Origin of the sequence: Bacillus infantis NRRL B-14911 (assembly GCF_000473245.1) — a bacterium.
GTDB classification, from domain to species: domain Bacteria; phylum Bacillota; class Bacilli; order Bacillales; family Cytobacillaceae; genus Bacillus_AB; species Bacillus_AB infantis.
Genome location: NC_022524.1, coordinates 2,737,939 through 3,199,311 on the forward strand (window position 1 = coordinate 2,737,939; position 461,373 = coordinate 3,199,311).

Sequence of the window (461,373 nt, forward strand, 5' to 3'; positions counted from 1 at the left end):
ATTGCAGCAGATTACAGCTCCGCCAAGGACAAATGCTCCTGGGTCCATGAGCTGAATGATGGAGGCGACAGCTCTGGAAAAATGCTCAATCCATTCCTTGATCACTTTAACGGCTATCTCTTCCTTATCTTTAAATTTTTCAAACAGGTATTCTGCGTCCGCACTTTCACCATATATTAGCTTACTCCTGGCATCAAGAGCCCTGCCGCTGCAAAGAGATTCCAGTGTCATTTCCTTGGTCCCTTCCTCTTCGCTTGCCTGGCCGATGATCATTCTACCCGCTTCGCCTGCATATCCATTGTCCCCCCTGATCATTTGACCGTTATAGTAAACACTCATCCCAATGCCAGTGCTCACTGTCATGTAGAGAGAATAGCTTTTTCCTGCAGCAGCTCCCTTTTCAGCTTCCAGCAGCCCTGCTGCGTTGACATCATTGTCAAAGTAAACGTCAAGCCCAGGAAAGCAGGATTGTATGTACTCAATTCTTATTCCGTCAAGAACAGGAATGTTGTCTGCATCTTTTATTACTTGTGTCTGTTCATTCCATGGAACAGGCAGGGCAATTCCAATTTTCTTAGCATTTTTCTGAGGATCGACCCTTTCAGCCATCCGGAAGATTTCACCAAACATTTCATCTGTCGTTTTAAATCTCCTGGTTATTGCCGTCTCCATACGGATCACCGACAGCTCTTTTCCGATAAGTCCCACGCGAATATTTGTAGCGCCTATATCTACACCAATTACGTATTCATTCATTTAGACATAGCTCCTTACCCAGCAACTCTATGTTTATTATTTATTTTTGAGGAATCGTTCAATAAAAACAATTAAGACCTGCTTCCATGCTGACAGGCAGGAACGAAACTCCATTTGAGTATATATCCTTTGATGTCCACCAATCTTCTATTTTTCTTTGCTCCTGTCAATCTGAAACTAATTTTCTCATTCACAGTATCCAGGTGCAAATATAATATGGATTGCACTAATACTGCAACTTTAGTGGAAGCAGAAAGATTGACTCCAAATTTTTAGAACAGCATTACAAATGGGTCCTCAATTCATCAAATAGAAAAAAAATAAGCGGAGATTTTCCAGCTAAATACAGAATAGAGCTCAATTCGAGGTAAATAAGGGGAGATTTTCCGGTTATGCAAAATAAAATACCACATTATTACGTTTTTGGAGCCAATAAGCGGAATTTCTCCGTCTATTTGAGCTGTTTTTTATAGAAATTTCTATTTAAGAGGAATTCTTCCGTCTATTAATCAGACTGGGTTCTTGACCTGATACCCTACCCGATAAGATCGAATCCTCTGAGTGCCAGATGCGGGGATCAGCATCTTTTTTTCGACCAGTTGGGAAAGTACCTTTTTTACTGTCTTGGCACTTAGTTTTAGATACTTCTCGACTTCTTTTGGAGATATGTCTTCTCCTTTTCGAATCACTAGCCGAAGCACTTCCTTTTCAAGAAAGGACAAAGAAGTTTGGTCCAGCTCATCACCCATCCATCTGCCTATCACTTGCTGAACAACCTGTTGGCATCTGCGGGGATTCTCTTTTACTTGATCAAAAGAAAAGCGGATGACGGTCCATCTATCAATCACCAGCTGGTTTTGACGTTCCAGGCTGTCGGAAAATTGCCATCTGCTGATGTTCTTTAGGTGAGGGCCATACCCGTCGACCTCTAAACAAACCTTGATGCCGGGACGGATATAAGCAAAATCCAAATACCTTTTCCCATCATTGTAATTATCAATTTCATATTCAGGGTGTAGATAATTAAACTGGTAAAATACTGGCCACCACACTTGCTTCAAAAACAGCATTTCAGCATGTTTGTGACCTTCTTCCAGGCGCCGCAGCCGCTCACCGGTTCTTGCCTGTAAGTGTGAATGTAAAAATGCCTGATATTCTTCTTCAAATCCCATATATCCCTCTCCTATCAATAAGAAAATGAACAGCATAGGCTTTAATAGCTTCCAATGAATCATATCCATTCTTGATTCATTTGTTTTAATAGGACGATTTTTGAATGACTTTGGAAAATAATGAGTGGTAAATGTAGTGAAAAAAAGAGGATTGGAAACAGGCAAACAGAATTGTGGAGCAGCAATGATAAAAGAATATTTCGATGATAACCCTTGGATAAACTAATTTTAGTGTATTAGATTTCTAACAATTGTCAATCAACTTATGCCATTCGACAATAATTCTTATCTAACATCTCCTAACCTTAAGAGAGATTTGGGTTAAAACCTCACCTACTTATTATAGGCTTCAATTCATCTTGAGAAGGCACAAAACAAAAAAAGCGGGGCATCCATCCTGGATACCCTGCTCATAAACTTAGCTACTTGCTACTGAAAATCATTACGCCCACCACATATCCCCAGGTGTTTCCCGGATCAGAACTTCATTCAGGTTCTTCACAGCGCGTGCAAACCCTTCATCAATCGACATCAGCGGATCTTCATGCTCGATGCTGACAACATAGTCATAGCCATACAGCCTCAGGGCGCTCATCATATCGCTCCATTCCTGGATGCTGTGGCCGCATCCGACGCTGCGGAACGTCCAGGCGCGTGTCTGAACTTCCCCATATGGCTGCATGTCTGTCAGTCCATACATATTGACATTATCCTGATCAATATAGGTGTCCTTGGCATGGAAATGATGAATGGCACCGGCTTTCCCGAGAATCTTAATCGCTGCGACCGGATCGATTCCCTGCCACCACAAGTGGCTTGGATCAAGATTCGCCCCGATGGCCGGGCTTGTTTCCTCGCGAAGCTTCAGCATGGTGTAAGGTGTGTGGACAAGGAAGCCGCCATGCAGCTCCAGTCCAATTTTAACATTATGCTCTTCTGCTAAAGTGGCGATTTCCTTCCAATATGGTATTAGCCTGTTTTCCCATTGCCATTTCAGGACATCCCCATATTCAGCCGGCCAAGGTACAACTGGCCAGTTTGGCTGTTTTGCTTCTTCACTGTCGCCTGCTGTGCCGGAAAAGGCATTGACGACTGGTACACCGAGGAGTGAAGCAAGCTTGATGGTTTTACGGAGTACCTCATCAGATTCTTCAGCAAAAACTTTATCAGGAGAAATCGGATTCCCGTGGCAGCTGAATGCGCTGATTGTCAGCCCTCTTGATGTTACTGCTTCCAGGTAAGCTTTTCTTTTTGCCTCATCCTCAAGCAATTCGTCCAATGGGCAATGTGCATTTCCAGGATAGCAGCCTGTGCCGATTTCAACAGCGTCAAGACCTGCTCCTTTTACATGATCGAGCATTTCTTCGAAAGATTTTTGTGAAAATAAGACTGCAAAAACACCGAGCTTCATTCTGCCAGGACCCCTTTCTTAAGAGGAACAATCTGCTTAGTTTTCTGTGATTCGATTGCTGCAAGGATGATTTCAAGGCTCTTTAAGCCTTCTTCTCCGCTGATCAGCGGCTCCTTGTCTTCTGCTACACTTTTAACAAAATGATTGATCACATGGGAAGTTGTCTGTCCGCCTTCCTCATTTGTCTGGATTTTGTCCAGCTTATGCTGAACCGAACTGCCGTCACGGTAAACCTCTATCAGGGAGTATTCCGGATCTGCTTCAAGATGGAGGGTCCCTTTTTCCCCGTAGATGACAGTGGAGTTGTCGCTTCCGCCCATATATGACCAGCTTGCTGCCAGTGTGCCGACTGCTCCTGACTCTGATCGGAGAACACAGACCGCATTATCGTCCACTTCTGTATTTTCCTTCGCGTTAGTCGCAATCAGCGCACCGACTTCTGTGAACTCGCCGAGCAGATAGCGCAATAAATCGGCTTTATGTACGCCAAGATCGCCCATGGCACCGATAAAAGCTTCTTTTTTATTAAAGAACCAGCTGTCAGCGCCATCCGCACTCCATCCTTCTGGGCCGGCATGCCCAAAAGTTGTTCTGAAGCTGAAAATCCTTCCCAGCTTGCCGCTCTCAATAAGTTCCTTTGCTTTCTGATGCGCAGCAGTGAAGCGCTGGTTGTGGGCAATCATGAGTTTTTTTCCGTTTGCCCTTGCAGCCTCATTCATTGCTTCTGCTTCTTCCCTAGATGCAGCCATAGGCTTTTCACACAATACATGGCGGCCTGCATTCAGGGCTGCCAGCGTAACTTCTGCATGGAGGAAATTCGGCAGGCAAACACTGACCAGGTCGATTCCTTCCATTTCAATCGCTTCTTTATAATCGGTGAATGCCCTGGCCCCATATTTTGCAGCTGTCTCTTCTGCTCTTTCCAGGTTGCTGTCGCATACAGCAGCGATTTCTACCAATGGATTTGCGGCATATTCCGGCAGGTGGCGATATTGGGCAATGCTTCCGCAGCCGATAACAGCAGCTTTTAATGTAGTCATAAGGATCAAACTCCTTTAATGGATAATTGTTTTTTTAGGTACTTAATGCTGATTTCAATGCTTTCAAATGGCGTTAAGCGGGTTGCATCCTGTTCTACTACCCACCACTTTACTCCTGCTTCATCCCCAAGACTGAGGATTTCCTCCAGGTCGATGCTTCCCGTCCCAAGCTCCGCGAAGAACTGTTCTTCATCTTTTGTCATATCCTTCAGATGCACAAGCGGTGACCTGCCTTTATACCTTTTGATCCAGGCAGCCGGATCTTCCTTTGCTTTTGCCAGCCAGTAGACATCCAGTTCTGTTTGGAGCAGTTCAGGGTCGCTGTCATCAAAAATGGCCTCAAGCGCCATCCTCCCGTCACTCAATCTTTCAAGCTCGAAATCATGGTTATGGTAGCATAAGGTGATTCCTGCATCCTTCAGCTTCCGGCCTGCTTCGTTCAGCAGGGGAATGAGTGATTGATAGTTTTCCTCTGTCCGCTGATCGGGCATCAGAAATGGACATACTGCATATTGAATCCCAACCGTTTTAAGATCAGAAATCACGTTGTCCAGGTTGTCCTTAAGATCGGCCAGCGGGATGTGGGCTGATACCGGCGCAAGATTAAGATCGTCAGTCAATTCCTTCACTTTTTCTGCACTCAGTCCTCCAAAACCTGCAAATTCCACCCCGTCAAAACCGAGTTCTGCCACTTTCTTCAGGGTTCCCGCAAAATTTTTCTCCGTTTCTTCACGGAGTGTATAGAGCTGTACTGCAATTGGTATTCCCGACATCTTGATCCCCTCGCTTCCTCAAATTTTTAAACTAAACTATTTGATTCCATCATAAGTGACCATCAAATATTTGAACATTCATGATATGATTAAAACATGCACTATTTTGCTATTTTGAGTGACGGGGGTCATTTTTTGAAAACGGATACATTATTTTGCGGCTATTCATACCATACACAGCCCTTTTATTCTCATCACAAGTCCGGCTACCCTTCCTACCTGATCCGTCTGCAGACAGAAGGAGCATGCGAAGCGATCGTCAGAGGCAATCGCAGGAAATTGGAAAAAGGCGACTTGCTTCTCATCAAGCCTGGGGATCATTATGAACTGATGGTCGACAGTCTTCTTCCTGATAAGGCTATTTTGAGCGGCGACTATCATCTTATCTGTGAGGGTAAATGGATTGAAGATTGGTGGAAGAGATCTAATAAACCGGATGTGGCACGGATTGATGCAGATGAGCGGCTGCTTTCCCTCTGGAGACATCTGATCATTGAATTAAGGCGGCCTTCGAAGGAAGAGTTTAATGAACTGTCCGACTACCTTCTCCGCTCACTCTGCATCTTGCTTGAAAGATCGCTGAAGGAATCGTCTCTTTCTGCCCACAGGCCATATGCAGTCACAAGGATGCTCAGGTTCATTGAGGAGCATGCGCTTTCATCTTTTAAAGTAGAAGAAGCAGCTGCCCATGCCGGATTGAGCGTTTCGCGTGCTGTGCATCTCTTCAAGGAAAGCACAGGGAAAACGATCATGGAATATGCAATGGAAATCAGGCTCGCGGCTGCTGAGGAAAGGATGAAATATACCACCATGACACTGGAGCAGATTGCGGAAGAGTGCGGGTTTGGCACCTACCCCTATTTTCACCGGGTGTTCAGCAAAATGCATGGCAGGGCACCGGGGGTTTACCGGCGGATGGAATATGGAGGGATGGGGAGCGTGAAGAGCTGAGGGTTCTGGATGGGAGGTATTGTTGGTGGTATGAGGCACTCTGCAGGGGCTCTATTGGTGTAGAGTGCCTCTTGTCACTGATATGAAGAACTCTGCACCTATAATTCCAGACTTAGAGTGACTCATGCCGCTGATATGAAGCACTCTGCACTATACATCAAGACTTAGAGTGACTCATGTGGCTGATATGAAGCACTCTGCACTATACTTCCAGATTAGAGTGACTCATGCCGCTGATATGAAGCACTCTGCACTATACATCCAGACTTAGAGTGACTCATGTGACTGATATGAAGCACTCTGCACCTATACTTCCAGACTTACAGTGACTCATGCCACTGATATGAAGCACTCTGCACATATACTTCCAGACTTAGACTGACTCATGCCGCTGATATGAAGCACTCTGCACTATACATCCAGACTTAGAGTGACTCATGTGACTGATATGAAGCACTCTGCACCTATACTTCCAGACTTAGAGTGACTCATGTGACTGATATGAAGCACTCTGCACCTAAAATTCCCGACTTAAAGTGACTCATGCCGCAATATAAAGCACACACCTGAACAGGTGGTCCAAAAGTTTATCATTTCCTCAGAAAGACAAATTTACTATCCCTCGACACACCAAAAAGGCGCATGCTCTTCATGCGCCCTTCTACAAATTATGCAATCTCATGAAAAGTAATTTCAGGCCGGCTGCCGATGCGGATATTAACCCCTGTCTGCCCCAGCCCCTCGCTGATATAGAAAGGCATGCCGTTATGATAGTGCAAGCCTTTGACCATATTCATGCGCACCAGCTTTCCCATCTTAGCCAGGTGATACGGTTTGGGCCAGTGAATCTGGCCGCCGTGGAAGTGGCCGGATAAAAGATAATCATATTTATAGTCCTTCATCTCAAGGACAACATTTGGATCATGCGTAAGCACCAGATTATACCCATCAGACACTCCTAAATATGATTTAGCCACATCATGATGCTTGGTACTGTAATTATCAATTCCAATTATATTTAACTTTTCTCCATTAATATCAATGACCGAATGCTCATTCTGCAGTGTCCTGCACCCGTTTTCCTCAAGGATCTTTTTTAAGGCTGCAAAATTCTTTCCCTTCAGGACATAATCATGATTGCCAAAAACAGCGTACATGCCATATCGCGGTTCGAGTTTATTAAGCATTTGCAGGTAAGGGGCCAGTTTCGGCAAACTCCTTTTTCGGTCCATGAAATCCCCTGTCAGGGCAATAAGGTCGATATCCTTTCCGGCTATTCTCTCATAAAGTTCCTTTGGGCTGATTGAGATATTCTCCAAATGCAGATCAGACAAATGAAGAATCTTTATCTTATTGCTGGCAAGCACAATATCTGGCCGTTCGACTGATACTGTCCTGACAGCTATTTTACTTGTATTTTTATTTGCTTTAAACAGTGAATAGACAAGGTAGACAGAAATAATCAAGAAAAAATATAATGACATTCGCACATCTCCTCCTACTTAACCAGTATAAGTGTCTCATTCCCTAAGTCCTAGTGGGAGTTGAAGGAAGTCTTCAAAAAAACTATGACTCTTTTACAAAAAAGATAGTACAATATACTTTCTGGTAAATGAGAAGGAGTGTTTCTATGAGATTGCTTGGCATTATAATTGGAATCATCGCTGCTGATAACCTGTTCCATCTGATTGACGCCTTTGCTTATGGCCTAAAGGCCGAAACCAGCATGGAACGGATTGGGGCTGTATTTTTTGGCGTCTGTGTACTGGGCATACTGATGCTCATCTTCCACCGCCTGTTTACTGCTGCCTTTTTCAATGGATTCACAGCAGCAACAGGTTTGTTCCTGAGCTTCGACATCGCCGTATTCCACTGGATCTTCCAGCTCCACCGGATCACCAACGGGCCTGAAGCCAACTGGCTGGAACCGCTGTTAGTTATTGGGGGATCTTTTTTGGTTTGGTATGGGATTAAGCGAGAACGGATGGGTGTTAGGGAAGTTTAAAAAGGCCTTGCTCATTAGTTATACTCGGTCTTTCCTAAACAGCCATCCTTATTTTCCCCTACCGAAAAAGCACCAAGTTTGCTAAGATAAAAAGATAAAAATTAACTTGCGGGTGAATTACATGACTGAAACAACCGAACTAAAAGGATTTGACACAAGTATTGTGTATGACTACAAGGATTATCCTGACGAAAAAAGCGGGAGATGCGATAATTGCGATAATACCTTGTTCAAAAGCTCGGTGAAGGATTTTATTTTTCTCCGTGAATGCCGGAAATGCGGAATGAAGAAAAGTATATAAAGCTGTTGTAGGAGGCGCAAATTTTGCGTCTCTTTTATTTTTCGATGAAAGAAAAAACGCTCTATTTACCTGTATATTATTGTTTACATCTCTTTGATCCCCGACTCATATACTGGACTAGCACAACCTTTAAGGAGTGAACGTCTGATATGAAAATAAAAACACTAAAAAGGCTGGTGGTTTTGTTGGGGATCCTCTTCATCTTTCTACTGCTCGGCTCTGTTTCTGCCATCATTTATGCCAACTATTATGTCAATGACGGCGAAGTGACTGTGTCACAGGAGCTTTTCCCGGAGAATGAGCCGAAAAGAGTGCTTGCTCTGTTTGCACACCCTGACGATGAAATTATGGTCAGCGGAACCTTTTCTAAGCTGGGGAAACAGAAGGATGCATTTACTGCACTCGCGGTATTCACCAGGGGCGAAGCAGGTCCTGACGGAGGGGTTGTCCCAAGGGATAAGCTTGGGGCTGAACGCACAAAGGAAGTGAAGAAATCTGCTGAAATTATTGGCGTGGACCGTCTGGAGATTTTTGACTTTCCAGATGGAGGCTTAGAAGAAGTGAATGGTGAGGAGATTAAACAGGTTATCAGAGACTTGATTACAGAGATTAAGCCGACAGTATTGATTTCTTATGATGATGAAATTGGCTTATACGGCCATCCAGACCATGTGGTTACAGGCCAGCTGGTGCGGGAAGTGGCAAAGGAAGAGCTTTTCAAGGGGAATTCTTCTGTTAAAAGGCATTATATGGTTACTCTGCCGAAGCCGATGATTGAAGTGGCCCTTAAGCTCTCTCCAACTTTCAAGGAGAAGTATCCCAAGGATACCAGCAAGGGTCTTCCAGAGCCCGATATCGCTTTCCCGATGGCAACTGAAGCTGCTTCGCGAAAAAAAGTCCTCCTCGCCCACCGGACCCAAAAAGAAGTGATTTCAAGTGTGCAGCCGTATTATGATAAAATTCCTGCATCCATCTATTACCGCATTTTTGACCGGGAGTATTTTCACCTGGCTGAATCAGCTGATCGGGAATGAAAATCATAGTGAAATGCCAACCTATATAAGGATCAATATGGAGAGGCGGTGATAGCAGTGGCAAAAAAGGGCATCCAAAATTCAAGCATTGAACAAATCCAAAAAGACCATGAAACGGAGTCTGCTTTCCAGAAGAACGACGCCAAAAAGAATCAGGGGCGGAAATGATTTAAGTTATAGGTTCAATAGAATGGCAGGAAATAAAGCTCAGCTATGATTCGTAATAGTGGTTCCAGCAGGCTCTGCTGGAACCACTATTTCAGCAAATAGCGGTCCTAGCCAGCACCGCTGGAACCACTATTTCAGCAAAACACCAAAATAGCGGTCCCAGCCAGCTCTGCTCGAAGCGCTATTTCTGAAAAAGTTCCCAGTCCGCTTTCTATCTTAAAGAAATACCCTGTATAGTGCTATTTCTTCTGATCACTCTTCCTTTGACTTTGTGGTACCGCTGTATCAAGCGCTCCTGTTTCAAAGTCATATTCCTTGGATATTCCGGCAAATCTTCCAAGATCGTTTGTACGGTCTTCACCCTTTTGATTTTTAGCCATGAGGCTCACCTCCTCCACTGTAATTTCCCCTTTCCTGATTCCAATTATGTACATTCCCGCTAGCCAAATAATCTGTCTTGAATTTACTTATACTATGGATGAAAGGAGGCGGAACGATTGAAAAATAATAAGAAAAACCAACCTGATACAACACAGATTGCCGCCAGATACTTCAATGCATCCGATTATGAAGGGAACTCCCAGCTGGAGCAGGGTCTCGCTGAAACCCATGAACAAGTCGGGGATGATTATAATGAGGGAACTGTGGATCAGCTGAAGGAATAGGCAATGAAGCTGCTTGCCTGCGCAAGCAGCTTTATTCCGTAATACCGGCTTTCTAAAGCTGATAATTCCGAGACCTTTCGTCGTCAGGAAATAAGACAATTAACTTCCCCTCCTTCTTCTGCTCTTTTAAAATAAGTACCAGGAGGGATAATGAAATGATAATCCGTGAAGCAGTAAAAGAAGATTTGCCGGACATTCTTGATATTTATAATGAAGCAATCCGCACACTGACAGCAACTTTTGACCTCGAAGAACAAAGCCTGGAACATCGGACGGCCTGGTTCGAAAAATACGGCGGCAGATATCCCCTGACGGTTGCAGAGGAAGATGGCCAAATTGCAGGCTACTGCTCCATTGGACCATTCCGCGATAAACAGGCCTATGAGAAAACAGCAGAGCTTTCTGTATACATATCATCCCGCTTCAGAGGGAAAGGGATCGGGAAGGGTCTGGTAGAGGATATGCTCTCCCGCGCAGCCAGCCTGGACTACCATACCATCATCAGCGGCCTCACTGCCGGAAATGAGGCAAGCGTCAGGCTCCACGAAAGGCTCGGATTTCACTATATCGGCATATTTAAGGAAGTCGGCTTTAAATTCGGGGAATGGCAGGATGTCCTTTTTTATCAGTATTTCTTCAATAAATGACAAAGGCCGGTAGAATGCCGGCTTTATAAAAAAACAAAAAATCGCCTAACTCATGGTTTAGACGATTTCATTTTATCTTACGCAGTTGATCGCAGTCTGCAATAGCTCGATATCCTTAACAATTTCTGACTTTAAGGCTTTGTCTTTACATCTGTTATATTCTTTTTTCATCCGTTGGATTTCCTCTAAAAAAATGTAGTATTCTATGCTGTTCATAATCGCCCTCTTACAATTTGAATTATTTACTACTCTTTACCCTTTTTACAAAAATGAAAACAACAAAATATGTCATTTTTTAGGTGACAGGCACCTATACCAGTTATAGACCACCTACAAAAAGCCCCAACACCAGTCATGCCGGGGCTTTCATTATAATTGTTAAAAAATGCTGTGACTGAACAGCCTGCAATTATTCCTGTTTGTTATAGTGAATCGTGTATGTGAGTATATTGCCTTCCAGGCGGATGGCTACTTCCACAAGTCCGGAATGGGATATATAATTAGCGGAACTGCCGACTGATTCCTGTTTCTCCCATCCTGCCGGGCTGTTCTCTAAAGCTTTTAAATAATCCGAAAGGTTGCGGCTCGAAGCCTCCTCCCACCGGTATTCTTCATACCCGGACCTGACAGTGACCGGCGTCAGGCCAACCGGATACAATATCTCTCCATATCCATGGGTGACATAAAGGGGCTCCGGATGAATGTAAGGGTCGACGTCTTTGAACCGCAAGCTGGCAATAGCCTGAAATATTTCTGCATACTCAAATTTAGGATAATCAAAGGAGAAGTAAACCCAGTCTTCGCCATCGGGCTGGATGAAAAAATGATAGCGGAGAGCCGTATCCATCATCTTGACATGCTCAATGTACATTATGGTTTTATAAGGGAAATGCTCCAGTTCTTGCCTGACGTACATTGAGCGGGAAGATACGATGCTGTCCATGTCCTGGTCTGATATGTTTTTGCCAAAGCCCGCCTTGGTTTCCGTCCCCTCCGCTCCCCTTAAGAACTCAACTTCACCTTGTGATGTTTTCACTTTAATCCCCGGCAGGTCCCAAGTATAGGGGTGGCCACCCAGCATAATAAAAGAAGCATCTTTTGGCAGTTTTGACTCCTGCAGGGAAAGCAAAAGCAGAGCTCCGCAAATAATGAAAAGCAGGCATGCCGCCGCAATTGAGCCTGCCCCGAAAAAATTTGGCCCTATGTGACTGCCCTTCCTTGCAGAATGCATGATTCTCCTTTTCAATTGCTCGCTTTCATCTCTGCCAGGCACAAGCTCACGAAGAGCATTCCACTCGTGGTCATCATATTGACCTTTCAATTCCATCGCCTCCTTTCATCCACTTTTCCTTCTTCAGCATTTGTATGGCGCGCGAAAGAGTTTTGCGTACCTTCGCTTCCGACCAGCCCAGGATTTCAGCGATTTCCTTCGAAGTACATTCCTCTACCTTGCTTAAAATAATGACAATCCTGTAGTTGGGCTTCAGCTCCTGGATCTGTTTCATCAGTTCTTTTGCTTCCTCCTTCAGCTCCACAATCTTCTGTACATCCAAACCAGATGGAATATAGCTTTCCGCTAATCTCCTGAGAAAAATCCTCCTCCTTTTCTGCCGGCGGATTTCATCGAGCACCTTATGCTTGGCGATGGCAAACAGCCAGGTTTTCACAGACGATTTCTCCTCGAATCTATCTATGGCCGACCAGGCTTTCAGAAAAGTATCGTGTACAATATCATCACATCCCTCTTTTGTTCCGAGCATAATCCAAACAAACCGGAACAGTTCTGTGCCGTATTGCTCATACCATTCAAGGATCAGCCTTTCCTTGTGATTCCCCACACACTCACCTGCTTTTCATATTCTATATACTTAGTCGCCTTTAAGACAAAACTGTGACACTTTAAGAAGAGAAAAATTGAAAAACCTTTTTTATCCTTGATATAAGGGTAAAATAATCAGGATATAGTGGATATCAGGCTTCCGGTATGATACCATTTACAAGTTAAAGAAAAGGAAGTGACTGAAGATGATAAAAATTGAAATTCCAAATCCGGATTTGACTCTGACTAAAAACAAGCATGCCGATGAACAGACCTCCTCCGTACTGAGCAATCTTTACGGCTTTACGGATTACCACCGAATCCCCCGTGATAAAGGAGGATTGATCCTGTTCCTTGATTCAAATGAGGACCTGATGTTTGTAGGAAAAGCCCGTAAACTGAGGCAGCGTGTGAAGAAGCATTTTGAAGACACTGTTTCACCGATCAAGGATGTCCGCCATGATGTATACAAAATTGCCTTGATTTATGTAGAAGACCCAATGGAGAGAGAAATTTATGAGACCTATATCATCAATACTCTCCAGGCAAAATATAATACAGATAAGGTTTTTTATAAATAACCTATGAACGAAAAAACGAAGCATCGCTGCTTCGTTTTTTTCTTATTTTCCCCAGTTCTTCAGATCATCTGTTGACATAATATTCAGCCAGGCGTCTTTTTCACTCTTATCTATTTCAGGGACCTTAATGGCATAGTGCACGAACCAAATTTCCCCTCCCTCGCTTTCAATCCTGCCTGTTTCATACTGGTCAGGATGGACTGCATCGTCTGTCACCTCGAATTCGTAAAACAGATTCTTAGCATCTTCCGTTAAGATCTGAAAACGGAGATTTCCGGCTACAGACTTCTCAAGAGCAGCTTTAAATTGAGCAGCAAAATCCTGTACACGAGCCCCATTCGGATTGCTGAAGCGCTGGACTGTGATCAGCTCAGACCAGTTGTCGACCGTTTCTCCCGCAAGGACATATTCTTTGAGCAGCCCGTTTTGAGAATCGGTAAATCCGAGCTGCCATTCCTTTCCGTTGGCGATAAAGCTTTCCTTCTCTGCCGCCTCTTCAGCATCCTTTTCCTCCCCTGCAGCATCCACTTCCTCTATTGCATTTTTTACAGGAGCTGCTGTCATTTTATCTGAAGCTGGCTCGCTTTCCGCTGCTCCGGAACAGGCAGCGCTCATCATGATCAGGCCAGTCAATACTAATACCAGTTTCATATGCTTCAATAAGATCCCCTCAATTTCTGTAAGAATAGCTAAATTTTACCTGAGAGAATCCGAAACGGTCAATTTTCTTCAAGCGCTTGCCAAGACCATCCCGCAGAAGCAATCAGCAGCTGAGTGCGGATGCACAAGGAATCACTCCATGTCACACTGACGAGCCGGATGAAAACGGCGGCGCTGCCTGCTGACTTACTATATTGGTTTTTAAATCCGTTCTACCTTACTGCCGGACAGCCATTTTCGACTTTGCCTCCAGTCTCCTTTTATGCAAAATAGGCTCTGTATAGCCATTAGGCTGATTTCTCCCCTCAAAGATCAGCTCACAGGCCGCCTGAAATGCCACTGAAGTGCTGAAATCATCAGACATCCTCTTATAGCCCGGCTCATTCTCATTTTGTGCATCAACTATCTTCGCCATTTTCTTTAGTGCATTCATGACCTGCTCTCTAGAAACAATTTTATGGTGGATCCAGTTGGCCAGATGCTGGCTTGATATCCTCAAAGTGGCACGGTCCTCCATCAGGCCGACATCATGAATATCCGGCACTTTTGAGCAGCCAATGCCCTGTTCCACCCAGCGGACCACATATCCAAGAATACCCTGGGCATTATTTTCGATTTCCACCTGGATTTCTTCAGATGACCAGGATCCGCAGGTTTCCACCGGTATTGACAGCATTTCATCTCTATACAGGGACGGGTTTTGACACTCTTTTTCCTGGATACCTTTTACATTAATCTGATGGTAATGCAATGCATGAAGGACGGCCGCTGACGGTGACGGCACCCAGGCAGTATTAGCACCGGTCTTGAGCTGGGCACCCTTCTGCTCGAGCATCTCTTTCATTTTGTCAGGCATAGCCCACATGCCTTTGCCTATTTGTGCCTTGCCTGAAAAACCGGCTGACAGTCCTGTTGAAACATTGGATGTTTCGTATGCCTGCAGCCAATTGGACTTTTTCATTTCTCCTTTACGCACCATCGGGCCCGCTTCCATGCTTGAATGGATTTCGTCCCCTGTCCGGTCAAGGAAGCCTGTATTGATGAACACGATGCGGTCTTTGACTTCTTTTATACAACTCTTTAAATTCAGTGAGGTTCTGCGCTCTTCATCCATCAGGCCGATCTTCAAGGTATTCCTATCAAGCCCGAGCAAATCCTCTGTTTTATCAAAAAGCTCCCCTGCATACGCAACTTCCTCCGGCCCATGCATTTTAGGCTTAACGATATAAATAGACCCTTTCCTGGAGTTAGCCGGTTCCTCTGTGTTTAAAAGAGAATGCATCCCTGCCAGACTCGTAAAGACAGCATCAAGGATTCCTTCGTACACTTCATTTCCTTCCTTATCCAGAACTGCCGGATTGGTCATCAGATGGCCGACATTGCGGACAAACAGAAGCGATCTGCCTGGCAGGGAAAAAAGATTGCCTTCAGGATCCCGATAGTGCCTGACACCGTTCAGTTTCCTAGATATGATCTTACCGCCCTTTGAGAAATCTGCGCTGAGCTCCCCTTTCATCAACCCTAGCCAATTCCTGTATACGAGCACCTTGTCCTCCGCATCAACAGCCGCAACTGAGTCCTCGCAATCCATGATCACTGTAACAGCTGCTTCCAAAAGAATATCTTTTATGCCTGCCGGATCACTTTTTCCAATATCAGATGCACGGTCAATCTGGATCTCAAAATGAAGTCCATGATGCTTCAGCAATACAGCCTCGGGATGATCCTTATCTCCCCTGTAACCGGCAAAAGCTTCCTGATCTTTTAATTTTGAGGATGACCCATCCTTCAAAGTAATGACCAAACTGCCTTCCTTCGCTGAATACCTGACAGCTTCCTTATGGGAGGCACCGTCAAGAGCGGCAGCCTGATCAAGAAATCCCTTTGCGAATTCAATTACTTTATTTCCGCGCACACGATTATACTCGATTGACCTTTCTGCTCCGCCTTCTTCACTGATCGCATCTGTCCCATATAAGGCGTCATACAAGCTCCCCCAGCGTGCATTGGCCGCATTGATGCTGTATCTGCTGTTATTGACCGGCACAACCAGCTGCGGACCTGCCTGCAGAGCAATCTCGTCATCCACATTTTCCGTGCGGATCTTGAATTCTCCCGGCTCCGGGAGCAGGTAACCGAGATCGAGCAGGAACTGTTTATACGCCTCAAAGCTGAAGTCATCGCGTTTTTCAGAATGGTAGCGGTCAAGCTCCCTTTGCAGCTCCTCCCTTTTGGCCAGCAGTCTTTTGTTCTCTGGTGTAAGCACTTCAATCAGCTTTTCAAAACCATTCCAGAATGCTTTTTCTTCCAGGCCGGTCCCGGGAAGCGCCTCCTTCTGTAAAAATTGATGCAGAGCCTCATCCACCTGCAAGTTTCCGATTTTCCGATAGTTTGCCATCCTTATCCTCCTTTGATTTATATTACACAACGCTGTTTCTCTAATCTGTTATAGTACAGAATAGCATAAAAAAAGAAGTCTTTACAATTATTTTTTTAAAATTAAAACTTTAATGAACAGAAATAAGACCGGCCCTATCCGGAACCGGTCATTCTTCTTCCTCTTCTTCATCTTCTTGTGCGGCTTCTTCTTTTACCTTATCAATTTTTTCGAATGCATTGGCAAGAAGAATGGCGGCGCTGATAATTTCGTCCAATATTTCGAGAAATTCGCCAAAGTCCACTTCGTTCTGCGAACATTCTCTGATCGCCCTCATAATATCTGTATAGAACCGCTTGTACTCCTTCTCATACCGGCTGTTGTCCATTTCCCTGATTGTTGTCCCGTCTATGCTGATGGCATGATAAATCAAGCTCGATAAAGTTTCAACAGCAGCCTCCAGCCGCTGCTCTTCCTTTTCCGATTCTCCGGGGAGATGATAAAAATAAACATCACATAAAGTTATATAGTAGCTTTCAATATTGGTATCCTGCTGTATATGCTTTAACTTGGCCATCGGCAGCCCTCCGCCTGTATGTTGCCCATCCTGCGGAATATTATCCCTTGCTTGAAAGGTTTCCCGGCATTAATGGCCTGCTGGAAGAACTCGCCTCCCAGGAGATGATCGTAGTACTGTCCCGGACTTGATGTGCCTTAATTACATTTAGCATTTCTTTCACACCCTGCCCATCTGAAGCATACTTCAATGCCGACATGATCTTTTCCGGATTTTCATACGGCAATCCAGGGCATTCAAGGAGGCCATCGGTCGTAAGGAAGATGGAATTTATGCCTGCTCTGAGCTCCCTCCTTCCTGTTGTATAACAGGGAACAGACAAATCAAAAGCATTGGCCCTTCCTGTCCATTCAAAAAATTGCCGCTGGTTAAGCAGATGCTGCCCCATAGCCGCCAGTTCGGGGTGAAAGAGGAATAGCACACAATCACCGATAGACAGCCACCAAAGATACTGACCTTTCCGAAAAGCAAACAGGCAGGCCGTTTCTCCTTGTATCTTGCTGCATTCCAACCTGAACGCTTCAGAAGCCAGAAGGGCCAATAGAAACTTTTCCACACCAGGTATTGCAGCATCAGCTGGAAGCATCAGTATTTCTAATATGTCTGCCTTTTTTGACTGAATATGCTGCAGGACCAGCTCTGCACTTTCTGCTGATTCATGGGCATCCAGTATTATGGCAAACTCCCATTCCCGATTTCCATCAGCCCAGACAAGGCAGCCATCCTCATTTTTATACTGGCCGGCCTCTGTATTTCCGCCAAACCGCCCTATCGTGATGTGGGCTTCCTGCCTGACATCTGGATCATCCAGGTAAGGGGCTTCCTTCCCGGTCCAGCAAATATCAATCATGTTTTTGCTCCTCGAGGTAAGACTTGATCCTGCGGCAGATTTCACTGACCTCCTCTTCATCTCCCATCGGAGCCTGCTCCCAGTCATACACACTCATCGGCCCCCAGTGTTTTTCCGGTGTGCCCGGGTAGCGCGGCACCAAATGCATATGCAGATGAGGAACGGCGTTACCTGATACAAGAGAATAAATATGCTCTGCTCCCTCGCTTTCCTTTAAGGCCCGGCTAATCCTCGCCATAGATTTCCCAAAAGCCGATGCTTCCCCCATCGTTAAATCCGCCAGTGTCGGTGCATGCCTTTTCAAGTCAATCATCAAATGTCCAAGATAAACGGGCTTTCCGCCTCTGTCAATATGTCCAACATAAACAAACTCATCCCCATAGATTACACTTCCTGAAGTGTTGATTTTCCCCTGGTGCTTATTGCAAATAAAGCAATCACCCATACGATTTCCCTCCTTTGATAATTGGTATAATATAACTTCCGCTGGTTGTTGTCTATATTTTCTGATATTATAGCTTTTTTGATTGAAGGAGTGGATTCAGGCGTTCGAGCTGGCATCATCCCCTTTATTTGGGGCTTAGTGGGCAGAAGTTCTTTTCAGAAGCACCGTCTATTACTCTTTTTCGGTTTAGAGGGCTCTAGTTTCTTGGACTAACACCCTCTAATTCTCTTTTTCCAATTTAGACGGTCCTAGTTCCCCCGACTAACACCCTCTGACTCTCTTTTTCCAATTTAGACGGTACTGCTTCCCCTCACTAACACCCTCTATTTCTCTTTTTCCGATTTAGACGGTCCTGGTTCCCCGCACTAGCACCCTCCAGCTTTGACCATTAAGATCTTAACTCATTCTTCTGCTAACTAAATAAGCCGGACAGAAAATGTCCGGCTTCCTCTTTTATGCTGAAACATCCCTTTTATTGAACAGCCAGAAGGCAAGCGCATGGAAAATGGTGAAATACACAAGCAGGACGATGACCGAAAAGGTGAGCGTCATTCCTTCCACAGGTGGTACTCCGTCGAAATAAACAGTCAGATCCGTGTTGGCAAAAAGAATATATTTTGCCCAATCGAAAAGACCTGCCAGAATAAATGTTGCCGTCCCTCCTGTGAAAAGCAGAAACAGGGAAAGGCCGATGGCAAGTGAACTGTTGCGAAAAACCGCTGATATCATGAATGCCATCGTTGCGACAAGCAGCACATCAATACTTGCGAGCAGATAGGAAACTGCGAGATGTCCCGCTATGCCCCTTTCAACCACTTCTCCACCCGAATAGGCAAGATGAGGAATTTGTTCAGATGGAAGACCGAACAGAATCACACCGAGCAATGTGGCCAGCCCGTATATCAAAGCCAGCATGAAAAGCCCGAACAAAAAGACGGTTATGTATTTGGACAGGAGGATTTTCGATCTGCTGATTGGACGGATCAGCAGGAGCTTGATTGTTCCCCATGAAAATTCAGAGGCGACGATGCCTGCAGCTACTATGATGGTAAAGAGGCCTGCAAAGGATATCAATGCCTGGGCTTTCTCTACGAAAGACCATACCGAATATCCGGTTTGGGGAGGGATATCATTCTCAATCTGGTATTCCTTGATGGCAATTTGCCGTTTATAGAACATATCGAGATTGGCGTTGAAATTTTCTTCCATCTCAGTTTTGTCAGTCTGGATGCTTTGTTCCATAGTCTGTTTCCAGTCAGCCTGCGGCTCCTCTCCGCCATTCTTTACTTGGTCATATTTCTCAAATCCGGCATAGACCATTGTAAAGAGTATAACAAGCCCGACCATAACAAGCGTACCTGTTCTGCGGAAAATTTTTATCCATTCATTCTTGATTAAACTACCCATGCTTGACACCCCCACCCGTCACTTCAAGGAATCTGTCTTCCAATGTTTGCGAAGCCGCTCTCACCCCGTAGACCGCTATTCCGCGTTCAACAAGGCTTTGGACGATAACAGGCACTTCGTCTCTTGTGCAGCCCGCTGTAAAACCATCTGCTGTGCGGACAATGCCGAATTTGTCTTCTAAAAGAGACAATGCCTGGCTGAGATCGCCTGTTTCAAAAGCGTAAACCGACCCGGTCTGCACAAAATCATTTACCTGCTGCACTTCTGCCAGCCGGCCATCCTGGATGATGGCAATCCGGTCGCACATCATTTCCATTTCTGATAGCAAGTGGCTCGATACGATAACACTCATGCCTTTTTCCCTGGTGAGCATTTTCAGATGGTCCCTGATTTCCCTTATCCCGGCAGGATCCAGGCCGTTCGTCGGCTCATCCAGGATCAGGAGTTTCGGATCATGAAGCAGGCATTGCGCCAGTCCGAGCCGCTGCCGCATACCGAGCGAATAGGTGCGCACCTTGTCATGGATCCTATCCTGCAGACCGACCAGCCCAACTACTTCGTCAATCTTCTTTTTAGAGATATCTTTTTGCATCCGTGCATATTGCATAAGGTTCTGGTAGCCGGTCAGAAACTTGTACATTTCCGGGTTCTCCACAATTGCACCAATGTGGCTAACGGCACCGGCAAAGTCCTTGCGGATGCTTTACCCGCAGACAACCACGTCACCCTCTGTAATCCCGATCAGGCCGACAATCATCCTGATCGTCGTCGTTTTACCGGCGCCATTGGGGCCGAGAAAGCCGAATACCTCTCCTTCGTTTACAGAAAAACTGAGTCCTTTGATGATTTCTTTTCCTTTGATCACTTTTTTTACATTGTCCAGCTTCAAAATGGGATCCAAAACTGTGCCTCCTATCATTCTCGTTCTAACCATAATACGGAAGAGGCTGGAAAAAGGTTCATTTTTTTAGCAGTTTTTAATATTTCCTCTCTTTTTCACCATTTGGATTGTTTGATAGACTAAGCAAACTGGCTTTCCCAGACAGGCATTCAATGCTTGCTGGCTTAAAAGCTGCCCCAGTCTTTATATGACTATTTTAGGGAAACTGTTAATATATTCGTCAAATTAAGCTAATTGTATTGTTTCTTTTGACAAAAAATTATAATATTTTTAATATACATACAAAAATGCGGTGAAATAAATGGAAATAACCAGGCACTTGTTTTTCAATTTGGCGTTGATTATCATTCTTCTTTTTTTCTCATTGGTTTGGTCAGAGAGAAGGCAAAGAATCTCTTTTTCCCGCGTGTCGTCCCTTATATGGCTATCACTGATGCTTTGGATGAGCCTGCAGTTTTCTTTTAAATCCTCGTCCGACTTCCAATTTGACCTGAGGCTCATCCCGGTTTTGATCGGCGGCTTGTATGCCGGCCTTGGCCCTTGGCTCAGCGTGATTGCCATTGTCTTCCGCTCGTTCTTTGGACTTGGTACCGGTTTCTGGCTCAATGTTCTTTTGTATGTGCCGCTCGGATTTTTACTGTGGCGCATTTATCCTAGATTCAAAATACAGCCTCCCCCAAAAAGGATTGCCTTTTCGGTCCTCTTGACTGTTATTTTAAGTGTAGTGACAGTCATTGCTATGGAGATATGGTCTTCACCTGAAAGCAGGCTTGATGCCTGGGCCGCTCATCTGGCGGTCCCGACTGTCGGGGTCGCAATGATATCCTATATCATTGAATATGTCAGAAAGGATCTTGAGCTCAAGAAGAAACTGATAAAAACTGAAAAGCTGGAAGCTGTTGAGCAGATGGGTGCCGCGATTTCACATGAAATCCGCAACCCTTTGACAGCTGCGGCAGGCTTTGTACAGCTATTGATCGAGCACCCTCAGCCCCTTGAAAAAAGAAGGGAGTATCTGCATATCGTTAAAGGCGAGCTTGAATCAGCAGAAAGGGTTATAAAAGATTATTTAACTTTCACAAAACCTTCCCTCGACTATATAGAGGAAATTAACGTAAAAAAAGAAATCACGCAGGTAATCAACATTCTGACACCACTCGCTAATCAGAATTCTGTCAGGATTACAGCCAATTTTGCCATCCTTGGTTCCATTGAAGGAGACCGGCAGAAATTCCACCAGTCGATTCTCAATGTCCTGAAAAATGCCATTGAAGCGATGCCTAAAGGCGGCGACCTCCTTGTCGAGACCAATTATACGAAAAGCCATATTTCAATATCGGTCAAGGATACCGGCGTCGGTATGACTCCTGAACAGCTGCAGAAGCTCGGCGAGCCTTATTATTCTACGAAAGGCTCAAAAGGGACCGGCTTGGGGATGATGGTTGTATTCAGCATCGTCAAAGCTATGAAGGGAACAATCAAAGTCGAGAGCAAAGTCGGGGCAGGCACCACCTTTTACTTTTCTTTCCCTGTTTTCAGCCCTTCTGCCAAAAATGAAAGATTTTAGAGGAGAAGCAGATTCTTCTCCTCCTTTTGTATTCCCTTCTTAGAATTTCTCCCCATAGACTTCAATATGGAGTCTCCGGATATGCGCTTCAAGAAGATCCCTTCCAGCAGGAAATATATCAATCCATTTCAGTCTGAAATACAATGATTTATAAAACATCATCAAATTGGTCCTGAGATGATAATAGGCGTTTCCATCACTTTTGCTTTTTCTGGTGTCCTCCTCGTATAGAGACAGCTCATTCAATTTATTGGCCAAGGTGTTTTCATTTGATTTTTCAAAGATAGCCGTGAGCGGGAAAACGAGCCGTTCGGGTTCATCATCAGTATAAACGCCGTCGTTCCTTGATACACAATGAAAAATCACATCCATCCCCTGTAAGAGCAGCTGCTCGCTGCAGGAGATAACCGGGTGGCGGACGAGCTCATTTAAGAGGTCTGCTGCATGAGCCATGCTGTGTGCCCAGCCCTTTTCTTGCACATACCCCCGAAGGTCTTTTTCTTTCTTCATATATTCCAATGTTTTTCCATATGTATACTGAACTGTTTGATCGGAAAGAAATCTCTCTGCAGCATCTTTTTGAATAACCAATGCCAGCACCAGGGAAGAAAAACTGCGGGTAAACACGCTGTCATCTCCCTCTGCCCCGAGATGGTAAAATAAATGACTGTCATCCTGGCAGACGGCAAGGATTTTTTCAAGCATTATATGTGAAAAGCTGCCTTCTCCAATAAGCCGGGCAAAACTGGAGTAAATCAGCTGATCCCGCAGACATGGATCAGCTGATCCAATTTCTTCAAGCATAGCTTTTGCCAAATTCATTAGTTCCGATTCTGTTAGTGCAGCATCATATAATTCTTCTAATCTCTCCTTAAGCTTATACGATTTCTCCGGCGCACTTTCTTTGAAAGCCATACTTCTTCCTCCTCAATTTTTCATAACAGTAAAGATTCGACTCCAGGCCTTCCGCTTCCTGCTGTTAAGCATGAAAAAGCAGCGCCGGCATTCAGCGCTGCTTTCTTTTCATTTTCTTTGTGCGTACATCATATTCTTTACTTCTACAATTTTGAATTTCCTCTCAAGATTTGTAAGCTGCGGAATCAGGTCAGTGATGCAGTCTGCATAAAATTCAGTGCTGATGAATTGGTCCTCACGGTTTTTATATACAATTTTATATCGGTTCATGCAGCTTCCTCCTGTTGTATGGGTTGTACTATTCTGTTCCCGTTTTTCTGCATGATTGAAACCATCAATCTTCAACCTGGATAATCTGGTCACGGTCAGCCTTCTTCAATGTATAAAGCCTGTAGGCATGGCTGATGATGACCTTGATGATTGCATAGGCAGGAACAGCGACGATCATCCCGATCAGACCAGCAAGATTGCCCGCAACCAACAGGATCAGGATAATGGTAAGCGGATGGACATCCAGCTTTCTCCCCATGATGAGCGGAGAAGATACATTTCCGTCTATTTGCTGGACCACTATCACCACGAGAATGACTTTCAGCGCCATAAAAGGCGACATAGTAAACCCTACGATGACTGCCGGGACTAGGGCTAGAAATGGCCCCAGGAAGGGAATGACATTTGTTAACATGGCCACAATAGCCAGAATAAGAGAATAATTGATTCCAATAATCAGATAGCCGATATACATCATGACACCCACAATGAAGCTGACGATTGCCTGGCCCTGTATATAGGAGCTGAGGGCTTCATCCATATCCTTTAGTATTTTCCTTGTCTCTGCAGCCTGGAAATACGGCAAATATCTGACCATGCCCTTTGAAGCCCCTTCGCTGTCCTTCAGGAGATAAAAGACAATGAAGGGCACTGTTACAATCACGGTTACAACACTCGTGACGATGCTGAACACGCCCGTCAGGCGGGAGCTTAAATCCGAGAAGTTTGATTTGAAATATGAACTCATCTGTTCTGTAATATAGTCGAAGGTAATATAATCGTTTTCCTGGAAACGGGAAAACCATGCGCTGTTCTGAAGCTCATCCGCTTTGTTTCTAAGCCCCTCTATATATTGCGGGTAATTGTCCATCAGATCTTTGAACTGGCGCTGCAGCTCGGGCCCCACAAAGTACACAAGTGCGGCTGTCCCTCCAATGACGATAAGGTAGATCAAGAGGATGGAAACAACCTTTGGAACCTTTTTCCTGTTAAGGAAATAAACGATGGGGCGCAGCAGATAATAAATAACCCCCGATATCAGAAAAGGCATAAATAGAGTTTCAAAGAATATTTCAATCGGTGTAAAAATAAAATCGATTTTCGTTGCGAGGAAGATAATAACCATCACAATAATAATTCCATAGCCGATTTTAAACCATTTAGAGCTTGGCAAAGTATCACATCACTTTCATTATGTATAAAAGACTTATACCCTCTCTTTCATTTCATCATTCATCCGTACTCTAACTTCTGACCATTCATTAAATAAAGCCAGATTCTTTTAAGTAATTTATACATCTACCCTTTTCTCCATCAAATATGCAGCCTGTGTCTCAAAAGCCACGCCCATTATCAGTGATACATGATAACCTAGAGCCATGTATAAACAACATAAACGAGATTGGTTAATTAAAATAAGAAAAGCCAGAAAGCTGACCCAGGAGACCGTGGCTACTAAGGCGTTCATCGACAGGGCTTATTATGCACAAATTGAGAGCGGGGTGAGGAATCCCAGTGAGGAAATCAGGCAAAAGATTGCCCAGATCCTGAACTTCCACTCTTCTGCCTTTAATGCGGATGATGAAAGTCCTTTCCGTTATGCACTGGAGGCTGCACCCATGATCATCGCTCATTGTGACATGGATTTAAAATATACATGGATTTTCAATTACCATCCCTTATTCCCGCCTGAATCTCTCATAGGGAAACGGGACGATGAGCTGGGCCTTGGGATAGGGGGACAAATGTATGCACAAATGAAAAGAACTGTCATAGAAAAACAGATTTCGATCCGAAAAACAGTCTCCTTTTCACTTCCGGACAATTATCTTTATACATATATGATCTTTGCCCACCCACTCTTTGACAGCACAAAACAAATCATAGGTGCTGCCACCATACTAACAGAGCTGTCCAAAATAACACTGACAGAAGACACTGATGCACCATCCGGATAATTTCTGTACACAAAAAGGGCGAACCAGGACGGTTCACCCTTTTCTAATCATTCTTCCTCAAGGCTCTCAATGGCCTGCTTTACATTTGCAAAGGTCGGTACAGAGGTAAGATCGATTCCTTCTGTAACAGCCTGCTGCGCAAGATCCGGCCGGACCCCTGAAGCGATTGTATTCACCCCTACTAGACGGAGTACACTACGGATATCAAATACATACTTTGCGATTTGGGCGTCTATATTGACAGTGCCGGAAAAGTCCATGATCAGGCATTCTATCTGCAGTTTTTTAATTTCCGGCACCACTTTTTCCATAATCAGCTTGGCCCTGTCATAATCAATTGAGCCAATCAGCGGAAGAACAGCAATGCCATCTTGTATGGGAACGACAGGAGCAGTCAGTTCATTAACCTCATCCCGTGCCTTTTCCAAAAGTAATCCGGAAAATCGTTCAAAAGCAAATACAGTTTCATTGATGCTGATATCCAGAATCAAATTCACCTTTTTTATCAGCAGTACAACTTCGTCCATGCCTAAATCAAATTCTTTTCCTATACTGGTCACTTTGTCGATAAACACTTGCCTGGAATCAGGATAACGCATTAAGATGTCCGAAATGCGGCCGCCGTTTTTTGCCTGCCGCTCTCCATTCTTCTTGCTCCAATCCAGCAATCCGTCAGGCATCTTCTCAGTTTCGGACACAATGGACTCCCCAATAAACTTCATAAAAGATTCATAAGTCTTTTTGGCATTCTGAATTTCTTCCTTTGGCACCTCAAAGTCAAATTCCTGAACAATGCTATCCACCAATTCATCTGCCAGTGATTGTGCATAGGTCTTAAAATATGAAGAAATTTTGTCAAATGGCTTCATGTGTCGATTCCTCCTAGTTACGATGTCTCTATTATATCGCATTATAAAGCATGGGACATCATTCAGAGATAATTAGTTGATGCAGGACCTGCAGAAATGTATTCCAATAAGCTTTACAAAGAGGTTTTTCAAAAACTCCCTGTAATGTGAGAAAAGCTTCACAACGTTTCTTCCCAGTAAAACAAGGGAATGATAGAGGTAATTCTATTAATCTACTGGAGGAGAATATTCATGAATAATCAATTGATTGGCGGCTATGATTCGATCGAGGAGCTTACGGAAGCACTCTCTTCAGCTAAGGACAACGGCTATAACAGCAGAAAGCTGGTAATCGTTTCAAAGGACGGATCCAATATTGAAGCACTTGCTGAAACATACGGGGCCATTGCCAAAATCATCGGCTCACAGGAACTCGGAAACCAGCGCTTTCTGGATTCCGCTAAAGCCTTGTTTTTAGGTGCAGATCCGGGAACCAGCTCAGGTATCCACTCAAACGATGAGTACGCGAGCTATGGTGCAGCTGATAAAGATGCAGAAGAGTTTGCGCAGAGGGTATTTGACGGGCAATATGTCCTGTTTGTTGATAACACCATTGAAGAAGATGAACTGCTTCGCCCTTCCCATGAAGGGAACCAGCTTGGAGATACTCCAGGAGATGAACCATCTGCCAGAAGGGAAGGATATTGATCGGAAATCCCGGCGTTTGCCGGGATTTCATTTTTTATTGGATCCCCGTACGATAGGACAATTCACAACTCTGCTTCCAAAGAAAAAAGCCCCCTGTTTCCAAAGGGAGCTCCCCGTTCCTTAAATGACCAGCTCACGTCTTTCAAGATAGCGGTCAAGTTTTCGTTTAACGCGCTGGAGGGCGTTGTCGATTGATTTGACGTGAGTATCCAATTCCTCAGAGATCTCAATATAAGAGTGGCCGGCAACGTATAGATCGAGAACCTTCCGTTCCAGATCGCTCAGCTTCTCGGCTATTTTCTCTTCGATGTCTGCAGTGTTCTCCTGGTTCACAATCAGAATGGCCGGATCTGTAACCATGGTTCCCGGGAGGATATCCATGAGTGTGTGCTTGGATTCATCTTCATATATCGGCTTGTCCAGTGAAATATAGGAATTAAGCGGCATTTGCTTCTGGCGGGTGGCCGTTTTTACAGCGGTGATGATCTGCCTTGTAATGCACAGCTCAGCAAACACTTTGAATGAAGCAAGCTTGTCCTCCTTGAAATCACGGATGGCTTTATATAGCCCGATCATGCCTTCCTGAAAAAGATCATCTTTGTCTCCGCCGATCAAAAAGAATTTGCTCGCCTTCGCCCTGACAAAGTGCCTGTATTTTTTCATAAGATATTCAGATGCCATACCATCCCCATTTTGAAAAAGGACCACCAGTGTTTCGTCTTCATAGTTTGAATAGTCTTCTATCAGTTTTACTGCGATGCTTGCACTCACTCATATCCCTCCATCTATCATTCTGAGTCTGAAGTTTGACTGACAATACCATTATTGTTTTTTCTAAAAAGTCCGTCTATTAACTTATTTCTATCTTAAACCATTTTCCGCCTAAAAGATATGAACAAATAGCGAGCTTTCTTTACAAACTATGACACTCAGTGAAGCACAGGCAGAAGATTGGACGTCTATTGCTGTGGATTTAAGCTGGCTGCATGGGATGCTGTCGAAAATTTTTATGTATACAGCATTAAATGTGCATCACCATCTTGTCTTTCACTTTCGCCGCACCGCCTATTTCCAGTCTTTCAATTTCCCCTGAATCATCTGCGGCTGATAGATTTGCCTTTATGATAGAGGGCAGCCCCATTGTTTCTCCCTGGTGAAAAAAATGCGGGCCGGCTGCAATTTTTTGATGATGATAAAGATAGCCGCATAGAGCGCCGCTGGCAGTTCCTGTCGCACTTTCCTCTGGTATGCCGGCTGCAGGAGCAAGATTGCGGCAGACTGCCGCAGGACTGCCTTTTTCATTGAAAGCAAACAGATGATACCCTATTGCCTGATACTTTCTGCTGATCTCAGCCACCCGCACGAAATCAGGCCGGATCGATTCCAGAACATCACGGGAACGGATAGGGACCATAATGTCCGGAAGGCCGGCAGAAACAATCTGGACCGGAAGACCTTCAGCAAGATCATCAAGGCTGATTCCCAAGGAAACTGCAGCCTCTTCTGGAGGAAGAGCTGTTCCCATTTTCGGAAGAGGCTGTTCAAGGAAGATCTCTCCCGTGTCACTCGCTCTTGCTTTAAGAAGGCCTGCATGACATTCAAATGTGTGCTCTCCAGGGGGAATCCTGCCTTCCTTGACAAGCAGATGGAAGGAGGCGACAGTAGCGTGTCCGCAAAGGTCGACTTCGTTCTCCGGTGTAAAGTACCTCAAGGATATTTCACCTGCTCTTGAACGGCTGATAAATGCCGTTTCAGAAAATCCCGCCATTGAGGCAACTTTCTGCATCTGGACGGTGCTCAGGCCATCTGTGTCGAGAACCACTCCTGCCGGGTTTCCTCCCTTATTGTCCCTGCAGAATGCATGTACTATATAGACGTTTACTTTCATATAAAAGTTTCCTTCCTTTCCATTATAAAAGCCGCTTCCTGTGAAGAAAGCGGCCTTTTTTCTGTTATGCCTGCTGCAGATCCCCTACGAATTGGTCTATGAAATGCTGCGGGTTGAGTTTTTCGCCGGTTGCTTTTTCTATCTTTTCATTCCAGTGGAGGGCCGCTCCCGGCTTGAAAAATTCTTCTAGCAGATAGCTTCCTGCTTCTTTAGAAAGAATATCACCCTTCAGATTTTTCTTGATATGCTGTTCCAGCTGTGAGGTTGTAAGTTCCCCCAACAGATAATTTTGATAGTATACAGGCACAAGGGTAAAGTGGATCTTAGCTGCCCAGTGCGGGATATCCTGATTTTCCGGCGGATTCAGGAATTGGACCTCTTTGACGATTTTCCACCAGAGACGGTTCAGATCCTGGTCCGGATTTTCATATAGTTCTTTTTCAAACAGCGAAAAAGTGATGAACCAGCGGGCTGAAATGAGCATCTGCCTTCTGAGCGCCAATTTCAGCTCGCCAGCCAGTTCTTTTAATTCCTGCTCATTAATGCCGAGGAATTTCCCCAGCCACTCCGGATTCCGGCCCATCCGTCCGTAAAGCATCGCAATCGCTTCAGTCGTCAATGTATGTGCCGGTGCTCTGAGAAGGAAAGGAAGATCTCGGTCAATATATTTGAAATATACGGCATGCCCGAACTCATGCAGCATGGTGGTCGACCAGTAGTCACTGCTGCTGTTGTTGCACAGGACCCTTACGTCCCCTTCCCTGTCGATGTCTGTACAAAATGCATGCTGATTTTTCTTTTCCCGCGGATAAAGATCGCTGTTTTCCAGCATATCCCCTATCTCCATTCCCATGGAAGCAAATGTAGCAGCTGTCAGCTCCTCCAGATTCTTCCCTTCATAGTAAGAATCCAAGTTCAGTGCTTTAGAAGGAGGCGCTTCCTGAAAGAATGGATCCGCATAATGCCAAGGCCTGATTTCATCTATTGATATGGAAAGGCGTTCTGCAATTTCCTCATCCATTTCCCGCTTCAGCTGATGGAATGGTTCATCCGAAATTTTCTTCAGCTCATCGAAGATAGCAAAAATAACGTCCCTGTCCAGCTCCTGGAGTTCAAAGCTCATTTCATGAAAATTTCTGTAGCCAAGCTTCATGGCTGTTTCGTTCCTTAATTTCACAAGGTCAATTAGCTTCTTTTCGACTTTGCTGCCAATTGTCTTGCTTGCATGCCAGGCCCTCTCACGCAGCTCGTTATCCTTGCTATCTGTAAGGATTTTCCTGATATCATTTTCCGACACTTCCCTTCCATCCAGAACGGCTCTGTATGTATTGAAGACACCTACTAACTCTGAGCTTCTTACAGAAAGTTCCTTAAGTACATCTGCGTCAAGCTGATTTTTTACCATGCTGTTCTTCAGCAGCTGCAGCTGCCTTTGTTCAAGCTGGTTTAGTTCCCCGCTTTCGAGGAATTCCTTTACCTCTTGAAATCTTTCAGAATCTGATAAGTAGAGGCTGACCTCCGTCTGTGCCTCAGCTGTCTTCCTGTTCCATTCATCTTCTCCAGTTGTAGAAGCTTTCCATGAAGCTTCAGCGCGCTTTTTCTGGAGCTTTTGCAAGGCTTCGTTTTGCTTTTGTAAAAACTGTTCTGCTGTCATGCTTTTTCCTCCTCTGGTTTTCGGACTTATTATATATTCTTGGCATGACAGCAAAAACCCTGTTTCTCTGCGTAAAAATTTCGTATACCGAAATTTTTATTTGCTGAAAGCATTGACTGCTGCAAGCATGATAAAGGAAATGCCGATCATGACTGCCGTCCAAAGCCAGGCCATCTCCATATTGCCCGAGTCAATGGCAAAATAAATGGCCGTCGGAATCGTTTGTGTTTTGCCGGGAATATTGCCGGCAAACATCAGTGTTGCCCCAAACTCCCCAAGTGCTCTGGCAAAGCTGAGTATGGCTCCGGCTGCCAGGGCTTTGGCCGACAGCGGCAGTGCTATATAGAGAAAAACCTTCACCTCTGAAGCTCCATCAACTCTTGAAGCATCCTCTATTTCCTTCTCGATCGTTTCAAAGCCTGTCTTTGCAGACTGGTACATCAGAGGAAAGGCGACAACACTGGACGCGATTACGGCTGCCAGCCATGTAAATATAACCGGCTGCCCAATAAAGATTTCTATCGCTCTCCCAAAGAATGACTGCTTTCCAAACACGATGATCAGCAGGAATCCGACCACTGATGGGGGGAGTACGAGAGGCAGGAGGAGGATGGTTTCTATAAGCGGCTTTCCTTTAAATTTTTTAAATGCAAGCAATCTTGCCAGAAGAATGCCTGCAGCAAAAACAATGGCCAATGAAATGGCAGCCACAGAAATCGACAGCCGGACGGGCGACCAGAAATCTTCCGTCATCCTACCCTTCTCCGGCTATATTCAACTAGTTTCATTATTTTAATGCCCCCTGTATTTTCTGCTAGATTCATTATAGCCGAAAAATGAAGGCGATAAAGGGATTTTGCTTTCTGTCTCTTAAGATTTAGAGGTATTCTTTTTATAGTTTTCAGCCGAATTTGCCAAAATAAAAAAGGACAGGCAATTGCCTTGTCCTTCTATCCATTATTTATGGAAGCTTTTTAATCTTATCTTCAATGCTGATGCGATCTTTGATAGCCGGGATTTCTTCAGGGTAGCCAAAAGCGATGATGCCGACTACTTCGCTCCCTTCCTCAACTCCGAGCACTTCCCTCGCAGCCTTTGAAGCACCAAGAGAACACCAGAAAGTCCCAACTCCCTCATCCCATGCCTGCAGCATGAAATTCTGGATAAAGCATGCAACGGCAGCTGTATTTTCAACTGTCTCCAGATCTGTTTTTCCATGCTTGACTGTGACGGCCATCACTTCCGGCGCTCCGCCAAAATCTGTTTTATGCTTCAGCTTTCCGCGTGTCTCCGGGCCGGCAAAAATAATATCCCAAGGCTCAGTCATTTTATGGTTGGGAGCAAGGCTGGCCGCTTGAAGCCACTTCATGAACAGCGCCTCATCCACTGGATCTGCTTTAAACTTTTTAATTGTTCTTCTAGTGGTAACCAATTGTTCAATATTCATTACAGCAAGCACCTCATCAATAATGATAATCATTTTCGTCAAGTTTATTATAGCAAATAATTCCTCTGATTAGAACCATAAAGCAAAAGCCCCGTACTTTTAGCAGCAGGGCTTTTGCTTTCGGAGGTATATACTTTATAGGTATGCAGCGACTTGGACAGTTATTCTAAAATTCTGCGGACCTTTGTGGCCTAGCTAGATGTTGTTATTTTTCACACTTCTGCTGTCATCCTGCTCACCATCCCACACTACACCTGCCGGCATCGCCAGAAAAACCCCGTCAGCAGACTGCTGTCCAAATCCCTGATTTTTCTTTCCATTCACGGCTTTGTTAACCGTAATATTCTGGCCAAATACTATGCCATTACCATGATCAGAACTTCTTATTGATGTCTTGCCTATGGTTACACGCGCAGGATAGAACATGCTTTTCCCCCTTTTCTTCGCAACGCCCGTTTATCATAAATTATGCTGAGCTGAATATACTTAGAAGCAAACAAAGGGGGAGATATAATTGCCGGCTCCTGCGCCATTTATCAATATCAACATCTGCGCAATCAAGATCAATTCTTTCGAGAATGCTTCCGCTGTCAATATCGGCCAGAACCTTCTTGCCGAGTGGCATAATTCGGATAAAAAGAATCAGGGCTACGGACAGAATTTTGGGGATGCAAGCGGATTTATCGGTACAAAGGGAATCGTTGATGACCGTGATCAGCTTGACTCCAATTCGACCTTCGATTCTGCGAGAATTCCAAATCTGTAGGGAGTGATGCCAGTGATATTTGCCCCCATGGTGGTAAATCTTCTCGCCTTAAAGGTCAATGTGCTTGACCATGCTTCTATTGTGAATATGGGGCCGAACCAATTTATCGACCAGTTCATCTCGTATAAGAGAAACCAGGGATTTGGCGAACAAAATGGAGACGTCTCGCCTGTGAATATCCCTATATCCTGGATTGCCGATCCTGACCTGAATGATTCCAACTCAGTGAAAAACAGTGTGATATAGAAAAAGCCCGCTGGAGCGGGCTTTTTCTTATGATTCTTTCTCCTGATGGCTGGCCAGGCTTCCAATATAGGCCAGCTCATCTGCCGAATAAGCATCTGCACCGCCATCCAGGATTTTTCGGACGTCAGACAGGTTTTCCTGAAGAGACACCGATTGCCCTTTTTGGCCTGTAAATGCTTCTGCTGTATAAAAAGGCTGGGTCAGATAGGCTTCCAGCAATGCCCCGCGCTGATACCCCAGTGTTTCAGAAGATGGAAGCCTCTTTATTCCCCCGGCTTGGACAAGCGCCTTTAACTCCTTATATCGGCGAAGGAGCTTTTGCGCCTTCTGCTGGATGGTCAGATGGGCCTGATCCAGATATGCCCCCTCAAGGACAGATGAGGCAGAATAAATAGGATTCACGGCAGGATATAAATGCCTGGCAGCAAGGTCGGCATCAAACTGCCATAAGGTTTCCAGCGGCCCGTAAGGAAATTCTTCATCTACTGCCTCCCCTTTTAAATCGAGGAGGAAGGTCGTTACTGATCCCGGACCGCCAGCATCCAGCCTGCCCTGCAAATCATGTATGGTTCCGTTTACCACATGTGCTCTGTCAGCAGCAAACAGAACATCTTGATTTTTTGAATGGTCAGTGAGAAGTTGGTATGCGTCCTCAATGGTTGCGGCAGAAAAATCGGTGTTGATCAGAATATCCTGGAGTTCTGGATACTCCCCTTCCGGAATGAGCAGGATTGTCTTGTAGCCTTCCTTCTTCAGCCGGAAAAATATCTCTGTCAGGAGGACAAGCTGCCCCATTCCCGGCCTTGCGACAAGACCGGCTGTCCCTCCTTTAGCCAGTGGTGCAAACAGATCGAGCGCCTTGATCTTCGTTTCAATCATCTCTGCCTTCTCCCCTCTAATGATCAAATCATCCAGGCTGCATTCTGCCAGTTCAGCAAGCGCAGCAATTGTCCTGACCTCTGCCCTTCCTACAGGGATCTTGCCGGTGCATAAATTGGAGACTGTAGCCGGACGAAGTCCGACTGACTTGGCGGCTGCAGTTAAATTCGGGACTTTTCTCCGAAGCAAGGCAACATTCAGGCTTAAATTTTCCAAATATTCCACCTCCTTCTTAAGAGTAATATAAATTACTTTATAAAGCAACACAAACTTACTTTTAAAGGTAATTATAATTACTACGAAAACAAAATAAGAAGGCTCTCGCCTCCTCAACTCAGATAAAGAATCATATGGTCTTCGTCATAATAGTTTTCACCAATTTTCAATGCCCTTTTTTCAACACCATATACAGTAAATCCAAATGACGCATACAGCCTTTTGGCAGGCTCATTCCCACTTTCAACTGAGAGGGTGACCTGTTCTATATTATGGTCACCAGAGGCTTCAGAAAGAGCAGCTTCAATCAGCTTCCTTGCAGCTCCCCTGCCCCTATATTCAGGCTTTACGTACACGGCTGCAATTATGGCCCGATGCTTAAGCTTTAATTTAGTCTCCTTGATCAAAGCTGCCGTTCCGGCCAAAGCTCCTTTCTCAAATATGCCAAACTCTGCAGAGAGACCTGAGGCAAAACGCTTGGCGTAGAAATCGGCAGGGTTTCCGCATTCTTCTTCATAACTGGAAGCAAATGCTTCCGGTTTATTTTGCAGTGCTTCAAGCCGCAGCTTTTTGTATTCTTCTGCGTCTTCTGCCAGCAGCTTCCTGATTATCATATTTACTCCTCCTCTTTAACTGATTCAATTATGGCACAGGAAGAAGAATACCAATAGCTATTAAAAAAATGTGTCTGATTTTCTTTGAAACAGCTAAACTTCCAATCATTTTGGCATGAATAGCATATCTGAAAATAAGATAAATAATAAACAATGATCCCTGGAAACTTATAAAGCAGGTGATAGGATGGACCTCGAAAAAATGAAGCAATGGATGGAGCTTGCCCAGAAGGTGCAGGGCGGGGATTTTTGGAACCAGGTATTTGAACAGGGGCCAGGAGGCCAATTCGGGGAATCTGCGGCTTTCAACAGCTTTGCCGGCGAGCCGGGGGAAGCCGGCTACCGGAAGTCAGCCGAATTTCCGCTAGTGGATATATACGAAACAGAAACACAAATCATCCTGCTGGCAGGTCTGCCAGGCATCCAAAGGGAGGATGTCCAGCTGTTCCTCCAGGGTGACAGGCTGATCATCAGGGGAACTATTTACGTACCATACAGCGGTATAAAGAATATTCAAAAAGAAAGATTCCATGGGAATTTTGAAAGAGCTGTAAAACTTCCTGCCATTCCCAATGATAATAAACTTTCAGCAAAATTTATCAACGGCCTCCTGGAGATCAGCTACGGGAAGATCTCCCAGCCAGAGGAACAGATACCGATTGAATGAAAAACAAGGACTTAATGGTGTGGTGAGATATGGCGTTTAAACATTTACTTGGCAAGGTTCACGGTGACCGTCTGGCCGGGCTTGAATCTAGGATCGAATCTCTTGAAGATGAGTCTAAAAAAATCAGGACATGCGATGTCCATATCAGGCGTTTCCTAACCATCGAGAAAGAATTGGGCAGCCTGGTCGCCCTGAAAAAGAAATTCACAGCCCGGACACCTGCCGCTGGCATAAAACAAACCCCCGGTCCTGCTCTAGAAAATAATCAGGTTGAAAAAATGATTGATGCAGCACTCGGCCGCTGTCTCCAACAGATAGGAAACCTGGAGCAGCGTCTCCGGAATACTGAAAATGCCCTTTCCCGCCTGGAGAAAGAGAATTCAGAACTGAGGCGGGAAATCTCTGCTTTATATGCTGTCACAAAAGAAAATCCCCATGTGGACATACCTTCTGCCCAGACTGACCCCAAGAGCTCTCCACCTGTCATTTTTCAGGAATTCCATATTGACAGGTTCATAGTCGATAAATACGAATTGACCAATAATATCAATCAGCTGGGGGTAAAGGAACTCAGCGGCCAGATGAATATCGGCGCAACCTACGGAGGCGGCATCAGTCCACAGGACTTTTCCGGCAGCGAAGAAGAAAGCTCTGACTCATTAAAGGAAAAAGAAGGCGGTGAAGAACATTCTCCAGAGTGAGTGTTCTGTTCACCGTCTTTTGCTATCTGGTCTAACAGGCTCTGAAAAACCTTCTCTTTTCACGATTTCAGCATGCTCTTTTGCCAAATTTAATAGCGGGAAGCTGCCGGCCTGGATTGCAGCCATCAGTTCACTAGCCTGATTCCTTGCAAGATTATACATTTCTCTAGTTATTATGCCGGCATTATGGGCATCCTCCAGTTCTTCTTCATCCAGCAGATATACATTTCCTGCTGGCAGTACAACGATATCCAGGAACAGATCATCCATCCAGGGAATATTTTCTTCGAGTCCAATCTCATGACAGATATCGATATACCATTGGAGAATTTCTCCGTTCTCATCCATCATGGTCGTTACCGTATAAAATTTTCCCTCCGGAAAATGCTGAAGCCAGCTGTAGCCATCGGCAGCAATGCATATCTCTTTTTCTTCGTATTTGACTGTCAGTTTTTCCGTAACTTTGATCAACTCAATGAGAGCTAAGTGGCCCGTGAATTCTTTAGCATCGAGCCAGCATTGTGAATAAGCTCTGTCGGTAACACGCTTCCATGCGCCTCTCCTTCCGTCTACCCGTTTAAGCATAAAGATATCCTCCTTGTAAATACAGCAAAAAACTAAGTCTATTTTTATATAAATGTATTCACTTTTTTAATTCTTTTGACCAGCAATCCATTCCCCTTTTCAGCATAAAGCTAGTACCCTTATGGAGGCACATACGTCCCTCTACCCAGGTTATTCCCTTTCAGTTCCTTGTACCTGATGACCGGTCTGATTATTTAGAAATGCAAAATAAGGATGAAGGAGTCCTATTGCAGATGCTGTGATGATCAATATCCCAATAAGGAGGAACATGGGCCTGACTCCCCAAAGGCTTCCCAAAAGGGTTCCTGCAAGCACTCCCAAGGGCATCGCCCCCCTGATGATGAACAGCCTGGCCGAGAAAACTTTTCCTCTCAAATAGTCCGGTACCGTCTGCTGATAGATGACTGTACTTTGTATATTGAAAAATGCCATAAAAATTCCGGCAGCTGCTTCAATCGCTACCGCGGCTGCAAGACTGGCGTTAAACGCCAGCAGGATATAAGTCGATCCTCCTGCCATTAGCGCGCCAAGGATAGAAGTGCGGCGATTGCTTATTCGCACCTTCCCGACAAGAAGCGTGCCGGCAAGATAGCCCACCGGAAAGCCCGCCATAAAGAGGCCGTAGCTGCCGTAGCTCTCTGAAAGTTCGTCAGTTATGTACGGAAGATTAAGGACCATGGCGGCTCCTACCCCAAACTGGACGAAAGCAAGGAAAATCCCAAGCCACAGCAGCAGAGGGTTCCTAATATAATAGAAGATTCCCTCCTTGAATTCTTCAATCCATGTTTTTCTGATGGTCCTTTCTTCTTCTGGTTCTGCAATAAATAAAAGAAAGCTGCCGCTTATCAGCAGAAAAATTGTCACGAGCAGCAGACTCACCTCTGTCCCTGCTCTCTCAATAACAACCCCGCCCGTCATCGGGATGATCATGGACAGCAGTCTGACTGTACCGTCGAGTACAGCGTTGGCAGACTGCAGACTGTCTCCTTTTATCAGCGAAGGAAGTAAGGCCTGGCTTGCCGGGACATAAAATGGAGACACCAGCCCTACAGCGATCTGGGCAGCGTAAATATGCCAAACTTCAAGCTGGCTGGTACTGATCATCACAAAAGGAAGAAGAAAAAAAAGACTTCTTGTCCATTGTGAGACTACCATGATCCACTTGCGGCTCCATTTGTCGATAAATGGCCCTGAAATAAGCTGAAGGATGAGGGAGGGCAGATAATACAGCAGCCACATGCTGCCAAGAGCCAGCTTTGATCCTGTCAATTCATATACCATGATCGAATTACAGAAGGTGCCGAGTGCTCCCCCTGCTTCTGAAGCGGCTGCACCTGCCCATAAATAACGGAACGGCTTCAGTTTCCAGATCATTCACATCCACCCCTCAGATACCTCTCGAGCTCTCTTCCCAAAGAAAGGACCGCTTCTTTTTTCAGCCTGTATTTATGATTGTGCACTTCTGCAAGCTTGGCTGCCCTGAGAATCTTAAGATGATGGTGTACAGTCGATTTCCCGATATTCAGCTCCTCGGTAATATCCTGCAATGGCAGGTCCTCCTTGAAAAGGAGCTTGACAATTCGTAGCCTGAATTCATCACCGAGCGCCTTTTGCTTTTGAACCAGGAAATAATCCGGACTGTCCGGCACATCAGCCGGCAGGCTGCTGTTTGAAACCGGATAATAAAATACCTTTGTGCCTTCCAGATCTGCTTCAATGGTCCAGGGACGGTACACATATTGCGGAATCAGCCTGACAGTAAAAACACCAGGCTCTGGAAGGTAGGCAATTCCCCCTGTTGCCTGTTCAGCAAGGTCTTCAGGGGACGTCCTGGCAGCCAGCAGTTTTTTGTCATGAACATCTTTTTCCAGTATTGCTGAAAGCCTGTGTTTATCCGGTTCAATGGCTGCCAGGTACCAGCCTTCCATACTGGCAATAAAATGCTTCTTCAGTTTCCCTGGCGATTCCTTAAAGATATAGGCGATATATGCCGGGAAAAATTTATGCCCTTCCACATGACGGATTAATTCTTCAAGGGATTCAGCATGCCCGGAGGCTGCACGCTTCCTCGCTTCTTCTTTTTCCTGGCCCAGAAAAGGCAGACAGATCTGCTTCAGCTCTTTTCCATCCATTTTCTCTACAGCTGAAATAAATTCCTGCAGGGTGCGGGCTTCCACATGATGCAGAAGCTGAAGCAGCGACTTCCATGTATTATTCTTTTCAATATGATCCAGCTGATCCTTAAGGCCGCGAGAGGCCCCCGACCTGATTCCTGAAAGTTTTGCTGAATGCTCAAGCGTGTCAATCAGCGCCCCGTTGGTCACTGCTGCTATGCCAAGGGCGCACTCCCATAAAAGGGAATGGCTGAACTCCAGCTTGTAGCTCTCTCTCTTTCTTCCGGATAGATTAATATGTTCCATAGACATCTCCCTTACAAAGATACGGCGTATTATTAAATATTTTAAATTATCCGAAACTTTTATTCAATATATTCAGAACCGAAAGTTTCAAAAATATCGAATAGTTAAAAATCAAGGCACCGGCGTATGCCGATGCCTTGAATCATATCTTTTAATAAGAAGGCTATGATACTTTATCCTACTTATAAATTTTGCCTGCTCCATCTACATAGATGGATTTAACCATACTCCTTTCAAATGCTTTACCCTGGCCGGTTTTGCCGGTAATTTGGATGGTGAGGCTGTATATGCCTTCCTCTTTGAAATCTGAAGCATCAGGAAGTCCCGCTTTTAGGCCGCGGAAGGTTAAATAGCCGTCTCCCTTGCCTTTGGTATGAATCCATTCTGTTTTGTACTTCCTGCCTGCCTGCGCACTTTTCCAGCTGTTCAGCTCTTTGCTAATCCCTGGAATGCTACTATCTCTCTCGAGGCTGACCGTATACAGAAATCCGGTGCGTCCCGTTTTGCTGCTCACAGTCCATTTGCCTGGTACAGGATTTTTTATAGTAAATTCAGTAACATATGCCCCTGAAAAAAATCCTGAAGCATCTTTATAAGTTCTGCCGGCTGTATAACTGTTGCCCTGCTCATCCACTATCACCAGGTCAGGAAGGCGTTTGCTGCTCAACACAGACACTGAGGCTGCCTTTACTTCATTTTCAATAAGAAAGGAATCTTCAAGCATCTCATCTCCCATTCCACCGTGGATGATCATGCTGTCAGCCTGGGAAAAATCCGTATCAGTTAACAAGGGGGAATAATGATCTTTTTGGAAAGAAGTAGCAGTTAAAAAGGGATTCAGCTCGGGAAATATGACAGACCCTTGCTTTATGCTTGAATGATTCCAGGAATGCTCAGCTATGACAGGGAAGCCTGAAAGCCTCGAACTGATTAGGGGGACGACGCCATCATTCCTGCCATACTGGCTCAAATACAAGCCTCCCCAATATGTTGCCGATCCAAAGCTGCCCCAGCCGGTCCCACCGATTGTGTAAAAGGGAATCCGCTGTGCGTTCGAATGGGAGTCTGTCAAACTGCGGTAATAGCTCATATATCCTGTCTGAAGTGAGGCAGTTGCATCATTGCGGGTGCCGAGGAGTTCGGAAAGCCAGCCGGCGGCACTGCTATTGGCAAGGTCTGCGAGCTGTGTGCCGCTGTGGGGAGTAGATAGGGTGATTACTCGGGAGACATAAGGATATGCTTCATTATGGACGAGGGCTGTCTGACTATCCACACCGCCCTTGCTGTAGGCGACGACTGCCAGTTTTTTCTGCCCGAAATGATAATAGATTTCTTCAAGCATGCCTGCCAGCAGCATTCCGTTTTCCCACATATCCCGATCCGGATAAAGATCGGCATATGCGGTCTGATATCCATATTCCCTTGCTATTTCAGGCATATCATTTTCCTCCAGCCAGACATTCGCAGAATTGCTGTAGCCGTGGATAAACACGAGCGGCGGAAGAGCTGGATCTACTATATTGGGACTTTCTCCGGGATACCATCGCCCCGGGCTCCCCCCGCTTCCACCGCCCCCTCCGGCAGATGATACCAGCGGAGCAGTAAAGAAAAAGAGCAACAGCATTACTGGAAGCGATTTCATAAAACCCCTCCTCCTTTCAAATTTTTCAGCTCCAGTGTAAGTTTTCCAGGCAAACAAAAAAAGAGGAGAAAGTTGGATTCTCCTCAATCAAACTGCAAATATTCTAATATATTGCCGAACGGATCTCTGAAACTTATATATTTCCCCGGCGGACAAGCTGCCGGCTCTTCCATCAGTAAATCAGCACCTTTGGATTTCAGGAGATTGACTTCATTTTCAATGTTTTCCGTTTGAAGCACTAGCACCGGCCCTGTCGCTGCCTTTCTATCTATATAATCAGCACCTTCACTTTCTTCCAGGATAATTGGCAGTTCCCCGTGTGCAAGCGACACTATTTTCGGGCCATACTGTTTGTTTACTTCGAAATCGAGTACTTCTGTATAAAACCGGAGTGCTTTTGTTAAGTCTGGTACATAAATCCCTATTGCACATAATTGAGCCATTACTGTTACCCCTTCCTTATTGGCAGCAAAGTAATCCTTTGCCGGATTCAATACTCTGCTTCAGGCTCGCCAGCATTTGGTCCCAGGCCGCTATATGCCATTGTTTTGCCTGATCCCACTGCCCGCTCTCTCCCCAGCCATCATGCTGCAGCGAGATTTGTACACCTTCCGGAATATCCTCCAGAATTACGGTTACTTTAGTCAGATTATGATCACTATTCATTAGACCGGCAAAAGCATCAGGCCCTTTCCATTCAAACATAAGCTTCTCTTCTTCTAAGATACTGAGGATTTTGCATCCTTTCGTATTCATGCTGCTCTTATCTGAGGGATTGAAATATAATTCGAACCGCCCTCCTGCTGCCGGTTCGATCACTGCTTCCGGGGCAAACCACTCGGTTATTCTATCTGATTCGGTCCACGCTCTCCAAACTAAGCTTTTGTCAGCCTGAATGATGATATCAGTTTTAATAGGCACGGCATTCTCCTCCTTTTTCCTGATTATACTGCCTTACTTTTCCTAAAAATTCTTCTAGTTTGCTTTGTTGGTTATTTTTTCAAACAGCAAGAGAGGAAGATTGATTAAGATTGGCGGATCATGGGGCAGCGGCTCCCTCAGCTGAACGGTGGCCTTGCAGTCCGTGTTTTTCTTAATTTCCACCGTTCCTTCCCATTTCCCCCTAAGGAATGTTTCCGGCTGAAAATACCTGAGGGGATTCATGCTCCACTCCAGCCCTGCTGCCAGCAGATAATAAGTTCCTTCCGGGATGTCTGTGAAAATGCATTGAGGGCTGTTATGGCTGAAAGCAGTCCCTTTGACAGGCCTCTGATCGGGAATCGGCTCAGGAAACAGTCCTGCAAAAATAATTCCCCTGAATCCCGGGGGAACCTGGATAAGACAGCTTACTTTTGCCCGGCTTCCCGGTGCCTCTGATTCCATTCTCTCAGGGAGCAGCGTTTTCGTCTCATCCATCATTTTCTGCAGCATTTCCATACTGGCTTCGTATCGTTTAGGGCTGATTCCCACATGATTTTTAAAGCGGGTTTGAAACGTACCCGGGCTAAGATACCCTGAAGCAATCCTTGCCTTAGTCAGTGAAGATTTCCTTGCCAGTTCTTCCTTCCCCATCTCGATTCTCAACGCACTAAGGAAATGCCTCGGAGAGATTCCTGTCGCCTTTTTAAAGATCCTCGTGAAATGAAAAAGGCTGTAGCCTGTTAATTCGGCAAGCTCTTTTGTGGTGATCTCTTCCTCAAGATGCTGCTTCATATAATCAATCGCCTTATCTGCAGCCTTCATCTGTTCTGGGTTCATATTTTCACCTTTTTCTTTTGGCTCTAGTTTCTATTTGCTCTCTGTCCTGCAAAACCCTTTTTATCAGAGAAAAAAGTAATGAGATTTTTTATCCAAATCACAATGTGTGCTTTCCAGCTCCCAATAAAAAAGATTCTGCCATTTTCCCGGCAGAATCTGATCTTTTATCTATTCAACTGTACCAGCCTGTTTTGTTATCTCGATCTGCTTGACTTTATTGTCTTCTATTTCCTTTACTTTAAAGCGCAGATGATGGTAGTCATAAGTCTCTCCTTCTTCAGGAAAATAGCCTAATTCCTTCAGCAGGAAACCGGACAAAACATCCTCTTCTTCCGGTATCTTCGTTTTGAAGGCCTCGTTAAGGCGATGGAGGGACAGCTTTCCGCTGCAGACAATGTGAGAGTCGGTAAGTTCCTCTATCAGCACTTCTTCATCATCGGTTTCGTCATTGATTTCCTGTCCGATCATTGCCTCAATGATGTCTTCATGCGTAATGATCCCGCGTGTACCTCCGTATTCATCAAGGACGATAGCAATATGCTTGCGCTCTTTCATCATAAGCTTAAAGACCCTTTCTATTGAATGGAATTCGTATATGAATAAAGGGTCATTATCTGTATATTCATCCAGTGCATTTGAAAGGTCGAGGGACCAGGACAGGAGCTGTTTGCTGTGAAAAACCCCGACAATATTGTCCATATTCTCTTTGTACACAGGATACCGTGTATAATGGCTGTGCAATACAATATCCCTCGCCTCTTCATATGAGGAGTCAGCAGGAATGCCGATGATCTCAGTCCGAGGTGTTTTCAGGGCATCTCGCACATCAAGTTCAAAGAAATCAATGACTCCTTTGATCCTCGTTGTTTCTTCATTATTAAATGTCCCTTCCGTTGTAGCAATATCTACCATTGTGATCAGTTCTTCCTTGGAAAAGCTGACTTCTGCTTCGCTGTCCTTCGAAAGCAGACGGATGACTCCCCTTGTGAATCTTGACAGCAAAAATGTTAATGGCTTCAGAATCATCATCAGAAAACGGATAACCGGGAACACGATGAAAGCAATTTTATCTGCAAAAGTTGCAGCAATGGATTTAGGAAGCACTTCTGCGAAAATGATCAGGACGACTGTCAATATACCGGTCGCAATCCCTACATTAATTCCATAATTGATTGCCACGATGGTGACCAATGTAGGAAGCATGATATTGGCTATATTATTGCCAATCAGGATAGCGGTGATCAGTTCATCCGGCTTTGCTACAGTATCAAGAAGCTTTTGGGCTTTATGATCAGCATTTTCAGCTCTTGTCTTCAGCTTCATTTTATTAACGGCAGTCAGCGCCGTTTCACTCCCCGACAAGAAAAAGGACATAAACAAAAAGAAAATTATTGCAATAAACACAGTTTGCCTCCAAGAGTTTTTTCTTCCATCATACCCAATATTAGAAAAATATACAAAGCATAAACCTATTCAACATTATTCTCCCTTTTCACCGTATAAAAATTCTTTTTCCGTGAAAGCTATAATTGCTGTCATCCTTAATGCATAAGGAGTGTTTGAAATGTCTGTCTTTGTCTACCAAACCTTTGAACTTAAGCAGGACAAGTTTGAAGAAGCTATTGAAAATATAAAAGCAATCCAGCAGCACAGAAATGAAATGTACGATCACAAAGTAGAAATCCTGACTCCTGTCACAGGGCCGGACCATACATATGCATTTCTGTGCACCTATGAAGGCCTGGCAGAAATGGAGCTTCAGAATAAAAGGCTTTTTGACGATGAAGACTATGTTAAGCTGATAGGCGATTTTTTCATCCAAAACATTGTACAGGGAAGCATTAGAACACAGATATTCCGTTCATTAGCTAATAAAGCATAAAAGGAGCTTTGCCCGTACAAGGTGTGCCTGCAAAAGATTTTCATCCGGCAACAGAGCACATGTGACAGGTGCTTCCCCGCCGCTGCTGCAGAGCAAATATAAGAAATGGCCCGCTGGATCCGCGGGCCATTTCTTATATTTTAAATCGGCTGACAAGCTGATTGAGCTGCTTTGCCAAGTCTGCCAGACTATTGGCATTTTGTTCAACATCGGTCATCACTGAATTGGATTGGATGATGGTTGCAGCTGTTTCTTCTACACCTGCTGCAGCTTCTTCGGACACCGATGCTATCGTTTCAACCGACTGGCTGATGGCAGATGTATTCGTATCAGCCTCCTCAAGGGTGCTGCTCATTTTGGAAATTGTCTCTCCCAGAGAAAGGATGGATCCTTTCAGGGTGCTGAAAGTCTCTTCAGTATCCTTCAGGCTTCCGGTGCCCCGCTGAACCTGTAAGTAGCTGTTCTTCAAAGCAACGGCAATTTGCTTTGATTCTCTCTGAATGCTGGCTACGATATCTGTAATATGAACCAGTGATGAGGTTACCTGCTGGGCAAGTACTTTCACTTCCCTGGCAACGACGGCAAACCCTTTTCCGCTGTCTCCTGCTCTCGCCGCCTCAATCGCAGCGTTCAGCGCCAGCAGATTCGTCTGGTCTGCAATACCCTGGATCACTTCAACAAGGGAAGCAATCTCCCCTGACTGCTTTTCAAGATCGCCAACTTTGGAAACAGAGGCCTCGACGGTGTCATGAATCTGTGTCATATCCTTTCCCGCCTGCTCCATTCTCTCCATGCCAATGGAAGCTTCCTTTAATACATTCCCGGCAGTATCCGACATAGATATTCCAAAATTATGTGCAGCCTTGATGCTCTGTGAGAATCTGGCCATTGTTTCAGAAAGATCAGATGCGGCCAGTGCCTGCTGGTCAGTCCCGGAAGCCAGTTCCTCCATTGTTGCCGATATTTGCCGGCCTCCTGCGGCTACCTCGTTGGCAGACTTTGTCAGGATACTGCTTTGGGTCTGTACCGAACCTGCAGCTTCCTGAATGGAGCCTACCATCTGGAGGAGATTTTCTTTCATATCGTCCATGGCACTCGCCAGGATACCGATTTCATCTTTACCCTTCCAAGCGAGCGGGGTTCCTGAAAGATTACCTGATGACACCCGCCTGGCACTATCCACTACTGCCCTGAGATTTTTCTTGACTGTCCTGTTAATTAGAATGATGAATGCAAAACCAGAAGCAGAAGAAACAAGGATAGAAGCAATTAAAATGATGATGCTTGCCTGAAGCCTTTCTTCAGTACTGGCAATTGACTGGTTTTTCCCGGCCTCCACACTTTCTCTTAATTCATTCAAGCGTGCGATAACAGTATCCCTCTTGGTGCGGATATCATTCAGGACGGTCAAAACCTTGGCATTGCTTTCGATATTTGGTATAAGCTGTTTTTTAAACTGTTCATTAAGCCTCTCATCGCTTTCAATGAACTTAGCATAGAGCTCCTGCTCCTCCTTCGTTCTCATGCTTTCTTTCAATGCCTCATGCAGCTGAAGGAATTCGCCCGACTGCTTATCATAGTTTTCAACGATTCTCTGTGAGCGTACCTGAACATAATCCAGCACCATGATCGTCTTTGAGCGGTAAATGGAGCCCATCTCTGTCAGCTGAACAGCGCGCATGCTGTTCTCATCAATGGAAGCAACATCACTCTTAATCAAAGAAAACTGATTGAAAACGACTGCTGCTGATAAAATGAATAAGCAAATAGTAACAGCGAAGACAGCTATGTATTTCTTTCCCAAATTCCAATTTCTTAAAATAGTAATCATTATAGCCCCCTGAATCATCCTTTTTTACTATTATCGGCAGAGAATAAAGGATATTCAATAGAATAAACAGAAAATATTCATTTTTCAAAAATAATAATAGGTAAATAGAACTATCATATGGAGAGCAGGGGGTAACAAGGTAGTTTACCAGTTATAAGCTGCCATTAAACCAACTCTGCCCACTAATACATCTATATACTATGCAAAAAAAGCCGCCTGAAAGTTTATACGTGATTTATGGCCTCTGAGAGCAGCTGCTGGCCGGTAACCAAAATCTCAAAAAAAAATCTTAACTGAACATAGCGCAAGCACCTTGCACCTTAAGGAACGCAGACTAAGAACACACATCCTTCGGAAACGTCTTGAGACCCACATCCTGGGGACCTTAAGACGAACCTCCCAGAAAGGCGTTCTTTGCCTTATTGGGAGGTTAGACTTGTGATCTCGGCGCAGCTGCTGAAAGTTGATCAAAAATTGAAAATAATCCACAAGACATACAATTTATAATATCCTGAACAATAAAAAAGGAGAGGGCTTGAATGCCCTCTCCTTTTTTCAAGAATATTTTATTAACGGACCCTTACTACACGCCCGTTGAATTTCTGTGCCCAATAGCCGCTTGACATATTGGCAATTGCTACGCCTGTCGAGCTTTGTGATCCGATGAATTTACCGCCGCCAATATATATTCCAACATGTCCATCTGTTTTATAAGTGTTGAAGAATACAAGGTCTCCTGGCTGCATTTCGCTTGTGGAAACGCGGGTGCCTGAGTTTTTAAGAGAATCAGTGCTTGAACCGACACTAATGCCAGCCTGTGCGAAAGCCCAGTGTACGAAGCCTGAGCAGTCAAAACGGCCGTTGGCAACATCAGATGCAGTTCTTCCTCCACCGAAAACATAGACAGAGTTTCCGATATATTTATAACCTGCAGTGATGGCAGTATTGATATTGCCGTTTGCCTTCGGAGCAGGCGCGAACGACTGAGTACTGCTGCTTCCGCCGTTATTGCTTGTTCCATTATTGCTGCTTGATCCGCTGTTAGAAGATGCTGCTGTATTAGAGCTGTAGCTCCTTTGCACTGCTTTTGCAGCTTCGGCAGCCTGGCGCTTTCTTTCCTGCGCAATCGCGTTGTCAATTGAAGTCAGTTCCGATGCCAGTGAAGCATCTTTTTGAAGCAAGTCCGCTTTCAGGGCAGTAGCCTGCTTTTCCTTTTGCTGGACCTCAGCCTTCAGTACATCGATCTGGGCCTTCTGTTCAAGAATCTGAGCCTGCATGCCTTCAAGTTCTGTCTTCATTTCATTGAGGCCTGCCAGTTTTTGCTCAACAGAAGCCTTCTTTTCTTCGAGCTCCTTCTTATCCGCTTCATGCTCTTCCATCAAACCTCTGTCAGCCTCGACAATCTTAGCTACCGCTCCTACGCGGTCAATGAAATCACTGAAGCTTGTGGAACCCATCAGCACTTCAAGATAGCCTACTGAAGCACCGCTTTCCTGGAATGACTTGGCCCTTTCCTTCAGGACTTCGTTCCTCTTCTCAATGCGTTCCTGAATGACAGCTACTTCTTTCTTCAGTTCTTCAATCTCAGCATTTGTAGCAGCAATTTGTTCTTTTGTTGTCGCAATCTTGCTGTTATTATCCTTGATTGCCTGATTGACGCGTGCAATTTGTGCATTCAATTTTTCCAATTCATTCTGAGCTTTTGCAATCTCTTGAGCTGCCTTTGAAATATTGGCCTGGATTCCAGAACGCTGTTCCTGGATTTGAGCTTTTTTGCTGTGTAATGTATCCGCATTAACTGCCGGGATGGAAAATGCACTTCCCAGGCCAAGCATAATTGTCGTGTTCAGCACTACTAATTTCTTTTTCATCGCTCTCTTCCCCCTGCTTCCCTTTGCCAAGCTATAAGACTCTCTCTTTATCTAATTGCAAAAGCCAACGGCAAACTATATGTATTTTAAATTTTAAATTCGATTGTTCTGTGACAAAATTCTATTAAATTAACCAATTTAAACCTTTTTTTCACAATTAGAAGTATAACACCCAAATCTTTCAAACAGGTAATAATTATATTACAGTTATATTTCAATCATGACATTAAACCACTTTTCTCCTAGTTTTTATGCTTTATATACCTTTATTTTACAGAAAAACAGCGAAAATCTATCTAAACGTGCCATTTAGACATTTTTTTCTCCATACATTCATCCGGGTAAAATAGCATATAGTAAGCAGGAAGTTTTCTTTTGTATAATATTGGTTACAGTAACTCATTATTCCAATTTGCGACAACCACACTAAGGCTGGTGAAACTATGGCGAATAGAAAAAGAAGGAAAAAAGGCAAGCAGGCGGCCGGAAAACAAAAAGACTCGATTTTGAAGGAAATTCTATCAGAGGGACTCAGCCAATTATTAAACCCGTTATTATGGTTAGGAAGGCTGATTTCACGTTTGTGGGATTGAACGGAGATATAAAGTGAATATGATATTTTTTCCTATATATACATGTTAACATCAGCATGGGCGTGCAGATTGTGCTCGTATAGGGGAGTCAGAACAATGTTGACCCTTTCTCCAGTAAGCCATCTGCCCCTTTGCCCGCTTGAGGAACTCAGATCGGTGCATCCACTCTCTTGAGTACCTCACTTGTCCTGTATGGGGCACTCTGATCGGCATATCTGCTTTCTTGAGTACCTCATATGTGCTGTATGAGGTACTCCGGTCGGTGCATCCACTCTCTTGAGTACCTCATTTGTCCTGCATGGGGAATTCTGATCGGCGCATCAGACTTTTGAGTACCTCATTCCGCTTCAAGCACTCAGACCAGCGTTAACCTTCCTGGCTGCCTCTTCTCCTCCAAAGGTTTCTCCTATTCATTCGGTTTTCAAATAAAACCTGCCCAAAAGAAAAAAGACCCTTCCAGGTCTTTCTCATTGCTTATGGAATTGGCTGGTTATCACCTTGGCGTGCCAAAGGCCGTCAAAAAGAGCAGGCTTTCCCGCACTCCCTTATCCTCTCTCATGTAGCAGCAATCCCACTTGCAAGGTTTTTCTGCAGCATCTCCCGGAATTCTGACTTTTCAACTGATATGGTCCAATCTTGCCCTGCCCCTATCGAAAATATTTCAGCAAAAGAACCTTGGTTCACAGCCAGCCCAAGATTCCCAAGTGAGTTTATATAGGCAACAGGTTCTCCCCCAGGTACATCTGCAAAAGATTTACCAAAAGTCACCAGCCCTCTAAAGGCAAGTGATTGGCCTGCCCTAATTTCCGCTATCAGTCTGTCTCCGTGTGCCACTCCCATCTCGATCAGCAGAGTTCTCCCAATATTCGTCCACAGATTCCCGAAGCGGACATCCATGATTTCAATACACCCTGCAGATTTGCCGTTATTGAGTGAAGCGCATGGAGCCTGCAAAATACAAATAACGCCGGGATCTACATGTTCCCCCAGTTCTTCAAAGCTGACTGCGCCGCTGGCCAGCCTGGCTCCTGTATACGCGTAAATATCCCTGCCGTGGAATGTGTGAGATTCCAGGGATCCTGGAAGCCTGTTCATCGTCTCATTAATGACCCTCGCTTCAGCAATCCCTGCATTCATGCTGACATGTGTCAATGTGCCGTTATCCGGCGTGATGACCACCTGTCCTGTTGCTGTTTTGACTGCGAGGCTCCTCCTCTCAGAACCGACACCAGGATCGACCACAGAAACAAAGACTGTCCCCTCAGGCCAATATGGAAGAGTCTGATTAAGCCTGCAGGATGCCTCCCATACGGAAAAAGCAGGGATGTTATGCGTCAAATTGAAAATTGGAATGGCAGGGCTGACGGAAAAAGCAACACCGTGCATCGCACTGACCGCCCCATCTGCTAATCCGAAATCCGATTGAAATACTAAAGCTTTTCCCATCACTTTCACCCTTTCAAAATTTGTGTATAAAAAGAGTTATGCCGGGAAAGACTCAAAGATTCTCATTTTTTTCTCTGCATGAATATGTTTGGCTCACTCACTTATTTTGAAGCCAGCCGGCGGGTTATAAAGATATGTCAGTGTTCTGCCTGTTGCCTTTTCAATCCGGTATTTATAGCTCTCAGCCCTTGCCATCCTATTTTTGAAAAGTTTTTCCGAAATATCAAGATGTACTGTTTTTCCGTTTATAAGCAGGACAGCACATTTATTCACCCCAATGGCTGCCACATCTTCTATCCCGTGAAGCGAAAACCATACGGTGTCTTCATGAAAGGGAGCTTTGTGAGGAAACCAAAACATATCCTGCAGGCCGCAGAGCCGTACCGGCGGCATGCTGACTTTGCCTAAAACTTTCTTAGTGCCCTTCATAGCGCCCTTTAAATTGCTTCCCAGCTGCTGAAGGGAATCATTCATCACCTCATGCGGGGGGCCTTTAACCAAAACAGATTCATCTTCCAGACCTACAATTTCAGCATGCCGCTCCCCAAACAGATTACTGAATGGCATGATGCAAAGCGTTTCTCTCCTTATAAGGAATTTTTCTATATATAGCTGATCCAAAGTTTCCCCTCCCCTGGTTTAATCCATAATAAAAAAGCTTGTGCAAATTCTTCTATAATTTTGGATTTTCTCATAATAATGTCAGTGGTGAATTCACATAAGAAACACCTCCAGAATGGAATAGGTTTATGGAATATATGTGTAAGTGTTTGTTTATGTGATGGGTTCGAAGAAGAGAAAAATGCGGAGTTTTATCAGAAGAAAATGGCTTCCAGTTTAGCTGCCAGAAGCCTTTCAAGCTATCTATCAGGATAATTATACAATTAATAGAATATTTTGTAAATTAATTTCCTTTTACTGTTTCTGTATATGCCTCTTCCCCGCCGGCATGACTCGATGGAGAAGCCATATTAAGGAGAACAACGCCAAGAATAATAAGGATGATTCCTGCAGCGCTCAGCATGTTCAGCTTTTCTTTCCAAATCAATATGCCGATTACTGCAGTTGCAGCAGTGCCGATTCCGGACCAGATAGCATATGCGATGCTCAATGGGATTGTTTTTAACGAAAGAGATAAAGCAAAAAAAGCCACTCCAAAACCGAAGAGCACTCCTAGGGCCGGCCATATTTTCGTAAAACCTTCAGAGGCCTTCAGCATAGAAGTTCCGAATAATTCTGCTGCAATGGCAATGAACAGAAATAAATACGCCTTCAAACAAATCACCTTCTATCTATTATTCTTTCAAGAAAAAAGCCCTCCTCGAGGGAGAGCCTTTATTCAGCAATTATATAATTTCCCATATTTATCTTCAAGGTATTGAATAAGATACTCTGCATTCAGCTCTTCACCTGTCACCTTTTGGATTAAAACATCCGGGGTGAAGGTTTTTCCATACTGATGAATATTGTCTTTCAGCCATTGCATGATAGTGCTGAAATCGCCTTCTGCTATCTTTTCCCCGAAATCCGTGATTTGTTTTTTTATTGTTTCCAGGATTTGCGCTGCATACAGATTGCCCAAAGCATACGAAGGAAAATAGCCAAATCCGCCGAATGACCAGTGTACATCCTGAAGCACTCCTGCTGAATCTGTTTCAGGTCTAATTCCCAGGTAATCCTCCATTTTTTTGTTCCATGCTTCCGGAAGATCTTTTGCAGAAAGCGTCCCTTCGAACAAGCTTTTTTCAATCTCATAGCGGAGCATGATATGGAGATTATAGGTCAGTTCATCAGCTTCCACCCTGATAAATGAAGGATTGACCGCATTTATCGCCTGGTAAAACTGATCTTCGGTTACATCTGCAAGCTGTTCTGAAAAGGTTTTCTGGAATTCAGGATAAAAGCGGCTCCAGAACTGTCTGCTTCTGCCAACCATATTTTCAAGGAATCTCGATTGTGATTCATGAATGCCGAAAGATGCCCCTTCCCTGAGGCAAGTGCCTTCAAGAGCAGGATCGATCTGCTGTTCATAAATTCCGTGACCCGCTTCATGGATCGTGCCGAAAAGGGCGGTCAATACATTATATTCAGCATATCTGGTTGTAATCCTGACATCTCTCGTATTGATTGGCTGAGCAAAAGGATGGACAGTTTCATCCAGCCGGCCTGCATCCAGATCAAAGCCGATCTCAGGAAGAATTGCCCTGTTGAAATCCTTCTGTTTGCCAACAGGGAAAGACTGTCTGACAATTTCAACCGGCAGCACTGCACCAGAGTTTTGTATTTTCTTCAGCAGTTCTACACTGCTTTTGCGCAGGGATGAAAAAAGAGGATCCAGCTTTTTTACTGTCAGCCCTGGTTCGAAATCTTCCAGGAGTGCGTCATAAGGATGGTCATATTCGCCATAAAGCTTAATGAATTGTTTTTTGTAATCTATGATTTTTTCGAGGTAAGGAAGGTAATGCAGAAAATCATTCTTTTCCCGGGCTTCTTCCCAGGCATTGTTGGCCTCTGCAGTCAGAATACTATATTCATTGTACAAGTCAGCAGGGATGCTTTTTGATTTGTCATAAAACATTTTTCTTTCCCTGATCCTTGCCTGCATTCTTTCATCCAGATGAACAGCTTTTTCTTCATCATCCAGAATGGCAAGCACCTCTCCGAGTTCCCCGCTCACCTGGAGCTTGAAGATTTCCGTTTCAAGCGTCCCGATTGACTTGGAGAAAAATCCTCTTCCTTTTTTCGGAGCCATCACCTTCTGATCCCAGCCCAAAAGGCTTGAAATGCTTGTTAAATGAGTTATTTTCTCATCGATTTTTTCAAATTTCTTCAGGGCAGCTTCATATGAAAGCACAGCGGCAGTTTGCATTAGGTTTCCCCCCAGATATAAGTTTTTCTCAAAATAGAATATTCGGTCTATTTTATTATAAAAAGAATAGCTTTCTTTTTCAAGAAGCTTTAATGGTATTCTGCATATATTCCAGGCTCTCGCGTGATACAAAGCTCAGGCAGCCTATCAATAAAAAAACCATGTCATCGCGGATAGGCACCAAAGCCTTCCAAAAGTATTTCCATTCCATTTTTCCCAGTCCATATAGGTTTCAACGTTTTTAGCTATTAAAAGCATTTCTTTTCTTATTATTTTCCAAAGATGTTAGAATGGTATTATTCGAAATTTCTGTCATCTATTGAGAAAGAAGGTAACTTATTTGTCCACAAAAACAATGATACTAACACAAGATCTCCGTGAAGACCTGCTAAAAAATGTTAAAAACGTTATGCCGGGCTGGAATATTATCTCAGGGAAAGATCCTGAAATCTGGAAAAGCCATCTGATGGATGCTGAAATTATTGCAGGGTGGAAAAAAGATACAGTCCAAGCGGCGGACAGCAATAACCTCCGCTGGATTCAAACCTGGAGTGCAGGCGTCAATAATCTTCCGCTTGAAGAGCTGGAAAAAAACAATGTCTTCCTGACAAGCGCGAACGGTGTCCATGCTTATCCGATTTCTGAGACTATTTTTGGCCTGATGCTCGCACTCACCCGGAAAATACATACCTATGTGAGAAACCAGGAAGAGAAGAAGTGGCATCACAGCCATATGAACCAGGAAATCCACAAAAAGACCATCGGTATCATCGGTGCGGGTGCAATTGGCTGCGAAACAGCCAAAATTGCTAAAGCCTTTGGCATGAAAGTGATTGGAGTGAGGCTCTCCGGAAAAGAAGAGCAGCATTTTGACGAAATGCACACTGCCGAAAAGCTGGATGATATTCTGCCTCACTGTGATTATATTGTCATCACACTCCCTCTAACAGATGAAACACACTCTCTGTTTTCCGCATCACAGTTTAAAAGAATGAAGAACACCGCATTCTTAATCAATATTGGCAGAGGTGAAATCCTGGTCGAACAGGATCTGATCAGTGCCCTTAAAGAGGGCGAGATTGCCGGAGCAGGTCTGGATGTTTTTGAAAAAGAACCTCTCCAGGAGAGCAGCCCTCTCTGGGAAATGGAAAATGTAATTATCACACCACACACTTCCGGCTCAACCGAATATTACGATGAAAGGGTCATCAACGATATTCTGGTTCCCAACCTGAAGGAATATCTAGAAGGTAAGAAGCCTGCCCACAATCTTGTTGATTACAGGAAAGGCTACTGACATATTCCAGTACCCTTCTGACCGCAGATGACGAACGTATTCTATAAACCAGGAGATATGCATAGTTTGTAAAGGGGAGAATAAAAAGGGGGAATGAAAATGAGCGTGATCCATGATCAGTTCGATGCCATTTCTATCCGGAATGTCCATCGGCAGCTTAAAGAAATACAAATGATCGCTACCACAAACAGATGCATAGACTGGGAGCTTGCTTCGGCCCTGGACCATGTTACAAGGGCGGCCGGAATGCTCTGCAATGTTATAGAAGAACATCTGGATGGGACCCGGAGTGATGTCGATGCCCTCTATTATATAGAGGAAAAGCTGTCTGCCGCCCTTTCCATGGCAAAGAAAATCGATAACCGCAGAGAGCCTGTATAAGAACAGCGCTATAAAGCTGCACAACAAAAAGCCATGGGAGAGAAACATATAATTCTCTCCCATGGCTTTTTGTGGTTTAATGCAGTGTACGGCTTAGTCTTTTGATTCATATATCTTTGGAAAGGACCTCAAAAGAGAGTGAACATGCTGCCTTGGAACTATTATTACCTAACGTTCTGATATCAAACTTCCAGCTTCTTAAGCCTGAACATATTCCATGACATTTTTGGCAATACAGCAGTAAGAGTTCCATTTTCAATATATGAGTCATTGCCCTTCTCTGGTTTAACTTGCTCATCATTAATGGAATTTACCGCTTTGGGATTTTCATTTTTTAGTACTATCTGTTCGGCTAATTTATACCCTTCGAACGACCGGATATCAACATCAACCAGCAATTGAGTATCCAGACTGCGATTTACAGCAAAGATAACCAGTTCTTCACTTTCTTCATTATAGACCACTGACTGGTCTAAGAATGGCACATCAGTAAAATCTTTACTGTCATACTTGGGTGAATCAACAATCGAATGAAGTGCTGTACCACGTCCATATACAGAAGTATAGTAGAATGGATAGAAAATGGATTGCTTCCAAATACCGCCTCCTGTTTCTGTCATAATTGGTGCAATGACATTTACCAGCTGGGCCATACAAGCGATCTTTACCCGATCTGAATGCTTTAGCAGGGTATTCAGCATGCTGCCTACAAGCAAAGCATCCTCAAATGTGTAAATATCCTCCAATAACGGAGGCGACAAAGACCAAGGTTCAATTGCCTTGTCCTGATCATTGGAATGAAACCAAACATTCCATTCGTCAAAACTCAAGTTCATTGTTTTTTTACTGCGTTTCTTTGCCTTCATATAATCACATGCTGCAGTAACAGTTTTAATGAAACTATCCATGTCCAGTGTACTTGCCAAATAGTTTGCCGAGTCATTATCTCTATTCCCATAATATTGATGAAGAGATATATAATCAGCAGCTTCATATGTATGTTCGAGTGTTTCTGCTTCCCATTCAGGAAATGTTGGCATGCCTGAGCCGGAGCTTCCGCAGCTGACCAGTTCAATCGAAGGATCGACCAATTTCATCGCCTTGGCAGTTTCAGCAGCTAGCCTTCCATATTCATATGCCGTTTTCATGCCAATTTGCCAGGGTCCATCCATTTCATTTCCCAAACACCAGACCTTTATATTGTGAGGGTCAGTATAGCCATGTTCTTTTCTTAAATCACTCCAATAAGTACCGCCGGGATGATTACAGTATTCTACTAAATTTCGTGCAGCATCAATGCCCCTGGTACCTAAGTTAACAGCCATCATGACTTCTGCATTGACTTTCTTCGCCCAGGCTGCAAATTCGTTAGTCCCAACTTCGTTTGTCTCCAGTGAATTCCAGGCTAAATCCAGGCGTTTTGGCCTCAATTCTTTTGGTCCGATTCCATCTTCCCAGTTGTAAGCTGAAACCATATTCCCCCCGGGATAGCGGATAATCGGCACCCTCAGCTCTTTTACCAGTTCTATAACATCTTGTCGGAATCCATCCTCATCAGCACTGGAATGCGAAAGTTCGTATATTCCCCCATATACGGCACGGCCCAGCTGCTCTATGAAAGAACCATATATCCTAGGGTCAATATCGGATATTCTAAACGACTTGTCTATCAGCATTTTTGCTTTATGTGCATTCAAAGTCATTATTCTCACCTTTCTATCTAAAATTTGTTAATCTGTAAACTTTTTATATGCATTGAATTGAAGTAAACTTATCTATATTGTTTAGTGGATATACAAAGTATTGGCTATTCAGCATTTGAACACCTTTATTTTTCTTGAAATTTGGCATCATTTTTTAGTCTAGAGAGGTCCTTATAAAAGCAAAAAACCAGCTCCTGAAAGGAACTGGTTTCTAAATGCTTATGTAAGCCACTTTTGCCGTAATAAATATAAGAAAGTTTTAAACCACCACTCCTCAAAGTGGGTGTTTGCAGAAACCTTCCTGCATGTCCTCCTTGTCACATGTGACAGAGGCTTGTCATTCCAGCTTCGATATAAAACTCCCTATTACAGCTTAAAGGTTAAAACTTTATTATGGTTACGGGCAAAGCAGCTTGTATTTATATATTACCTCATTTGTGCTCCCAGCTCAACTGTTTTGTCTGGAAATGGAGGAGCCTTCTGGCTGGAAAGAGCTTTTCGGCTAGGCCACTTTCTTATAAAAAAAGTCGTTATGTGCTGCTATCACAATCAGGAGCATAATCACAAATGCAACGGCTGCTGGAACGTCTCCTGCTAATAAATAGATGGAAACAGGCATTGCCGCCATTGCGATAAGCCCTGGAACCGTAAAGCGCCGTGTGACGCTCCATCCGGCAAGCAGTACAATAAAGGCAGCCAGCAGGCTTGCGGGGGCTAAATAAAGAGCCGATGCCAGATATACGACAACCCCCTTGCCTCCCCTGAATCCAAGGGGGGCCGGCCAGATATGCCCGCATAGTACAGCGAAAGCACAGACCAACAGTGCGGAATGCCCCAGAAAAGCATCAGCTGCAGCTAAAGCAGCCACTGTCTTCCCTGCATCAATCAAAATCGTATAAAAGAAACCTCTTTTTCCAAGTTCACGGCCAGCATTCCTTGCACCTGCGTTCCCGCTGCCCATCTGCCTGATATCTTTTCCCTGCCACTTTCTGGCCAGAAGATAAGCCCCGTTGATGCAGCCGGCTAAATAGCAAAAAATGAAAGCTGCTGCTGTATACATAGACCTTCCCCCCGTATAATTCTCTGGCTGCCGGCAAAAATAGACTGAAACAGTCAGTCCTGACTAGGAAGAAAGGTGATAGGCCCAATGTTCCCTGTTATACATACCAACTTTTGGGATGCTGTTTTTGCCGTGCCTGCGGTCTTATTGTAACACAGCTGCTGAAGCTGTATTTCAATATCCCTGCAAAAATAGTCCCGTCAGTTGCCTTGCTTTGCGGACTGCCCGTTTCGGTCCTGATCAGCCATAAGCATGACTTCGTGGCCGGCCTCTTTATGGGATGGTTTTATGGATATGCAGCGATAGGTTCATACAGCAGCCTGAAAGCTTCTATAAAATCTTTCAGGAACAGCAGCTCCTAATGTTTGATCCTTCCGGAATATTCCTTGAGGAAATCCCATGAAGCTGTATAAGCTTTAATATTATTCTCCCTTTTTACAAAGAAATGGCCTTCATCCTCAAAACGGATATACTCTACAGGATGCTTACGATTCTTCAGATCCTCCACAATCTGCTCTGTTTCCTCAATCGGCACTCTCGGATCATTGGCACCGTGAAGAACAAGGAGCGGACATTGAATCCTGTCTGTTTTATGAAGCGGATCAATTTCATCGAAGAAGGCCCCGTCATTCTCTATGCTCCCATATTCAGCTTCCCTCATTTTCCGCCTCCACGGGCTGGTATTCTGCAGGAACGTCCGGAAGCTCGAAATTCCAACAATATCAATGGCAGAAGACCAGATGTCAGGGTAGTGGGTGATGGCTGCCAGGACCATAAAGCCCCCGTAGCTTCTTCCCATAATGCTGATCTGATCTTCGGCAGCTCCTCCCTCTGTTTTCAGCCAATCGACAAGATGGACTAAATCACGTACAGAGTCCATCCGCTTCCTGACATCATCCAGATGGGTAAAGCTTTTACCATAGCCCGTACTCCCCCTGACATTCGGCGTACATACTGCAAATCCATTATCAAGGAAAAACTGCAGGAACGGATTAAAAACAGCCCTTATCTGGCTTTCCGGCCCTCCGTGGACAAACACAACCACCGGAAGCTTTCCGTCAGCCTTTTTAGGCTTATAGTAAAATGCTGGAATCTCAAGGCCATCAAAGGAAGCAAAAGAAATCAGTTCAGGAGCACACAGCTTTTCCTCTACCAGAGGATCATGCGAAATGAACGTGGCCCTTTTAGCTTTACGAGATCTGAGATCGAGTTCCCAAATGTCTGAAGGATGCTGCGGCCCATTCAGGATAAAGGCAAGCCTGCTGTTATCAGGAGAGAAAGAAAAGTCAGTAATGACGCCTGCAGGGGATTCCCACTCTGTCACTTCATTCGATTCAAAATCCAATAATGCGCCTTTTGAGACCCCTCCTTCATTGATGGAAAAAGCGATCTTCTTTTTATCAGTGCTGAGCTTCAGCTCTTCCAAGTCCCACTCCTTCTCGACCAGCCACTTTGTTTCCAGTGTTTCAAGATTAAGTCTGGCAAGATTCATGAATTCCCGATCCCTGTTGGACAGCATATAAATCATTTTTCCATCTGAGCTGAACGCAGGGCTGGCAAAAGCCGCTTCCCCCTCATGCTTTGTGAGCCACTGCACTGTTCCCCCTGAAAGATCCAGCAGTCCAAGGTCATTATCAAGATTTGTGTTCACCTGCTCTATCAGCAGGGAGTTTCCTTCCGGATGCCATTGAAGCGGAGAAAAATGACCATCTCCCTGGAACACCATTTTAACTTCAAAACTTTCAAGACTTTGAATATATATATCAAAATAGGTGTTATGACGGCGGTTGCTGGCCCAGGAAATCCACTTTCCATCAGGAGATACCCCTCCATACTTGTGTATATGTTCTGGCGAGTCGGTCAGCCGGATGACCTCCCCAGTTTCGGTTAAAAGGAAAAGCTGCTGCTTTTCATTCACACCCTCATCCATGCCAAAAATCCTTTTACCGGTTCCTTGGATAAAGGAAACAAACATAATCCTTTCAGCGGTTTCCAGTACCTGATTAGGGTTGCCGCCTTCAGCGTGTATTTCCCATAATTGCGGAATCCCGGAAGCATCTGAGATGAAATTCAGCATTTTCCCCTGCGGTCCATAAGCAGGATTCTTCACGTTTCTGATGTTCATGAAATTTTCAATCGTCAATGTTTCCATTATTGGCCCCCTTCTGCATTATTTTTGCGCCGGCTGTCCAGGACCGGACTGGAAATGCCTTTGATTCCCGTCAATCCCAGAATACATAGGAAAATGGCCTGCGGCCCATAATAGGCATCCTGCGGATCAAAGTACTCTTCAAGTGTATGTATGCCCCCAAAGCTACCGCCTCCGCCAAGTGTTACAGCCGGAATTCCAAGAGCAATCGGCACATTGGAGTCGGTGCTGCTGGCTTTCTCAAACGAAGGTATGAATCCTAGCTGCCTTGAAGCCTCTGCAGCCGTTTGGACAATGGCTGATTCCATATCCTGGCTGCCTGCCGGGCGGTCGCCTACCTGCTTGATTTCAACTGTAATTCCGGAATCAGCACCGCCGGCAGCTTCCTTGATGATGGAGAGCGCTTCAGATTCAACCCTTGCCAGCTCATCTGCGGAAACCGAACGAAGATCGATGATCAATCTGGCTTCCGCTGCAATCGTATTGACCGAGGTCCCTCCGGATACTATCCCTACATTAAAAGTTGTTTTTGGATCTTCCGGCACCTTAAGATCTGCTATGCCGGCAATGGCTTTTCCTGCAGCATGAATGGCGCTCGGCGTCCCGAAATCCCCAAAGCTGTGGCCGCCTGAGCCCTTATAGGTAATCTCATATCTTTTACTGCCTGCAGCCAGATATGTAATTCGCTCAGGGCTGCCTGGTTCTATGGAAATGAAACCGTCTATCCCATGATCTTGTCCAAACAGCGCCTTAACGCCATTTAAATCCCCAAGTCCTTCTTCTCCAACCGTCGCTCCAAACAGAATATCCCCTTCCGTTTCGATTCCCGTTTCGTTGAACGCACGGATTAGAGTCAGTACGGCAGCCAGCCCCCTTCCGTCATCAGCGATGCCGGGAGCATAAATTTTTCCGTCTTTTACTTTTGGGACTGTGTCAGTGCCTGCTGGAAAAACAGTATCAAGATGGGCACAAACCGCAATCCTTGGTCCATTCCCCGTTCCCTTTCTCAGGCCGAATATATTGCCTGCATCATCTTTCGAAATATCTTCAATACCCAGCTCTTCCAGCCTTCGTCTATAATACTCCCCCCGTTCCCCCTCTTCAAAGGTAGGTGCAGGGATGCTCGTCAGCTCCTTTTGATCAGCCGATGTCCGGTCATTATCATTTTTTAAAAAGGATAGTCCCTTTTGGACAGCTGAAATGCCCGCTATTTTTTCTAATGCTTCCGCCACGCTATTCTTCAGTTCAATATTTTCCGCCAATTTTCTTCCCCCTTTGTAAGTCTATTATTATTATATTCCAAAAATTAAATTTATTGTTGCTGGAAGGCTTCAGAAGATTTCCTCCTTAATAAAAAAGGAAAAGCCCCAGATGCATGGAGCTTTTTCCTCTTGTTCTGTTTCTCTGCTTTAAAAACAAATAGCTTTATGCCATTCCTTCCTAATCGCTTTGATGACCGTGCTCTGGTTCCGCAGGGGGTTCAGCGATTAATGTATCATACAAATAATAGCCGCAAATCACCAACAGCAGGTATACTGCGGCTGATATGGCCCACTTTTTCATCAGAAGCCCTCCTTATAATTTGACCCGCTGCAGCCTCAGCGCATTAAGGACAACCGAGACTGAACTGAATGCCATTGCTGCCCCTGCCAGCCATGGCGCAAGCAGACCAAGTGCTGCAAAGGGGATGCCGAGCGTATTATATCCAAAAGCCCAGAAGAGGTTTTGCCGGATGTTCGAGATTGTTTTCCTGCTCATGTAAATGGCATCGGAAATGCTTCTTAAGTCGCCGCGGATCAGGGTAATATCTGCCGCCTCCATCGCTACATCAGTGCCTGTTCCGATTGCCATTCCGATGTCGGCAACAGCCAGTGCCGGCGCATCATTGATTCCGTCTCCCACCATGGCCACAATTTTCCCTTGCTTCTGCAGCTTTTTCACTTCTTCTGCCTTTCCTTCCGGGAGGACTTCAGATATTACCGCATCAACACCAGCTTCCCTGCCGATTGCCTCGGCTGTAGCCTTGTTGTCACCTGTCATCATGATTACTTCAAGACCCATCTCCTTAAGGCGTGCGATTGCCTCGGCAGATGTATCCTTGATTGTGTCTGCAACCGCGATGATGCCTGCAAAATGACCGTCAATGGCTGCCAGCATGGCAGTTTTACCTTGGCTTTCAAGCGTTTCAAGATCAGCTTCAGCAGGGCTGAAATCAATAGAATCCGCACCGAGCAGCCTTCTGGTTCCTATCAGGAGCTTCTTTCCAGCCACAACAGCTTTAATGCCATATCCGGGAATTGCTTCAAATTCTTCCGCTTCTTTCATTATAATATTGCGTGCTTTGATTCCGGCTGTTATAGCTTCGGCAAGAGGATGCTCAGACTGTTTTTCTGCCGCACCTGCCATAGCCAGGAACTCCGTCTCATCCATTTCCGTCAGCACATCTGTCAATACCGGCTTCCCGTTGGTGATTGTACCAGTCTTATCAAGAACCACCGTCGTAATGCGGTGTGTCCGTTCAAGATGCTCCCCGCCCTTAAAAAGGATACCGTATTCTGCAGCCCGCCCTGATCCGGCCATGATGGAGGTCGGTGTCGCCAAACCCAATGCACAGGGACATGCTATCACAAGAACAGCAATCAATTTTTCAAGAGCTTCTGCAAAATTGCCTGGATCTGCCCACAGGTACCAGATGAGGAATACAACGGCAGCGATCCCCACAACAATCGGTACAAATATCCCGGAAATCTTGTCAGCAAGGCGCTGGATTGGTGCCTTTGAACCTTGTGCATCCTCAACAACCTTGATGATTTGTGCGAGGGCTGTATCTTTACCCACTTTTGCTGCCTGCACTTTTATGAAACCATTTTTGTTGATGGTTGCCCCAATGACTGAATCGCCGGGCTCCTTATCTGCAGGTACGCTTTCTCCTGTTATCATGCTTTCATCCACGGCGGTTCTTCCCTCAAGGATCATTCCGTCAGCAGGAATTTTCTCTCCTGGCTTCACGGCAAGGATATCACCGGGCATGACGCTTTCCAGGGGAATTTCGGTTTCCTCGCCATTCCTGATGACGCGCGCCGTTTTAGCCTGCAGATTCATCAGCTTTTTAATGGCCTCAGAAGACCGTCCTTTTGCTTTGGCTTCAAACAGTTTCCCCAGAATAATCAGCGTTATCAGGACTGCACTGGTCTCAAAATAAAGATTTACTGAGTGGCCCCCTGAACCTATCGATCTTATTGATAAATATAAGCTGTAGAAAAAGGCAGCAGAGGTGCCGAGGGCAACCAGTACATCCATATTGGCGCTGCCGTTTCTAAGAGCTTTGTAGGCGCCTGTATAAAACTGGCGGCCGATGATAAACTGGACTGGAGCAGCAAGGGCCAGCTGCACCCAGGGATTCATGAACATCTCCGGCACATACAGGAAGCTGGTAAAGCTGAAATGTCCAGCCATTGCCCATAATAATGGCAGAGAAAGAATAAGAGCAAAAGTGAATTTTCCTTTCTGTCTCTCTATTTCTCTTTCACGGTGGTCCTGCTCTTCACCTGCCACCTCCTCAGTTCTCAGGGCAGCACCATAGCCAAGTTTTTCAACTCTTTTAATAAGGTCAGCCGGCGATACTGCAGAAGGATTATAGACCACATCTGCCCTTTCCAGCGCCAAATTGACGTTTGCATCACTGATTCCGTCCATTTTCTTTAGCCCTTTTTCAATGCGTGCGGAGCAGGCTGCACAGGTCATGCCTGTAATGGCGAGCTCTGCCTTTTCAGTCACAACCTTGTAGCCCAGATTTTCTACCTTTTCAAAAATATCTTCCTGCTTCACTTTTTCAGGGTTAAATTGAACAGCCGCTTTTTCAAGAGCCAAATTGACTGAAGCATTTTCCACACCTTCAACCTTTTTGAGTCCTTTTTCTATTCTTACGGCACAGGCTGAACAGGTCATCCCGCTTATTTCAAACTGAGTTTCTTTTGCTTGCTCGCTCATCGCTCACATCTCCTTATACCTATACGGGGTATATTTTGATGAAAAAGAGAACGTGCCTCAGCACGGTCCCGCAGGCTATTTGCTGTTAGACAACATCATAGCCCTGATCATCGATTGTTTCTTTAATTTCGCCTAGATTTACTTTGGATGAATCATATTCGACATTGACTTTGCCATTCTCTAGATCAACCTTTACAGCAGATACGCCTTCAAGCTTCCCTACGCTTCCTTCTACAGCTTTTACGCAATGGCCGCAGCTCATGCCTTTTACTTCTAATGTGATTGTTTCCATTCTGAATCTCTCCTTTATTTCTTCATTAGTCTTTGTACAGTTACCAGCAGCTCATCAACCACCTCAAGATCGTTCTCCTGGATCCTCTCGACAACACAGCTCTTCAGGTGTCCTTCGAGCAGAATTTTGGCAACGCTGTTCAAAGCAGACTGAGTGGCTGAAATCTGGGTAATAACATCATCACAATACGTATCCTTTTCAATCAGGCCTTTGATTCCCCGGATCTGGCCTTCAATCCGGTTGAGCCTGGTGACAAGGTTTTTCTTTGTCACTTCTGAGTGATGGCTCTTCCGCCCGCTCACATGATCGCAGCTTTCACCCTCAGGGACTAACGGCAATTCATTTAATTCCTTTTCCATTAAATTCCCTCCCCTTATCTGTATTGTAGTATACCCTGGTATGGTATGTAAAGAAATTCTTCTCAGATTAGAAAAAAAAATAAAAAAGGAGAATCTCAGCTCCTTTTTCAGCTTAGGATAACCTCTTTTTCAAGATAGCTTGCCCTTATCCCGAAATTCGGGGGAGCAGGATCAATCTTTTCATTTAAGAGGAGTTTAATGGCAAGATAAGGGAAGTTAATGCCGGACAGGCAGCTGATATGAAGCCCACCGCTCATTCTCGGGTTGATTTCCAGCAGCTTCGGTACACCTTGTCCATATTTGACCTGGACATTGAATACATAAGGAACCGGGTATTCCCGATGAAGGTTTTCGGCTATCCCGCTGAGCAGCAGGTTTTCCTCCAGCTCCCTCACCCTGCCATGCCCTTTTTTCCTTGGAATGCTGGTGTACAGCTTGCCGCCGTCGGCCAGGCAGTCGATACTGTACTCAGGGCCATCCAGATATTCGAGCACCATCAGGTCTGGAAAACTTTCCTGCTGCGATAAAATCCCGCAGGCATTCGCAAAGGAAATCCGGTGTCCAACCCCTTGCCCGAACAGCTCCGCTATTGAATCTTCACGATCCTTTACCACTCTGAAACCATATGCCCCTTCTCCAATAACAGGCTTGAAGCAGACTTTATGGCCCGCTGCCCTAAGCTTATGATAGGCTTCCTTGAAGCCTGCCGCTGTATTGACGACTTCGTAGTCAGGGATGCTTACCAGCTGCTTGCCGGCTGAATTCTTTTCCTCAATTGACCGGTAGATGGCCGCCTTATTGTCCATGAAGGACATAAGCATTGGGTCCGGGCAGACAAGCACCTTGACGCCTATTGCTTCAAAACGGGGAAGATTCCGTGAAATCAGGACATTTTCCTTGCGGGGAATAAAAATATCAATCTCGTTCCGGGCACAGAAATCCAGGCAGAACAAAATATATTCCTCACCGGATATATCAGGCTCAGTCCCTTTGAAATCGCATACCTGCAAATAGAGTGCATCCTTATCCGGATGGGTCCCATATACGGTAAAGCTTCTATTGTCAGGATTGTTCTTAATCATTGTGATATAATGGCTCACCGTCGTGAACCAGCGGTTAAACCAGATTTTCATGCCAGCCCTCATTCCCCTGTCAGTAAAATATGAACTCCTGAGAACTCCTTTGCCATAACAGGCTGAAAAAAAGGAATACTCTGATAGATCTATTATCTCACATTTTCGACAGAGGTAAACAGATTCTGCTAATCTTCTACTGCATAAAAGTCACACTGTACAGGATGATCGGCAGGGTGATGAGGCTCAGGCAAGTGCTGGCAAGCGTCACGCTTGAAACAAGCTCCGGATCTGTACCATATTGAACGGCATACATGGTCGTATTAGCAGCAGAAGGCATGGCCGCCATGACAATCATAATCTGCTTCAGAAGAGTATCCGCAGGCAGGAAAAATGTAAAAGCCAGCGCGATCAAAGGAGATACAACCATTCTCAAGGTAAGGGAGACAGAGAGCGGGCCTATTTCCAGGTTTTTTACTGATATATTGGCGAGCGTGATGCCAAGGATGATCATGACCGTTGGTATGGCTGCATCTCCTACCATCCGGACTGCTTCCATCAGCGTCCCGCTGACAGGTATGTTCATAAACTGCAATGCCGCTCCCAGCAAGGCGCCGTAAACAATCGGCACCCTCACAACCTCTTTCAGGGCTGTTTTGAAACTGGCATTTTCGATAGACCCTTTAGCTGCATAGTATACCCCAAGGGTGCACATCAGCAGCTGCTGGATGACCATCAGCACAATCGCGTATTTTATTCCTTCCTGGCCAAATGCAAAAAGAACTAGCGGAGTTCCATAATTGCCGTTATTCATGAATGCAGAGGATAAAATGATAGCGCAAGTGCGCTTTCTGCTGTATCCTGCAAAATAAGCCGCAGCATACACGATCGCAATAATTGCCAGGGCCAGCCCTATAGTGTAAATAGCCATGACTGCATAATCAAGATTAAACTCCGTTTCGTAGAAAGTCCTGAAGGCAAGAAAGGGAGTCATTAAGTAAATAGCCACGATGGACAGTGATTTCGTTTCCAGCCTGAAGATTTTCTGGCCGGCATAGCCAAGGCCAAAGATAAGAAAAATCGGAATTAAGATTGCTATAAAGGACATTTCATCAGCTTCCATTCAAAATATTTCGGATTTCGTAAAAACCATTTCCATTATACAAGAATCTGTACTTCTCTGCTCAGGAAAAGCATTAAAGTTAGCACTACACCACAAATTGGAATAAAAACCAAAAAAAGCATGATTGCAGCAGCTGCTGCAATCATGCCTTCTTTTTAATGATGATGCTTTTCTTTTAAGGGATTGTAGATGACAAATTCCTCTTTTGGAACAAAGAAGTATTGGATCCATACACCATCGAGGAAATCTTCCCGTGCATCGAGCAGAATGTCGATATCCTTGTCGGTTGTTACAATTTCATCATGCTCTGCAGGTGTATCGAGCTTGATGTCATAATGGGCGTGGTTTCCGTGATGCTCTGTCACAAAAACGCGGATATACTGGCCTTCTTCTGCTGTTTCCAGCATCTTTTTCAGCACTTTAGCCGCATTGCGGTTGATTTTCACTTTCATTTATCCGAACTCCTTTTAAGTGTTATACGCCAGGGAACCAGCCAGGGGTATTAATGATGGCCTGCCAGAGCGGATCTGGAACAGTCAGTTCCTGCTGGGCATCCTTATCGATTTTGGTTTTGATTTCGTCTTCCCTGCCCTCTTCGACTTTTTGCACCCACTCAGGATCAATGATCAGCTCACGGCCCAGCGCGATAAGAGGGACGCCTGTTCCAAACGCTTTTTCTACTTCTTCCGGCGTATAAAGAGAACCAACGCCGATAACAGGGACAAGGCTGCCGACTCTTTCCTGGATGATCTCGATTCTTGACCTAGTGTCCTCGACTCCGCGGCGCGGCGCTGACCAGAAGTCCTGGAGTGAAACGTGGAGATAGTCGAGATCTTTTTTTGCCAGCTCATCGATCAGGACCAGCGTATCCGCCATCGTGATACCCGGTGTTTCCGGTTCTTCAGGAGAAAATCTGTAGCCTACAGCAAACGGCTTTTTAGCGTGTGCCGCAACAGTCTTCTTGACTTCATCAACAACAGCGAGCGGGAAAGTAAGCCTCTTTTCCAGGCTGCCTCCCCATTGATCATCCCTGCGGTTTGAATGAGGGGAGAAGAATTGCTGCAGCAGATAGCCGTTGGCTCCATGGATTTCCACCCCGTCATACCCTGCTTCAATTGCACGTCTTGCGGCTTCGCCGAAATCTTTAATAATGCTCTCAACTTCCTCGCCGCTGAGCGCGCGCGGTTCCTTTTTTCCTTCACCTGAGCCTGCAACTGCACTGGCGCTTACAATATCTCCATTCGGGACGAGCTCAGGAGGGCATTCCCTTCCTCCGTGGAAAATCTGCAGGATCGCTTTTGCGCCGCCTGCCTGGATGTCTTCCGCTAGGCGCTTCAAGCTTGGGACATATTCATCTTTATGGCCGGCAAACTCCCCAGGGAAGCCTTTTCCATTCTCGGTCACATATGTACAAGCCGTAATCACCATGCCAGGCCCCTTTGACCGGCGGGCATAATATGCAGCCTCAGCATCAGAAACAGTATCATCTTCATTGGAAGAGAAATTTGTCATTGGTGCCATGACCAGTCTGTTTTTAACTTCAATCCCACTTTTAAAAGTAAATGACTCAAAAAATTGCTTGTATTGTTCTTTCATAAACCTGATGTCCTCCTTTGGTGTTGTTTAAAGTTCTTCCGCTTCAAAGCGTTCTGCCTTCAGCGGTGCTGCCAATACTTCTTTCATTTCCTGCATATAGTTCTGGAAGTGGGCAGTTTCCCCGTGCAGTCTTACCGCTTCCTTGTCCTTCCATTTCTCAAGCATCACAAATGAATTTTCATTCCCGGCACTCTCAAATAAATCATAGCTGATATTTCCTTCCTCAGCCTGTGACCCTTTGACTACCTCTTTCGTTTTCTCAAGGAAAACATCACGCTTTGCCGGATCCACCGTAATATGGGCATGGATAATAATCATGGACAGCTCCTCCTTCATTTTTTACAAAGTTTAGTATTGGTTAAAAATCAAATATCTTCCCGATTATTAAACTGTAACAAAAAAAGTTACATTAACGATATAAGGAAGGATTAAAGATATCATATTCTACCGGGAGGTTTTTTTCAAAGGAAATGCCTGATTGAAATGCGTAAGAGGCTTGCTCAATTAAAGAAAGCAGTAAAAAAGCACACTCCGTTATGAGTGTGCTTCTGCTTTAAATATGGATAATGCGGATTTTTTGTCCGGGCTTTATAAATGAAAGAAGCGGCCTGTCTTCTTCTATTATTCTGCCTGCTATATTGACTCTTTCATCTGCCGGAAGGTCGGACAGTGTTATTTGCACTTCACCTTTGTAACGGCCGTAATGCTCATTATCAACAGTAATCGTTCCTGCATCACGCTTCCCGCAATTTAATGGGGGCACAGGGTCTGTTGTCCGGGTATTCATGAACCTGACAGCATCCCTCGCCTGATCAGGACGTGTTGCATATATTCCCTCAGGCAGTGTACAATTCTCAGCCCTCAGCGGCATAACTGAGTCCTCTTCGTAAGCCAGGAGATCCTCCAGCAGCCCTGCCCCAATATCCGGATCGCCGATATAAATATCATCAATTCCCGCAGCCTTCAACTCCGCATAAGCAGCAAAGGGTTCAGCATGACGGTGCTTTTCAAGCGTCGGCAGGCCTTCATAAAACGGTCCCCGTTTTTCTCCCCGGGATGGAATATACGCAGCAAGAGGAATACCCAGGCTTTTAAACAGCTTGTTCTGATCATGAAAAAAAGATTCACCCAGCCCGGTTTCCCGTCTCGGGTAAAAATTATGCCATCCGATCAGCCTATCAGGTTTAAGCCCACAACTGAGAAGGTTTTTAAGATCTTCTTCAAAAAGAATGCTGGAGTTGACAGCTATTTTGAATTCCTTTGCAAGGGAGACTATCAGATGATGATCGAAAAAGTCATCCAGCCTAAGGCCGGCTACCCCAAGATCTTTTAATGCAAAAAGGTCTGACACTCCCAAATGGGCTGGTGTTTTCATGGAAACATCCGCATAGACATCAATGCCGCTTTCCTTTGCAGCAGAAAGCAGCCTCTTGGCCGCTGCGGCCAGCTCACCTTTTTCTTCAGGGATATGAAGCGAGGTGAAGCCCCGCTTCACCCCCTTGCTTCCTGCATCCCTGATCCGCTCTTCAGCAGAAGGATCGTTCAGATAGAAGGAAATGCCGATCAATCAAACTCACCAGCCATTTCATCTTTAAAGCCGAACAGATACGTGAAGGCAAATCCTGCTGCATAAGCAATTACAAGTCCTACAAGGTACAGAAGGATTTCGCCTGCGTTAACAATGAAGGCAAGCGGCAGGCCGGATACTCCGATTGCAACAGTGGCAATATCGAAATGCGCCTGGAATGCGCCCCCAACACCTGCGCCAAGGCAGGCCGTAATGAATGGCCTTCCAAGAGGAAGCGTTACACCAAAGATCAGCGGTTCGCCGATACCAAGCATACCGGAAGGCAGAGCACCGCCAATTGCCCTTTTGAGGCGCTTCTTCTTGGTTTTGAAATAGATGGCAAATGCTGCACCAACCTGGCCGGCGCCGCCCATCGCAAGGATTGGCAATAATGGATCATCGCCGATTGAATTAATCAGTTCCAGGTGGACAGGCGTCAGACCCTGGTGAAGCCCGGTTACTACAAGCGGCAGGAAGGTAGCGCCCAGGACGAATCCGGCAACCACGCCGCCAATATCAAGAACAGAAAGCAAACCTTTTGTGATTCCTTCGGAGATAAAGCCGCCAACAGGCATGAATACTACATAAGTGACGATCCCTGTAATCAGCAGCGAAACCGTTGGCGTAATGATAATATCCAGTGACTGCGGTACAAATTTTCTGACCCGCTGCTCAACCAGCGCAATAAAGATGGCAGCAAGGAGTACTCCTATCAAGCCGCCGCGGCCAGGAACGAGTGCTTCACCAAAAAGCGTAATGCCGGCGACTGAAGGATTGATAATCAATATCCCTGCAAGTCCGCCCAGTGCAGGTGATCCCCCAAATTCTTTTGCAGCATTAATACCGACCAGGATGCCGAGATATGCGAAAAGCCCCCCGCCAATTACAGTCAGGATCATGGCAAGCTGTGATTCCCCGTCAAGCCAGCCTGCCTGAATGACAGCTTTCGAAATACCAGTGATCAGACCGGAAGCAACAAGTGCCGGAATGAGCGGAATAAAGATGCTCGCTATCTTGCGAAGGAACAGTTTGAAAGGAGTTGCGTTTTTCTTATTGATTTCTGACTTTTTGCTTGCTGCCCGATCATTAAGATTAAGTTCGCCCGATGCTTCAAGCAGTTTGCCAAACTCTTCTGTAACCTTATTGACCTTGCCTGGCCCCAGAATAATCTGCAGTGTTTCTTCTTCTACAAGTCCCAGGACGCCATCTATTTTTTTCAGTCCTGCTTTGTCTACCAATGACTCATCAAGCGGCGTTACTCTAAGACGGGTCATGCAATGCGTATAGGATCCGATATTGGAAGCCCCGCCCAGCTTATCGAGTATTTTCTCTGCAAGAATTGTATTTTCGCCAGCCATTTGAATTTCCCCCATTTCTAACATTGATGTCAGTACAAATTTTCAAACTATTGGAATCGTTTTCATCCAAGGCATAAAAAATAGCTTAAGAGAATAATAGGATAAAGTATCAGTGCAAGCCTATATTATGAAAAACCCCTGTCAGCTGTTTTTTGATGACCACCCCCAAAAAAGGATATGCAGAGGGCAGGCCCGCACATGGCGCCTTCCCCTGATAGTTTTAGTTGCCTGCTTTCTCCACTGCCATACGCACATATCCACCGGCTTGATCGAGCAGCTTCTCAGCTTCATCTTTGCTTTTACCTGTTTTGATCATGACGATCGCAGATTTAGCCTGAAGCCCGCTGTCTTCAAGAGCTTTTCTGGAAATGTTATAATCAGCGCCGGTTATTTTGCTGATGATCCCGATCGCACGCTCCTTGAGCTTATGATTGCTGACATGAACATCCACCATGAGGTTTTCATAAACCTTGCCGAACAGGATCATGCTGGCAGTTGAAATCATGTTCAAAATCATTTTATGGGCAGTTGCCGCCTTCAGCCTTGTAGAGCCTGTCAGCGCCTCAGGGCCGACAATCACTTCGATGCTGTGGTCAGCTTCTTTGCTGATGACGGCGCCGGTGTTGCAGGAAAGTGCTACCGTCCTGGCTCCGATGCTCCTCGCATACTTAAGCGCTCCTGCCACATAAGGGGTGCGCCCGCTCGCTGCAATCCCGATCACAGTATCATCTTGTGTCAGGCCAATCTCCTTTAAATCGCGTTCGCCCCATTCCGGCTTATCCTCTGCCCCCTCAACAGCCTTGACAAAAGCATCCTTGCCCCCGGCCATGATTCCCTGGACAGTTTCAGGATCCGTACTGAAAGTAGGCGGGCATTCGACTGCATCCAAAACACCGAGCCTTCCGCTTGTACCAGCCCCGATATAGATGAGCCTGCCTCCCTTTTTCAGGGATTCGAATACAAACCCGACTGCTACCTCGACATCCGGGAGAACCTGCTCAACCGCTAATGCCACCTTCTTGTCTTCCTCATTCATCATCGTGATGATCTCCAAAGGCGAAGCTGTATCAATCTTCATCGTCCGCTCATTCCGGGTTTCTGTTGTTAACGAGGTTAAGTTCTCTTTCATTCCTATGGCCCTCCTGTCACTGATGTACTAGTTCTAATTTCATTATAGAGGGTTTGAAATATTAGTTCAATAACATATTTACTTTTATGAAATATAATTTTAACACCAGTGGAGTTTGAGCTTGTTTTTACTATTATATATATGAGCCTGGTTGGGTTGTATTCTTTTTTTAGATGGACGGAGGGGGCGGGTGAAAAAATGTTTTAGTTTGGGGCTGGGAAAGGGCATTTAGGTTTTGGGCAGGGGGGTATACTTTGTTATTCTCTCAAACTTTGGATACATAACTCCGTCGTTTTGCACTCAGTTATGTATCCCGCACTCTTCCTCGGATACATGACTGCTCCTTTTTCATCTCACTCATGTATCCCGCACTCCCCCCGGGATACATGACTGCTCCTTTTTCGACCCAATCATGTATCCCGCACTCCCCCTGGGATACATGACTGCTCCTTTTTCGACCCACTCATATATCCCGCACTCCTCCCGGGATACATGACTGCTCCTTTTTCGACCCACTCATGTATCACGCACTCTTCCTCGGATACATGACTGCTCCTTTTTCATCTCACTCATGCATCCCGCACTCCTCCCGGGATACATGACTGCTCCTTCTTCGACCCACTCATGTATCACGCACTCTTCACGGGATACATGACTGCTCCTTTTTCGACCCAATCATGTATCCCGCACTCCCCCCGGGATACATGACTGCTCCTTTTTCATCCCACTCATGTATCCCGCACTCCCCCCGGGATACATGACTGCTCCTTTTCCATCCCACTCATGCATCCCGCACTCCTCACGGGATACATGACTGCTCCTTTTTCGACCCACTCATGTATCACGCACTCCTCCTCGGATACATGACTGCTCCTTTTTCATCTCACTCATGTATCCCGCACTCCCCCCGGGAAACATGACTGCTCCTTTTTCATCTCACTCATGTATCCCGCACTCCCCCCGGGATACATGACTGCTCCTTTTTCGACCCACTCATGTATCCCGCACTCCTCACGGGATACATGACTGCTCCTTTTTCATCTCACTCATGTATTCCGCACTCCTCACGGGATACATGACTGCTCCTTTTTCATCCCACTCATGTATCCCGCACTCCCCCCGGGATACATGACTGCTCCTTTTTCGACCCACTCATGTATCCCGCACTCCCCCCGGGATACATGACTGCTCCTTTTTTGATCCAATCATGTATCCTGCACTCCTCACGGGATACATGACTGCTCCTTTTTCATCTCACTCATGTATTCCGCACTCCTCCCGGGATACATGACTGCTCCTTTTTCGACCCACTCATGTATCCCGCACTCCTCACGGGATACATGACTGCTCCTTTTCGACACACTCATGTATCACGCACTCCTCCCGGGATACATGACTGCTCCTTTTTTGATCCAATCATGCATCCCGCACTCCCCCCGGGATACATGATGCTCCTTTTTCGACCCACTCATGCATCCCGCACTCCTCCCGGGATACATGACTGCTCCTTTTCCATCCCACTCATGCATCCCGCACTCCCCCCGGAATACAAGACTGCTCCTTTTCCATCCCACTCATGTATCCCGCACTCCCCTTCAGATACAAATCAGGCCAAATTCCAGCCTGATCTGCTAGACTTTCAAAGGGGTTGGCTGCCCGCCGGGACTCTGAGTATTGCCGCGATTCGTATATCTCGCATACTTCCCTCTCCCTTTGAAATCATAATGTTTCTTGAGCACCCGCTGAATCGTTCTTTTATCCTTAATAATCCTGCACCAATCAATAAGCAAAGGAGTGGTGATCGTCCTCCGAGGAAAAAGCATCGTAATTTCCTCCACAGCCCCTACCACTGCATCTTCAAGAGTTTCCCTTCCCCCGCAAAGTTCACAGACCACTAAGGAATGTTTAACAGTATGATAAAACTCCTTGCATTGCGGGCAAACCAAACCTTTTTCTAATTGTTCATAGGGGTAATAATAGTTTCTCGGAAAAGGGTCTTCCTTCATATGAAGGGATACAAGCTTCTTGGCTAAATTAGAGTGTGAATGTTTTATAGGGGAGGTTTGATTCAGCATTTTTTCCCGAAAACGCGGCATTTGGCCGGGCAGGATGATGGGGAGATTTCTGGGGGCTTGAAAGAGGCAGAATTCCGGATTAACAAAAATTAAATTTGCTTCAATTCTTATGTCAAAAGCATGTTCCTTCAAAAGCTGCCTCATAAGATTTTCTGTGCGCTTCAGCTGAAGAATCGGATTCTTGATTTCATTGCCGGAAAAAGTGTACCAGGCATCGCCTTGAATATAGTAGTCACCCTGGTAGTTTTTAATTTCAAACAGGTAAAGCGTTGTTCCGGAGAAAATTAAAGAGTCGACTTGAAAAATTGTTCCTTGATGGTTCAGCAAGAGATCATTTAAAATATGCCACTCCTCATCAATGGTATTAACCCACCGGTCAAACTCCTCTTCCCCCTTCCAGCCCTTCAGCAGTATATCGAGCTGCTTTGCGTCCGGGACATCAAGTTGAACCCGGGCACCAAGGGACTTCAAAATCTTCAATTTAGTTGACTCCACACGCTCTTTTCTCAAACATCTCCTCCTCCTTTCCATTCCATTTTATTACAGCACCATTTCAAAAAAAAGCCATAAAAAACACACCTGGCCGCTACTGCGGAAAGAGCAGCAGCAGCCCGGCAGCAGCTGGCGTCAATATCATTGATGCCTTCAGTACGTTTTTTGGGGCATAGCCTGTGAATTTTGCACCGATATAAGCGCCTGTCATGGTGCCGAGAAGCACTTGCAGAAGCAACAGGTAGTCGAGATAGCCTTCAGACTGATACCCGAGTCCTCCTCCTGCCGCAATAGGCAGTATAACAAGCATCGTTGTACCTATCGACTGCCTGATTGTAAGGCCGAGCATGATCAGCAGGCCAAGCTGGATGAAGGGTGTTGAACCGATCCCGAAGGTCCCCGATAATACGCCGGTTATAAGCCCCAGGATGACCGCTTTTACAGCCAGCTGAACAGACAGCTTGTCCCTTCCTGCTTCGTGGTCAGTGAGATTCTTGGTTATGTACAATCTGACCATGAGCAATATGGAGGACAGGAACAGCATGCCTGCCGTCAGCCAATGGAGTGATTCCACAGGTATTCCTGCAGCGAGCTGTGAGCCCCCGTATGCACCAAAAGCACCGGCGATCCCTGTCACAAGCCCTGCTTTGACCGCCATATTCCCTTCTCTGTAATGGCTGTAGGCTCCTGACAAACTTGTGAAAATCATTGCCGTTAGTGATGTTCCTAAAGCTATATGGATCGGCACATCAAACACCAGCGTCAGGATAGCGATGATAAAGCCGGCCCCGCCGGCCCCGATAAATCCCAGCAGCATGCCCATCAGCAGCATCGTTAAAGTTATGGCCATAATACTCTTCCTTCCTTTTTCCATCCTTTATTATACATATATCTCTTTGAAAAAATAAGAAAAGAAGGCCCCGGCCAGGAGCCTCCTTCTAATCTTTTCCTAATAAAAGAACAATCCCACAAGCGATACGGCCATCGAACTCAATCCAGCAACCAAAAAGGCATAAAGCAGTACTGTTGAAGCGCCAGCCTTAAATTCCTGCCATTTATAGTCACTGCTTACCATGCTGTCAGTTCGTTCCATGGCGTTGGAACGGGGAAATAGGCTTGTCCCGATTGCGCGGAATCCGCTGAAGAACAGTGATAGAAATCCAGTTTTAAAGATGATGATGATGACGGCTGCAGAAAGCCCCGCTATACCTGCGATGAATGATAGATTGATCCAGTCAAGCAGGGGCAGGATTCCCGTCACCCGAATACTGATCCAAATGCAGGCTATCAGCAGAAAACCTGTTATCTTCCATTTCATAAGATGTCCCCCAGACTGTTTTTCTATCATTATAGCAGGAACTTGCAGAAGCTGGCAGCTTTCGCCTTCCCTCTTTATTCTGAAACTTTCTTTGTCCACTTGAGAGCCGGATAACGGTTGAAGGGATATACGACTCCTTCAAATTTAGGTGATGTCAGGTACGTATTTGTGTAATGATATACCGGCATGAATGGCATTTCTTCCATCAGGATTTTTTCAGCATCATGCAGTAGCTGATAGCGCTTGGCTTCATCCTGCTCCACTTTTGCCTGGGCAATCAGTGAATCGTATTCTTCGTTGACCCATTGTGTACGGTTGTTAGGGCTGTCTCCCAGGTAATAGTCGAGGATGACAACAGGATCAAGAAGGACACCGATCCAGCCCATGCGGGCCATTTGGAAATTATGCTGCTTTGTTGTATCAAGGTATGTCTTCCATTCCTGGTTGGCCAGCTTGATGTTAACGCCGAGATTCTTTTTGACCATTTCCTGAACAGCTTCACCGATTTTCTTATGGTTTTCGGCTGTGTTGTAAAGAAGAGTTACTTCAGGAAGGGTTGTCCAGCCTTCTTCTTTCATTCCTTCTTCAAGAAGCTTTTTCGCTTCATCTGCATTTTCGTCGAAATATTCTCCGCCGGCTTCACGGAAATCTCCGTCAGGTGTTTCAACACCAGGCGGCACGAAAGCAAAGGCTGGAGTCTCGCCTGCTTTTGTGATATTCTCCGAGATAGCTTCACGGTTTATGGCCATGGCAAACGCACGGCGGACTTTAGCATTGGTGAATGGCTCTTTTTCTACATTGAACATATACATATATGTTCCGAAATAAGGGACTTCCTGATATTCCTCGTTTTCTTTTTCCTGGGCAAGTGCATCTGTCGGAAGTGTCTGGATCAGATCAAGTTCACCAGTTTTATACATCTGATAGTATGTGGTTGCATCATTGACCATTTTCCAGGTAACCTTCTCAAGACTTACCGTCTTGTTATCCCAATAGTTCTCGTTCTTTTCTGCGACGGCTTCGCTGTCATGCTTCCATGAAGTAAATTTGAACGGTCCGTTGCTCACATATCCTTCAGCATCGGCAGCCCAATTTTTGTTTCCTTCAGCAAGCTCTTGCTTAACCGGATAGAAAGTCCACATTGTCAGGAGCTCATCGAAATATCCCAGCGGCGCATTCAGCTCTACGATAAGTGTTTTGTCATCCTTAGCTGTGACGCCGACTTCTTCTGCGCTTCCATTTCCTTTGTTATAGTCCTCTGCACCTTTAAGATAATAAAGATAAAATGCAAAGGAACTGCCTGTGTCAGGATTCAGAACGCGTTTCCATGCGTATTCGAAATCACCGGCTGTGACTGGTGTCCCGTCTGACCATTTCGCATCATCACGCAGGGTGAAAGTGTATGTTTTTCCATCATCAGATACTTGGGCGTCCTTCGCTGTGCCAAGTACCGGCTTGCCATCCTTGTCCTTTGTATAAAGGCCTTCAAAAATATGATCCAGAATCCAGCCTGATGTTGTATCTGTTGCAAGAGCCGGATCCAAATCTGGCGGCTCGCTCATTGCATTCAGCACAATCTCCTGTTTAACATCTTCCCCGCTTCCGCTGCCGGAAGCTCCTTCACCGCCGCTGCAGCCCGCTAAAGCTGAAGAGACAAAAAGGGCTGCGGCAATGCCTGATAGCCATTTCTTCATATTCCATTCCCCTCTCATCTAATTTATTTATCTTATCCTCTCTCAATCCTGCAAAGAGGTGAAGATCAAATGTTGTACAAGTGGCAGGCTGTCCAGTGGCCAGGCTTTACTTCCTTCCATTCCGGCACTTTCTGGGCACAGATGTCCATTGCGTGCGGACAGCGCGTCCGGAAACGGCAGCCGCTCGGCGGATTAACCGGACTTGGAGGATCACCCTGAAGTGTGATGCGCTCCCTCTTTGCAGCGGCAGGGTTTGCCACCGGGATTGCCGAAAGAAGAGCCTGTGTGTATGGATGGAGCGGTTCGGCAAAAAGCTCGCGGCTCTCGGCCAGCTCCATCATCTTCCCAAGATACATGACACCGATCCGGTCGCTGATATGCTTGACCATCCCCAGGTCATGGGCGATGAATAAATATGTCAGCCCCTGCTCCTTTTTCAGGTCCTCCAGAAGATTGATAACCTGTGCCTGGATACTGACATCAAGCGCCGAGATCGGCTCATCGGCAACAATGAATTTCGGGTCGACAGCAAGCGCCCTGGCAATGCCGATGCGCTGGCGCTGCCCGCCGCTGAACTCATGGGGATAACGTTTGGCATGTTCCGGGCGCAGGCCTACCCTTTCAAGAAGGTCATAAATCCTTTCCTGGCGCTCTTTTCCCTTGGCCAGTTTGTGGGCATCCATGCCTTCGGCGATAATATCGCCGACTCTCATACGCGGATTAAGGGAAGCATGGGGATCCTGGAAAATGATCTGCATTTCCCTGTTGACCGCCTGCATCGCCTTTTTATCAAGCGACTCTACGTCCCTGCCGTTATAAATGATTTTCCCCTCTGTTGGCTTCTGAAGTCCGACGATGGTTTTGCCGAGCGTTGATTTTCCGCTTCCGCTTTCACCGACAAGGCCGAAGGTTTCGCCTTTTTTTATGGAAATCGTAATATCATCGACTGACTTTACCGTCTGGTCTTTTTTAATTTTGAAATATTTTTTCATAGCTTCTATTTCTAAAAGTGTTTCAGCCATTTTCATTCCCTCCCTGCTGCAACGAAGTCTTCGGCCTTAGGGGCCCTTGGGTCATTCAGCCAGCATTTGGCCTGATGCCCATTTTCCTCTCCAAATGCTGGCGGCATTTGCTGCAGGCAGATTTCCATTGCATATTTGCATCTTGGTGCAAAAGGACATCCCTTTGGAGGCGAAAATAAATCCGGCGGGGAGCCTTCAATCGGCACGAGCCTTTTCTTATCAGGAGAGTCTGTGTCCGGAATCGACTCAAGAAGTCCCCAGGTGTAGGGATGCTTAGGATTCTCGAAAATTTCAGCGACAGTCCCGCTCTCGATCATCATCCCTGCATACATGACAATCACACGCTGGGCCGTTTCAGCGACCACTCCCAAATCATGCGTGATTAATATAATAGAAGTATTTGTTTTTTTCTGCAGATCCTTCATCAGATCCAGCACCTGGGCCTGGATCGTTACATCAAGTGCAGTGGTAGGCTCATCTGCGATCAGAAGCTCCGGATTGCAGGCAAGGGCAATGGCTATCATGGCACGCTGCCTCATCCCCCCGCTGAATTCGTGCGGATACTGGCTGTACCGCTCTTCAGGATTTGGGATGCCGACGAGTTTGATCATCTCGATTGCCTTTTCTTTTGCTTCTGTTTTTCCCAGCTTTTGATGGATGAGAAGGCCTTCTTCTATCTGCTTGCCTATTTTCATTGTCGGATTTAAGGAAGTCATTGGATCCTGGAAGACCATGCTGATCTTCGAGCCTTTGATTTTTTGCATTTCCCTTTTGGAGATTTTCAGCAAATCCTTATCCTGAAAAAGTACTTGCCCATTCTTTACTTTTCCGGGAGGAGTGGGTATCAGCCCCATGATCGTCTGGACAGTCACGCTTTTTCCGCTTCCGCTTTCTCCTACGATTGCCAGTACCTCGCCTTTATCGATATGAAAGGAAACGTCCCGGACTGCCTTTACCTCTCCTCCGTATGTCTTGAAATTAACTTCGAGGTTTTTCACTTCCAGTAAATGGCTCATCTGTCATGCCTCCTATTTCCGTACTCTTGGATCCAGCGCGTCCTGAAGTCCGTCACCGAATGCATTGAATGCAAACATTGTCAGGGAAATCATCAGCCCCGGGAAAAACAGCCTCCACCATTGTCCGCTCAGGATGACACCCAATGCATCATTGGCCATCGTCCCCCAGCTTGCAAATGGGGCTTGAACACCCAATCCAAGGAAGCTGAGAAAAGATTCGGCAAAGATGGCCTGCGGGATTGTAAATGTCAGATTGACGATTATGATGCCCATCGTATTTGGCAGCAGATGGCGCATGATGATTTTCCCGTGGGAGGTCCCCAATTTTTCTGCTGCCATGACATATTCCTGTGACTTCAGCTGAAGGATCTGACCCCTGATGATCCTGGCCATCCCGACCCAGCCTGTGACAGACAGGGCAATGATAATGGTTGTGACGCCAGGTTCCATGATGACCATAAGCAGGATGACGACGAGCAGATAAGGGATGCCGTAAAGAATCTCAACAAGCCTCATAAGCAGGCTGTCCACCCGGTCTCCGAACTTCCCTCTCCCGGCCATATAGCCGCTGATCCCGCCTACCGCTACACCGAGGATCAGGTCGATGATGGCTGCGGCAAAACCGATAGTCAAGGACACCCTTGCTCCGTACCAGGTACGCGTCCACATATCCCTCCCCAGATCATCTGTCCCGAACCAATGCTCTGAAGATGGGGCAAGATTGCCTTTAGTCAGATCCTGGTCAGAAGGGCTGTACGGGACAAATGATGGTCCGAAAGCCGCAAGGAGGATGATAACCAAAAGGAGGCTGAAGCCAAGCAATGCCAATTTATTTCTTACAATATTCAGTGCCGTTTCCTTCCAGACGCTCAAGGACGGCCTCTGGATTTCATCATGGCTCTTTTTATCGGGCGATACAGGCCTGAACAGGAGCTCTTCTGATTGTTTCGGCTGCATGTTTATTCCCCTCCGCTCGATAGTTTTATTCGTGGGTCGATCAGCCTGTAGGAAATATCAATTAAAAACAGGGTGATGACAAGAATGGCGCTGAAGAAAATTGTTGTCCCCAGGATAACGGGATAATCCCTGTTGAAGATACTGTCAACGAAATAGCGGCCGATTCCAGGTATGGCAAAGATTTTTTCAATAACAAAGGTACCGGTGATCAGCGCAACAAATAGTGGGCCGATAAAGGAAACGACCGGCATGATGGCATTCCGGATACCGTGCTTAAGTACAAGCTGGAACGTGGAAAGCCCCTTTGCATTGGCGGTCTTTATATAGTTCTGGTTCATGACCTCAAGCATGCTCGAACGCATGAATCTTGCGATGACTGCAAGCGGGGTCGCAGCCAGTGCGAGTGACGGGAGGATTGTATGCTGCCATGTTCCCCATGAAGCAACAGGCAGCAGCCTCCAATCCACCGCAAAATATTTAATCAGGAGCGGCGCCAGGATGAAGCTTGGGACAGAGATGCCGATGATGGCAACCATCATGCTCGCATAATCAATGAACCTATTATGATTCAGTGCCGCTATGATCCCAAGCGACAGCCCGAATATCAAAGCGATTGTGATGGACTGAATACCCAGGAGTGCTGAAGCCGGCGCTCCTTCTGCGATGATTGAATTGACGCTCCTCGTTTCCGACTGGATGGACGGTCCAAGGTCACCTATCGCAAGATTTTTCATAAACAGAGCATATTGTACAGGCAGCGGTTCATCCAAATTGTATTTGGCCCTGATATTCTGGAGAACTTCCTCAGGCAGCACATCGCCGTCTGAAGCAAATGGATCCCCGGGTATGAATTTCATTATGACGAATGTCAGTGTAGCGATTACCCAAATCGTTAAGAGCATGATGAGGAATCGTTTGACTATGTACATTTGCTCACCTCCACAGCATTGAAGGAGCAGTAGAGCTCCTTTTTCTTTTTACGCATTTACCTGGCCCAGGACTCCATTGGTAGCAGTCATTGCTATGATGACGCAGCCCCACATATGCTTATAGGCAGTGACCATATCATCGCAAGTAAACTTGATTCTCTTTGGCCCTATCAATTCAACTGTCGGGAGGGTTGTTGTCATTTTTGCCTGCTGCGGCCCCTTCATTTCGATTTCAAATGTTACCGGCCCTTCCGTCTCGACGGCCTGCTGGTCCTTTGCCTTTTTAACGGCTGCCTCAGCCTTGGCCCTGATTTCTTCTCTTGCTTTCTCAGGATGGATCAGTTCGGCCGCGAACCTGTCAACAGCCCTCTTCGTCACGGCCCCTTCTACATGTGGAAGTGTTTCCTGCACTTCTTTTACATAAGCGTCATCACCGGAAACAAAGATTGCCGGGACGCCGAATGCTCCTGCCACCATTGTGTTCATTTCTGTTTCACCGACAATTTTTCCGTTGATTTTCATTTCGTTCACACAAATGCCTGCAAGTGTATGAGAAATGACTGTCAGATCAGAACCGCCTTCCCTGCCATGGTGGCCGACGAACATGATTCCGCTGAACGTCCCATCCAGGCCTTCCAGCTGGCACATGACCCGGTTGTTCCCTGAAACAAGGCGGGCACGCGGATCCATTTCTTCAATAATGATATTAGACATATTGCCATGGCCGTCTGCCACGACCACTTCCTCTGCCCCTCCATTGAAAGCTCCTTCAATTGCTGCGTTCACATCGGCTGTCATAAGCTTCCTGAACCGCTGGTATTCTGAGTTTGTTTTTAGCTGCTGGTTTGTCGCTACTCCTGAGATGCCTTCCATGTCTGCCGAAATAAATATCTTCATTAAATATCCTCCTAAATGAATAATCATTCATTATTTTAATTTTTCAGTCTTTTTAAACTGGGTTTTAGGCAAGTCAGCCTTCCCTCTTAAAAAGGGAAGGTCTGATCTTCAGTCAGATTCCTGATAAATGCTGTGACAAGATCTTTAGTTGCAATCAGGTCGCCGATATCTGCAACCTCAACAGGTGAGTGTGCATAGCGGGATGGAATGGAAAGGACGCCAGTCGGGATTCCCTTATTGGCATAATTGACCGCTCCTCCATCTGTTCCTATGCCCGGAAATACTTCAAGCTGGTACGGAATCTTGTTTTCTTCAGCCAGTCTTACTAACAGGTCTTTCACCGTCTTATGTACAATCAGGCTGAAATCCATGACCTTGATGCCAGTGCCTCTTCCAAGTCCGAGGCTTCCATCCATTGTTTCTTCCGGCGTATCACTGACTGCGGTAGTATCAACTGCTATAGCCGCGTCAGCCTGCAGATGCTCAGAAGCTGTTTTTGCCCCCCTGAGCCCGACTTCCTCCTGGACAGCAAAAAGGAAAATAAGCTCACCGGCAAAGGAACCATCCTTGACCTCTTCCAGAGATTCAAGCAATACAGCGCAGCCTGCCCTGTCATCCAGTGCCTTGGAGCGCACCCGCTGCTTTTTTTCCGGCCCAAACACCTGGAATTCTGTTCCCCAGGTTACCGGTGTGCCGATCCCGACTCCCATTTCTGCTGCTTCCTCAGGTGTAGAAGCGCCAATGTCAATGTACATCTGCGTATGCTTCCTTACCTTCCCAGGGTCGTCAAATTTTGCATAGTGAGCAGAAATCGTGCCGATCACACCGCTCACTTCCCCTTTGCTTCCCATCACCCTGACAGGCTGGGCAAGCATGATGCGGTCATCATTGCCGCCAAGCTTCTCGAAGCGGAGAAGGCCGTTTTGTTCAATTTTTTTGACGATAAATCCCACTTCATCGATATGGGCTGTCAAAACAATTGTTGGACCCGGTTTGTCCCCTTTTTTCCTGGCAATCACATTGCCGATCGGATCAATGGTGACGGAATCCGTTTTATCTTCAAGGTATTCTTTTAAAAAATAGGACACAGAATGCTCGTACCCGCATGGACCGGATAGTGACGTCAACTTTTTTAAAATCTCCAGCATAATATCTCTCCTAATCTATTTGGCTTTCAAATGAATTCAAAGGTATTTTTAAACACTTCAAGCTGGACAATGCTGTTCACTTCTGTGATATCCTCCAGGCCATTCAGCCTGAGCAGCAGATCTGTTATCTCATCCTGGCTCGGCACCGCAATCTGGACTAGAAGCGAATATTGTCCGGATGTCAAGGTAACATACCTGATTTCCCGGAAGGTTTTCAGTTCGTCAATCACTTTATGTATGCTCTGCGGCCTAACTTTCAGCTGAATGATCGCGCCTGCCTTTAATCCAAGGGCGATTGGGTTCACTACCCCGACCACTTCAAGGATGTGATTGTCAATCAGATTCTTATAGCGCAGCCTGACTGTTTTTTCGGTCACATTCATTTTGCCGGCGATCTCTGTAAATGACATTCTTCCGTCTTTGGAGAGCAGCTTGATAATACCCCTGTCCAGCTCATCAATTTCGTATTTCATAAATTACCTCCTTTCGGTATGAGATTTTAATATAAGTAAGAAAAACGGAAAAGCAAATTCAATATATGTACCATTTACAATATTTAAAAAATATTTTATTATCGAAAAAAGGAATTAAGGGTAATTATAGAAAAAGAATTTTCAGAAATCAACATTTTTTATTAAAAAAGGAGCGAAAAAATCATGTTAGCGATTACAAACGCAAAAATTTTTGATGGAACAGGGAAAAAATATGAAAATGCCAATCTTCTTATTCAGGACGGGAAAATTCAAAGATTAGGAGAAGATCTTGAAATCGGGGAAGAATATACAGTCATTGATGCAGCAGGCAAAATTGTCACTCCAGGTTTGATTGACGTACATACTCATCTGGGGGTGCATGAAGAAGGTGTGGGTAAAGAGGGGCAGGATTTCAATGAAACAAGTGCTGCTGCCACTGCCCAGGTAAGAGCCATCGATGGGATCAACCCGATGGAGAAAGGCTTTGAGGATGCAAGGCGCTTTGGGATCACTACGGTTCAGGTAATGCCGGGCAGCGCCAATGTCATTGGCGGAGAGATGATCGTCCTGAAAACTGCCGGGCAAATCATTGATGATATGGTTATCAGAAACCCTTCCGGCCTGAAAGCGGCAACCGGAGAAAACCCGAAAAGATTCCATGGCGGAAAAGGCATCATGCCGACTACCAGGATGGGAGTGGCCGCGATTCTGCGCGAAAAATTCATTGAGGCACAAAGCTACATCGAAAACCGCAAAGCCGGAAAAGCAGACAGGAAACTAGAACTTGAGAACATTGCTAAGGTGCTTAATAAAGAAATCCCGCTTCGCGTCCATGCGCACCGGGCCGATGACATTATTACCATCTTAAGGCTTAAAAGGGAATTCGGCTTTGACCTGACCATCGAGCATTGCACAGAAGGCCACCTGATTGCCCCATTCATTGCCAAACATGATGTCCGGGTTTCCGTTGGCCCGACCATGTCCTCCCGATCCAAAGTTGAGCTTGCGGATAAAGGCTGGCATACACTTCCTGCCCTTGCAGAAGAGGGAATAGCATTTTCCCTTACCACTGACCACCCTGTCGTAGGAATCGAGCACCTGATGACCAGCGCCATTCTGGCTGTCAAAAACGGCCTGAGTGAAGAGCAGGCACTAGAAGCGATTACGATTAATGCGGCAAGGCATCTCGGAGTCGAGGATCGTGTCGGATCGCTCGAACCTGGCAAGGACGCCGACTTTGTCATCTGGAGCGGGGATCCATTTGACTTGCGTTCCTCCGTTGAGGAAACTTATATCAACGGGGAGAGAGTCTGAACCAGGCGGTTAGTCTTTTTTGCCGGCAATTCTGCTGTAGGGTGATTGGCAGGCTGACTGTCCAGAAATGGTATCTTCGTATCCAGGAATCTCACAGGCAAATTGGACGGCGCTGCCAAAGGCCCTCCACTAACAGCATTTATTAAGCCGATGAATAGAAAACATCGGCTTTTTTGCTGGTTCACAATCGGTTCTTTGCCAAAGGTTATGCCGGCAACAAGATTATTTCCCCTTTTGAAAAGCATGCTGTTTTTGTTTCAGCAAACGTCAAATAGCCGCCATACACAGCGATCAACTGTTATGGCGGCCAGCCTGTCTTCCGCAAAACGCCCTTTTTATAACTAGACGGCTACTGACTTTTTATCTGCTTTCTTCTCTCTGAGCCTTTTAATATCAAGGCGGATCAATAATGAAACAGTAAGTGCAACGGCAAAGAGTCCTGTGAAAACATAGAGGCTTTGAGAATAGCTCCCTGTCGTTTCCCTTACCCAAGAAGCGAACATCGGTCCGGCCAGGCCGGCCGCAGCCCACGCTGTTAAAATATATCCGTGGATGGCGCCCAGCTGTTTTGTCCCAAACAAATCCCCGATGTATGCCGGGATGGAGGCAAAGCCTCCGCCATAGCATGTGTATATGATGGCAAGGATGATCTGAAACAGCAGCGGATTATCAACCATGGTGACAAGCGGAAAAGCAATGATCTGGATCAGGAAAAAGAGCGTATAGGTATTGGGCCTGCCGATATAATCAGAGATCGAAGCCCACCCGATCCTTCCTAATCCATTAAAAGCGCCCAGAACACCGACAAGGGCTGCTGCCGCTGCTGCTGTAAGTCCGATGCTTTCCTGTGCGAGAGGAGAAGCAGCAGAAATAATGGCTATGCCGCAGGTGACATTGATGAAAAGCATGATCCAGAGAAAGTAGAATCTTTTCGTTTTCACTGCCTCATTGGCTGTGAGCTGCGATAAATCTTCCCTTCCCCCACCCTTGCCATCCCCTTTTCCTTCAAACCCTTTCGGCACCCAGCCTTCTTTTGGATGAGCCAAATAGAGAGAGGCAGCGATCATAATAATAAAGTAGGAGATCCCAAGGATATAGAAGGTGCTTGCAATGCCCACGGAATTGATGAGGCTCTGCATGATCGGGCTGCTGATAAGGGCAGCAAAACCGAATCCCATGATAGCAAGCCCCGTCGCAAGTCCGCGGCGGTCAGGGAACCACTTTACGAGAGTTGAAACAGGAGCAATATAGCCCACACCCAGACCAATGCCTCCAAGTACTCCATAAAAGATGTATAATAGCATTAAAGATTCCATTTGGATGGCAAGCCCTGATCCGGTTATTCCTGCGCCGAAAAAAACGGCAGCCAATATCCCCGCTTTGCGCGGACCATATCTTTCTACAAAGTGGCCCAGGAATGCAGCTGATAGGCCCAGGAATAAAATTGCCAGGCTGAAAGTAAAGCTGACCTCTGTCAAATCCCAGCCAAACTCGCTGACAATCGGCTTGGTGAAGACACTCCAGGCATATACAGACCCGATCGATATATGGATTCCCACTGCCGAGGCCGCGATCAGCCACCTGTTTTTGGTTTTTTCCATCACTCCATCTCCCTCCTCTAATTAGAAAACCCTTTCATAACAAGCATTGCTATATTCCCTTAAAAGCTTCCCTCCAAACGGAATAGTCATAATATTTAGATGGTTTTTAGAGAATGGGCAAGGCGATGCCCTGTATTCGGCGCTGGATAAACAGCATCAATATACCACGGCTTAAATTCTTGCTTTCTCTCATATATGTGCTAATATTTGTGGTAATTCAAGAGAACGGGTGAAAAGAATGAATATAAGCAAAGAAAGAAAAATAGTCCAATTTCAGGATGGAAAGCTTAAAGAGGGTGCAGACCTGATAGCAGAGGAATTCCCTCTCACCATCTTTATAAATGGCGAGGAATTCGCTACAATGGTTTGTTCCCCGGACGGACTGGAAGAGCTTGCGGTCGGATTCCTTGCTTCTGAAGGAGTCATCCGCAGCAGCAGAGAGCTGACAAGTCTCCAGGTAGACAGCAGCAAGGGCTTCGCTTATGCCGAGGTAAGCAGTTACACTCCAGCCTTAAAACCAGCCCATTCCAAAAGATTCATCGGCTCCTGCTGCGGCAAAAGCCGGCAGTTTTATCTCCTCAGTGATGTGAAGACAGCAAAGACCTCCACTTCAACAGCTTCATTAACAGCCCAAGAATGCCTATCAGCGATGAAGCAGCTGCAGGAAGCCAGTGTTGATTTCCGGCAGACCGGCGGTGTCCACAATGCAGCTTTATTCCATGGCGACAGGATGATCATCAGCCGTACAGATATTGGCAGGCATAATGCTTTAGATAAAATTCTGGGATACTGTATAATAAATAAGATACCTGTACGGGATAAAGCGATTGCGTTCAGCGGAAGGATTTCCTCTGAAGTGCTTCTGAAGGCCGCCAAAATCGGGGTCGGCATCTTATTGTCCAAGTCTGCCCCGACCGGCCTTGCGATTGATCTTGCGGAAGATTTGAACATTACTGCAGCAGGATTTATCAGGGGAAATTCCTTTAATGTATACTCCTGCCCGGAACGGATAACAGAAATTTAAATTTAAAGGAGGCCATCCCATGCTCATAGATAAACTAGACAGAAATCTGCGGGATCTGCGCATCTCCGTTACCGATAAATGCAATCTGCGCTGCACCTACTGCATGCCGGCGGAAATTTTTGGCCCCGGATATGCCTTCCTGCCGAAGGACCAGCTCCTTTCGTTTGAGGAAATAGAGAAGCTTGCGTCCGTTTTTGCGAAGGCATTTGGAATCCAAAAATTCAGGCTCACCGGGGGTGAGCCTTTAATGCGCAAAGATCTCCCCCAGCTTGTTGAGAAATTGTCCAGCATCCCCGGGGTTGATGATATAGCCATGACCACTAATGGAATACTGCTGCCCCGCTATGCAAAAGAACTGAAATCTGCAGGATTGCGCAGGGTTTCCATCAGCCTCGATTCACTGGATGATGAGCTGTTCGGAAAAATAAACGGCCGCGGAATCAAAGTTGATCAAGTGCTGAAAGGAATTGACGCAGCAGCTGAAGCCGGCTTGAAAGTAAAAATTAACATGGTTGTCCAGAAAGGCGTAAATGATCATCATGTTATCCCAATGGCCAAATTTTTCAAAGAAAAAGGCCATGCTCTTAGATTCATTGAATTCATGGATGTCGGGAACACAAACCAGTGGAATATGGATACCGTTTATACAAAGAAAGATATCCTCCGCGATATAGCGGAAGTCTTGCCCTTCCAGCCTGCCCCGCCGAATTATCCGGGGGAAGTTGCAAAAAGATATGTATATGAAGGCTCAGAATCTGAATTTGGGATTATTTCTTCCGTCACTGATGCTTTTTGCTCATCATGCAACAGAGCAAGGCTTTCTGCTGAAGGCAAACTGTATACATGCCTGTTTTCTTCTGCCGGGCATAACCTCAAAGAGCCGCTCCGTGCAGGAAAAACCGATGATGAACTTGAAAGCATCATCACTGGTATCTGGAATGCCAGGGATGACCGGTATTCAGAGACGAGGGATGAGCTGAAAAGCAGCGGCACTTCCCGGAAAAAAGTTGAAATGTCCCATATTGGAGGCTGATATGGTCTCTTTTATTGTCAGGAGGATGCATAATGGCGGAACACCGATTTGAACTAAAAGCCCACTGGCCAGGATTGCGCAATGATTCTGGAACACTGGAAACAAAGGGGCTCTCTACGAAAATATCCATCCCGCCGGAAATGGACGGGCCTGGCGTCGGCACTAATCCGGATGAAATGCTCCTCGGTGCAGCCGCGACATGCTATATCATTACACTGGCTGCCATGATGGAGAGAAGCAGGCTCGAAAAAGAGGACTTAACGATAGAATCGACAGGAATAGTCGATGTTACTAACGGAGTCATAACCTATAAAGAAATTATCCACCGCCCTCAGATTATTTTGAAATCGGACGCGTCAGACCGGGACCTCCAGCTTGCCGAACGGCTTGCCCAAAAAGCGGAGGGATCCTGTATGATTTCAAGGGCTGTAAAAGGAAATGTGGAAATTTCACTTTATACGGATATAAAAAAAGCTGAATAACAAAAAAATGCCCAGGAAACTGAACGATACCACATATTGTGGCCGCCTCAGATATCCCGGGCATTTTTTGAACATAAAGAGTGCCTTATTTTTCAATTCAACTAGCTTAGCTGCTTTTTGAGGGCAAACTTTCTGATAGCTGCTGCTACTCCATCTTCAGTGTTGGCAGCGGTCACTGCGTCGGCTGCTTCCTTTACTGTCTCCTGGGCATTTCCCATCGCCACACCCCAGCCGCATTCCCTGATCATTGAAATATCATTCAGGCTGTCCCCGACAGCCATCACCTGATCCATCGTTAAGCCAAGAAGTTCGCAGACCCTCTTAATGCCATTAGCCTTATTGACTCCCAGTGCATTGACTTCGATATTGGTCAGGGCGCTGTTCGTTATTTCCAGCTCTCCCCGTTCTGCCAATGTCTGCAGAACCGTTTCCCTTGCGGCATCGTCCTCGATGTTAAAACCGAACTTCAGCCATTCGTTTGACAGCAGATCTTCCGGCATCTCATCTCGGAACACCTTCTCGCTGTTAACTGCCCAGAAGCCGGCTTTATGCTCTTTTGACAAATCCCACATCCAGCTGATCAGCTCTGCAGAAACCGGATTCCTTTCCACAAGGCTCCCGTCCGGTCCCCATATCTCCCCTCCGTTGATTGTCACAAGATAGGAGTCAAGCTTCAGAGAATCTGCGTGATCCCTGCAGGTAAGCCTTGTCCTGCCAGTGCTTAACACCACTTTGATGCCTGCTTCAATGGCTTCCTTTATAGCTTTACGGTTCCCATCCGATACTTCGCCTTTTTCATTCAATAATGTTCCGTCCATGTCCAATGCAATCAGTTTAATTTCTGGACTTTCTTCTCTGTTTTGCAACGCGGCTCAGTCCTCTCTCGAATTATGTCTATTTTATTATAATAAAAAAATGGCATGTCTATCCAATGATAGACTTCCCCGCTCTTTTTTATCCTATATATTTTCTGCACCGGGAAGAAGCTCTGACAGCCAATCTTAGCATAAACTTTACAATTGCCCTCCAGGCCAGAATGTCCCGCCGAGCTTCAGGACCTTTAGCTGTTCCTTGGGCAATGCAAGCCTGTCCCATTCTTTTTCCAGCCTCTCCAAGGCTTCAGGCCCTGTATCATCTGCAAGGCGGTATGCACCATAATGCATGGGAATGAACCGCTCTCCTTTAAGCTCCAGAAAGGCTTTTATTGCATCCTCGGGATTGATATGGGAAACAGACATAAACCATTCGGGTTCATACGCTCCAATCGGCATCAGGACAATATCTAGCTTGTGCTTTTCCGCTATCTCCTTGAATCCCCTGAAATAGCCCGTATCCCCTGCAAAATAAACTGATTGTTCATCTTCAGGATTCTCTATGATCCAGCCTCCCCAATGGGAAGTATTGGTGTCATTCAGGCCCCGCCTTGTCCAATGCTGGGCAGGGACAAAGGTAAGCTTAAGGGTGCCCGCTTCAAAACTGTCCCACCAGTCTGCCTCGTGGATATTCGTATATCCCCGCTTAGCAAAAGCCCCCTTCAATCCTGCCGGAACAAAGAATTTCGGATTTCCCCCAAGCTTTTTGATTGTTGGAAAGTCAAGATGATCATAATGGCCATGAGAAATCAGGACCAAATCAATGGGGGGAAGGGAAGTGATTGGCAGTCCAGGCTCCGTCAGTCTCTTTTGCACCCCCATCCTTAAAGCCCACACAGGGTCAGTGATCATATTCAATCCGCCAATCTGTATAAGAAAGGTCGAATGCCCTATCCAAGTCACTGACATGGACTCCCGGTTTTTCTTAAGCTTCTCTGCTTCCTTCTCTTCAGCCTGAGCTATCTGCACATTAAGATCTTTCTTATTCCTCCGCCTCTCCCTCGACCAGCGCAGCATATCCCTGAACCCATGTTCGTTTTTCACACCATCATAATTTTCATATCTGGAGCCTTTCATACCATTACCTTCCTTAACCGCCATATATGGCTTTGATTCTTATATTTTACTAGGGCGGCTGGGAAGCGGCAAAAGATTCATCCAGAAATACGCAGCCCAAAATCTTGAAAGCGGTTTACCTTGTCGGTGTTGCAGGGTAGATATTTTCTATCCATTACATAATATTCCATCGAAAAACACAGACATTAAAGGAGGCACACATGCAAACCGAAAAGAAAAATACTTATTCAAAGGCAAAAATTATTGGTCTGATTCTTGGACCTTTAAGTTTTGCAGCTATTATGTTTTTTATGGATATGGATCCTCAACCAAAAGCAGTACTGGCTTCAACAGCCTGGATCTCCATATGGTGGATTACTGAGACTCTTCCGATACCTGCCACTTCTCTTCTCCCGCTGATCCTCCTCCCGATATCCGGAGGGCTTGATAGCGGAAAAGCCGCTTCCGCATACGGCAATCCGATAGTCTTTATGTATATGGGGGGTTTTATAATAGCCATCGCTATCGAAAAGTGGAATCTACACAAAAGAATCGCCTTAACAATTCTTAGTGTTATCGGAACAAGCTCAAACCGTATTATCCTTGGAGTCATGCTGGCTACTTCACTTTTATCCATGTGGATCAACAACACAGCAACAGCACTCATGATGTTCCCTATAGCACTCGCTCTGACGAAACAAATAAAAGCAGACACTGTACTGGATAACAAGAGCTTTGATTTTTTCAGCAAAAGCATTATGCTGTCAGTCGCATATTCAGCCACGATTGGCGGGCTGGCAACACTGGTAGGGTCAATACCAAATGCTGCATTCGCAGCCATTTCTGCAGAAATGCTTGGCAGAACTATAACATTCTCAGATTGGCTGATATTCGCACTGCCACTTACAGTGATTCTTCTTATTTTGACCTACTTGTATATCACCAGAGTTCAGTTTCCAGTCAAAGTCAGCATTGGTGACAATCAGCAATACATAAAAAAAGAACTTCAGGAGCTGGGTCCTGTTACTTATGAAGAAAAGATGGTTGCCGGTGTGTTTTTCCTTACCGGCCTGCTGTGGGTTCTTGGGGGTCTGCTTCCCGAGACTATCAATGACTCTATGATTGGTATCTTTGGAGCACTCCTGCTGTTTTTTATCCCCGCAAAGATCAAAAAAGAAAGGATGCTTGAATGGGAAGATGCCTCAAAACTGCCTTGGGGGCTGCTTTTGCTATTTGGAGGCGGGCTTTCCCTGGCAGCCGCCTTTACAGAATCAAAACTGACAAACTGGATAGGGACTCAACTGGAAACCTTAATCGGTTATCCCTATTTTTTCATAGTACTGACCCTCTCAGCGATCATTTTATTTCTGACTGAAATTATGTCGAATACTGCAGTATCAAATATGGTTATCCCAATAACAGTCGGAATGGCTTATGGCATTGGAATCGAGCCATATGGATTAATGGCAGCGGCCGCACTCGCTTCTTCTTGTGCATTTATGCTGCCGATCTCCACAGCACCCAACGCTATTGTTTTCGGTTCTGATTATATCAAAATTAATGATATGATCAAAAGCGGTTTTTGGCTGAACTTAATCAGCCTATTTATCATCGTGTTGGCAGTCTATTACTGGCTGCCGCGTATTTTTTAAGAAAATAAGAGCAGACTGTTTTCCGAAAAATGGCTTGATTTACTCCCCTTGTTTGAAAAAAAAGAACCGGAATCTGGTCCGGTTCTTTTCACTTCAAATGCTTCGACTTAACATTCTCGCGCAGAAAATCAATGGCACTCCTCGTTTCATCAAGATAGGCAACGCTTTCATCATACTGTCTGGAAGCGGCGCACATGAAAAGAATATCAATAACATGAAGCTGTGCGATCCTCGAGGAAGTTGCACCGCTCCTGAATGTTGGCTCTTTTGTGGAAGATGTGAACAGCCTGATATCCGCTTGATCTGAAACGAGGGAGCTTCCGTACTTTGTAAGAGAGATTGTTACAGCGCCCCGCTTATTGGCAAGCTCAAGTATCTTGGCGACCTCAAATGTCTTGCCTGAAAAAGATATCCCGAAAACCACATCATCCGGCTTAACATTCGCGACCAGTGTAGCAGTCATATGGATATCAGCAAAGGCTGTAGCATGCTTATTGATGCGAAGGAATTTCTGCTGGGCGTCCTGGGCGATGATGCTGGAGGCGCCTACCCCAAAGAAATGCACTGTTTCCGCCTTCTGGATGGCTTCGACAGCTTTGGAAAGCTCTTCTGCGCTCAGCAGATCGGCAGTTTCCCTGATTGTCTGGATGCTGTTGCTCGACATTTTCTCAATGATGGAATGCTGTGATTCATTCGGTTCAATATCACGGAATCCGGGGTGGTCAGTTTTTTGCAGATCACCGGCAATCCTAAGCTTCAATTCCTGGTAGCCTTTCAGCCCAAGTGATTTGCAGAGCCTGATTACGGCCGCACTGCTTGTGGAGCTCCGCTTGCCCAGTTCACTGGCTGTCAATGCGATCGCTTCCTTTGGATTTTCCAGGATGAAGGATGCTATTTTTTTCTCTGAAGGAGGCAGCTTTCCCAGCATTTCGGAAAGCATGACAAGCCCGCCATTAATAAAAGACATGGAATACCTCACTTGCGATATATTTATTATTTATATTATAACGCCTTTTCCCTGTTCTATCATTTTTGAGCAGTGCAGAAGGTGAAAGATGCTTTGCTGCTTCATTGTAAGCAGGACTCCTCCATGTTATGATAGACAAAAAAGTGTTGGAGTGCTTACTATGTATATTGTCCATTCTACCTTTACCGTGCCGGCTGAAAAGGCTGCAGAGGTAATAGAAATCTACCATAACCGCTCACGGAAAGTAGATCAGTCCGAAGGCTTCAAAAAATTCCTTCTGCTCCAGAACAGCAAACGACCAGGGGACATTACCGTCCATATGGAATGGGATACAAAGGAAAGCTATTTAAATTGGGTAAAAAGCGCCCAATTCAAGGAAATCCATGATCTTGAAAAGAAATACCCAGACCAGGAGCTCGCCTCTGTCATTCCAAAGGTAACTCAATTCGAGGTTGTTGGAGACTAGCATATCATTTTATCAGACTACTAAATGCCCGGGACCCCCGCTCCAGTTTTGAGCGGGGGTCCTTTTTGCATGGCATATTTGGCCCTTTAATTTATACAGGATCAAAAAAGCCCTCCATAGAGGAGAACTCTTTTCATTATTTTTCACAAGCCCAATGGTCTTTCTCACGGTAACACTTTGAAGCATAGGCAGGATGTGTGGATGGGACGCCATTTGGATGAAATCATGTTGTATTCTCTTAGGCCAGTATATCTTTCAAAGGCGGAAAAATTTATAAAATTCAGTGAATAACTATTATTTCCTCCGGATCCCAAAGCGGGCATTAATCTGCCCTTTTAGCATCTGCTCGCGGAGTTTCTCATCTTTGGTATTATTTTTTTTCAGATAATCGCTCCTGATTTCGTCTGTTCTGACCCCTTCTTCTCTTTTGTTGGCAATATCAATGAGCTGTTCAACATCTGAGAAGGAATATTTCCTGCTCCCCTTTTCAGTTCTTTCGGGAAAAATGAGGCTTCTTTCTTCATAATATCTAATCTGCCTTTCACTCAATCCTGTCAGCTCGCTTACCACCCCAATGGAAATGACTTTTCTGTTCTTGTACGAAGGTTCTTCTTTCATACACTCACCCCGATGGCTTTATCTTTGTTCCATTATATATATGCAGAAACAGATTTTCACAGAGTTATGTAAGAAAATCTGACATTAATTAACCCTTTTATGAAAAAACAGGAAGATTTTCTTACAAAGCAAATGAAATTTCTCATGTTTTTTTCTACACTATAAAAAACGAAAGAAAGGATGAGGGCCGGTGCCATTTCTTCGCGAGGCAGTTGAGAAAAAGAAGAAGTATTTCATTCAGTTGCTCGTTAAAGGCGGTTTGCTCGATTCTTATGTAAAATCATTGACGCTGACAGAACTTGAGGGAGAATATAAGAAACTGCAAAGAGAAAAGGGTCTGGACAAAAGTTGAACCGGAGGGGAAATGGATGGAAAGAGAAGCAGCCGAACTTGCGAAGAAAATCATAGAACTGGATCTGCTCCGTGATGAGATCTGGGAAGTGCTCGCCGAACTTGCAGGTGAACGTGCCCATGAATTGCTCCGAATGGCTCAGAACAGCTGAGGAAACCTAATATCTGATTGAAAATGGATGTTAAGGTAAGTGCAGAAATCTTCTTGGAAGTGGTATAGGAGTGGTATAGGTGCCTGTCACCCGCAATTGAAAAAAAAGCCCGCTGCCGCGGGCTTTCTCTATTTTTTAGTGCTGCTTTTACAATGGCAGCAGTTCGATTGTTTCTTTATTCTTCAATCCTTCAACCATTGCGAGCCATTCGGCAGGCTTGTTGGAAAGGACGCTGTAATAAGTTTCAAGAAAATCTGCAGCAAGGGCTGCAGGTATTTCCTGCGTTTCTTCATTTGCCGGCATGAAGCATAGATCAAGACCTTTCACCGCTTCACCGTCATTCTTCCATGATGGGTGTACATATTCAAAACTCAGACGTCTGTACCCCAGATGTGAGAGCACTTCCCGGCGGACAAACGGATTCATCGCCTTCACTCCGCCAAACTCATGGCTGCCGGCCTGATAAGGGTCATAAATTTCTGCAAACATCCCAAAAAGCTCTTTGCCATTTTCCCTTGCAAGCCCTTCAAGGTCTTTCTGCCTGTTAACTGCAAGAAAGCGCCCGATGCTCAGGCCCGGCTTGCCGATGATGGTAAAATCGGTCATGGCGATATTCCAGTCAGGATAATAGCGGTATTCTGTTGCGCCTACGGCTTCGCCGTCTTCAAGGGCAATAAACACCCTGATGCCGGGATCCTCGAGCGGTTCTTTCCACAATTCATATTCCAGCACCTCTTCCGGAGGGAAAACGTCCTTCATTAAATTATGCATCTTGACAAATAATGGATCTTCAATACTTGTAATGCGGATATACTCCATCTGACACACTCCAAAAATAGTTATTTATTCTCCTGTAAAAAAGGATTTCTCCATTCCATCAGGCAGGCATAATTCAAGGACTCCCCGTCCTCCAGGTAACCGGACACCAGAGCAATCGGGACCCGCCCGCATCCCAGGAGAAATGAAAGGACCGGGTCCTTCAGTTCTCCTGCTGTAACCTTCCGGACATATTCTTCAGGGCTCATGAGCGCTGCATGCTTATGATAGCCCGGCATGCGCCCTCCCCCAAGCAGCCGCTCCAGCCCAAGGCCAATGACCGTATGATACATAGCCTGCATCAGAATCTTGCCCAGGCCGAGCTTACGGTATTTTGGCCGGATGCTGATATCCACGATATATAAAGTATTTCCATTCGGATTATGATTGCGGATATACCCTCCGTCTGTCACTTCTTCCCATGTGTGGGAAGGTGAAGAAGGGTCGAACTGCACGAGAAGCCCTGTCATTGAGCCGGCAAGCTCGCCATCAACCTCTATGCAGAGTGCACCTTCCGGAAAGAGAGAAACATGGTTTTCCAGCTGTTCCCTGTTCCACCACAGTTCTTCTGGAAAAGGAGGCGGAAAGCATTCCGCCTGGATGCTGATCAGCTCAGGAAAATCTTTTCTTTGATAGTTCCTGACTGCCGCCTGCAGCATCTTTTCACCATCTCGAACATAGAAACGGCTTTCGTATTCCATACTCTCAGCCTTCTATCCCGGTATTTTCCCAGTCTGTATACAGGTCACTGCGCCTGTCGCGCCAGGTTGTCACTGAACCTCTTTCCCTCACTTCGTAAAGCAGGCTCAAATCAAGGTCAGCAGTTACGATCATGTCATTATTAAGCTCGCCTTCAGCCATGATACCCTTAGGCGGAAACGGAACATCATTAGGCGTCAGCACTGCGGCCTGCCCGAAGTTGGCGCGCATGAAGTCAACTGTAGGAAGAGATCCGACAGTGCCAGTCACAACTACATATACCTGGTTTTCAATCGCCCTTGCATGGCTGGTATAGCGGACACGGTGGAAGCCATGGCGGTCATCTGTGCAGGAAGGACAGAAAATCACATCCGCCCCTTTCGCTTTCGCCATCCTGACGATTTCAGGAAACTCAATATCATAGCAAGTGAGGACCGCAATGCGCCCTTTATCTGTATCAAAGACACTGAGGCCGTCTCCCTGGGACATATTCCATTCATGTACCTCTGTCGGTGTAATATGGAGCTTTGCCTGCTCCCCTATCCTGCCGTCCGGATAGAACAGGTGGGCCACATTGTATAATTTTCCATTTCGGCTGACAACATGGGTGCCTCCGATGATATGCATCCCTGTTTCAATTGCGAAACGGGAAAACAGCTCCCTGTATTGATCCGTAAACCCTGGGAGTTCATTGATGGTCAGCCTTGTTCCCTGCTCACTCCCGATTGACAGAAGCTGCGTTGTGAAAAACTCTGGAAACAGGACGAACTCTGATCCATATTCCTGTGCTGTTTTTATATAATGTTCACACTGGTCAGCAAAGTCCTGGAATGAACGAATAGTATGCAGGTGGTATTGAACTGCAGAAACTCTTAATTTCATAAAAAAAACCCCCTAAAAATTGATGGGCTAGTGCACGCTGCACTATCTTTTTGATTATGGAATATTTTTTGATTTTTAACAAGTACTCACTTTGAAGTAAGTTGGTTACTTCTCTGTAACTATCCTTCTTCTCCACCTGTTGAAGGCTCTGCAGAATACATCTCTATTATTTTCAATAAAAGTCCTGTGCCAATCGTCCCGGCGCTCTTTTACCTGATATAATAAAATATACCTAAATGTAGTAACTATATCTGGAGGAGGGGCATCTTGGTCTCGCTTAATAACCTGCAATATTTTTATGCTCTGCTCGGAATTATTTTTTCCATCATTAATTGTTCTCTTTTACTCCGCTCAGTCAGGAAATCCTCGAATTCGAAGGGCAATACATCAGATCATCTTCTGAGAGATGCCTCAATCATTGGCATTACCTTTTTCCTGACAAACTTGTTTGTTGTTCTTGCTTTGAATGCCAAAGTCGATGCAGTCGATTTCTTTTTTTATTTTCTATATTTCCTTTTCAGCTGTATCGGAGGCAGTTTCCTGGCCATTAAGATGGGCATCAAGAAACAGCTGGGAACGGGTTTGTATCTGCTTGCCGGCTTTATGATTACCAGTATCATACTGCTCGCTGATTATTCTGCCGTTTTTATTCTGTTTCACCATGATTTACATTTGAATCTGCCGCTCGTTTTAATGACCGGCCTAATCACTCTAGGGATATCCTTTTCATCCCTCCGCTTCCTCCTGCAGCTGAGCAAGGAGCCTGAAAACAGCAGTAGCAGGCGGTGGGAGCTGATCGGAAGCCTGGCAGCTGGCCTGGCACTGTCCGGCATCCCGTATCTGACTGCCATTTCGGCTGTTGGCATCCAGAGCGGTTATTTTAATGAGCTGTTCTTATTCCCATATGCAGTGGAGATCCTGGCAATGACTACGCTCGCCATCGTACCGGACCTGTTCGGCGAATACAGGAATACCGTCAACGAAACGAGGCTTGAGAAAAGCGAGCAGCATTTCAGCTCGCTGTTTGATTCCAATCCCGATTCAGTATTCTCCATCAATCTGGAGGGCCGCTTTATTTCGGTTAATAAAATGGCGGAAAAACTGACCGGCTATACAGAAGCGGAGCTGCTTCAAATGACTTTCATTCCATTGATCTTTGAAAAGGATATCTCCAGGACGCTGGATTACTTTTTGCAAGCGAAGGAGGGAATCCCTTCTGAGTTTGAGGTCACTATGCAGCGGAAAGATGGAATCTCCGCTATTGTAAGGATTATTGCTGTTCCTATCGTTCTGCAAAAAGAAGTCATTGGCGTATATGGAATTGCTAAGGATATAACGGAAATCATTCAAAGCCAGGAAAGGATCCGGCATCTAGTCAATCATGATGAATTGACGGACCACTATAATTCCAGAAAGTTCATTTATGAAGCAGACAAGGTCATTGCAGAAGGGAGTCCTGTCTCAATCCTCAGCATTGAAATCGGCCGCATCAGGAGTATCAGGGAGGTTTTTGGGATAAAGGAGGGCGACGGGCTCCTAAGAGAGGCATCTTCAAGGCTGAAGAATGCCTTTGGCGAGAGCGCCCTGTTCGGCAGGCTGAATGGCGATGAGTTCGCTCTCCTGATCAGGGAAAATCTGGACCTCGAGAAAGCAGCAGGGCTAATTGAAAGAGCCTTTGCCGAACCCTTCACGGTGGATGATCATGAAATCTTCCTTGAGTGTTCGATTGGCGCTGCCATTTTTCCGGATCATGGCAAAGAAGCGTCCGAATTGCTGCGGAATGCCGAAAACGCCAAGAGGACGGTAAGCAAAAATGATCATGCTTTTTTTGCGCTCTATGAAAGAAAACAGAACCAGCACAGCCTGGAAAAGATCGTTATTGAGAATGAACTGAAAAAAGCCATTGAAAGTGACGAGCTGATGCTTTACTACCAGCCGAAATATAATATTTTAAAAGAATGCCTAACCGGGTTTGAAGCGCTTGTAAGGTGGAAGCATCCACAAAAGGGCATTCTCCCTCCGGGTGTTTTCATACCGGTTGCCGAACAGTCAGGACTGATTGCCGCGCTTGAGCTTTGGGTGCTGAGAGAAGCATGCTTTCAGCTGAAGCGATGGCACAGCACAGAACTCATGGGGCTCCCGGTTTCAATTAATCTATCACAAAAATCTTTTTCGAATCCCGGATTGGTTAAAAGCATTACCCGCTGCACTGAACAGGCAGGCATCGACCCTTCCCTTCTCGAAATCGAGATCACTGAGAGTCTTGCCATGTTCAACGAGAAGGAAACAATAGAAAAGCTTCAGTTCCTGAAAAAATACGGAATGAAAATCAGCCTCGATGATTTTGGGACCGGCTACAGCTCTTTAAGCTATATTGATAAACTTCCCATCGATACCATTAAAATCGATAAGTCTTTCATAGACAGGCTTGGCGATAATGGAAACGGGCATTCGATGGTGTCTGCCATCATTTCCATGTCTTCCTTTTTAAAGCTGCATCTTATTGCTGAGGGTGTAGAAACGAAAGAGCAGGCCGATATGCTGTCCAGGATGGATTGCCATGAAATCCAGGGCTATTATTTCAGCCCGCCGAAGCCTGCCGCAGAAATCGAAAGAGAGTTTGGAGGAAAGAAAGCGCGGATAATATAGAAAACGAAAAAGAAGCAGCCGGCTATGCGCTTGGCTGCTTCTTTTTTATGAAGATCTGATTACTGCTGGTACTGAACCTGATGAAGGCCGGCGAAAATGCCGCCTTTCGCGAGCAGTTCATCGTGCCCTCCCTGCTCCGCAATCCCGTCTTCTGTCACAACAACGATCCGGTCTGCATTGCGGATGGTTGCCAAACGGTGTGCGATTACGAGCGTCGTCCGATTTTGTGCAAGCTCTGAAAGGGCCTTCTGAATGATCATTTCCGTTTCAGTATCAAGGGCCGATGTGGCTTCGTCCAAAATCAGGATTGGCGGATTCTTCAGGAACATCCTTGCTATCGCAATCCTTTGCTTTTGCCCGCCGGATAATTTGAGTCCCCGTTCGCCGATCTGAGTTTCATACCCGTCAGGCAGGGAATGGATAAATCCTTCCAGATGGGCACGCTTGGCGGCTGACCGGATCTGCTCCTCAGATGCATCCAGCATGCCATAAGCGATATTCTCCTTTAAAGTTCCGGTGAAGAGAAATACATCCTGCTGGACGATCCCGATCTGCTTCCGCAAGGATGATTGGGTCATATCCCGGATATCCATGCCGTCAATGGTGATGCTTCCTCCATTCACATCATAAAATCTCGGGATCAGCGAGCAAATGGTTGTTTTCCCCGCCCCTGAAGGCCCGACAAAAGCCACCGTTTCCCCTGCCCTAATGGTAAGGTCGATGTCTTTCAGCACCTGTTTGCTGTCATCATAGCTGAACGAAACATTGTCCAAAGCGATATTCCCCTTAAGGGAAGCCACTTCAATAGCGTCGGGAGCATCCTTTATTTCCGGTTCTGTATCCAGGAGTTCCATGAACCGCTTGAATCCTGCCATCCCTTTCGGATAAAGCTCCATCAGGGCACTGATTTTATCAATCGGCTTGAAAAGGACATTCACATACAGAACGAATCCGACGAGCTCGCCATAGGACAGCTGGTTTTGGTAGCTAAGCCATGCCCCGAGAACAAGGACGATAAGCACCATCATCCTTGTCATCATATAAATGCCTGATGAGCTGTAGGACATGATTTTATATGCGGCAAGCTTTGCTTTACGGAATTTCCGGTTATTGACAGAGAAGCGGGAGATTTCAAAGTCTTCGTTGGTGAATGACTGGACAACGCGGACTCCGGAGACACTGTCCTCTACCCTGGCATTGACATCAGCTATGTCGCTGTACATCTGCTTCCAGGCTTTGTTCATCCTGATATTGCAGAAAGTGATCAGCCATACGAGGAATGGCACGATCAGGATCGTTACGAGAGCAAGCTTCACATTGATGGTCAGCATGATCCAGAAGGCCCCGACAAAGGTCATGATGGCAATGAACAGATCCTCCGGCCCATGATGGGCAAGCTCGCCGATATCGAAAAGGTCATTCGTTATCCGGCTCATAATATGCCCTGTTTTGGTGTTGTCAAAAAATCGGAAAGACTGCCTTTGGACATGTGTGAACAGCTGATGGCGCATATCTGTTTCAATGTTGATGCCCAGCTTATGGCCCCAGTAATTGACGATATACTGCAGGAAAGTGCTCGCTATATATAAAGCCAGCAGACCTGCACTGACTGAAACTATCATCGACCAGTTGCCGCTTGGCAGGAGCTTATCGATAAACCATTGTACAGCAAGGGGGAAGGCAAGCTCCAGAAGGGCGACTATGACGGCCGAACTGAAATCGAGCGTAAATAGTTTTTTATGAGGTATATAATATGAAAAAAAGCGTTTTAGCATCTTTCTTTTTCTCCTTTTCGTGGTGCATCTTCAAATACAGCATGCTGCGGAGCAGGATCTGCCAGCGCCGCAGCATTGCGCAATCTATTATGATCTCATGAATTTCAAAGAAAATTCTTCCCCGCTTATCCTTTTGAACAGTTCCCCGAACTTCAGACTGCCTGAGGGCCTGATGACTTCATTCAGAAGGAAGCTGCCGAAAGCTTCAGGGTCTGCGAGCAGGCCATTTCCATGCTTCTTTTCAAAAACCCCCTTAAGCATTTCACAAGTCACATCGCCCATGAAATAATTGTGAAGATAAATCGGATGGGTAGTGTAATGAATCGTGAAAGCCCATGGCGGCTCATCACCAAATGGCTCCTCCTGCAGCACTTCCCTGTGGTTCTTCCAGTAAAGCTGATACACGTCATCCAGTGAAGAGGCTTCATTGAGATAAAAGCTGTGATCAAAAAAGATCCGGCTGATGGCTCGCAGCGAGTTTGTCTTGCGGTATTCCTTCAGCCTGGAAAATTGCTCTGCCGCGCCATCAGACCCGCTGAAAAAACTCCCGGAAAACTGCGGGCTGTAAAGAAATCCCTGAAATAAGTTGGCAATCCCTTCACTGATGATCCCGCTCACACCTGTATTCAATATCAATTCCTCCGGATCCAGCAGAAAGGAATGGACGGCATGGCCTGTTTCATGGAGAAGCACACCATACTCATGAAATTTATTTTTCACATTAGCCAGTATCCGTGAATCCTTTGCCGTTTCAATCGGGAAGTTATAGCCCCATTCCGATTTGTTTTTTCTCGGAAAAATGTCATACGTAATATTATAGCTGCTAATATCAAACCCGAATAGAGAAAATAATTTATTGATATTCCCGAAATAATCGGACATATCCACTTCCTGATTCAGCAGAGGGGCAATCTTTGCATCGATATACTGCTCATCCCAGGGCAGGATCCTGTCTTCATGGAGGAACTGCTCTGCAAATCCGGCCCTCGCCTTCTCCATGGCAGGCAGGGACTGATGGAGCTCAGGGAGCCAATTGCTGAAGATGTCTTCGTCCAATTCATTCATCTCAAGCTGATGCGCTATGTAATTGGCTGATCCATATTCTTTGGCATACGTTTTCCTCAGGCTGATAAGATCGAGGAATCCTGCATCAATCATGGGCTGGTTGATCTGATTTTTGGCAAAGAAAGCCTCCCTTCTCCTGTTCTTATCCTCATCCCGGCTCATTACCTGGCCAAGTTCAACAGAGGAAACCTCCTTGCCCTGAAAGGTGTATCGAAACTGGTTCAACAACTTGGACAGGTCACTGACTTTCCCCTGGATTTCCTCATCCAGTTCATTCAGCGACTGTGACAAATGGTAAGGTTTGAATAGATTGTCAACCAGCTGCAGTTTTCTTTTGTTCAGTGGGTCCTGCTCTGTTTCCAGTGCTTCCCTCACCAATTCATAGCTTTTCTCATTCTTCAGAAGGCTGGTTATTTTCTGGTACTGGTCTTTTAGGCCGAAATCGTATCCGGCTGTATATTGTGTCCAAAGGAGACGCCCGTACTGCGTCTGTGCATCATGCACTTCACTGTATATTCCTTCAATCTCTTCCATATGCTGTCCCAAGCTGATTCCCCCATTTTTTATTTCTATAATCGAAATACATTGAATCTATTATATAAAAAGAATATTCTGCCAGCAAGAAGGATTTTTGCAGCTTGGAGCTTTTATTGTGCCTTTCACAGGAAAAGCGGCGTGGTTCCACGCCGCTTTACAAGGTGATCATAAAACAAACCATACCTTTTTGATCCTGCCAGCTTCCGCCTCGTACATGGCAACTGCTTCTGTTTCTTCTCCGCTTGCCCTTCCCTTCACGCTCTCATGGTCGATGCAGATGCTGCCTTTTATTATTCTGGATAAAAGGACTGCCTTCTGGCGGGGATTGCTTTCAAATAATCTCTTATACACTTTGCGCATTTCCTCTTTTCCTGCATAAAGCAGTTCCTGTGAAGGAAAGCTGCGGATTTCAACATCTTCACTATACACTTCAAGGAATTCTTCAAGATTCTGGCGATTATAGGCTTCAAGCTGCCTTTCTGCTAATTGCTCCACTATAGCCATCCTTACTCCCCCATTTTCTATCAGTTATCAGATGCTGAGAAGGAAAGTCCCTTTTTTTTCATCAGATATTTCAGAGCTGCCTGGAAATCAGAAAAAGTTTCTGCCTGAAGATTGATGCCAGTCAGAACAACCTCACGGATAAGAACCGGGGAAAGTCCGACAAAGTAAGGTTCAACCCCCATGAGGCGCACCGACTTTGTCAGCTGATCGATTTCAATGCCCAGCTCTGACAGGCTCATCTGCTCGATCCGGTCGATTGTAATATCCGTAAAATCGATAATAGCCGTTTCCACTTCATTTTTCTGGATATACTGCATGATCTTCTCCCGGATTTTCTCAAACCTTTCAGCAACCAGCAAACCTGTTATCGGAACAAGGATTGTACTGGGAATAATGGATGGAATGATCGGTGCAGACATCAGCGATATTACTTCTTCATATTCCTTTACCTTTTCTTCAAGCATTCTTATGTATTCTTTCGTCATTGTTACTCTTCACCAATCCTCTATTTATTTAAAGTTGCACTTTTATTGGCTGTTGAGCGGCGATATCAGCTCAGCCAGCTCATTCTTGGGTGAATTCACAAGCGTTGATACCGGATAAGATTCCATTTCCTCCGCAGGATAAGGTACAAGAAGCTCTTTGAGTTTCCCAAGGTCTTTTTCTCTGGGATTCAGCCATGTATCATAATCACTGCTTTTCAGGATGACAGGCATCCGGTCATGAACTTCTTCTGTTACGCTGTTTGGTTCGGTTGTAATGATCGTGCAGGAGAAAACAGGTGCATCCGGCCCTTCCCATCTTTCCCACAGCCCGGCAAAGGCAAAAGGCCTGCCCTCCTTCAAAATGAAACGGTAAGGCTGCTTCCCATCCGCCGTTTTCTTCCATTCGTAAAATCCATCAGCCAGAATCAGGCAGCGTCTTTGTTTGAATGCATCCCTGAAGCTTGGTTTGCTTTCAATCCCTTCTGAACGGGCATTGATCATTTTATAGCCGATTTTCGGATCTTTCGCCCAGAATGGTATAAGCCCCCATCGCAATTCAGCAGCTTGCCTTCCGCCTTTTCCAGCAGCTACTGCCAGGATATTTTGGCTTGGAGCAATATTGTATCTTGGTGATATTTCCCCTTCGAAGGAAAAATTTAATTGTGACTGAAGCTCATGTATTCCTTCTGTTAAAGTAAACCTGCCGCACAAAAAGATCATCCCGCTTTCTGTCTGGATTTCCTTCTGCCCAGGAAACTGCTCAAGGGCAAGCAAAAGCAGCGGAGGAAGATCCCCCGCTGAAAAGGAAGGTGTTAATGGGTACTAGTGGTTAGTGGTTACTGTATCATATGCTCGTATGCTTTGTCCGTATAGACAGGTTGTCTGGTTTATATGCACATTTTTAATGTGTACCTAATATCTATTTAACCAGATATAAGGCAGTTAGTCCTAATATTTTGTTTATAAAGCTGCCAAATATTCAAAAATAGCCCTTCCAGGCCTCTTGGAGATTTGGCAGCAGCAATCGGATCGGCAAAGAGTCTTTCTATCATACCAGTGTTATGTAAGCCCTTCTTTGTAAAGCAGCTTGCTTTACTAAGAAGGACCATTATTTATATTGAGGCATTGGGCCTTATTTTAATCGCATTCGAAGGTTCTCCGGTGTCCTTCAGCACATGCTTGGTGGAATATTTGCTGGATTCGCTTTAAGCGCAGCCGGCGGTGTGTCGTGTATATATGGAGGTGCCGGCTTCAGCTTCGGCGCCTTGCCAAACGGCTGCGGGTTTTCCACATAATTAAAGGTTCCCTGGCAATCCATGCTGACACCCTGCGCCCAGCGGCCTTCAGCGCTCTGATTTCCTTGGGAGAAATTAAACAGCGTATAGCTGACCTGGCGCTTTTCCAATTCTTTCGGGAAAGAAACAGGAACTACGATTCCGCCTTCAGCAGCTTCTAATTCCTTAATAGCTGCTATCCATTGGTTCTGGTGCATCGTATCCCTGGCAATCAGGAATGACAGCATATCCTTTACGCCTCTGTCGTTTGTAGTCTCATACAGCCTTACAGCCTGAAGACGTCCCTGCGACTCCGCATTCAGGTTGGCCCTGAAATCGGCGAGAAGATTTCCGCTCGCTATGATATAATCTGCTGTCCACCTGTTGCCTACACTGTCTGCCGGCATTGCCCCCAAGCCTGAGACGATGGCATGCTGAGGATTCATTCCGCCAAGGATGGCCGCCATGATTGGATCCTTGGCTGCATCTTCCAGATCACCAACAGGAGCACCATCAAGCAAACGGGCAATCATCGTTGCGAGCATTTCAATATGGGCTAGTTCTTCTGTGCCCGTATCCATTAGCAAGTCTTTATATTTTCCATTTCCTCTCACACTCCAGCCTTGAAAGAGATATTGAAGTGCTACAGAAATTTCACCGAATTGCCCCCCCAATACTTCCTGAAGCTTTTTAGCAAATAGGGGATCCGGCCGATCCGGCTTTGCCTGATACTGAAGCTCTTTAATATGATAAAACATAAATACCCTCCTCAAATTCCCTCTATATATCTGGAATTGTACATTCCGTGATATCAGCCCTTATATATTTATGGAATAATCAGCCAATATTGCACGTACAATGGTAATTACCCATCAAATTGGGCTGAAAAAAACTGACCCCTATTGGAATCAGTTTTTTATACTGTATAATTTTCCTTTCACCGAGAAGGAAATCCGGCCGGTTTCCTCAGAAACAACAATGACCAAAGCGTCTGTCTGTGCAGACAGCCCCATGGCAGCACGGTGCCTCGTTCCGACCTTCTTGCCTTGAAGCTCCGTATCCGCCACAGGAAGGATATTGCCTGCTGAAATGATCTTATCCTTTTCAATCAGCATGGCACCGTCATGAAGCGGGTTGCCCGGATAGAAGATCGTTTCAATCAAAATCGGGCTGACATTGGCCGTAACCGGGACGCCATTATGGAGGAATGCTGCAAGCGATTCTTCCCGCTGCACGACAATAAGGGCTCCATGCCTTTTCTCTGACAGCCTTTGGGCAGCAAGCGAAATGCCGGCATACTCTTTGCTGAACGGAGAGAGGAAGGTCTGGAGATAATAGGTTGAAGCCAGGTTCTGGGCATCTGCTACGAGCTTTTGCAGCTTTTCGAACTCTGTCAGTATACAGCAGTCCAGCTCTTTCATCGTAGTCTCGACCGTCCCCAGCTGTCCTTCTATATCGCGGAAATAGCGGGCAAGGTCACTTCTATAATGCTTTTCGCTATATTTCACGCTATCCATCCTTTTAACAGTTCTGTGTTAATGAACATATTTCCCCTGCTTGGGCACCACAAACGTTTCATGACCTTTTGTAAGCTTTTCCAGCCCTTCCGTGAGTTCTTTTCCATAAAATGGCTGACCGTGCCCCGTTAATGCCGCTTTCGGATTAAGAGCAGCCAGCTTGCGGATCGATTGTCCTGCGGTGTCCCAATCAGGTGTAAAATATGCCGGCGGCCCATGTATCTCCTTAGCCTGGCTCATTACAGCCATCAGTGACTCCTGCTTAACAGTAATAAAGGCATCGCCTGCAAGCAGAACACCGTCGTCATCCCGGAAAAAAGATACATGCCCGGGAGTATGGCCCGGGGTATGTATCCATCTCCATCCCGGGAGACCGGGCAGGGAAGCATCCTCAGGGAGTTCCTTAGCGCTCTCCCCGATATCGATCGGCCTTCTGGGATATAAAGGCGATATCAGGGCCATTAGTCCTCTCCCGACAGCAGGGTCTGCCGGCGGATAGGTTTCTTTTCCTGTCAGATACGGAAGCTCAGCTCTGTGTGCATAGACGGGAACATCCCATTTAGAAAGTATTGCCCTCAACCCGCCTATATGATCAAAATGAGCGTGTGTCATCAGGACGGCAAGAGGCCTGGATTCCCTCCCGAACATCTTCTCTGCAAACCTGATGATGAAACCGCCGGATAAAGGCACGCCTGCATCGACAAGAATCCAATCTCTTCCTTTAGGGCCCAGCCCTGTTAAAAAAGCGATATTCGCAATTGCCGTTCTATAAACGTATACATTTTCTGCAATCCTGTGTTTCTCGACATATGTTTTTTGCTGTTCCATTTCGTGCCTCCTACTGAAGAATTATTCTTACTATCCCCGTTTTTTTGTTTTTTTTCGATAGAAAGGTTTAACAGGCAGCCGGATGTGGTTTATATATAAATATTCTTTCTAGAGGTGAACCCCATGTTCAATATACTTGCAAGACAATTTGAAAACCCTAAGGGAATGCTCGGCAAGCTGGCAGGCAAAATTATGTACAGCGAAAATCGGACCATCAACAGCTGGACGGCCAAGAAGCTTAATATTAAGAACAAGGACCGCATCCTTGAAGTCGGATACGGTCCCGGTTATTGCATAAAATATATTATGAACCGATTCCGCTGTGTCTATATCGATGGAGTTGATCTCTCACCAGACATGGCAGCATCTGCGGAAAAGAGGAATAATGAATGGATAGATGAAGGAAGGGTCAGGCTGTTTACAGGAGATATACACAGCATTGCATCAGACCTGGACACCTATCATAAAATTGTTTCAATAAACAATTATCCCCTTTGGACTAAACCAAGGGAAACCCTGGGCATGCTTTATGAAATTACGGAGGCCGGCGGAGAAATTGCCATAACTGTACAGCCGCGCGAGAAAGATGCTGACACCCTTATTACAAAAAATCTGGCAAAAGTCATTGAAGCAGATCTGGCCTCTGCAGGCTACGAAGAAATACAGGCATCCTTTAAGGATGTGCAGCCTGTACTGGCTGTATGTGTGACCGCCAAAAAAGGCAGGCAATAAAAACGGCTGAAATCAAACTTCGATCGCAAGAATAAGCATACTTTTAAAAATGGAGCTCCTTCAGTGAAGGGCTCCATTTTTTCATTTCTTATATTTAGAATCACAGAATCAGCCAATAGACCAGCCCAAAGCTGATGAGCGATACCGCAGCCGATGCAAATAGTCCTGTAAGCAGCGGCATTACGCCGAGTTTGGCAAACTGTTTAAGGTCTGTCTGCAGGCCGACAGCCGCCATGACCATTATAATGACAAACTTTGAAATGCTGCTCAGCAAATCTTGGACTGCAGCTGGAAATGCTCCGAATGAATTGAGCATGCTGACAGCCAGAAACCAGACGATGAACCAGGGAAAGGCTTTTTTGAAAGAACCTGCCCGGCTGCTTTTATCTGCCGTTCCCATCAGGATAGGGAGGATGAGTATCAGCGGCAGAAGGAATATTGTCCTTCCCAGCTTGACCGTGGTCGCAACTTCCCCTGCTTCATTTCCATAAACATATCCGACTGCAATTGCAGAGGAGGTATCATGGACTGCCGTACCTGCCCATATTCCGAAAGCCTGCTCGTTCATATGAAATACATGACCGATGATCGGATATAGAAAAAAGGCAATCAGGTTGAAAAAAACGATTGTCGAGATGGCGTATGCGGTTTCATCGTCCTTTGCCCCCAGGAGACCTTTTACAGCTGAAATGGCCGTTGCTCCGCAAATGCTTGCCCCCACCCCGATCAATAGTGATAAGGTCTTACCAAGCTTCAGAAAATGCCCGAACCAAAGTGTCAGAAGTATGCCTGAGCAAACAGATACAAAAATAATGAGCAGGGATTGCCTCCCTATTTCAAAAATATCAAAAATATTCAGCCCGGCCCCGAGCAATACGACTGCGGCTTTGAGAAGCCTTTTAACCGTCAGTGTAAGCCCCTGTTCAAAAACCGGGTTTATGCCTGCTGTGTTGCGAAGGGCAGCCCCTATCAGGATGGCAAATAATATTCCGCCGACCAAAGGAAAAATGCCGCCCAGAAATTTTGCCGCTGCTGCAATCGCAATAGCCAAAATGACCCCCGGCAACCATTGCGGAAGCCTGGCGGCCGCTTGCTGTAGCCGTTCCATCTTTCTCTCACTACTCCCTGATGATAAGGCAAATTTATAGCTTCTATAAAACTGCTCTTCTCTTATTTTGTTAAAATCCACAAATAATCTTAACATAAAAGGACTCTTAGTAAAATCTGCAGGAATAGCAAGAAAATTCCGATAAAAAAGCATCAGGCCCGAAAGCCTGATGCTCCTTTTATCGGTAAATATTTTTCCGGGTTTCAAGCATACTTCGTCGATATCCAAGTCGCGTCCTTGGCGCTCGATAATCTCCCTCAGCTTTTCTTAGTTGATAAATTCCTTATCAATAAAGTTCGAGAAATCAGGTTTCTCTTTCAGGAACTTTAATGCATAAGAAGAGTCTGCAAATGCCTGGACTGTATCCTCATCCACTTCATAAGTAAAGCCAATGCGTTCCCAGGCTTTGTCTACAACTGACTTTTCCAGCTCCTGGCCAGTAACCTCTTTAATATCCTTGATTGTGATTTCCTTTGCCTGCTCTGGATTCTCTGTAATATATTTCACAGCATCCTTGTGGGCTTCGACAATCTTTTGGATAACTTCAGGATTATCTTCAATTGCTTTTCCTGATGTTACCATGACAGACGCCGGCAGGGTTTCCCCGAAAGCGACTTCATCCCAGCCGATGACAACATTAGCATCGGTTTCTTCTTCAATTACTGCAGCCCATGGTTCAGGAGCAACCGCTACATCAATCTTGCCGGATTTCAGCATATTGGCATATTGTGCCGGATTTCCAGTCAGGTGTTTCATTGTTCCGCCGATCCTTTCGGATGTGATGCCGGACTCTTCCAGGTAAGTTTCGTATTGAACATCATGTGTACATCCGACTGCAGGCGTAATATACGTTTTCCCCGCAAAATCAGCTGCTGTCTTGATGCCGCTGTCTTTACTTGCCAGAACAACTGTGCCGCCTGTAGAAGCTCCGGCAATCAGCTTAACATCTGCTCCAGTAGAATAATTATTCATCGCAGGTCCGGGACCGACCAGACCGGCATCCAAATCACCTGTTTTGAGCGCAGTCATAAACTGGCCACCATCCGCAAAAGTCTTATATTCGATCGTTGTTCCATCTCCAAGGCGCTTCTGGAAGAAGCCCTGGTCCTTTGCAACCATCGCAGGCACATGGTTGATATTCGGGAAGTAGCCGATAACGATTTTTTCTTTAGAGCCCGAGCTGTTTTCTGAGGATCCGCAGCCTGAGAGGATCCCAGCAGCTGTCAATAATGACGCCATGAAGATAAAGGCTTTCTTTTTCATTTTATTTCCCCCTATTTGTTATTTTCAAGTCCCCATCTTTCAAGTACCGATTTTTCAATACGCTGGAAAATCAGCTGGTCCACAATGGAACCAATGACCCCGATAATAATCATGACGGCGATTACAAGGCTCATGTCCCCGAAATCAGAAGCATATCTCAGCGTATACCCGAGTCCCGGACCCGTGCTGAGCAGTTCCCCTGCCATCAATGCACGCCATGCGAATGCCCATGCAAGCCTTGCCCCTGTCACGACATATGGGATTGAGGCTGGGAAGATGACTCTTGTGAACAAGTCGATCCCTGAGGAGCCCATTGTCTGTGCCGCACGAATGAACAATGGTGAAACATTCTTGATTCCGACCCTCATATTCAGGGTCATGACAAAAGTGCCGCCAAGAATGACAACAAAGATGACAGACACTTCATTTAAGCCGAACCACATGATCGCAAGCGGCAGCCAGACGATGCTCGGTACGCTTTGGAGCGCAAGGATGACGGTGCCCAGTGTTTCATCGGCCGTCTTTGATTTGGCAAGCAGAATCCCGAGGGCCGAGCCCAGCACTAGACTGATGCCAAGGCCAATAAGCAGTCTCCTGAAGCTGGCCGCAAGATCATAAAGAAGTGTTTTATCACTGATTCCTGTCACGAGTGATTGGAACACATCAGTCGGCGATGGAAGGATGGTCGGCAGCCACAGGCCCATCCTTGAGCCCAGCTCCCATAAGCCAATGACCATTGCAAAGAAGATGATTCGTTTAATTGCTGGTTTCATTGGCTAATTCCTCGCTTACGACTTTATCGATTTCCTTTTTTAGATAGCTCATAATATGATCTTCTATTTCAAGCATTTCCTTTTTATATTGGTCTCTTGGCCGGGGGAGATCCACCGTGATGTCCTGGAGGATCGTTCCCGGCTTGGTGCCCATCACTATGATGCGGTCAGAGAGCTTAATAGATTCGGAGATGCTGTGGGTCACAAAGAGAATCGTTTTCTTTGTCTCCATCCAGATCTTTTCAAGCTGCTGGTGAAGCCTTGATCTTGTTTGTTCATCTAGGGCCCCAAAGGGTTCATCCATGAGCAGGATCTCAGGATTCATGGCCAGGGCCCGCGCAATTGAGACCCTTTGCTGCATGCCGCCGGACAGTTCATGCGGATAATGGCCGGGATATTTGCCGAGCTGAACCATCTGCAGATATCTGAGTGCTGTCTCCTTAGCCGCACTCTTTGACATTTCCTTTTTCAACGGGAATGTCACATTTTCCAGTACATTCAGCCATGGAAATAATGCGGCCTGCTGGAAAACCATCCCCCTGTCCCTGCCCGGCTTTGTCACCTTCTGCTGATCGATCAGGACACTGCCGCTCGTCGCTGAGGTAAGGCCTGCCACAATATTCAGCAGTGTTGATTTACCGCAGCCGGAAGGACCGAGGATCGATATAAACTGGCCTTTTTCAATGCTCAGGTTTATATCCTTAAGCACATCTGCGGCCATGCCGTTTTTATCAAAATACTGTTTATTTACAGATTGAACATCAATAAACACAGAAAACCACCTATTCTAAGAAATCTTATTATAATACTCGGATATAGTATGTAATTATAATGTATTCACCGGGCATGTCAAGCTTTCAGAATAAATTTAAAACCCATAATAAATTAACGGCATAAACCAAGCATGGCAGAGTATTTCAGCAGCTGGAGAATGGAAAAAAATAAGCCTCCCCCTTAATCGGGAGAGGCTTTTCATTATGGCTGAAAGGCATTTTCCTTTTTGGAAGCTTTAATGAGCTTCTCGATTTCTTCAAGATTATTTTCTTCAAAAAGCTGGACGATTTTGCTTCCGACGATCACACCGTCGCAGATTTGATTCATAGCCTTGACATGTTCGGGGGTTGAGATGCCGAATCCAGCGAGCACGGGCAGCCTGCTTACACTCTTTACCTTTTGCAAATGCTCCTGAAGCTCTCCGGAAAAATCTCTCCTTGCACCCGTTGTCCCTTTGACTGTGACCGCATATAAAAAGCCATTTCCCTTTTCCGAAATTTGCTGTATCCGCTCAATCGGGCTTGTCAATGTAGCAAGCCTGATGATTTCAAGGCCGTCCCTTTCTGCATGGGGTGCAATCAGATCTTCTTCTTCAGGAGGGAGATCTGGAAGGATCAGGCCGTCTACACCAGCCTTGCTTGCTTCCATTGTAAACCGTTCGATTCCATAAGCCATGACTGGATTTACATAAGTCATGATAATGATAGGGATATGGACGATCGGCCTGATCGTTTTCAAGGTTTCAAGGACTGTTTTAAGCGTAGTCCCTTCTTTCAGCGAGCGGATTCCCGCCTTTTCGATGACCGGGCCGTCCGCTACCGGGTCCGAAAAGGGAATGCCGACTTCTACAGCTGTGGCACCGCATTTTTCAAGAAACGTGATTTTGTCCCCCAGTGTGGCAAGCCCGCCATCTCCTGCCATAATATAAGGGATAAAGGCCTTTTCCTCTTTTTCTTTCAAAAGGCGGAACACTTTTTCAATTCTATTCATCCTTCTTCCCTCCTAATCTGGCTTTCACCGTTTCTACGTCCTTGTCCCCCCGCCCTGACAGGCAGACGGCAATTCCTTCACTATTATTCATCGTCCCTGCAAGCTTTAAGGCAAAAGCTACAGCATGGGCGCTTTCGAGTGCCGGAATGATTCCTTCTAGCCTGCACAGCAGCTTAAGCGCTTCAAGAGCTTCCTCATCTGTGATAGATTCATAGACTGCCCTGCCAGTATCCTTAAGATAGCTGTGCTCAGGTCCTACTCCCGGATAATCGAGGCCTGCCGAGATGGAATGTGCTTCCTGAATCTGGCCGTCCTCATCCTGCAGCAGATACATAAGGGCTCCGTGGAGCACACCAGGTTTTCCTTTAGTCAATGATGCCGCATGGTTTCCGGTATCTACCCCAAGGCCTGCTGCTTCCACACCATACATGCGGACACTCTTGTCTTTTATGAAAGGATAAAACATCCCCATGGAATTGCTTCCCCCTCCGATGCAGGCTACAACCGCATCCGGGAGCTTTCCTTCTTTTTCAAGATACTGCTGCTTCGTTTCAGCCCCAATCACGCTTTGGAAGTCCCTAACAATCATCGGGAATGGATGGGGCCCCATCACAGAGCCGAGTATATAGTGTGTGTCTGATACATTGGCTACCCAGTAGCGCAGCGCTTCATTGACTGCGTCTTTCAATGTGCTGCTGCCTGAGCTGACACCGACGACCTTCGCTCCCAGTAGTTCCATCCTGAATACATTCAGTGCCTGCCTTCTGATATCCTCTTCCCCCATATAAATGACGCATTCAAGATTCAGCAGGGCACAGACGGTTGCAGTGGCTACGCCATGCTGCCCTGCCCCAGTTTCTGCAACGATTTTCTTCTTCCCCATGCGGACTGCCAATAAAGCCTGGCCGATCGTATTATTGATTTTATGAGCGCCGGTATGGTTTAAATCCTCCCTTTTCAGGAAAATCTTAGCCCCTCCTGCATGCTTCGTCAGGTTTTCGGCAAAATAAAGCGGCGTTTCCCGGCCAACATAGTCTTTCAGAAGACTGTTCAGTTCCTTTGTAAAGCTTTCATCCTGGAGGGCCTTTTTATATTCTTCCTCCAGTTCTGTAACTGCCTGCATAAGTGTTTCGGGCACATATCTTCCACCGTATATGCCGAAATGCCCTTTTTCATCTGGCATCGTATAGACTGCTGTCATTTTAATTCCTCCTCATTTTTGAGCGCATTTTTTGCTTCTGCTATAAATTCCGCAATCAGGGCGGGATCTTTTTTTCCGTCCTTTTCCACGCCGCTGCTGACATCAGCCATAAAAGGCGCTGCCTTACGGATTGCTTCTCTTGCATTTTCTGGATTCAAACCGCCTGCAAGGATTACTTTTTTACCGCCAAAATCCCTGCCTTCAAGAATACTCCAGTCAAAGGCGATTCCGTTCCCGCCCCTGTATTTTCCCTTTGGGCTGTCCAGGAGGATATAATCACAAGGATATTCCGCAATCCGGGCAAGATCTTCCTCGCCTTGCACACTCAGGGCTTTAATGACTGGCAGATTGATGCCTGCACAGAATTCCGGAGTCTCATCACCATGAAGCTGGACCATATCCAATCCGGCAATTTCCGCCGTTTTTTCAATTATTTCTTTGGATTCATTAACAAAGACGCCAATCTTCAGGGGCCCGCCGGGAAGCTTTGCTATTATTTCGGCCGCTTCCTCAGGCGCGATGCGGCGCCTGCTTTCGGCAAAAACAAATCCTAATGCATCGGCCCCGCTTTTGGCTGCATAAAGACCGTTCTCCAGATCAGTGATGCCGCAGATTTTCACCTTCATGGGATCCGCACCTCCTTTAAAGGAAGCTTCATGCCGCTGAGCGATGATTCAAGATCAGAGGCTTTCATGAAGGTTTCCCCGACAAGGATGCCTCCTGCCCCTGCAGAGACTGCTCTTTTAGCATCCTCGACCGTTTTCATGCCGCTTTCGCTGATCAGAAATGCACCTGATTCTCTAATTGCCGGAGCGAGGCTTTCTGTAACAGAGAGATTTACATTAAATGTCCGCAAATCACGGTTGTTAACCCCTATCAGCCTGCTGCCTGCTGCGATCGCTCTTTCTGCTTCCCCCTCATTGTGAACCTCTACCAGTACCTCAAGATCCAAACTGGAAGCATACTGGTACAGCTCATTCATCTGCCCTTCCCCAAGCGCTGCCGCGATCAACAGAATGATATCGGCCCCTGCACTTTTTGCTTTGGCAATTTGAATATTATCAATCATAAAATCCTTGCAGAGAATCGGGACATCGACAGCGCCTCTGACTGCTGCCAGGTCCTCAAAACTTCCTTTAAAAAAGGACGTGTCAGTTAATACGGAAATAGCATCGGCACCATATTCAACATATTTGGCAGCCTGTTCGGCCGGTGATGCATCCATGCTAATATCGCCTTTTGAAGGCGAAGCCCGCTTGAATTCGGCAATGATGCTCAAATGTTCGGCTGCTTCAAGTCTGGAAATGAGAGACCGTTTTGGTGTTTCAGGGATCTCAGGCAGCCCAAAAGCTTTCAGCCTTGCAACTTCCCGTTTTTTTTCTTCGATAATTTTATCTAAAATGGTCGCCATCTTATATCACCTCTTGTTTGAACTTGCTGCCGGCGTTAACCAGGAGTTCAAGCTTCTCCAGTGCAGCACCGCTGTCAATGCTTACTGCAGCAAGCTTGATTCCCTCCTGGATGGTATCCGCTTTTCCGCCGGCGAAAATGCCAATCCCGCTGTTCAGCAGGACAGTATCACGATATGCCCCTTTTTCGCCGCTGAGCACCTTCCGCAGGATTTCCGCATTTTCCTTTGAATCTCCGCCACGTATTTCTTCATTATTATATATGCCAAGCCCAGTCTCTTCAGGCCGGAGGATTTGCTGTGTAATCTTCCCGTTGTCAAGGATAGCCAAATGGTTCTCTCCCTGGAGGGAAGCTTCGTCCATGTATCCGGCACCGTTCAATACAACCGCTCTTTTACGCCCCAGTTCATTGAGTACCTCTGCAAACATGGAAAGCAAATCCCTTCTGTAGATCCCCAGAAGCTGTGAATCAAGCTCCATCGGATTGGTGAGAGGCCCAATCAGGTTGAAAATCGTCGGAATCCTTAAATCCTTCCTTACCTTCATGATCCTTTTGATCTGAGGATGAACATGCGGTGCATAAAGAAAGGCAATGCCAATTTCCTGGAGGATTTCTTCAAGACGCTCCGGCGCCAGGTTCAGGTTGATCCCCAAGTGCTCCAGGACATCAGCGCTCCCAGTCTTACTGGACACGCTCCTGTTTCCATGCTTGGCAACAGGGATTCCCGCTCCTGCGATGACAAATGCACTGGTTGAGCTGATATTGAAGCTTTTTGATCCATCCCCGCCAGTCCCGCAATTGTCCAGGGCTCCGGGAATTTTCTTTTCAAACCTAAGGCTTCTGCCCCTTAAGCCTTTCACCAGCGCTGCGATTTCAGCAACCGTTTCTCCCTTTGTTTTCAGCCCGACCAGGAAAGCCGCAATTTCACTGTCTGTCACCTCTTCGGACAGCAGGTGGGCCATCGCCTCCATCATCTCTGATTCCGTCAGTTCCGTCCGTTCAGATAAGCGTTCCAGTATGTGCCTCATAGCTATTCTCCTTCCTGATTTCCGATAAAAAGTTTGCCAGCATCCTTTTTCCGTTTATCGTCCCGACTGATTCCGGGTGAAACTGAAGGCCGAAGAGCGGGTAGTCTTCATGTTTGATGGCCATGATTTCCTGATCATCCATCGATCTCGCCAGCACCTTGAATTGTGCCGGAAGCGTTCCGGTCTGGATGACAAGTGAGTGATATCTCATGATATCGATGGGCTGCTCCATGTATTGAAACAAATAAGAGCCGGTATGCTTAAGCTTTGATGTTTTTCCATGCATAATTCTGGAAGCCTTCTCGATACTGGCACCGAATGCCTGGCCAATGGCCTGATGTCCCAGGCAAATCCCGAGGATCGGGATTCTGCTGCAGAATTCCTGGATCAGATTTATGCAAATGCCTGCGTTTTCCGGCCGGCCGGGACCCGGAGACAATACAATGGCTTCAGGTTTCATGCTGCCTATTTCATCAAGGCTGATCTTGTCGTTCCGGACAACCTTTATTTCTTCGCCAAGCTCTCCCAAATACTGATACAGGTTATACGTAAATGAATCGTAGTTATCAATTAATAAAATCATCTTGATCCTCCAAAAATGCCCTTAATTTATGAATGGTTTCTTCATACTCTTTTTCGGGCACCGAGTCATGTACGATGCCTGCCCCAGCCTGGATGTAGGCCTTATTCCCCTTTATCAGCATGGTGCGGATCGCAAGCGCGAAGTCCATACTGCCTCCCGCAGAAAAATAGCCGATCGCCCCTGAATAAACACCCCGCTTGTATTCCTCCAGTTCATTAATAATTTCCATCGCCCTTATTTTCGGTGCGCCTGATACTGTCCCTGCCGGCAGGCAGGCAGCAAGTGAATCTGCGGGTGAATAATCCGGCTTCAGCTTTCCGGATACCTCAGAAACCAAATGGATGACATGCCTGAATTTCTCGGCTTGCATGTATTTCTCTATCTTTACTGAACCGAATTCGCAAACCCTGCCAAGGTCATTTCTGCCAAGGTCCAGGAGCATCCGGTGCTCGGCAAGCTCTTTTTCATCGTTCAAAAGGTCGGCTGACAGCCTCTCATCTTCTTCCTCGTCCTTTCCCCTAGGCCTTGTTCCGGCAATGGGGTTCGTGGTTACTTTGTCAGAATCTGCCTTGATCAGGCTTTCCGGAGATGCACCGGCGACTGCATATTCACCAAAATTCAGAAAATACATATATGGTGAAGGATTCTGAATACGGAGCCTGCGGTAGAACGAGAACGGATCTCCTTCAATGTCTGCCTGCATACGCTGTGAAAGCACCACCTGGAAGATATCTCCCTGGATGATATACTCTTTGGCTTTCTTTACCTTTTCAACAAAAGACTCTTTCGTTTCTGAAGCCGAGTACCTTGATATCTTTATACCGCTGTCAGAAGGACCGGCAGAGCCTTCTTCTATTTCCTTTCTCCGTCCGGCAATCCTGTGCCTTAGGCTCTCTTCTGTCGTATCGGGTGTCAGAGAGGTGCCGATCAGGTAAACTTTCTGTTCAGCATGGTCATAGACAGCCATGATTTCAAAGAACATCAGATGCACATCCGGAACTCCCAATTCATCTTTTGGGATACTTCCGATATCCTCATACTGCCTGATGCTGTCGTACCCGACATAGCCCACCGCTCCTCCTGCTAGGGGAAAGGGTGCATGCATGGGTATTTCAGGAAGCAGTTTTTTTACCATTTCAAGGGCAGGCTCCTCCAATTCGGTTTCTTCTCCTCCCTTGATCAGAATGCTTTTGCCGCCATTCCCCTTTAATTCAAATACAGGATCTGCACCGATAAACGAATATCTTCCTGAGCGCTCATGCTTCAGCGAACTTTCAAGCAGGAATTTTTTTTCCCCGCTGATCCGCTGATAAATGCTGATGGGCGTCAGTATATCACCTTCCAGTTCTTCAATCAGAATGCCTGGTACTGTCTCTGCTCTGCTCATTATTTTTCCTCCTATGCTTTTCTCGGCTCGGCTCCTATAAAAAAAGTCCCCTATACGCACAGGTATTGTGCATATAGAGGACGATATTCCGGACCGCGGTGCCACCTCTGGTTAGAGCAAGAAATGCTCTCTCTTTTCGGGTGCGCAAGACTTTCAGCCCTGCAGACCCTATCCTGATAACGGCGGAATCCCGTGCATCCCTACTTTTTTTCAGGATGCCTCTCACAAGTCCATTCACAATGCTGTTCGTGCCGGCTTCCACCACACCCGGCTCTCTGTAACGAACGAATGCTCTGCTACTCCTCTTGTTCAGCGATTTTTATATTCTTTTTTGTATAACACAAAAAGGGTCCCTCATCCTTATAAAAAGGACGAGAAACCCGTGGTGCCACCTTCATTAGCTGATCAATCAGCTCACTTTACAGACAGCAGGACAATATTCCTGCCATCTGTCTCTTGTAACGATGAGACTGTTCGCCAAAGCCTACTGCTCAAAAGGGTTCGGTTTGGAGGCTCGGAAGTCCATTCACGATTGCATCTGCACTGATTCCCACCATTCATCAGCTCTCTAAAGCATCTGCAAAAGTTACTACTCTTCGTCATTGCCGTGCGATATATTGATTATTATGATAAATCGGATATATCCGTTTGTCAAATCATTTTTTATATAAATTTATGTAATATTATACAAAGCCTTTTGGAGCTTCGTTTTCCAGACATCCGCCAGCGCCTCTATACTGAGCATCTTCTCCATTGCTCTGGCATCTTTCCGCCCCCGGAAAAAGATTTCATTTCCCTCCAAGACCGAAATATCCTCCTGCTTCCGTTCAAGAAGGATCATTGGTGAATCTTTCCGGACAACGCCTGGTTCGATCACCCTGAAAAAATATCCTGTAAATCCTGTCTCCACGATTCTTGCCAGCAGCTTATCTGCTTCATTGAACTTAGAGATGGTCGAGCACGGCACCCGCCCCTGGGTGATTTGGATGACCGCATCGCCCAGTGTGAAAATATCCCCGATGAAAACATCTTCTTCCTTCATATTTTCTGCACAGATATTCTCTCCGAATGCCGGGGGCTGAAATACTTTTCCAAATTCTTTTTCCCACATGCTGTAATGCTCGTAAGGATACAAACATACTGCCCTGTCAGGGCCGCCATGGAAATCAGGATTGGCGACACCGTCGCCGGCAAAACCCTCTGGCACCAGTCTGGCTTCCTCCAGTGGAGTTTTCCCTATTGCAGAAGTTTCTTTTTTTCCTTTCCAGTCAAATTGCTTTGGTTTGCCTATGCTGAATTCAATAATCCGGCCTTTCATTGCTTTTTTCCCCTCCATGAACCCAATTAGTCTGCCCGCTGGCATTATTCCCTATTCTATCTCTTTTGGCGGAATGTTCCAACCCTTCTCTTTGCCAAAAAATAGCAGGGAAAGAAGTCAGCCTGTTTGCTAATAGTAATAGTATCAACACAGGAGGCAGGTTTTCAAATGGAGCATGTGGAGAAAGTCGTTTTAAAGAAATCCAAGAAAAAAGCAAAGGAAAAGAAAAGCCAGAAGAATAATGACACGCATAATCAAAAATGGGCTGTCCTTTCTATTTCCTCAATCCCTCTAGTTATGACACTGGGGAATTCCATGCTTATTCCAGTTCTGCCTGTCATGGAGCGGGAGCTTGGCATTTCTTCCTTCCAGTCCAGTATGATCATTACGGTGTACAGCATTGTGGCCATTATTCTGATACCGCTTGCCGGATACCTTTCAGACCATATCGGAAGGAAAAAGGTTATCATTCCCAGTCTCCTGATTGCTGCTGTCGGCGGTCTTATATCCGGCTGGGCATCCTGGAAGATGGCTGATCCCTACTGGCTTATCCTTATTGGAAGATCACTGCAGGGGATTGGCGCAGCTGGAGGGGCGCCTATTGTCATGCCTTTGGTGGGGGATATGTTCAAGAACGAGGAAGAAGTCAGCAGTTCTCTTGGAGTGATAGAAACTTCAAACACCTTTGGCAAGGTATTAAGCCCGATTCTTGGCGCCTTTTTGGCAGGTTTCCTATGGTTTTTGCCTTTTTTTGCTTTTCCGGTATTTTGTGCCATCTCTATCCTTCTGATGGTCTTGCTGGTAAAAACACCTGAGAAGCGGACAGAGCCTATTCCCTTTAAAGCTTTTTTCAAAAAAATCAAGGAAATCTTCAAAAATAATGGCAAATGGCTTTATGCCATTTTTGTGGCAGGCATCATATTAATGTTCGTATTATTCGGAGTGCTGTTTCACCTCTCTGATATCCTTGAAAAGCAGTATGATATCAAAGATGTGAAAAAAGGGCTGTTTCTTGCCATTCCATTAGGCGCCCTATGTTTATCGTCCTATATTACCGGAAAGCTGATCAAAGAGAATAAGTCGCTGATGAAGTGGATTACTTTTTCCGGCAGCATCCTGCTGGCTGCCTCAGTCGGAATCCTTGGATTCTCAACCAATCTCTGGTTTCTCATGGCCATGTTTGCTGTTGGGGGAATCGGAATCGGTGTCAGCCTGCCCTGCCTGGATGCCCTGATCACTGAGGGCATTGAGAAGGAAGAAAGAGGGACGATCAGCTCACTGTACAGCTCGATGAGGTTCATCGGCGTAGCAGCAGGCCCGCCAGCTGTCGCAATCATCGTTAAGCAGTCAGATCAGCTCTTGTTTTATATATTATGCGGAGTTTCCATTCTCGCTGCACTGGCAGTCCTGTTTGCCATAAAGCCGGATAAAGAGGGGTAGGGGAGCATACAGCGGGTCTTCCGGAAAAGAATGAATCGGCAAACCAAAAGCCCGGCAAAATAGCCGGGCTTTAAGTCATTTTATCGCTTTCTCCAGGCTCCCTGTCATTTCGTTCAGCTCGCGGATGTTTTCAACAATTCCCATTACCCGCTGTTCCTGCACTTCTGCGCTTGCCAGCACTTCTTCAACGGAAGCTGCCGACTGCTCGGTGATGGCTGCAACAGCAGTCATTTCTTCCCGGACGCTGGCTGCAGCCTCCTGGAGCTGCTCATTGAGTGACCTTAGATATTCCGCCTGTCCCAAGACAGCAGAAGACTGTTCCTGGATAGATGAGAACAGGTTCTCCGCCTCTTCCGCTGACTGCCTTCCATCAGAGACCTCTGCCATACCGTTCCCGATCAGCTCCGCTGCCTCTTTGAATGTGCCTTGAATCCCTTCCAGAATCCCTGTTATCCGGCCGGAAGCATCATGAGCCTGCTGGGCAAGCTTTCTGACCTCCTCGGCCACAACGGCAAACCCCTTGCCATGCTCGCCTGCCCGGGCTGCTTCAATTGCGGCGTTCAGTGATAATAGATTGGTTTGATCTGCAATGCCGGCAATCAGTTTGACAATGCCCTCAATCTGTTTGTTTTCCTCATTGACCTTCGCCATGACAGAATTGGTCGTTTCAACCATCATTCCAATCCTGTTCATTTTTTCATAGAGCCTGTCCATCTTTTCTTTACCCTGCAGCGTCATTTCAGCCGAAGCAGTTGAAGAGGCTTCCATGATGCCTGATGCCTCATTTGCCTTCATAACTCCATCATACACATCCTGAATAGCGGAATTAACATCTGTAATACTTGCAGCCTGAGATTCAATCCCTCCTGCAAGCTCCTGGAAAGCGAGGACCACCTCACCTGTAATTTTTCCCGTTACTTCTGCATTTTCATTCAATCCTCGGTTTGACTTTCCCAATACCTCGATTGTTCTTTGAACTTCCTGCAGGACCACTTCCGTTTTCTGCTTTTGGAGCTCTGACTGCTTTCTGCCTGATTCAACTTTTTTCAGCATCCCGTTCCCCAGCACGCTTTGGGCGGTAAGAGCCGAAAGCACCAAAATGAAAAATGCATTAACAGCCAGTTTATCAACCTCGCCATAATCCGGTTTAACAGCCAGGAAATAGTTCATCATCACCAGTGCGATCAGTCCATTCAAGAGAAGCGGCCGGTAATTATGATACAGGGAGATGATCCCAAGCGCTAAAAAGAAAATAAGCAAATTTGTGAATTCAGCAGTCGATTGGACAAAAAAGAAAGAAACGACTGCCAATCCTATTGATATAAAATACATGATAAGAGGGATGGCCTTTTTCCTCCAAATCATAAAGCTGCAAAACAGGGAGAATGGCCCTCCCGCTGCCAATATGGTCACTACTGTTTTGGGTGTATCCGATGCTACTGCAACCCCAAGTATCACGCATGCCCATAAAAGATAGACAAGCAATAGATTCCGTTTATGCAGGTCAGCCAAGTAATCTGTCATATATATTCTCCTGATCATCTATTCCTAAATTTACTCAGCATAAATTCAGTAACTTTATTATAATGGGAAATAATACCTAAGAAAAGCTTTTTTACGCTAAAAAGAACAGCACTCTGGCTGTTCTAAATTTTTGCCTCCGAAAAAAGGAATCCAAGTATAACCTGGTTAAAAGCTTGCCATTTTTTTGTAGGCAGCTGATGGGCCACTTTTTTAATGACAGCTGATTGACAATCAATGTGCTTTTTGTATGATCTGATATGCTGATTGGCAAAATCGCGGGAACCGTACATCAGAAGCAGCGGAGCCTTGAGCTCTTTCAGCCTGTCTGTGCAACTGTAATGCAGTGACTGGCCGTAGAACTGGAACCATATCTGTTTGTCTGCAAGCTCCATATGCTCCGCCAGCCTGGCCCGGTAAGCATGATCTCGCGTATGGCTTGCCGCAAGCAGCGGGATCAGGATATCCGGATGATGCTTAATCATATACATGCCTGCAAGATGTTCATACTTAAATGCAGCTGACTGGACCTCCGGGTAGCCGCTTGCCAGGATGAGCGCGGCAGCCCTCTCCGGATAAGTGAGGGCAAATTCCTGTGCGATCAGCCCCCCGGCAGAATATCCAAGAACTGCTGCTCTTTCAATCTTCAGGGAATCCAGCAGAGCGGCTATTTCATTAGCATACCGGCCAATAGATATGTTTGTCTGACAGACAGGTGATCTGCCGTGCCCGCTGAGATCTGGAAGAATAACCCTGAACCATCCAGAAAGGGGCTTTTGGCATTCAAAAACCGCGCTTCCCATACCAGGCGGGTGAATGAAGACTAACGGAATCCCGCTCCCCATCTCTTCATAAAAAATCCTCCCGCCCCGATATTCAAAACTGGCCAAAGTCAGTGAGGCCTCTGTTTCTCAGCTTTCTTTTCTGAAGCTGTCATATCCTTTGAAAACTCCATATCGTTTATGCTCTTGGCGCTTTGCAGGCCGGATTTCGTTTTTCTATTGCGCTTAGTCATGAAATTTAGTCTCCTTCTGAAGCATGATTGGACAGCCATTACTGCTGCGTAATGTCTCCAGCCATATCCCTGGCTGCCTTAATAGTATGGCTCGCATTAGAGAACTGCCATGCACCTGAAACGGATTGCCTTGATTTACCGGCTGGCTAGATCCTGCCGCCTCTTTCCTTGTAATTTCCCAGCAGTCCCAGCTCATTATTCAGAAGGATTTCCATCTGTTCTATATCACTTCGATCCACAACGCCGTCTTTCTCATTCCATCCGATGCTGTAAACAAGGAAATACCCCCTGACCCGGCGGAAAATAACAGTGGTATTCGGGTACTTATCAAAGACTGCTTTTCTTTGCCCCCTCCGCATATAGCCCCATTTTAAAATATCCATACAATCCCTGCAATCTGATTAGTTTTTTACCCTTTACCCTAATCCATGGGGATTATCACATAAACAGAAAAAGCCGCATTTCTGCGGCTGTGCTTTTACCTTTTATCTTTCACCAGACAAATTTCCGCCAAGATCCGGTTTGTCTTCAGTCTTCGGCGTCTCGTCGTTTCGCATTCCCCGGTCGCTCCAGTCTTCGCTGCTTTCATTTTGCTCTTCAATTTGTTCATCAAGCTGCCTCATGTCAGCCGGATCAACATAGCGGGAAGGAATAACTCTGTTGCTGTCATTATTAGGCTGATTGACCTGGTCGTTATCAAAACCATCGCCATTATTGCGCATTGGTGTATAATTCATCTCTTCCGGCTCATTCATTTGATTGTTGTTTGTGCCGCAGGCTGACAAAGGCAGGACAATGGACAATATCGCCAGAATGGATGCTGCTCTTTTTTTCACTAAGAATTCCTCCTCAAAATGTGTTCTTTTTTAGTATGTTCACATTAGAGAAGGTTAAAATGCGTAATATTATCAGCCCGGGAAATGCTTGCTAATACTGAAGCCGGGGTTTCGCTGGATCACAGTCCGGCTTTCCTTCTGACTGTGCCTCGGCTAGCTTAGACAAATAATAGCATTCTTCCCTGAACATATGGTCGGCCATCAGGGGAGCAAACGTTCCGAGGGCCTGGTTTGAGAGTTCAAGCTCTTCAATTTCATCCAGGAAATTCATAAATAACTTCATCTCGAGCTTGACGTTTTTGTTAAACCGGTCCAGTGCCGGAAAGCTTTGGATTTTCGTCCTCAAAAATCCGGTAAGCTCTACAGCCTTTAAGTAAAAGCCCTCAAAATGTTTTGTATAATCATCGCTTTTTTCTTTAATCATCTTCTCGATCCGGTCCATATTGTCTGATATCGCACCAGCATGACCCGCAGCATCAAGCAGCCAGATCAGATGATGATGAAGCTCATGAAATACTGGCGGAGCTTCACCTTTTTTTAAGTAACTAAGCACAAGCAGGTATTCCTCAAGCTCGTTCACCATATGGTTGATGAAGGTCGGGCCAAGATGTATTTTGATTTTGCCGGTCAGATGCTCTTCAATCAGCTTCAGCTTAAAGCCTCGCAGCTTTTCAGCCTCTCCTTCTGCCAGTATGCTTAATTGTATAGGATCTGCGCTTCCTGACTGTGCGAGCAATTCATCGAAGACCGTTATAAAATATTCCGCTGTCCGGATATTTTCCTTTTCAGACGGCGCCAGGGCATCATGGATGAACCGCGCATGATCCCCGAGGATCTGCAGCCAGAATCCGTTTTCTTCCTTTGCTGCTTCTTCGAATGTTTTGGCCATATGTTTCCCTCCCTGTTAAAACTTCTTCTCTCATTCATATTAAACTTGACTGAGAATATGCCTGGCCCAAGAAGCAGGATTAAGCACGGACTGAAAAGGGTTTACTGCAGAAGCGGCGAATAGTATTGTAAATTCCCTTGAATTGGAGGTATGAAAGATGACTACAGCCATTATTCTGTATCCCGGATTCAGCGAGTACGAATTATCAGCCGTCATTTCTGTATTGACGCAGGCAAATCATCCAAAGGTCTTCATCGGCCTTGATGATGAACCTGTAATAGGAGAAGCAGGACTTTCGTGCAATCCCGATATTTCTCTTAATGAGGCAGAGATTTCCCAATACCAGAGTCTGATACTTCCAGGTGTTGATGATTTCAAGCACCTGCTGGCGGAAGATGACTTGTTCAGCTTTATCTGGAGCGGATATAAACAAGATGCCGTCATTGCCGCAATTTCCAGTGCGCCTTACCTTATGGCGAAATCCGGCATCCTGGATGACCGTTCTTACACAGCGGGTATTTCCAAACAGTCCAGGGAGTTCTTAGGGGTTTTCAATGAAGAAAGATATGTAGACGCCCCTTATGTGTTTGACAGGGGAATATTGACAGCGAAGGGCAATGCCTTTGTGGACTTTGCCATTAAATTCGGCCAGGTGCTGGAGCTTGATTTTAACCCTGGCTGGTATCGGTGAGATACTATTGAGAAAAGAAAAAACCGGAAAGCACAGAGGCTTTCCGGTCATTTTCACTTCACTTGTGCTGCAGGTTTTTTAAAGATTCCCAACAGGACGGCAGATACAACCGAGCCAATCAGGATAGCCAAAAGATACAGCAGCGCATTTCCTTCTACTAGGAAGGAAACAAACACTCCGCCGTGAGGTGCCCGGAGGCCGATGTTAAAGAGCATGGACAGAGCACCGGTTGTGGCAGCACCCGCCATGATAGATGGGATGACCCTGATTGGATCTGCTGCCGCAAATGGGATGGCACCTTCCGTGATGAAAGATACACCCATGATATAGTTGACAGTGCCTGCATCTCTTTCCTGTTTCGTGAATTTATTCTTAAAGAAAGTAGTAGCCAGAGCGATGGCAAGCGGCGGAACCATACCTGCCGCCATGATGGCAGCCATTGGCTCATAGACGCCGTTTGCCAGGAGGCCTGTTCCAAATACATATGCTGACTTGTTGACAGGGCCTCCCATATCAAAGGCCATCATAAGGCCCAGTACAATACCCAGCAGTACAGCATTGGCGGTGCCGAGACCGGCAAGCCAGTCTGTAATTGCATTATTCAGTGCACCGACTGGCTCATTCACTGCATACAGCATGGCAAGGCCAGTCAGTAATATTCCAAGAAGCGGGTAAAGCAGAATCGTCTTTATTCCTTCAAGAGCAGCCGGAAGCCCGGATAGGAGCTTCTTAAGCAGTACAACAATGTAACCGGCAAGGAATCCGGCGATCAAGCCGCCAAGGAATCCAGCCCCGCCGCTCGCTGCCATGAAACCACCGACCATACCAGGTGCAAAGCCCGGACGGTCCGCGATGCTCATTGCAATGAAGCCGGCAAGCACAGGAACCAGCAGGCCAAAGGCATTGCCGCCGCCGATTGTCATAAGTGCCGCTGCAAATTCATTGTAAGAAGGATCGTTCGGATCCGCAGAGTTATAGCCGAACATAAAGGAAATCGCAATCAGGATTCCGCCGCCGACAACAAACGGAAGCATATTGGAAACACCGTTCATCAAATGCTTGTAGATGCCGCCCTTTTTCTCCTTATTTCCGCTGTCTTCAGATGAAGCATTGCCTGATCCCTGATAGACCGGCGCATCTTTTTTAACAGCCCTGTCAATAAGCTCCTTAGGCTTTCGGATGCCGTCTGCTACAGCGGTCTGAATGACATGCTTCCCTTTGAAGCGTTCCATTTCCACTTTTGTGTCTGCTGCCACAATAACTGCAGCTGCGTTTTCAATTTCTTCCCGGGTGAGGACATTTTTAGCTCCGCCGGAACCATTGGTCTCTACCTTAATATCAATGCCCAGCTCAGCCGCTTTTGCTTTCAGGGAATCTGCTGCCATGTAGGTATGTGCAATTCCTGTAGGGCAGGCTGTGACGGCGACGATGAAATCTTTTTTGTTTTCCATGCTCTGCTCTTCTTCTTCGCCTTCTTCATCATGTGCATTAATGATATTCAAAACGGTTTCCGCAGAATCCGCTTCCATAAGCTCCCTGCGCACTTCTTCTCTCATAAGGATGGAAGAAAGGCGGGAAAGTGCCTCAAGGTGGGTATTGTTCGCACCTTCAGGGGCAGCAATCATGAAGAATAGATGTGACGGCTGTCCGTCCAGTGAATCATAATCCACCCCTTCAGCTGACTTGCCGAACGCAATTGCAGCATTGGAAACCGCCGCGGTTTTCGCATGGGGAATCGCAATGCCGTCCCCGATCCCCGTAGTGCTCTGTTCTTCTCTTTTAAGAATGGCCTCTTTGAAAGCGGAAATATCATTAAGCTTTCCAGCTCTATCCAGTGTCTCTGCCAGCTGGTCAATCGCTCCGCGCTTATCCCTGCCATTAATAGAGAGCAGGATTGTATCTTTTGACAACAGCTCTGTAATTTTCATAAAGCTCTCCCCTTTATATTATTCTGACCGCTACCTGAGGCAGCAGCTCTTCTACTTTTTCAATCGTGCACAGGCCAATAGAAAAGGCTGTTGCACTGCCGGAAGCTACACTGTATTTAAATGCTGCCTCATAGCTGCCGCTCCGGCTGAATTCGGCAAGAAATCCGGCAACCATAGAGTCGCCTGCTCCCACCGAGCTTCTCAAGATGCCCTTTGGAACAGTCGCCGCGATGGCCATATCTTCATTCACGAATACAGCACCTTCCCCTGCCAGTGAAATAATGACGTTTTGCGCACCCATTTCGATAAGCTTCTTAGCGTATGGAAGCACTTCTTCGCACGTATGGATCTCTGTGCCAAATAATTCTCCAAGTTCATGGTGATTCGGCTTGATCAGGAAAGGACGGTACGGAAGAACCTTTTTAAGCAGCTCGCCCTCTGCGTCTGCTGCAAATCCTGCACCTGCTTCATGGCACATCTTCGCGAATGCTTCATACGTGTTGTCCGGCATTGTGGAAGGGATGCTTCCTGCAAGCACAAGCATATCTCCCTGTCCCAGCCGGCTGATTTCAAAAGTCAATGCATCCAGGTCTTCCTTGCTGATTTCAGGCCCCCTGGCATTGATTTCAGTTTCCTGACCGCTTTTCAATTTGATATTGATTCTCGTGTCATCCTTTACCTGGACAAAACGGGTTCTAATATTCTCTTCCTGGAGAGAGTCTGTGATATATCTGCCGGTGAATCCGCCGGCAAAACCGATTGCTTCGCTGTCAACTCCCATCCTTTTCAGGACTCGGGAAACATTGATGCCTTTTCCTCCTGGAAATTTAGATTCACTTTTTGTCCTGTTCAAACTGCCTATCTCGACATTGTCAAGCTCGACAATATAATCAACTGAAGGATTAAGTGTCAATGTATAAATCATGCTGTCACAACCTTAATTTTTGTTTTACTTATAAATTGTTCCCTGCTGTCTGCATCAAGTTCATTTGTGATAATGGAGGCTTCATGGAGCTCAGCAATTTTTGCGAAAGCGATTTCAGAAAACTTCGAACTATCCGAAAGTACATATGCTTCCCTCGACAGTGAAATAGCTGTCTGCTTGATCATTGCTTCCTCCTGGTCCGGTGTGGTATAGCCGAACTGCGGATGAATTCCATTAACACCCATAAAGCATTTATCAAACCTGTATTGCCCAAGGCTCGCTAAGGCTCCCCTGCCTATGATGGCATTTGTGTGCGGCTTTGCATACCCGCCCACAAGGAAGGTCTTAATCCCTCTTTCCATAAGGCTTTGAATATGCATAAGGCCATTTGTCACGACAACAATGTCTTTCAGAGGCAGAAAGGGAATCATTTCCTGAACGGTTGACCCTGCATCCAGATATAGGCAATCCCCTTCTTCTACAAGGCCTGCTGCATACTTGGCAATATCCTTCTTCTCATGACGGTTTATGGATGATTTCTCAACCATGCTCGGCTCTTGAAGCTTTCCCTGCAGCCTGGCAGCGCCTCCGTGCACCCTTTTTAAAAATTTATCATTTTCAAGCTGTGATAAATCCCGTCTGATGGTTGATTCTGAGGAATCTGTCATTTCTACAAGTTCCTGTATTTTAACTGTATGCTTCTCTTTAAGCATTTGCAGAATGAGCTGATGTCTCTCTGGCGTCAGCAAGATTGTCACCTCCCAGCTCTTTATTATTGCCGCTTCATGGCTTTTGGCTTAGAAGTTTAAGATTTATTATGTAAGCCAATTGTAATGGAATCGATTTCAAAAATCAATCATTTTCACTCATAAACAATCAAATAGATTCAATGTTTGATTGTTTATGAATGTTTTTGTTTTATTTTAATTATTTTGATAATCGTTATGTTTTGTTAGCTGTCTAAAGGGAGGCTATAATGAAAGAGCAAAAATATATAAATGTTTTGGAGAGTGTCTCAGTGAAAAATATTGGCGGTTTTTATCTTGAATTGATTAAAGTAATCATCATTGCTGTTGCTGCGTTTGCCCTTTTTGGGTCATTCCATGAAAAGATTCTTGAACTTGCGGTTCCGGCAGATGAAGATATAACAGGCAAAGCGTTCGGTCTGCCATTCTATATTCAGTCTGCTGCTTTATGCATGCTTCTTTTTCTTCTTTATAAGACAAATCTGCAGAGGTGGAGCTGGTATAAAAAATGGAAAAATAGCGGCAGGCTTTCGACAAATACGGCTCGGATTCTGCTAATTGCAGGGAGCGCCATGCTTCTCCTTCCATATTTTTATTATTTTATCGCTTTATGATTGCTGTTGGTTTTTAACTATGCTACAATCATGGTACAACATATTGATAATCCACCAGGAATCAGCACTACATATTGTTGTCCTTGTGAATGAATTTTGTTTATGGTCTCTTTTTCCTTTTTCGCTTCTGAAACTCGGGAAGCGATTTTTTTTGCAGAGAGTCCGGGGATTTTAGCGAATAATCGTCCTGGCTGCCGATTTTTGGCACCAGCCTTCAATTGAATAAGAATCCGCAAGCGATGGTGCCCTTTTAGGGCATAATAGGGAATCCGGTTCAACGCCGGAGCTGTCCCCGCAACTGTAAGTGTGTACGAAATGAGCATCCACTGTATATGAACGCTGAATAGGCGCATATATGGGAAGGGCTCAGAGTAGGATGAAGCACAAGCCAGGAGACCTGCCATGCTTGTACGAGTTTCGGTTCTTCGGGGATTGGGAAGATGAAACGATGGTATAAATCGTTTTATTTTCCTTTATGCCGTCGTTTGATCCGCCCAAATTGTGGGCGGATTTTTTTATTGTCAAAATACTGATCAACCCAGGAGGTACGACTATGAACATTTCTTCCGCAAAACCGCTGCCATTGGCATCCATTGATTCTGATTTCCCGCATTTGGATTTTCAGCCGCTTTATAAAAGGGCGACTCAGCTTCAGGATAATCACACTCCAAGTAATGATGAACTGCTAAACCAGCTGATTCTTGATTCCCTTTCCATGATCAGCGAGGCTGAGCCTGACTGGACATACGTGGCCGCCCGCCTGTACTTATCAAGTCTTTATGAGAAGGCTGCCGAGCACCGGCGCTCCACTGCCGGAGAAAGCTATGGCCCACTGTATGGGCTTATCACCGATTTAACCGATGCCGGCGTCTACTCCCCAGTCCTGCTGGAATCCTACACAAAAGAAGAAATTGATATAATCGGGACTTATATTGACCCGGAAAAGGACAGGCTTTTTACATATATAGCAGTGAAAATGCTTGCTGACCGCTACCTGAGCCGGGATAAGAAAAAGAGGCTTTTTGAGCTGCCTCAGGAAAGATTCATGATCATCAGCATGACTTTGAACCGTTCAGAGCCAAAGGAACGCAGATTGTCCCTCATTAAGGAATCCTATTGGGCTTTAAGCAATCTGTATATGACAGCAGCAACCCCTACACTTTCCAATGCAGGAAAAAATTGGGGCCAGCTTTCAAGCTGCTTTATTGATACTGTAGATGACAGTCTCCAGGGCATATATGACAGCAACACAGATATCGCCAATCTTTCCAAGAACGGCGGCGGCATCGGGGTCTATCTGGGAAAAATCAGAAGCAGGGGCAGTGATATAAAAGGCTTTAAAGGGGCTTCATCAGGGGTCCTTCCATGGATGAAGCAGCTTAATAACACAGCTGTCAGCGTCGATCAGCTCGGCCAGCGCAAAGGGGCAGTCAGCGTCTATCTCGACATCTGGCATAAAGATATCTTTTCCTTCCTGGACAGCAAATTGAATAACGGTGATGAACGCTACCGCACCCATGATTTATTCACCGGGGTCTGCCTGCCGGATCTATTCATGGAAACGGTAGAAGCCCGCGGGGACTGGCATTTGTTCGATCCCCATGAGGTCCGCAGCGTTATGGGCTTCTCCCTTGAAGACTTTTATGATGAAAAGCCTGGTGCAGGTTCATTCAGGGTTAAGTATGAAGAATGCGTCGCAAACCCGCGGCTGTCGAAGCAAAAAGTTCCGGCAATCGATATTATGAAAAGGATTATGATCAGCCAGCTGGAAACCGGCACTCCATTCATGTTTTACCGTGATGAGGTAAACAGGAAGAACCCCAATCGTCATTTGGGGATGATTTATTGCACTAATCTCTGCACTGAAATCGTGCAGAATCAAAGCGCAACGATCACAAAAGACCAGCGCGAGGAAGATGGCCGGATCATCATAGAGAAAATTCCCGGCGATTTTGTCGTCTGCAATCTTTCATCTATCAATCTGGCAAGGGCAGCAGCCGACCATGTATTGGAAAGATTGATTCCCATTCAGGTCAGGATGCTTGATAATGTGATTGACTTGAATACCATTCCCGTCCTGCAGGGAGTGGCCACCAACCGGAAATACAGGGCAATTGGACTCGGGACCTTTGGCTGGCACCATTTGCTCGCCTTGAAAAAGCTCAGGTGGGAAAACGAAGAAGCCGTCCGGCTGGCAGATGAATTGTACGAAAAGATTGCCTTCCTGACGATTAAAGCAAGCATGAATCTGGCGATGGAAAAAGGATCATACCCGGGCTTCAAGGGCTCTGACTGGCATTCAGGCGAATATTTTACATCCCGGGGATACAGCAGTTTGGATTCTGTGCATGATTGGGATTCATTGATGCAGGCTGTCAGGAAAAATGGAATCCGAAATGGATATCTGATGGCTGTAGCACCAAATGCATCAACTAGCATCATTGCAGGAAGCAGCCCGAGCATTGATCCGATATTCAGGAAATTCTACTCTGAGGAAAAGAAAGATTATAAGATTCCGGTAACGGCACCCGACCTGAATGAGCATACAACCTGGTACTACAAATCGGCTTATGTGATTGACCAGCATTGGAGCATCCTGCAGAACAGCAAAAGACAGAAGCATATCGATCAGGCAATTTCTTTTAATTTATATGTGCAGAACAATATTAAAGCGAAGGAACTGCTGGATTTGCATCTGTCTGCCTGGAAAAACGGACTGAAGACGACATACTATGTCCGCTCTACTTCTTCCGACTTTGAAGACTGCGATTCCTGCTCAAGCTAATGAAAAGGAGTGATTCGATGACAACCCCTGTCAATAAGAGAGAAATCATGAATAAAACAGCACCAAACCGCTCTACTGGAATCATCAACGGAGAATGTTCCAATATCCTGAACTGGGACGATGTGAGGTTTCAATGGGCCTTTCCTAAATATAAACGGATGCTCGCCAATTTCTGGACCCCTTTTGAAATCAATATGTCACAGGACATCAAGCAGTTTCCTGATTTATCAGAAGAAGAAAAGGAGGCTTTCTTAAAAATAATCGGCCTCCTGGCACTGCTTGACAGCATTCAGACTGATTATGCCGGTAAGGTCGCTGACTACCTGACAGATTCCAGCCTCTCCGCCCTGATGATCATCCTTGCCCAGCAGGAAGTGATCCATAACCATTCTTATTCTTATGTGCTTTCAAGTATTGTTGATAAGAATAAGCAGGATGAGGTATTTGAATTCTGGCGGACCGAGCCTGCCCTAATAAAGCGGAATGAATTCGTGGCTTCAGGCTACAGAAATTTTGCAGAGTCGCCCACTGTCGACAGCCTTCTTAAGTCCATCATATTTGATGTTGTTTTAGAGGGGCTGTTCTTCTATTCCGGCTTCGCCTTTTTCTATCATCTGGCACGAAACCAGAAAATGGTCGCTACCAGCACGATGATCAACTATATTAATAGAGATGAACAGCTGCATGTCGACCTTTTCGTTAAAATTTTCCGTGAAATCCTTGATGAATATCCTGAGCAGAACACAAAAGAGCTGGCGGAATTCGCAGAATCAACTTTCAGGGAAGCGGCCTATCTTGAAATTGAATGGGCCCGATCCATCATCGGGGATAAAATAAGCGGCATCCTGATCGGGGATGTGGAAGAATATATAAGATTCTATGCCAATGTCCGCTCCAACCAGCTGGGCTTTAACCGCCCATTCGAAGGATCAAGGACCAATCCCCTTCGCTGGATCAAGGCCTATGAAGAGGTCGATCTTGGAAAATCGGACTTTTTTGAACAAAAGCCGAGGCAGTATGTGAAGGTGAATACAGTGGATAATGGGTTTGATGATCTATAAATGGCATCAGGACCAGAAAAACCAGCACGGCACAGGCCATGCTGGTTTTATCTTTATAAAAGCAAATAGACAAGCGGTGCAGCAATGATCAGCGTCAAGATCACCCTTTCAATCCATATGACGATCAGCACGGGAATTGAAAGAGGAATTTCCGTCGATACAATACAAGGCACAAGCGCCGAAAAAAAGATGATACCTGATACAGAGACAATAGCAATGACAACCTTCAGTTCCAGTGCAGCTTCAGTGACCAGCAAGGCAGGGAGAAACATCTCTGCTATGCCAAGTGCGCTTGCCTTGGCAGCAAGCATTGGCTCCGGCAGCTGCAGAACGGATGTGAACGGATAAAAGATATAGCCAATCCAGTCAAAAACCGGGGTGAACTCAGCTAAAACCAGGCCAAGCAGTCCGATCGACAGGATGGATGGCAGGATGGCCATAGCCATTAGCAGCCCATCTTTCAAGTTGACCCATATATTCTCCAAGAGGCGCGGTGAATGTTCCGCTGTCTGCCTGGCCTCCGCCCATGCTGCAGTGAAAAGGTTTCCTTGGACCTTTTTTTCAGGCTGCGGAACAGATCCTTCGTAATAATCTTCTTTAATTTTCGACAGCGGCCAGATTCTGACCGTAATCGCTGTTACAAGGAAGGTTACGAAGAAAGTAAGCCAAAAATACAGATTCCACATTTCCATCAGCCCGAGGGTCTTTGCCACAATGACCATGAACGTGGCAGAAACAGTTGAAAAGCCGGTGGCAATGATGCTTGCTTCCTTGCCGTTATACTTGCCTTCTTTATAGATGCGGTTGGTTATTAAAAGGCCGACCGAATAGCTGCCCACAAAAGAAGCGACAGCATCAATGGCAGAACGCCCGGGCGTTTTCCAGATGGGCCGCATGATTGGCCTTGCAAGGACCCCGATGAATTCCAAAAGGCCGTAGCCTACCAGCAAAGAAAGGAATACAGCCCCTATCGGCACCAGCAGTCCGACGGGAACTACAAGCTTGTTGTATAAAAACGGTCCCATATCCGGATCAAACAGCCAGGCTGGACCCTGATTCAGGAGAATCATAATGCCTGTCAGCAGACCAGCCACTTTAAACATAGAAAAAATTATATCTGTAGCGGATTTCTTCCATTTCCCTGTCCAAAAAGGATATATGGCTCCTGCAGCCAAAATGAACAGAGTATAAAAAGGGATGGCAGGTTCCGCTGCCGTTTGGATATAGGTCACAAAATGATCAAGCAGGATGGATTTCTTTTCGCCGATTGTAATGGGGACAAAGAAAATGAACGCGCCTATGAAACTGTAAACGAAGAATTTCCACATAAATGGCGTTTTGATGCTTATGTCTGTACCGGGCTGTTTTGGCAGATTGTTTTCCATATCAATCGCTCCCTTAACAGTGAATGTTCAATCCTTCTTTCCGCATTGTGCAGCCGGTCATAAATTGCAGCCAGGCATATACACCCGCTTTTACCGTTTCTGACACGTTGGAATCCTTTGTCGGGTCAAGACAGACAAAGTCAATATGCAAAACATGCGGACATTTGCCAATTTCGAGCAGGACATCAAACAGTTCGCCAGGCATCATACCGCCCGGAGTTGACGCAGGCACGCCCGGGGCTGCGGAGATGTCCAGAACATCCATATCCACTGTTACATAAACACGGTCTGTCCTGGCTGCCAAATCATCCAGAGACTCCTGCACTGTTTGGATCAGCCCTTGCCTCCGGGCATTCTTCATGGTCACCATCCGGATCTTGTGTTTTTTTGCATATTCAACCAGCGGCCTTGCATTGAAATAGCCATGAAGTCCGATATTGACTATATCCTCCCCCTTCACAGCACCGCCATCGATAAGCTGGCGGATCGGTGTGCCATTCGCAGGCCCGAGCTCCTTCGGGTCCCTTACATCCAGATGGGTATCCAGCTGAAGGATCCCAATCCTTTCGTCAGGAAAAGCTTCCTTAATTCCGCGGACAGAGCAGGCTGTGACTGAATGGTCCCCGCCGATCAGGCAGCTGACAGATTCAGGGAAGCCTTTTGCCAGTGAACAGGCTGTCTCCTGAATACGGCTATGGGAAAGGGGGATATCAGTTGTATGCATAAGTACATCTCCTGCATCAGCAGCAGTTAAAGAGGTCAAATCGATATCTTCATCAAGATTATAGGCTGCGTATCCTTTCCACATTTTCCTGAATTCATCCGGGTATAAGGATGCACCTGAAACACTGATGGATGATCTTGATAAGGGTGCTCCATAAATGATGACATTGGGTTCCCCTTCTGTCTGTTCCAGCGGACGGATCCATTGATGGACGAATTCAGGGGAGCTGCCTTCAGCCGTATTCCAGGACCAGCCGGGTTTCGTCAGCCAGCGAGTCTCCATCCTAGCCCACCACCTTTATGCCTTTTTTCCAGACGGAATGGACATGATTGACCCCGAACAAATATTGCAGTTCCCGGTAGTCCTTCACATTCCACAAGACAATATCTGCCTGCTTGCCTTCTTCCAATGATCCTATCCGGTCTTCTCTCCTGATGGCGCATGCTGCATTATAGGTTGCAGCTGTCAATGCCTCTGCCGGCGTCATCCTCATCAGGATACAGGCAAGATTCATGACGAGGGGCATGGATGTTGTCGGCGATGAACCAGGGTTGCAGTCTGTTGAGATTGCTACAGGCACCCCTCTGTCAATCATCTTCCGCCCTTTGGCAGCTTCCTCCCGCAAATAAAGAGCCGTTGCCGGCAGCAGGCAGGCAATTGTACCTGCCTTTGCCATCGCCTCAATGCCAGCTTCCGAAGCCTTCAGCAGATGTTCTGCCGAAACAGCTCCCACCTTGGCAGCCAGCTCTGCGCCGCCATAGGACTCAATCTCATCTGCGTGTATCTTAGGAAGCAGCCCGAACTTTTTCCCGGCCTCAAGAATCCGCTCTGCCTGTTCAGGAGTATAGACTCCCACTTCGCAGAATACATCATTGAACTCTGCAAGCTTTTCAGCAGACACCTCCGGCAGCATCACTTCAATAATATAATCAACGAACTCATCTTCCCTTCCTTTGTATTCCGGCGGCACTGCATGTGCCCCCATGAAGGTCGGGACAATATCAACATGATGCTGTTCATTCAGTTTTTTCATCGTCCGCAGCTGCTTCAGCTCGGTTTCCAGCTCCATTCCATAACCGCTTTTTCCTTCTACTGTTGTAACTCCATGAGCAAGGAAGGAATCAAGGCGGACAGCAGTCTGCTCCAGCAGCTCCTCTTCCGATGCCTCCCTTGTCATTCTAGCTGTTGCGTGGATTCCGCCGCCGCTGTTCATGATATCCATATAGCTGGCACCTTCAAGGCGCATTTCAAACTCCTGTTCCCGGCCGCCGCCATATGCTGCATGAGTGTGGGGATCGATCAGTCCCGGAGTGACAAGCCGGCCGGAAGCATCAATAATCTCTGCATCCTTCAGGATGGCAGCATATTTTTTTTCGATTTCCCCTGCTGAAGCTGCTGCCAAAATTTTATTGCCCTTGATCAATAAGCTTCCGTTTTCAATCAGTCCGAGCTCTGACATATCACTTTTTGAGCGCGGACCTTTCACGCCTGAGGCGAGAGTCGCAAGCTGAGAGGCATTTTTAATCCATAAGATCCTGCTGCTCATGCCTGGTCACTCCCCTTATCAAGCATTGGCATTCTAATACCTTTTTCTCTCGCAGTTTTCTTTGCCAATTCATATCCAGCATCAGCATGACGGACAACTCCCATGCCGGGATCAGTAGTGAGCACCCTTTCAAGGCGCTTTTCAGCTTCCTTAGTGCCATCTGCAACTATGACTACACCCGAATGCTGGGAGTAGCCCATCCCGACTCCGCCTCCATGGTGAAGGGAGACCCAAGTAGCGCCGCCAACTGCATTGATGAGCGCATTGAGAATCGGCCAATCTGAAACAGCATCAGACCCGTCCAGCATGGATTCGGTTTCACGGTTCGGAGAAGCGACCGAACCTGAATCCAAATGGTCCCTGCCGATTACTACCGGTGCACTCAGTTCCCCGCTCGCGACCATATCATTAAGAATCTTGCCGAATCTGGCTCTTTCTCCGTAGCCAAGCCAGCATATGCGGGATGGGAGCCCCTGAAACTGGATTTTTTCCTGAGCCATCCTGATCCAATTGCATAAATGCTCATTATCGCTGAACTCTCTCAGGATAGCCCGGTCGGTTTTGTAAATATCTTCAGGGTCTCCTGAAAGGGCTGCCCATCTGAAAGGCCCTTTGCCTTCACAGAACTGCGGCCTTATATAGGCAGGAACAAAGCCAGGGAAAGCAAAAGCATCCTCCACCCCCTCGTCCTTTGCCACCTGGCGGATATTATTGCCATAGTCAAAGGTGATGGCGCCCTTATTCATCATTTCAAGCATCGCTCTCACATGAACAGCCATGGATGATTTTGACCTTTTGACATATTCGGCTGGATCCGCAGCCCTCAAATCTTCTGCCTCGCCAAGTTCCATGCCCTCAGGGATATAGCCATTCAGCGGATCATGGGCTGATGTTTGGTCTGTCAATACTTCCGGGATGAAATTCCTTTGCAGCATTTTCGGAAGTATTTCAGCAGCATTGCCTACAAGGCCGATAGAAAGGGCCTTCCCCTCTTTCTTTGCCTGCTCAGCCAGGGAAATGGCATCCTCCAATGAATCCGTTTTCATATCCGTGTAGCCTGTTTCAATCCTTCGGTCAATTCTTGTCTCATCCACTTCTATCCCGATGCAGACACCGCCATTCATCGTAACAGCGAGCGGCTGGGCCCCGCCCATGCCTCCAAGGCCTGCTGTTACAGTAATAGTGCCTTTAAGGGAACCTCCAAAATGCTGATTTGACAGCTCGGCAAAAGTCTCATATGTCCCCTGTACAATTCCCTGGGAACCAATGTAAATCCAGCTTCCGGCGGTCATCTGCCCGTACATCATAAGGCCCTTGCGGTCAAGCTCATGAAAAGTTTCCCAATTGGCATATGCCGGCACGAGGTTAGAATTGGCAATCAATACACGCGGAGCATCACTATGCGACTTAAAGACGGCTACGGGTTTGCCTGATTGGACAAGGAGAGTTTCGTCATTTTCCAGCTTCTTTAGCGTCTCTACTATAGCATCAAAGCTCTCCCAGTTTCTGGCCGCTTTCCCGATCCCCCCGTAGACGACCAGCTTATCAGGCATTTCTGCTACATCCGGATCCAGATTATTCATTAGCATCCTCAAGGCAGCTTCCTGCTGCCAGCCTTTTGTATTCAGTTGGTTCCCCCGGTATCTTTTCACTCTCTCAGCAGCTGTTTCCATCACTATTCCCTCCTGTTATAGTTTCTTTCATTTTACTTCTGGACAGGAGGAAATTAATTTATAATCTGTTGATATTTTTACAAATGATTGCAGTTCAAAGATACTGAGGTAGACATAATTATGATGAATTTCAAAAATTTCAATTATACTTAGTTTTCCGCCTATAGGAAGCGGGTGTGGAAGATGCAATGGATTTGAACTTGGACGAAAAATAAGAGGGATGTGAATAGCCGCACATAGCCGCAATTCTTTCAATTGGCAGATCTGTCTCAATCAGAAGCCGCTTTGCCTCACGGATCCTGATCTGGTGAAGCCTCTCGCGGAAGGTCAGTCCTTTCTCGGCAGCAAACCGCCGGCTCAATGTACTTTTATGTATTCCCAGGGATTCCGCACAATCTGATAAATTCCAGCCCTCGTTCCAGTAATTTGACTCTATTAGTTCTTCGGCTATTTCAACAGCCGGGACAGGATCAATAGCTTTGCGGCTATATTCCTCAAAAAGCCTGGCCGCAAATTTCTCCAGTTCATTGACAATCTCATGGATGGTCGGCGAATGGACAATCTTCTGAAAAACACGGTGGTAATTTTCCTCCAATATATCCGACTGCAGCTGATAGGTTTTCATATATCTTCTCGCCTGAGCAAGCACACTTGTCAGCCGGACCCTCACCAGCTCTGGATCAGGATATGGGGATTCAAGGGCAAGGAACTCCCTTTCACACCACAACCGAATGGCTTTTACGTCTCTTTTTTCAAGCATTTCTATCCATTCCCTCTGCTCGACCGGTGTCAGGAGAGGGTCCATTTCCTTTGTTAAAGACGGATGATTTTCTGAAATGATAATGTCATAGCCTTCAAAGAAGATCAGTTTGGTCAGCATCCGTACATGCTGGTAGGTATCCTTCAGTGATTGTGGTTTCCTGGTTTGATATACGATAACAGCAAGCGGGACAGCAAAGCTTTTTTTCCAAACCGCCATGAATGAGTGGAACTCGTCCAATGTCTCTCCTCCATATGGTGAAGTGCGGACAAATAGGACGAACTCTGACAAGGCGAACACTTTGCCGGCTTTAGCCGCAGTGCGGCTGCTCAATAAGCTGTATAATGACTCAAGCGCTGAGCTGTCAGGCGTCAGGAAAGCAGCCATGGTCAGACCCCTCTCCTCCTCCCCATTTGTGACAAACAAATCCGGATAGCCGGGTTCCTGTAATTGCGCTTGTCCGGCTTGCCCCTGCTCCGGCGAGTTCCTCAGCTCATACCTGATCTGCTGGACAGCCCTGATCAGTTCTGAAGAAGAAAAGGGCCTGAACAGCACATCCTCTCCCCTGTATTTAAGTGCGCGGTATGCTGTCTGAAAAATCCTTTCAGAGGATATCCCCAGCCAGCATAATCTTTTACTCTTCAATTCTTCCGCTTCTTCGCCGGAGAATTGTTCCCAGCTGTCCATATTGATAATGACCAGTCCCGGTGAACCGTGTTCGATGGCAGCCAAAAAATCACGAATGTTTTTCCAAACCCTGAGATCTATCCCGCTTAAATGGGATTCCAGCACCCAGCGTATCCCCTGAGCCTCCAGATCATCTTTCGGAACTAAGTGAATGAGCATTGGAGCACTCCCTTCTCTGCCTCTCATGACATTTGCTTTGTATGATTGGACTACTTGCCGGCAATCCGGCTCTTCGTTATTTTCCCCATAGTGCATGGGGGTTGCGATATAATATATATATCATGAAAATATCCAACACAGTTAAAGAAGGCAAAAAAATGAAAGCATATCTATTTAATTTTGCAGGCGGGAGGATTGTCAAAACCGGGATTGCTGTTTTTGTAACAGCCTTTATCTGCCATTTGCTGGATTGGCCTGCAATGTTCGCTGTCATAACAGCCATAGTAACAATAGAACCAACAGCTGCTGACTCGATAAGGAAGGCATTCATCCGCCTTCCCGCTTCTGCCATAGGAGCAGGTTTTGCCGTCTTTTTTGCATTTCTGTTCGGAGACAGTCCGTTTTCGTATGCATTCGTTTCCCTTGCAACCATCATTGCCTGCCATAGACTGAGGCTCTATGAGGGCACCGTTGTCGCTGTGCTCACCGGAGCTGCAATGATCTCAACTGTTCACGACCATTACGCAGCTTCTTTTTTCATACGTCTGGGCACAACCTGCACAGGCCTGATCGTCTCTACTTCGGTCAATATCTTTATCATGCCTCCGCAGTATTCTAAGACTATTACATTGGGAATAGACTCAGCTTTCGAAAAGGCTTCCTCTATTTTAATGACGGTATTCACCCATATCTCAGGTTCCCCCCGTGATAAAGCAGGAGTTCTCGAGGATTTCCAGAACCTGTCAAGGGATACGGACAAAATTGAAAAATTGTGCCTGTATCAGAAGGATGAGTGGAGGTTTCACCGTTTTACCCGCAAAGAAATACGGTGCTACAGACTTGAATACAAGAAATTAATTATTCTCCGGCAATTGATTTATCATATTGGCAACCTTGTTTACCTGCCAAAGTCCCGCTTTAGCCTGGATCTGAAAACCAATGCTGCGGCTATCCCGGTAATGGAAACCGTTTCATTCATTTTCAAGGATAAAGGCTTTATGCCGGCTGAGGATTATCTGGAGCAAGTAAATGCGCTCACACAATGGTTCAATGAACAGAAAGAAACATTTGCCCCGGCTGATTTGCATCCGCATCAGCATCATCATATCTCACCTGCGGCTGCGGTTTTATATGAGATCCTCTCGTTGCATGATCTTGCCGAAGAGCTGATCCATATCAGGTCACTTGAGGAGCGGAGTAAAGAGCTGCTCCAGCTGGCAAATGATACAGCCAGTGAAGGCAGATAATTTTTCAAAAAAAATATAAAAAAATAGTGTACAAACATAATTATTATGCTATAATAAATTCAGTTGCTAGTAAGCGGTTGTGGCGGAATGGCAGACGCGCTAGATTCAGGTTCTAGTGGGGGCAACCCCGTGGAGGTTCAAGTCCTCTCAGCCGCATAAAAGATTCACTAAGTAAAGCGATTTGCAGATGCAAATCGCTTTTTTCTATTCTTACAATAAAAATAAAGGCCAGCCCACGGGCTGCCCTTATTTTTCTGTTACAGAAGTTAAATGCATATTATCCATATTGCCGGACTGCATAAAGGCTGAAAGATAATTGTAAATCTCTGCCCCAAGGATTTTGTAACCCCATTCGGTCAAATGGATTCCATCGGCCGAAATTAATTCTGCCAGGTCACCCGCCTGTTTTAATGCAGATCTTACATCGATTTTCAACACATTCAGTTCATCCGCAATTTTATTCAGACTCTGATTATATTTTCCATGCCAGTGCTCTATCCCGCCAACTCTGCATATCCAGCCGCTGATCTGTGAACTGAACTTGCCTGAAATATTCTCGTAATAGCGGACCGGATCAAGCGGAGGCAGGGTCAGGAGAATGGGAGTGATCCCGCTGTCCTTTACTTTCTCTATCATATATCTTAGATTGTCTGCATATTTGTCCAGCGGAACTGAAGCCCTATGTTCGCCGCCCGGATTTTGCGCGACCTCTTCCCATGAAAAATTGCAGTCATTGCCGCCAATGCTGATGATGGCAAAATCAGGTTTCTCATCAGTAACATCCCGTTCAAGCCTTGACAGCAGAAGATTCGAATTATCATTAAAGACACCTTTGTTCAAGACTTCGATATGCAGTCCCGCTTCACCTGCACTATTATTTTTAAATAGCTCCTGGAGAACGGCTGGATAATTCTTTTTTAAGATTCTCAGCCGCCCTTTTAGGTAGGACACTCCGCGGGTTAGACTATCACCAAAGCAAACTATTTTCATGATGGACACCCTCTGTATTTCAAACTTTATTTTAGAATAGCATATTAGCCCGTTTAAAACGAATACGGTGTTCGGGCATTCCTCAAAAAAAAGGCTCAGCCAGGGGCTGAAGCCTTAAATCCTTATTGGCGGTAATTCTCCTGGTCCTCTATCCTTCCTTCATCATTATGGATAATAGCCATTGTCCCCGCTTCCTTCGCCATTTCCTTTGCCTTGTCCACAGCTTCGGACTTGGAGCCTGTTGTCAATTCCGGCTCATCTTCGCCTTCCTTTTTTACAGCCCAGCCTTCTTCATCATTTGGCACAACATGGAAATTCGCTTCATCTGTCCCTGCACGATCCTGGAAATACTGATTGCGGTCATCGCTGTTTTTATTATCTGCCATATGATCAGCCTCTTTCATTTAAATTTTTTATCCACTACACTATTACCCTTTCGTTTTTGAAAAAAACACAGCCGGCACTATTCCGTCAAAAGAAAAAAGCCAATCAAAAGACTGGCTACTTCTTTTCGACACGGATCAATCCGTCCCTCATATTGTCTTTCTCAAAATAACAGACTACTGTATCCTCTTTTTTTATGATGATGTTCTGATCCAGGTCATCCAGTGTAAAAGAAATGCCCAATCCATCAGCAGACTTCCCATAGTATGTCCCTTCTTCAACCTTGGTAATTTTATATTCAAAAGAAACATAGTCTTTTTTCTCTTCTACGTTGGCATTTGTCTTTTTTGCATCGAAATCGAATGAGGAAATCAATACAAATAAAACAGCAGACAGCAGTGATAAAAGAATTAATCTTTTAGCCATATGTATCCCCCCATGGACATAGTTTAAGCATCAGAAATTTTCAGATTGACGCATTCTGCTTTTCTTTTCCCTGATTTCCTGCTGCCAAAACCCTAATGATGAATTTTGAAGTTTTTATCATACTGCTGTTCCTGCCTGAAGGAAAGTGTCAAAAGACATAGCAGTGCCTATTTTTATAACAAAAAAAACTGGGCCTGCTATTGCAGTGCTCCAGCTTTTCCATTTTTACCTGTATCCTCTTTTTTAAGAAATATAAGATACATGATCATTGATAGCAATACTGATATTGCTGCAGTTAAATAAATGCTGCCATAGCCGAACCAGTGGCTGATCTGCCCGAATGCCATTGCTCCAATCCCTACACCAAGATCAAAGAAAGAAAAGAATGTTGCGTTGGCCATTCCCCTCCTGTTCCTTGGTGCCTGTTCAATCGACCATGCCTGCAGAGCAGGCTGCACACTTCCAAATCCGAGTCCATAGAGCACTGCAGCGAGATATAAAATGCCGGTGCCCGGCAGCCATGAAAGCAGGACCATAGCGATTAATATCAGAAGAGCGCCTGGTACAAATATAGCTTTATGTCCCTTTAAATCATAAACCTTCCCGGCAAAGGTCCTTGTCAGCATAATGGATAGAGCATAAATAAGGAAATACCATTGAATTCCGCCGATGCCCTTTTGAGCTGTATAGAGCGGGAGGAAGGAAGCAATGCCCCCAAAAGTGACAGTAATAAAAAACAGCAGGACGGATGGTTTCAAGGCGCTTTTCTCATAAAAGTCCCATTTTACCGGAGTTGCAGCGGCCTGGCTTTCTTCTACTTTTTTATAGCGTATCCGTGATGAAAGTAGAAGAGCGGCACCGCCAAGAGCAGCACAAATTAAAAACAGCTGCTTGAATGTCAGTATTCCTGCAAGGGTGAGTCCCAGCGAAGGTCCAAGAGCAAGGGCGATATTGCCTGAAAGGCCATAATAGCCCATACCCTCCCCCCTTCTTTTAGGCGGAATCAGGTCACTTGCAATTGTCCCGGAAGCAGTAGTGGAAAATCCCCAGCCCACGCCCTGGATAATCCGTAATAGAAATAAAAATATGATTCCCGGTACGAACCCGAATGCTCCCACTGCAAGAATAAAAATAAAAAGGCCGAGCAAGTAAACCCAGCGCCTTCCTTTTGTTTCAAGAGCATGGCCGGCATAGGGCCTGAGAAGCAGGGCAGAAAATGTGAAAATACCGACCACGAATCCAATCAGCTGGTCGTTGCCTCCAAGCTCTTCGACAAATAAAGGGATGGTAGGCAATGTCATCTGAAAGCCTAAAAACACAAAAAAATTGGCAATGCAGATCAAGACAAAATCCCTTGTCCAAATTTTATCTGCACCTGAATCCTGCCGGAGATCCACTTTGCTATTTTCTTCATCCATAAATGGTTCTCCTCTCTATGTAAAAATCACCCTTTATTTTACAGCAATCATGAGCAGCTGCCTAATAAACGGCCTTTCTATTTTATATTTTGTACAGCAACATGAAACTATAACGGAAATTCCGGGAAAATATGTTTAGCAGCCGGAAAAGACGGGTATATAATGCGGAACGGTTTCCTGAACCGCTGTCATACATAATACTTTTACAGGTAATTGCTTCCCCGGCCTGTCTGAATTAAAACTGTTTTATGAGGAGCTGAAAATGCTCCCTTTCCTAAAGGAGATAGTGAGAATGTCAATTTTAATAGTGGATGACAACCAGGTGAATTTGTTTGTAGTTGAAAAAATTCTCAGGAATGCCGGCTATGAAGACTACCGGTCATTTACATCGGCTAAAGACCTGTTCAAGCACTTGGAAAACGCGGGGCCCGCTTTTGCCCAAAACACCGCGGATGTCATCCTGATGGATATTATGATGCCTGAAATGGACGGGATCGAAGCATGCAGACGCCTCCAGGAGAATCCGCTGTACCGTGACATCCCTGTCATATTTGTCACCGCCCTTGAGGATTCCCAAAAGGTAGCAGAGGCACTGGATGTAGGCGGCATTGACTACATAACAAAGCCTATCAATAAAGTGGAGCTTGCAGCCAGATTAAGAGTAGCTTTAAGGCTTAAGGAAGAAAAAGATTGGCATAAAGAGCACGAAAAGAAAATAAGGGATGAATTGGATCTTGCTCAGCAGGTCCAGCATAATCTTTTGAGCGAAATGGTTCAGGAGGATCACATACATATTAATGCTTCCTATATTCCGGCTTTTAAACTGGCAGGAGATATGTATTATTGGCATAAGATTGATGAGAACAGGTATGCTGCCATTGTTTTGGATATGATGGGGCATGGCATTTCAGCCTCCCTTGTCTGCATGTTCATCTCTTCTGTCCTGAGGGACGTTATCAGGAATTTCAGCGAGCCTGAAAGAGTAATCAAAGAGCTGAATAAATGGATGGTTATGCTTGAGAAAAAAAAGAGCGGACTCCACTACTATTTTACAGCTGTATACCTGGTGATCGATACAAAGAAAAAAACAGTAGAATACGTTAATGCCGGGCATCCGCCATGCTTTGCCCTTGTGGATGGTCGGGAGACAGTCCCAATGAAAAAAGGAAGCTGCGCCATTGGCTTTTGGGAAAACATAAAAGTCGAAAAATCTATCATTGAATACGAAAAGAGCATTCAAATCCTTTTATATACCGACGGGGTGATGGAAGCCATTGAACGGAAGTTTGAGGATGGCATTCCCTTGCTGGCAGAGGCTGCGGGCAGGAAATGGGACAAAGAAACAATTGATGCGCCCATTAATCTTGTCATCCCAAAAGAGCTCCAAGCATGCCAGCCGGACGATATGTGTGTCGTCATGATCCAAGCCAAGGCGGAAAGCGAACAGGTGCTGAAGCATCCGGCCATTGAAGCCGCACAGAAATATTCTGCTGCCGGGCTTGCTTAGAGAGATGCAGACTGGCCAGCAGGGCTGCACCCAATAAATTACCATGGGTTGCAGCAAAATGTCCTGTCCTGTCCCAAAACTATGTAAAATATCAAATGGAAGGGCGGAACCATCATTGGTTCCGCCCTTCTTATTCTGAATTTCTGCCTAACGATTCAGGCAATCTCCTTACTTTTTCGTATATAATCTCTCTTTGCCATCAAACTCCGCATAATTTTCCTTTGAACGTCCGATTCTCAGCGTTTCTTTGTTTCCAAGTCCCAGGAACCCGCCAACAGAAAGACTCTCATGAAATAGGTCAAGGACATCCTGCTGCAAATGAGGTGTAAAATAAATCATTACATTTCTGCAGATGATGACATGAAACTCATTGAAAGAGCCGTCAGTCACCAGGTTATGCTGGGCAAATATCACATTTTTTACAAGCTCCCGGTGAAAATAGGCATTGAATTCGTCAGTAGAATAATATTCTGAAAAAGCCCTCTTCCCTCCCGCCTGGATGTAATTCTTAGTATAAGTCTGCATCCTGGCAAGGGAAAATGTCCCGCTCTCTGCCTGTTTTAAAACATTTTCGTTTATATCGGTCGCATAAATCCTGGTTTTGCTGCCAAGTCCCTCTTCTTCCATTAATATTGCCATAGAATATGCTTCTTCCCCTGTAGCACAGCCTGCATGCCATATCCGGATTTCCGGGAGAGCTCTGAGACGGGGTACAACCTTTTCACGAAAAGCTCTAAAAAAGGACGGGTCCCGGAACATTTCTGTCACACTGATGGATAAATCGTCCAATATTCTATTAATGAAGCCTGGATAGTGCAGGACTTTCTCAGTGAGCCTGCTGATTGTCGGAATCTGCTCCAGCCTCATTCTATGCTGTATCCTTCTTTCCACAGAGGAGCGCATATATTGGCGGTAATCATAGCCGGAAATCAGGTAGACCGCCTCAAGGAGCAGATCCATCTCAATTTTTTCCCGTTCGTCCGCCTTAAGCACATCCTTTTTCACACATATGCCCCTTTCCAATTTACTTTGAAGCTTTTGTCAGCCACACCCGCATGACGGACAGGAGCTGATCAAGCTTCAGGGGCTTGCTGATATAATCGGATGCACCTGCATCCAGACATTTCTGCTTGTCCCCTTTCATCGCTTTTGCAGTCAATGCAATGATCGGCATTTGTTCAAGTCCATCCATGGATCTCAGCCGCTGCATTGTTTCATACCCATCCATAACAGGCATCATAATATCCATCAGAATAATGTCAATATCCCTTTTCTGCCCGACCATTTCCAGGCATTCCTGCCCGTTCTGCACTGTGGTAACTTCCATGCCCTCAGCTTTAAGCGCTTTTTCAAGCGCATAGATATTGCGGTTGTCATCATCACATATTAGCACAGATTTATTCTTAAAGATATGACGGATTTCCTTTGAAATTCCCGCAGGAACTTCCGGCTCCTCCACACCCGTGTCTGTAATTGTTTCTTCTGCGGCAGCCGAAGCGGCTATTTCGAGGTGTGCTGCTGCAGTATGCTGTTCTTCCTCAAGGCCATTAGGAAGGCTAGGTATAAACAGTGTAAAGGTACTTCCCTTCCCTTCCTCGCTATCCACGAATATCCAGCCTCCCAAAAGCTTTGCAAATTCCCTGCATATGGAAAGGCCAAGCCCTGTGCCTCCGTATTTCCTTACAGATGCACCATCTCCCTGCTGAAATGCTTCAAAGATGATCGACTGCTTGCTTTCAGGAATGCCTATTCCTGTATCAGACACTTTTATCTCTGTCCAAAAATCAGTTTTTGATTTTAAAGGCAGATTTTTTGTCTTTTCAGGATCAGCAAGATTTACTTCGATCGAAACAGAGCCCTTCTCTGTGAATTTAAAGCTGTTAGAAAGCAGGTTCTTGATAATCTGCTGGAATCTTTGCTGATCAGTATACATGATTCCGGGAAGGTCTTCAGCAATTGAAATATTAAAGTCCAGATTCTTCTTTTGTGCAAGGTGGCTGAAATTATATTCCAGATAAGAAGGCAATTCGCTCAAATTCATCTCTTCAAAGAGCATATCCAGCTTTCCGGCCTCAATCTTAGATAAGTCCAGGATGTCATTAATGAGAGAAAGCAGGTCTTTTCCTGATGAGTGGATTACTTTAGCTACTTCCTTTTGCTCCTCAGGTATCTCTTCACCCTGCCCCTCTGACAGCATTTCTGACAACAGCAGGATGCTGTTCAGCGGGGTTCTGAGCTCGTGCGACATATTGGCCAGGAATTCAGATTTATATTTTGAGCTCAATAACAGCTGTTCTGCTTTTTCTTCAATATCCTTATTGGCCTGCTGCAGATCCCGGGATTTTTTTTCTGCATCTCTTGTTCTTTCTTCAAGCTGTTCATTGATCATCCTAAGCTCTTCCGATTGCGACTGCAGCTCTTCTGACTGGACCTGAAGTTCCTCAGACTGAGTCTGGAGCTCTTCTGACTGTACTTGGAGCTCTTCTGTCATCATCTGGGATTCTTTTAATAGCCGCTCGATTTCCATTCTTCCGAGCACACTGTTGACTGTAATACCGAGCGTATCCAGCAGCTGTGTCAGAAGCTTCTCTTCAAGAGCTGTGAACTCCCTGATGGAAGCAAACTCTACGACTGCAGTGACATTCCCTTCAAACAGGACCGGGGCAATCAGTATGCTTTTAGGCTTCATTTCCCCAAGTCCGGAACTGACAAGAGAGTAGTCGTCGGGAATCTCCTTCAGCACCCTGGTCCGCTTATCCAAGGCTGCCTGTCCGATGAGTCCTTCGCCAAGGTAGAATTCCTCCCTGCCAGCATCTTTTCCATCTCCCGCATAGCTCGCCTGCTTAAGGAACTTCATGTCCCTGCCTTCGCCATTGCGCAAATAAAACGCCCCGGCAGAAGCATCCAGAATAACAGCTGCTTCTGCTATAAATTTTTCTCCCAGAGTCCTGATATCCGTTATATCCTGGTACATCGTAGCGATGTCTGCAATATTCGTCTGCAGCCAATTTTGTTCAGATATATGTTTCGTATAGTCTTTTTCTTTTAAACTATAGTCTTCAAGCGATGCAGCCATCTCATTGAAAGCAAGACCGATTTCGCCTATTTCATCCTTTGTATTAATTTCTACCCTGGGAAGGGAAGAAAGATCGGCATAATTCACCCGGGATATGACATTGATTATCTTTTTCAGGCTCATGGATGTGCTTCTAATCACCCAGAAAGCCGCTGCCACGACAGCAGTAAGACAAAGGATGGACCCTGCTATAATGCTGATTATCATTTGATCATATGTATCACGCGACTTCTCCACTGAAGCACCCATCAGGCTTTCCTGAAAAGCACTGAAGTCAGATAAGTCTTCACTAAGGCTGTCTCTCTGCTCCTGACGGCTTTCCATAAGCCTCCGCAAATCTGCTGCAGGTACATCACCATCCAGCGCCCTTATCAGATCATCCTCTGTGTTGATCAAGGCGGAGTATTCAATCTGGATCTGCGTGAGCAGATCCCGTGCCTCCTCACGATTGAGGCGGTCCTCAAGAAATGCTATGCCCTGCAGAATTGCGTTTCTGTTTTCCTCAATTCTCTCTTTGCTTTCCGCATCGGCAGCCTTTTCACTGTTAATCAGCTGCAGAATCACCTGGTCAGACTGGGTAAATCCCTGCCTGATTTCACCAGCTGTTTTAACTTTTTCATATCTGTCCTCAGTGATTTCCCTAAGGTTGCTTCTCATCCCATTCATAAAATAAACTGTCAAGAATAGGATCGCTGCCACAAATAGCATAATGATCCCAAAACCCAGGAACTGTTTCTTTCTAAAACTCATAATTTCCCCCCTAATTCAGCACTGAATGCCTATAAATAGAAAAGCGGACAGAATCCGACCTCTTTTTATACCCTTTCTTTTATGTTTCAAACATCTTTTTAAGAAAAAAATAAAAAAACCGCTCACTTTTGAGCGGCGTCCATCTTATTTTTCCAGTAATTCTCCAATTTCTACTGTCGACCTTTCTTCAAGCGGACCTCTCAAATGTACTGTTGCAGTCCGGCCATCTTCATTGAGGCTGTCAATCCATACTGATGCGCCATTATAAGTGACTTCAATGTCTGCAGATGAAGAAAGGATCTGTTTCACACGGTTTGCGTTCAAAGCAATCCCTCCAAAAAAGTTTTGTCGGTTTAGCATTTCGCAGCTGGAAGATATTTATTCCTGTTCACATCAGCTTTGATATAAAGGCAGTTGCAATGCCGAAATAAACGAATAGCGAGATAATATCATTCAAGGTTGTAATCAAAGGCCCGGAAGCCACTGCCGGATCAATATTCAGCTTATAGAGGACAAGCGGCACTATTGTCCCCGCTAGAGTTCCTATAATCAAGGTGATAATAAGAGAGCCGCCAACCACCAGGCCCAAAAATCCATTACCCTGCCAGATATATGCGATCACAGATATCAGAATGCCGCAAGTCACCCCAATAATAATCCCGACAGCAAGCTCCCTGAGAATCAGCTTTGCTGCAAGCTCCCGATCAACATCTCGGCTGATCAGCCCCCTTACAACAACTGCGAGAGATTGTGTTCCTGTATTCCCTGTCATCCCGGCTATCATCGGCATAAAGAAAGCCAGTGCAACCACCTTGGAAATCGTCTCTTCAAAGCTGCTGATGATCGATCCCGAAACAAGTCCGATAAATAGCAGCAGAATCAGCCATGGCAGCCTCCGATAGGCAGCCACGAAAGCTTTAGTGTCAAAATCAATCGATTTTCCGGAAGCTGAGAGCTTTTCAATATCCTCTGTAGCTTCCCTGATAACCACATCAATGATATCATCCACCGTAATGATGCCTACAAGCCGATCATTCTCTTCTACTACAGGCAGTGCCAGGAAATCATAGCGTTCAATCAGCATGGCTGCATCTTCCTGATCCGTTTCCGCATGAACAGAAATCACCCTGCTGAACATAATATCCCTAATCTGTTCATGAGGCTCTGCTAGAATCAAATCTCTGTAAGAAACAACTCCTGTCAAACGTTTGTCTCCATCTATCACATATAAGTAATTGATTGTTTCCGAAAATACAGCAAAAGATTTCATTTTTGCAACTGTTTCACTGACCGTATAGCTTTCCGGAATCCACACAAACCGGTTCGTCATGATCCTGCCTGCTGTTTCAGGCGGATAATTCATGATGCTCTGGACAATCTGGGATTCCTCCTGCTTCATACCAGCCAGGAGCTCCTCTATCCTTCCAGGTGAAAGGCCTTCTAAAAGCAAGGCCAAATCGTCATTATCCATCAGATCCATGACCTGGCCCGATTTTTCCACACCAAGTTTTACTAAAACTCCATACTGTTCGTCCCTTTCAAGCTCTTCAAGCAGATCTGCAATCTGTTCGGGATCAAGCAGAAGGATGAATCTCGAGCGATGCTTCTCCGGAAGCTCCTCATACAGCCTGGCAATATCATAAGGCTGCAATTCCGCAATCAGTCGCTGGAATTGCTGTTTATCCGCTTCTTTTAAATGTTTGATCAATTTTACCAAATATTGTTCATCAATCATCAATTATCAACCCCTTTGGCTTCGCTTCTACTATTCCCCATTTCTGTCTTCGCAAAGCCAGCCGCAGTTTAATCCAATTTTCTGTCGTACAAACCTATATTGCTGAATAGAATTGTACAAGCAGCAAATGAAAAGGAGTTGTTTTTTTTGAGCATATTTTTAAGCTATATCTTTCTAGGGCTTTCCCTGGCAGCTCCTATTGGCCCTATAAATGCAGCTCAGCTGGACAAGGGTATCAAAAACGGCTTTTTCCACGCCTGGCTTGTCGGATTGGGAGCAATGATAGCAGATGGAGTATATATGGTTGCCGTCTACATGGGGGTCGTGAATTTTCTTGAGATTCCTTTCGTAAAATCATTTTTATGGCTTTTTGGTTTTTTTGTGCTCGTTTATACAGGAATTGAAAGCCTTTTAACAGCAGGAAAGGTAGTATCAAACGACCGCCTTAAAGACGAATCGGCAGCAAAGTCTTTTATTTCCGGCTTTCTTATGTCCATTTCCAATCCCCTGACCATTCTTTTTTGGCTTGGCATATATGGCTCTGTATTGGCTAAAACAGCCGCAGAATATGATAAAAGCCAGATATTGATATACAGCTGTGCAATCTTTATAGGGCTGCTGTTATGGGATTTGACAATGGCAGCGGTAGCAAGCAGCTTTAGAAGGTTCATGACCAGCAGGATACTCACGCTCATTTCTATCTTATCCGGACTCTCCCTTATCGGGTTTGGACTTTATTTCGGGTATGAGGCATATAAGCTGTTTTTCTAACAATCATAGAAGTTCAGGAAAGTGCACTCTCCCTGGAAGCTGAAAAATTAGCGGTGATTGATGTGGAGATCAGAAATAGCGTTCATTTTGCTGTAAGCATAGCAGATTGGACGGTTGGTTTGGTGTAAGTGATTCTGTTCGCGACTGTGCAGGGGATGGCTGCTGGCACTAGTCAGATTTATGGCATATGGTAAATTAAATGGGGAAGTCGGTAAGTTAATCTTTCAAATGGTAGAATAATCCGCAAATTCGGTAGATTATCGGGCCAATTGATGAGATTCACGCTTTAAGCCGCTGCTCTCCCCATTATTACAATCTAAAAACCAGTTGGTCCGCCATACGCGCTTTTTACAGCTAAATTCAGGAAATTTGCAGCTGGCTTTAGTTGGATTTAAGGCATATGGTAAATTAAATGGGAAAGTCGGTAAATTAATCTTTCAAATGGTAGAATAATTCGCAAATTCGGTAGATTATCGGGCCAATTGATGAAATTCACGCTTTAAGCCGCTGCTCTCCCCATTATTACAATCTAAAACCCAGCTCGTCCGCCCGGCCGATAATTTTTACTCAAGAGCAATCCTGTTTATATAAACTTCTCCTTTTCCACTAAAAAATCGCAAAAAAAAGAACAGTCCCACAGACTGTTCTTTTTTTTGCCCGGCAGCGTCCTACTCTCACAGGGGGAGAGCCCCCAACTACCATCGGCGCTGAGAAGCTTAACTTCCGTGTTCGGTATGGGAACGGGTGTGACCTTCTCGCTATCGCCACCAGACTATTTAGATGAGGTTTTTGTTCCCTCAAAACTAGATAATGCAGAAGAAGAATTACAAAGCAATCAAATGTGGTTAAGTCCTCGATCTATTAGTATCTGTCAGCTCCACGTGTCACCACGCTTCCACCTCAGACCTATCAACCTGATCATCTTTCAGGGATCTTACTAGCTTGACACTATGGGAAATCTCATCTCGAGGGGGGCTTCATGCTTAGATGCTTTCAGCACTTATCCCTTCCGCACATAGCTACCCAGCGATGCCTTTGGCAAGACAACTGGTACACCAGCGGTGCGTCCATCCCGGTCCTCTCGTACTAAGGACAGCTCCTCTCAAATTTCCTGCGCCCACGACGGATAGGGACCGAACTGTCTCACGACGTTCTGAACCCAGCTCGCGTACCGCTTTAATGGGCGAACAGCCCAACCCTTGGGACCGACTACAGCCCCAGGATGCGATGAGCCGACATCGAGGTGCCAAACCTCCCCGTCGATGTGGACTCTTGGGGGAGATAAGCCTGTTATCCCCGGGGTAGCTTTTATCCGTTGAGCGATGGCCCTTCCATGCGGAACCACCGGATCACTAAGCCCGACTTTCGTCCCTGCTCGACTTGTAGGTCTCGCAGTCAAGCTCCCTTGTGCCTTTACACTCTGCGAATGATTTCCAACCATTCTGAGGGAACCTTTGGGCGCCTCCGTTACTTTTTAGGAGGCGACCGCCCCAGTCAAACTGCCCGCCTGACACTGTCTCCCGCCCCGATCAGGGGCGCGGGTTAGAATTTCAATACAGCCAGGGTAGTATCCCACCAATGCCTCCACCGAAGCTGGCGCTCCGGCTTCAAAGGCTCCTACCTATCCTGTACAAGCTGTACCAAAATTCAATATCAGGCTGCAGTAAAGCTCCACGGGGTCTTTCCGTCCTGTCGCGGGTAACCTGCATCTTCACAGGTACTATAATTTCACCGAGTCTCTCGTTGAGACAGTGCCCAGATCGTTACGCCTTTCGTGCGGGTCGGAACTTACCCGACAAGGAATTTCGCTACCTTAGGACCGTTATAGTTACGGCCGCCGTTTACTGGGGCTTCGATTCAGAGCTTCGCTTGCGCTAACCCCTCCTCTTAACCTTCCAGCACCGGGCAGGCGTCAGCCCCTATACTTCGCCTTGCGGCTTCGCAGAGACCTGTGTTTTTGCTAAACAGTCGCCTGGGCCTATTCACTGCGGCTTTTCCGGGCTATTCACCCTAAAAAGCACCCCTTCTCCCGAAGTTACGGGGTCATTTTGCCGAGTTCCTTAACGAGAGTTCTCTCGCTCACCTTAGGATTCTCTCCTCGCCTACCTGTGTCGGTTTGCGGTACGGGCACCTTTTCCCTCGCTAGAGGCTTTTCTTGGCAGTGTGGAATCAGGAACTTCGGTACTAAATTTCCCTCGCCGTCACAGCTCAGCCTGATGCAAACGGGATTTGCCTCGTTTGCAGCCTAACTGCTTGGACGCGCATATCCAACAGCGCGCTTACCCTATCCTCCTGCGTCCCCCCATTGCTCAAACGGTAAAGAGGTGGTACAGGAATATCAACCTGTTGTCCATCGCCTACGCCTTTCGGCCTCGGCTTAGGTCCCGACTAACCCTGAGCGGACGAGCCTTCCTCAGGAAACCTTAGGCATTCGGTGGATGGGATTCTCACCCATCTTTCGCTACTCATACCGGCATTCTCACTTCTAAGCGCTCCACCAGTCCTTGCGGTCTGACTTCGATGCACTTAGAACGCTCTCCTACCGCGGACACCTGATGGTGTCCACCCACAGCTTCGGTGATACGTTTAGCCCCGGTACATTTTCGGCGCGGAGTCACTCGACCAGTGAGCTATTACGCACTCTTTAAATGGTGGCTGCTTCTAAGCCAACATCCTGGTTGTCTAAGCAACTCCACATCCTTTTCCACTTAACGTATACTTTGGGACCTTAGCTGGTGGTCTGGGCTGTTTCCCTTTTGACTACGGATCTTATCACTCGTAGTCTGACTCCCATGGATAAGTCTTTGGCATTCGGAGTTTGTCTGAATTCGGTAACCCGATGGGGGCCCCTAGTCCAAACAGTGCTCTACCTCCAAGACTCTTACAACATGAGGCTAGCCCTAAAGCTATTTCGGAGAGAACCAGCTATCTCCAAGTTCGATTGGAATTTCTCCGCTACCCACACCTCATCCCCGCACTTTTCAACGTGCGTGGGTTCGGGCCTCCATCCAGTGTTACCTGGACTTCACCCTGGACATGGGTAGATCACCTGGTTTCGGGTCTACGACCACATACTCATTCGCCCTATTCAGACTCGCTTTCGCTGCGGCTCCGTCTGTTCAACTTAACCTCGCATGTAATCGTAACTCGCCGGTTCATTCTACAAAAGGCACGCCATTACCCTGACCCGAAGGTCATAGGGCTTTGACTACTTGTAGGCACACGGTTTCAGGATCTGTTTCACTCCCCTTCCGGGGTGCTTTTCACCTTTCCCTCACGGTACTGGTTCACTATCGGTCACTAGGGAGTATTTAGCCTTGGGAGATGGTCCTCCCTGCTTCCGACGGGATTTCACGTGTCCCGCCGTACTCAGGATCCACTCTGGAGGGAACGAAGTTTCAACTACGGGGCTGTTACCCTCTATGGCCGGCCTTTCCATGCCTGTTCATTTACTCCGTTCCTTTGTAACTCCGTGTAGAGTGTCCTACAACCCCAGGAGGCAAGCCTCCTGGTTTGGGCTAATCCCGTTTCGCTCGCCGCTACTCAGGGAATCGCGTTTGCTTTCTCTTCCTCCGGGTACTTAGATGTTTCAGTTCCCCGGGTTTGCCTCCAATGCCCTATGTATTCAGGCAAGGGTTCCATCCCATTACGGATGGAGGGTTTCCCCATTCGGAAATCTCCGGATCAAAGCTTACTTACAGCTCCCCGAAGCATATCGGTGTTAGTACCGTCCTTCATCGGCTCCTAGTGCCAAGGCATCCACCGTGCGCCCTTTCTAACTTAACCTGTTCGGCCGATGATAAGCTTCACATCTCTTCGTCATCTCAATCGTCAGCATCCTCACGTATACAAAACATACGCTCCGGTGCTTCCTCAATCGATTCCTCGACCTGTTCGCTTCTCATCACCCTCACGGTTTTTAAACTCTTATTTATTTATAAGAGAGAAAACCTAAAATGGCGATTACTCGGTAATGTCTTCTTCATTACATTATCTAGTTTTCAAAGAACAAAATGAGAGATTATACTCTCAAAACTGAACGAACAAAGAGCGTCACGTCTTGTATATATTCCTTAGAAAGGAGGTGATCCAGCCGCACCTTCCGATACGGCTACCTTGTTACGACTTCACCCCAATCATCTGTCCCACCTTAGGCGGCTGGCTCCAAAAGGTTACCCCACCGACTTCGGGTGTTACAAACTCTCGTGGTGTGACGGGCGGTGTGTACAAGGCCCGGGAACGTATTCACCGCGGCATGCTGATCCGCGATTACTAGCGATTCCAGCTTCATGCAGGCGAGTTGCAGCCTGCAATCCGAACTGAGAATGGTTTTATGGGATTCGCTTAACCTCGCGGTCTTGCAGCCCTTTGTACCATCCATTGTAGCACGTGTGTAGCCCAGGTCATAAGGGGCATGATGATTTGACGTCATCCCCACCTTCCTCCGGTTTGTCACCGGCAGTCACCTTAGAGTGCCCAACCTAATGCTGGCAACTAAGATCAAGGGTTGCGCTCGTTGCGGGACTTAACCCAACATCTCACGACACGAGCTGACGACAACCATGCACCACCTGTCATCCTGTCCCCCGAAGGGGAACGCCCTATCTCTAGGGTTGTCAGGAGATGTCAAGACCTGGTAAGGTTCTTCGCGTTGCTTCGAATTAAACCACATGCTCCACCGCTTGTGCGGGCCCCCGTCAATTCCTTTGAGTTTCAGCCTTGCGGCCGTACTCCCCAGGCGGAGTGCTTAATGCGTTTGCTGCAGCACTAAAGGGCGGAAACCCTCTAACACTTAGCACTCATCGTTTACGGCGTGGACTACCAGGGTATCTAATCCTGTTTGCTCCCCACGCTTTCGCGCCTCAGCGTCAGTTACAGACCAGAAAGTCGCCTTCGCCACTGGTGTTCCTCCACATCTCTACGCATTTCACCGCTACACGTGGAATTCCACTTTCCTCTTCTGCACTCAAGTCCCCCAGTTTCCAATGACCCTCCACGGTTGAGCCGTGGGCTTTCACATCAGACTTAAGAGACCGCCTGCGCGCGCTTTACGCCCAATAATTCCGGACAACGCTTGCCACCTACGTATTACCGCGGCTGCTGGCACGTAGTTAGCCGTGGCTTTCTGGTCAGGTACCGTCAAGGTGCCGGCAGTTACTCCGGCACTTGTTCTTCCCTGACAACAGAGTTTTACGATCCGAAAACCTTCATCACTCACGCGGCGTTGCTCCGTCAGACTTTCGTCCATTGCGGAAGATTCCCTACTGCTGCCTCCCGTAGGAGTCTGGGCCGTGTCTCAGTCCCAGTGTGGCCGATCACCCTCTCAGGTCGGCTACGCATCGTTGCCTTGGTGAGCCGTTACCTCACCAACTAGCTAATGCGCCGCGGGCCCATCTGTAAGTGATAGCCGAAACCATCTTTCAGCATAGCCTCATGAGAGGTTATGCATTATCCGGTATTAGCTCCGGTTTCCCGAAGTTATCCCAGTCTTACAGGCAGGTTGCCCACGTGTTACTCACCCGTCCGCCGCTGACTTCAGGGAGCAAGCTCCCATCCGTCCGCTCGACTTGCATGTATTAGGCACGCCGCCAGCGTTCGTCCTGAGCCAGGATCAAACTCTCCATATAAGAGTAAGATTTAGCTCTGATAAAAAATTAAGATTAACGTTGACGTTTTTGTTCGTTCAGTTTTCAAAGAACAATCTTTCAATAGCGCTCTTTTAGAGCAACTATATCATAATACCACCCAATCAATCTCTTGTCAACATAATTTCGTAGAAACGATTTATGATGAATTCATAGATTAATAAGCAGAAATTATGCCAGCAGTTAATGTCGATTGCTGTTCATTTATAATAACAGCACTTGAGAAGATGGTCAACAGGAAATCAGGTGGGAATTATTGGTTTTGCCAAAACAAGACAGGTGCCCTCTCTTGCTTGAGACGGTACCTGTCTATTGGCAGATCAGCAGTCCATATCCGGTATTTTTTATTTTTTCAGCGATGCGATTATAGCCGCTGTCATTGGGATGCACTCTGTCCATCGCCACTAGATCATTCTCATTCCCTTTAAATGCCTGATATATATTTACCGTTCGAAAGTGATGGCGGTCGCACAGCTGCTGCATCTGCTTATTGAACTTTCTGATCCATCGGTCCGCTGTTTCTTCTTTGGGAACGGGACTGTAAAGGTTTAGAAGATAAACCATATAAGGCCCGGCAGAGTCTGATTTTATTTCAGTAATATGATCAACGATGCCGCTTAGCTTTTCTGCAGATATATTCAGGCGCGAAGAAATATCCTTTTCATTTTTCGTCAGCTGATATGACCTTAACCCCTGAATAAGATCGTTGCCTCCTGCTGTGATCGTAATAAGTTCTGATTCAGCTAAAGCACTGGATACTAAAGGAGACCTGACAGCTTCCAGGATTTCACCCGAAAGCGCTCCGGGCCTGGCAAAAATTTTGTGGACGACTCTGCGGCCAAGCGATTCCTCGGCGAGTCTTGCAAATCGCGGCACAAACCCAGGAGAAAAGAACGAAGCACCCACACCGGCAGTAATCGAATCGCCAACTGCTGTATAGTTCAGCGGACTTTTTTTGACATCCAATCTAATCCCCCTCGTGATTACGAATTTAATTATTCATATTCATTCAGGGGCATTTCTGTTGATTGTACGATAAAAATTATTCACAGCAAAAGCGGTCTTCGGCAGGAATGTCAATGATAAACTGTGTTCCCTGCCCATCACTCTTTACATTCATCATGCCGCCGTGATTCTCAATAACCTTTTTGGAAACTGAGAGCCCAAGCCCTGTTCCTTCATCCTTCGTAGTAAAGAATGGGTCAAAGATATGGGGCAGAATAGAAGAAGGAATTCCTCTTCCATTATCCCGGAATTCAATTCTGAGAAAGGAGTCAACTCTTTTGGCAGCAATGATTATTTTAAGCGGTTCGCTTCCTTTAGCCTGGAACGCATTTCTGAAAAGGTTAATGAACACCTGCAGCAATTCGTCACGATCACCTCTAAAGAACGTATTATCTGCAATTTCTGTAAGTTGATATTCAATTTCGGCATTATACAGCAGCGCTTCACTATTTAGGAATTTTCCGGTATAGCCCAGGATAAACTCCTTTGCATTCAGCAGTTCGCTGGTCGTTTCCCCCGGTTTAGCAATCCGGAGAAAATCTGTGATGATTTTATTGGCCCTGTCAATTTCCGGGATCAGCAAGGAAGAAAAAAGCTCAGACACCTCTTGATCCGTTTTGCTTTGAAGAAGCTGGAGGTAGCCCCTTACCGTGGTAAGCGGGTTTCTGATTTCATGGGCTATGCCTGCTGCAATCCTCCCGGCCAGAGCCTGCTTTTCTGCTTCCTTTACTCCATTGAGGAACTGAAAAGCTCCCAAAACCCTTTTCACGTTTCCGTTTTCGTCTAGTATTATCCTTGTGTTATTGATTCCGTAATTTTTGTCAAGCACTTCCCTATTAACGATCGGCTTCTTCGTCCTGAGGGATTCTAGCAGATTAATCTGGTCATCAGGTATCCTCAGCAGCTCCCTGATATGGCGGCCCACTATGACCCTTCTGTCAGCATGAAGGTCCCTTGCAGCCTGGAGATTGCACAAAGTTATAAGTCCATTCCCATCTATAAAAACAATATGATGAGGAACCAGATCAAGTATAGGATTCAGGAAGCTCTCCAGTTGTTCAAAAGATACGCCATCATCCCCTTTATCCAAGCCGGGCCAGTAAGCCTGATTTTCTTCTGCCCTGTTTTTCAGCTGCAATATTTCTTTCCTTAATTCAGCATTTTCCTGTTTAAGCCGTTGAACTTCATCCATTAAAACTTACTCCTTAAAGAGTGCATTATTTCTTTTATTATAATGCAATTCGCCTGAAAGGACATTATACAGATTCACCTTTAATATCAGGAAAGAAATATACGGCCAGCTTGCCGATCAGAAAGCAGAATAATGTAATAAGCGCAGCTGAATATACTGAACTCCACAAATGGGAAATAGTCAGAACACCCGCCTGGATTAAAAGTTTTTCAAAAAGCCAGGCTCCCGCAAATAATCCTGCAAATACCGTTTTCCTGAATTCATAGATGACTATGACAGCTAAAATCAGGCTGTATATCAGCCAAATAAGCGTGCTGAAAGCCAGCTGATCACGGTCATGCGACTCAAAAAAACCGGCGTTGTAGGTATGAATCCGAAAGAAGATCACCGTATAAAAAACAGCTGCCTGAATGATTGTGGTAATTGCCATATATATCGTCACAAACCTTACAAAAGGCGAAGGTTTCCTTAATGAATCCCTCCATATGTCTGTAACAAACATAGCAGCAAAAAGTATTGCGCTCGTGTACCACGACCTCCACCAATGCTGTTCATATACGCCCTCTTTCAAGAAAAAGCTCTCTACCAAAAAAATACCCGCTATCACTGCAAGCCTCCACAGATAGCCGATCCGGTAAATGGAGACCGCTGTAAGTACTGCGGGAATGAAAAGTGCCTGTGAAATGCTTGCCCCAAATACCTCATCAAACCATTTTTCTTCAAATACAGTCGGTCTGTATGTGTATGCTTTTCCCAGAATAAATACTATGTATTCCAATATAAAAGACAACCCCATTACAAAGAAATAGAGCGGCAATGATACCCTGATTTCTTTCCTGAAGGAAATAATTATCAATATGATGCTGAAAAATACTAATGCTATAAAAAGGTGCATGCCGTTCACAGTTTCTTCACTTCCATCATAACTAAAGGTTTTTCCTTTAGTATGCCCGCAGCCTCCTGTTTCATTCTCCCGCTTTCAAGTACAGACAAATGAAACATAACTGCTCACAAAAAACGCCAATATCAACTTTTTACACTTACAAAGCCAAAAACATAAAAAAAACCAAATGGCGAGGCCATTTGGTTTCCTTATTTTGAGTAGATGCTATTATTAACAACAACTTGAAGCAGCTTAGTCGATTCCTTCATCTCACTGTTGCAAAGCGGGCAAGCCGGCTGATCACTGCTTTTAAAATTATCACGCAGCCATCCATTACAGCTGTCAGAAATACATTCCCAGACTTTCACTTCTTCCGTTTTTACTTCTTCGGTATTTTTTCTCCCGAATCCCATTGCCATAAAAGGCACCTCCTCAAAGAGCCGAAGCCCCCGAAAAATAAAAATCCACCCGTTATAAAATAAATGGACTGGATCCTTTATAACAAGTGAATCTGAAATTAGATGTTATTCCCTTAAATAAATACTTTATAAGTATACAGCATTTCCCTGTTTTTGTCAATGTATCAAATCAAAGTTTGTCAGCATAAATCTGTACCCCTTGAAGGATGGAATTCCTGGATTTGAAGAAGGATAAGAACAAAAGATTACGCATGCTTTCATAAAAGTGTATAATACGAGTGTCGATAAACTGAAACTATCCAGAGAGGATGATATAGATGGAAATTACAGGTCATTTGATTGAAGAAATCATTGATCCTACAGGGATACTGGAAGGACAGAGGTATGAGTTCCTGTTAGACATAGAAGTTCCGGAGGATGACGAACTTTACTCCGAGGATGGGCTGAGTCTGCGTGTACTTTTTTACAAAGATGAGAAAGGCTCAAAGATCCTCAATTATCACTTCTTTTTTTCAGACGAAAAGGCTCTCGATTTTGCACTGGATGAAGAAGAGGAAAAAATGGTGGAAAGCTACTGCCGGATGAATCTTCCTGCATAACAGCTGTCCTGGCAGGAATCATTAAAGAAAAAAAGAGCAGCGCGCTGCTCTTTTTTCTATTCCTCGATTTTTTGGCCTTCTTCAATGATATGATACATAAGATGTGCAAGATGATGGATAGGCCCGTACACTTCCTCTTCGTCTTCCCCTTCTTCCCCTGCTTCTTCACTGAATTCAAGATCGTTCAACTGAAGTGCGGCGAATTGGTAGAAATCCTTCAATTCAAATGAATAACAGGCACTTGGCTCTTCATTCTCTTCTTCATAATGCAGAACTAAATACGACTCGGTCCCATCATTGCTGATGGCATCAAAGTAAATAAAGAAGCCGACGTTAGTATCAAGCTCAAAAAGATGCCTGGTCCCGCCTTCAGTGGCAATATTGAAATCCTCTTCATTGAGCTTACTAACCTTCATTGCTTCTACTTGATCTTCTTTGTGAAATTCTACTGTAAAACTTTTCACTATCCAACACCTCCTGAATCATTACTCTACTTATAATAACCATTCCAGCTTAACTACACAATTAAATGCCGCTTATTGCATAATTCTGATGGTTTGCAATTTTGTATTCCCCTTCTCCATTCATCAAGCTAATATAGATATATACGAGATTGGGGAGGAACAGCGATGCTTACAGTAAGACAGCTGAAAGAAATCAAGGAGCTTCAGGATATTTGTGAAAATCATGAAGATTTCAGGTTAAAACTGAATTGGGATATGCTGAAATCCAGAAATAATGAAACAAAAACAGACTTCTTCACTTATCAGGACGGAAGATTAACTGGATTTTTGGCTTTGTATCCTTTTGGAGCTAAAGTGGAGGTATGCGGGATGGTTCATCCTGAGTATAGGAAGAAGGGACTCTTTACAGCCCTCTTAAAACAGGCTGAAAAACAATTGGCAAGCGCTTCGGAAGTCCTTTTAAATGCGCCAGCTGAATCCTATGCTGCCAAACAGCTTTTCCAATCGCTTCCTTGCAGATACTCTTTCACTGAGCACCAGATGAAGTACTTTCATTCAGATACTCTTTCTGAAAAAGAAGGGGTAGAAATAAGATCAGCCTCTGCCGGAGATGCCGGTCTTTGCATCCAGCTGGATATTGTTTGTTTCAGCCTTTCCGAAGAAGATGCCACTCTGTTTTACGGGCAAACGGCAGCCGAACAGGCACAGACTTTATTCATAATTGAATACAGGGGAGTCCCCGCGGGCAAGGTGAGGATACAGACAGACGGCAATGAGAGCTGGATTTATGGATTTGCCATCCTTCCTGAGTTTCAGAGGCGGGGGATTGGAAGAAGTGTTCTAAGCAGGATCATCAGGCAGGAAAGGAATCGAGGGAGGGATATTTTCCTGGAAGTGGCTGCAGAAAACAATAATGCCCTAAATCTTTATACGTCTTGCGGATTCGTCCCGCTTGAATCCCAGGATTATTATCAGCTGAAACTCAATTAGCAGGACGCACAGATGCGCCTGCTTTTCCCTCTTAAGATTCTTTATCAAAATAAACAATCTCTGCTGAGAGCTCTTCTTCCACCCTTATTACCGCAAAAGAAAAACGCGGCTGCCTCCTTTTATCAACAGGGGAACCCGGGTTTATAATGAGCGTCCCGTTTTCCTTTTTCAGGACGGGTATATGGGAATGGCCGTAGATCAGACAGTCCACCTTGTCGTCTGCAAAAGAAGCCAGTGCCCTTTTTTCCGTTGTCTTCCCTTTTCCATGCCCGTGCACGATACCTAATTTAAACCCATTTAAATTCAGGATGAGCTTATCCTTCAGCATTTCCTTAAGCTCGCCGCTATCCGTATTGCCAAATACCCCTTCGAGCCTCCCAAAGGATGAGAGTTCTTTATAAACAGACAAGTCCTGCCAGTCACCGGCATGAACGATGATATCAGAAATTTCCAGATATTCAACGAGAAGCTCGGGCAGATTCCTTCCTTTTTTTGGCATATGGGTATCTGAAATGGCAGTAATAAGCAAACCTCATTCCTCCTTTATAAAGCAAAGAAGAGCCCCGCTAGGAGACTCTTCATCATATGAAGTGAATATTATAGTTTCGTCACATTAACAGCCTGCGGTCCACGCTGGCCTTCTTCAATGTCAAATTCAACTTCTTGACCTTCATCAAGGCTTTTGAAGCCTTCAGACTGAATTGCAGAGAAATGGACGAATACGTCTTCTCCACCTTCAACTTCGATGAATCCGAAACCTTTTTCTGCATTGAACCATTTTACTTTACCTGTAGCCATTTACATTTCCTCCTAAATTTCAACAAAATCTTTGGGGCGATGCCCCGCTGTATTAATATGGGTAAGTTTTACAGATTTTATAATCATTTTTTTAAATTTTTTCAGGAAAGATATTCATCCTCTTATAAAACCCATAAACTTCCTTAATTATTTATTACCCCTTTGAATTAGGAGTAAAACCTGATTTTCCGCTTCTGCCTCTTCTGCGGTCTCGTCCGCCTCCACCGCTCCTGCCTCTGTCGGTGCGGCGGCTTCTGTCGCGGTCAAACTTCGGCTTCGGCTTTCTTGAGCGGATCGGCTCCACAGCAGTAAGCTTAACAGGTGTTATATCCGGCTCTTTTGTCAGCAGCTTGAGTGCAGCAGCAAGCAGGGTGACTGAATCTGTTTCCTCAAGAAGGTTTTCTGCCGATCTTTTATATTCGTTGAATTCTTCGTTTTCGATGACCTTCATCATTTTATTGATGGTTGCCTGCTGGCTGCCTGCGATAACATCCCTGAAGGTAGGAATCGGCATCTTCGCCATTTTTGTTTTTGTTACCCGCTCAATGAGCTTTAGATGATCGATTTCACGAGGGGAAACAAATGTTACAGCAAGCCCCTTCTTCCCGGCGCGGCCAGTCCGCCCGATGCGGTGTACATAGCTTTCAGGATCCTGCGGGATATCAAAGTTGTAAACATGGGAAACTCCGCTGATATCAAGTCCCCTTGCAGCTACATCTGTCGCTACCATAATATCGATTGTCTGTTCTTTAAAGCGGCGGATAACCTGATCACGCTTATTCTGCGGAACATCGCCATGGATGCCTTCAGCAGAATAGCCGCGTTTAATAAGCCCTTCCACCACTTCGTCCACACGCTTTTTGGTGCGGCCGAACACGATAGCAAGTTCCGGGGACTGGATGTCGAGCAGGCTGCAGAGCACATCAAACTTCTGCTTTTCATGCACTTCCATATAATGCTGTTCAATATTTTTCACAGTAAGTTCTTTAGCTTTAATCTGAACCATTTCCGGCTCTGTCATGAATCTCTCAGCCAAAGATTGAATGCGCCTTGGCATTGTTGCTGAAAACAGCAGGGTCTGGCGCTGTTCAGGAACTTCGCTGAGGATGCGCTCAATATCTTCGATAAAGCCCATATTCAGCATTTCATCAGCTTCGTCAAGCACGGCCAATTTAATCTTATTCAGGCGGATTGTCTTTCTTTCGATATGATCAATCAGCCTTCCCGGAGTAGCTGCAATGATATGCGGTCCACGATCCTTCTTCAAGGCGCGGATCTGTCTGGAAATGTCCTGTCCACCGTAGATCGGCAGAGTCCTGACGCCTTTCACCTGTCCAATCCGGTTCAGTTCTTCAGCCACCTGCACGGCAAGCTCGCGGGTGGGCGCCAGCACAAGGCCTTGAATCCCTTCATTTATGTCTATCTTTTCAAGAAGCGGAATGCCAAAAGCTGTGGTTTTCCCTGTCCCGGTCTGCGCCTGGCCAATCATATCCTTTCCGCTCAGTCCGATCGGGATCGCCTGCGCCTGGATAGGGGTCGGCTCTTCAAAGCCCATATTGGAAACTGCTTTTTCAAGCTCTTTGCTTAAATTAAAATCCGAAAAAGTTGTCAAAGTTTAAATCCTCCTTAATTTCTAACCAATTGTTTCTTATCAAAATGTATATAGGGTACAGCAGGTATATTTCTAGGCTAACCACTTTCTATCTCTTTTTTACATTTCCGATTCAAATAAGTTTAAACCCCGCCCAAGTGATTATATTTACAGCACAATCAAAGTCCGCCTCACGGGCGGTTCTCTAGGGGAATGGTGGAAGGATACGAAATGGAGTAAATGAAGGAAAGAAAAGCGTTATTCAGGAGCCTGCTTCTTCTTTTCATAAGTTGCCGTCCGATTCAATACACAAAAAGGCGATGCATGCTTTGCCATGCATCACCTCATCATTCATGCTATTAGCCTTTAACTACGTTAGAAGCTTGTGGTCCACGGTTGCCTTCAACGATTTCAAAAGTTACTGCTTCGCCTTCTTCTAAAGACTTGAAGCCTTCAGATTGGATAGCTGAAAAGTGAACGAAAACGTCCTGGCCTTCAGATGTTTCGATAAATCCAAAGCCTTTTTCTGCATTAAACCATTTTACTTTACCTGTGTTCATGTATAAAAACCTCCAAAAAGTGTTTCACTATAAGTTTGCGGTATAATATAAAAACAAAAAAACCGCAGCCTGCACGTGTTGAAGAAGATAAAATCGACTACAACCTGCGCAGCTACGACTACTTATCCAAATATAAAACGAATCTTAAAGTGTTAAGTTAATATTACTTCATTAAAAAGAACAAGTCAACCTTTTCTTCTTCAGGCGTTATTCCCAAGCGTCTTTTCTGCTGCTTCAACCGTATGCTTCAGCAGCATTGAAATCGTGACCGGGCCTACTCCCCCTGGTACAGGTGTTATGGCTGATGCCTTTTCGAGGCAGCTGTCATATTCTGCATCTCCGACATTCCCCTTATTATACCCTGCATCCAGAATAACAGCCCCAGGCTTGATCCATTCTCCTTTTATAAATTCCGGCTTTCCGACTGCTGCAATGACCAGGTCAGCCTGGCCTACATACCGGGAGAGATTTTCGGTATAGGAATGGCATGTTGTTACTGTCGCATTCCTGTTTAAAAGCAAAGCGGAAACAGGTTTTCCGAGTATCGGACTTCTCCCTACCACTACAGCATGCTTTCCTTCTACAGGAAGATGATAATAATCGATGATTGCCATAATTGCAGCAGGAGTGCAAGATGGATATGTACCAAATCCCAGGGCAGTCTGCCCGTAGCCGTGGCTTGTCACGCCGTCAACATCCTTATCTATGCTGATGGTTTCAAATGCCTTCCGCTCATCTATATGTCCTGGAACAGGATGCTGAAGCAGGATGCCATGAACTTCTTTATTTTCGTTCAGTTCCTCAATCGTTTTTACCAGTTCTTCTGTTGTGGTTTCTTTCGGCATATGAATTCGTTCAGACCGGATGCCAAGCCGGGCGCAGGCATTTCCTTTCATTCGGACGTAGGTCTCGGAAGATGGATCATCTCCGACCAGGATGGTGGCAAGGCAGGGAGTGATCCCTTTTTGCGTAAGGTTTTCCACCCTTGGCATCAGTCCTTCTTTAACATCAGCTGCCACCCGCTTACCATCAAGAATCAATTTTTCATTCATAGCAAACAACCTCCAGGTATAAGATTCAGGCCGCTTTACCAAAAAGGTTAAAGCAGACTGCTGGCTGCCCAGACGACCGGCTATATATGCACGCAGCTCCACTGTGGTTTCTTCCACTATCGTCGTCAGTCACTGCGCCTTTATAAATGTTATTCCTAGTCAATCATATCACAAAACACAGATGTTATGAATAGATTCATATGCAAATGTTCGTATTATAGTAATATAGGCAGTATGAATACAGAATATACTGTTAGGCACAGAATTGAAAAAGGACAGCATGCAAGCAAGCTGTCCTTTTTGTCATATTTGAGGCTATATATAAAGTATATTAAATTTAATTTCAACCTAAAACAATGAAAGCCCTGCCTCTCTTCCATCCTTGCGGCTCCGAGACCGCGCCAGCGGGAATCAGGTAAACAATCGGGATAAGATAGCAGCTCTTTAAGATTCAGTCATTTAAAGACCGCATTATTGAATTGAAGCAATCCATGCGAAGAAATGTTTCGGGTTTATAGAAGATGTGCATTAAGAAGAAATCATACCATTCAGGGGGCATTCTGCTGTACAGCAGCCGCACCTGATCATCAAGCTGTCCACAAATTAATTCTTAAAGGTATAAACCTATTGTTGCTTAGCAGTAAAAATCTAAAGAGCATGATCTGCAAAATGGCGTTCCGCTCCATTCTGCCCGCAGATATCCTCAAATACGTGCTTTACTAGTATATCATAAAAGTAAAAGCTGTCAACTAATTGGAAATCAGCAGCCGAATTCCTCTCCGTCACCTGACTGGTCATGTTAAACGGCTGTGAAGTTCAACATAAACGTTTCAAGAAGCTTAGCTGTATCAATCTCCATTGCAATATAGTCCAAAGTATCCTCAGGCTGCTCCTCAGGCTTAGGCCTGAAATCGGCATTCGTTTTACCTTGTGCTCCGCCAAACTGCTCAACCCTGACTCTCCTTTTAATGAATTTCGCTAAGTCCGGATTTGTCAGTATAATCAGCGGGACAGCATCATGAATGGGTGCGCCTCCTATGCCGGGCACGTTTTCTTTATAGGCCTGAAAATAGTACTCAAAGGCCGGCTTTATAAGATCTTTATAAGCCGACTCAGTATTGGCGGAAATGTAATCAATCATTTCAGGCGTTACAACAGCTTTGTTGGTGACATTGAGCGGAAAAAGGTAAACATTCCTCCCTTTTTCAAGAACGATGTCAGCAGCAAGGGGATCAGAATAAAAATTAGCCTCCGCTTCAGCTGACACATTGCCGGGAACCAGAAAAGCACCGCCCATCATATAGATTGCATTAACATCTTTATAGGCATCCTCTCCATAAATAATAAGCGGGAGAGCTAAGTCTGTCTGCCTGCCTAAACCGACAAGGACAATATCATTTTTGTACTGATCTATAATGTCAATGATCTTATTAATATCATAAACCTTCAGCCCGGTAAAATCTTCAGGAGGCTGAATGGGTCCGAGTCCCTCTTCTCCATGTATCTCCGGATAAAATGTGGCAGGCTTGCCTGAGAGAGGCCCAGAAACACCGGCAATGATCGGAATATCCTCACGGCCGCCCAGTTTAAGGAGATAGGCTGTATTTCTGAGGGATTCTTCCTTGGTGATATTTCCATACCCGCTTACTACCCCGACTATATTCAATTCCGGATTTTGAACAGCGTACATCAAAGCAAGTGAGTCATCGATTCCAGAATCTACAAACAGAAGTATATTGATCATCATGATTCCCTCCCTTTCCCTATTGCTCATACTTTATGCAGGCAAGACTCTCTTTAAACATCATGAAGTTGAAGGCAAGCAAAAAAGCCCATATAAAAGCTTTATTGCTCTTTTTATTGGTCCCCATTCCATTGTCCCAAACAGCATTTACATTATTGCAGCAGAACCTTTTTACAGATTCCTCCGATATTCGTACAACCTGAAAATAATGATGCAGGCTGCCAGCCAGGCTCCGCCGGCCAGGAAGCCGCCTATTACATCACTAGGATAATGCACCCCAAGATAAATTCTGCTTAAGCCGATCAATAGGATTATCATGACATTTGCGAGGACAGCCAAGACCTTTAAGCTAATTTTAGAAAACAAATGGACCAGTATATAGGCGGAAGCACCGTAAAATATAAAAGAACCCATGGAATGGCCGCTCGGGAAGCTGAATCCTGATTCAGTCAGAAGCGGGAGAATATCAGGGCGTTCTCTTTTAAAAATCCACTTAAGAAGCCAATTGAACAGCGCACCGCCGCCTGAACCTGCCAGCAGAAATACACCTAATGCCCGCTTTTTATAAATCATGAGAATAACTCCGCCTGCTGCGGCCAGAAATACAAGCCACTTAACAGAGCCCAGGAATGTAACCGAAAACATCAATGCAGTCAGCTGGTCATTGATAAAAGATTGTACAAAATTAATGATTGTATGATCAAAAGCCTCCAGTTCGTTTTCTTTCAGCTCATCTGCGATTTCGGCAAAAAGAAATGTAAAAACCCCAAGAAGAGCTGCAGCAGAAAGAATATACAAAAGTTTGATTCCTGTCAGTTTTTTCATATATGACTTCCTTCTCTTGTTTTTGTCCAATACCTTCTATATTGCCTATTCAGACAGCTTGTGAACATAAATCCGGCAAATCAATAAGAAAAACCGCACGGAGGCGGTTTTTCTTATGCTTCTTTCTTTTCCTTCGGCCGTGCAGCAGCCCTTTTCTTGCGCACGGCCGGCTTTTTTGGCTTTTCGGGCTTCGTATTGTCGATTGAAGCCTGCAATGCGGCCATCAGATCAGTTACATTTGATTTTGTTTCTTTTTCTGCAGGAGTGACAACTTCTTTGCCTGTCCGCTTTGCTTCGATCAGATCCAGAAGGGCAGATCTGTATTCATCTGTATACTTATCAGGCTCAAATGCCGTTGTCAGCTGGTCGATGAGCATGATGGCAGTTTCCAGTTCTTTATTAGTCACTTTATCCTCAGAAGGAACATTCGGGACATCGCCGGCTTTCCTCACTTCATCTGGAAAGTGTATCGTTTCCATAATCAGAGTATTTTCAAATACCCTGACAACGGCCAGCTGCTCTTTTGACCGGATGATGATTTTGGCGAGCCCAACTTTTTCCGAATCTTCCAGTGCTTTTCTTAAGAGTGAATAAGCCTTTCCTCCCCCATCCCCTGGAGACATATAATAGCTGCGGTCATAATAGATGGGATCGATTTCAGCCATTTTAACAAAATCGATGATTTCAACTGCTTTATCTTCGTTAGCCTGCTTCAATTTCTTTAAATCCTCGTCTTCTAGTACAACAAATTTTCCCTTTGTATATTCATAAGCCTTCACAATATCTTCTGGCTTGACTTCTGTTTCACAGACCGGGCAGATTTTTTCATATTTAATTGGAGAATGACACTCCTTGTGTAGAGTCCGCAGCTTAATGTCCTTGTCCTCAATTGCTGCATGAAGCTTAATCGGTATATTTACAAGCCCGAAGCTGATGCTGCCTTTCCAGATTGTATGCATCCTGATTCTCCATTCTATAGTCTTTACCTTTAATGTGCGATGATTCATCCTGTGAAATGCAAGATAACTTCTGCCATTGGAGTAGGATTCCCCCCAGAATGGAATAATGGAGGATGAGCCGTTTAAATGGCCGTGAATTTCGAATCCTGCCGAGGAAAGGAGTGTCACAATGAAACCGATGCTTCCGAGCCTTACCTTTGATGCGCCGGATGCCAAAGGATGGTTTTATGAAGTCAAATACGATGGATTCCGGGCCATCCTTGAGTGGAATGAAAAGGGGCTTTCTCTGACAAGCAGAAATGGCAAACCGCTGCTTGAACTTTTTCCCGAAATCAGATCGTTCCTTGAAGATAACCTTCAGCTGTTTCATCCTTTCCTGCCTCTTCAATTGGATGGAGAGCTTGTTTATTTAGAAAATAAACATAAAGCCCATTTTGGTTCTATCCAAGTAAGGGGGAGAATGCGTTCAGAAATGAGGATTCTGGAAAAAGCCAGGCAATCCCCATGCCGCTTATTGATTTTTGATGCATTAAAGCTTAAAGGGAAGAGCTTATCAGCACTGGGCTACAGGGAGAGAAAGGCAGCATTGGAGAATTTCTTCACTTCAGCAAAGCTCCCGCTTGAACCTGACGAAAAAAGCACAAAGCTTCTCCAAATGATACCTGGAAATGATGATTTCAAAAATCTGTGGGAACAAGTAATCCTTCATGATGGCGAAGGAATTGTGGCGAAACAGGAGAAAAGCAAATGGGAGGAAGGCAAACGCTCAACTCTGTGGCAAAAGTATAAAAACTGGAAATATGTTTCGTGTTTTATCACAGCCTATGAAAAATCCAATGGTTATTTCTATGCAGGCGTGTATGATGGCGGAAGGATCCACCCGATCGGCCAATTTATATTCGGGCTAAAGCCTGATGAAAAAAAGGCCCTTATGGACACAATCAAAAACAACAAAAGGGAAGAAGATGACAGATTTGTTTATGTAAATCCAGGCATTTGTACAGAACTAAAGTACCTGGAGATATATGACGGACAGATGCGCGAGCCCCATTTCCACCAATTCCGCTTTGACCTGAAGCCTGAACAGTGCACCTACAGCCAGTTTGCCGAACAGCAGAAGAATCTGCCTGATGATGTAGACATCACACATCCTGACAAGCCCATCTGGGAAACACCCGCCCTTAAGAAGATAGACTTCATCCATTATCTGCGGGAAATTTCCCCATATATGCTTCCATTTTTAAAAGATCGACTTCTTACCGTCATCAGGTATCCGCACGGTATTTTCGGGGAACCATTTTACCAAAAAAACGCACCGGACTATACACCTGAGTTTGTTGAAACAAAAATGTCAGATGGAATTAATTATATTGTCTGCAATAACCTTAAGACATTTCTCTGGCTCGGCAATCAGCTTGCCTTTGAATTTCATATACCATTTCAGACCATCAAAAGCAAAGGACCGTCCGAAATCGTCTTCGATCTGGATCCGCCGTCCCGGGACGCGTTCACCCTTGCGATTAAGGCCGCCATTATGATAAAAGAAGTGCTCGATCATCTTAACCTCACATCATTTGTAAAAACATCCGGGAATAAAGGGATTCAGGTTTATATCCCGCTTCCTGACAATGCCTACACATATGATGATACACGCCTGTTCACTTCTTTCATTGCTGACTATCTGATATCCAAAGAACCGGACCTTTTCACAACTGAAAGAATGAAGAAAAACCGGGGCGGCAGACTTTATGTTGATTATATTCAGCATGCAGAGGGAAAGACGATCGTGGCACCATATTCAGCCAGAGGCAACCAGTATGCCGGTATCGCGGCACCGCTGTTTTGGGAAGAAGTCAATGACCGGCTCAGGATGGAAGAGTTCCGGGTAGATAATGTGGTAAAACGGGTCAACAAACTGGGAGACCCGCTGCAAGGCTATTTTGCCGCAAAAGATCTGCAGGCTTTTTCACCGGTGCTTGAATTTTTGAATGCAGAAAAAAAGACCTGAAGGCCTGCAGTATATTTCTTCAAAAAAAGAATGCTGCGGCCGCAGCATTCTTTTCTCTTATCATAGATATTCTTTTATTATTTCACTGGCATGTTCCTGCAGCTTCCTATACTGTTCTTCTTCTGACTCAAAATATTCCTTTTCACCCAATGTAAAAGCCTTAGGCTGAGCAGAATCCATATAGGCATTTACACGGTACATATACGTGGCGTTCCCGATCAGGTCGATTGTATAACCGCCATTTGATTCATGTGCGATACACTGGACCTTCCCGCCATTATTATACACATCCACCGGCCTTTCAAGCTTATTCATCCCTTGAAGGCAGGATACCAGGGTCGAAGCTGACATTGCAGTTCCGCAGGCATTCGTGAAGCCCACTCCGCGCTCAAAAGTCCTCACGTAAATGCTTTCCTCTTTAAGAGGCTTGATGAAGCTTACATTTACTCCATCAGGGAACAGCTCATTCGGGCCATTGACATGTTCACTGATATTTTTCTGAAGATCTGATTGGATATCATCTTTACTGCAAACCGCAATCAGATGCGGATTAGGCACAGCCAAAGCTGTGAAATGAAGTGAATCTGACAGCGAGTTTATTTTTTCATTCTTCAATGTCTCCTGATTCAGGATTAGCGGCAAATCACGAATCTGGAAGGAGACTGGTGATATTTCAACAAGATAGGTTGGAATCTCCGGGAAGATATCCGGCCGTTTTTCCACCTTCAAATCCGCTTTCATTGTTTCAATGATGGCTTCCTTTAAACCAAATAATTCACATACATAGCGGGCGACACAGCGCAGACCATTGCCGCACATTGAAGCTTCTGAGCCGTCGGCATTGAAAACCCTCATCCGGGCATCGGCTTTATCACTCTTCATTGTAAAAAGAATCCCGTCTGCCCCCAGTTCAGAATCCCGTCGGCAAAGAGCAATGGCAAGCTCCCGCCGCTGCTCTTCCGTAAACCCATAATCCTTAGATATTTCATCTATCAGCAAAAAGTCGTTGCCCGACCCATGGCATTTTAGAATTTCTATTTCCATTTCAAAACCCCCGCTTTCCCTTTAACCTGCTAAATCATCATAATAATAGATTGCCATAAATTCCTCTGAAGTTCAATAATCCTCTTATGGACATTATGAGTTAGAATACAATATGGCGGGTATTAACCCTATGTGAAGGCCGGAGGTGAGTCAAAGCGATGCAGGATTATAAGTTCAAATTTTTCATCAGCAGGGTTGAAGAGCTCGAATCAGCAAATGGGATAACAGAAAAAACAGCTTTTGTTGATACGAGGATCCTTTACGGTGAACAGGAAATATACAAAGGCTCTATCCGGGTACGCTTCAATGATCATGGTACATTTCCCAACCCTGCGGACATCATGGCTGCTGTATCCCAGAAATCTTTAAGGCAGCTTTTGGCCGCAGAAGCAAAGAGATATGTTAAACCGCAAAGACGGTGGCTCTAACGAAGAAAGCGCCGCAAACCGGCGCTTTTGAAGTATGCTGCAATTATATGTAAAGAGATTCCTCTGAAAGCAGACTATTGGTCCATGCTATAGAATCGGCATATATCCGAAAAAGAGCATTCTCTTCTATATCAAGGCACCTGCTTTTTTCACTGATCAGCTCCCAGTCAGCCTTCTCAACAGCAACCGCAAGATCCAGCACATCTTTCAGAGGGTTTTCGATGCCCCTCAGCGCATCCCCTATTTCATCCTGCAGCGGCAGATCAGTCAATATATCCTCCATTGATGCCCCCAGGATGCTGTCCATCATTGAAAACATTCCTGTCAAAAAATACTGCGCATTCAAAGCCCCCTTTTTCCTTAGAACGGCAACAGATTCAGCCATCTTCGCCCTTATTAGGCAAATCCTGATTGTTTCCTTCTGGACTGCCTTCTTTTCCAAGGTAGACTCCCTGACAGCAAGCACATATATCCACTTTTGGATTTCATTCAGCCCCAGCAGAACCGTTGCCTGCCTGATACTGTTTATCTTGTGCTTTGGCCTGAAAGCCGGTGAGTTGATCAGCCTAAGCAGCTTATAAGAAAGCGATAAATCTCTTTCAATCAGATTTGATATCAAATCTATGCTTGGATCAGCAGTTGAGAGATTATGAATCATTTCGTAATAAGAATGAAAATAGGTCGGAACATCATAAGTTGATACAATTTCAGGCTTTTCAAAGAAGTAGCCTTGAAAATAATCATAGCCCCTTCTTCTCGCATCCTCAAACTCAGCTCTTGTTTCGACTTTTTCCGCAACCATTTTAAGCTTGAGCTTTTTGGCTTCCCGCTCAATCCTCTCCCTCATGCCGGCTGAAGAAGCGAGAAAATCCACTTTAATAATATCTGCATACTCTAGCAGCTGCTTTGAAAAAGGATTGTTTTCCTTGAAGGCGTAATCATCAAGCGCAATCTGATACCCCAGGCTTTTCAGTTCCCGGCAGATATCAATCAGATGGCTGCTGGGCTCTACCGTTTCCAGTATTTCCACAACAATTTCCCTTGGCCTGAAATAGGTCGGGAGCCGGAGTTTGAGCAGATTTTCTGTAAAATTAATAAAACAGGGTTTGCCTTCGGACAGCCTGTCGATTCCTATATTCAAGAAACTATTTATAATGACGTCGGCGGTCGCCTGGTCTCCGTTAATAAGGGGGAATTCGTTCACCTGGCTGCTTCTGTACAGCAATTCATAAGCGAATACTTCTTCCTTAGTGTTAAAAATCGGCTGCCTCGCAACAAAGACTTCCATTCTATAACCTCCGCTGTTATTCCAAATGTTAGGTTGTCTTTATTTTAAAACAATTTTTGCCAGTATGTCTGTCGAAGTTTGTAGAATGGTATATTTATTCGTTAAAAAAGACACCCTATTAGATGCCAAATATTAAAACTAGAAAATGTTTTACCTTTTAATCGGGCTGTTGTTTTCCGTTCCAGGCACTTCGCTTTCCGCGGGGCGGCGCTGAGCCTCCTCACGCTTCGCGCAGCGGGGTCTCAGCTCTGCCGCTAAAATCCCGCAGGAGTCTACGTGCCTTCCACTGCAAACAACAGGGTTTTCAAAGTTTTATTTATACCTGTAACAAGATGGCAGGCAAAACAAAAATCTTTAAGCAGTGAGATTATGATCTTCTTTTAAATTGCCAGATTGTCATTCTTACTCTAAATATCTCAATATAGGCAAAAAAAGGGTACGGAATGTGTTAATTCCGTACCCTTTTTTTTACATAGTGAACGCCAATGATAATGGCGCTTTTTTTAGAAATCAGCTGATGACATGAAAAACGAAGTTTGCCAGGAATAGTCCTGCGATTACATACAGTGCGACGGAGACTTCCTTCGCCCTTCCGATCGCGATCTTGAGGATCGGATACAGGATGAACCCGACGGCTATTCCGTCTGCGATGCTGTAGGTAAAAGGAATCATCGCTATGATGAAGAACGCAGGAAAGCTTTCACTCATATCCTTCATATCAAGATTGCGGATATTTTGGAGCATCAATCCGCCGATGATGATGAGGATAGGGGCAATCGCACTGTTAGGAATCAGCTTGATTACCGGAATGAAGAAAGCTGAAAGCATGAACAGAAGCCCTGTAGCCACTGTCGTAAGCCCAGTCCTGCCTCCTGCAGCCATGCTGGCTGCACTTTCGACGGTCGAAACCGTCGGACTTGTTCCGAAAAGGCCGGAAAGCAGTGCAGATACGGAATTTGCCTGAAAAGCCCGCTTGAAACGTTCCGGCTTGCCGATGAACGAAACATGGCCGTGAACCAGGCCGATATTTTCAAACACCAGGACCATGGTCAGCGAGAATACTGCCACCCAGAACGTTATGGAAAAGAAGCTTTCAAAGGACATTGCCCCGAAAACATCCAGATAATCGCCAAAAGAAAAAGAAGATTCTTTTGCCTGCGATACATCAATATTTCCGAACAGCAAGGCAATGAGCGTCCCCGCAGCAACAGTGATCAGAAAATTTCCCGGGACATTCCGCATAAACAGAACTATTGCCAGCAGGAATGTAATGATCGTCGCCAGCACCTGCGGATCTCCCAGATTGCCTAAAGCAATGAGCGAGTTGGTGCCTTTTTCCACAATGCCGCCCTTTTCAAGCCCAATCAGCATCAGGAATAACCCAAGGCCTACAGTGATAGCTTCCTTAAGCGACTGCGGAATGGCTGCACTCAGGCTTCCTGCAAAACGCGAAAAAGCAACGAATGCAAATACCATTCCGGAAACAAATACAACCGCCAGCGCTTCCTGCCATGAAAGCCCCATAGACTGCACGAGTGTGTAAGAAAACAGGGCATTGATTCCCATTCCAGGCACAAGAAGGATCGGTACATTCGCCCAGAATCCCATCAGGAAGCAGCCGACAACTGACGTGATGATGGTTGCCATGATGGCAGCTTCCAAAGGTATTCCGGCTTCCGAAAGGATGAGCGAATTGACGGCTATGATATACACAATGGTAAAAAAGCCGATAGCACCCGCCATCACTTCCTTCTTGAAGCTTGTTTCATTGGCATCAAGCTGGAATAATTGATTTAGCATTTTCATTAGTATTACCTATTCTGTTGTATAGCCCTCTCCCTACCCGCTCTCCCTGATAAACAGGTGAGCCACAAGGATATATTTTAGCAGACATTGAGTTCTCTGCCAATAGGAGACTCCTTAATTGGCCATTTCCCTGTAGAGATTCCCCATTTCTATCGCTCCTGCGGCAGCCTCCCAGCCTTTGTTTCCAGCTTTCGTTCCGGCACGTTCAATCGCCTGTTCAATCGTATCGACAGTCAGGACACCGAAGATGACAGGGATTCCGCTTGACATGCTGATTGAAGCCACTCCTTTTGATACTTCGCTGCTTACATAGTCGAAATGCGGTGTAGCTCCCCTGATGACAGTCCCTAGCGTTATGACGCTGTCATACTTTCCGGAATCGGCCATTTTCTTAGCCGCAAGAGGGATTTCAAAGGCTCCCGGCACCCACACGACCGTTACATCTTCCTCTGCAACACCGTGCCTTTTCAAGCTATCCTCTGCTCCAGACAGAAGCTTCCCGGTTATAAATTCATTGAACCTTGAAACAACAATAGCTATTTTAAGCCCAGTACCTACCAGATTTCCTTCAATCACTTTTTTCATCGTATTTTCCTCCATTAAAAAGTCAGCATATGACCTAATTTTGTTTTTTTGGTTTTCATATAGTTTTCATTATCTTTTTTAGACGGAAGCTGAAGCTGTACCCTTTCTGATACTTCCAGCCCATACCCTTCAAGGCCGGCGATTTTTCTGGGGTTATTCGTCAGGAGGCGCATCTTCCTTACGCCCAGGTCCCGGAGTATCTGTGCACCTATCCCGTAATCACGGAGATCATCCTTGAATCCGAGCATGTGGTTGGCCTCCACTGTGTCATAGCCTTCCTCCTGCAGCTTGTAAGCCTTCATTTTATTGATAAGGCCAATGCCCCTTCCCTCCTGGCGCATATACAGGAGAATACCTGACCCGGCTTCTTCTATTTGCTTGAGGGCTGCTTCAAGCTGAGGGCCGCAGTCACAGCGGTTCGAACCAAACACATCTCCGGTCAGGCATTCTGAATGCACCCTCAGAAGCACAGGCTCCTCTTCTGAAATTTCTCCCTTTACAAGGGCAATATGCTCTTTGCCATCCAGTTTATTTGTATAGCCAACCGCTTTGAATTGTCCATACTCAGTAGGAAGCGATATCTCCGCCTCTCTTTTAACGAGAGAATCATGTTCAAGACGGTACTCTATCAGGTCTTTGATAGTAATCATCTTTAGATTGAATTTCTCGGCCATTTCTTTCAGGTCATCCACTAATGCCATGGAGCCATCGTCCTTCATGATTTCACAGATGACTCCTGCTGGCTTTGCCCCGGCCAGACGAGCCAGGTCAACTGCCGCCTCTGTATGGCCTGCCCTCCTTAGGACACCGCCTTCTTTGGAAATCAAAGGAAATACATGTCCAGGACGGGCAAAATCTTCAGGAACCGAGCTTTCATCGAGAAGTTTTTCGATGGTCTGTGCCCTTTCAAATGCGCTGATGCCTGTCTTCGTCTCCTTATAATCAACACTGACTGTGAAAGCTGTACCATGGCTGTCTGTATTAACATCAACCATGGGATGGAGGCCGAGCCTGACTGCAAGCTCCTCTGTTACTGGCATGCAAATCAGACCCCTCCCCTCCTTTGCCATGAAGTTAATGGTTTCCGGCCCGGCAAACTCAGCAAGAGCAACCAGATCGCCTTCGTTTTCCCGGTCTTCATCATCACTTACAATCACAGGCCGGCCTTTCTTTAGTTCTGCAATAGCGTCTTCGATTGTATTGAACATGGTTACAGCTCTCCTTTGGTTAAGGTCAGATTTTTCCCCATTCATTCCTGGGTGAAAGACATGCCTTCTTTTATTGCTTAAGCTAGTTATCACGCTGTCACAAAAAGCCGTTTTCCCTCAGAAGCGCCTCTGAAACAGTTTTCTTTTCCGGCTTGGCGGCAGCCTTATTCATAAAGCTGTAAATATATTTCCCAAGCATATCAAACTCAAGATTCACAGTTTCCCCTGCTTCCTTCCCTCCCAGGATCGTATGACCTGCGGTATGGGGAATAAGCGAGACTGTCAGGGAAGAAGCTCCCGCTTCAAAAATGGTCAGCGAAACACCATCTACAGCTATGGAACCTTTGTCCACTGGCAAATGGGACCATTCCTCCGGCACTTCGATTTCATAATAGATGGCATTTTCTTCATGCCTTTTTCTAATGATCCTGCCTCTGGCATCTATATGCCCTGATACCAAATGCCCCCCAAATCGGCCGCCAGCTTTCATGGCTCTTTCAAGATTTACAGGGCTATTGCGCTTCAATTCGGCAAGGCTGGTAGAATGGTATGTTTCAGGCATAACATCAGCGCTGAATTTTCTCTCGGTAAAATCAGTGATTGTCAGGCAAACGCCATTTACGGCAATGCTGTCGCCAATCCCCGCATCTTCAAGTATCCTGCCGGCGGATATGCTGAGCTTTAAAGTTTTACCCTGGTGGACAATCTGTTCAACCCTGCCGACTTCCTCAATTAATCCTGTGAACATGATGGCCCTCCTCCGGCTGCGGCACCGCAATAATTTTCAGGTCCGGACCGATGCGTTCGGCCGATTTAAATGCCAAAGGAGTGGATTGATCCATTGAAGAGATCCCTTCTCCCCCGATGAATGGGACAGCTTTTCTTCCCCCTATGATTTTGGGGGCTGCATACAGAATGATCTGCTGAAATAGCCCTTCCTTAATGAAAGAAGCATGGATTTCAGAACCGCCTTCAACAAAGACAGAAAGAATCTGCCTTGTTCCTAATTCCTCAAGCACCTTGCCTGCTGGCACCTCTTCCTCAGGAAAATGTACAAGCTCCGTGCCCAGAGCTTTGATTTGCTCCGCCTTGCTGTTGTCATAATTGCTGCCGGTAAAAATGATGACCGGCGCTTTTTGATCATGCAGGATAGCTGCATCACCGGGGATCCTTAATGTGGAATCCAGTATTACTCTAATAGGGTTTTTTCCGCCTCGGGGCAGTCTGGCGGTAAGCTGGGGGTTGTCATGGATGACTGTGTTTACGCCCGTCAATATTGCGTCATGTTCATGTCTTAACCGGTGTACATCTTCCCTGGATTCTGGAGAGGTAATCCATTGGCTGTCACCAGTGTTCGCTGCTGTTTTGCCGTCGAATGATGCGGCGGCCTTTATCGTTACATATGGCCTGCTGGTCCTCATGAAATGAAAGAATGCGCTATTTATTTCTTCCGCTTCTTCCCGCCTGATTCCAACTTCCACTTCTATCCCTGCTGCTTCAAGCTTGGCAATCCCGCGGCCGGCGACAATCGGGTTGGGATCTATTGAGGCAATGACCACCCTCTTGATCCCCGATTCGATGATCAGGTCTGCACAGGGAGGAGTCTTTCCATGATGGCTGCATGGTTCGAGTGTTACGTAGATCTCTGCTCCCCTGGCAAGTCCATCCGCCATCCGGATGGCATGGACTTCAGCATGCTGGGTGCCAGCCTTTAAATGAGCCCCCATCCCTGCAATCTGCCCATCTTTTACCACAACGGCGCCGACACATGGATTGGGACTGGTCTGCCCGATTGTTTTCCTGGCCAGGGACAGGGCCAGATCCATATAATCTTCATCTGTCATATGTACACCCTCTTTTCCTATCGTTCAATTTTTTCTCTCCAGAAAAAACAGCAGGCCCCGTACAGAATTAGTACGGGGCCAAATTAGACATGACGAAATAAGCGTTCAAAACACAATGTTAAAAACGCGGTTCATACATCCATTCCTTCTCCCATCCAGACTATAACTGTCGGCTTTGGAATTTCACCAAATCCACCGTCTTCACTAAGCGTAAAGCCGGGTCACGGACTAAGAGGCATGCCTCATCACCGCCGGTTGGGACTTTCACCCGACCCCGAAGGAATATTATATTTATAATATTAAAGGCATCTTATCATGAATTATCTCTTACGACAATTCAGAGAACTTATGAGCCGCTAAAATTAATTAAAATAGTGCTTTTGCACCTGAAACCTTTGGATGGGGACAAACGTATTATGACTATTACAATCAGAAAGGAATATTACAACAATGCAGGAGACCAAACAAGAGCTGCAGTCTGAGCTGCAGAAATGCCAGGAATGGGAAGCTGATCAAAGCGGCCTATGGTTTTGGGAAAAAATCGGCAGGCTCCCATTTAAGGTGCTGGACAAGCTGACCCCGGCCATCATTCAAAAAAAGATGGGTGTTATGCTTGATGAGCTCGGCAGCTATATACAGACGGGCGGCAGCTATTTAAGCACCTCTAATTCCATTAAATCTTATTATCCGGGGCGGAATGTAAATACTCTTGAAGATACTGCTGTACTTTCAATCAAGGAGATGGACGGAGCAGCAGAAAAGCTGACAGGCTCCAGGAAGAAGCTTGCAGCCATTCAGGGGGCAGGGACAGGGTTTGGAGGATTGTTTACTTTAAGCCTTGATATTCCAGTTCTTCTCGGGATGCAGCTGAAGACCCTTCAGGATATTGCCATCTGCTATGGCTATGATCCGAAAAGCAAGAAAGAACGACTGTTCATCGTCAAGGCGCTGCAATTTGTATCTGCTGACATCGTTGGCAAGCAGGCTATTCTCAGGCAGCTTTCCGACATCGATTCGCCGGAAGAGGATGTACAGCGGGAAATCGCATCTGAGATCCAGGGATGGCGTGAAGTTGTCTTTGCTTATCGTGATCAGTTTGGCTGGAAGAAGCTTTTTCAGATGGTGCCGATTGCAGGGCTTGTCTTCGGTGCATTCATCAACCGCTCAGCAGTCGGGGATATCGGGGAAGCGGGCATGATGCTTTACAGAAAGAGGAAGATCAAGGAACGCCTGCAGGCAGCATCATCTGATATTTTGCCGACAGATACAGAAGAAAGGCTTCCATGAACATCATGGAAGCCTTTTGCTTTCTTTCTCTATAAAATCCTTATCCACAGCGCCCATAACCCTGCTTCTGATAATTCCGTCAGAATCTATAAAAAAGCTGGTCGGATAAGCCATAATCTCATACTCCCCCATGACCTGTCCCTTCACATCAAGCGGAATGGGAAAGGTAAGACCGTGGTCCTTTACAAAGTCCATTTCATCGCCTTTGTTCTTTTCAATAAATGTCATGTTGACAGCCAAGATTTCAAAATCCCCGATTGCTTTTTCTTCGTAAAGCTCCTGCATATCAGGCATTTCGGCCTTACAGGGCGGGCACCAGCTTGCCCAAAAATTAAGAAAAACCCTCTTGCCTTTATAATCACTGAGGCTCACTGTTTTTCCCTCTAAATCAGTCAGAGTAAAGTCCGGTGCTTTATTGCCCGGTTCAATCCCCACCGCTATTTCCTCCGGATTCTCCAGCCTTTCATATTTTTCAGCCGGCAGCACCTTGTTTACGACCCCTTTATCCTTTAAGAACGTCTTATCAATAACGAATAAAGCCAGCAAAATGATCCCTGCAACAAGAAGAAACTTTTTCATTCTACACCTCGGGCTATTATTAGCATTCTTATATGTCCTTAGCAGGCCTAAGCTGCATAGGCTTGAATATTCGTGCTAGAACACCATTTTAATATGCTATGTGATCTAAGTAAACAGGCGGCAATAAAAAAACCGGCACGCCGGCCGGATTGTGTTTGTCTATTTCGTGTCCCTTCAAGCAGCAAGCTTTCTGCATTCTTCTGCACAAATATAGCATTTTTCTGCAGAGTTCATGCAATGAGCTTGTTCAAACTGCTTGCATTGTTCTGCACATTGATCAACTATCCTTGAACAGAGCAGAGTATATTTTTTTATAAAATCGCTATCTGACTCAAGCGCCTTGATTGTCAGCGCGCAAATATCGGCACTGTCTCTGTACAGCCTGATTGCCTCAGACTTTTTCCCGGCATCTGCTTCTTCCAGGGTTTTCTTAAAGGAAACCTCGCATGCTTCCAGGCAATCCAGACACGCTTTGATGCAATTTTCATAGCTGTTATCCATCACTTTATCCTCCGCTCTTTTGCAGTATACGATCTTAGTGATAGATTCCCATATATAAGCACTTCAAAACCTGACTGCTTGCGATCATCATCCGTCAGCAAACAGCTTAGCGATTGCTGCCAATGCCAAAATCCTCTCTTTCGGTCCGGCATTGTCATTAAATGCCATAACCTCCATATTAGGATTTTGAAATTTCTCAGCCCAGCTTACAGGCATCAGACCCTTTTTGTAGCTCATCAATTCTTTCCCGCCATCCCATCCAATCCTGCAATCCAGGAAAAACTTTTCCCTTCGAACGGAAAGCGTCTTCTGGCGGAATCGTATGACAGCCGATCCTCCTGGTTTATGAATAAATTGCATCGTCCCAATATAGCGGCGGTCAGCCCTGAAAATATCCACTTTATTCTTCCTCGACAGAAAAAGGATCATCAGGTTGCCTGATCGATTGTATAATCCGTATTCCCGCTGAAATGACCTGGAAAGAAAAGAGGGGCAAAGTTTCCCTAGTAAGGTCACGTACGAATCTCTCAGTTCTCCAGCGAGCTGGCCGTCAGGGGTAAATAAGACCATTCTTAAAGAAGCAGAAGGAAGATGGGAAACCAGCAGATGATTTTCTTCCAATAGCTTCCCGTGATATTGGCAGCTGTCCAGCCTGTCCACCGCTCTTGACCTTGCCTGATGGAGCACACTCATCTGATAGCAGCCAAAGCTGTACAAAAGAAAAGGCACAGCTGCCAGCACCAGCTCCCTGCCCGGCAGCATAACCAGGCAGGCCGGAAGGATGAAAAATAGAGGCACTAGTGCTGCCAGGCTGCTGTTAAGAGATAGATCTGCTAATCGGCTGTAATGCTTTTGGATATTCATCAGCAAGTCTCCCGTGAAGAATTTGGTTGCGGTTCTGCTTCAAATTACTACTGCTCTTTAATTCTATTAAACTCTGCGGGAAATCATGCTAGGGAATGAGCGGGGATATCTACAAGTTTTTTTATGTTGGAGCAGCCATATTTTCAATGAGGAAAAGCCTTTGAGGCCAAGTTTGTGAGTCTGAGGAAATAGATGACGTCGCTGCAGACCTCTTTTGGTTTTAGATGGTTTAGAAGGTCTCAGTTGGCAGCACTAGCATTCTTTGTTTTGGTTTTAACGATTTAGAGGGCCTTAGCCGGCGGCACTAACACCCTCTGGGTTGGTTTTAACGGATTTAGAGGGCCTTAGTCGGCGGCACTAACACCCTCTGGGTTGGTTTATACAGATTTAGAGGGTCTTAGTCGGCGGCACTAACACCCTCTGGGTTGGTTTTAACAGACTTAGAAGGTCTTAGTCAACGGCACTAATACCCTCTGGGTTGGTTAAACGAGTTCAGAGGGTCTTAGCCGGCGGCACTGGCTCCCTCTATTTCACTCATGCTATTCAATGCCACATTGTTCTCAGAGCGGGCCTCCTTCTAATCTAAAAATCTCTGTACTCTTGTCGAAGGTAAAACCCCAGCCAACATTTGGCTGGGGTTAATAAACTGGTCTACAACTGGTATAGGTGCCTGTCACCCAATAAAAGACTGAATCCGCCCAAATTGCTTCTTGGCATCGCTGTAGCCCTGGTTGTAGAGGTGTTCGAGCTTGGCTGGGTTTCTTTCCATCCTTCCCACTTCGAGCGGCTCTGATGGCTGGATGACAAGGGTGGTGCCCTTCTGTTCTTCCTCTGCCAGGTAGCCGAGTGTCTGGTTGTATTGCCGGTAGCGGTTTTCCATGGCCTTTTGGAGGCCTGTATAAGCTGGATATTTTCTTCTGACAAGGAAATGGAACTTTGAAGGTTTTTTCTGATAGCCTTTATTTCTTGTGAGTATGACTATATTTTTTTGGAATCCGTCCTGCTGGGCTTTTTTCAGCGGAATCGGGTCGCTGATTCCCCCATCCAGCAGCTTTCTGCTGTTGTAGTCTATCTCCGGAGCAATGAAAGGCAGTGAACTCGAAGCTTTCAGCACCTGCAGCACATCCTGCCCGTAGCCTTCCCTGTTAAAATAAACAGGTTCTCCTGTATGGCAGTCGGTTGTGCCAATGACGAACTCCGACTGGCTGTTATGGAACTTATCATAATCATAGGGGACAAGCTTGTTCGGGACCTCATCAAAAATGAAATCCATTCCAAAGAATTGCCGGTTCCTGAAATAATTGCGCCATGATATATAGCGGGGATCACTGACAAGATCCACATTGACGGTTTTATTCCGTCCTTTCTGCCCTGAGATATAGGAAGCAGCATTGCAGGCTCCCGCTGAAACTCCTATTATGTAGGGAAAATACAGATCCTGCTCCATAAAGTATTCCAGCACGCCTGCCGTATAGACGCCCCTCATCCCGCCGCCTTCGAGCACCAGGCCGGTTTCATTGAGCATGACAAAGACTCCTCTCTTTTTTTTGCCTATTATTGCTTGATAATGGATATATTCTAACAAAAAAAATCCGCATTTGTCACAGGCTCCGCCTGACTGCGGCACAAAAAAAGCTGCTGATCCCATTAAAAGGAATCAGCAGCTATGCTGTCTTATTTTATCAGACGAAAAACCAGCGGTATTCTGTATTCATTGCCTTCATAGGCTTTTACTGCCGCCACAATGGTAAAGACCAGGGCCAGAGCGCCGACGATCCAGATGGTGATGAAGCCGATAAGGACAATCATCAGGACGGTACTGATGATGCTGTACACACCATAAGAAATAAGAAAGTTAAAATACTCTTTTCCATGATAATTCACAAGCTCCGAGTCATCCTTCTTCAAAAGCCAGATGATCAGCGGCCCGAGAAAGGTCGTAAACAGGCTGGATATATAAATCAGGGATGCCATCAGCCTTTCATCACTGCTGGAGTTTTTTTGGTATTCCACTCATAATTCCTCCAATATTAAAAATGATTTCTTATAACTATTACTACGCCCCACATCTAAAAAGGTTTCATTCTTCCGCTTAAATTATTCTTTAACCGCATCTTTTTCTTTCCCTGTTCTTGTTTGGGACAACTTGAATACTAATTAGTGAGGGCATATATCGGCAAATACAACAATAAAGGAGCCTTCCTCAATACTCCAAAAAGATGTAAAGGGTGATCAGATGCTTTCTAAGATAGAAGCGCTAATTCTCGGCATGATCCAGGGCCTGACTGAATTTCTCCCGATTTCGAGTACCGGGCATTTATATCTCGGAAGGCACCTGTTCGGGCTTGATGAGGCTGGCCTGTTCCTTGATACCATGCTGCATGTCGGAACCTTGCTGGCAGTCCTTGTCGTTTACAAAGATGAGCTCCTCCAAATCGCCAGGAAACCTTTCGGGCGGCTTTCCCTGCTCCTTGCAGCCGGAACAGTTCCTGCCGTGATTGCAGGTCTCCTTCTCGGGGATCTTCTCGATTCATTGTCAAAGTCCGGCGTAACCATCTGGTGGGAATTTTTGCTTACCGGCTTTATCCTCTGGACTGCCGATGGAATAAAAAAAGGCAGGAAAAAGATGGACGATATCAGTATGGGGGATGCCATTTTCATTGGCACCTTCCAGGCAGCAGCCATCTTCCCCGCCCTCTCCCGCTCCGGATTGACGATTGCCGCAGGCCTCATCAGGAAACTGGATAGAGAAACGGCTGCCTATTTTTCTTTTCTTCTTTCCATTCCAGCGATAGCCGGGGGGATTGTGATGCAGGCAGGAGAAATGTATGCCGGCCATACCGAGGCCATCCCTTTTGGGAGCCTATTGATCGCAACACTCTCCTCAGCGCTGTTCGGCTATGCGGCTGTAGTCTGGATGATTTCATTTTTAAAAAGAAAATCCCTGAAGATTTTTGCTGTTTATGTATGGATTTTGGGCTTTGCTGTCCTCGCCCTTCAAATGACAGGTTTTTTTTAAGGGAGTGATGTATCAGTGAAGGAAGTGATCATTCAGTTATTTGAGTTCCTTTCAAGCCTCGGTTATCTGGGCATAGCCCTTGGATTGATGGCAGAAGTGATCCCCAGTGAAATTGTCCTGAGCTATGGAGGATACCTGGTTGCAAGCGGAGAGATCCATTTTGCAGGAGCTTTGCTCGCCGGGGTCGCCGGCGGCACCGCTGCCCAGCTTTTTCTTTATTGGCTCGGTTATTTTGGGGGCAGGCCCGTCCTTGAGAGATACGGCAAATTTCTGCTGATTAAAGGCAGTCATCTGGATGCTGCCGAGGACTGGTTTAACCGCTATGGAACCGGCGTCATCTTCACTGCCAGGTTCATACCTGTCGTACGGCATGCCATTTCCATACCGGCAGGAATAGCAAAGATGCCTCTCAGAAGCTTTTTTCTGTACACTGTGGCGGCCATTATCCCCTGGACAGTGCTTTTTCTCCTGCTGGGAATGGAGCTTGGCGACCATTGGAATGAAGTAAAGGATTATGCAAAACCATATCTGGCACCGATCATCGTCACCGCTGCTGTCCTTCTTGCCGGATATATTGCTGTCAAGCAACGCAAAAAAGATTGATGCGTAAAAAAGGAGGCGTGATCATGCCAAGGATGCTGTTGAAAAATGCGCTTGTCTACCCGATTGTTTCAGCACCCTTCAGGGGTGACGTCCTTGTTTCAGATGGCAAGATAGAGAGGGCAAGCCCTTCAATTAAGGTGGATTCCGCCGTCAGGATCATTGACTGCGGCGGCAGGCATCTGCTCCCAGGCTTTATCGATGTGCATACACATATGGGACTTTATGATGAAGGGACCGGATGGGCCGGTAATGATGCCAATGAAACCATAGAGCCGCTCAGTCCGCATATCAGGGCCATGGATGGCGTATACCCGCTCGACCCTGCATTTTCTGATGCTGTGCGGCATGGTATCACGGCGGTCCATATCATGCCTGGCAGCGCCAATATCATCGGCGGAACCACTTCTGTCATCAAAACCGCCGGCAAAAATATTGAAAAGATGACGATCCAGAAAACGGCAGGCCTCAAAATCGCATTCGGGGAAAACCCCAAGCGGATTCACAGCCACGGCAATAAAGAGTCCATTACCAGGATGGGCATCATGGGAATGCTCAGGGAGGCTTTTTATGCCGCAAAAAGCTCGGCATCACCGGAAGATCTCCGCACCGCACCGCTGCTGCTCGCCCTTAATCGTTCCATTCCTGTACGGATCCACGCACACAGGGCGGATGATATCATTTCTGCGGTAAGATTGGCAGATGAATTCAATCTGGATTTGAGGATTGAGCATTGCACAGAGGGTCACCTGGTAGCCGACGAGCTGTCTGGAAGGAATTTAAAGGTGTCTGTGGGCCCGACATTGACCAGAAGATCGAAGGTAGAATTGAAAAATAAAACATGGAGGACATACAGCGAACTGACGAAAATGGGAATTGAAGTCTCGATAACGACAGACCATCCTTATACACCGATACAATATTTGAATGTCTGTGCTGCCATAGCCATGAGGGAAGGTCTTGCTGAACAGAAAGCACTCGAGGGAATCACGCTCATTCCGGCCAGGAACTTGAGAGCAGAAGACAGGCTCGGCTCAATTGAGCCTGGCAAGGATGCAGATTTGGCCCTTTGGAGCCTCCACCCTTTCCATTTTTTGTCCAAGCCGTCCTGGACGATGATTGACGGGGAATTCGTCTATTCTGAGTGATGGAATTTGTCAAAATCCGCTGCCGAATTTTGCTGTAAATTTTTCAAGAAATATTAACAATTTACCTATTTCTTTTTTTATTTTTTTTTAGTATGATACCTTAAGTGGCAAAGATTCTGCTGAATTTCTGCCTTTGAATAAACACATAATGGAATGCAATAGATATAGGGAAGGCAAATGGTGCGCCACCATCCAATCCAAGGATGGTTCTAGTGGGTTCGATTCCCACCCCGAAATTTTTTAGCAACATTACAAAAAATTTCGAGGGTGGGACCAGAGCTCTATTTGGCATGGAGCAGGACTACCTCGGGCTGGAGGGAACATACATGCTCAAGAAACGCGATCTTCAGGATTGCCATGCTTTGTACGAATTGATGACGCACCCGGAAGTCTTCCCTTTTGTGCGCCAAAAAGCCTATTCCTATGATGAATTTTTATTTATGACCAAGCAGACGATTGAAGCAGAGGAACGCGGTGAGCTTATTTCCCGCACTATCCTCGATGAATGGGGTGCTCCGATCGGGACCATCAATCTGTTCGATATTCAGGATCAGGCCGGGTTCCTCGGCACCTGGCTCGGCAAGCCCTATCATGGGAAAGGCTATAATAAGACAGCCAAGGATGCTTTTTTTGATGAGCTTTTTTATGAAGCCGGAATCGAAACGATCTTTATGAGGATCAGAAATGTCAATATCCGTTCTCAAAAAGCTGCTGAAAAGCTTCCGTATATTATCCAGGCCAATGAAACAAGGAAACATATATTTGAACAGCTAAACAAGCAGGAGCTTATCTACAATCTTTATGAAATCCCAAAGGACTTATATACACTTCATGTAATGCGGAGCGGAGTCCAGCCGGTTCAGGATGTCACCCAGCTAATGGAGGCTTAAGGGTGCACATACACGAGATTTAACCAAAAGCCAGTCATTCCCGACTGGCTTTTTTTCATATATAAAAACTCACCTTGCCTCCAGAAAAACTGCCCTCATAAATGCCTGTTCCAGCCTCTCCACAGGACAAACTGAGGCTAAGCCCTCCCTATCCCTCATCTTCATCAGAATTTTTGGAGGATATTCGAAACGGTTATCAGCATATCGGATGGCTGTTTCGGCTTGAATATGAATCGTTTGCTCTTGGCAGATTCTGTACTTCTGCCATCTCGCAGCCTGTTCAAGGAGTGAATGAAACCGGTTCAGCTCATAATCAGGTTTTTCAGGGTCGGATGCCGAGAAAGCCATGCAGATTCTTTTCCTTTTCATAACAGCCCTTTGCAGCTGCTGGCTTATAGCTTCAAAATCCCTGCCGGTAAAGCTCTTTAATGATTTAGGGAACATTATTAAGCTGATCTCATCCAATTCCCCTACCTGCAAGCCTGATGGAGGTGATCGAATCAGCTTAAGTTTATTGGGGGGGACTTCACTCAGGCCACTCCAGACTTCTTCGTCAATGCCGGTGTATGTAAAGCTGCCGATTTCCTTCTCGCATGCGGCGGCATAGAAGGCATCATATTCAATTGCACTTCCGCACTTAAAAGAGAACAGTTTCCATGGAGGCAAAATCCATTTGCTATCGAGAATCAGTCTGGACATCAAATAATATTCATGGAGCAGGACAGGATAGTGCCCGAGCAGATATATCTGCTGCCAGACTGTGTTCCCCCCGCTTACGGATTTCAGCGGGCAGTCAAAGCTGCTTTCCCCGATTTCCATCCAAATGGTGGCCAGCTTGTTTGCAATAAGAGATCTCACTATCCTCTGCCCCCTTTCTCCCTCATCATATGCTTCGCCGCTTTCCAACATGCCATTATGAAAAACGCATGCTCAGGTGCCGGGCATAGACTGCCGCACCGTTTGGCAAAACAAAGAGACTGCTTTCTATGCAGCCTCCCCATATGTTTATTTTCCCGGATTTTTCTTTAATTCTTCGATGTATAGCTTTCTGACAATATAGGTTTTGTATAATTCTATTTTCCTGCGGTCTATCGGATGTTTATTGATCCCCATTTCCTTCAGCTTCTGAATATACCAGCCTTTCGACCCCTGATATGCCACCCTTCATTCTCCTCTCCAAATCGCTTGTCCGTATACTATATGCTGAAAGAAGCAGCTGAAGACCTTCACGGCAAAAATTCAGCGGCTCAGCCAGCATCCTTATTCTTTAGAGCTTAAATCTGCGGGTTGAAAATGCATTTGCAAACCGAAAGCCAGGAACAGCCATGCTATATTCCAGACTCTGAAAAAAACGGTCTGTCCATTCCTGTACTTTCGCCTTTGATCTCCGCATAGGTATATATGGCAGACAGGCTTTTTCAAAATTGAGTGAAGAGACCCTCTTTTTTCCCCTTTTCAGGAGAGGTTTATTCAGCTAACAGGGCAGGAAAGGATAAAAAAACCAGGAAGTCTTATCCTCATTTGAGGGGCCAGCAAGCCTTAAAATAAGCGGAGAATTTCCGTTTTAACTGCTGAATCTGGCATGAGGGCATTAAATAAGCGGAAAATTTCCGGTTAAGTGCAGCAAAGTTGCCCATTTTTCTGTTTTTTAATCGATCGCCGGAATTTCTCCGACTATTGCAGCTGTTTTTAGAGTTTCTTTGAAATCAGGGGGAATTTCTCCGCTTATTTTTCAGCCTGTCCCCGATTCCCTCATTCAGGTCCTGTAAGGTCCGCTCTTTATGGCTGGTCGCGATTGTTCCTAAATAGATTTTCTTGAATGATCCAGAAATAGCGGTTTTTATACCTCACGTATAAAATTGACGTTGTATGACTTTAAATTCTGGCAAGCACCAGCAGCATTTCCCTTCCTGTAAATGTAATTTTTCACCTCTTATAAGAATGGCAATAAAGCAACAATCAATGCGTAAAGAGCCTTATTAAAAGTTACGTCTTTCAACCTATTAAATTTTTCCGCAGTTAGTGGTAAAGTGTTCTAATGTTTATCACTGCTTAGTTTTACATCAAGGAGGAAAATGATGACTTACCTGTTAACCGATGATTTTTGGGCAAAGTTTGCCCTTTCTGCCGGAATCCTGATTTTATTTTTGCTGCTCCGAAAAGTGTTTACAAGATATATCTTCAAGCTGATTATTGATTATACTGATAAAAAAGGCATCACCACAGCCTCTTCCATCCTAAATTCGTTCCAAAAGCCTGTCAGATGGCTGTTTGTCGTTATCGGGCTTCAGCTGGCTTTGCAGTTTTTCCCTTATGACCTGATCAGCGATACAGCAGAAAAAAAGCTGTTCCGGTCAGTTTTCGTTGTGATTGCAGCCTGGGGCCTTTTCAATTTAAGCAGCATGACTACGGTGCTCTTCCCTAAACTGATGAGCAAACTCGACATTAATGTCGATAAGCTGGTCGTCCCTTTTGTTTCTAAGATGGCTAAGACTCTTGTCATTGTTCTTGGCGGAAGTATGATTGCTGAAGAATGGGGTTTCAATATCAACGGCTTCATTGCCGGGTTGGGTCTTGGAGGCCTGGCTTTTGCCCTGGCTGCAAAAGAAACAGTTTCCAACCTTTTTGGAGGGATAGTAATCGTAACCGAGAAGCCATTCACAATAGGCGATTGGATTAAGACTCCCAGCGTCGAGGGAACAGTAGAGGATATTACCTTTAGAAGCACGAAGATACGTACTTTTGCCCAGGCTCTTGTGACGGTTCCCAATTCGACCCTTGCCAACGAGCCGATCATTAACTGGTCTAAAATGGGAAAAAGGCAGATTGCCTTTCATCTGGGAGTTACGTATTCCACTTCAAGAGAAAAGCTCCAGGCAATCGCAAGGCGGATTGAGCTGATGCTCATTGAGCATGAGGAAATCCATAACGATACAATCATAGTTCGCTTTGACCGCTTCAATGATTCCAGCCTGGATCTTTACCTGTACTTTTTCACGAATGTGACGTCTTTTGCAGATTATCTTTCCATCAAAGAAGACGTTAATTTCAGGATCTTGCTAATCCTGGAAGAGGAAGGAGTCAGCATGGCTTTCCCTACACGGACTCTGGTGGTCCAATCAGAGGGGGTACAGTCCGGAAGCGGAATTATTCAGGAAGAGCAGGCATTGCTGCGTTCATCATAAATTCTTTCATTATGCGGGAAGAATATGCGTGCATCAATAAAGCCGCACCAATCTGGTGCGGCCTTTGTCATGTATGAAGGACCTTAAGGGTTATTTATATAGCCCATAGAGAACCTGAAAGATCAGGATGCCTCAGTCTGCACCATCTTTCTGGCCAGCTCAATAAAAGCGTCTGCCACCTGTGGATCCCACTGTGTGCCTTTTCCACTTTCAAGTATATGCAATGCTTTTTCCGGCGGCATCCCTTTGCGGTAAGGTCTGTCAGAAGTCATGGCATCATAAGAATCTGCTACGGCGATGATCCGGCCAAAATAAGGTATCTCTTCCCCCTGAAGTCCATCAGGATAGCCTTTTCCATCGATTCTTTCATGATGGGAACGGATCCCGGGGAGCAATGAAGCCACCTCGCCTGCCGGCTGTACCTGCTTTAAAATCGTTTCACCTATAACCGGATGGGCCTTTATGTACTCGAATTCTTCGTCACTCAGCTTGCCTTCTTTTTGCAGAACACCATCCGGGACACCGATTTTTCCAATATCATGGAGAAGAGCAGTCTGATAAAGCTGCTTCAGTTCCTCATCATGAAGACCAAGTCTCTTCCCTATGTCGCGGGAGAATGATGCCACCCTCATTGAGTGGCCGGAAGTATATGGATCCCTCGCATCAAGTGCTGCAGACAGGACAGTCATGAAGCTTTCAAGCAGCTGCCGGTTCGTCTCTTCCCTTTGCTTCAGGGCCGCTATCATAATATTGAAACCTGTGAATACCTCAGAGAATTCGTCTGTATACACATTATCCTTCAAGTAGGCAAAGTTCTGATTTTCCGCCTCGGACATCAGCGTTTGAAGGCGTGAAATCGGCTCTTCAATATCCTCCGCCATATACTTCGCGGTCAGCATGGCATAGCAAACTGTAATGAAGATCACAACAGCCGCCCACTGCCAAAAAACGGCCGTTTCCATCCCCATTCCTTCCAGCTTGATTTGGGCAGCTACCATGAAAATCAGGACAGGAAGGACACCGATCACAAGGACTGTTAAACGGAATTTCTTTTTGATAGGAATGGTGGACGGAGTTTCTTGAACAAGCCACCCGCTTTTATTGGCCGCCTTGAAATGGGCCAGCACCGGCTTGATCGCCCTAAGCGTCAAGTAGAATTCTACTAGGGCGTGCATGCTGGCAACAAGAAAAGCGGCAATGGCGGCATAAAGCACCATATAATAGGAGAGCTTGAGCTCTCCGGCTGAGATCAGATAAAGTGAAGCAGATGCTGCCGGTATCGTCAGTCCAAGCAGATGCGGCAGCATAATCCGCTTGACCGTTAGGACTGGAAACTGCTTCAGCCTCAGGATAGCTTTTCTGACAGACTCCGCATCCATTCCATCTGAAAGAAACACAGCTCGAATGGGCCTGATATGCTGCCTGAAGAAAAAGCCCTCCGTAAAAAACATGATGACCATTGACCCTGCCAGAATCAGCCATATTAGGGCTTTGTCATATCCCCTGGCATCAATGGTTGTAAAAATAAAGGTTGCACCGATTGCCAGCACTGCAATCAAAGAGCCGAATATGTAATTGATTAGAAGTTTTTTAAGAAACCTGTTATATATGTCCATATGCCACAGCACCTGCATCAAATTTATAGTTATTTCCTAATATTTTATCATCCTTCCACCTTCAAAACTATATGTACTCGTTTCTGCAGCAGGTTTTCTCAAACTTTCTCTTTTATTGGCACAAATATTGCAGCAAAAAGCACATTGCCTTCAGCAATGTGCCCTTCTTAGCCATCAAGCCTGTATGCTTTTCCCAGTATATCCCTTCCGCCTGTGACAGGAATAATGCTCCCATTTATAAAGGCGGAATTATCATCACTTAAAAACGAAATGACCCGTGCAATATCCTCTCCGGTTGCATCTCTTTCATTTTCGGGCAAATCTCCGATCAATTCTCTTGCCTGAATGATTTCCTTCTCTTTCCATTCACCTACGATATCACCGGGGCAGACCATATTGGCTGTAATCCCGTTCTCAGACTCTTCCAGGGCAAGAGTCCTTGTGAGGGATGCCGCCGCTGTTTTTGCTGCAGCAAAAGCTGATCTGTAAATCCACCCTGGCGCCGTTTCGACTCTATCAAATCCAATGGTAATGACTCTTCCCCAGCCTTTTTCTCTCATCGCCGGCAGAAGGAGCTTTGTCAGCCAAAAGACTGCGTTTACATTTCCATTCATCAGATAGCTCCAATCTTCAAGGGAATAATCAGCCATTCTTTTTCGTTCATGTATGTATGGCCCGGCATTATGGACAAGGATATCGATTGAGCCGAAATAATCCAGTGCCTTCTCAGCAATGCGCAGGCAGTCTTCTGCAGAAGCGATATCACCCTGGACAACAATATTTTGCGTCCCATATTTTTCAGTCAATTCTTCTGCGAGCAGCTCAGCTTTTTCCCGGCTGCTGCGGTAATTGATTGCAAGCGAAACCCCATTAGCTGCCAGTTCAATGGCTGTCCTTTTTCCGATGCCGGCCGCTCCGCCGGTTATTAAAGCCGTCTTTACATTCACCAAGATACATACCCCGCAATATTTTTTTCTGCTCTCTTAATCACTATACTATGAAGAACCCTTGAGATATGCAAATAAAAAGAGGCTGGCAGAAAATATATGCAATTGGACTGGCAGCTGGTTTGCTGTATGCGTGAAAATTAACGATTAGGCTGCTGCCTGCATATAATACATCAGCATATACCGAACATGGGGCATATACGCCTCACTAGGAAAGGATGTATCATATGTTTCCCTGGAACCTTTTCCCGTTTAACAAAGACATGAAAAAAACGATGCAGCAGCTCAAGCCTGACGAGATTGACAAATATGTTCAGAATATGATGGGCCAGCTTTTTCCCCAATCGACGCAGGGAATGGGAGGGCCACAGAATATGATGCAGGGATTCAGCCCATTTCAGCAAGGGAACCCTGATCCCTCTCCTCCCGGCTCTTCCAAACTCGATACCTCTGTCTACGAAACACATGATTATGTTTTTGTCAGGATCGGAATAAAAGATGAATCCTGGCTCAAACAGCTGAAGCTTTATCATACTTCAAACCAGATCATCCTGGAGCATATTCCTGAGTTTGAAAATAAGCATACGATTACCCTTCCTGCCATTGTAAAAAGGAAAGGCTCTTCTGCGAGCTTCAAAGACAGCATGCTGGAAGTCAGGATACCCAAGAATATTGATATGCAGTTTTCTGAGATTGAAGTAACTGAAATCCTTTAACCTTTTCCTTTTAGCTCTGAGCTCCCATTCATTAAAGGAGGTTACAAGCTATGTCTTTGGAACAATTCAGGCATCTTCTGGAATGGAGCACCCAGGTCCAGAATGATCCGCTGTTGGGCAGTCTGAGCAAAAAGAATCCGGAGGGGCAGATTGTGCCATCCAATCCCGGCTCTTTATTTTTCGGCCAGCAGGGATCCGTTCCCCGATGTGATGTCTACAAATCCGGAAACACCATCATTGTTGAAGCAGAACTTCCAGGCATTGAAAGGGAGAATTTCAAGGTTCAACTGGCTAAGGGGGAAATCATTATTCAAGGTAAATATATGACTCTTCTCCCCAACCGGGAATATTTGATAAAAGAGCGCCCCAGCCTGAAGTTTGAGAAGAAATTATCCATTCCATATCAGGTCATACGGCAAGAGATCAAAACCTCTTTTGAAGAAGGTCTTCTTGTCATTATCATACCCATACATGAGGATGAGGAAGCTGTAGATATTCCTTTCCAGATGGATACTTGAACTTCCGGCATGCTTAAAGAAGTTTGTCGTAGCAAAAGAACGGATGCTCCCTGTCCATATAGATTTCACCGGCTTTTTTGTATCCGTTTTTCTCAAACAGTCTTTGGGCCTTCTTGTTAAGTGAATATGTATCAGTTCTCATATATGGCACATTCTGCTGAACAGCATGCTGTTCAGCAAATGAAATGAGACGGCTGGCAATCCCGGCTCCCCTGATTTCAGGATCTACAACGAGGCGGTGGAACACATAGCATTCACCATCGGCCTTTTGCCAGGAAACCTGGCGGTATTGCTCTGCCTGGACCTGATCGCATGTTATAGCACCGGCGGGTTCTCCATCCATCACTGCTGTAAACATTGTTCCGTTCTTGATATCATTAAGGAAATCAGTTTCTGCAGGATATTCATCTGTCCATTGATCATTATTTTCCTGCCTCATAATTTCTACTGTTTTCTTTACGATTCCCATTATTTTGCTTATATCTTTTGGTTCTGCTTTTCTGATATCCATAGAAATCCCCTATCTATATTAACTCTAGGTTGTATTGTATCCTTTTTCGGAAAAATCATGAAGGAAAAGCACCCGCATTTACTGTTAAACCTTTCGGGCCGCAGCATGAGTGAGATTAAGACGTATAAGACAGTCATTCCCTAGGAAAGTCTAAAACTGTTCAAAAAAAAGAGACAGCAGGTGCTGTCTCCTTTTTTTGAATGCTATATTATTTTCCAATGAACATTTGAGTCCAATAGTTGCCTTCTGCCACATGGCCTACACCGATGTGTGTGAAGTTGGCGTTCATGATGTTCTTGCGGTGGCCTTCACTGTTCATCCATGCTTTTACTACTTCTTCAGGTGAACGCTGGCCCATTGCAATGTTCTCACCGGCTGTTCTGTAAGAGATGCCGAATTTCTTCATCATATCAAACGGAGAACCGTAAGTTGGGCTGTTATGGTCAAAGTAGCCTTTTGTTTTCATGTCATTAGACTTTTCGCGTGCAACCTTGCTGAGCTCTGTATCAAGCTTAAGGGCAGGCACACCATTTTTTGCGCGTTCCTGGTTAGTCAGTTCGACTACCTTTTGCTCAAACGCACTTACTTGTGATGCTGATGGTGCAGCTTTAGGCTGTTTTTCTGCTTGTGCAGGCTGTTTAGCTGGTGCAGGTGCAGGTGCTTCCTGCTTAGGCTGTTCTGCTTTTGCCGGTGCAGGAGTTTCCTGTTTTGGCTGTTCTGTTTTGGCTGGTGCAGGTGCTTCCTGTTTCGGCTGTTCTGCTTTGGCCGGCTGCTTGTTTACCTGTACGCTTTCCCAGTTAATATTGTATTGTTTCATATATTTTTGAAGCAGGCTGTTAATCTGCTCGTTATTCAGGTTTCCAGAGTAATTTACTTTCACTTGCTGTGGAGTCGGGCAATTAGATGCTGCATCTGCTTTATTCAATCCTGGTGATACAAGCAATGCTGCTGCCGCTGCTACTGAAAAGATCACTTTTTTATTCATGTATGAAATCCTCCCTGATAATCGTAGTTTGTTTTTTGTTGCTCTCTTGCTTGCAGTAATATCATAGCATACGATTTTTGTAATATTAGAGGGAGGATTTTACATATTAGCAGTTTGTAAGTGCATCCATAGGCTGCGCATACTGACTTTGGGACTAATTAAGCAGGAAAAGCCTGTTATATCAAGATATCTTAGGTTTAATGGCTGGAATATTATTGTATGGATAATAATTGGTAAAGTGGAAGTGAACATGTCTTTTTTCCAAACATATGATAAAGAAGTCTTATTGACACATTTTCAGGGGTCATCCTTTGTTTACTTTTATTACACGGGAATGACAAATGTGAAAAGAAATTCGTATGATTTAAATTGAAAAAACCCGGAAATATCCCGGGTTTCCAATTTAATCCTTTAGCATTGGCAATTTTATGGTTACCGTTGTCCCTTCTCCTGGACTGCTCGCTATTGATATGGATCCATGATGCAGCTGGATGAGCTTTTCTGCAATGGCAAGGCCGAGTCCAGTGCCGCCATCATCCCGGGTTCGGGCTTTATTGACCCGGTAGAACCTCTGCTTGATACTTTCAAGATCTTCCGGCGGGATTCCGCTTCCTGTATCAATTATTGTAAGAATGCAGTCCCTATTGGAAGCTTTCAGGGTAATTTCAATGTAGCCTTTACCTGTATATCGGATGCTATTGTCCATGATATTCTGCACGATCTGCCCGATTCTTCCTTCATCACCCATTATAATGATGTCCGGATCAAGCATTGTCCGCAGCTCTACTCTCTTTTCCCTCAAAGCTGGGGTATACCGCACCAGGCTATCTTCAATGACCTGAGCAAGGGGAAGAGGCATTCTGACCAGCTGGTACTCATCGGTGTCCAGCCTCGATAAATCAAGCAGGTCTCCGACAAGCCTTTCCATCCTGACCGATTCTCTATTGATAAGATGAAGATACTTATCATCTTTATCCGCAATCCCTTTTAATATTGCATCACTATAGCCCTTAATATAGCTTATAGGTGTCCTGAGCTCATGAGAAATATCAGCCAGAAACTCCTTCTTTCTTTCATCTTCCTTCTGGATGGAGGATGACATCTGATTGAATGCCCTGGCAAGGCGCCCTATTTCGTCTTCGGATTGAATCTGGACCCTGCTTGAATAATCTCCTGAAGACACTCTTTCCGCTGCCTTTTTTATATCTGCAAGCGGGTGTGTCAGCTTACTGATTATTTTTGTCCCGAAGATGAAGGCAGCTCCAAGAAACAGCAAAGCAGCCGCTACCCACCAGTAGGCAAAATCCTTTGTGACTTCTGAGATATTTTCCACCGGGATATATAAGTATAAAATACCTTCAAGTCTGTTTTCGTCAAGCAAGGGAATAATAACTCCCATGATTCTTCGGCCGAACCGCTCCTCATACCCGGTTTTAAGGATATGGTCTCCTTTAAGAAGCCGTTCTCTTTCTTTAGGGCCGATCAGCGTGTCATAATCAATATCAAATGGGAGGCAGGCGCTCAGCTCCCTCGGATTGCTGACAGCAAACACTTCCGCATCAGATACCTGGTTATACCATTCCACTTTTTCTTTATATTGTTCGGTAATCGGGCCTGAACTGTACTGCGAGGCCAGGCGCCCGCCCTCTTGCAGCAGCTCTTCCTCAATATGTGAGACATAAAGGTTTTCATAAAACAAATAGGACAGAAAATATGAGTAAACGATGGTGATGACAATGGCGGCCATGATCGCCAGCCAGATTTTCCTTGCCAGGCTGCCTGAGAAGTATTTCATTCGAGGGGCACCTCAAACTTATAGCCGATTCCCCAGACCGTCTTTATATAATCTCCTGCACCAAGCTTCATTCTTAGTGTTTTAATGTGGGTATCCACCGTCCTTAAGCTCCCCAGATAATCCATTCCCCATATCTGCTCTAAAAGCTGTTCCCTGCTCAGCGCATGGGACTGGTGGCCGATAAAGAACATCAGCAGTTCATATTCTTTGAGTGTGAGCATGATATAGCTGCCTTCCACCTTCACGCTCCGCGCCTTTTTGTCTATCGTTATTTTTCCGGCGGAGGTTATATTTGAATCTGCGCCGCTGATGCTGCCGCTCCTCCTCAGGACTGCATGTATGCGGGCAGTCAGTTCCCCAGGGCTGAAAGGCTTGACGATATAATCATCTCCCCCGATCTGCAGTCCTTTGACCTTATCCCACTCTTCCCCTTTTGCAGATAAAAAAATGACAGGTACTTCATATTGGGCACGCACCCTCTCACATACTGAGAATCCATCTTCACCTGGCATCATGATATCCAAAAGAATGAGGTCAGGAAGATTTTTTTGTATTTCTTCCAGCGTTTCTTTTCCTCCTGCAGCATAACGGCAGCTGAAGCCGGCATTTTCCAAATACATCCCGATCAGGTGACGCATATCTTCTTCATCATCCACAATCAATATTTCTAAATCATTCATTTCCAACATCCCCCCGGAGTATGATCTGGAATGGCCCTTCTCCTGTTTTGATCGTCTTTATGACCTTAAGCGGCCCCGGATCAATCAGATGGACATCATTGCTGTCATAGCCCGCAATAATCAGATACTCTCCGAAAGGAAGCATTTCAAAAGGATTGGCTCCGACCTGGATGCTGCCTGCCTCCTTACCGCCGCCGTCCACCTTATAAAGTGTACTGGAGCCGTGGCTGAGAGCAAAAATAGATCCTTTCAGCTCTGCAAAGCCTACCGGCATCGTTGGGGCAGGAATCGTTTTTGCCAGCCTGCCTGTTTCCAGACTGTAAACATGGATGTCTTTCTCAGCTTCTGCCCCTTCTCCATGGCCGCCTATCCAAAGTTCTCCCTCTTCTTCCCTGATCAGGGCTCCTGCTGCAGAAGGATGGATTTTGAAAGATGATATCTTTCTGCCTTGATTTATATCTATGACAGTCATGATTTCCTGCTTGAAGCTTGAGACAAATAGTCTCCCTTTTTCCTTTTCTTCGAGGATGGTCAAGGGATCGGCTTCTGTCTTAACAGCTCCTGTTTCCTTGCCATTCAAATCATAGAACCTGACTTGATCTTTTTCCTGGTCTGCAAAAGCAATTTCCTGCCTGCCTGCAAGGAGCCTACCATTGACTATCCCGGTACCTGCCGGCCATTCACCGATCTTTTCCCCTTTTTCTAATGAATATAAATCAACGGTGTCCAGCTGTTTGCCGTACAATAACAAGGAATCTCCATCAGGGAGGATTAAGCCGCCTGTATAAGGCTTCTGTAAATCCCATGTCGCCGCTTCATCCAATATATCCAAATCAATGAAGGTCAAAGACATATCTTTGATGTTGACGGTTGCCGCCACCATTTTGTCCTTTGCAATTGGCGGATATTGTTCAGAACTGCAGGCTGCCAGCATCAGCAGCATGCACGCATATCCCAGCGTAAGTGCAATTGCCCTCATGATTGTTCCCCTTTTCTGCTATGTATAAGAAGATTATATCCTTGTACTGTGAAATATTTGTGAAAAGTTATTGATCATATTTTTAGATCATTCTCGACAGCAGGGCATATGCCGCTAAAAAGCTTAAGATCTGATCTGTTCATACACCTGACAATGCATGTCTATCAGAAAAAGTTTATCTTCATTCGGCATATCAGAGTCAGTTAGCCTCTTAACTGCCAGGTAGAACTTTTCCGCCACCCGCTTTCTGGCACGCGGATGGGCATTTTCATCTTTCAGCTCTCTCCTTATTGCTTCCTTTAAGATATCCTCCGCTGAGCCGGTACCTTCAAGCCTGCGGTTGTTCCAAAGCTGCCTGTACTGGCCAAGCAAATAAGCATAATCATTATTCATTTCTATCTCTCCTTGCCTGTGTCTTACCATCGTTTCTAGTATACCCCTACTATATATGCATAAAGAAGACTGCAATGGCAAAAAATACGTTCACCGGCAAATCTGCAGGAAGAATGAAAGGAGGATGTTCATGGGGACACCTTACCGCTGCCCGAACTGCAAAACCAATAGAAGCAGATTCAATATCATCAGGCAGGTAGCACAGCCAGTAAAGCTTGATCCCGGCTCGGGCATTGTCTTGGAAGAATACGCTGAAGAACAGCTGAGCCCTTTCCATATGGCTTATAAAGGGCCTGAAGTCAGGGTGCAGTGCGCAGCCTGCGGGCTGGTAGAGGATGAGAAGACATTTGCGAAGTTTGGAGAGATGAAATAAGAATGGGGGATGCCATAGCATCCCTTTTTGCTTTTATTGCAGCCCTTTGCACTGGAAAGAGAAAACCGCTTATCTTTCGAATAGGCGGTTTTCTTCCAGGAATTTTTGCGCGTTTACTTTCCAGCCGTCGAAAGCTGACATTTTTATCATTTCGATTTTTCCTTTGTAATGCCTTTTTCCTTCATTTTTTATATACCAGTCAACTTCTACGGAAACATCCACAAGCTGGTTCTGCTTTTCTTCCATGCTGAAGCCGCCGGAAGCACTTTCCAGCTGAACATTTTCAATAGCCGGGAGGATTTTTTTCCATGGCAGCTTTTGCAGAGAAAGCATGCCCGCAATATCTTCGTCCTGCTGCTTCAGACCTGCAATGAATGCTGAAGCTGCTTCTTCCGGTCCTGCATTTCCGGTGTATGCCTCCAGTTCGCCTGCAGACTTCAAAATCATCAATTTATGAGATAAGTCCATCTCATCTCTTCGATGAGTGGTGCTTCCGTTAAAATGAATGCAGAAGTGGCCGGGAAAATTATTGGCAAGTGCCCCGGCTCCATGGGGCATCCCATGCATTGAAGCCGCTATTCTCAATTTTCCGGATTTTACAATGATGGCTCTCCGCCTCCAGCTCCACTTTCCATCATAAATTTCCTTCATCACGGCTGTATCCTTCGCCGTCAAGGGCTGGACATCTGCGTGGCGGCTTCCTGCCCTTCGCTGCACTTTAAATTTCTTTCCCGTTTCAACATCCTCAACAGTAAATGTGCTGAATCTTGGAAGCAGCTCATTGACTTCTGACCAATCCAGTGGAGCTGGCCTGCCGGATGCATCAGCATAAAAAATGGATCCCTGAAGAAGAAAGCTGGCGAGAATAAGGACTGCCGGCTGTTTTAAGAACTTCATCATCATCACTCGATTTCTCTCTTTGTAGGATGGGTCATGCGGCCCTCAATGAAAAGTGTCCCACACAAGCCTTCTTTTATGCGCGGCGCCGCATCCTGACAGTTTAAATTGAAACAAAAAAAGAGCCTGGCGGGCGCGCGCAGGGCTCTTATCAATCATTACATAAGTTTTTGAAACAGCTTTACCAGCTGATCCAGCTCTTCTTCAGTAAAAGAGCGGAACTTTGCCTGCAAATAGGCAGATTTTTTTTCCTCCAGTTTTTCAACAAGTTCCTGGCCGGTTCCTGTAAGCACCAATTCCACCACTCTCCGGTCGTTTTCGGAACGGCTTCTGGTCATATAGCCTTTCCTGACAAGAGAATCAGTTACGCTCGTAATGTGGCTTGCCGATACATTCAGCTCTTTAGAAATGGCAGAAGCCATCTTAGGTCCGTCTGCTATTAGTTTCAGCACAGTGAATTCATTGCTGGTGACTTCATCGCCCATCAGCTTATTCACTTCCTGCCTTAAAGTCCGAAAAACAGTCCGGAATGCTCTTTCCAGTTCTGCTGCTTGTTTCAAAGAAAATCGTCCTTTCCCTATATGGGCTAAATGATCTTTCAGTGATATTATATCATTTACTCCATATCCTTTAATTTCCGGCTGATCTGCTCCCAGTCTATATTTTCGCCGATAAATACCATGTTTAGGGGCATATTCATATATTCCTTCATATATAAAGGCATTCCATAAGAAAATTGGAACAGGAAAGGATAGCCCTCAGCCGAAAACTTAATATATCCCTTTATTCTAAAGACCGAATCAGGCAGCTCTCTCAAAAAAGAATCGAATGCTTCCTGGCTGACCGGGCCCTTGAAGGTGTGAACATAGGATCCAAGGTTCAGATCCTTGAGGGAGGCTTTTTCAGCCCCGGTCTTCCGATTCGTCTTAAGCCCCCGTACCGCTTCGGCGGAGACCTTGGAATAGGTGGTGAGAATAGGCACCGCATGCTGGTTGAAAGACTGGATATCCATGACTGCAGAGGCTTGTTCTGAACTGCTCATTTCATCTGATTTATTCACCAGGATCAGGTCGGCATGCCGCACCTGCTCTATGAGCAGCTGCTGAACTTGCGGGCTCAGCGACTTCCGGGCAAGCCATCTCATCCCGTCAATCGCAGTCATGATGCCTTTAACCTGCAGTTTATCTGCGAACAGCGGCGACAGCACAGCATCAAGCACTTCCACAGGATGGGCAGCGCCGGTCGTTTCAATATAAATCACTTCAGGTTTCTCATCCAAAAGCAGCGACTGCAGCTGGGATTCCAGTTTATCCTGGATGCTGCAGCAGATGCATCCGCCAAGCAGTTCTTTCAACGGGACCTCCCCGTCAACAGCTTCCGAATCAATGGATACCTTTCCAAGCTCATTCATCATAACAGCTGTCTTCCGGCCATCCTTTTTTTCCTGCAGCAGCAGCCTCTTCAATAAAGTGGTCTTTCCGCTGCCAAGGAATCCCGATAATATATATACTTCTGTTTTATTTACCATTTCAGCATGTTCACTTCCTGACAAAATTGGTTAACGCTCCAATCATATGTTACCTAAACTTTGCCCTGTTTGAAAGCAAAAAAGCTGTTAAGGCTTATTTTAGCTTGCAGATTACCCAGGATATGTATAAAGGGCATGGCTCGTCTATTATCTTGCCCTTTATTGTTTTTCTCCAATAAACTGCTGGATTGCCTGTTTATTTTCTTCAAAATCCATTTCAAGCACTGCTCCTGCTTCATCCACAAGTTTATTTTCAAAGCTGTCACTGACTGGAATCCTCAATGTCTGAACATTCTCAGCGGAATTGAGCAGATAGGCTACGGCCAAGGGGACTGCCTCATCGGCATCCATATCCGTTTCTATATACTGGGCTGCCTCAAGAACGACCGCCGGGAAATCAAGGACTCCCTCTATACTGCTGAATCTTTCAGTCAGCTTATTTTTAAGGGCAGCTAAGACCTCCTGCTGCCGCTCAACCCGGCCGAAATCACTTTCTCCATCATGTCTGAAGCGGACATATGACAAAATTTCTTCTCCATGAAGGGTTTGCTTCCCCGGCTGCATATCCAGCTTCATATCCTCTGCCATTTCCTTTGAAACCTCAAGCTCCAGCCCTTCAGGAGCAATCAGATCTGCTGCAGCAATGAAGCCCTTGAAATCTATGATGGCAGTATAGTCGATTTCCAGCCCGAAATTCGCCTCAACTGTCTCTTTAAGCAATTCTTTCCCGCCTTCATAATAGGCATGATTAAGTTTGGTGCGCCTTCCGGTGCCCGGTATTTCCACATAGCTGTCCCTCATTAAAGAAATCAGCTTGATCTCCTTCTCTTTAGGCATATATCTTGCCGCTATGATTGCATCAGACCTTGAGTGTGCTTCTCCCCTGCTGTCTATTCCTATCAGGAGGAATGTAGTGTCTGTTGCACCTTGTCCGTATACTGTATCTTCTTTTCCGCTTGTCCCCGGTATGCCGGGGGCTGCCTTGTCGGCTCCATTGTCAAAGGGCAAGGAGCATGCAGTCAATTGGATGGTGACGCATATGATAAGCAATAGTTTTTTCATCACTGGCCTGCCTCCATTATTCGTTTACTTTCATTCTCGGGCATCGGAGGGCAGCCCTATACCTCCTGGTTAATATTTGTAAAATTCCGGCTCGTCTAAGGCAGCATGAAAAGGACCGGCCAGCAGGCCGGTCCTTTCCATTTAATATTTTACTGCAGTTCTTTCTTAAGCACTTCTACTGCTTTTTGAATCTGCGTATCGTTTTTAAGAAGCTTTTCTCTTAAGAGATCCATCATCTTTACGGTGGTATCTCCTGTAATGACACCCGTCTGCTCAAGTTTATGGGCTTTTTGAAGCTGGATGACTGCCTGCTTTGTTTTTTCATCAAAGAATCCGTCTGTCCTGCCCGGTTCAAAGCCAAGTGCCTTGAGCATTTCCTGTGCAGCCTTCACTTCAGCGGAAGAAGAAGACACCTTCAGTTCGCTTTCAGGATTGATAAACGGAAGCGATGCATAAGAAGGAAGCTCTGCTTTATAATCAGGCTCGATTCCTTTTTCGTGGATCCAGTTCGCTTCCGGCGTCAGCCATTTCTCCGTTGTGAATTTCATATTGGATCCATCCGTGAAATCTTCTGCACGCTGTACTGTGCCTTTTCCGAATGACTTCTCACCAACAAGAGGGACACCTGCAGACTCGTGCACAGCCGCTGCCAGTATTTCCGAAGCACTCGCACTGCCTTTGTCGATTACCACCACAAGCGGGATGTCAGGGCTGCCTTCAGAATTGGATTTTACCACTTCCCGATTGCCTTCCCTGTCTTCGATCTGGAATAATATTTCTCCTTCCGGCACAAACAGGCTGGAAATACTGATCGCCTGGTTCAGCAATCCGCCCGGATTCTGCCTTAAATCAAGGACAAGGCCTTTCATTCCCTGCTTCTGAAGATCGTTCAATACATCTATGAGTTCTTTCGATGTGTTATCAGAGAAAGTGGTGATCTGGACTTTTGCAATTCCATCCTCCATCATTTCCCCATAAACGGTCTCAAGCGGGATAGTATCCCTGGTGATGCTTATTTTCGTAGCTTCATCAGCACCTGCGCGCTGGATTTCAAGCTCCACTTTGGTACCTTTCTTGCCGCGTATCAGTGTTACTGCTTCTGTTGAGCTCTTGCCCTGGAGGCTTTTCCCATCTACAGAAAGGACTTTGTCATTGGGCTTCAAGCCAGCCTTTTCTGCCGGGGAGCCTTTGAGCGGGGAAACAATGATGATCTGCCCGTTTTGCTCCTGAATCTCTGCACCTATGCCTTCAAATGAAGAAGAGATGCTCTGATGGAAGCTTGCTGCTTCTTCTTCATTCATATAGTCTGAATAGGGATCTTCCAGGGACTCAACCATCCCGTTAATAGCCCCGTTTATGAGCGTATTCTGCTCCACATCTTTGTAGTAGCTGCCTTTCAATGTATCATAAGCAGAATACAGCTTATCAAATTCGTTTCGTTCATTGCCGATGCTGACAGCTTTTTCATCTCCGAATGCCAGCGCGAAGGTTGTAATCCCCGCTGCCAGGAACACTATGAAAAACAGCAGCATGACAAAGTGAAACTTCTTCATCCGGATGTATCCGGAATCAGGCTGCTTGTCTGAATTTTCCTGGTCTAAATGATTATTATCCAAGCTGTTCACCACTTTCGTCTCCATAAGGAAGTCCTTAGACCCTTAAAAATTAGAATAACATTTTATAAAGTAAATTAACAAAGAAATATGTACAAAAACGGAAAAATTTATGAATAAAAGAAGGCTTTTTTGAACAGGCCAATTAAAAGGGGATGGCCTGCTTCCATGCCATCCCCAAAAACCAATCAGGCAATTCCATACCCTTCATTTTCAATTGCTTCCTTGATTAAAGATTCCGATGTCTGCTCAGGATTATAGTCGACCTCTACTGTTTTTCCCTGAAGTGCTATTGACACCCCGGCAACTCCGTCAAGTGAAAGGAGGGCGTTCTTTATGGATTCTTCACAATGATCGCATGTCATTTCAGGTACAGTCATCGTTGTTCTATTCATTATTTTCTTCCTCCCTCTGTCAGTACTGCAGTCATTCTATTCCCCAATCAGGGCAAGTAAAAACAGGGAGTGATGATCATATTTTCTTTACAATGCTGAAATACTCTTCGAGAGTGAGGTTTTTCTCATAAATCTCCTCCGCTGCCGGACCGACATAGCGGAAATGCCAAGGCTCGTACTGATAGCCTGTTATACTTTCCTTTCCTTTCGGATAACGCAGGATAAATCCGAATTTATGGGCGTTTTCAGCAAGCCACTTTCCTTCTGCAGTGTTGCCGAACGCTTCAGAGAGCTCCAATTTTGCGCTTCTGCTGGATATATCCATCGCCAGGCCGGATTGGTGTTCGCTGCTGCCGGGCATGGCTACAGCCTGGACAGCCTTTTCTTCCCCGGCCCGCTGGATTTCAGCATCCAATATCACTGCCTGCCTTTCATATGAACGGTAGCCGGAAACGGCAAACAATTCAATCCCGGATTGCTTTGCTGCAGCAAACATCTTTTCCATATGAGCTGCAGCATCCTTGCGGATATAGCTCTTTTCAATATCCTGTTCCCCGAAAGAAAATGGAACTTTTGGACGGACAAGATCTTCCGGAATATAGCTGCCGGGCAGCATAAACTCTTTATTTACAAGCGCCATGATATTGGCAGGATTTTGAATCACTTTTTTGCCTTCTGTTTCGGTTATCTGATTGAAAAAGGCTGCTTCCAAAACAGGGCCGTCCGGGACAGACTTTTCTTCCTCCTCAGCTGCAGCCTGTCCATCATCCGTTGACGGTGCTGCCTCACTGGTCTCTTTGTTTTTATCAGAAGGGCTGTCCGCAGCCTGCCCGCCTTCAGGCCAAAAGGGAATCTTGCTGACAAAAGGCTCCATTCTGCTGCATCCCCCGAGGATAAAAACAGCTGCTGCGATGATCACTATTTTCTTCATTTCTTTCACCTGTCCTATTGTTGTACCAATGTTAGTATTTCACAATATGTTTATCTTAACACTTTTTGCACTGCATCCGAAAGCATAGATAGTATTGATATCAGCAAAAAAAGAAGATGCCCGGCATGGGGCATCGTATTTAACCATTATTTAATCGCAGCTTCCAGTGCAACCTCGATCATTTCGTTGAAAGTTGTCTGTCTTTCCTGTGAAGTAGTTTCTTCACCAGTAAGGATATGATCACTGACTGTAAGGACTGACAATGCCTTTCTGTCAAATTTTGCTGCAAGGGTATAGAGGGCAGCTGTCTCCATCTCTATTGCAAGAATTTGGTATTTTGCCCATTTTTCCAGCTCAGAATTGTCGTTATAGAACATATCTGCTGTGAAAACATTACCAACCTTAAGGTTCAGGCCTTTTTTCTCACCTGCATCATAGGCTCTTTTTAAAAGGTCAAAATCAGCGGTTGGAGCATAATCCACGCCTCCAAAGGTAAGGCGGTTCATCTGTGAATCAGTTGAAGCGCTCATAGCCAGGATAACATCCCTTACTTTTACATCCTTCTGGATGGCGCCGCATGTACCTACCCTGATCAGGTTTTGGACATTATAGCTGTTCATCAGTTCATTAATATAAATGGATATGGAAGGAACCCCCATTCCGGTCCCCTGGACAGAAATCCTTTTTCCTTTATAAGTTCCGGTATATCCAAACATGTTCCGGACTTCATTGTAGCATTCAGCATCTTCAAGGAATGTTTCCGCTATATATTTTGCACGCAAAGGGTCTCCTGGCAGCAGAACCGTCTCTGCAATCTGATTTTCTTCTGCACCGATATGTACACTCATGTTTTGTACCTCCAATGTTTTTCTGAAGCATGGTTTGCAACTGCTTTCACATCACACTATACCATATTTCCGCTGATGCTGGAAAACCAAGTGATGCCAGCATGTTTTTTTCTGCCCCGGGCAACCTAATATTAGTCTTTCCTAAGGAGGGATAAACATGCCGCAAGAACCGATGAGCAAAAAGCTGAGACAGGCTGTCCAGCACGCGAATGAAACCAATCCATCTTCACGTTCGAATACTGAACCGCATACCTCCAAAACAGTCCGGAGGAAGCATAAACAATAGTTCATGTGATATCAGAGGAGGAGAAGCGCCAGTGGGAAAAAAACACCGCAGCCGCATCAATTCACCAAAGAAAAACAATCATATCCCGCCTGAAGCTATCGTGGCTGAACATGAGGCCCATGGCAAAGAGAATTCTGCCGAAAGACGAAAAAAATAAAAAGCAAAAGCAGCAGGGGACTTTCTCCTGCTGCTCATCCTTTTTTCTATCTGATATGCACCCGGTTCACCTGCGCCCAGCCGCCGGGTTTGAGCTGGTAGTAGAACTGACCCCTTCTGCCCTCATCAATAAAGACAATATCCCCTGTTGACAGAAATCGTCCGCTGAAGTCAGCCGGCATGCGATCGGGAACATTGAAACTCCTGAAAGCGTGATCAAGACACTCCTCATGTGACGCACCCTTTATAGGCAGCCTGTACACCTGCTTATACCCTTTCTTTTGCCGGAACTCCGGTGTCTGGAAAATCGTCACATCATAATCCTTCTGCTTTAACATCGGCAACGTTAATTCCTTCAGCATGAAGCAAGCCTCCTTTATTTATTCCCTATGCCAGACCCATCCTTTTCGTCAGCAGCTCTATATTTTCTACTTCTGTTATTACATTTTCGTCCTGTCGATTCCTTCAAAGAACATTTTCTTTTTTTATCGTTTTTCAGAAAATTCTGTCGCAAACCATTTCCGTACAAGCTTGCTTCCGCATATTATATATAAACCAGCCTGCCGAAGGGGGAAATGATATGAGGGGCCATATTGCAATGAAAACTGCCCTTCCAGGAAGAATCTGCTTCTGCTTCTCCCGATTCTGGAACTTTTTATTCATTATTTTCTTTCATCTGCCGGCATCAAGTGCCTTTGAACGGCTTTACCGCAAAGAGTTATGCTTCTATCCTTTTCGTAAAAAAAACACACTTGCAGGATCCCTGCTTCTCGGCATCCTTGTATCCTTCCTGAGCTTTGCATTCCAGCCGCTTGCCCCTTTTCAGTCCATTGCCCACCGGGGCGCTGTCCAAATTGCTCCTGAAAATACGATGGCAGCCTTTGAAAAAGCCTATGAACTAGGTTTTGATTTTATTGAGCTGGATGTATGGCTTAGCAGCGACCATCAGCCAGTGGTCATCCATGATGGAGATGTCGGCAGGACAACAGGAGGAGAAGGACTCGTAACACAGCTGTCTGCCAGCCAGCTGAAGGAGCTTGACGCAGGTTCCTGGTTCAGCGATCAGTATAAAGGTGAAAAAATCCCTCTGCTGAAAGAAGTGGTACAGCGTTTCGGAGGGAAGATCGGTCTTCTTATCGAAATGAAGGGGGCAGGAAGTGAAGCAAACCTGGCAAAAGAGGTTGCTGTCTTGCTGAACCAAACACTTGAGGAAGGCGTCGATCCTGATCTCTTAATGGTGCAGTCTTTCAATATTGCTGATATCCGGACATTCAGCACCCTTTCCCCGAAAGTTAAGGCAGGAATACTGGTCAGCAAGCCGCTCGATATGTTCCAGCTTGCTTCATACAGAAGTTTCGCCGATTTCTTGTCTGTCCATCATGCATTCTTATCTAAATCCTTTGTCACACAGGCAAAATCATTTGGGTACAAAGTCAATTCGTGGACGGTCACTCAGGAGCAGCAATTTGCAGCCATGCAGCGCCTGAAGGTCAACGGCATCATTTCTGACCTTTATCCAGACAGTTCCTTACAATACGCCAGCACTTTTGAACGGCTCTTTTCTTTTGTAGACCCATGAGCAGAAATGAAGGTTTTCCTGCATAAAAAAGACGATGGTTTTCCATCGTCAAATACTGCAGGAATATTGTTTAAGTTGCCATCGTTTTTTGATGTTAATGGGGCTGTTGATTTCCGTTCCAGGCACTTCGCTTTCCGCGGGGCGGCGCTGAGCCTCTCTTCGCTTCGCTCATGAGGGTTCTCAGCCCTGCGGCTGCTTCCCGCGGGAAGTTGAATCCTCTTCTCCGAATTGAACATCGAACGAAGAAAATGCACATGTATTTTATGAAGAGTCTGCGTGCCGTGCACTCCAATCAACTGGTTTTTAAACTTTAGGTGTACAAAAGGACTAATTTCATTTCTAATACCTTTTCAATCTTTTTTTAACGGTATGACGTCAAAAATTCTGGTGACTCATTGTTCCCTTCAATACGGGATATCAGCTCTGATCCCTCTCAGCTCTTCTTCAGCAATACCGTACAATGGTACTTTCCAATTGCTGTCTGATGCCAGCGAGATCATAATCTGAAACTCTCAGCCTCACATTGGTTTCATCCATTTCCAATGCTTCTGAAAGGAAACCTCCGAGCCCCCTTGCTTTCCTGTCAACCTGCAGCATCAGCTCCATCTGGCCGCCGCCGGCAGGACGGAATACCAGTTCAAGCTCATCAAGCTTGCCCCTGAAGGGCCCTGAAACCGGAACGAACTCAAATTCCTGTATGAATGGAAGCCTGCCGCGCAGCCTGCGTGGCGCTTCTTCACATTCTGCTTCCCGGAGCCTGAAGCCAAGATCGGAAACTGCCTGGAACACACCGTCCATGAGCCTGTTCGGCTTAATGGAAATATAATCTTTGTCGCCGGGATCTACCGCATTTTTAATGTCCAGGCCAGTTGAAATCCATACCTTCGTTCTTCCCAATGTCAGGGGTGAATCCTCAGGGATTTGAATAGAGAAAGGAATTTCCCGCGTTTCATTCGGCTGGATCACCAGTGTCTCAGCAATCCTGTATTTATCGATCACACCTGCAGCTGTATATTTCTTATCATCTGACTCTCTAATATAAGTTGTATTCAGAGCCAGGTAAATCTGGTCGATTTTCTGCTCTGTCTTCCCTCCCCTGATTTCAATGACACCCTTGGCCACTTCACCCGGATAAAAGGAGTCCCGCTCCAATTTCGTATCAACAGAAGCAGAACCTACACCTACACTTGCCAGCACTTTGTTAAAGAATGACATCTTATTTCCCCCTATTTCAATTAGACTGCTGAAGCAGCATACATGAAGCCGAAAGTACTTTAATACATTTAATATAACGATATGCGTTCATTTCAGCCTGATGATTTTTTAATACGTATGGCTGATGATAAAGTTTCATATCCGGGGAGGCAAAATGAAAATATTTGCTGAATTTTATCCTGCATGGCTGAGAAATATTTTGAATCGCCGCAGCGGGCCTGCCATTCCTGAGAAAACTTTGCTTAGCGGACGGGAGATGGCCAGCATTGAACAGGCACTAATCCGCCAGGCCAAAACAGATACGCCGATTTATATTTTGACAGAAAAAGAAAAGAAGGTTGCAGCGGCTATTTCTAGAGAAACGGAAAAATATAACCGCAATAATATTACGAGAACACAAGCCTATCTTTTGTTTTACAGGCGAAACCCCGATCTCCACTGGGCATTCCTTGCCCATATGGTATCAAGGAACGGCGGCTTTTATATGACAGACATAAAGAGCTCTTATCTGGACAGTTTTCTCACGGAAGAAGACCGGGAGCGTTACTTTCTTTTTCTTGAGCGCTGCAATGCTTATATTTTCCAGGATGCGTACCCGCAGCTGCTGCTTTTAGAATACAGCAGGAGAATGGGAATCCCTCTGTTTCACCTGCTCCCCAAATTTCATGTATCAGGCTGGATGAAGCCTTTTTGGGATCATTTTTATGAGCATGGCTCTTCTGCTGTGATTACAGCAGCGATGATCGTGAACGAACAAAAAATGCTGGAAGACAGGGTCATCAGGACTTCAGGTTCCAGCATACTGGATGATCTGCCTTTCCTTCTTCAGGAAAAACTCGGTTTCACAACAGTTGTATTCCCGCTGAAGAAGGCAAATACCTCTGCATTGCTCGGGGTCTCTGTAGTGGATTTCAGATCTGCTGATGCCCGCATAACCACAGGCAAATCTCTATACCAGATCCTTTTCCATAAAAAACACCACAGAAAGATAAAAGAATTCGCCCTGGGAACTCCCCATACTGCTTCACGGTCCGACTATTGGAGCAGCAGATATTCTGCCAGTAAAGAATCCGGAATGCTATACAGTCCTGCCCTGGATCAGGCATGGAAGGACAAGAAGCATTATTTCACCAGGAAAACAGACTGGTTTATAAAAGAGCAGGAAAGCTGCCTCTATCATTTGGATGCCTTGCCGGAAACCAAGGACTATGATTTAACGCGGAAGCTTCTAAAGCAGCATGCCTTACTTTCAGCTGCAGACTTGATTGCCCATCAAGTAATCCCTTAACACCTCTGGATATCGCTGCATAATAAAGAAAACTGGCGCTCTATCCGGCGCCAGCTTCCACTCTTATCGTCATCTATTATTCTTCAATTTCCTCATCAATGATGCACTTATCCAGCAAATACTCGAAGGTTATATCCGCCAGATCCTCAAGCTCCATCTCCTCAGGAACGTATCCCCTTTTAACAAGCTCATGAAAGAAAAACTCTGCTATTTCCTCCGTATCTATAAAAACTTCGATTTCTCTCACAGCAACGCCCCCTTTTTCAGAATGTATGATGCTTTTCCTACTTTCATGCACAATATGAGAAAAACTTTTATTCTATCACCTATGAGCATATCTCCCAGGGACAAGCCATACAATGTTATATCAGAAAGTCGGGAGGCGGATGGCATGAATAGGCTCAGAACGTTTGTTGATGATGTAAAAGAAGATGTTAACCAGGAAAACAGCATGATTGTAAATCTCTTTGAAAAAATACTCTCATCTATGTTCCTGATCCTTCTGGCAGGAGGGCTTCCCTATCTTGCTTATTTATACCTCGCTTCCGGCTTGTAGTGCTAGGCATGCTTTTTTCCGTCAGCACCGGTCAGATGCTTAAGCTTCCGCAAGATCACCTGCATGATATGCCTGTATTCATCGTCGCCGAACAGCTGGAAGAGGATCCGGTAATCATTGTATATATCAAGCAGGCCATCAATCATTTGCTTTTTCTCTTTGCGGCTTTCCAGGAACTCTTTTTCCATCTGTTTCACAGAACCCTGCTGCTTCTTCAGATTAACAGGCTTCTGCTGCTTGTTGATTAGATAAAGGAGCCCAAGCTTCTGGATGAAAGTGTCGGCGCTTTCTGCATCCGCAAGCAGGGTCAGCTCTTCTTCCCCGGCCTCCAGCCATTCGCCGTCATTGATCCTGGAAAGCTCATAAATGACATCCTCCCAGGCATCCTCCTTATAGCGCCAGATTTCAGTCCGGAACCCCACCACCTTAAACAGGTCTGAACCATAGCCTTTCACCTGCACCAGATCGCCGAACAAAAATTTATATTCAATATCTATATGCTCTTTCTCCATTATATTTCCTTCATACTCAGAAAGCATCTGAAGGCTGGATTCCATAAACAGGCCCTCGCTTTTATTCACTTCATATACATGCATTCCGTCCAGCCATTTAACATCTGTTATTTTGCCGACTGTTCCATACATCGTGATCACGACTGTATCACCGATATTAAATCTTGGCTTTTTCTTCTTTTCCATATCCTCCATCCTCTCAATGATCGTCGTGAGTATTAATTACGATATCATATGCAGGAAGAAGATATTCGGTCCCAAAATTGCCCATATGCCGCCAAGTTCAAAAATAAGAAAAGGAGCCGCTTATCAAGCAGCCCCTTGCAGTAAGAATAAACTTATCTCTTTGTTTCGGACACCAGATAAAGCTCCCAGGCTTCATCAAAGATGGCCATGCTGTCCAGATAGTGGCCATTCATTTCCAGATAGCTGCTGAGTTCATCATAATCAAATGATGTCTTTGGGAAGCTATGGTCTTCAAACGCGGAATTGGCAAAAGAGCTGATGCTGTCCTTTGGCTCAGGATGACGGTATTTCATCAGGAAATGATAAAAGGATTTCGACATGGTACTCCCTTTCTTCTCTGGTATAATAAGCGCCGGCTGAACAGCCGCACGCAATTTCAACATTTATACCGTCTACTATAAAGGATGCCTGCCGGTTCGTCCACAAAGACAGACTTGCTTACAGGATAGATGTTGCCCAAGTGCCAAAAAGGCCGGGCCCCCGTAAGACAATCTCGCTATTCACTCCCATCTGCCCGCCTTTGCCATTTCAACCAGTGCAAAAATGATATTGAACATCAGGACAGCCACTGCTGCAGGTACGGCATGAAGCCAGCTTTTCCCGTACTTCACTTTTATGACTGCTGTGAAATAACCGCAAATGAAAAGGACAGACATGGAAGACACAAGCATAATCAGCAAAGCATAACGCATAAAAATCCCCCCGCTGAAAGTTTTTTCCATCTTTATTATAGGACCCTGAGGGGGAAACATGGCCTCTCCATATAGCCGCTCAGATAATTGAAAAAGTTAATAGCATCTTCTCCAAGCTGATGATTGCAAGTAAGCAGCCCCATGTCTGTATAAATCCTTGCGGTCGCATCATTATAGTTTCCTGTCCCCAAATGGACATATCTCTGGATATTTCCTTTTTCCCTTCGGATTACCAATGTAATTTTGCTGTGCGTTTTCAGAAGTGTCATGCCATAAATGACATGACAGCCTGCCTGTTCCAGCTCCTTTGCCCACTGGACATTATTTTCTTCGTCAAAGCGGGCCTTCAGCTCCACAAGCACCGTCACCTGCTTCCCATTTTCGGCCGCACGCTTCAGGCTTTCAATGATCGGTGAATCTCCGCTGACACGATAAAGAGTCTGCTTAATTGCCAGTACATCTTTATCATCTGCGGCTTCCCTCATGAAATCTACCACAGGTTCAAAAGATTCATAAGGATGATGCAGCAGAGCATCCCTTTTCCGGATTTTCTCAAATATTCCACCCTCACCCTCTAAATCCTGCGGAGGCTGGGGAATAAAGGACTGCGCCGCCAAATGCTCATGGCTTGCCTGGATTTTTTTACAAAATGAAAAAAGAAAAGTCAGATCCAGGGGGGCTTCGACAGGATAGATATCCTTCCCGTGTATTTCCAGCTCTTTCCTTAGGAATTCAATGACCTGACTGCTGTTTTCAGCCTGCTGATATTCCAGCCGGACCGCTGCACCTCTTTTCCGTTTCTTAAGCTCTTCTTCAATTTCCTGCAGCAGGTCTTCCGCTTCGTCTTCATGAATGGCGAGATCGGCATTGCGGGTAATTCTGAATGGAGTGGCAGAGCGCACTTTATATCCCGTAAACAGTTTGTGGATGCAATAAATAATAACCTCTTCCAAGAGCACAAACTTCCTGGCCTGCCCTTTCTGAGGCAGCTCCACCAGGCGGTCGATTACAGACGGTACCTGTACGATGACCAGATTTCCATCCAGGCTCAGATGCTTCTTTTTATCCGGCGATTTTTCTTCTATGATCACAGCTAAATTCAATGATTTGTTTAACAGCATCGGGAAAGGGCGGTAAGCATCTATCGCCATGGGAGTCAGAACAGGATAAACATATGCCTCAAAGAAGTTTTCAAGAAAAGCCAAGTCCTTTGATGGGACATCTTTAATTCTGGATATTTCTATCTGTTCTTTTGTTAAAAGGGGAGTAAGCTCATTACAATATATTTCATCTTGCTTTTTAACAAGGGTATGTGTTTTTTCAGAAATGGCGCTCAGCTGTTCTTTTGGGGTCAGCCCAGCTTTGTTTTCGGGTTTATTGAAACCGGCTTTTACCTGATCCAGCAGACCAGCTACCCTGACCATGAAAAACTCATCCAGATTTGAGCTGAATATAGAAAGGAATTTATATCGTTCCAATAACGCATTTTGATTATCTTCTGCTTCTTCCAGCACTCTATTATTAAAATCCAGCCAGCTCAGCTCGCGATTATTGTAATAGGAAGGATTATCCAAATTAGAAATATCAGGTTTCTCATGGTTTATGCACATGGTTCTACATCCCCTTCTGCAATCTTCGACAAGGATAAAATTAGCAAATAAGGATGTAAATAACTAGAGTGATAGTGTTAAGTTTTGTAAATTATACATTCATGCTTTCACATTTAATGTCTCAAGATAGGCTGCGTCTTAAATATCCTGGTTTTAAAGACTACACTCTGCCTTTTGCTGTTTAAGCTACTGCAGTACTGTATATTTACAATAGCTTTACATTCGACTTAAGTGTTTTCATATAAAATTGAATGTATAAAAGTCATCAAAGGAGTGTCCTTTTTTTGAACAACCAGACAATAGCCCTGATCGATTTAGGGTCCAATTCCATTCAAATGGCCATTTACAATGTCAATGAGGATCTTCGGATATTTCATGAAGTAGAGCGGGTCAAGGTCGCAGCAAGGCTTATCAATCATTTAAATGAGCAGGGCTTTTTGACAGAGGAAGGCATCCAGCTTATCATCACCATCTTTAAGGAATTCCAGAAGAGAGCTGAAAAATACGGGACAGGCCGCATCACCGGCTATGCTACTGCTGTTATCCGCAATTCACTTAATCAAGAAGAGATTCTGGCTGAAATCGCTGCCCGGACGGACATTGCCATTTCTGTGATAAGCGGATATGAAGAAGCCCGCTACGGCTATCTAGGTGTGGTTAATTCAATGAATGCGGTTGAGGGGATCACTCTTGATATCGGCGGCGGAAGCACGGAAATTACCCTTTTCAGAAACAGGGAAATGGTTCATTATCACAGTTTTCAGTTTGGTGCTGTCAATCTTCATGAAGCCTATACTAAGGGAAAAAGAGTGACTGAGAATCAATTAACTCAATTGCGCCGCTATATTTTGGACAGCATCCAGACCCTTCCCTGGCTGAAAAACGCCGGCCTCCCCATTATCGGAATCGGCGGAAGCGCAAAAAACCTGTCCAGAATACATAACGCGAAATTTGGAGGTGCTGAATTGAAGCTCCATGAAATCAGCAGCATCTTCTCTGAGCTTTCCTCCTTGAATGTAGATGAGCGTTCAAAAGTAAAGGGGTTGTCCAAAAAAAGAAGAGATATCATTCTCCCAGCCATTGGGATTGTAAGCCAGATGATGGAAACTGTCCGGTCTCCCCATTTCGTTTATTGCGATAAAACGGTCAGGGACGGGATCATGTACAAAATGCTTGAAGAAAAGCAATAAACAGCTGCAGGCATTTCAATAACAGCAAAGGCCACCGTTTCGCTGCTTTAACAAAAGCAATTCTAAAGTCCAAAAGGCCCGGTCATCCCGGGCCTTTTCCTCTCTTCTTAATCAAATTTGAAATAATTTCTTTTAAGAAACCTCGGTTTAGCCATCAATTCTTCAAAAGTAAGCGATTTTTCAAGCTTTTTAGTATCTATTAAAAAGAGCTGGTCCTCGATCTCCTCTATGATCTTTTCTTCGTGATATACCATTCCGCACCCACTGCAGACAATGCAGGGTGTTTCTCTTATCTCAATCCCTTTTGTTCCATCAGGCAGTTCCCAAAAGACCGAAGCTGTCTGCCTTGCCGTTTCATCAGATGAGCACCAATCACAATTCATGATGGTTCCTCTCCCTTCTCCTGCTGTCCCCACTTCTTCATCTGCGCTTCAAATTTCTTATCTTTTAATTCATCGCGCTTTTCCCGTTTATCCTTGAGGGAATGGTGCCCCGGATCCTGCTGGTACTCTTCCCTGCGGTCCAGCCTCCTCAGGCCTTCAGGAACAAGATTGAACTGTGAATCATTCATGAGTGCCGATATTCCTGTATGGCTATTCTTCTGGTCCATATCAGGATAAATTCTTTTAAAATAGTCCTCTGCTCTGCCCGGGACATAATTCTCGGGCTCAGGATAAGTGGTTATGACTCCCTCAAAATTGCGGAGCACTGTCTTTTCAGCGCTTTGGGATATCAAATAATTCGGCTGCAGTGCAATCTTCCCGCCGCCCCCAGGTGCATCGACCACAAAAGTAGGTACAGCATAGCCAGATGTATGCCCCCTCAGTCCTTCTATAATCTCCAGTCCTTTTGAAACAGGCGCCCTGAAATGGCCGATGCCTTCTGATAAATCGCACTGATAGATATAGTAAGGACGCACCCTGATCTTAACAAGGTCGTGCATCAGTTTTTTCATGATCGGGACACTGTCATTGATGCCCGCCAGAATGACTGCCTGGTTGCCGACAGGCACTCCCGCATCGGCGAGCATTTCGCAGGCCTTTTTAGCTTCTTCGGTAATTTCAATGCTCGTATTGAAGTGAGTGTTCAGCCAGATCGGATGGTATTTCTTTAAGATATTGCACAGATTCTCTGTTATTCTTTGGGGAAAAACGACCGGAGCCCTGGTACCGATCCTGATGATTTCCACATGATCGATTTCCCTCAGGTTTTTCAATATATATTCCAGGATTTTATCATTGATTAACAGTCCATCTCCTCCTGAGATGAGCACATCTCGGACTTCAGGTGTGTTCCTGATATAAGCTATCGCATCGTCCAGCTGCTTTTTAGGAACACCCATGCCGATCTGGCCGGAAAACCTTCGCCTTGTACAATAGCGGCAGTACATGGAGCATTGATTGGTGACAAGGAACAGCACCCGGTCAGGATAGCGGTGCGTCAATCCGGGCACAGGTGAATCTTCGTCTTCATGGAGGGGGTCTTCCAGGTCATATTTTGTTTTATGGATTTCCTGAGAAATCGGGACAGACTGCATCCTGACAGGACAGCGGGGATCATCCGGATTCATCAGGGATGCATAATATGGTGTAATATTCAATGGGATTGTTTTAGTGGAAATCTTTACGCCCTCTTCTTCCTCGGGCGTCAGATTGATGACTTTTTTCAAATCCTCCAGGTTTCTTATCGTGTTGGTGAGCTGCCAAAGCCAGTCATTCCATTGCTCTTCTGTTACATCCTTCCAAAGCTCTATATCCTTCCAATGGCGTTCTGCTTTATATAAGTCCAGCTTCATTTTCAATTCCTCCCAGCTAATGGTAAAGTTTGCAGCTTCCTTATACTGTATTACATGCAATTTCCATGCCAATTGTTAATCCTTATGCACAGCAGCACGAGCGGGAGAACAATAAAAAGAAATGCCGGTTATTCGGCATTTCCCAGTTGATGCTTATGAAGCTTATATTGAAGCGTCTGCCTCGGGATATTCAGGAGCCTGGCAGCCTGCAGGATATTCCCTCCTGTCCCGGCTATTGCAGCCTCAATGATCTCTTTTTCTGCTGCCTGCACACGCTCTTTTAAGGATAACGCCACTGTCCTGCTTCCGCTTTTGCTCCTCATCTGTTTCAGCATGGCCGGCAGATCCTCTTCAGTAAGCTCGCTTCCCTCAGAAACATTGACCATATACTCAATCGTATGCTTTAATTCTCTTACATTTCCCGGCCAGTGGTAGCTGCTGAAGAACTTTGCTGCTGTACTGCCGATCACTTTTACATTTTTCCCGAGCTTACGGTTAAAGGAATCAAGGAAATGGGACGCCAAAAGCCCGATATCTTCAGGCCTCTTTCGCAGAGGGATCAGTTCGAATGTAAACACATTGAGCCTGTAGTAAAGGTCATGCCGGAGGATCCCCTGCTCCATAGCCTCATGCGGGTGTATATTCATGGCCGCGATGATCCGGACATCAGTGGCTATGTTTCTGGATCCGCCGACACGCCGGACAGCACCGTCCTCAAGCACCCTCAAAAGCTTTGCCTGCAGCAGCGCCGGCATTGTATGGAGTTCATCGAGGAACAGCGTCCCCCCATCTGCCAGTTCAAACAGCCCGGGTCTTTCTACGGCTCCCGTATAACTCCCTTTCGCTGTACCGAAAAGGATTCCTTCAAGGAGCGTCTCAGGGATAGCAGCACAATTCTGTGCTATGAATGGTTTCTCCCTTCTGGCTGATGCATGGTGGATTCCCTGGACAAACAGCTCCTTGCCGCATCCGCTTTCCCCAAATACGAGGATGGGAGAAGAAGAGGCAGCAAGCTTTAAGGCTTCCATTTTCAGCTCTTTGAAGAGCCCATTTCCAGTCAGCAGATCATCCAGGGTATATACTGTGCTTCCTGCCGGCCGCAGGTTTTTTTCACTTGGCACGCTTGCTTTCTGAAGATCCAGGAGCCTTTCGGACAATATCTTCAGCCGGGAATAATCTTTAGCAATTTCTACAGCCCCTACTAGCTCTCCTTCCACAAAAATGGGAAGCGTGGTGTTCAGTGTTTCAATCCTCTTGCCATGGAGGTTGATATAGCTTTGGGACTGATCGTATATCGGCTGTTTTGTTTTCATTACCTGGAGCAGGGTGCTTGACTTCAAGCTCAGAGATGGAAAGCTTTCAAGCAGCGGCTTTCCAAGCACCTCATCCATACCCATGCCATCATGCAAAGCAGCAACTTCATTATAAAAAATAGTAATCCCGTTTATATCCACAGCATGAATGCCTTCGTCAATCCCCTTCAAAATCGCTGTAAGCACTTGTTCTTTCATACGTCCAACCCCCTTATTCATCTATATGAAAAGGTGCCGGAAAATTGTCAGTCTAGTGCCGGATTTTTGGCATCATGGCAAGATTTTTCACCCAGATATTCATATCCTCAAGCTTATCAAAGATAAAGCAATTATTGGCCAGCCTGCCCCTGTAGCTGTACCCAAGCTGATGAAGAGCTGCATTCATTCCATATGAAAGGCTTCTGGCGATGGAATAAGCGCAAAAGATGCCCTGGCAGGCCAGCTCTTCCTCAAGTTTGCCAATCAGTATTTTCATCAATCCATGCTTTCGGAAGTCAGGCAATGTGGCACAGTCTGTCAATTCTGCATTTCGGTAGAAAGAATTGATTTCTGCTGAGGCAGCGCTCACGATTTTCCCCTCGTGTTTCACTCCCATGAACATTGTGCCGTTTTCCATCGACTTTTCGATATACCGGGGGTCATCCATGGGAACGGGGTAAATTTGAAATACCGCCTTATACAGCTCAGCCAGTTCACGGGCATCTGCCGGCTTGAAGCGTACAAGCCGGCATGGAGGCTGAAGACTGGAATCATTCCCGGTTCTTTCGAGGCTGCGCACTTTCTCTGCGACCTCATCCTCATCAGCCCAGTGCGGATTGTTTCTCCTGCTGCTCTTATAATACTTGGACATGAAAAAAGCGTCAGAGCCTAAAAAATAGCCGTCGATCTTGCCTTCGGCCTGGAAGCCGTTCTCCAGATAAAAATCTGTCTCCTCTGCCCTGGCTTTAATTATCATTTTTTCTGCCTGGATCTCCTCTCTTAAACCGTATGCGAACGAAAGCGCATTTTTACGGTTTCCAAGGCAGTCATCCACTCTGATTCTCTTATTATACGGGTCAATGAAAACCTCGAGAGAAAAGTTGTCCTGCCTGATAATTCTTACTGATGACTGCTCCATAATCCTCCTCCTTTACAGAAAGGGGACCCTCTGACCGAGCGCCCCTTTTCTTAACAGCCGTACATGTTTGACGGTTATTCATATTTAATGCTGACAAGCTTAAGCTCTGTCATTTCTTCGACTGCATATTTAATTCCTTCCCGGCCGGTCCCGCTCAGTTTGACGCCGCCGTATGGCATATGATCCACACGGAAGGTTGGAAAATCATTGATCATCACGCCGCCGACTTCAAGCTCGCGTGCGGCCTTCAGCGCTGCATTGATATCCTTTGTGAAAATGCCTGCCTGGAGCCCATACTGGGAATCATTCACATAACCGATCGCTTCATCTATACCTGAGAAGCGGTTAATATGGACAACAGGGGCAAATGCCTCTTCACAGGAGATTTTCTGTTCTTTATCAACGTCCAGCAGAACTGTCGGCTGGAAAACAGAACCTTCCCCGCTTCCGCCGAGAGCTAGCTTTGCTCCCCCGTCCACAGCGGTTTTCACCCACGATTCTGCCCGTTCTGCATCATCGAGGGAGATCATGGCAGATACATCGGTCGTCTCATCAAGCGGGTCCCCTGCCTGGAGTCTGCCTGCTTCATGGACAAACCTTTCAGTAAATTCTTCAAAAATGGCCTCATGGACATAGATCCGCTGCACAGAAATGCAGACCTGGCCCTGAAAGGCATACGCTCCTGATACAATTCGCGGGACTGCCTTATCAAGGTCGGTATCTTTATCCACAATGACGGCTGAATTTGAACCCAGCTCGAGGGTCACCTTTTTCAGCCCGGCGTTTTCCCTGATATAAGTGCCTACTTCAGGGCTTCCCGTAAAAGTGATCATCTTGATCCTCTTGTCTGAGAGGAAGCTGTCGCCGATCGTTTTTCCGCTGCCGGAAATTACATTCAGTCCACCTGCAGGCAGCCCTGCACGATGGAAAATATCAGCAATCTTATAGGCGCTTAAAGGCGTCTGGCTCGCCGGCTTCAGGACAACTGTGTTGCCAGCCGCAATCGCCGGTCCGACTTTATGGGCAACGAGATTCATCGGGAAATTGAAGGGTGTAATCGCACCAATGACCCCCAGCGGCTCTTTTACCGTGTAGGCGAGCCTCCCCTCACCTCCAGGCGCCGCATCCATCGGGATGGTTTCACCGTACAGCCTTCTGGCTTCCTGTGCTGCAAATGCATATGTTGTGATAGTCCTTTCCACCTCTGTCCGTGCTGCTTTTATCGGCTTCGCGGCTTCACGCGAAATAATCCTTGCACACTCTTCTTTTTCATCCTTGAGTATTTGGACTGCATTCTCAAGAATTTCAGCCCTTTTATGCGCAGGCATTGCAGCCATCAATTTTGATGCTTTCTCTGCAGAAGCAATGGCTGCCTCTATTTCTTCGCTTCCAGCCGCCGCCACATCTGCCAGCTTCTCCTGATTATAAGGGCTTCTAAGCTCCCTGTATTCATTTCCGGGTTCAAAACTGCCATTGATCCATAAATCCTGCTTCATATCATTACCTCCTAAAGACAATGTAGCTTAAGTATAAATTCTTGAGCTGAAAAATCCCATCAATCGGCTTCCTCCGTAGACAAATGTCAGCTGCACCACTCCAAGATGCACTCGGCAATGATCTCCGCAGCATTGAACATATCATCCAGGGAGATGGATTCATCCGCATCATGGGCTGCCTCTGTAGTTCCCGGACCGAATACGATAACAGGCGTCCCGCCGGCCCCGGAAAGGATCCCGCCGTCTGTACCCCATGGAGATGCTTCTATTTTGGGCTTCTCCCCTGCCACTTTTTCAAAACTGGCTGACAGCACGTTCATCAGGGGATGGCCAATGTCCAGATTCCCAGGCTGCCATCTCCCACCAAACCACTCGACCTTGCAGGGATTTTCAATGAACCAGCCATCTTTTTCAGATAAGGAGTTTAATACCGTTTCCAGCTCTTTTTCTGCCATCTTCATATCTTCTTCAGGAGCAACCCCTATCCTTCCCTCAATGACGGCGGTATCCGGTACAGAGGATGGCCACTCCCCGCTCGTGATTTTTCCGATATTGATCGGAATCGGGATAGGTATTCCCTTGTATAAAGGATCTGCAACCCGCTCATTTCTCGTTTTCTCGAGTTCCTGGAGAGAAGCTATCACTGCTATGGCCTTTTCAATCGCACTGATACCCTCATAGCGGGTGCCGCCATGTGCAGCACGGCCCTTGACTGTAATCCTGAACCACATAGAGCCCTGCTGCTTTGGAAAAAGCTTCATATTTGTCGGTTCAGGGATGATCGCTCCATCTGCTTTATAACCCCTGATCACAGCGGCAAGCGTCCCGGCCCCTCCGCTTTCTTCTTCTATAACACTCTGAAAAATGACATCTCCCTTCAATTCCTTCCCCGCCGCTATCAAGTACTCAAGCGCCAGCAGCAGGGATACTGTTCCGCCCTTCATGTCGGTCGCCCCCCTGCCATAAAGCCTCCCATCCTTTATTTGTCCGCTGTAGGGGTCATATTTCCAATCATCCCTGCTGCCCTCAGGAACCACATCGATATGGCCATTCAAAATGATGCTCCTGCCTCCACCGGTCCCCTTCCAGACTCCCACTACATTCGGGTTGCCGCTGAAGTCCTTTCTGTCAGAACAGAATAGGGGATGTGCGGGCAGCTCATCTTTGCCGATTTCCCATATATCCAGCTCGAGCCCCATTTCCCGGCACTTCTCAATGATCACAGCCTGGGCACCGGCCTCATTTCCCCTAGTACTTGGTTCCTGGACAAGCCTTTGAAGAAGCCTGATTCCTTTGGACCTGTTTTTGCTCAGCCACTCTTTTACGCTTCCATCACTCTCACTCAATAAAACCGCCTCCCCCGCCTGCTAAACTATTATTCTCAAATCCTCTGCCACCTGCAGCCTGCAGCCTGTCTTGCTCTTCACTTCCTCTATTGAATAGGGAGCAAACAGCTCCTTCAGGACCATTCCTGTTCCCTTAATTTCAAACACGGCCATTTCAGTTATGACGAGCGATGCACAGGAAGGCGATGTCAGCGGGAGTGTACAATGCTCAAGGATTTTCGGCATGCCATTTTTATCCGTCTGATTCATGACAACAATGACTCTCTTCGCTTTCTGTGCAAGCTCCATCGCCCCTCCCATCCCAGGTACTTTCCTGCCGGGAACGATCCAGTTGGCCAGATCTCCCTTCCCGCTGACCTGCAGTGAGCCGAGAATAGTCAAATCAACCCTCCCGCGCCTGATCATCCCAAAAGCTATGGTACTGTCGCAATATGAAGCCCCCTTAACGCTGGTCACCGGAAAGCCGCCCGCATTGCAGAGATGGGGATCTTCCTGACCCTTAACAGGGCTTGGGCCCATCCCTGTTATGCCGTTTTCTGCATGAAACATAACACTTATGGATTCCGGCAGAAAATCAGGCACAAGGGAAGGAATACCGATTCCTAAATTGACAATCATTCCGTCTCTGATTTCTTCCGCTGCCCTCCTGGCCATTTTTTTGCGTTTATCTATTCCCATGCCCATTTCCAGTTCACTCCCTTTGAAGGAACAATATAATCCACAAATACTCCTGGCGTCATGACCTCATCCGGATCAATAGCGCCTAAAGGGACGATTTCCTCCACCTCGGCAATCGTCTTATTCCCTGCCATGGCTGCCAGGGGGTTTGTATTCCGTGCACTTTTGTCATATATAAGATTGCCGAACGGATCCGCCTTTTTTGCATACACAATTGAGACGTCAGCTGTGATTGCCGTTTCAATTAGATATTCTGTCCCGCTGATAGTATGAGTTGCCTTCCCTGCTGAAACCATCTCATTTGATATGCCGATATCTGTCAATATTCCGGCAATGCCGGCACCTCCAGCCCTGATCCTTTCAGCAAGCGTTCCCTGGGGTGAGAACTCCACTTCGAGCTTGCCTTCATTCATCAGGCGGCCAGCCTCCGGGTTGGAGCCTATATGCGAGGCAATCAATTTTTTGACCCTCCCCAATGTAACAAGCCTTCCTGCGCCTATGTGGGGAAATCCGGCATCATTGCAGATAAGGGTGATATTTTTTGTCCCTTTTTCTATCAATTCCTCTATAAGGGTCGGCGGCGTGCCAATTCCTCCGAATCCTCCTGCGATTATGGACATGCCATCATGAAAATCATTCATTGCCTTTGCTGCAGTCACAATTTTATTAAAGGAGCTGTTCATGAGCCCCCTCCCTTCAGGCTTTCCTGTTCAATGATTCTGTGGAATTCAGACAAAGCCCTGTCTAGGAGTGCTGCCAATTCGTCCAGCTCCTCCATGGTGATGTTCAAAGGAGGTGCAATGATGACCGCATCCCCATGTATGCCATCTATCCCTGAACCGGCGGGGTACAGCAGGATGCCCTGCTCCTGGGCAGCACTGACCAGCTTTTGTCCTGCCATCAGGGACCGGCTGAATGGATCCTTTGACACTCTGTCCTTAACCAGTTCTACACCAAGAAGCAGTCCCTTCCCCCTGATGTCGCCAATGAAGCTGTACTTCTTCTCCAGTCTTCGGAGATGGTCACTCAGGTACTTACCCTTCCTGACCACCTCTGGGATGATTTGCTCTTTTTCCAGATATTCAAGCACTGCCAGAGAAACAGCGCAAGATTGCGGATTGGCGCTCAATGTATGTCCGCTCATGATTGACTTTGTTCCTGCCATAATAGGCTCCATTATTTTGTCGGAGACTACAGCAGCTGCTATCGGTGCATAGCCTGCTCCCATGCCTTTGCCAAAAGCCGCTATATCAGGCTGGATCCCCCAGCTCTCACAGGCGAGCATCGTACCGGTCCGTCCAAATCCTGTCATCACTTCATCGGCTATGAATAAAACATCATGTTTCTCGCAGATTTCTTTTATGACTTTATAGTAGCCGTCTGGAGGGGAAATTGCTCCTCCCGCTGCCCCGATGACCGGCTCTGCAATGAAAGCTGCAATCCGATCGGCTCCAATGCGTTTAATCGCCGTTTCGAGTTCTGCTGCGCACAGATGTCCGCATTGAGGCGCCTCCAGTCCATATGGACAGCGGTAGCAGTATGGCGGATGAACGGAAGGAAAATCCTCCAGGAGAGGGACAAATCTTGCCCTCCTCCCCGGATGGCCTGACATGGAAAGCGCTCCTAATGTGATGCCGTGATAGCTGACCCATCGGGATAAAATTTTTGTCTTTGTTCTTATCCCTTTTTCCTGCCAGTATTGGATGGCTATTTTCATCGCAGTTTCTGTGGCTTCTGAGCCGCTGTTCACAAAAAATGACCAATTCAGATCACCCGGCAAAGTTTCTGCTATTTTCCCGGCAAGGTTCTCAGCTGCTTCGCTGGTGAATTGGGATCTGTATACAAATGAAACCTTTTTAGCCTGTTCCATCATTGCCTGGATCACTTCTTCGTTTCCGTGACCGATGTTCGCTGTCACGGCTCCTGAACAGGCATCCAGATATTTCTTGCCTTCATTGTCATATAAGTAGATGCCTCTGCCCCGTTCAATCGTTGGATAATCGGCATCCAGCATAGGTTTTATCAAAAACGACGGCTGATTCAATGTCGCTTCCCCCATTCACTCACTGGTCTCGCGTGTGCTGCCCCGCTCGCTTCATTATATGAATGTCCACCGGGAATCTTTCTGAATAAATTCCCCGATCACCACTCTCATGCATCATTCCGGGCACCGGATGCCTGGCCAGTGCATATTGTTAACTGAACAGGAGGAGATGTAAAAATGCAGTATCATAGAAACATTCCTGCAGATGTAAATATGATGGGCACTCAGCAAATGCAGTCGCCCGCCCCCGTTTTTCATTTTGACCCTTATGTTTATCAGACGCTTCAAAGTGTATTGGGCAGGAATCTCGTTGTCGAAACGGTGAAAGATACATTGCGGGGAAGACTGATGGATGTAAAGCCGGATCATATAGCTGTTAAGTCTGGAGATGAAATCTTTTTTATCAGAATTGCACAGATTGTGACAATCATGCCCGATTGAGATGTAAACAGGAAGCCATGTTAAGTGCATGGCTTCTTTATTTATTTTTAATTTCAGGATGGACATGTCATTTAAATTCTCCATCGGGGGTAAGAATAGAAAAAGATTACAGTGTTCAGATACAAAGGAGGAATTGAAATGGGCCTGGAAAAAGTCATGATTGCAGCCAGTTTATTTCTATTCTTGATTGCGGGATGCGGAACACCTTCCTATTACACATATGAGGGGAAAAGCAAGAACTGGGACGGCGAGATGGAAATAAAGGCAGATGAAACAATCAGCGAGGCCACAATCACTCTTAAACTGATGTATGACGGTAAAGAAATCCAGGAAGAAAAAGAGCTTGTCTTTTGGGTTTCACTTCCCGGCCATTCTAAAGCAGCCTATCAAACCGATTTTTCAAGCAAAGAAGAATCATCTGTAGAACATGTTTTTGAACACGTCAAATTCCCTGCTGACATTGAAGAGAATTTTACCGTTCTGATCAATCTGGATGGCAAACAAGAAAGACTTCAGCTCACTATGAAATAAGAGAAAAAAACCTGCTGCAGATTTTTTTCTGAATTTCGCTAATTTTTGCAGAGTCCCCCTCTAAAACCTGCTATAATTTACTATATTGTCAGTCTTTTGATCTATGAGCCTGAAAAGGTCTTTTTACCTAGAGGGGAGCGTTCATCATGAAAAAAGTGATTTCATATTTTAAAACGATCAGAGGGAAGGTCAATCTATCCTTTGGAATATTGCTGGTCGTCATTGCTGCGCTATCTGCAGGGTCTATTTTGAGCATTCACAATCTGAAAAAAGAAACGAATTATATCATCGGGCACGATATGGAATTCCACAAACAGCTCCAGCAAATGTCCAAAGCCTACTCAGATATTGAAACAGGGGAACGCGGTTTTGTTATCACAGGCTCGGAGTCGTTTCTTGCTTCATATGGAAATGGCAAAAATATGGTTGATAACAATCTGAAGACGCTCAAGGAATTGAGTGCCGGCAGCAAAGCAAGAATGGAAAAGATCACTGAAATTGAAAATACATACAAAGAATGGCTCGTCTGGATTGATACTGTGATTGAAACACGCAGGGATTTTTCAAAAGAAGAGGCTTCCCAGCTTGTTGAATCAGCAAAGGGCAAAGAAACAATGGATAAGCTGAAGAGCCAGATTCAGTCTTTTGAGGAAGATGAGCTGAAGGCTTCTGAAGAAAGGATTGCTCATCTGAACAGCCAGGTGTCAGCTGCACAGACTGGCACCATGGTACTTGCCGTTGCGGCACTTCTGCTTTCGGCACTGTTTGGATTTACTTTATCCAGAAATATTAAACGGAGCTCAAGTGCAATCAGCTTATCCATGATTGAGATCGCCCAGGCTGGCGGAGATCTGACGAAAAGGATCGAGGTAAAGTCCAAAGATGAGCTGGCAAAGCTGGCTTCTGATGCCAATATGCTGATAGAAGGAATTGCGGGGCTGGTAAGGGAAGTATCCTCCCTGGCCGACAATGTTTCATCCAGCAGCCAGGAGCTGTATGCTTCCAGCGAGGAAACATCCAAAACAATTTCACAGATCGCTGCCAGTGCAGGCCAGATAGCCAGCGGTTCAGAAGAAACCAATAGTAAAATGTCTGCTTCCCTTATCGCAATGGAAAAGCTCAATCAGGCATCAGCATCCCTCCAGGAGAGTGCGGATTCGGTCAGCTCAGCTTCTCAATCCATGCAGATGGCTGCAGACGAGGGGCAGCAGAATGTCCAGCTCGCTTCTGACAAAATCAGATTGATTGAAAAGAGGATGCAGCAGAATACAGTGCTGATCGAAGCACTTGGAAGAAAATCGGCTGATATCAATTCCATTATCAGCACAATTTCAGATATCGCCGATCAGACAGGCCTCCTTTCACTTAATGCAGCCATTGAAGCTGCCCGGGCCGGAGAATCAGGCAAAGGATTTGCTGTGGTAGCCGATGAAGTCAGGAAGCTGGCCGAGCAGTCCCAGCAGGCGGGCAAGCAAGTGACGCTTATCGTCGGCTCCATCCAGGAGGAAATCGCAAAGATCATTGCCGGAAATCAGCAAGGTGCAGAGGAAGTAAAACAGGGCGTCATCATTTCCGAGTCAACGAATACTTCGCTTAAGAAAATCAGGGTCAAGGCTGAGGAAACAGCCGGACATATTGAAAAGATGGCTTCTGAGATAACTGCTTCCCGAAGCCTGGCAGAAGAAGTCACAGCCGCATTTGATTCAGTTTCAGCGATTGCCAGGGAAACAGCAGCCAGCACTGACTCTTCCGCTGCTGCAGCTGAGGAAGGTTCTGCTGCAATGTCCCAGATAGCCGGCTCCTCGGAACAGCTGTCAAGGCAGGCAGAGCAGCTGAGGGCTTTGGTCTCAAAATTCAAAATCTGAATATGCGAAAAGAAAAGGATTGCCGCAGAGGCAATCCTTTCCTTTTTACCATTTACCGTAGCAGCTTGCGCCGATGATAATCAACAGAATGAACAGAACAACTATTAACGCAAACCCTGCATAGCCGCCTTGCGCGCCTGCAACCGGATATGCCGGATATCCATATCCTCCGCTATAGCATGGATCGCACCCGTAGCCTGAGTACCCATAATTCATTTCGAATCACTCCTCGTTTTCTCTGTTTCTCTTTCCATACACCATATGTATTAGGTACTTGACCCGTATGTGCATTCGCCCATATTATTCATAAAACTAACTCTCCATGCCCAAACCTGCTAAAAAACTCTTTTAAGATAACATTCATTGAGTTATTATAAAAAGAAAAGTGGAGGGCGCTTGCTCACGTATAAGCATAGGACACACGGGGCCAGCCGGAGCAGGATAGTATGAAAAAGTAAAATCGACCATCAGGGGGAACTTGAGACACCGATGAAGAAGAAAAGAAGATTAATGGCTGTTATCTCACTGATTTTGGCGGCAGTCTCTCTTTGGAGTCTGCAGATTTTCTCAAGGGCGGACGAAGCAGAGGCGACAGTCTATGAAAAATTGGCACAAAATGAAGATATCCGTTATATGATCATCGGAGACAGCATCGGCAGGGGCTCAGGAGCCGAAAAGAAGGAGCTTACCTGGTTTGCCCAGCTTGAGGAGCTGCTAAAGGCAAAGTTCCACAATGATTATAAAAGAGTTTCAGTCGTCCAAAGCGGTGCAACTGCTTTTGAAGGTATATACAAGCTGCAGCATACAGAACATCAGGGAAGCATCGACCTGATTTTTCTTGTATTCGGGGAAAATGACCGCAAGTATATGACAGAACAGGATTTTTCCTATTTTTATGAAATGCTTCTCAGAAAAGCGAAAACGAAATATCCCGCAAGCGAAATAATTACCATTACGGAAAGTCCGCTGGACAACGAACTTTTTACGAATGAAATCGAGAGAATATCGGACCATTATCACGCAAAAAATGTGAATATGAGAGATGTATTTAAAAAGTCAGGTCTCGCAGATGAACAATTGACCAAAGATCTGATCCATCCAAATGGAATAGGCTATAAATTTTATGCTGAAGAGCTTTTTACTGTCATCAGCTCACTTACAGAAGCCAACCCTGCTATTGCTTCACTGGTATCACCCATCCACGATGCTGCCGATTTTTCCATGGACAGAAAAAGCTATGCCCGAAAGATGGAAGGGGATTTCCGGTATCAAAACGGATTTCTGAAAAGCTCAGCGAAGGGCAGTTTCCTGGAATATGAATTTAAAGGCACCTTTGTGGGTGTAAATGTATTGAGGAGTAACGAAGGCGGCATGCTGGATGTCTTTATAGACGGCCAGTATTATACCACCCTTTCCACCTGGTGGCCATTTGAGAGAAAAAGGGCGCTATATGCAGCAAGCGGGCTGCCTGACGGACCGCATACCATTAGATTTGTCGTGAAGGGCGAACAGAGCCTCCAGAGTCTATTGACCTACTCGTCTGTCAGCATATCCTCGATAATCGTGCCGGAAAAACAATAAAGAGCACTGGGCTGCCATGCGGCAGTTTTTTTTTGCGGAGGAAACAATTGTAAAGGAGAAAATAAAATGAAAAGCCTTCTGAAAAATTTTATTAATGGTATTCTGACAATTGTACCAATCATTCTGGTGATATTCGTCATATACAAATTATTCATGTTCCTGGATAATCTTCTGGGCAGCACCCTGAAGCCCTATTTGAAGGAAGATTATATTCCCGGTGTGGGACTGCTGGCTACAGCTGCAGCCATTACGATATTGGGCTGGCTGTCAACCAAATTCATTACCGGCAGCGTGATCAGGTTCATTGACAGGATACTGGATCGGATTCCGCTGGTTAAGACCATCTACTCTGTCATTAAAGATACAATCAATTCTTTTCTAGGTGAAAAGCGTGCCTTTTCCAAAGTGGCTATTGTCACCATACCAGGCACCGGCATGAAAAGCATCGGTTTCATAACAGCAGAAAATCTGGAACATTTCTATGAGCCTTTGAAAAATGATATTGCTGTCTATATCCCGCAGACATTTCAGGTGGCAGGCTTCACATTCCTGATTCCAAAGGACAAGGTAGAGATCATTGATGTAAAGCCGGAGGATGCGATGAAATTCATCTTATCCGGAGGCATGGCCACCCATAAGGGAAATGCTTCTGAATAGAAAAAAGCCGTCTTCCAACGGCTTCTTTTTCATTATTTAATAACAGTGATAACAGGAGTCTCCCCGCGATTTACGGCTCCTAAAGGTTTCTTTTCAATGGAAGAAAGAGCATCTCCATTGGTAATGATTACAGGAGTGACCGTGCTTTTAGCCTTTTCTTTAACCAGATCAATATCAAAGCTTACTAGCTTGTCCCCGGTTTTCACTTTTGAGCCTTCGGAAATGTGGGTTTCAAAGCCTTCCCCTTTCATTGATACCGTTTCAAGACCGATATGGATCAGAATTTCCGCTCCATTTTCAGCTCTTAAACCGATCGCATGCTTTGTCGGGAACACTTGTACAACCTCCCCATCCACAGGTGAAACGACAATGCCTTCAGAAGGTTCAATTGCCAGTCCGTCTCCCATCATTTTTTCTGAGAATACAGGATCCGGAACTTCGGCCAAATCAACCGCCTTCCCTGTCAATGGCGCCTTCAGCACTACCTCGGTAATTTCTTCTTTTTTGCCAAATAATTTCTTGAACATTCAAACACCGCCAATTATTTTTTCTCGTCCTCGCCAAAAAGCTTTTCATACTCTTTATATCCTTCTTCTGCGAGCTTTTCCTTCGGGATGAACCGCATCGCAGCAGAATTGATGCAATAGCGGAGCCCATTTGGCCCGGGGCCGTCATCAAACACATGGCCAAGATGGGAATCAGCTTCCTTGCTCCGCACTTCCGTCCGGACCATGAAATGGCTCATATCCGCTTTTTCAATGATTTCTTCATCCTGAATCGGTTTGGTGAAGCTCGGCCAGCCGCACCCTGCATCATATTTATCTCTTGAGCTGAACAGCGGCTTGCCGGAAACGATGTCCACATAGATACCGTCATTAAATTCGTTCCAGTATTCATTCCGGAACGGCGGTTCTGTGCCATTGTTCTGCGTCACTTCATACTGCATCGGAGTCAGATTCTTTTCAAGGTTTTCTTTATTCTTCATTTTATGTCCCTCCAGTTGTTGCGGATGAACGCATCTCGTCCCGAGCCGACGCGATATGATTCGTATCTGTCCGGATTCTTCTTATAATAGTCCTGATGATAGTCCTCAGCAGGGTAGAATTCCTTGCCGGGCAGTATCTTTGTCGCAATCGGCTTATTGAACCGGCCGCTCTCCTGAAGCTGCTTCTTTGAATCCTCTGCAAGCTCCTTCTGTTCATCATTATAATAGAAGATGGCAGTCTGGTAGGACTGGCCTCTGTCAAAGAACTGGCCGCCAGGGTCGGTTGGATCAATCTGCTGCCAGTAGACATCAAGCAGTCTGCTGTAAGAGTAGACCTCAGGATCGTAAGTGATTTCAACAGCTTCATAGTGCCCTGTCGTTTCGGAGCAAACTTCCCTGTAGGTTGGGTTTTCAACCGTACCTCCTGTATATCCGGAAACTACTTTTTCAATTCCGGGCTCCTGGTCAAATGGTTTGACCATGCACCAGAAACAGCCTCCGGCAAAAACAGCCTTTTCGAATTTCTTCTCATTCACTTGAAGACACCTCTTTCCAGCGTTACATTCACCTTACTCTTATTCCCTTTAAAACAGGGTTTTAAAGCTATCCTCCCTAGATTATCCGATTATGCCGGGTGAGTGCAAGCGCTTTGCACTGATCTGGCGACAGGCAGCTGTTTTGTCTAATTTAAACATTAAGCCGCAATTGGAAAAAGCCACCTGAACTCAGGAGGCTTTCAATATCGGGTATATGCAGCTGACCGGAATAGCATCGGCCATTCTAAGTTAATGCCTGGTTCTATGCTTTACTTGCTTATGGATGCTCTTCCATTTTTTCTTTTCATCCGACTGGGCTTTTTTATCCATCCTTCTGTCGAGGTATGCCAGCTCACGCTGAAGCTTTTTATAGCTGGCAAGCCTGCTTTCTTCCATTGCTCCATCCTGTATGCTGCCCAGGACAGCGCAGCCTGGCTCATCCTCATGTGAACAGTCCCTGAACCGGCAGGAATCCGCGAGTGCTTCAATATCAGTAAAACTTTCGGACAGCCCATTTTCACTATTCCAGAGCTGAAGCTCCCTCATGCCCGGTGTATCGATAAGTACACCTCCGTCAGGAAGAAGGAACAGCTCCCTATGTGTTGTCGTATGTTTTCCTTTATCATCATCCATGCGTATCTCCTGCACCTTTTGCACTTCTTTTCCCATGAGATAGTTCGTAAGTGTTGATTTGCCTACACCAGAAGAGCCAAGCAGGGCAACTGTTGATCCATGGCCGATATAGGGACGGAGCTCTGCAATCCCCGATTCAGACATAACACTGACCGGAATCACAGGCACTCCCATGCTGACTGATTCAACGAGCGACTTTTTCTCCTCCGCATCTTGACACAGATCTGCTTTGGTTAGGATGATGACGGGATTTGCACCTGACTCCCATGCCAGAAGCAAATAACGTTCGATCCTCCGGAGGTTCAGGTCGTCATTCAGCGAATTGACAAGAAAGATGGTTGAAACATTGGCTGCCACAATTTGCTCTTCAGTTGTATTTCCAGCCATTTTACGGGAAAACTTGCCTATCCGCGGCAATAGGGCCTGTATGGTCCCTTTTTGCTCTCCTATTCTTGGCTTCACAGCCACCCAATCACCGACTGCGGGGTAATCTTCCCTGCTGCCTGCAGCAAAGGCATATTTGCCTGAAACCTCGCAAAGCAGCTCTCCTTCTTCAGTCCATACACGATACATCCTTTTATGCTCAAGAGCCACCCTGCCGGGAATAAGCCCTTCCGTTGCGAGATTATGAAACTCTGTTTCAAAATGTGCTTCAAAGCCGATTTGTTTTAAGTTTGTATTCATTATTTCCTCCATGCTGACCGTTTTATTTGTTTTTTGACATAATAAAAAACCATTGGCACACAGCCCATGGTTTTAGTCAGCATAAAAAAAGAATAGAACTATTCTCAGGTTTATACAGCTACTCTCCGGGCCGTGCTCATTGAAAATACAATCTCATTTCTTGCAAATAATAATTTCCCCATAGCACTTCACCCGCTTTCGCTTGTATTTGTTACCATTATATTCTTTTTATCATCGGCTGTAAACACCTTTCTGAAAATTCCGCTAGGCACACACCTATCCTTGGAGGCATATCATACTCTGAGAATATTTGAGGATAGGAGCGGAAAGGTATGTCTTTTAACAGAGATCATCATGATGATTTTGCCAAGGCAAGTAAATACGATCTTCTTGCCAAGTATTATAAGTACAGTGATCCTGCTTTGCATGTTGCCTATTATTATCAGCATCTGAAATATATTAGAAGGGCCGTACAAAGCATGCGAATGGAAGCCTCCCAGTCTTATGGAAGCATGCGGCAGCCAGCTATGGTCCGGGTTGTGCATGCTTCCCCAGATGCACCCAACGTCGATATTTATGTAAATGGCAACAGGATATTGAAGGATTTCCCTTACAAAGATGTCAGCGGCTATTTATCCCTTCCGGCCGGAAAATACCAGATAGATATCTATCCTGCCGGTGATATGGTTTCAACCGTTCTCAGTAAAAAAGTCACTGTGGAAGGCGGAAAATCCTACACGCTGGCAGCAGCAGGACCGGCTGCCAAATTGAAGCTGCTGGCATTCGAAGATCAGCCTTCTGTACCGGCCGGCGAAACAAAAGCCAGATTCATTCACCTTTCACCGGACGCACCGGCTGTCGATATTGCCGTCAAAAAAGGAGATGTCATTTTCCCGAACATCTCTTTCAGGCAGGCGACTCAATATTTAGGGCTGACTCCGATGACAGTCGATCTCGAAGTCAGGGTTGCAGGTTCCAGCAATACAGTCCTTTCCCTTCCCGGTGTCAAGCTGCAGCCGAATAAAGTGTATACCATCCTTGCAGTGGGTACAGCAGCCGGGGAACCGCCGCTTGAAGCCCTTATTATTGAGGGATGACCAAAACCCATGTCCTGCCATTATTGAAACCCTGCCGGCCATTGCCAGCACGGTTATATTGCCTTGCAGCTATCAATCTCTTATTGGAACGAAAAAACTGGCTGAAAAATCAGCCAGTTTTTTTATTTAGTAGGAACATATAAGGTAACGCGGATATCATCCTTTTTTAAGTCAAACTCATCCACCTTAACTTTCAGATCACTCTTCAGTTTCATATCCTGAAGGGAGACATATATCTGCTCTTTATCTGGCTGGATGACAACTCCTTCTGGCAGCTGATATCTGTCGCGGACAAATTTCAGCACATAAGATACCGGAAGGTTCAGCTGGCCGACAGCAATGGATTTCTGGCTAAGGACAACATCGCCGTTGTCCAGTGCTTCAGGCTCGAAAGTCAGTTTCATTTCCAGGTTTTGACTGAAAACCGGGAGATTCCCATAAAGCTCAACCTCATCATCAAGAATCACTTCATAGTCAATGGGGCCGTCCAGCCCCTCCTTGGCAATATAGTGGGCAATGATTCTGTTGAGGTCTCTTTTATTAGTCTGAAGGTGAAATGGAACATACCCGTCTTCATCCACCTCTGTGGTATTAATCGCTTCATCTTTTGCCGGTAGATTAATCATAACGAAAAACAGGGCTATGAAGGCAATCACAATCCCCAATAAGAGGAAAAACAGGACCTTCCATTTGTTTTTTTTGTTCAAGTCAATTCTCCTCATTCCTAACTGTATATTTCTGCTGCTCAGCAATCACCTCGAGCGCCTCCCGGCCAATCTGCCTGTAGACTCTGTCAGCAATAAGCTCATACCCTTTGTCGTTCGGATGGAAATAATCTGTGTACAGCAAATCCTCTGCCTTATTTTCAAATATATCCTTTATATCAACAAAATAAGTATAATCATAGCGGGAAAGAATCTCCCTGCTGGCTTCATTCCAGTTGTCCATAATATCAGATATTTCCGTTATATCCGAAAACCATTTATAAAATGGATTGTATAGTCCAATCAGTGCAATCTGGGTTTCGGAATTCTCACTCCGTACTGTATCGATGATTTCCTTAAGATTTTTTTCATACTGGGCTTTCTGGCCCGTAAAATCGCTGACATTCAAATTGGAGAAATTCTGCCTTACAACTTTCATGACATCATTTCCGCCGATCGTGATAATGACCAGGTCTGCTTCCGAAATGGCAGATCGGACTTCCGATGATTTGAGCTTTTTCAGCAATTGGTCTGTCCGGTTTCCTTTAACTCCAAAATTAAGGAACTCAGTCTGCGAGACTCCTTTTTCCTGTTCCAGCTGTTCTTCGAGGTAAGGCAGATAGCCTCCCCTTCCAGTGCTGTCGCCAACACCCTCTGTCAGCGAATCCCCAACTGAGACCACATGAATATCACGGGGAATAAAGTCATTGGGCACCATTTCCTTTTCAACAATGCTAATATCCTTCATTCCCAGATTTTTAGGGGATGAGTTTCCTGCCCCGCTGCAGGAGGAAAGAAGGAGAGCGGCCAAAACAAGTAAGGTGAATGTCTTTTTCATCTAATCACCTGCCTTTTCTAGTATAATTATTATAACACGTTTGCTTTCAATCGAAACCAATCAGGGCTGGAAGCTTCACCGGGACAGAAAAAGAGGCAGCAGGGGCCGCCTCTTCGCTTATTGAATCGATTTAATATCCTTAATGATTTCCTCATAAGGTATATCCTTCAGCCCTGTATAAGATTTAAGGACTTTGCCTTCCTGGTTTATCAGATAAAATTCGGTCCCATGGATCACCTGGTCATCCGATTCCGGTTTCACGACAAGCGTCTTAAAGCTTTCCTTCGCAAAATCCTCGATTTCCTGCTGTCCATAGCCCGTCAGAAAGCTCCAATTGTCATAGTCTGCTTCAAAATTGTCCCCATATGCCTTCAAGGTTTCCGGCGTATCAACGGCAGGATCGACACTGAAGGAAACAAACTGAAGATTTTCAATGCCCTCTTCCTTTGCCTTATCCTGAAGCTTCGACATATTGAAGGTCATTGGAAGGCAGACATCCTCACAGCTTGTAAAAATAAAATCTGCAATCCATACCTTTCCCTTCAAGTCAGCAAGTCCTGTCTGTTCCCCAGCCTGGTTGGTGTATGTAAAGTCTTGAACCGTCCAATTATAAGGATTTTCGATACCCTTCTGGCCACAGGCTGAAAGAATGATCAGCAGCATCAGACCGAGGGTGAATTTCGACACCCGCTTTTTTTTCATATGATCACCTGCTCTTCATCAGATAGCCATAATTCTAGCAGACGAATTAGAAAGAAGAAAGAAAAAGATTTGACAAATCAGTGAACTCATTTTGCAGCTCCTGCTCAATCGATAACGCCGGTCCTGATGATTGTGTTCTCCACATTGACTTCAAATTCTGCCTTTTTGTATAGCTTCCGCCATTCACCTTTTGTCATACGCTTTTCACGTTGAAGATGGGCACTGTAAATATTTCCGAAGCCGATGGGATCGGACTCCATGTTTTGGAGCCTTTTCAGCATCGATTCCATCTCCTGCTTGATTTTAACTGCTGTTTCCTTTTCCAGCGCCTTGATTACCTGGGGATTGCCCAGATCCATATCGCTTGACACCTCAAGTATCCGGGAATCCAGCTTTACATCAATGGCAAATGTAACATCTTCCATGTCCTTCAGACGAATTTTCTTTGACGATCTGATATCATCGATCGTAATGAACAGCGGGTCGTCTTTTTGTTCTTCCGTTTCGCTGCTTAAAGGAATAATATACTCCTTTAGTTTCTCCTTCGGAATCTCAAGCTCAAGATTCCCTGACTCATAGTTGTCTTCTAATGTCTTCAGGTAGAATAACTTTTCAATATCAATCTCTCCTGCCATCCGATCATCTTTAAAGGCAGCCATCCCTGAAATGATCACTTTATCTTCCTCCAGCTTCAAGATAGGGAGGACAGGGTCCTTTCCCGGGTCAAAAAAGCTGTGATTAAATTCATGGAGCGTTGGCGAGATGATTAACTCGTCTTTTATGTTCTGTTTGATTAAATTATACAGATAGGTGCCAAGATTGGTCTTCTCTTTTTCCCCTGCCTTTTTCAGAAGGTTTTTTGCTGTCCCTTTGCTGACCGTCAAGTAAACCAGGTTTCCGATTGTGGCATCGCGATTCAATGTGTCCACGAGCTGGATGAGCCCTTTTCCCGCTGTTTCCTCACTGTACACCGCAACCCTCAGCTGTCCTGATACAAGATTGTGTGAGGTTTTAATATTTTGCTTCTGGCGAATGCCCTTGCTTGTGTTGCCGGAAGCTGAAATGATCTGCGTGACATTTTCCTCCTTGGACTCAAAGGTATGCAGCACCACGGTCCCTTCAATAATATCCCCCTTATCGTCATAGCCAACTGCTGTGATGAGCCCAAGTCTTTCAAGCTGCTTTGTCTTCACGCACCCGGCAATTGGCAGGAGGAGGGCAGCTGCTATCAGGAGACTACGCACCATTTTCATTTTGCTTCCTCCTCCCTGTCAGTTTCTTTTTGAGCAGAACAAGCATCGAGAGCAATGCGGGATAGCAGATCCCTATATAAAATCCAGCCATGCCTATATAATCGGATACAATATTCATCTGGTATCTCGCCTTAACAAGGAAACTGCAGCTCCACACCAGGATTGCGATCAGGACAATAAAGGTTTTTTGTTTCATACCGGGAAATACCCTTTTCATCCCTCTTGAAGCTGCCCAGAGATATAAACAGATATTGGGAAGTATGATCAGCATCCAAAAGGAAACAGCGATGAATTCAAAACGTTCAAGATTGGGGAGACGGACGATTTTGAACATGGAGAGCACCGGCCAAATTGTCTTTTCAAGCCCTTTTTCCCCAAAGACGCCAATGGAAATGACTGTAACAAGGACAAATAGCAGTGTTGTATACAAGCCGCCAAGCTGTGTATATAAATGGGCCCTTTTTTTATTTTTGATAAAAGGGTACAGGAAAAGGAGCATCTCAAATCCAATTATGGAAAGAGATGTTTTGTAGACCCCTTTTAAAATCTCTGCATAGCCCTTATTCAGGATGGGCAATAAGTGGGTATAATCGAAATCTCTCGCTGGTATGATGATAATCAGTACAATCCAGAACGTGAGCAGGAATGACATGAAGGAAAAGCCGACAGCAATGCGGACCCCGCCCATCACTGCATACATGGACAAAAGCAAAAGAATCATCGCCAGGAACCAGGTGGACAGATCAGGAAAAACCCATGCCTGGACTATTTCAACATAATTCATGACGATAACATAGATGCCCGAAATAAGATAAAAGGTATAGAGGATATTAACAAGCCTTCCTAAAAAGATGCCAAATACATCGTAATGTATCCCGAACAGATCTGCGCTTTCATACTGCTTCAGCATCATGACAGAAAGAAAGATGACCGCTGAGACAAGCAGGCCGGCTATTATGATGGATATCCAGCCATCATGACCGGCAGCAAGATAGACAATCCTCGGAAGCCCTGCAATCCCTACCCCTGTTTGGATGGTATGGATAAGGAAAAACATAAAAAAAGCGTCAAATAGGAGATTTTCTTTTGGGTTTATATTGACCTCGGGCTTCACCTTCACACCTCCCTACTCATCCACATCTTTTGTTTTCGATGCTTTGCGCGACGGATATCTTGATTGATCTTCAGTCATATTCATTTCTGGCCTTTTTGACAAATACTGAAGCGGGAAGCGAACCATGCTGTAGCGGACATCTTTCCATCTCAGCGGGTAAATGGGCGCCAGATACGGCCTGCCGATAGCCGATAATTTCAAGAGATGAATCAGCAGGAAGCAGAAAGAAATCATAATCCCGATTCCGCCCCATAAGCCGGCCATGATGATAATGGGGAAGCGGATGATCCTGATGGCTGTTCCCATTGAATAACTTGGGACTGTAAAGGATCCAAGGGCACTTAGGGCAATGATGATAATCAATATATTGCTTGTAAAACCCGCTTCAACCGCAGCCTGCCCGATGACAATACCTCCTACGATACCCATAGTCTGGCCGACCTTCGTCGGCAGCCTAGCACCGGCTTCCCTTAAGAGCTCAATGATAAACTCAAGAAGCAGGGCCTCAAATACAGGAGGAAATGGTACGTTTGACCTTGACTGTCCCAAAGAAACAAGCAATGGCGAAGGAATGACCTCATAATGGTAAGTCAATACAGCCACATAAGCCGGTGTCAAAAGGACTGAAAGAAAGATGGACAAAAAGCGCAGCAGGCGCAGGAACGTCCCCATATTCCAGCGCATATAAAGATCCTCGGTCGTTTCAAAAAAGCTGAAAAAAGTGGTCGGCCCATATAAGGCGCTCGGGCTCCGGTCAAGAAGGACTCCCACCTGTCCCTTGATGAGCGAAATGCAGAATCTGTCAGGCAGTTCCGTTGTCAGAATCTGGGGGAAGACCGACCAGCTGTTATCCTCAATATACTGGGCAAGAACAGTAGTATCCGGAACATAGTCGGACTCCAAGTCACTGATACGCTGCCGGAAGGTCCGTACATTGTCTTCGTCTGCTATATCCTTGATATAGAAGAGCTTTGCTTTGAGCTTGCTCCTCCCGCCCACATTTAAATCCTCAATGCATAGATTTGCACCATTCAGATTCCGCCTGATGATATTGACATTCGATTCAAGTGATTCCGTAAAAGAGATCTTCGGGCCATAGACAAGAGATTCTGTCTCGGCCTTCTCAATTGATCTTTCTGCCGTCTTGCCGGTGCCAGCAAGGCTTCCAAATGGCTGGCCTTCTATATAGATATAGGTATTGCCGTTCAATAAAGCCGCTGAGATTTCTTTCAGTAGGTTTGCGGAGCTCAGCTCCCCTATCGGGAGAAGGTTGGATATATCCTCAGGGTCTAAAGGACCTTTTGCTTTTTGAAGCGGCAAAAGGATCCTTTCATCTAAAATTAATGGATCTGTCAGCGATTTTATAAATATCACTGCTATTTTCTGCTCTTCCTTCCGCAGCATGCGGACATGCAAATCAGGGCTTTCATTCAGTTCCCGGCTGAGTTCATTTTGCAGCTCATCGATTGTCAATGAATGAGAGCGGATCTGTTTCTGATCTTTTATAATGTTTTTTCCTCGTCTGCTTCTGAACATAATGAACACCTTTTTTATTTTTTTATAGCATTTCCCAATAAAGGTAAAATATCAGCATGACATTGAAAGCTGTTCCAGCCAAACAGGAAAAGGGCCTGAAATAGAAAAAAAGCCGGCCCTATAGAATAGAGGCTGGCTTTGTAAACTGCTATATTTCTATGATTGCGGCTGATCGCTATAGTGATTTTTCATCGTCGTGTAGAAGCTGGTGATGAATCTTGCATAATCAAAGGAAATGGCAACTTTGTGCACAGGGTATTCTGCTTTTTCTATATATTTGCGGAAATCTCCAATGCTCTGCCCCTGGCCTTCCCCCTGATCAACCTGGATGATGACAGGCAAATCCTTATACTCTATCACAGCGCCGTCAGTCAGTGCCCAAAGCGTAAAAACATCATGAAGCGGGCTTCCGCTTAATTCAGGGTCTCTTTTTTTATAAAATTCATAATAATAGTCAACCATCGGCTTTACAAGCAATCCCGGCTTGCTGTTTATCTCCTGGTAGTATTCATCCAGCCGGTCTATAAGCATAGGAGTCACGATAGCTGACATGGTCACATCAAGCGGAAATATATGAATCTGCTTAGGGGCCTGCCTGATAACAATATTGGCTGCATAAGGATCACCGTAGAAATTGGCTTCTGCCACCGGGCTGACATTACCGGGAACATTAAAGGCGCCGCCCATAATATAGAAGTCCTTCACCCTGGACATGTAAGAGGGATATAAAATAAATGCGGTAGCAAGGGAAGAAAGCCTTCCCACATTCACTATGATAATGTCGTCCTCGTACTTGGCTATTATTTCTTTAATGCCATCAAAGTTCTCAAAAAATTCCCCTTTCACTTCATATTCAGGCAGCGTAATCGGGCCGAGGCCTTCCAGTCCATGGACATCAGGATAATAGACAGGGTTCTCTCCTGTCAGCGGCAGCTCTGCACCGCTGAACACAGGAATATCAGCAATGCCGGTGACCTCACGCAGATAAGCTGCATTTCTCAGCGCATCAAGTCTGGAGATATTGCCATAGTCTGCAACAATTCCAACGATATTGACTTCCTCAGAAAACAGTGCATAAATAGCTGCCACAAAATCATCTATTCCAAAGTCACTGAAAAACAGGACATTTTTATTTTTGGCCATTGCATCTCCCCCCTATCTAAGATATTGCAGCCACCTGTCTATAATGGCATTTTTTTGAAGGGTTTATTAAAAGAGTAAGCTGAAGTGCTGTCCAAAATAGAAAAAAAGCTGGAGATATCCAGCTTTTCTTCAGTCATAATAATACATAAAGCCAATTGCACCCGGACCTGTATGCGTGCTGATAATTGGGGTCGTTTCCTCTATTTCGACATTTTCATAGCCTGTCAATTCAACGAGCCCCTCTTTGACCTTCATTGCAAGGTCAAGGCCTTCTGCATGGCAGATGCCTACCCCTTTTATTGTCCTGCCTTTAACATCTTCAGCAAATTGCTTTACAAGATATTTAGCTACCTGTGTATAGCTTCTTACCTTCGTTACAGGTGTATAAACTCCACCTTCCAGCGATGCAATCGGTTTGATATTCAGCAGGGAGCCAATGAGCGCTTTACCTTTGCCTATTCTCCCGCCCTTAACAAGATTTTCAAGAGTATCCACGACAACATATAAATGAGTTTTCTCTCTTATCTTTGCAATCTTGTCTATTATTTCTTCCAGACCAAGCCCTTCGCCGGCCATCTTTGCAGCCTCTGTTACCTGAAAAGAAAGTGCTTTTGAAATGAATCGGGAATCAATTACTGTTACCTTTGCGGAAGACATCTTTGCAGCACTTTCTGCTGATTGAACAGTGCCGCTCATCCCGCCTGTCATATGTATCGACAATACTTCATAGCCTTCTGCCCCAAAACGGTCATAAAGCTCAACGAACTTTCCCGGAGGCGGCTGCGAACTTTTTGGCAGTTCTGCAGAAGTTTTCATTTTTTTCATAAATTCAGAAGGGGTTATATCAATCCTGTCCAGATAGGTTTCGCCATCTATAGTAATCGACAGGGGCACCACTTCAATGCCAAGCTCGGCTGCAAGTGCTGCCGGCAGGTCTGCTGTTGAATCTGTCACTATCTTTACCTTTGCCAAAATATCACTTCCCAACAATGCACTTATGAATGTTATTATACATGGATTTGGACAGCAAATAAAATAGAAAGCGGTTAAAATGCCAGCTGAAGTTTCTTTGATGCAGTGATTCGGGCAAAATAAAAACGCCGGAAAAACCGGCGCAAGGAATTAAGCATTATTTTTTAATTCAACTACATTAAACAGGTGTTCATAATCCTTCCATTTCAGGACTCTTTTCAAATACTCCCTGAATGAGTACACACTTCTCCTGCTGGTGTCTTTGTGAACGGCCGAGATGAATGTTTTTAAACGGAATTGGATCATAAAGAAATTTGGGCTATCTTCCTCCAATACTGGAATTTCAATGACCTTAACCTTCTGTCCAACAGCATTTTTGAACTCTAGGCTTTTGAATAGCAAAATATCAATCCTCTTTTTCACCCGTTTGTTATATTATACCTCATCATGGTCCCGAAGTGTGTCTAAATATGCGCTGTTCCTGATATTTTTCAAAAAGGGCAGCAGGTTCCTCATCATATATGGCTTGCTATCCAATATAAGTGGAGAAGGCATACAGCGGTATATAAAAAAGAAGAGAGCAGCAGCAGGTTTTTCAGTAATTTCGTTTCAGGCAAATATTTCATATAAGCAAAGCAGCCCAGCAGCGCGCTGAATGATATTTTGACCAGGAGGAAGAGAAGCGGCCCTTTTTCATACAATCCCCCCATCACCGGATTTGCTTCCTCTATCAGCCCTGCATTCAGCCCCAGACAGGTGGCCAGTGCATCCAGCGCGTTCAATATCCCTAAATAGATGTATATACCCCTCATGGACTCACCGCTTCCTATCCTTCTTGATTTATTATCATAATCTCCCATTCTCCAAAAGAAGAAACTCCCAAACTTTTCCGATAACAAAATTGTACTTTATAAAGAACGTTTCTGCAAATTTAAAAACCCCGCAGTGCACGGGGTCTGCATTTAAATCAGCAGGTGGAAAAGATTGCTGTCTTTATTGATTTCTGTAAATGCGAAGGCTTTTTTGTTCATCCTTTTTATCAGGCCGGCATAGTCTTCTTTATCCTTTAGTTCAATGCCGACCAGTGCCGGCCCGTTTTCTTTATTGTTTTTCTTTGTGTACTCAAATCTTGTAATATCATCGGAAGGCCCGAGGACCTCATCGAGGAATTCCCGCAGTGCACCAGCCCGCTGGGGGAAATTTACGATAAAATAGCACAGAAGCCCTTCATATAGAAGGGATCTTTCCTTGATCTCCTGCATCCGCCCGATATCATTATTTCCGCCGCTCACAACACATACAACTGTCTTGCCGGCTATCTCCTCACGATACAGATCAAGGGCGGCAATCGGCATGGCGCCTGCAGGCTCTGCTACGATTGCATGCTCATTATACAGCTCCAAAATCGAGGTGCAGACCTTACCTTCAGGGACCAATACAATATCTTCCACCAGCTCGCTGCAAATATCAAAGGTTTTTTCCCCGACACTTTTAACAGCTGCCCCGTCAATAAATTTATCGATATCAGCAAGCGGGGTCACAGAGCCGTAAAGGCAGGACTCCTTCATGGAAGCTGCTCCGGCAGGCTCAACCCCGATCATCTTTGTCAGGGGCGAGACGCTGTTGAAATATGTACTGAGGCCGGCCATCAATCCGCCGCCGCCTATGCTGGCAAAAACAAAATCGATCGGCTCTTCACAGTCATTCAGTATCTCAACAGCAGCAGTGCCTTGTCCGGCAATGATCTTCTCATCATCAAAGGGGTGGACGAAAGCCATCTGCTCATCCTCTGCGCATTTTACGGCCTCTTTATAAGAGTCATCAAAAGTATCCCCTGTCAAAATGATATCCACATGGCCCCTTCCAAACAATTCAACCTGGCTCACCTTTTGCCGGGGAGTTGTAGCCGGCATAAAAATTTTCCCTTTGATCCCAAGCTGCCTGCAGGAAAAAGCGACACCCTGGGCGTGATTGCCCGCACTCGCACAAACAACCCCTTTAGCAAGCTTCTCTTCTCCCAGTGATTTCATGCTGTAGTAGGCACCCCGCAGTTTGAAGCTTCTTACATGCTGGAGATCTTCCCTTTTTAAATACACATTGCAATTATATTTTTCTGACAGCCGGTCATTTTTCTGCAGCGGCGTATGGGCAACGATATCCTTAAGCTGCTGGTATGCAATCAGTATATCCTCCAGCTGCACCCATTTTTTCTTCATTAATTTCTGTTCCATATCCTACCCTCATTTCTGCCGTTATAATTTGTACATTATACCACGGCAGAATCATTAATCAACAGAATAGTCAAAAAATTTACCTTTTTTATATTTCAAAAAAAAGAGTCGGCGTCCTTATTATGCATATACTATTGAAAAGATTGCCGAGCTGGTCATTATTTCTTGATTAAGGGAATATAGAATTAAAAAGCCAAAGGAGGGCGGACACAATGGAATTTTCGCTCTGCAGCTTTGACAGCAGGCTGCCTGTGGAAGTAACGGCCGATGAAGATAATGGCCGCTATATGATCAGGAAGGCCGATACAAGCGGTGAAGTTTTCAATAATAGAGCAGACTTGCTTCAATGGGTGAAAAACAATTTCCGCGAAGAGGATTTCTGTGATCCAAGCCAATTCCGCAGCATGCTGGAACAGCTGGAAGAAATCTAAAGAAAAGAACAGCCTTATGGCTGTTCTTTTCTTGTGTAAACCAAAAATTCGTAGTCGTAGGGATTCTTTTCATCGCTCTTCCCATTTTCCCGGCTCTCCAATTGCCATTCCTTCCAATCAACTTCCGGAAAGAAAGTATCAGCTTCAAACTTTTGATGGATCATTGTCAGATAAAGCCTGTCGGCAGATGGAAGGGCCATTTTGAAAATTTCTGCCCCTCCAATGATGAAAATTTCCTGATCGTTTTTTTGGCTGCATTCTGCAAGAAAATCATCAAAAGAATAGAAAACGGTGCAGCCCTCGCAGGTGAACCCACGATCCCGCGTCAGCACGATGTTTTCCCGGCCAGGCAAAGGGCGGCCTATCGAATCCCAGGTTTTCCTTCCCATGGCAATCGAGTGGCCCATCGTAACACGTTTGAAGTATTTCAGGTCCTCCGGCAGGCGCCAGGGCAGATCATTATTTTTCCCGATGGCCGAATTTTCGTCCATGGCCCATAGCAGTGAAATCAAACACTGACAACTCCTTTAATATGAGGATGTGATTCATAGCCTTCCAGGATAAAATCTTCATATTTAAAGCTGAAGATATCCTCAACCTTGCGGGCGAACTTCAGCTGGGGCAGCTTGAACGGCTCTCTTGAAAGCTGCAGATTCACCTGTTCCAGATGATTACGGTAAATATGGACATCCCCGAACGAATGGATGAATTCACCCGGCTCCAGATCACACACATGGGCGACCATATGTGTCAGGAGGGCATAAGATGCTATATTGAACGGCACCCCCAGGAACACATCAGCAGACCGCTGATAAAGCTGGCAGGACAGCTTGCCGTCCGCTACATAGAACTGGAAAAGGCAATGACAGGGAGGCAGCGCCATATTGCCGATTTCAGACACATTCCACGCATTGACAATCAGCCTTCTAGAATCAGGATTACTCTTGATTGAGCTGATCAGCTCACTGATCTGGTCAACCGTTTTACCATCCGCACCGGTCCATGATCTCCATTGATGGCCATATACAGGTCCGAGATTCCCTTCCTCATCGGCCCACTCATTCCAGATCCTGACCCCGTTATCCTGAAGATATTTCACATTGGTGTCTCCATTCAGAAACCAAAGAAGCTCATGGATGATCGACCTGAGATGCAGCTTCTTTGTGGTGACCAATGGGAAGCCTTCCTTCAGATCGAATCGCATCTGATACCCGAAAGTGCTGATTGTGCCGGTTCCCGTCCTGTCTTCTTTGATTGTACCCTTTTCCAGGACATGCCTGCAAAGCTGTAAATACTGCTCCATTCCATTGACCTCCTCATATGAATCTATTAATTAAGTGTACTGAAAAATTGCCAGGTGAGCGGAGCTTTTTCTTTTAAGCGCAGGCGCTCTTCTCCTCCCATATAATACATGGCGAACGTTTCAGCAAAATATTCTTCAGGGAATGTAAGGAAGTAAGGCTGGCCTGGAAACAGCTTTGCCTTCTCCTCTTTCCATATACCCTGGAACTTTCTATTAAAGCGGATCTCGCTCAAGACAAAGCGGTCAACCGAATGTGCCAGCTCATGAAGCTCCAGGTTGACCGATCCATGCCCCATGCCTTTGCCGCTATAGCCGATCTTTACAAGCACAGTCCGTCCCCCGCCTATTCCGGGTACATCATCCCAGGTCGTTTCTTTATTCTGATAACCCCTGGGTGTCAAGCCTGCCAGATGGCTTGCTGTGGGATTATCTGTGAGCTGCCCTGTAAAAAGCTTAAGCGAGATGCCTTCCTGCCTGATTTTAGACAGCAATGATAAGGGGAGATGATCCAGTCTTTCTATCATCCTAGCAGCCTCCTTCTGATCGAACTCCTCTAAAGGAAGAATAATAATCCTGCCCAGATCTTGTCCCGAATGCAGTGACAGGGACTTGACAAGCTCTGAGTTGCCAGGGAAATCTTTAAGTTTTATACCTCCCATTGCCGCCTGGGAATTGCCCATAAGCGCCAGGGAAGCTACTACAATAAGCAGAAAAAAAATCCTGATTCTCATGCTATCACCTTCTGTCCATTCTCAGACGCTTCCAGCCCCGTTTGCTGCCTGCTATCTATGTATATATGAAAATATTATAGCATATCATATCGGGTAAAAAGGCCGCGATTCATGGGCAATTTCAGGAAGTTTTAAAGTTGTGCGGCAGGAAGGGTATTTTCAGGGCTTTCAGCTTAGCTGAATGAATGCGCCATTAATTTTTTCTCAATGTCATCTAAGACTTTTTAAAAAAGGGGCCTGGAAGACCCCGTCTTACCTCTTACTTACCTCCTGGTCTGTCTTCATCCCTAAACCTGTCGAGCAGTTCCTGCAGGTGTAATACTCCCAGGTTTCCTGCCCCTTTTTTCCTCAAGGCAGCTCCTCCCTGCTCTATTTCCTTCTCACCGATGATGATCATATAAGGAACCTTCTGTAGCTCGGCTTCCCTGATTTTGAGGCCGAGCTTCTCTGCCCTGCTGTCAATGTCAATCCGGCAGCCAGCCTCCTCAAGTCGGGCTTTGACTTCCAGTGCATAGCCGATATGTGCTTCAGAAACCGGAAGCACCATGGCCTGGACCGGTGAAAGCCAGAAAGGAAAATCCCCTGCATAATGCTCGATTAAAATGGCCAGGAACCTTTCAATCGAACCGTAGATGGCACGGTGGATCATGATTGGCCTGTGAGCCAGATTGTCTTCGCCGATATACTGGCAGCCGAATTGCTCCGGCATTTGAAAATCAAGCTGGACAGTGCCGCATTGCCAGCTTCTTCCCAGTGAATCAGTAATATGGAAGTCAATTTTCGGCCCATAAAATGCTCCGTCCCCGGAATTGATTTCAAAAGGAATGCCCCTTTCCTGCAGGACCGATTCCAAAGAGGCTTCTGCCAGGTTCCAAGTTTCTTCCGAACCCATGAATTCTTCCGGCCTAGTAGACAGCTCGACCTTATATTCAAAGCCGAACAGCGAATAAAATTCGTGTACCAGCTCCAGCACCTTTGCGGCTTCTTCTTTTATTTGATCTTCCCTTACAAACAGGTGTGCATCATCCTGTGTAAAGGAACGCACCCGCAAAAGCCCGTTTAAGGATCCCGAGAGCTCATGGCGGTGAACAAGACCAAGTTCTGCATAGCGGAGCGGCAGTTCACGGTAGCTCCTTCTCTTGCTGCTGTAAATCAATACAGCACCTGGACAGCTCATTGGCTTAATCGCATAATCATGTTCATCAACTTTTGAAAAATACATATTCTCATGATAGTGGTCCCAGTGCCCTGACTGCTCCCATAATGCCTGCTTCATCATGATTGGTGTCTTGACCTCATGATAGCCAGCTTTATGGTGCTTTTGTTTCCAAAGGTTTTCCAGTATATTTCTTACCTGCATTCCCTTTGGAAGATAAAACGGCATCCCTGGTGCTTCTTCCCTAAACATGAATAATTCTAGCTCAGCCCCCAGCTTTCTGTGATTTCTCTTTTCTGCTTCTGCTTTAATTGACATTTTAATTCCTCCCAAAAATTTTTTGAATAAAAAAAGCCGCAATTCTCCCTGCACCAAGGGACAATTGCGGCTGTGGTTCCACCCTAATTCCGCCTCCTGCATAACATTCGGCGCTCAAACAAGATAACGGTTTCCCGATCATGGTTAGCTGACACCCAGCTTTTCCCCATGATTGCTCCAAGGCGGTAAATTCATCTCTTTCTCCTAAGGGCTTTCAGCCGGCGGCCCTTTTCTCTGTCAGAAGCAGCGGAAATGATTCATGTCCTTTTCTTCGCAATATTATATTTGTTTATAACACAAAAAGCCGCAATCCTCCCTGTACAAGGGACAATTGCGGCTGTGGTTCCACCCTAATTCCGCCTCATGCATCGCATGCGGCGCTCAAAAAGATAACGGTCTCCCGACCATGGTTAGCTGACATCCAGCCTTTCCCCATGATAGCTCCGAGGCGGTAAATTCATTTCTTTCTCCTAAGGGCTTTCAGCCGGCGGCCCTTTTCTCTGTCAGAAGCAGCGGAAATGATTCATGTCCTTTTCCCAGCTTAATGGATTCATAAAAATGATTAAATGAATTATATTCCAGTACCTTTTATATTGTCAATGCAATTCTTTCATTTCTAGAGAAAAGAGCTTTCTGCTCACTAATGCCGTTACGCCGCCTAAAGCGTCACGCCGGCTGATGATAAGCAGCGCCCTTTTCTTCATAAGAAAATCATAAAGCATGAAACCAGTTTCATAACAAGCGTTATTTCTCAATTTTTCCAAAAGTAAAAGCCCGGCAGTATGCCGGGCTTTCGGGTATATAGAATTAAACGGCAAGGCCGAAATTTTTGCACAGTGCAGCCAGCCCGCCCGAAAATCCGCTTCCGACAGCATTGAATTTCCATTCGCCTCCATGCCTGTACAGCTCACAGATGACAACGGCCGTTTCAACGGAGAAATCCTCTCCCAGATCAAAACGGAGCACTTCCTGGTTTGTGTCTTCATTCACTACACGGGCAAAAGAATTGGATACCTGGCCAAAATTCTGGCTGCGGCTCTCCGCATCATGGATTGTGACAGTGATGGCAATGCGGTGGACATGGGCCGGGACCTTGCTGAAGTCGATTTTGATCTGCTCATCATCGCCCTCGCCTTCCCCTGTCCGGTTGTCCCCTGTATGCTCCACAGAGCCGCTTGGATGGACAAGATTGTTATAAAAAATAAAATCATGGTCCTGGACGACTTTCCCATTTTCATCTGCCAGGAATGCAGACGCATCAAGGTCAAAGTCGCCGCCCCCGGAATAGCGGTTTGTGTCCCAGCCAAGCCCGATGATTACTTTTGTCAAACCCGGATTGCTTTTAGTCAAATCAATGCGCTGTCCCTTAGAAAGGTTGATGCTCATATTTTCTTCACCTCTGTTAAAAGTTTTCTATTATAACAAACCATCCAGCTTATTAAGTATAAGAACGAACCACATCAGACAGCCCTGGTGCATTGGTGCCTGTTCCGACTGCGGCAAATTTCCAATCAGTTCCATGCCTGTATAATTCTCCGACTACCAGGCTTGTCTTGCCGCTGTAATCGTCAGTAAGGTTATAATGGATGAGCTCTTCCCTGCCCATTGGATTCACAATGCGGATATACGCATTGCGGATCATGCCGAAATGCTGCTTGCGTTTAACCGCATCATAGATATTCACTACAAAAACAAGCTTCTGCACGTGGGAAGGGACACGGCTAAGATCCACATTGATCTGCTCATCATCTCCATCTCCTTCTCCAGTCAGATTATCGCCGGTATGCTGTACGCTGCCATCTGAACTCTTCAGGTTACCGAAATAGATGACATCGCTGTTATTCCTTAATTTATCATTCTCCCCAAGCATGATGACTGAAGCATCACAGTCGACATTGGCGCCTCCGCCGCCGCCGAAAAGAGAGCCGAGAAGTCCGCCTCCCCCTTTGCTTTCAACAGGATCCCACCCGAGGCCGACCATAATTTTCGATAATCCCGGATTTCCTTTTGTCAGATCTACTCTTTGTCCTTTTTGCAAATTAATCGCCATTCATTTCACCTCATAAATTTACTTTTCTGTATTATTTATATTTAACAGCCCTGTGTCAGGCTGAAAAAAGCGCCATCAGCCTTGATTTTTCATATTTTTGAAGTTTTCCTGGAGCTGTTCGAGCCTCTTGGTCCCTTCTTCCCTCAGTCGCCTGTTTTCATCTTCAATCGATTTCGTTTCCTGCATCCCCTTCATGATGATGTTCCACGATTCTTCAATCGTTTCAATCTTGATGCTCGGACCTCCGGCAAGCCTGGCTATTTCTGCACTTTGATTTGAAATATTCTGGGCATTGCGGACGAGCATCTCATTGGTTCTGCGGTCAAGTTCGCTCATGGAATCGGCAACCAGCTTCTGGCGCTTTGCCGCAACCGCCTGGATCAGACCATTTTTAAATATCGGTATGGTTGTAACGAACGCTGAATTGATTTTCCCGATCAGCTTGGTGTTCCCTCTTTGGAGAAGGCGGATCTGGGGAGCTGTCTGCAGGGCCACCATCTTTGCCATTTCCAGGTCATAGACACGCTGCTCTAGCAGATCGATGCTATTGCGGAGCGTATCTGCCTGCATGGAGGCAATCTGGTCCCCGGATGCTGCTTTTGACTCCAGCTGCGGAAGCTGTGTGCTTTTAAGCTCCTCTGCCTTCATCTCGCCTGCAACTGCATATTTTTCAAGTGTGAGATAGTATTGATAGTTTTGATCATACATCTGCTCAAGCATATTGGTGGAGTCCACCATTTCACTCTGATACTTGGAGATCTCGACATACACCTTGTCAATCTCTTTGCCCATTGTCTGATATTTCCCAAAGAGCTTTTCAATCATTTTTTCCCCGCGCTTGAACAGCTTTCCGAACAATCCGCCTGAAGTCTGTTCAAAATCCTTCTTGTCGAACCTGTCCATTATCTTCCCCAGCTGCTTCAGGAGGACACCGGAGTCTTCCACCTTGGTAGCCCTCATATTGCCGAGAATCTGGTCAGAGAAACGGGAGATCTGCTGCGCTGGTTCTTTCCCGAATTCCAGTATTTGAATCTGATCGCGTTCATCGATCGATCTGGCGAGGTTCTGCACTTCCGCTTCCTGCCTCAGCGCCAGTTTTATTTCCGGCACCTTCGTTTCTGTAAGCATATCAGCGGGATCCTGGGTAACCAGTCCTGCACTAGCTTGTTGCGGATCATTCATGGTTCAGTCTCCTTTCAAATTTTTCAGCAGCCCTTGCAGAAACACTTTCTTGATCAGTGAAGGCTCTTTATAGTCCTGGTCAAAGACCACTTCTTCCAGCCAGTGCGAATCAAAGACATCTTCATTGACATAGTTTTCAAGGTCATTGTGTCCCGGAGGATTATACACGATGATATCAACTCCAAATTGGTTCAGGAGGAGCAGGAGGGCTGCATCGCTCCTTGTCATCGTACCATTCATTTCATTGTTATAGAGGATCAGCTTGGGCACATCCTGAGAGTAGTCAAACTTCTGCAGAAGCTTCAGGATGCTGGCCGGCATCTGCATTGCCTGTGTAAATAAATAGATGCTGATTTCTTCCTGACTCTCATTATGGCTCGGCTTTAACTCCGGCTTTGCGCAAAGATTTCTGATTGCATGGGAAATCCCTTTCTGGAGGCCCCCAGGAAGATGGCCGTATTTCCAGTAGTGCGAGCCCATGACAATGTCAGGATCCAGCTTCCCGTCTTTTCCAAGCGCATTTCTGTAATGAAAGCGGAAGTCGCTTGTCAGGGGGTTTGAAAAAGGGAACTGCCTGATCAGAAAGCTGCAGTCATTCTCGGCAAGAGCATGCAAGCGGTCCCAATATTCCTTCCGGCTTTTGCTCACTCCGTTGATTTTCGAAAAGATGGAAGGGATCTTCACTTCTCCGCCGCTGACTTCAAAATTCGGCCTGATCATCGCCTTTTCTTTGGCAAGGATGAACAGTTCATCATAAGTTGTTTTGAGCGTTACAGCAGAAGGTTTGTAATCCCTCAGCTGCCATGGCTTATAAAGGCCAGAGCCTTCGTGGTTAAGAATGGTTTCGATTTCTCTTGAGGCTTTATAAGCCACCGTTGACTTCCTTCTCCTTTTCTCCACGGGAAAAGGTTCAGCTGCCTTCTGTTCAGGATACTGCTGAACAAATGTTTCTTCTTTCCCCGGATCTGCGAGCGCAAGGACATCCTGGCCGTCCGGGCTGAAAGCCGCGAGATCGCAGCCGAGAAAAAAGATGAATGACAGGAAATATTGCTGGCTCTTACTTGCTTCTCCATACCAAAGAAATTTCGGCATGCTTTCTTCCGGATTGCTGCTGCTTAGAGGCTGGGAGAGATGGTTAAAAGACCATTTCACAATATCTACAAGCACCCTTCGGAAATCAGGGCTTTCAAGGCCTTCTTTTTCCCCCCCGGCAAACGTCTCAATGACTTTAGTGAATGCCTCCCTTACCTTTCTGTGGACAAGGGGATTATCAGGCTTCAGGAGCAGCTGCTCACCATCAAGGAAGGCGATGAAGCGGTTGATTGAAAGCTTCTGCTCCCTGTTGATGTTCAATACCTTTTGAATGGCCTGAAAATGCTGGTTGTCGATCGTTTTATCAAGAGTATCGCTGCTTAAAAGGATAAGTCCATTATCTGGTGAGTGTATATAATCATAAAGCTGATTATAGTATTCATCTTCATCCGCAGGAATGCCCAGAAACCTTGCAGCAACCTGGCTGATCTGGATAATGCCGTCGCCTGCCTGGTACTGCGGGCGGTCTGAGCTGCGCTTTTTAATGGCAGACAGCCAATTGTCCGCAGACACAGGCAGCAGATTGACCTTTAATCTATTATAAGTTGGATACATGATTATCCCTTCCCTCTAGGAGCGAAAGATTTAGCCCTAATGGCTTATGTAAATTTCTTTCATCATATCATATCAGGTGCATGTTTTAACAACGATAGCCTTCAGCACTGGCTTTTAGCTCTATTAGAATATACGGATCAGGCTGAAAAAAGTTTCAATATTAATATGATTAAAACAAGTTATATTCACTCTTCCCCTGCATAATCACCAACGGGCTTATCCCTGCATATAGTTGAGTACAAATAATTAAAGAAGGTGATCCCTTGCGCTTCCTGATTAAAAGGCCCTCCTATGAAAGCTGCAGGAATGAACTGGAAGCTGTCCGCCAGATCATGACTTCCGGCGCTTACCAATTCATTGACCTCCTGCTCTGGTCAGCCGTGCTCGCCATCATGACATACCCGCTTCATCACTCACCGTCTTATGCGCTTGCGGTTTTTCTTGCTTTTTATGCATTTGGGAGCCTGCTCCTGTTATTGCTTCATTTCTTTATAAAAGGGCAGTCCGGCCGGGGGCAGGATTACCGCTGAAGGGCAGCTTCCCGGCCAAGAAGCAGCCTGAATGCCTTCAGGAGGATTTCTTCTCCGGCAAGTATTCCCCTGTTCTCCGAAAAATTGCAGCTGAATCCATGAGGCATCTCCATAGAAAGCTCTCCATGATCCGGGACAAAAGCATGATGGCATACCTTCAGGAAATCATAATCGAGAAGGGAATCTCCCGCACCGGCAAGAATATCTGCTCCCTCTCTTTTGCTGATGAATTTAACCGCCTCTCCCTTGCAGACAGGAATAGGAATAAAGTAAAGCTTCCTGCCTTGCAGGGATATACGCCACCCGAGCCGGCGGACATCCTCTTCCAGTTTTTTCTTTTCCTGAAGGCTGATGCGCTCCTGGAGGATATAGTAAAAGAAAGAATCCCCTGCTTTTTTCAAAGTTCCGGGAAATCTGCATCCTTCAGCAAACTCAGCCATTTCCTCCTGAAGCGCGCACTCTTCCTTAAGGCGCTTATATACCAGCTCAGTCCACTCAGCCAGAAGTTTCCCCTTATAATGGATTTGGGCTCCATTTGAAGTGACCTCATAAGAGACAGGGATATCTTTTCCAAATATCCCTACTCTTTTATACTGTTCATATGTCCTGGTTGTAACAGGCACAACAAGGGCTTCTTCTGCAAGTTCCCTTAACAGGTTAAGCGACCTTGAAGTCATGAATGCAGCAGGCTGCCCTTCCTTCATCTCGGCAGCTGACAGTTGGAGATCCTCCTCTAAGCCAAGCTCTTCAAGCGCTCTGTTTGAATAAATCATTGTTCTGTCAAGATCTGTTGCAAACATATTCATGACTGGCCGCCAACCTTTTTGATCAGTCCGCAGCATGTATAGCTCATGTCAGGGTACCGGACGATCTCCACACCGCGTTCTTCAGCCAAGAGTTTAATATGCCTGACATAAGGGCTTTCCGGGTCCCTCATCAGAATTTTCCAGGGGACTCTCCTTAACAGTACACGTGTTGTTTCACCAACGCCGGGCTTAACATAATTCGTGCTTTCAATAGCATATTCTTCTTTGATTGCCATTACTTCCTCCATCCCCCTGAAATCTGGTTCGGATTCAGCTTCAGCAGAATAGCCATCACAGATTTTTTTCGCCTCTTCCATAACGGAATCAAATTGTTCCTCTATTATGCTGATATATTCATTGGAAACATCCGCCTCTGCAAGGCTGCGGTAATATTTGGCACCGTGGAAATCTTCAGGCCCGATTAAGTCATTGAGCACCGTCCTGCTGACAAGTCCGGAAACAGTTGAATTCAGGCAGGCGCTTGGAATCAGGAAGTCCTCCCTTGTCCCATACAGGCTGGTGCAATAGCCTGGATCTGCGAGGACGGCAAGGGTGTCATCAAGATTCCAGCCATATTTTTCATTCATGCTGCTGCATGCTTTCGTCAATTCAATTGAGATAGCTCCTTTGCCTGTCCACCCATCGACAAACTGGATCTTGCAGCCAGGATGCTTTTCTATTATGTATTTCAGGGCATTCTCATCAATGCCCCTGTCACGGACGATGGAAATGCTGTAATGGGGAAGGGTTGTCCCGTATATCTGCTTTATATACCGCTTCATCAGGATCCCGACCGGGGTGCCGGCCCTTGCAAGTGAAACAAGGACAATCTTGTCCCCTCTTCTGCTGAGCAGCTTTTCCGATGTCACCGCAGTGCAAAGCGCCACCTTCTCCTTATAGTCTTCAAGTGTATTCCAGAACAGCTCTAAATAGTGGGCTGGAGGGATGTATTCAATCGGAAGCGTTTCACTGTAATGCTGGCCTGACTGAATCTTTTTTTCCCTGTTTTCAGTTGCCCCTTCCAGTTCATATGCACTGAGGTCCTTCAGCAGAAAGATGACATCTTCCGTGCTGTAGGAGCCAAAAGTTTCTGCTGCTGTTTCAGCCATTGTTGTTCCCTCCATTAAAATAAACGATTTTTATATCCTTGATCCCTGTTTTCTTCAATTCTTCCAGCAATGGGACAAGCGCTTCCCGATTCGGTTCCCGTTCAAAGAGGATAAAGAGGTCATCATAAACTCCGGGAGTGATATTATAGACAAATTGCCTGATATCAGCATCCTCAGGATTGGGAAATGACAATCCTTCCCTTGCCCCGTACCCTTCCCGGTCCAGAACATGGACCGGGCTTCGTGTGGTGGACTGAAAAAAGACCCCTTCCCCCATTTGCGATGCCACTTTCATAGGGATATACATGAACTCTCCTGTTCCCAGGACAAGTGTATGATCTCCTTTTCTGCTCTTAGCCAGGAGTGCGGCTGCAGCCTCCAGGTCCTTTTCAGGCTCTTCTGCTCCCTTTTGGAGCCCGAATCTGCCTGTTCCTTTGAGATAGGGGATATTACAGATCCCGCCTCCAAGCGTGATTGAAGGACTCCCGGCTTTTTCAAAAGAAAGCCCCGATTCACTAAGATTGATGAAGCATATGCTGGAGCCGCCTGCATCACGTTTTCTGTCTTCTATATTCGTTTGGATGACAGGTTCTCCTGCAGCCTGCATTTCCCCTTTTAAGAGGCTTACACTGTTGATCGTGATTCCGAGTTCTTTTTCAAGCATCTGGAATGCTGCCTGATTTTCCTGTGAACGCCAATCCAATATGGAAGCGACAGTATATTCACTGCGGGGGAATTCTGCCTGGATGGATCTGATGATATTGACTGCCGTTTTGCCTGTGGTCATTTCATCATCAACCAGGATGACTTCACGCTGATTGTCAAGAAGCTCCCTGTCCGCGTAGCAGCGATGGGAGGTTGCATGAGAATGCTCTTCCTCGAAGTCTATTATGGAAACCGCTTCAGGAAGTGTTTCTCTTGTAGTATGAAAATACCCTGCTGCCTTGAAAGCATTATAAAAGCTGTGGCCAAGCGCGGTTGCAGTCTCTGCAAAGCCGATGATCACCGGATTGTACTTTTTATCAACAAAGGGAATGGACGGCCTGCTTACTCCCGGATCCAGCAAAAAGGCCTGCAGAAGCTCTTCGGTTTCCGGCAGCGGCAAGCCTTCCTTTAATTCTGCATAACGTGCGGCCAGCAGCTCTCCCGTGATCAGCCCTTTTTCCGGATGGATGGGCAGATGCTTCCCCAGCAATTTGCTCACAAAAAGGAATGACCTTTTCTTGTTGATGCGGGCTGCCATTGTAAAAAAATGATCAACAGGTATGTTATATGGATTTTCAGTTATGTCAAGTTCAACGTTCAGCCCCTCAATAACTGGAAGCAAATACTTCTTTTTCGAGCAGGTCAATGTATGAGTATTCTTCATGAAGCACCCCGTATATTTCAGATTTTAAAAGAATTTTCTGCGCCCAATATAAATGCGGCTTGATTTCATTCATTTTGTTAGAGTAGGCGCTTTTCATGACGCCAATGCTGCCTTCTGCACTGGCAGCAATATTCCTGGCATCCTCGTACTCTTCAAGGGTAACGGCATTCAAAGCCTGCACCGGCCTTATATGGGTAGGGTGGATGATCGTCTTTCCTGTCAGGCCATTGGCAATATCCATCATAATTTCACGGATCAGGCCATCCATATGCTTATCGATCAGTCCGGTCCTCATCCTGATGCCTGCTTCCCCGTACTTCTCCAGGAAGGGCGTCTGCCTCAGCTGGGGCTTTAGCATTCTATCTTTAGAGGAGAAATATTCCCAGACCGGCCCTGATACTGTGAACTGGCTGCCGGCACGCACAAAAACATTTATAATATCAGCAATGCAGTCACGTATGACCGCAATATCATATACCGTGTTATCCGAATTTCTCCTGATGCCGTATAGACCGGAAAAATCGGTCGCCCCTATCCTGACATTAAGAATAATATCCCTATATTGTTCAAGAAGCGCTTTTATGTCCAGAAGCTCTCCGACTCTTGTTTCTTTCTGGATGATTTTCTTTGTTTCCAGAATCGGCATTGCATATAGAACGTGGCCTTCTCTATTCCTGCGGCTGATTTCTGCCAGTGATTCTGCTCCTTCGACAGGGTCAAATTTAGGAATGACGACTCCTGTCAGCATGCTTATTTCCTGTCCCATCCTGGAAAACAGCCGCTCCAGCTGTCCATGGCTGCGGATCCTTATAAAAATAAGCGGCAGATCATCCTCCTGGAAATATCCCTTCCCCAGCTCTTGATGAAGGAGCTTAAGTTCAGCCAGCAGGCTTTCTTCAGCCTGCTCCACTTCTGAATCGCCAATGGCATCCTCCAGGCAGATCACCATGGAAGTAAGGCCAGAATGCTTCTTTGAGAGCAGATCCTGATGAATATTGGGCCTTGTTGCAGGCATATAAAGCGTTGCGCCTAAGCAATAGGACAACAGCTCTTTCGGGGAACGTTTAGAGAAGGACCCCGGCTTTTTATAAAAGAGCCTGTCAATTTCCCTGTCTTCCAAATCAGCAAATAATTTCATTTTAATTCTCCTATTCATGCATAGTAAAAGAGGGGAATGCTTGTCTTAAAGGATTATTCAAGCATCCCCCTAAGCATATTTGTCCAATCTAAGAAGCTTTCAAACTGCCAAAAAAGGATAAAAAGAAAAGGAGCGGACAATTGTCAGTTCCCTTTCCTTGTTTCTATACGTCTGTCAGTTGCTTTTCTGGCCCTGCTCAGCCTTCTTTTTATTCATAAAGTGGACGATGAAAGTCGCTCCGAAGACTACTATCAGCAGAAGGAAGAAATAGATATGATCAATGTGGATATGGAATACTCCAAGGAGCATCTTCACAGCAATGAGCAAAATCAGCACATATGCGCTTGTTTCCAGCTCAGGCACTTTATCGATCAGCTTAAGGAATACTCCTGCTACACCACGCATCATCAGGACCCCAAGCATTCCGCCGAGAAGAAGTACCCAGATTTGATCACTGACTCCAAATGCCGCCAGGACGCTGTCAACTGAGAAAGCTATATCCATAAGTTCTACCGCTGCTACTGTTCCCCAGAAGGTACCAAACAGGCGGATCAGCAAACCGCTTTGATTGAGGCCTTCAAGCTCCTCATCATCGCCGACGCCTTTCTTCTTATCAATGAAATATTTAATAGCAAGCCATGCCAGGTAGCCGGCTCCCAAAATCTTTACCCACCACAGCTTAATCAGGAATACCCCAATTCCAATTGCAATGAAACGGAAGAGGTATGCCCCAAGCAATCCGTAGAATAGAGCCTTTTTCCGCTGCTCCGGCGGAAGGTGTTTTACCATAACAGCCAGTACAAGTGCATTGTCGGCTGAAAGCAGTCCTTCCAGGATTACGAGTGTTCCGATAAGTCCCCAGCTAACAGGGTCGCTTAGAACTTCCGCCCACATCTGCCAGTCAAAGAATGCGGCATATGTATCTATAAAACCTTGAAAAATTGTCATCTCTTGAAGTTCCTCCATTACCTTATATAAGTGCTAACGAAAGACCCGGCAGAGCCGAGTCTCAAAGATCAATAATAAAAAAGGGATTATCCAATCTGCAGGCCAAAGTCAGTTGCAAGTGCACCAAGGCCGCCCTGATAGCCGGACCCGATCGCGCTGAATTTCCACTCTCCGCCGTGCCTGTACAGTTCGCCTACAACAAGTGCAGTCTCGATGGAGAAGTCTTCTCCAAGGTCATAGCGGATCAGCTCTTCATTTGTTTCGCCGTTAAGGATGCGGACATAAGAATTGGAAACCTGCCCGAAGTTCTGGCTGCGCGCCTCGCCATCATGGATTGTGATAGTGAATGTAATGCGCTGGACATTTGCCGGTACAGCACCGAGCTCAACCTTTACCTGCTCATCATCGCCTTCTCCTTCGCCTGTCCGGTTATCTCCGGTATGTACGACAGAGCCGTTTCCGCCTGTTGTGTTATTATAGAAAACGAAATCCGCCTCAGAAGTAACCTTGCCGTTTTCCCCAAGAAGGAAAACCGAGGAATCAAGGTCAAAGTCTGCTCCTCCGTCATACTTATTTACATCCCAGCCTACCCCTACGATTACATTTGTGAGGCCCGGATTGGATTTTGTCAAATCTACCTTCTGTCCTTTTGATAAACTAACTGCCATTTTTTCTACCTCCAATTATTGTGATAGTATGCTTACGTTTCAATCTTTAAAAAGTTTCAAAACTACAAGCATATTTTTTCATATTTTTGCTTACATTTCAAATCTCAGCTCAGCCATTTTGGCGGAGTATTTTTATTCCAGTAGATGGAACCCAGCTCATGATGCTTTTGGAAGGCATCCTCAGAGGTATGGTAGTGGAAGTTGAACCAGTATCCCTCCTGGGGCGGATGGTCCCTCCTGACATGAAAACGAAGGACATCTTCATTGGATTGCCGGTTGACAATATGGAAGATTTTTTCCGAGTTGCCCCCGCCAGGCCATTCGGTAATTTCCAGATTGCCCAGGTCGCTCCCTGGTATCCTTGCAGCTGTTTCCTCCACTGCTTTTTCAATATTCGGCAGGATGACTTCACGGAACTCATCTTCTATGACGGGTTTGATCTTTCCCCCGAACTTAATATAAGACTGGTTCTCCGCCTCCTGGACAGCAGCCTGGATGAACCTTTGCCTGATCGATTCCTCATCCTCCTCAGGTGCAGCAAGGTCCAGTCCTTCTGCCTGTGCCTCCAGGACATCGCGCTTAGGGGACCTGTCCTGGTTTGCATTATCATACAAAAATGCCTGTGATGGCGTAACCAGCCCAAAGGTAAGGATGGTTACCATCACCACAAACGATTTGCGCAGCCACTTAGGCATTTTTATCCCTCCTCATAAAAGGCTATTTTCATGCGGTAGATTTCTTTTTTAATATGCCGGAAGAGCTTATTTTCCGAGCGGCCTGCCGGAGCCTGCCTTCAGGCTGAACGAGTGCAATCCGTACGAATCCCTCGCCGGCCGCACCGAACGCGCTTCCCGGTGTAACAGCCACTCCAGCTTCCTCCAGCATGCGGATGCTGAACTCCCTGGAGCTGGTGCCGTTTGGAATTTCTGCCCAGAGGAACATCGAACCTTTCGGGCTGTCGACATCCCAGCCTGCCTCCCGAAGGCTTTCTACTAGGGCATCCCTGCGTTTCCTGTAGACCTCTCTTGATTCGGCCAGGAAACCCGACTGATCCTCAAGAGCCCTGGCAGCCGCGGTCTGGATGGGATGGAATACACCGTAATCCAGATGGGATTTCAGGTCTGAAATCATGCGGATGATGTCTTCATTCCCAGCTGCATAGGCAATCCGGCAGCCTGCCATGTTGAAGCTCTTAGAAAGGGAATTCATTTCTATCCCTGTTTCAAACGCGCCTTCGACAGCTAAAAAGCTTACCGGTTTTTCTTCAAAATAGAGCTCAGAGTATGCAAAATCATGCAATATCACAATCTCGTATTTTTTGGCAAACTCTATTGCCTCCCTGAAAAATGCTTCATTCGCAAGGCCTGGCACAGGATTGCCGGGAAAGTTCAAGATCATCATCCTCGCCTTTTTCCTTATTTCTTCCGGTATTTCTGAGAAATCCGGGAGAAATTGCTTTTCTTTCATGAGAGGCATTGAATATATCTTTGCCCCTGCCAGGGCGGCACCCGCTGCATATGCGGTATATCCTGGATCGGGCATCAGTATATAATCGCCCGTGCTGCACAAAGCAAGCGGCAGATGGACGAGACCTTCCTGGGAGCCTATAAGGAGGGAGCATTGTTCCTTGGGATCTATGTATACACCGTGATTATTCTGGTAATAAGAGCTGACTGCATTGCAGAAGCTTTCTGTCCCCGCAAGGGAGTAGCCGTATTGGGTGCTGTCCAGCGCTCCCTCAGCGATCGCCTCCCTGATAAATAACGGAGGGGGCAGGTCAGGGCTGCCGATGCTCAGATCGATCACATCTTCACCTGCTGAGATCTTCGCTTTCTTCATACGGGACAGTTCTGCAAATACACTTTCCCCAAATGCTTCCATTCTCTCTGCCATGGATATCTTCATACTAGTACCCTCCAGCATTCTTAAAAGCCTGATGCTTACTTAGAAAATATTATACTCTTTTTTTAGGAAAAAAGAAAAATTGGGGAGAAAAATTTTTGAAAAAAAAGAAAGTTTCCTAGAAAAATGAGATTAAAGGGAGAAAATATTGGGGATAATATAAGACTAATGGTAAATGAATACATAGTCCGAGGAGGATAATAATGGAGTGGGAAATTGTTTTTGTTGCTGTAAGCCTGCTGATGCTGGGATATTTTGTATTCCTGTCGATTACGGATTAAAATGCAAGCAAAATAAAAACCAAGGCGCAGGGGAATCCCTGCGCCTTGGTTTTTATTTTGCTTGCTTATTTTTTTCTTTCCAGAACTCCAAAGTGAAAGCGGGAAGATTTCCGCCGGTAAACCTCAAAGCCGAAGGTGCTGAATCTTTCGCTCCGGAAATGGTCTTTCAGGACGACCCTCTTCCGCGAAACCCTTTTGGCTTCTTCTATCAGCTCCCCGGACAGCCCATACACAGCAAACTTAGCCAGTTCCTTGATTCCGTCGGAGTCCAACAGTTTTTCCTCGAACATGGGGTCAAAGTATACAATATCTGCGGACTGGTCCTGCCTGCCCTTCAAGTAGTCAAGGGAGAGAGCACTGATGACCTCGACCCTCTCCATCGCCTCATCCATTTGCGGAACTCCGGATTTCCAGGTTTTAAGCCCCTTCTCTGCGAGATAAGCAAGGAAGGGATTACCTTCCACACCGGTCACTTTACCGGAAGGACCGGCTGCATAGCTTGCGATGATGCTGTCTGAAGCAAGGCCGAGCGTGCAGTCCGCCACTGTGTCCCCGGGCTCGATTTTCGCTGCTTCCAAAAAAGGGTCAGACTCGCCTCTCATCAGCCTTTTTATCCTGAATGCTGCGGAATTCGGATGAAAGAAGTACGGTGAGCTTTTTCCATATGAAAATAATTCGAGCCTGTTTTTGCCATATACGATGCAATCATCCTTCCACTGCTCCTGCAGTGAAGAGACAGAATGGCTCTTTCGGGGATGAAAGGCGACGCCAAGTTCAGCTGCCGCTTCTTTTGCCGCCTGGATCATGCCAGGGCTTGTCCTGCCCGCTGTAGTTACAAACATCTTTTCTACCTTCCTGACTGAATAGTAATAATCTCTTTTTGTCACCAAGATATTTCTCTTTTGAGAAAAGGCAAAAAATGCGAAAGGATGCCTTTTACGGCATCCTTTCTGTGTTGTTCAGCAGTTTTCCTCAAATGCAGCCAGAAGATTTTCCATGATGGTCTCCATCGGGAAGCCTTCAATATCATGGCGCGGGATAAAGTGTACAACTTCCTTTCCCTTCATTAAAGCCATGCTTGGTGAAGAAGGCTCAATCCCATCGAAATATTCACGCATCTTTGCTGTCGCTTCTTTATCCTGCCCGGCAAATACAGTGACAAGGTGATCAGGCTTCTTTTCAGCATGCATAACAGCCTGGGTCGCAGCAGGACGCGCCAGTCCGGCCGCACATCCGCAGACAGAGTTAACAACCACGAGCGTTGTCCCTTCTGTACTTTCCATAAACTGTTCAACCTCATCTTCTGTTGTTAGCTCATTGAAGCCTGCGCGTGTAAGCTCTGCACGCATCGGCTTTACCATCTGCCTCATATATTCTTCATATGCCATAGACATGTTTGATTGCCTCCTTTAAACGTTTGCAATGATAGCATACTATAACATCAGCTCTGATTGCAATTGGAGGGCACTCTACACTTTAAGCGGCCTGGCAGCAGGCTCTTCCTCAAAATGGTCAGTGACAGCCCCCCTTGAAGCGGAGGAAACGAGCCTTGTATACTTAGCCAGGGCTCCGCGGGTTAAAAGCGGCGGCGGATCCCAGGATTTCTTCCTCTCTTCCAGTTCAGCAGGAGAGACATCCACTTCAAGTGTCTGTTCGGTGCTGTCAATAGTAATCCTGTCACCTGTCTGTATTAGGGCAATCGGTCCGCCGACCTGTGCTTCCGGAGCGATATGTCCTACCACAAGGCCATGGGTACCTCCCGAGAAACGCCCGTCTGTCAGCAGGGCCACACTTTCGCCAAGACCTTTTCCTACGAGGATGCCCGAAATAGAAAGCATTTCCGGCATGCCAGGCCCGCCTTTTGGCCCTTCGTACCTGATAACCAGTACATCACCAGCCTGAATGTCACCCTTCAGGACAGCATCTGTAGCAGACTCCTCATCATCAAACACCTTGGCAGGCCCGGTGTGCCTGGTGACCTTCAGGCCGGATACCTTCGCTACGGCGCCTTCCGGGGCAAGATTGCCTTTCAGGACTACAAGCGGCCCGTTTTCCCGAAGAGGGGCATTAAGCGGGTAAATGACCTTTTGGCCAGCTTTCAGATCTTCTGCTTCTTCCAGATTTTCAGCGAGCGTCTTGCCCGTCACAGTCAGACAATCGCCGTGAAGCAGCCCTTCCCTCAGCAGCATTTTCATAACTGCACTGACTCCTCCTGCTTCATGGAGATTCTGCATGACATATTTTCCGCTCGGCTTTAAATCGGCTATATGGGGGACCGTTTTCTGAAGGCGGTTGAAGTCCTCAAGTGACAGATCCACTTCAGCAGAATGGGCGATGGCCATCAAATGGAGGATGGCATTTGTCGAACCGCCCAAAGCCATCACGACAGTAATTGCATTCTCAAACGCTTCCTTCGTAAGAATATCCCTTGGCCTGATATCCTGCTCCAAAAGGCGGTAGACTGCCTTTCCTGCTTCATGGCAATCCTGCCGCTTTTCATCTGTTTCTGCCGGATTGGAGGAACTGCCCGGAAGGCTCATTCCCAGCGCCTCGATAGCGCTTGCCATCGTATTGGCTGTGTACATTCCGCCGCAGGAGCCGGCCCCCGGACATGCATGGCATTCGATCTCATTGAGTCCAGCTTTATCAATGGCCCCACCATTGAACTGTCCTACCCCTTCAAATACTGACACAATATCGATATCCTGTCCCTGCAGCTTGCCAGGCTTGATTGTGCCCCCATACACAAAAACAGCAGGCAGGTTCATCCTTGCGATGGCCATCAGGCAGCCGGGCATATTTTTATCGCAGCCTCCAATGGCAACAAAGCCGTCCAGGCTTTCACCCCCAACGACCGTTTCAATGGAATCAGCAATCAGGTCGCGGCTCGGAAGGGAATACCTCATCCCCTCTGTTCCCATGGAGATTCCGTCAGAAACAGTAATCGTATTGAATACAAGCGGAGCTCCCCCGGCTTCCCTGGCACCGTCCTTCGCCTTGAATGCAAGTTCATTGATATGTATATTGCACGGAGTCACTTCGCTCCATGTGCTTGCAATGCCGATCATCGGCTTTTTGAAATCTTCATCCGTGAACCCTACTGCCCGCAGCATCGCCCGGTTTGGTGCGCGCCTTTCATCCTCGCTGATTACATGGCTTTTTATTCTAAGATCTCTTCCCAATTATGAGCCCTCCTGAAAGATTTTCTTTTCAATATAGAGGACTTTTTCAGCAATTGCAATAATTTTCACAAAATTTAATGATTTTTTATTGCTAAAAAGCAGATTAGCACTAAAGCAACACAGTACAACTCAGGAAATAAGGAAGAAGGATCCTGAACGTTTTGTCCAGGACCCTTCATCTTATCTATTAAAGTATGTTTAAAGATCAGCTGTTTTGGTTCCTGGCTTCGGTCATTTGCTTCCACACAGAACCCTTGGCCTCTTCACCCTGTTCAATCCGCTCAATGGCCATCTTGATCTGCATGCTGACTTCAAATTCAGGATCCTCTTCAGCATCCTTTAATGCCGGGAGCGACTTTTCAGTACCTTCTTCATACAGGAACATGGCTGCACGCCAGCGGACAAGCTTGCTCGGATCCTGGAGGGCATCCATCATTGCTTCCTCTGCTTCAGGAAAACCAAGATCTGATAAGCAGTCACCCGCCGTTCTCCTTACAGTTACACTTTTATCCTTCAAAGCTTTATATAGATATGGAAGAACACTTTTGTCTTCGATCATCCCGAGATAAACGGCTGCCAGCCTGCGGATTGAAGCCTTTTCGTCTTCAAGCGCCCTTTCGAGGACAGGATAATCCTCCACCCCCGGATCTTCCATCTGTTCCATCAGCTGATAGCGTATCCGCCAATCACTGCTGTCAAGATCCTCAGGCGACAGCTTCCTTTTTGTCCTAGCAGGCCTGCTGTCTGCAGCTGCGCCATGCTTGCCTTGCTCGATAAGGCTCTTCAGCCTGCTTTCAGGATAGGCTGCCAGCAATTCTTCAAGAATATCCTGCCCGACCTGGTCCATATCCCCGTACCTGACACCAAATTCCTTCCACTTTCTGCTCATAACAACATTATCATCAGGCTGCTGAACTTCACGCACTGCCTGCACGTAAGCTTCCGGCAGTCCAAAGCGCTTCTCTTCAGTTCCATCAGTCAGTTTGATCTGCATCGGGATATCTTTGTACATCTGCACCTGGACTTTTACCTCGCCATAATGCTCATTCAAGGCTGCCTCGCCGCCTGATTCTTCTGCTTCCTCTCCGAATGCCTTACGGACTTGAGGGAGAAGCTCTTTCCAGTCAAATTTTGCATTTCGTTCAACCGCGAGGAAATCTGCTACATGATATACCCCTTTGATTCCTTCTATCTGAAGGATATCCAAAACAACCTTTGGCGCTCCATCTGTCTTGTCCTTTTTATAATTATTGCTTTTGCCCATAGGCAATTCTTCGTCAAGGATGATTTTCATCGTATTCGGGCTTGGTGTAGGCTCAATTGATTTTATTTTCAATGATGGTTCCTCCTCATGATTCGATAGAATTTGTTTCATCTTAACATATGGGACCAGCCCATTGCCGGCCCTCTGCTTGCTCTCAGCCCTCTGCGAGCTCGGCCAGATAGCTCCATCTTTCAATAAGCTCTTCAAGCTGCTCATTTAAACTTGCTTCTTCCTCGAGAAGTTCATTTGCCTTCATAAAATCGCTGCCCGTTTCTGCCATCTCACCGGCAATTTCCTCAAGGCGCTTTTCTGCCGCGGCAATCTTTCCGTCGATGCTGTCCCACTCTCTTTGCTCATTGTAGGACATGCGCTTTTTCTTCGGCTTTGCCTCCTGCTTTGGTTTAGGTTCCTGCTTCACGCTCTTTGGCTTTGCCTGCTGCGGCTGGCTCTCAATATACTCTGTATAGTTTCCATAGTAAGAGCCGACTCTGCCTCCTCCTTCAAGGATGAGCAGCTGCTCTGCCACTTTATCAAGAAAATAGCGGTCATGAGAAACAGTTATGACCACCCCTGCAAAATCGTCGAGATAGTCTTCAAGCACGGTCAGTGTCTGTGTATCCAGATCATTTGTCGGCTCATCCAGCAAAAGGACATTCGGCTCCGACAAAAGGATTTTCAAAAGATAAAGCCTTCTCTTTTCCCCGCCGGAAAGCTTCCTGATCGGTGTTCCATGGGTGCTTGACGGGAAAAGGAACCGCTCTAGCATCTGCGCTGCCGAAATCGTTTTGCCATCAGAGGTATGCACGACCTCGGCTGTCTCCTTCAAATACTCGATCATTCTCTTATTTTCGTCCATGTCCTCGCTTTCCTGCGTATAATAGGCAACTTTTACTGTCTGGCCGATGATCCGATCCCCTGAATCCAGGGGGATTTTGCCGGCTAGTATATTTAGGAGCGTGGACTTTCCTGTCCCGTTTCTGCCGATAATCCCGATTCTGTCGCCCGGCTTGACCAGTAAGCTGAAATCATCAAGCACAACCGTGCCGCCAAGCGCTTTGAAAGCATCCTTCAGCTCAAAGACCTGCTTTCCGAGCCTGCTTCCGGATAAAGCCATATCGAGCTTTTCTGATGCTTTGACAGCAGACAGGGTGTCCTCCAGCTGATCAAAGCGCTGAATCCTTGCTTTTTGCTTGGTGGTCCTGGCTTTTGCACCTCTTCTGATCCATTCAAGTTCCCTGCGGAATAGATTTTTCTGCTTTTCTATCGTAGCAGCCTCGTTTTCCTCCCTGACGGCCTTCGCTTCAAGGAAAGCGGCATAATTGCCCTTATAGCTGTAAAGACTTCCTCCATCCAGTTCAAACATTCTGTTTGTGACCCGGTCGAGAAAATAACGGTCATGCGTGACCAGCAGGAGCGCGCCATTGAATCGGCTAAGATATTCTTCCAGCCACTTGACGGTTTCATAATCAAGATGGTTGGTCGGCTCATCAAGAATTAGAAGATCCGGAGACTGGATCAGCACCTGTGCAAGGGCAACCCTCTTCTTCTGCCCTCCGGAAAGCTCCCCGATTTTCCTGCTGTATTCCTCGATGCCGAGCCTGCTTAAGATTGCCTTCGCGCTGGCATCCGCTTCCCAGCCATCCAGCTCATCCATCCTTTTCTGAAGAGCAAAAAGCTTATCCTGGAGACCGGTATCCTCAGGCGAAGCTCCGAGTCCCGCCATAACCTGTTCATATTCCCTCAAAAGGCGGAATATCGGCGCATCCCCTTCAAATACCTGCTCAAGCACTGTCAGTCGGGGATCCAGCTCAGGCTTCTGTTCTGAGTAAGACACTTTATAATCTTTCGGGCATACAATCTCCCCTGAATCCGGTACATCCACTCCAGCCACGATCTTCAGCAAAGAAGACTTTCCAGTTCCGTTGACGCCGATCAGTCCTACTCTTTCATTTTCAGCTATCGTGAAAGAAACATCCCGGAAGAGCTGCTTTTCCCCATAAGATTTTGATAAGTTTTCAATTGAAATCATCTTCATGACTGACCATTCCATTCCCTGTAAAATTCATTTAAGTATAATTGCATAAATTCATGGCGCTGTTTTGCCATCTCTTTAGCTGTATCCGTATTCAGAAGATCGCGGAGCTTCAGCAGTTTTTCATAAAAATGATGGATGGAGGAGGTTTGCCCATTCCTATATTCCTCCTGTGTCATTTCTTCCCTGGCTGAAAGTGCCGGGTCATAAAGGGCATGGCCTTTCATCCCGCCATAGGCAAATGCCCGGGCAATCCCGATTGCACCAATGGCATCCAGCCTGTCTGCATCCTGGACAATCCTTGCCTCATGAGATTCTGCCTTTATGCCGGAGCCCCCTTTGAAGGAAACAGAGGCGATAACCTCTTCCAGCTGCCTTTGCAGTCCAGTTTCAATCCCTGCCTCCCTAAAAAAGCTGCGGAGCCTGTCCCATCCTTTTTCCTCATCGGCATTCAGCTTAGCATCGGGTATATCATGTAAAAGGGCTGCCATTTCAATAATGAAAGCATCTCCCCGTTTCTCCTGCCTCTGTATATATAACGCATTTTTCCTGACTCTATCTATGTGATGCCAGTCATGCCCTGAAGCATCCCGGCCAAGCTCAGCGCGGACATACCGCTCTGCCTGCGAGATTATTTTTTCCATTAACACGCACCTCTTTCCTGCTGATGCTTATTTTATCATGAAAAGGAGGAGGATGTTTCTTCTCAGCTATATCTGCCTTTTATGTGAGCAAAACATCAAAAGAAAAAACCTTGCTGCTGTGCAAGGCTTTCCGCTTACTGATTTATTTCAGCCCGTTGAACCAGCTGAATCCAATGGTATTTTCCCCGGCATGAACCCCGATGGTGGCTCCAAGAGGGAAGGCGCTGAACTCGATTTCCTGAAAGCTGGCCCTTAGATCTGCCATCCACTCTTTTGCCTCTCTGTCATATAGGCCATAAAGAATGAAAACCTCCCGGAAACCATGCTGTTCATACGCTTCCTTGAGCAAGGCCTTCATCCGTTCCCTGGCCTTCCTGATGCTCCTTGCCTTTTCTTTTATGCTGAGTGCCCCGCCGCTAATGGCAATGATCGGCTTAATGCTCAATAGGCTGCCAAAATAGAATTGCAGCCCGGACATCCTTCCGCTGCGATGAAGCTGTTCGAGGCTCCCGACAAGGACTAACGTCTCCGATGTGGATCCGATTTCCTCGATCCTGCGGGCTGCTTCGCTGCTCTCGATCCCTGATTCTGTCAGAAGCATCCCTTCCTTTATCAGCCTCGTCAAAGGATAAGATAAGATACCCGAATCGACTGTATAGACAGGTATGTTCACCAGCTGTGCTGCCTGCTGGCTGGATGAAACAGTCCCGCTGAGCTTCGCAGATACAAGGACAGCCACAATGGAATCATAGCTTTCTTCAAGCTCTTCAAAAAGAGCCTGAAAAGAGCCCACAGAAGGCTGTGAGGTCTTTGGAGGCGAAGAAAGTGTCTTCAGCCGCCTGAACAGGTCTTCAGCGCTCATGGTCCTCCCCTCTATATACTCCTGGCCATCCATGATGATTGTCATCGGTACAACATAGACATCCGGGTGCGCCGCTAATTCCTCATCCAGGCATGCTGTGCTGTCGGTAACCCATGCCACTTTTCCCATCAGGTTTCCTCCTTGCGGTAATTATGTATTTCTATATTTTTTTATAAACGGCTATCCCAGGAAAAAGGATAGCCGCACACTGTTATTCTTCCGGCAGAAAAGCCGCGATCCTCGGAAATAGTTTCAAGGCATTGTAGTAAAATACCTTTTCATGATGCTCTTCAGGGATAAGATCCTTGATAAACTCAATATATGGAGCTATAGGGATCAAGGGCCAGTCGGTCCCAAAGATCAATTTATCATATGAATCTGCAAACTCAATCGCGTGGCGAAGGTGGTCAAGGAACCGCCCTCCGCTCCTTTTCTTCAGTTCTTCTTCCGTACCCACTATCAGTCCTGAGAGATCAGCGTATACGTTCGGATTCTTATAGATGATTTCAGCCCCCGTCAGGGTCCAGGGGTCGCCGAAATGAGCCATCATGAAATTGACATTCCGGTGCCTGACAGCCACTTCATCGATGGCAAGAGGATGGGAGTACTTCAGCAGCCCTCTTTCTGAATAAGTGTCGCCAGTATGAAAGACAACCGGCACACTGTATTTCTCAGCAAGTTTATAGACTGGTTCATATACTTCGTCATAAGCGTAAAAAGGATAATAGCCCAGGTAGATTTTAAATCCGACAGTCCCGGGGCGCTGAATCACGTCTTCCAGCCTTACAAGCGCCTCAGAATCCATATTGAATGGATTTATGCCGGCGCAGGCCACTATTATATCCGGCTGGGATTCAGCCAGGTCCAGCATCATCGGCGTCCTTGCATCATGGTCCGGAAAACCCATCCCGTTTGTTTCCTCAAGGCCCATGCCGATTCCGAGCAGGACACCTGCATCCCGGTACTCAGCAGAAATCCCTTTATAGGAATAATCAACAAACGAAAGGTCTCTTGCTGTTTCATGAAAAGATTTAATTTGTGAAAAATGCATATGTGCGTCTATTATTTTCATTCTGTCTCCTCATTGATGAAACTGATTTTCTGCAGCCTATCCAGCAGCTTCCCGGATAAATCCCTTCTGTCAAACAGCATGAATACCGGTTTCGTCTGGCTATCCCGCCCTCCGGAGCTGAATGGCTGCCTTGATATAAGCTGGCATGCCTCTTTGTTCATATATGCCTCATTATGGTCAGCCATGCTGTTTGCTACCATATAAAGCTTTTCTTCTGCATGTGTGCTGCAGACGGATGAGCCATTCCCCAAAAAGAGAACATTCTCGCCCTTTCCTGCTGTATAAAAGCCATTCTCATCTGCTTCGTCCGGCCTGATCGAAAGGTCTTCAAGCTTTCCGCCCATCAGGAAAGCATCCGTGACAGCGTACTCACCGGCAAGGAGCTTGCCGCCCGCTTCCTCTATTCTGAGAAATGACCCGATCAATGGTACACCTGGGAGCATGAGATAATATTGTGCAAATGTAAGTCCCTGCCATACAGGATGCTCTCCAAGCCTTGTTGTAACCTTGAGTCCCTGCCACAATTCCCCTGAATTATCCCGGACCGCAGCTGCCCCCGCCTCTGTCTGGCCTTTGAGGATAGAGAAAACATTCAGTTTTGAAGGAATTGTCTTCATTCCTCCGCCCCAGGGATTCCACCAGCCTTTTGCCTGCAGTGAAGGGAAAGAGTGGTCCAGCCATTTTCTTCCGTTCACAGAGATGGAGAACAGTCCAGGATAGAAGCCTGGAGCCGATTTGATTTCCACTGGCCCGTTTACTGCTTTTGCCACTTTTAATCCGGCTTTCTCTTCCCATGATATTTGCACTTCTCCTCCAGGCATCAGAACGATGCTATCGATTTTTTCGCAGCTGCTGCCTTCCTCAAGAACTGCAGACACAATGCTGATTCCTGCTTTTTCCCCCAATGCAACGCTGGTTTTATAATCTTTTCCTCCCTCAAGCCTAATCTCTTCAGCTGCCTTGACCCTGCCGTCAGCCGAAATGGATAGCTTCCCTTCAATCGGCTGTAGCCTGTGATTGATTAAAGTCAGGTCTGCCGCATATTTTTCATCAAGGCCGCATACTGAAGTGATGATCATCTCCTTCTCAGGGGCTGTACTTTTTTTATCAGCTAAAGGGGAGCTGGTTGCAAATGCTGCGAATTCTTCCCAGGACTGGAAGGCCCCAATTGATAGATAAACAGGTTCGAGGACCGCTTTTTCTTTCGCCTGGATCTCACCGGTCTGGAATTCAATTGAAAGCTGCCAATTATCCGGCACCGCCTTGGCGCTTTCCGGCCAGGCAAGCCCTACCGGTTCCCCTCCTTGTCCTGCGAAATACCAATTCCCTGACAGAGAGCTGAAGTTGACATCTCCATACAGAAGCTCCTTCATATCTGAAAACGCAACTGCTTCCCCGTCCAGCGGAAACACCATCTCCCTGCCTTCATGGTACATCGACTGAGAGATATACAGCTGTTCAACAGGCTCTTCCCTGCCATTTTCACATTCCATCCACCTCTTTACAAGTCCTTCAGCATATAGGGATGTAAAGATGCTAAGCTTGATTCCAGGCAAATTCTCCGAAAGAAATGCAAGCTTATGGGTTACAGCTGCCCCATCTTTATACCACTCTGCAGATACAGGCTTCTTTTTGGTGAATTCTGAGGTATATGGCTTCCCCAGTTTCGGCTGGAAGAACGCAAATGGCTGATCCATTTTCTCGCTTCGGCCGGCTTTCACAGTATAGTCACGCTTTCTGATATTCACCTGGCTGTTGCCATTGAAGATATGCCAGTATTCCTCTGTCTCGCCGCCAAATTGGCTGCCAAAACCCTTCAGTGCAATGCCGGCTTTCTTTTCAAACTGGAACTGGCCGCCTTTAGAACCAGTTAGAGCCACCTGCAGCAGGTGCTCAGAAAAACCATGCTTCTTTACCTCAGCTGGAAGGAAGATGCTTTTCCGCTCTTTCGGTTTCAAATCAAGAATAATTTCTTTATATTCAGGAATGAGATTCTCTGTTTCCGGAATCCGGATTTCCACGTTTACATCTTCCGGCAGATTATTTTTAACCTCGAAAGCAACCTCTGCCTGTTTTCCCTGGTAGCTTAAATGTCCAAGAAGCGAGGCAGTAACATCGGCCGGCTTTTTAGGATGGAGGCCCAGCTTCAGTGAACAGCTCCTTCCATTTATAGACAATTCCACTTCTGCAGATGGGTGCGTCTTCCAGGAGTCAGGCGCTTCCCCTTCTCTGATGTCCAGCACTCCTGCGATGACCTCTTCGCCAGAGACCACTAGGGACGCTGTTAAGCTGCATTTCACGCGCCCGCTGTCCTTCCCGGCTGCTTCAACCGCAAGCGGATTTCCGGATTTATTGACAATCCTTAAGGAAATGGACTCTTTCCGCCCCTCAATCAGCTGGTGCCTGTTTAAAACAAGTTCAGCCAGGAATTCATCTGTCTCAATCAGGCGCATGCCCCTTCCTGAACGTTCAAATTGGACTCTTGCATGAGTTCCTTCATCTTCCCACTCATAATCATAATAAGTGAAGCCATTTTCGTTTTTCCCATCAGGCTTCACTTCAATTTTCCTCGAGCTTGAACTGTACCAGTCCAGCTTTTCAAAAACAGGCTTCAAAAGCGGCGTATTCAGAACAGCGGGAATAAAGTTCATCAAGTGAGTGGAGTCGTCTCTGTCTTCCCAAAAGAATCCGCATTTTTTATACAATGGCACAGCCTTCGTATTGCCTGGCCAAGTATACAGGTCCAGACGCGGCCACCCGAGCTCCACAGTCTTTCCAAGTGCCTCAAGAACAAGGAGCTTGCCGATTTTTCTGCCATGATAATCAGGCCGCACATTCAGGAGAGGAATATAAAGCGCACCTTCATCTTCCTTATATTCTGAAAGTCCGCAATAGCCTACGACCTCTTCCCCATCCAGGGCGATATACAGTTCGATATTATCCGAGTTTTCCTCTTTCGTCTTCACTTGCTCCCCTGTCATCACCCGGTTGTCGCCGCCCCAGCTATCGCGGCTCATATTCCACATTTTTGCAACTGCATCCGCCAATCCAGGCTGGTAGGGGACCACCTGTATCTTATTCATCACTTTTTCCATGTCTCTTCCTCCTCGATTCTTAACTACGTGCCTTCCATCTTATCGGTGCATTGAATTTGTATTTTTCCTGCTTTGTCCATCTTTATTTCCTCCTTCGATCAGGGCAGTTATTTGCCTTGTTCCCCCTTGGTGGAACATTTTGGCACGCCCATTCTTATCGTATTAGGTTAAAGAATCAAAGTAAAGACAATTCTAAATTTTTAAAACAGAAAAAATGGCAGGCAAAAAGGCCCTGCCAAAGCAGAGCCTTTTGTTACATCCAGTTTAGGACCGAATGCATTATCTTGCCAATTCTTCTTTAATATCGCCGAGGATTTCTTTGGGATTTGTATTGGGAGAATACCGCTTGACGACTTCTCCTTTTTTGTTCACAAGGAATTTGGTGAAATTCCATTTGACAGCCTTCATGCCAAGCATGCCAGGCGCTTCTTCTGTTAAATATTGAAAAATAGGGTCGGCATTTTTCCCGTTCACATCCACCTTCGCGAACATAGGGAAGGACACCCCATAGTTCAGCTGGCAGAACTGCTGGATTTCTTCGTTGCTGCCCGGATCCTGATTCATGAATTGATTGCAGGGGAATCCGAGAATTTCAAGACCTTCCCTGTGGAGCTGTTCATAGATTTCCTGCAGCTCCTTGAACTGTGGTGTAAAGCCGCATTTGCTGGCTGTATTGACAATGAGGAGCACATCCCCCTCAAACTCCCTCAGCGGGACATCCGAGCCATCTGCTTTCATTGCATTAAATTGATATATAGACATCATCGCACCTCCTGCTATTATCGTAATCACGATCAGTCTATAATGCCAGTTTAAACTCTTGGTTAAAAAAGCACATCCTCAAGCTTCCTCAGGCATTCGGCCATATGATCGGACAGAAGGGCAAGATCATCAATCTGGTCTTCATAAATGAGTCTGCCAAAAGTGATTTCCGTTATATTCTGCACAGTGTCCGGCTTGCGTAATGGATCATAGGAAACTGTTTGGGTGATGCTTCTATTTTCTCCCCAAATGGCCTTCATGAGCCTGTCGATCCCGGCTGTCTGTTCCGGCTCATTCTTTTGGCTGAAGGAAAATCGGATGCTGATCATGCAGCCTGAGAGCTTTTCAGACAGGAGGGCGGGATGCAGCTCAGCCGCCAGATTTTCGAGCGCCGCTTGCATGATGAAGGTGCATGAAGCTTTGACAGATTCCCTGTCCTGAAAAGTGATTTCAAATGTCCTCGAAAGCTTGGCGGTATTAATCAGCTCGTTGCGGTCAATTATGCTGATTTGACCGGCAAGGTCCTTATCATACAGAAGGCCTTCCATGACGATCTTCATATTTTCATACGCAGTAGGGTCAAACAAGCTGAACACCCCTTTTAAAATAGACCAACAGCATTTCCGTTCTCATCCACATCCATTTTCAAAGCAGCAGGCGATTTCGGAAGCCCCGGCATTGTCATGACATCTCCTGTAAGGGCTACGATGAAACCTGCCCCGATTGAAGGCTTCAGCTCGCGGACTGTCACAGTGAATCCTTCAGGCCTGCCCAGCTTTGCAGGGTCATCTGACAGCGAATACTGGGTTTTGGCCATGCACACCGGAAGGCTTCCCCAGCCAAAGGTCTCAAAATCAGCAAGCTGCTTTTTAGCTTTGCCCGCAAATTCTACATCGGCTCCCCCGTATACTTTCTGGACGATAGTCCTGATTTTCTCTTCAAGCGGATCTGACAGGCTGTATAACGGAGCAAAACTGCTTTCCTTTTTATCAATAAGCTTCAGGACAGTTTCTGCCAATGCAAGTCCGCCTTCCCCGCCTTTTTCCCATACTTCTGTAAGGGCAGCAGGGAAGCCTTCTTTCTCGCAGAGTCCAAGCAGTGTGCTCACTTCCAGATCTGTATCAGTTACAAATTTATTTATGGCAACAGTGAACGGAAGGCCAAAGCTCTTAATCGTTTCAGCGTGCTTCTTCAGATTGGCGAATCCTTCTGCCAATGCAGCGGCATTTTCCTCTGCAAGATCTGTTTTCTTTACTCCGCCATGCATCTTAAGCGCCCTGATTGTGGCCACGATCACCACTGCTTCAGGCTGGATGTCAGCATTTCTTGTTTTAATATGAAGGAATTTCTCTGCTCCAAGATCTGCACCGAACCCGGCCTCTGTAACCACATAATCGGCCAGCTTTGAGGCAGCTGTTGTCGCGGCAGCGCTGTTGCAGCCATGGGCGATATTGGCAAATGGCCCTCCATGCACCAAAGCTGGTGTATGTTCAATCGTCTGGACCAGATTCGGCTTAATCGCATCCTTTAAAAGCAGGGCAAGCGCGCCTTCTGCACCTAAATCTCCGGCTGTTACAGGTTCCTTTTGATCATTATAGGCGATGACCATCCTGGAAAGCCTCAGCTTCAAATCTGCCAGATCGGATGCCAGACATAAAACGGCCATGATTTCCGAGGCGACCGTAATATCAAACCCATCTTCCCTTGGCACTCCCTGCATAGGGCCGCCAAGACCGACGATCACCTTTCTCAGGGCCCGGTCATTCAGATCGACTGCCCGCTTCCAGACAATCCTCCGCTGGTCGATACCCAGTTCATTTCCCTGCTGCAGATGGTTATCAATCAAGGCAGAGAGCGCATTATTTGCTGAAGTAATAGCATGCAGGTCCCCCGTGAAATGAACATTGATATCCTCCATAGGCAGTACCTGTGCATATCCGCCGCCGGTGGCGCCCCCTTTGATTCCCATCGTTGGGCCAAGTGAAGGTTCACGCATCGCTATCACGGTTTTCTTCCCGAGTCTTGTCAGGGCATCACCAAGACCGACAGTCACTGTAGACTTCCCTTCTCCTGCAGGAGTTGGATTGATGGCTGTAACCAGAATGACTTTTCCAGACTCTTTTGTCTGCAGCTTTTTCATGGCCTCATATGAGAGCTTGGCCTTGTGCTTCCCGTAAAGCTCTAAATCATCTTCTTCCAGCCCGATTCCGGCTGCAATTTCTTTGATCGGTTTCAGTTCTGATTCCTGTGCGATTTCGATATCTGACTTTACCTTTGGTTTCACGTTCATTCTTGTCCCCCCGAAATATGCAAAGTTTCCTTCTATATTGTACCACCGCGTCCAATAATAAGTGATAGAATTTTAAATAATGAATCTTTTGCCCGGCATTGCCTGATCATGCCGTTTGCTTTTATAATTAGATAATTGAATATTCAAACAAGGAGGAAGGCCCGTGCCCATTTGTATTCCGCCTCTGCTGCCTGCCCGTGAGATCCTGGAGAAAGAAAATATCTTTGTCATGGATGACAGCCGGGCAAGGCAGCAGGACATCCGTCCGCTTAATATCATCATCCTGAATCTCATGCCTGAAAAAGAAAAAACAGAAGCACAGCTTTTGAGGCTTCTTGGCAACACACCGCTCCAGGTAAATATTTCGTTCCTTAAAACAGCGACACATGAATCAAAAAATACAAGTGAACTGCATCTTGAGCAGTTTTATACCACTTTTCAAGAGATCAGGCATCATAAATTCGATGGGATGATCATAACCGGGGCTCCGATTGAAATGCTGGATTTCGAGGAAGTCGATTATTGGGAAGAACTGACTGGGATCATGGATTGGGCGAAAGAGAATGTGACCTCCAGCATGCATATTTGCTGGGGCGCCCAGGCTGCGCTTTATCATTATTATGGGATCGGCAAGGAGATCCTTTCGCGGAAATGCTCCGGGGTATACGCCCATACCGTTTGCGACCCTTCCATAAAGCTGCTGAGAGGATTTGATGACCATTTCCTTGCTCCTCATTCAAGGAATACAGACGTTTCGATTGCAAAAATAAACGAGCATCCTTCCCTGAAGCTTCTGTCTTTATCAGAAGAGGCCGGCGCATTCATCATCAGTTCAAAGGACGGCAGAAGAATTATGGTCACCGGCCATCTGGAATATGAGGCACTCACACTGGCTGATGAGTATGAAAGGGACAAAGCAAGGGGGCTTGTGCCAGACCTGCCATTGCACTATTTCCCTGAAGACAACCCTATGCTGCCTCCAAAGAACAGATGGAGGTCTCACGCGCATCTGCTTTTTTCAAACTGGCTGAACTATTATGTATACCAGGAAACTCCATATGAATGGTAACGCCCTGTCTTCTGAAAGAATGGCAAAATGGCTGCACTCTTAGAGGCAGCCATTTCATTTCATCCATTCAATCAGCTTTGCTGGCTATAGTAGACTTCCTCAAACGGCTGCACTACAACAAAACCGTTGCCCGAGAATTTCATTTGGATTGATTCCCCGCTTCCTCTTCCAAGGAAGGTCTTAAAGGATATATCAGTCACAAACTCCGGCTGAAGGCTGCCTGACCAGGCTACTGTAGCATTTGGATCTGTGTACACTGGATTATCCGGTGTGACCAGCAGTGTCAGCGGCTCATAATGGGAAGTGATGGCGACCATGCCGCGCCCTTCAAGGCGGACATTGAAGAGCCCGCCTGCCATCATGCCGGCGATCCTTTTCATCAGCTTGATATCCCAGCTGATGCCGGGTTCGAATGCCAGCAAGTCATTTCCGTTCACAAAAATCGCTTCACCGCCAAGGTTAAGGATTGATATCTTTTTCCCCTGGTCTGCCAGATAGAGTTTGCCATTCCCTGTCGCTTTCATCAGTGACGTCCCTTCCCCTGTCAGCGCCTTTTTGAACATTTTCCCGAGACCGTGCTCCAGGATCCCTTCTCTTTCAAACTTTATGTTTCCCCTGTAGGAAACCATGGCACCGGTTTTTGCCCAGATCTGATTTGTCAGGTTGATCTCAAGCATCCTTGGTGTTTCAAGCTCAAACAGGCCTTCTCCTTTATCCTGCTGTTTTGTCTGGCTGACGAATTCTTCGATTGAATATCTGCTCATCCCTACTACCTCCTCTTATTTATCATTTTTGATCATGAATACCCACATAAACGATAATGCCTGCTGCAATTCTTCTGTTAAGGAGCCTTTGGAAATCAGTTCTGCACTCCTTTTATAAACACCGAACCCGGCTGTCCTGCTCCATCCGTTTTCAGCAGCTAGCCTTTCGAACTCCCATGGCATCATTGTATTGCAGACAGCTTTCTTGCCGTAAAGCCTTTCATAGCTGTTTTCCCGCGGCTTCGCAGTGGGGCCTAAAATGCCGACGCATCCAAATCCTCCCGGCCTGACCACCCTCTGCATTTCCCTGAGGACTGCAAGTGGGCTCTCAGTCCACTCAAGGGAATTGATCGCAAGCACTGCATCAAAGGCATGATCAGGAACATCCAAAGATGCAATATCAGATTTAATAAATCTTGCATCATTTCCTTCATTCACCTTAATGGCTTTATGTATCATTTCCTCTGAAACATCTGCCCCTGTTACTTTATAGCCGGCATTTGCGAGTTTCAGTGTGCCAAAGCCATCTCCGCATCCAAGGTCACAGACTGCAGAACCTGCAGGGACATGCTGATTGAAGAAGCCTGCAATTTCCTTCCGGCTGCCTGATTCCCACATTTCCCTGCTCTGCCGGCTCCATGAGCCGGATTTCTCATCCCAAAGCCTTTCTGCTTCAGAGGCCCAATTAAATTCCATCCTGATGATCCCTCACTTTTATTACGGATATATTCTAAAAAAGTTTCATTCTTGTATTTCTATAAGGGCAGCTGGTAATCCTTTGTACTAAGGAAATTAAAGGAGGGGCTTTACATGCAGCCGGAAAAATTAATTGCTGTCCAAAGAAACCACCTGGGAGAGATTATGTCTTTCCAGACCTCGGGAGGGCGGATCATATCGTTCAGAAAAGCAATGATGGAAGCAGAAGAAGGACTCATCGAGCTTGCAGAGGCGGAACACAGCCTGATGGAAAACAATGTTAACACGGTGAATCTGTTAGAGGATTTTCCGAGCTTTGGGTAAGGGTATAAACGAGGCTTAATAACCGTTAAGGTAAAATTAAGAAATATTCGTATTCATCTATGCCTTTGGCAAAAGAAATAAGAAAGTTTCATGAAGTATGCCTTTCAAATGTAGTCTGTTGATTTGCGTTCCAGGCACTTCGCTTTCCGCGGGGCGGCGCTGAGCCTCCTCGTCGTACCTCCTGCGGGGTCTCAGCTCTGCCGCTGCAATCCCGCAGGAGTCTACGTGCCTGGAACGAAGATCAACAGGGCTCAAATAATTAAATGGCAGTTCTTTATTACCACCACCCCTTCGATCCCTTTTAAAAATGTGATAATAAATAGCGGCAAGGCATCCTTTAACGCCTTACCGCTTTTTATTCTGTCTTCATCCTTCAGTCTGCTCATTTTTCCTGGCGATTTCGCGGAGAGAATCCACTCTCCCCTGATCTTCTTCAAAGAACTGGACTAGGTCACCCACCCGGTCAATCGCATCCCAGCTTAAATGATGCTCTATGCCTTCCACATCTTCATAAATATTCTCTTCCTTCACGCCAATGATCCTTAACAGCTGTTCGAGAAGTTCATGGCGGTATACAAGCCTTTTGCCGATCTTTTTGCCTTTTGGAGTCAGGATCAGCCCTCTGTATTTTTCATAAACAAGATATTCGTCTTTATCCAGCTTCTGCACCATCTTAGTAACTGAAGAAGGATGGACTGACAAAGCTTCGGCGATATCGGATACACGTGCATAACCTTTATCTTCTATCAGTATGTATATTTGTTCTATATAATCTTCCATGCTTGGAGTAGGCATCCGATAACCTCCTAAGTATTAAAACCAGCTTCTTGCCGGACAGAAATATACATCCGGTTTCAGCTTTACTGCTGTTTCCTGTTAAATAATGTCACCGGCCCATTGCTTTCCTGCAAACAGAAAGCTCCACCATGCAGCCCCGTAAAAATTGTCCAATAAAAATTTTACTATAGATGGGGAGGACAAACAAGTCAGGCAAGCGAAACACCAGGGAGAAGCTTGTGCCCCTCCCCTGCATTTATTGCTGCTTTATGCTGTTTTCAAAGACGAAGTTAAGCCTGCCTTCTCCCCATTCTAGCCTGGCCTGAAATTCCTTTTCGCCTTTTTTGAACCCTTTGATAAGATCTGTCTGCCCATCTTTCAAAAGCTTGCGGACATTTGCCTGGCTTATGGTCTTCCCAAGCACTTTTTTGGATATGGTGAAACGGCAGTCAGAGGCTTTATAATTCGCACAGCCATAAAAAGTCCCTTTGTCAACAACATCGCCGCCGCACAGCTTACATTTGCCGACCTTCGTGCCCGCACCGCCCCTTTTGCCTTTTTTCCCCGGCCTTCTATCCTTGAATTCCTCCAGGTCATATCCATCAAAGCTCCACTGGGAACTCTGTTCTGTCGCATCATTGATTAATTTAATTGACAGCTTCTTCGCCTGCTCCATAAATTCTTTTGGCGATGCTGCCCCCTCACCGATTTCATTCAGGCGCTGCTCCCATTTGGCGGTCATTTCAGGGGATCCAAGCACACTTTCGCCGATTGAATCGATCAAAAGCTTTCCCTTGTTCGTCGCATACACCTGGTTCTTGCGGACATCAATATACATCCGGTCCTTAAGAATGCCAATGATCCCGGCACGCGTCGCTTCAGTGCCAAGCCCTTCAGTCTGGTTCATCACTTTGACCAGGTCAGAATCCTCCAAATGCTTCCCGGCAGTTTTCATCAGGGTGATAAGCTGCCCCTCGGTATACCGCTTAGGCGGCTGCGTCTTGCTCTCTTTAACCTCTGTATCCTGTACAATCCCTCTTTCGCCGGATTCGAGGGACGGGAGATCCTGCTCATCTTCATCTTTAGCTGCACTCTTCTTGTTGCTGAACAGGACCTTCCTCCAGCCTTCCTGAATCATTTCCTTCCCTTTTGACAGGAAAGCAGCCCTCTCATCCGCCAATGTATGGATGGTTGTATAATCGAAGATGGCTTTTTCATAATGGGCGGCAATCAGCCTTTTTACAATCAGCTCATAAATCCTTGCTTCATCGGCACCCATTTTAGCCGGGTCGGCTGCCTGTTCTGTAGGAATGATGGCATAGTGGTCTGTCACTTTCTTTTCATTCACAAATCTTTTATTATCCAGTATGGATGAAACAGGAAGCGGGAAAAAAGCTTTAAAAGCATCCATTTTCGAAAGCTTTTCCAGTGTTTCAGGAAATGCCGCCGCCTCCTCTTTCGTGACAAAGCTTGAGTCAGAGCGAGGGTACGAAATAATTCCTTTCACATAAAGCTTTTGGGCGATTTCCAATGTTTTTTGCGGGGAATATTTGTAAAGTTTGTTTGCTTCAGCCTGCAGGGACGAGAGATTGAATAAATAAGGAGGCAGGAATTCCTTCCTCTCTTTATCGATTGATTCAATCCTGGCGTTCTTTCCTTCTGCAAACTGCTGGATTTTCCTGGCCATCCCTTCATTATCGAGACGGGAATTCCCATCTTTATGCCATTTCCCTTTATATGTCTTTCCTTCCATATTGAAAGTAGCCATGACTTCCCAGAAAGGCTCTGACTTAAAGTTCTCGATTTCTTTTTCTCTTTTTACAATCAGTGCAAGGGTCGGGGTCTGGACCCTTCCGGTAGAAAACACATCCTGGATCCCTTTTTGCTGGAGCAGCAGGGTGTATGCCCTCGAAGCATTCATGCCGACAAGCCAGTCGGCACATGCCCTGCTGAGCGCCTCATAATAAATATTTCTTGTCTTAGACTCATCAAGGAGATTGGCAAAGCCATTTGTTACAGATTTGGCGGTGAGCGATGAAATCCATAGCCGCTTCATCGGCTTTCTGCTGCCGCACTGAGTCAGAATGACTCGGATAATGGCTTCCCCTTCTCTTTCTGCATCACCGGCAATGATGATTTCATTGACTTCTTTATGGTGGACCAGTTCTTTGATGACTTTGAATTGCTTCCACTTTGACTTGGATACACGGTGCTTAAATTGCTCCGGAAGTATCGGCAGAGTGCTCAGTGACCACTTTTTCCATTTAGAATCATATTCCTCGGGAGGAACCAGTTCACATAAATGGCCAATGGCCCAAGTCATGAAAGCACCATCAGGGAACAGTTGGTTCGGAGCGATTTCCAGATAGCCTTCTTTTTTCTTAAATGAAAATGGGGCGGCAAGCTTCATTCCCTGATCAGGCTTCTCTGCAATAATCAGTTTCATATTCATTCTCCTTGCTCGGGACTGCGCAAGTCCGACTTGATTATTTTACTGCTAACCTCAATGGCAGCAGGGCCCGAAAAAAAGATTATACATGATTCCAGGCTGTTCAGGCACCCTTTAGCTCCTGTCAGATTGGGACCATGCATTTTTTTCAGAATTGAATAAATGGGGGGGTTCTATGGGAGATGGATGGCTTGAGGGTAGCTGCTGATGTACATATGGCTTGAGGCAGCAGAAAAAAGCGCCATTCCCGGCGCTTCTTCTATTATACTATTAAACTTTCTCTCTTTAAAGCTCCCTGCAAACCAAAAGACTAGAGAGTATGATCATTCTGCTGTACGGACCCGCAGGCTGTTCCGTTTTTTCATTATATACCCTTTAGTAGGCGAAAACAGGAAAACAAGGGCAAATAGTATTCCATTGGCAGCTGCCATGCTTCCGGATATCGAGGCATTCAGCCAGCTTGCAGCGAAATATCCGCCGACAGCGGCAGCCGCTCCGATCAATGCACTATAGATAAGCATGGTCCCAAGCCTGTCTGTCAGCAGGTATGCTGATGCTCCCGGTGCAATCAGCATAGCAACGACAAGGACTGCCCCGACGCTGTCAAAAGAAGCTACAGTTGTAATCGAAACCATTCCCATGAGCAGGTAATGGATGAACAGAACCGGAATCCCTATCGCTGCTGCCATCTGGGGATCAAAAGATGTAATTTTGAATTCCTTGTAGAATAATCCAATCAGCAGCAGATTAAACAGCAGGACACCCCCAAGCATCAGAAAGGCTTTCGGGACTTCTGGAAGCATTCCAATCCGGACGACATCCCAAGGGACAAAAGCAATCTCCCCCATCAATGCATGGTCGACATCCAGGTGGACATTTTCAGCAAAAAGCGAGACCAGGATTACTCCTACAGCAAACAGGAAGGTGAACACTACGCCGATTGAAGCATCCTCCTGAACGCCGCTGCTGTTAAAGGTCTGGACAAGGAAGGCCGTTGCCAGACCTGTTGCTGCTGCTCCAAGGAGCATGTAAAATCCGTTCATGCTCTGGCTGATCAGAAAAGCAAGGACGATTCCAAGGAGCACGGTATGGCTGATGGCATCGGCAAGCATGGAAAGCTTCCGCAATATCAGGAAGCATCCGGTGATGGCACAGGTGATTCCGGCCAGTGATCCTACTGCCAAAATCCATAATTCATAGCTCATAGATTCTCTCTCCTTTCTGGAAGGGGAAAAGGTGAAAGGACCGGCATCATATTATATTGCCAGAGCAGTTTCTCCGCTCTTTTGGCAAGCGGATCTGACGGTTTTACCATCAGCTTTTCAGCCAGCGCTTCCCTCTGGTCCTCATTAAATTCTTCACTGTGCATCAGGCAAAGTTCATTTATGCGTCCTTTCAGCGTCAGGATATAACCTTCGAGAACGCCTTTGTCCGTGAGCATCCATCCTCCTGGATCTTTTGCAATTAAATGCTCCTTGTACAGGTCGCTCATCAGCCTCATGGTATGTGATTTTGAGAAAGCGAGCTCATCGGAGATCCTGCTTTCAGCTATGATCATTTGTTCCTTCCCTGTCTCCCTGTAAGCAGATTCTGTCAGTTTGTACATTGCCCTAAGCACCTGGCTCCTCTTCGTCTTCCTGTTAAAGACGATTCTTTTGGCCAGCTTTGTCAGCAGTCCTCTCTGCGGGGCAGCCAGGACAGAGAACAGAAATAAGCCAGTAGCCGTAACAACAATGAACGGCCCAGTTGCAAGCCCCTGCCCCAGCGTGCTCAGAAGGGTTCCGGCCATTCCTGATAAGGCCCCGAATCCTCCTGAAATGATGACCATTTTCCCAAGTGACTCTGTCCAATACCTCGCAGCAACGCTTGGTGTGATCAGCATTGCAGCCATAAGGATTACGCCTACCGCCTGGATACCGATGACAACAGTGCCAGCCAGAAGGGTAAGAAACATAAAGTTCAGCCAGCCGGCAGGAAGTCCGAGCCCCCTCGCAAAATCAGGATCGAAGGTCAGGACCTTCAGCTCTTTAAAGAACAGCAAAGTCACCACGATGAGAACGGCAGAGGCACCTGCCATCAGCTTTACATCGCTCCCTACCATGGAAGCAGCCTGCCCGAAAATAAAGTCATCCAGCCCGCTCTTGTTGCCTGCAGGCGATTGGGATATCTTTGTCAGCAGGACAATCCCGAATCCGAAAAATACAGACAATACCAGGCAAATCGCGCTATCCTCTTTTAGAATTGAGCTGGAAGTGATGAATTGGATACAATAGGCGGCAAGCAGACCGGTAATTGCTGCTCCGATAAGGAGGGCAGGCAGAGATTTTTCACCTGTGAGCATAAAAGCAATGCATATCCCCGGCAATGCTGCATGTGCAACAGCATCCCCGATCAGGCTTTGCTTTCTCAGAAGGGCTATGCTTCCAAGCACTCCGCTTGCTGCACCCAGCAGCATTGTTCCAAACAGGACCCACTGTGTATTCGCGTTGCCCAGCATTTGCAATAGTTCATTCATATAAGACACCTCACTTTTGCTCGACCATCACTTGGCCCTTTTCCAGGAAGGCCAGCTTGCCGCCATATGTCTTGTGCAGGTTTTCCATTGTAAATGTTTTATCTGCCGGACCGTGGGCTATGGTTCTCATATTGAGCAGGATGACAGAATCAAAATATTCTTTTACAGTCTGCAGGTCGTGATGCACAACCAGCACCGTTTTCCCCTGGGCCTTCAATTCATTCAGCAGGCTGATGATTGCCCTTTCTGTAGCGGCATCCACCCCGACAAATGGTTCATCCATGAAATAGACGCTTGCATCCTGTGCAAGTGCCCTTGCAAGGAAGACCCTCTGCTGCTGTCCTCCTGACAGCTGGCTGATCTGCCTGTGCTGAAAAGCTTCCATGCCTACTTTGCGCAGGCATTCCCTTGCTGCTTCCACATCGGCTCTTTTGGGACGCTTGAACCAGCCGACATGGCCGTATCGCCCCATAAGGACAACATCAAGCGCATTCGTCGGGAAATCCCAGTCTACAGTACCCCTTTGCGGCACATACCCAACGAGCCTGTCTTTGGGCCGGTATTCTCTGCCGTATACTTTTATCTCCCCCGAAGCTCTCGGAATCAGCCCCAGTATGGCTTTAATAAGCGTAGATTTTCCGGCTCCATTCGGCCCGATTATTCCTACCAGGCTTCCTTCCCCGACCGAAAAGCTTACATCGCTCAGGACAGGCTTCTTCTGATATGCGACTGTCAGATTTTTTATTTCTACTGGATTCATGGCCTTTCCTCCTATTTCAGCGCTTTCGCGATGGTATCGACATTATGCCTATACATCCCCAGATAAGTTCCTTCCTCTGTCCCTTCCTCTCCCATTGCGTCAGAGAACAGCTCTCCTCCGATAGAAACGGTATGGCCTTTTTCCTTTGCTCCTTCTATGACCGCGTTGATGGATCTTTCCGAGATGCTCGATTCAACGAAAACTGCCTTTATATTACGCGTGACCAGTGTATCGACAAGGGCCTGAACATCGCCGAGTCCGTATTCGGCATCAGTGCTCAATCCCTGAAGGCCCATCACTTCCATATCGTATGCTCTTCCGAAATAGCCAAAAGCATCATGGGCTGTAACCAGCACACGCTGTTCTTCCGGAATCCCTGCCATTTCCTTGTCCGCAAATCGTTTTAATTCATCCATTTCTGCAAAATAGGCATCTGCATTTTCCCGGTAGTATTGTTCATTATCAGGATCTGCCTTAATCAGTCCTTCTTCTGCCTTTTTGAGAGCGGTTTTCCATAGATCGATATCGAACCATACGTGGGGATCATAGGCTTTGCTGCCGTCTGCAGCCAAAAGCTTCTCTGGTTCTATAGATTCAGCTATGGCGTATGTGGGTTTCTGTTCATTCATTTTCTCAAAGATATCAAGCATCTTTCCCTCCAGGTGCAGACCGCTGTAAAAAATGATATCCGCTTCCTGAAGCTTCTCCATATCACCCTGTGTTGCTTTATAAAGATGGGGGTCTGTGCCCGGCCCCATCAAACTGTGCACTTCCGCCTTATCCCCCGCTATTATTTTCACAGCATCGGCTATCTGCCCGATCGTTGTGGTGATATAAAGCTTCTTTCCATCCCCTTCACTTTCAGCGGTCTTCCCGGAGCATCCCCCCAGCACAATCAGACTAAAAGCAAAAGCTAACATCATCCATTTTTTCAATCCCGACACCTCTTCCTTCTGTTTTTCTTCATCCTCAGTCCTAAATTGTATGCACCTCTTTTAGCGATGTGCACACTTTTTAAACAGGACTATAAATTTTTAACTAAAACATAAAAGTTTCCTTTGGTAAACATTTTAACCTCAGTGTAAGATATGTCAATCTATTTAATAAAAAAAAATAAACCGGCTGCGCCGGTTTAGGGTTGATATGGCTTTATAGACAGATTGCACTGGGTATACCATCTTTCTTTTGGAATCACATGTGATACAGTAAGGATCAGGGACGGAATTTTCTCGAGAGTAAAAATGATCATGCCGATTTGTTCATCTATGATAGAAAAGGAATCGCCGTGAGAACTTTGCACAAAAGTTTTGCCCAGCTGTATGAGCGAACTGAAGATAGCCTGTTTGATTTCAGGATCCAGCTCGATATTCGGGGAAAATCTTAATATCCATTCCTCATTCCCTATCAAGAACCTGAACATCTTCTCACCTTTTTCTTTGTTTTTCAGCAGGCTGCACTTTATTCAGGATGCAGCCGGCTGTTTTATAATTTATGAGAAAAAGGGCTGAAAATGACAAGCAATCTCTCCTATTCATAATATCCGTTCGATTTGCAGCCCCCTGCTGTATCTTAAATCAATGAGGCGGTCTTCTGTCTGCACAAGTGCGGATAAAGGATCATATGGGTGAATCATCAGGATCCTGCCCTCTGACTGGTCTGTCAGCCTGACCCTAGAACCGGCCAGGCTGTTCATCAGGTTTTGGATAAAAATAAGCATAAAACCAGGTTCAAATGAACCGAAAGCGCCATCCTTCATCTTGCGCATGACCTGGTAAAATGGCAGGGCCTCATGGTAAATGCGGGCAGACGACATGGCATGAAAAACGTCTGCAATGGCTGTAATTTTTGCTAAATGCTCTATTTCCCTTCCTTTCAGGCCCAGCGGATATCCCCTTCCGTCTTCTCTTTCATGATGCTGCAGAACAATAAGGGCTGCTTTCGGGCTTACAGCATCCAAATCCCTGACCATTTCATATCCATAAACAGAATGAAGTTTCATTTCTTCATATTCTGATAGAGTAAGTTTTCCGGGTTTTGATAGAATTTCATCCGGAATCTTAATTTTACCGATATCGTGAAGGATGGATCCAAGAAGCAAATCCTCCATCAGTGCTCCGCCAATGCCAAGCCAGCGTCCGATCATCCCGGCTATCATACTGACACATACGGCATGGCTCGAGGTATATCTGTCTTTTCGGTCGAGCTGATGGAAAACATGGGACACTCCGGGAATATCAGCAAGTGTCCGGATGACAGGCAATATATCTTTTTTGATTGCAGTTATTCCAACACCCTTCCCTAGTCTTGCTCCAGCGAATATATCCTCCACCTGCCCCACCGCATGATCGATCAGCCCGGCAGTATCCTTCCCGCCTCCTCCATCGCTTATGCAGCCTGAAGCAAACGCAGGAGGTCCTGGCCTGTCTCTTTTCAGCTGGAAAAGGAGCCGATCGATTTCTGCTGAAGATAAAGGCTTCTCCCTGCCGGGTTCCTTAAAGGTTTTCACCATCTCACCCTGCCTCCAGAATTATTTTATAGCTTTAATTTTAACAAAAACAGGAAACGCCACCTATCATTTTTTGTCCTTTTTTTCATAAATACAAAAGATTCAAAAAATTTAAGAGATTTTTGTAAAAATTCTGCATTATTCCTTGACTGGAAATTTTCCTTCGTGTATATTATAGACATCATTTAACAGGATAATTTTTGAGTTTTCCAGAACTAGATAATTATTCTGCTAGTGATAATATTTATTTCGACACAATCTGTGTCTTGAAAGGCTTAGGAGGAAAAGTTCACATGCAAAACGGCAAAGTTAAATGGTTCAATAACGAAAAAGGTTTTGGTTTTATTGAAGTTGAAGGCGGAGACGATGTGTTCGTTCACTTCACTGCTATCCAAGGCGACGGCTTCAAGTCTTTGGAAGAAGGCCAGGAAGTTTCTTTTGAAATCGTTGAAGGAAACCGCGGACCTCAAGCAGCTAATGTTGTAAAACTTTAATCAGCACTTATAGATATTGGCCCATTGGAGACCAATTAAAAAAGGCTGGCATTTTGCCAGCCTTTTTTACATAGGTAAATGAAAGCGGCAGCAGACTGTTTCTAAGACAGTCTGCTGCCGCATTTTTTTATTTTTTCCCCGATCGTGCATTGAGTAATGCAAAATCGGTGAGCGAACCTCTTCCCTTTTTCTTCTTTGTGATACTTGTGGAGAAAGCAGCCTTTGCAGTACTGTTCCATAAGCTCTTCTGTTTCTTTATAGATATCCTTTCGTTCCAACTCTGTCCTTCCTTTCCTCTTCAGAAAACAATATTCCAGCTTTTATATAATCTGCATTCTGCTGTTGATCAGCTTTCCTTCCAGCGCCTGGCTGGCCAGCTTATCCGCTTCTTTATTCTCGGACCTCGGTATAGGCTCATATTTCGGCTCAAGGCCAAGTTTTTTTATTTTCTCTTCTATCCGGTCAAGCCATCTGTTCAAACTCTCTTCATAACAGGGCCATTCTCCTTCAAGCTGCTTAAGCACGACCTGTGAATCACCCAGGAAGCGGCATGTCATATGATGAGCTCCCATTTCTTCCAGCAGTGTAACAGCATAATGCATGGCAGCATATTCCGCTTCGTTATTTGTTTCCATTTCGCTGATTCTTTCATTTGCCCGGATGCGGAACTTCTTTTTTCCCTGCTTATAATAAATGACTGCTCCCAGTCCTGCCTGATAGGTATCTTTATTGAATCCGCCGTCAAAGTACACGGTTATGTCATGAGGCTCGGCTTCCACTTCGGCCAGCAGCTTCCTCATTTCCTTCAGTGACCAGCCGGTACCCATCTCATCGAAAAACTCAAGATCCAGGGCCTTTCCTCCCTTTTCGAGATCTCCGCCGAGTTCAAGCGCAGTTTCCCCGTCCATCCAGTCTGAGGTGAACCGGATTCCGTCTGTTCCTTTCAGCCTGTAAAGCCACTCTAACTTGTATTTCATAGTATCCGCCTTTCGCTTCAGTATCAAGTATTTGTTTAGCCTATTCCAGTTCGTGCACTAGTATCACAAAATTGCTAAAACTTTCACTTCTCCTGAGATGTGTCTTTCCTTCTATATTCACGCTATAATGGTCAAGGACAATTAAATATATGGCGGTTCGCAACTTCCCGCACTATCAAAACTAGGAGGATCTTATGTTTAACGAATGGTTTGGCTTCATTTTTGCTTTAGTTAATTTTGCTTTTGTCCTATTATTTTACCGCATTTTCGGCAAAACCGGACTTTTTGTCTGGATTGGCCTTTCTACTGTACTTGCCAATCTGCAGGTTATAAAAACAATTGAAATATTCGGTATGACCGCCACACTTGGAAATGCCATGTATGGCACCGCCTTCCTTGTTACGGACATCCTGAACGAAAAGTACGGTAAAGAAGAAGCGAAAAAGGCGGTCTGGCTTGGATTTTTGACACTTCTGTCCATGACAGTGATCATGCAGATGGTGCTGCTTTTCAAACCGCATGAAATCGATATGGCACAAGGTGCATTAAGCACGATTTTCTCGTTTCTTCCGCAAATAGCGCTGGGAAGCCTTGCTGCTTATCTTGCAAGCCAATTCCTGGATGTTTATATTTTTCAGTTCCTGAAAAGGAAATTCCCCAAAGACAATCAGTTTTGGATCAGGAATAACGGAAGTACGATCATCAGCCAGTTTATTGATACACTTGTTTTTACCGGGATTGCTTTTGCAGGGGTCTTTCCCTTCAATGAATGGATCCAGATATTCATTACAACTTACCTGCTGAAGTTCTTTGTTGCCATCCTGGATACGCCTTTTGGCTATCTTGCCAAGAAAATGCATAAAACAAATAAGGCGAATACATCCATCGACCAATAGAATGAAGAGAGTGCCTCGGCACTCTTTTTTTGCATTCACGGTGATAAGAAAGAACCATTTCTGTGATAAACTTACATATAGTGTTACCCGTTCTCATGCGGGATAAGCAAGTTTCATTCTTTTAAATGGAGGATTTGCGATGATCGAAGTATATATTGACGGTGCAAGCGCCGGCAACCCTGGACCAAGCGGCGCCGGAATTTTCATCAAGGCTGGAGGCACTGTTGAACGCCATAGCATACCGCTCGGTGAAATGAGCAATCATGAGGCAGAATATCACGCTTTTATCCACGCACTGGAGATTTGCCTGCAAAGTGGCTACAGGACCGTTTCTTTTCGGACAGATTCCCAGCTTGTGAATGCAGCAGTCGAGAAGGAATTCGTCAAGAACCCTCTTTACAGCAGTCTTCTGGAAAAAGCTCTGGGCCTCTCCAGGCAGTTAGACCTTTTCTTTATGAAATGGATTCCAAGCAGTGAGAATAAAACAGCGGATGAACTGGCCAGGAAAGCGGTCCGCGACAATGGGAAAGAAGGGACCGCTGAATGACACAGTCCCGATCCTTGGCAGATATCTGCCTTCTTCTGGTAGCACTCGTGTGGGGTGCGACCTTTGTGCTGGTCCAGAATGCCATTTCTTTTCTGGAGCCATTCACTTTCAATGCGGTGCGTTTTTTTATCGCCGGAATGCTCCTTGCCATGTGGCTCTTTATTTTTAAACGGGAACAGCTGGCCCGCCTCAATTGGAAGCTGGTATCCTCAGGCATCTTCATAGGCCTTTGGCTGTTTGCAGGATATGCCTTCCAGACAGCCGGCCTTCTTTATACAACTTCTTCAAAAGCAGGCTTTATTACGGGCTTAAGTGTCGTAATGGTCCCTTTATTGGCCTTTGCTCTGCTGAAAATTAAGCCAGGCGCCAACAGCGTCATCGGAGTGGCTGCTGCTGCGGCCGGCCTCTATCTGCTCGCCATGACAGATGCATCTTCCCTGAACAAAGGGGATATGCTGACATTTGTCTGTGCTGCAGGATTTGCCCTTCATATCATTTTCACCGGCAAATTCAGCAAACACCATCCGGCCCTGCTTTTGACGGTTGTTCAAATATTGACTGTGTCAGGTCTTGCAAGTGTTTCTGCTCTTTTATTCGAGGATTGGCAGTCAGCCCTGAATCCTGATATTATCCTCGAAGGAAATGTTGTTACGGCTTTGCTGGTGACTTCCATATTTGCTACCGCTCTCGCCTTTTTGGCGCAGACTGCTTTCCAGAAATTCACCACTCCCACAAGAGTGGCGCTTATCTTTGCAATGGAGCCTGTCTTTGCAGCGGCAGCCGGCTATCTCTGGGCAGGGGACCGCCTCACGATTTCGGCCCTTGCTGGATGCGGGCTGATTTTTGCGGGAATGGTCTATGCAGAGCTGCCTTCAAGGAAGGAAAAAAGGGAAGTGGCGCGCGAGCAAAAATCCGCTTAATATAGAAAACAGCAGAAAGCACGGCTGAATGCTGTGTAAAGAGACGATAAGGCCCTGGCACTTGCCAGGGCCTATATTTCTTTTTCAGCTGCACCAATTCAAACTGCAGGATAAAAAAGAGGAGAGGCACGGGCCTCCCCTCTGGCTTATATAGCCAAAAGCTCTTTTTGTTTGATGAAATGGAGCGCTTCTTTGCGGGTAGTGATCCCATTGGCCATCAGCATTTCCAGCAGGGACACATAAAAGCTCCCGTCAAAGGCTTTTTGTGCTTTTAGTGTTATTTCGATAGCGGCATTTGCCAGTTCATCCGATGCATTCGTATATTGCTTGCCAAAGTATACAAATCCTTTTGCGTCTTCACGGAATTGAAAGCCTTTGCTTTCAAGGTGAGTCAAATATTCTTCAACGGTTTTCAATATGCTGCAGCTCCCTGAATCTTGTCATCCTATCTTCTAAATTTTACCTTGAATTTCGACAATTTTCTATCTTTTTTTGAGAGCAGATAGCCTGCCGAACCGGTAAGGATTCCAAGCAGGGCGCCACCAAGCACTTCCTGTGGCTGATGCCCGAGCATTTCTTTAAGCTTTTTCGGTTTTTCTTCACTGAATTCCACTGCTTCATCTTTGTGGACTTTGTCCATCAGCTCTTCCATAGAGTTAACCTTCAAGGTCAGCTCGCCCGTTTGCCTCCTAATTCCCTGCGCATCATACATGACAATCAGGCCGAATACAAGAGACAGAGCAAAATCAATTGTCGGCAGCCCGCGTTTCAGGGCGATAAATGTAGTCAGGGAGGACACGCCTGCTGAATGGGAGCTCGGCATCCCGCCTGTCTGGAAAAACAAACCCGGCTTCCATTCCCTTTTCTTTAAAAAGTGGAGAGGTATTTTCATGCCCTGGGCAATGATGATGCTGAGCAGCGCTACAATGACTCCTTTATTCAATGGTCATCACCTCATTTTATATTGTGAAGATGAGGGGGTTTAAATATTCGTTTGGCAAATACTAAAGCTGCAGGTGCAATAATCAGCAGCTGCATCACTTTTCCGGAGGTGAATGCACGTGAGTAAAAACGGCCATGCCAACAGGGGGAAAAAAGCCCCTGGCGTCAATCCCCAAGGCTACGGACAGGATGCCGAGTTTGCTGAAGAGCCAAAAAGCAAGCTTGAGAATGCTGCAAAAAAGAAAAATACGAAATAACAGCAAAAGGAGCTGCAGCTGTGGCAGCTCCTCCAATCTTATATCTGCAGAACTCAGGCAAGGCTCTTGCTTTCCTCAAGCTTTTCGAGATGCCTGTACAGCCCCCTTAATTCCAGTTCACTGAACTTTTCCATCGCCTTTTGCTGATTGATTTTATAAACAGCATCATCCAGGACACATTGGACTGGAACATCGCATTTAATCTCTGCCAGCTGCCTGCTTAGATGGAGCATTTCAAGCCCCTCTTCAATTTTAGCTTTTTGCGCTTTTGTGAGCTTGTCCAGATTCTCGATAACGCCATCCACATGTTCGAACTGCTGCAAAAGCTTTAATGCTGTTTTTTCGCCGATTCCTTTTACCCCAGGATAGTTATCGCTTGGATCTCCCATAAAAGCTTTGAGATCGATCATCTGCCTTGGCGTAATCCCTTTTTCTTCATAAAAGGTATCTGCTGTATGGACAAGATAATTGCCAAACCCTTTTTTAAGCAGGATGACCGAAATATCTTTGTCAAGGAGCTGCAGAATATCCTGGTCGCCCGTCAGGATAGAAACCCTGGCCTCCGGCTGAAGGTTTCTCGCAATCGTGCCGATGCAGTCATCAGCTTCAAACCCGGCCAGCCCGATATTGGGAATATCCATAGCTTCTACAGCTTCTTTGACCAGATCAAACTGAGGAAGCAATTCGATTGGCGCTTCTGAGCGGTTTGCTTTATAGCCGCTGAACATTTCAGTCCTGAAGGTTTTGCTGCCCATATCCCAGCATACAGCCACATGTGTTGGCTTAAAGGATGATACGGCTGTGAAAAAATGCTTCAGAAATCCCTGAATCGCATTAGTCGGAACCCCTTTTGAATTGATCATAAACTGGCCGGTGACAGCAGTTGCAAAGAACGCCCTGAATAACAGTGCCATGCCATCAACAAGCAGCAGGGAAGGTTTATTTTCATTCATCATGTACAGCCCCTTTTCTCTTCATATTTCACTATTATAACATGGATGAAGACACGGCTTCCCTGTAAAGATTTAGGTTCCTTTAACGGGAAAAAGGCCTTGTAAAGGCCTTTCTGTTTACAGGTCCATCACTCTGCCTGCGGGTCTTTTTTAATGACTTCTATTCCCTTTTCTTTGAGTACATACTGCATGGCAACCCTTGCTTTGACTACATTGTTATTCAGCACCATGGAATATTTCTTTCCATCCTTAAAGGTCACAATGAATTTGTCATCAGTTGCTATTCCTCCTGATAGTTTGGCTGTCTGCTCCGCAGCTGCCACTTCATCCCATGTGTATGTTTTTTCCTTCAGCGAAAATATAGGATCGATTGTAATGCCCTTCTGGTCTGCATAATGATACCCGTCTGTACTAAGCAGGATGAGCAGCACACCAATAACAGCACTGCCTGCCAATAACCCTTTCAATCCTGCTGTCATTCTCTGCTTGCTGAGCAGTACAGCTGCAGTTATGCATATGGCTGCCAGCAGCAGCAGGCCGGCAATGAAAACGCCATAGGCAGCCCTTAAGGGTTCAAAGAACCATTCGCCTGATGGTGAAAACAGGATCTCCTGCAGTGGTATCAGAATGAAAATCGGCACAAAACATGACGACAAAATCAAGATGATTGCACATGAAACAAAGATTTGGCTCTTTTCCGTTTTTCTCTTTTTTGTAATGGTATAGCCTGTGCTCATGAAAAAAGATCCCCCTATTAAAATTTCAGAACCTTCTCAATTATACAATATACGAAAAAGTAAAAAAATCCCTTTTTGAGGGATTTTCTTTTTATTTGCCAGCTGCCTGAGCTACTGGATTCTCCGGATAGGAAATCCAGTCGCTGAAGCTGCCGACATACAGCTTTACATTTTCATAGCCTGCTTCCTTTAAAGCAATGAAATTAGGGGCGGCCGTGACGCCTGAACCGCAATAAACAATGACAGGATCTTCCAGTCTGATGCTGCTGAATCTTTTCCTTTGTTCTTCCGCATTCCTGTATTTTCCGCTAGCGAATCCGTCTGTCCATGGATAATTGACTGCTCCGGGAATATGGCCAGCTTTTTTATCAATAGGCTCCTCTATTCCCAGATAGCGTTTTGCCTCCCGTGAATCTATTAAGGTTTTCTTGCTTTCAGCCTCGGAAACCTTTGTTGCCTCTTCTGTATCAGCCAGTATCTCAGCATTTAGGCTTAAGGCATATTCACTCCTCACAATGTGGGGAATTTCTTTTGTCACAGGCTGTCCTTCCTTCTTCCATTCTTTGAAGCCGCCATTCAGGACATAGACGTTTTCGTGGCCGGCATATTTGAGCAGCCACCATAATCTTGCAGCAAACGCCCCTTCTCCGCCGTCATAAGCAATGACAGTTGAATGATTGGAGATTCCCGCCTGTTCAAGTTTTCCCTTGAAATCATCCATATCCGGGAGGGGGTGCCTTCCGCCATGCTTTGACACTTGTCCGGAAAGGTCCTTTTCCAAATGAAAATAAACAGCGCCCGGGATATGTTCTTCAAGATAGGCCTTTTCCCCTTTTTCCGGCTCCCCCAGACTGAACCGGCAATCACAAAACCTGACGTCTTCGCTGCCGAGCCCTTCTATCACCTCATTCAGTTCTTTCACCCATTTCATTTTCTTTTCCCCCTTCCCTTTTCTCCATCAGTTTCCTGACATTTTCCTTTGGATCCCAGCAATTGAACTGGTAATATGGCAATGTGTCAAAGCCGAGCCGCCTGCACCGGTACTCCATTTTTCCCCCGGCCCTTTCTGCCTGGAAATGGATGCAGGTAGCACAAGCATGAAATGATTTCCCCATCATTCCCCCCTAAATATCGAGAAGTTCCCAAAGCCATTGGTTCAGCTTCCCCCTGGTATTTTCCCTTTTGCCAGCCTCCCCCGCCGGAATGTCCAGCTGGTTTGTCTGCCCGTATAAAAGGACTTCCAATTCTGCTCTTTCACTTTCCTTTATCAGTCTGCCACTCACCTTTGATTCTCCAAGGATATGATAGTATGGCAGTATTTGGGCAAAGTCCTGTCCTTCAGGAGCACAGGCAAAGAGATCGGACCAAGGCACAGCTTTCATTTCTTTTGACAGCATTCCTGCCAGCAGGCCGGATCTTGCAGCGTGGATCAGCTGTTTCTGCCTCCTTGGCGTCAATTCCTTGCCCGAGATTTCTTTTAAGTTCCGAACCATCAGTCCCTGATAATGCTTTGCAAGCTTAAGAGAAGAATATTCTTCACTGATGAAGTTCCGGAGACGGCTGGCAAAATCCTGCCTGTCAATATAGACGATTGGCGAATACGCCCATTCATAAAGGCTCGGATTCGATTTTTCCAGCAGGCTGAAAGCCTTGAACAAATCCCAGCCTGCCGAGTCTGCCGGCGAGGCATGGACAATTGTCTGCTGTTCAGGCTTTAACGCTAAATAGCTGCGTACCTCATTGTATTTGTAAATAAAACGAACATCGTAATCCGATTGTTCGGAAGCCGTTCCCCAGGCGCGGCTTCCTGCTTCACATGCATAATATATGGTGATGTTATGCTTCTTTTCCAGATCCTGAAGCCATTCCTTCACGTGACCACCCTTTACTGCCAGATGTGAACTGGACGAGTGAGCGTTCCAGTTCAATCAATTTATCAAGAGGAATTTCATCACTCAGCGCTGCGGAAATCCCTTCATAGTATTCTGCTGCCTGATCTGCCATTTCGGCAGTCAGCTTTCGGTATTCTTCTTCCAGAATGCGTGCATAATAGTCTTTCAGCCTGCTGCTCTCGGAAGCCAGATAATTGTCAGCCGGTCCATCCAGCACTTTGTGCAGTTCCTCGCCCAGCTGTTTTCTGCCATTCTGTTCAAAGAATGTCTTAGGGCTTTTAAAATAGCTTAAAGCCTTTTTGAACAGTCCGGGCTCCAGGTCCGAAAAAGCGGATGTGAAATCAAGCCCTGGATGGCTGGAGACTTCAAATTCTGTAAAAGTAATGTCTCCGCTGATTTTGCTGATGGAAGATACCAGGGAGGCCTGGGCTTCCTTTGCCAGCTTGCCGGCAAATACTTCAAGTCTCAGCGAGGTCGCCCTCATCTCCTGGGCAAAATCAAATCCGAAAGAGCTGAGGAAGTCTGCCAGGGCATCCTGGAGCGCTTTCTTCATATTCCTTCCATCATCTTTCAGGACAGAAGGATTAAAGGCTTCTTTGATAAAATCGCCAAACCTGAAAAATACCCGCTGCTTAATGTAAAAGATGAGCTCATCCGCTTCCTGCTCAAGTCTTTTCTTCAGCATCAGGGAAGAGCCTTTTTCAAGAATATCCCGGACTCCAGCCTTCTCCCCTGCTATCTTCTCGCGTTTCATCTGCTTTGCCGACTCATCTTCCCGGGAAGAGCGGATAAAACTCCTGAGCTGACCGATGGCTCGTTCCCATTCATTTTCAGCCGAGTTTACGGCAATGGCAGAGAGCTCGCTGGAAATGAACGAATAAAACCGTTCCTCGAACTCTGCCAAATAAGATTTGCCGGCTGCCTCTCCCAGCTTCTCCTGAAGTCCAAGCAGACTTGAGACCGGATTCAGATGCGGCCGGCGAATGCCGTACTGAGTCAGCTGATCTTCCACATAGCGGAGCACAGACTCCATCTCCTCCTCACTTGAGGCGAGATCTACTGCATTGACGGCAAAGAACATTTTGTCGAGTTCAAAAGACTCCTTCACCCTTCCAAGCTGGATGAGGAATTCCCTGTCAGCCCTTGAAAATGCATGATTATAATAGGTGACAAAAAGGATGGCATCTGAATTTTTTATATAATCGAATGCAACACCTGTATGGCGGGCATTGATGGAATCGGCTCCAGGAGTGTCGACAAGGGTGATGCCCTGCCTCGTCAATGGGCAGTCATAAAACACCTCAATCAGCTCCACCAGACAGGATTTCTCTTCATCTGCCACAAAGGCCCCGAATTCTGCCAGACTCACTGTCATCGTATCTCCCAGCTTGGCACGGTAATCCGGATAACCTTTCGAAAAGGCATTCAGGAAAGCCAGATGGGTTTTTTCACTGCTGTTCAGATCCCCTGCTTCACTCAGCTTTCCTATTTTTCGCAGGGCATCTTCAAGATCTGTTGCCTGTTCATTGAAAGCCTTAAGGGAACGATTGACATCTCCGTAAAGGACCTCGGCTGTTTTAAAATGCACCAGGCTTGTGCCATGGGCATGATCATGATCGACAGGCCTGATCTTGTTGATTGCTGCTGTAGTCGGATTTGGCGAAACCGGCAGCAGCCTTTCGCCAATCAGCGCATTTGCGAACGATGACTTGCCGGCACTGAAGGCTCCGAATAATGCAACCGTATAGTCCTTGTCCTTCAGCCGCGCTGCTTTTCTGGCCAATTCGGCAGCCGTCTTGGAAAAGCCGGGAACGCCCTTCAATTTCTCAGCTGTAAATAATAGCTTTTTGATTATGTCATCCGGATCTGCGCTTCGCCCGGCAAATTGAATCTCTTCTTCTTCCATCTCAGCTTTATCGTTCACCTTATCCAAAAAGTCTTCTTCTTCATCCGGCGCAACTTCGGCTGTTTCTGTGTCTGCTGTCAGCTCGATTGCGCTGGCACTGAGCTGATCAGAAGGATAGTCTTCATGGATTACCTGCTCCAGCCTCATTTTTGCAGCCAGCTGTTTTTCTTTCATTTCATTCAGGCTGATCCACGCCTCTGCAAGACCTTTGACTTCCCTGTATTCCGCTTCTGATTTTTCAATTGCTTCGGAAGAATTTTCTGCCGCTTTTTGGATCATGATGTTTTTGATTTGTTCGAAATGATCCTTAGCCGTTTTTTTGACCGCTGAGGCAACATCCTCTGTATAGTTAAGCACATATTCACCTGTCAGCATGGCTCCGCTTTTCACAGTCTGTTCGATCATTTGTGCTGTAAACGGGATGGAGAAGCTTTGCACCGCTTCCAGCAGTTCCGGATCATGCAGCTCTTTTTCTTTTATTGTACTTGAAAACACTTCCTTTATATGCCAGACCAGCTCCGACCTTACCCGGTCATGAAGGTCCTGATAAAAGGCATCAAGGCGGCGGGCTGATTCCTCCCCGGTTTTCTGGCGTGAGAAAAACAGGCCGACTTTAAATCCCGGCTGACGGGATTCGAGATACTTTTCTGCAAGCTCCCTTGTCTGGTAAGGCATCAGGTAAGCATTCTTTAAGACCTTTTCCAGCTCCTTTCCAAGGTGTTCCTGGAAAGAATCCCTTTCTGCCTTTCTCTTATTGAGCTTATCCGCCAAAGCAGCAGCGTCCTTTTCTAGAGTCTCTCTCCGCTGTCCCGGAAGCCCTTCCAATATTCCGTTCAAACGCTGTTCTTCTGACTCATCGAGCGCCTCCAGGAATCGGATATGCTCATCAGCGAGCCTTTTTATAGCTTCCTCTGCTGCCCGGGGAAGCAATTCCTTGCTTAAAGCCATCTTTTCATGGATGAATTGGCGCAGCTTTCCGAACTCATTATGAGGATGTTCCTCTTGCTTTAGTGAGGTATAGAAAATATGTTCAGGCTGAACCCCCCAGGAAGAAAATGACTCTCTCACACTGGCTTTGAACTTTGCCATGCTTATTTCTTCTTCACGGTGTTTATCAATCTGATTGATGATCAGATAAATCTCTTTTCCAGCAGCAGCAAGCTCTTTTGTAAACAGAAAATTAAGCTCTGACTGGACATGATTATAATCCATCACGTAAAAAATGAGGTCGGAAAGGTGAAGGGCAGATTCTGTTGAAATTCTGTGGGCATCATCTGCCGAATCGATTCCCGGTGTATCCATGACTGCGATATTCTCCGGGAGGATTGTTCCCGGCTTGCTGATTTCGATCGAGTGGATCTGGCCGCCATCCCGGCAATACTGCTTTACACGCTCATAATCATATGGAGCAGGATAGAGGCGGGGATTACCTTCTTTAAAATAGACCTTGGCATAATCCTCCCCCGCTTTAATTTTCACTAAATTGGCGCTGGTAGGAATCGGGCTCGACGGCAAGAGGTCTTCACCGATGATTTTATTGACCATGCTTGATTTTCCGGCTGAGAAATGGCCGCAAAAAGCAATAGTAAACTCATCCCGGCTGATTTTTCTGGCAAGCTGGCCCGCCTTTTCTGCTGTTTGGGCATCTTTCTGTTCTGCTAAATAATCATGAAAGGCAGCGGCTTTGTTGAGCTTCTCTGCTGTCCGCTGTTCAGGCAATGTGAATGACATCCGATACTTCTCCTTGCTTTTATGAATTTACTATCATTTTAAACGATAATTCGCTCTTTTCATATATTTATAACTATGCAGCTGCCAGGCCGTGCGGAAGGAGCTCTTATAAGCTAAAAAAAATAAACAAAAAACCCTTTCCTTAAAGGGAAAGGGCCTGGAATATTTTATTTCACTGTCTGCGGCTTAGCAACATGGCTTAAGACGTGCTTCATGACAAACGAGTATACAGCGATCACACCAATAATAAAAACAGATACCATATGTAACACCGTCCTTGGTTGAATTATTTTTTCAATTGAGAATAATATTCAGCCTCATTTAGAAGTTTATCATCAATGATAATCATTTTCAACTGCTTTCTTCAGAAATTCGTTTTCTTCCTGGAAGAAAACGGTTACGCCGCAATTTTTGCCGGTATTCAGTCAGGCCGCTGAGAGCCTGTTCTTCTGCAGGTATCCTGACTGAGAGGATGGCTAGATTAAGAATTGAAAATACGGCCAATGTCCAATACGCCTGGAACATCAGAGGAAAAGCGAGGAATTCCAAGGTTACAATTACATAGTTCGGATGCCGGATGAACCGGTAAGGCCCTCTCATGACCACATTGGCATGGGGTATAACCAGGATTTTTGTATTCCAGTACTTCCCCAGGGAAAGCAGTGCCCAGAGCCGGCCAGCCTGAGTGATTATGATCACTGTCAAAATTGCTGGCCACAAGGACGAAAGGGTCCTGCTCCCCCACGAAACCTCAAAACTGTAAAAAAGAAAGAAAGAAGCATGAATCATGACCATTATACTGTAGTGCCCCTTGCCAAACTCAAGGGCTCCCCGGCTTTTCATCCATTTTTCATTGCTTCTGGCTACTGCCAGTTCCCCGACCCTTTGGAGCATGATGATCAAAATAAAAACAGTGAACCAATCCATATCATTCCCACCTCAGCAATAGCAGTTCAGAGCTGAAGCCCGGCCCCAGTGCTGCCGCAATCCCAAGCTCGCCTGCCTTCCCTTTTTCCATGAATCTTCTCAGTACATACAAGATTGTAGCTGAAGACATATTGCCGAACTCCTTCAGCACCTGAAGGGATATATCTGTCATATGGGGAGAAAACTGCAGGCTGGTGACATAGGCATCCAGCACCTTTTTCCCGCCGGGATGAGCAACAAAATGATCTATTTCGTCCAGTCTGGTGTCCATCCTTTTCAGAAAGCTTTCTACATTGGGCTTGAGCCAGTTTTCAATAATGGAGGGAATATCCTTGGAAAACACTACATAGAGACCCTCGTTCCTCACATCCCACCCCATTACGTCAAGGGAATCAGGCATGGTTGTCGAAGCTGTGCCAATTATCCTTGGAATGGCGTGAGAACGCTCCATATTAACCAATTCCGCTTGATCACCGGCCATTAAGACACATGCAGCACCGTCTGCAAATAAAGAAGTGCCGATCAGATTGCTTTTGCTCCGATCATTTTTCTGGAAGGTCAGGCTGCAAAGCTCGACTGCCAGGACAATCACTTTCGCCTTTGGATAAGCAAGGCAGTACTCATAAGCCCTTGATAACCCTGACGCTCCTCCGGCACAGCCGAGCCCCCATAAAGGGATCCTTTTTGTATGCTGTGAAAAAGGCAGGACGTTCATGATTCTTGCGTCCAGGCTTGGAGTGGAAATTCCGGTGCTTGTCACCATGAATATGGCATCAACCTCCGAATAATCTATTTTTCGTCCCAGGAACTGTCTGTCATGGAGGCAATTCCGGATGGCTTCTGCCCCAAGCTCTACCGCACACTCAATAAAAGCCTGATTTTTTTCTTCAAAAGAATGTTCTCTCCTGTACCAGTCCATTCCTTTGGCAAAATGCCTCTTATGTATCTGGCCATTATGAAAGGCTTTTAAAAGCCTTTCAACATCCTTGAAGGACTCCGAAAACAAGTCCCTTGCAAACTCCATTACTTGTCCCTGCTCCAGCCTGTGGGCAGGAATGGCTTCGGCAGCCGAGATGATAGCTGGCATTTTTATACGCTCCTCGCTCTATAAACAATTCCTTGTTAATTTTTCCAAACAAAGAAGTATTATACACAGTTTCTCATCTGGCACGGCTTTCGGGATGCAGCAGGAACAGCGGGAGCGCGGACAAAAAAAAGCTTCCCCGCCTGGAGGAAGCTTCACGTTTTGAAGGAGTTGCTGTGCTCTTTTATTATATATTGTTTTACTGGGGCATTCATTATTTAATCTTTTCCAATTAATATCCACCCGAAGCGATACTTTCAGCCCAGAGACTTTTGACCCGCAGCCTTTGGGAAATAATAAGATACGTTTTTGCAAAAAACTTACTACCAGCAGCGGGAAATTATGTTAATATTAATGTTAGCTGGTTGCTGGAGGGATCATTCATGTCATTGACAAAAAATGTTGAAGATATCATTAGCGGGACTATTGAATCAATTAAAAGTGTTTTTCCTTTTGAATCTTCAGTTGAGGAGCCGGCGCAATTTTCACAGCCCTTTACACAGCATAGCATTGGTGTGCTGATTGGAATGACGGGCGATTTGCGGGGCAGAGTCATTATAGATGGAGAAGAGCAGGCTTTCAGCAAAATCGGCGAAGCTATGTTTGGAATGCTGCTGGAAGGTGAAATGCTGGAATCTTTCGCGGGTGAACTCGGAAATATGATTGCCGGCAATCTATCTATTAACTTATCAGGGCAGGGCCTTCAGATTGATATCACTCCCCCTACGGTCCTTGTAGGCGAGACGAAGGTCTATGGGTTTGAGAAGGCCTACAGCCTGCCTGTAAAGCTTTCAGGCGCAGGTGAGCTGATGGTCGTCCTGATGCTTGAATAGCCGCAGCGGACGCCTATCAGCTGGATAAAAGGAATAGACATCCCCCGGCACATCGCCGGGGGATTTGACTATTCTGTCTAAAATCCTTTAATCGTCATGCCGCCGTCAACAAATAGTGTCTGGCCGGTCACATAGCTGCCGGCAGCACTCGCCAGGAATACTGTCGGACCAACCAGCTCCTCCAGCTCGCCGACCCGGTTCAGCGGCGTCACATCCAATATTTCCTGCAGATATTCCGGATCTGCAAGGAGCTTTTCTGTAAGCGGCGTTTTAAAATACCACGGACCTATTGCATTGACGTTGATGTTGTAAGGGCCCCATTCCATGGCAAGTACTTTAGTCATCTGGATTAATGCGGCTTTTGTTGCTGCATACACAACTCCCGTCCTTAAAGCAACATGTCCGGCAACTGAGGCAATCGTAATGATCCTGCCCGGTGTCCCGCTGTCCTTCATAACCCTTCCGGCCTCCTGGGAGACCATGAATGCGGATTTGAGATTAGTATCCATGATTGTCTGCCATTCTTCATCTGTTACATCAAGCGCTTTTGAACGGATATTCATGCCTGCATTATTGACGGCAATATCCAGTCTTCCCCAATGTTCTGCAGCGGTTTTGACTGCATTATGTACATCTTCCCTTTTGACTGCATCAGCCTGGATGACAATGGCCTCCCTGCCAGTCTTCCTCACTTCTGCGGCGGTTTCCTCCAGATCGGCCTTCGTTCTTGCCAGCAGGGCTACATCTGCACCCGCTTCTGCCAGCCCAATTGCAAGGGCCCGTCCTATTCCCCGCCCCGCACCGGTCACTAATGCCTTTTTCCCTTCTACCCTGAAATCAGGCAAATACATATCCATCACCCTTTTTAGAAAATTCATATAAATTTTAACATACAGCATGCCAGGACACCTAACTCTCTGCCTCATGCAGGAAAAAGGGCACGCTGCCGGCGCCCTTCCAGCCTATTCCTTGGATTTATCAGATGAAAGCTCCTGTGCCTGGACGTTTATGATAATTTTCTTGCCTGCAGCAGAACCGCATACTTTACAGCTTCCCTCTTCATTGTAAAGGAGCCTGCAATGCTCGCAATAGAACTTTTCCACTTCTTCACCCTCATTCTGTATTGCTGCAATTATATTTTATTTATTAAAAAACAAAATGTTCCTCTGCTAAGCTTCCATGGTAAAAAAACAGGAAATTTATTCCCTTTTCAGAAAATAATCACCTATAATAAGTTTTAGGCTGTATGGCCGCATCTGCTTTCATAGGAGGAAACCATGAAAATATTCCGCGATTGGACGATATTTGAAATAAGCTGGCTTCTTGTTTTTATACTTATTAATGTGTATTTGTTTATTGCCTGGCAGGATTCCCTTCTTGGCCTTATTTCTTCTTTGGCCGGGATGCTTTGTGTTGTCCTCGTAGCAAAGGGAAAAATCGCAAACTATTATTTCGGCATTATCCAGACAGGGACATATGCTTATATTTCCTATACCTACGGGCTGTATGGGGAAGCCATGCTCAATGGCCTGTTCTATTTTCCCATTCAGTTTATCGGCATTTATCTCTGGAGAAAGAATATGACAAAGGACAGCATAAAAGGGGAAGATGTGAAGGTTAAGACGCTTGATTCCAAGGGATGGTCCCTTCTCGGAATTACTGTGCTGGTGTCCATTTTTCTATATGCCCTCCTCCTTGACTATCTGGGGGGGAGATCTGTTTATATTGACTCTGCCACAAATGTCCTTTCCGTAACAGCACAGATATTGATGCTGAGAAGATTCGCCGAGCAGTGGCTTCTATGGATCCTTGTCAATGTCCTGTCGGTCATCCTCTGGTTTAATGCTCTGATTTCAACAGGGGGCAATGATATATCTATGCTCGTCATGTGGACGGCATTCTTGTTTAACAGCATTTATGGGTATATAAATTGGACGAAACTTTATAAAAAACAGGGAGCTGCAGCGGTTTGAAGAAAAAAACAATTGGTATGTACGGGGGAAAGTTCCTGCCTTTCCCCCATCTTGGCCATGTATACAGCATGACGGCGGCAGCTGCAACAGCTGACGAGCTTCATGTCATCATCTCACACGACAGCGACTATGAAAGAAAGCTTTTTGAAGGCGGCTGTGCAGAGCATGTCAGCTTTACACTGCGGCTCCGCTGGTGGAAACAGCTGACCAGGGAGCTGCCGCATGTACATGTCCATGAAATTTATGATGAACAGACCGGCTCTTTCTCCGATTGGGAAAATGGCGCAAAAAAGATCCGTGCCGCAATCGGCAGTCCGATCGATTTTGTGTTCAGCTCAGAGCCGGATTACGGACCGATTTTTTCCCGTCTTTACCCGGAAGCTGAGCATATCCTCATAGATCCGGAGAGAAAAAGGTATCCGGTATCAGGTACGATGTTCAGGAAAGATGGCGTGCTGAAGCATTGGGATATGGTGCCTAAATGTGTCCGGCCGCATTTCGTCAAAAAAGTGGTGATTGCCGGGACTGAAAGCTGCGGAAAATCCACGCTGACAGCCAATATGGCCCAGATTTATAATACTTCTTTTGTGAAGGAGTATGGCCGGACCTTTTATGAAGAACTTGGAGGATGCGAGGGAATAACAGTACCGGAAGACTACCCCCATATTGCATATGCACATAAGCTGGAGGAATGGAAGCAGCTGAAGCTGGCAGACAAAATCCTTTTTGTTGATACTGAGGCAATCACCACCCAGTTTTTCTCTCACGCCTATCTGAATAAAAGACAGCCTGTGCTCGATGAAATGGCCAGACTGCAGGAGTATGATTTATGGCTTTTATTGGAGCCGGATGTAGATTGGGTCGATGACGGGACAAGAAGCTTCGGGCATCAGGATTTGCGCTGGAAGAATCATCTACTTCTGAAATCTCTTCTTGATGAACATCATGTGTGCTATAAAATAATCAACGGCAGCTACCGGGAGAGGCTGGAAAAGAGCATTAAATTTACGGATGAGCTGCTGGAAGGAAAATGACAAGTTAAAAGGGCATCAGGGCGATGCCCTTTTATCAGTTAATTCATCAGCCCTTCAATCCGGTTCAGCAGGGCAGATGCATCATTTATTGTTTTAATCATTTCTGAGTTTTCCAATTGATCAAGGGCCAGATTGCCGCCATCTATAGCCAGATTGATTTCTTCCAGCAGCTCTTCATTTTTGGCAGCCAGCTCCTCATGAATGGCCTCAGCGGGAGCAGGTATATCCTGAAGCTGAATAAAGTTCTCAATATCCTGTTTTAGATTAACCAGCCTTTCCTCAAGCTGGTGCCGGATTTCTGAATCCCCGGCAGCTACTTCAATCATCCCCGGGGCATCCTCGGCAAATGCATTCAGCTTTTCAATATGCTCTGCAGCTTTATTGGCATACTCTGCAGTGCCGGCAGCCTCTTCCAGAAAGGAGCAGCCTGCAAGCGAAAGGGCTGTCACTGCAAACATGAACAGCCGGAAGATTATCTTCAATACTCTCATTCCTCCTTTAAGTTTCATATTATTCAATACGTTTATCATGAGAATATGTTTCACAAAAAAAACCATCCCCATTAAAAGCGGGATGGCTGGCTATTATTATGCTGCCTTCTCTTCAAGCTTAGAGGCCGCGGTCTTTGCTTTGGAGGTTTTTACATTGAATACAAGATTGAGTGCAATAGCCGTCAAACTTCCCGCTACAATGCCGTTATCTGTCAGGATCCTGATGCTCTCAGGCATTTCAGCGAACAGGCCTGGAACTGCTGTGACTCCAAGCCCCATTCCGACAGAGCAGGCGATGATCAGCAGATTTTCCTGTGAAGAAAAGTCCACCTGGCTGAGCATTTTGATTCCATAGGCGATGACCATCCCAAACATGGCAATCATTGCGCCGCCCAATACAGCTGATGGAATGACTGTAGTCATGGCGCCGATTTTTGGAACCAGGCCAAGGAGGACAAGGAATACGCCCGCTGTGTAAATGACATTCTTGGTTTTCACACCTGACAGCTGGAGAAGGCCGACATTCTGAGAATACGTTGTATATGGAAATGCATTGAACAGCCCGCCAAGGACAATCGCAAGCCCTTCTGCCCTGTAGCCGTTTGCCAGGTCTTTCTTATCCAGCTTCTTGCCGCAAATATCCCCCAGGGCGAAATAAACGCCTGTTGATTCAACCAGGCTGACCATCGCGATAATGATCATTGTCAGGATTGCTGCCGGTTCAAATGTCGGCATCCCGAAATAGAAAGGCTGGACCATATGGAACCATGAAGCCTCACCCACTGCCGAGAAATCTGATTTCCCCATCAGGAATGCAGCGGCTGTTCCAGCAAATAGTCCTAGCAGGATTGAAACAGAGCGGATAAATCCGGTAAACAAGCGATACAAAATAATGATGAAGAATAAAGTTCCAAATGCAAGGGCCAGATTGGAAAGCGAACCATAATCGGCACTGCCTTCGCCGCCAGCCATATTATTCATGGCAACCGGGATAAGTGTGATACCAATGATGGTAACAACCGAGCCTGTTACAACCGGAGGGAAGAAACGCACAAGATTTCCGAAATATTTTCCTACCAGTATAACAAAAAGGCCCGAAACCAAAATAGATCCATAAATAGCTGTAATGCCATATTGCCCGCCAATCGCAATCATCGGGCTGACTGCGGTAAACGTACAGCCAAGCACAACCGGAAGGCCGATGCCGAAGAATTGATTGCGCCATACCTGGAGGATCGTCGCCACTCCGCACATTAAGATATCAATGGAAACAAGATAGGTCAGCTCTTCTCCTGACAGCCCCAGGGCCCCGCCCACTATAAGGGGTACAATGACAGCACCTGCATACATGGCTAAAACATGCTGGATTCCCAATGAAGCTATTTTAAATGGTGAGTTTTTCATCGTGTTGATGCCTCCCTGCTATTTTCCAAGAATGTGATGCTTCCATTCCCAAGCGACTGGATCCGTGCAAGGGAAACCACTTTGACAGTTTTCTCTTCCAACAGGCTGCGTCCTTCCTGGAAGGACTTTTCAATAACGATTCCAACGCCCGCAACTGAAGCCCCGGCCTGTCCGGCAAGTTCGATGAGCCCCAAAGCAGCCTGGCCATTGGCCAGGAAGTCGTCAATGATAAGGACCCTGTCATCAGCGCCAAGATATTTGGAAGATGCTGAAATCTCGTTGGACTCTTGCTTTGTGAAAGAATAGACACTGGCGGAAAGCAGCCCTTCTGAGAGAGTCAATGATTTTCTTTTTCTCGCGAACAGCACGGGCACCCCAAGCTCGATCCCAGCCATGACAGATGGAGCAATCCCTGACGATTCCAGCGTAAGAATCTTCGTAATAGCTTCCCCTGCAAAACGTGCTGCAAACTCTTTGCCTATTTCCTTCATCAGGAAAGGGTCGATCTGATGGTTGAGAAACGAGTCTACCTTAAGGACACTGTCAGACAGCACCCGTCCTTCTCTTTTGATTGTTTCTTCTAGTAGTTTCATCATTATCCTCCCTATGAATAGAAAAATAAAAAAGCCTGAAGGAAATCACTCACTGCAAAAAAATGAGTGAAGCAATCCCTTCAGGCTTTTATAAGGCAGGGGCAACAGCAAAAGATCCCATGCCTCCCATTGCTCACCCATAGTCAGACTGTTAACGGCAGTCCGGTAGAAACTTGCAGGCCATATTCCCGCGATTATATGAGTGTATCGTTATGAAATTATGTTTCATTATAACACCCCAGCAAGATATTTCAATAGTTTAATAAGAGAAAAAGTCGAATTATTTGTTTTTATTCCACTTGCATTGTTCGCTTTTAGTGATAATATGGTGCTTTTTGGCTCTTGAGAAGCACTTATACAGTCCATTTCTGAATAATCCTAAAATAGTGAATATAATCCCCTGGGGAGAGTCATTCCATTTCTCAGCCTGGGCTTATTTACTTAATGACGCATTGAGTATTTCTCCTTTTCACATAAATTTCACATTTCTATATAAGAATCCCGGTCCTTCCGGCCTGCTGCAGCAATTTTACACTATTGGCATAGTGCCAACAGAATGAATGAACACTTTGTGAAACAGGTGAAGACTGGTAGAATCCGGAGAAATTCCTTGTATGATGAACATGTAATCATTATTTATTCATCCATATTGAAAGGAGAAAAAAGCCATGGCAAACACGGAACTTGGCAGGAAAAATAAAACAAAGATCGAGGATGCTTCATCTTTAAAGGGAACCTTGGCCTCTGTGTTTATTCTGGGTTTATTTTTAATCGGAGTATGGGCAGGCGTCTATTTTTTATTTACAGATCGATTTTAATCATCAAGCATGCTATCCATTATGATTGAAATGCCTGAAGGGAGAAGAAAGCTATGCATATGCATAAATTTGAAAAAGCCTGGCTCGGGTTCGGAATCGGCTCACTGATCGTTTTCTTGACGGTTCTTGGCATCAGCGCATTCTATCTTGGCAACCAGCCCCCGAGCTGCCTTGCAACCATCAATCCGGAGAAGGTGGACCAGACGGCGCCTTTCAATGAGCCCGGCCTAAAAAAAGTGGAGGGAAAGGATTGGGATTATGAGCTGGTATTCGTTGCCTCCGCCTTTTCCTATAATCCTGGCGAAATTGAAATACCCCTTGGGGCGAAGGTGAAGATCATGGCAACGACAAAGGACGTTATCCACGGCTTTGAGGTCGCCGGCTCGAATATCAATATGATGCTGGAGCCCGGATATATCAGTGAGCATACAGCAACTTTTGATAAAGCTGGAGAGTATCTTATCTTGTGCAATGAGTACTGCGGTGCAGGACATCATATGATGACGTCAAAAATAAAGGTGGTTGAAGCATCATGAAGCAAAATCAGAATACAAAGGTTGACAGACAGGACGGGAAGCTAGCCATGGCTCATTTCTATGTAGCCTTCACAGCGCTCGCAATCGGCGGCCTTGCCGGTTTACTGCAGGTGCTCGTCCGCTCCGGCAAGTTCCAGCTGCCGGCTGGAATCGGCTATTATCAGATTCTCACTGTCCATGGAGTCGTATTGGGACTGGTACTGACAACGTTCTTCATTATGGGCTTCCAGCTTGCAGCAGTCAGCAAAACAGCCGGGACCTTGACGAAAAAGCAGCGGACGATGGGCTGGATCGGTTTTTGGCTCATGACAGCCGGAACCATGATGGCAGCCGTCATGATACTGCTGAATGAAGCAAGCGTTTTGTATACCTTTTATGCCCCGTTGCAGGCACATGCCATTTATTATATTGGACTGACTTTCGTAGTAGTCGGCAGCTGGTTTGATGGCGCTGCGATTATCATGAAGTATGCAGAGTGGCGCAGGAATAATCCCAGGCAGCCGAGCCCCCTGCTTACATTCATGAGCCTGGTAAATACCATCATGTGGATCGTCGCTACCATTGGAGTGGCCGCAACGGTGCTGATACAGCTGCTGCCATGGTCACTTGGCCTGGTCGAGACCGTCAATGTCGGAGTCAGCCGGACGCTCTTCTGGTATTTCGGACATCCGCTCGTGTATTTTTGGCTCCTTCCTGCTTATATGGGCTGGTATGTTGTCATTCCGAGAGTAATTGGCGCAAAAATTTTTTCTGATTCACTGGCCCGGATGTCATTCATTCTATTTCTGCTATTTTCCATACCGGTCGGATTCCACCATCAGCTGATGGAGCCGGGTATCGACGCGGCATGGAAATTCCTGCAGGTAATCCTGACATTCCTGGTTGTTATCCCTTCTTTAATGACTGCCTTTTCACTGTTTGCTACATTTGAGGGATTTGGAAGATCCAAAGGGGCAACAGGCTTATTCGGCTGGCTCAAAAAACTGCCATGGGGGGATGCCCGCTTTACAGTTCCATTCATCGGGATGGTTGCCTTCATCCCTGCAGGTGCAGGAGGCATTGTTAACGCATCACACCAGATGAACCAGGTAGTCCACAACACAATCTGGGTAACCGGCCACTTCCATTTGACCGTTGCAACTGCTGTGGTCCTGACATTCTTCGGCATTTCTTACTGGCTGGTGCCGCATTTGACCGGCAGAGTCCTTACGAAAGCGATGAACCGCCTCGCCATTACACAAGGAGTGCTTTGGGCAATCGGCATGACATTCATGTCCGGGGCCATGCATGCTGCAGGATTATTGGGCGCCCCCCGCCGCTCTTCTTTTTCTGAGTACGGCGGAGCGGCACAGGCAGCTGAATGGATTCCCTATCAGGTCGCACAGGCAATTGGAGGATCCATCCTGTTCCTTGCTATCATCCTGATGCTGTATATCTTTGTAAATCTCGCCTTCATGGCCCCTAAAGGCTCTGAAGAATTCCCGGTAGGCGAAACAGCGGAAAATGCCGAAAAAACGCCGCTTGTCTTTGAAAACTGGAAGCTCTGGCTCGGCATCACCGCTGCCCTCATCCTGTTTGCCTACACCATCCCGTTCATCGACCTGATCCAAAACGCACCGCCGGGATCTAAAGGGTATAAACTATGGTAATCATCTTGCCAGGAGTAAGGAACGCAGGCAAAAAACGCCGCGTCCTGCGGGCCAGCTTAAGACAAGCCAAAATAATTTTCCAGACTGAAAGAAAACACTCCAGCAGCTGCTGGAGTGTTTCTTTATGCACTATTCCCTGTCTCAAGGGGTGTTCTCCCCTTTCTTTCCGGGAGGTTCACGAGGATGACGCACAGAAGGATTATGATAGAGCCGGACAGCTGCATGTAACCCAGTGATTCTGAATATAAAGCAACACCCATAAAGATGGCTACGACAGGCTCAATTGTAGCAATGACCGCTGCTTTGCTGCTTTCTGTCTTTTCTAAACCCCAGGTGTAAAGAAAATAGGCCAGGACGGTCGGCAGCAGGCCTAGGCCAAGGCCCAGGAACAGAACCTCCGGCTGTAAAAACAGAGAAGCTTTTTCCCATAGCCTGGTAATCGGCAGCAGAACAGCAGAGGCAGTCACGAAGGTATACAGCGTGACAGTAAACGGCTCATACTTTTGGAGCGCAAACTTCCCAAATATGCTGTAAAGCGCATAGCCAAGACCTGCTCCCAGTCCAGTTACCACCCCAATCACACTCAAACCGGAACCGCCCCCCACCCCTGCAATCAGGATGCAGCCGGCAACAGTCCCGCAAACGGCAATGATTTTCCGCCCGGTTATTTTCTCTTTCAGGAAAATATAGGACAACACTGCGACAAAAGCGGGAGAAGTATACAGCAGTATGACTGCAATCGAAATATCCATCAAATTAATGCTCGTAAAATAACACCAATTAAAAAATACAATGCTGCAAATTCCGGTGCCGGCAAACAGGCCAATATCAGAAGTCCTTTTTAAAGCCAGCCGGCCCGGGCCCAGAAAAAGCCCTATCAGCAGCAAAGCCGCAGCTGCAGTTACTGCCCGGATCCCGACGATTTCCATTGAGGAAAAGCCGAACCCGGACAAGCCCCTGATAAAATAGGCAATCAGGCCCCATAAAGATGCACCGGCAGAGATTGCAAAATACGGCATCAGCTTCTTCATTGCCTCACCCTGCAGAAAAAGAGCGGCTGCACCCCGCTCTTTTTCCCTTTCTTTATTTTTTCAAATTAACGGGAGGACTCTTTTAAACGGTAAACCTTCCCGTATTTCTCATAAAGATACTCTGACAGGCAGCTGGCATTCAGCCCTTCGCCAGTAACATCTTCAAGAATCTCAAGCGGCTTTTTCAGCTTGCCGTACTGATGGACATTTTTCGTGAACCATTCCTTGACTGGCGCAAGATCCCCCTTTTCCAGAAGCTGGTCGTAATCAGGAAGATCCTTCAGCAGCGCCTGCTTTAGCTGTGCCGCGTACATATATCCGAGTGCATAGGAAGGGAAATACCCAAAGCTGCCCCCGGCCCAATGGACATCCTGAAGAACTCCTTCTGCATCATTGGATGGTCGCACTCCCAGGTATTCTTCGTATTTGCTGTTCCAGATTTCCGGAAGGTCCTTCACTTCAATTTCATCATTGAACAGTCCTTTTTCGATTTCATAGCGGACAATAACATGAAGCGGATAGGTCAGTTCGTCTGCTTCAATCCTGATCAGCGACGGTTTTGACTCATTGATGGCACGATAGAAATCTTCCAGCTCCACCCCATCAAACTGGCCATCAGCGTACTGCTTGAGCAGTCCGTAGTTTTTCTTCCAGAATGACTCACTGCGCCCTACAAAATTCTCATAAAAGAGAGACTGTGATTCATGGATTCCCATTGATGTCCCTGTGCAAAGCGGCGTGCCTATAAGGTCTTTGGAAATATTCTGTTCATACAGCGCATGGCCGCCTTCATGGATTGTACCGAATACAGCAGTGCGGAAGTCCTTCTCATCATATTTCGTTGTCACCCTGACATCCCCTGGATTCAAGCCGGTCGCAAATGGATGTACCGTTTCATCAAGTCTTCCTGCATCAAAGTTATAGCCCATCTGCTTCAGGATTTCCAAGCTGAAATCACGCTGCTTCTCCTTTGGGAAATTTTCATACAAAAAGCTGGTATCCGGCTTTGAATCTGATTCGGATATGCTCTTGACGAGAGGCACGATTTTGCTTCTGAGCTCGCCAAAGACTTCATCCAGCACATCGACTGTCACACCCGGCTCATACAAATCCAGGAGTGTGTTGTATTTATTGCCTTCATAGCCCCAATACTGGATAAAGCGCTTATTGGCTTCCACAAGCTTTTCCAGATACGGCTGGAAAAGCGTGAAATCCGATTTCTCTTTAGCCTCTTCCCATACACTTTCAGCCTTTGACTGCAGGATAACGTATTCCTTATACTCCTCAGCCGGAATCTTCTTATTCCGGTCATATTCTTTCTTGCTTTCTTCAAGAACCTTCACAGTAATTGCATCAAGTGATGCAGCCGCTTCTTCTCCTGAAAGCTTTGCTATGTATGCAGCCATTTCCTCGGAAGTGGACATCTTGAACACTTCTGAAGAAAGCATGCCAATTACTTCAGTGCGCTGGTCTACCCCCTGCTTGGGAGCGCCCGTACGGAGATCCCAGTATATTAATGACAGAGCCTCATTATAAGCGCCCATCTTTTTAACAAAATCAAGAAAGTCTTTTTCAGTTTTTTTCAATGCTTCGTTCATGCTGGCATCCCCCTAAAAATCATTTGCAACATATATTTTATCACATTTTTCTGAATAAAACGCTAGAATAGAACTGCAAATCACCTAAAAACAGGAGGAAGAATGATGAGGGAACCTGCCGGAACCTGCGTACAATGCGGGAAAACGATTTATTGCCTGGACGGATTTTTCAACGGAATCATAACGGATGACAAGAAAGCGATCTGCTTTGAATGCAGTGAAGAAGGCTGAAGGAATAGATCTCTCTTTATGGTTGTGCCGTTAGTTTGCATGCTGACCCCTGCTTGAAAAACGGGAATACAAACCTGCAGCGAATGAGGACCAAAGTAAAATTTATTCTCCCTGTCGGTCCCCTTCAATGGATGCAAAAAGCCCCTCCCTCTGCCAAGAGGGGGGGCATCAAAACCTTATTTAACAGGTGTAACAGGCAGCACAGCTTCAACAGACTCAAGCACAGAAACATCTTCTTCTCTGCTGGTCAGGATGTGTACTGTTCCTCTGTCCTCATGGCTCCTGATAAGCCTGCCGATTCCCTGGCGGAGCCTGAGGAGCATGTATGGCATGTCGATTTCCCGGAACGAATCTTCCGCGCTTTCACGCTTGGCATCAAACACCGGATCATGCGGAGGGAACGGGAGTGAGAAAATGATTACATTTTCGAGTGATCTGCCAGGTATATCTAAGCCCTCCCAAAGATTTGTAGAGCAAAGGACCGCTTCTTCTTCGTTCTGGAATTTTGAGACGAGCGTACTGATTTCAGCCTCTCCTTCAAAATAGACAGGGAATTCCGTCTTGCCCTGTGCATAGTCCCTAAAAAGGTTCAGTTCTCTCTGATCTGTAAAGAGCACAAGGCCTCTGCCTCCAGATTTCTTAAGCTGTTCCAGAGTATATTCCATTTTGCCGGTGATATCTTCTTCACTGTATTCAGGCATATGAATGGCCATTTTCTCTTCATAGCTGAAAGGTGATGCTACAGTGAATGATAAATAGTCGTCGATGCCAAGGCTCGTGGCCATATAATCAAAGGAGCCTTTTTCCGATAATGTGGCGGAAGAAAAGATAAATGGCTTCTTTTGGGAAAACACCTCATCCCTCATGATTTCCTCTACCATTCTAGGCATGATGACAAGGGTCCGTTCACCATTATGTTCTTCAAACCAATTGATTCCTCCCTTATCTTTCATAAAAAGGGAGAGCGAGAATGATATTTGCTCAAGATATTCTTCAACAACCTTGAGGTCATATTCATTTATAACATACATTTCGCTTTCAAAGACAAGCTCCTCTTCCAGCGAGCCGATCATTTCAAGCAGGAGCTTTCCTTCTTTCAGAACAGCCGGCCCTTTGGCAATCTGCTGTTTCTCAGAGTCCGTCCGGCTGCCGGCAGCAGCTGAAAGGGCATGGAAGAAGGTCTCATTCTGGACGATGGTGTCTTCAATCAGATTCAAAGTTTTTTCCCTTACGTCATTTGCCATCAGGCGGGTAAGGAGCGATTCAAGAATCTGCTCGGTCAGCCTGTATGTCAAGGCTTTCTGGCTGGCATACTCAAGCAGATGCCCTTCATCGAATACAACCGTGCAGGATTCAGGCAGCAGGGGCAGCTGGCCTTCCCTTTTGCGGGATTCTTTTGTCCAGATATGCTCCATATAGAAGTCATGCGAGCAGATGATCAGGTCCTGGCTGTTCCGGTAATAATCCCTGTGAAGTGTCTGGCCGCACCGGTGCCTTTTCTCACATGTAAAGCAATCCTGAAGGGAATCCCATGATAAACCGGTCCATTCGCTGTCTGTCAGCTCAGGATAATCTTTCCTGTCTCCGTATCTTTCGAAATTCTGCAGCGATCCTCCGCTGTGGGTAAAGGACGGAAGCTGGTCATAAATGTTTCCATATGCCTCATAGTCCTGTTCCGCTACAGCCTTGTCCAGCTTGTTCAAGCAAAGATATTGATCCCTTGACTTAGCCAGGCGTACATCAATATTCAATCCAAGCGCTTTTTCCAGCTTCGCAATATCACCTTCTTTTTTTACAAGCTGCTCGATGAGAGTTTCATCGGCACAGGCGATGATGGCCGGCTTATTCGTATATCTCGCGTAGCAGATGGAATACAGGAGATAGACAAGCGTTTTTCCTGTTCCGACACCAGCTTCAGCAAAGATTGTCTTTTTCTCCTTGAAGGCATTTTCCAGCTGGAAAGCCATATAGATTTGTTCGTCTCTTAATTCAAAACCGGCTTCAGGGAGCAGATCATAGAAAACATCCCCGATCCAGTCGCCAAGCTTTTCAAAAAATGATTCTGTTTTTGCTACTGCAAAGGGCAATTGGTTTTGCATGTAATCCTCCTATATCCAGAAGCGTCCCGGGGGCTTCCTGTATCTTTGGAAAATGGCGGGGGACCGGACATCGGCCTGTGAGCCTCGTCCGCCTATAGCGGAAAAACTCCTGAACATGCAGGCGTTCCTGCGATTTCTCAGCATAAAAAAGTATAACCGCCTGTCAGAGGCGGTAATTTTCAATATTATTTATGGCCATGGAAGCACGGCCCTTCACTTTTTATATACAAGCTGCCATATGCAGCATCTTCGAACTCCAAACCAGGAGGCCAAGAATCATTTTATACTATTTTTTCAACTAGTCAAGCTCAAGGGGCCGGGAGCACTATGGGATGAATCAGGAATTCGTCAGTACAGGCTGTACATTTATCATCTTGAACGGCAAAAAACCGGCGCTCCCTTCGAGGAGGCCAGCCTTGTGCCTGGTTATTGCCGGACACCGGGCAGGATTTACTGCTGCCTGCCGGAAAGGGAAAAGGACAGGGCCTGCCGGAGCTCATGCTGGGCACTTTTCAGTTCATCCAGCACCTGATCGGCAGGCGTTTCTTTTACCAGCATTTCCATCGAGTAGTCAAGCGCCTGAGAAATTCTATTGAAATCAAGAGTCCTGTAATCCATTGGCTCTCCTCCTGTAAATAAAACTAGCCCATCTAATACAAAACCGATAGAGTATTGCTAGTTTATTCAATAAGAGAACCCTTTATTCCTCTTTCTGCCTGTTTTCTCTTGGCGGACGCTTGCCCCAGTATTGATAGAGGTCTGTTCGGATGAAACCGTTGAACAGCTTCCTTTTCTTGGTTGCCTGGCGCCCGAAATGCTGTTCAAAGTCCTCATCGGAAGTAAGCATATAAATCGACCATGTATCCAGCCCTGAGAGCGCTTCTCCCATTTCACGGTACATTTTCTGTACAGCCCCTTTTTCCCCAAGCCTCTCGCCATATGGAGGGTTGCCGACAATCACACCATATTCTTTATTGGAGGTAAAGTCCCTCACCTGCATCTGCTTGAATTGGATCATGTCCCCCAGGCCTGCTTCAAATGCATTTTCCTGGGCAATTTTCACCATCCTGTGATCAATATCAGATCCAGTGATATCTAATGGCTGATCATAGTCTGCCAAATCCTCAGCTTCATTTCTGGCTTCATCCCATACCTTTTCCGGCATCCAGCCCCACTTCTCAGAGGTAAATTCCCGGTTAAAGCCCGGGGCAATATTCTGCCCGATCAAGGCCGCCTCGATCGGGATGGTCCCTGATCCGCAGAAAGGATCTGCAAATGGCTTGTCCGGTGTCCAGTTCGTCAGCTGGACGAGCGCAGCAGCCAGGGTTTCCTTCAGCGGAGCTTCTCCCTGTCCTGCCCGGTATCCCCGTTTATGAAGGCCGCTTCCGCTGGCATCCAGAGTCAGGGTTGCTGTATCTTTCAGCATAGAGATTTCAATGCGGCATAATGGACCCGTTTCATCAAACCAGCCTGTTTTTTTATACTTTGTCCTCAGCTTCTCGACAATCGCCTTTTTGACGATTGCCTGGCAGTCGGAAACACTGAACAGCTTTGATTTGACAGACTTGCCGATTACCGGGAACTCAGCATCTTCTGCAATATACTGTTCCCATGGAAGGCTTTTTGTTTTTTCAAACAGCTCATCGAAAGTATAAGCTTTAAATTCGCCGATTTTGATTTTGATCCGGTCTGCCGTTCTCAGCCATAAATTGCTTCTCGCTATAGCTGTCTCATCCCCTATGTATTCAACTCTTCCGTTTTCCACCTGGCATTCATAGCCAAGTGCCCGCACTTCCTTTGCAACGAGCGCTTCAAGCCCCATTGCCGCTGTTGCGATGATTTGGTATTTTCCCATGTAAGACATCCTTTCCAGTAGATCTTCCCTTCATTATTGCCGGCCAGCGGTCCGCTTCATCCATGATAGCCTGAAGAAGTTTCCGCGTGCAAGTGTTCCCCATGAGGGTTTTGGTATGTATTAAAAAAGCCCTCCTGCAAAAGGAGAGCTTTACCATTTCAAAAATCATCTCACTAATAACGTTCTGTAAGCCATGTTTTGTTCCTTTGTACTGCAATCGACCTGAGTCTCGTACTAAGGCGGCAATCATCTATCTACAGATATAAAATCTGTCCTTCTCCTTGTTCATTTCCTCAGAGAAAGTGCCCCTACCATTATTTGGGTTTCTCGCTCGCGGGGTTTACCTCGTTCCACCCTTCCCATTTCTGGAAAGGCTCCGTCACTGTGGCACTTTCAAGGTATTCATGCCATATCCCGAAGGACTTAGGCATTTTCCCTGCCGTCAGCCGCGCAATCGCCCGGCTGCCCTGGCTTATGACTTCGCCAGGCACGAACACTACGGACATCTCAGTCCGTGCGAGCATGGACTTTCCTCTGCAGCAGCAAGCTGCCGCAGCGATTACCCGAACGTTATTAATGACTACAAATGATATTATATGCAATCTGGCTTCCAATAGCAATGGTTTTAAAAAGGAAAATCAGTTAAAAGCTGTTATTCATAAAGTTTGCTGCCAAACACATGCTTTTCCAGGTTGGAAAGGCGCTTTAAGATATCAAAGTTCGTTGTTCCGGCAGTCTGGGTGCTTGCAGGCCTTCTAGAGGCTTCATCAAGCTGTTTCTTCAGGCGCAGGTTTTCCTGCTGCAGATCTTCAATTTCCTGGTGGAAGGTTTCATAATCCTTGATGATCAGATCCAGGAACTTATCGACATCTTCAGGCTTGTACCCCCGCATCCCTGCCTTGAATTCTTTTTCCAAAATGTCTTTTGCTGTTAACTTAACTTTATCGGATAGCATCACATTCACCTCAGTCTATCGCTGAATAATCTTAATATATTTTTTCAAAAATATGTACTTTTGTCAATTTATCTTTGGAACTAAATTAAAATTCCTGGTTCTTCAGCTGCTCTTCTTCAACAATCAGCTGAAGATCATAAAAGGAAATCATCCTGATTTCATAAGGATTCTTTTCCTGATAGCTTTTAGCTGTTTCATAAATGAATTTTGGCGTTCCTTCCTTTTCCGTATCGTAGACAAGAAGAAGCACATCGCTTTTTTCGATAAGGAATTGATTCTTCAGCCTGAACTGCCAGGGCTTTTCGTAAGGCTTCCTTGTTACTGAATCTACAAAATCGGCCTGGGAAATCACAGATTCATACCACTCTTTATTGGAATCGCTCCAGTTCTGCTCCTGGTCAAGGAAAGGTGTGATGACGGCCAGCTTAAGATCAGGATATTCATCGAGCTGCAGCTGAAAGACCTCCTCGGCAGCCCATAACTCTGCGCCCGGCTGCCCGCTGATGATCACCCATTCAAGCCCTTCGTCAAGCATACCGAGCAGGCTCTTCCTGATAGCAGCCCTTATGAAAGCTGCTGCAGGGTCATTTCGTTTGAAAATTCCCAACTCGTGGGGTTTATAGCCTGAGACAACCGCTGTTTTCATTTGGGCTGCTCCTTTCTATGTAAAAATAATATGCGATTTATGGAAAAAATTGAGCAGGGGCCTGTATACAGGCCCCTGCCTTGGTAATGCACCTTAATATGGCAGGTTATTATCTTCCGAAGCCAGGGCCGCCAAAGCCTGGGCCTCCGAAACCAGGTCCGCCGAAGCCGCCTGCTCCAGGGCCGCCGAAACCAGGGCCTCCAAATCCAGGGGCCGGTCCAGGGCCTGCGACAAACTGCTGGTTTGTCACTTCATTTACAACTGATTGTGTTTGTGGGAAGTAATGCTGATGCTGAAAATTAATGTGGTTGACTGTCGTAGTGTGTGTAGGATGGATATGAGGCACCACATTATTCTGGAAAGTATGATTTACACAGCATTTTGTCGGATGGACAACTGCCGGGCAAATATTCGGTCTTGGTCCGCAATGCATAATTAAGATCTCCTTTCATTCTGTTATATTTACACTAACAAGTTATGATGAAAGGGGGAATCTTGTACTAAGGAAAACACCTAATTTTATGCATTTGCCGGGTTTTTTTTGCTACAGCATAACATAAAAACTGTCCTTCATGCTGGAAAAAATAATGACTGTCAGACAGATGACAACAAAAAACAGGAACAATATCGCTTTATACATCCAAACCAGCCTCACTCTTTTTATTCACTGTATGTAGCATACAACATTCAATTTTACAGCTTCAATGAGGTACAGACAACTAATAAATAATGGTTTTTACACATAGAAATATTAAAGTTTTGTTACAGCGGGCAAAGCGGATTTTCTGGGTACAAAAAAACGCAGCCAGGGTGTTATTTTCCTGATGCTGCGCTTTTTATACCGGCAGAAGCGGTATCATTCCGGGACTGTTCTTTTTCCAGCTTAGCATAGAGTCTCCGGATCCTCTTATCTGTTTCCGGTTTGAGCTTATCTGAGGTACCAGGTGCAGGAACGGCTTCCAGCGCCTTTCTCGCTTTTTCAGCATAATGGACTGCGCGCGCAAGGTCTTTGCTGCGATGCTCAAAATATTTTGCCAGTTCAATGGAGGATTCAGCCGTAATTTTCGGATCTGCCTCCGAATCGGCGCATTCCTGCCATAGGGCTGCCGCCTGTTCCCAGTCCTTCAGTTTCTTGTGTTCAAATGCGAGTGCATTCCTGGCCTTCACTGACTCTTCATTCTCTGTCTGTGCTGCCTGCACAAAGGCTGCTTTTGCAGAAGAAGTGTTGCCGAGAGAAGAAAACCACCGCCCTACTTCATAGGTTTCCGCAGCGGTCCGGCTGCCGTCCAGCCCAAGGAGCTGATAGGAAAGATGTGTGTACAGCGTTATGAGCGACAGGATATCGATTTCATTATGCTTCAGGATTCCGAGCATGCCTTCGGGGTTCTTTGTCTGCACGTAATCAAAATAGATCATCGGTGCAAGGAAGCCTGGTATATCATCTTTCCGCTCAACGCCAAGCACTTCCTTCTCGACGATGGAAAGCTTCAGCCTCTCAAGCCTGTGCTTCCAGATCCTTCGGGATGCGTGGTAAAGATCGAAATGCCCGAAAGGCGGAAGCTTGGGCACCTGTTCCCTGATAAGGGTATGCCTTGTCTTCACCTGCGGCCAGTCAAAAGCTTTGCCATTATAGGTGACCATGGTTGTATAATCCACGCTGTCCAGGAAGCTCTTATAAAGCGGCACCTCTGCACCGGGATGGGGAAGGATATGCTGTTTGAGCTTCACACCATCACGCGTCACACTGGCATGCCCCAGCAGGAAAATCGTGTTTCCGGTGCCGCCGCCAAGACCCGTAGTTTCTGTATCAAAGAAGAACAGCTCATCAGGCTGATGCCCGGCAGAGGAAAGCGGATGGGATACATCCCCGCTGTTCCAGGCATTCACTGCAGCCGCAAAATCAGAGAACCGGTAATTACCATGCTTCCAGTCTAGCGGATATTCCTTTTCCCTGACGAGGCAGAAGCTGTCCTCAAAATGGAATGGAAAAACCCCGTTTTCCTTCCATAGGTCATGAAGCATAAATTCCTGAGTAGCTTCTTCTGCCCTGACAGGCTTAGCCGGTTCACTCCCCTGTTCTTTTGAGAGATGAGGCTTTAATCGGTTCAGCTTATTTTTGAGGCTCATACCGCTCCCCCTCCATAGCCGTTTTTCTGAATAATGCCAAAAGCTTCAAGACATCGCTTTTGGCCGTATTCATAGCTGAATCAGTGCCAATGCACGATGGACAGCCGTTCTCGCAGGAGCAGCCTGCTACCATGCCTTCAGCCTTCTGTATGACCGTTTCAATCCCATCATAGAGCTTTTCGCTCAGACCTATGCCTCCCGGGTAGCGGTCATAAAAGAAGATGGTCGGCTTCTCATTATGCGCAGCCTTTACCTGCGGTACAACGAAAATATCCTGCGGATCGCACATGACAAACAGCGGGGCAATATGCTTGAGTGCATGTGCGGTCCCGATCAATCCTTCTTCAATCCGGTCTTCATCAAATTGGATCTGCTCCTTGCCGATGGATATCCACGCCGAGCTTGTATGCAGCTCTTCCTGCGGCAGGTGGATCGGCCCGGAACCGATGTTTTCATGTGTTTCAAACTTGATCTTCTTGAATATCGTTGCCATGGCCAGCACGCTCACATCGCCATATCCGATTTCCATTTCACCGCGTGACCTGTTTTTATCTTCTTCAAGCACTTTCAGCTCAACGGCAAGATTGGCATCTGTGAAATAATCCACATCAACCTCCCTCACATACGCTTTCTTTTCATCCCAATCCAAATACTCAACCTGGAACTGGGTGCCCTGATGGAGGTAAATGGCTTCATCATGCAGGAGCGTCATCGCAGAGAAACGGTCCATTTCACCTATCACCTTCACGTTTGCAATGTCGGACTGGTCAATGATGATGACATTTTCCTGTGATGCAGACCGGAGGCTGATATTGTGGGCAGGAAAAGAATCGTTCATCCAATGCCATTTATCGCCGTTTTGGTAAAGCACCCTTTCTTCTGTCAGATATTCAAGAAGTTCCTCCGTATCGGCAGTACCGAATTTCTCCCCATACTTAAATGGCAGCTCATAGGCGGCACACTTCATATGGTCGATTAAAATGATGAGGTTGTCAGGATTGATCCTGGCCGTTTCCGGGCTTTTATTGAAAAAATAGTCCGGGTTCTGAATGACGTACTGGTCCAGGGGGCTGGAGCTGGCAACAAGGATGACGAGAGACTCGCCATGCCTCCGCCCTGCCCGTCCCGCCTGCTGCCACGAGCTTGCGATTGATCCCGGATAACCCGTCATGATGCATACCTGAAGCTGGCCGATATCCACGCCAAGCTCCAATGCATTTGTACTGACGACCCCGTAGATTTCACCCGCACGCAAACCCTTTTCAATCGCCCTTCTCTCTGTCGGCAGATAGCCTCCCCGGTAGCCTCTGATGGCTTTCGGCCCCAGCTGATGCTTGACCAGCTCCTGGAGGTAGGTGAGCAGGATTTCGACTCTGACACGGCTCCTGGCAAATACAATAGTCTGGATGCGGTTTTTCAAAAGCCTCCCGGCCAGCTTCCTTGCTTCAAGCGTGGCGCTTCGCCGAATATTCATCGGTATATTGACAATCGGCGGGTTATAGAACAAGAAGTGCTTCCTTCCGCTTGGCGCCCCGTTATTGTCTATCAGCTCCATTTTCTTTTCCGTCAGGTTTTCAGCAAGCTCAAGCGGATTGGCAATGGTTGCCGATGTGCAGATGAAGAGCGGGTCGCTCCCGTAGAAACGGCAGATGCGCCTGAGGCGGCGGATCACGTTTGCCACATGGCTGCCGAAGACGCCTCTGTAAATATGAACCTCGTCAATGACAACATATTTGAGATTTTCAAAAAGAGAAACCCATTTGGTATGATGGGGAAGGATCGCCGAATGCAGCATATCAGGGTTCGTTATGACAACATGGCCTGCTTTCCTAACTTTTTCCCTTATATTAGCCGGAGTGTCGCCATCATACGTGTAGCTGTTGACAGGGAGCTCCGCTTCCTGGATCAATTCATTTATTTCACTCTTCTGGTCCTGGGCCAGTGCTTTGGTAGGGAATATATACAACGCCCTCGCCTTCGGATCGCTGATGGCCGTCTGGAGGACGGGAAGATTGTAGCATAGTGTTTTTCCAGATGCAGTTGGAGTAACAGCCACAAGGCTTTTTCCTTCAGAAGCAGCCGCATAGGCAGACCTCTGGTGTGTATAAAGACGGCTGATGCCCCGCTTTTCCAAAGCATTTCTCAAGGATGGATGTATATCATCCGGCAGATCCTCTGTTTTTGCTTCTTTTTCTTCAATTGTATGCCAATGGACAATATTATCCTTGAACTCTTCGGTCATCTTTAAATCTTTTAATATCTCCTGGAGATTTTTCCTGAGCTTCATTTTCCGTTCACCTCATACACCCATTCTACCGAATAAACGTTCGTTCAAAAAGGATTTTCTTTTGTTTTCCTGTTGGATTTATCTGGAACGGAACCAAACAGCCCGAATTTAAGATTATCAGATTTTTCCAAAAGTAAATTGACTGAAGGTATAAAATTTGCGACAATTCAGATATATTTTTTTTGAAAGCGGCTCTTTGGCCGCGGTTAACCTATTTTAACAGATATATAGAAGAATGGGGGTCAATCGTTTTATGCTGTTACTTAAAAAACTGTTCATTTTTCTCCTTGTGCTGGCGAGCTTTCTATTGATTCTGCTGCTGCCAAGAGAACCGGTCATCTATCAGCCTTCCGCATTTCACATTGAAATGGATTATCCTTTCAGTGCAGAAGCCTACAAAAATAAGATTCAATCCTTCTTTCAATTTATCCAGAAGGAAAACGGATTTGGCGAGAGCCGGACTGGAAGGAAGGTGTCCGAAGAAACCATCCTTTATATGAAAAGAAGCCTCGGAATCATTCTTCCTGCTTTCTTTATCAGCATGGCAGCTGGAATACTGGCAGGAATTGCAAAGTTTTCGATGCGCCTCCGTATGCGGGGTAAAATTCAGGAAGCCTTGTCCTGGCTGTTTTCATCGGTTCCGGATTTTTTTCTGTATATGAGCCTGCAGTATATATTGATCAAGCTGATTCAATGGGGATTTCCGCAGATTACACTATACGGCCATGAGCATTGGTACAGTTTTCTTCTCCCAATGATCTCACTGACACTTTTCCCTTTCATTCATATGGTCAATTTTACCGCTGCTGCGATGGACAAGGAAAGCGGGGAAGATTATATCCGGACAGCCTACTCAAAAGGGCTGGGAAAGAAAAAGATTTATCTGCATATCCTTTTTAACTGTGCCGGGACACTTCTCAATCAGGCGCAGTTCATTATGCTGTATATCTTATCGAGCCTGCCGATCGTGGAGAAGTTATCCGGCTACGAGGGAGCAGGAAACAATCTGCTTAAAAGCATCCTGAATTATAATGATGTTTCTTCTTTTGCGCTGATGCTTCCATTCCTGGTGCTGATGTTTTTAACCATACTGGCCTCTCAATCAGCTAAATATCTCTTTATGCCAAAAAGGGCAGGGGGAAGTGAACTGATATGAACAGAAAATTTCAGTGGAAAAAATATAGTGTATTTATTATAAGCCTGGTTTGTCTCGGGATCCTGGCATTTATTGCTTTCATCGGCCCTTTCCTCCCTTTTATAGACCGGGAGCTGTCCACAATCACTTATATTATGGATGAGAACCGCAAGCCTGTCATCCCGCCATACGGGCCAAATGAAGACTTCCCGCTCGGAACGGACAAATCGGGCAGGGATCTGCTGAGCATCATTGTGCTTGGCGCCAAGGAAACGCTTCTCCTTGTGATTATCATTACAGCCCTCAGATATGCATTGGCGATTCCCTTTGCTTTCCTGGCGCATAAAAAGGTGCTGGCGGCCGATTCTGTCCTCAAATGGCTGAATGGCTTCCTATCTTATATCCCGACCATCATCATTGTCATACTGGTCGTTAATCTGCCGCCTTTATTGTTTGCAAAAGACCGGCCTTTCTGGCTGATCCTTGTGGTTGCCCTTTCTGAAGCAGCCAGGGCTGCCGACATGATCAAATTGGAATTCGATGAAGTATCATCAAAAGAGTTCATTACAGGGGGAATAGCAGCGGGAACCACTCCCTTTGCCATGTTCAAACGATATTATATGCCTTTTCTGTATGGGAAAATCCTGGTCTATATGATCTCAGATCTGGGAAAAGTAATGTTCCTCCTGGGACAGCTAGGCTTTGTCGGCATCTTCATTTCCCAGCAGTTTGTCCAGACGCCAACAGGGCTATGGGAATTTGTCAACACATCCATCTCCTGGCCGATGCTTCTAAAAGATGCGTTTATCGACATCCGGGGCCCGATCTGGATTCCATTCTTTGCAGCCTTGTTCATGACTTTTTCTATATTCACCTTCAATCTCCTTTCCCAGGGGATCAAAAATATTTTTGCGCGGAAAATCAGGTATCTATAAGTAAGAGGGTGAGTCTTTCTCAAAGGGACCAATCGGGCGCTGATTGCATAATATATCCCAAGATTCTGTTTTGGGAGGAGATGCATGAATGTCTTCACAGCTGCCTGATGGCCCAAAAAAGAAAGAGAAAAATGAGCCATTCAGCGATATCATGAAATCGATGAACACATTCTTTCAGGAAAAACCCGTCAAAGGGTTCTTGCAGAGCATTGATGATTTCTTTAAAACTCCGTTTCCGCAGAGTTCCTTTTCTGTCCGGGTATCTGAAACCGATAAAGAGCATCATATTACAGCAGAGCTGCCGGGGATAAAAAGGGAGCAGATCCATATTGATGTACTGGATAATTATATTACCATTTCAGTCAGCCACGCGGAAACCGTACTCCAGGAAGATGATAAGCACAGGACCTTCAGCCGGAAGCAGACGATGCAGCAATCATCCAGGACCATCCCGCTTCCGCAGCCTATCAATGAAAAAAAGGTCAGGGCTTCTTACCAGGACGGCCTGCTGATCATCCGGATACCTAAGCAGTCAGGCAAGAAAATCATCATTGATGAAAATAATTAATGCCTATTGAGCTCACCTGCCAAAGGCAGCCAAAGTTCCTCTTTACAGGCCGAAAAGCTCCCTTGCAATTGCAGCAAGGGAGCTTTTTACATGCGGCATTCCAGACGGCAGAATATTATTCAAGCGTCAGCCAGTCGGTAAAATAGCCTTTCGGGACAAGAAAGTAGTCTGCGGCAAAATCCGCAAACATTTTCGAATCCACTTCTTTGAATTTAAACTTTTCGTAGTACGCTGAGAGGAACTCCATCCCCACAATACGCGGGTCATTGCCTTTGACCATGAAACGGTTATTGACTAATTCGAGCAGCTTCACTGCCGGCTGGCCATACACATATCCGTTATGCGACACTTCATCCAGCGGCACATTTGAATGCTGTCGTTTAACTGATTCTTCTTCTATGCTCTTCATCCGGTTAAGAGGAAGAGAAAAAGCCTTAATTTCCCCCTCGCCTTTTCCCGCATAGAAATACATGCTGGTTGCAAACTCGGTAATCCCCTCATCCACCCATGCTTCATAATAAGGATCATTAGAAACGGTTCCGTAGAAGTACTGATGGGCGATCTCATGAACGATGGAAACCTGGTAGAAATACGAATCCTCAATATACGGATTGATCGTAACGATGCCGGGATATTCCATAAACTGACCTTCATCCAGGACGACATCAAGCGTTTCATGAGGATATTCCCCTATTTTATCCTGGTAGAAGGAAAGAGCCTTTTTGGCAAGATCAAGCGACTGTTCAGGATCTTTGTTATGATCATCCTCCGTAAAGAGCCTTACCTTAACCCCCTCTTTTGCTTCTGCTTCATATACCTTTGTATCTTTAAGGATACTGATGAAAAAGTCCCTGACCTTTTCAGCCTTCAAAGTTCCCCTGGTTTCAGAGGCTGGCGGGTCTTCATCTGCTGTTGAGGCAATCGTGTAGCCTTTTGGTATATCATAGGAAACCTTGTAATCTGAAAAATCGGTATGGTAGGTTTCCAGCCCTTCGGAATACTTCTCCTTATTCCATTTATGCTCACGGAAGGTTGCCAGCATCGGGTACCATTGGGCAAGGTAATAATTTTTATCCACTTTTGAGAAACGATTTCCTTTTTCAGGAAGGGTGAACTCATAGTTTATCTCAACTTTGCCTTTATCGCCTTTATCCATTTTTTCTGAAAGGAAGACGCTTAAGGTATCATCCTTCAGTTCATAATCCGCTTCCTTCCCGTCCACCTTGATGTGATTCAGAGTGACGGAGGCGTAGCCTTCCACGCTTTGAAACGAATGGCCTTCCTTGAATACATTCGGTATAAAATAGAACACCAGCTTATCCCATTCATCCTCTGACTCATTCTTCACTTCAATATTGGCTGTCGATGAGAATTCTCCTTGCTTGTTCATCTTAAGGCTCAGGTCATATTCAGCCTGGCTGAAGTTTTTCACCCCTATATCCTGATCCTTTGTGGCATACACATAAGTGCCGGCACTGATAAAGAGGATCAAAAGGATTATAAGCGCCATCGGTTCAGGCGACAGCAGCTTCCTTCCTTTTTGGGCTATATAATTTTTCCTTACTGGCTTCAGCTTTGGCTCCTGTCCGGTTTTGATCCAAGGTGTTCTCTGGTAATTGGACTGGAATCGGTTTTTCATGCCATTGGCCAGAAGGCTGAATGAAATGGTCGTGATCAATAAGACTGCAAGGGGCACCATTAAAATATGAAGGTTCCCATAAATATTTCCCCTTGCCTGGCCGACCAGCCCTGCCAGCTCTTTCGTTATGGAGTGAAACAGGAGCGGATCATAGGTGACCCTTGTACCGCCGACAAAGATCTCCAGCAGGCCAAGCTGCCCCATGATCGTGATCACATAGACAATCTCAAGAATGAACATGACAAGAAATGTTTCTTTGAGCTGAGGGAAAATATGTTTCCAGATCAGCCTGTGCCTTCCTGCCCCCAATGCCCTGGCAGCTTCAATGTATACAGATTTGTTCAGCTCTGCCGTTTTCTGCCGGACAGATGAGACAATGCTTGGAATGCTGACAAGGGAAGTGATCAGGATGAACAGCATGATAAGCTTCCATGTCGGAATGAATGACAGCGTGTTGATTCCCCTGAAGAAAAAGTAAACGATCAGAAACAGCGGGACAAAGCTCCACGCATTTTCAAACGCCAGCAGCCATCCCGGTGTCCGCTTCCAGGTCCCCACATACAAACCGATAATGGTACCCAGCACCATCTTGATAAAAGTTACGGCAATCGCGATGAAAACTGTGTATTTCAGGCCATTTAGAATCATGGATGCAATATCATAGCCCCATCTGTCAGTCCCCAATGGATATTCGCCAGATTCAAACGGCTGGATCGGCGGTGCGAGCACCTTTCCATCCCGATACTGTGTCTCCAGCGCTTCAGATAATTGATGGGGCGCCAAATACGGCCCGAAAACAGCAAAGAAAAGCAGAACACTGACTAGAAATACGCCAATATATAATGAGTAATTCACTCTGAGCAGCTTATTCATGGATCAGCACCCGCTTAAATAAGTAAAATAATAATCTGATAGAAAGATAAACGATCAGCGACATCAAAAGCATTGCGAACAAGCCGATCGCAATGGGCTGGAATCCATTAGCCTGGAAAATGAATTTCGTGATTCCTGAAACGTTCATTATGTATTCAACGATAAATAAATTTCCTATCCCAAGCGAAATCACCTTTGTCATTTCCGCCAGGATAAAAGGCTCGATGTTTTTAAAAACATGCTGAAGATTGATATAATCCAGCCGCATCCCTTTAGCCACCGCGGTCCTGATATAATCTTCGCCGCTCAGCTGATAGTATTTCACTGCCACCAGCTTAAACAGATACAATGTGGGGGCTATCGCCACAAGCACTGTCGGAAACCACGTGTTCAGCGCACCGGAATCCGGCCTCAGGGAAATGATCCTGATCCCCGTCATTTTATAAAATTTCACGGCAAGGATCATGCTGGCAACAATAATGATGAAATCCGGAATGGATGCCAGAATGTTAAGGATATAATTGAATCCCCTGGCTGCCCGGAACCTGCTGATAAAGACACCGAAAACCAGGCTGAGCACGACCGCTGCCAGGATCCCCGCTTCCATGATTTTCAGGCTTGTGATAAAGAACCGCCCGATATCCTCCCCGATGGACCGTGTCCTCGTCCCCTGCTGATATGTACCTAAATCCCCGTCTGCTATTTGTGTGAAAAATTCGCCGTATACCTGCGGCAGCGCACCCGGATCAAAGCTCAGCGATTGTGTTTCCGGATCTGCGGTTACCATTAACGGCAGTGAGGCAATGAGCAGGATAAGCAATACCACGATGATAAGCTGCTGTATTTGCCTAAGCATATTGACCACCCCTTTTTATATGACCTACAGTCAATGTTTCCATTTTCCAATCCCTTCACAATTTTGTCAATAATATTCCATGAATTCCGAAATTTTCGGTTTTATATTGGTGAAAGCCAGATAGAAAAGAACAGCCTTCCTCAGCTGTTCTTTATACTTTGAATATGCCTCCCAGCCCTTTGACCATAGATGAGACCTGATTAACTGCGCTCATCATTTGGCCGGCTGTATTCATCATTTTGTTGAAATCAAGGGATCCATCCTGGCCTTTAAAGGAATTCATGATCGACTGGACTCCCGAAGGCTGCTTTGCCATGAAAGACTGCTTGGGGTATGGATTCATATAAGGGTAAGGATTATGGGGCTGCTGGCTTTGCGGCTGCTGATATGCTTCCTCCTGCTGCAGCGGATTTTGAAAAAGCCCCTGGCTTACAGGCTGCTGGGCCTGCGGCTGGACTTGAGGCTGAATTGGCGGCTGCATTTGATGCTGATAGCCCTGGAAATAGGGCGGCGGATTATGTGCCTGCTGGAAAGGAATGAAGTATGCTGATTGACTGCCGGCAAAAGCCTGGGGCTGATATTGGGCCTGGGGGCTTCCTTGCATTGGAAATGCGGAATAGTATCTGTGCCGGCCGTATATGCCGCTGCCCCCTGGCTGCTGCACTCGTGCCGGAAATCTTCTGTTTTTTTGAAACATGGGCAGACATCCTCCTAATACTGATCGCTACTTTAAATTATGATGCATCTGCCCAATTTGTGCATTGCAGGTAAGATTATCCGGTTTTGTCTGCTTATGATGAATTTTGTCGGAAGTTTCAATTTTTTAAAAACGGAGAAACTTTTTTGTTTCATGATACGATATGGGAAAAGGCGGAGGAGGAACATTAATGAACATTCACGAACTGAGACTGAAATTTTTGCAGCTGAAAGATTATAGCCCCGAGAGCGTCAATGAATTATTGGATTTCGCCAAGAAAGCCTATATCCACAATGAGATCACCATTAATGAATACCGCAACCTTATTCGTGAGCTTGAAGCACAGGGAGCCGTAGCTGACTGTTCCTTCACCGCAGCAGCAAATCTGCAGAATTGATCCCCGGAGGGTATAGCGGGACACGGGCCGCATAACTTTAATCAAAAAAAAAGCTTAGCCTGCGGACAATTGTCCTGCAGGCTTTATTTTTTTTCGTCTAAATGGCCAAGGAGGACATTGAGGACATATTTGGTGGAGTTATAGTAATTAATGAAACGGGTCCGGCTTGTTTCCGGGAAGAAGCATTGGACAGTAATCAGTTCTATATGCTCCGCTGCCGAACTGATCTGATTTTCATGCAGGTTCTTGGGCCTGTTTTCCGCGATCCAGCGGGCAGCCTGAGAGGACCATTCGTCCAGCAGCTGTTTGCTATGATCGGCAAAAGGCTTTACTTCCGCATAGAAATCAGGCTTGGTTCCCCTTTCCCGCGCCTGGCGGTAATGGCCTGCCGCTTCCTCCGTGCATTCCAGCAGCTCTCTAGTCAGCCTGTCTAAATGTTTTACCTCGTCCATATATTTCATCTCCAGTTGGATATTTGTCCAAAAAAATAAAAGTAGCGTGGGTATCCAGCTACTAAAGATCATTCTTTATTTTAAACAACCTAATAGCCCAATTCAAGCTTAATGCCGTCATTACCGCCTGTCATCTTTCGGTCCCTGCCGTCCTTTTTCCCGATTTCCTGAAGCCGATTTTCAGCATTGGCCAGCCTTGATTCGCAATATATCATCTTTTGCTGATGTTCCTCCGCCATTTCTCCCCTGAATTTTGAAAGGCTTGTCTCAAGTGCTGCATCCAATTCTTCCAGCTGGTCATATATCTCATTCAGCATATGGAGCAATTCTTCTTTCTGTGAAGTGTGTTTCATCATATAACCTCCCTTTTACATATATATCCGACTGTACGGCTTTTTGCTATTCACTGTATTCGCCTTCTCTTTTCACTTCCCTTCACCCCTGACAAAACTAGAAGCGATTCGCCAAAGATAGTTATATTTTTCAATGGAACAAAGAGCGTTTCGACACATCTTGAATGGATGAAATATTGGTGATTGAACACACTAAAGGATGGAGGTGTTGAAAGATGGCAAACAAGGAAAAACAAAATAAGGTTCAGCCAAAGAAGCAGGAAGAAACGAAAACTGGATTCGGCAGCAAAAAGCTGGAAGGCCCGGACAGACCTTCCACCTGATGAAAGCAAGGGGGATCCCTTGCTTTTTTTGTATTGATGGCTGAGCAGATTATGAATTGGTTTTAGTAAAACCAAGGTTCCTTAATCCAGGAACTTCATTCAATAGGGTAGAGGAAGATTGGAGTCTGTAATTTGGACCTGGGTTATTATATTTTGAACTTGTCAGCATTGCGGTTCCGGCTGGTGTTCTAGAACCGTTATTTTTCGTTTATAGCAGAATAGTGGTTCCAGCCTCATGTTCTAGAACCGCTATTTTTCGGTTTTTCTTTAAAAAGCAGCGCCAGCTGGTGAACTATATCCCGCTCCAGCTGATCCGCAATGCCGGACTGCGTTTACCTTTTAAACCAAATAAACTTCTTTAATCCCGCTGCCCGTTCCAGCTGCCTCTGCTTATGCAGGAACCATTCTGTCATCAGGACAGGCTCTTCTGTCTCCCCTTCTTCTGCAAACCACTCAGGGCTGACTCCTCTCTCCTTTGACCAATCATGCTTTTCATGTATGTGATGGCTGATAACAGGGTAAGTATCTTTTAAGGTTTGCAAAGCCCGCTTTGTCCCGCCATTGAGGAATTGTTCGTAATCCAACCTTGATCCCGTGTGAGGCACTTTTCCTGCAAAATTCAGGAACTCCGGAAAATGAGCGGGTGAGAACAGAATCCCTGCAAGCCTTTTTCCGAGCATGATTCTTTCGTCCGTTTTCCTGAACTTCTTTACACTTGCTCCATAAAGCTGGCCGCTGCAGGTTGGAAACAGGACCGAGCTGAAATGCATCCAGTCCTGGATGGAAAAAAACAGTGAATGGAACACCCTCCTTTTATACACCGGATGTTCAATCACAGGGCGCTGGATCAGGTTTTGTTCATTTATTATCAGGGCAATCATTAATCTTTCCCGGTCCCCCTCCTGCCAAAACCGGTTCCATTCTTTTTCCATAAATGAAGACACATGAAAGAATGGCAGAAGATGAAACATTGGCGAGTTTTTTTTCGTCGAATATTCATAGAGAAGCAGCTGTGGAAAGGCATCTGAGAAAATGAGCCAATTGGCACGCTCATATGTAAGGAAAAGCCGCTCCCTGATTTCCGGTCCAAGGAGGCAGGACAATGACGCCTCTTCCAGATCGCACATATTCCAGCCTGCATTTCTGGAAACCATACTCGCCAGGAAAGCCCATTGGATGTCCGGGTGGGATTGATAATAGTCGAAATATGCATGGGTCCTGCTGATATTATCTTTGTTATAATGATCCGCAATCGAACGGATTTCCTCTGCGAGCATCCGTTCGGAGCTGTCAAATGTGAAATTGGCTGTTTTTCTCAAAGCAAACCTCCTTGCTCACTGTTGTTATCGTTCACTTTTTGGTGCTTTTTATTCAACATTCCAGCCGGCACTTTTGGTATGATGAGTAGTGAGCGATTGCCGGCATAGCGGCACAATGAAAACAGGCAGGTGAATGCAATTGAATTTCCACTACCCAAACGGACGAAAGTATTTGCCGCAAAAGGCGGCTGCTGCGCCTGTGAAAAAGGAGAAAAAATGGACATATTCCAACAGGGGGATGACACTAGAGGATGATATAAATGAAACAAATGCTTTTTACCTGGAAAGGGGGCTGGCTGTAATCCATAAAAAGCCCACGCCAGTCCAGATTGTGAATGTTGACTATCCTAAAAGAAGTGCTGCGGTTATTAAGGAGGCTTATTTCAAGCAAGCCTCAACCACAGATTATAATGGCCTTTATAAAGGAAGATATATTGATTTTGAAGCAAAGGAAACGAAGAATAGCACTTCTTTTCCTCTTAAGAACTTCCATGCCCACCAGATATCCCATATGCGCAGGATAGTTGCCCAGGGGGGGATCTGCTTTGTGCTGCTCCGTTTCTCAGAGAGCGAAGAAATCTTCCTTTTAGAAGCCCGCTCCCTTTTCCCTTTTTGGGAGAGGATGGAGAATGGCGGACGCAAATCCATTGCGAAAACGGAAATAGAAGAAAATGGCCATAGGATCCAGCTTGGCTTCCAGCCCAGGATTGACTATATTAAAGTAATAGATTATCTTTATAATCTTACATGATTTTATGCAGATGTAAGAAAGGATGAATATATATATGGCAGAAAACTACAACTCAAGGGAGGAACGCCGGAAGCAGCAGTCTGCCGGCACCAAGAAAAAAACTCCCAAAAAGAAAAAAGGCGGTATCTTCAAAAAGATATTTCTGGTGCTGATCGCACTCGGGCTTGCCGGCATCATCATCGGAGCCGGTGCATTTGCATACATGGTCAAAGATACGCCAAAGCTTGATGAAGAGAAGCTGAAATCCGCTATCGCATCTGAAATTTATGATATGAACGGGGAGCAGATTGCAACCATCGGTTCCGAAAACAGGGATTATGTCGAGTATGAGGACATACCAAAGATCGTTGAGGAAGCAGTCATTGCAACAGAAGACTCCCGCTTTTATAAACATCATGGCATTGATCCGATCCGCCTCGGCGGTGCAGTCCTTGCCAACATCACAGAAGGCTTTGGTGCAGAAGGAGCGAGCACCATCACCCAGCAGGTAGCCAAAAACTATTTCCTCGAGTTTGATAAAAAGCTTTCCCATAAAGCTCAGGAAGCATGGCTGGCCATCCAGCTGGAACGTAAATATACAAAGCATGAAATATTAGAGCTTTATATGAACAAAGTGAATATGTCGCAATACTCTTACGGGTTCGCGACTGCTTCAGAAACATACTTCGGCAAGCCGCTGAAGGATCTGGAGCTTCACGAAGCAGCACTGCTTGCAGGACTGCCGCAAAGCCCGAACAATTACAATCCCTTCAACCACCCTGACAAGGCGGAAAAAAGGCGGAATATTGTACTGACGCTGATGAATAAGCATGGATACATCACAAAAGAACAAATGGAAGCGGCCAAGAAGATTCCGGTCACATCCTCCCTGGTCGCCGAAGAGAATCGAAAAATCAATGGAGACATTCCTTATGATTCCTTCATCGGGCAGGCTATTAAGGAAATTGATAAAAAATATCCAACGATTAATGTCTTTACAGATGGACTCAAAATATACACTACACTGGACAAAGATGCACAGGAATATGTGGAAACAATGCTCAACGGCAATGAAATTGTAGAATTTCCAAATGAAGAATTCCAGGCAGGCATAACACTCCTGGATACAAAGACAGGGGAAATCCGTGCCCTTGGCGGGAACCGAAACTCAGATGTGGAATTTGGTTTCAACTATGCAACCAGTCATACGCGACAGCCTGGATCAACCATTAAACCAATTTTAGATTATGGACCTGCAATTGAATATGAACGCTGGGGAACTTACCATACATTGGATGACAAGCCTTATGCATATTCCAATGGAACCGAATTCAATAACTGGGACGGCCGCCATATGGGACCGATGAGCATGAGGGAAGCACTCGCCCGTTCCCGCAACGTGCCAGCAGTCATGGCCCTGCAGGAAGTCGGCCTTGAGAAGGCTAAAGATTTTGCTGTTAACCTGGGAATTCCATTGGAAGATATCCAGGAGTCCTATGCTATCGGGGGACTAAAAAATGGAGTAACATCCATGCAAATGGCAGGCGCATACAGCGCATTTGGGAATAACGGCATTTATAATGCCCCCCATACTGTCAAGAGCGTTGAACTTCGGGATGGAACTAAGCTTGATCTGACACCGGAATCCAAGGCTGTAATGAAAGATTATACTGCCTTTATGATCACTGACATGCTCAAGAGTGTTGTTAAAGATTCATATGGCACCGGCCAGCAGGCCAACGTACAAGGCCTGCCGATCGCAGGAAAGACAGGAACGACTAATTACAGCAGTGATGAAATATCCAAATACAATGTTCCTGACGGCGCTGTACCTGATGCCTGGTTTGCCGGATATACAACGAATTATACAGCGGCCGTATGGACTGGCTATAAAGACAGGAAGAATTATCTTCCTTCAAACGGTAGAGACCAGAAAATAGCTCAAAATCTATTTAAAAACCTGATGGCCCATGTGTCTGAAGGCAAAGAAACACCTGACTTCAAAATGCCGAAAAGCGTAGAAGTCGTAAAGATTGAAAAAGGCACTTCAAAGCTCGCAAGCGCCTATACGCCAAGCGACCAGATCCTTACTGAATATGCAGTTAAAGGAGAAGCTCCTACACAGGTTTCAAAGAAATACGACAAACTTGATGCGCCGCAAGGCTTATCTGCAGTATTTGATCCAGAAGCCAATGAAGTCGTGGTTGGCTGGGAATATGGTTCAGAAGAAGGCGTGCAATTCGAGGTGAATGCTTCGGTTGACGGCAGCGGCCAGCAGCCTACGGTAACGGCTGAAAAAGGCTTAAGGTTTACTGCTCCTTCCCCTGGAAGCACATACACTTTCAGCGTTACAGCATTTAGAGATGATATGCGCAGCGATCCTGCTTCTGTTTCTGTCACCATCCCGGGAGCTCCTGAGGATGATGGACAGGAAGAACCTGAAGATGGGGAAGACGGCAGTCAGGATGACGATGCTAACCAGAATGATGAGGAAAATGAGGAAGACAATCAGAATCCTGGCAACGGCAATGGCAATGGCAATGGCAACGGCAATGGCAACGGCAACGGCAATGGCAACGGCAACGGCAATGGCAACGGAGGAAATGAAGAAGATGACGGAGAAGGTGACGACAGCGGTTCTGAGGGTGAATCCGGCTCCGGCGGTGAGTCCGGGCAAACCGGCCAGAATGGAGGACAGTCCGGATCAGGCAGCGGAACCGGCTCCGGTTCTGGAGGGTCCGGCACAGGATCTGGAGGTTCTGGCTCCGGGAGCGGATCCGGATCAGGCAGCGGCTCCGGGTCTGACGGAAGCAATTAATCCGGCGCATCTTTCAAAAGTCTAAATGTAAAAAGCGTTTAAGCTTTATGCTTAAACGCTTTTTCTATGCTTGCTTTCTTTTGGCGCTGCTTTTCTAGTTCAGCCTGCAGCTCACATAATTGAATGAACGAATGATAAAGAAGCGGACTGGACAAAACAAATTCCAGCCGTTCATTTAAGTTAGCTGGCTTAACATTCAATAGCATAAACTCTTTAGGAGTATCCAGCCTGGCCGGCTGTCCGTTGGTCCAGAACAGCATTTGAACGAAGATGCCTATAGCAGACCTCATCAATTCCGCCAATCCCAACCTCTCCCGTTTCCCATGCAAAGCAGCAATGGAGGATTTTACCTCCTCCCACTGTTCAATCCTTGCGGGAAAGAACTCTTCCGCCTTCTCCCATGGCCTGAGCGCTTCAATCCCATTATAAAAAGCAATCTCATAGATGAAGATCGCATCTGCCTGAAACTCATCTGCCCAAGCTGGCTCCCAGGCTTCCTCCTCTCCCACCAGAAATGGATGGTAGACTTCAGGAGACACCTGCAGCATGATTTTTTCGCTATCCGCCATTATTTCCTCTTCATCCTTTTCCGGCCTTCCCTGCAAAGGTCAAGGAGCGGGCAGATTTCGCACTGGGGGTTTTGCGCCTTGCAGTGATATCGGCCAAAAAAGATCATCCGATGGTGCGTAACTGACCATTCTTCTTCAGGCACCTTTTTCATCAGTGTTTTCTCTACTTCAAGAACAGAATCCTTCCACCTGCAGAACCCGAGGCGTTTGCTGACCCTTTCCACATGGGTATCTACAGCGATTGCAGGCACATCGTAAGCCACAGAAACGACGACATTTGCCGTTTTCCTTCCTACCCCGGGCAGCTTTGTCAATTCGTCCCTGTCATGCGGGACAATCCCATTATACTCGTCGATGAGGAGCCTGCAGAGCTTGTGGATGTTCTTTGCTTTGTTCCTGAACAGGCCGATCGACCTGATGTCGTTTTGCAGCTCATCAAGGGAAACAGCTAAATAATCCTCTGGCGTTTTATATTTTTGAAACAGGTTTTTGGTAACCTTGTTGACCAGCGCATCTGTACATTGAGCAGAAAGGGCCACTGCAATAACAAGTTCAAAAGGGTTTTCATGATGAAGCTCGCAATGGGCATCAGGGAACATTTCGCCCATAACATCCAGGCAATGCCTGATTTGTGTTTTATTCAGCATTTGTATCACCACTCTGTATTTAAATATGTTTTCATTATCTTAACCTTTTCTCTATATCCTGTCCTTCCAAACGCTCTTCAAGCACCTGGAGGGAGCATTCAGGAAATCATACAAAAAGGGCGGGAGAAGTCCCCCGCCATTAACATTATTGCTCAAGCCAGTTGTAAAAAGGAATTGATTTTTGCTGAACAGGACGTTCATCCGTTTTTTGCCTTGAAGACTGCGGCTGGTTTTGACGGAATTTGCGTCCAAAGCTCTTCGCCTGTTCAATTGTCTTAATCCCATTTTTCTTCCATTCGAATAAAATACGGTCGATATAACGGAAATTAAGCTTACCGGATATAACTGCCTCCCGCAATGCCGCTTTAATGATGACAGGGTCATGGTGGTCATCATCCATCCACATTGCCAGCGTTTCACATTCAAAAGGCGAAAGCGGCCTTCCGAATTCTTTTTCAAAGCATGTATACAGATCCATCTCTTCCTGCTGATGGGATTTAAGATCCTTTTGTTTGTCTTCGAGGAGGAATTGGTCAACCACCCTTTCCCAAAGGGGTTCAAGCGAATACTTTTCAAAGCGTATTCCCTCATCCGAAAAGCCGTCAAGAATTTCAATAAATCCTTTCTGGATCAGTTTCCGGATCATATCGGTGCATGCTGTATCAGAAATCGTCATTCGGGACGAAATTTCATTCGGGGTAGGAAAGTCTCTGCCTTTTTCAATAAAGGACGATATATGCAAAAGCAGGACGAGTTCCTGTTCAGTTATATTCATTTTATGATAGCGGGCCAAGAGGGCACCTGGTATGGACAGGCTCCCTTCCTGGAGCCACTTGATAATATTGTCTTTCATCCTGGACACCTCCTTTAAAGTATATCATGAACATTCAGGGCCAGTAAGGAGAATAACAGGCAACGCTGCCAGAAATTAGGTCTGAAACAGCACAGGGCATGAGTGCATATGAATAAAAAAATCCGCGTAAGCGGATCTCTTTATTTCCCTTTTATGCTGTAAGCGGAAAAGAGCATTGGCCATTCATGAGGCGCGAAAACGTCTCGCCTGCTGTTATGCCATTTAGATCACTGGGCCTTTTCTGCCACAAACCTGCGTATACGTTCAACAGCCTCTTCCAAAGATTCAAGCGAAGTTGCGTAGGAAAGGCGGATATTGTCCGGAGCACCGAATCCAGAACCGGGAATGACCGCTACCAGGGCTTCCTCAAGAAGCGCTTCGGCGAATGCATCTACATCTTTATAGCCCGTCATTTCGGCTGCCTGCCTGGCATTCGGGAATAAATAAAATGCGCCCTGCGGCTTAATGCAGGTGAATCCCGGTATAGACACAAGCTTTCCGTAAATCTCTTCCAGCCTGCCTTCAAATGCCTGCCTCATTTCCTCGACCGGATCCTGTGTGCCGGCATAAGCGGCAATGGCGCCGTACTGGGAAGCAGTGGCCGGATTTGAAGTGCTGTGGCTAGCCAGATCGGTCATTGCCTTGATGATCCTGCTGCCGCCAGCTGCATAGCCGATTCTCCAGCCTGTCATCGAATGCGATTTAGAAACACCATTCACGATGATGGTCTGCTCTTTTAATTCAGGTGACAGCTGTGCTATGGACACATGGCGGTTATTGCTGTATACAAGTTTCTCGTATATTTCATCCGATACGATCAGGATGCCTTTCTCAAGGCACACTTCCCCAAGCGCCTTCAGCTCTTCCTCCGTATAAAGCATTCCGGTCGGGTTGCTTGGAGAGTTGATGATGACTGCTTTGGTTTTCTCTGTAGCCGCATCCTTCAGCTGCTGCGGAGTGATTTTAAACCCATTTTCCTCAGAGCCTTCTGCATAAACAGGGATCCCGCCAGCCAGCTTTACCTGCTCAGGATAGCTGACCCAGTACGGCGTAGGGATGATGACCTCATCTCCTTCATCAAGAAGCACCTGGAACAGGGTGTACAGCACATGCTTTGCTCCGCTTCCGACAAAGGTTTCATTGATTTTGTAGTCAAGCCCCTGGTCTTTTTTAAGCTTTGCAGCTATTTCGGCTCTCAGCGCAGGAAGACCTGCAGATGGAGTATATTTCGTGTTCCCCTCATTCATTGAAGCCAATGCAGCATCTATGATATGCTGCGGCGTGTTGAAGTCCGGCTCTCCTGCCCCCAGCCCAATTACATCGCGGCCCTGTGCTTTCAGTTCCTTTGCTTTAGCTGTTATCGCCAGCGTGGAAGAAGGCGTCAGCGCCTCCACCCTGCCTGCTAGCTTTATTTTCATAGCTTGCGCCTCCATTTCATCCTCATCATAAATTTTCAATCCGCTTGAGCATTTCCCCAGTTTCGAAATGAATATAATAATAATTGATCAGACCGCCATTAGAGCGGTAATACACTTCCCAGAGAGGAAAGCCCTTTTCCATCCCCAGCTTTGCAGAAATGATCTCTTTTGGCTGCTTTTCCCTTTTAACTATATCAATCGCTTCTTGTTTAGATATGCCGTCTTTTGCATTTTTGACAACCGGCTTCCCTTTTTTCTCAGGAACCCAGACAATGAGTTCTGTTCCTGCTTTATCCTGTCCCTGCAGGACGTAGAGGGTTTTCTGTCCGTGATAAAGGGTAAAACTGTCCATTCTCTCGAGTGCAGTCTCTTCTTTTGCCCTCTCAAACGCTTTTTCTGAAGCTGCTTTGACCGGTTCTGTTGAAGCAATATACACTTTAGCAGCTATCCCGATCAGAATGGCTGCCGCAATGATGCTGATGATGATCCATTTTTTCATATTATCACTCTGCTTTATGTACGATAAATGGTGAATACCGCTTTATTTTGATCTTCCTGGTCAAGTGCCAGGCCGAACATTAAATCTTTCTCCTTTAATGTTCTATTCAATGAATCGACGATTTTATACAAATCGGGGCTGTTGGTGATTTTTACAGTCGACAGCACTTCTATTTTGCTTTCCATTGTTCTGCTCCTCTCTCCGGACCTTTGACAAATATTGCAGCTGATAATACAGCCCGGACAGCTTATACTATCCATATAACAGGTCTTTGCCAATATTATAACAGGTGATGTTATCATCCGTTAACCAAAGATGCATGATTCACCAAAAATTTTCTTCTAGTCCACAACGTCTTTTAGCTGCGCAATCATGCGCAGCTTTTTTGTATATTCCTGTGTGCCTGCGCGTCCTATATGACATACAGGCTATCCTGCCTCACCCGGGGAAATTGTGATCACCTCATAATTCAAATCAGTGAACTTTATTGTGACCGTTCCATGGACCCCGGTATAATAAACATCGATCCATGCTTCATGCAGCATTTTAAAAAGATCTTCATCAGGCTTTACTTTCCTTGACTGGAAGATGACGGCGATCTGAGGATCAAGATGTTTAATCAGCTGCCCTGAGACCGAATTGCCCTCCCCGAAGCCTGGCATTTTCACTATATTTACATCCGAAAGATTTTTTTTGAGAAGGGCCTTTTCTGCATCGAGGCTGCTGGAATTGAGCAGCAGCACCTTATGCTTCATAAGTGTAAGCTCAAGGTCCATACCTTCTTTCGGGTTTTCATTTTCGAACAGGACCTCTGCCTTCAAATTATGGAAAAGCTGCTGCTTTGTGCCCGCGCTCCATATATGGATATTCACCTCATCGAACTCTTCAAGCTCTTCCATCCTTTTCCGGGCCAGCCCCTGGCCTGCAACGAGCTGCTTAACACCGAATTCCCTTATGATGCTTCCGGCGTTCACCATGGAGTTCACATCTTCTTCTGTCATGATAATAGTCGATATTTGTTCCACATTATATAGTCCAAGCAGCCTTGACAGCTCTTCTCCAGAGCCTTCACCGCCTGTATTAATAAGAATATTCTCTCCATCCGGATGCTGAATTAAGGCAGATTCTCCTTCCTGCAGGGAAAAAAACGTGATTGCCAGCTCATTCCGTTTAAGCTTTAAATCAATGCTTTTTACTTCTGCGGGCAGGGATGGAGATTCAACCGGGACATAGTACCAGCTTGTGAACAACATAAGAAAGGCGAATAGCATATTCATCCAGAACTCCTCCAATGCTATCCTTTAGAGTGTGTCATCCGAAAATTTTTATCCTCTTATCCCGGCATATTTTACCTTATTGCAGCCAATCTTCCACAAGGTCAACAATAGCATCCAGGGGGCTTACCTTAACTGGTATGCTTGGGATGGAATCAAGGAATGCCCTGCCATATGACGCTGTGACGATCCTCCGGTCGAATACAATAATTATTCCGCGGTCATTCTTTGTTCTGATCAGCCTCCCGACACCCTGTTTGAAGCGAAGGACCGCTTCGGGGAGTGCGTGCTCGGAGAAAGGCCGGCCTCCCCTGCTCTGAATCGCTTCCTTCCTTGCTTCCCCCAGAGGCTCATCCGGAGGAGAGAACGGCAGCCTGACCATCACCAGGCATGAAAGATCTTCACCGGGAATGTCCACACCTTCCCAAAAGCTGCTTGTCCCAAAAAGAATGCTCTTGTCAAACCGCTGAAAGTTCCTTGTAAGCCTTGTCCTGCTTCCAGACGTGATTCCCTGGGCTATTAGGACATATTCCTCAAGAAAGCCGCTTTCCTTCACGAGCTCATAGGTCCTGCGGAGCATATCATGTGAGGTGAACAGAATCAGCATCCTCCCATTCGCCGCTTCAGCCAGTGAGATGATATGCTCTGTGATCGCCGAAACATATTCCTCCAGAGGAACGGAATTGATTTCAGGCAAATCCGATGGTACGGCAAGCCTGACTTGTGAAGCATAGTCGAATGGGGACTCTATCAGTTCTGTCTGGCAGCTGAACCGGTCAAGGCCCAGTTCATCCATAATATAATCGAAAGACTGGCCGACAGAAAGAGTTGCAGATGTAATAACAGCACTTTTCTTCTGATTGAAGAAGCCGTCCCTCAGATTTCCTGCGACAGTAATCGGCTGAGAGTAAACAGTCGTGGCGTTCTGCATTGCTCTGCCGTCCAGCTCAACCCAGACAGCACAGGCTGTTTGCCCGGCAAATATGGTTTTCCTGATGCTTTCACGTACATCCCTCAGTTCGCCGATGCAGGCTGAGATCTCCTCCAGCAGCGCCTGGTCACCCGGTGCCAGTTCGCCGGTTAAAGGCACAAGCAGCTGAAGCCTGTCCTCCAGCGCTGAGATAAGGTCCAGAACCAAGAAAGAAAAGCGCTCTGCAGAAGCCTCCACCGCTTTGAAATCCCGCGGGGTTATATCTGTTAGCCTGAAGCTTATTTTGCTGGATGCATATTTCCTTGCTTTTAATTTCCTCTTTCCATAAATCCCTACCAGCTTAAAAAACTCATCCATCTCATACTGAAGATCAGCAACCAGCCTGTTAAGCTCAAAAGGATGAGCAGCACCGTCCATAGCGGCCCTGCCTTCAAGCAGCCGCTCGAGCTTATAGAGGAGCTGCTTTTGATCATAGAGCCCGATTTTTCCAAGCAGGAGACGGAGAGATAAATAATCGATTGAGAAGCCAAAATGCTTTCCGGCGGCCTTGCTGAACTGATGCCCTTCATCTATGACTGCATAATCATATGAAGGGAAGATCTGATTTTCGCCTGAAAGACTGTTCAAAAGCATAGCATGATTGGTAATGATCAGATCTGCATTTTCTGCGCTCTTCCTTGCTCTGTTATAGAAATCCCTTGATTTCCAGCCTGATTCGCTGATGAATTTGCTGTCCCCGTTTTGTATCTTATTCCAGAAAACAGCACCGCCGCTGGAAAGGTTCAGTTCGTCCACATCGCCTGTAGCTGTTTCAGTCAGCCAGACCAGTATTTGCATTTTTGTAAGTGTAGTATCGTAATTATCATCCGCTTCATTCAATGACTGCTCAAATCGGGCAAGGCTTAAATAATGCTTTCTGCCTTTTAAGAGCACAGCATTGGCAGGGAAGCCCAGAAGTTTTTCAAGCAGGGGCAGGTCTTTTGAAAGCAGCTGCTCCTGAAGCTGGACAGTATAAGTGCTGATCAGCACCCTGGCTCCTTCCTGCCTGGCAAAAATGATTGCCGGAAGCAGATAGCCAAGGGTTTTCCCTGTGCCGGTGCCTGCTTCGACCAGTGTATGCTCGTTATTTAAAAAGGATTGATAGACAGCATCCATCATGGCAAGCTGGCCGGGGCGCAGTTCATAATCCGGAAATGCATTCTTAAGCATATCCTCTTTTTCCCGGCTTCCTGCGGGATAAACAGGAGCCGGCAGGCGGCTTGATGCTGCTTCCAGAACCCCGCCTGCCTTAATGGCGATTCCGTTATGTATTTCTATCCCTTCAGGAAGTCTCTCCGCCGTCCCTTGCTTTTTAAGGAGGATATCCTCCAAAATGAGATCAAGGTCGCTTTTCAGCCCTCCTGAAAGCTTTAGAAGCTGTTTGATCGTTGTCAGAGGCAATTCCTCAAGGCGTTCCAGAAAGATGTGCAGCAGTTTTGCAGTGGCATAGGCATCGCTGTCCGCCTGGTGCGGCCTATCATGCATGATGCCTTCTTTGGCAGACAGATCAGACAATTTATAGCTGTCAGAGCAGGGCAGCACCGTCCGTGCCAGCTCAACCGTATCGATGACCGGCCCATAAAAGCCCGGGAATCCTGCATCCAGAAGCTCTTCCTGCAGAAAGGAGAGGTCGAACAGAACATTATGCGCCACAAAATAGGCATCCTCCAATAGCTCCATCACTTTAGGTGCTATTTCTGCAAACACAGGAGCATCAGAGACCATGCTGTCATTAAGCCCGGTCAGCTCCTCGATGAAGGCCGGAATCTCCTTCCCGGGATTGAGCAGGCTGGAATATTGATCGATGATCTTTCCGCCTTCCATGACTACCGCAGCGAATTGAATGATTTTATCGCCCTTTTTGGCGCTATTTCCTGTAGTTTCCAAATCAACTACTACATATTTATTACTCATCGGTTACACCTCAAACATTCAGTCATTCAAACGGTATCACAAAAGCGGAAAATAAAAAAGGCAAACAGCCTTCCCCATCATTATTTTTCTTCCCATCAGCACGGGGTTTATTCAGGATTCTATCCCAGGGACAGGAAAATGCCGCCTGCAAAAAGGGCTGCATTGCCGTTTTGCAATGCAGCCCTTTTTCTTTATAGTGAATGATCATTCTTAAAGTATGGTTGAAGCCGGCTCAGCATGGAGCAGACCGGTTATGCTATTGCCTTCTCCCATAATGACTACCTTAGGTTTATGGGAATCTACTTTTTCCTCAGGGACAAGGGCATAAGATATGATGATGACTGTATCGCCGACCTGGACAAGCCTTGCAGCCGCCCCGTTCAGGCAGACTACGCCGCTTCCCCGTTCTCCTGGGATGATATATGTTTCGAATCTTGCACCGTTATTGTTATTGACAATCTGGACTTTCTCATTATCAGCCATTCCTGCCGCATCCAGCAGGTCTTTATCAATTGTAATGCTGCCCACATAATTAAGATTAGCTTCTGTCACCTTTGCGCGGTGGATCTTTCCATTCATCATGGTGCGGAACATGTCTTTTCCTCCGATCAGTTGTTAGACTGCAATGATTATATTATCTATCAGGCGTGCATGTTTGAATTTAACGGCAAGAGCGATGATGATTGTGCCTTCAGCTCTATCTGTTTCTTTTAATTCCGGCCAGGAAAGAATCTCAGCATAATCAATGCTCCCCGAGCTCTCTGCTTTTATCCTGCTGCGTATGAGCGCTTTAAGCTGCTCTGTGTCCTTTGTTCCTTCCGCAATCAATCGTGCCGCTTCTGAGAGGCTCTCGTATAAAACCGGTGCTTCCTTCCGCTCTTCCGGAAGCAGCCTGACATTCCGGGAGCTTTTTGCAAGGCCGTCCGGCTCCCTTACCGTTTCTCCCCCTATTATCTTGACAGGGAAATTCAGATCATGTGCAAGGCTCTCTATCACTGCCAGCTGCTGTGCATCTTTTTTGCCGAAATAAGCTTTATCCGGGGAAACGATATGAAATAATTTAGAGACAACCGTTGCTACACCAGCAAAATGGCCTGGCCTGGATTTGCCGCATAATACATCGGTCTTTCGGTTTACAATGACTGAAACAGAAGGGACTCCGCCAGGGTACATGTCTTCAGGTGCAGGGCTGAAAAGGTAATCGGCCCCTTCGGCTTCTGCTAGACGGGAATCCCGCTCAAAGTCCCGCGGATAAGAATCCAGATCCTCTGCCGGGCCAAATTGAAGCGGATTCACAAAGATGCTCAGAACCATTACATCATTTTCTTCTCCCGCCCGCTTCAGAAGGGAGAGATGCCCTTCATGCAGATATCCCATAGTAGGCACAAACCCGATTGTACGGCCTGCCTTTTTTTCATCCAGCATGAGCTGCTGCATTTCTCCTGGTGATGTAATGATTTTCATGATTTTCCTCCATAAAGTCCTGCCAGCTCTTCCTCTTTCATCGTATAGCTGTGCTCTCCGGCCGGGAAGATTCCTGCCTTCACTTCAGTGATATAAGCTTTCAGGCCCTTTTCCGCTTCTTCATCCATGTTTGCATACCGTTTGACGAACTTCGCAATTCTTTCTGTCCCGTACGACAGCAGATCGTGATAGACAAGGACCTGCCCATCAGTCCCTGCTCCCGCCCCGATTCCGATGACTGGAATCGTCAGGATAGAGGAGATATCTTCAGCAAGCTGTTTTGGCACACATTCTAGCACAAGCGCAAAAGCACCCGCCTCTTCACACCTTTTAGCCTCGCAGATCAGCTTCCTGGCTGCTTCAGCATCTTTCCCCTGGACTTTATACCCTCCAAGAACCCCCACTGACTGGGGAGTAAGGCCAAGGTGGGCGCATACAGGGATGCCTGCTTTCGTTATGCTTCTTATCTTGTCAGCGACCTCTTCCCCGCCTTCAAGCTTCACTGCCATCGCTCCTGTTTCCTGAATCAGCCTGGCTGCATTCAGGAGGGTATCACGTTCAGGGAGATGATAGCTCATAAAGGGCATATCAATGACAATAAAAGTATTGGCCGCCCCTCTTTTTACCGCTTTCCCATGGTGAATCATATCTTCCATCGTCACCGGGATGGTCGATTCATATCCCAATACGGTCATGCCAAGCGAATCTCCGACAAGGATCATATCGATTCCGGCTTTTTCTGCCTGCCTGGCTGCCGGATAATCATAGGCAGTCAGCATCGCGATTTTTTCATTCTTTTCCTTCATCTTTGAAAAATCTGTAGTTTGCTTCATCCTTCTTCCTCCCATTCGCAAGTACAGGCCTGAAAAGACCTGCCTTAAGACTCAGAGGAGACAAAACAAGTGAACAAAAAGCCGGATATAAAAAAGGATCCTTCAAAAAATGCAGAAGGATCCCGTCGCGTCTTGGCTTCATTATTCGTTTCATCCCTCTGTCCCGGTCCATATGCTGGATCTAGGCAGAAACTATTCAATATAAAAAGATAGAAAGGTGCAGTTCATTATGATACTGCCCAGTTGAATTATATCAAAAATAAAAAATATTGGCTAATAAAATCATGAGTCCAGTTCAATATCAGCAGAGTAGACATGGTGTATCTCTCCTGCCTCATCTTCTATTCTCAGCACGCCTTCCTCGGTGATGCCCAATGCTTTCCCGCTGATGCTGCCTGATATCGTCCTGGCAGTGATCTGCTTCCCAATGCTGACAGCATAGCTTTCCCAAAGGAGGCGGATCGGGTAGAAGCCTTTTTCCATATAAAGCTTGTACAAATTCTCCAATTTCTGCAGGACAACCCTGACCAGCTCTGCCCTCGAGAGGTTCCCGCCCTTTTCTATCGCCAGGGAAGTGGCTGTGCCCCTCAGCTCCTCCGGATAATCCTCAAGCTGCTGGTTCACATTGATGCCGATCCCGATAATGATTGAAAAAATGCGGTCGGCTTCCGCCTGCAATTCTGTCAGGATGCCAGTGACCTTCTTGCCTCCAATGAGAATATCATTGGGCCATTTGATCTGCGGGGAAAGGGCCGTGCATTCCTCAATGGACTGGACGACGGCAACTGCTGCAAGTAGAGTCAGCTGCGGAGCTCGCGGGAGCGGGATTTCCGGCCGGAGGATGACACTCATCCATATTCCTGTATATTTCGGGGAATGCCATTTCCTGTCCATCCTTCCCCTGCCGTTAAGCTGTTCTTCCGCCACTACGATCGTGCCCTCGGGTGCGTCATCATAGGCGAGCCTGTGGGCGATTTTCTGTGTCGAATCCACACTTTCTTCATAATGGATTTCGGTACCGAGCAAGCTGGTTTTCAGACCAAGGCGGATTTCATCTGCAGTCACCTTCTCTGTTGTCTTCACAATCCGGTAGCCTTTCCTTCTTACGGCTTCAAGCTCAAATCCATCGCGCCTCAACTCTTCGATATGCTTCCAGACGGCCGTCCTGGAGCAGCCGATCAGGTCTGCCAGATATTGGCCGGACAAATATTCCCCATTGCTCTCCGTAAAGGCGGCAAGCAATTTTTTCCTCAGCTCTGATTGCACTCCAGCCACCCCCTTATTTCCTCTTTTTTATTTGCCAGATGACCGGAGATAATGCTGTTTTCAACCTGGCCCAGCAATTCCTTCACCCAGGGTCCGCCCGGCTTATTGAACCATTGGATCAAGTCATTCCCGGTAACATCCAGCTCCTTTGTACTCCGTATCGGAAGTGAAGCATATAAACGGACAGGAACTTCCTCATCCGCACTGTCATCCCCGGTGGCCGCCAGAACTCTCTCTGCATTCCGGGCAGCCTCTGCCCCCGCCTTATAAACCGATTCAAGTGTCCAGTTCTGTACTGAGCGGTATTGAAGCCAATAAAGGATTTTGCCAATTTGCCTAATCTTTTTGACAGGCATTTTCCAGCTTCTCAAAAAGGATTCCGCGGTCTTAAAGTCATGGCCAAGACCTGCTGACAGCAGAGCCCATCTTTCCTCGGATAAAAGCCCGCTGTCCAGCCTTCCGGCAAATGATATCAACTCCTGCTTTTTCCCTGCCAGGCCTGGGAGATGCTGTGAGAGGCCAGTGTCTGCCATGATTTTCAGCGCCATAAAGCTGTTTTCGCCCGCAAGCAGCTTTTCAAATTCTGCCAGCTTTCTTTCAACCGCAATCTTCTCAAGAAGATAAGCTTCAGAAACCAGCGCCTCATAAGTCTCTCCATCTATTTGGAATGAAAGCTGGCTGGCAAAACGCACGGCTCTCATCATCCTTAAAGCATCTTCGTAAAATCGCTCCAGCGGATTTCCAACGGTGGCAATCCTTTTGCTGCGGATATCCTCCTGTCCCCCGAAAGGATCAATGATGCGGCCGTCCTTTGACATCGCCATGCTGTTCATTCTGAAGTCCCTGCGTTTAAGATCCTCATCGAGGGAACGGATAAAGTCCACTTTAGACGGCCTGCGGAAATCTTCATAATCCGACTCAGACCGGAAAGTGGTGACTTCATAGCTATCCCCATCATAAAGAACTATGACCGTACCATGCTCTATACCGACATCCGCTGTTCTGGGAAAAATGCCTTTGATTTCCATCGGAGTGGCCGAAGTGGCTATGTCCACGTCGGAAATATCCTTGCCGAGCAGATAATCCCTGACAGATCCGCCTACAAAGTAAGCCTCATACCCGGCAGTTTCGATCTTTTCCAATACAGGTGCCGCTTTTAAAAAAACCGGATTCATATTATCCCTCATTTAACATATCAAAATAAAGCCTCTCATACTCGCTGACTATTTGTTCGGCGCTGAACTTTTCTCTCGCAGTCTGTACTGCACGATGTGAGAAGCTTGTGTGCTTATCAGCATCAGCCAGCAGGCCTGCCGCTTTTTCCGCCATGCTCCCTATATCCCCAAGCTTGCAGATATATCCTGTCTCGCCGTCAGAAATCACTTCCGGGATCCCGCCGATATTGGTCCCTATGCAGGGAACACCGCACGCCATGGCCTCAAGCGCAACCAGGCCGAAGCTTTCTTTTTCAGAAAGGAGGAGCATCAGGTCGCTGATGGAATAAAGCTCTTCCACTTTATCCTGCTTCCCCAGAAACAGTACCTTCTCCTTCAGCCCGAGCTCTTTGACCAGCTTGCATACATTGGACATTTCCGGGCCGTCGCCGACGAGGAGAAGCTTTGCAGGCATCTCCGACTCTATCCTGGCAAACACCTTTACAACATCCTGCACCCTTTTGACCGCACGGAAATTGGAAACATGGATGACCGTTTTTTCATCCTCGGTGATCCCATATTCTTTTTTCAGATGATCAGAGCCAGTTTTCTGATATACTCTATGGTCTATGAAATTATAGACCGCCTGAATTTCTTTTTCAGGGTGTATCAATTCATTTGTTTGTGATATAAGAGATTTGGAAACAGCTGTCACCCTGTCAGACTTCTCGATTCCAAAGCGGATGCTGTCTTTCAATGACGGCTCATAACCAAGGACGGTGATATCTGTTCCATGAAGGGTAGTGGCAATCTTCACATCGCGCCCGCTCATCTGCTTGGCAAGGATTGCACATACGGCATGGGGAACAGCATAGTGTACATGCATGAGATCAAGCTTTTCTCTGTTAATCACCTCAGCCATTTTGCTGGCGAGGGCAATATCATAAGGCGGATACTGGAAAACAGAATACTGGCTCACTTCCACCTGGTGATAAAATATATTATGATACATCCGATTCAGCCTGAAAGGGAGGCTGGAAGAAATAAAATGTATTTCGTGCCCTCTTTCGGCGAGGAGCTTTCCAAGCTCTGTAGCGACGACCCCTGATCCACCGACTGTCGGATAACAGGTGATCCCGATTTTTAGTTTTCTTGTCATGCTTCTCCACCCAATAAATCTTTATGTATTAGTACCGGCTTTTTAGACATGAAGCCTTCAGCGTATTTGACTCCCGCTTCTCTCCCATAAAGCCTTTCCCTTGCTTCTACATTTTCGATATAGCCATTTACAAGCGGAGTGTCTGCTGAATCCTCCGTCCTGACAAACTGGCTCTCATACGCCCTCAGGCCCGCAAGCTTTTTGTCCATATAATCTGACACATCAATGATAAAATCAGGCTGATGGAAGCCGTTGATCATATAGAAATGAAGCCCGTTTACTTTGTGCGGGGCTAATCCGCTTTCAGGGTCCGCCCTGCGGATGCCTGCTGAAAATGCGGCTTCTTCTACAATTTTTGCACAGTTTCCGTGATCCGGATGCCTGTCTTCAAAATATGGCGCAAAGATGACTGATGGCCTGTATGTCCTGATCATCCTCGCGACAGCGGTAATAGCCTGTTCATTCAGCAGCAGCCCCCGGTCAGGCAGTCCAAGGTTTTCCCTGACTGAAACACCCAGGATAGCTGCTGCCCTCTCTGCCTCTTTTTTCCTTGTTTCTACAGTTCCGTTGGAGGAAAGCTCCGCACCAGTAAGGTCGCAGATGCCAATCTTTTTTCCTTCAGCTGCATACTTGGCAAGCGTACCTCCCATCCCGATTTCAACATCATCGGAATGGGCGCCAAAGGCCAGGATATCCAATTTTTCTCCTATCATAGAACCTCACCGTCTTCGCTCTTCACTATTTTCCTCCAGTCGAGGTCGCCTCTTTCCAGGCCCTTTACAAGCAGCTCAGCAGTGCCCATATTGGTGGCCAGCGGAATTGAATATACATCGCACAGGCGGACCAAAGCGGATACATCCGGCTCATGCGGCTGCACAGTCAGCGGGTCTCTGAAAAAGAAGACGAGGTCCATTTTCTTATTGGCAATCAGTGCCCCGATTTCCTGGTCCCCGCCGAGCGGTCCTGATTGAAAGCGGGTGATTGTAAGGCCTGTTGATTCCATGATCCTTGAGCCGGTCGTCCCTGTCGCAAAAAGGGAGTGTCCCGCCAGAATATCTTTATAGGCTGTTGCAAAGCGGATGATGTCGTCTTTCTTTTTATCGTGGGCTATCAAAGCGATGTTCATCATTTCCCCTCCCTTTATTCCATAATATTTTCAAGTCCGTAGACAAACAGGTCTGCTTTCATTACTGTCTCTACAGCCAGCTTCACACCGGACATGAATGAGGCCCGGTTATAAGAGTCATGCCGGATTGACAGAGTCTGGCCATCTGAGCCGAACATCACCTGCTGATGGGCAATCAGGCCGGGAAGGCGGACTGAATGGATGCGCATCCCTTCGTAGTCAGCACCCCTGGCCCCTGCCAGAGTTTCTTTTTCGTCTGGATGCCCCTGCTCTTTGGCTTCTCTTGCTTCAGCCATCATTTCTGCTGTTTTCACAGCTGTGCCTGACGGAGCATCAAGCTTCTGGTCATGATGCAGCTCGATGATCTCCACATCACTGAAATAGCGGGCTGCCATCTGTGAAAACTTCATCATAAGGACAGCACCAAGGGCGAAGTTTGGGGCGATGATGCATCCCTTTTCTTTTTCCCGGCATGTTACTTCCAGCTCTTTCAGGTCCTCTTTGCTAAAGCCGGTTGTCCCGACTACCGGCCTTACTCCATATGAAAGGGCAGTCCGTGCATGATGCATGCCTGCCTCCGGTGTCGTAAGATCGATCAGAACATCAGCTTCTGTCTGCTCCAGACAATTGGCCAGGTCTGTATATATCGGCACATCTGCCCCTGTAAATCCATCAAGGTCGCTGAGCATTTTCCCTTCGAATTTATGGTCTACAACTGCCTGAAGGGCAAAATGGCCGGTATTCAGCACAAGCTGAACCGCTTCCCTGCCCATTCGGCCGCGCGGCCCCGCAATAACAATTTTTATCTTATCCATCAGAATCTCTCCTACTCTTCAATTCTTGTCCAGCGGTCTTTATCCCGCGTATTAAATTTATCCATAACCCTGTCATGGGCTTCCTGCAGATCAATATTCAGTGAATTGGCAAAGCAGATAAGCACAAAAAGCATATCCCCCAGCTCATTTTCAATGGTATTCTCTTCTTCGGTCGATTTCTTTGGCTTTTCCCCGTAATGGTGATTTACTTCCCTGGACAGTTCACCCAGCTCTTCCGTCATCCGTGCCAGCATGGCAAGAGGGCTGAAATATCCTTCTTTAAATTGGCTTATGTATTGATCAACCTCAGCCTGGAGGTCTTTCATCGTTTTATGATTGGATTCCATCTCGATTAGCCACCTCAATTTCCGCCTTCCTGAGCCTTTTGCATAAAGCAGCAAATTAGGCTTATCTTATAGAGAATAGATGCTTTTTCTATATCATGTTAGCCTAACGGAACAGCTTTTTACAAATATTTTTAACCGCCCGGCAGCTGCTATTCTGTCCGGCTCATTATTGCTCTGTCATCTTTTATTTTATATAATCTTATGGTGATAAAAACAGGAAAAGAGGGAAAAAACGTGCAAAACGGATTAAAATTCAAGAATATATTGTTCATCCTGCTCGGTTCAGCAATCTTTTCTTTTGGAATTGTTCATTTCAATATGCAGAATAACTTGGCCGAAGGCGGTTTCACCGGCATCACCCTGCTCCTTTTTTTCCTATTTAAATGGGATCCCTCCTATACGAACTTATTGTTAAATATACCATTATTCTTTATAGGCTGGAAATTGCTCGGCAGGAATTCCTTTTATTACACCATGATCGGCACCTTCAGTGTTTCCCTGTTCCTGTGGATTTTTCAGCGCTATCAGATTGACATGCCGCTGAAGGAAGACCTTACTCTTGCGGCTCTTTTTGCAGGTGTTTTCATCGGCATTGGCCTCGGCATCATTTTCCGTTTCGGCGGAACAACCGGCGGAGTCGATATCATAGCGAGGCTGGCCCATAAATATATCGGCTGGAGCATGGGAAAAACAATGTTCCTTTTCGATGCCTGTGTCATTACATTATCGCTCATTTTCTATCTGACCTACCAGGAAGCCATGTACACCCTTGTTGCCGTGTTCGTAGGTGCCCGGGTGATCGATTTTATGCAGGAAGGCGCCTACGCCGCAAGAGGTGCGATGATCATTTCCGACCAGAACGAAGCCATCGCCGGCAGGATTCTGAAGGAAATGGACCGCGGGGTGACGGTGCTGAAAGGGCACGGCTCCTTCACCAAACAGGATCGGGAAGTCCTTTACTGCGTAGTCGGCAAAAATGAAATCGTGCGGCTTAAAAGCGTCATCACCTCCGTCGATCCGCATGCCTTTGTCACAGTCAGTGTCGTTCACGATGTGCTCGGCGAAGGATTCACCTTGGATGAAAATAAGAAGCCGATTGAGCACTAGAAATGCAAATGGCGCTTGTTCACTATAAGAAATAAAGAAAACCAGCCCAAATGGCTGGTTTCTTCATTTCTTAATCCTGCCTCTGCATGCCTGTGAAGATCATGATCAGGCGCAATAGCTCCAGAACCGCAACAGCTGCGGCAGCTACATAGGTCAGGGCAGCAGCGTTAAGGACTTTCTTCGTTTCCCTTTCCTCATCATTGCGGATAACACCAAGTGAGACGACCTGATCCATTGCTCTGTTTGAAGCATTGAACTCGACCGGGAGGGTAACCACCTGGAAGAGGACGGCCACGGCCATGAAAATGATTCCCAAAAGGAGAAGGCCGCTCAGCTCAGCAAAAATCCCTACCATGATCAGCACCCAGGAAAAATTAGAACCAATGCTCGCGATCGGCACCAGCGAATGTCGGACCCGGAGGAATGCATAATCCTGCTGATCCTGAATGGCATGGCCGACCTCATGGGCAGCTATTGCTGCTGCAGCGACGGAATGGCCATGGAAATTCTGCGAGGACAGCCTTACCGTTTTTGAACGGGGATCATAATGGTCTGTCAGATGCCCCCTCGTTTCCTCAACATTGACATTGTACAATCCGTTGGAATCCAGGATCCTTCTGGCAACCTCGGCACCTCTCATATGTGAAGAGGCTGGTACCCTGGAATATTTGTTATAGGTGCCTTTCACCTTGAATTGCGCCCAGATCGGCACGAGGATGATGATCGCAAAGTATATCAGGAAATCCATGTTATTCCTCCCATTCATCTTTGCTGTAATTTAATCTATTGTATTTTTTCTGGTGAATGGTGTCAATTTTTCAGCTCTCTTTTTCTGCTCTTCTCTTTGTCCTGATCTCCCTTATATTTTCTCCAGCCGACATAAGATAATGTAAGGATGATGATGCTTCCTGTAGAAATAATGACCCACCAAAGCGAAGGATCGGCCTCATCGTCAGTCATTTCATCAAAAAGCGAGGATAAATCTGCCTCGAGGGCATCCAATTCCTGCTGGCTCGAGGTCTGGCTCACCACCTGAGGCCTGTAATGGTCTATGAAATTGACCCTGGTATCCAGCTGCTGAAGCCTGTCTGCCTTGAGGTCCACTTTAAGGGCAGGGTAAATGACGCTGTATAAGGTCAAAAAGGAATTCAGGCTTGAATGGAAAGCCTCACTGTCGCCTGCATGGGCAGCCTCCTTCATCCCCCCGAACACATCCATGATCGGATCCTCCATTTCCGTCCACAAAGGCTGCCTGCTGGAGGTGATTGCATCAATAACCAGCCTGAATCTTGTTACCCTGTTCATCCGCTCTTTATGGTTCATATCGATGCTGGCCGCTGCTTCCACTGCTTCATCATGCGCATTGGAAACGATTCTCAGCTCATCCATATTGAACGGCCTTGCCTGTACATCCCCCGAAAGAAACTGATCCGAAAAATAATCCAGAATCTTTTTTGCCTCTTCATATTTTTGTATTTTGACCATCTGAAGAGCTTCATCAGAGAGCAGATCAAGTTTGTCCATCGAAGAGGAAGGCTGCTCTGCATATGCATATATGGAAAAAGGCATTAAAAGATAGATCAAAAACATGGATACAGCAATTTTTGCTTTCAATATTGTCCCCCCCTGCAATTACTATTAAAAATGTATGAGAGGTTGGACAAGGTTAGACCAAAAGTTCGCTCGGCTGGGATCAATTTTAGAGATAAGCTGTATTAACATCAATGTTGGTTTTGGGCTCATTCAGCCGGATATTCATCCAAGCCGAAAGGAGTATAAAACTAAGTCCCCCCCTGATCCAAAAATCAGCATGAGATACTGCCAAGAAAAAAAGGCTTCCAATATGGAAGCCTACTCAATCGCCAGCTTTGTGCGGCCGGGCCTGATAGAGAACCAGTACACAAGGAAAAGGGAGAATATACTCAGCCAAAAAGTAAAATAGCCTATCTCCGGTGTATATAAGTTCAGCACAGGATAGCGCGGCAGCATGAAGAATACATAATCGATTACATCATTATGGAGTGTCCATACAGCAGCAATGAGCAAATGAATCCACTTGATCCGGTAAAAGGGTGAATATAAGATCCCCTGGACTGCCATAGCAGCGTGGGATCCGATCAGCATCAACGCAATAGGATCAAGTTCGCCTGTCACTTTATAAACAAGCAGATTCATAACGACTGCCCAGACACCGTATTTAAAAAGCGTCACGGCCGCCAGAGCCTCTAAAAGGGGCCAGTTCCTCCGCATCAGGAAGGCAGCAAGGACAAAACAAAAAAACAGGCTGGCCGTCGGACTATCAGGAACAAACGCCAGAAAGTGCGGGGGCGTATCCTTCAGCTGCCACCCGTACCAGTAATACCCATACACCGTTCCGGCAATATTGACCACAAGCAGCAGCCATAATACCGAGCGGTTCCCCAAAATAGGATAAATCCACTTCATACCATACCCTCTTCTCTCTATCATTATGGCTATATTTTATCATAGAGGAAATTAAAGGGGGAACTTTCCGCTATAATATGCTGGAGCTGGCTTGGAGATTGCCCTTGGTTAATACCCGAGGAAAAGTGTTCAGGAAGATGCATACCCCCTAAACTGCAGGTTAACGGAAAAAGGCTATTATTATCTAAATTACTGGTTATATTGCACAAAAAAAGAAGCCGGCAATTCGCCGGCTTCTCTTCTTTTATTTACTTTCAATGCTTGAAATGAATTCAGAAAGCTTTTGAAGCTCTTCGTCAGTTCCTTTAAAGATTCCGGCAGGCATGGCACCTTGACCTTCTTTAGCGATTTTCGCCACTTCTTCAGGAGAAAGTCCTGTATCGATCAGGGCCGGAGCACCAGCTCCTCCTGCCAATTCACCGCCGTGGCAGCTGATGCAGCCTTGCGCTTCATAAATTTTATAGCCTTCTGCTTCTTTATCAATCTCCGCTTCAGCTACGATTTTACCTTGCTGCTCTGCAGCTTCCCAGTCGTGGTTGGCTACAGATTCCCAAGTTAGATAGAAGATGCCGGCAATCGCAAGCAGCATGAAACCAGTTGCGAGAGGGCGCTTAGATGGGCGCCTTTCAGGGCCGCGGTCGATGAATGGAGCAAGCATCAGCGCTCCGAAAGCCAGTCCGGGAATGATAAACGCCCCGATGACGTTATATGGGCCTGAAGCATATGTGTACTTTAATAGTTGGTATAAGAACAAGAAATACCAGTCTGGAAGCGGAATATATGCTGTATCGCTCGGATCTGCTATTTTTTCAAGCGGAGACGGGTGAGCGATGGTCAAACATAGATATCCGATCAGGAAAACGGCGCCGACCATCCATTCCTTCAATAGGAAGTTGGGCCAGAATGCTTCCGTTTTGCCAGGGTACTCCGAGTAGTCTTTCGGAATATTCGGTTTACGGTTTACAGGGACACGGGAGTCGCCTACAAACTTCATACCTTTTCCACGATGCATTGAGCATTCCCCTCCTTTTCAGTTAGCAGTAGTGAAGTTGAATTTTACAACGGTCCAGAAATACCCTGCTTACGGATCATCAGGAAGTGGGCACCCATCAGTCCAAGGAGAGCTCCAGGCAGGAAGAATACATGGATCGCAAAGAATCGTGTGATCGTCTGGGCTCCGACTATGTCAGTGCTTCCAGCCATCAGCGCTTTCAGCTGCTGACCGATCAACGGTGTTGATTCAACAATTTGAATGGTAACTTTTGTTGCAAATAACGCTTTCATATCCCAAGGAAGAAGATAGCCTGTCAGGCCGAGCGCCAGCATAACGAAGAAAATAAGCACTCCGACAACCCAGTTCAGCTCGCGAGGCTTCTTGTAGGCCCCTTGGAAGAAAACACGTAACGTATGTAGGAACATCATTACGATGACCAGGCTCGCACCCCAGTGGTGCATACCGCGGACAATCTGCCCGAAAGCAACCTGATTTTGCAGATAATAGACAGATTCCCAGGCATTCTTAATATCCGGCACATAATACATTGTAAGGAACATACCGGATAAAATCTGGATCACTGTGATGAAGAAGGTCAATCCGCCAAAGCAGTAAACGAAAGCCGAAAAGTGATGGGCAGGGTTTACATGCTCAGGTACTTCATGGTCTGCAATATCCCGCCACAAAGGCGTAATATCCAAACGCTCGTCGACCCAGTCATAAATTTTGTTTAACACTTATTACGCCCCCTTTCGCGGTTCTGCTTTTCCTAATAATAGGAAACCATCTTTTTCTTTTGTAGGATACACATCCAGCGGTGCAGCAGGAGGTGTTCCAGGCACGTTTGTTCCATCCTTCGTATAAAGCCCGCCATGGCATGGGCAGTAGAAGTGGTCTGGATTCGCCTTGTCTTTGTTCCAGTCAACAACGCAGCCTAAATGCTTACAGATAGGAGATAAGGCAACGATCTCCCCGTTTTCATCCTTATAAACCCACGCGGTGTTCGATACCTCTGAAGTATACCAGGCATCCTGCTGTTCGAATTTAAAGTCGACCCGAGTAGGTTCAGCAGTGATTTCGCTTACTTTTTGCGGTGTCGGAATGAAGTCTCCTCCCTCGCTGGCTTTCAGTATAGGATCCACGGCAAAACGGACCATCGGCATCAGCATGCCGGCCGCCATGAAACCGCCTACACCAGTAAGTGTATAGTTCAGGAATTGACGTCTTGAAACACGATGTTTGCTCATACATTTCCCCCCTCTATCATGAAATCAAGTCCAACGGACAAAATTCAACACAATATAAAACTAGGACATAACAATGATATATCAATCTTTAGGCAAGGTCAATAAAATCTGTAGGCAAACCGGCTGTTCAAAGCGGTTTTTCAGGAATTATTCACCAGCCTGCCATTTTTGTACAAATAAATTCAGCAGCTGCTTGACCTGGTCCTCCAAAACAGAGTTTCTGTACGTTTCGTCCATATGCTCCAACGGCAGGGATGGCAGCCAGAGCAATGATCCCCCAAGCTCCCCTTCAGCCATTTTCCACCCGCTGTCCGAGGTCAGATAGAACACATGCCTGAAGCCGCTTTCCAGGATAGCGGACTCCCATTTCTTCAGCTCTTCGAGATGCTCATCATGGGCTGTGTCAGATTTAAGGTAGGAAAAGCCCGGCAGCATCAAAAGCCTTCCTTTGAACTGCCTTTCCATCTGATAAGAAAGCAATGTGACAAATTCAGCCATTGAGGCAGCCTGCTTCATATCCCCTGTGAATGTGACGGGCAAAAGGGGGATGACAGCTGTGTCGACATATTCTTTTGATTTTAAATACATTTCAATATCCTGCGGAATCCACTTCATTATCACCACTCCAAATCGTATAGCTTGCCTCATTATTTTACCATAACTTCCTGCTGCTGCCGAAAGCAATGCTGAAGGGGCATCCGCCCGGATGCCCCTTCACCAGTCCAGCTATTCTATTTATGCTTTCACCATAATCATTTTCAGCTTTTCAGTGAGCTGCTTAAATGTTTCTTTATCGCCTTTATCCAGTGATTCATCAATCATCTGCATCAATTTTTCCCTCTGGAATTTAGCCAGGCTTTCGGAAAGGAAGCGTTCTGCGATCAGCCGGTCCTTCTCGCTTACCTGAAGGGTCTTCGGCATGAACGGATTTTCCTCCAGGACGGCTGCATACTGATGGGCCTTATTGGAGGCATGGAAATTAAGCTGGATGAAGATATCTTCTTCCCTGTTCAGCCTTATATCATGGAATGATTTCTCGGCATCAGTTGTCATGACATTCTCTTTGTAAAAACGGAAAGGAACTTCATCAACGCAATGAGTTGACATCACGAGGCCTCTTGGGCAATATTGTGCTTGCTCCACAAAATGCACCCGTTCCATAAGCTGGTCATGGCTCATCAAATAATTTAAAATCCAAACGCATTCGCGCCGTTTCAATTGATAATGGTTTAAGAACCAGCGGATAAAATCTTTTTTCTCGCTGACAGATACAGGGGTCGCCACCATTTGTTCCCTCCTCTGCTTGCAACTGAATTTTTGTTAGTGCCTTTTCTTACATCAGATCGCCGCTAAGCCTCTGGACGATATCGAGATATTCTTCGTTGCTCGGATCCTGCCCAAGCAGTTTCTTAAAAATTTCGGCAGCCTCTGCCCATTTTCCTTCCTCCATCAGAAAATATCCATAGTCTGACAGAAAGTCTGACTGTTCTTTAAAATAAGTATATGCTTGCTGGTATTTGTTTAATGCCAGGGAATATTCTTCTAGCTCCTGAAGGGCAGAAGCCGCATCCCAAAGGAATTGGGGCTCTTCTTCCTCCTGCGCTTCCATCGTATCCACAATGTCAAGGACATCACGGTACCGTTCCTGCTTGATGAAAAGCTTGTTCAGTGTCAAAGCCGCCTCGGTGAACTCAGGGTCCAGCACGAGTGCCATACGCAGCATGTCCTCTGCCTCGTTTTCGCGTGCAAGCTTTAAAGCAAGCCTTCCGCCATAGAAAAACAAATCCTTATTGAACTCATCATGCTTGATTCCTTCCTGGACAGCCTCAAAGCTGTTTTCGAGCTCTTCTTCACGCTCATAGGCGCGTGCGAGATGCAGATACAGGGAATGGTATTCAGGATCAAGCTCCTTCACTTCTTTGAACTTTTCAATAGCAGTCCTGTTGATCCCAGCCTGAAGGGCAGTGAATGCGTAGCTGAAAAGGGTATTGATCTCAAGACGGGCTTCGAGTGCCTTTTCATAGAATGGGATCGCTTCCTCAAATGCCCCGCCGGCACTGAGTGCCTCGGCCATCCTCTGATTGACATTTGTTCCGGCGATTTCCTGGCTCGTTTCAAGAACCTTTTCATAAGACTTGATTGCTTCTATAAATTTCCCTTGCTCCAAATATAATTCACCAAGGGCAAAATCAATGATGACCTCTTCGTCCAGAATGGACTTAGCTTTTAAAAGCTTCTGCTCGCTCACCTCATACAAGCCTTCCATCTGGTACAGATCCGCTAAAAGGAGCAGTGCCTGCGGATAGCTTGGATCCTTCTCTGAAATCCTCTCGAGAACCAGCATCGCTTCCTCTTCATTGGCCAGATCAATATGAAGCTCAGCCAGGAGGACTAGCAGTTCGCCTTCATCCGGGTAAGATTCCAGCAGCCTTTCAATCAAAGCCTTGGATTCCTCAAGCAATCCCAGCTGGAACAATTCCTCCGCCAGCACAAATCTCTCCTCATGTGAACCCTTGTCCAGGATCTGTGCATAGTCCCTCAGTGCTTCTTCATGCTGTCCATTTTCTAATAGCGATATGATTTTATTAACTTTGTCCATTGTTATATCCTTTCATGACTAAAGATGGTTGCAGATATCATTTAAAAACGGGCTGGGTTCAAATTGCGGCCGATCCCGCTTGTTATCATAATCCTGCAGCCCGGCTGACAGGCTGACAGGCTGACCCATTCCGTTATACTGTAAAAAAAGCCGGAATCTTTATTATAACACGCTCTCCATAGCCCGGACAGAATCTGAAATATCCGCCTGCCCTGATGATCGTTCCTTTGTGGGCCGTTATGGCAAGTCTATGACTATAATAATGAAAGAGCTCTGATTCTTCAATGTTTCTGTCTCCGCCATCCTTAACATATAAATTATAGCTTGCTTCCCCTCCTTGCCTGATGTCTCCTTTATGGGGCCAGATGCCCATCATGGCCAGGTGCTCTCTGGCGACCGGCTCTCTTTCCTGCAGTTCTTCCCCGATGTGTGCCAGTTTTTCTTTTAGCATCAGCTGCTTCCAAAAATGCTGAAGCGCTTTCTTTTCTTTTTCATCCGCTGTTTTGAAAATAGGCACAAGCGGGCAATTGTATGGAAAAACAGCTTCCCTTATCCATCCCCAGGGAACCGCCGACAGCTCTTCTTTGCTTCCAGCTTCCACAAAGACGGCCGGTATTTTTTCTGTCCGGCATTTCCTGATGAAAGAAGGTGACAAGAGCCTGGCAGGAACTTTGACAGCAATCACATAATCGGCCGGAGAGCTGATCAAACTTGACTTTACGGTTTTTATTCGGGAAAACAGCCGGGATTCCTGCCGCACTTCTGCAAAAGTTAAAAAAGAAGTCATCCCTTTCATAAGCATTTCGTTAATAAAATAGCTTTTCTGCTCTGAAAAGGGTCTGTCCAGCGGAGGTGCAGGATCATACATGACCTGAGCAGGCGCCATAATATAATCTTCTGCATTCATTTTCATGAACGAATAGCGGGGGAAAGAGTCCCGGATGCCAGTTATTTTCCCTTTTTCCACCAGCAGTGAAGCCTTCTGAAATGTCTGCTGCTTGAGAATATTGGCATTCTCAATAATATATGCCATAATACCACCCTTTTAAATGGTCTTATGACAAGCTATGAAATAATCTTAGATTTATGTTTGAAAGTTTTTAAGCCAGAGATGGTTTATTGAGAAGAATGTTCTGTTGAGCTGGACTGCGGAAAAACTCAGTCAGCGAAACGGAGCAGAAATGGTTGTGGAATACATCAAAAGCAAGGAGTTATTCACAAAAAAAGGGCCCGGCCATCCCGAACCCCACATGTATGAAACTTCCTTCCCTTAGCCGATCAGTGACTCCAGATGCTCAAAAAATGCCGGATAGGAAACTGAAATGGCTTCAGCGCCAGAGAGAGATACTTCCCCGGTGCAGATGGCAGCCCCGATGGCGAGCATCATGCCGATCCTGTGGTCGCCATGGCTTGAAACATTCCCGCCTTTCAGCGGAGTCCGTCCATTGATGACCATCCCGTCAGCTGTTGCTTCAATATCCGCTCCAAGCTTTTTCAGCTCGTTGACGACTGTATCTATGCGATTGGTTTCCTTGACTTTCAATTCTTCAGCATCTTTAATGACCGTTTCCCCTTCCGCCTGGGTTGCCAGAAGCGCAATAATCGGAATTTCGTCGATCAGTCTTGGAATGATATCTCCTTCAATGACGGTTCCCTTTAATTGCGAGAATCGTATGGTGATATCTCCTGCAGGTTCTGCACTCTCATTATTGTACGGAAGAATGGTCATGTCAGCTCCCATACGCTGAAGAACTTCCAGGATGCCTGTCCTTGTCGGATTCAAGCCGACATTTCGGAGGACTATTTCACTGCCGGGAATGATTGCGCCAGCAGACAGGAAAAAGGCTGCAGAAGAAATATCCCCGGGAACATGAACCTTTGCCGCTTTCAGCTTCTGCCCGCCCTGCAAACGGACTTCTGTCCCCTCTGACACAATCTCTCCGCCGAATTGGCGGATCATCCTCTCAGTATGATCGCGCGTCTTTGCAGGTTCAATAAGGACGGTTTCCCCGCTTGCCTGAAGACCGGCAAACAAGAGGGAAGATTTCACCTGGGCGCTGGCAACCGGCAACTCATACCTGATGCCCTTAACCTCGCCTCCCTGTATGGAAAGAGGGGTAAGTTCCCCGCCTTTTCTTCCTCTTATTTGTGCACCCATTTCTGATAAGGGAACAGAAACACGTGTCATCGGCCTCTTGGCAATTGACTCGTCGCCCGCCAAAACGGCATGGAACGGGAGACCTGCAAGAATGCCCAGCAAAAGCCTTATTGTAGTGCCGGAGTTCCCTACATCCAGGACTTCATTAGGCTCATTCAGCCCTTCAAAGCCCCTTCCATCGATGATCATTTTGTCTCCCTCGTTTGTGATCGAAACACCAAGCTTGCGGAAGCATGATACAGTGCTTAAGCAATCTTCCCCCATCAGGAAGTTGGTTACTTCCGTCCTGCCTTCTGCAATAGCTCCAAACATGATGGAACGGTGGGAAACAGATTTATCACCCGGAATATCAATCTCGCCCCTGAGGCTGCCTGTATTTGTTTTCAAAATAACTGATTCCATTCTTCATCACCTTTCTTCGATAGCATATTATGGCCCGGCTGAGGTTTCATAGGCGGTATAATGATGAATGCATGCTGCCGCCCGGTCCCTGTCCTCTTCCGTCTGAAAACTGATCACAAGCACCCCGTATATTTCTTCCCTTGTCTCAAGGATTCTGATATTGGTTATGCTGATCTCCGCTTTGGCCAGATAGCCGGTGATTTCAGAAATGACCCCGGGATAGTCGGGAACATCAACGAATAAATCATAGAACGCAGGAATGGCACCCTTCTGCTTCTGGGGCAGGTCATCCCTGAATTGCTTGGCGCCCGCAAAATACTGCTGGATATCCTCTGAACTTTGATTTGCCAGCATCACTGCCACCCGCTCCATTTCCGCCTGCCAGCTTCCCAGAAGCTTCAGGAGTACTTCCTTGTTAGCAAGAAGGATATCTCTCCACATTTCGGGGCTGCTTGAGGCGATTCTTGTAATATCACGGAATCCCCCTGCAGCAAGCCGGGGAACCAGCTCATGGGAGCGGCTTTCCTTTTCAGCCTGGTGAACGAGCGAGGCCGCTATGATATGGGGGAAATGGCTGATGATGCCTGTCAGATAATCATGCTCTTCCGGTGACACCTGGATGAATTTTGCTTTTGTCCCTGCAAGCCATTCCTTTAGCGCCATAATGTCCTTCTCCTTAACATGTGGCTCTGGAGTAAGCAGATAGAATGCGTTCTCGAATAAAATTTCCTTCGCTGCGATCACACCGCTTTTATGGGAGCCTGCCATAGGATGGCCTCCGATGAATATGATTCCCTTTTCTTTAAGGCCTGCAGCACTTTTGACGACCTCTGCCTTTGTACTTCCTGCATCAGAAATAATGACGCCTTTTTTCAGCTGCATTCTGCCCAGTCTGGCAAGTATATCGGCAGTTACCTTCACAGGCGCGGCCAGCAGGATTAAATCAGCCTTTGCCGCTCCTTCTTCAATGCTATCCTCAGCCTCATCAATCACTCCCAGCATCCTTGCGAGCCTGCATTGCTCCGCATTAATATCAAAACCGGCTATGAATGCTTCTTTATGCTGCCGCTTTATGCCGAGAGCCAGTGAACCGCCTATCAGCCCGAGGCCGATAATGAATACGCGGCCTTCCATAAAAAATCACCGCCTTTGCCATGCTGCTCTTTTGCTTATCCGGACTGACCCACGTGGATGCTGGTCCTTATAGGGCCGCTGCTGTTTCCTCCAAAAATTGGCCGATCAGTTCCATAATTTCTTCATTCTGCTCTTTTGAGCCAATCGTGACCCTTATGGACTGCGGGCAGCCAAGACCTGCGCCAGACCGTACGATATAGCCTTTTTCCAGCAGATATTGAAAAACTTCATTGGCATCCCGCTTGAAGTCAATCAGGATGAAATTGCCCTGGGACGGATAATAACTAAGACCTGCCTGGTCGCAGAATGAGTAGAACTGTTCCAGTCCTTCTCTGTTCCTGTTCCGGCATTCTTCCACATATTTTTGATCCTTAACCGCTTCCGCAGCAGCCATCTGTGCAAAAGTATTCACATTGAACGGCTCCCTCGCAGGCTCCAGCGCCCTGACTACGTCCTCCCCGGCGATGCCATACCCGATCCTGAGGCTGGCAAGACCGTAGATTTTTGAGAAGGTCCTGAGCACAATCAGATTGCTGAACTTCTCCAGCAGGCTCACTGCATGGTAGTAATCATCAGCAACTGCATACTCGCAATAGGCCTCATCGAGTACCACAAGTATGTCTTCCGGCACCTTTTCCAGGAATGAAACAAGCTTGCTCTCATTTATATAGATCCCAGTCGGATTATTCGGGCTGCAGAGCCATACAACAGATGTATTTTCATCAATGGCTTCAAGCATCCCCTCCAGATCATGGGCACCGTCAAGCAGGGGAATCTCCTTCACTTCAGCACCTTCAATCACTGCATTGTGCTTATACTGGGGGAATGTCGGTGCAGCCATGATTGTATTCCTTCCAGGCCCCAGCAGGGCGCGCGAGATGATCTGGATCACTTCATCCGAACCATTGCCGAATATAAGCTGTCCTGGTTCAGTTCCAAGATGGGAAGCCAATATGCTTCTCAGTTCGCCGGCATATCCATCTGGATATTTTGCAAAAATGCCCGAGCTTTTTTGAAGGGCTTTTGCTGCTTCTTCCGAGCATCCGAAAGGATTCTCATTTGATGCAAGCTTCACAATCTTTTCAAGCCCATATTGTTTTTTTACGTCTTCAATAGATTTGCCTGGCTGGTATGGTGTTAAATCCAGCAATTGTTTTTTCCACTTCATAATATAAACCGCCCCTCCAACTCTTCTTTCCGCTACCTAATTAAAGTAATAAAGAACTGCTTTTATTTTATCATAAGCGCGCCTGTCTGGTGAGAGGCAGAATCATTTCTTTTCCAAATCAGGCCTGAGGACAACCGCTCCCCCAAGATAAACATGGCTGATCTCCTGCTGGCTCTTTTCTGTATTTAAATGGATCATAACCCGGATGCAAAGCGGCAGAGCGTCCTGTACCGACATTTCACGCATGCACATTACAGGTACATGCTTCCAGCCATCAAGCGTCCGCATGGCTTTGGCAGGGAAACCCTGGTCAATATCATCAGTCGCGGAGATGAATACAGAAGCAACCTCTTCCGGGGCTATGCTGTTTTCATCTATCATTTTCTTTAACAGGAGTTCTGCTGCTGCTGCAATCTCTTTTTCTGTGTTCGATTGCACTGTAATTGCTCCCCTGACACCTCTGATCATTTTTCAGCCCCCTTTATGGCAAACATCTCCAGCGCTTCCTTAAGCTCCCCGTCAGGGATTTCTGAGAGAACCGGATGGCCGATACTATCAAGAAGAACAAAGTTCACTGCTTGCCCGATTGCCTTTTTATCCTTCTTCATCCTGGACAGAAGTTCTGCAGGATGAAGGCCCTCCGGCAATGAAATGGAATAGCCCAGGCCCATCAGCCAGTCCCGGAATTGCCCGGTATCGAAATCGAGTCCGCATTTTTCGATGCTTAGTTCCAGGGCATACAGCATCCCGATGACCACCGCTTCGCCGTGTGTCATTTTTCCATAACCGGATTCCGCTTCAATCGCATGTCCGAGTGTGTGGCCAAAATTCAAGAAGGCCCTGACCCCTGCTTCCTTTTCATCCTCGGAAACAAAAGCATTTTTAACCTGTATGCCTTTCGAAAGAATGAACAGCCATTCCTCATCTTTCATGTCCTTAAGCGAGTGGACATTATCCAGCAGCCAGCAGTAAAAAGAATGGTCCTTAATGAGTGCGTGCTTGACTGCTTCACCAAACCCTGACCTTATCTCCCTATCGGGCAGCGACTTTAAAAAATCCAGGTCATAAACAACAGCTTCAGGCTGATGGAATGCACCAATCATATTTTTGCCTTCAGGATGGTTGATGCCTACCTTGCCTCCCACTGCGCTGTCATGCGCAAGTATGGTTGTCGGAACCTGGATGAACGGGATGCCCCTCATGAAGGTAGCGGCAGCAAAGCCGGCGAGATCTCCCACTGCTCCTCCCCCCAGGGCGATGACAGCCGATTTCCTATCAAGTTTCTTTTCAAGAGCAAAAGTCAAAGCTGCATAATAAACGTCAAACGTTTTTGCTTTTTCCCCGCTTGGAACAATATGTATAGAAGGATTAAATTCAGCAAGGGCTTCTTTCACCCTGTCAAGATGCAGGGATGCTACTGTCTCATCCGTTATAATCAGCAGGCTGGTCAGGCCGGGAAGCTTCTCTCTAAGCAAGCCGCCCAGTTCTCTCACAGCACCGGCGCCGATCAGGACCGGATATTCTTTTGAAGGGGTTTTAATGGTGATGGTCTCCATTAAAATTCCCTCGCATATTTCCGCTGTGCATTTACACTATCAATCAGAGCATCCATTCTGTCTGCATAAAACTGGCCGCATATAGCGGAGGCCAGTTCCCAGGCAACGACATTTTCTGCAACAACGGCAGCAGCAGGGACAGCGCAGCTGTCAGACCGCTCAATGCTTGCAGTGAATGGCTCTTTCGTTTCGATGTCTACACTCTGCAGCGGCTTATACAGGGTAGGAATCGGCTTCATAACACCTCTTACTACAATCGGCATCCCTGTAGTCATACCGCCTTCAAATCCTCCAAGGCGATTAGTTTTCCTGGTATAGCCATCTTCACTATTCCAGGCAATCTCGTCATGGACCTCGCTTCCAGGCTTGCGAGCAGCCTCAAACCCCAGTCCGAATTCGACTCCTTTGAATGCATTGATGCTAACAATGGCAGCAGCCAGCTTTGCATCCAGCTTCCTGTCATAATGGACATATGATCCAACGCCTGCAGGCATACCTTCAACAATTACTTCGACAATCCCGCCGATTGAATCGCCATTGGCCTTTGCATCGTCAATGGCCTGCATCATCCTTGGCTCTGCTTCCGGATCAAGGCAGCGGACCGGAGAGTTTTCCGTCCTTTCCTTTACTTCGGCCAGGCTTTCATACGAAGCAGCGGCAGATTGGATCCCGCCGATTTCAACTACATGTGAGGCGACTTCAATTCCCAGCAGACTGAGCAGCTTCTTAGCTGCAGCTCCGGCTGCCACCCTGACTGTCGTTTCCCTGGCAGATGAACGCTCCAATACATTGCGCATGTCGCGGTGCCCGTACTTGATGGCACCGTTCAAATCTGCATGCCCTGGGCGCGGCCGTGAGATTTTCCTCTTTATTTCGCTTTCTTCTTCAGGAGAAACCGGCTCCTGGCCCATAACTTTTGTCCAGTGCTTCCAGTCGTTATTCTCTACTTCAAGTGCGACCGGTGAACCTAAAGTGTAGCCATGGCGGATTCCGCCGGCAATTTGCACGGTATCCTTTTCAATCTGCATCCGCCTTCCGCGGCCATGGCCTTTCTGCCTTCTGGCCAGTTCGGCATTAATATCTTCTTCGAGCAGCGGCATTCCTGCCGGCAGCCCTTCAATAATAACGGTCAGCTGAGGACCGTGTGATTCACCTGCTGTTAAGTATCTCAAAACTCTTTCCCCCTTCAACTCATTAAAGGATTATGTACCAATATATCACACACACTATCATTAGCATAGCAAAAATTAAGAATTTTTCAGACAGCTGGCGAAAAAAACTCATTCAGCCTCTCCCGGCAAGTTCCCCTCCTGTTTGCCGATGATGCCATTTTAGCATGCCTTCAGCGGCACTACAAAAACAAGTGCAATAAGCAATCCTTCTTATAATAGAAAAAAACCATGAAGACCTCTTCACAGTTTTTACTTCCCTCTATTTTTTCCTGTAAAAAAACGTGTCCTCCGTTGCCAGCCCATACAGGCCGGGATTGAAGATCTGCTCTGTACTGCCTACAAAGAACAGCCCTCCGGGCTTCAAGGCTCCGCTGAACTTGTGGTAAAGCCCATCCTTTGCTTCTTCTGTAAAATAAATAAGGACATTCCGACATACGATTAAATCATACGGACCTCCGAAAGGATCAGACAGCAGATTCTGTTTTTTAAAGACAACAGTCTTTTTTATCTCGTCTGATATTTTGTAAAGGCTTCCTTCTTGTGTAAAGTACTTCTTTTTCATCTCAAGAGGCATCTCATTCAGAGATCTCTCCTGGTAAATGCCTGCCTGCGCTCTTGCCAGCACTTTTTCGTCAATATCTGTAGCAAGCACCTGGATTTGAGAGAGAGGCAAGAATTTTGCCAGAATCATGGCAATCGTATAAGGCTCCTCTCCTGTGGAGCAGGCTGCGCTCCATACCTTCAGCCTGCCTCCTCTGGCAGACATAGCAGGCAGCAGCTGAGTTTCAAGTATGTCCCACCGTTTCGCATTCCGGTAAAACTCAGATACATTAATGGTCATGCGATCAAGGAACTCATCCAGCAATTCTTTATTCCTGCTTAACCCCTGGTAGAAATCCGAAAAAGAATGGTACCCTTTTTTTTCATAAAGAGATATAAGGCGCCTTTTCATCTGCGCCTCTTTATAAAGTGAAAGATCGATTCCTGTCTTTGTTTTAATCTGTCTGATGAACTCCTGATATTCCCCCGGCATTTCTGTTCTCCCTTATTGCTTATTTAAAACTAGTATAGCTGAAAAAAGAGAAAGGAGAGTGTTTTTTTTCTATATTTCGCCAAAAAATGTGTATGCGGTTACAAAAAAAGACACTTGCAGGCAAGTGTCTTTAATGGATTAGTTAACCCAGTCATTAATCAGTTTGGAATAGCCGGCAAGCTCGGATTCGTTGAAGAAAAGGCCGATTTCACATTCTGCACTCTCAGGAGAGTCTGAGCCGTGAATGATATTCTTGCCTACCGTTACGGCAAAATCTCCGCGGATTGTCCCTGGGGCAGCATCCTTAGGATTTGTGGATCCCATCATCTGGCGGGCTGTCGCAATAACATTTTCCCCTTCCCAAACCATTGCAAATACCGGTCCGGAAGTAATGAAATCAACAAGTTCACCAAAGAATGGGCGCTCTTTATGCTCTCCGTAATGCTGCTCAGCCAGTTCCTTTGAAATAACCATCAATTTACCGCCGGCAAGCTGAAAGCCTTTTTTCTCAAAACGGCTGACAATTTCACCGACAAGGTTGCGCTGGACGCCGTCAGGCTTGACCATTAAAAATGTTTTCTCCATTGTCTCCACTCCTAAAATCTTATGTATGAACAGCTCTATAATAGAGACATCCATGGAGAATAGTATCATTTTTTCGACAATTCTGCAACCGCTTAAAACTTTCTCTTGCCAATAAATTTAGCAATATCCCGGAGCGATTTTTTGGCCCTGTTTTGCGGAAGGGTATCAAGGACTGCAAGCGCCTTGGACAAATATTGGTTGCTGACAGTAAAGGAACGCTCAATTGCGCCGGAATTTTTAATCAGGGATATCACTTTTTCAATTTCTTTTCTATCCATCGTTTCATTCACTTTAACGATTTCCCGGCGAATGTCTTCGTCCTCCATGGCAAATAGGACAGGCAGCGTAATATTCCCCTGGAGCAGGTCTCCCCCTGCAGGCTTTCCAAGTTCCTTCTCCGTTCCCGTGAAATCAAGGATATCATCGGTAATCTGAAAGGACATCCCAACATAGTAGCCGAATTTGTACAGCTTCTTGTGGATGCTTTCATCTACTCCGGCAGCAACTGCCCCAAGCTGGCAGCTTGCCGCAATCAGCAGTGCCGTCTTTCTTTTGATCCTCAAGAGGTAGTCCCTGAGGTTCTGGTCAAATCGGTATTTGTCCTTGATCTGCTCAATTTCCCCCACACAAACCTCCACAATGGTCTTTGCCAGGATTTCATGGGCTTCCGGCCGCTCTATTTCCGTCATCACTTCGAGGGACTTGGCAAAAATATAATCGCCTGTATACATAGCCGTCCGGTTGTCCCATTTCGCTTTGATGGTGGGTTTCCCCCTGCGCAGCTCTGCATCATCAATTACATCATCATGCACCAGGGAAGCCATATGGATGAGTTCCAGTGCTACAGCCACTTTTTTTATCTCGCTGATATCATAGGAACCGAATTTTGCAGACAGCAAAACAAAAACAGGACGGATTCTTTTTCCTCCTGCCTGCAGCAGATGCATGGATGCATTTCGCAATAAAGGAGACTCTGCCTGCACGGTCTCCTCTAATGACTGTTCAATAATATTAATGTCAGAATCTAAAAATGAATACATCATCTTTAATTTCATCTTGTATCCACCCAGCTTTAATCATGTTTGCAAGCCTGTTAAATCGACGAGCAACAAGTACTTATTTTCTCGGGGCCTGCCAGTCTCGGAAAGCCCCATCTTTCTCCGGCTGCAAACAGATGCAGAACTTACTTCAAGCCGGTATGGACAGCAGCAACTCCACCGCTGTACGGCTTGAAGGATACATTACTGAAGCCAGCGCTCTCAAACATCGCAGCAAGCTCCTTCATGCCTGGAAAATCTCTTGCCGACTCCTGGAGCCAGGAATATTCTTTATAGCTTTTCGCAAACACCCTTCCAAACAGCGGCATGATGTAGCGGAAATAAGCATAATAGAGCTGCTTGTAGCCGAACATGGTCGGCTGGGAGGTTTCCAGGCATACTGCCATCCCGCCCGGCTTAAGGACCCGGTTCATTTCCTTCAGGACCTGCATATAATCCGGGACATTCCTCAGGCCAAAGCCAATGGTGACATAATCAAAAGAATTGTCTTCAAACGGCAGCTCCATCGCATTGCCGTGAGTGAGCTCCACCTGGGACAAATTCCTGCTTTTCACCTTTTCCTCGCCGATCTTCAGCATATTTTTACTGAAATCCAGCCCTTTGACTTCACCTTCAGTACCGACAGCTTCTGCAAGCGCAATGGTCCAGTCTGCAGTCCCGCAGCATAGATCCAGTGCTTTCTGCCCTTTTTGGACATTCATCTTTTTCATGGTATCCCTGCGCCATCGCTTATGCTGCTGGAAGCTGATGACAGAATTCATCTGGTCATAATTTCCGTATATTTTCTCGAATACGCCGTGTACGCGCTCTGCTTTGGATTGTTGTTCCATAAGGGTCACCCTTCTTCTGCAATTGATTTTGTCATGGGTTGATGCTGGTCAAGAATGGAATGGATCCGCTCCTCCAGCAGGCTATTAAGGAAAGGGACAGCTTTCATGCCTTTGTCAATCATATCTTTAGAATGATCGATATAGCGGTTGGCTATCAGAAGAAGATATCTTTTCTGCTCAGCAGACAGGTCGGCAAGCTCTTGTTCCTTTTTAGGGAATACGAGGCGTTTAAGTCGTTCAAACAGAAACGATGTCCCCTGATCCAGATAGCGTCCCCTTTCTTCCATGAGTCTCTTCATCAGCAGAAGGTGGGATGACAGTTCGGTCCATGCCGGCTTGTTAAAGCATTCTGCAATTTTTGAGAACAGTGAGGACTCTATCAGCCTGACGCTTTCCATCAGTCCTTCGACATTTTCCGTTTCATGCTGGTATACAGAGATTTTATGCTCGTTCACTTCTTTGATGCCGTCCGACAGCAGCCGGATCATTCCAATATCCTTTGATTCCGAGAGAATCTTATAATATAAGCTGCTGTAGTAAATGCCGGCGAGGACCGTAAGCTGCCTGTTTTTTTGCATTTCGCCGGCGATTTGTGTATTGCTGACCTGTTCATGGGTATCAAGGGCGACTTGTATAAGCATGGCTGTCACTGAGTAGTCATTCTTCTGCTTCTGAGTCAATTCAGCTTCATTGAGCATGGAGACAAGAAGGAGCAGCTTATCCTGATCGATAACCGGCTCATCAATATATTTAAGCAGGTAGGGGTGGAGAACCTTTCCCTCAATCTGCTTCCGGACATATTCCATATTTATTTTAATATCCTGCAATCTGATCACCCTTGTTCCCCGAAGGTCATTTATGTATTTCCTATGATGCTCGTGCATTCGTTTTATATAAAGCGGTGCTGGTCTGGGCGCTACCCATATAGCATTCGCCATTAGGGGCCATTTTAATATTGTCCACAATGAAACAGAGACAATTATATCATAAAAGGGGTTGCCGTGGCAGATTATATTGAAACTTATGTTCCGCCAGAAGCAAAAATGCCAGGCTTAAAGAGCACTCTGGAAATTTCGGATGCTCTGCCCCTATTTTTTCGCTTCGCTTTCCACTTCTCCATAGCATGTCATGATGGAGGCATTGCCCCTGATTTTTATTGCGGAAGTATGCTCGGTGAATTGAGCGATCATGACTTCCCCTTTATCAAGTTTTTCAGAATGGTGAAAGCGCGTGTCTGAGCCTCTGGTCAGCCCGATTACATTCACGCCGTCTTCTTTTGCTTTAATTACCACATAGTCTCCTGCCGGATTATTTCTTGTTTCCATATCCTTCACTCCTTCAAGCCGCAATCGGCCAAGATAAAAGGCTAAAAGCAGTACTTTCAGCCTCCGGGACAGATTAATCTTTAATTAATGAAAGGACTTCAGCCCTGGCCCTGGCATCCTCTGCCAAAACACCTCTTACAGCAGAAGTGACAGTTTTGGAACCAGGCTTTTTAACGCCTCTCATCGTCATGCACATATGCTCAGCCTCTACGATGACCATTACACCGTGGGGCTCCAATTTTTTCATGATAGCATTCGCTACAGTTGAGGTAATCCGCTCCTGCAGCTGCGGTCTTTTTGCCACGGCCTCGACGGCCCTTGCAAGCTTGCTGAGCCCGGTCACCCTTCCATTCCGGGGGATATAGGCAACATGAGCCTTCCCAAAGAAAGGTACCAGATGGTGCTCACACATACTGTAGAATGGGATGTCCTTTACAAGAACAAGCTCCTCATGCTCTTCTCCAAAAATAGTTTCAAAGTATTCTTCAGGATCCTGTCCGATCCCCATAAAAACCTCTTCATACATCTTGGCCACACGCTTTGGTGTATCGAGCAGGCCTTCGCGGTTAGGGTCTTCTCCGATTGCTTCTAATATAGAACGCACCGCTTCTTCGATTTGGGCGCGGTTGACATTTGCCATGATTCATCCTCCTAAACCATATCTCTCTAGTGCCTTTACCCCTACATATTAGCACATCCATTTCCAAACAGGCAAAATACAAGGTGTGAGGCTTGTGACCTCGGTGCAGCACTGGATGATGATCAAGAATTGCTCATGGCCTGCAACTTACCATTTATATATTCCCAAGCAAAAATAAAAGGCCGCGAAGAATTTCGCGGCCTTTTGCTCAAGCATAAGCTTAAAGCACGGTATGTACTTATTTAACAGCGTCTTTAAGCGCTTTACCTGGTTTAAAAGCAGGAACTTTGCTTGCAGCGATTTCGATTTCATCACCCGTCTGCGGGTTGCGGCCCTTACGTGCAGCGCGCTCGCGGACTTCAAAGTTTCCGAAACCGATCAATTGTACTTTATCACCATTTTTAAGTGCGTTAAGAATAGTATCAAATACAGCGTCAACTGCTTTAGTAGCGTCCTTTTTAGAAAGCTCGCCAGCTTCAGCAACTGCGTTAATTAGTTCTGTCTTGTTCATGCCTTTCACCTCCTCCCAAAAATCTTGCCCTGATAAGGATCTTATCATCATTTGTAAACAAATTTACGGAATTCTATACGTCGTGATGATTGGCATACCTTATATTAAATGAACGGCATGAAGATTTCAATCTTTTTTGCTAAAAAACCTTAATATATAAGGGTTTTCGCGGCCACGACGGTAATTCTGTTAAAAGATTATCATAATCATCTGGGCATATCAAGAAATATTCATTAATTAATGGTAATCTTTTCTTATTTGAAACAAACTTGTAATAAGACACCCTTTTTTGTTACCCAAATCACTATTTTTCAAAACATATATCCTATTTTAACAATTGGCTTACCTAGGGCTCCTTGTTGATAACGGAAGCTTTCAGTCTGGCATTCAGCACTGCTCTAAGGAATCAAGCTAAGTTTCATACGACTGAGTACAGATTAACAGCAATGTTTAACACAGCCAATTGATAAGGCTCTTTTCTCATAGATTGTTGCTATTTTGCCTTCCTTATAAGAGGTGATAAATTACACCTTCAGGAGGCAAATGCTGCTAGTGCTTGCCATAGCGACATGCTGAAAAATAAGCGGAGAATTTCCCCCTAAGTTTGAAAAAACTCTAAAAACAGCTCAAATAGACGGAGAAATTCCGTCTATCGACTCAAAAAACAAGAAAATGGGCATTTTCGCTCCACATAACCGGAAATTATCCGCTTATTTACAATCACCCAGACCATATTCAGCAGCTTAACCGGAAATTCTCCCCTTATTTTAAGGCTTGCTGGTCACTCAAATAAGAATAAGACTTCCTGTTTTTTTAAAACCACTCCTGCCCTGTTAGCCCAAAAAACCTTTCTTCACGCGATACCAAAAAATGTAAATCATTCTTTATAATCATTAAAAGCAACAATCTTTACGGTAAGAGCCCTTGATAAAGTTCCAAAACGGTCCCCAGTATACCACGTAAAAAAGAAGCGCTAAAAAGGGCAGCTTCCGCTGCCCTTCAGATTTTCATTATAGGATGATGGCAATCAGGCCGCCGGATCCTTCATTGATGATTCTTTCCAGCGTTTCCTTCAGCTTGTATCTGGCGTTTTCAGGCATGAGAGAAAGCTTTGCCTGAATTCCTTCTCTTACGATGGAGCTGAGGGAGCGGCCAAATATATCAGAATTCCAGATGGATAGAGGATCGTCTTCAAAATCCTGCATCAGATAGCGGACAAGCTCCTCGCTTTGCTTCTCAGTGCCTATGATCGGGGCAAACTCGGATTCGACATCCACCTTGATCATATGGATGGAAGGCGCCACCGCTTTGAGGCGTACCCCGAAGCGTGCTCCCTGGCGGATGATTTCTGGCTCATCAAGGCTCATATCAGCAAGCGACGGTGCTGCTATGCCGTAGCCGGTCTGCTTCACCATTTTCAGCGCATCCGAAATCTGGTCATACTCAGCTTTCGCATGGGCAAAGTCCTGCATCAGTTCAAGAAGATGATCCTTACCGCGGATTTCAACCCCCACAATTTCTTTCAAAATCTCATCATATAGGTCATCCGGGGCAAAGAGGTCGATCTCTGCAACCCCCTGGCCCATTTCTATTCCGGCGAGGCCTGCCCTGTCTATGAATTCATAGTCGCTGAAAAGGTGGACAACACGGTCTACATCTCTCAGCCGTTTGATATCCTTGACGGTTTCCTTCACAGCTTCCTGGTAGCTCTCGCGGAGCCAGTGATTCTCCCGCAGGACCATCACCCAGCTTGGCAGGTTGACATTTACTTCGAGTACCGGGAATTCGTACAATGCTTCACGCATTACGCTCAATACGTCTGTTTCCCTCATGCTTTCCACGCTCATGGCCAGCACTGGAATGTCATACTTCTCAGACAGCTGGACTCTCAGCGCTTCAGTGTTCGGGTGGTGAGGCTGGACGCTGTTGACGACCATGATGAAAGGTTTGCCGACCTCTTTCAGCTCCTCAATGACTCTTTCCTCAGCCTCGAGATAATTCGTGCGCGGTATTTCCCCGATTGTACCGTCTGTTGTGATGACAACACCAATCGTTGAATGCTCCTGGATGACTTTTCTTGTCCCGATCTCCGCTGCTTCATGGAAGGGGATCGGTTCTTCATACCAAGGTGTAGTAATCATTCTTGGACCATTTTCATCTTCATAGCCTTTGGCTCCAGGCACTGTATAGCCGACACAGTCGACGAGCCTGATGTTGACATCCAGCCCCTCTGCCACCTGGACGGCAGCTGCCTGATTAGGGACGAATTTGGGCTCTGTCGTCATGATGGTTTTTCCTGCCGCACTTTGCGGGAGTTCGTCCTGTGTGCGCGCCCGGTCTGCCTCATTGCTCATATTCGGAAGCACCACCAGCTCCATGAACTTTTTGATAAACGTGGATTTACCAGTGCGGACGGCACCAACTACCCCGAAATAAATATCGCCGCCTGTTCTTTCGGCAATATCTTTAAAAATATCTACCTTTTCCAAGTGATCCCCTCCTGAATCTTGAGTTAGTGGGATAATATTATCCTATCATTCAATTATTTTTGGACATTATATAACTATGACGTTGTCCTATTTCTTTATGACAGTTTTTTTATTTTTATCCCCTTACTCTCCCGCTTTGAAAAAGCACACTCTCTCTATACGCTGGAAAATTGCTTTTAAAAAAGAAAAACCCTTCTCCTATAATATATTTTGCAGAAGAAGGGTTATGACTATTTCGCCAAAAAGATTGGTTCTCCTTTGGCATTGATTGTATAAGGAAGCGAATAGGCAGGGACAAAGAGGGAATCTTTCCCAAGGAGCGAGCGTATATCATCGCCTTCCTTATATCCATGCTCTTTGTTATTTTCCAGCGCCTCATAGAGATCCGGCAGATAGTCTACGTAAACGTCTCCATTTCCTGAGACAACAAAGTGGAGATCGCGGCTGGTGTACGGACTCACTGCCAGCGGTTCCTCTTTAAAGCCAAGGGCTGCATAATCGAGTGTATAGACATTATCGGCGATTTTCTCTTTATATGGCGGATATCCCTGCAGCTTGATGCGTACTTTAATATCCCTGATCGCCTCAGCCATCCTGAGGTCGAAGAGCTTGACTTTTGGATCTTCTTCCGCATCCATGATTACGTACTGGAAGATGCCTCCGGATTCAAAGCTGTTCCCTGGCGGCTCGGCCATATATTTTGGCGAGATTTTCTTGAAATCTATCGGATATTTCTGGTAAATAGGTGTATCTTCCTCCCTCGTCTTTATAGGAAGGATGCCTCCATTGTCTTCCTGAAACTGATCAACAGCACTCTGGACAGAATTGACCTGATCCTGATATGGTGTCTGATTCTGCGAAAGCTTGTCCTCCGGATACATGCATCCGGCAAGCAGAAAGGATAAAACCGCTGTCATTGACAGCATGGCTAGCTTCTTTTTCATAGATTCCAATCCTTCAGGTTTTTAAATTTGTTATTCATTGGTAGGTCCGCTCAAAACGACAAACAGAATGATTAACCCGGAAACAATCATTAACAGATACGCAACAAGGGCAGATATGAATTTAAGCGGTTTATTGTTTAATTTATACCGGCTCAGATAAATCATTAATATTGATATGAACATGAACCCCATTGAAGCTAAAGATACCCACATCTTCATTAAAGCAGGCGACATTGTCTCACTCCCTTTTCCGAAATGTATTATATCATACAGGCTGAAAATGAATCAAAAGCATTTCTCTTAAAATGCTGGCGCCAGCATGGATATTTCGATGTACTTTCACAAAAAAAGAGCCAAAGCAAAGATGGGGCAATCTCTGCTTTGGCCTTATGCGACTAAATAACCCATGCACCCTGTTCATATCACCAGTTTGCTTCGTTGCATTGTATGCAGGAAGTTCCTTTCCCGCATCCTCGAATGCCTAAATTTTGATGCTCAGGCTAAAATAAATATCTTCTCTTGCAGCAAAACATATCATTCACTTGTCGATCCTGTCTTCAAGTACATTTGCAAGGTCTTCCATTTCATGCGTTTTCCCTCTTGCCATCAGCTTGTCGACAGATTCCTTCGGGTCGGCTCCATTAAACAGCACTTCATACAGCGCTTCAGTAATAGGCATTTTCACATTGTATTTTTCAGCGAGCTGGTATGCAGCTTTCGTGGTTCTGACGCCTTCAACAACCATTCCCATATTATCCAGGACTTCCTGCAGGCTATGACCTTTCCCAAGAAGGTTTCCTGCCCTCCAGTTGCGGGAGTGGACGCTCGTACAAGTGACGATCAGATCGCCGATTCCGGTTAATCCCGAGAAAGTCAGCGGACTTGCACCCATTTTGGTGCCAAGCCTGGCAATCTCGGCTAGCCCCCTTGTGATAAGGGCCGCTTTGGCATTATCTCCATAGCCGAGGCCATCGGTGATCCCTGCTGCCAAGGCTATGATATTCTTGAGCGCTCCGCCGATTTCCACGCCAATGATATCAGGATTTGTGTATACCCTGAAGTTATGGTTTATAAAAAGATCCTGTACATGCTCTGCCGCCTCAATGTTCTTTGAGGAAACAGTGACTGTTGTCGGATGGCGGAGGCTCACTTCCTCTGCATGGCTTGGACCGGAAAGGACCACAACGCTCCCGAGGGCTTCACTTGTGATTTCTTCCTCAATCATTTCTGATATCCTCAGCAATGTATCCGGTTCGATCCCTTTGCTGACATGTACGATAGTTAGAGGCACACGCTGAAATTCATTAATCTTACCGGCAACTTCCCTGATGGCTTTTGTCGGCACCGCCAAAATCAGCGTATCAACACCATCAAGGGCTTCTTCCAGTGAGCTGAAGCCTTGAATGCCTGAAGGCAATTTGATATCAGGCAAATATTTTTGATTGGTGTGCTGTTCATTGATTTCCTTGATCTGTACAGGGTTATGCCCCCAGAGCCTGACCTGGCGGCCATTGTCAGCCAGCACCATGGCGAGTGCCGTGCCCCAGCTGCCTGCACCGGCAACGGTTATCTTGCTCGATTGATCCAGCATACACTCACACCCTTTTTATTTTCTTTCCCGTGCAAATATCTTAATTGGAGTACCTTCAAATCCAAAAGCATCTCTTATGCGGTTTTCAAGGAAACGCTCATAGGAGAAATGCATAAGTTCAGGATCATTGACAAATACCACAAAGACAGGCGGCTTGACGGCCACTTGAGTCGTATAGTAAATCCGCAGACGCTTTCCTTTATCGGTAGGCGTTGGATTCATCGCCACCGCATCCATGACAACATCATTCAGGACACTCGTTTCCACACGCATGCTATGGTTCTCACTTGCCTGGTTGATCTGCGGAATCAATGTATGGATCCGCTTCTTTGTTAAGGCAGACAAGAAGACGATCGGCGCATAGTCAAGGAATTGGAAATGCTCCCTGATATTTGTTTCAAACGCCTTCATTGTTTTTTCATCCTTCTCGACAGCATCCCATTTATTGACGACAATCACGACAGCCCGGCCTGCTTCATGCGCATAGCCCGCAATCTTTTTATCCTGCTCCAGGATGCCTTCATCAGCATCGATGACAACAAGGACGACATCTGAGCGCTCAATGGCTCTTAATGCTCTCAGGACGCTGTATTTTTCAGTGCTTTCGTACACTTTGCCTTTTTTACGCATTCCGGCTGTATCAATGATCACATACTGATCCCCATTGTATGTAAGCAGCGAATCGACAGCATCACGTGTCGTGCCGGCAATATTGGAAACAATGACCCTTTCTTCCCCCAGAATCGCATTGACAAGGGAAGATTTCCCGACATTAGGGCGCCCAATCAGGGAGAACTTGATGACATCATCGCCATAGTCCTTGTCCTTTGTATCAGGAAAATGCTTTGCAGCTTCATCAAGCAGGTCCCCAAGCCCCAGCCCATGGGAACCCGAGATCGGGATTGGCTCACCAAATCCAAGGGCATAGAAATCATAGATCTGGTCGCGCATATCAGGGTTGTCAATTTTATTGACCCCAAGCACGACAGGTTTCTTTGATTTATACAGTATTTTAGCGACTGCTTCGTCAGCTGATGTAACGCCTTCCCGTCCATTAGTCAAGAACAGGATCACATCTGCTTCTTCGATGGCGATTTCAGCCTGCTGCCTGATCTGCTCAAGGAAAGGCTCATCTCCTATATCAATCCCGCCGGTATCGATAATATTGAAATCAAGATTCAGCCATTCAGCTGAACTGTAGATTCTATCTCTGGTCACACCAGGTATGTCTTCGACAATGGAGATCCTTTCTCCTACTATTCTGTTGAAAATCGTGGATTTTCCGACGTTTGGACGTCCTACAATGGCGATAACCGGTTTAGCCATGAACATCACCCTTTCACTTTTATATACTTTAAACACTGCTCGAAAGAGTCAAATGAATTGCTTTCAACATCATCCTGATTTTCAGGATGGCCCGTGTATAAAATAAACCCTTCCTGTTTGCAGAAGGGCCTAACCTAATCATTTTATCAAAGAGGCAGATTCCCCGCAACGAAAACATTGGAAGAACCATCAATGCTTGACAATTACATACATTTCATCTGTCAGAGCGTGGGCAATTCCGTCTAAAATGGCTTCAAGGTTGGCAGCCACATGCTCCATCTCTTTTTTGTCGTCACAATGAAATACAGCTGCCCCTGAAGGTGCCTTCTTTGGGTTCGTCGTAATCACTGCCAAAATAAATTTCTCAATGACCATTTCCGCTCTTCCTTTCCCGTTCAGACGGCATCCTTATGGCATTTTCAAGCGTCGGCACACTGCCGATCACTTTAATGGCCCTTTCAATGTCCTTCTCCTGGGGCAGAAGAAAAACCCCGACTCTTCCATCATCCAAATCCCGCTTGGCGAGAGGGACGAGCGCAGGTGTCCCGGAATCCCTGTAAACCCCCATCGCGATCGAGACATCGTGGAGGATCGCCTGTCTTTGGCCAAGATTGGCGATGGTTGAACGCGCGTCAAAGGATTTCGGCTTTAAAATGAATCCCATTCCATATCTCAGCACTTCCTCCTGCCTTGCAGGCAGCCCGATATTCATGATATAAATATTGTCTACATAAAGGCCAGCCCCATCAAAGCGCGGTTCCATATATTCAATTTCCACAATATCCCTGAGCTTTCCGCCTGCCATGAGCTTCTTTGATATCAGCACAGACAGTATGGCCGCTATGATGCCGACCCAGATGTTAATCACAATATAACAAAGGGTGCTGATCAAGGAAGTAAATATCACAAGATAATTCCGGCTTTCAAAAGCAACGGCAATTCCCTCAATATAGGTTTTGCCCCTGGATACCAATTCATAGGAATCCAGTTCTGCCAATGTATTTCTTTCCATGTTCCTGACCTCCCGGAACTGGCTTGCCGCAAGAGTCAAAAAAGTCACCGCTGTAAAATCCTGTTCCAGAATAGAAGGGACAGCAACCGTCCCGAGAGCCGCAGCAATGAACCCAAGGGCAAGGTGTATGATTTTACCATGCAGATATGTCGGGTACTGCCGGTAATCCGTCCGCAGCATGTACATCCTTGTGGCCGTTCCAATAATCAGGCCAAAAACAATCGGGTATGTATAATCACTCATAATATCTTTTGTTTCTCCTTTTCCAGATTGGCTGCCTGCCGCTCTAAATATGCTGCGAGTTTGACAAATCCGTCCCACAGAAGCAATGCACATGATGATATAGCTGCCATATCAAGAAAAGAAAAAGACCAGGCCTCATAGGCCAGGGACAATTTCTCCAGTACCATTGAAAAGAGGAAATCCCCCTGAATGGCACCTGTCAGCATGGCTGCAATTCTTTTCCTGCAGTCGGTAAAAAGTACGGCAGACATAGCAAACATGATGGCTGCCAGCATCCATTCTTTTTTGAAAACCACCCAAACAGGATCAAAAAGAGCAAAAAGCTGAAAACTTGTATACGCAAGCATGATCATAAAAACAGAAACAAAAAAATAAATTGCTTTAAGCCTTGTTATGCGGGCAGCCTCGGCATAGCAGCAAATCAAAATGAAAGCTCCTGCTGCTGAAATATGGAGACTGCCCAAGGAAATTGTATAAGGCGAAACAATAATGGCAATCAAAAGGCAAGCCGACAAAGCCGTCCTTCCGTTCTGCTGTCTTTTCATAAAAAATGCCGCTGCAATCCAGCAGCACCAGGCGCCCATATAAAAGAAAAAGCCTTCCACACTACCACCACCTATCATTTCCATTATGGGTAATAGTTATGTACTTTAATCTTTATTACATAAACTTTTGTCCTTGTTTCATCTTAAATAGCAGGGGGTGTTAATCATGGGAAAAGACAGACAGGAGAAAAAATTAAAAGCAGGCGGAAGAGTCGAATCTGACCGCGACCAGGCCCTTCACTATCCAGGGGCGACCAAGCTTCAAAGCCCGGAAGAAGCCAGGGGCATGAATGACTCTAAGTATAGCTAGAAAAGCGGAGGGCGCTTGCTCAGCCCCGACAAGCATAAGACGCTCCTGGATAAAAGGCGTTCTTTGCCTTTAATCCAGGAGTGGCTTATGACTCGGGCTAGCGCCCGGAACTGGACAAGTAGAAAAGCGGAGGCGACTGTTCCAACGAGGAACGCAGGCTAAGGGCGCCACGTCCTGTGGCAACGCCTGCATGACCCGCATACTGCGGGCCTCAAGCATAAGACGAGCAGGACGGAAGGTTGTGCTTTAACCTTCTGGCCTGCTTGGCTTATGACTCGAGCACCTAGGAGCCGGAGCTGGACAAATAGAAGAGCGGTGGCGACTGTTCTATCGCCGAGCGCAGGCTAAGGGCGCCAAGTCCTGTGGCAACGCCTGCATGACCTGCATCCTGTGGGCCTCAAGCACAAGACTCCTGGATAAAAGGTGCTCTTTGCCTTTAATTCAGGAGTGTCTTTTGACACGAGGGGCTGGGCTTTCGGGCTGGACAATAGAAAAGCGGAGGGCGCCTTGCTCAGCCCCGACAAGCATAAGACATACAAAAATAAAAGGCGTTCTTTGCCTTTAATTCTTGGGTGGCTTATGACTCGAGGGGCTAGCTCCTGGAGATGGACAATAGAAAAGCGGAGCGACTGTTCCAACGAGGAACGCAGGCTAAGGGTGCCGCGTTCTGTGGCAGCTTCTTAAAAGGGCCTTTGTCCTCTACAATCTAGGGAATTTAATAGATCACTCTTTTATGACTGGAACCATTATTTTCGCTTCTATCAGAATAGTGGTCCCAGCTTTGTTGGCTGGAACCACTATTCTTTCTTTTTTGCCACAATAGTGGTTTTAGCTCTGTTGGCTGGGACCACTATTCTTTCTTTTCATCACAATAGTGGTCCCAGCTTCGGTGGCTGGAACCACTATTCTTTCTTTTTGCCACATTAGTGGTCCCAGCTCCGCTCTTCCACAAAAGTAGTCCTCTACGGTTAACCTATGAGCAATACAAAAAAACTCCCGCTAATTAAGCAGGAGCCAATTCCTATATATTCCTCTGACTAAAAACCTTTGTGTTTATCCCCCGTTCAGACAGCCAATGATGGGTTTTGCCTGATATGATGAATGGGGCTCTTTGGAGGTCCTTTATTGTTTCAGCCCCGAGCGCAGCCATAATAAAGGCGAGCTCCTCATGGAGGGTATGTATTTCCTTTATAAGCTGTACATGACCTTCGCTCATAAGAATCTTCAGGAGGTATCCGGCCATTGCAGCAGCATCTGCGCCGCAGGCAATGGTTTTCGCTGCATCGAAAGCTGTCTGGATGCCGCCGGAACCGATGATACTGACTCCCGTTTCTTCTGCTTTTACCTCAAGGATTGAGGTGGCAGTAGGTATCCCCCAGCCATTGAAAAACGAAAGGAGCCGTTCTCTTCTTTCATTCTCAATCCTGGCAAAGTTAGTGCCGCCAAATCCCCCGACATCGATCGCTGAAACACCGGCAGCTGCAAGCTTTGCAGCACTTTCTCTGCTGGTCCCAAATCCAACCTCTTTTACAATCACAGGCACATGGACGTTTTTACAAATAGACTCGATCCTTCTCAAGGCATCCCTGAAGTCCCGGTCTCCTTCTGGCATCGTCAGTTCCTGGACCACATTCAGATGTATCTGCAAGGCATTTGCTTCAATCATCTCGATTGCCCTCTTAGCCTGTTCGGCATCTGCTTCACTTCCCAGGTTGCCGATCACAATCCCTTTCGGATTTTCCTGCCGCACAATTTTGTATGACTCCCGTTCGGCAGGATCCTTCAAAGCTGCCATTTGCGAGCCCACTGCCATGGCGAGGCCTGTTTCGGCCGCAGCCATGGCCAGCTCCTGATTAATTTTAAGCGTTTTTTCACCGCCGCCGCCTGTCATCGCGTTTATTAAAATTGGCGAACTTAGAGTAAGTCCGCCAATTTCAGTTTCTATTTTTACTTGATCCACAGCAGAATCAGGCAAGCTTTGATGAATAAAATCAATATCGTCAAATCCGGCAATGCGCTTTTGACCTGTTGAAAGGGCAAATTCTATATGATCCCATTTCCGTTTAGATCTTGACAAATTATATCACCATTATTTTTTCAGATTCTTTAACTGATCACCGATCATTTCACCAAGCTGGAAGCCTTTTGTTTCTTCAGGCATCTCATAACTTGTATCATACTCAGCTTCTTTTTCTTCAAGATCCTTGATGCTTAGAGACAGACGCTGATCGTTTTCATTTACATCCAGTACCTTTACTTGTACCTGCTGGCCTTCTTCAAGCACCTCATGCGGCGTACCAATATGCTTGTGGGAAATCTGGGAGATGTGAACAAGACCCTCTACTCCCGGGAATACCTCAACAAACGCTCCATAAGATACAAGGCGTCTCACAACTCCGTCAAGAGTGCTTCCTTTCGGGGCCTTTTCTGCGATATCAGACCATGGCCCAGGCAATGTTTCCTTGATGGATAGGGAAATGCGCTCATTATCCCTGTCTACGCTCAGCACTTTTACCTGTACCTTCTGGCCTTCTTCCACTACATCGGAAGGCTTTTCAACATGCTCGTATGAAAGCTGGGAAATATGGACAAGTCCGTCAATTCCGCCGATATCGACAAATGCGCCGAAGTCAGTGATGCGCTGGATAGTACCATCCAGAACCTGGTCTGCCTGGAGGTTAGCAAGGATATCCTGCTTCTGCCTGCCCTTTTCTTCCTCCACAACAGCTCTGTGTGAAAGGATCAGGCGGTTTTTCTCCTTATCCAGCTCCACGATTTTGAAAGAAAGGGTCCTGCCTTTGTAATCTGAGAAGTCTTCCACAAAATGTGCTTCAACAAGCGAAGCCGGTACAAAGCCGCGGACGCCAAGGTCCACTACCAGGCCGCCTTTGACCACATCTTTAATTTCAGCGTCAAAAACTTCGCCGCTGTTGAATTTCTCTTCAAGTGTGTCCCATGCCTTTACTGCATCCACTTTGCGCTTTGAAAGGATAAGTGCCTCTTCCTCCACTTTGAGTACTTCCAGGTCAAGCTCATCACCTTCAGCCACAGCATCTTCCGCTTTTTCAATGTGAAGGCTTGAGAGCTCGCTGATGGGGATGATCCCGTCAAGCTTGCTGTCCTGGATATCCACAACAACCTGCTTTTCTTCCACTTTGGTGACTTTCGCAGTTACGCGGTCGCCCACCTCAAAGTTTTTTACTTCAATTGAATTCATTTCTTCTGATTGATTCATCTCTTCTGACATATGTAATCCTCCTTAATCCAATGACTGCTTGCAATCTTTTATAGTAGATGTGATATTTTCACAGCGGAAAACAAGGTCCTAAATTAAAGACATAGAATATTCTAAAAAGATGCCTTTCCTCTAACTTCTTACAAATAGCTTTATTTGTCAAGCAAGAAGACTTATCTGTGCTGCTCAATAAGCTGGCGGATTTCCTGCATGATCATCTCCGTCACTTCGTCAGCGGACGCTCTGTTTTTCCGTGCTTCTTCCATATCCAGAGGCTTCCCGTACACTACCTTCAATCTTTTAAACGGCTTGTATGGGCCAATGATTGCACAGGGTACTACATGGGCCGGTGCCCTCAAGGCAAAGAAGCCTGCCCCTGCAAGGCCTTTTCCCAACTCCCCTGTTTTACTTCTTGTACCCTCAGGAAAGAGCCCTAAAACATTTCCTTCCTTCAAAAGGCCAATCCCTTTCCTTAGAGCTTCCCTGTCGCTCATGCCCCTCTTAACCGGAAAGGCGTTCAAATTCCTGACTATTGTCCCTAGTACCGGCAGGTTAAAAAGTTCTTCCTTGGCCATGAAGTGAACCGGCCTCGGAGCAGTAATCCCTACGACGGGCGGATCCAGATTGTCGATATGGTTGCTGCACAGCAGCACGCCACCCTCAGCCGGAAAGTTCTCCTTCCCGATCACCTCAAAACGGTATATCGGTTTCAGCGCCCCGTAAACGGCTGATCTTACAAAAGAATAGAATGTCAAGTCAATCCGATCCTTTCTTCAGCAAGCAGCATGATCTTCTCTACAACTTCCGGAATAGCAAGCGAGGTAGTGTCAATTACCACTGCATCATCAGCTTTTTTAAGCGGCGCTACTTCCCTTTCAGAATCCAGCTTGTCCCGGTATGCAATATCGGTTTTCAGCTGTTCAAGATCTGACGGGTAGCCTTTCTTTATATTCTCCTGATGTCTCCGCATGGCCCTCTCATCAACTGATGCAAGCAGGAATACTTTTACCTCTGCATGGGGAAGGACATGGGTACCGATATCACGGCCGTCCATAACTACCCCGCCGCCGATCGAGAATGCTTTTTGCCTTCTGACCATCTCTTCCCGGACCTTGCGGTGCTTCGCAGCAATCGATACAGAGTTGGTAACAGCGGCTGTTCTTATCACTTCAGTAACATTTTCACCGTCCACAAGGATAATTTGCCCCTGTTCACCTGGAAGCAAGTCAATCTGGATGCCTGTGAGAATATCCATCAGCTTATCTTCATTTTCCAGGTCAGCGCCTGCCTCAATGGCTTTATATGTGAGTGCCCTGTACATGGCCCCTGTGTCTATATAAATATATGATAGCTTTTCAGCTGCAATTTTTGCCACAGTGCTTTTTCCTGCTGCTGCAGGGCCATCGATGGCAATTGAGATTTTTTTGATCATATTTCCTCCTGTTACGCTTCCAGTTGGGTTTCTCTAAAACTTACAAGAACCATTTTAACATATTATCCGCTGGTTTTTTATCAATATTTTGTCCTTTGACCTGCCTCTGAAGGGGTTTAAGCATATAAAAAAAGCAGGCCGCTTATGCCCGCTCATTTTCCGCCGAAAGTCTCCAGCAGCTCCTCAAAGCTATTCTTTGCCACACCTTCGTACTGGGCAAGCTGCTTCAGCTCAGGCATGACATCATATTTATGGAGCAGTACCTGGGCTGCGAGCAAAAAGAGCAGCTGGATAATGACTGCTTTCACAATCAGCCGTTCGAGCATCTTCATTTCCATCCCCGCCTGTTGACAATCTTATTATCATTATTGGCATCCAGGCAGGCAATTATTCGTTAAGCTTCCAGGCCTTTTTTCTTAAGGGCAAGCTGCCTGTCAAAACAGAAGCGGAGAAGAAGCTGCCTGCCGGATGGGCCCAGATCCGCAAATTCAATCGATGCCTTATTTTTCAGTTCATTATGCTCTATGATTCTCACAATTTTTGCATCTGCTTTCAGATAATGATAGTCCCCATTCTGAAGGGCCAGCACCAGCAGTACTTTTATAAATATGCCTGCATCGAGCGGGCTGTCTTTATCCACAAGCAGACTTGCCCCGCCGGCACTGATGTCTTCCGTTACAGCCTTAAACGGGGAAAATTCGCGGCCAATCGGCTGTACAGCAGCATCGATGGCTGCTTCGATCCTCACATACTGCCGCCTCTGGATTTTGATAAGCTGCTTCGGGCCCGGATAGGATAAGACCATTAACGGGATATTCTGCTTAACCCTTCCTTTTACTTCTGTAGTAAATAAGAAAACGGATCCGTCATCTGAGACGAATGTAGCTTTAAGCTGTGTACCGTCAAGCAGGAAGGCTGTTTTTCCTGATTTTACATTGACCGGGTAATCAATGAAAAGGGCATTGTCATTCTTTTCGGCCAGCTTGCATCTATATATTTCTTCTTTATGTCCATTCACTGTTTCAAGTGTTATTGAATCTCCAATTTTTATCATGCTGACCCACTCTCTCTTGCTCTCTCTTAAATACACGCTTTTCAATCAGACAAAAGGATAATCCTGTCATTTAATTATGACACGGGACCCATGGGTGAATCAAGACCTTATATAGTTCCAAAGACCTGTTTTTGTGATATTAAAAAGCCCGGGAATATCCCCGGGCCCTGCAGTACATTCCTTTTAAACCACATCTTCGTAAATGGGCTCTGCATTCTGCAGCTTATCCACTTTTTCTTCAATGCCTGAATCAGCATTGATATAAATCCGATATGTGTCATCGCCCATTGTACCCAGGAATTCATGGCATAATACTTCCTGGTTAAGGTCATTAATGATTACCGCAAGTCTCGTTTCCTGTATCTTCAGATTAGGATTGATCTTGTCCCTTGCCTCTTCCTGGCTTAAGCCCGCTTCAGGCAGTTCCCTTATGTGGTGTGACTTAAGATAATCCTCTGCTGAAAAGCCAATCATTTGCCCGTTATCAAGGGCCACCTTTACTTTTATCGAATCAGGATAGACTCTGATATCATCTTGTTTGGATACGAAAGTAAATACTCCGACATTATCGTATTGTGTACTTTCAAACAGGTCCAAATCCTTAAATCCATTGTCACTGAGGAATTTAATGGCTTTATTCCCGGCTTCATTCAAACTGACAGCCTGGTCGTTTACATCTCTGCTTAGGATAAACCAGATCGGATATCCGCCTTTTTTTGTTATATCCATATTGGCTTCCCTGCCGGTTTTCGGATCCTGGACAGAGACACTGTAGAAGCCGAAGTCAGAGCCTTTTCCGTTTTCCGTTACTTTTACAGCCGCCTTTTTCCCCATTCCTGCATATTTCTCAGCAATGGAGCGGGCTTTATTTTTTGAAATAGCCTCTCCCTCTAAATATTTATAATTTGAATCATCTTTCTGCATATTGACCATGGCGGGGCCAAAATCGGTCTCCCCATAACTCTCAACCGTCTTTTCCACGGTTTTGAACCCGTCGATGATTGTATTGTCCATTGGCTGTTTATTGGAGGCAAGCGCCATTTCAACGTCCATCCATCTGAGATTATTCTTCAGGACCATATGCTGGACTTTGCGGAGCTCCTGCTGGATATCGGCTGATTCTTTATAAAGCCCTTGAAGCGCCTTATACTCTTTATCTGACAAAGGTTCTTTGTCCAGATCCCTGACTGCTGTGCGGTAGCTGAAATCCCCGATCTTCGCAAGAAAATCCTCTGTCTTATTGAATGGCATAAGTGTAAGCGGCAGCTGGCCAACATCACTATGGGCCGTGGATGTTATTTTCCAGACATCAGCAAGCGCCGGTGAAAGGGATTCCCTGGAATTCATGGCTAATGTAGTCCCAATTTTGTCATGAAGCAGGTCGGTTTGGTATGTCAGGTCATGAAAGGCCCTTTGATAGCTGTTTTCTGCATTAATAAGAATCGCATTCTTTTCCCTGTGCTCCTGGTATCCCCAAAAGCCGGCACCAGCAGCTCCAAGGGCGAGTACGGCAATAAGTATCCCTCTAATCACTGTAAACCACCTCTCTATTCACAGAAAATATGTTTTCCGATCTTTTTGATTTGCGGCCGCGTCCAAATCCATCCGCTGGTCGCCGTATCAGGATTGAAATAATAGAGTGCTTCGCCGGTTGGATCCCAGCCGTTCATAGCGTCCATCACTGCTTCTTTGGCAGTTTCATTCGGTGTCAGCCATATCTGGCCGTCTGCCACAGCCGTAAAAGCGCGCGGCTCAAAAATCACGCCTGAAACTGTGTTGGGGAAGGTAGCGCTTTGCACCCGGTTCAAGATGACAGCTGCCACAGCCACCTGGCCTGTATAAGGCTCTCCCCTTGCTTCTCCATAAACTGCGTTTGCCATCAGCTGTATGTCATTCTGCGAAAATCCTGATGGGATATTGGCAGCAGAAGGCTGTTTGGCTTCAGGTTTTGCCGGGGCGCTCTGGCCACCGCCTCCGCCTCCGCCCTGTCCAGCACCGCCTGAAGGCTTTTTCTGCTTGTCCAGGTCAACACCGCCATAATGGGTGAATTTATTGCCTTTGTTGACTTGTTCTTTTACAAACTGTTCGTTGTACTTGGAAGCTTTTGCAAGCTTGGCCTTTGTTTCCTGGCCTGCCAGCCCATCAATCGGCAGACCGAATTCGTATTGGAAATTACGCAGCGCCCAGTAAGTTCCCCATCCAAATACCCCGTCGATTTTACCGTTATAAAACCCGAGGTACTGAAGCCTTGACTGAAGTTCAATAACATCATCGCCCACAGCACCATGCTGGATGACCTGAGCTGAAAAAGCATCTGCTTTTTCAGATGGCCCCAGCAGCGGGAGTGCGGCTGCAAAAAGCGGAATGAGCAGAGCCAGCTTAATCACCAATAATTTGTTTTTCATGGATAGCAACCCCCAGATGATAATCTAATTAACATTAACCCTATTTTTTTCAGAGGCTGGGTTTTTATGCAAATGAGAGTAATTTGACGGTAGTAAATATATGGAAGGCAATACTTATGCCCCCGGAACAAAAGCGCAAGCGCCTTGATCATCCCCCGACAGGCATAAGCCGAACTTCCCGGAAAGGCGTTCTTTGCCTTTTAGGGAGGTTTTCCTTAACTAAAAAAACCCTTCACCTAGGGGTAAAGGGTTTTCTGATAATCAAAGCTCTCCTCGATCTGTTTCATGCTCATTGCCCTGGCCATCTTGACCTTTCTGAGGCCATACCACCAGAGGAAAATCATGAAGGGAACCATGATAAACTTCCAATGTTCCTGGGATACGAGAATAAAGTCATAGGTTCCATGGAGGATAAAAGGCAAAAAGAGTGAGAGGCTGATCCATTTCTTCCTTGATTCAGCCGTAAACTTGCCTTTTCCGATATAGTAGCCCATTATGACACCGAATAATGCATGGCTAGAAACCGGCAGCAGGGCACGGCCAATCGCATATTCCAGCCCATTGGCAATAAGATATAGGATATTTTCCGCAGTGGCAAAGCCAAGGGATACGCTTGCACCATAAACAATGCCATCATACGGTTCATCAAAGCTTATATGCTGATAAACGGTATAGAATAAAATAAACCATTTGAAAAATTCTTCGAGCATACTTGCGGAAAAGAATGCACTGACAATATCAGATTGGACAATCTGCTCGGTCTCAAGGACATACTGGATGAACATGATCGGGAACACCAGCAGGGCACCAAAAAGAAAAGTCCTGAACACCATTGAAACTGGCTCGGAATCGTATTCGTCCTTTAAATAAAAGTAGCTAAGCAAAGCCAGACCAGGAGCTATTCCGGCAGATAATATTCCCAGCATGAGCTGTCCTCTTTTCAATCTGTTTTCTTAATCGTATCATGATATTATGATAATGAAAATGGATTAATCATAGATCAAGCTTATTTTATGGGGAAAAGGCAGCGGTACAGGATTCCCATGAATTCCTCCCTTCCGCAGCATTTTCTGCAAATCATCCTGGAGGCTATAGAAATGACAAAGAAAAAAATACTCATCATCCATACAGGCGGCACGATTTCAATGAGTGAAGATGCTTCAACCGGTGCCGTCGTACCTACAGAAAAGAATCCTATGACAGATAAAACGAATGAGCTGTTTGAACTGGCCGATATCATAGTTGAAGAGCCTTTTCATCTGCCTTCACCGCATATTACACCAGTAGAAATGCTTGTACTAAGGGATTTAATAGACAAGCACTACCAGACTGGGAAAATAGACGGAGCAGTCATCACCCATGGAACGGATACACTCGAGGAGACAGCTTATTTTCTTGATCTTACCCTCCAGGCGCCAATCCCTGTGATTGTTACCGGTGCCATGCGGTCAAGCAATGAAATAGGATCGGACGGCCTGTATAATCTGATAGCCTCACTGAGGGTGGCTGTAAGCAGCGAGGCTATGAATAAAGGGGTACTGGTTGTTCTGAATGATGAGATCCACACAGCGGAGAATTGCACTAAAACCCATACCAGCAATGTCTCAACTTTCCAAAGTCCCCAATATGGACCGATCGGGATTGTCACTAAGAGGGGGGTGCTCTTTCACCACTCGCCACTCACCAAAGAAAGCTACCAGATATCCGATGTTTCCAAAAAGGTCGTGCTCGTAAAAGCGCATGCCGGAATGGATTCCTCATTGCTGATGGCAATCAAAGACCTGCAGATGGATGGCGTGGTCATTGAAGCGCTTGGACAGGGCAATCTTCCGCCTGCAGCAGCTGTTGGGGTTCAAAGCCTGATAGAAGCCAATATACCCGTTGTCCTTGTGTCCAGATGCTTCAATGGGATTGCCCAGGATGTATATGGCTATGAGGGCGGCGGCAAGCAGCTGAAAGAGCTTGGAGTCATTTTTTCAAACGGCCTGAACGGTCAGAAAGCACGCCTGAAACTGCTGATCGCGCTGACCCTCACTGATGAAATGGAGCATATTGAAAGGCTTTTCCAAGTATAATGAAAAGGGGCACCGGTTGCGGTGCCCCTTTCATATTCAGCTGTCCGATTCACGCTTCTTTATAGCTTCCGCAATGATCCCGCCATGGAAGCGGCCATTTTCAATGAATATTTCATTTGCATTATTGCCCGCTGCAATCACGCCCGCTATAAAGATTCCTTCAATATTTGTTTCCATCGTTTCTTCACTGTAATGCGGCCGTCCTGATGCGGGGTCAATGACAATCCCCATCTTTTTAAGGAAGGTGTGATCAGGATGGTAGCCTGTCATAGCAAAAACAAAATCATTTTTTACCGCTTCCTGCCTGCCCTCTTTTTCATAAATGACTTGGGTCTCGGTGATTGCTCTCACTTCTGCATCAAATTCCATTTTCACTTGGCCTGACCGTGCAAGTGATTCAAATTCCGGCAAAATCCACGGTTTGATGCTTTGGGAGTATTGGCTTCCCCTGTACAAAACGGTTACTCTCGCACCCGCTTTGTTAAGCTCGATGGCTGCATCCACACTTGAGTTCTTTCCGCCAATCACCACGACATCTTTATTGAAATAAGGGTGGGCTTCCTTGAAATAATGAAAAACCTTGGGAAGGTCTTCCCCTGGTATATCAAGATAATTCGGGTTGTCATAATAGCCTGTCGCAATAATTACATACGGAGCAGTATATTGTCCTTTATCCGTCTGGACGACAAAGCCTTCCTGGTCCTTCGTGACTCCAAGGACCTTTTCATACGCACGGATATTAAGCTGCTTCCTCTTTGCCACTTCCCTGTAGTACACAAGGGCCTGGTTCCTCTGCGGCTTATAATTTTCTGTAACAAAAGCCACCCCTCCGATTTCAAGTTTTTCAGCCGTACTGAAAAAAGTCTGATGGGTCGGATAATGATAGATGGCATTAACAATGTTTCCTTTTTCAATCACAAGGGGTTCCTTTCCCGCTTCCTTTAACGCAATGGCTGCTGCAAGTCCGCAGGGGCCTCCTCCTATAATAATCGCATCTTCCGATTTCATATGTCAGCGCTCCTTACTTAAGCATTCTCTTTTTTTCCCCGTCTGACAGGCAGGGACTCCTTTATATTTATCCTTCACATCGGAAAAAAAATCTCCCATCAATTTATGATAGGAGATTTTATTGAAACATTCAATGATATGAGCTTCTTCTTACACCCAGCCGCGGAATCTGGAGGCTTCAGCTGTTTTGCGGACGCCAACCATATATGCAGCAAGCCTCATGTCCACTCTTCTTGTCTGTGCCGTATCGTAAATATTATTGAATGATTTGCACATGATCTTCTCAAGTTTTTCTTCCACTTCTTCTTCAGACCAGTAATAGCCCTGGTTATTCTGAACCCATTCAAAGTAAGATACGGTCACTCCCCCTGCAGAGGCCAGAACATCCGGCACGAGCAGGATGCCCCTTTCTGTCAGTATCTGGGTTGCTTCGAGGGTAGTAGGCCCGTTAGCAGCCTCGACTACGATGCTTGCCCTGATATTATGGGCATTTTCTTCGGTAATTTGATTTTCGATGGCAGCAGGAACAAGGATATCGCAATCCAGTTCCAATAGCTCTTTGTTGGTAATTGTATTATTGAAAAGCTTGGTTACCGTCCCAAAACTGTCACGGCGGTCAAGCAGATAGTCAATGTCAAGCCCCTCGGGATCATGCAGGCCGCCGTAGGCATCAGATATGCCCACAACCTTCGCACCGGCATCATGCATGAATTTGGAAAGAAAGCTTCCGGCATTTCCGAAGCCCTGTACAACGACGCGCGCTCCCTGAAGGTTGATGCCTTTCTTCCTGGCAGCTTCCCTGATGCAGATGGTGACGCCTTTCGCAGTTGCTGATTCCCTTCCATGAGAGCCCCCTAGTACAAGCGGTTTTCCTGTAATAAAGCCAGGAGAGTTAAATTCATCTATTCTGCTGTATTCGTCCATCATCCAAGCCATGATTTGAGAGTTGGTAAATACATCTGGAGCCGGAATATCTTTGGTAGGACCCACAATCTGGCTTATTGCACGGACATAGCCTCGGCTGAGCCTTTCCAGCTCACGGAAGGACATATCTCTGGGATCACATACAATCCCGCCTTTTCCGCCGCCATAAGGCAAATCGACGATGCCGCACTTAAGACTCATCCAAATGGAAAGGGCTTTCACCTCTTTTTCCGTTACTCCCGGATGGAAGCGGATGCCGCCCTTAGTCGGCCCAACAGCATCATTATGCTGTGCCCGGTAGCCAGTAAAGACTTTAACAGACCCATCATCCATTCTGACAGGTATTTTAACTGTCATCATGCGGATCGGCTCTTTCAGCAGTTCATATACCTCTTCAGGATATCCAAGCTTTTCGAGAGCCTTATGAATAACAGTTTGAGTTGACTTTAAAACGTCATGTTTGTCTTCTTTATTTGTGTTTCCAGTACCGTTCTCGGCTACCATTTGTAAACCTCCTAAAAAAATCACTTTGCATTTTGTCCGTATTCATGACATAGTATACACCTTTGTTTGATTTATGCAAGAAGAAAAATGCACTTTTCGGCATTTTTTGATTACTTGTTGAAAACGCTGTCAACGCTGATATAATGGGAATTTTCAGTTATTTCAACATTAACACTTTTCCCTTATTCACGTAAAAAAAACGCCATATTTACGATATCTGAAAAATGGGCTCAAAGCTATAGCAAAAAAGTTTATGGACGCACAAAAAGACAGGCTGTCATCATAAAATCCCAACCTGTCTTCTTCTATTGTATTCTCCCGGGAAAATGGTTCCATTCAAACAAAGAGCATCTTCCAGCCTTTGTATTCTCAGAAATAGCGGCTCAGAGTTTCAATTGCGCTGTCCGCAATGACTTCCTTGCCATACTCCAGAAGCCTCCAGCGGGTGATAAGGGATGTGCTTCCATATTCAGCAAGCATACTGGCGAGCTTTTCAGCATCTTCTGCCAGGATATCATCGAACAATAAGTAATAGCGACCCTCCATATGATAGAGATTTCCGCCACTCAATCCCATACCGGCCAGCCTTGTGGAAAGCTGGATGACATCCTCCACATCATTAAAAACAAAAAGGAGATCTTCGTTGTCATCAATTACAACCTGCATGTCAATAAAGCCTTCAGAAAGAAGAAAGTCTTCTTCTTCTTCATCCTCCTGCTCCTGCATGGTCACAATCATTACCATGCCCTGGGCCTGCATGGAGAATATCTCCACCGCGACAGAACCCTGAATGTCTACACCAAATTCATCACTGGCTTCTTCGAGCATCTCATGAAAAAGCTGATGCCATTTAAGGGAGTCCTTCCAAATATCTTCCTTTGTCAGGCCCCGTTCTGTTAAGTCATCTAAAGTCAGGAAAATCTTGATTTTATTGTAGTTTAACCTTTCCAAGCGCATGACAATGCCCCCTGCCGTGACCAACTCTTAGTTTAGTGTATGAAGGTTATAAAAGATGGTGAGTCGTCTTACTATTTATTCAGCCGGTTTCAGCCGAAGATGCATGACCTGACTGATCAGGCCGATTCGTATTTGGTTCAGGACATTTGTTCCTTTACCCAGCGTTCCCATTCATCTTTACTATTCCCTAAAATATAGGAGGCATATTTGTCTTTCTTTTCCCGCGGCATCCGCTCCACTGCAAAACCTCCGAGCCCGATGCTCAGTCCTGAATGCTCCGAATACAGTTTCTCAGCTAATTCAAGCGTTCCTTGAAGGTTCTCCTTCATAGTGCAAGAAAAGAACAGAAATTTGGGGTTCACTGTTTCAATGACCACATCAATGTCTTTCTCCGCAATGCTGGCACCAAGATACACAACTTCAAATCCCTTCCTCCTCAGGAACAGCGTGAAAATGAGCAAGCCCAATTCATGCCACTCGTTTGGCCCGCACACAGCCACTGCCTTTGGCAGGATTGAATTATGGGGAAAAGAGTGGAGGATGATGCCGATCCTTGACCGCAGGATAGAAGAAGCAAAATGCTCATGGGCAGTGGTAATCTCGCCTCTTTCCCATAAGTCTCCTATCTTGACCAATAAAGAGCCCAGTATATCAACCAGAACCTTATCAATCGTATATAAACTGAATGCCTGATTAATCAGATCATGTGCTTTGGATTCATCGAATTGAAGCAATGCATCAAGGAGCCTGTCCCCCAGGATTTCAGCATGATTCCCTCCATCCGCTGGAGCTTCAGGGTCTGATTCAAGTACATTATTTTCCAGCAGGGATACTGCCTGGCTGATTGTAAATCCCTGATCGATTTTACTGAGCAGCCATCTCAGCGTCTTGACATGTTCTTCTGTATAAAGGCGATGGCCGGATTCGTTCCGCTTAGGTGCGACCATCTGATAGCGCCTTTCCCAGGCTCTTAAGGTGCCCGGCTGGATGCCGAGCATCTTAGAGACAGCTTTGATGTTATATTTTCCTTCTTGATTGGCCATTTATTATCCTCCGTTTACAGCGTACAGTTCCATACATCCATTATAGGTACCCTTAGGATGTGTGTAAACTTTGTATAGGCTATGGATACCCTTTGTTAAATCAGCCTTTACGGCCAAGACGGACTAAGTGGGTTTCCGCCCTGGCACCGAGCCTCAAAGGAAGCGCAGTAGTTCCATATCCATTGCTGATGAGCAGAGTTGCCCTATCCATTGTTTTTACTTTCCCTTTTTCATAAGGGCTGTAACCTAGAATGTGTATTTGTCCTCCATGGGTGTGACCGCTTAATACCAGCCGGATTTCATGTCTTTTCTCAATCTTCCCTATGATGGAAGGATTATGGCAGGCGAGGATCCTGAAGCCTGATGGCCCGGCATCCTGAAGAGCCAGATCCAGCCGGTCCCTCCCTTTCCCGACATCGTCCACACCCATGAGGATCATGGTATCCCCATTTTCTGCTTCGAAAGAAACAGCTGTGTTATCCAGTATTTTAACACCGCTTTCCAGCAGGAGCGCATCCAGCTCCCTATGATCAAGCTCATAGTCGTTATTGCCCCAGACAAAGTAAGCCGGACCGACTGTTTTTAGTTTTTCAATATTCTCCTTCACTAAGGAGAAGGGCACTCCTTTTTCAGCCAGATCTCCGCCTATTATAACCAAGTCTGCTTTCCCTTTGACCTGTTCCAGCAGCTTATCTGAAACTTTGCGGCGGTGGATATCGGAAATGAAGAAAATTGTGACGCTTCCGAACCCTGCCGGGAAATCTTCAAACTCCAGTTCATTATGTATGACCCTGTCCTGAAAGGCTTCTTTTGCCATGTAGCCAAGGAGGCAGGTTCCAATTAACACGAGGATTATGATGATTGCAAAAATATAAATGTCCATACCCGCTCCCAAAGTAACAATCTGTTTTTACCGCTTCCGGTAAAAGTCTATAGAAATAATACCATATAAAAAGGAAAAAATGAAAAGCAGGAATGCCTTCCAAAACCCCATAAAAAATAATCCCAGAAAGCAGACCAGCAAAGCTGTAATGCCGGCTGCGGCCACAAACCCTGACGCTGCCCTGCCATCCAGCCGCCTTCCGGTTTCAAGTCCCGCTTTCAGGCATGAGGCAAAACTCATAAAGCTGATGCTGAAGGCAAATGCAGCTGCCAGGAATTCCCCGGGGCTTAAAAGCAGCTGTGCCAGTGCCGCACCAGGCTTAGCCGGAAGTGAAACAGGCAGCCAAATCATAAATAGAAAGCCGCTGAAAAAACCCGACAGCAGCCTGATCATAAAGAAAAGCACAAAAAAATCCCTCCCACACCAATGTATGAAAGAGGGCAGTGTTTGTGCTTTACTTATCTAATCTTCATGAATATCCAACACCCTGAATCCGGATTCCTCCAGTTTCTTGATGAATTTATCAATATTATCTTTCTTTTCTATTTTCATGACGATCCTGCGGACCAGCTTATCTGTTTCGTCAAATGTAACTAGAGAAATGATATGTTCATGGAAATGCCTGGCAATTTCGGAAAGCCTGGCAATCCTTCCCTCTGTTTCGACCGATGTAAAAGCAATCCTTACCCCGGGACGGTTGGTTCCAAATGCCGATTGAAACTGGACCATAACATCGAAGCGGGTCACTACGCCGAGGAATTTGCCTGATGCATCCACAACCGCAAGCAGCGGGAAGTCTTTAAGGTCAAGGAGAAGCCTTTCAAAAATCTCATTGCCGCGGAGGACCACTTCCCTATGATCCGCAATGTCCCTGACCTTTGTCCCTTCTAAATATGTCTCTTTTTCCTGATTGGAATTAAAATAGCTTTCATAAATTCCGTACCTCGTGATGATGCCGGCATATTTCTCTCCATCCAGCACCGGCAGGCCGTCGATCTGATGCTTTTCAAGCTGCTCAAGAGCACTTTGCAGCGTCTCATCGGAGCCTATCGTATAGCACGAGTGTTTAGGAATCATAACGCTTTTGACAAACATGGCCATCCCCCCAAAAAAGTAACTGACATCCATATATATTCCCTGTTTTCTGCCAGATTCCTTTATTTTAGGGTGTCTTATTTTTAATTAAAGGCAATTCTGTGATGCTGATCTTTTCCCAGCTATTTATTTTCATGGTAAAGATTTATATCATAGTTTTTTTTCATCATTTCGAATACGATATGACGGTTTTTCCATTCCTCTTCCTTTTTCCAGAGATCCTTGCTTCTGTCCACGATTTCGCATCGCAGTGCATGATATTCCTTTTCAGCCTTGTCCTTTTTCTCCTTAAAAAGATTCATTGTCCCGTAAAGCCCTCCTGCTAAAAAGAGCAAATAAAGATTGGCGCTGCTCGATGCGAAGGCGGAAAACATGCTAGCAAACGAATACGAATAGGGTTCCATAACCGTATAATATAAATAAATCAGATAAAAAAAGGACACAAAAACCCCTGCCCACATGACTGCAAGATGTCTGGCTTTGTATTTGTCAAACTTGCGTTTCCGCTCTACTACCTTCTGCAGCATCTGCCTTGCAGCCTGATCTGTCCGCTCATCCAGCATTTGAATTGTTGTTTCCATACAATCCCCCTCCCCTGCCATTATATGAGTTTGTCCGGGGGGATATTCTATCGAAAGGCGGATGGCGCTTGGTCAGCCCCGGCAAGCATAAGACGCATTGTAAATAACTGAGGGTGCCAGTCTCCTTCACTAAGACCCTCTGTTCCCCTTTTTCCCGCATAGAGGGTGCTAGTCCGCTTCACTAAGACCTTCTGGTTCCCTTTTTTCTGCATAGAGGGTGTCAGTCCGCTTCACTAAGACCCTCTGTTTCTCTTTTTCACGCATAGAGGGTGCTAGTCCGCTTCACTAAGACCTTCTGTTTCCCTTTTTTCCACATAGAGGGTGCTAGTCCGCTTCACTAAGACCCTCTGTTTCTCTTTTTTCCGCACAGAAGGTACTAGTCCGCTTCACTAAGACCCTCTGTTTCCCTTTTTCCCGCATAGAGGGTACTAGTCCGCTTCACTAAGACCTTCTATTTCCCGTTTTTCCGCACAGAGGGTACTAGTCCGCTTCACTAAGACCCCCTGTTTCCCTTTTTACCGCACAGAGGGTACTAGTCCCTTTCACTAAGACCCTCTGTTTCTCTTTTTCCCGCACAGAGGGTGTTAGTCCGCTTCACTAAAACCCTCTGACTCCTTTTATCCGCACAGAAGGTTCCAATTCGCTGCAAACAACAAAAAAACCGGTCCTTCAAGGTACCGGCATTACTGGTTTTGCGGTATTTTCAATACTTGTCCCACGTGGATTTCATTGCCGGACAGACCGTTTGCCTGCCTGATGATTTCTATCCCGTCCTGTGACTTGAAGTATTTCATTGAAATTCTGAACATCGTTTCGCCCGGCTGTACTGTGTGTGTAACGAACTCTCCAGAGGTTTCCTTCTGTTCAGGTGCGGGCTTGGCCTGGACCTCACCGGCAGCTTTTTCTTTATCTGCTGTATTTTCCGGTTCTTTCGCACCAGTTTCAACAGCCGCTGCATCAGATGATTTCTCCAGCTCTGAAGTGCTTGAATCCTGTTTTTCTTCTTGGGCGGTATCTTTATTTAAATCTTTTGCCTGCTCTTCGCCAGCTGCAGCTTGTTTCTCCTCTTCCGCCGTTTGCTCCCCTGCTGCCGCCGGCTCATCGGCTGTCTCACCAAAGTCCACCGTCTCGTAGCTCGTCTTGCTTGCTTCTGCAGCCTCTCCGCCAGGCTCATTGTCCATGGAGGTATATATGCTGAATATTGCAATGGGCAGCAGAATAAAGAAGATGGCCAGCAGGCTCATGACCGGATATTTCAGCTTCCATTTAGTCTTTTTCTTCTTTTGATGGTGAAGGCTGCTCCTCGGGGGGAGCGCTTCTTTCTTTCTGTCCTTTTGTTCTGTACCGCCGTCTATTTTCTTTCGCAGGCGTTCGGCCTGGTCTCTATAAGGATCCTCTCTGTTCATCCAAATCCCTTCCTGTTTCCTCTATATTGTCCTGCTTCCGATATCTGATGGAGATGCCCAGTAAAAAATCAATCAGAAAATGCATTACGATCGTGACAGCTAGATTACCTGTCTTTAAATAAATGATCCCGATTAAAAAGCTCAATACGATAATATTGACAAACAGGAACCAATTAAATAAATAGCGATAATGGACAGCTGCAAAGATAATGCTTGAAACCAGCAGCCCGAAGTGAGTCTGAATGACCCCCCTGAACAGCAGCTCTTCACAAAAAGCGACAATAGCTGCAATGACAGCAATATGCAAAGGGTTCCGGTTCCGGAATATCCGTTCATTGAGGCCGCCATCATCATAGTATGAAGCAGGAACGATTTTCATCAACAGCAGGTCTGCCAGAACAACCGCAATTCCGGCACCTGCCCCTATATATAAAATATTTAAATCTTCCCAAAAAAACAAGTCGAAAAAGGAAGAAAAATCATTAAATAATATAAAGCCAAGAATCGCGGATATCGCAAGAAGCAGCAGCTGTGTTGCATACAAGTGGAACAAGAGGTCTTTATCGGATAATTCCTTGATTATTTCCATATGCTTTTTTTTCATTATGATCGCTCACTTATTGATTAGCATTCCGGCAAGGAGTTCTTTCCAGCCAGCCCTGGCCAGTCCGGAAGATTCCTCTGCCTGTCCAAAATATTTTCCCAGATCCAGACCGCAAATATCGCAGCAGGAAAGATTTTCAGGCTTTTTGCCTTCCTGAAAATATTCTGCGATTTTTTCCCTCCGGCATGATTTCGAATGGATCCAGCGGCCCACTTCCGCAATTTGCCCGTTTTTTATAAGGACCCTTCTGCGGAGAAACTCATTGATCCTGCCAGGAAGATTGTCCGCTCCCTCATCACGCAGCCTGTCAGAAAGCTCGGTCAGCACCCGCCACTGAATGTCGGTCAGCCCTGCAGGCAGGCGGATTTCTTTTTCATTCTCTGACAGCTCTGAAGCGCCAAGCCCCTGCGTTTTAAGCAAGGAGAAAACGTAATCAACCTGGTGTTCAGAAGGAAGCTCAGCTTCAGCAAGCTGCAGGGGCAGCTGCTCATCACCCGGCGCCCAAAGAAGGACGGCTGCGCTTGCTTTGCCATCCCTTCCGGCCCGCCCGATCTCCTGCAGGTAGGACTCCAGCTGGAGAGGCATATGGAAGTGGACAACAAAACGGATATCGCTTTTGTTGATCCCCATGCCGAAAGCACTTGTGGCACAAACAATGTCAATCTGGCCGTTTACAAATTGCTGCTGGATCAGGATACGGCTTTCCTGATCCATCCCGCCATGGTAGGCCATCACCTTTTTTGAGCATTTCTCTTTTAGAGACAGAGCTGCCTGTTCGGCCATTTTCTTGCTGGAAAAATATATAATCCCCGGTCCGCTGAACAGCTGAACAAGTTCCTGCAGCCTTGATGCCTTTGCCTGGTAGCCGCTGTGCTTCTCGACAGTCAGGCTGATATTGGGCCTGTCCACAGAAGAAATGACCTGCTCACAGCTTTCCACCTCAAGCCTTGAAATGATATCATTTACTGTCTCGGGTGTCGCGGTAGCTGTCAGTGCCAGTGTCAGCGGACTGCCAAGCTGTTTTCTAGTTTCGCCAAGGCGAAGATAATCCGGCCTGAAATCATAGCCCCACTGTGAAATGCAATGGGCTTCATCTACTACAAATAATGCAATCCTCAGCTTCTTGATCATATTGAGCACAGAAGCTGTATTAAGCATTTCAGGAGAAATAAAGATGAATTTAAAGCTCTGAAGGCTGTCAAAAGCCCAGCGCTTTTCCTCAAAGCTTAAAAATGAATTGAGTGCAACGACCCTTTTTTCACCGTTCATCTTCATCTGTTCTACCTGGTCCTGCATCAAGGAAAGGAGCGGCGAAACGATGAGAACAGTGCCCTCAAGCAAGTAGCCCGGCAGCTGGTAGCAGATGGATTTCCCTGTGCCGGTCGGAAGCATTGCCAGTGTATGCCGTCCATCCAGGATGGAGGAAATGGCCTCCCTTTGCCCTTTTCTAAAAGATGAGAAGCCGAAATATCTATGGAGCTCTTTTTCAAGCATCATTTCCGTCGCCATATTTGGCCATCACCAGCCTTATTTCAAAATACTCCGCACCGCCTGCCAGCCGCCTGATATGCTTAAGCTGCCGTGACTCGGCATTCATGGCTGCACTCCTGATAAGTTCCTGCTTTTCGGCCTGTACATAGGGATCGATGCTGAACCCCTCTACATTCAGAGCCAGCTCTACAATATGGTCTTCTATTGTGCTTCTTTTAAGTCCCCTTGCCTGAATGATCTTGTCCAGGCAAACACCCTGCTTCAGCATCATATACGTCTTCTGCGCGGACTGTGTCAGCGGAATGGATGACTCTTCGCCGGTAAATAATAACCGGAGGACAGGAAAGCTGCTGCGGTCTTCCATGATGCGAACAATCAGATAGTGCAGGATGGACAGAAAGCAGAACCGGTAATAATCGCTGTCAAAATTCATAGCCTCAGCTGCCTGTTCAGATGTCAGGCCAATATGGCCGGCACCAGTAAGCCTTAGGACAATGATAGAAGGATCGGTCTCTCTGTATGATTCCAGCAAAGCCTCCAGCTCACCATAAAGTCCGGCAGCGAGGGCCTTTTTATCCATCTTCGCTTCGCGCAGGGCTTTTTTCAGCCAAATATGGGCGGCCCTTCTTCTTTGGATCGGAATATAATGTGAATTATTATGGCTAAGCTGGGAAACCACCTGAACGAGCAGCGACAGCCTCTCCCAAAAAAGGGCAGACTTGTCATGAAGCTTCCACCCATTCAATGATGATGGAATTGGCGTTTTCTGCAGCTGGGCAGCAAGGGCTGAAGCTCCCTCGTCTGTGACCATGTAATGAAGCTCTTCCTTCTCTTGGATCAAGCCTTGTTTTTCCAGATGCTTTATCTTCTCATCAAGATCAGCCCTCTCCAGTGAAGGGCAAGTCTGGAATAAAGCGCCAAGCTGGAATAGATGGGCATCCTGAATTGTCTGCGATGACTTTTTTCCATTCAGCAGATGATAGATCGAATAGATGGTCCTCTCGCCGTTCAGCTTGTCCAGACAGTATAAAATAATCATTTGCAGATAGTTAATAGGCATAAAATTCACCTTGCTTGTATATTTTTAGCCTTTTTGCTAATATAACACTTTAAAGCGGCAATATATATTACATTTTTAAGCAGCCTGTTCCTTTTTATTATTTTAACATGTTTAGAAATAACCAGGCTGTTTTAAAACATGCACACAGGGTATTAAATGTTGCAAACCCTGATGTGATAAGCATTCTCAATACATTTTCTATTGAAAAGTAAAGAAAGCACACTTACAATAGGTGTATGAGGAAAGAGTTTCCGTACGGCAGAAAGCGGAAACGGCGACTATTTCGGTTAATTGATTGGGAGGTTTTTTACATGGCAAAGTATACAATTGTTGACAAAGAAACATGTATTGCATGCGGCGCATGCGGAGCTGCTGCTCCAGATATTTATGATTATGATGATGAAGGCATTGCATTTGTTACACTTGATGAAAATGAAGGCATCGTTGAAATTCCTGATGTATTAATAGACGATATGATGGATGCATTTGAAGGCTGCCCGACTGATTCCATCAAAGTTGCGGATGAGCCGTTTGAGGGCGATGCCCTTAAATTTGAATAGCAGACACTGAAAAACAGCCTCCTTTTTGAGGCTGTTTTTTTATGTTTTGTCTCTCGGCAAGTTCCCTCTCCCGCCGGACACTAGGCATTCTTTAGGGAATCGGTCTTGCAATAGCTGCCGCAGGACAAGGTGTTCACTGTCTGCATCCTAAGGATTCAGGCTCTTTTCGCTCTTTCTCTTGCCTGACTTTAATTTGCACATAAAAAAAACTGCAGTGCAGGCTGCAGTTTTTCCTTTATTTATGCAGCACTGCGGTATGCAGACTGCTTATTGATCCATGGGTTCATTTTGGCAAACAGAAGCATGAAGATCCCGGTGATGATCAGGCCTTTTACGATGTTGAACGGCAGGATGGCTGTTACAACCATTGTGCGCGTTTCAGGCGCTGACATGGCAGGCATGTTCAGGAACAGCGTATAGGCAGGCAAAATGATGAAATAATTCAGGATGCTCATCAGCACTGCCATGATGAAGGTTGAAATGACCAGGGCAGCTGTCATGCCTTTATTCGTCCTCAGTTTATTGTAGATATAATAGGTTGGAAGCACGAAAAGGATTCCGGCAGCAAAGTTTGCCAAATGTCCTACCGGTACACCGGTGGCGCTTCCTGTCATAAAATAATCCAGTACATTTTTAAATAATTCCACAAGTATCCCTGCAGCCGGACCAAAGATCAACGCAGCAATCAATGCAGGTATGTCGCTGAAGTCAATCATTAAGAATTTCGGAAACGGCGGTATTGGGAAATTCAGCAGCATCAGTACGTATGATATGCTGCTCAGCATTGCAATTGAAACCAAAGCTTTAATAGAAAATTTCTTCATGTTGTTCCTCTCTCCTTTTTAGGATCCATCTCACCTAAAGAAGAAAGGTTCGGCAAAAAAGCCAGTGCCATTGAAATAGAAATCCCCCAAGCAAACTGCTTGAGGGAGAATTTACAAAGGCAAGCTTAATAAACGTTCAATTCCTGCATCTTTTGAACGTTTGCAGAACCTCCATCTTCTCCCATCCAGACTGTACTGTCGGCTTTGGAATCTCACCAAATCCTGCCCAATAAAACAGGCTCGCGGGCTTAGAGCAACTTGCCTCATCACCGCCGGTCGGGAATTTCACCCTGCCCCGAAGATAGACCATATTAAATTATATTTGAACCCCTAATTGGAATTCTGAATTTATTATACTGAAAAAAAACCCTCTTGTGAAGAAAATTGCTCTAACTTTTTGCCGGATCCCCTATTCCCCACTCAGATCGTCACTATGGACCTTGATGCCCGCTTTGCACTAACTACTTCTTCTCAAGCGCCCGGATAAATTCCCGCATATAATCCGGAAGATCAGGCGGCCTCCTGCTTGATACAATATGGCCGTCCGTTACAGCAGGCTCATCAACCCAGATTGCTCCTGCATTCTCCATATCATCCTTGATTCCCGGGGTACTCGTGACTGTGCGGCCTTCAAGGATCTTTGCAGATATAAGCACCCATCCTGCATGGCATATCTGTCCGATCGGTTTCTTCGCTTCATCCATTTCCCTGATGAGTGAAATAACTTCCGGGAACCTCCTGATTTTATCAGGCGCCCATCCGCCCGGCACCAGGATGGCGTCATAATCATCAGCGGAGATCTCTGAATAGGCATAATCGGACTTCGCCTGGACCCCGTACTTCCCCAGATATGTTTCATTCGCTGTTTCACCTGCCAGCTCTACAATGGCCCCTTCTTCCCGAAGCCGCAGAATGGGATACCAAAGCTCCAGGTCTTCAAACTCGTGATGTACCAGGCTGATAATTTTTTTGCCTTCCAGTCTCATAAATAAGCACTCCTTTTTTCATGGTTACAGTTATTCTACCCCTAATCTGCCTGCATGTCTCCCCTCCGGCCCTGGCCCCCCGGCAGATTTAGGCTTTTCCTGGCTTTTTTTGCCGAATCCCAACTTGTTTTGTCATGAGGGAAGGAATGTCTTCCTGTTTGCAGTATTTGTAAGATAAAGGAGTGATGAAAATGAATACAAATAAAGCTGCCAGCTCTTTGGGAGTATCGCCGAGCACAATCCAGCGCTGGGTTAAACAGTTCGGTCTTGAAGTCGGAAGGAATGAACTTGGCCACTACCATTTTGAGGAAGATCAATTAGAAATCCTGAAAGATATACAATCCCAGATCCAGAACGGTGCCCTTGTCCATGAAGTAAAGCTCTCGGTCCAAAAAACACCGGAAGTGAAGCAGCAGAATGAGGATCACTCTGTTCAAATAAAGGAATTGGCAGATAAGGTCACCCAGCTGGATTCCCGGCTTGATTCCAAGGCTGATGACGTCGTTTCCTACCAGCTGCTGCAGCACCGCCGTGAAATTGAAGATCTGAAGACCCAGCTGCTGCAGATGGCTGAAAAGGTAGCTCAGCTCGAAGCTTCATCACAAATTGCTGCTTCTGATCAGCTCCCCGTTTTTGATCATCCTTCGATCAAAAGAAGCTGGAAGAAAAAGAATATTATCAGCATGCTTTTCGGTTTTTGAGCACGCCAGGGGCGGTGCTTTTTTTTTTCAAAGCGGCAGACTTCGCACGTCAGGCTGACGCTGCTGAAGCCTTTAGAATAAAAGCCTGCAGTCCAGGAACCGGGTCTGGCTGGAATGTATTGCCAGGGTCAAAGGCTCTTCTTTTTTGTGCTTGAAGTAAGGAATCAGGTACTCTGCCGGATCTATGGGTGCTTGACTCTCCAGCAAAATGACAGTCATGTACTCATTCAGGCTCCTGGGATACATAAACACTCCCCAAATCGGGCAGTCATGTACTCATTCGGGCATCTGCGTTCCTTAATAGAACAAGGCTTTCCCGCATTTCTAAAAAAAAACTTTTTATTTCTCCGATCCTGTGATAGTATTGTAAAAAAATATTGGGCATTGAAAAGGTATAGTAATGTATTTCTCCCTGTTTTAGAGAGCCGGTGGCAGGTGAAAACCGGTACAAAGAAATGGCATGAATTTCCCCTTGGAGCATTTTCCGTGAACTCTTGGATAAGAAAGCGGAAAACGGTAGTGTATACCGTTATCAAACAAAGTGGTGAAGATGTTTTCACAAAAATGGGTGGTACCGCGATATAATCGTCCCTGCTGTTAAGCAGGGGCGTTTTTTATTTTCTGTGCCTGGAATTTTCTTCACAATGAGGGTGGTACCGCGAATTTTTTTCGTCCCTGCATGAAATTCATGCAGGGATTTTTATTTGCTTCAATGCCCGCTGAAATAATCTTTAGGAGAGTGATAGTATGGAAAAACAAAAATGGGGGACAAAAATCGGGTTCATCCTATCTGCTGCCGGCTCTGCGATCGGTCTCGGCGCTATCTGGAAATTCCCGTATATGACAGGGATCGGCGGAGGCGGTGCATTCTTCCTTGTTTTTATTCTGTTCACTTTATTCATTGGCCTGCCCATCCTGCTTGCCGAATTTGTCATTGGCAGAAGCACTCAAAAAGAGGCAGTTGCAGCCTATAAAACAATTGCTCCAGGTTCACTATGGCCATGGGTCGGCAGAATGGGTGTTGCCGCCTGCTTCCTGCTCTTATCTTTTTATAGTGTCATTGGCGGGTGGATCCTTATTTATCTCTGGTATGCCCTTTCCGGAAAGCTGTGGACCGAGGGGCTGAACTTTGAGGCTGTCTTTGGCGAAGCCATTTCCGACCCGATGCTTGCTGCAGGTGCCCAACTGGTTTTCATCCTGCTTTCGGTTCTGATTGTCAGCCGGGGGGTGCAGGGCGGCCTTGAAAAGGTCAACAAATATTTTATGCCGGCATTATTCATCATGTTCGTGGCTTTGATTGCACGGTCATTGAGCTTTGATAATGCCATCGAAGGAGTCAAATTCTTTTTGCAGCCAGACTTTGGCAAGATGACGCCTGATGTGTTTCTATACGCCTTGGGGCAGTCCTTTTTCTCGCTGTCTGTAGGCGTGTCCGTAATGGTGACATACAGTTCCTATCTATCCAAGAAGGAAAATATCACAAAAGCTGCTTTCTCAATCACAGGGCTGACGCTCCTGATTGCTCTTCTCGCAGGACTGGCGATTTTCCCTGCCATTTTCTCTTTTGGCATGGAGCCAGAAGAAGGGCCGGGCCTTCTGTTCATTGTACTTCCGGCCATATTCAGCAAAATCGCCTTCGGGGAGTTCTTTTTCATACTCTTCCTGCTGCTGTTCTTTTTTGCTGCTTTGACTTCGGCTATTTCCATGCTGGAAATCAATGTGGCGGCTGCGGGCAAAAAGGCAGGCAGAACAAAGGCGAGCATCCTTTTCGGACTGCTGATATTTGCAGCCGGCATCCCTTCCGCCCTGTCTTTTGGCGAATGGAGTGACATCCTGATCTTCGGAAAAACTTTCTTTGATTCAGCCGACTATCTTGTCTCTAATATCCTCCTGCCTCTAGGTGCCTTATTCATTACTATTTTCGTTCCCTGGCGGATGGACAGGAACACACTGGTCAAAGAACTGCAGGCAGGATCCGGCATGGCCCGGCGGCTGTTCGCCTTCTGGCTGCTCCTGCTGAAATACGCAGTTCCTGCAGCCATTATCATTGTTTTCCTGAATGGAACAGGAATAATAAAATTTTAGGCTGAATGCCAGGGATTTCCCTGGCATTTTCTTATGCTATTCAAAAAGCATCACTCAAACCTGAAAACTTCTTTTATAATAAAGCGTTTACATCCAAACAAGAACGTTTTGCCTCATTGACAGAAAATTGTTCGTCTTGTAAAATTATCAGAAAATTATTATAAAGCAGGTGGATTGGCTATGTTTCAAATTCTTGTTGCAGATTCAATCAGCGGAGCAGGATTGCTTCCTCTCACTGAGATGGAGAATGCCCGGCTGATACAAAAAAAGACAGATGACCCTGAAGCAGATCTGGAAAATATAGATGCCCTTTTGGTCAGGAGCGCCACAACAGTGGACTGTGAACTGCTCGATAAAATGCCAAGACTCCAAATTATTGCAAGAGCTGGTGTCGGGGTCGACAATATTGACGTTGCTGAGGCTACTAAAAGAGGGATCGTGGTGGTCAATGCCCCTGATGGAAATACCATTTCCACTGCAGAGCACACTTTTGCAATGATGGCTTCTTTGATGAGAAATATCCCCCAGGCCCACCGGACCGTCAAAAATCTGGAATGGAACAGAAATAGCTTCATCGGGAATGAGCTGTTCGGAAAGACACTGGGCATTGTCGGCATGGGCAGGATTGGTTCTGAGCTGGCCAAGCGCGCTAAGGCCTTTGGCATGTCCATTTCTGTTTATGATCCTTTCTTGACGAAAGAACGGGCTGCCAAGCTTGCCGTTGAAAGCCTTCCTCTCGAGGAAGTGCTGAAAAAAGCGGATATTATCACTGTCCATACTCCACTGACCCCTCAGACAAAGGGCCTGATTGACGCCAAAAAAATAGAATTGACCAAAAAAGGCGTTTATTTCCTTAATTGCGCCCGCGGCGGGATCATCAATGAAAAGGATCTTGCAGAATATATCAGGAACGGGCATATTGCAGGTGCTGCCCTTGATGTTTTTGAAGAGGAGCCTCCTTTCGATAATCCGCTCCTCAGGTTTGACAATGTGATTGTAACCCCTCATCTCGGCGCTTCAACAAGGGAGGCACAGCTGAATGTCGCAACACAGGTAGCCGAGGAAGTCCGGCTTTTTCTGGAAAATAAGCCTGTCTCCAACAGCATCAATCTTCCGGCGATGTCGAAGGAGATCTATGATAAAATACAGCCTTTCCACCAGCTTTCCAAGCAAATCGGCCTGATTCTTTCACAGTGCGTGACTGAAGGGGTCCAGGAAATTTCCATCACCTATTCCGGGACTGTCACAGAGCTGGAAACTTCTTATCTGACAAAAGCCTTATTATCAGGTTTTTTCAAGAACCGCATAGATATTCACGTGAACGAAGTGAACGCGCTTTTAACTGCAAAAGAACGCGGCATAACAATCGGTGAAAAGATATCAGTGTCAGGATTCGGCTATGCGAACTGCATCTCCGTTGCAGCGAGAAACGATAAAAGCGAATTTATTGTCAGAGGGACATTCATTGAAAATTACGGGCCCCGCATCGTATTCCTGAATGGATTCAATATTGACTTCCTTCCCGAGGGAGAACTTCTTTATATTCAGCATATGGACCGTCCAGGGGTAATCGGGCGGGTAGGAAAGGTGCTGGGCGACCATTCCATCAATATCGCCGCCATGCAGGTAGGGAGGAAAGAGGCCGGCGGTGAAGCCATCATGGTTTTATCATTTGATAAACCTCTTGGAGAAAGCTCGTTCAAATTGCTTGAAGGCCAGGAAGATATCGTTTCGATCAGGAATATATCTCTATAGCAGTACAAAAAGAAGAAGATGGCGGAAACCGCCATCTTCTTTTTCCTCTTCAGCCGATCGGATGCTCAACCCTTTCTCCCTTGGAAAAGGTCATGATTTTCTCATAACCCGCTTCTCTTGCCAGCAGGAGCGCCTGATCAAAATCGGCGCCTACATCCTTCGGAAAGTGGGCATCGGATGACAGGACAATCGGAATGTTTTTCTCATAGCATTTCCTTAAGAGCCTCGGATCCGGGTAAAGCTCCCCTACAGGCTTCCTCAGCCCGGCTGTACTGATTTCGACACAGGTTTTTGATTCAGCAAGGGCATTTACAGCCCTTTCATACTGCTCCAGCAGGAAGTCTTCATCCTGCGGTACATATTTAAATATTTTCACTAAATCGATATGGCCGATGATATCGAAGAGATTGGACTGGGCAAGGGTGACGACCTGGTCAAAATAGGCTCGGTATACTTCATACAGATCCCTTTTGTCCCATTCATGCCTGTATTCTGAAAGGTCAATCCCAAAATCCCCGATCCAATGGATAGACCCAATTATGTAATCAAAGTCATAGCCCGTGATAAACCGGCGCATTTCATCATGCTTTCCCGGGGTATAGTCCATTTCGATCGACATCTTCACATCAATGCCGCTGTTCCAGGCCTCCCTGAAAAGCGCAGTATAATCATTCATATCATAATAGCGCCTTTCATCTACCCATGGATTCCTCAGTATATCTGCAGTCTGATAGAAATGGTAGGCATGCTCGGAAATGCCGAAGTGGGCAATTCCTTTTTCCTCGGCTTTGTCTGTAAATTGTTTTAAATAATCAAGCGTCAAAGTGCCTTTTTCCAGGTGATTATGGTAATCGGTAAGCAAAGTATCCCCTCCCCAATTTTATTCATTATACTTCGGGAGAGTACAGGCTTCAATCTATTCTGTGAATTATCCGGCAGAAAGAATATCTCCGGGATGAATGATGTCATCTGCCAGACTGTTTGCTTTTTTAAGCTGTGATACTGTGGTCCCCAATTTGGATGATATAGAATACAAAGTATCTCCGGTTTTCACTTCATATACTGGTGCAGCTGCTTCTTTGCCCTTCTCATGGCTCCTGGAAGCAATCATCAGCTGCCGCAGCCTGAGCCTATGCTCACGCGCCTCGGCAGCGGGCACTGCTGGAGGCTTAAGAATGGAATTTTTCATTGTTTCACTGGCTGCTGTACCTTTCCTCCCGGCACTTTCGTCATTTCTGCCTGCAGCGGCGAAGGGCTGTCCATTATCATCTGCTAGCAGCAGGCTGGCCGTTTCAATAGTATTGGAACCTTCTGCAGGCTGCACTGAACTGACGGCCGAACCGATCTCAGTTTCTCCTAGTGCAAGGAATGGATCGACAGCGTTCTGCTTATCGTATGTCCATTCTGATATATGTACTTCGAAATGAAGATGGACACCAGAGGAATCCCCTGTATTGCCCATAGTGCCGATTGTCTGGCCCTGCAGCACCTTTTCCCCTTCTGCTGCCTTTCTCTCCTGGAGATGGGCATAAACGGTCTCAGTGCCATTCTGATGCTTAATAAATATTACATTCCCATAAGAATCAGAATAATAGGATCTGGTCACAATGCCCTCCTCTGCTGCATAAACCGGTGTACCGGGGGCTGAAGCGATATCAATTCCTTTGTGTGCGCCATTCCGGGTGCCAAAGCAATCTGACAGGACACCATCTGCCGGCCATTGCCAGCCTGAAGCAAACACTTCATCATGCAGTTCTGAAGCCTGCGGCTGCCTGCCGCCGATGAAAAGCAGGCTAATGAATACCAGCACAAGCCATGCTATTAAAAACCTTCTTATATAATCTCTCATATGATCCTCCTTGCCATTTCAGCTTTACTTTCCCACCGTATGACAGCATGTCCTATATTAGAACCTCCGTGTCCGGAAATCTTATTATTCCTGCACGATTTCCCGGGAGAAAACACAGCCATTATTATGCAATTACATCAGGCGGTTTTATACATGAAAGAATATTAAGGTTATTTAGGAAAATGCAAAGGCAGGGGAAGCTGATAGACCGTAATCAAAGAAGAAAATTTAATTTGTTATTTTTCAAAAATAAAAACAGGGTTCAGCCTATGGGCCGATCCCTGTTCTTCGCATATATTTTAAAATTATGGGAGCTGCCGCAAGTTCGGCGCTGCCGGAACATTCAATGCTTCCTGCAGCTGGAAGCTTCCTACTTCTTCAATCTCGGCATTATCCAGCTTTACTGTACTGTAATTGAATCCTTTGGCCATCAGAAGGATCGCTTCGATGGTATACGACGAAACAGCATTATCCTCAAGCTTAGTGCCTTCTTCCAGGGTCAGTGTGAGCTCACTGCCTTCGCCTTCGCCTTCGGACTCTGTTTCGCTTTTTATATTCATATCGCTTGGGATAGACGGCTCCAGCCCAAGCGTGTCTTTGTTCAGTTTCATTGCCTCGATTGCTTCCTGTATTGAGCCGTAGCTTTCTTCTCCAGGCACAATGAATGGGGGAGATTGAGGATTAGTGTATAAAAAGTAATAAGCATGATTTCCTTTGTCATCTGCAACGGGAAGACTTTCTACCACTCCTGTGTGAGGGTATTCTACTCCTGGTTCTCCCTCTGTTGTCAAAAGGACTGATTTTGCATGAAGCGAATCAATATTATTCGTTAAAATACTGTTGAACAAGACTTCTTTAGCAGAGCCGTTTAAGTCTGCTTCCTTTGTCAGGTCTGCTGTCAAAGTTTCAGTTTCCTGATCATAATACAGCTCAGTTTCCGGGATCGGATAAGCTTCGCCCAGCCCCCATTCTTCCTCCGTCAGCTTTTCCATAGTTTCTTTATATAAATCAAATTCTGTCTTGCCTTCCTCCGGTGCAGCAAGGACGCTTACAGGCACTAGTGTCTGTATATTTGCATCAGGGATGGCATAGGTAAGGATCGTCTGCCCCTGAACATCTTCTTCATATAAAGCGGTCCGGTAGTCGCTTTCTTCTTCCGCAAAAGAAGCCAGCCCCGCTTTCCCGTCATCCTCCTGCACTTCTGTTTCTGACGGCTCTGCCTCAGAATCATTTTGGACCCCTGCCTCCCCTTCGCTGGTGTCTTCACTTTTTTGGGCAGTCTCATAGCTGTTTTCTTTCTGTTCAGAAGGTTCAATTCCTGAAGAAGCCTGGTCGCCTTTGTTTTCTGTTGCCTGATCTGCAGATTCCTGAAACTGCTGACCGGTCATGCCCGGAATCAGGATAAAGAGAAGAAGGACAGCCGCAGCAGCTGCCGCTGCAGGAATGACCCAGAATGTGCGTCTCCGCTTCCGCATCCGGCGGGATACATTCTGGTAGATTTCCTGTGGGGCCCGCTCATCCTGTATCTTTGGAAGCTGCCGGAGCAGCCTCTCAAGCTGTTCATCGTTCCACTCTGATTTTTTCACCATCTCTTCCCTCCTTTATCAATAAAGTCTCCATATGGCCCTTCAATACCTTCAGAGCCCTATGCTGGGTTGTCTTCACCTTGCTTTCGGTCCAATGGAGGGCTTCGGCCGTTTCCGAAATAGACAGCTCCTGGATATATCTCATAATAATCACCATCTTCTGGTCGACTGTGCATAAGTCAAGGCAGCGGTAGATCATCTGGATTTCTTCGCGCTGCATAGCGATATCTTCCGGTACAGGGCTGTCGTCCCTGATCTGCTGCTCCGTCCAGTCGAACTTTTCCAGTATCCTCTGTTTCCAACCTTTCTGCTTCCGGAAAGAATCGATTGCAACATTACGGGCAATAGAGAATAACCAGGTTTTCTCGCTGCTTTTTCCTTCAAACCGGTCATAGGATTTAAGGACACGGATATATACTTCCTGCACCAGATCCTCGGCCAGCTCTTTGCTCTTCACCATATAAAATAGGAATTGAAAAACGTCCTGATGATAATTGGTATATAAGTCATCAAAAACGGAGTCCATAGGTCTTCCCTCCCCGTTCATAAATTAGTCGCAGTTTATGTACAAAAAGTTACATCTATAAATATAGTATTTCTCAGAAAAAAAAGGAAGGGACTTTTTGTGTATTCCCTTCCAGCTGCTTCCTCTTTTGATGAATGATGCTTTATATGGTGTATATGTTTCTTGTGAATCAAGAATAAACGGCATTTTCCTGTCTTTTATTCAATATTTCGAGGAATGACAAAGGAAAATGTCGTTCCCTGCTGCAGTTTGCTTTGTACAGAAATCTGCCCTTTGTGGGCGTCAATGATATTTTTTGCGATTGCAAGACCGAGACCTGTCCCTGACCTTCCTCTTGTCCTTGCTTTATCTGCCTTATAGAATCGTTCAAAAACAAACGGAAGATCCTCCTCCGGTATACCGGATCCGGAATCAGAAACCTCGACCATCAGGCCTTTTTCTTCTGACTTTACCGTTATTTTGACAGACCCGTCTTCAGGTGTGTGCCGGATGGCATTGTCAATCAGATTGGTCAGCACCTGTTCAATTCTGTCAGGATCAAAAACAAAATCATCTTCTGTTATGCTGAATTCGCTTTCGAGCTTGATAATCTTCTCTTTGGAAAGCCCTTGAAATTTCCTTGCAATCCTGCTGATATATGGCTTCAGTTCGACTCTGTCCAGGGTAAGCTGTATGTGGCCCGCTTCCATCCTTGCCAGGTCAAGCAGTTCATTGACCAGCCTGCCCATCCTAAGTGACTCGTCATAAATGACGCTTGCCATTTCCTTTTTCTCTTCATCTGTCCCTGCAATGTCATCCACAATCGCTTCACTGTACCCCTGCATCATGGCGATTGGCGTCCTGAGCTCATGGGAGACATTGGCAATAAAGTCTTTTCTCAGCTTATCCAGCTGCCTTTCCTCTGTCATATCACGCAGAACGGCAACCGCTCCGCGGATAAAAGTATTGTTATACAAAGGGCTGACGATGATGACCCAGATTCTTCCCTGGATCGGCATTTCGCCTATCTGCTCTTTTCCCGTATCGACGGCGCGCTGAAACAGCTTCATTACTTCTGAAGGGACTGCTTCAATATTCGTACTCTCTTCCCCCTGCTCATAATACCAGTTCTGGATGAAGCGCTCAGCAGGAGGGTTGGTGACAAGGATGGTCCCGTCGCGGCTGAAGGTGATCACACCGTCCGCCATTCCGCTCAATATACTTGCAAGCTGCTCTTTTTCCTGGCTCAGAGCATTGATATTGAATTTCAGCTGCCTGCCCATCTGATTAAAAGCGGTTGCCAGCTCTCCGATTTCATCATGGGTGAGAATAGGGACCTTCGTATCAAACTTGCCCTTCGCCACTTCAAAAGCCGCCTCCCTCATTTTTCGGAGCGGCGCTGTGATTCTTGTTGATAGGAAGAATGCAAAGATGGTGGTCAGGATAATGGCGATTCCTGCAGCAAGAATAATGAACTTAGTGGTTGATCTTGTCGTTTTCTGCATTTCTTCAAGAGACTGGTATATAAATACAGCTCCGGTGTCCCCATCGTCAACATACGGCACACCGATGATCAGGATGCGTGAATCCTCCTCAGAATTACCGCTGGCCGGGTATGGATATACCTTCTTGACTGACCGTCCGGAAAAAGCCTCGGCCAGCCCTTTATCTTCCATGAAGAATTCGCGGGGGAGCTCGATCGGCTCTCCTTTGTCAGGTGAATGGTAATACTCTTCATCGCTCTTGATGATAGCAATATTGGTCACGTCATCGACCAGTTCCCAGGAAATCTCCAGCCCCACATCAAGGTCATGCTCCTTGAGAATCACGGAGATCTTGTTGGCCGTTTTGGTCAGCCCTTTTTCAATCTCATTGATCTGGTTGTTCTCGAAAAACTCAAGAAGGAGTACCGTAAGGGTAAAAAGGACAAAGGCCACCAGAAAAATGATTGTGATCCAAAGCTTGCCTACTACACTGCGCCAAAACATCATTCATTAACAACCTCGAATTTGTAGCCGACGCCCCAGACCGTAACGATCATCCGCGCTGCCTGCTCAGATACTTTATTCAGCTTTTCCCTCAGCCTTTTCACATGTGTGTCAACTGTCCTTAAATCTCCGAAAAATTCATACTGCCAGACTTCCTTAAGCAGCTGCTCGCGGTCGAAAACCTTATCTGGAGATTTTGCAAGGAAATACAGGAGCTCATATTCCTTGGGAGTCAGGCTGACCTCTTTACCGTCTGCAATTACCCGGTGGGCATCATTATCGATGGTTAAATGCCGGAATACGATTACATCTTTTGCAGCAGTTTCAGTCTGCAGGTAGCTCGTCGTGCTGGACCGGCGCAGAAGTGCCTTTACCCGGAGGACAACCTCCCGCGGGCTGAACGGCTTGACGATATAATCATCTGTCCCTGCTTCAAAGCCCTGGACCCGGTTCACTTCCTCGCCCTTCGCTGTCAGCATGATGACAGGCGTCGCCTTTCTTTCCCTGAGCTCACGGCATACTTCGATCCCATCCTTGCCCGGCATCATCAAGTCCAGCAGGATAACATCATAATCAGTTTCAAAAGCCTTCTCCAGAGCCTCGCTGCCGTCACCGGCTTCTTCAATCACATAGTTCTCCCTCTCCAGGTACATCTTTAAAAGCCGCCTGATTCTTACCTCATCGTCCACTACCAGGATTTTGGTTTCTCTTTCCATATAAAATCCTCCTTTAATAGATCAGCTGCGAGGGGTCCCCTGGGCAGCCGGAATGCCGCAAATGTCTATATTTTAAAAAAAGCCTCCACATAGAAATCGTGAAGGCTTTATGGAATTATTGTCAGGATCCCGCGTATGAGTGCAGACCTGCAATGACAAGATTGACTGCAACCAGGTTAAACATAATGATGGCAAACCCGATGACTGCGAGCCATGCCGATTTTTCTCCATGCCAGCCCTTGGACAGCCGGAGATGAAGGAAAGCAGCGTAGAACAGGAATGTGACAAGCGCCCATACCTCTTTCGGGTCCCAGCCCCAGAATCTCGTCCAGGCAATTTGTGCCCAGATCATCGCAAAGATAAGCCCTCCCAGCGTAAATACCGGGAATCCTATCAAGACTGAACGGTATCCGATTTCATCCACAAGGTCCAGTTTGATGTTGCGGACCAGCGGCTGGATGCTTGCAGCAATCCTCTTGCGGAGGATTAGCCTGAGCAATCCGTAAAGGATGAGTCCTGCCCCGATCGACCATATGACAGTATTCAGTTTTTTAGCATTGATGATAGCCGGCATTTCCACAAGCGGCTCAAATCTGCCGTCAGTGGTAAGTGTTCCTTCATGAGGGCCCGTTATGGCAGGCATGGTGTATTCAAGTACTGATTCCTGGTCCCCTTTGTCTATCCATGTAAAGCTTGCTTTATAATCCGCCGCTGAGAAAATGGATGAGACCGCAATGAAACCTACAGTACAAATAAGTCCGAACATGACTGCTTCAAGCCAGAAGGTCCGTTTGCTGGATTTTGACTGGTCAACAGCCTTCACCAGATAGATCAGGCCTGCTGCAAAGCTGACTGAAAGAATCGCTTCGCCGATAGAAACAGTCGTTACATGGATATAAAGCCAATCACTCTGCAAAGCAGGGATGAGCGGCGAGATATCGCGCGGAAACATGCTGGCATAAGCGATGACAAGCAGCGCGACCGGCATGGTAAACACACCAAGCATCGGTGTTCTGTATAAAAAGTAAATGATGATGAATGCTCCAACAAGGGACATCCCGAAGAATGTCATAAATTCAAAAAGATTGCTCACAGGAGCATGGCCGGAGGCGACCCAGCGGGTAATAAAATAACCCAGCTGGGCTGCGAACCCGGCAATGGTCACGATAATGGCAATCTTTGCCCATCTGTTTGGAGACTTTTGGCCGGCGCCATGTTTTTTATCCCTTATGCTTCCGCCAAAAAATAATGTGGCAATTAAGTATAAAATAAAAGCAGTGTATAATAAATTTCCGCTCAGTGCTACCACAATTATTGCCCCTCCTTTTCTGATTTTTCCAGTTTATCAGTTTTATCATTTTCCATCTGGTCTTCAGGCACGCTGATGCCTGTATCTTCAAGGGCGAGCTCAATCTCCCTCTTCAGGCCATGCCAGTTCTTATTTGTATGGCCGGCAACCCACACTTCACCATCGAAGCGGCGCAGCCAGATACGGCGGTGGTTCCAGTAGGCGCCCTGGATGACGCCGATCATGAAGATCGCCCCTCCGAGAGCCAGTATCCAAAGAGTCAGATCCTTGCGCACTGTCAGGCCTGAAACATCCTTTGTCTCGACGCCCTGGAAGGCCAGTTTATATTCATTGTCCCCCATGGGCTCGATTGTCTGCTGAATGGCCACAAAGCTGACTTCACCGTCCGGCTTATCCGGTGTAAACATTTTGAAAACAAATGCCGGATTATTCGGGATGCGTGATTTGGTTGTCGGGTCTCCATTTTCATCGAATTCAAAGTCCGGGAAATAGCTGACAACTTCTACTGAATAGCCTTCATTCAGCTTATATTCAGTCTTGGGATCATACAGATCAACCGTCAAATCGCCGAATGTCTCCCCTGATTCTTTATTTGTCAGGGAAAATGACATTTTGTTCAGTTCGTTCAGCTTATAATCTACCTGATATAGTGCAAACGACTCGAACTTCAGCGGCTCATTAACCTTGATGCTATAATTCTTTACCTTTTCAAGGTCATGGGTTTCACCGGTAACGGTTTCACCCTGTTTCCGGTACAAGGTCACATCAGATTGATAATTCTTAGCGACGGTGCCTGCCCTGTCAATCGCATCATTAAAGACTTCTTTGTCAGTTTCTTTATCATAGACTTCTAGAGTGAATGCCTCATTGGAAAGATAATATTCTCCCTTTGTTTCAGGGATTACCTTCGTTTCGCCCTCCCTGATCCACAGCACTTTATCCACGTACATTCCGGGAACAAAGCGGAGCATGCCTCCAATCAGGAAAATGATCAGGCCGACATGGTTGACATAGGGGCCCCAGCGGGAGAAGCGGCCTTTTTCAGCAAGGACATTGCCGTTTTCTTCACGGATATTGTATTTTCTTGCCTTCAGCTTTTCCTTGATCACTTCATACTGCCCGTCAACATTATCAGTCTTTGAAATCCCAAAAAGCCTCTGGCGCTTTAAATAGCCTTCATGCCTTGTAACACGCTGGGTCTTTAAAGCCCGGTATAAAGGGACTGCCCGGTCAAGGCTGGCAATGACCAAAGAAACGCCGAGGGAAGCAATCAGGATTAAATACCACCATGAGCTGTAGAGATTATGGAAGCCAAGTTCATAATACAGCTTCCCGAACCATCCGTACTGGTCTTCATAATATTCGGCAGCAGGCATGGTCGGGGGGATATACATTTCCTGCGGGAGGATTGTCCCCATTGCCGATGCAATAAGGGTGAGTACGATGATCCACACGCCGACTTTGACAGAGGAAAAGAAATTCCAGATTTTGTCCACAAATGTCTTATTATAGGTTTGTGAGCGCCGCGCTGTCCCTTCATATCTCATATCGATCAGCTTTTTGTCTTTCGCCTGCTCCTCGAGCACCTTTCCGCAGGATTCACAAAGAATGGTCCCATGCGGATTGAGATGCCCGCATTCGCATTTAACTTCTTTCATCCTAAAAACTCCCTGTTACTTAGGTTGGATCTGCTCCATGAAGGTGCGGATCGTATCTTCTGTCAATTGGCCGGTATGGATCTTCACCACTTCGCCCTCCGGATTGATCAGGAATGTGGCGGGAAGGGGATCGATGGCGTAAGCATTCTGCACCTGACCATCCTTGTCATTGACAATCGGGAATGCGAGTCCATATCTTTCAGCAAACTTCTTGACGGCAAAATCAGATTCGCCTACATTTACAGCCAGCACCTGGACGCCCTCGTCCGTGAACTGTTTGTACTGGTTATTCATATAAGGCATTTCCTTTTCACAAGGCTTGCACCAGGTTCCCCAGAAGTTCAGGAAAACACCCTGTCCTTCATAATCTGAAAGCCTGTGCTTTTCCCCATCCATGTCCACCAAAGCAAAATCAGGGGCTTTTTCCCCGACTGCAACTTTTCTGATATCATCTTTCGTTATGCTTGCGTATAGAGTGTATGCAACGGCAGCACCCAGAACAAGCAAAATGACTGTTCTCATAACGAGACGCCGTTTTTTCATAAGTACCTCCCTGATGTTCATGCTGCTTCTTAGCCCTTGGATGGAGCTGCAGCACCCTGCAAGAATCCGCATACAATCCTTTGCGTGCAGGTATGAGCGCTCCCCCGGGCAACTGTCTATCATTATACCTTATTCATTATCGCACTGTTGTTAACAAAGCCTTCCAACTGTGAAACTTCTATGAATTTTTCTTTTTGCCGGCACTGCTCGCAAGAGTCCTGAGCTGTTTTACCTCATGGGCTGTAAGCTCCCTCGCATCACCTGCGCTCAATCCCTGCAGAGTAAGAAAGCCGTATCGCTCCCTTTTGAGCTTCATGACCGGGTGCCCGATGGCCTCCAGCATCCTTCTGACCTGGCGGTTCCTTCCTTCATGGATGACCAGTTCAACGATGGCTGTATTCTTTTGTTTGTCAATTGAAAGCACCTTGACTCTTGCCGGAGCTGTTTTGCCATCCTCCAGGCGGACACCCCTTTCAAGGCTTTTCAGTTTTTCCCTGGCTGGTATTCCTTTGATCTTCGCCACATATACCTTTTCCACTTCGTTTTTCGGATGCATGAGCAGATTGGCAAATTCTCCGTCATTGGTCATCAGCAGGAGGCCCGAAGTGTCGAAATCAAGCCTGCCGACAGGGTAGACCCTCTCCTTGATCTGAGGCAGGAGATCAGTTACGACCTTCCTTCCCTTTTCATCCGTCACACTTGAAATAACCCCTCTGGGCTTATACAGAAGGATATACACAGGCTCTTCCCTTTCAACCGGGATTCCGTCCACTTCCACCCTGTCTGAAGAAGAAACTTTCAGTCCAAGTTCTTTTACAACTTTCCCATTTACTTTTACATGTCCCTCTGCAATCAGCTGCTCCGCTTTTCGTCTCGATGCAACCCCTGCATGGGCAATCACTTTTTGAAGCCTTTCCATTTATGTCACCTCAATAAAATACTTATGGCAATCTTTTGTCCATCTAATGAATTATGACACAAACCGGCCTATTTTCAAAGCAGCCGATGTTAAAAGTATGCCGAAAGCGGAACAGGTCCTCCATGGAACCACAAAAAGGACGCCGTTTTTCGGCGCCCTTCCCTTTCTTATCCGAATACAAGCATGACAACTGCTATCGCTGCAATAAAGCCGACAAGGTCGGCCAGGAGGCCCACCTTCAGCGCATCCCCCATTTTTTTAATGCCTACAGCCCCAAAGTAGACTGTCAGCACATAAAAGGTCGTATCTGTGCTTCCCTGGAGCGTGGAGGCGAGCCTTCCGATAAAAGAATCCGGCCCATGGGCAGCAATCAGGTCACTTGTCATGCCAAGGGCCGCAGTGCCTGATATCGGCCTGATGATGGCGAGCGGGGCGATTTCGGGAGGGACCCCGACCGCTTCCATTGCCGGCCTGATAAAACCCATCATGAATTCAAGTGCCCCTGAAGCCCTGAAGACAGTAATGGCCACCAGCATCCCGACTAAAAAAGGGATGATGGAAACAGCAATCTTGATTCCTTCCTTGCCGCCATCCACAAAGCTCTCATATGTAGGGACTTTTTTATAAGTACCGTACAGCAGGATAAATCCAATCAGCACCGGGATAAACCATAATGAGATTAAAGAGACAATTTCCATTCGCGCTCATCCTTTACGGGTTCGTCTGTAATAAAAGTACCTGTCGATCAGGATTGCCCCGAGTGTTGAGCAAAAGGTGGCAATCAAGGTCGGCCCGACAATTTCAGTAGGAGAGGCAGAGTGATAGTTCATTCTGATGGCAATCACCGTTGTCGGGATGAGTGTCAGGCTTGAGGTATTGATGGCCAGGAAGGTGATCATCGACCTGCTCGCCTCGGTTTTTCCGCCATTCAGCGCTTTAAGCTGCTCCATTGCCTTTATTCCAAGTGGCGTGGCCGCATTGCCCAGCCCGAACATATTCGCCATCATATTCGATAAGATGTACCCCATTGCCGGGTGGTCCTTAGGAACATCAGGAAAAAGCCTTGTCACTACCGGCCTGAAAAGAAAAGCCAATTTTTTCAGCAGTCCTGCGTCTTCGGCAATCCTCATCATCCCCAGCCAGAAGACAAGGATGCTGATGAGCCCGATGCAAAGGGTGACCGCTTCTTTCGCCCCGCTGAAGACCGCTTCATTCACTTCAGCCATTGTGCCATTGAAAATGGCAAAAACAATCCCGATCACGGTCATCGCAACCCAAATAATATTAACCATCTGTTTTAACTCCAGCAATTGTCATAAAGATGCTCTTAAAGAAATCCAAAAAAGATTTTTCTTCTTTCTGGGGCTCTTTTTCATAGTAAATCGGCAGACTTTTCACTTGCTTGTTCTCAAAGTAAACAATGGCCCTTCCGACCACATCGGGAAAATCCTTATCTTCCTTCCAGCTTCCCGAAGGCTTCAGCATCTTATATTCGACACGGAAAAGGTCTTTTTCATTTTCAGAGGCAGGATAGCTGTAGTCTGTCTTCAAAAAGGCTTTTTTTTCATAGGCAGTATCCTCCAGCTCCCTGATCCCGCCTTGTTCAACAACTTTTTTGAGCGAATATTCCTTGAACCCGCTCTCATACATGCCGATATGGTCGTTCCAGTCATCCGGGCCATTCAGCGTAACCGCAATCAGGTCCAGACCATCCTTTGAGGCAGTGGTAACCAGCGTCCTTTTGGCACGTTTTGTATAACCTGTTTTTCCCCCTGTGCAATATTCATACATTTCGGTGAGGAGGCGGTTCTTATTTTTCCAGACTCTGTCCCAGCTTTCATTCGGGTTCGGCGCCCGATGCATTTTCGTCCCTGCTATTTTCCTGTATGTTTCATTGTTCATGGCATATCTGGTCAGGACTGCCATATCATACGCGGTAGAATAGTGTTCCTCATGGTCATCGAGCCCGTGCGGATTGGCAAAATGGGTATTTATCATGCCGATTTCTTCAGCTTTTTTGTTCATTAAGTATACAAACCCTTCAAGGCTTCCCCCGACATGTTCGGCAATTGCCACCGCCGAGTCATTCCCCGACCTGAGCATAAGTCCGTAAACCAGGTCCTCCAATAGAATTTTTTCTCCCGGCTGCAGATAAATAGATGATCCTTCAGCCCGTACAGCCTTTTCACTCACCTTGGCCTTTGTATCCAGCTTCCCGGATTCAATGGCAAGGATGGCTGTCATAATCTTCGTTATGCTTGCAATCCTTTTCTTCGTATAAGCATCCTTCTCATACAGGATCCTCCCGGTGCTTTGCTCCATCAGTATGGCGCTGCCTGAGCTGGCCGAATAGGCAGCTTGTACCTTTGCAGGCAGATTCGCTGCCAGGACAGCTGCTATGCAGGATAATAGCATCCATCTAAACAATCTGTTCATTCTCCAAAACCCCGTCTCCTAATATGTTTGTACAAGTTTATGCGAGTCGGGACAGCTTATGACTAAAAATGAAAAGCGGCGGGTGTCTCCATTCTTATAATCCATATATCGGCATCTCTGCCTTCCCAATAAAAAAAGGAATGGCTGCTGCCATCCCCATACCTCTAAAAAGGCTTCCATTTCAGCTGGCTTGCTTTTTGGAAGCGTTCCTCTGCATCTTTCCAGTTCACAATATTCCACCAGTTATTCACATAATCGGCGCGGTTATTTTTATACTGCAGATAGTAGGCATGCTCCCAGACATCAAGGGCAAGAATCGGGATCGTATCCCACTGGGTAAGCAGCATATGCCTTTCCGATTGAAGGATTTCAAGATGCCTTGAACGCGGTGACCAGACAAGGATTGCCCAGCCGACGCCTTCCACCTGTTTGGCAGCTTCAGAAAAATGCTTCTTGAACTGTTCAAAGCTTCCAAAATACTTTTCTATCTCTCCCAGCAGGGCACCAGATGGCTTCCCTCCCCCAGAGGGGCTCATATTATTCCAAAAAATAGTATGGAGGTAATGGCCGGAGCCATGGAATGCCAGCTCTCTCGACCAATGCTTAACAAGTTTAAAATCGCCATCTTGCCGTGCCTTTTTAAGCATTTCCTCAGCACGGTTCAGTCCATCAACATAAGACTGATGGTGCTTCGTGTGATGAAGCCTCATGATTTCTTCTGCTATATATGGTTCTAGGCTGTCATAGCCATATGGCAGCGGCGGAAGGGAATGGCCGCCTGCCGGAATAAAAGGTTCATTGATGTAAATATGGCCGACCGGCTGCCTTCTGGAAAAATACTGTTCAACATCGTTATGAAGTTCATCTACACGGGACTGGAGCGCATTCAGCTCCTCTATATCAAGCTGGCCGTCAAGCTTTTCAATCACTCCCGAGAATTTATCCAGTTTTACCCATAGTTCTGCGTCTTTCTCCACATCCTCCGATTCCAGGAATCTCTTCATTTCCTCATTCCAATTGAATACATCCTTGATATAATCGTGAAACTTGCTCATCCTTCCCCTCCTATCTGTCTTCCTCCTTTTCCAATGATATGTATGATGTTAAAATATTTGCTTATCCCAGGCGAAATTTGTACATGTCCACTTCCGGCGGCCTTCATAAATAGACAAAAGCGCAAGCGCCTTGACCACCCCCAATTAGCATAAGACGAACACCCCGAAAGGCATTCTTTCTTGTTGGGTGGTTTGGCATATGACCTCGGCTCAGCTGCTGGACGTGGATCAAGAAATGAAAATCATCCACAAGTCTTCCACTTTATAAATCCCTTAACTATAAAAAAAGCCGCCTTGTCGGCAGCCTTTGTTCTATTTGGATTGAATCATTTTTGTCCGGTAATCTGTTTCATAATATTCAAGCTCTTCCCGGATCCTTTGGAACTCACTCTCCAGGCTGTCAAAGATTCCCTTCATGCTTTCAGGGACCCCTCCCTGAAACTTAATGGAGTTTTTCCCGGTATAAGCGGAACGGCTGTTTTCGAACCATGCATCATTTTTCGGCGAGAAGAATTCGTCAATGCACTGATGATAAATACGGTAAAGCGTCTTTTCGGCCGCAGGCTTTGGGAAAGGCTCATTTTTCAGCAGTACACTGCAGGCATCAAGGCCTTCCTCACAGAAAACAAGCAACTTTCTCAGATTTCCCAAAACCATTTTATAATAATTCCGGTCTCCGTCCTTTTCCTTTATGAGGCCGGATAGTGTTGTTTCATTTAAATATGCTTCCAATTCTGAAACAGTATTTCCCAGGAATTTTTTCACTTCTTCTGTCTGCGATTTAACGATTGTGTTCGCCATTGTTACACCCCTTCAGATTGCAGGCTGATGCCATGCTTTTTCTTGCTTCGACCGGCTTGCCATCCTTGCCATTTCAGACGGCTTCCTGGCAGCCTCTTAATGTATTGGACTTCCTTATTTTGAATCCTGGCCAGGCTTCAGCAAGCAGCTTTCGTTAAGCTTGCTGATGATTGAAGAAATCAAGAGGCGAAGCGATTTGAAAACCTTTCTCCTCTTCTACGCCATTGAAAACCTCCCTTAATTTGCCGAAATCCAGTTTGTCAAAATAGGACTCAAATTCAGCTTTGTTATTTATGTATACTCTTTTTCTGTCCCGTAATCCCGTTTTTTTCAGCAAACACGCAAGCGCCACTAAATCCTTGAAAGCCACTTCCCTGCCGCCTGCCTTGAACACAGGGTCCGAGCCAAATGGCGTGAAGCTTTCCATGGATTCTTCGAAGTAGCGTATATATAGTACATGGAGGGTCTTCTCCTGCCCTTCCTCCATATACACCACCTCGCTCCTGTTGAAGAAATCCTCGGAAGTGTTCGGCATTTCTTCCTCCAATTCATACCCTTTGCACTGCTTTATAAACAATCCAGACACTCCCCGGCTCATGCACTGCTGTGGCAGCAGGCACAGCTAAATGATATAAAGCACGATGCTAACAGTGAGCTTCGGACAATCTAGCTATATTTTATCATATAGGCCGCAGGAATGTGTCAGAAAAATCAATTATCTAAGGTTTCCTGAAACTTTTCGAAAAATAAATCTGCCTCATCCCCTGCATATTCATCCTCATCATTTTCTGTCAACGGAGGAAGCTCGTCTATACTTTTTAAACCAAAGTAATCAAGAAATTCCTTTGTAGTGGCATATAAATAGGCCCTGCCCGCCCCTTCTGCCCTTCCGGCTTCTTTTATCAAAGCTTTGGCGGCCAATGTATGAAGCGGCCTCTCTGTTTTTACACCTCTGATTTCTTCTATTTCCACCCTTGTGATCGGCTGTTTGTATGCGATGATGGCAAGGGTTTCCAATGCTGCCTGTGACAGGGAGCCTGTCCCGGGGGTCTCCACCAATTTCTTAAGATAATCTGAGTTCTCCTTCTTTGTGACCAGCTGATAGGTGCCGGCAAATTGGGCCACTGTAATGCCTCTCGTGTAGTCATCCTCGCAGGACTGGATAAGCTCCTGCAAAATGGTTTCCGCCTGGCTTTCGTCCATCTCAAGCACCTCAGCGATCTGCTTCAAGGATAATCCTTCATCTCCTGCTGCAAAGAGCAGGCTCTCTGTTATCCCTTTCCAATTTACGATGTCCAAAACTTTTATTGATCCTCCTTTGCAGATACAAAAATCTCTGCAAAATTATGTTCCTGGTTCAGCTCGATTTGTTTCCTCTTCATCAGTTCCAGCACTGCGAGGAAACTGACGACAAGATGTTCCTTTTCATCGGAAGGAAACAAATCGTAAAAGCTTGTCTTCACCCTTGCCCGCTGAAGCTGATCAAGGATTTCATCCATCCGCTTCTCAATAGGTATTTCCTGCCTTGCCACCTTTGCGGTGACCGGCTTTTGGAGCTTCTTTCTCCGCATCAGCTTCTGGAATGCCCCAAGCACGTCATACAGCGACACATTCAAGTCTGCCTTTTCAGGCTGCACGTCTTTTGCATAATCCGATAAATCGCTTGGAGGTTTTGTAAACATCAGCCCGCGCTCCTGCTCTTTCGTTTTGAGCTCAGCTGCAGCTTCTTTATACTTCTTATATTCTACAAGTCTTTCAACAAGCTCATCACGGGGGTCTTCTTCCCCTTCCTCCATATCAAACTCATCCAGCTGCTCTTCCTCATGCTTTGGAAGGAGCATTTTGCTTTTAATGGCAAGCAGGGTCGCCGCCATGACAAGAAATTCACTCGCAACGTCAAGTTCGAGCTCTTTCATTGTATGTATATAAATAAGATACTGTTCAGTAATCTCTGCTACAGGAATATCGTAAATATCTATTTCAAGGCGATTAATTAAATGAAGAAGCAGGTCAAGAGGCCCTTCAAACGCGTCAATCTTCACATTATACTGCATATTTCCACCATAATTTCTAATTTTGAATTTTGCCTGATGCTGCGCCAAACACAGGCAGGTTCCCGGCTGTAAATGGCTATTACTAGTATAGAGGATTCCATTCTGATATCCAATAGAAAAATACAGACAAACTTCCAGAAAGCCGGGGAACGAAATTCCTTCTCTCCGAGCTTTTTTTCCAGGCGCCCATACGTTATGGCCCATTCCCGCATAAGATGAATTTGTAAAGAAAAACGCAGACTATATAGGAGGTATCGGTGATATGTCAGATGCAGGTGCAGGTTACGGTTACGGAGGCGGCTTCGCCCTAATAGTGGTATTGTTCATTCTGCTGATCATTGTGGGAGCATCATGGTGCTTCTAAAACTATAGACTGAAGGCCCGGCATGAGCCGGGCTTTCTTCTTGATTCATTTGTCCCCAGCACCGCTTCAAGCCGGAATATGATAAAATAAGTGCAAAATGTCAGTCACCAGGGCAAAAGGGAGGTCAATATGTATCCTGAAGAATATATACAGTATCTTGTCCATTTCCATGCAGACCGAGATTATTTCGAATGCCATGAAGTGCTTGAAGAATACTGGAAAGAAGCAGACCCGCGGAATAAGGACTCTGTTTGGGTAGGGCTCATTCTGTTCGCAGTTTCCGCCTATCATCATCGCCGCGGCAACTTCAAAGGCGCTGAACGGACGCTGCGGAAATCCCGATCTATTTTGGACAAGGTCCCCCTCCAGCTGAAGGAGCTTGGAATCAGCGCCCGGGAATTCACGCTGCTGATCAGCGGCAGATTGGAGGGAATTGCAAAAGGAGAACCTTACTCGAGTCCCTTCATTCCACTGGCTGATCATGAGCTTGCCAGCCTATGCATAAGAACGGCAGAATCCCTTGGCCTTGTCTGGGGGAGCCCAAGCGATCTTTCTGACAGAATGCTCATTCACCGGCATTCGATGAGAGACCGGACTGATGTCATCCTTGAGCGGAAAGCTGCATGGGACGCCCGCAATGATACCGAATAATAAAAGGCAGAGAACCAGGTTCTCTGCCTTTTCAGCATTCTTCATCCGTGCACTTGTCTACAAACGGTTCTGTATTTTCATTGCTGACGAGCTTCCTGTCAGGGTACAGATCCCTCAAAGCCTTGACCATTGCTTTTCCGATGCCCTGCTGGCGATGTGAAGGACTTACGGAAATATGCTGTATTTCCATTGCAGGGCCGTCCATGAAAGAAACCCCGATCAGCCCTGTTATATCATCCTGCTTCCATAGGAACAGCTGCCAGCCGTCGTCCGACTCATACTGCTTCATGGTCTGCTGCAGCCTTTTCAGATCCTTTTCATTTGGCATAAATGATAATAAGCCCATGGCAATCTTTTCGAATGTCTTTTTATATCGAATTAGCATAATTATCCCTCATTAAATAAAACATTTCCAAACTATCTTTTCCCAATAAGCCATTGTCTAAACTATATGGCGGCTAGTATATGATATGTAAGAAAGCATTTTTGTTGCAGGTTCCATTAATCATTACTATGATACAAAAATTTAAGCAGGACAGCAATCAAATCGAATCAGGATCCAGGCACAATGACCAGCCAATAGATGAATCCCCAAATCAGCCCGATGGCCAGGAAAAAAGAGAAAAGCAGCCAGTTATTTTTTTTCATCGTATACACTTGCCTCCAATCGCCAAACTCCTTTTTTATTCTACACTAAATGCGTTTTTTTATCTATCCCGCCGGGAAAATAGGGACTATTGGCTGCAGGGGGATGAATTTTTTCCGAAACTTTTATATCATTATGTACGTCTATTAATATAGAGTCCAGCCTGCGTATACAAGATTAGGAGGAACATTATGCTTAAACGATGCAAAAATATAATGCTGCTTGCCCTTGCTCTGATGCTGATTCTGCCAGCGGGAGCTTCAGCAGACATGGCCGAAGGAGATATGATCGTCACCCTTGGCGAAAACCTTTCCGAAGAACAGAAAAACGTCCTGCTTGCAGAGATGGAAGCGCCAAAGGACGCCATGACCATCACTGTCTCAAATGAAGAGGAACATCAATATCTGGGCAGCTATATCAGCAAAGCACTCATCGGCACAAGAGCCATTTCTTCTTCAGCGACAACGATCGCGAAATCCGGATCAGGACTTGAAGTTGAAACGAAGAACATCAACTGGGTAACAGACGAAATGTATATCAATGCTCTGATAACTGCTGGTGTAAAAGATGCTGAAATATATATAACCGCACCATCGCCTGTATCCGGGACAGCCGCCCTGACCGGAATTATAAAAGCATATGAGATCTCAGCAGATGAGACGATACCTGAAGAAGTCAAGCAGGCAGCAAATGAAGAAATGGTAGAAACGGCCAAGCTTGGCGATTCGGTCGGGAATGAGAATGCCGCTGCTCTAATAGCAAAAATCAAAGAAGAAATCAGCAAAAATAAACCTGCCACCGACGAAGAGCTCCAGAACATCATCGAAAACGCGGCAAAGGACCTTGGCATCACCCTGACAGATAAAGAAATGCAAAGCCTGATCGACCTGTTCAACAAACTGAAGGATCTGAACATTGACTGGAATCAGGTCGGAGATCAGCTTGATAAAGCAAAGGACAAAATCACCAAGTATCTTGAAAGTGAAGAAGGCCAGGGCTTCCTGGACAGCCTGAAACGCTTTTTCTCAAGTGCCATCGATGCTGTTAAAGCATTCTTCTCATAGTAAAATAGAGGTGCTTAACAGCACAGCTCAAAAAAGCAGCCGTCCGGCTGCTTTTTTCTAGTTCTTGATTTTCTCCTGAAGAGGCAGGTCAAGCCTGATCAAGTCTTCGAAGCTTTCTCGTTTGACGACAAGGCGCGCCTCTCCATTTTCTACGAATACAACCGGCGGCCGCGGGATTCGGTTATAGTTGTTGGCCATGGAATATCCGTAGGCTCCTGTACAAAATACAGCCAGAAGGTCTTCCCGCTCTGCTTTCGGCAAAGGCAGGTCCCATATCAGCATATCGCCTGACTCGCAGCATTTGCCGGCAATGGAGACCGTTTCTTCCGCTTTCTCCAGCGGCCGGTTGGCAAGCACAGCTTCGTATTTGGCCTGATAAAGGGCCGGACGGATATTATCGCTCATGCCTCCGTCCACCGCCAGGTAATGGCGGACATTCGGGACATCCTTTCTTGAGCCTGTCTTATAGAGTGTTGTCCCGGCATCGCCGACAAGCGAACGGCCTGGTTCAATCCAAATTTCCGGCATTTCCATCTGGTAGCTGCCGGCCAGCTTTTTCACTTCGCTGATGATTTCTTCGACATATTTTGAAGCCGCAATCGGCGCGTCTTCATCTGTATAGCGGATGCCAAAGCCTCCGCCCAGATTCAGCACAGCCGGTTCATAGGCAAGCTCTTTTTTCCAGATTGACAGTTTTTCAAATATTTTCTCGGCCGCAAGAATGAAGCCGGTCGTTTCAAAGATTTGTGATCCGATATGGCAGTGAATGCCGAGTGTTTCCAGCCATGGAGTTGATATGGCCTGCTTGAGCGCAGCTTCGGCCTGTCCATTTTGCAGATCAAAGCCGAATTTGGAATCCTCCTGCCCTGTCAGGATATAATCGTGGGTGTGCGCCTCGATTCCCGGTGTCACACGCAGCAGAATCTTGGTTTTCGTGTTTTTGTTTTCGCAAACTGACTTAAGCAGTTCCAGCTCATCGAAATTGTCTACAACGATGCATCCGACTCCATAGTGAAGAGCCATCTCCAGTTCTTCCCTGCTCTTATTATTGCCATGGAAGTGGATCCTTTCCACAGGGAATTCAGCCGCCAGAGCGGTATACAGCTCTCCTCCTGAAACCACATCAAGCGACAGGCCTTCTTCTTCAGCCAGCTGAATCATGGCAATGGATGAAAATGCTTTGCTCGCATAAGCAACCTGGGATTTCACCCCCAGTTCTTCGAATGTCTGCCTGAAGCCTCTTGCCCTTTCGCGAATCAGTGCCACATCATATACATAAACCGGTGTCCCGAATTGCTTTGCCAATTCAACGGTATCCATTCCGCCGATTTCCAAATGAGATTGTCCATTTACTCTTGCTGTCCCATGAAAAAACATGCTTACTCCCTCATTCCCTCTATACTGTTACTCTTATTATAGACTGCCGCGGCCGCTTTTTTACAGCCCCGAATAATTCCATGCTATATAAAATAGACAGTCCCCGTTTCTGAACTGTCTATTTCAGCTTCTTTAGTCCTTTATTTAGTTAAAAACTTACCATAATTGCCGGAAAACTGCAATTGATATTAGCATAATATTCAATTTTTAGCCGGCTGTTTGAAGCGGTTTTTCGCATGGACGATGCTTGGCCTGATCTTAGACCCCGGGACAGACCTTCTGATCAGGATCTGCAGAAATGCTTTCGGGCTGAAAGGCAGCAGCGGCCATAAATATGGCGTGTTCAGCGACCTGATGCTTGCCAGGAGGAGGATGAACACTGTTATGCTGATAATGAAGCCCGGTGTATGGAAGAGTGCCACGGCAATCAGCATGGCAAGCCTTGCCATCTTATTGGCTATACTGAGTTCATAGCTTGGGGTTGAAAAGGTTCCTATAGAAGCAACAGCCACATAGAGAATGACCTCCGGCACAAACAGCCCGACATCGATGGCAATTTGTCCGATCAGGACGGCTGCTATCAATCCCATTGCCGTTGAAAGAGGTGTGGGCGTATGGATGGCAGCAATCCTCAGGAACTCAATGCCAATATCCGCCAAGAAGATTTGTATGACAATAGGTATATTTGTCTTCTCATTCGGGCCGATGAACTTGATGGCATCCGGCAGCAATTGCGGCTCCAGAGTAAATAAGAACCATAATGGCAGCAGGAATAGTGAGGCGAGCACTCCGATGAAGCGGATCCAGCGGATGAATGTGCCGACTGCCGGCGACTGTCTGTATTCCTCAGCATGCTGCAGATGGTGGAAAAAGGTTGTCGGCGTGATGATCACACTTGGCGACGTATCAACGAAAATCAGGACATGCCCTTCCAGCAGATGGGTTGCACCTACATCGGCCCTTTCTGTATAACGGACGAGCGGATATGGATTATAGCCTTGCTTTAAGAGAAATTCTTCAACCGTTTTATCCGCCATTGTCAGTCCGTCGATATCAATCGATTGAATTTCCTGCCTGACCACTTCAATCAGATCTGTACTGGCGACATCCTTAATATAAGCAATCGCTATATCGGTTTTCGAGCGCTCCCCTATCCGCATGATTTCAAAGCGGAGCCGCTCATCCCTGATCCGCCTTCTGGTCAGGGCGGTATTAACAATAATATTTTCTACATATCCATCCCTTGACCCCCGCACAACTTTCTCTGTATCGGGCTCCTCCGGTGTTCTGCCGGGATAGCTTCTGACATCGACAACAAGTCCCGTCGTCTCCCCTTCAACCAGTATAACAATCAGGCCGGACAGCACCTGGTCAACCAGTTCGTCCATTGTTTCAATCGGCTGCACCGACTGATTGACAATGCGGTTTTTCACGATATTGAAAACATTTGAGGACAGTTTCTCGTGATCATTGATTTCCACGAGCTCTTCAAGGATTTGGGTGATAAAAGAAGTATCGCATAATCCATTTACATAATAAATCTGGATTTCTTTCTTCAGGATCTGCAGCTTCCTGACACCCAGGTCAAAGCTGACGCCAAGCCCGATGCGCTCTTTCATGAAGTCTTCGTTTCTGCCGGGTGATTCTGAAATAGAGGTTTTGTTTTTCTTTTTAGTTTCCGCCATAAAATCCGCTCCTTTCCAGAATGAGTTCCACTGCCTTTTTGGTGATGGGAGAGCCTTTTTCATAATGATCTCTTCGTGACATCTTGCCGATATCGCCGATTCCGACAATCAGCGGGACATCCAATTCGTCGAGGCAGTAGACTGTATCCCCGTTCATTTTTCCAATTTCCATTTCAGGGACACCAAGCTTGTCAACACCATACGGAGTAAGCTCACCGTACCTGTCGACACATACATCCACATGCGTCCATTCCGCCTGCCTTGTTTTTGAAGCAACTGCTATTACACCGAGCACCTCAATGTCTTCATGCCTTGCCACATATTTAAGGGCCGTTTCACCAAGCCCTTCGCCGACATAGCCGGAGTCATCAAACATGACAAGTACAGGGTCATTGGGGGCTTTCTTGATCATCTTCACGATATCAGGTCCTGACAAAACAGATGGATTCCCGTGGGACATAGAGATGCATCTGCCGCCAATATCCTTCGCTACATGCTCGGCAGTCCTTCTTGCATACTCATCGCCATCTGTAATCAGTATGACTTTCCTGCGTTCATCCATTGCTTTGATGTCCTTTCGCTTTACATAGTCAGTCTACAAAATACATCCAGTGAAACAGCGATCCAAATACTTTCCCGAATACGATGGCCATCAGCAGAACAACTATTTTGCCGTCAATCCCAAGCCTTTTGGCCAGCAGCGGCAGGACGTTAAGCACTTCTGTAAGTGCTGCCGCCACCATCCCCACAAAAATCCCGCCTGCCAGACCGAAAAGAACAAGGATAAATCCCGGAAAGTAAAGCCGCGGGTCCTGAAGGCTTGCAGATGTTCCTGCAACCGCCCCGATTACAACTGCCCATTCATAGTGATGGATCATTTTCATTGTCTTTGACAGCTGGGTCAGCCTTGGAATGATCCCCAGCACAGTCAGAAACGCAACAAATCCTGCCCCCACAGAGACGCCCCCCGCAAATCCCAGGAAAATGACGATAATGATGCTAATGGTCATCAAGGTTCTTCATGCTTTCTTTATTTTCATGCATGATGACATACCGGTCGAGATCCTGCTGGTAATTGAACATTTCAACCTCCAGCGGGCTGGGCTCCTCATTGAGCCTTTTTTTGAAAACATGATTAAAGAAAATGATCATGCCAAGTCCAAGGCCAAGAGAATAGGGAATTTGGAACAGCAGGGGCTTTTTCTCCACTTTTCCGGTGATGATTGTATAAATCCGCTGATGCACTGTCTGCATGCTGACGTCTTCATGAAAATTCATGATTGTCAGTGCGGCACCAAAAAACAGCAAAAACCAGATTAGCAGGAAAAACGCTGTGGATGCTTTTTTCTTTTTATAGATCACCTCAATGATCGTCTGGGAGGGACCGACAGCCTGTATATCGAGCTGCAGCTTTTCTGCGGCAATGGCCTGGATCACCTGGACAATGTCAATGACAATGATATTCCGGTCATGATCTGAAACGTGATGGATGGAAAGATTCCCTAACCGTTCATAAAGTGTTTCATCTGCAATAATCAAGGCAATGTCCTTTAGCTGGACGGAAGCCTGCGGACGCACTTGAATACGGTTCCTGAGCCGGACATAAACCGTTTTTTCCATTATGATCACTTCCCAAACAGTGTTTTCCTTGTATAAATAGTATTCGTAATAAAATTCCAATCATGTCGACCAAAAATTGGGGATAATGGAAAGCCGCTCTGGACTGCCCGGGAATCAGTACACAAAAAAGACCGGATGGATTCACATATCCATCCGGTCTTTCATCTGCTGCAGGATTTTCTTCTCGAGCCGGGAGACCTGCACCTGTGATATTCCCAGCCTTGCTGCCACTTCAGACTGTGTCTGATCTTTATAATATCTGAGATAAACAATCAGCCTTTCCCGCTCATCCAGCTCGCGGATTGCCTCTTTGAGGGCTATCTGGTCAAACCACTTGCCATCATTGCCATCATCGATCTGATCCAGCAGTGTGATAGGGTCGCCGTCGTTTTCATATACAGTTTCATGAATGGAGGATGGCGTCCTGCCTGCTTCCTGGGCAAGGATGATATCCTCAGGAGGGATTTCCAGATAAGCGGAAAGCTCTGTTACAGTCGGAATCCTTCCAAAAGTCTTGGTCAGCTCGTCTTTTGCCTTGCGGATTTTATTTCCCATTTCCTTCAGGGAGCGGCTCACCTTCACAGTTCCATCATCCCGGATGAAACGCTGTATCTCCCCGATGATCATAGGAACGGCATAGGTTGAAAACTTTACATCATAGCTCAGATCAAATTTATCAACCGACTTCAAGAGGCCGATGCAGCCGATCTGGAATAAATCATCCGGCTCATATCCTCTGTTGAGAAAACGCTGGACCACTGACCAGACCAGCCTCATGTTTTTCTGGACAATCGTGTCCCGTGCCCCCTGGTCTCCTGCCTGGCTTTTTTGTATGAGCTCTTTTACCTCGTGATCCTTGAGATACGTCTGGGTCTTATCTGTCTTTACCTCCACATCCATAGCATGACTCCCTTAATTGCATAGCATTTTACTGTTTGATAAATGCTTCCTTAAACGGATTTCGGTGCCTTCTCCTGGGTGTGAGCGAACTTCTATCTCATCCATGAAATTTTCCATGATTGTAAAGCCCATGCCGGAACGTTCCAGCTCTGGTTTGGTTGTAAACAGCGGCTGCCTGGCCTCTTCCACATCCCCGATCCCGAGCCCTTCATCTCTGATTGTCATATCAACGAAGCCGTCCTCAATACTGACAGAAATATAGACAATCCCTTTACTGTCATGGTTATAGCCATGGATGATCGAGTTGGTAACTGCCTCTGATACGACCGTCTTGATTTCAGTCAGTTCATCCATTGTCGGATCAAGCTGGGCGATGAAAGCCGCGACGGTCACCCGGGCAAAGGACTCATTCTGGCTCAAAGCGCTGAATTGCAGATTCATTTCATTTTTCATTGTCAGGCAACCCCCAATCGCTGAAGTGCAAATTCTTCAGTCGGCTCAAGACGGATGATTTTAAACAGCCCGGACATATCGAATAGCCTCTGTACCGCCGGTGAAATGGCACAGACGACCATCTCGCCGTGAAGCTGCTTAATTTGCTTATACCTGCCCAGGATCACTCCAAGGCCTGAGCTGTCCATAAAGGATAATTGCTCCAGATTGAGGACAATGTGGCGGATCCCATAAGACTCTATGGCGTTTGTTGCCTTTTCCCTTAATTCATCTGCCGAATGGTGGTCCAATTCTCCGCTTAAGCGAATGCACAGCACATCATTTTTTACTTCCAATCCAATCATCAGACTCATGACTGATAGCCTCCTTCTCTGCTGCCGGAACCATTTACAGATCCGGCCGGCTGTCCATGCCTCATCTCCTGCATGGATCAAGCCTTTCTAGAGAGTCAATTTCGCTGAAGGAGGCCCTTATTCCTTCCTGAAGGCAAAACTAGTGCGGTTTCGCTAAATTTTCCTTGATGCACCTTTTTTTCGACATCAATTTGATTTCGTGAAAATGCCGAGAGCCCGTTTATAGAGCGTCCACCAGCCTGCCTCTTTCACTTCGCTTTTGGCCACCAGCGGGCTTTCCACGATTGTCTTCCCATCTTTTTCAACTTTCAGCGTACCAATTTGATCGCCTTTAGCTATTGGGGCTTTCAGGTCTTTTTTCAGGACGACGGTTTTCTTGACTGCCTTTGTGTCTTCGCCTTTTTTCGTCAGCAGTGAGATCGGCTCGCTCGTCAGAGCTTCGACCTGCTTTATCTCGCCTTTGCTGACTTTGGCAGAACCTAAAGCTTCATTCCGCTTATACATTGGATGTGTCTCATACTGGCTGAAAGCATAATCCAGCATCTTGGTTACCTGAGCATTTCTTTCTTTCGATGTCGGAGCACCAAAGACAACTGCGATTACCCTCATCCCGTTTTTCTCAGCTGTAGCCGTCAGGCAATATTTCGCTTCATTTGTAAAGCCTGTCTTCAATCCGTCGACTCCCGGATAGAAGCGGACCAGCCTGTTTGTATTGACCAGCCAGAATTTCTTGTCGGTATCTTCCCTTAAATAAGCTTCATATGTTCCTGTAAACTTGGTTATGCCTTCATATTTCAGCAGTTCCTTTGCCATAAGTGCCATATCATGGGCTGTGCTGTAGTGTTCGGTTACAGGCAGGCCTGTTGCATTCTTGAAAATCGTGTCCTTCAAGCCAAGGTCTTTGGCTTTTTTATTCATCAGCTTGACGAATTCTTCTTCTGAACCGGCGAGCCTCTCAGCCATGGCAACAGATGCATCATTTCCTGATCCGATGGCAATCCCCTTCAGCATCTGTTCTGTTGTCATTTCTTCGCCCGGTTCCAGGAATATTTGCGAGCCGCCCATGGATGCTGCATATTCACTCGCCCTGATCTTTTCATCCATGGAAAGCTTGCCCTTATCAATCGCTTCCATGATCAAAAGCATGGTCATGATCTTAGTCATGCTTGCTGGAGGCAGCTGTTCATTGCTGTTCTGCTCATATAAAACAGCCCCGGTATCCCGCTCAATCAAGATCGCCGATTTTACGTTGTCAACCAGCTTGACGCCGCTTTCTTCGGCTAAGGCTGCCGGTGCCATCATTGCTGATAGTAAAACAAACACCATTATAGAAACGATTCGCTTCATCACATAACCCTCCATTCTTTATAGCCTCCATTTTTTCCAAAGGAGACAAATTTATACAATAAATTGGCAGAGGTACGGTTTTTATTTTACATGAGCCGTTTCAGATGGGTTTGAGAATTTAAGAGCTTGTATAATGGAGGGATTGCCCGAGAGCTGGAGAGGCTGCTTTCACTTATTTTCGGAGTGCTCTAAGGGGACCGGAAAGCACGCGGGAGTCAAGGCATAAAAAAGCTGCATCCTGAAGGGATGCAGCTTTTTTATACAATGTTATTCAGTAATTTCTTCATGCACCAGTACAGGGGCATCTACTTTGGAAGCCGTGATTTTGATGCTGCTGTACAGGCGTTCTTTGACTTCTTCAACGTTTTCGAAATTGCTGTAGATGGTGGCAAGTGATTCTCCTTTTGAGACAGTGTCGCCGATCTTCTTGCGGAGCATGAGCCCGACGGCAAGATCGATTTCCGATTCTTTAGTTGCCCTTCCTGCACCAAGGACCATGGCAGCCGTTCCCACTGCGTCAGCGACAATTTCTGAAACATAGCCATCTTCTTTTGCTTCAAGTTCATAAACAAATTTGGCCTGCGGCAAACGGGAAGGATCATCTACAACAGAAGCGTCCCCTCCCTGTGAGCTGAGGAAGGTTTTCATTGCTTCAAGGGCGGATCCGTCCTTGATTGCCTGTTCCAGCATTTCTCGTGCCTGTGCCGGGGTTTCTGCCTTTTCAGCCAGCACCACCATATGGCTGCCTAGTACAAGGCACAGCTCAGTCAGATCTTCCGGTCCTTCGCCTTTTAATGTGTCGATCGCTTCTTTCACTTCCAAGGCATTGCCGATGGCAAAGCCAAGCGGCTGGCTCATGTCTGAAATGACTGCCATTGTCTTGCGGCCGACATTGTTCCCGATCCTTACCATTGCTTTTGCAAGCTCTCTGGAATCATCCAGCGTCTTCATGAAGGCGCCAGCCCCCGTTTTCACATCAAGGACAATGGCATCTGCGCCTGCAGCAATCTTTTTGCTCATGATGGAGCTGGCAATGAGCGGGATGCTGTCAACCGTTGCTGTTACATCGCGGAGGGCATATAATTTTTTATCCGCCGGCGTGAGGTTTCCACTTTGTCCGATGACGGCAATTTTGTTCTGATTGACCAGCTTGATGAACTCTTCGTTTTCTATCTCTACATGGAAGCCTTCAACCGCCTCCAGCTTATCGATGGTACCGCCTGTATGGCCAAGGCCGCGGCCGGACATTTTAGCGACCGGGACACCGACAGCCGCTACAAGAGGGCCGAGCACCAGCGTAGTTGTATCGCCGACTCCCCCTGTGGAATGCTTGTCGACTTTAATGCCTTCGATTTTTGACAGATCGATTTTATCGCCTGATTCTACCATGCTCATCGTCAGGTCGGCTCTCTCACTTTCTGTCATGCCCTGGAAAAAGATAGCCATCGTTAAAGCACTGATCTGATAGTCAGGAATTGCACCGTCAGTATAGCCTTTTATTATGAATTGGATTTCTTCCGAAGACAGCTCTTTGCCGTCGCGTTTCTTTTCTATTAAGTCAACCATTCTCATTTTTCGTCACCACTTTTTCTTTATTTAAGCACCAAACTGGCGTACAAGCTCTTTCACATAAGAGAGGAAGTTCGCCTTCACTTTTTCAGTCGTTTCAATGACTTCTTCATGGTTTAAAGGCTGATCCAGTATGCCTGCTGCCATATTGGAAATGCAGGAAATACCCAGTACTTTCAGGCCTGCATGCCTGGCCACGATTACCTCAGGTACCGTCGACATGCCGACTGCGTCACCGCCCATAGTGCGGAGCATCCTCACTTCTGCAGGCGTTTCATATGTAGGGCCGGTATTGCCAACATATACACCTTCCTGGATGCTGATATTCAGCTTGCCTGCAATCTCTCTTGCCTGCTGGCGCAGATCCCTGGAGTATGCTTCCGACATATCAGGAAAACGGACGCCAAGCTTGGAGTCATTAGGTCCAATCAGAGGATTGCTTCCCATATTGTTGATATGGTCCGAGATAAGCATTAAATCTCCTGGTGCAAAGCTTTCATTAACACCGCCGGCAGCGTTTGTCACGATCAGGATTTCCACTCCGAGCTCCTTCATGACTCTTACAGGGAAAGTGACCTTGTCGAAGCTGTAGCCTTCATAATAGTGGAAGCGCCCTTGCATAGCCACAGCCTGTACACCGTTCAGAAGGCCGAATACAAGCTGGCCTGCATGCCCTTCAACTGTTGAAACAGGGAAATCAGGAATTTCATTATAAGGTATTTTCACTGGCTGTTCGATTTCATCTGCCAGAACGCCGAGCCCGGAGCCAAGAATCAAACCGATTTTAGGCGTTTCTCCATACTTTTCTTTTAAAAATTGTGCTGCATTTTGAATTTTTCCGTAGTCCATTTTATAATCCCCTTTTTATCAGACAGTACTGAGCGGATAACCGGCCGCAGCCATCGCCTGCCAATCTCCTTCTATGGCTCAGCTTGTCAGTTGTTTAAAATATGACCCGGGCTTACAATTCACCCAGAAAGCTTTTTCCGAATTTTGGCGCGGCCACAGCAAAGTTTTCCGCTACAGTAGCGCCGATATCGGCGAATGTCTGCCTGATTGGCAGCTCTTTTCCGACCGCCATGCCCTTAGAATAAGCCAATAATGGGACATATTCACGTGTATGGTCTGTCCCGGGGTATACCGGGTCATTCCCGTGGTCAGCCGTAATGATGAGCAGATCATCTTCCTTCAGCTTATCAAACACTTCCGGAAGGCGGGCATCATATTCTTCCAGCGCTTTCCCGTAGCCCTCCGGGTCCCGTCTATGTCCGAAAAGGGCATCAAAGTCCACAAGATTCAAGAAGCTCAAGCCTGTGAAATCCATACCCATCGTTTCGAGGAGCTTATCCATCCCGTCCATGTTAGAGACAGTGCGCAGTGACTTTGTCACACCTTCGCCGTCATAGATGTCGGAAATCTTTCCGATGGCCAGTACATCCAGTCCGCCGTCCTTCAGCTCATTCATGACCGTCCTGTCAAATGGCTTCAGGGCATAATCATGCCTGTTCGCTGTCCGCTTGAATGCACCAGGCTGTCCGATGAAAGGACGTGCTATCACTCTTCCAACCATGTATTTCTCATCAAGTGTCAGTTCCCTGGCGATTTTACAGATCGTGTACAGCTCATCAATCGGCACAATCTCTTCATGGGCTGCAATCTGAAGGACCGAGTCAGCTGAGGTATACACAATCAGGGCTCCTGTCTTCATATGCTCTTCCCCAAGCTCATCAAGGATCTCAGTGCCGCTTGCCGGCTTGTTCCCGATGATTTTTCTGCCTGTGCGGGCTTCAAGCTCTGACAAAAGCTCATCCGGGAAGCCGTCCGGGAATACCCTGAACGGTGTCTCGATATTCAGCCCCATGATCTCCCAATGCCCTGTCATGGTGTCTTTTCCGTTTGATGCTTCCTGCATCTTTGTATAAGAAGCGAGCGGCTTCTCTGCTTTTTCAATACCTTTGATTTCTTTGATATTGCTGAGGCCCAGCCGGCCCATGTTCGGCATGTTCAGCCCGTTCATCCTTTCAGCGATATGGCCAAGCGTATCAGATCCCTTGTCGCCGAAGCGCTCAGCATCCGCTGCCTCGCCAATTCCCACCGAATCCATAACAATTAGAAAGATTCTTTTATATGTATGCGAATTCATGTGCTCTCCTCCTAAACATGTACACGTTTTCAATTTATTTTACAAATATATGTTACCCTTTTTCAAAAGTATTAACCTGCGAGAGGTTTAGAATCGTCAGAAGTCTGACATCTATATTCTACAAAACAAATAACCTAAAAAACAAGAAAAAACTGCTTTATATTCAGCAGTTTTATCAGATTTATTTTTTTGCAGATTTAAAAACTCCAGTTTTATCAGGCACGGGGATGAAATTTTGAATATACATCCTTCAGCCTTGTTTTCGTGACATGGGTATAAATCTGGGTTGTTGATATATCCGCATGACCGAGCATCTCCTGTACTGCCCGCAAATCTGCTCCATTTTCCAGCAGATGGGTGGCAAAAGAATGCCTTAGAGTATGAGGGGTAAGCTCTTTTTCAATGCCCGCATCGCCTGCAAGCTTTTTCAGTATTTTCCAGAACCCCTGGCGGGTCAGCTGCCTTCCATGATGGTTCAGGAATAATGTATCATCTCTGCGGCTTTTCGAAACAAAATTCGGCCTTCCATGCAGAAGATATCTTTCAATTGCTTCTGAAGCTGTTTTCCCAATCGGAATGATTCTTTCTTTATTTCCTTTCCCGATGCAGCGGACAAAGCCCATTGTCAGATGGACATCGCCTATCTGCAGTCCGATCAGTTCACTGACCCTGATTCCTGTTGCATACAGGAGCTCAAGCATCGCTTTGTCGCGGAGGCTGTAATGGCTCGAGTCTGAGGGCGATTCCAGGAGGGTTTCCACTTCTGCCATGCTCAGGACCTTTGGAAGGCTTCTTTCCTGCTGCGGCGACTCAATATGTACAGATGGATCATTTTCGCATACCTTCTCCCTGAGCAGGAACTGATGGAAGGCACGGATGGAAGCGATATGCCTGGCAAGGGTCTTGGCAGATTTCCCCTGTTCCTTCAGCTTTTTCAGGAACTGGACGATATGGACCCTTTGGACTTCATTCAAACTGGCAAGCCCTTCGCTTTTCACAATGAATTTAAGATAATTTTTCAAATCCCGTTCATAAGAGACAATTGTATTGTTGGCAAGTCCCTTTTCAATCAATAAAAAGTGAACAAAATCTTTCAGCCTGTCTTCCATTTATGCATTACTCCCCATTGTGGTAAAACAGAATCAGTCTGTCAAACCAGTCGGTTTCATCAGAAACTGCATCACCAGATACCCTGACGGCGCTGCCTTCCGGCTCATCATAACGGTGATAGCTCTGATATTCTTCATTTAACCATAAAAGCCCATAATAAAAAAGGATTGTACATCCCGTAAACAGGACAAATACCTTCAATGTTTTAAACGTCATAATCATCCAGGATCTCATCATTCTTCCTCCAGCTGCATTCTATAATAAAAGATATGCCAAGCTGGACAAGATTTATACCTTCCCGGCTAAAGCTTTTGGCATTTCCGGCTTTTTTTCGGAGAATAATAAAAACCTTTTCCGGTTTAAAGAAAAGGTTCCAGTCAATCAGCCTCATCGGCGCTTTCTTCTTTATCCTGGCAGCGGTAGCAGATGCCATGAAATGTCAGGCGGTGATCTTTGATCTTAAAGTTCCAGTCACGCTCAACTATCGCTTCGACATCCTCCAGAAGGTCATCCTGGATCTCATCTACTGCCCCGCATTCTATGCATACTAAATGGTGGTGGAAATGGGCGGCGCCTTCCTGCCTCAGGTCATAGCGGGAAACTCCATCACCAAAATTGATTTTATCGACAATTTTCAGTTCCGTTAACAGCTCCAGTGTGCGATAAACGGTCGCCAGTCCTATCTCAGGCGACTTCTCTTTGACAAGGAGGTATACATCTTCCGCGCTCAGATGATCTTCTTCATTCTCCAGCAGCACACGGACTGTTGCTTCACGCTGCGGTGTTAATTTATAGCTTGACGAATGCAGCTGTTTTTTAATTCTATCTATTCTGGTCTCCATCCCGTAAAGTCCCTCCCTCGCACTGTCAGTTCTCATTATAACAGATAGGGAGATGTTTTCAAAATAAAATCATTATAAATAAGAAGATACAATTATTATAATAAAATATATTCATTCTTATATTATAATCACTATAAAATAAGCAATCAAGGCTTTATACTGCTGACAACCGATTTCATCAAAGCCGGGGAAAGATAGGCTTCTATGCCGGCAGCCACTGATAATAATAGAACTGCCGCGCAGAACACCGCCAGGTACCTTCCAAACATCGGCACGACCGGCTGGCCGAGATTTTTCATAAATTGCCTCCTGATCATCTTTAAAGACAGAGCCACTGTCATCGCTGCGGTGATGATAAAGATCGGAATGATGATGATATTCTGCGGCATAACTGATACAAAGGAAAGCAGGAACCCATCCCAGCCCATCCTGTTTACAAGAAAGCCGACTGTAAATCCGACAACCATACCCTTCATAAATAACAGCACGAGGATGACCGGCAGGCCGATGATGGAAATGCCGAGAAGCCACATCAGTCCAATGAACTTGCTGTTATGGAACAGGCTCTGGATAAAAAGATCATGTGACTCAGCTACAGTGCCGGCCGATACCTGTCCAAAAAATTGCGACAGATAGTAATATAAATCTTCCTTTTGATTGAAGCTCAGGCTGTTCACCACTACGGCACCGAAAATGACCCCCATCAGAAACAGGACGATGACGAATAAGTAGATCGAGGAATGCTCGCGAAAATGATTGGCTGCAAAGTTCTGGTACATACGTTTTTTCATTGCTCTTCCTCCTGTAAAATCTATTACTACATCCTATGCAGGGAAGAACAGTCTATGCCAGGATTCTATCATTTTGCCATTATTTTAAAAATATATTGCCAGTCTTTGTGCCACCCGATATAATCGGAACAATCACAAAGGAGGAGTGGAAAATGAATCCAATTTTAATCGACTTTCCTGAAATCATTGCAGAGACAGAAAGATTGTATATCCGGCCTTGCCTGCCAGGCGATGGCAAAGATGTGTATGATGCTGTCATAGCATCAAAGGATGAGCTGAAAAAATGGCTGCCTTTCGCTGCCAAGGAACAGTCCCTCGAAGAAACAGAAGCAGGCATCCGCCGGTCATATGCCCAATTTTGGCTGAGGGAAGATATCCGCCTCCATATATACCGCAAAGAAGACGGCCAATTCATCGGATCGACCGGGCTGCACCGCATCGACTGGGAGGCCCGCAGGTTTGAAATCGGCTATTGGTGCGATTCGCGCCATCATAAGAAAGGTTATATCTCAGAAGCGGTCGAAGCTCTTATTGAGTTTACATTCAGCAGCCTGTCTGCCAACAGAATTGAGATCCGGTGCGATCCGGAGAACACAGCCAGCAGAAAAATCCCCGAGAGGCTCGGCTTTACGCTGGAAGCTACCTTAAGAAAAAATACCCTCTGCGCCAGCGGTGATGTGCTGCGGGACACTTGTATTTTTGCAAAGTTAAAAGAATAGAAAAAACCGGATCCGCTCTCTGGATCCGGTTTTTCGTTAGATATTTACAGTTATAGCCCGGCTCCTGTGTTCGTCCCCTTCAGCTGCTATTCCTGCTCAACTTTTCCGTACTTCCCTCCGCCGCCTGCTTTCAAGCTAAGCCGGCCGCTCCTCGCTTTGACGATCAGCCTAGCAAGCTTATCTGGAATGACCTCTTCCAGTGCCTCCTTCGGCACTCTGTGGAGTATGTCCATTTCAGTCCCAAAATGGTCCAGCAGCCTTTCCAGTATCTTTGGGCCGAGGCCGGGAATGAATTCGAGCGGCACTTGATGGACATATGGCGGCCTGTCTGCCGGTGCACTCCCAGCTGTCTTAAGCTCCATAATCCGATCGGCCACTCCCTTCACCTGCTTTATGCTTCCGCACTTCCGGCAGCCATTATGACCGGAAGCGAGGGGGGAATGGCAGTCCAGACAAACTGTCTGATGATATTTCCCCAGCTGCGGGTCCAGTCCGTAATTGGCGGAAATCCTTCTCCCTCCCTCTCTTTTCAAGGCTAAATGAAACTCATTGAATGAAGGCCCGGCCATTTCAATCTGCTGATATTCCCTGGCTATTTTTCCGAGAGAGTGAGCATCTGAATTTGTAAGGAAAGGGTACTGGTGCAGCTCATGAATCATATCAGCCATTTCTGTATCCGAACTCAGGCCCAGCTCGATCCCATCGATAAGATCTTTATCGAAGACCTCTTCAAGCGACCGGTCGACACCTTTTCCATACATGCTCTTGAAAGGCGTAAAGACATGGGCCGGAATGAATAATCCGCCAAACGCTTTTACCTGTGACTGCAGCTCTTTTCCTGATGCATAGATACGCTGTGAGCTTAAATGGATATTTTTAAGGCGGCCTTTCAGCCACAAAGAGAATTCCTTCATCACATCAAGGTTTGGAAAATAGCAGAGAACGTGGATGGGGCCCTTGCAGCTTTCATCATAGATTTCAAGCTCTGATCCTGGAATGATTGCGAGGCCGCCGTACAGCAGACCTCCTTCAGGCGATTGCACAAGCTCGCCCGTGGCCATAAGTTCTTCCATCTCGTCAATTACCTCTGGTGAATGACAGTCAATAATCCCGATCATATCCAGGCCTTTACTGTCCCTTGCATGCTCGATGATATTGGAAAACACAAGTGATCTGGCCCCCGTTATTTTAACGGCGCGCCCTGACTTTGTCCGGCCGATATGGATGTGCATATCGGCATAATAAGTTTGAAGCATCATCTGTTCTTCAGCTGTTCGATCTGGAGATACTGGACAGCATAGACTGTTTTGGCATCATGGATTTTTTGCTCTTCTATATAAGCCTGCGCCTCTTCAAGAGTAAGCTCAATAACATCGACGAATTCATCCTCATCCGGAATGGCAGGATTTTCTATTTTCCTCAGTTTTCTGGCAGCATAAATATAGAGAATCTCATCAGCGAATCCGGGTGAAGTATAAAAGGAAACGAGCTTTTCGATTTCTCCGCAAATATAGCCTGTCTCTTCTTCCAGCTCTCTTTTTGCACAAAGCTCCGGATCCTCGCCTTTTTCAAGCTTGCCTGCCGGAATTTCCACAATGGCCTTTTCAAGAGGTTTTCTGAACTGCTCTACCATCACGATTTTGTTGTCATCTGTAAGGGGAATGACAGCAACCGCTCCAGGATGCTTGACAATTTCCCGTTTTGAGTTTTTTCCGTTCGGCAGCTCCACATCGTCCACCTGAAGGGAGATGACCTTCCCGTTAAAAATCTGCTCTGTTTTTATCGTTTTTTCTTCTAAAGGATGCTTCACTGTTCTATCACTCCAGTTCTAATCCGATTATCTGCTCATACATTTTATCATACTTTATTTGGGGGAGTATGAATTGAAAATCCGCGTCCACTCTAAAGGCGTCATCCTTGCAGGCAAGGCATGGGAGATTCGTGAAAAATTGAGAGAGTACACAGTGAAACATACGCTGATCAAGGAATGGATCGATTCGGCAGAGGCAGCTGCCACCCCGGAAAAAGTCCGGCTCCGGAGGATAAAATAGTCTCTTATATTTGTGGCCATGCCCTTCTTTTAGATACAATGGACTCATCATAAGTTCGAGGTGAAAATATGAAAAAGAGAGAGCTTGGAAAGACAGGACTATATGTAAGCGAGCTGGGACTTGGCTGCATGTCCCTTGGAACAGATGCCCTTGAAGGAAGGAAGATCATCGAGGCAGCTTTGGAAGAAGGAATCAATTATTTTGATACCGCCGATCTATACGATTTCGGGGAAAATGAAAAGATTGTCGGCGAAGCACTCAAGGAAGTGCGCGAAAACGTCATTATTGCTACAAAAGCAGGCAACCGCTGGAATGAAGCAAAGGACGGCTGGAGCTGGGATCCTTCTAAGGCTTATATTAAAGAAGCGGTCAAGGGAAGCCTGAAGCGGCTGGGAACAGATTATATCGATTTGTATCAGCTTCACGGCGGAACCCTTGATGATCCGATAGATGAAACAATTGAAGCATTTGAAGAACTGAAGGAAGAGGGCTTTATCCGCCACTATGGAATCTCCTCCATCAGGCCGAATGTGATCCGGGAATACGTGAAAAGGTCCAATATCGCTTCTGTCATGATGCAATACAGCATCCTTGACCGCCGCCCGGAGGAGACAGCCCTTCCGCTTCTTAAAGAGAAAGCTATCAGCGCCGTGGTCCGCGGCCCTCTCGCCAAGGGGATGCTGAGCGATAAGATGCTCGGGAAAGCCCCAGGTTCTGTAAAGGAAAACGGTTATCTTGATTACAGCTACAAAGAGCTGGAAGACATTCTCCGCCACCTGAAAGAAGCTTCCGGCAATCGTTCGATGACAGAATTGGCCTTCCAATATGTCCTTTCCAGCCCTGCAGTCGCTTCTGTGGCTGCCGGCGCCAGCTCGGCCGCACAGGTCAGGGAGAATGCTAGGGCCGCGGCAGCTGGCCCTTTATCGGCTGAAGAACTGGCGGCCATCCAGTCTATCAGCCTGGCAAATCAATATGGACAGCACAGATAGGCCCTGGCGATTCCCGAGTAACGAAGAAAAGGAACAGGATCAAATTAGATCCTGTTCCTTTCCTTCATTCTGCAGGTGCCAAGCCAGCGCCTTTTCATCAAGCAGCTTCACCACCGGATCCTTTTCCTTTATATAGGACTCAATATCATAAGGGTATTTCCGGGCGGCTACCAGCTTTGTCCTGCTGTATAAATCGGCTTCCTCCGGATGCTTCCGCAAATAATCCCGGAACAGCAGATGGCGGCCGATTTCAGGGTGCCCCTTTGGATAGCCGTGCAAATGGACCAGCCTTTCACCTGCTTCGGTAAATCTCACAAAATACCTCCGGCCGGGGATGCCGTTTTCTCCTTTTGCTGTATAGCCCCACCCCTGCAGTTTGGGTGCTGCCTCATCAAAGATGCCGGCATTGTCCGCTTCGGCCAGGATATCGATGATCGGCTTGGCGCTCATGCCGGGAATGGAGGTGCTTCCGATATGGTGTATGGGAGCTGATTCTCCAAAGACAGCGGCAAGGAGCTGTTTTTCCTCCTGAAAAGAATCGGCCCAGCTCCTGCTGTACGGCTGGACATCCACCTTCCTTGGCCGGGTTTCCATCATTTATACTCTTTCCAATTTAGATCGCTATCCTGGAGAAGCTCTTCAAAGCTCTTATTCTTCTCTCTTAAACGCCGTTCCTCTATCTTTCTTTTTTCCTCTTCCTCAGCCTTCTTCAATTCCTCATCCTTCAGCTGCTTCTTTGCTGCCTTCAGCTGATCCATCAGGTCCTGATTGAGCATATCCCCCAGTGTAACCGGCTTGTCGTCTTTTTTCTGCTGTGCTGTTTGGCGTTTTTTCTTCATGTTCTATCCCTCTTTTTGCGTATTTACAGGATATTATAGCATACAAGGAGCAGTGCCGAATTCTTCCCTGCTCACGTAAGGATCAGCTGATAAATTCGAGGAACTCGATTCTGTTCCCGAACGGATCTTCTGTAAAGAAGCGGTTTCTTCCATCAATCGGCGGCTCCTCCTTGATCACTGTGCCTGCCTCCTCCAGCCTGCTCCGCAGTCCCGCGAGATCTTCAACCACAAATCCAGGATGGGCCTTCCTGGCCGGAAGGAAATCTTCCTGAATGCCGATGTGCACCTCCTGGCTGCCGCAGAGGAACCAGCAGCCGCCCCTCTTTTGCAGATTTCCAGGCTTGGGGATTTCCTCAAGCCCCAGCAGCTTTCCGTAAAATTCCCTGGCCTGCTCTTCTGTCCCTTTTGGAGCTGCCAGCTGAATATGATCGATCCCTTTAAAAGTGATTCCCATTTAAATTCCCCTCTCTATACAGAAGAAAGGTACAGCCGCAGAGGCTGCACCCAACTTTCATTAAAATGCCTCTGTTAAGACCGAGTCGTCCACCTGCAGTTCCGGCCCGGTCGAGCTGACCACCTCTTCAACCGTAAAGCCTTTCGCCACCTCAATCAGCTTCAGCCCCCCTGCTGTTACATCAATAACAGCCCGCTCGGTGATGATGCGGTCCACGACCCCTTTGCCAGTCAGCGGGAGGGAGCAGGACTTGAGGATCTTGCTTTCCCCGTTTTTATTTGTATGCTCCATGATGACGATGATCTTTTGCGCCCCATGGACAAGATCCATCGCACCGCCCATGCCTTTGATCATTTTGCCGGGGATCATCCAATTGGCCAGGTCCCCTTCCTCGGAAACCTCCATTCCTCCCAGAATGGCGACATTGACATGCCCGCCCCGGATCATCGCAAAAGATTCAGCACTGTCAAAATAGGCTGCACCCGGTATGGCCGTCACGGTTTCTTTTCCGGCATTGATCAGGTCGGCATCCACATCTTCCTTATCCGGATAGGGGCCGATCCCAAGAAGTCCGTTCTCGGATTGAAGGACCACTTCCTTGTTGCCGGAAATATAATTAGCCACAAGTGTCGGCATGCCTATGCCGAGGTTTACATAAAATCCGTCTTCAATTTCTTTCTCTGCCCGTCTGGCAATTTTCTCGCGCACGGCACCTTTATCGCTGCTCATATCTGCTGCTCCTTTCTCTCCTTAATTATGATTTGACAGTCAGCCGCTCAATCCGTTTTTCCTGGCTGCCTTTAATAAGGCTTTGCACATAAATGCTCGGCGTGTGGATGTTTTCCGGCTCAAGCCCGCCAGTCTCTACAAGGTTCTCCACTTCCGCTATGGTTGTTTTTCCTGCGGCTGCGATCATTGGATTGAAATTCCTCGCCGTTTTCCGGTATACGAGATTTCCCATACGATCCCCTTTCCAGGCCCGGACAAGGCTGAAGTCTGCGGCAAGCGCCTCTTCAAGCAAATATTCCTTTCCGTTGAAAACCCTGGTCTCCTTTCCTTCGGCAATCGGGGTTCCTACTCCGGCAGGTGTATAAAATGCCGGAATGCCGGCTCCGCCGGCGCGGATTTTCTCAGCAAGCGTTCCCTGCGGCAGCAGTTCGACTTCAATTTCACCTGATAGTACCTGGCGCTCAAATTCCTTATTCTCACCTACATAAGATCCGACCATTTTTTTGATCTGCTTGTTTTTTAACAGAAGGCCAAG

General features: G+C 46.1%; 474 protein-coding genes, 1 tRNA gene, 3 rRNA genes, 2 other RNA genes, 7 pseudogenes, 5 riboswitches and 3 other annotated features (2 of these 495 cut by a window edge). Of the genes and pseudogenes, 99 read left to right on the top strand and 388 right to left on the bottom strand.

The features are described 5' to 3' along the window. From N288_RS13900 to N288_RS13920, 5 genes are all read right to left on the bottom strand, one after another. Positions 1-756: the 5' portion of an ROK family protein gene (locus N288_RS13900; RefSeq protein WP_009793239.1), read on the bottom strand. The gene continues 150 nt to the left of window position 1, outside the view; only the first 756 of its 906 coding nucleotides appear in the window; the start codon lies at positions 754-756; the stop codon falls past the left edge of the window. A 509-nt stretch (positions 757-1,265) separates the two neighbouring features. Then, positions 1,266-1,928: a hypothetical protein gene (locus tag N288_RS13905; protein ID WP_022544014.1), complete on the bottom strand. Its 663-nt coding sequence runs from the start codon at positions 1,926-1,928 to the stop codon at positions 1,266-1,268. A 442-nt stretch (positions 1,929-2,370) separates the two neighbouring features. Further along, positions 2,371-3,339: a sugar phosphate isomerase/epimerase family protein gene (locus N288_RS13910; RefSeq protein ID WP_009793237.1), complete on the bottom strand. Its 969-nt coding sequence runs from the start codon at positions 3,337-3,339 to the stop codon at positions 2,371-2,373. Then, positions 3,336-4,379 carry a Gfo/Idh/MocA family protein gene (locus N288_RS13915; protein WP_022544015.1) on the bottom strand — a complete coding sequence of 348 codons (1,044 nt, stop codon included), beginning with the start codon at positions 4,377-4,379 and terminating at the stop codon, positions 3,336-3,338. The genes N288_RS13910 and N288_RS13915 overlap by 4 nt, the downstream gene beginning before the upstream one ends. Positions 4,380-4,384: 5 nt before the next feature. Then, a complete protein-coding gene (locus tag N288_RS13920) occupies positions 4,385-5,152 on the bottom strand; it encodes a sugar phosphate isomerase/epimerase family protein (protein ID WP_009793235.1) in 768 nt (255 codons plus the stop codon). A gap of 135 nt (positions 5,153-5,287) precedes the next feature. On the opposite strand from N288_RS13920, the gene N288_RS13925 reads away from it, so the two are divergent. Then, positions 5,288-6,103 carry a helix-turn-helix domain-containing protein gene (locus N288_RS13925; RefSeq protein WP_022544016.1) on the top strand — a complete coding sequence of 272 codons (816 nt, stop codon included), beginning with the start codon at positions 5,288-5,290 and terminating at the stop codon, positions 6,101-6,103. A gap of 668 nt (positions 6,104-6,771) precedes the next feature. Here N288_RS13925 and N288_RS13930 read toward each other — a convergent pair. Then, positions 6,772-7,587, bottom strand: coding sequence for a metallophosphoesterase (locus tag N288_RS13930; protein WP_009793233.1), 816 nt, complete (start codon positions 7,585-7,587; stop codon positions 6,772-6,774). Between the two features lie 146 nt (positions 7,588-7,733). Between N288_RS13930 and N288_RS13935 the strand changes: the two genes are divergently transcribed. The 4 genes from N288_RS13935 (at position 7,734) to N288_RS25555 (ending at position 9,611) form a co-directional block, all read left to right on the top strand. Then, positions 7,734-8,108 (top strand): hypothetical protein, encoded by a 375-nt coding sequence (locus N288_RS13935; protein ID WP_009793232.1) that lies wholly within the window; start codon positions 7,734-7,736, stop codon positions 8,106-8,108. A gap of 121 nt (positions 8,109-8,229) precedes the next feature. Then, positions 8,230-8,409, top strand: coding sequence for a hypothetical protein (locus N288_RS13940; RefSeq protein WP_009793231.1), 180 nt, complete (start codon positions 8,230-8,232; stop codon positions 8,407-8,409). Between the two features lie 149 nt (positions 8,410-8,558). After that, positions 8,559-9,443 carry a PIG-L deacetylase family protein gene (locus N288_RS24345; protein ID WP_009793230.1) on the top strand — a complete coding sequence of 295 codons (885 nt, stop codon included), beginning with the start codon at positions 8,559-8,561 and terminating at the stop codon, positions 9,441-9,443. Positions 9,444-9,500: 57 nt separating this feature from the next. Further along, positions 9,501-9,611, top strand: coding sequence for a hypothetical protein (locus tag N288_RS25555; protein WP_022544017.1), 111 nt, complete (start codon positions 9,501-9,503; stop codon positions 9,609-9,611). A gap of 239 nt (positions 9,612-9,850) precedes the next feature. Here the strand turns inward: N288_RS25555 and N288_RS25175 are convergent, their stop codons facing one another. Beyond that, positions 9,851-9,991, bottom strand: a complete 141-nt coding sequence (locus N288_RS25175; RefSeq protein ID WP_022544018.1) for a hypothetical protein — start codon at positions 9,989-9,991, stop codon at positions 9,851-9,853. A gap of 111 nt (positions 9,992-10,102) precedes the next feature. Here N288_RS25175 and N288_RS24740 point away from each other — a divergent pair. Then, positions 10,103-10,276: pseudogene (locus N288_RS24740) on the top strand (YozQ family protein); the annotation flags it as partial. Positions 10,277-10,431: 155 nt separating this feature from the next. After that, entirely contained in the window at positions 10,432-10,923 is a 492-nt protein-coding gene (locus N288_RS13955; protein ID WP_009793226.1) for a GNAT family N-acetyltransferase, read from the top strand. A gap of 409 nt (positions 10,924-11,332) precedes the next feature. Here N288_RS13955 and N288_RS13960 read toward each other — a convergent pair whose 3' ends face one another. Together N288_RS13960 and N288_RS13965 are read right to left on the bottom strand one after the other, a co-directional pair. Beyond that, positions 11,333-12,244 (bottom strand): hypothetical protein, encoded by a 912-nt coding sequence (locus tag N288_RS13960; RefSeq protein ID WP_022544019.1) that lies wholly within the window; start codon positions 12,242-12,244, stop codon positions 11,333-11,335. Further along, positions 12,228-12,761 (bottom strand): RNA polymerase sigma factor, encoded by a 534-nt coding sequence (locus N288_RS13965; RefSeq protein WP_009793223.1) that lies wholly within the window; start codon positions 12,759-12,761, stop codon positions 12,228-12,230. Before N288_RS13965 ends, N288_RS13960 begins: the two co-directional genes overlap by 17 nt. Before the next feature lie 187 nt (positions 12,762-12,948). Between N288_RS13965 and N288_RS13970 the strand changes: the two genes are divergently transcribed. Continuing rightward, positions 12,949-13,323, top strand: a complete 375-nt coding sequence (locus N288_RS13970) for a nucleotide excision repair endonuclease (RefSeq protein ID WP_009793222.1) — start codon at positions 12,949-12,951, stop codon at positions 13,321-13,323. A 42-nt stretch (positions 13,324-13,365) separates the two neighbouring features. Here the strand turns inward: N288_RS13970 and N288_RS13975 are convergent, their stop codons facing one another. From N288_RS13975 to N288_RS14005, 7 genes and pseudogenes are all read right to left on the bottom strand, one after another. Further along, positions 13,366-13,983: a hypothetical protein gene (locus N288_RS13975; RefSeq protein ID WP_022544020.1), complete on the bottom strand. Its 618-nt coding sequence runs from the start codon at positions 13,981-13,983 to the stop codon at positions 13,366-13,368. A 217-nt stretch (positions 13,984-14,200) separates the two neighbouring features. Further along, positions 14,201-16,381, bottom strand: coding sequence for a malate synthase G (locus tag N288_RS13980; RefSeq protein ID WP_009793220.1), 2,181 nt, complete (start codon positions 16,379-16,381; stop codon positions 14,201-14,203). 148 nt (positions 16,382-16,529) lie between these two features. After that, the gene (locus N288_RS13985; protein ID WP_009793219.1) at positions 16,530-16,937 is read right to left on the bottom strand and encodes a hypothetical protein; all 408 of its coding nucleotides are present in this window, start codon (positions 16,935-16,937) and stop codon (positions 16,530-16,532) included. Positions 16,938-16,977: 40 nt separating this feature from the next. Continuing rightward, positions 16,978-17,787 carry a protein phosphatase 2C domain-containing protein gene (locus N288_RS13990; RefSeq protein WP_009793218.1) on the bottom strand — a complete coding sequence of 270 codons (810 nt, stop codon included), beginning with the start codon at positions 17,785-17,787 and terminating at the stop codon, positions 16,978-16,980. Beyond that, positions 17,780-18,232, bottom strand: a complete 453-nt coding sequence (locus N288_RS13995; RefSeq protein WP_009793217.1) for an HIT family protein — start codon at positions 18,230-18,232, stop codon at positions 17,780-17,782. Before N288_RS13995 ends, N288_RS13990 begins: the two co-directional genes overlap by 8 nt. A gap of 453 nt (positions 18,233-18,685) precedes the next feature. Next, complete coding sequence (locus N288_RS14000; protein WP_009793216.1) at positions 18,686-19,639, bottom strand: ABC transporter permease; 954 nt, start codon at positions 19,637-19,639, stop codon at positions 18,686-18,688. Beyond that, positions 19,632-20,558: pseudogene (locus N288_RS14005) on the bottom strand (ABC transporter ATP-binding protein). The gene N288_RS14000 and the pseudogene N288_RS14005 overlap by 8 nt, the downstream one beginning before the upstream one ends. A 415-nt stretch (positions 20,559-20,973) precedes the next feature. Between N288_RS14005 and N288_RS14010 the strand changes: the two are divergent. After that, positions 20,974-22,107 (top strand): sensor histidine kinase, encoded by a 1,134-nt coding sequence (locus tag N288_RS14010; protein ID WP_009793213.1) that lies wholly within the window; start codon positions 20,974-20,976, stop codon positions 22,105-22,107. A gap of 39 nt (positions 22,108-22,146) precedes the next feature. Here N288_RS14010 and N288_RS24350 read toward each other — a convergent pair whose 3' ends face one another. The 3 genes from N288_RS24350 to N288_RS14020 form a co-directional block, all read right to left on the bottom strand. Then, positions 22,147-23,022: a DUF2785 domain-containing protein gene (locus N288_RS24350; protein WP_009793212.1), complete on the bottom strand. Its 876-nt coding sequence runs from the start codon at positions 23,020-23,022 to the stop codon at positions 22,147-22,149. A gap of 108 nt (positions 23,023-23,130) precedes the next feature. Next, the gene (locus N288_RS25180) at positions 23,131-23,292 is read right to left on the bottom strand and encodes a hypothetical protein (protein WP_022544023.1); all 162 of its coding nucleotides are present in this window, start codon (positions 23,290-23,292) and stop codon (positions 23,131-23,133) included. A gap of 64 nt (positions 23,293-23,356) precedes the next feature. Continuing rightward, positions 23,357-24,466, bottom strand: coding sequence for an AI-2E family transporter (locus N288_RS14020; protein ID WP_009793210.1), 1,110 nt, complete (start codon positions 24,464-24,466; stop codon positions 23,357-23,359). Between the two features lie 205 nt (positions 24,467-24,671). Here N288_RS14020 and N288_RS14025 point away from each other — a divergent pair, with 205 nt between their 5' ends. Further along, complete coding sequence (locus N288_RS14025; RefSeq protein ID WP_009793208.1) at positions 24,672-25,250, top strand: helix-turn-helix domain-containing protein; 579 nt, start codon at positions 24,672-24,674, stop codon at positions 25,248-25,250. 47 nt (positions 25,251-25,297) lie between these two features. Here N288_RS14025 and N288_RS14030 read toward each other — a convergent pair whose 3' ends face one another. Next, positions 25,298-26,119, bottom strand: a complete 822-nt coding sequence (locus N288_RS14030) for an STAS domain-containing protein (protein WP_009793207.1) — start codon at positions 26,117-26,119, stop codon at positions 25,298-25,300. A 231-nt stretch (positions 26,120-26,350) separates the two neighbouring features. Between N288_RS14030 and N288_RS14035 the strand changes: the two genes are divergently transcribed. Beyond that, positions 26,351-26,806, top strand: a complete 456-nt coding sequence (locus tag N288_RS14035) for a general stress protein (protein WP_009793206.1) — start codon at positions 26,351-26,353, stop codon at positions 26,804-26,806. A gap of 120 nt (positions 26,807-26,926) precedes the next feature. Here the strand turns inward: N288_RS14035 and sigH are convergent, their stop codons facing one another. The 6 genes from sigH to N288_RS14065 form a co-directional block, all read right to left on the bottom strand. Further along, positions 26,927-27,577, bottom strand: a complete 651-nt coding sequence (gene sigH / locus N288_RS14040; protein WP_009793205.1) for an RNA polymerase sporulation sigma factor SigH — start codon at positions 27,575-27,577, stop codon at positions 26,927-26,929. Positions 27,578-27,827: 250 nt separating this feature from the next. Beyond that, on the bottom strand, positions 27,828-28,694 hold the full coding sequence (locus N288_RS14045) for a PhzF family phenazine biosynthesis protein (RefSeq protein WP_009793204.1): 867 nt from the start codon (positions 28,692-28,694) through the stop codon (positions 27,828-27,830). A 64-nt stretch (positions 28,695-28,758) separates the two neighbouring features. Beyond that, on the bottom strand, positions 28,759-30,348 hold the full coding sequence (locus tag N288_RS14050; protein ID WP_022544025.1) for a M2 family metallopeptidase: 1,590 nt from the start codon (positions 30,346-30,348) through the stop codon (positions 28,759-28,761). A gap of 96 nt (positions 30,349-30,444) precedes the next feature. Then, the gene (gene modB, locus N288_RS14055; protein WP_009793202.1) at positions 30,445-31,101 is read right to left on the bottom strand and encodes a molybdate ABC transporter permease subunit; all 657 of its coding nucleotides are present in this window, start codon (positions 31,099-31,101) and stop codon (positions 30,445-30,447) included. Between the two features lie 208 nt (positions 31,102-31,309). Next, entirely contained in the window at positions 31,310-31,795 is a 486-nt protein-coding gene (locus tag N288_RS14060; protein ID WP_035402357.1) for a nitroreductase family protein, read from the bottom strand. Between the two features lie 195 nt (positions 31,796-31,990). After that, positions 31,991-32,221, bottom strand: a complete 231-nt coding sequence (locus N288_RS14065) for a hypothetical protein (RefSeq protein WP_009793200.1) — start codon at positions 32,219-32,221, stop codon at positions 31,991-31,993. A gap of 88 nt (positions 32,222-32,309) precedes the next feature. Here N288_RS14065 and N288_RS14070 point away from each other — a divergent pair, with 88 nt between their 5' ends. Continuing rightward, complete coding sequence (locus tag N288_RS14070; protein WP_009793199.1) at positions 32,310-32,561, top strand: hypothetical protein; 252 nt, start codon at positions 32,310-32,312, stop codon at positions 32,559-32,561. Positions 32,562-32,573: 12 nt separating this feature from the next. Next, positions 32,574-32,807, top strand: a complete 234-nt coding sequence (locus tag N288_RS14075; protein WP_022544026.1) for a hypothetical protein — start codon at positions 32,574-32,576, stop codon at positions 32,805-32,807. A gap of 27 nt (positions 32,808-32,834) precedes the next feature. On the opposite strand, the gene N288_RS14080 is transcribed toward N288_RS14075, so the two are convergent. Both N288_RS14080 and N288_RS14085 read right to left on the bottom strand, forming a co-directional pair. Beyond that, positions 32,835-33,902 carry an ATP synthase subunit B gene (locus N288_RS14080; protein ID WP_022544027.1) on the bottom strand — a complete coding sequence of 356 codons (1,068 nt, stop codon included), beginning with the start codon at positions 33,900-33,902 and terminating at the stop codon, positions 32,835-32,837. Between the two features lie 113 nt (positions 33,903-34,015). Beyond that, the gene (locus N288_RS14085; RefSeq protein ID WP_009793196.1) at positions 34,016-34,516 is read right to left on the bottom strand and encodes a GNAT family N-acetyltransferase; all 501 of its coding nucleotides are present in this window, start codon (positions 34,514-34,516) and stop codon (positions 34,016-34,018) included. Between the two features lie 187 nt (positions 34,517-34,703). Here N288_RS14085 and N288_RS14090 point away from each other — a divergent pair, with 187 nt between their 5' ends. Both N288_RS14090 and N288_RS14095 read left to right on the top strand, forming a co-directional pair. Next, positions 34,704-35,183, top strand: coding sequence for an Hsp20/alpha crystallin family protein (locus N288_RS14090; protein WP_009793195.1), 480 nt, complete (start codon positions 34,704-34,706; stop codon positions 35,181-35,183). Between the two features lie 29 nt (positions 35,184-35,212). Beyond that, positions 35,213-35,884, top strand: a complete 672-nt coding sequence (locus N288_RS14095; RefSeq protein WP_009793194.1) for a hypothetical protein — start codon at positions 35,213-35,215, stop codon at positions 35,882-35,884. Between the two features lie 9 nt (positions 35,885-35,893). On the opposite strand, the gene N288_RS14100 is transcribed toward N288_RS14095, so the two are convergent. The 8 genes from N288_RS14100 to N288_RS14135 form a co-directional block, all read right to left on the bottom strand. Further along, entirely contained in the window at positions 35,894-36,469 is a 576-nt protein-coding gene (locus tag N288_RS14100; protein ID WP_009793193.1) for a DUF402 domain-containing protein, read from the bottom strand. A 150-nt stretch (positions 36,470-36,619) separates the two neighbouring features. Beyond that, on the bottom strand, positions 36,620-37,843 hold the full coding sequence (locus N288_RS14105; protein ID WP_009793192.1) for an MFS transporter: 1,224 nt from the start codon (positions 37,841-37,843) through the stop codon (positions 36,620-36,622). Next, a complete protein-coding gene (locus N288_RS14110) occupies positions 37,840-38,889 on the bottom strand; it encodes an ArsR/SmtB family transcription factor (RefSeq protein ID WP_009793191.1) in 1,050 nt (349 codons plus the stop codon). The genes N288_RS14105 and N288_RS14110 overlap by 4 nt, the downstream gene beginning before the upstream one ends. Positions 38,890-39,067: 178 nt before the next feature. Beyond that, positions 39,068-40,531 (bottom strand): esterase/lipase family protein, encoded by a 1,464-nt coding sequence (locus N288_RS14115; protein WP_022544028.1) that lies wholly within the window; start codon positions 40,529-40,531, stop codon positions 39,068-39,070. A gap of 83 nt (positions 40,532-40,614) precedes the next feature. Next, positions 40,615-40,974 (bottom strand): VOC family protein, encoded by a 360-nt coding sequence (locus tag N288_RS14120; RefSeq protein WP_022544029.1) that lies wholly within the window; start codon positions 40,972-40,974, stop codon positions 40,615-40,617. Positions 40,975-40,990: 16 nt separating this feature from the next. Further along, positions 40,991-41,452 carry an SRPBCC family protein gene (locus tag N288_RS14125; protein WP_009793188.1) on the bottom strand — a complete coding sequence of 154 codons (462 nt, stop codon included), beginning with the start codon at positions 41,450-41,452 and terminating at the stop codon, positions 40,991-40,993. A gap of 54 nt (positions 41,453-41,506) precedes the next feature. Beyond that, on the bottom strand, positions 41,507-42,289 hold the full coding sequence (locus N288_RS14130; protein WP_009793187.1) for a helix-turn-helix domain-containing protein: 783 nt from the start codon (positions 42,287-42,289) through the stop codon (positions 41,507-41,509). Between the two features lie 168 nt (positions 42,290-42,457). Beyond that, on the bottom strand, positions 42,458-43,693 hold the full coding sequence (locus tag N288_RS14135) for a hemolysin family protein (protein ID WP_022544030.1): 1,236 nt from the start codon (positions 43,691-43,693) through the stop codon (positions 42,458-42,460). 160 nt (positions 43,694-43,853) lie between these two features. On the opposite strand from N288_RS14135, the gene N288_RS14140 reads away from it, so the two are divergent. Beyond that, positions 43,854-44,171: a hypothetical protein gene (locus N288_RS14140; protein ID WP_009793185.1), complete on the top strand. Its 318-nt coding sequence runs from the start codon at positions 43,854-43,856 to the stop codon at positions 44,169-44,171. Between the two features lie 133 nt (positions 44,172-44,304). Here the strand turns inward: N288_RS14140 and N288_RS25855 are convergent, their stop codons facing one another. The 7 genes and pseudogenes from N288_RS25855 to N288_RS14170 all read right to left on the bottom strand — a co-directional run bounded on the left by N288_RS25855 (position 44,305) and on the right by N288_RS14170 (position 52,781). After that, a complete protein-coding gene (locus N288_RS25855; protein WP_410110757.1) occupies positions 44,305-45,261 on the bottom strand; it encodes a methyl-accepting chemotaxis protein in 957 nt (318 codons plus the stop codon). Then, positions 45,247-46,020, bottom strand: a pseudogene (locus tag N288_RS25860) (HAMP domain-containing protein); the annotation flags it as partial. The gene N288_RS25855 and the pseudogene N288_RS25860, both read right to left, overlap by 15 nt. Before the next feature lie 551 nt (positions 46,021-46,571). After that, complete coding sequence (locus N288_RS14150) at positions 46,572-47,873, bottom strand: coiled-coil domain-containing protein (RefSeq protein ID WP_022544032.1); 1,302 nt, start codon at positions 47,871-47,873, stop codon at positions 46,572-46,574. Between the two features lie 1,148 nt (positions 47,874-49,021). Beyond that, on the bottom strand, positions 49,022-49,915 hold the full coding sequence (locus tag N288_RS14155; protein ID WP_087944248.1) for an SAM hydrolase/SAM-dependent halogenase family protein: 894 nt from the start codon (positions 49,913-49,915) through the stop codon (positions 49,022-49,024). A gap of 90 nt (positions 49,916-50,005) precedes the next feature. Then, entirely contained in the window at positions 50,006-50,533 is a 528-nt protein-coding gene (locus tag N288_RS14160; RefSeq protein WP_009793179.1) for a competence protein ComK, read from the bottom strand. Positions 50,534-50,816: 283 nt separating this feature from the next. Further along, complete coding sequence (locus tag N288_RS14165; RefSeq protein WP_009793178.1) at positions 50,817-51,188, bottom strand: DMT family transporter; 372 nt, start codon at positions 51,186-51,188, stop codon at positions 50,817-50,819. A gap of 63 nt (positions 51,189-51,251) precedes the next feature. Next, positions 51,252-52,781 (bottom strand): carboxypeptidase M32, encoded by a 1,530-nt coding sequence (locus N288_RS14170; RefSeq protein ID WP_009793177.1) that lies wholly within the window; start codon positions 52,779-52,781, stop codon positions 51,252-51,254. Positions 52,782-53,121: 340 nt separating this feature from the next. Here N288_RS14170 and N288_RS14175 point away from each other — a divergent pair, with 340 nt between their 5' ends. Together N288_RS14175 and N288_RS14180 are read left to right on the top strand one after the other, a co-directional pair. Then, positions 53,122-54,078 (top strand): D-2-hydroxyacid dehydrogenase, encoded by a 957-nt coding sequence (locus N288_RS14175; protein ID WP_022544033.1) that lies wholly within the window; start codon positions 53,122-53,124, stop codon positions 54,076-54,078. Positions 54,079-54,177: 99 nt separating this feature from the next. After that, positions 54,178-54,459, top strand: coding sequence for a hypothetical protein (locus N288_RS14180; RefSeq protein WP_022544034.1), 282 nt, complete (start codon positions 54,178-54,180; stop codon positions 54,457-54,459). A 182-nt stretch (positions 54,460-54,641) separates the two neighbouring features. Here N288_RS14180 and arfA read toward each other — a convergent pair whose 3' ends face one another. The 3 genes from arfA to N288_RS14190 all read right to left on the bottom strand — a co-directional run bounded on the left by arfA (position 54,642) and on the right by N288_RS14190 (position 57,222). Beyond that, positions 54,642-56,162, bottom strand: coding sequence for an arabinosylfuranosidase ArfA (gene arfA / locus N288_RS14185; protein ID WP_009793173.1), 1,521 nt, complete (start codon positions 56,160-56,162; stop codon positions 54,642-54,644). A gap of 221 nt (positions 56,163-56,383) precedes the next feature. After that, a non-coding RNA gene (gene ssrS, locus N288_RS24745) (6S RNA) lies at positions 56,384-56,580 on the bottom strand. Positions 56,581-56,664: 84 nt separating this feature from the next. Further along, a complete protein-coding gene (locus N288_RS14190) occupies positions 56,665-57,222 on the bottom strand; it encodes a glycerol-3-phosphate acyltransferase (RefSeq protein ID WP_009793172.1) in 558 nt (185 codons plus the stop codon). Positions 57,223-57,309: 87 nt separating this feature from the next. Here N288_RS14190 and N288_RS25560 point away from each other — a divergent pair. Beyond that, positions 57,310-57,584: pseudogene (locus N288_RS25560) on the top strand (hypothetical protein). Here the strand turns inward: N288_RS25560 and N288_RS14200 are convergent. From N288_RS14200 to N288_RS14315, 26 genes are all read right to left on the bottom strand, one after another. Beyond that, positions 57,581-59,374: a S9 family peptidase gene (locus N288_RS14200; protein ID WP_009793170.1), complete on the bottom strand. Its 1,794-nt coding sequence runs from the start codon at positions 59,372-59,374 to the stop codon at positions 57,581-57,583. The pseudogene N288_RS25560 and the gene N288_RS14200 overlap by 4 nt on opposite strands. Next, positions 59,374-60,633: a M20/M25/M40 family metallo-hydrolase gene (locus N288_RS14205; protein WP_009793169.1), complete on the bottom strand. Its 1,260-nt coding sequence runs from the start codon at positions 60,631-60,633 to the stop codon at positions 59,374-59,376. Before N288_RS14205 ends, N288_RS14200 begins: the two co-directional genes overlap by 1 nt. 178 nt (positions 60,634-60,811) lie before the next feature. After that, entirely contained in the window at positions 60,812-60,934 is a 123-nt protein-coding gene (locus tag N288_RS25690; protein ID WP_022544035.1) for a hypothetical protein, read from the bottom strand. Between the two features lie 12 nt (positions 60,935-60,946). After that, positions 60,947-63,361, bottom strand: a complete 2,415-nt coding sequence (locus N288_RS14210) for a heavy metal translocating P-type ATPase (RefSeq protein ID WP_009793168.1) — start codon at positions 63,359-63,361, stop codon at positions 60,947-60,949. 85 nt (positions 63,362-63,446) lie between these two features. After that, on the bottom strand, positions 63,447-63,653 hold the full coding sequence (gene copZ / locus N288_RS14215) for a copper chaperone CopZ (protein ID WP_009793167.1): 207 nt from the start codon (positions 63,651-63,653) through the stop codon (positions 63,447-63,449). 14 nt (positions 63,654-63,667) lie between these two features. Continuing rightward, the gene (locus tag N288_RS14220; protein WP_009793166.1) at positions 63,668-64,012 is read right to left on the bottom strand and encodes a metal-sensitive transcriptional regulator; all 345 of its coding nucleotides are present in this window, start codon (positions 64,010-64,012) and stop codon (positions 63,668-63,670) included. Between the two features lie 107 nt (positions 64,013-64,119). After that, entirely contained in the window at positions 64,120-65,145 is a 1,026-nt protein-coding gene (locus tag N288_RS14225; RefSeq protein WP_035402352.1) for an ATP-grasp domain-containing protein, read from the bottom strand. 136 nt (positions 65,146-65,281) lie between these two features. Next, positions 65,282-66,193, bottom strand: coding sequence for an AEC family transporter (locus tag N288_RS14230; protein ID WP_022544036.1), 912 nt, complete (start codon positions 66,191-66,193; stop codon positions 65,282-65,284). Between the two features lie 170 nt (positions 66,194-66,363). Beyond that, on the bottom strand, positions 66,364-66,660 hold the full coding sequence (locus N288_RS14235) for a hypothetical protein (protein WP_009793162.1): 297 nt from the start codon (positions 66,658-66,660) through the stop codon (positions 66,364-66,366). 22 nt (positions 66,661-66,682) lie between these two features. After that, on the bottom strand, positions 66,683-67,804 hold the full coding sequence (locus N288_RS14240; protein WP_009793161.1) for an NADH-dependent flavin oxidoreductase: 1,122 nt from the start codon (positions 67,802-67,804) through the stop codon (positions 66,683-66,685). A 27-nt stretch (positions 67,805-67,831) separates the two neighbouring features. Beyond that, entirely contained in the window at positions 67,832-68,122 is a 291-nt protein-coding gene (locus N288_RS14245) for a putative quinol monooxygenase (RefSeq protein WP_022544037.1), read from the bottom strand. Positions 68,123-68,357: 235 nt separating this feature from the next. Further along, a complete protein-coding gene (locus N288_RS14250; protein WP_009793159.1) occupies positions 68,358-69,371 on the bottom strand; it encodes a MupG family TIM beta-alpha barrel fold protein in 1,014 nt (337 codons plus the stop codon). Further along, complete coding sequence (locus N288_RS14255) at positions 69,368-70,729, bottom strand: PTS transporter subunit EIIC (protein WP_022544038.1); 1,362 nt, start codon at positions 70,727-70,729, stop codon at positions 69,368-69,370. The genes N288_RS14250 and N288_RS14255 overlap by 4 nt, the downstream gene beginning before the upstream one ends. Positions 70,730-70,949: 220 nt before the next feature. Further along, entirely contained in the window at positions 70,950-71,858 is a 909-nt protein-coding gene (gene murQ / locus N288_RS14260) for an N-acetylmuramic acid 6-phosphate etherase (RefSeq protein WP_009793157.1), read from the bottom strand. 1,223 nt (positions 71,859-73,081) lie between these two features. Next, the gene (locus N288_RS25185; RefSeq protein ID WP_022544040.1) at positions 73,082-73,225 is read right to left on the bottom strand and encodes a hypothetical protein; all 144 of its coding nucleotides are present in this window, start codon (positions 73,223-73,225) and stop codon (positions 73,082-73,084) included. A gap of 264 nt (positions 73,226-73,489) precedes the next feature. Further along, positions 73,490-74,443, bottom strand: coding sequence for a nuclease-related domain-containing protein (locus N288_RS14265; RefSeq protein ID WP_022544042.1), 954 nt, complete (start codon positions 74,441-74,443; stop codon positions 73,490-73,492). A 76-nt stretch (positions 74,444-74,519) separates the two neighbouring features. Next, entirely contained in the window at positions 74,520-75,275 is a 756-nt protein-coding gene (locus tag N288_RS14270) for a sulfite exporter TauE/SafE family protein (protein ID WP_022544043.1), read from the bottom strand. Positions 75,276-75,374: 99 nt separating this feature from the next. Further along, positions 75,375-75,743, bottom strand: a complete 369-nt coding sequence (locus N288_RS14275) for a DUF3899 domain-containing protein (protein WP_157638556.1) — start codon at positions 75,741-75,743, stop codon at positions 75,375-75,377. Positions 75,744-75,817: 74 nt separating this feature from the next. Continuing rightward, complete coding sequence (locus N288_RS14280) at positions 75,818-77,437, bottom strand: peptide ABC transporter substrate-binding protein (protein WP_022544044.1); 1,620 nt, start codon at positions 77,435-77,437, stop codon at positions 75,818-75,820. Positions 77,438-77,502: 65 nt separating this feature from the next. Next, on the bottom strand, positions 77,503-78,459 hold the full coding sequence (locus tag N288_RS14285; RefSeq protein ID WP_009795621.1) for an ABC transporter ATP-binding protein: 957 nt from the start codon (positions 78,457-78,459) through the stop codon (positions 77,503-77,505). A gap of 2 nt (positions 78,460-78,461) precedes the next feature. Then, a complete protein-coding gene (locus N288_RS14290; RefSeq protein WP_009795620.1) occupies positions 78,462-79,475 on the bottom strand; it encodes an ABC transporter ATP-binding protein in 1,014 nt (337 codons plus the stop codon). Positions 79,476-79,487: 12 nt separating this feature from the next. Next, entirely contained in the window at positions 79,488-80,432 is a 945-nt protein-coding gene (locus N288_RS14295; protein ID WP_009795619.1) for an ABC transporter permease, read from the bottom strand. 2 nt (positions 80,433-80,434) lie between these two features. Further along, positions 80,435-81,361: an ABC transporter permease gene (locus N288_RS14300; RefSeq protein WP_022544046.1), complete on the bottom strand. Its 927-nt coding sequence runs from the start codon at positions 81,359-81,361 to the stop codon at positions 80,435-80,437. Positions 81,362-81,409: 48 nt separating this feature from the next. Next, positions 81,410-82,258, bottom strand: a complete 849-nt coding sequence (locus N288_RS14305) for a M55 family metallopeptidase (protein WP_022544047.1) — start codon at positions 82,256-82,258, stop codon at positions 81,410-81,412. Positions 82,259-82,344: 86 nt separating this feature from the next. Then, entirely contained in the window at positions 82,345-83,406 is a 1,062-nt protein-coding gene (locus N288_RS14310) for a M42 family metallopeptidase (protein ID WP_009795616.1), read from the bottom strand. A 26-nt stretch (positions 83,407-83,432) separates the two neighbouring features. Continuing rightward, positions 83,433-83,879: an Lrp/AsnC family transcriptional regulator gene (locus N288_RS14315; protein WP_009795615.1), complete on the bottom strand. Its 447-nt coding sequence runs from the start codon at positions 83,877-83,879 to the stop codon at positions 83,433-83,435. A gap of 183 nt (positions 83,880-84,062) precedes the next feature. On the opposite strand from N288_RS14315, the gene N288_RS14320 reads away from it, so the two are divergent. Then, positions 84,063-85,193 (top strand): amidohydrolase, encoded by a 1,131-nt coding sequence (locus N288_RS14320; RefSeq protein WP_009795614.1) that lies wholly within the window; start codon positions 84,063-84,065, stop codon positions 85,191-85,193. A 341-nt stretch (positions 85,194-85,534) separates the two neighbouring features. Here the strand turns inward: N288_RS14320 and N288_RS14325 are convergent, their stop codons facing one another. Continuing rightward, positions 85,535-86,794, bottom strand: coding sequence for an L-lactate MFS transporter (locus N288_RS14325; RefSeq protein ID WP_009795612.1), 1,260 nt, complete (start codon positions 86,792-86,794; stop codon positions 85,535-85,537). A gap of 238 nt (positions 86,795-87,032) precedes the next feature. On the opposite strand from N288_RS14325, the gene fdhD reads away from it, so the two are divergent. The 3 genes from fdhD to N288_RS14340 are packed head-to-tail and all read left to right on the top strand — an operon-like array spanning position 87,033 to position 89,333. Next, positions 87,033-87,818, top strand: coding sequence for a formate dehydrogenase accessory sulfurtransferase FdhD (gene fdhD, locus N288_RS14330; RefSeq protein ID WP_009795611.1), 786 nt, complete (start codon positions 87,033-87,035; stop codon positions 87,816-87,818). A gap of 19 nt (positions 87,819-87,837) precedes the next feature. Further along, complete coding sequence (moaA, locus tag N288_RS14335; RefSeq protein ID WP_022544048.1) at positions 87,838-88,851, top strand: GTP 3',8-cyclase MoaA; 1,014 nt, start codon at positions 87,838-87,840, stop codon at positions 88,849-88,851. A 32-nt stretch (positions 88,852-88,883) separates the two neighbouring features. After that, positions 88,884-89,333, top strand: coding sequence for an OsmC family protein (locus N288_RS14340; RefSeq protein WP_009795609.1), 450 nt, complete (start codon positions 88,884-88,886; stop codon positions 89,331-89,333). 101 nt (positions 89,334-89,434) lie between these two features. Here N288_RS14340 and N288_RS14345 read toward each other — a convergent pair whose 3' ends face one another. Together N288_RS14345 and N288_RS14350 are read right to left on the bottom strand one after the other, a co-directional pair. Continuing rightward, entirely contained in the window at positions 89,435-90,199 is a 765-nt protein-coding gene (locus N288_RS14345; protein WP_009795608.1) for a Cof-type HAD-IIB family hydrolase, read from the bottom strand. Positions 90,200-90,346: 147 nt separating this feature from the next. Further along, the gene (locus N288_RS14350) at positions 90,347-91,282 is read right to left on the bottom strand and encodes an MBL fold metallo-hydrolase (protein ID WP_022544049.1); all 936 of its coding nucleotides are present in this window, start codon (positions 91,280-91,282) and stop codon (positions 90,347-90,349) included. 200 nt (positions 91,283-91,482) lie between these two features. On the opposite strand from N288_RS14350, the gene N288_RS14355 reads away from it, so the two are divergent. Then, a complete protein-coding gene (locus N288_RS14355; protein WP_009795606.1) occupies positions 91,483-92,913 on the top strand; it encodes an SLC13 family permease in 1,431 nt (476 codons plus the stop codon). A gap of 88 nt (positions 92,914-93,001) precedes the next feature. Here N288_RS14355 and N288_RS14360 read toward each other — a convergent pair whose 3' ends face one another. After that, positions 93,002-93,880, bottom strand: a complete 879-nt coding sequence (locus N288_RS14360; RefSeq protein ID WP_009795605.1) for a MurR/RpiR family transcriptional regulator — start codon at positions 93,878-93,880, stop codon at positions 93,002-93,004. Positions 93,881-94,040: 160 nt separating this feature from the next. Here N288_RS14360 and N288_RS14365 point away from each other — a divergent pair, with 160 nt between their 5' ends. Beyond that, positions 94,041-94,346: an antibiotic biosynthesis monooxygenase family protein gene (locus tag N288_RS14365; protein WP_009795603.1), complete on the top strand. Its 306-nt coding sequence runs from the start codon at positions 94,041-94,043 to the stop codon at positions 94,344-94,346. Between the two features lie 294 nt (positions 94,347-94,640). Here N288_RS14365 and N288_RS14370 read toward each other — a convergent pair whose 3' ends face one another. Then, positions 94,641-94,964 (bottom strand): MerR family transcriptional regulator, encoded by a 324-nt coding sequence (locus N288_RS14370; RefSeq protein ID WP_009795602.1) that lies wholly within the window; start codon positions 94,962-94,964, stop codon positions 94,641-94,643. Positions 94,965-95,154: 190 nt separating this feature from the next. On the opposite strand from N288_RS14370, the gene N288_RS25195 reads away from it, so the two are divergent. Together N288_RS25195 and N288_RS25695 are read left to right on the top strand one after the other, a co-directional pair. Beyond that, a complete protein-coding gene (locus N288_RS25195) occupies positions 95,155-95,316 on the top strand; it encodes a hypothetical protein (protein WP_022544051.1) in 162 nt (53 codons plus the stop codon). Between the two features lie 16 nt (positions 95,317-95,332). Continuing rightward, complete coding sequence (locus tag N288_RS25695) at positions 95,333-95,467, top strand: hypothetical protein (protein ID WP_022544052.1); 135 nt, start codon at positions 95,333-95,335, stop codon at positions 95,465-95,467. 147 nt (positions 95,468-95,614) lie between these two features. Here N288_RS25695 and N288_RS14375 read toward each other — a convergent pair whose 3' ends face one another. The 3 genes from N288_RS14375 to N288_RS14385 are packed head-to-tail and all read right to left on the bottom strand — an operon-like array spanning position 95,615 to position 97,864. Then, positions 95,615-96,286, bottom strand: coding sequence for a hypothetical protein (locus tag N288_RS14375; protein ID WP_009795600.1), 672 nt, complete (start codon positions 96,284-96,286; stop codon positions 95,615-95,617). A gap of 20 nt (positions 96,287-96,306) precedes the next feature. After that, the gene (locus N288_RS14380; protein ID WP_009795599.1) at positions 96,307-96,984 is read right to left on the bottom strand and encodes a GNAT family N-acetyltransferase; all 678 of its coding nucleotides are present in this window, start codon (positions 96,982-96,984) and stop codon (positions 96,307-96,309) included. 4 nt (positions 96,985-96,988) lie between these two features. After that, a complete protein-coding gene (locus N288_RS14385) occupies positions 96,989-97,864 on the bottom strand; it encodes a carbon-nitrogen hydrolase family protein (protein ID WP_009795598.1) in 876 nt (291 codons plus the stop codon). A gap of 267 nt (positions 97,865-98,131) precedes the next feature. Between N288_RS14385 and N288_RS14390 the strand changes: the two genes are divergently transcribed. Then, positions 98,132-100,513, top strand: a complete 2,382-nt coding sequence (locus N288_RS14390) for a putative bifunctional diguanylate cyclase/phosphodiesterase (RefSeq protein WP_009795597.1) — start codon at positions 98,132-98,134, stop codon at positions 100,511-100,513. A gap of 59 nt (positions 100,514-100,572) precedes the next feature. Here the strand turns inward: N288_RS14390 and N288_RS14395 are convergent, their stop codons facing one another. The 8 genes from N288_RS14395 to N288_RS14430 form a co-directional block, all read right to left on the bottom strand. Next, positions 100,573-102,288, bottom strand: coding sequence for an ABC transporter ATP-binding protein (locus N288_RS14395; protein ID WP_009795596.1), 1,716 nt, complete (start codon positions 102,286-102,288; stop codon positions 100,573-100,575). Positions 102,289-102,375: 87 nt separating this feature from the next. Beyond that, complete coding sequence (locus tag N288_RS14400) at positions 102,376-103,899, bottom strand: gluzincin family metallopeptidase (protein WP_022544053.1); 1,524 nt, start codon at positions 103,897-103,899, stop codon at positions 102,376-102,378. A 156-nt stretch (positions 103,900-104,055) separates the two neighbouring features. Further along, on the bottom strand, positions 104,056-104,394 hold the full coding sequence (locus tag N288_RS14405) for a nuclear transport factor 2 family protein (protein WP_009795592.1): 339 nt from the start codon (positions 104,392-104,394) through the stop codon (positions 104,056-104,058). Positions 104,395-104,414: 20 nt separating this feature from the next. Continuing rightward, a complete protein-coding gene (locus N288_RS14410; RefSeq protein WP_009795591.1) occupies positions 104,415-104,879 on the bottom strand; it encodes an STAS domain-containing protein in 465 nt (154 codons plus the stop codon). A 42-nt stretch (positions 104,880-104,921) separates the two neighbouring features. Beyond that, complete coding sequence (locus N288_RS14415; protein ID WP_035403397.1) at positions 104,922-105,590, bottom strand: SOS response-associated peptidase; 669 nt, start codon at positions 105,588-105,590, stop codon at positions 104,922-104,924. A 457-nt stretch (positions 105,591-106,047) separates the two neighbouring features. Beyond that, positions 106,048-106,911 (bottom strand): manganese catalase, encoded by an 864-nt coding sequence (locus tag N288_RS14420; protein ID WP_009795588.1) that lies wholly within the window; start codon positions 106,909-106,911, stop codon positions 106,048-106,050. A gap of 150 nt (positions 106,912-107,061) precedes the next feature. Beyond that, a complete protein-coding gene (gene cdaS, locus N288_RS14425; RefSeq protein ID WP_009795587.1) occupies positions 107,062-107,670 on the bottom strand; it encodes a sporulation-specific diadenylate cyclase CdaS in 609 nt (202 codons plus the stop codon). Positions 107,671-107,688: 18 nt separating this feature from the next. Further along, positions 107,689-108,498: an MBL fold metallo-hydrolase gene (locus N288_RS14430; protein WP_009795586.1), complete on the bottom strand. Its 810-nt coding sequence runs from the start codon at positions 108,496-108,498 to the stop codon at positions 107,689-107,691. Between the two features lie 123 nt (positions 108,499-108,621). Between N288_RS14430 and N288_RS14435 the strand changes: the two genes are divergently transcribed. After that, positions 108,622-109,230, top strand: coding sequence for a methyltransferase domain-containing protein (locus N288_RS14435; protein ID WP_009795585.1), 609 nt, complete (start codon positions 108,622-108,624; stop codon positions 109,228-109,230). 100 nt (positions 109,231-109,330) lie between these two features. On the opposite strand, the gene N288_RS14440 is transcribed toward N288_RS14435, so the two are convergent. The 12 genes from N288_RS14440 to N288_RS14500 form a co-directional block, all read right to left on the bottom strand. Continuing rightward, on the bottom strand, positions 109,331-110,281 hold the full coding sequence (locus tag N288_RS14440) for a YeiH family protein (protein WP_232217698.1): 951 nt from the start codon (positions 110,279-110,281) through the stop codon (positions 109,331-109,333). 324 nt (positions 110,282-110,605) lie between these two features. Further along, complete coding sequence (locus tag N288_RS14445; protein WP_009795583.1) at positions 110,606-111,601, bottom strand: aliphatic sulfonate ABC transporter substrate-binding protein; 996 nt, start codon at positions 111,599-111,601, stop codon at positions 110,606-110,608. Positions 111,602-111,612: 11 nt separating this feature from the next. Next, on the bottom strand, positions 111,613-112,374 hold the full coding sequence (locus N288_RS14450; protein ID WP_009795582.1) for an ABC transporter permease: 762 nt from the start codon (positions 112,372-112,374) through the stop codon (positions 111,613-111,615). After that, entirely contained in the window at positions 112,358-113,146 is a 789-nt protein-coding gene (locus N288_RS14455; RefSeq protein WP_009795581.1) for an ABC transporter ATP-binding protein, read from the bottom strand. Before N288_RS14455 ends, N288_RS14450 begins: the two co-directional genes overlap by 17 nt. 203 nt (positions 113,147-113,349) lie before the next feature. Beyond that, the gene (gene trpA, locus N288_RS14460; RefSeq protein WP_009795580.1) at positions 113,350-114,138 is read right to left on the bottom strand and encodes a tryptophan synthase subunit alpha; all 789 of its coding nucleotides are present in this window, start codon (positions 114,136-114,138) and stop codon (positions 113,350-113,352) included. Continuing rightward, positions 114,131-115,339, bottom strand: coding sequence for a tryptophan synthase subunit beta (gene trpB, locus N288_RS14465; RefSeq protein ID WP_009795579.1), 1,209 nt, complete (start codon positions 115,337-115,339; stop codon positions 114,131-114,133). The genes trpA and trpB overlap by 8 nt, the downstream gene beginning before the upstream one ends. Continuing rightward, positions 115,336-115,965 carry a phosphoribosylanthranilate isomerase gene (locus N288_RS14470; protein WP_009795578.1) on the bottom strand — a complete coding sequence of 210 codons (630 nt, stop codon included), beginning with the start codon at positions 115,963-115,965 and terminating at the stop codon, positions 115,336-115,338. The genes trpB and N288_RS14470 overlap by 4 nt, the downstream gene beginning before the upstream one ends. Beyond that, complete coding sequence (gene trpC, locus N288_RS14475; RefSeq protein ID WP_009795577.1) at positions 115,962-116,750, bottom strand: indole-3-glycerol phosphate synthase TrpC; 789 nt, start codon at positions 116,748-116,750, stop codon at positions 115,962-115,964. Before trpC ends, N288_RS14470 begins: the two co-directional genes overlap by 4 nt. Position 116,751: 1 nt before the next feature. After that, positions 116,752-117,777 (bottom strand): anthranilate phosphoribosyltransferase, encoded by a 1,026-nt coding sequence (trpD, locus tag N288_RS14480; RefSeq protein ID WP_009795576.1) that lies wholly within the window; start codon positions 117,775-117,777, stop codon positions 116,752-116,754. Then, a complete protein-coding gene (locus N288_RS14485; RefSeq protein WP_009795575.1) occupies positions 117,749-118,360 on the bottom strand; it encodes an anthranilate synthase component II in 612 nt (203 codons plus the stop codon). The genes trpD and N288_RS14485 overlap by 29 nt, the downstream gene beginning before the upstream one ends. Further along, positions 118,344-119,747, bottom strand: coding sequence for an anthranilate synthase component I (trpE, locus tag N288_RS14490; protein ID WP_009795574.1), 1,404 nt, complete (start codon positions 119,745-119,747; stop codon positions 118,344-118,346). The genes N288_RS14485 and trpE overlap by 17 nt, the downstream gene beginning before the upstream one ends. Positions 119,748-119,820: 73 nt before the next feature. Beyond that, positions 119,821-120,069: a binding site (T-box leader), on the bottom strand. 42 nt (positions 120,070-120,111) lie between these two features. Next, positions 120,112-120,359 (bottom strand) — a binding site (T-box leader). Between the two features lie 61 nt (positions 120,360-120,420). Beyond that, entirely contained in the window at positions 120,421-121,065 is a 645-nt protein-coding gene (locus N288_RS14500) for an MOSC domain-containing protein (protein WP_022544055.1), read from the bottom strand. 168 nt (positions 121,066-121,233) lie between these two features. On the opposite strand from N288_RS14500, the gene N288_RS14505 reads away from it, so the two are divergent. Continuing rightward, complete coding sequence (locus tag N288_RS14505; protein WP_009795571.1) at positions 121,234-122,505, top strand: MFS transporter; 1,272 nt, start codon at positions 121,234-121,236, stop codon at positions 122,503-122,505. A 75-nt stretch (positions 122,506-122,580) separates the two neighbouring features. On the opposite strand, the pseudogene N288_RS25865 reads toward N288_RS14505, so the two are convergent. From N288_RS25865 to N288_RS14530, 6 genes and pseudogenes are all read right to left on the bottom strand, one after another. Further along, positions 122,581-123,135 (bottom strand): annotated as a pseudogene (locus N288_RS25865) (methyl-accepting chemotaxis protein); the annotation flags it as partial. Positions 123,136-124,151: 1,016 nt separating this feature from the next. After that, the gene (locus N288_RS14515; RefSeq protein ID WP_009795569.1) at positions 124,152-124,916 is read right to left on the bottom strand and encodes an alpha/beta fold hydrolase; all 765 of its coding nucleotides are present in this window, start codon (positions 124,914-124,916) and stop codon (positions 124,152-124,154) included. 2 nt (positions 124,917-124,918) lie between these two features. Next, a complete protein-coding gene (locus N288_RS25700; RefSeq protein WP_009795568.1) occupies positions 124,919-125,041 on the bottom strand; it encodes a hypothetical protein in 123 nt (40 codons plus the stop codon). Between the two features lie 146 nt (positions 125,042-125,187). Next, positions 125,188-125,424 carry a hypothetical protein gene (locus N288_RS14520; protein WP_009795567.1) on the bottom strand — a complete coding sequence of 79 codons (237 nt, stop codon included), beginning with the start codon at positions 125,422-125,424 and terminating at the stop codon, positions 125,188-125,190. A 102-nt stretch (positions 125,425-125,526) separates the two neighbouring features. Continuing rightward, positions 125,527-125,877 (bottom strand): hypothetical protein, encoded by a 351-nt coding sequence (locus N288_RS14525; RefSeq protein WP_009795566.1) that lies wholly within the window; start codon positions 125,875-125,877, stop codon positions 125,527-125,529. A 91-nt stretch (positions 125,878-125,968) separates the two neighbouring features. Continuing rightward, positions 125,969-126,766 (bottom strand): DUF2935 domain-containing protein, encoded by a 798-nt coding sequence (locus N288_RS14530; RefSeq protein WP_009795565.1) that lies wholly within the window; start codon positions 126,764-126,766, stop codon positions 125,969-125,971. Between the two features lie 157 nt (positions 126,767-126,923). Between N288_RS14530 and N288_RS14535 the strand changes: the two genes are divergently transcribed. Continuing rightward, positions 126,924-127,457, top strand: coding sequence for a DJ-1/PfpI family protein (locus N288_RS14535; RefSeq protein WP_009795564.1), 534 nt, complete (start codon positions 126,924-126,926; stop codon positions 127,455-127,457). A gap of 53 nt (positions 127,458-127,510) precedes the next feature. Here the strand turns inward: N288_RS14535 and N288_RS14540 are convergent, their stop codons facing one another. From N288_RS14540 to N288_RS14550, 3 genes are read right to left on the bottom strand one after another with little or no spacing between them, the layout of a single operon-like run. Next, positions 127,511-129,385 carry a PTS fructose transporter subunit IIABC gene (locus N288_RS14540; RefSeq protein ID WP_009795563.1) on the bottom strand — a complete coding sequence of 625 codons (1,875 nt, stop codon included), beginning with the start codon at positions 129,383-129,385 and terminating at the stop codon, positions 127,511-127,513. Positions 129,386-129,398: 13 nt separating this feature from the next. Continuing rightward, on the bottom strand, positions 129,399-130,310 hold the full coding sequence (pfkB, locus tag N288_RS14545; RefSeq protein WP_009795562.1) for a 1-phosphofructokinase: 912 nt from the start codon (positions 130,308-130,310) through the stop codon (positions 129,399-129,401). Continuing rightward, the gene (locus N288_RS14550; RefSeq protein ID WP_009795561.1) at positions 130,307-131,059 is read right to left on the bottom strand and encodes a DeoR/GlpR family DNA-binding transcription regulator; all 753 of its coding nucleotides are present in this window, start codon (positions 131,057-131,059) and stop codon (positions 130,307-130,309) included. Before N288_RS14550 ends, pfkB begins: the two co-directional genes overlap by 4 nt. A gap of 227 nt (positions 131,060-131,286) precedes the next feature. Here N288_RS14550 and N288_RS14555 point away from each other — a divergent pair, with 227 nt between their 5' ends. From N288_RS14555 to N288_RS14565, 3 genes are all read left to right on the top strand, one after another. After that, positions 131,287-131,670, top strand: a complete 384-nt coding sequence (locus N288_RS14555) for a hypothetical protein (RefSeq protein ID WP_009795560.1) — start codon at positions 131,287-131,289, stop codon at positions 131,668-131,670. A 222-nt stretch (positions 131,671-131,892) separates the two neighbouring features. Beyond that, positions 131,893-132,089: riboswitch (cobalamin riboswitch) on the top strand. A gap of 134 nt (positions 132,090-132,223) precedes the next feature. Beyond that, complete coding sequence (locus tag N288_RS14560) at positions 132,224-134,455, top strand: ribonucleoside-diphosphate reductase subunit alpha (RefSeq protein ID WP_022544057.1); 2,232 nt, start codon at positions 132,224-132,226, stop codon at positions 134,453-134,455. 17 nt (positions 134,456-134,472) lie between these two features. Further along, entirely contained in the window at positions 134,473-135,516 is a 1,044-nt protein-coding gene (locus N288_RS14565) for a ribonucleotide-diphosphate reductase subunit beta (protein WP_022544058.1), read from the top strand. Between the two features lie 53 nt (positions 135,517-135,569). Here the strand turns inward: N288_RS14565 and N288_RS14570 are convergent, their stop codons facing one another. The 5 genes from N288_RS14570 to N288_RS14590 all read right to left on the bottom strand — a co-directional run bounded on the left by N288_RS14570 (position 135,570) and on the right by N288_RS14590 (position 142,450). Continuing rightward, complete coding sequence (locus tag N288_RS14570) at positions 135,570-136,901, bottom strand: YjiH family protein (protein ID WP_009795556.1); 1,332 nt, start codon at positions 136,899-136,901, stop codon at positions 135,570-135,572. Positions 136,902-136,914: 13 nt separating this feature from the next. Then, the gene (locus N288_RS14575; protein ID WP_009795555.1) at positions 136,915-137,907 is read right to left on the bottom strand and encodes an agmatinase family protein; all 993 of its coding nucleotides are present in this window, start codon (positions 137,905-137,907) and stop codon (positions 136,915-136,917) included. Between the two features lies 1 nt (position 137,908). Continuing rightward, positions 137,909-139,171: an imidazolonepropionase gene (hutI, locus tag N288_RS14580; RefSeq protein ID WP_009795554.1), complete on the bottom strand. Its 1,263-nt coding sequence runs from the start codon at positions 139,169-139,171 to the stop codon at positions 137,909-137,911. Next, positions 139,168-140,844 (bottom strand): urocanate hydratase, encoded by a 1,677-nt coding sequence (gene hutU, locus N288_RS14585; protein ID WP_009795553.1) that lies wholly within the window; start codon positions 140,842-140,844, stop codon positions 139,168-139,170. The genes hutI and hutU overlap by 4 nt, the downstream gene beginning before the upstream one ends. Before the next feature lie 139 nt (positions 140,845-140,983). Then, a complete protein-coding gene (locus N288_RS14590; protein ID WP_022544059.1) occupies positions 140,984-142,450 on the bottom strand; it encodes a response regulator transcription factor in 1,467 nt (488 codons plus the stop codon). A gap of 158 nt (positions 142,451-142,608) precedes the next feature. On the opposite strand from N288_RS14590, the gene N288_RS14595 reads away from it, so the two are divergent. Both N288_RS14595 and N288_RS14600 read left to right on the top strand, forming a co-directional pair. Then, positions 142,609-143,697, top strand: coding sequence for an aromatic acid exporter family protein (locus N288_RS14595; protein ID WP_035403393.1), 1,089 nt, complete (start codon positions 142,609-142,611; stop codon positions 143,695-143,697). A 73-nt stretch (positions 143,698-143,770) separates the two neighbouring features. Continuing rightward, positions 143,771-143,853 (top strand) — tRNA-Leu (locus N288_RS14600). Positions 143,854-143,943: 90 nt separating this feature from the next. On the opposite strand, the gene N288_RS14605 is transcribed toward N288_RS14600, so the two are convergent. The 4 genes from N288_RS14605 to N288_RS14620 all read right to left on the bottom strand — a co-directional run bounded on the left by N288_RS14605 (position 143,944) and on the right by N288_RS14620 (position 146,915). Then, complete coding sequence (locus tag N288_RS14605; RefSeq protein ID WP_022544060.1) at positions 143,944-144,687, bottom strand: SGNH/GDSL hydrolase family protein; 744 nt, start codon at positions 144,685-144,687, stop codon at positions 143,944-143,946. Positions 144,688-144,809: 122 nt separating this feature from the next. After that, the gene (locus tag N288_RS14610) at positions 144,810-145,073 is read right to left on the bottom strand and encodes a DUF2188 domain-containing protein (RefSeq protein ID WP_022544061.1); all 264 of its coding nucleotides are present in this window, start codon (positions 145,071-145,073) and stop codon (positions 144,810-144,812) included. Between the two features lie 115 nt (positions 145,074-145,188). Next, positions 145,189-145,497, bottom strand: a complete 309-nt coding sequence (locus N288_RS14615) for a hypothetical protein (RefSeq protein WP_009795548.1) — start codon at positions 145,495-145,497, stop codon at positions 145,189-145,191. 197 nt (positions 145,498-145,694) lie between these two features. Further along, positions 145,695-146,915, bottom strand: coding sequence for an MFS transporter (locus tag N288_RS14620; protein WP_009795546.1), 1,221 nt, complete (start codon positions 146,913-146,915; stop codon positions 145,695-145,697). Positions 146,916-147,207: 292 nt separating this feature from the next. Between N288_RS14620 and N288_RS14625 the strand changes: the two genes are divergently transcribed. Then, a complete protein-coding gene (locus N288_RS14625) occupies positions 147,208-148,422 on the top strand; it encodes a fused response regulator/phosphatase (protein ID WP_009795545.1) in 1,215 nt (404 codons plus the stop codon). A gap of 168 nt (positions 148,423-148,590) precedes the next feature. Here the strand turns inward: N288_RS14625 and N288_RS14630 are convergent, their stop codons facing one another. The 4 genes from N288_RS14630 to mgtE all read right to left on the bottom strand — a co-directional run bounded on the left by N288_RS14630 (position 148,591) and on the right by mgtE (position 153,983). Next, positions 148,591-149,382 (bottom strand): CheR family methyltransferase, encoded by a 792-nt coding sequence (locus tag N288_RS14630; protein WP_083783141.1) that lies wholly within the window; start codon positions 149,380-149,382, stop codon positions 148,591-148,593. Between the two features lie 64 nt (positions 149,383-149,446). Then, a complete protein-coding gene (locus N288_RS14635) occupies positions 149,447-152,248 on the bottom strand; it encodes a sensor histidine kinase (protein WP_009795543.1) in 2,802 nt (933 codons plus the stop codon). A gap of 144 nt (positions 152,249-152,392) precedes the next feature. Then, on the bottom strand, positions 152,393-152,572 hold the full coding sequence (locus N288_RS14640; RefSeq protein ID WP_022544063.1) for an H-type small acid-soluble spore protein: 180 nt from the start codon (positions 152,570-152,572) through the stop codon (positions 152,393-152,395). A 64-nt stretch (positions 152,573-152,636) separates the two neighbouring features. Further along, positions 152,637-153,983: a magnesium transporter gene (gene mgtE / locus N288_RS14645; protein ID WP_009795541.1), complete on the bottom strand. Its 1,347-nt coding sequence runs from the start codon at positions 153,981-153,983 to the stop codon at positions 152,637-152,639. Between the two features lie 147 nt (positions 153,984-154,130). On the opposite strand from mgtE, the gene N288_RS14650 reads away from it, so the two are divergent. Continuing rightward, on the top strand, positions 154,131-154,754 hold the full coding sequence (locus N288_RS14650) for a LysE family transporter (protein ID WP_022544064.1): 624 nt from the start codon (positions 154,131-154,133) through the stop codon (positions 154,752-154,754). A 655-nt stretch (positions 154,755-155,409) separates the two neighbouring features. On the opposite strand, the gene rrf is transcribed toward N288_RS14650, so the two are convergent. The 7 genes from rrf to N288_RS14685 all read right to left on the bottom strand — a co-directional run bounded on the left by rrf (position 155,410) and on the right by N288_RS14685 (position 163,898). Next, positions 155,410-155,526: ribosomal RNA gene (gene rrf / locus N288_RS14655) — 5S ribosomal RNA — on the bottom strand. Between the two features lie 69 nt (positions 155,527-155,595). After that, positions 155,596-158,540 (bottom strand): 23S ribosomal RNA (locus tag N288_RS14660). Between the two features lie 291 nt (positions 158,541-158,831). Then, a 16S ribosomal RNA gene (locus N288_RS14665) occupies positions 158,832-160,381 on the bottom strand. Together the 16S, 23S and 5S rRNA genes form the textbook arrangement of a ribosomal RNA operon. Positions 160,382-160,708: 327 nt before the next feature. Beyond that, a complete protein-coding gene (locus tag N288_RS14670) occupies positions 160,709-161,365 on the bottom strand; it encodes a GDSL-type esterase/lipase family protein (RefSeq protein ID WP_009795539.1) in 657 nt (218 codons plus the stop codon). Positions 161,366-161,441: 76 nt separating this feature from the next. Continuing rightward, the gene (locus N288_RS14675) at positions 161,442-162,596 is read right to left on the bottom strand and encodes a two-component system sensor histidine kinase NtrB (protein ID WP_009795538.1); all 1,155 of its coding nucleotides are present in this window, start codon (positions 162,594-162,596) and stop codon (positions 161,442-161,444) included. A 64-nt stretch (positions 162,597-162,660) separates the two neighbouring features. Beyond that, positions 162,661-163,374 (bottom strand): hypothetical protein, encoded by a 714-nt coding sequence (locus N288_RS14680; protein WP_129611934.1) that lies wholly within the window; start codon positions 163,372-163,374, stop codon positions 162,661-162,663. Between the two features lie 314 nt (positions 163,375-163,688). Continuing rightward, positions 163,689-163,898 carry a cold-shock protein gene (locus tag N288_RS14685; RefSeq protein ID WP_009795535.1) on the bottom strand — a complete coding sequence of 70 codons (210 nt, stop codon included), beginning with the start codon at positions 163,896-163,898 and terminating at the stop codon, positions 163,689-163,691. Between the two features lie 317 nt (positions 163,899-164,215). Between N288_RS14685 and N288_RS14690 the strand changes: the two genes are divergently transcribed. Beyond that, positions 164,216-164,497, top strand: coding sequence for a DUF6509 family protein (locus N288_RS14690; RefSeq protein WP_009795534.1), 282 nt, complete (start codon positions 164,216-164,218; stop codon positions 164,495-164,497). Positions 164,498-164,553: 56 nt separating this feature from the next. Here N288_RS14690 and N288_RS14695 read toward each other — a convergent pair whose 3' ends face one another. Further along, positions 164,554-164,961 carry a hypothetical protein gene (locus tag N288_RS14695; protein ID WP_009795533.1) on the bottom strand — a complete coding sequence of 136 codons (408 nt, stop codon included), beginning with the start codon at positions 164,959-164,961 and terminating at the stop codon, positions 164,554-164,556. Positions 164,962-165,126: 165 nt separating this feature from the next. Between N288_RS14695 and N288_RS14700 the strand changes: the two genes are divergently transcribed. Further along, a complete protein-coding gene (locus N288_RS14700) occupies positions 165,127-165,951 on the top strand; it encodes a GNAT family N-acetyltransferase (RefSeq protein WP_009795532.1) in 825 nt (274 codons plus the stop codon). A gap of 31 nt (positions 165,952-165,982) precedes the next feature. Here the strand turns inward: N288_RS14700 and N288_RS14705 are convergent, their stop codons facing one another. From N288_RS14705 to ku, 8 genes are all read right to left on the bottom strand, one after another. Continuing rightward, positions 165,983-166,480 (bottom strand): metallophosphoesterase family protein, encoded by a 498-nt coding sequence (locus N288_RS14705; RefSeq protein WP_009795531.1) that lies wholly within the window; start codon positions 166,478-166,480, stop codon positions 165,983-165,985. 68 nt (positions 166,481-166,548) lie between these two features. Further along, positions 166,549-166,749 carry a cold-shock protein gene (locus N288_RS14710; RefSeq protein WP_009795530.1) on the bottom strand — a complete coding sequence of 67 codons (201 nt, stop codon included), beginning with the start codon at positions 166,747-166,749 and terminating at the stop codon, positions 166,549-166,551. A gap of 154 nt (positions 166,750-166,903) precedes the next feature. Then, on the bottom strand, positions 166,904-168,361 hold the full coding sequence (locus tag N288_RS14715) for a DEAD/DEAH box helicase (RefSeq protein ID WP_009795529.1): 1,458 nt from the start codon (positions 168,359-168,361) through the stop codon (positions 166,904-166,906). A gap of 338 nt (positions 168,362-168,699) precedes the next feature. After that, positions 168,700-168,900 carry a cold-shock protein gene (locus tag N288_RS14720; RefSeq protein WP_009795528.1) on the bottom strand — a complete coding sequence of 67 codons (201 nt, stop codon included), beginning with the start codon at positions 168,898-168,900 and terminating at the stop codon, positions 168,700-168,702. Positions 168,901-169,100: 200 nt separating this feature from the next. Next, positions 169,101-169,952, bottom strand: coding sequence for a bifunctional 5,10-methylenetetrahydrofolate dehydrogenase/5,10-methenyltetrahydrofolate cyclohydrolase (locus tag N288_RS14725; protein ID WP_035403383.1), 852 nt, complete (start codon positions 169,950-169,952; stop codon positions 169,101-169,103). 59 nt (positions 169,953-170,011) lie between these two features. Continuing rightward, positions 170,012-170,095, bottom strand: a riboswitch (ZMP/ZTP riboswitch). A 656-nt stretch (positions 170,096-170,751) separates the two neighbouring features. Further along, positions 170,752-171,699 carry a nucleoside hydrolase gene (locus N288_RS14730; RefSeq protein ID WP_232217699.1) on the bottom strand — a complete coding sequence of 316 codons (948 nt, stop codon included), beginning with the start codon at positions 171,697-171,699 and terminating at the stop codon, positions 170,752-170,754. Positions 171,700-171,867: 168 nt separating this feature from the next. Beyond that, positions 171,868-172,521: a phosphatase PAP2 family protein gene (locus N288_RS14735; protein WP_009795523.1), complete on the bottom strand. Its 654-nt coding sequence runs from the start codon at positions 172,519-172,521 to the stop codon at positions 171,868-171,870. A 113-nt stretch (positions 172,522-172,634) separates the two neighbouring features. Continuing rightward, positions 172,635-173,480 (bottom strand): non-homologous end joining protein Ku, encoded by an 846-nt coding sequence (ku, locus tag N288_RS14740; RefSeq protein ID WP_022544068.1) that lies wholly within the window; start codon positions 173,478-173,480, stop codon positions 172,635-172,637. A gap of 169 nt (positions 173,481-173,649) precedes the next feature. Here ku and N288_RS14745 point away from each other — a divergent pair, with 169 nt between their 5' ends. Beyond that, positions 173,650-175,488: a DNA ligase D gene (locus N288_RS14745; RefSeq protein ID WP_009795521.1), complete on the top strand. Its 1,839-nt coding sequence runs from the start codon at positions 173,650-173,652 to the stop codon at positions 175,486-175,488. Positions 175,489-175,548: 60 nt separating this feature from the next. Here the strand turns inward: N288_RS14745 and dapF are convergent, their stop codons facing one another. After that, positions 175,549-176,532 carry a diaminopimelate epimerase gene (gene dapF, locus N288_RS14750; protein WP_009795520.1) on the bottom strand — a complete coding sequence of 328 codons (984 nt, stop codon included), beginning with the start codon at positions 176,530-176,532 and terminating at the stop codon, positions 175,549-175,551. Positions 176,533-176,690: 158 nt separating this feature from the next. On the opposite strand from dapF, the gene N288_RS14755 reads away from it, so the two are divergent. Beyond that, positions 176,691-176,960, top strand: coding sequence for an RNA-binding protein (locus N288_RS14755; RefSeq protein WP_009795519.1), 270 nt, complete (start codon positions 176,691-176,693; stop codon positions 176,958-176,960). Positions 176,961-177,003: 43 nt separating this feature from the next. Here the strand turns inward: N288_RS14755 and N288_RS14760 are convergent, their stop codons facing one another. From N288_RS14760 to ribD, 6 genes are all read right to left on the bottom strand, one after another. Further along, positions 177,004-178,248 carry an EAL and HDOD domain-containing protein gene (locus N288_RS14760; protein ID WP_009795518.1) on the bottom strand — a complete coding sequence of 415 codons (1,245 nt, stop codon included), beginning with the start codon at positions 178,246-178,248 and terminating at the stop codon, positions 177,004-177,006. A gap of 510 nt (positions 178,249-178,758) precedes the next feature. Further along, positions 178,759-180,054, bottom strand: a complete 1,296-nt coding sequence (locus tag N288_RS14765) for an NCS2 family permease (protein ID WP_009795517.1) — start codon at positions 180,052-180,054, stop codon at positions 178,759-178,761. Between the two features lie 114 nt (positions 180,055-180,168). Beyond that, positions 180,169-180,639 (bottom strand): 6,7-dimethyl-8-ribityllumazine synthase, encoded by a 471-nt coding sequence (ribH, locus tag N288_RS14770; protein WP_022544069.1) that lies wholly within the window; start codon positions 180,637-180,639, stop codon positions 180,169-180,171. 14 nt (positions 180,640-180,653) lie between these two features. Next, positions 180,654-181,847 carry a bifunctional 3,4-dihydroxy-2-butanone-4-phosphate synthase/GTP cyclohydrolase II gene (locus N288_RS14775; protein WP_009795515.1) on the bottom strand — a complete coding sequence of 398 codons (1,194 nt, stop codon included), beginning with the start codon at positions 181,845-181,847 and terminating at the stop codon, positions 180,654-180,656. A 97-nt stretch (positions 181,848-181,944) separates the two neighbouring features. Further along, complete coding sequence (ribE, locus tag N288_RS14780; protein ID WP_009795514.1) at positions 181,945-182,595, bottom strand: riboflavin synthase; 651 nt, start codon at positions 182,593-182,595, stop codon at positions 181,945-181,947. Then, positions 182,576-183,691, bottom strand: a complete 1,116-nt coding sequence (ribD, locus tag N288_RS14785; protein WP_009795513.1) for a bifunctional diaminohydroxyphosphoribosylaminopyrimidine deaminase/5-amino-6-(5-phosphoribosylamino)uracil reductase RibD — start codon at positions 183,689-183,691, stop codon at positions 182,576-182,578. Before ribD ends, ribE begins: the two co-directional genes overlap by 20 nt. Before the next feature lie 139 nt (positions 183,692-183,830). Further along, positions 183,831-183,977: riboswitch (FMN riboswitch) on the bottom strand. 164 nt (positions 183,978-184,141) lie between these two features. On the opposite strand from ribD, the gene N288_RS14790 reads away from it, so the two are divergent. Beyond that, positions 184,142-184,978, top strand: a complete 837-nt coding sequence (locus N288_RS14790) for an EcsC family protein (RefSeq protein ID WP_009795512.1) — start codon at positions 184,142-184,144, stop codon at positions 184,976-184,978. Positions 184,979-184,981: 3 nt separating this feature from the next. On the opposite strand, the gene N288_RS14795 is transcribed toward N288_RS14790, so the two are convergent. The 5 genes from N288_RS14795 to N288_RS14815 all read right to left on the bottom strand — a co-directional run bounded on the left by N288_RS14795 (position 184,982) and on the right by N288_RS14815 (position 188,896). Continuing rightward, complete coding sequence (locus tag N288_RS14795) at positions 184,982-185,557, bottom strand: TlpA disulfide reductase family protein (RefSeq protein WP_009795511.1); 576 nt, start codon at positions 185,555-185,557, stop codon at positions 184,982-184,984. A 174-nt stretch (positions 185,558-185,731) separates the two neighbouring features. Then, positions 185,732-186,058, bottom strand: a complete 327-nt coding sequence (locus N288_RS14800; protein WP_009795510.1) for a four-helix bundle copper-binding protein — start codon at positions 186,056-186,058, stop codon at positions 185,732-185,734. Positions 186,059-186,145: 87 nt separating this feature from the next. Beyond that, a complete protein-coding gene (locus N288_RS14805; protein ID WP_009795509.1) occupies positions 186,146-186,922 on the bottom strand; it encodes a hypothetical protein in 777 nt (258 codons plus the stop codon). A gap of 673 nt (positions 186,923-187,595) precedes the next feature. Beyond that, complete coding sequence (locus N288_RS14810; RefSeq protein WP_009795507.1) at positions 187,596-188,447, bottom strand: patatin-like phospholipase family protein; 852 nt, start codon at positions 188,445-188,447, stop codon at positions 187,596-187,598. Between the two features lie 149 nt (positions 188,448-188,596). Continuing rightward, a complete protein-coding gene (locus N288_RS14815; protein WP_050767316.1) occupies positions 188,597-188,896 on the bottom strand; it encodes a DUF4870 domain-containing protein in 300 nt (99 codons plus the stop codon). A 262-nt stretch (positions 188,897-189,158) separates the two neighbouring features. On the opposite strand from N288_RS14815, the gene N288_RS14820 reads away from it, so the two are divergent. The 4 genes from N288_RS14820 to N288_RS14840 all read left to right on the top strand — a co-directional run bounded on the left by N288_RS14820 (position 189,159) and on the right by N288_RS14840 (position 192,579). Further along, positions 189,159-189,941 carry an undecaprenyl-diphosphate phosphatase gene (locus tag N288_RS14820; RefSeq protein WP_009795505.1) on the top strand — a complete coding sequence of 261 codons (783 nt, stop codon included), beginning with the start codon at positions 189,159-189,161 and terminating at the stop codon, positions 189,939-189,941. Positions 189,942-189,956: 15 nt separating this feature from the next. Next, entirely contained in the window at positions 189,957-190,544 is a 588-nt protein-coding gene (locus tag N288_RS14825; protein ID WP_009795504.1) for a DedA family protein, read from the top strand. Positions 190,545-190,567: 23 nt separating this feature from the next. Further along, positions 190,568-191,689 (top strand): amidohydrolase, encoded by a 1,122-nt coding sequence (locus N288_RS14830; RefSeq protein WP_022544071.1) that lies wholly within the window; start codon positions 190,568-190,570, stop codon positions 191,687-191,689. 326 nt (positions 191,690-192,015) lie between these two features. Further along, positions 192,016-192,579, top strand: a complete 564-nt coding sequence (locus tag N288_RS14840; protein WP_009795501.1) for a GNAT family N-acetyltransferase — start codon at positions 192,016-192,018, stop codon at positions 192,577-192,579. Positions 192,580-192,648: 69 nt separating this feature from the next. On the opposite strand, the gene N288_RS14845 is transcribed toward N288_RS14840, so the two are convergent. Then, positions 192,649-193,437 (bottom strand): hypothetical protein, encoded by a 789-nt coding sequence (locus N288_RS14845; RefSeq protein WP_022544073.1) that lies wholly within the window; start codon positions 193,435-193,437, stop codon positions 192,649-192,651. A 147-nt stretch (positions 193,438-193,584) separates the two neighbouring features. Beyond that, positions 193,585-193,740, bottom strand: a complete 156-nt coding sequence (locus N288_RS24750; RefSeq protein ID WP_022544074.1) for a YflJ family protein — start codon at positions 193,738-193,740, stop codon at positions 193,585-193,587. A gap of 914 nt (positions 193,741-194,654) precedes the next feature. Between N288_RS24750 and N288_RS14850 the strand changes: the two genes are divergently transcribed. Then, a complete protein-coding gene (locus tag N288_RS14850; protein ID WP_009795497.1) occupies positions 194,655-195,764 on the top strand; it encodes a mechanosensitive ion channel family protein in 1,110 nt (369 codons plus the stop codon). Between the two features lie 122 nt (positions 195,765-195,886). Here the strand turns inward: N288_RS14850 and N288_RS14855 are convergent, their stop codons facing one another. Both N288_RS14855 and N288_RS14860 read right to left on the bottom strand, forming a co-directional pair. Further along, positions 195,887-197,380 carry an HD-GYP domain-containing protein gene (locus tag N288_RS14855; protein ID WP_035403379.1) on the bottom strand — a complete coding sequence of 498 codons (1,494 nt, stop codon included), beginning with the start codon at positions 197,378-197,380 and terminating at the stop codon, positions 195,887-195,889. A gap of 167 nt (positions 197,381-197,547) precedes the next feature. Next, entirely contained in the window at positions 197,548-198,327 is a 780-nt protein-coding gene (locus tag N288_RS14860; RefSeq protein WP_035403376.1) for an SDR family oxidoreductase, read from the bottom strand. A gap of 227 nt (positions 198,328-198,554) precedes the next feature. Here N288_RS14860 and N288_RS14865 point away from each other — a divergent pair, with 227 nt between their 5' ends. Together N288_RS14865 and N288_RS14870 are read left to right on the top strand one after the other, a co-directional pair. Then, a complete protein-coding gene (locus N288_RS14865) occupies positions 198,555-199,043 on the top strand; it encodes an Hsp20/alpha crystallin family protein (protein WP_022544076.1) in 489 nt (162 codons plus the stop codon). A gap of 50 nt (positions 199,044-199,093) precedes the next feature. Next, positions 199,094-199,561, top strand: a complete 468-nt coding sequence (locus N288_RS14870) for an Hsp20/alpha crystallin family protein (RefSeq protein WP_009795493.1) — start codon at positions 199,094-199,096, stop codon at positions 199,559-199,561. A gap of 13 nt (positions 199,562-199,574) precedes the next feature. Here the strand turns inward: N288_RS14870 and N288_RS14875 are convergent, their stop codons facing one another. From N288_RS14875 to N288_RS14900, 6 genes are all read right to left on the bottom strand, one after another. Beyond that, positions 199,575-200,072, bottom strand: coding sequence for a GNAT family N-acetyltransferase (locus N288_RS14875; protein ID WP_009795492.1), 498 nt, complete (start codon positions 200,070-200,072; stop codon positions 199,575-199,577). A gap of 208 nt (positions 200,073-200,280) precedes the next feature. Further along, complete coding sequence (locus N288_RS14880; RefSeq protein ID WP_009795491.1) at positions 200,281-201,057, bottom strand: CAP domain-containing protein; 777 nt, start codon at positions 201,055-201,057, stop codon at positions 200,281-200,283. Between the two features lie 403 nt (positions 201,058-201,460). Beyond that, on the bottom strand, positions 201,461-202,852 hold the full coding sequence (locus tag N288_RS14885) for a sensor histidine kinase (protein WP_009795489.1): 1,392 nt from the start codon (positions 202,850-202,852) through the stop codon (positions 201,461-201,463). Beyond that, positions 202,849-203,532 (bottom strand): response regulator transcription factor, encoded by a 684-nt coding sequence (locus tag N288_RS14890; protein WP_022544077.1) that lies wholly within the window; start codon positions 203,530-203,532, stop codon positions 202,849-202,851. The genes N288_RS14885 and N288_RS14890 overlap by 4 nt, the downstream gene beginning before the upstream one ends. Beyond that, entirely contained in the window at positions 203,525-204,511 is a 987-nt protein-coding gene (locus tag N288_RS14895) for a YncE family protein (protein ID WP_009795487.1), read from the bottom strand. Before N288_RS14895 ends, N288_RS14890 begins: the two co-directional genes overlap by 8 nt. 123 nt (positions 204,512-204,634) lie before the next feature. Further along, positions 204,635-204,904, bottom strand: coding sequence for an NUDIX hydrolase (locus N288_RS14900; protein ID WP_022544078.1), 270 nt, complete (start codon positions 204,902-204,904; stop codon positions 204,635-204,637). A 130-nt stretch (positions 204,905-205,034) separates the two neighbouring features. Between N288_RS14900 and N288_RS14905 the strand changes: the two genes are divergently transcribed. After that, positions 205,035-205,277: a hypothetical protein gene (locus tag N288_RS14905; protein ID WP_022544079.1), complete on the top strand. Its 243-nt coding sequence runs from the start codon at positions 205,035-205,037 to the stop codon at positions 205,275-205,277. 69 nt (positions 205,278-205,346) lie between these two features. Here the strand turns inward: N288_RS14905 and N288_RS14910 are convergent, their stop codons facing one another. From N288_RS14910 to deoD, 8 genes are all read right to left on the bottom strand, one after another. Then, entirely contained in the window at positions 205,347-206,180 is an 834-nt protein-coding gene (locus N288_RS14910) for a hypothetical protein (protein ID WP_009795484.1), read from the bottom strand. A 152-nt stretch (positions 206,181-206,332) separates the two neighbouring features. After that, the gene (locus tag N288_RS14915; RefSeq protein WP_009795483.1) at positions 206,333-206,734 is read right to left on the bottom strand and encodes a MarR family winged helix-turn-helix transcriptional regulator; all 402 of its coding nucleotides are present in this window, start codon (positions 206,732-206,734) and stop codon (positions 206,333-206,335) included. A 56-nt stretch (positions 206,735-206,790) separates the two neighbouring features. Continuing rightward, positions 206,791-207,702 carry a CobW family GTP-binding protein gene (locus N288_RS14920; RefSeq protein ID WP_035403367.1) on the bottom strand — a complete coding sequence of 304 codons (912 nt, stop codon included), beginning with the start codon at positions 207,700-207,702 and terminating at the stop codon, positions 206,791-206,793. Positions 207,703-207,861: 159 nt separating this feature from the next. Then, a complete protein-coding gene (locus tag N288_RS14925; RefSeq protein ID WP_009795481.1) occupies positions 207,862-208,764 on the bottom strand; it encodes an LCP family protein in 903 nt (300 codons plus the stop codon). Between the two features lie 149 nt (positions 208,765-208,913). Next, positions 208,914-210,317 carry a lmo1851 family serine protease gene (locus tag N288_RS14930; RefSeq protein ID WP_198018101.1) on the bottom strand — a complete coding sequence of 468 codons (1,404 nt, stop codon included), beginning with the start codon at positions 210,315-210,317 and terminating at the stop codon, positions 208,914-208,916. Positions 210,318-210,565: 248 nt separating this feature from the next. Continuing rightward, complete coding sequence (locus N288_RS14935) at positions 210,566-210,772, bottom strand: heavy-metal-associated domain-containing protein (protein WP_022544082.1); 207 nt, start codon at positions 210,770-210,772, stop codon at positions 210,566-210,568. A 76-nt stretch (positions 210,773-210,848) separates the two neighbouring features. Continuing rightward, positions 210,849-211,703, bottom strand: a complete 855-nt coding sequence (locus N288_RS14940) for a M15 family metallopeptidase (RefSeq protein ID WP_022544083.1) — start codon at positions 211,701-211,703, stop codon at positions 210,849-210,851. A 146-nt stretch (positions 211,704-211,849) separates the two neighbouring features. After that, on the bottom strand, positions 211,850-212,551 hold the full coding sequence (gene deoD, locus N288_RS14945; RefSeq protein ID WP_009795475.1) for a purine-nucleoside phosphorylase: 702 nt from the start codon (positions 212,549-212,551) through the stop codon (positions 211,850-211,852). Positions 212,552-212,708: 157 nt separating this feature from the next. Here deoD and N288_RS25705 point away from each other — a divergent pair, with 157 nt between their 5' ends. Beyond that, positions 212,709-212,837 carry a hypothetical protein gene (locus tag N288_RS25705; RefSeq protein WP_009795474.1) on the top strand — a complete coding sequence of 43 codons (129 nt, stop codon included), beginning with the start codon at positions 212,709-212,711 and terminating at the stop codon, positions 212,835-212,837. 31 nt (positions 212,838-212,868) lie between these two features. Continuing rightward, on the top strand, positions 212,869-212,994 hold the full coding sequence (locus tag N288_RS25710) for a hypothetical protein (RefSeq protein WP_009795473.1): 126 nt from the start codon (positions 212,869-212,871) through the stop codon (positions 212,992-212,994). Between the two features lie 46 nt (positions 212,995-213,040). On the opposite strand, the gene N288_RS14950 is transcribed toward N288_RS25710, so the two are convergent. Continuing rightward, positions 213,041-213,355 (bottom strand): YodL domain-containing protein, encoded by a 315-nt coding sequence (locus N288_RS14950; protein ID WP_009795472.1) that lies wholly within the window; start codon positions 213,353-213,355, stop codon positions 213,041-213,043. A gap of 218 nt (positions 213,356-213,573) precedes the next feature. On the opposite strand from N288_RS14950, the gene N288_RS14955 reads away from it, so the two are divergent. After that, positions 213,574-214,572 (top strand): glycerophosphodiester phosphodiesterase, encoded by a 999-nt coding sequence (locus tag N288_RS14955; RefSeq protein WP_009795470.1) that lies wholly within the window; start codon positions 213,574-213,576, stop codon positions 214,570-214,572. Between the two features lie 444 nt (positions 214,573-215,016). Here the strand turns inward: N288_RS14955 and N288_RS14960 are convergent, their stop codons facing one another. Beyond that, the gene (locus tag N288_RS14960; protein WP_009795469.1) at positions 215,017-215,787 is read right to left on the bottom strand and encodes a sporulation protein; all 771 of its coding nucleotides are present in this window, start codon (positions 215,785-215,787) and stop codon (positions 215,017-215,019) included. 154 nt (positions 215,788-215,941) lie between these two features. Between N288_RS14960 and N288_RS14965 the strand changes: the two genes are divergently transcribed. Continuing rightward, positions 215,942-217,075, top strand: coding sequence for a DUF2515 domain-containing protein (locus N288_RS14965; RefSeq protein ID WP_022544084.1), 1,134 nt, complete (start codon positions 215,942-215,944; stop codon positions 217,073-217,075). A gap of 76 nt (positions 217,076-217,151) precedes the next feature. Here the strand turns inward: N288_RS14965 and N288_RS24760 are convergent, their stop codons facing one another. Next, positions 217,152-217,322: a YozD family protein gene (locus tag N288_RS24760; protein ID WP_009795467.1), complete on the bottom strand. Its 171-nt coding sequence runs from the start codon at positions 217,320-217,322 to the stop codon at positions 217,152-217,154. Between the two features lie 144 nt (positions 217,323-217,466). Here N288_RS24760 and N288_RS25200 point away from each other — a divergent pair, with 144 nt between their 5' ends. Further along, entirely contained in the window at positions 217,467-217,631 is a 165-nt protein-coding gene (locus N288_RS25200) for a hypothetical protein (RefSeq protein ID WP_022544085.1), read from the top strand. 2 nt (positions 217,632-217,633) lie between these two features. Here the strand turns inward: N288_RS25200 and N288_RS14970 are convergent, their stop codons facing one another. From N288_RS14970 to ppk1, 4 genes are all read right to left on the bottom strand, one after another. Next, the gene (locus N288_RS14970) at positions 217,634-218,329 is read right to left on the bottom strand and encodes a hypothetical protein (RefSeq protein WP_022544086.1); all 696 of its coding nucleotides are present in this window, start codon (positions 218,327-218,329) and stop codon (positions 217,634-217,636) included. A gap of 152 nt (positions 218,330-218,481) precedes the next feature. Then, positions 218,482-218,709, bottom strand: coding sequence for a YozE family protein (locus tag N288_RS14975; RefSeq protein WP_022544087.1), 228 nt, complete (start codon positions 218,707-218,709; stop codon positions 218,482-218,484). Between the two features lie 180 nt (positions 218,710-218,889). Further along, positions 218,890-219,081, bottom strand: coding sequence for a hypothetical protein (locus N288_RS14980; protein WP_035403356.1), 192 nt, complete (start codon positions 219,079-219,081; stop codon positions 218,890-218,892). A gap of 35 nt (positions 219,082-219,116) precedes the next feature. After that, positions 219,117-220,691, bottom strand: coding sequence for a polyphosphate kinase 1 (ppk1, locus tag N288_RS14985; protein ID WP_009795462.1), 1,575 nt, complete (start codon positions 220,689-220,691; stop codon positions 219,117-219,119). Positions 220,692-220,975: 284 nt separating this feature from the next. Here ppk1 and N288_RS14990 point away from each other — a divergent pair, with 284 nt between their 5' ends. Continuing rightward, the gene (locus tag N288_RS14990; protein WP_022544088.1) at positions 220,976-221,881 is read left to right on the top strand and encodes a Ppx/GppA phosphatase family protein; all 906 of its coding nucleotides are present in this window, start codon (positions 220,976-220,978) and stop codon (positions 221,879-221,881) included. Positions 221,882-221,988: 107 nt separating this feature from the next. On the opposite strand, the gene N288_RS14995 is transcribed toward N288_RS14990, so the two are convergent. From N288_RS14995 to N288_RS15035, 9 genes are all read right to left on the bottom strand, one after another. Continuing rightward, positions 221,989-222,264 (bottom strand): YokU family protein, encoded by a 276-nt coding sequence (locus N288_RS14995; protein WP_009795460.1) that lies wholly within the window; start codon positions 222,262-222,264, stop codon positions 221,989-221,991. Next, positions 222,261-223,676, bottom strand: a complete 1,416-nt coding sequence (kamA, locus tag N288_RS15000) for a lysine 2,3-aminomutase (protein WP_022544089.1) — start codon at positions 223,674-223,676, stop codon at positions 222,261-222,263. The genes N288_RS14995 and kamA overlap by 4 nt, the downstream gene beginning before the upstream one ends. Before the next feature lie 128 nt (positions 223,677-223,804). After that, the gene (locus N288_RS15005) at positions 223,805-225,187 is read right to left on the bottom strand and encodes a sigma-54 interaction domain-containing protein (protein ID WP_009795458.1); all 1,383 of its coding nucleotides are present in this window, start codon (positions 225,185-225,187) and stop codon (positions 223,805-223,807) included. Positions 225,188-225,239: 52 nt separating this feature from the next. Beyond that, entirely contained in the window at positions 225,240-226,106 is an 867-nt protein-coding gene (gene ablB / locus N288_RS15010) for a putative beta-lysine N-acetyltransferase (RefSeq protein ID WP_009795457.1), read from the bottom strand. Positions 226,107-226,180: 74 nt separating this feature from the next. Continuing rightward, on the bottom strand, positions 226,181-227,602 hold the full coding sequence (locus N288_RS15015; RefSeq protein WP_009795456.1) for an aldehyde dehydrogenase family protein: 1,422 nt from the start codon (positions 227,600-227,602) through the stop codon (positions 226,181-226,183). Between the two features lie 86 nt (positions 227,603-227,688). Further along, positions 227,689-228,948, bottom strand: a complete 1,260-nt coding sequence (locus N288_RS15020; protein ID WP_009795455.1) for a peptidase — start codon at positions 228,946-228,948, stop codon at positions 227,689-227,691. A gap of 21 nt (positions 228,949-228,969) precedes the next feature. After that, entirely contained in the window at positions 228,970-229,632 is a 663-nt protein-coding gene (locus N288_RS15025; protein ID WP_009795454.1) for a 3-oxoacid CoA-transferase subunit B, read from the bottom strand. After that, positions 229,617-230,309 carry a CoA transferase subunit A gene (locus N288_RS15030; protein ID WP_009795453.1) on the bottom strand — a complete coding sequence of 231 codons (693 nt, stop codon included), beginning with the start codon at positions 230,307-230,309 and terminating at the stop codon, positions 229,617-229,619. The genes N288_RS15025 and N288_RS15030 overlap by 16 nt, the downstream gene beginning before the upstream one ends. Beyond that, the gene (locus tag N288_RS15035) at positions 230,306-231,685 is read right to left on the bottom strand and encodes an aspartate aminotransferase family protein (RefSeq protein ID WP_009795452.1); all 1,380 of its coding nucleotides are present in this window, start codon (positions 231,683-231,685) and stop codon (positions 230,306-230,308) included. The genes N288_RS15030 and N288_RS15035 overlap by 4 nt, the downstream gene beginning before the upstream one ends. A gap of 162 nt (positions 231,686-231,847) precedes the next feature. Here N288_RS15035 and N288_RS15040 point away from each other — a divergent pair, with 162 nt between their 5' ends. From N288_RS15040 to N288_RS25875, 4 genes and pseudogenes are all read left to right on the top strand, one after another. Then, positions 231,848-232,111: a YuzF family protein gene (locus N288_RS15040; protein ID WP_009795451.1), complete on the top strand. Its 264-nt coding sequence runs from the start codon at positions 231,848-231,850 to the stop codon at positions 232,109-232,111. Positions 232,112-232,249: 138 nt separating this feature from the next. Continuing rightward, positions 232,250-232,642, top strand: coding sequence for a hypothetical protein (locus N288_RS15045; RefSeq protein WP_022544091.1), 393 nt, complete (start codon positions 232,250-232,252; stop codon positions 232,640-232,642). A 299-nt stretch (positions 232,643-232,941) separates the two neighbouring features. Further along, positions 232,942-233,532: pseudogene (locus N288_RS25870) on the top strand (CHASE3 domain-containing protein); the annotation flags it as partial. Between the two features lie 342 nt (positions 233,533-233,874). After that, a pseudogene (locus N288_RS25875) lies at positions 233,875-234,507 on the top strand (methyl-accepting chemotaxis protein); the annotation flags it as partial. Between the two features lie 45 nt (positions 234,508-234,552). Here the strand turns inward: N288_RS25875 and N288_RS15055 are convergent. Further along, the gene (locus N288_RS15055) at positions 234,553-234,723 is read right to left on the bottom strand and encodes a YjcZ family sporulation protein (RefSeq protein ID WP_009795448.1); all 171 of its coding nucleotides are present in this window, start codon (positions 234,721-234,723) and stop codon (positions 234,553-234,555) included. A gap of 273 nt (positions 234,724-234,996) precedes the next feature. Between N288_RS15055 and N288_RS15060 the strand changes: the two genes are divergently transcribed. Together N288_RS15060 and N288_RS15065 are read left to right on the top strand one after the other, a co-directional pair. Further along, entirely contained in the window at positions 234,997-236,088 is a 1,092-nt protein-coding gene (locus N288_RS15060; RefSeq protein WP_022544092.1) for an SGNH/GDSL hydrolase family protein, read from the top strand. A 66-nt stretch (positions 236,089-236,154) separates the two neighbouring features. Next, positions 236,155-236,745 carry a DUF502 domain-containing protein gene (locus N288_RS15065; RefSeq protein WP_009795665.1) on the top strand — a complete coding sequence of 197 codons (591 nt, stop codon included), beginning with the start codon at positions 236,155-236,157 and terminating at the stop codon, positions 236,743-236,745. A 32-nt stretch (positions 236,746-236,777) separates the two neighbouring features. Here the strand turns inward: N288_RS15065 and N288_RS15070 are convergent, their stop codons facing one another. The 4 genes from N288_RS15070 to rsgA form a co-directional block, all read right to left on the bottom strand. Further along, positions 236,778-237,272 (bottom strand): PTS sugar transporter subunit IIA, encoded by a 495-nt coding sequence (locus tag N288_RS15070; RefSeq protein WP_009795664.1) that lies wholly within the window; start codon positions 237,270-237,272, stop codon positions 236,778-236,780. Positions 237,273-237,286: 14 nt separating this feature from the next. After that, complete coding sequence (msrB, locus tag N288_RS15075) at positions 237,287-237,730, bottom strand: peptide-methionine (R)-S-oxide reductase MsrB (RefSeq protein ID WP_009795663.1); 444 nt, start codon at positions 237,728-237,730, stop codon at positions 237,287-237,289. Beyond that, positions 237,727-238,266 carry a peptide-methionine (S)-S-oxide reductase MsrA gene (gene msrA, locus N288_RS15080; protein WP_009795662.1) on the bottom strand — a complete coding sequence of 180 codons (540 nt, stop codon included), beginning with the start codon at positions 238,264-238,266 and terminating at the stop codon, positions 237,727-237,729. Before msrA ends, msrB begins: the two co-directional genes overlap by 4 nt. A gap of 249 nt (positions 238,267-238,515) precedes the next feature. Next, positions 238,516-239,595 carry a ribosome small subunit-dependent GTPase A gene (gene rsgA, locus N288_RS15085; protein WP_009795661.1) on the bottom strand — a complete coding sequence of 360 codons (1,080 nt, stop codon included), beginning with the start codon at positions 239,593-239,595 and terminating at the stop codon, positions 238,516-238,518. Positions 239,596-239,915: 320 nt separating this feature from the next. Between rsgA and N288_RS15090 the strand changes: the two genes are divergently transcribed. Then, entirely contained in the window at positions 239,916-240,680 is a 765-nt protein-coding gene (locus tag N288_RS15090) for a DUF4397 domain-containing protein (RefSeq protein ID WP_009795660.1), read from the top strand. A gap of 122 nt (positions 240,681-240,802) precedes the next feature. On the opposite strand, the gene N288_RS15095 is transcribed toward N288_RS15090, so the two are convergent. The 11 genes from N288_RS15095 to ilvA form a co-directional block, all read right to left on the bottom strand. Beyond that, positions 240,803-241,387 carry a YpmS family protein gene (locus tag N288_RS15095; protein WP_022544094.1) on the bottom strand — a complete coding sequence of 195 codons (585 nt, stop codon included), beginning with the start codon at positions 241,385-241,387 and terminating at the stop codon, positions 240,803-240,805. Position 241,388: 1 nt separating this feature from the next. Beyond that, positions 241,389-242,222, bottom strand: coding sequence for an SGNH/GDSL hydrolase family protein (locus tag N288_RS15100; protein WP_009795657.1), 834 nt, complete (start codon positions 242,220-242,222; stop codon positions 241,389-241,391). 117 nt (positions 242,223-242,339) lie between these two features. After that, positions 242,340-242,924 carry an SCO family protein gene (locus N288_RS15105; protein ID WP_009795655.1) on the bottom strand — a complete coding sequence of 195 codons (585 nt, stop codon included), beginning with the start codon at positions 242,922-242,924 and terminating at the stop codon, positions 242,340-242,342. Between the two features lie 104 nt (positions 242,925-243,028). Beyond that, a complete protein-coding gene (locus N288_RS15110) occupies positions 243,029-244,177 on the bottom strand; it encodes a Ger(x)C family spore germination protein (RefSeq protein ID WP_009795654.1) in 1,149 nt (382 codons plus the stop codon). Further along, on the bottom strand, positions 244,161-245,291 hold the full coding sequence (locus N288_RS15115; RefSeq protein WP_022544095.1) for a GerAB/ArcD/ProY family transporter: 1,131 nt from the start codon (positions 245,289-245,291) through the stop codon (positions 244,161-244,163). Before N288_RS15115 ends, N288_RS15110 begins: the two co-directional genes overlap by 17 nt. A 12-nt stretch (positions 245,292-245,303) precedes the next feature. Then, positions 245,304-246,827, bottom strand: a complete 1,524-nt coding sequence (locus N288_RS15120; RefSeq protein ID WP_009795652.1) for a spore germination protein — start codon at positions 246,825-246,827, stop codon at positions 245,304-245,306. A 156-nt stretch (positions 246,828-246,983) separates the two neighbouring features. Then, positions 246,984-247,970 carry a nucleoside hydrolase gene (locus tag N288_RS15125; RefSeq protein ID WP_009795651.1) on the bottom strand — a complete coding sequence of 329 codons (987 nt, stop codon included), beginning with the start codon at positions 247,968-247,970 and terminating at the stop codon, positions 246,984-246,986. 129 nt (positions 247,971-248,099) lie between these two features. After that, a complete protein-coding gene (locus tag N288_RS15130) occupies positions 248,100-248,942 on the bottom strand; it encodes a DegV family protein (RefSeq protein ID WP_022544096.1) in 843 nt (280 codons plus the stop codon). Positions 248,943-249,092: 150 nt separating this feature from the next. Beyond that, positions 249,093-249,344 carry a YpmP family protein gene (locus N288_RS15135; RefSeq protein ID WP_022544097.1) on the bottom strand — a complete coding sequence of 84 codons (252 nt, stop codon included), beginning with the start codon at positions 249,342-249,344 and terminating at the stop codon, positions 249,093-249,095. Positions 249,345-249,457: 113 nt separating this feature from the next. Then, a complete protein-coding gene (locus N288_RS15140) occupies positions 249,458-249,754 on the bottom strand; it encodes a DUF5658 family protein (protein ID WP_035403341.1) in 297 nt (98 codons plus the stop codon). Between the two features lie 150 nt (positions 249,755-249,904). Continuing rightward, positions 249,905-251,173 carry a threonine ammonia-lyase IlvA gene (ilvA, locus tag N288_RS15145; RefSeq protein WP_009795646.1) on the bottom strand — a complete coding sequence of 423 codons (1,269 nt, stop codon included), beginning with the start codon at positions 251,171-251,173 and terminating at the stop codon, positions 249,905-249,907. A 212-nt stretch (positions 251,174-251,385) separates the two neighbouring features. Here ilvA and N288_RS15150 point away from each other — a divergent pair, with 212 nt between their 5' ends. Continuing rightward, positions 251,386-251,604, top strand: a complete 219-nt coding sequence (locus N288_RS15150; protein WP_009795645.1) for a hypothetical protein — start codon at positions 251,386-251,388, stop codon at positions 251,602-251,604. 14 nt (positions 251,605-251,618) lie between these two features. Here N288_RS15150 and N288_RS15155 read toward each other — a convergent pair whose 3' ends face one another. The 9 genes from N288_RS15155 to N288_RS15195 all read right to left on the bottom strand — a co-directional run bounded on the left by N288_RS15155 (position 251,619) and on the right by N288_RS15195 (position 259,991). Further along, a complete protein-coding gene (locus tag N288_RS15155; RefSeq protein ID WP_069358527.1) occupies positions 251,619-252,095 on the bottom strand; it encodes a dihydrofolate reductase in 477 nt (158 codons plus the stop codon). Positions 252,096-252,112: 17 nt separating this feature from the next. Continuing rightward, positions 252,113-252,907 (bottom strand): thymidylate synthase, encoded by a 795-nt coding sequence (locus N288_RS15160; RefSeq protein ID WP_009795643.1) that lies wholly within the window; start codon positions 252,905-252,907, stop codon positions 252,113-252,115. Between the two features lie 26 nt (positions 252,908-252,933). Beyond that, positions 252,934-253,638: an anthrax toxin lethal factor-related metalloendopeptidase gene (locus tag N288_RS15165; RefSeq protein WP_009795642.1), complete on the bottom strand. Its 705-nt coding sequence runs from the start codon at positions 253,636-253,638 to the stop codon at positions 252,934-252,936. Between the two features lie 259 nt (positions 253,639-253,897). Further along, positions 253,898-255,112 (bottom strand): threonine--tRNA ligase, encoded by a 1,215-nt coding sequence (gene thrS / locus N288_RS15170; protein ID WP_022544098.1) that lies wholly within the window; start codon positions 255,110-255,112, stop codon positions 253,898-253,900. A gap of 596 nt (positions 255,113-255,708) precedes the next feature. Beyond that, positions 255,709-255,987 (bottom strand): hypothetical protein, encoded by a 279-nt coding sequence (locus N288_RS15175; protein ID WP_142385256.1) that lies wholly within the window; start codon positions 255,985-255,987, stop codon positions 255,709-255,711. Beyond that, positions 255,920-256,498 carry a TerD family protein gene (locus N288_RS15180; protein ID WP_009795639.1) on the bottom strand — a complete coding sequence of 193 codons (579 nt, stop codon included), beginning with the start codon at positions 256,496-256,498 and terminating at the stop codon, positions 255,920-255,922. The genes N288_RS15175 and N288_RS15180 overlap by 68 nt, the downstream gene beginning before the upstream one ends. Positions 256,499-256,550: 52 nt before the next feature. Further along, complete coding sequence (locus N288_RS15185) at positions 256,551-257,162, bottom strand: TerD family protein (RefSeq protein ID WP_009795638.1); 612 nt, start codon at positions 257,160-257,162, stop codon at positions 256,551-256,553. Between the two features lie 75 nt (positions 257,163-257,237). Beyond that, entirely contained in the window at positions 257,238-258,290 is a 1,053-nt protein-coding gene (locus N288_RS15190; RefSeq protein ID WP_371931546.1) for a toxic anion resistance protein, read from the bottom strand. A gap of 57 nt (positions 258,291-258,347) precedes the next feature. After that, entirely contained in the window at positions 258,348-259,991 is a 1,644-nt protein-coding gene (locus N288_RS15195; protein ID WP_009795636.1) for a YceG family protein, read from the bottom strand. 263 nt (positions 259,992-260,254) lie between these two features. Between N288_RS15195 and N288_RS15200 the strand changes: the two genes are divergently transcribed. Then, positions 260,255-260,521 (top strand): hypothetical protein, encoded by a 267-nt coding sequence (locus N288_RS15200; protein WP_009795635.1) that lies wholly within the window; start codon positions 260,255-260,257, stop codon positions 260,519-260,521. Here the strand turns inward: N288_RS15200 and N288_RS15205 are convergent. The 20 genes from N288_RS15205 to N288_RS15300 form a co-directional block, all read right to left on the bottom strand. After that, a complete protein-coding gene (locus N288_RS15205; protein ID WP_009795634.1) occupies positions 260,512-261,327 on the bottom strand; it encodes an HAD family hydrolase in 816 nt (271 codons plus the stop codon). The genes N288_RS15200 and N288_RS15205 overlap by 10 nt on opposite strands. After that, complete coding sequence (locus N288_RS15210) at positions 261,324-262,436, bottom strand: cysteine protease StiP family protein (RefSeq protein WP_022544099.1); 1,113 nt, start codon at positions 262,434-262,436, stop codon at positions 261,324-261,326. The genes N288_RS15205 and N288_RS15210 overlap by 4 nt, the downstream gene beginning before the upstream one ends. Beyond that, positions 262,429-263,805 carry a phosphoribosyltransferase family protein gene (locus tag N288_RS15215; protein ID WP_180827317.1) on the bottom strand — a complete coding sequence of 459 codons (1,377 nt, stop codon included), beginning with the start codon at positions 263,803-263,805 and terminating at the stop codon, positions 262,429-262,431. The genes N288_RS15210 and N288_RS15215 overlap by 8 nt, the downstream gene beginning before the upstream one ends. Further along, complete coding sequence (locus tag N288_RS15220; protein WP_009795631.1) at positions 263,747-264,943, bottom strand: HpcH/HpaI aldolase/citrate lyase family protein; 1,197 nt, start codon at positions 264,941-264,943, stop codon at positions 263,747-263,749. Before N288_RS15220 ends, N288_RS15215 begins: the two co-directional genes overlap by 59 nt. 174 nt (positions 264,944-265,117) lie before the next feature. Beyond that, positions 265,118-265,891: a TerC family protein gene (locus N288_RS15225; RefSeq protein ID WP_022544100.1), complete on the bottom strand. Its 774-nt coding sequence runs from the start codon at positions 265,889-265,891 to the stop codon at positions 265,118-265,120. A gap of 86 nt (positions 265,892-265,977) precedes the next feature. After that, entirely contained in the window at positions 265,978-266,559 is a 582-nt protein-coding gene (locus N288_RS15230; RefSeq protein WP_009795629.1) for a TerD family protein, read from the bottom strand. 104 nt (positions 266,560-266,663) lie between these two features. After that, entirely contained in the window at positions 266,664-267,254 is a 591-nt protein-coding gene (locus N288_RS15235) for a YpjP family protein (RefSeq protein ID WP_009795628.1), read from the bottom strand. A 28-nt stretch (positions 267,255-267,282) separates the two neighbouring features. Further along, complete coding sequence (locus N288_RS15240; protein WP_022544101.1) at positions 267,283-268,464, bottom strand: LL-diaminopimelate aminotransferase; 1,182 nt, start codon at positions 268,462-268,464, stop codon at positions 267,283-267,285. A 343-nt stretch (positions 268,465-268,807) separates the two neighbouring features. Then, on the bottom strand, positions 268,808-269,584 hold the full coding sequence (locus tag N288_RS15245; protein WP_035403329.1) for a class I SAM-dependent methyltransferase: 777 nt from the start codon (positions 269,582-269,584) through the stop codon (positions 268,808-268,810). A gap of 117 nt (positions 269,585-269,701) precedes the next feature. Next, the gene (locus N288_RS15250) at positions 269,702-270,136 is read right to left on the bottom strand and encodes a BrxA/BrxB family bacilliredoxin (protein ID WP_022544102.1); all 435 of its coding nucleotides are present in this window, start codon (positions 270,134-270,136) and stop codon (positions 269,702-269,704) included. Between the two features lie 75 nt (positions 270,137-270,211). Further along, a complete protein-coding gene (gene ilvD / locus N288_RS15255; protein WP_009795674.1) occupies positions 270,212-271,924 on the bottom strand; it encodes a dihydroxy-acid dehydratase in 1,713 nt (570 codons plus the stop codon). Positions 271,925-272,129: 205 nt separating this feature from the next. Further along, positions 272,130-273,260, bottom strand: coding sequence for a conserved virulence factor C family protein (locus N288_RS15260; RefSeq protein ID WP_022544103.1), 1,131 nt, complete (start codon positions 273,258-273,260; stop codon positions 272,130-272,132). Positions 273,261-273,342: 82 nt separating this feature from the next. After that, on the bottom strand, positions 273,343-275,223 hold the full coding sequence (locus tag N288_RS15265; protein ID WP_009795671.1) for an ABC-F family ATP-binding cassette domain-containing protein: 1,881 nt from the start codon (positions 275,221-275,223) through the stop codon (positions 273,343-273,345). Continuing rightward, a complete protein-coding gene (locus tag N288_RS15270) occupies positions 275,220-275,864 on the bottom strand; it encodes an HD domain-containing protein (protein ID WP_009795670.1) in 645 nt (214 codons plus the stop codon). Before N288_RS15270 ends, N288_RS15265 begins: the two co-directional genes overlap by 4 nt. A gap of 142 nt (positions 275,865-276,006) precedes the next feature. After that, complete coding sequence (locus N288_RS15275; protein ID WP_009795669.1) at positions 276,007-276,855, bottom strand: DegV family protein; 849 nt, start codon at positions 276,853-276,855, stop codon at positions 276,007-276,009. An 82-nt stretch (positions 276,856-276,937) separates the two neighbouring features. Further along, positions 276,938-277,798 (bottom strand): amidohydrolase family protein, encoded by an 861-nt coding sequence (locus tag N288_RS15280; protein WP_009795668.1) that lies wholly within the window; start codon positions 277,796-277,798, stop codon positions 276,938-276,940. Then, complete coding sequence (locus N288_RS15285) at positions 277,795-280,893, bottom strand: GNAT family N-acetyltransferase (RefSeq protein ID WP_009795667.1); 3,099 nt, start codon at positions 280,891-280,893, stop codon at positions 277,795-277,797. The genes N288_RS15280 and N288_RS15285 overlap by 4 nt, the downstream gene beginning before the upstream one ends. A 279-nt stretch (positions 280,894-281,172) precedes the next feature. Further along, complete coding sequence (locus N288_RS15290) at positions 281,173-281,655, bottom strand: glutathione peroxidase (protein ID WP_022544104.1); 483 nt, start codon at positions 281,653-281,655, stop codon at positions 281,173-281,175. Between the two features lie 62 nt (positions 281,656-281,717). Then, positions 281,718-282,242 (bottom strand): hypothetical protein, encoded by a 525-nt coding sequence (locus N288_RS15295; RefSeq protein WP_022544105.1) that lies wholly within the window; start codon positions 282,240-282,242, stop codon positions 281,718-281,720. Between the two features lie 14 nt (positions 282,243-282,256). After that, the gene (locus N288_RS15300) at positions 282,257-283,945 is read right to left on the bottom strand and encodes a formate--tetrahydrofolate ligase (protein ID WP_009791606.1); all 1,689 of its coding nucleotides are present in this window, start codon (positions 283,943-283,945) and stop codon (positions 282,257-282,259) included. Between the two features lie 163 nt (positions 283,946-284,108). Here N288_RS15300 and metA point away from each other — a divergent pair, with 163 nt between their 5' ends. Further along, the gene (gene metA, locus N288_RS15305; protein ID WP_009791607.1) at positions 284,109-285,014 is read left to right on the top strand and encodes a homoserine O-acetyltransferase MetA; all 906 of its coding nucleotides are present in this window, start codon (positions 284,109-284,111) and stop codon (positions 285,012-285,014) included. 71 nt (positions 285,015-285,085) lie between these two features. Here the strand turns inward: metA and N288_RS15310 are convergent, their stop codons facing one another. Both N288_RS15310 and N288_RS15315 read right to left on the bottom strand, forming a co-directional pair. Further along, complete coding sequence (locus N288_RS15310; RefSeq protein ID WP_009791608.1) at positions 285,086-285,778, bottom strand: AIM24 family protein; 693 nt, start codon at positions 285,776-285,778, stop codon at positions 285,086-285,088. A 15-nt stretch (positions 285,779-285,793) separates the two neighbouring features. Then, positions 285,794-286,474 (bottom strand): class I SAM-dependent methyltransferase, encoded by a 681-nt coding sequence (locus N288_RS15315; protein ID WP_009791609.1) that lies wholly within the window; start codon positions 286,472-286,474, stop codon positions 285,794-285,796. A gap of 114 nt (positions 286,475-286,588) precedes the next feature. Between N288_RS15315 and N288_RS15320 the strand changes: the two genes are divergently transcribed. After that, positions 286,589-286,798, top strand: coding sequence for a manganese transport transcriptional regulator (locus N288_RS15320; RefSeq protein WP_009791610.1), 210 nt, complete (start codon positions 286,589-286,591; stop codon positions 286,796-286,798). A 366-nt stretch (positions 286,799-287,164) separates the two neighbouring features. Here N288_RS15320 and mntR read toward each other — a convergent pair whose 3' ends face one another. The 8 genes from mntR to N288_RS15360 all read right to left on the bottom strand — a co-directional run bounded on the left by mntR (position 287,165) and on the right by N288_RS15360 (position 295,808). Continuing rightward, positions 287,165-287,593 (bottom strand): transcriptional regulator MntR, encoded by a 429-nt coding sequence (gene mntR, locus N288_RS15325; protein WP_009791612.1) that lies wholly within the window; start codon positions 287,591-287,593, stop codon positions 287,165-287,167. A 238-nt stretch (positions 287,594-287,831) separates the two neighbouring features. Beyond that, on the bottom strand, positions 287,832-290,021 hold the full coding sequence (locus N288_RS15330; protein ID WP_022544106.1) for a DNA topoisomerase III: 2,190 nt from the start codon (positions 290,019-290,021) through the stop codon (positions 287,832-287,834). Positions 290,022-290,347: 326 nt separating this feature from the next. Then, entirely contained in the window at positions 290,348-291,229 is an 882-nt protein-coding gene (locus tag N288_RS15335; RefSeq protein WP_009791615.1) for a metal ABC transporter permease, read from the bottom strand. Beyond that, positions 291,226-292,539, bottom strand: coding sequence for a metal ABC transporter permease (locus N288_RS15340; protein ID WP_022544107.1), 1,314 nt, complete (start codon positions 292,537-292,539; stop codon positions 291,226-291,228). Before N288_RS15340 ends, N288_RS15335 begins: the two co-directional genes overlap by 4 nt. 10 nt (positions 292,540-292,549) lie before the next feature. Further along, positions 292,550-293,299: a metal ABC transporter ATP-binding protein gene (locus N288_RS15345; RefSeq protein WP_009791617.1), complete on the bottom strand. Its 750-nt coding sequence runs from the start codon at positions 293,297-293,299 to the stop codon at positions 292,550-292,552. Positions 293,300-293,310: 11 nt separating this feature from the next. Next, positions 293,311-294,234, bottom strand: a complete 924-nt coding sequence (locus tag N288_RS15350) for a metal ABC transporter solute-binding protein, Zn/Mn family (protein WP_022544108.1) — start codon at positions 294,232-294,234, stop codon at positions 293,311-293,313. Between the two features lie 197 nt (positions 294,235-294,431). After that, positions 294,432-294,719: a hypothetical protein gene (locus N288_RS15355; RefSeq protein WP_009791745.1), complete on the bottom strand. Its 288-nt coding sequence runs from the start codon at positions 294,717-294,719 to the stop codon at positions 294,432-294,434. 111 nt (positions 294,720-294,830) lie between these two features. Further along, positions 294,831-295,808 carry an HD-GYP domain-containing protein gene (locus N288_RS15360; protein ID WP_009791747.1) on the bottom strand — a complete coding sequence of 326 codons (978 nt, stop codon included), beginning with the start codon at positions 295,806-295,808 and terminating at the stop codon, positions 294,831-294,833. Between the two features lie 290 nt (positions 295,809-296,098). On the opposite strand from N288_RS15360, the gene cspD reads away from it, so the two are divergent. Beyond that, positions 296,099-296,299, top strand: a complete 201-nt coding sequence (cspD, locus tag N288_RS15365; protein ID WP_009791749.1) for a cold-shock protein CspD — start codon at positions 296,099-296,101, stop codon at positions 296,297-296,299. A 101-nt stretch (positions 296,300-296,400) separates the two neighbouring features. Here the strand turns inward: cspD and N288_RS24765 are convergent, their stop codons facing one another. Both N288_RS24765 and N288_RS15370 read right to left on the bottom strand, forming a co-directional pair. After that, complete coding sequence (locus tag N288_RS24765) at positions 296,401-296,577, bottom strand: zinc-finger domain-containing protein (RefSeq protein WP_009791750.1); 177 nt, start codon at positions 296,575-296,577, stop codon at positions 296,401-296,403. Positions 296,578-296,619: 42 nt separating this feature from the next. Then, entirely contained in the window at positions 296,620-297,276 is a 657-nt protein-coding gene (locus N288_RS15370; protein WP_022544110.1) for a ribonuclease H family protein, read from the bottom strand. A 194-nt stretch (positions 297,277-297,470) separates the two neighbouring features. Between N288_RS15370 and N288_RS15375 the strand changes: the two genes are divergently transcribed. The 3 genes from N288_RS15375 to N288_RS15385 all read left to right on the top strand — a co-directional run bounded on the left by N288_RS15375 (position 297,471) and on the right by N288_RS15385 (position 299,639). Continuing rightward, positions 297,471-298,172 (top strand): queuosine precursor transporter, encoded by a 702-nt coding sequence (locus N288_RS15375; protein WP_009791196.1) that lies wholly within the window; start codon positions 297,471-297,473, stop codon positions 298,170-298,172. Between the two features lie 139 nt (positions 298,173-298,311). Next, positions 298,312-298,719, top strand: coding sequence for a reverse transcriptase-like protein (locus N288_RS15380; RefSeq protein WP_009791197.1), 408 nt, complete (start codon positions 298,312-298,314; stop codon positions 298,717-298,719). After that, entirely contained in the window at positions 298,716-299,639 is a 924-nt protein-coding gene (locus N288_RS15385; RefSeq protein ID WP_009791198.1) for a DMT family transporter, read from the top strand. The genes N288_RS15380 and N288_RS15385 overlap by 4 nt, the downstream gene beginning before the upstream one ends. A gap of 146 nt (positions 299,640-299,785) precedes the next feature. Here N288_RS15385 and N288_RS15390 read toward each other — a convergent pair whose 3' ends face one another. Both N288_RS15390 and N288_RS15395 read right to left on the bottom strand, forming a co-directional pair. Next, positions 299,786-300,055 carry a DUF6123 family protein gene (locus tag N288_RS15390; RefSeq protein ID WP_009791199.1) on the bottom strand — a complete coding sequence of 90 codons (270 nt, stop codon included), beginning with the start codon at positions 300,053-300,055 and terminating at the stop codon, positions 299,786-299,788. 29 nt (positions 300,056-300,084) lie between these two features. Further along, complete coding sequence (locus N288_RS15395; RefSeq protein WP_009791200.1) at positions 300,085-300,582, bottom strand: divergent PAP2 family protein; 498 nt, start codon at positions 300,580-300,582, stop codon at positions 300,085-300,087. A gap of 118 nt (positions 300,583-300,700) precedes the next feature. Here N288_RS15395 and sspL point away from each other — a divergent pair, with 118 nt between their 5' ends. Continuing rightward, entirely contained in the window at positions 300,701-300,838 is a 138-nt protein-coding gene (gene sspL / locus N288_RS15400; RefSeq protein WP_022544111.1) for a small, acid-soluble spore protein L, read from the top strand. 53 nt (positions 300,839-300,891) lie between these two features. On the opposite strand, the gene N288_RS15405 is transcribed toward sspL, so the two are convergent. The 8 genes from N288_RS15405 to N288_RS15440 all read right to left on the bottom strand — a co-directional run bounded on the left by N288_RS15405 (position 300,892) and on the right by N288_RS15440 (position 310,071). Next, positions 300,892-301,791, bottom strand: coding sequence for a 5'-3' exonuclease (locus N288_RS15405; RefSeq protein ID WP_035401106.1), 900 nt, complete (start codon positions 301,789-301,791; stop codon positions 300,892-300,894). Between the two features lie 128 nt (positions 301,792-301,919). Beyond that, positions 301,920-302,528, bottom strand: coding sequence for a hypothetical protein (locus N288_RS15410; RefSeq protein ID WP_009791203.1), 609 nt, complete (start codon positions 302,526-302,528; stop codon positions 301,920-301,922). 91 nt (positions 302,529-302,619) lie between these two features. Further along, positions 302,620-303,459 (bottom strand): sulfurtransferase, encoded by an 840-nt coding sequence (locus tag N288_RS15415; protein ID WP_009791204.1) that lies wholly within the window; start codon positions 303,457-303,459, stop codon positions 302,620-302,622. After that, the gene (locus N288_RS15420; protein ID WP_009791205.1) at positions 303,434-303,646 is read right to left on the bottom strand and encodes a hypothetical protein; all 213 of its coding nucleotides are present in this window, start codon (positions 303,644-303,646) and stop codon (positions 303,434-303,436) included. Before N288_RS15420 ends, N288_RS15415 begins: the two co-directional genes overlap by 26 nt. A 6-nt stretch (positions 303,647-303,652) precedes the next feature. Further along, positions 303,653-304,402 (bottom strand): nucleotidyltransferase domain-containing protein, encoded by a 750-nt coding sequence (locus tag N288_RS15425; protein ID WP_009791206.1) that lies wholly within the window; start codon positions 304,400-304,402, stop codon positions 303,653-303,655. Then, complete coding sequence (locus N288_RS15430; protein WP_009791207.1) at positions 304,365-308,057, bottom strand: dynamin family protein; 3,693 nt, start codon at positions 308,055-308,057, stop codon at positions 304,365-304,367. Before N288_RS15430 ends, N288_RS15425 begins: the two co-directional genes overlap by 38 nt. A gap of 351 nt (positions 308,058-308,408) precedes the next feature. Continuing rightward, complete coding sequence (locus N288_RS15435; RefSeq protein ID WP_009791208.1) at positions 308,409-308,984, bottom strand: isoprenylcysteine carboxyl methyltransferase family protein; 576 nt, start codon at positions 308,982-308,984, stop codon at positions 308,409-308,411. Position 308,985: 1 nt separating this feature from the next. Next, positions 308,986-310,071, bottom strand: a complete 1,086-nt coding sequence (locus tag N288_RS15440; RefSeq protein ID WP_009791209.1) for a type III polyketide synthase — start codon at positions 310,069-310,071, stop codon at positions 308,986-308,988. Positions 310,072-310,451: 380 nt separating this feature from the next. Here N288_RS15440 and N288_RS15445 point away from each other — a divergent pair, with 380 nt between their 5' ends. After that, a complete protein-coding gene (locus tag N288_RS15445) occupies positions 310,452-310,901 on the top strand; it encodes a chemotaxis protein CheX (protein WP_022544113.1) in 450 nt (149 codons plus the stop codon). Positions 310,902-310,978: 77 nt separating this feature from the next. Here N288_RS15445 and N288_RS15450 read toward each other — a convergent pair whose 3' ends face one another. Both N288_RS15450 and N288_RS25205 read right to left on the bottom strand, forming a co-directional pair. Beyond that, positions 310,979-311,752: an SDR family NAD(P)-dependent oxidoreductase gene (locus tag N288_RS15450; protein WP_035401112.1), complete on the bottom strand. Its 774-nt coding sequence runs from the start codon at positions 311,750-311,752 to the stop codon at positions 310,979-310,981. 111 nt (positions 311,753-311,863) lie between these two features. After that, positions 311,864-312,004 carry a hypothetical protein gene (locus tag N288_RS25205; RefSeq protein WP_009791213.1) on the bottom strand — a complete coding sequence of 47 codons (141 nt, stop codon included), beginning with the start codon at positions 312,002-312,004 and terminating at the stop codon, positions 311,864-311,866. Between the two features lie 174 nt (positions 312,005-312,178). Between N288_RS25205 and pnuC the strand changes: the two genes are divergently transcribed. Then, positions 312,179-312,874: a nicotinamide riboside transporter PnuC gene (gene pnuC / locus N288_RS15455; protein WP_009791214.1), complete on the top strand. Its 696-nt coding sequence runs from the start codon at positions 312,179-312,181 to the stop codon at positions 312,872-312,874. After that, positions 312,871-313,908 (top strand): multifunctional transcriptional regulator/nicotinamide-nucleotide adenylyltransferase/ribosylnicotinamide kinase NadR, encoded by a 1,038-nt coding sequence (gene nadR, locus N288_RS15460; protein ID WP_009791215.1) that lies wholly within the window; start codon positions 312,871-312,873, stop codon positions 313,906-313,908. Before pnuC ends, nadR begins: the two co-directional genes overlap by 4 nt. Before the next feature lie 38 nt (positions 313,909-313,946). On the opposite strand, the gene N288_RS15465 is transcribed toward nadR, so the two are convergent. The 3 genes from N288_RS15465 to N288_RS15475 form a co-directional block, all read right to left on the bottom strand. Further along, complete coding sequence (locus N288_RS15465) at positions 313,947-314,399, bottom strand: DUF6376 family protein (RefSeq protein WP_248137414.1); 453 nt, start codon at positions 314,397-314,399, stop codon at positions 313,947-313,949. Positions 314,400-314,495: 96 nt separating this feature from the next. Continuing rightward, positions 314,496-315,803, bottom strand: coding sequence for a nucleobase:cation symporter-2 family protein (locus N288_RS15470; protein ID WP_009791217.1), 1,308 nt, complete (start codon positions 315,801-315,803; stop codon positions 314,496-314,498). After that, positions 315,800-316,396 (bottom strand): xanthine phosphoribosyltransferase, encoded by a 597-nt coding sequence (locus N288_RS15475; RefSeq protein ID WP_022544114.1) that lies wholly within the window; start codon positions 316,394-316,396, stop codon positions 315,800-315,802. The genes N288_RS15470 and N288_RS15475 overlap by 4 nt, the downstream gene beginning before the upstream one ends. A gap of 120 nt (positions 316,397-316,516) precedes the next feature. Further along, a riboswitch (purine riboswitch) is annotated at positions 316,517-316,618 on the bottom strand. A gap of 446 nt (positions 316,619-317,064) precedes the next feature. On the opposite strand from N288_RS15475, the gene N288_RS15480 reads away from it, so the two are divergent. Genes N288_RS15480 through N288_RS15490 form a run of 3 tightly spaced genes read left to right on the top strand, consistent with a single transcriptional unit; the run spans position 317,065 to position 319,399 of the window. Beyond that, a complete protein-coding gene (locus N288_RS15480) occupies positions 317,065-317,214 on the top strand; it encodes a hypothetical protein (protein ID WP_009791219.1) in 150 nt (49 codons plus the stop codon). A gap of 53 nt (positions 317,215-317,267) precedes the next feature. After that, positions 317,268-317,750: a cytochrome c oxidase subunit II gene (locus tag N288_RS15485; RefSeq protein ID WP_022544115.1), complete on the top strand. Its 483-nt coding sequence runs from the start codon at positions 317,268-317,270 to the stop codon at positions 317,748-317,750. Further along, positions 317,747-319,399 (top strand): b(o/a)3-type cytochrome-c oxidase subunit 1, encoded by a 1,653-nt coding sequence (locus N288_RS15490; protein WP_009791222.1) that lies wholly within the window; start codon positions 317,747-317,749, stop codon positions 319,397-319,399. The genes N288_RS15485 and N288_RS15490 overlap by 4 nt, the downstream gene beginning before the upstream one ends. Before the next feature lie 122 nt (positions 319,400-319,521). On the opposite strand, the gene N288_RS15495 is transcribed toward N288_RS15490, so the two are convergent. Beyond that, the gene (locus tag N288_RS15495) at positions 319,522-320,430 is read right to left on the bottom strand and encodes a DMT family transporter (RefSeq protein ID WP_009791223.1); all 909 of its coding nucleotides are present in this window, start codon (positions 320,428-320,430) and stop codon (positions 319,522-319,524) included. Positions 320,431-320,495: 65 nt separating this feature from the next. Beyond that, the gene (locus N288_RS15500; protein WP_009791224.1) at positions 320,496-322,028 is read right to left on the bottom strand and encodes a carboxypeptidase M32; all 1,533 of its coding nucleotides are present in this window, start codon (positions 322,026-322,028) and stop codon (positions 320,496-320,498) included. 102 nt (positions 322,029-322,130) lie between these two features. Between N288_RS15500 and N288_RS25715 the strand changes: the two genes are divergently transcribed. Next, positions 322,131-322,259 (top strand): hypothetical protein, encoded by a 129-nt coding sequence (locus N288_RS25715; protein WP_009791225.1) that lies wholly within the window; start codon positions 322,131-322,133, stop codon positions 322,257-322,259. A gap of 176 nt (positions 322,260-322,435) precedes the next feature. Here N288_RS25715 and N288_RS15505 read toward each other — a convergent pair whose 3' ends face one another. The 9 genes from N288_RS15505 to N288_RS15545 all read right to left on the bottom strand — a co-directional run bounded on the left by N288_RS15505 (position 322,436) and on the right by N288_RS15545 (position 332,228). Next, on the bottom strand, positions 322,436-324,358 hold the full coding sequence (locus N288_RS15505; RefSeq protein ID WP_009791226.1) for an ATP-dependent DNA helicase: 1,923 nt from the start codon (positions 324,356-324,358) through the stop codon (positions 322,436-322,438). Positions 324,359-324,808: 450 nt separating this feature from the next. After that, on the bottom strand, positions 324,809-324,976 hold the full coding sequence (locus tag N288_RS25210; protein WP_009791228.1) for a hypothetical protein: 168 nt from the start codon (positions 324,974-324,976) through the stop codon (positions 324,809-324,811). Positions 324,977-325,058: 82 nt separating this feature from the next. Continuing rightward, entirely contained in the window at positions 325,059-326,213 is a 1,155-nt protein-coding gene (locus N288_RS15510) for a THUMP domain-containing class I SAM-dependent RNA methyltransferase (protein WP_022544117.1), read from the bottom strand. Positions 326,214-326,395: 182 nt separating this feature from the next. Further along, positions 326,396-326,784: RNase P RNA component class B (gene rnpB, locus N288_RS24770), an RNA gene on the bottom strand. An 81-nt stretch (positions 326,785-326,865) separates the two neighbouring features. Beyond that, the gene (gpsB, locus tag N288_RS15525) at positions 326,866-327,168 is read right to left on the bottom strand and encodes a cell division regulator GpsB (RefSeq protein WP_009791232.1); all 303 of its coding nucleotides are present in this window, start codon (positions 327,166-327,168) and stop codon (positions 326,866-326,868) included. Positions 327,169-327,253: 85 nt separating this feature from the next. After that, positions 327,254-327,814 (bottom strand): SLOG family protein, encoded by a 561-nt coding sequence (locus tag N288_RS15530; protein ID WP_009791233.1) that lies wholly within the window; start codon positions 327,812-327,814, stop codon positions 327,254-327,256. A gap of 109 nt (positions 327,815-327,923) precedes the next feature. After that, on the bottom strand, positions 327,924-328,247 hold the full coding sequence (locus N288_RS15535) for a CotD family spore coat protein (protein ID WP_022544119.1): 324 nt from the start codon (positions 328,245-328,247) through the stop codon (positions 327,924-327,926). A gap of 380 nt (positions 328,248-328,627) precedes the next feature. Then, entirely contained in the window at positions 328,628-329,941 is a 1,314-nt protein-coding gene (locus N288_RS15540) for a ribonuclease H-like domain-containing protein (RefSeq protein ID WP_009791236.1), read from the bottom strand. Next, a complete protein-coding gene (locus N288_RS15545) occupies positions 329,925-332,228 on the bottom strand; it encodes a DEAD/DEAH box helicase (protein WP_009791237.1) in 2,304 nt (767 codons plus the stop codon). Before N288_RS15545 ends, N288_RS15540 begins: the two co-directional genes overlap by 17 nt. A gap of 253 nt (positions 332,229-332,481) precedes the next feature. On the opposite strand from N288_RS15545, the gene N288_RS15550 reads away from it, so the two are divergent. From N288_RS15550 to N288_RS15560, 3 genes are all read left to right on the top strand, one after another. After that, positions 332,482-333,384 (top strand): ABC transporter permease subunit, encoded by a 903-nt coding sequence (locus N288_RS15550; RefSeq protein ID WP_009791239.1) that lies wholly within the window; start codon positions 332,482-332,484, stop codon positions 333,382-333,384. Then, on the top strand, positions 333,381-334,298 hold the full coding sequence (locus tag N288_RS15555; RefSeq protein ID WP_009791240.1) for a peptide ABC transporter permease: 918 nt from the start codon (positions 333,381-333,383) through the stop codon (positions 334,296-334,298). Before N288_RS15550 ends, N288_RS15555 begins: the two co-directional genes overlap by 4 nt. Positions 334,299-334,386: 88 nt before the next feature. Further along, the gene (locus N288_RS15560) at positions 334,387-334,866 is read left to right on the top strand and encodes an Hsp20/alpha crystallin family protein (RefSeq protein ID WP_009791241.1); all 480 of its coding nucleotides are present in this window, start codon (positions 334,387-334,389) and stop codon (positions 334,864-334,866) included. Between the two features lie 115 nt (positions 334,867-334,981). Here the strand turns inward: N288_RS15560 and N288_RS15565 are convergent, their stop codons facing one another. The 3 genes from N288_RS15565 to N288_RS24775 all read right to left on the bottom strand — a co-directional run bounded on the left by N288_RS15565 (position 334,982) and on the right by N288_RS24775 (position 338,931). Then, positions 334,982-337,378 (bottom strand): ABC transporter permease subunit, encoded by a 2,397-nt coding sequence (locus N288_RS15565; RefSeq protein WP_009791243.1) that lies wholly within the window; start codon positions 337,376-337,378, stop codon positions 334,982-334,984. Continuing rightward, the gene (locus tag N288_RS15570) at positions 337,371-338,234 is read right to left on the bottom strand and encodes an ABC transporter permease subunit (protein WP_009791244.1); all 864 of its coding nucleotides are present in this window, start codon (positions 338,232-338,234) and stop codon (positions 337,371-337,373) included. Before N288_RS15570 ends, N288_RS15565 begins: the two co-directional genes overlap by 8 nt. Positions 338,235-338,385: 151 nt before the next feature. Then, positions 338,386-338,931 (bottom strand): YppG family protein, encoded by a 546-nt coding sequence (locus tag N288_RS24775; RefSeq protein ID WP_009791245.1) that lies wholly within the window; start codon positions 338,929-338,931, stop codon positions 338,386-338,388. A gap of 190 nt (positions 338,932-339,121) precedes the next feature. On the opposite strand from N288_RS24775, the gene N288_RS15580 reads away from it, so the two are divergent. Beyond that, positions 339,122-339,328 carry a YppF family protein gene (locus N288_RS15580; RefSeq protein WP_022544120.1) on the top strand — a complete coding sequence of 69 codons (207 nt, stop codon included), beginning with the start codon at positions 339,122-339,124 and terminating at the stop codon, positions 339,326-339,328. 83 nt (positions 339,329-339,411) lie between these two features. Here N288_RS15580 and N288_RS15585 read toward each other — a convergent pair whose 3' ends face one another. From N288_RS15585 to N288_RS15595, 3 genes are all read right to left on the bottom strand, one after another. Further along, on the bottom strand, positions 339,412-339,780 hold the full coding sequence (locus tag N288_RS15585) for a YppE family protein (RefSeq protein WP_022544121.1): 369 nt from the start codon (positions 339,778-339,780) through the stop codon (positions 339,412-339,414). 89 nt (positions 339,781-339,869) lie between these two features. Then, a complete protein-coding gene (locus tag N288_RS15590) occupies positions 339,870-340,136 on the bottom strand; it encodes an exodeoxyribonuclease VII small subunit (protein ID WP_009791248.1) in 267 nt (88 codons plus the stop codon). A gap of 652 nt (positions 340,137-340,788) precedes the next feature. Next, on the bottom strand, positions 340,789-341,775 hold the full coding sequence (locus N288_RS15595; RefSeq protein ID WP_009791250.1) for a DUF2515 domain-containing protein: 987 nt from the start codon (positions 341,773-341,775) through the stop codon (positions 340,789-340,791). A 133-nt stretch (positions 341,776-341,908) separates the two neighbouring features. Between N288_RS15595 and recU the strand changes: the two genes are divergently transcribed. Then, on the top strand, positions 341,909-342,526 hold the full coding sequence (gene recU, locus N288_RS15600) for a Holliday junction resolvase RecU (protein ID WP_269147768.1): 618 nt from the start codon (positions 341,909-341,911) through the stop codon (positions 342,524-342,526). Between the two features lie 34 nt (positions 342,527-342,560). Next, positions 342,561-345,323, top strand: a complete 2,763-nt coding sequence (locus tag N288_RS15605; RefSeq protein WP_022544124.1) for a penicillin-binding protein 1A — start codon at positions 342,561-342,563, stop codon at positions 345,321-345,323. A gap of 38 nt (positions 345,324-345,361) precedes the next feature. On the opposite strand, the gene N288_RS15610 is transcribed toward N288_RS15605, so the two are convergent. The 18 genes from N288_RS15610 to N288_RS15700 all read right to left on the bottom strand — a co-directional run bounded on the left by N288_RS15610 (position 345,362) and on the right by N288_RS15700 (position 361,631). Beyond that, positions 345,362-345,892 (bottom strand): YpoC family protein, encoded by a 531-nt coding sequence (locus N288_RS15610; protein ID WP_022544125.1) that lies wholly within the window; start codon positions 345,890-345,892, stop codon positions 345,362-345,364. Next, the gene (gene nth, locus N288_RS15615) at positions 345,892-346,539 is read right to left on the bottom strand and encodes an endonuclease III (protein WP_009791255.1); all 648 of its coding nucleotides are present in this window, start codon (positions 346,537-346,539) and stop codon (positions 345,892-345,894) included. The genes N288_RS15610 and nth overlap by 1 nt, the downstream gene beginning before the upstream one ends. Positions 346,540-346,684: 145 nt before the next feature. Next, positions 346,685-347,392: a DnaD domain-containing protein gene (locus N288_RS15620; RefSeq protein WP_009791256.1), complete on the bottom strand. Its 708-nt coding sequence runs from the start codon at positions 347,390-347,392 to the stop codon at positions 346,685-346,687. Positions 347,393-347,619: 227 nt separating this feature from the next. Beyond that, positions 347,620-348,804, bottom strand: coding sequence for a pyridoxal phosphate-dependent aminotransferase (locus tag N288_RS15625; protein WP_035401134.1), 1,185 nt, complete (start codon positions 348,802-348,804; stop codon positions 347,620-347,622). Between the two features lie 31 nt (positions 348,805-348,835). Next, complete coding sequence (locus N288_RS15630; protein ID WP_009791258.1) at positions 348,836-349,309, bottom strand: cell wall elongation regulator TseB-like domain-containing protein; 474 nt, start codon at positions 349,307-349,309, stop codon at positions 348,836-348,838. Between the two features lie 14 nt (positions 349,310-349,323). Then, positions 349,324-349,494 carry a YpmA family protein gene (locus tag N288_RS24780; protein WP_009791259.1) on the bottom strand — a complete coding sequence of 57 codons (171 nt, stop codon included), beginning with the start codon at positions 349,492-349,494 and terminating at the stop codon, positions 349,324-349,326. A gap of 243 nt (positions 349,495-349,737) precedes the next feature. Then, a complete protein-coding gene (locus N288_RS15635; RefSeq protein ID WP_022544127.1) occupies positions 349,738-350,586 on the bottom strand; it encodes a ComEC/Rec2 family competence protein in 849 nt (282 codons plus the stop codon). Positions 350,587-350,662: 76 nt separating this feature from the next. Then, positions 350,663-353,467, bottom strand: a complete 2,805-nt coding sequence (dinG, locus tag N288_RS15640; RefSeq protein ID WP_009791261.1) for an ATP-dependent DNA helicase DinG — start codon at positions 353,465-353,467, stop codon at positions 350,663-350,665. 210 nt (positions 353,468-353,677) lie between these two features. Then, complete coding sequence (panD, locus tag N288_RS15650) at positions 353,678-354,061, bottom strand: aspartate 1-decarboxylase (protein WP_009791263.1); 384 nt, start codon at positions 354,059-354,061, stop codon at positions 353,678-353,680. Positions 354,062-354,082: 21 nt separating this feature from the next. After that, on the bottom strand, positions 354,083-354,931 hold the full coding sequence (gene panC / locus N288_RS15655; RefSeq protein WP_009791264.1) for a pantoate--beta-alanine ligase: 849 nt from the start codon (positions 354,929-354,931) through the stop codon (positions 354,083-354,085). Beyond that, positions 354,928-355,764 carry a 3-methyl-2-oxobutanoate hydroxymethyltransferase gene (panB, locus tag N288_RS15660; protein ID WP_009791265.1) on the bottom strand — a complete coding sequence of 279 codons (837 nt, stop codon included), beginning with the start codon at positions 355,762-355,764 and terminating at the stop codon, positions 354,928-354,930. Before panB ends, panC begins: the two co-directional genes overlap by 4 nt. Before the next feature lie 282 nt (positions 355,765-356,046). Next, positions 356,047-357,030: a biotin--[acetyl-CoA-carboxylase] ligase gene (locus N288_RS15670; protein WP_009791267.1), complete on the bottom strand. Its 984-nt coding sequence runs from the start codon at positions 357,028-357,030 to the stop codon at positions 356,047-356,049. Continuing rightward, positions 357,015-358,205, bottom strand: coding sequence for a CCA tRNA nucleotidyltransferase (locus N288_RS15675; protein WP_022544130.1), 1,191 nt, complete (start codon positions 358,203-358,205; stop codon positions 357,015-357,017). Before N288_RS15675 ends, N288_RS15670 begins: the two co-directional genes overlap by 16 nt. A gap of 1 nt (position 358,206) precedes the next feature. Then, entirely contained in the window at positions 358,207-359,343 is a 1,137-nt protein-coding gene (gene bshA / locus N288_RS15680) for an N-acetyl-alpha-D-glucosaminyl L-malate synthase BshA (protein ID WP_009791269.1), read from the bottom strand. Next, positions 359,340-360,056: a bacillithiol biosynthesis deacetylase BshB1 gene (gene bshB1, locus N288_RS15685; protein WP_009791270.1), complete on the bottom strand. Its 717-nt coding sequence runs from the start codon at positions 360,054-360,056 to the stop codon at positions 359,340-359,342. The genes bshA and bshB1 overlap by 4 nt, the downstream gene beginning before the upstream one ends. Further along, complete coding sequence (gene mgsA, locus N288_RS15690; protein WP_022544131.1) at positions 360,053-360,469, bottom strand: methylglyoxal synthase; 417 nt, start codon at positions 360,467-360,469, stop codon at positions 360,053-360,055. The genes bshB1 and mgsA overlap by 4 nt, the downstream gene beginning before the upstream one ends. Positions 360,470-360,483: 14 nt before the next feature. Next, positions 360,484-361,284: a 4-hydroxy-tetrahydrodipicolinate reductase gene (dapB, locus tag N288_RS15695; protein ID WP_009791272.1), complete on the bottom strand. Its 801-nt coding sequence runs from the start codon at positions 361,282-361,284 to the stop codon at positions 360,484-360,486. 11 nt (positions 361,285-361,295) lie between these two features. After that, entirely contained in the window at positions 361,296-361,631 is a 336-nt protein-coding gene (locus N288_RS15700; protein WP_022544132.1) for a nucleotide pyrophosphohydrolase, read from the bottom strand. 201 nt (positions 361,632-361,832) lie between these two features. Between N288_RS15700 and N288_RS15705 the strand changes: the two genes are divergently transcribed. Next, complete coding sequence (locus tag N288_RS15705; RefSeq protein ID WP_009791274.1) at positions 361,833-362,738, top strand: YitT family protein; 906 nt, start codon at positions 361,833-361,835, stop codon at positions 362,736-362,738. Between the two features lie 70 nt (positions 362,739-362,808). Here the strand turns inward: N288_RS15705 and N288_RS15710 are convergent, their stop codons facing one another. The 32 genes from N288_RS15710 to N288_RS15865 form a co-directional block, all read right to left on the bottom strand. Beyond that, complete coding sequence (locus N288_RS15710; protein WP_022544134.1) at positions 362,809-363,486, bottom strand: zinc metallopeptidase; 678 nt, start codon at positions 363,484-363,486, stop codon at positions 362,809-362,811. A gap of 62 nt (positions 363,487-363,548) precedes the next feature. Beyond that, entirely contained in the window at positions 363,549-364,352 is an 804-nt protein-coding gene (ypjB, locus tag N288_RS15715) for a sporulation protein YpjB (RefSeq protein ID WP_022544135.1), read from the bottom strand. A 237-nt stretch (positions 364,353-364,589) separates the two neighbouring features. Continuing rightward, on the bottom strand, positions 364,590-365,183 hold the full coding sequence (lhaT, locus tag N288_RS15720) for a lipoprotein heptaprenylglyceryl N-acetyltransferase LhaT (RefSeq protein ID WP_009791278.1): 594 nt from the start codon (positions 365,181-365,183) through the stop codon (positions 364,590-364,592). A gap of 244 nt (positions 365,184-365,427) precedes the next feature. After that, positions 365,428-366,195 carry a menaquinol-cytochrome c reductase cytochrome b/c subunit gene (locus tag N288_RS15725; protein ID WP_009791279.1) on the bottom strand — a complete coding sequence of 256 codons (768 nt, stop codon included), beginning with the start codon at positions 366,193-366,195 and terminating at the stop codon, positions 365,428-365,430. A gap of 44 nt (positions 366,196-366,239) precedes the next feature. Then, a complete protein-coding gene (qcrB, locus tag N288_RS15730) occupies positions 366,240-366,914 on the bottom strand; it encodes a menaquinol-cytochrome c reductase cytochrome b subunit (RefSeq protein ID WP_009791280.1) in 675 nt (224 codons plus the stop codon). Between the two features lie 3 nt (positions 366,915-366,917). Beyond that, a complete protein-coding gene (locus N288_RS15735; protein WP_022544136.1) occupies positions 366,918-367,424 on the bottom strand; it encodes a QcrA and Rieske domain-containing protein in 507 nt (168 codons plus the stop codon). Between the two features lie 147 nt (positions 367,425-367,571). Then, the gene (locus N288_RS15740; protein WP_009791282.1) at positions 367,572-368,039 is read right to left on the bottom strand and encodes a YpiF family protein; all 468 of its coding nucleotides are present in this window, start codon (positions 368,037-368,039) and stop codon (positions 367,572-367,574) included. A gap of 120 nt (positions 368,040-368,159) precedes the next feature. Further along, positions 368,160-368,708: a ReoY family proteolytic degradation factor gene (locus tag N288_RS15745; RefSeq protein ID WP_035401136.1), complete on the bottom strand. Its 549-nt coding sequence runs from the start codon at positions 368,706-368,708 to the stop codon at positions 368,160-368,162. 49 nt (positions 368,709-368,757) lie between these two features. After that, on the bottom strand, positions 368,758-370,023 hold the full coding sequence (locus N288_RS15750; RefSeq protein WP_022544137.1) for a tetratricopeptide repeat protein: 1,266 nt from the start codon (positions 370,021-370,023) through the stop codon (positions 368,758-368,760). Between the two features lie 133 nt (positions 370,024-370,156). After that, positions 370,157-371,056 carry a hypothetical protein gene (locus N288_RS15755; RefSeq protein ID WP_009794855.1) on the bottom strand — a complete coding sequence of 300 codons (900 nt, stop codon included), beginning with the start codon at positions 371,054-371,056 and terminating at the stop codon, positions 370,157-370,159. Positions 371,057-371,293: 237 nt separating this feature from the next. Next, complete coding sequence (aroA, locus tag N288_RS15760) at positions 371,294-372,583, bottom strand: 3-phosphoshikimate 1-carboxyvinyltransferase (protein WP_009794853.1); 1,290 nt, start codon at positions 372,581-372,583, stop codon at positions 371,294-371,296. 27 nt (positions 372,584-372,610) lie between these two features. After that, positions 372,611-373,717: a prephenate dehydrogenase gene (locus tag N288_RS15765; protein ID WP_009794852.1), complete on the bottom strand. Its 1,107-nt coding sequence runs from the start codon at positions 373,715-373,717 to the stop codon at positions 372,611-372,613. 67 nt (positions 373,718-373,784) lie between these two features. Beyond that, a complete protein-coding gene (gene hisC, locus N288_RS15770) occupies positions 373,785-374,885 on the bottom strand; it encodes a histidinol-phosphate transaminase (RefSeq protein WP_009794851.1) in 1,101 nt (366 codons plus the stop codon). A 102-nt stretch (positions 374,886-374,987) separates the two neighbouring features. Further along, entirely contained in the window at positions 374,988-375,353 is a 366-nt protein-coding gene (gene aroH, locus N288_RS15775; RefSeq protein ID WP_009794850.1) for a chorismate mutase, read from the bottom strand. After that, entirely contained in the window at positions 375,350-376,441 is a 1,092-nt protein-coding gene (gene aroB, locus N288_RS15780) for a 3-dehydroquinate synthase (protein WP_009794849.1), read from the bottom strand. Before aroB ends, aroH begins: the two co-directional genes overlap by 4 nt. Next, positions 376,441-377,613 carry a chorismate synthase gene (gene aroC / locus N288_RS15785; RefSeq protein WP_009794848.1) on the bottom strand — a complete coding sequence of 391 codons (1,173 nt, stop codon included), beginning with the start codon at positions 377,611-377,613 and terminating at the stop codon, positions 376,441-376,443. Before aroC ends, aroB begins: the two co-directional genes overlap by 1 nt. A gap of 259 nt (positions 377,614-377,872) precedes the next feature. Further along, positions 377,873-378,646, bottom strand: a complete 774-nt coding sequence (locus N288_RS15790) for a CheR family methyltransferase (RefSeq protein ID WP_009794847.1) — start codon at positions 378,644-378,646, stop codon at positions 377,873-377,875. 138 nt (positions 378,647-378,784) lie between these two features. Next, entirely contained in the window at positions 378,785-379,231 is a 447-nt protein-coding gene (ndk, locus tag N288_RS15795) for a nucleoside-diphosphate kinase (RefSeq protein WP_009794846.1), read from the bottom strand. 92 nt (positions 379,232-379,323) lie between these two features. Continuing rightward, on the bottom strand, positions 379,324-380,286 hold the full coding sequence (hepT, locus tag N288_RS15800) for a heptaprenyl diphosphate synthase component II (RefSeq protein ID WP_009794845.1): 963 nt from the start codon (positions 380,284-380,286) through the stop codon (positions 379,324-379,326). 128 nt (positions 380,287-380,414) lie between these two features. Next, positions 380,415-381,119, bottom strand: coding sequence for a demethylmenaquinone methyltransferase (locus tag N288_RS15805; RefSeq protein ID WP_009794844.1), 705 nt, complete (start codon positions 381,117-381,119; stop codon positions 380,415-380,417). Between the two features lie 5 nt (positions 381,120-381,124). Next, positions 381,125-381,955: a heptaprenyl diphosphate synthase component 1 gene (locus tag N288_RS15810; protein ID WP_035403033.1), complete on the bottom strand. Its 831-nt coding sequence runs from the start codon at positions 381,953-381,955 to the stop codon at positions 381,125-381,127. Between the two features lie 252 nt (positions 381,956-382,207). After that, positions 382,208-382,444: a trp RNA-binding attenuation protein MtrB gene (gene mtrB, locus N288_RS15815; RefSeq protein WP_022544139.1), complete on the bottom strand. Its 237-nt coding sequence runs from the start codon at positions 382,442-382,444 to the stop codon at positions 382,208-382,210. 73 nt (positions 382,445-382,517) lie between these two features. After that, positions 382,518-383,084 carry a GTP cyclohydrolase I FolE gene (folE, locus tag N288_RS15820; RefSeq protein ID WP_009794841.1) on the bottom strand — a complete coding sequence of 189 codons (567 nt, stop codon included), beginning with the start codon at positions 383,082-383,084 and terminating at the stop codon, positions 382,518-382,520. Between the two features lie 238 nt (positions 383,085-383,322). Then, on the bottom strand, positions 383,323-383,595 hold the full coding sequence (locus N288_RS15825) for an HU family DNA-binding protein (RefSeq protein ID WP_009794840.1): 273 nt from the start codon (positions 383,593-383,595) through the stop codon (positions 383,323-383,325). Between the two features lie 1,010 nt (positions 383,596-384,605). Then, the gene (gene spoIVA, locus N288_RS15830; protein ID WP_009794839.1) at positions 384,606-386,084 is read right to left on the bottom strand and encodes a stage IV sporulation protein A; all 1,479 of its coding nucleotides are present in this window, start codon (positions 386,082-386,084) and stop codon (positions 384,606-384,608) included. 230 nt (positions 386,085-386,314) lie between these two features. Then, on the bottom strand, positions 386,315-387,028 hold the full coding sequence (locus tag N288_RS15835; RefSeq protein ID WP_009794838.1) for a hypothetical protein: 714 nt from the start codon (positions 387,026-387,028) through the stop codon (positions 386,315-386,317). A gap of 30 nt (positions 387,029-387,058) precedes the next feature. After that, a complete protein-coding gene (locus N288_RS15840) occupies positions 387,059-387,262 on the bottom strand; it encodes a DUF2768 domain-containing protein (protein WP_009794837.1) in 204 nt (67 codons plus the stop codon). Positions 387,263-387,566: 304 nt separating this feature from the next. Beyond that, entirely contained in the window at positions 387,567-388,619 is a 1,053-nt protein-coding gene (locus N288_RS15845; protein WP_009794835.1) for an NAD(P)H-dependent glycerol-3-phosphate dehydrogenase, read from the bottom strand. A 15-nt stretch (positions 388,620-388,634) separates the two neighbouring features. After that, on the bottom strand, positions 388,635-389,945 hold the full coding sequence (gene der / locus N288_RS15850) for a ribosome biogenesis GTPase Der (RefSeq protein ID WP_009794834.1): 1,311 nt from the start codon (positions 389,943-389,945) through the stop codon (positions 388,635-388,637). 189 nt (positions 389,946-390,134) lie between these two features. Further along, the gene (locus N288_RS15855; RefSeq protein WP_009794832.1) at positions 390,135-390,320 is read right to left on the bottom strand and encodes a capping complex subunit for YIEGIA; all 186 of its coding nucleotides are present in this window, start codon (positions 390,318-390,320) and stop codon (positions 390,135-390,137) included. After that, a complete protein-coding gene (locus N288_RS15860; protein ID WP_009794831.1) occupies positions 390,310-391,200 on the bottom strand; it encodes a YIEGIA family protein in 891 nt (296 codons plus the stop codon). The genes N288_RS15855 and N288_RS15860 overlap by 11 nt, the downstream gene beginning before the upstream one ends. Continuing rightward, the gene (locus N288_RS15865) at positions 391,197-391,805 is read right to left on the bottom strand and encodes a YphA family membrane protein (RefSeq protein ID WP_009794830.1); all 609 of its coding nucleotides are present in this window, start codon (positions 391,803-391,805) and stop codon (positions 391,197-391,199) included. The genes N288_RS15860 and N288_RS15865 overlap by 4 nt, the downstream gene beginning before the upstream one ends. A gap of 106 nt (positions 391,806-391,911) precedes the next feature. Here N288_RS15865 and N288_RS24785 point away from each other — a divergent pair, with 106 nt between their 5' ends. Next, complete coding sequence (locus tag N288_RS24785) at positions 391,912-392,055, top strand: YpzI family protein (protein ID WP_009794829.1); 144 nt, start codon at positions 391,912-391,914, stop codon at positions 392,053-392,055. 1,021 nt (positions 392,056-393,076) lie between these two features. Here the strand turns inward: N288_RS24785 and fni are convergent. The 9 genes from fni to prsW all read right to left on the bottom strand — a co-directional run bounded on the left by fni (position 393,077) and on the right by prsW (position 401,107). Beyond that, positions 393,077-394,132, bottom strand: coding sequence for a type 2 isopentenyl-diphosphate Delta-isomerase (gene fni, locus N288_RS15870; RefSeq protein ID WP_009794828.1), 1,056 nt, complete (start codon positions 394,130-394,132; stop codon positions 393,077-393,079). A gap of 12 nt (positions 394,133-394,144) precedes the next feature. Further along, the gene (gene rpsA, locus N288_RS15875) at positions 394,145-395,302 is read right to left on the bottom strand and encodes a 30S ribosomal protein S1 (RefSeq protein ID WP_009794827.1); all 1,158 of its coding nucleotides are present in this window, start codon (positions 395,300-395,302) and stop codon (positions 394,145-394,147) included. 161 nt (positions 395,303-395,463) lie between these two features. After that, entirely contained in the window at positions 395,464-396,045 is a 582-nt protein-coding gene (locus N288_RS15880) for a lysophospholipid acyltransferase family protein (RefSeq protein ID WP_009794826.1), read from the bottom strand. Then, the gene (cmk, locus tag N288_RS15885; RefSeq protein ID WP_009794825.1) at positions 396,042-396,722 is read right to left on the bottom strand and encodes a (d)CMP kinase; all 681 of its coding nucleotides are present in this window, start codon (positions 396,720-396,722) and stop codon (positions 396,042-396,044) included. Before cmk ends, N288_RS15880 begins: the two co-directional genes overlap by 4 nt. A gap of 152 nt (positions 396,723-396,874) precedes the next feature. After that, on the bottom strand, positions 396,875-397,054 hold the full coding sequence (locus N288_RS15890) for a YpfB family protein (RefSeq protein WP_022544140.1): 180 nt from the start codon (positions 397,052-397,054) through the stop codon (positions 396,875-396,877). Between the two features lie 62 nt (positions 397,055-397,116). Beyond that, the gene (locus tag N288_RS15895) at positions 397,117-397,776 is read right to left on the bottom strand and encodes a flagellar brake protein (RefSeq protein WP_009794823.1); all 660 of its coding nucleotides are present in this window, start codon (positions 397,774-397,776) and stop codon (positions 397,117-397,119) included. A gap of 183 nt (positions 397,777-397,959) precedes the next feature. Continuing rightward, a complete protein-coding gene (ypeB, locus tag N288_RS15900; RefSeq protein WP_009794822.1) occupies positions 397,960-399,309 on the bottom strand; it encodes a germination protein YpeB in 1,350 nt (449 codons plus the stop codon). Positions 399,310-399,323: 14 nt separating this feature from the next. After that, positions 399,324-400,181 carry a spore cortex-lytic enzyme gene (gene sleB / locus N288_RS15905; RefSeq protein WP_009794821.1) on the bottom strand — a complete coding sequence of 286 codons (858 nt, stop codon included), beginning with the start codon at positions 400,179-400,181 and terminating at the stop codon, positions 399,324-399,326. A gap of 236 nt (positions 400,182-400,417) precedes the next feature. Further along, complete coding sequence (prsW, locus tag N288_RS15910) at positions 400,418-401,107, bottom strand: glutamic-type intramembrane protease PrsW (RefSeq protein WP_022544141.1); 690 nt, start codon at positions 401,105-401,107, stop codon at positions 400,418-400,420. Positions 401,108-401,278: 171 nt separating this feature from the next. On the opposite strand from prsW, the gene N288_RS15915 reads away from it, so the two are divergent. After that, positions 401,279-402,256, top strand: coding sequence for an asparaginase (locus N288_RS15915; protein ID WP_035403076.1), 978 nt, complete (start codon positions 401,279-401,281; stop codon positions 402,254-402,256). Positions 402,257-402,292: 36 nt separating this feature from the next. Here the strand turns inward: N288_RS15915 and N288_RS15920 are convergent, their stop codons facing one another. The 12 genes from N288_RS15920 to N288_RS15975 form a co-directional block, all read right to left on the bottom strand. Continuing rightward, positions 402,293-403,264 (bottom strand): YpdA family putative bacillithiol disulfide reductase, encoded by a 972-nt coding sequence (locus N288_RS15920; protein WP_009794818.1) that lies wholly within the window; start codon positions 403,262-403,264, stop codon positions 402,293-402,295. A 150-nt stretch (positions 403,265-403,414) separates the two neighbouring features. Then, complete coding sequence (locus tag N288_RS15925; protein ID WP_009794817.1) at positions 403,415-404,692, bottom strand: Glu/Leu/Phe/Val family dehydrogenase; 1,278 nt, start codon at positions 404,690-404,692, stop codon at positions 403,415-403,417. A gap of 369 nt (positions 404,693-405,061) precedes the next feature. Further along, on the bottom strand, positions 405,062-405,649 hold the full coding sequence (locus tag N288_RS15930) for a genetic competence negative regulator (RefSeq protein ID WP_022544143.1): 588 nt from the start codon (positions 405,647-405,649) through the stop codon (positions 405,062-405,064). A 137-nt stretch (positions 405,650-405,786) separates the two neighbouring features. Beyond that, the gene (locus N288_RS15935; protein ID WP_022544144.1) at positions 405,787-406,692 is read right to left on the bottom strand and encodes a MerR family transcriptional regulator; all 906 of its coding nucleotides are present in this window, start codon (positions 406,690-406,692) and stop codon (positions 405,787-405,789) included. A gap of 100 nt (positions 406,693-406,792) precedes the next feature. Then, positions 406,793-407,575, bottom strand: coding sequence for a metallophosphoesterase (locus N288_RS15940; RefSeq protein ID WP_009794814.1), 783 nt, complete (start codon positions 407,573-407,575; stop codon positions 406,793-406,795). A gap of 27 nt (positions 407,576-407,602) precedes the next feature. Continuing rightward, a complete protein-coding gene (locus tag N288_RS15945) occupies positions 407,603-407,980 on the bottom strand; it encodes a hypothetical protein (protein ID WP_022544145.1) in 378 nt (125 codons plus the stop codon). Positions 407,981-408,037: 57 nt separating this feature from the next. Continuing rightward, positions 408,038-408,670 carry a CBS domain-containing protein gene (locus N288_RS15950; RefSeq protein WP_022544146.1) on the bottom strand — a complete coding sequence of 211 codons (633 nt, stop codon included), beginning with the start codon at positions 408,668-408,670 and terminating at the stop codon, positions 408,038-408,040. A gap of 122 nt (positions 408,671-408,792) precedes the next feature. Further along, complete coding sequence (locus N288_RS15955) at positions 408,793-409,251, bottom strand: YpbF family protein (protein ID WP_022544147.1); 459 nt, start codon at positions 409,249-409,251, stop codon at positions 408,793-408,795. 683 nt (positions 409,252-409,934) lie between these two features. Further along, entirely contained in the window at positions 409,935-410,657 is a 723-nt protein-coding gene (locus tag N288_RS15960; RefSeq protein ID WP_009794809.1) for a LysM peptidoglycan-binding domain-containing protein, read from the bottom strand. Further along, positions 410,635-411,261 (bottom strand): CPBP family intramembrane glutamic endopeptidase, encoded by a 627-nt coding sequence (locus N288_RS15965; RefSeq protein WP_009794808.1) that lies wholly within the window; start codon positions 411,259-411,261, stop codon positions 410,635-410,637. The genes N288_RS15960 and N288_RS15965 overlap by 23 nt, the downstream gene beginning before the upstream one ends. A 9-nt stretch (positions 411,262-411,270) precedes the next feature. Beyond that, positions 411,271-412,770 (bottom strand): RecQ family ATP-dependent DNA helicase, encoded by a 1,500-nt coding sequence (locus N288_RS15970; protein WP_009794807.1) that lies wholly within the window; start codon positions 412,768-412,770, stop codon positions 411,271-411,273. Next, positions 412,748-413,812 carry a YpbB family protein gene (locus N288_RS15975; RefSeq protein WP_009794806.1) on the bottom strand — a complete coding sequence of 355 codons (1,065 nt, stop codon included), beginning with the start codon at positions 413,810-413,812 and terminating at the stop codon, positions 412,748-412,750. Before N288_RS15975 ends, N288_RS15970 begins: the two co-directional genes overlap by 23 nt. A gap of 311 nt (positions 413,813-414,123) precedes the next feature. On the opposite strand from N288_RS15975, the gene N288_RS15980 reads away from it, so the two are divergent. Beyond that, a complete protein-coding gene (locus N288_RS15980; protein WP_009794805.1) occupies positions 414,124-414,372 on the top strand; it encodes a ferredoxin in 249 nt (82 codons plus the stop codon). A gap of 239 nt (positions 414,373-414,611) precedes the next feature. Here the strand turns inward: N288_RS15980 and N288_RS15985 are convergent, their stop codons facing one another. Beyond that, positions 414,612-415,196, bottom strand: a complete 585-nt coding sequence (locus N288_RS15985; protein WP_022544148.1) for an ECF transporter S component — start codon at positions 415,194-415,196, stop codon at positions 414,612-414,614. 169 nt (positions 415,197-415,365) lie between these two features. After that, positions 415,366-415,503: riboswitch (FMN riboswitch) on the bottom strand. Between the two features lie 154 nt (positions 415,504-415,657). Further along, entirely contained in the window at positions 415,658-416,182 is a 525-nt protein-coding gene (locus tag N288_RS15990; RefSeq protein WP_009794801.1) for a type 1 glutamine amidotransferase domain-containing protein, read from the bottom strand. Positions 416,183-416,373: 191 nt separating this feature from the next. On the opposite strand from N288_RS15990, the gene N288_RS15995 reads away from it, so the two are divergent. The 3 genes from N288_RS15995 (at position 416,374) to serA (ending at position 420,723) form a co-directional block, all read left to right on the top strand. Beyond that, positions 416,374-416,883: a MerR family transcriptional regulator gene (locus N288_RS15995; protein ID WP_022544149.1), complete on the top strand. Its 510-nt coding sequence runs from the start codon at positions 416,374-416,376 to the stop codon at positions 416,881-416,883. Positions 416,884-417,258: 375 nt separating this feature from the next. Then, positions 417,259-417,479 (top strand) — a binding site (T-box leader). 151 nt (positions 417,480-417,630) lie between these two features. Further along, positions 417,631-418,968, top strand: coding sequence for a sodium-dependent transporter (locus N288_RS16005; RefSeq protein WP_009794796.1), 1,338 nt, complete (start codon positions 417,631-417,633; stop codon positions 418,966-418,968). Between the two features lie 180 nt (positions 418,969-419,148). Then, a complete protein-coding gene (gene serA / locus N288_RS16010; protein WP_009794795.1) occupies positions 419,149-420,723 on the top strand; it encodes a phosphoglycerate dehydrogenase in 1,575 nt (524 codons plus the stop codon). A 49-nt stretch (positions 420,724-420,772) separates the two neighbouring features. Here the strand turns inward: serA and N288_RS16015 are convergent, their stop codons facing one another. From N288_RS16015 to N288_RS16100, 18 genes are all read right to left on the bottom strand, one after another. Further along, on the bottom strand, positions 420,773-421,585 hold the full coding sequence (locus N288_RS16015) for a histidinol-phosphatase (protein WP_009794794.1): 813 nt from the start codon (positions 421,583-421,585) through the stop codon (positions 420,773-420,775). 66 nt (positions 421,586-421,651) lie between these two features. Beyond that, positions 421,652-422,572: a peptidoglycan DD-metalloendopeptidase family protein gene (locus N288_RS16020; RefSeq protein WP_009794793.1), complete on the bottom strand. Its 921-nt coding sequence runs from the start codon at positions 422,570-422,572 to the stop codon at positions 421,652-421,654. A 305-nt stretch (positions 422,573-422,877) separates the two neighbouring features. Continuing rightward, positions 422,878-424,161, bottom strand: coding sequence for a hypothetical protein (locus tag N288_RS16025; RefSeq protein ID WP_009794791.1), 1,284 nt, complete (start codon positions 424,159-424,161; stop codon positions 422,878-422,880). Next, complete coding sequence (sigX, locus tag N288_RS16030; RefSeq protein ID WP_022544150.1) at positions 424,133-424,684, bottom strand: RNA polymerase sigma factor SigX; 552 nt, start codon at positions 424,682-424,684, stop codon at positions 424,133-424,135. Before sigX ends, N288_RS16025 begins: the two co-directional genes overlap by 29 nt. 197 nt (positions 424,685-424,881) lie before the next feature. Further along, positions 424,882-426,654, bottom strand: a complete 1,773-nt coding sequence (locus N288_RS16035; protein WP_009794789.1) for an ATP-binding protein — start codon at positions 426,652-426,654, stop codon at positions 424,882-424,884. Further along, on the bottom strand, positions 426,651-427,367 hold the full coding sequence (locus tag N288_RS16040; RefSeq protein WP_009794788.1) for a response regulator transcription factor: 717 nt from the start codon (positions 427,365-427,367) through the stop codon (positions 426,651-426,653). The genes N288_RS16035 and N288_RS16040 overlap by 4 nt, the downstream gene beginning before the upstream one ends. 121 nt (positions 427,368-427,488) lie before the next feature. Beyond that, positions 427,489-428,676 carry a c-type cytochrome biogenesis protein CcsB gene (gene ccsB / locus N288_RS16045; protein ID WP_009794787.1) on the bottom strand — a complete coding sequence of 396 codons (1,188 nt, stop codon included), beginning with the start codon at positions 428,674-428,676 and terminating at the stop codon, positions 427,489-427,491. Between the two features lie 2 nt (positions 428,677-428,678). Beyond that, positions 428,679-430,334, bottom strand: a complete 1,656-nt coding sequence (gene resB, locus N288_RS16050; RefSeq protein ID WP_009794786.1) for a cytochrome c biogenesis protein ResB — start codon at positions 430,332-430,334, stop codon at positions 428,679-428,681. Positions 430,335-430,349: 15 nt separating this feature from the next. Then, positions 430,350-430,877, bottom strand: coding sequence for a thiol-disulfide oxidoreductase ResA (gene resA, locus N288_RS16055; protein ID WP_022544151.1), 528 nt, complete (start codon positions 430,875-430,877; stop codon positions 430,350-430,352). 178 nt (positions 430,878-431,055) lie between these two features. Further along, positions 431,056-431,796 (bottom strand): pseudouridine synthase, encoded by a 741-nt coding sequence (locus N288_RS16060; protein ID WP_022544152.1) that lies wholly within the window; start codon positions 431,794-431,796, stop codon positions 431,056-431,058. Positions 431,797-431,963: 167 nt separating this feature from the next. Continuing rightward, entirely contained in the window at positions 431,964-432,494 is a 531-nt protein-coding gene (locus N288_RS16065) for a spore maturation protein (RefSeq protein WP_009794782.1), read from the bottom strand. Positions 432,495-432,500: 6 nt separating this feature from the next. Further along, positions 432,501-433,088, bottom strand: a complete 588-nt coding sequence (locus N288_RS16070; RefSeq protein WP_009794781.1) for a nucleoside recognition domain-containing protein — start codon at positions 433,086-433,088, stop codon at positions 432,501-432,503. After that, positions 433,081-434,232 carry a D-alanyl-D-alanine carboxypeptidase family protein gene (locus N288_RS16075; RefSeq protein WP_050767313.1) on the bottom strand — a complete coding sequence of 384 codons (1,152 nt, stop codon included), beginning with the start codon at positions 434,230-434,232 and terminating at the stop codon, positions 433,081-433,083. The genes N288_RS16070 and N288_RS16075 overlap by 8 nt, the downstream gene beginning before the upstream one ends. A gap of 164 nt (positions 434,233-434,396) precedes the next feature. Beyond that, positions 434,397-435,287 carry a superoxide dismutase gene (locus N288_RS16080; protein WP_009794778.1) on the bottom strand — a complete coding sequence of 297 codons (891 nt, stop codon included), beginning with the start codon at positions 435,285-435,287 and terminating at the stop codon, positions 434,397-434,399. 312 nt (positions 435,288-435,599) lie between these two features. Then, positions 435,600-436,088, bottom strand: a complete 489-nt coding sequence (locus tag N288_RS16085) for a YpuI family protein (protein ID WP_009794776.1) — start codon at positions 436,086-436,088, stop codon at positions 435,600-435,602. 154 nt (positions 436,089-436,242) lie between these two features. After that, positions 436,243-436,665: a hypothetical protein gene (locus N288_RS16090; protein WP_022544154.1), complete on the bottom strand. Its 423-nt coding sequence runs from the start codon at positions 436,663-436,665 to the stop codon at positions 436,243-436,245. A gap of 134 nt (positions 436,666-436,799) precedes the next feature. Next, positions 436,800-437,387: an SMC-Scp complex subunit ScpB gene (scpB, locus tag N288_RS16095; protein WP_009794773.1), complete on the bottom strand. Its 588-nt coding sequence runs from the start codon at positions 437,385-437,387 to the stop codon at positions 436,800-436,802. A gap of 5 nt (positions 437,388-437,392) precedes the next feature. Continuing rightward, on the bottom strand, positions 437,393-438,142 hold the full coding sequence (locus N288_RS16100; protein WP_009794772.1) for a segregation/condensation protein A: 750 nt from the start codon (positions 438,140-438,142) through the stop codon (positions 437,393-437,395). Positions 438,143-438,404: 262 nt separating this feature from the next. Between N288_RS16100 and N288_RS24790 the strand changes: the two genes are divergently transcribed. Together N288_RS24790 and N288_RS16105 are read left to right on the top strand one after the other, a co-directional pair. Further along, the gene (locus N288_RS24790; protein ID WP_022544155.1) at positions 438,405-438,506 is read left to right on the top strand and encodes a YjcZ family sporulation protein; all 102 of its coding nucleotides are present in this window, start codon (positions 438,405-438,407) and stop codon (positions 438,504-438,506) included. 129 nt (positions 438,507-438,635) lie between these two features. Then, entirely contained in the window at positions 438,636-439,157 is a 522-nt protein-coding gene (locus N288_RS16105) for a DUF309 domain-containing protein (RefSeq protein WP_022544156.1), read from the top strand. Positions 439,158-439,188: 31 nt separating this feature from the next. On the opposite strand, the gene N288_RS16110 is transcribed toward N288_RS16105, so the two are convergent. Continuing rightward, entirely contained in the window at positions 439,189-439,542 is a 354-nt protein-coding gene (locus N288_RS16110; protein ID WP_009794769.1) for a GNAT family N-acetyltransferase, read from the bottom strand. 452 nt (positions 439,543-439,994) lie between these two features. Between N288_RS16110 and N288_RS16115 the strand changes: the two genes are divergently transcribed. Continuing rightward, positions 439,995-440,867, top strand: coding sequence for a DUF1002 domain-containing protein (locus tag N288_RS16115; protein ID WP_022544157.1), 873 nt, complete (start codon positions 439,995-439,997; stop codon positions 440,865-440,867). A 57-nt stretch (positions 440,868-440,924) separates the two neighbouring features. Here the strand turns inward: N288_RS16115 and lysA are convergent, their stop codons facing one another. The 16 genes from lysA to spoIIM all read right to left on the bottom strand — a co-directional run bounded on the left by lysA (position 440,925) and on the right by spoIIM (position 455,057). Then, entirely contained in the window at positions 440,925-442,244 is a 1,320-nt protein-coding gene (lysA, locus tag N288_RS16120) for a diaminopimelate decarboxylase (protein WP_009794766.1), read from the bottom strand. 200 nt (positions 442,245-442,444) lie between these two features. After that, entirely contained in the window at positions 442,445-443,929 is a 1,485-nt protein-coding gene (locus N288_RS16125) for a spore germination protein (RefSeq protein ID WP_009794765.1), read from the bottom strand. Beyond that, a complete protein-coding gene (locus N288_RS16130) occupies positions 443,916-444,491 on the bottom strand; it encodes a stage V sporulation protein AE (protein WP_009794764.1) in 576 nt (191 codons plus the stop codon). The genes N288_RS16125 and N288_RS16130 overlap by 14 nt, the downstream gene beginning before the upstream one ends. A 28-nt stretch (positions 444,492-444,519) precedes the next feature. After that, positions 444,520-444,939, bottom strand: coding sequence for a stage V sporulation protein AB (locus tag N288_RS16135; RefSeq protein ID WP_009794763.1), 420 nt, complete (start codon positions 444,937-444,939; stop codon positions 444,520-444,522). Further along, positions 444,929-445,549, bottom strand: coding sequence for a stage V sporulation protein AA (locus N288_RS16140; protein ID WP_022544158.1), 621 nt, complete (start codon positions 445,547-445,549; stop codon positions 444,929-444,931). The genes N288_RS16135 and N288_RS16140 overlap by 11 nt, the downstream gene beginning before the upstream one ends. A gap of 141 nt (positions 445,550-445,690) precedes the next feature. Next, positions 445,691-446,449 carry an RNA polymerase sporulation sigma factor SigF gene (sigF, locus tag N288_RS16145; protein WP_009794761.1) on the bottom strand — a complete coding sequence of 253 codons (759 nt, stop codon included), beginning with the start codon at positions 446,447-446,449 and terminating at the stop codon, positions 445,691-445,693. A 12-nt stretch (positions 446,450-446,461) separates the two neighbouring features. Further along, positions 446,462-446,902 carry an anti-sigma F factor gene (spoIIAB, locus tag N288_RS16150; protein ID WP_009794760.1) on the bottom strand — a complete coding sequence of 147 codons (441 nt, stop codon included), beginning with the start codon at positions 446,900-446,902 and terminating at the stop codon, positions 446,462-446,464. Between the two features lie 2 nt (positions 446,903-446,904). Next, entirely contained in the window at positions 446,905-447,255 is a 351-nt protein-coding gene (gene spoIIAA, locus N288_RS16155) for an anti-sigma F factor antagonist (protein ID WP_009794759.1), read from the bottom strand. Between the two features lie 186 nt (positions 447,256-447,441). Next, complete coding sequence (locus N288_RS16160) at positions 447,442-448,602, bottom strand: D-alanyl-D-alanine carboxypeptidase family protein (protein ID WP_035403067.1); 1,161 nt, start codon at positions 448,600-448,602, stop codon at positions 447,442-447,444. Between the two features lie 267 nt (positions 448,603-448,869). After that, positions 448,870-450,174 carry a pyrimidine-nucleoside phosphorylase gene (locus tag N288_RS16165; RefSeq protein WP_009794757.1) on the bottom strand — a complete coding sequence of 435 codons (1,305 nt, stop codon included), beginning with the start codon at positions 450,172-450,174 and terminating at the stop codon, positions 448,870-448,872. A gap of 24 nt (positions 450,175-450,198) precedes the next feature. Next, positions 450,199-451,020, bottom strand: coding sequence for a purine-nucleoside phosphorylase (locus N288_RS16170; protein ID WP_009794756.1), 822 nt, complete (start codon positions 451,018-451,020; stop codon positions 450,199-450,201). A 112-nt stretch (positions 451,021-451,132) separates the two neighbouring features. Continuing rightward, on the bottom strand, positions 451,133-452,314 hold the full coding sequence (gene deoB, locus N288_RS16175) for a phosphopentomutase (protein ID WP_009794755.1): 1,182 nt from the start codon (positions 452,312-452,314) through the stop codon (positions 451,133-451,135). A 215-nt stretch (positions 452,315-452,529) separates the two neighbouring features. After that, on the bottom strand, positions 452,530-453,423 hold the full coding sequence (gene xerD / locus N288_RS16180) for a site-specific tyrosine recombinase XerD (protein WP_009794754.1): 894 nt from the start codon (positions 453,421-453,423) through the stop codon (positions 452,530-452,532). Positions 453,424-453,430: 7 nt separating this feature from the next. After that, the gene (locus N288_RS16185; protein ID WP_022544160.1) at positions 453,431-453,658 is read right to left on the bottom strand and encodes a YqzK family protein; all 228 of its coding nucleotides are present in this window, start codon (positions 453,656-453,658) and stop codon (positions 453,431-453,433) included. 143 nt (positions 453,659-453,801) lie between these two features. After that, positions 453,802-454,266 (bottom strand): ferric iron uptake transcriptional regulator, encoded by a 465-nt coding sequence (gene fur, locus N288_RS16195; RefSeq protein WP_022544161.1) that lies wholly within the window; start codon positions 454,264-454,266, stop codon positions 453,802-453,804. Between the two features lie 146 nt (positions 454,267-454,412). Further along, positions 454,413-455,057: a stage II sporulation protein M gene (spoIIM, locus tag N288_RS16200; protein ID WP_022544162.1), complete on the bottom strand. Its 645-nt coding sequence runs from the start codon at positions 455,055-455,057 to the stop codon at positions 454,413-454,415. Between the two features lie 152 nt (positions 455,058-455,209). Between spoIIM and N288_RS16205 the strand changes: the two genes are divergently transcribed. Next, the gene (locus N288_RS16205) at positions 455,210-455,776 is read left to right on the top strand and encodes a GNAT family N-acetyltransferase (RefSeq protein ID WP_022544163.1); all 567 of its coding nucleotides are present in this window, start codon (positions 455,210-455,212) and stop codon (positions 455,774-455,776) included. Positions 455,777-455,862: 86 nt separating this feature from the next. Here N288_RS16205 and N288_RS16210 read toward each other — a convergent pair whose 3' ends face one another. After that, positions 455,863-457,035 (bottom strand): endonuclease Q family protein, encoded by a 1,173-nt coding sequence (locus N288_RS16210; protein WP_009794748.1) that lies wholly within the window; start codon positions 457,033-457,035, stop codon positions 455,863-455,865. Then, a complete protein-coding gene (locus tag N288_RS16215; RefSeq protein ID WP_009794747.1) occupies positions 457,032-457,586 on the bottom strand; it encodes an NUDIX hydrolase in 555 nt (184 codons plus the stop codon). The genes N288_RS16210 and N288_RS16215 overlap by 4 nt, the downstream gene beginning before the upstream one ends. A gap of 73 nt (positions 457,587-457,659) precedes the next feature. Here N288_RS16215 and mciZ point away from each other — a divergent pair, with 73 nt between their 5' ends. Next, on the top strand, positions 457,660-457,827 hold the full coding sequence (gene mciZ, locus N288_RS24795; protein WP_022544165.1) for a Z-ring formation inhibitor MciZ: 168 nt from the start codon (positions 457,660-457,662) through the stop codon (positions 457,825-457,827). Positions 457,828-457,895: 68 nt separating this feature from the next. Continuing rightward, complete coding sequence (locus N288_RS16220; RefSeq protein WP_009794745.1) at positions 457,896-458,816, top strand: aldo/keto reductase; 921 nt, start codon at positions 457,896-457,898, stop codon at positions 458,814-458,816. A gap of 39 nt (positions 458,817-458,855) precedes the next feature. On the opposite strand, the gene N288_RS16225 is transcribed toward N288_RS16220, so the two are convergent. From N288_RS16225 to N288_RS16245, 5 genes are all read right to left on the bottom strand, one after another. Beyond that, on the bottom strand, positions 458,856-459,413 hold the full coding sequence (locus N288_RS16225) for a GrpB family protein (RefSeq protein ID WP_009794744.1): 558 nt from the start codon (positions 459,411-459,413) through the stop codon (positions 458,856-458,858). Beyond that, a complete protein-coding gene (locus tag N288_RS16230; protein WP_009794743.1) occupies positions 459,410-459,655 on the bottom strand; it encodes a YqkE family protein in 246 nt (81 codons plus the stop codon). Before N288_RS16230 ends, N288_RS16225 begins: the two co-directional genes overlap by 4 nt. 82 nt (positions 459,656-459,737) lie before the next feature. Next, positions 459,738-460,109 carry a VOC family protein gene (locus tag N288_RS16235; RefSeq protein WP_009794742.1) on the bottom strand — a complete coding sequence of 124 codons (372 nt, stop codon included), beginning with the start codon at positions 460,107-460,109 and terminating at the stop codon, positions 459,738-459,740. A 60-nt stretch (positions 460,110-460,169) separates the two neighbouring features. Continuing rightward, a complete protein-coding gene (locus N288_RS16240; RefSeq protein WP_009794741.1) occupies positions 460,170-460,838 on the bottom strand; it encodes a 3-oxoacid CoA-transferase subunit B in 669 nt (222 codons plus the stop codon). A gap of 25 nt (positions 460,839-460,863) precedes the next feature. Further along, positions 460,864-461,373: the 3' portion of a CoA transferase subunit A gene (locus tag N288_RS16245; protein WP_009794740.1), read on the bottom strand. The gene runs 180 nt beyond the window's last position; the window shows 510 of its 690 coding nt (coding positions 181-690); the start codon falls outside the window, past its right edge; it ends in the stop codon at positions 460,864-460,866.

What these genes read in the sequence shown, in the direction of transcription:
- N288_RS15925 (WP_009794817.1), bottom strand. Translation starts at nt 404,692, where the DNA reads ATGGTAGCCGAGAACGGTACTGGAAACACAAATAAAGAAGACAAACAT.
- N288_RS15755 (WP_009794855.1), bottom strand. Translation starts at nt 371,056, where the DNA reads ATGGCATATATTATTGAGAATGCCAATATTCTCAAGCAGCAGACATTT.
- N288_RS14500 (WP_022544055.1), bottom strand. Translation starts at nt 121,065, where the DNA reads ATGAAAGGCCGGATTATTGAATTCAGCATAGGCAAACCAAAGCAATTT.
- N288_RS14800 (WP_009795510.1), bottom strand. Translation starts at nt 186,058, where the DNA reads ATGGATAACAGCTATGAAAATTGCATCAAAGCGTGTCTGGATTGCCTG.
- N288_RS14755 (WP_009795519.1), top strand. Translation starts at nt 176,691, where the DNA reads ATGCAGGATTATAAGTTCAAATTTTTCATCAGCAGGGTTGAAGAGCTC.
- hisC (WP_009794851.1), bottom strand. Translation starts at nt 374,885, where the DNA reads ATGAAGTGGAAAAAACAATTGCTGGATTTAACACCATACCAGCCAGGC.
- N288_RS15545 (WP_009791237.1), bottom strand. Translation starts at nt 332,228, where the DNA reads ATGAAGCTCAGGAAAAATCTCCAGGAGATATTAAAAGATTTAAAGATG.
- N288_RS15280 (WP_009795668.1), bottom strand. Translation starts at nt 277,798, where the DNA reads ATGAAAATAATAGACGCACATATGCATTTTTCACAAATTAAATCTTTT.
- N288_RS15980 (WP_009794805.1), top strand. Translation starts at nt 414,124, where the DNA reads ATGGCAAAGTATACAATTGTTGACAAAGAAACATGTATTGCATGCGGC.
- dapB (WP_009791272.1), bottom strand. Translation starts at nt 361,284, where the DNA reads ATGGATAAGATAAAAATTGTTATTGCGGGGCCGCGCGGCCGAATGGGC.
- N288_RS14090 (WP_009793195.1), top strand. Translation starts at nt 34,704, where the DNA reads ATGGACCTCGAAAAAATGAAGCAATGGATGGAGCTTGCCCAGAAGGTG.
- N288_RS15300 (WP_009791606.1), bottom strand. Translation starts at nt 283,945, where the DNA reads ATGAACGTGAAACCAAAGGTAAAGTCAGATATCGAAATCGCACAGGAA.
- N288_RS16035 (WP_009794789.1), bottom strand. Translation starts at nt 426,654, where the DNA reads ATGATGTTTTGGCGCAGTGTAGTAGGCAAGCTTTGGATCACAATCATT.
- N288_RS15220 (WP_009795631.1), bottom strand. Translation starts at nt 264,943, where the DNA reads ATGAAATTATTTGCTGATTTGGAAGACAGGGAAATTGACAGGCTCTTT.
- N288_RS16065 (WP_009794782.1), bottom strand. Translation starts at nt 432,494, where the DNA reads ATGGAAATTGTCTCTTTAATCTCATTATGGTTTATCCCGGTGCTGATT.
- N288_RS15440 (WP_009791209.1), bottom strand. Translation starts at nt 310,071, where the DNA reads ATGCCAGCTATCATCTCGGCTGCCGAAGCCATTCCTGCCCACAGGCTG.
- N288_RS16210 (WP_009794748.1), bottom strand. Translation starts at nt 457,035, where the DNA reads ATGATGCTTCAAACTTATTATGCCGATATGCACATCCATATCGGCCGG.
- N288_RS15560 (WP_009791241.1), top strand. Translation starts at nt 334,387, where the DNA reads ATGTCTTCACAGCTGCCTGATGGCCCAAAAAAGAAAGAGAAAAATGAG.
- trpC (WP_009795577.1), bottom strand. Translation starts at nt 116,750, where the DNA reads ATGGCGACCATTTTAGATAAAATTATCGAAGAAAAAAAACGGGAAGTT.
- N288_RS15090 (WP_009795660.1), top strand. Translation starts at nt 239,916, where the DNA reads ATGTCTTTTAACAGAGATCATCATGATGATTTTGCCAAGGCAAGTAAA.
- N288_RS24775 (WP_009791245.1), bottom strand. Translation starts at nt 338,931, where the DNA reads ATGTTTCAAAAAAACAGAAGATTTCCGGCACGAGTGCAGCAGCCAGGG.
- N288_RS14445 (WP_009795583.1), bottom strand. Translation starts at nt 111,601, where the DNA reads ATGAAAAAGAAAGCCTTTATCTTCATGGCGTCATTATTGACAGCTGCT.
- N288_RS15045 (WP_022544091.1), top strand. Translation starts at nt 232,250, where the DNA reads ATGGGCCTGGAAAAAGTCATGATTGCAGCCAGTTTATTTCTATTCTTG.
- N288_RS14085 (WP_009793196.1), bottom strand. Translation starts at nt 34,516, where the DNA reads ATGATAATCAGGAAGCTGCTGGCAGAAGACGCAGAAGAATACAAAAAG.
- hutI (WP_009795554.1), bottom strand. Translation starts at nt 139,171, where the DNA reads ATGAGCAGCAGGATCTTATGGATTAAAAATGCCTCTCAGCTTGCGACT.
- N288_RS15040 (WP_009795451.1), top strand. Translation starts at nt 231,848, where the DNA reads ATGCAGTATCATAGAAACATTCCTGCAGATGTAAATATGATGGGCACT.
- N288_RS15065 (WP_009795665.1), top strand. Translation starts at nt 236,155, where the DNA reads ATGAAAAGCCTTCTGAAAAATTTTATTAATGGTATTCTGACAATTGTA.
- N288_RS16110 (WP_009794769.1), bottom strand. Translation starts at nt 439,542, where the DNA reads ATGCTAATTCGATATAAAAAGACATTCGAAAAGATTGCCATGGGCTTA.
- N288_RS15055 (WP_009795448.1), bottom strand. Translation starts at nt 234,723, where the DNA reads ATGAATTATGGGTACTCAGGCTACGGGTGCGATCCATGCTATAGCGGA.
- N288_RS14555 (WP_009795560.1), top strand. Translation starts at nt 131,287, where the DNA reads ATGAAAGAGCAAAAATATATAAATGTTTTGGAGAGTGTCTCAGTGAAA.
- bshA (WP_009791269.1), bottom strand. Translation starts at nt 359,343, where the DNA reads ATGACAAGAAAACTAAAAATCGGGATCACCTGTTATCCGACAGTCGGT.
- N288_RS15860 (WP_009794831.1), bottom strand. Translation starts at nt 391,200, where the DNA reads ATGAGTGATTATACATACCCGATTGTTTTTGGCCTGATTATTGGAACG.
- N288_RS15160 (WP_009795643.1), bottom strand. Translation starts at nt 252,907, where the DNA reads ATGGAGCAGTATTTACAGCTTTGCAGGCATGTCCTGGAAAAGGGTACA.
- N288_RS16040 (WP_009794788.1), bottom strand. Translation starts at nt 427,367, where the DNA reads ATGGAAAGAGAAACCAAAATCCTGGTAGTGGACGATGAGGTAAGAATC.
- N288_RS15375 (WP_009791196.1), top strand. Translation starts at nt 297,471, where the DNA reads ATGTTTAACGAATGGTTTGGCTTCATTTTTGCTTTAGTTAATTTTGCT.
- prsW (WP_022544141.1), bottom strand. Translation starts at nt 401,107, where the DNA reads ATGCTGGGAATATTATCTGCCGGAATAGCTCCTGGTCTGGCTTTGCTT.
- N288_RS25705 (WP_009795474.1), top strand. Translation starts at nt 212,709, where the DNA reads ATGCCGCAAGAACCGATGAGCAAAAAGCTGAGACAGGCTGTCCAGCAC.
- N288_RS14100 (WP_009793193.1), bottom strand. Translation starts at nt 36,469, where the DNA reads ATGCTTAAACGGGTAGACGGAAGGAGAGGCGCATGGAAGCGTGTTACC.
- N288_RS15995 (WP_022544149.1), top strand. Translation starts at nt 416,374, where the DNA reads ATGAATACAAATAAAGCTGCCAGCTCTTTGGGAGTATCGCCGAGCACA.
- N288_RS15285 (WP_009795667.1), bottom strand. Translation starts at nt 280,893, where the DNA reads ATGGAAAAAGTGATGAATAAGATACAGGTGGTCCCCTACCAGCCTGGA.
- N288_RS14570 (WP_009795556.1), bottom strand. Translation starts at nt 136,901, where the DNA reads ATGGAAAACAATCTGCCAAAACAGCCCGGTACAGACATAAGCATCAAA.
- N288_RS14925 (WP_009795481.1), bottom strand. Translation starts at nt 208,764, where the DNA reads ATGAAAAAACTATTGCTTATCATATGCGTCACCATCCAATTGACTGCA.
- N288_RS15725 (WP_009791279.1), bottom strand. Translation starts at nt 366,195, where the DNA reads ATGCATCGTGGAAAAGGTATGAAGTTTGTAGGCGACTCCCGTGTCCCT.
- N288_RS15165 (WP_009795642.1), bottom strand. Translation starts at nt 253,638, where the DNA reads ATGAGAATCAGGATTTTTTTTCTGCTTATTGTAGTAGCTTCCCTGGCG.
- N288_RS15735 (WP_022544136.1), bottom strand. Translation starts at nt 367,424, where the DNA reads ATGAGCAAACATCGTGTTTCAAGACGTCAATTCCTGAACTATACACTT.
- N288_RS15965 (WP_009794808.1), bottom strand. Translation starts at nt 411,261, where the DNA reads ATGAAAAAAAAGCATATGGAAATAATCAAGGAATTATCCGATAAAGAC.
- fdhD (WP_009795611.1), top strand. Translation starts at nt 87,033, where the DNA reads ATGAATATAAGCAAAGAAAGAAAAATAGTCCAATTTCAGGATGGAAAG.
- N288_RS24350 (WP_009793212.1), bottom strand. Translation starts at nt 23,022, where the DNA reads ATGGCTTTCAAAGAAAGTGCGCCGGAGAAATCGTATAAGCTTAAGGAG.
- N288_RS15180 (WP_009795639.1), bottom strand. Translation starts at nt 256,498, where the DNA reads ATGAGCATCAACCTTTCTAAGGGACAGCGCATTGATTTGACTAAAAGC.
- N288_RS15310 (WP_009791608.1), bottom strand. Translation starts at nt 285,778, where the DNA reads ATGAGCAGATATTCAATCGAAGAATTCGTCAGCCAGACAAAACAGCAG.
- N288_RS15345 (WP_009791617.1), bottom strand. Translation starts at nt 293,299, where the DNA reads ATGAATCCAGTAGAAATAAAAAATCTGACAGTCGCATATCAGAAGAAG.
- N288_RS14965 (WP_022544084.1), top strand. Translation starts at nt 215,942, where the DNA reads ATGAAAATATTTGCTGAATTTTATCCTGCATGGCTGAGAAATATTTTG.
- N288_RS16235 (WP_009794742.1), bottom strand. Translation starts at nt 460,109, where the DNA reads ATGGGAATCACTTTTAAAGGGATCGATCATATTCAGCTGGCAGCTCCA.
- aroA (WP_009794853.1), bottom strand. Translation starts at nt 372,583, where the DNA reads ATGGAATCAGTTATTTTGAAAACAAATACAGGCAGCCTCAGGGGCGAG.
- N288_RS14880 (WP_009795491.1), bottom strand. Translation starts at nt 201,057, where the DNA reads ATGAATAAAAAAGTGATCTTTTCAGTAGCAGCGGCAGCAGCATTGCTT.
- N288_RS15225 (WP_022544100.1), bottom strand. Translation starts at nt 265,891, where the DNA reads ATGACAATTTTTCAAGGTTTTATAGATACATATGCCGCATTCTTTGAC.
- spoIIAA (WP_009794759.1), bottom strand. Translation starts at nt 447,255, where the DNA reads ATGAGTCTGATGATTGGATTGGAAGTAAAAAATGATGTGCTGTGCATT.
- N288_RS24785 (WP_009794829.1), top strand. Translation starts at nt 391,912, where the DNA reads ATGGGAAAAGACAGACAGGAGAAAAAATTAAAAGCAGGCGGAAGAGTC.
- N288_RS14940 (WP_022544083.1), bottom strand. Translation starts at nt 211,703, where the DNA reads ATGAAGAAAATAGTGATCATCGCAGCAGCTGTTTTTATCCTCGGGGGA.
- N288_RS15895 (WP_009794823.1), bottom strand. Translation starts at nt 397,776, where the DNA reads ATGATAAAAATTGGAGATTCAATAACACTTGAAACAGTGAATGGACAT.
- N288_RS24780 (WP_009791259.1), bottom strand. Translation starts at nt 349,494, where the DNA reads ATGGAAAGCAAAATAGAAGTGCTGTCGACTGTAAAAATCACCAACAGC.
- N288_RS14950 (WP_009795472.1), bottom strand. Translation starts at nt 213,355, where the DNA reads ATGCTGAAGGAATTAACGTTGCCGATGTTAAAGCAGAAGGATTATGAT.
- N288_RS15570 (WP_009791244.1), bottom strand. Translation starts at nt 338,234, where the DNA reads ATGCTTAGGCAAATACAGCAGCTTATCATCGTGGTATTGCTTATCCTG.
- N288_RS14730 (WP_232217699.1), bottom strand. Translation starts at nt 171,699, where the DNA reads ATGATGATCAATATACTTCTGTTTGTAGATTCTGGAATCGATGACTCA.
- N288_RS14235 (WP_009793162.1), bottom strand. Translation starts at nt 66,660, where the DNA reads ATGAAAGTGAAAATCAACCGCAATGCGGCTAAAGTGCTGAAAAAGATG.
- N288_RS15580 (WP_022544120.1), top strand. Translation starts at nt 339,122, where the DNA reads ATGAACATTCACGAACTGAGACTGAAATTTTTGCAGCTGAAAGATTAT.
- N288_RS15035 (WP_009795452.1), bottom strand. Translation starts at nt 231,685, where the DNA reads ATGGGGGAAGCGACATTGAATCAGCCGTCGTTTTTGATAAAACCTATG.
- N288_RS15070 (WP_009795664.1), bottom strand. Translation starts at nt 237,272, where the DNA reads ATGTTCAAGAAATTATTTGGCAAAAAAGAAGAAATTACCGAGGTAGTG.
- folE (WP_009794841.1), bottom strand. Translation starts at nt 383,084, where the DNA reads ATGGCAAATGTCAACCGCGCCCAAATCGAAGAAGCGGTGCGTTCTATA.
- N288_RS14220 (WP_009793166.1), bottom strand. Translation starts at nt 64,012, where the DNA reads ATGGAAAAGGAATTAAATGAATTGCCGTTAGTCCCTGAGGGTGAAAGC.
- N288_RS15100 (WP_009795657.1), bottom strand. Translation starts at nt 242,222, where the DNA reads ATGAAAAAGACATTCACCTTACTTGTTTTGGCCGCTCTCCTTCTTTCC.
- ppk1 (WP_009795462.1), bottom strand. Translation starts at nt 220,691, where the DNA reads ATGTGCATAAACCATGAGAAACCTGATATTTCTAATTTGGATAATCCT.
- N288_RS14315 (WP_009795615.1), bottom strand. Translation starts at nt 83,879, where the DNA reads ATGAAATACGAAATTGATGAGCTGGACAGGGGTATTATCAAGCTGCTC.
- spoIIAB (WP_009794760.1), bottom strand. Translation starts at nt 446,902, where the DNA reads ATGAAAAATGAAATGAATCTGCAATTCAGCGCTTTGAGCCAGAATGAG.
- N288_RS15215 (WP_180827317.1), bottom strand. Translation starts at nt 263,805, where the DNA reads ATGAAGAATACTCATACATTGACCTGCTCGAAAAAGAAGTATTTGCTT.
- N288_RS15510 (WP_022544117.1), bottom strand. Translation starts at nt 326,213, where the DNA reads ATGGGAAAATACCAAATCATCGCAACAGCGGCAATGGGGCTTGAAGCG.
- N288_RS15410 (WP_009791203.1), bottom strand. Translation starts at nt 302,528, where the DNA reads ATGAGCACAGGCTATACCATTACAAAAAAGAGAAAAACGGAAAAGAGC.
- N288_RS15470 (WP_009791217.1), bottom strand. Translation starts at nt 315,803, where the DNA reads ATGAAAAACTCACCATTTAAAATAGCTTCATTGGGAATCCAGCATGTT.
- dapF (WP_009795520.1), bottom strand. Translation starts at nt 176,532, where the DNA reads ATGGAAATAGAAATTCTAAAATGCCATGGGTCGGGCAACGACTTTTTG.
- N288_RS14970 (WP_022544086.1), bottom strand. Translation starts at nt 218,329, where the DNA reads ATGGAAAAGAAGAAAAAGCCAAGATTTAATATCGGTGATACAGTCGTG.
- N288_RS15015 (WP_009795456.1), bottom strand. Translation starts at nt 227,602, where the DNA reads ATGAAGCAGGATTTATGGATCAATGGCAGTTTTGAACCCGGAAATGAA.
- N288_RS14840 (WP_009795501.1), top strand. Translation starts at nt 192,016, where the DNA reads ATGCTCAAGAAACGCGATCTTCAGGATTGCCATGCTTTGTACGAATTG.
- N288_RS15675 (WP_022544130.1), bottom strand. Translation starts at nt 358,205, where the DNA reads ATGAATCCGGTTTTTTTAAAAGCGGCACCTGTATTGGAAAAGATCGAA.
- N288_RS15930 (WP_022544143.1), bottom strand. Translation starts at nt 405,649, where the DNA reads ATGCGCTTGGAAAGGTTAAACTACAATAAAATCAAGATTTTCCTGACT.
- N288_RS14225 (WP_035402352.1), bottom strand. Translation starts at nt 65,145, where the DNA reads ATGAAAATCTGGTTTAACCGCTGGTTCACGACGGTGAGCCATTATATC.
- N288_RS14775 (WP_009795515.1), bottom strand. Translation starts at nt 181,847, where the DNA reads ATGTTCAATACAATCGAAGACGCTATTGCAGAACTAAAGAAAGGCCGG.
- N288_RS14180 (WP_022544034.1), top strand. Translation starts at nt 54,178, where the DNA reads ATGAGCGTGATCCATGATCAGTTCGATGCCATTTCTATCCGGAATGTC.
- N288_RS14305 (WP_022544047.1), bottom strand. Translation starts at nt 82,258, where the DNA reads ATGAAGATATTTATTTCGGCAGACATGGAAGGCATCTCAGGAGTAGCG.
- thrS (WP_022544098.1), bottom strand. Translation starts at nt 255,112, where the DNA reads ATGTCAATTAAAGCAGAAGCAGAAAAGAGAAATCACAGAAAGCTGGGG.
- sleB (WP_009794821.1), bottom strand. Translation starts at nt 400,181, where the DNA reads ATGAAAAACAAATTATTGGTGATTAAGCTGGCTCTGCTCATTCCGCTT.
- N288_RS15315 (WP_009791609.1), bottom strand. Translation starts at nt 286,474, where the DNA reads ATGGAATTTAATTGGGCCTCTGAAGCAGAAAGGCTTTGGGATGAGAAA.
- N288_RS14010 (WP_009793213.1), top strand. Translation starts at nt 20,974, where the DNA reads ATGCTTTGGATGAGCCTGCAGTTTTCTTTTAAATCCTCGTCCGACTTC.
- pnuC (WP_009791214.1), top strand. Translation starts at nt 312,179, where the DNA reads ATGAAAATATTCCGCGATTGGACGATATTTGAAATAAGCTGGCTTCTT.
- trpA (WP_009795580.1), bottom strand. Translation starts at nt 114,138, where the DNA reads ATGAATAGAATTGAAAAAGTGTTCCGCCTTTTGAAAGAAAAAGAGGAA.
- N288_RS13930 (WP_009793233.1), bottom strand. Translation starts at nt 7,587, where the DNA reads ATGTCATTATATTTTTTCTTGATTATTTCTGTCTACCTTGTCTATTCA.
- N288_RS14420 (WP_009795588.1), bottom strand. Translation starts at nt 106,911, where the DNA reads ATGTTTTATCATATTAAAGAGCTTCAGTATCAGGCAAAGCCGGATCGG.
- N288_RS14885 (WP_009795489.1), bottom strand. Translation starts at nt 202,852, where the DNA reads ATGAAATACTTCTCAGGCAGCCTGGCAAGGAAAATCTGGCTGGCGATC.
- N288_RS16140 (WP_022544158.1), bottom strand. Translation starts at nt 445,549, where the DNA reads ATGGAAAAAACGGTTTATGTCCGGCTCAGGAACCGTATTCAAGTGCGT.
- N288_RS15190 (WP_371931546.1), bottom strand. Translation starts at nt 258,290, where the DNA reads ATGCTTACAGAAACGAAGGTGCCGGAAATAAAACTGGCGCTGAGGCAG.
- N288_RS14470 (WP_009795578.1), bottom strand. Translation starts at nt 115,965, where the DNA reads ATGAAGGTGAAAATCTGCGGCATCACTGATCTGGAGAACGGTCTTTAT.
- N288_RS15005 (WP_009795458.1), bottom strand. Translation starts at nt 225,187, where the DNA reads ATGAAAGAACAAGTGCTTACAGCGATTTTGAAGGGGATTGACGAAGGC.
- N288_RS16205 (WP_022544163.1), top strand. Translation starts at nt 455,210, where the DNA reads ATGAATCCAATTTTAATCGACTTTCCTGAAATCATTGCAGAGACAGAA.
- N288_RS15150 (WP_009795645.1), top strand. Translation starts at nt 251,386, where the DNA reads ATGGAATTTTCGCTCTGCAGCTTTGACAGCAGGCTGCCTGTGGAAGTA.
- N288_RS14735 (WP_009795523.1), bottom strand. Translation starts at nt 172,521, where the DNA reads ATGAAAAAACTGACAGGAATCAAACTTTTGTATATTCTTTCTGCTGCA.
- N288_RS16230 (WP_009794743.1), bottom strand. Translation starts at nt 459,655, where the DNA reads ATGAAGAAAAAACGCCAAACAGCACAGCAGAAAAAAGACGACAAGCCG.
- N288_RS14240 (WP_009793161.1), bottom strand. Translation starts at nt 67,804, where the DNA reads ATGAAAGAACAATACAAGCAATTTTTTGAGTCATTTACTTTTAAAAGT.
- N288_RS14675 (WP_009795538.1), bottom strand. Translation starts at nt 162,596, where the DNA reads ATGGATGAAGTTCAACGGCTTAAACAGGAAAATGCTGAATTAAGGAAA.
- N288_RS15585 (WP_022544121.1), bottom strand. Translation starts at nt 339,780, where the DNA reads ATGGACGAGGTAAAACATTTAGACAGGCTGACTAGAGAGCTGCTGGAA.
- serA (WP_009794795.1), top strand. Translation starts at nt 419,149, where the DNA reads ATGTTTCAAATTCTTGTTGCAGATTCAATCAGCGGAGCAGGATTGCTT.
- N288_RS14910 (WP_009795484.1), bottom strand. Translation starts at nt 206,180, where the DNA reads ATGATGATGAAGTTCTTAAAACAGCCGGCAGTCCTTATTCTCGCCAGC.
- deoD (WP_009795475.1), bottom strand. Translation starts at nt 212,551, where the DNA reads ATGAGTGTACATATCGGTGCAGAAGAAAATCAGATTGCAGAGACGGTT.
- N288_RS15340 (WP_022544107.1), bottom strand. Translation starts at nt 292,539, where the DNA reads ATGAATGAACTATTGCAAATGCTGGGCAACGCGAATACACAGTGGGTC.
- hepT (WP_009794845.1), bottom strand. Translation starts at nt 380,286, where the DNA reads ATGAAATTAAAGATGATGTATTCATTTTTAGATTCTGACATTAATATT.
- N288_RS15765 (WP_009794852.1), bottom strand. Translation starts at nt 373,717, where the DNA reads ATGGAAGGCCGCGTATTCATTATCGGCCTCGGGCTGATAGGCGGTTCA.
- N288_RS15195 (WP_009795636.1), bottom strand. Translation starts at nt 259,991, where the DNA reads ATGTATCCAACTTATAATAGATTAAAGGTCAATCTGCTGCCTGTGTCT.
- N288_RS15490 (WP_009791222.1), top strand. Translation starts at nt 317,747, where the DNA reads ATGAAGCAAAATCAGAATACAAAGGTTGACAGACAGGACGGGAAGCTA.
- mntR (WP_009791612.1), bottom strand. Translation starts at nt 287,593, where the DNA reads ATGCCTACTCCAAGCATGGAAGATTATATAGAACAAATATACATACTG.
- N288_RS25200 (WP_022544085.1), top strand. Translation starts at nt 217,467, where the DNA reads ATGAATAGGCTCAGAACGTTTGTTGATGATGTAAAAGAAGATGTTAAC.
- fur (WP_022544161.1), bottom strand. Translation starts at nt 454,266, where the DNA reads ATGGAGACCAGAATAGATAGAATTAAAAAACAGCTGCATTCGTCAAGC.
- N288_RS14635 (WP_009795543.1), bottom strand. Translation starts at nt 152,248, where the DNA reads ATGAGTTTTAGAAAGAAACAGTTCCTGGGTTTTGGGATCATTATGCTA.
- N288_RS15240 (WP_022544101.1), bottom strand. Translation starts at nt 268,464, where the DNA reads ATGAAGATATCCATGGCAGAGAGAATGGAAGCATTTGGGGAAAGTGTA.
- resB (WP_009794786.1), bottom strand. Translation starts at nt 430,334, where the DNA reads ATGAAAGAAGTTAAATGCGAATGCGGGCATCTCAATCCGCATGGGACC.
- N288_RS16135 (WP_009794763.1), bottom strand. Translation starts at nt 444,939, where the DNA reads ATGACCATTAGCATCATTATCGTCATTTTCCTGGGATTTGCGGGGGGC.
- bshB1 (WP_009791270.1), bottom strand. Translation starts at nt 360,056, where the DNA reads ATGATAGGAGAAAAATTGGATATCCTGGCCTTTGGCGCCCATTCCGAT.
- N288_RS14890 (WP_022544077.1), bottom strand. Translation starts at nt 203,532, where the DNA reads ATGAATGATTTAGAAATATTGATTGTGGATGATGAAGAAGATATGCGT.
- N288_RS14365 (WP_009795603.1), top strand. Translation starts at nt 94,041, where the DNA reads ATGTATATTGTCCATTCTACCTTTACCGTGCCGGCTGAAAAGGCTGCA.
- N288_RS15235 (WP_009795628.1), bottom strand. Translation starts at nt 267,254, where the DNA reads ATGCCTAAGTGGCTGCGCAAATCGTTTGTGGTGATGGTAACCATCCTT.
- N288_RS14375 (WP_009795600.1), bottom strand. Translation starts at nt 96,286, where the DNA reads ATGGAGTATATCCGCATTACAAGTATTGAAGATCCATTATTTGTCAAG.
- N288_RS14960 (WP_009795469.1), bottom strand. Translation starts at nt 215,787, where the DNA reads ATGTCATTCTTTAACAAAGTGCTGGCAAGTGTAGGTGTAGGTTCTGCT.
- N288_RS14955 (WP_009795470.1), top strand. Translation starts at nt 213,574, where the DNA reads ATGAGGGGCCATATTGCAATGAAAACTGCCCTTCCAGGAAGAATCTGC.
- N288_RS15555 (WP_009791240.1), top strand. Translation starts at nt 333,381, where the DNA reads ATGAACAGAAAATTTCAGTGGAAAAAATATAGTGTATTTATTATAAGC.
- N288_RS14805 (WP_009795509.1), bottom strand. Translation starts at nt 186,922, where the DNA reads ATGAATATCCAAAAGCATTACAGCCGATTAGCAGATCTATCTCTTAAC.
- N288_RS14575 (WP_009795555.1), bottom strand. Translation starts at nt 137,907, where the DNA reads ATGGAGACTCGCTGGCTGACGAAACCCGGCTGGTCCTGGAATACGGCT.
- ribE (WP_009795514.1), bottom strand. Translation starts at nt 182,595, where the DNA reads ATGTTCACAGGATTAATTGAGGAAGTCGGCAGGGTTGAACAGATTGTC.
- aroB (WP_009794849.1), bottom strand. Translation starts at nt 376,441, where the DNA reads ATGGAGACCATCACCATTAAAACCCCTTCAAAAGAATATCCGGTCCTG.
- N288_RS14870 (WP_009795493.1), top strand. Translation starts at nt 199,094, where the DNA reads ATGTCTTTGGAACAATTCAGGCATCTTCTGGAATGGAGCACCCAGGTC.
- ribH (WP_022544069.1), bottom strand. Translation starts at nt 180,639, where the DNA reads ATGAAAAAAGTGATTGAAGGAAATCTGGTAGGTACTGGGCTTAAAATA.
- N288_RS15060 (WP_022544092.1), top strand. Translation starts at nt 234,997, where the DNA reads ATGAAGAAGAAAAGAAGATTAATGGCTGTTATCTCACTGATTTTGGCG.
- trpB (WP_009795579.1), bottom strand. Translation starts at nt 115,339, where the DNA reads ATGACAGCAGTCTATACGATGCCAGATGAAAAAGGGCATTTCGGCATA.
- N288_RS15565 (WP_009791243.1), bottom strand. Translation starts at nt 337,378, where the DNA reads ATGAATAAGCTGCTCAGAGTGAATTACTCATTATATATTGGCGTATTT.
- N288_RS25715 (WP_009791225.1), top strand. Translation starts at nt 322,131, where the DNA reads ATGATGAGGGAACCTGCCGGAACCTGCGTACAATGCGGGAAAACGATT.
- N288_RS25690 (WP_022544035.1), bottom strand. Translation starts at nt 60,934, where the DNA reads ATGAAAAAGTGGGCCATATCAGCCGCAGTATACCTGCTGTTGGTGATT.
- sigF (WP_009794761.1), bottom strand. Translation starts at nt 446,449, where the DNA reads ATGGATGTGGAGGTAAAGACAGATAAGACCCAGACGTATCTCAAGGAT.
- N288_RS16060 (WP_022544152.1), bottom strand. Translation starts at nt 431,796, where the DNA reads ATGGAAAGGCTTCAAAAAGTGATTGCCCATGCAGGGGTTGCATCGAGA.
- N288_RS15265 (WP_009795671.1), bottom strand. Translation starts at nt 275,223, where the DNA reads ATGAAGATGATTTCAATTGAAAACTTATCAAAATCTTATGGGGAAAAG.
- N288_RS15915 (WP_035403076.1), top strand. Translation starts at nt 401,279, where the DNA reads ATGACAAAGAAAAAAATACTCATCATCCATACAGGCGGCACGATTTCA.
- mgsA (WP_022544131.1), bottom strand. Translation starts at nt 360,469, where the DNA reads ATGAACATCGCTTTGATAGCCCACGATAAAAAGAAAGACGACATCATC.
- N288_RS14435 (WP_009795585.1), top strand. Translation starts at nt 108,622, where the DNA reads ATGTTCAATATACTTGCAAGACAATTTGAAAACCCTAAGGGAATGCTC.
- panC (WP_009791264.1), bottom strand. Translation starts at nt 354,931, where the DNA reads ATGAAAATCATTACATCACCAGGAGAAATGCAGCAGCTCATGCTGGAT.
- N288_RS15355 (WP_009791745.1), bottom strand. Translation starts at nt 294,719, where the DNA reads ATGTTCAGGTTCTTGATAGGGAATGAGGAATGGATATTAAGATTTTCC.
- N288_RS14875 (WP_009795492.1), bottom strand. Translation starts at nt 200,072, where the DNA reads ATGGATATCAGAAAAGCAGAACCAAAAGATATAAGCAAAATAATGGGA.
- sigX (WP_022544150.1), bottom strand. Translation starts at nt 424,684, where the DNA reads ATGGACTCCGTTTTTGATGACTTATATACCAATTATCATCAGGACGTT.
- N288_RS15480 (WP_009791219.1), top strand. Translation starts at nt 317,065, where the DNA reads ATGGCAAACACGGAACTTGGCAGGAAAAATAAAACAAAGATCGAGGAT.
- N288_RS15985 (WP_022544148.1), bottom strand. Translation starts at nt 415,196, where the DNA reads ATGAAGAAATTTTCTATTAAAGCTTTGGTTTCAATTGCAATGCTGAGC.
- N288_RS15540 (WP_009791236.1), bottom strand. Translation starts at nt 329,941, where the DNA reads ATGAGCCTCAAAAATAAGCTGAACCGATTAAAGCCTCATCTCTCAAAA.
- N288_RS14045 (WP_009793204.1), bottom strand. Translation starts at nt 28,694, where the DNA reads ATGAAAGTAAACGTCTATATAGTACATGCATTCTGCAGGGACAATAAG.
- N288_RS15270 (WP_009795670.1), bottom strand. Translation starts at nt 275,864, where the DNA reads ATGGAAAAAATAATCTCGCAGGCAGAGCGGTATGTCCGCGCTGAGCTT.
- N288_RS25210 (WP_009791228.1), bottom strand. Translation starts at nt 324,976, where the DNA reads ATGGATTACAGGACTCTTGATTTCAATAGAATTTCTCAGGCGCTTGAC.
- N288_RS15705 (WP_009791274.1), top strand. Translation starts at nt 361,833, where the DNA reads ATGGTGATAAAAACAGGAAAAGAGGGAAAAAACGTGCAAAACGGATTA.
- N288_RS15805 (WP_009794844.1), bottom strand. Translation starts at nt 381,119, where the DNA reads ATGGAACAACAATCCAAAGCAGAGCGCGTACACGGCGTATTCGAGAAA.
- N288_RS14530 (WP_009795565.1), bottom strand. Translation starts at nt 126,766, where the DNA reads ATGGCCAAAACATTCGAAGAAGCAGCAAAGGAAGAAAACGGATTCTGG.
- N288_RS14340 (WP_009795609.1), top strand. Translation starts at nt 88,884, where the DNA reads ATGGCGGAACACCGATTTGAACTAAAAGCCCACTGGCCAGGATTGCGC.
- N288_RS15275 (WP_009795669.1), bottom strand. Translation starts at nt 276,855, where the DNA reads ATGGGAAAAGTGGCATGGGTTACCGACAGCACAGCATGCCTGGATGAG.
- N288_RS13920 (WP_009793235.1), bottom strand. Translation starts at nt 5,152, where the DNA reads ATGTCGGGAATACCAATTGCAGTACAGCTCTATACACTCCGTGAAGAA.
- ilvA (WP_009795646.1), bottom strand. Translation starts at nt 251,173, where the DNA reads ATGGAACAGAAATTAATGAAGAAAAAATGGGTGCAGCTGGAGGATATA.
- N288_RS15620 (WP_009791256.1), bottom strand. Translation starts at nt 347,392, where the DNA reads ATGAAAGACAATATTATCAAGTGGCTCCAGGAAGGGAGCCTGTCCATA.
- N288_RS14895 (WP_009795487.1), bottom strand. Translation starts at nt 204,511, where the DNA reads ATGAGGGCAATTGCACTTACGCTGGGATATGCGTGCATGCTGCTGATG.
- N288_RS14310 (WP_009795616.1), bottom strand. Translation starts at nt 83,406, where the DNA reads ATGCTGGAGATTTTAAAAAAGTTGACGTCACTATCCGGTCCATGCGGG.
- N288_RS15420 (WP_009791205.1), bottom strand. Translation starts at nt 303,646, where the DNA reads ATGATGGGGAAATCATTTCATGCTTGTGCTACCTGCATCCATTTCCAG.
- gpsB (WP_009791232.1), bottom strand. Translation starts at nt 327,168, where the DNA reads ATGCTATCCGATAAAGTTAAGTTAACAGCAAAAGACATTTTGGAAAAA.
- N288_RS15790 (WP_009794847.1), bottom strand. Translation starts at nt 378,646, where the DNA reads ATGCCGGGGGAATATCAGGAGTTCATCAGACAGATTAAAACAAAGACA.
- N288_RS15975 (WP_009794806.1), bottom strand. Translation starts at nt 413,812, where the DNA reads ATGCCTATTAACTATCTGCAAATGATTATTTTATACTGTCTGGACAAG.
- N288_RS13935 (WP_009793232.1), top strand. Translation starts at nt 7,734, where the DNA reads ATGAGATTGCTTGGCATTATAATTGGAATCATCGCTGCTGATAACCTG.
- N288_RS14395 (WP_009795596.1), bottom strand. Translation starts at nt 102,288, where the DNA reads ATGCTAAAACGCTTTTTTTCATATTATATACCTCATAAAAAACTATTT.
- N288_RS14595 (WP_035403393.1), top strand. Translation starts at nt 142,609, where the DNA reads ATGAAAGCATATCTATTTAATTTTGCAGGCGGGAGGATTGTCAAAACC.
- N288_RS14385 (WP_009795598.1), bottom strand. Translation starts at nt 97,864, where the DNA reads ATGAAATTAAGAGTTTCTGCAGTTCAATACCACCTGCATACTATTCGT.
- N288_RS15450 (WP_035401112.1), bottom strand. Translation starts at nt 311,752, where the DNA reads ATGTATTTGCCTGATTTCAGGGTAGAAGGGAAAAAGGCATTAGTGACC.
- N288_RS14995 (WP_009795460.1), bottom strand. Translation starts at nt 222,264, where the DNA reads ATGAATTGTGATTGGTGCTCATCTGATGAAACGGCAAGGCAGACAGCT.
- N288_RS15700 (WP_022544132.1), bottom strand. Translation starts at nt 361,631, where the DNA reads ATGGAATCCAATCATAAAACGATGAAAGACCTCCAGGCTGAGGTTGAT.
- N288_RS15890 (WP_022544140.1), bottom strand. Translation starts at nt 397,054, where the DNA reads ATGAAGATGCTCGAACGGCTGATTGTGAAAGCAGTCATTATCCAGCTG.
- N288_RS25695 (WP_022544052.1), top strand. Translation starts at nt 95,333, where the DNA reads ATGGAAAGAGAAGCAGCCGAACTTGCGAAGAAAATCATAGAACTGGAT.
- N288_RS13915 (WP_022544015.1), bottom strand. Translation starts at nt 4,379, where the DNA reads ATGACTACATTAAAAGCTGCTGTTATCGGCTGCGGAAGCATTGCCCAA.
- N288_RS14725 (WP_035403383.1), bottom strand. Translation starts at nt 169,952, where the DNA reads ATGAATGAAAAATTGATTCTTGATGGTAAGCGGGTGGCAGCTGATGTT.
- N288_RS15435 (WP_009791208.1), bottom strand. Translation starts at nt 308,984, where the DNA reads ATGGATTGGTTCACTGTTTTTATTTTGATCATCATGCTCCAAAGGGTC.
- N288_RS15590 (WP_009791248.1), bottom strand. Translation starts at nt 340,136, where the DNA reads ATGATGAAACACACTTCACAGAAAGAAGAATTGCTCCATATGCTGAAT.
- N288_RS14120 (WP_022544029.1), bottom strand. Translation starts at nt 40,974, where the DNA reads ATGGCTCAATTATGTGCAATAGGGATTTATGTACCAGACTTAACAAAA.
- N288_RS14300 (WP_022544046.1), bottom strand. Translation starts at nt 81,361, where the DNA reads ATGTACATAGTCAAACGATTCCTCATCATGCTCTTAACGATTTGGGTA.
- N288_RS14150 (WP_022544032.1), bottom strand. Translation starts at nt 47,873, where the DNA reads ATGAAAAAGAAATTAGTAGTGCTGAACACGACAATTATGCTTGGCCTG.
- N288_RS14325 (WP_009795612.1), bottom strand. Translation starts at nt 86,794, where the DNA reads ATGGAAAAAACCAAAAACAGGTGGCTGATCGCGGCCTCGGCAGTGGGA.
- N288_RS15110 (WP_009795654.1), bottom strand. Translation starts at nt 244,177, where the DNA reads ATGAAAATGGTGCGTAGTCTCCTGATAGCAGCTGCCCTCCTCCTGCCA.
- N288_RS15320 (WP_009791610.1), top strand. Translation starts at nt 286,589, where the DNA reads ATGCAGCCGGAAAAATTAATTGCTGTCCAAAGAAACCACCTGGGAGAG.
- N288_RS14795 (WP_009795511.1), bottom strand. Translation starts at nt 185,557, where the DNA reads ATGAAAAAGTTTCTTCTTGTTGCAGGGATCATTTTGCTGGCTTTATTC.
- N288_RS15210 (WP_022544099.1), bottom strand. Translation starts at nt 262,436, where the DNA reads ATGGCTGAAACAGCAGCAGAAACTTTTGGCTCCTACAGCACGGAAGAT.
- N288_RS14410 (WP_009795591.1), bottom strand. Translation starts at nt 104,879, where the DNA reads ATGACGAAAGAATACATAAGAATGCTTGAAGAAAAGGTAAAGGAATAT.
- N288_RS14170 (WP_009793177.1), bottom strand. Translation starts at nt 52,781, where the DNA reads ATGCAAACTGCCGCTGTGCTTTCATATGAAGCTGCCCTGAAGAAATTT.
- N288_RS16130 (WP_009794764.1), bottom strand. Translation starts at nt 444,491, where the DNA reads ATGGATGAACGCAGGAAAGTCATACTGATTACAGATGGCGATGAGTAT.
- N288_RS14765 (WP_009795517.1), bottom strand. Translation starts at nt 180,054, where the DNA reads ATGAAAATGCTAAATCAATTATTCCAGCTTGATGCCAATGAAACAAGC.
- N288_RS15855 (WP_009794832.1), bottom strand. Translation starts at nt 390,320, where the DNA reads ATGGTCATTGAGAAATTTATTTTGGCAGTGATTACGACGAACCCAAAG.
- N288_RS14560 (WP_022544057.1), top strand. Translation starts at nt 132,224, where the DNA reads ATGAACATTTCTTCCGCAAAACCGCTGCCATTGGCATCCATTGATTCT.
- N288_RS15465 (WP_248137414.1), bottom strand. Translation starts at nt 314,399, where the DNA reads ATGAGAGTATTGAAGATAATCTTCCGGCTGTTCATGTTTGCAGTGACA.
- N288_RS13905 (WP_022544014.1), bottom strand. Translation starts at nt 1,928, where the DNA reads ATGGGATTTGAAGAAGAATATCAGGCATTTTTACATTCACACTTACAG.
- N288_RS15385 (WP_009791198.1), top strand. Translation starts at nt 298,716, where the DNA reads ATGACACAGTCCCGATCCTTGGCAGATATCTGCCTTCTTCTGGTAGCA.
- N288_RS14980 (WP_035403356.1), bottom strand. Translation starts at nt 219,081, where the DNA reads ATGCGTTATGCTTTGCTGATTATGCTTGTGTCTTCCATGTCTGTCCTT.
- N288_RS14850 (WP_009795497.1), top strand. Translation starts at nt 194,655, where the DNA reads ATGATGACTTACCTGTTAACCGATGATTTTTGGGCAAAGTTTGCCCTT.
- N288_RS13995 (WP_009793217.1), bottom strand. Translation starts at nt 18,232, where the DNA reads ATGGGTGATTGCTTTATTTGCAATAAGCACCAGGGGAAAATCAACACT.
- N288_RS14230 (WP_022544036.1), bottom strand. Translation starts at nt 66,193, where the DNA reads ATGTCCTTTATAGCAATCTTAATTCCGATTTTTCTTATCTTTGGCCTT.
- N288_RS16185 (WP_022544160.1), bottom strand. Translation starts at nt 453,658, where the DNA reads ATGAGATCCTGGATGATTATGACGTTTAAAACATTGAAGGTATTTGTC.
- N288_RS14485 (WP_009795575.1), bottom strand. Translation starts at nt 118,360, where the DNA reads ATGATTTTATTAATTGATAACTACGATTCATTTACGTATAACCTGTAT.
- mgtE (WP_009795541.1), bottom strand. Translation starts at nt 153,983, where the DNA reads ATGATTGATGAACAATATTTGGTAAAATTGATCAAACATTTAAAAGAA.
- ribD (WP_009795513.1), bottom strand. Translation starts at nt 183,691, where the DNA reads ATGACAGATGAAGATTATATGGATCTGGCCCTGTCCCTGGCCAGGAAA.
- xerD (WP_009794754.1), bottom strand. Translation starts at nt 453,423, where the DNA reads ATGGAAGACAGGCTGAAAGATTTTGTTCACTTTTTATTGATTGAAAAG.
- lhaT (WP_009791278.1), bottom strand. Translation starts at nt 365,183, where the DNA reads ATGAAGTGGATTTATCCTATTTTGGGGAACCGCTCGGTATTATGGCTG.
- N288_RS16085 (WP_009794776.1), bottom strand. Translation starts at nt 436,088, where the DNA reads ATGGCGAACACAATCGTTAAATCGCAGACAGAAGAAGTGAAAAAATTC.
- N288_RS16025 (WP_009794791.1), bottom strand. Translation starts at nt 424,161, where the DNA reads ATGGTGAAAAAATCAGAGTGGAACGATGAACAGCTTGAGAGGCTGCTC.
- N288_RS14380 (WP_009795599.1), bottom strand. Translation starts at nt 96,984, where the DNA reads ATGGAATACGAAAGCCGTTTCTATGTTCGAGATGGTGAAAAGATGCTG.
- N288_RS14270 (WP_022544043.1), bottom strand. Translation starts at nt 75,275, where the DNA reads ATGGCCATAACTTTAACGATGCTGCTGATGGGCATGCTGCTGGGATTT.
- N288_RS15485 (WP_022544115.1), top strand. Translation starts at nt 317,268, where the DNA reads ATGCATATGCATAAATTTGAAAAAGCCTGGCTCGGGTTCGGAATCGGC.
- N288_RS14760 (WP_009795518.1), bottom strand. Translation starts at nt 178,248, where the DNA reads ATGGAAGTCTTTGTTGCGAGGCAGCCGATTTTTAACACTAAGGAAGAA.
- N288_RS14450 (WP_009795582.1), bottom strand. Translation starts at nt 112,374, where the DNA reads ATGAAACCAGCAATTAAACGAATCATCTTCTTTGCAATGGTCATTGGC.
- N288_RS15550 (WP_009791239.1), top strand. Translation starts at nt 332,482, where the DNA reads ATGCTGTTACTTAAAAAACTGTTCATTTTTCTCCTTGTGCTGGCGAGC.
- N288_RS14355 (WP_009795606.1), top strand. Translation starts at nt 91,483, where the DNA reads ATGCAAACCGAAAAGAAAAATACTTATTCAAAGGCAAAAATTATTGGT.
- N288_RS14690 (WP_009795534.1), top strand. Translation starts at nt 164,216, where the DNA reads ATGGAAATTACAGGTCATTTGATTGAAGAAATCATTGATCCTACAGGG.
- N288_RS14920 (WP_035403367.1), bottom strand. Translation starts at nt 207,702, where the DNA reads ATGGTAAATAAAACAGAAGTATATATATTATCGGGATTCCTTGGCAGC.
- N288_RS13985 (WP_009793219.1), bottom strand. Translation starts at nt 16,937, where the DNA reads ATGGCCAAGTTAAAGCATATACAGCAGGATACCAATATTGAAAGCTAC.
- N288_RS25855 (WP_410110757.1), bottom strand. Translation starts at nt 45,261, where the DNA reads ATGGACGATATGAAAGAAAATCTCCTCCAGATGGTAGGCTCCATTCAG.
- N288_RS15610 (WP_022544125.1), bottom strand. Translation starts at nt 345,892, where the DNA reads ATGGCGGATAGCGAAAAAATCATGCTGCAGGTGTCTCCTGAAGTCTAC.
- N288_RS14630 (WP_083783141.1), bottom strand. Translation starts at nt 149,382, where the DNA reads ATGGATCTGCTCCTTGAGGCGGTCTACCTGATTTCCGGCTATGATTAC.
- cdaS (WP_009795587.1), bottom strand. Translation starts at nt 107,670, where the DNA reads ATGGATAGCGTGAAATATAGCGAAAAGCATTATAGAAGTGACCTTGCC.
- modB (WP_009793202.1), bottom strand. Translation starts at nt 31,101, where the DNA reads ATGACGGAAGATTTCTGGTCGCCCGTCCGGCTGTCGATTTCTGTGGCT.
- N288_RS14615 (WP_009795548.1), bottom strand. Translation starts at nt 145,497, where the DNA reads ATGGCTAAAAGATTAATTCTTTTATCACTGCTGTCTGCTGTTTTATTT.
- N288_RS13980 (WP_009793220.1), bottom strand. Translation starts at nt 16,381, where the DNA reads ATGGCAAACTATCGGAAAATCGGAAACTTGCAGGTGGATGAGGCTCTG.
- N288_RS14050 (WP_022544025.1), bottom strand. Translation starts at nt 30,348, where the DNA reads ATGACAGCAGAACAGTTTTTACAAAAGCAAAACGAAGCCTTGCAAAAG.
- lysA (WP_009794766.1), bottom strand. Translation starts at nt 442,244, where the DNA reads ATGTTTTTTCATGGGACAGCAAGAGTAAATGGACAATCTCATTTGGAA.
- N288_RS16020 (WP_009794793.1), bottom strand. Translation starts at nt 422,572, where the DNA reads ATGAGAGATTATATAAGAAGGTTTTTAATAGCATGGCTTGTGCTGGTA.
- N288_RS25185 (WP_022544040.1), bottom strand. Translation starts at nt 73,225, where the DNA reads ATGAGTGTGTCGAAAAGGAGCAGTCATGTATCCCGTGAGGAGTGCGGG.
- N288_RS15250 (WP_022544102.1), bottom strand. Translation starts at nt 270,136, where the DNA reads ATGTCTATGGCATATGAAGAATATATGAGGCAGATGGTAAAGCCGATG.
- N288_RS14280 (WP_022544044.1), bottom strand. Translation starts at nt 77,437, where the DNA reads ATGAAGAAATGGCTATCAGGCATTGCCGCAGCCCTTTTTGTCTCTTCA.
- N288_RS14285 (WP_009795621.1), bottom strand. Translation starts at nt 78,459, where the DNA reads ATGGCTGAAACACTTTTAGAAATAGAAGCTATGAAAAAATATTTCAAA.
- N288_RS15380 (WP_009791197.1), top strand. Translation starts at nt 298,312, where the DNA reads ATGATCGAAGTATATATTGACGGTGCAAGCGCCGGCAACCCTGGACCA.
- N288_RS14140 (WP_009793185.1), top strand. Translation starts at nt 43,854, where the DNA reads ATGTCTGTCTTTGTCTACCAAACCTTTGAACTTAAGCAGGACAAGTTT.
- N288_RS15535 (WP_022544119.1), bottom strand. Translation starts at nt 328,247, where the DNA reads ATGCATTGCGGACCAAGACCGAATATTTGCCCGGCAGTTGTCCATCCG.
- kamA (WP_022544089.1), bottom strand. Translation starts at nt 223,676, where the DNA reads ATGAAGCTGGACTTATATAAAGCAGAACGCCATTGGAAGGATATAGAG.
- N288_RS15335 (WP_009791615.1), bottom strand. Translation starts at nt 291,229, where the DNA reads ATGAGCTATGAATTATGGATTTTGGCAGTAGGATCACTGGCCGGAATC.
- N288_RS14720 (WP_009795528.1), bottom strand. Translation starts at nt 168,900, where the DNA reads ATGAACACAGGTAAAGTAAAATGGTTTAATGCAGAAAAAGGCTTTGGA.
- N288_RS14060 (WP_035402357.1), bottom strand. Translation starts at nt 31,795, where the DNA reads ATGAATATTGAACAATTGGTTACCACTAGAAGAACAATTAAAAAGTTT.
- panB (WP_009791265.1), bottom strand. Translation starts at nt 355,764, where the DNA reads ATGAAGCAAACTACAGATTTTTCAAAGATGAAGGAAAAGAATGAAAAA.
- N288_RS14200 (WP_009793170.1), bottom strand. Translation starts at nt 59,374, where the DNA reads ATGGAAACATTGACGATTGAAAATTTCATGAACATCAGAAACGTGAAG.
- N288_RS14540 (WP_009795563.1), bottom strand. Translation starts at nt 129,385, where the DNA reads ATGAAAATTACAGAGCTGTTGTCAAAAGATACAATCCTGCTCTCTATT.
- ku (WP_022544068.1), bottom strand. Translation starts at nt 173,480, where the DNA reads ATGCATACAATCTGGAAAGGCAGCATCAGCTTCGGGCTTGTAAATATA.
- moaA (WP_022544048.1), top strand. Translation starts at nt 87,838, where the DNA reads ATGCTCATAGATAAACTAGACAGAAATCTGCGGGATCTGCGCATCTCC.
- N288_RS15415 (WP_009791204.1), bottom strand. Translation starts at nt 303,459, where the DNA reads ATGAAATGGGTGAAAGAACTGAATGAGGTGATAGAAGGGCTCGGCAGC.
- nth (WP_009791255.1), bottom strand. Translation starts at nt 346,539, where the DNA reads ATGCTGAATAAAACACAAATCAGGCATTGCCTGGATGTTATGGGCGAA.
- N288_RS16075 (WP_050767313.1), bottom strand. Translation starts at nt 434,232, where the DNA reads ATGAACAGATTGTTTAGATGGATGCTATTATCCTGCATAGCAGCTGTC.
- N288_RS15935 (WP_022544144.1), bottom strand. Translation starts at nt 406,692, where the DNA reads ATGGCCAATCAAGAAGGAAAATATAACATCAAAGCTGTCTCTAAGATG.
- N288_RS14025 (WP_009793208.1), top strand. Translation starts at nt 24,672, where the DNA reads ATGTATAAACAACATAAACGAGATTGGTTAATTAAAATAAGAAAAGCC.
- N288_RS15635 (WP_022544127.1), bottom strand. Translation starts at nt 350,586, where the DNA reads ATGAATATGCTATTCGCCTTTCTTATGTTGTTCACAAGCTGGTACTAT.
- cmk (WP_009794825.1), bottom strand. Translation starts at nt 396,722, where the DNA reads ATGATCAAAAAAATCTCAATTGCCATCGATGGCCCTGCAGCAGCAGGA.
- N288_RS15840 (WP_009794837.1), bottom strand. Translation starts at nt 387,262, where the DNA reads ATGTCGCCTGCTTTAATGAAGATGTGGGTATCTTTAGCTTCAATGGGG.
- N288_RS13955 (WP_009793226.1), top strand. Translation starts at nt 10,432, where the DNA reads ATGATAATCCGTGAAGCAGTAAAAGAAGATTTGCCGGACATTCTTGAT.
- N288_RS14210 (WP_009793168.1), bottom strand. Translation starts at nt 63,361, where the DNA reads ATGAGCGAGCAAGCAAAAGAAACTCAGTTTGAAATAAGCGGGATGACC.
- msrB (WP_009795663.1), bottom strand. Translation starts at nt 237,730, where the DNA reads ATGAAGAATAAAGAAAACCTTGAAAAGAATCTGACTCCGATGCAGTAT.
- N288_RS14815 (WP_050767316.1), bottom strand. Translation starts at nt 188,896, where the DNA reads ATGGCATCCCTGATTTATATATCCAGCCTGTTTACGACCTTTCTCGGG.
- N288_RS14710 (WP_009795530.1), bottom strand. Translation starts at nt 166,749, where the DNA reads ATGGCTACAGGTAAAGTAAAATGGTTCAATGCAGAAAAAGGTTTCGGA.
- N288_RS15630 (WP_009791258.1), bottom strand. Translation starts at nt 349,309, where the DNA reads ATGAAAAAATGGATCATCATCAGCATCATTGCGGCAGCCATTCTGATC.
- N288_RS14360 (WP_009795605.1), bottom strand. Translation starts at nt 93,880, where the DNA reads ATGTCTTTTATTAATGGCGGGCTTGTCATGCTTTCCGAAATGCTGGGA.
- N288_RS14290 (WP_009795620.1), bottom strand. Translation starts at nt 79,475, where the DNA reads ATGAGCCATTTACTGGAAGTGAAAAACCTCGAAGTTAATTTCAAGACA.
- N288_RS15530 (WP_009791233.1), bottom strand. Translation starts at nt 327,814, where the DNA reads ATGAAAACAGCGGTTGTCTCAGGCTATAAACCCCACGAGTTGGGAATT.
- N288_RS16070 (WP_009794781.1), bottom strand. Translation starts at nt 433,088, where the DNA reads ATGGTTAATATTATTTGGGTTGCGATGACCGTGATCGGGATTGTTTTT.
- N288_RS14275 (WP_157638556.1), bottom strand. Translation starts at nt 75,743, where the DNA reads ATGAAATGGAAGATAACAGGTTTTCTGCTGATAGCCTGCATTTGGATC.
- N288_RS15205 (WP_009795634.1), bottom strand. Translation starts at nt 261,327, where the DNA reads ATGAATATGTTTGCAACAGATCTTGACAGAACAATGATTTATTCAAAC.
- N288_RS15140 (WP_035403341.1), bottom strand. Translation starts at nt 249,754, where the DNA reads ATGAGGGGTATATACATCTATTTAGGGATATTGAACGCGCTGGATGCA.
- N288_RS15155 (WP_069358527.1), bottom strand. Translation starts at nt 252,095, where the DNA reads ATGGACGAAAATTCGGCCATCGGGAAAAATAATGATCTGCCCTGGCGC.
- N288_RS16240 (WP_009794741.1), bottom strand. Translation starts at nt 460,838, where the DNA reads ATGAGCAGCGATAAAGGTGCCGTGCGCGAGAAAATTGCCAGACGGGCA.
- N288_RS16165 (WP_009794757.1), bottom strand. Translation starts at nt 450,174, where the DNA reads ATGAGAATGGTTGACTTAATAGAAAAGAAACGCGACGGCAAAGAGCTG.
- N288_RS14820 (WP_009795505.1), top strand. Translation starts at nt 189,159, where the DNA reads ATGCTTTCTAAGATAGAAGCGCTAATTCTCGGCATGATCCAGGGCCTG.
- N288_RS15025 (WP_009795454.1), bottom strand. Translation starts at nt 229,632, where the DNA reads ATGGGCATGGGAATAGATAAACGCAAAAAAATGGCCAGGAGGGCAGCG.
- N288_RS15505 (WP_009791226.1), bottom strand. Translation starts at nt 324,358, where the DNA reads ATGCAAAACCAATTGCCCTTTGCAGTAGCAAAAACAGAATCATTTTTT.
- N288_RS13910 (WP_009793237.1), bottom strand. Translation starts at nt 3,339, where the DNA reads ATGAAGCTCGGTGTTTTTGCAGTCTTATTTTCACAAAAATCTTTCGAA.
- N288_RS25180 (WP_022544023.1), bottom strand. Translation starts at nt 23,292, where the DNA reads ATGAACCGATATAAAATTGTATATAAAAACCGTGAGGACCAATTCATC.
- N288_RS15710 (WP_022544134.1), bottom strand. Translation starts at nt 363,486, where the DNA reads ATGGATTTCCTGATATACTTTGCGATCATCATCCTCGTGCCGATCTGG.
- N288_RS14975 (WP_022544087.1), bottom strand. Translation starts at nt 218,709, where the DNA reads ATGTCGAAATCCTTTTATCATTTCCTGATGAAATACCGTCATCCTGAG.
- trpE (WP_009795574.1), bottom strand. Translation starts at nt 119,747, where the DNA reads ATGAGCAGAGCAGAGACAGTACCAGGCATTCTGATTGAAGAACTGGAA.
- N288_RS14685 (WP_009795535.1), bottom strand. Translation starts at nt 163,898, where the DNA reads ATGGCAATGGGATTCGGGAGAAAAAATACCGAAGAAGTAAAAACGGAA.
- N288_RS24790 (WP_022544155.1), top strand. Translation starts at nt 438,405, where the DNA reads ATGTCAGATGCAGGTGCAGGTTACGGTTACGGAGGCGGCTTCGCCCTA.
- N288_RS14565 (WP_022544058.1), top strand. Translation starts at nt 134,473, where the DNA reads ATGACAACCCCTGTCAATAAGAGAGAAATCATGAATAAAACAGCACCA.
- N288_RS14245 (WP_022544037.1), bottom strand. Translation starts at nt 68,122, where the DNA reads ATGATTATTATCCATGCCCATATTACGGTGGATCCGGCAAAGCGTGAT.
- N288_RS15845 (WP_009794835.1), bottom strand. Translation starts at nt 388,619, where the DNA reads ATGCTGGATCAATCGAGCAAGATAACCGTTGCCGGTGCAGGCAGCTGG.
- N288_RS14255 (WP_022544038.1), bottom strand. Translation starts at nt 70,729, where the DNA reads ATGGCTGGCGAAAATACAATTCTTGCAGAGAAAATACTCGATAAGCTG.
- N288_RS13990 (WP_009793218.1), bottom strand. Translation starts at nt 17,787, where the DNA reads ATGATTGATATTTGCTGGACCGGGAAGGAAGCCCCTTACCTGGATGAT.
- N288_RS14295 (WP_009795619.1), bottom strand. Translation starts at nt 80,432, where the DNA reads ATGCAGCCGAAACAATCAGAAGAGCTCCTGTTCAGGCCTGTATCGCCC.
- N288_RS14865 (WP_022544076.1), top strand. Translation starts at nt 198,555, where the DNA reads ATGTTTCCCTGGAACCTTTTCCCGTTTAACAAAGACATGAAAAAAACG.
- N288_RS15740 (WP_009791282.1), bottom strand. Translation starts at nt 368,039, where the DNA reads ATGAAGTGGATTCCGCAGGATATTGAAATGTATTTAAAATCAAAAGAA.
- N288_RS15825 (WP_009794840.1), bottom strand. Translation starts at nt 383,595, where the DNA reads ATGAACAAGACAGAACTAATTAACGCAGTTGCTGAAGCTGGCGAGCTT.
- N288_RS14505 (WP_009795571.1), top strand. Translation starts at nt 121,234, where the DNA reads ATGGAGCATGTGGAGAAAGTCGTTTTAAAGAAATCCAAGAAAAAAGCA.
- N288_RS16125 (WP_009794765.1), bottom strand. Translation starts at nt 443,929, where the DNA reads ATGGCGGAAACTAAAAAGAAAAACAAAACCTCTATTTCAGAATCACCC.
- N288_RS15185 (WP_009795638.1), bottom strand. Translation starts at nt 257,162, where the DNA reads ATGGCGATTAATTTGCAAAAAGGACAAAGAGTAGATCTGACAAAAGGA.
- N288_RS14350 (WP_022544049.1), bottom strand. Translation starts at nt 91,282, where the DNA reads ATGAAAGGCTCCAGATATGAAAATTATGATGGTGTGAAAAACGAACAT.
- N288_RS14035 (WP_009793206.1), top strand. Translation starts at nt 26,351, where the DNA reads ATGAATAATCAATTGATTGGCGGCTATGATTCGATCGAGGAGCTTACG.
- N288_RS16225 (WP_009794744.1), bottom strand. Translation starts at nt 459,413, where the DNA reads ATGATGGAAACCCGGCCAAGGAAGGTGGATGTCCAGCCGTACAGCAGG.
- N288_RS25700 (WP_009795568.1), bottom strand. Translation starts at nt 125,041, where the DNA reads ATGACTAAGCGCAATAGAAAAACGAAATCCGGCCTGCAAAGCGCCAAG.
- deoB (WP_009794755.1), bottom strand. Translation starts at nt 452,314, where the DNA reads ATGAATTCGCATACATATAAAAGAATCTTTCTAATTGTTATGGATTCG.
- N288_RS15605 (WP_022544124.1), top strand. Translation starts at nt 342,561, where the DNA reads ATGGCAGAAAACTACAACTCAAGGGAGGAACGCCGGAAGCAGCAGTCT.
- N288_RS14520 (WP_009795567.1), bottom strand. Translation starts at nt 125,424, where the DNA reads ATGGATATTTTAAAATGGGGCTATATGCGGAGGGGGCAAAGAAAAGCA.
- N288_RS15290 (WP_022544104.1), bottom strand. Translation starts at nt 281,655, where the DNA reads ATGTCTATATATCAATTTAATGCAATGAAAGCAGATGGCTCGGATGTC.
- N288_RS14115 (WP_022544028.1), bottom strand. Translation starts at nt 40,531, where the DNA reads ATGAAATCGCTTCCAGTAATGCTGTTGCTCTTTTTCTTTACTGCTCCG.
- N288_RS15030 (WP_009795453.1), bottom strand. Translation starts at nt 230,309, where the DNA reads ATGAACAGCTCCTTTAATAAAATTGTGACTGCAGCAAAGGCAATGAAT.
- N288_RS16105 (WP_022544156.1), top strand. Translation starts at nt 438,636, where the DNA reads ATGTATCCTGAAGAATATATACAGTATCTTGTCCATTTCCATGCAGAC.
- N288_RS15990 (WP_009794801.1), bottom strand. Translation starts at nt 416,182, where the DNA reads ATGAGACTGGAAGGCAAAAAAATTATCAGCCTGGTACATCACGAGTTT.
- N288_RS14900 (WP_022544078.1), bottom strand. Translation starts at nt 204,904, where the DNA reads ATGAATAATGATTATGCTTATTTGCTTGGCCAGTACAGGCAGCTTTGG.
- aroH (WP_009794850.1), bottom strand. Translation starts at nt 375,353, where the DNA reads ATGATCAGAGGTGTCAGGGGAGCAATTACAGTGCAATCGAACACAGAA.
- N288_RS15970 (WP_009794807.1), bottom strand. Translation starts at nt 412,770, where the DNA reads ATGGCGACGGAAATGATGCTTGAAAAAGAGCTCCATAGATATTTCGGC.
- N288_RS14610 (WP_022544061.1), bottom strand. Translation starts at nt 145,073, where the DNA reads ATGGCAGATAATAAAAACAGCGATGACCGCAATCAGTATTTCCAGGAT.
- N288_RS14095 (WP_009793194.1), top strand. Translation starts at nt 35,213, where the DNA reads ATGGCGTTTAAACATTTACTTGGCAAGGTTCACGGTGACCGTCTGGCC.
- N288_RS15120 (WP_009795652.1), bottom strand. Translation starts at nt 246,827, where the DNA reads ATGTTCAGAAGCAGACGAGGAAAAAACATTATAAAAGATCAGAAACAG.
- N288_RS15835 (WP_009794838.1), bottom strand. Translation starts at nt 387,028, where the DNA reads ATGAAAAAGAAGCTAGCCATGCTGTCAATGACAGCGGTTTTATCCTTT.
- N288_RS16160 (WP_035403067.1), bottom strand. Translation starts at nt 448,602, where the DNA reads ATGAAGCGAATCGTTTCTATAATGGTGTTTGTTTTACTATCAGCAATG.
- N288_RS14000 (WP_009793216.1), bottom strand. Translation starts at nt 19,639, where the DNA reads ATGGGTAGTTTAATCAAGAATGAATGGATAAAAATTTTCCGCAGAACA.
- N288_RS14590 (WP_022544059.1), bottom strand. Translation starts at nt 142,450, where the DNA reads ATGCTCATTCACTTAGTTCCGAAAGATGATCTGGAGGCTCAGGGGATA.
- copZ (WP_009793167.1), bottom strand. Translation starts at nt 63,653, where the DNA reads ATGGAAACAATCACATTAGAAGTAAAAGGCATGAGCTGCGGCCATTGC.
- N288_RS14930 (WP_198018101.1), bottom strand. Translation starts at nt 210,317, where the DNA reads ATGAAGAAGTTTCACTTTGTCATGCTGCTGTTTTTCATAGTGTTCCTG.
- N288_RS14905 (WP_022544079.1), top strand. Translation starts at nt 205,035, where the DNA reads ATGGGGACACCTTACCGCTGCCCGAACTGCAAAACCAATAGAAGCAGA.
- N288_RS15330 (WP_022544106.1), bottom strand. Translation starts at nt 290,021, where the DNA reads ATGAAACTGATTATTGCAGAGAAGCCTGATCAGGGAATGAAGCTTGCC.
- N288_RS16100 (WP_009794772.1), bottom strand. Translation starts at nt 438,142, where the DNA reads ATGCAGTATAATGTGAAGATTGACGCGTTTGAAGGGCCTCTTGACCTG.
- N288_RS15475 (WP_022544114.1), bottom strand. Translation starts at nt 316,396, where the DNA reads ATGAAACTACTAGAAGAAACAATCAAAAGAGAAGGACGGGTGCTGTCT.
- N288_RS15920 (WP_009794818.1), bottom strand. Translation starts at nt 403,264, where the DNA reads ATGAAATCGGAAGATGCGATTATTATAGGAGGAGGCCCCTGCGGACTT.
- hutU (WP_009795553.1), bottom strand. Translation starts at nt 140,844, where the DNA reads ATGGAAACAGCTGCTGAGAGAGTGAAAAGATACCGGGGGAACCAACTG.
- trpD (WP_009795576.1), bottom strand. Translation starts at nt 117,777, where the DNA reads ATGAGGCACATACTGGAACGCTTATCTGAACGGACGGAACTGACGGAA.
- N288_RS14620 (WP_009795546.1), bottom strand. Translation starts at nt 146,915, where the DNA reads ATGGATGAAGAAAATAGCAAAGTGGATCTCCGGCAGGATTCAGGTGCA.
- N288_RS14065 (WP_009793200.1), bottom strand. Translation starts at nt 32,221, where the DNA reads ATGTTCTATCCTGCGCGTGTAACCATAGGCAAGACATCAATAAGAAGT.
- N288_RS15175 (WP_142385256.1), bottom strand. Translation starts at nt 255,987, where the DNA reads ATGCTGTCGGAAGCGGATTTTCGGGCGGGCTGGCTGCACTGTGCAAAA.
- N288_RS16080 (WP_009794778.1), bottom strand. Translation starts at nt 435,287, where the DNA reads ATGAGCAAGTTTCACGATTATATCAAGGATGTATTCAATTGGAATGAG.
- N288_RS14370 (WP_009795602.1), bottom strand. Translation starts at nt 94,964, where the DNA reads ATGAAAGAAGAACCTTCGTACAAGAACAGAAAAGTCATTTCCATTGGG.
- N288_RS15125 (WP_009795651.1), bottom strand. Translation starts at nt 247,970, where the DNA reads ATGGCCAAAAATAAAAATGTCCTGTTTTTCAGTGACTTTGGAATAGAT.
- N288_RS15940 (WP_009794814.1), bottom strand. Translation starts at nt 407,575, where the DNA reads ATGGACATTTATATTTTTGCAATCATCATAATCCTCGTGTTAATTGGA.
- N288_RS15105 (WP_009795655.1), bottom strand. Translation starts at nt 242,924, where the DNA reads ATGAAAAAAAAGCGGGTGTCGAAATTCACCCTCGGTCTGATGCTGCTG.
- resA (WP_022544151.1), bottom strand. Translation starts at nt 430,877, where the DNA reads ATGAAAAAACGGCGTCTCGTTATGAGAACAGTCATTTTGCTTGTTCTG.
- rpsA (WP_009794827.1), bottom strand. Translation starts at nt 395,302, where the DNA reads ATGTCAGAAGAGATGAATCAATCAGAAGAAATGAATTCAATTGAAGTA.
- N288_RS15230 (WP_009795629.1), bottom strand. Translation starts at nt 266,559, where the DNA reads ATGGCAGTTAGTTTATCAAAAGGACAGAAGGTAGATTTGACAAAATCC.
- panD (WP_009791263.1), bottom strand. Translation starts at nt 354,061, where the DNA reads ATGTTCCGCACCATGATGAATGGAAAGATCCACCGCGCAAAGGTGACA.
- mtrB (WP_022544139.1), bottom strand. Translation starts at nt 382,444, where the DNA reads ATGGAAACAAGAAATAATCCGGCAGGAGACTATGTGGTAATTAAAGCA.
- N288_RS14700 (WP_009795532.1), top strand. Translation starts at nt 165,127, where the DNA reads ATGCTTACAGTAAGACAGCTGAAAGAAATCAAGGAGCTTCAGGATATT.
- der (WP_009794834.1), bottom strand. Translation starts at nt 389,945, where the DNA reads ATGGCTAAACCGGTTATCGCCATTGTAGGACGTCCAAACGTCGGAAAA.
- N288_RS14855 (WP_035403379.1), bottom strand. Translation starts at nt 197,380, where the DNA reads ATGGACATATATAACAGGTTTCTTAAAAAACTTCTAATCAATTACATA.
- N288_RS15360 (WP_009791747.1), bottom strand. Translation starts at nt 295,808, where the DNA reads ATGGTGAAAACCTTTAAGGAACCCGGCAGGGAGAAGCCTTTATCTTCA.
- N288_RS15955 (WP_022544147.1), bottom strand. Translation starts at nt 409,251, where the DNA reads ATGGAAACAACAATTCAAATGCTGGATGAGCGGACAGATCAGGCTGCA.
- dinG (WP_009791261.1), bottom strand. Translation starts at nt 353,467, where the DNA reads ATGAGTAATAAATATGTAGTAGTTGATTTGGAAACTACAGGAAATAGC.
- N288_RS14110 (WP_009793191.1), bottom strand. Translation starts at nt 38,889, where the DNA reads ATGGAACATATTAATCTATCCGGAAGAAAGAGAGAGAGCTACAAGCTG.
- N288_RS15445 (WP_022544113.1), top strand. Translation starts at nt 310,452, where the DNA reads ATGTCATTGACAAAAAATGTTGAAGATATCATTAGCGGGACTATTGAA.
- arfA (WP_009793173.1), bottom strand. Translation starts at nt 56,162, where the DNA reads ATGACTTTGAATGCACATAAAGCAAAAATGCTGATAGACAAGTCGTTT.
- N288_RS15405 (WP_035401106.1), bottom strand. Translation starts at nt 301,791, where the DNA reads ATGAATGAAAATAAACCTTCCCTGCTGCTTGTTGATGGCATGGCACTG.
- N288_RS15370 (WP_022544110.1), bottom strand. Translation starts at nt 297,276, where the DNA reads ATGAAATACAAGTTAGAGTGGCTTTACAGGCTGAAAGGAACAGACGGA.
- N288_RS14830 (WP_022544071.1), top strand. Translation starts at nt 190,568, where the DNA reads ATGCCAAGGATGCTGTTGAAAAATGCGCTTGTCTACCCGATTGTTTCA.
- N288_RS25175 (WP_022544018.1), bottom strand. Translation starts at nt 9,991, where the DNA reads ATGGCTAAAAATCAAAAGGGTGAAGACCGTACAAACGATCTTGGAAGA.
- N288_RS14320 (WP_009795614.1), top strand. Translation starts at nt 84,063, where the DNA reads ATGTTAGCGATTACAAACGCAAAAATTTTTGATGGAACAGGGAAAAAA.
- N288_RS15750 (WP_022544137.1), bottom strand. Translation starts at nt 370,023, where the DNA reads ATGGACAAAGTTAATAAAATCATATCGCTATTAGAAAATGGACAGCAT.
- N288_RS15430 (WP_009791207.1), bottom strand. Translation starts at nt 308,057, where the DNA reads ATGTCATTCACATTGCCTGAACAGCGGACAGCAGAGAAGCTCAACAAA.
- N288_RS15245 (WP_035403329.1), bottom strand. Translation starts at nt 269,584, where the DNA reads ATGTTTGTAACTACAGCGGGCAGGACAAGCCCTGGCATGATCCAGGCG.
- spoIIM (WP_022544162.1), bottom strand. Translation starts at nt 455,057, where the DNA reads ATGAAAAAACGTATGTACCAGAACTTTGCAGCCAATCATTTTCGCGAG.
- N288_RS14030 (WP_009793207.1), bottom strand. Translation starts at nt 26,119, where the DNA reads ATGAAGCCATTTGACAAAATTTCTTCATATTTTAAGACCTATGCACAA.
- N288_RS14430 (WP_009795586.1), bottom strand. Translation starts at nt 108,498, where the DNA reads ATGGAACAGCAAAAAACATATGTCGAGAAACACAGGATTGCAGAAAAT.
- N288_RS14810 (WP_009795507.1), bottom strand. Translation starts at nt 188,447, where the DNA reads ATGCTCAATGAAACCGGCCTGGTGCTCGAAGGCGGCGGGATGAGGGGC.
- ablB (WP_009795457.1), bottom strand. Translation starts at nt 226,106, where the DNA reads ATGGAGCAGTCATCAGTAAGAATTATCAGGCAGGACAACTTTTCTCTC.
- N288_RS16115 (WP_022544157.1), top strand. Translation starts at nt 439,995, where the DNA reads ATGCTTAAACGATGCAAAAATATAATGCTGCTTGCCCTTGCTCTGATG.
- N288_RS16220 (WP_009794745.1), top strand. Translation starts at nt 457,896, where the DNA reads ATGAAAAAGAGAGAGCTTGGAAAGACAGGACTATATGTAAGCGAGCTG.
- recU (WP_269147768.1), top strand. Translation starts at nt 341,909, where the DNA reads ATGCAATTGAATTTCCACTACCCAAACGGACGAAAGTATTTGCCGCAA.
- N288_RS13970 (WP_009793222.1), top strand. Translation starts at nt 12,949, where the DNA reads ATGATAAAAATTGAAATTCCAAATCCGGATTTGACTCTGACTAAAAAC.
- N288_RS14745 (WP_009795521.1), top strand. Translation starts at nt 173,650, where the DNA reads ATGAAACCGATGCTTCCGAGCCTTACCTTTGATGCGCCGGATGCCAAA.
- N288_RS16005 (WP_009794796.1), top strand. Translation starts at nt 417,631, where the DNA reads ATGGAAAAACAAAAATGGGGGACAAAAATCGGGTTCATCCTATCTGCT.
- N288_RS14130 (WP_009793187.1), bottom strand. Translation starts at nt 42,289, where the DNA reads ATGAACCCAGAACAGATGAAGGCTGCAGATAAGGCGATTGATTATATG.
- pfkB (WP_009795562.1), bottom strand. Translation starts at nt 130,310, where the DNA reads ATGATTTATACATTGACACTTAATCCTTCAGTTGATTATATTGTCGAG.
- N288_RS15495 (WP_009791223.1), bottom strand. Translation starts at nt 320,430, where the DNA reads ATGAAGAAGCTGATGCCGTATTTTGCAATCTCTGCCGGTGCATCTTTA.
- N288_RS24345 (WP_009793230.1), top strand. Translation starts at nt 8,559, where the DNA reads ATGAAAATAAAAACACTAAAAAGGCTGGTGGTTTTGTTGGGGATCCTC.
- N288_RS15500 (WP_009791224.1), bottom strand. Translation starts at nt 322,028, where the DNA reads ATGAACGAAGCATTGAAAAAAACTGAAAAAGACTTTCTTGATTTTGTT.
- N288_RS14535 (WP_009795564.1), top strand. Translation starts at nt 126,924, where the DNA reads ATGACTACAGCCATTATTCTGTATCCCGGATTCAGCGAGTACGAATTA.
- N288_RS14790 (WP_009795512.1), top strand. Translation starts at nt 184,142, where the DNA reads ATGCAGGAGACCAAACAAGAGCTGCAGTCTGAGCTGCAGAAATGCCAG.
- murQ (WP_009793157.1), bottom strand. Translation starts at nt 71,858, where the DNA reads ATGAAAGAGAACTTAACCTCGTTAACAACAGAAACCCGGAATGAGCGG.
- N288_RS13940 (WP_009793231.1), top strand. Translation starts at nt 8,230, where the DNA reads ATGACTGAAACAACCGAACTAAAAGGATTTGACACAAGTATTGTGTAT.
- N288_RS15950 (WP_022544146.1), bottom strand. Translation starts at nt 408,670, where the DNA reads ATGTTTGTCAAAAGCGTTATGATTCCTAAACACTCGTGCTATACGATA.
- ndk (WP_009794846.1), bottom strand. Translation starts at nt 379,231, where the DNA reads ATGGAGAAAACATTTTTAATGGTCAAGCCTGACGGCGTCCAGCGCAAC.
- rsgA (WP_009795661.1), bottom strand. Translation starts at nt 239,595, where the DNA reads ATGGAGGAAATAATGAATACAAACTTAAAACAAATCGGCTTTGAAGCA.
- N288_RS16170 (WP_009794756.1), bottom strand. Translation starts at nt 451,020, where the DNA reads ATGGACTACGGAAAAATTCAAAATGCAGCACAATTTTTAAAAGAAAAG.
- N288_RS14625 (WP_009795545.1), top strand. Translation starts at nt 147,208, where the DNA reads ATGTCAATTTTAATAGTGGATGACAACCAGGTGAATTTGTTTGTAGTT.
- cspD (WP_009791749.1), top strand. Translation starts at nt 296,099, where the DNA reads ATGCAAAACGGCAAAGTTAAATGGTTCAATAACGAAAAAGGTTTTGGT.
- N288_RS14935 (WP_022544082.1), bottom strand. Translation starts at nt 210,772, where the DNA reads ATGAATAGAACAACGATGACTGTACCTGAAATGACATGCGATCATTGT.
- N288_RS15960 (WP_009794809.1), bottom strand. Translation starts at nt 410,657, where the DNA reads ATGAACAGAGAGGATCCTTATAGAGACCAGGCCGAACGCCTGCGAAAG.
- N288_RS14405 (WP_009795592.1), bottom strand. Translation starts at nt 104,394, where the DNA reads ATGGCTATAGTGGAGCAATTAGCAGAAAGGCAGCTTGAAGCCTATAAT.
- N288_RS14105 (WP_009793192.1), bottom strand. Translation starts at nt 37,843, where the DNA reads ATGATCTGGAAACTGAAGCCGTTCCGTTATTTATGGGCAGGTGCAGCC.
- N288_RS14605 (WP_022544060.1), bottom strand. Translation starts at nt 144,687, where the DNA reads ATGAAAATAGTTTGCTTTGGTGATAGTCTAACCCGCGGAGTGTCCTAC.
- N288_RS14190 (WP_009793172.1), bottom strand. Translation starts at nt 57,222, where the DNA reads ATGTATACAGCAGCAGCTTTCATTTTTTGCTATTTAGCCGGCTGCATC.